408 protein-coding genes, 2 tRNA genes and 4 pseudogenes (1 of these 414 only partly in view) are annotated in these 451,061 nt (G+C 64.6%); 245 read left to right on the top strand and 169 right to left on the bottom strand.

Going from position 1 to position 451,061, the window contains the following annotated elements:
• The 15 genes from I6F36_RS10245 to I6F36_RS10175 all read right to left on the bottom strand — a co-directional run.
• Positions 1-1,527, bottom strand: a 1,527-nt coding sequence (locus I6F36_RS10245) for a xanthine dehydrogenase family protein molybdopterin-binding subunit (RefSeq protein ID WP_225171371.1), incomplete at its 3' end; no start/stop codon positions are given.
• 9 nt (positions 1,528-1,536) lie between these two features.
• Positions 1,537-2,013, bottom strand: a complete 477-nt coding sequence (locus tag I6F36_RS10240; RefSeq protein ID WP_036023772.1) for a (2Fe-2S)-binding protein — start codon at positions 2,011-2,013, stop codon at positions 1,537-1,539.
• A 6-nt stretch (positions 2,014-2,019) separates the two neighbouring features.
• Positions 2,020-2,838 (bottom strand): xanthine dehydrogenase family protein subunit M, encoded by an 819-nt coding sequence (locus I6F36_RS10235; protein WP_036013341.1) that lies wholly within the window; start codon positions 2,836-2,838, stop codon positions 2,020-2,022.
• Positions 2,839-2,841: 3 nt separating this feature from the next.
• On the bottom strand, positions 2,842-3,285 hold the full coding sequence (locus I6F36_RS10230; RefSeq protein ID WP_225171370.1) for an SRPBCC family protein: 444 nt from the start codon (positions 3,283-3,285) through the stop codon (positions 2,842-2,844).
• 2 nt (positions 3,286-3,287) lie between these two features.
• Positions 3,288-3,725 (bottom strand): SRPBCC family protein, encoded by a 438-nt coding sequence (locus I6F36_RS10225; RefSeq protein ID WP_035699161.1) that lies wholly within the window; start codon positions 3,723-3,725, stop codon positions 3,288-3,290.
• An 11-nt stretch (positions 3,726-3,736) separates the two neighbouring features.
• A complete protein-coding gene (locus I6F36_RS10220) occupies positions 3,737-6,655 on the bottom strand; it encodes a flotillin family protein (protein ID WP_225171369.1) in 2,919 nt (972 codons plus the stop codon).
• A 27-nt stretch (positions 6,656-6,682) separates the two neighbouring features.
• The gene (locus I6F36_RS10215; RefSeq protein ID WP_225112742.1) at positions 6,683-7,516 is read right to left on the bottom strand and encodes a phosphoenolpyruvate hydrolase family protein; all 834 of its coding nucleotides are present in this window, start codon (positions 7,514-7,516) and stop codon (positions 6,683-6,685) included.
• A 3-nt stretch (positions 7,517-7,519) separates the two neighbouring features.
• Positions 7,520-9,733, bottom strand: a complete 2,214-nt coding sequence (locus tag I6F36_RS10210; protein ID WP_225171368.1) for an ABC transporter permease — start codon at positions 9,731-9,733, stop codon at positions 7,520-7,522.
• Complete coding sequence (locus I6F36_RS10205; protein WP_225171367.1) at positions 9,726-10,508, bottom strand: ABC transporter ATP-binding protein; 783 nt, start codon at positions 10,506-10,508, stop codon at positions 9,726-9,728. The genes I6F36_RS10210 and I6F36_RS10205 overlap by 8 nt, the downstream gene beginning before the upstream one ends.
• Positions 10,501-11,583 carry a branched-chain amino acid ABC transporter permease gene (locus I6F36_RS10200; RefSeq protein WP_036013349.1) on the bottom strand — a complete coding sequence of 361 codons (1,083 nt, stop codon included), beginning with the start codon at positions 11,581-11,583 and terminating at the stop codon, positions 10,501-10,503. Before I6F36_RS10200 ends, I6F36_RS10205 begins: the two co-directional genes overlap by 8 nt.
• 1 nt (position 11,584) lies before the next feature.
• Complete coding sequence (locus tag I6F36_RS10195; protein WP_225145842.1) at positions 11,585-12,595, bottom strand: branched-chain amino acid ABC transporter permease; 1,011 nt, start codon at positions 12,593-12,595, stop codon at positions 11,585-11,587.
• Between the two features lie 286 nt (positions 12,596-12,881).
• A complete protein-coding gene (locus I6F36_RS10190) occupies positions 12,882-13,709 on the bottom strand; it encodes a helix-turn-helix transcriptional regulator (protein WP_225171366.1) in 828 nt (275 codons plus the stop codon).
• Between the two features lie 124 nt (positions 13,710-13,833).
• Complete coding sequence (locus I6F36_RS10185; RefSeq protein ID WP_036013367.1) at positions 13,834-15,084, bottom strand: ABC transporter substrate-binding protein; 1,251 nt, start codon at positions 15,082-15,084, stop codon at positions 13,834-13,836.
• A 196-nt stretch (positions 15,085-15,280) separates the two neighbouring features.
• The gene (locus I6F36_RS10180; RefSeq protein WP_225171365.1) at positions 15,281-16,276 is read right to left on the bottom strand and encodes an alpha/beta hydrolase; all 996 of its coding nucleotides are present in this window, start codon (positions 16,274-16,276) and stop codon (positions 15,281-15,283) included.
• Between the two features lie 13 nt (positions 16,277-16,289).
• Positions 16,290-17,225: an MBL fold metallo-hydrolase gene (locus tag I6F36_RS10175; protein ID WP_225171385.1), complete on the bottom strand. Its 936-nt coding sequence runs from the start codon at positions 17,223-17,225 to the stop codon at positions 16,290-16,292.
• Between the two features lie 229 nt (positions 17,226-17,454).
• Here I6F36_RS10175 and I6F36_RS10170 point away from each other — a divergent pair, with 229 nt between their 5' ends.
• From I6F36_RS10170 to I6F36_RS10145, 6 genes are all read left to right on the top strand, one after another.
• Positions 17,455-18,399: a LysR family transcriptional regulator gene (locus I6F36_RS10170; protein WP_225171364.1), complete on the top strand. Its 945-nt coding sequence runs from the start codon at positions 17,455-17,457 to the stop codon at positions 18,397-18,399.
• A 397-nt stretch (positions 18,400-18,796) separates the two neighbouring features.
• Positions 18,797-19,747: a PDR/VanB family oxidoreductase gene (locus I6F36_RS10165; RefSeq protein ID WP_109144195.1), complete on the top strand. Its 951-nt coding sequence runs from the start codon at positions 18,797-18,799 to the stop codon at positions 19,745-19,747.
• A gap of 17 nt (positions 19,748-19,764) precedes the next feature.
• Positions 19,765-21,105 carry a Rieske 2Fe-2S domain-containing protein gene (locus tag I6F36_RS10160; RefSeq protein WP_225171363.1) on the top strand — a complete coding sequence of 447 codons (1,341 nt, stop codon included), beginning with the start codon at positions 19,765-19,767 and terminating at the stop codon, positions 21,103-21,105.
• Positions 21,102-21,578 (top strand): aromatic-ring-hydroxylating dioxygenase subunit beta, encoded by a 477-nt coding sequence (locus I6F36_RS10155; protein WP_225171362.1) that lies wholly within the window; start codon positions 21,102-21,104, stop codon positions 21,576-21,578. The genes I6F36_RS10160 and I6F36_RS10155 overlap by 4 nt, the downstream gene beginning before the upstream one ends.
• A gap of 7 nt (positions 21,579-21,585) precedes the next feature.
• The gene (locus I6F36_RS10150) at positions 21,586-23,202 is read left to right on the top strand and encodes an ATP-dependent acyl-CoA ligase (protein ID WP_225171361.1); all 1,617 of its coding nucleotides are present in this window, start codon (positions 21,586-21,588) and stop codon (positions 23,200-23,202) included.
• Between the two features lie 59 nt (positions 23,203-23,261).
• Entirely contained in the window at positions 23,262-23,990 is a 729-nt protein-coding gene (locus I6F36_RS10145; RefSeq protein ID WP_225171360.1) for an SDR family NAD(P)-dependent oxidoreductase, read from the top strand.
• A gap of 10 nt (positions 23,991-24,000) precedes the next feature.
• Here the strand turns inward: I6F36_RS10145 and I6F36_RS10140 are convergent, their stop codons facing one another.
• The 4 genes from I6F36_RS10140 to I6F36_RS10125 form a co-directional block, all read right to left on the bottom strand.
• Complete coding sequence (locus I6F36_RS10140; RefSeq protein ID WP_036023816.1) at positions 24,001-24,483, bottom strand: MarR family winged helix-turn-helix transcriptional regulator; 483 nt, start codon at positions 24,481-24,483, stop codon at positions 24,001-24,003.
• Complete coding sequence (locus tag I6F36_RS10135; RefSeq protein WP_225137884.1) at positions 24,483-24,977, bottom strand: MarR family winged helix-turn-helix transcriptional regulator; 495 nt, start codon at positions 24,975-24,977, stop codon at positions 24,483-24,485. Before I6F36_RS10135 ends, I6F36_RS10140 begins: the two co-directional genes overlap by 1 nt.
• A gap of 156 nt (positions 24,978-25,133) precedes the next feature.
• A complete protein-coding gene (locus I6F36_RS10130; RefSeq protein WP_225171359.1) occupies positions 25,134-26,699 on the bottom strand; it encodes an indolepyruvate oxidoreductase subunit beta family protein in 1,566 nt (521 codons plus the stop codon).
• Positions 26,696-28,855, bottom strand: coding sequence for an indolepyruvate ferredoxin oxidoreductase subunit alpha (locus I6F36_RS10125; RefSeq protein WP_225171358.1), 2,160 nt, complete (start codon positions 28,853-28,855; stop codon positions 26,696-26,698). Before I6F36_RS10125 ends, I6F36_RS10130 begins: the two co-directional genes overlap by 4 nt.
• Positions 28,856-28,982: 127 nt before the next feature.
• Between I6F36_RS10125 and I6F36_RS10120 the strand changes: the two genes are divergently transcribed.
• The 6 genes from I6F36_RS10120 to I6F36_RS10095 all read left to right on the top strand — a co-directional run bounded on the left by I6F36_RS10120 (position 28,983) and on the right by I6F36_RS10095 (position 33,680).
• Positions 28,983-30,005, top strand: coding sequence for a carbon-nitrogen hydrolase family protein (locus I6F36_RS10120; protein ID WP_225125917.1), 1,023 nt, complete (start codon positions 28,983-28,985; stop codon positions 30,003-30,005).
• Between the two features lie 53 nt (positions 30,006-30,058).
• On the top strand, positions 30,059-31,165 hold the full coding sequence (locus I6F36_RS10115; RefSeq protein ID WP_225141343.1) for a cupin domain-containing protein: 1,107 nt from the start codon (positions 30,059-30,061) through the stop codon (positions 31,163-31,165).
• A gap of 45 nt (positions 31,166-31,210) precedes the next feature.
• Positions 31,211-32,119 (top strand): fumarylacetoacetate hydrolase family protein, encoded by a 909-nt coding sequence (locus I6F36_RS10110; protein ID WP_225125915.1) that lies wholly within the window; start codon positions 31,211-31,213, stop codon positions 32,117-32,119.
• On the top strand, positions 32,119-32,556 hold the full coding sequence (locus tag I6F36_RS10105) for a thioesterase family protein (RefSeq protein ID WP_225125914.1): 438 nt from the start codon (positions 32,119-32,121) through the stop codon (positions 32,554-32,556). The genes I6F36_RS10110 and I6F36_RS10105 overlap by 1 nt, the downstream gene beginning before the upstream one ends.
• On the top strand, positions 32,553-33,260 hold the full coding sequence (locus I6F36_RS10100) for a hypothetical protein (RefSeq protein WP_225125913.1): 708 nt from the start codon (positions 32,553-32,555) through the stop codon (positions 33,258-33,260). Before I6F36_RS10105 ends, I6F36_RS10100 begins: the two co-directional genes overlap by 4 nt.
• Positions 33,261-33,467: 207 nt before the next feature.
• Complete coding sequence (locus I6F36_RS10095) at positions 33,468-33,680, top strand: hypothetical protein (protein WP_225125912.1); 213 nt, start codon at positions 33,468-33,470, stop codon at positions 33,678-33,680.
• A 537-nt stretch (positions 33,681-34,217) separates the two neighbouring features.
• Here the strand turns inward: I6F36_RS10095 and I6F36_RS10090 are convergent.
• Together I6F36_RS10090 and I6F36_RS10085 are read right to left on the bottom strand one after the other, a co-directional pair.
• Positions 34,218-34,460, bottom strand: coding sequence for a ClpX C4-type zinc finger protein (locus I6F36_RS10090; protein WP_036013407.1), 243 nt, complete (start codon positions 34,458-34,460; stop codon positions 34,218-34,220).
• Between the two features lie 26 nt (positions 34,461-34,486).
• Positions 34,487-34,687, bottom strand: a complete 201-nt coding sequence (locus I6F36_RS10085; protein ID WP_036013408.1) for a hypothetical protein — start codon at positions 34,685-34,687, stop codon at positions 34,487-34,489.
• 681 nt (positions 34,688-35,368) lie between these two features.
• Between I6F36_RS10085 and I6F36_RS10080 the strand changes: the two genes are divergently transcribed.
• The 5 genes from I6F36_RS10080 to I6F36_RS10060 all read left to right on the top strand — a co-directional run bounded on the left by I6F36_RS10080 (position 35,369) and on the right by I6F36_RS10060 (position 40,011).
• The gene (locus I6F36_RS10080; protein WP_225112760.1) at positions 35,369-36,673 is read left to right on the top strand and encodes an ABC transporter substrate-binding protein; all 1,305 of its coding nucleotides are present in this window, start codon (positions 35,369-35,371) and stop codon (positions 36,671-36,673) included.
• 71 nt (positions 36,674-36,744) lie between these two features.
• Positions 36,745-37,644: a branched-chain amino acid ABC transporter permease gene (locus I6F36_RS10075; RefSeq protein WP_036013410.1), complete on the top strand. Its 900-nt coding sequence runs from the start codon at positions 36,745-36,747 to the stop codon at positions 37,642-37,644.
• Positions 37,644-38,600, top strand: coding sequence for a branched-chain amino acid ABC transporter permease (locus tag I6F36_RS10070; RefSeq protein WP_225125911.1), 957 nt, complete (start codon positions 37,644-37,646; stop codon positions 38,598-38,600). Before I6F36_RS10075 ends, I6F36_RS10070 begins: the two co-directional genes overlap by 1 nt.
• Positions 38,600-39,343: an ABC transporter ATP-binding protein gene (locus I6F36_RS10065; protein WP_036013413.1), complete on the top strand. Its 744-nt coding sequence runs from the start codon at positions 38,600-38,602 to the stop codon at positions 39,341-39,343. The genes I6F36_RS10070 and I6F36_RS10065 overlap by 1 nt, the downstream gene beginning before the upstream one ends.
• The gene (locus I6F36_RS10060; RefSeq protein ID WP_225125910.1) at positions 39,340-40,011 is read left to right on the top strand and encodes an ABC transporter ATP-binding protein; all 672 of its coding nucleotides are present in this window, start codon (positions 39,340-39,342) and stop codon (positions 40,009-40,011) included. The genes I6F36_RS10065 and I6F36_RS10060 overlap by 4 nt, the downstream gene beginning before the upstream one ends.
• Positions 40,012-40,104: 93 nt before the next feature.
• Here I6F36_RS10060 and I6F36_RS10055 read toward each other — a convergent pair whose 3' ends face one another.
• Positions 40,105-40,344 (bottom strand): hypothetical protein, encoded by a 240-nt coding sequence (locus tag I6F36_RS10055; protein WP_225125909.1) that lies wholly within the window; start codon positions 40,342-40,344, stop codon positions 40,105-40,107.
• A gap of 136 nt (positions 40,345-40,480) precedes the next feature.
• On the opposite strand from I6F36_RS10055, the pseudogene I6F36_RS10050 reads away from it, so the two are divergent.
• Positions 40,481-40,619, top strand: a pseudogene (locus I6F36_RS10050) (IS5/IS1182 family transposase); the annotation flags it as partial.
• Between the two features lie 321 nt (positions 40,620-40,940).
• On the opposite strand, the gene I6F36_RS10045 reads toward I6F36_RS10050, so the two are convergent.
• From I6F36_RS10045 to I6F36_RS10030, 4 genes are read right to left on the bottom strand one after another with little or no spacing between them, the layout of a single operon-like run.
• The gene (locus I6F36_RS10045; protein WP_109144179.1) at positions 40,941-41,654 is read right to left on the bottom strand and encodes an ABC transporter ATP-binding protein; all 714 of its coding nucleotides are present in this window, start codon (positions 41,652-41,654) and stop codon (positions 40,941-40,943) included.
• Positions 41,651-43,420, bottom strand: a complete 1,770-nt coding sequence (locus I6F36_RS10040) for an ATP-binding cassette domain-containing protein (RefSeq protein ID WP_225125908.1) — start codon at positions 43,418-43,420, stop codon at positions 41,651-41,653. Before I6F36_RS10040 ends, I6F36_RS10045 begins: the two co-directional genes overlap by 4 nt.
• Positions 43,417-44,460 (bottom strand): branched-chain amino acid ABC transporter permease, encoded by a 1,044-nt coding sequence (locus I6F36_RS10035; RefSeq protein WP_225125906.1) that lies wholly within the window; start codon positions 44,458-44,460, stop codon positions 43,417-43,419. Before I6F36_RS10035 ends, I6F36_RS10040 begins: the two co-directional genes overlap by 4 nt.
• Positions 44,461-44,502: 42 nt before the next feature.
• Positions 44,503-45,651 (bottom strand): ABC transporter substrate-binding protein, encoded by a 1,149-nt coding sequence (locus I6F36_RS10030; RefSeq protein ID WP_225125904.1) that lies wholly within the window; start codon positions 45,649-45,651, stop codon positions 44,503-44,505.
• Between the two features lie 631 nt (positions 45,652-46,282).
• Between I6F36_RS10030 and I6F36_RS10025 the strand changes: the two genes are divergently transcribed.
• From I6F36_RS10025 to I6F36_RS09995, 7 genes are read left to right on the top strand one after another with little or no spacing between them, the layout of a single operon-like run.
• Entirely contained in the window at positions 46,283-47,065 is a 783-nt protein-coding gene (locus tag I6F36_RS10025) for an aspartate/glutamate racemase family protein (RefSeq protein WP_057029858.1), read from the top strand.
• A gap of 31 nt (positions 47,066-47,096) precedes the next feature.
• A complete protein-coding gene (locus tag I6F36_RS10020; RefSeq protein ID WP_345944074.1) occupies positions 47,097-47,525 on the top strand; it encodes an organic hydroperoxide resistance protein in 429 nt (142 codons plus the stop codon).
• Positions 47,526-47,547: 22 nt separating this feature from the next.
• Positions 47,548-48,726 carry a thiolase family protein gene (locus I6F36_RS10015; protein ID WP_225125902.1) on the top strand — a complete coding sequence of 393 codons (1,179 nt, stop codon included), beginning with the start codon at positions 47,548-47,550 and terminating at the stop codon, positions 48,724-48,726.
• Positions 48,723-49,964 carry an SDR family NAD(P)-dependent oxidoreductase gene (locus tag I6F36_RS10010; protein ID WP_225125900.1) on the top strand — a complete coding sequence of 414 codons (1,242 nt, stop codon included), beginning with the start codon at positions 48,723-48,725 and terminating at the stop codon, positions 49,962-49,964. The genes I6F36_RS10015 and I6F36_RS10010 overlap by 4 nt, the downstream gene beginning before the upstream one ends.
• A 35-nt stretch (positions 49,965-49,999) precedes the next feature.
• Entirely contained in the window at positions 50,000-50,779 is a 780-nt protein-coding gene (locus tag I6F36_RS10005) for a cyclase family protein (RefSeq protein ID WP_036013430.1), read from the top strand.
• A 58-nt stretch (positions 50,780-50,837) separates the two neighbouring features.
• Positions 50,838-51,995: an ABC transporter substrate-binding protein gene (locus tag I6F36_RS10000; protein ID WP_225125898.1), complete on the top strand. Its 1,158-nt coding sequence runs from the start codon at positions 50,838-50,840 to the stop codon at positions 51,993-51,995.
• Between the two features lie 9 nt (positions 51,996-52,004).
• Complete coding sequence (locus I6F36_RS09995) at positions 52,005-53,669, top strand: ATP-dependent acyl-CoA ligase (protein WP_225125896.1); 1,665 nt, start codon at positions 52,005-52,007, stop codon at positions 53,667-53,669.
• Between the two features lie 12 nt (positions 53,670-53,681).
• On the opposite strand, the gene I6F36_RS09990 is transcribed toward I6F36_RS09995, so the two are convergent.
• A complete protein-coding gene (locus tag I6F36_RS09990; protein ID WP_036034548.1) occupies positions 53,682-54,188 on the bottom strand; it encodes a MarR family winged helix-turn-helix transcriptional regulator in 507 nt (168 codons plus the stop codon).
• A gap of 281 nt (positions 54,189-54,469) precedes the next feature.
• On the opposite strand from I6F36_RS09990, the gene I6F36_RS09985 reads away from it, so the two are divergent.
• From I6F36_RS09985 to fhuB, 14 genes are all read left to right on the top strand, one after another.
• Entirely contained in the window at positions 54,470-56,788 is a 2,319-nt protein-coding gene (locus tag I6F36_RS09985) for a bifunctional salicylyl-CoA 5-hydroxylase/oxidoreductase (protein ID WP_225171357.1), read from the top strand.
• Positions 56,789-56,804: 16 nt separating this feature from the next.
• Positions 56,805-57,983 (top strand): acyl-CoA dehydrogenase family protein, encoded by a 1,179-nt coding sequence (locus tag I6F36_RS09980; RefSeq protein WP_225171356.1) that lies wholly within the window; start codon positions 56,805-56,807, stop codon positions 57,981-57,983.
• Between the two features lie 18 nt (positions 57,984-58,001).
• The gene (locus I6F36_RS09975; protein ID WP_057029852.1) at positions 58,002-58,433 is read left to right on the top strand and encodes a RidA family protein; all 432 of its coding nucleotides are present in this window, start codon (positions 58,002-58,004) and stop codon (positions 58,431-58,433) included.
• 283 nt (positions 58,434-58,716) lie between these two features.
• A complete protein-coding gene (locus I6F36_RS09970) occupies positions 58,717-59,865 on the top strand; it encodes an amidohydrolase (protein ID WP_225125894.1) in 1,149 nt (382 codons plus the stop codon).
• 249 nt (positions 59,866-60,114) lie between these two features.
• The gene (locus I6F36_RS09965) at positions 60,115-62,475 is read left to right on the top strand and encodes a TonB-dependent siderophore receptor (RefSeq protein WP_225125893.1); all 2,361 of its coding nucleotides are present in this window, start codon (positions 60,115-60,117) and stop codon (positions 62,473-62,475) included.
• A 359-nt stretch (positions 62,476-62,834) separates the two neighbouring features.
• Positions 62,835-63,062 (top strand): MbtH family protein, encoded by a 228-nt coding sequence (locus I6F36_RS09960; protein ID WP_225171355.1) that lies wholly within the window; start codon positions 62,835-62,837, stop codon positions 63,060-63,062.
• A gap of 21 nt (positions 63,063-63,083) precedes the next feature.
• Positions 63,084-63,839, top strand: coding sequence for a thioesterase II family protein (locus I6F36_RS09955; protein WP_225125891.1), 756 nt, complete (start codon positions 63,084-63,086; stop codon positions 63,837-63,839).
• Positions 63,808-64,776, top strand: coding sequence for a TauD/TfdA family dioxygenase (locus I6F36_RS09950; RefSeq protein ID WP_225125890.1), 969 nt, complete (start codon positions 63,808-63,810; stop codon positions 64,774-64,776). Before I6F36_RS09955 ends, I6F36_RS09950 begins: the two co-directional genes overlap by 32 nt.
• 56 nt (positions 64,777-64,832) lie before the next feature.
• Positions 64,833-74,564: a non-ribosomal peptide synthetase gene (locus I6F36_RS09945; protein ID WP_225171354.1), complete on the top strand. Its 9,732-nt coding sequence runs from the start codon at positions 64,833-64,835 to the stop codon at positions 74,562-74,564.
• A gap of 2 nt (positions 74,565-74,566) precedes the next feature.
• Positions 74,567-81,115, top strand: coding sequence for a non-ribosomal peptide synthetase (locus tag I6F36_RS09940; protein WP_225171353.1), 6,549 nt, complete (start codon positions 74,567-74,569; stop codon positions 81,113-81,115).
• Positions 81,108-97,544 carry a non-ribosomal peptide synthase/polyketide synthase gene (locus tag I6F36_RS09935; protein ID WP_225171352.1) on the top strand — a complete coding sequence of 5,479 codons (16,437 nt, stop codon included), beginning with the start codon at positions 81,108-81,110 and terminating at the stop codon, positions 97,542-97,544. Before I6F36_RS09940 ends, I6F36_RS09935 begins: the two co-directional genes overlap by 8 nt.
• Positions 97,545-97,548: 4 nt before the next feature.
• Positions 97,549-98,529 carry an alpha/beta hydrolase gene (locus tag I6F36_RS09930; protein ID WP_225125886.1) on the top strand — a complete coding sequence of 327 codons (981 nt, stop codon included), beginning with the start codon at positions 97,549-97,551 and terminating at the stop codon, positions 98,527-98,529.
• Between the two features lie 81 nt (positions 98,530-98,610).
• A complete protein-coding gene (locus I6F36_RS09925; RefSeq protein WP_225171351.1) occupies positions 98,611-99,543 on the top strand; it encodes an ABC transporter substrate-binding protein in 933 nt (310 codons plus the stop codon).
• The gene (gene fhuB / locus I6F36_RS09920; RefSeq protein WP_225171350.1) at positions 99,530-101,536 is read left to right on the top strand and encodes a Fe(3+)-hydroxamate ABC transporter permease FhuB; all 2,007 of its coding nucleotides are present in this window, start codon (positions 99,530-99,532) and stop codon (positions 101,534-101,536) included. Before I6F36_RS09925 ends, fhuB begins: the two co-directional genes overlap by 14 nt.
• Positions 101,537-101,542: 6 nt before the next feature.
• On the opposite strand, the gene I6F36_RS09915 is transcribed toward fhuB, so the two are convergent.
• Positions 101,543-102,394 (bottom strand): ATP-binding cassette domain-containing protein, encoded by an 852-nt coding sequence (locus I6F36_RS09915; RefSeq protein ID WP_225125883.1) that lies wholly within the window; start codon positions 102,392-102,394, stop codon positions 101,543-101,545.
• A complete protein-coding gene (locus I6F36_RS09910) occupies positions 102,391-103,389 on the bottom strand; it encodes a siderophore-interacting protein (protein WP_249788959.1) in 999 nt (332 codons plus the stop codon). Before I6F36_RS09910 ends, I6F36_RS09915 begins: the two co-directional genes overlap by 4 nt.
• Here I6F36_RS09910 and I6F36_RS09905 point away from each other — a divergent pair.
• From I6F36_RS09905 to dusA, 5 genes are all read left to right on the top strand, one after another.
• Positions 103,366-103,617, top strand: coding sequence for a hypothetical protein (locus I6F36_RS09905; protein WP_225171386.1), 252 nt, complete (start codon positions 103,366-103,368; stop codon positions 103,615-103,617). The genes I6F36_RS09910 and I6F36_RS09905 overlap by 24 nt on opposite strands.
• A 129-nt stretch (positions 103,618-103,746) precedes the next feature.
• Entirely contained in the window at positions 103,747-105,444 is a 1,698-nt protein-coding gene (locus tag I6F36_RS09900; RefSeq protein ID WP_225125881.1) for a cyclic peptide export ABC transporter, read from the top strand.
• 176 nt (positions 105,445-105,620) lie between these two features.
• Positions 105,621-106,682 carry a GNAT family N-acetyltransferase gene (locus I6F36_RS09895; RefSeq protein ID WP_225125880.1) on the top strand — a complete coding sequence of 354 codons (1,062 nt, stop codon included), beginning with the start codon at positions 105,621-105,623 and terminating at the stop codon, positions 106,680-106,682.
• Between the two features lie 22 nt (positions 106,683-106,704).
• Complete coding sequence (locus tag I6F36_RS09890) at positions 106,705-108,003, top strand: lysine N(6)-hydroxylase/L-ornithine N(5)-oxygenase family protein (RefSeq protein ID WP_036001610.1); 1,299 nt, start codon at positions 106,705-106,707, stop codon at positions 108,001-108,003.
• Positions 108,004-109,251: 1,248 nt separating this feature from the next.
• A complete protein-coding gene (gene dusA, locus I6F36_RS09885) occupies positions 109,252-110,238 on the top strand; it encodes a tRNA dihydrouridine(20/20a) synthase DusA (RefSeq protein ID WP_225126024.1) in 987 nt (328 codons plus the stop codon).
• Positions 110,239-110,343: 105 nt separating this feature from the next.
• Here the strand turns inward: dusA and I6F36_RS09880 are convergent, their stop codons facing one another.
• The 5 genes from I6F36_RS09880 to I6F36_RS09860 all read right to left on the bottom strand — a co-directional run bounded on the left by I6F36_RS09880 (position 110,344) and on the right by I6F36_RS09860 (position 115,356).
• A complete protein-coding gene (locus tag I6F36_RS09880) occupies positions 110,344-110,898 on the bottom strand; it encodes a TIGR02281 family clan AA aspartic protease (RefSeq protein ID WP_036001607.1) in 555 nt (184 codons plus the stop codon).
• A 28-nt stretch (positions 110,899-110,926) separates the two neighbouring features.
• Positions 110,927-111,130 carry a DUF1289 domain-containing protein gene (locus I6F36_RS09875; RefSeq protein ID WP_036001604.1) on the bottom strand — a complete coding sequence of 68 codons (204 nt, stop codon included), beginning with the start codon at positions 111,128-111,130 and terminating at the stop codon, positions 110,927-110,929.
• A 44-nt stretch (positions 111,131-111,174) separates the two neighbouring features.
• Positions 111,175-112,770: a HAMP domain-containing sensor histidine kinase gene (locus I6F36_RS09870; protein ID WP_225171348.1), complete on the bottom strand. Its 1,596-nt coding sequence runs from the start codon at positions 112,768-112,770 to the stop codon at positions 111,175-111,177.
• A 162-nt stretch (positions 112,771-112,932) separates the two neighbouring features.
• Positions 112,933-114,357: a sodium:proton antiporter gene (locus tag I6F36_RS09865; RefSeq protein WP_225126023.1), complete on the bottom strand. Its 1,425-nt coding sequence runs from the start codon at positions 114,355-114,357 to the stop codon at positions 112,933-112,935.
• 126 nt (positions 114,358-114,483) lie between these two features.
• Positions 114,484-115,356: an NAD(P)-dependent oxidoreductase gene (locus I6F36_RS09860; protein WP_036001597.1), complete on the bottom strand. Its 873-nt coding sequence runs from the start codon at positions 115,354-115,356 to the stop codon at positions 114,484-114,486.
• Between the two features lie 182 nt (positions 115,357-115,538).
• Between I6F36_RS09860 and I6F36_RS09855 the strand changes: the two genes are divergently transcribed.
• The 4 genes from I6F36_RS09855 (at position 115,539) to I6F36_RS09840 (ending at position 119,706) form a co-directional block, all read left to right on the top strand.
• Positions 115,539-115,976 carry a VOC family protein gene (locus I6F36_RS09855; RefSeq protein WP_225171347.1) on the top strand — a complete coding sequence of 146 codons (438 nt, stop codon included), beginning with the start codon at positions 115,539-115,541 and terminating at the stop codon, positions 115,974-115,976.
• 53 nt (positions 115,977-116,029) lie between these two features.
• Positions 116,030-117,166, top strand: coding sequence for an Mrp/NBP35 family ATP-binding protein (locus I6F36_RS09850; RefSeq protein WP_036001591.1), 1,137 nt, complete (start codon positions 116,030-116,032; stop codon positions 117,164-117,166).
• Positions 117,167-117,373: 207 nt separating this feature from the next.
• The gene (locus I6F36_RS09845) at positions 117,374-118,462 is read left to right on the top strand and encodes a TRAP transporter substrate-binding protein (RefSeq protein ID WP_036001589.1); all 1,089 of its coding nucleotides are present in this window, start codon (positions 117,374-117,376) and stop codon (positions 118,460-118,462) included.
• Between the two features lie 155 nt (positions 118,463-118,617).
• Positions 118,618-119,706 carry a TRAP transporter substrate-binding protein gene (locus tag I6F36_RS09840; RefSeq protein ID WP_036001586.1) on the top strand — a complete coding sequence of 363 codons (1,089 nt, stop codon included), beginning with the start codon at positions 118,618-118,620 and terminating at the stop codon, positions 119,704-119,706.
• A 438-nt stretch (positions 119,707-120,144) separates the two neighbouring features.
• Here the strand turns inward: I6F36_RS09840 and I6F36_RS09835 are convergent, their stop codons facing one another.
• The gene (locus tag I6F36_RS09835) at positions 120,145-120,354 is read right to left on the bottom strand and encodes a hypothetical protein (protein ID WP_036001583.1); all 210 of its coding nucleotides are present in this window, start codon (positions 120,352-120,354) and stop codon (positions 120,145-120,147) included.
• Between the two features lie 252 nt (positions 120,355-120,606).
• Between I6F36_RS09835 and I6F36_RS09830 the strand changes: the two genes are divergently transcribed.
• From I6F36_RS09830 to I6F36_RS09815, 4 genes are all read left to right on the top strand, one after another.
• A complete protein-coding gene (locus tag I6F36_RS09830) occupies positions 120,607-121,281 on the top strand; it encodes a response regulator transcription factor (RefSeq protein WP_057028815.1) in 675 nt (224 codons plus the stop codon).
• Between the two features lie 85 nt (positions 121,282-121,366).
• Entirely contained in the window at positions 121,367-122,656 is a 1,290-nt protein-coding gene (locus tag I6F36_RS09825; RefSeq protein ID WP_225171384.1) for an ATP-binding protein, read from the top strand.
• Positions 122,657-122,759: 103 nt separating this feature from the next.
• Complete coding sequence (locus tag I6F36_RS09820; RefSeq protein WP_036022224.1) at positions 122,760-123,035, top strand: type II toxin-antitoxin system ParD family antitoxin; 276 nt, start codon at positions 122,760-122,762, stop codon at positions 123,033-123,035.
• Positions 123,025-123,321 (top strand): type II toxin-antitoxin system RelE/ParE family toxin, encoded by a 297-nt coding sequence (locus tag I6F36_RS09815; protein WP_036034500.1) that lies wholly within the window; start codon positions 123,025-123,027, stop codon positions 123,319-123,321. The genes I6F36_RS09820 and I6F36_RS09815 overlap by 11 nt, the downstream gene beginning before the upstream one ends.
• Positions 123,322-123,411: 90 nt before the next feature.
• Here I6F36_RS09815 and I6F36_RS09810 read toward each other — a convergent pair whose 3' ends face one another.
• From I6F36_RS09810 to I6F36_RS09790, 5 genes are all read right to left on the bottom strand, one after another.
• Positions 123,412-124,701: a M20/M25/M40 family metallo-hydrolase gene (locus I6F36_RS09810; RefSeq protein WP_036001572.1), complete on the bottom strand. Its 1,290-nt coding sequence runs from the start codon at positions 124,699-124,701 to the stop codon at positions 123,412-123,414.
• A gap of 269 nt (positions 124,702-124,970) precedes the next feature.
• The gene (locus tag I6F36_RS09805; protein ID WP_036001569.1) at positions 124,971-126,626 is read right to left on the bottom strand and encodes a TRAP transporter large permease subunit; all 1,656 of its coding nucleotides are present in this window, start codon (positions 126,624-126,626) and stop codon (positions 124,971-124,973) included.
• 27 nt (positions 126,627-126,653) lie between these two features.
• Entirely contained in the window at positions 126,654-127,235 is a 582-nt protein-coding gene (locus tag I6F36_RS09800) for a TRAP transporter small permease subunit (RefSeq protein ID WP_036001566.1), read from the bottom strand.
• A 169-nt stretch (positions 127,236-127,404) separates the two neighbouring features.
• Entirely contained in the window at positions 127,405-128,424 is a 1,020-nt protein-coding gene (moaA, locus tag I6F36_RS09795) for a GTP 3',8-cyclase MoaA (protein ID WP_036001562.1), read from the bottom strand.
• A 265-nt stretch (positions 128,425-128,689) separates the two neighbouring features.
• Positions 128,690-129,397, bottom strand: a complete 708-nt coding sequence (locus I6F36_RS09790; protein ID WP_225142764.1) for an HAD family hydrolase — start codon at positions 129,395-129,397, stop codon at positions 128,690-128,692.
• Positions 129,398-129,572: 175 nt separating this feature from the next.
• Between I6F36_RS09790 and rpiA the strand changes: the two genes are divergently transcribed.
• Genes rpiA through gor form a run of 3 tightly spaced genes read left to right on the top strand, consistent with a single transcriptional unit; the run spans position 129,573 to position 132,279 of the window.
• Positions 129,573-130,304, top strand: coding sequence for a ribose-5-phosphate isomerase RpiA (gene rpiA / locus I6F36_RS09785; protein ID WP_225142766.1), 732 nt, complete (start codon positions 129,573-129,575; stop codon positions 130,302-130,304).
• Positions 130,301-130,843 carry a DUF2059 domain-containing protein gene (locus tag I6F36_RS09780; RefSeq protein WP_036022233.1) on the top strand — a complete coding sequence of 181 codons (543 nt, stop codon included), beginning with the start codon at positions 130,301-130,303 and terminating at the stop codon, positions 130,841-130,843. The genes rpiA and I6F36_RS09780 overlap by 4 nt, the downstream gene beginning before the upstream one ends.
• Before the next feature lie 47 nt (positions 130,844-130,890).
• Positions 130,891-132,279 (top strand): glutathione-disulfide reductase, encoded by a 1,389-nt coding sequence (gene gor, locus I6F36_RS09775; RefSeq protein WP_225125865.1) that lies wholly within the window; start codon positions 130,891-130,893, stop codon positions 132,277-132,279.
• 2 nt (positions 132,280-132,281) lie between these two features.
• Here gor and I6F36_RS09770 read toward each other — a convergent pair whose 3' ends face one another.
• The 4 genes from I6F36_RS09770 to I6F36_RS09755 form a co-directional block, all read right to left on the bottom strand.
• Positions 132,282-133,421: a glucuronate isomerase gene (locus I6F36_RS09770; RefSeq protein WP_225171346.1), complete on the bottom strand. Its 1,140-nt coding sequence runs from the start codon at positions 133,419-133,421 to the stop codon at positions 132,282-132,284.
• Positions 133,422-133,681: 260 nt separating this feature from the next.
• Complete coding sequence (locus I6F36_RS09765; RefSeq protein WP_225171345.1) at positions 133,682-133,933, bottom strand: hypothetical protein; 252 nt, start codon at positions 133,931-133,933, stop codon at positions 133,682-133,684.
• A 64-nt stretch (positions 133,934-133,997) separates the two neighbouring features.
• Positions 133,998-135,227, bottom strand: coding sequence for a carboxylate-amine ligase (locus I6F36_RS09760; RefSeq protein ID WP_225171344.1), 1,230 nt, complete (start codon positions 135,225-135,227; stop codon positions 133,998-134,000).
• 18 nt (positions 135,228-135,245) lie between these two features.
• The gene (locus I6F36_RS09755; protein WP_225112816.1) at positions 135,246-136,073 is read right to left on the bottom strand and encodes a class II glutamine amidotransferase; all 828 of its coding nucleotides are present in this window, start codon (positions 136,071-136,073) and stop codon (positions 135,246-135,248) included.
• Between the two features lie 359 nt (positions 136,074-136,432).
• Here I6F36_RS09755 and I6F36_RS09750 point away from each other — a divergent pair, with 359 nt between their 5' ends.
• The 5 genes from I6F36_RS09750 (at position 136,433) to I6F36_RS09730 (ending at position 138,990) form a co-directional block, all read left to right on the top strand.
• Entirely contained in the window at positions 136,433-136,900 is a 468-nt protein-coding gene (locus tag I6F36_RS09750; protein WP_225171343.1) for a TerB family tellurite resistance protein, read from the top strand.
• A gap of 2 nt (positions 136,901-136,902) precedes the next feature.
• Positions 136,903-137,265, top strand: a complete 363-nt coding sequence (locus I6F36_RS09745; protein WP_036022245.1) for a hypothetical protein — start codon at positions 136,903-136,905, stop codon at positions 137,263-137,265.
• Entirely contained in the window at positions 137,262-137,909 is a 648-nt protein-coding gene (locus I6F36_RS09740) for a TerC family protein (protein ID WP_036022248.1), read from the top strand. The genes I6F36_RS09745 and I6F36_RS09740 overlap by 4 nt, the downstream gene beginning before the upstream one ends.
• Positions 137,910-137,940: 31 nt before the next feature.
• Positions 137,941-138,525, top strand: a complete 585-nt coding sequence (locus I6F36_RS09735) for a TIGR00645 family protein (protein ID WP_036022249.1) — start codon at positions 137,941-137,943, stop codon at positions 138,523-138,525.
• A gap of 201 nt (positions 138,526-138,726) precedes the next feature.
• Positions 138,727-138,990: a hypothetical protein gene (locus I6F36_RS09730; RefSeq protein WP_036001521.1), complete on the top strand. Its 264-nt coding sequence runs from the start codon at positions 138,727-138,729 to the stop codon at positions 138,988-138,990.
• 7 nt (positions 138,991-138,997) lie between these two features.
• Here I6F36_RS09730 and I6F36_RS09725 read toward each other — a convergent pair whose 3' ends face one another.
• Positions 138,998-139,894, bottom strand: a complete 897-nt coding sequence (locus I6F36_RS09725; RefSeq protein WP_225171342.1) for an alpha/beta fold hydrolase — start codon at positions 139,892-139,894, stop codon at positions 138,998-139,000.
• A 181-nt stretch (positions 139,895-140,075) separates the two neighbouring features.
• Here I6F36_RS09725 and I6F36_RS09720 point away from each other — a divergent pair, with 181 nt between their 5' ends.
• From I6F36_RS09720 to I6F36_RS09710, 3 genes are read left to right on the top strand one after another with little or no spacing between them, the layout of a single operon-like run.
• Positions 140,076-141,464 carry a class II 3-deoxy-7-phosphoheptulonate synthase gene (locus I6F36_RS09720; protein ID WP_225171341.1) on the top strand — a complete coding sequence of 463 codons (1,389 nt, stop codon included), beginning with the start codon at positions 140,076-140,078 and terminating at the stop codon, positions 141,462-141,464.
• A 4-nt stretch (positions 141,465-141,468) separates the two neighbouring features.
• Positions 141,469-141,822, top strand: coding sequence for a diacylglycerol kinase (locus I6F36_RS09715; protein ID WP_036001513.1), 354 nt, complete (start codon positions 141,469-141,471; stop codon positions 141,820-141,822).
• Between the two features lie 22 nt (positions 141,823-141,844).
• Entirely contained in the window at positions 141,845-143,602 is a 1,758-nt protein-coding gene (locus I6F36_RS09710; RefSeq protein WP_225112795.1) for an NAD+ synthase, read from the top strand.
• A gap of 25 nt (positions 143,603-143,627) precedes the next feature.
• Here I6F36_RS09710 and I6F36_RS09705 read toward each other — a convergent pair whose 3' ends face one another.
• From I6F36_RS09705 to I6F36_RS09685, 5 genes are all read right to left on the bottom strand, one after another.
• On the bottom strand, positions 143,628-143,999 hold the full coding sequence (locus I6F36_RS09705) for a cytochrome C oxidase subunit IV family protein (protein WP_085972013.1): 372 nt from the start codon (positions 143,997-143,999) through the stop codon (positions 143,628-143,630).
• A 30-nt stretch (positions 144,000-144,029) separates the two neighbouring features.
• Positions 144,030-144,752 (bottom strand): heme-copper oxidase subunit III family protein, encoded by a 723-nt coding sequence (locus I6F36_RS09700; RefSeq protein WP_036001504.1) that lies wholly within the window; start codon positions 144,750-144,752, stop codon positions 144,030-144,032.
• Between the two features lie 13 nt (positions 144,753-144,765).
• A complete protein-coding gene (locus I6F36_RS09695; protein ID WP_036022264.1) occupies positions 144,766-145,470 on the bottom strand; it encodes a cytochrome c oxidase subunit 3 in 705 nt (234 codons plus the stop codon).
• On the bottom strand, positions 145,467-147,245 hold the full coding sequence (locus tag I6F36_RS09690; RefSeq protein WP_036001499.1) for a cbb3-type cytochrome c oxidase subunit I: 1,779 nt from the start codon (positions 147,243-147,245) through the stop codon (positions 145,467-145,469). Before I6F36_RS09690 ends, I6F36_RS09695 begins: the two co-directional genes overlap by 4 nt.
• 73 nt (positions 147,246-147,318) lie before the next feature.
• On the bottom strand, positions 147,319-148,152 hold the full coding sequence (locus tag I6F36_RS09685) for a cytochrome c oxidase subunit II (RefSeq protein ID WP_036022267.1): 834 nt from the start codon (positions 148,150-148,152) through the stop codon (positions 147,319-147,321).
• A gap of 526 nt (positions 148,153-148,678) precedes the next feature.
• Here I6F36_RS09685 and I6F36_RS09680 point away from each other — a divergent pair.
• Complete coding sequence (locus I6F36_RS09680; protein WP_036001493.1) at positions 148,679-149,584, top strand: DUF2189 domain-containing protein; 906 nt, start codon at positions 148,679-148,681, stop codon at positions 149,582-149,584.
• Positions 149,585-149,636: 52 nt separating this feature from the next.
• Here I6F36_RS09680 and I6F36_RS09675 read toward each other — a convergent pair whose 3' ends face one another.
• Positions 149,637-150,803, bottom strand: a complete 1,167-nt coding sequence (locus tag I6F36_RS09675; RefSeq protein ID WP_225125858.1) for a DUF2865 domain-containing protein — start codon at positions 150,801-150,803, stop codon at positions 149,637-149,639.
• Positions 150,804-150,942: 139 nt separating this feature from the next.
• Entirely contained in the window at positions 150,943-151,236 is a 294-nt protein-coding gene (locus I6F36_RS09670) for a hypothetical protein (RefSeq protein WP_036001478.1), read from the bottom strand.
• A gap of 290 nt (positions 151,237-151,526) precedes the next feature.
• Here I6F36_RS09670 and cysS point away from each other — a divergent pair, with 290 nt between their 5' ends.
• From cysS to I6F36_RS09650, 4 genes are all read left to right on the top strand, one after another.
• Entirely contained in the window at positions 151,527-152,909 is a 1,383-nt protein-coding gene (gene cysS, locus I6F36_RS09665; protein ID WP_225125856.1) for a cysteine--tRNA ligase, read from the top strand.
• Positions 152,910-153,024: 115 nt separating this feature from the next.
• Positions 153,025-153,516, top strand: coding sequence for a GNAT family N-acetyltransferase (locus tag I6F36_RS09660; RefSeq protein WP_225125854.1), 492 nt, complete (start codon positions 153,025-153,027; stop codon positions 153,514-153,516).
• Complete coding sequence (gene cimA / locus I6F36_RS09655; RefSeq protein WP_225125851.1) at positions 153,513-155,111, top strand: citramalate synthase; 1,599 nt, start codon at positions 153,513-153,515, stop codon at positions 155,109-155,111. Before I6F36_RS09660 ends, cimA begins: the two co-directional genes overlap by 4 nt.
• Before the next feature lie 141 nt (positions 155,112-155,252).
• Positions 155,253-155,630: a VOC family protein gene (locus I6F36_RS09650; RefSeq protein ID WP_036001466.1), complete on the top strand. Its 378-nt coding sequence runs from the start codon at positions 155,253-155,255 to the stop codon at positions 155,628-155,630.
• 108 nt (positions 155,631-155,738) lie between these two features.
• Here I6F36_RS09650 and I6F36_RS09645 read toward each other — a convergent pair whose 3' ends face one another.
• A complete protein-coding gene (locus tag I6F36_RS09645; protein ID WP_025035586.1) occupies positions 155,739-156,344 on the bottom strand; it encodes a TIGR00730 family Rossman fold protein in 606 nt (201 codons plus the stop codon).
• Positions 156,345-156,545: 201 nt separating this feature from the next.
• Between I6F36_RS09645 and I6F36_RS09640 the strand changes: the two genes are divergently transcribed.
• The 4 genes from I6F36_RS09640 to I6F36_RS09625 all read left to right on the top strand — a co-directional run bounded on the left by I6F36_RS09640 (position 156,546) and on the right by I6F36_RS09625 (position 161,128).
• Positions 156,546-158,504 (top strand): ABC transporter ATP-binding protein/permease, encoded by a 1,959-nt coding sequence (locus I6F36_RS09640; RefSeq protein ID WP_225125849.1) that lies wholly within the window; start codon positions 156,546-156,548, stop codon positions 158,502-158,504.
• 88 nt (positions 158,505-158,592) lie between these two features.
• The gene (locus I6F36_RS09635) at positions 158,593-159,315 is read left to right on the top strand and encodes a phosphatidylserine decarboxylase (protein ID WP_225126019.1); all 723 of its coding nucleotides are present in this window, start codon (positions 158,593-158,595) and stop codon (positions 159,313-159,315) included.
• Positions 159,316-159,402: 87 nt separating this feature from the next.
• A complete protein-coding gene (locus tag I6F36_RS09630; RefSeq protein WP_036001453.1) occupies positions 159,403-160,284 on the top strand; it encodes a phosphatidylcholine/phosphatidylserine synthase in 882 nt (293 codons plus the stop codon).
• Positions 160,285-160,408: 124 nt separating this feature from the next.
• Entirely contained in the window at positions 160,409-161,128 is a 720-nt protein-coding gene (locus tag I6F36_RS09625; RefSeq protein ID WP_036034447.1) for an RraA family protein, read from the top strand.
• Between the two features lie 117 nt (positions 161,129-161,245).
• Here I6F36_RS09625 and I6F36_RS09620 read toward each other — a convergent pair whose 3' ends face one another.
• Positions 161,246-161,539, bottom strand: coding sequence for a hypothetical protein (locus tag I6F36_RS09620; RefSeq protein ID WP_036001448.1), 294 nt, complete (start codon positions 161,537-161,539; stop codon positions 161,246-161,248).
• 301 nt (positions 161,540-161,840) lie between these two features.
• On the opposite strand from I6F36_RS09620, the gene I6F36_RS09615 reads away from it, so the two are divergent.
• The 7 genes from I6F36_RS09615 to I6F36_RS09585 all read left to right on the top strand — a co-directional run bounded on the left by I6F36_RS09615 (position 161,841) and on the right by I6F36_RS09585 (position 170,417).
• Positions 161,841-162,614, top strand: a complete 774-nt coding sequence (locus tag I6F36_RS09615; RefSeq protein WP_036001447.1) for a motility protein A — start codon at positions 161,841-161,843, stop codon at positions 162,612-162,614.
• 23 nt (positions 162,615-162,637) lie between these two features.
• Positions 162,638-163,468 carry a flagellar motor protein MotB gene (locus tag I6F36_RS09610; protein ID WP_036001445.1) on the top strand — a complete coding sequence of 277 codons (831 nt, stop codon included), beginning with the start codon at positions 162,638-162,640 and terminating at the stop codon, positions 163,466-163,468.
• A 173-nt stretch (positions 163,469-163,641) separates the two neighbouring features.
• Positions 163,642-165,540 (top strand): potassium transporter Kup, encoded by a 1,899-nt coding sequence (locus I6F36_RS09605; protein WP_036001442.1) that lies wholly within the window; start codon positions 163,642-163,644, stop codon positions 165,538-165,540.
• A 140-nt stretch (positions 165,541-165,680) separates the two neighbouring features.
• Positions 165,681-167,615 (top strand): potassium transporter Kup, encoded by a 1,935-nt coding sequence (locus tag I6F36_RS09600; RefSeq protein ID WP_225171340.1) that lies wholly within the window; start codon positions 165,681-165,683, stop codon positions 167,613-167,615.
• Positions 167,616-167,788: 173 nt separating this feature from the next.
• Complete coding sequence (locus tag I6F36_RS09595; protein WP_025035596.1) at positions 167,789-168,115, top strand: rhodanese-like domain-containing protein; 327 nt, start codon at positions 167,789-167,791, stop codon at positions 168,113-168,115.
• Between the two features lie 7 nt (positions 168,116-168,122).
• The gene (locus tag I6F36_RS09590; protein WP_225171339.1) at positions 168,123-169,304 is read left to right on the top strand and encodes an aminotransferase; all 1,182 of its coding nucleotides are present in this window, start codon (positions 168,123-168,125) and stop codon (positions 169,302-169,304) included.
• A 6-nt stretch (positions 169,305-169,310) separates the two neighbouring features.
• Positions 169,311-170,417: a polyamine ABC transporter substrate-binding protein gene (locus I6F36_RS09585; RefSeq protein ID WP_225112804.1), complete on the top strand. Its 1,107-nt coding sequence runs from the start codon at positions 169,311-169,313 to the stop codon at positions 170,415-170,417.
• A 74-nt stretch (positions 170,418-170,491) separates the two neighbouring features.
• On the opposite strand, the gene I6F36_RS09580 is transcribed toward I6F36_RS09585, so the two are convergent.
• The 6 genes from I6F36_RS09580 to I6F36_RS09555 form a co-directional block, all read right to left on the bottom strand.
• Positions 170,492-171,424, bottom strand: coding sequence for a lipid A biosynthesis lauroyl acyltransferase (locus I6F36_RS09580; RefSeq protein WP_036034424.1), 933 nt, complete (start codon positions 171,422-171,424; stop codon positions 170,492-170,494).
• An 8-nt stretch (positions 171,425-171,432) separates the two neighbouring features.
• Positions 171,433-172,710: a beta-ketoacyl-ACP synthase gene (locus I6F36_RS09575; RefSeq protein ID WP_036022315.1), complete on the bottom strand. Its 1,278-nt coding sequence runs from the start codon at positions 172,708-172,710 to the stop codon at positions 171,433-171,435.
• A 21-nt stretch (positions 172,711-172,731) separates the two neighbouring features.
• Entirely contained in the window at positions 172,732-173,937 is a 1,206-nt protein-coding gene (locus tag I6F36_RS09570) for a beta-ketoacyl-ACP synthase (RefSeq protein ID WP_225146556.1), read from the bottom strand.
• Positions 173,934-174,404 (bottom strand): 3-hydroxyacyl-ACP dehydratase FabZ family protein, encoded by a 471-nt coding sequence (locus I6F36_RS09565; RefSeq protein WP_036001387.1) that lies wholly within the window; start codon positions 174,402-174,404, stop codon positions 173,934-173,936. The genes I6F36_RS09570 and I6F36_RS09565 overlap by 4 nt, the downstream gene beginning before the upstream one ends.
• A gap of 10 nt (positions 174,405-174,414) precedes the next feature.
• The gene (locus I6F36_RS09560; protein ID WP_007592476.1) at positions 174,415-174,702 is read right to left on the bottom strand and encodes an acyl carrier protein; all 288 of its coding nucleotides are present in this window, start codon (positions 174,700-174,702) and stop codon (positions 174,415-174,417) included.
• A gap of 234 nt (positions 174,703-174,936) precedes the next feature.
• Positions 174,937-175,278, bottom strand: a complete 342-nt coding sequence (locus I6F36_RS09555; RefSeq protein ID WP_128262271.1) for a hypothetical protein — start codon at positions 175,276-175,278, stop codon at positions 174,937-174,939.
• A 324-nt stretch (positions 175,279-175,602) separates the two neighbouring features.
• On the opposite strand from I6F36_RS09555, the gene I6F36_RS09550 reads away from it, so the two are divergent.
• Positions 175,603-176,232, top strand: a complete 630-nt coding sequence (locus I6F36_RS09550) for a ParB-like protein (RefSeq protein ID WP_036022321.1) — start codon at positions 175,603-175,605, stop codon at positions 176,230-176,232.
• Between the two features lie 11 nt (positions 176,233-176,243).
• On the opposite strand, the gene I6F36_RS09545 is transcribed toward I6F36_RS09550, so the two are convergent.
• Positions 176,244-176,399, bottom strand: coding sequence for a hypothetical protein (locus I6F36_RS09545; protein ID WP_165637160.1), 156 nt, complete (start codon positions 176,397-176,399; stop codon positions 176,244-176,246).
• A 259-nt stretch (positions 176,400-176,658) separates the two neighbouring features.
• On the opposite strand from I6F36_RS09545, the gene I6F36_RS09540 reads away from it, so the two are divergent.
• The 3 genes from I6F36_RS09540 to I6F36_RS09530 all read left to right on the top strand — a co-directional run bounded on the left by I6F36_RS09540 (position 176,659) and on the right by I6F36_RS09530 (position 179,758).
• Positions 176,659-176,802, top strand: coding sequence for a hypothetical protein (locus tag I6F36_RS09540; protein WP_198399654.1), 144 nt, complete (start codon positions 176,659-176,661; stop codon positions 176,800-176,802).
• A 239-nt stretch (positions 176,803-177,041) separates the two neighbouring features.
• Positions 177,042-177,209, top strand: a complete 168-nt coding sequence (locus I6F36_RS09535) for a hypothetical protein (protein WP_225171338.1) — start codon at positions 177,042-177,044, stop codon at positions 177,207-177,209.
• Positions 177,206-179,758: a cation-translocating P-type ATPase gene (locus tag I6F36_RS09530; protein WP_225171337.1), complete on the top strand. Its 2,553-nt coding sequence runs from the start codon at positions 177,206-177,208 to the stop codon at positions 179,756-179,758. The genes I6F36_RS09535 and I6F36_RS09530 overlap by 4 nt, the downstream gene beginning before the upstream one ends.
• Positions 179,759-179,842: 84 nt before the next feature.
• Here I6F36_RS09530 and I6F36_RS09525 read toward each other — a convergent pair whose 3' ends face one another.
• Both I6F36_RS09525 and I6F36_RS09520 read right to left on the bottom strand, forming a co-directional pair.
• Positions 179,843-180,424, bottom strand: a complete 582-nt coding sequence (locus I6F36_RS09525; RefSeq protein WP_225171336.1) for a peroxidase-related enzyme — start codon at positions 180,422-180,424, stop codon at positions 179,843-179,845.
• A 163-nt stretch (positions 180,425-180,587) separates the two neighbouring features.
• Entirely contained in the window at positions 180,588-182,327 is a 1,740-nt protein-coding gene (locus I6F36_RS09520) for an ATP-binding protein (RefSeq protein ID WP_225146559.1), read from the bottom strand.
• Between the two features lie 369 nt (positions 182,328-182,696).
• On the opposite strand from I6F36_RS09520, the gene I6F36_RS09515 reads away from it, so the two are divergent.
• Positions 182,697-183,662: a catechol 2,3-dioxygenase gene (locus I6F36_RS09515; protein WP_036001365.1), complete on the top strand. Its 966-nt coding sequence runs from the start codon at positions 182,697-182,699 to the stop codon at positions 183,660-183,662.
• A 116-nt stretch (positions 183,663-183,778) separates the two neighbouring features.
• Here I6F36_RS09515 and I6F36_RS09510 read toward each other — a convergent pair whose 3' ends face one another.
• The gene (locus I6F36_RS09510; protein WP_225171335.1) at positions 183,779-187,306 is read right to left on the bottom strand and encodes a molybdopterin cofactor-binding domain-containing protein; all 3,528 of its coding nucleotides are present in this window, start codon (positions 187,304-187,306) and stop codon (positions 183,779-183,781) included.
• On the bottom strand, positions 187,306-187,788 hold the full coding sequence (locus I6F36_RS09505; protein ID WP_225171334.1) for a (2Fe-2S)-binding protein: 483 nt from the start codon (positions 187,786-187,788) through the stop codon (positions 187,306-187,308). Before I6F36_RS09505 ends, I6F36_RS09510 begins: the two co-directional genes overlap by 1 nt.
• Positions 187,789-188,053: 265 nt before the next feature.
• Between I6F36_RS09505 and I6F36_RS09500 the strand changes: the two genes are divergently transcribed.
• From I6F36_RS09500 to I6F36_RS09460, 9 genes are all read left to right on the top strand, one after another.
• The gene (locus tag I6F36_RS09500; RefSeq protein WP_225171383.1) at positions 188,054-189,511 is read left to right on the top strand and encodes a 6-hydroxynicotinate reductase; all 1,458 of its coding nucleotides are present in this window, start codon (positions 188,054-188,056) and stop codon (positions 189,509-189,511) included.
• Positions 189,508-190,404 (top strand): UPF0280 family protein, encoded by an 897-nt coding sequence (locus tag I6F36_RS09495; protein WP_225171333.1) that lies wholly within the window; start codon positions 189,508-189,510, stop codon positions 190,402-190,404. The genes I6F36_RS09500 and I6F36_RS09495 overlap by 4 nt, the downstream gene beginning before the upstream one ends.
• 15 nt (positions 190,405-190,419) lie before the next feature.
• Positions 190,420-191,004 carry an amino acid synthesis family protein gene (locus I6F36_RS09490; protein WP_025035619.1) on the top strand — a complete coding sequence of 195 codons (585 nt, stop codon included), beginning with the start codon at positions 190,420-190,422 and terminating at the stop codon, positions 191,002-191,004.
• A 32-nt stretch (positions 191,005-191,036) separates the two neighbouring features.
• Positions 191,037-192,239: an ABC transporter substrate-binding protein gene (locus I6F36_RS09485; RefSeq protein ID WP_036001355.1), complete on the top strand. Its 1,203-nt coding sequence runs from the start codon at positions 191,037-191,039 to the stop codon at positions 192,237-192,239.
• A 150-nt stretch (positions 192,240-192,389) separates the two neighbouring features.
• The gene (locus I6F36_RS09480) at positions 192,390-194,279 is read left to right on the top strand and encodes an ABC transporter permease (protein WP_057028848.1); all 1,890 of its coding nucleotides are present in this window, start codon (positions 192,390-192,392) and stop codon (positions 194,277-194,279) included.
• Positions 194,276-195,067, top strand: a complete 792-nt coding sequence (locus I6F36_RS09475; protein ID WP_109144118.1) for an ABC transporter ATP-binding protein — start codon at positions 194,276-194,278, stop codon at positions 195,065-195,067. Before I6F36_RS09480 ends, I6F36_RS09475 begins: the two co-directional genes overlap by 4 nt.
• Positions 195,064-195,768, top strand: coding sequence for an ABC transporter ATP-binding protein (locus I6F36_RS09470; RefSeq protein ID WP_225171332.1), 705 nt, complete (start codon positions 195,064-195,066; stop codon positions 195,766-195,768). The genes I6F36_RS09475 and I6F36_RS09470 overlap by 4 nt, the downstream gene beginning before the upstream one ends.
• Positions 195,769-195,792: 24 nt before the next feature.
• Positions 195,793-196,248 carry a MarR family winged helix-turn-helix transcriptional regulator gene (locus I6F36_RS09465; RefSeq protein ID WP_036001344.1) on the top strand — a complete coding sequence of 152 codons (456 nt, stop codon included), beginning with the start codon at positions 195,793-195,795 and terminating at the stop codon, positions 196,246-196,248.
• A gap of 162 nt (positions 196,249-196,410) precedes the next feature.
• The gene (locus I6F36_RS09460; RefSeq protein WP_225171382.1) at positions 196,411-196,800 is read left to right on the top strand and encodes a hypothetical protein; all 390 of its coding nucleotides are present in this window, start codon (positions 196,411-196,413) and stop codon (positions 196,798-196,800) included.
• 4 nt (positions 196,801-196,804) lie between these two features.
• Here I6F36_RS09460 and I6F36_RS09455 read toward each other — a convergent pair whose 3' ends face one another.
• Together I6F36_RS09455 and I6F36_RS09450 are read right to left on the bottom strand one after the other, a co-directional pair.
• On the bottom strand, positions 196,805-197,506 hold the full coding sequence (locus I6F36_RS09455) for a hypothetical protein (RefSeq protein WP_225171331.1): 702 nt from the start codon (positions 197,504-197,506) through the stop codon (positions 196,805-196,807).
• A 124-nt stretch (positions 197,507-197,630) separates the two neighbouring features.
• A complete protein-coding gene (locus I6F36_RS09450) occupies positions 197,631-198,827 on the bottom strand; it encodes an amidohydrolase family protein (protein WP_036001335.1) in 1,197 nt (398 codons plus the stop codon).
• Positions 198,828-198,984: 157 nt separating this feature from the next.
• Between I6F36_RS09450 and I6F36_RS09445 the strand changes: the two genes are divergently transcribed.
• The 8 genes from I6F36_RS09445 (at position 198,985) to I6F36_RS09410 (ending at position 202,969) form a co-directional block, all read left to right on the top strand.
• Positions 198,985-199,758 (top strand): ferredoxin--NADP reductase, encoded by a 774-nt coding sequence (locus I6F36_RS09445; protein WP_225171330.1) that lies wholly within the window; start codon positions 198,985-198,987, stop codon positions 199,756-199,758.
• 191 nt (positions 199,759-199,949) lie between these two features.
• Complete coding sequence (locus I6F36_RS09440; protein WP_036001330.1) at positions 199,950-200,273, top strand: hypothetical protein; 324 nt, start codon at positions 199,950-199,952, stop codon at positions 200,271-200,273.
• 101 nt (positions 200,274-200,374) lie between these two features.
• Positions 200,375-201,646: a cytochrome P450 gene (locus tag I6F36_RS09435; protein WP_225141457.1), complete on the top strand. Its 1,272-nt coding sequence runs from the start codon at positions 200,375-200,377 to the stop codon at positions 201,644-201,646.
• A 147-nt stretch (positions 201,647-201,793) separates the two neighbouring features.
• On the top strand, positions 201,794-201,979 hold the full coding sequence (locus I6F36_RS09430; RefSeq protein ID WP_225171381.1) for a hypothetical protein: 186 nt from the start codon (positions 201,794-201,796) through the stop codon (positions 201,977-201,979).
• Positions 201,980-201,993: 14 nt separating this feature from the next.
• Positions 201,994-202,194 (top strand): hypothetical protein, encoded by a 201-nt coding sequence (locus I6F36_RS09425; protein WP_036001325.1) that lies wholly within the window; start codon positions 201,994-201,996, stop codon positions 202,192-202,194.
• Between the two features lies 1 nt (position 202,195).
• The gene (locus tag I6F36_RS09420; protein ID WP_225171329.1) at positions 202,196-202,423 is read left to right on the top strand and encodes a hypothetical protein; all 228 of its coding nucleotides are present in this window, start codon (positions 202,196-202,198) and stop codon (positions 202,421-202,423) included.
• A gap of 15 nt (positions 202,424-202,438) precedes the next feature.
• The gene (locus I6F36_RS09415) at positions 202,439-202,702 is read left to right on the top strand and encodes a hypothetical protein (protein ID WP_036001319.1); all 264 of its coding nucleotides are present in this window, start codon (positions 202,439-202,441) and stop codon (positions 202,700-202,702) included.
• Between the two features lie 24 nt (positions 202,703-202,726).
• Positions 202,727-202,969, top strand: coding sequence for a hypothetical protein (locus tag I6F36_RS09410; RefSeq protein ID WP_036001316.1), 243 nt, complete (start codon positions 202,727-202,729; stop codon positions 202,967-202,969).
• Between the two features lie 35 nt (positions 202,970-203,004).
• On the opposite strand, the gene I6F36_RS09405 is transcribed toward I6F36_RS09410, so the two are convergent.
• A complete protein-coding gene (locus I6F36_RS09405) occupies positions 203,005-204,255 on the bottom strand; it encodes a DUF763 domain-containing protein (RefSeq protein WP_225171328.1) in 1,251 nt (416 codons plus the stop codon).
• A gap of 126 nt (positions 204,256-204,381) precedes the next feature.
• On the opposite strand from I6F36_RS09405, the gene I6F36_RS09400 reads away from it, so the two are divergent.
• The 6 genes from I6F36_RS09400 (at position 204,382) to I6F36_RS09375 (ending at position 209,822) form a co-directional block, all read left to right on the top strand.
• Complete coding sequence (locus tag I6F36_RS09400) at positions 204,382-205,524, top strand: mechanosensitive ion channel family protein (protein ID WP_036001308.1); 1,143 nt, start codon at positions 204,382-204,384, stop codon at positions 205,522-205,524.
• An 84-nt stretch (positions 205,525-205,608) separates the two neighbouring features.
• On the top strand, positions 205,609-206,319 hold the full coding sequence (locus I6F36_RS09395; RefSeq protein WP_036001304.1) for a TetR/AcrR family transcriptional regulator: 711 nt from the start codon (positions 205,609-205,611) through the stop codon (positions 206,317-206,319).
• 31 nt (positions 206,320-206,350) lie between these two features.
• Positions 206,351-207,235: an amidohydrolase gene (locus I6F36_RS09390; protein WP_225171327.1), complete on the top strand. Its 885-nt coding sequence runs from the start codon at positions 206,351-206,353 to the stop codon at positions 207,233-207,235.
• Between the two features lie 75 nt (positions 207,236-207,310).
• Positions 207,311-208,024, top strand: coding sequence for a PIG-L deacetylase family protein (locus I6F36_RS09385; RefSeq protein ID WP_225171326.1), 714 nt, complete (start codon positions 207,311-207,313; stop codon positions 208,022-208,024).
• Positions 208,021-208,899, top strand: a complete 879-nt coding sequence (locus I6F36_RS09380) for a hypothetical protein (RefSeq protein WP_225171325.1) — start codon at positions 208,021-208,023, stop codon at positions 208,897-208,899. Before I6F36_RS09385 ends, I6F36_RS09380 begins: the two co-directional genes overlap by 4 nt.
• Positions 208,899-209,822 (top strand): NAD(P)-dependent oxidoreductase, encoded by a 924-nt coding sequence (locus I6F36_RS09375; RefSeq protein ID WP_225171324.1) that lies wholly within the window; start codon positions 208,899-208,901, stop codon positions 209,820-209,822. Before I6F36_RS09380 ends, I6F36_RS09375 begins: the two co-directional genes overlap by 1 nt.
• Here I6F36_RS09375 and I6F36_RS09370 read toward each other — a convergent pair whose 3' ends face one another.
• Both I6F36_RS09370 and I6F36_RS09365 read right to left on the bottom strand, forming a co-directional pair.
• Positions 209,823-210,146 carry a hypothetical protein gene (locus I6F36_RS09370; RefSeq protein ID WP_085972019.1) on the bottom strand — a complete coding sequence of 108 codons (324 nt, stop codon included), beginning with the start codon at positions 210,144-210,146 and terminating at the stop codon, positions 209,823-209,825.
• 196 nt (positions 210,147-210,342) lie between these two features.
• On the bottom strand, positions 210,343-211,578 hold the full coding sequence (locus I6F36_RS09365) for an amidohydrolase family protein (RefSeq protein ID WP_225171323.1): 1,236 nt from the start codon (positions 211,576-211,578) through the stop codon (positions 210,343-210,345).
• Between the two features lie 152 nt (positions 211,579-211,730).
• Here I6F36_RS09365 and I6F36_RS09360 point away from each other — a divergent pair, with 152 nt between their 5' ends.
• Positions 211,731-212,147 carry a nuclear transport factor 2 family protein gene (locus tag I6F36_RS09360; protein WP_225171322.1) on the top strand — a complete coding sequence of 139 codons (417 nt, stop codon included), beginning with the start codon at positions 211,731-211,733 and terminating at the stop codon, positions 212,145-212,147.
• On the opposite strand, the gene I6F36_RS09355 is transcribed toward I6F36_RS09360, so the two are convergent.
• A complete protein-coding gene (locus I6F36_RS09355; protein ID WP_025035646.1) occupies positions 212,144-212,902 on the bottom strand; it encodes a GntR family transcriptional regulator in 759 nt (252 codons plus the stop codon). The genes I6F36_RS09360 and I6F36_RS09355 overlap by 4 nt on opposite strands.
• Before the next feature lie 194 nt (positions 212,903-213,096).
• On the opposite strand from I6F36_RS09355, the gene I6F36_RS09350 reads away from it, so the two are divergent.
• From I6F36_RS09350 to I6F36_RS09330, 5 genes are all read left to right on the top strand, one after another.
• Complete coding sequence (locus tag I6F36_RS09350) at positions 213,097-213,954, top strand: ABC transporter ATP-binding protein (RefSeq protein ID WP_225171321.1); 858 nt, start codon at positions 213,097-213,099, stop codon at positions 213,952-213,954.
• Positions 213,954-214,730 (top strand): ABC transporter permease, encoded by a 777-nt coding sequence (locus I6F36_RS09345; RefSeq protein WP_225171320.1) that lies wholly within the window; start codon positions 213,954-213,956, stop codon positions 214,728-214,730. Before I6F36_RS09350 ends, I6F36_RS09345 begins: the two co-directional genes overlap by 1 nt.
• A gap of 39 nt (positions 214,731-214,769) precedes the next feature.
• Positions 214,770-215,795 (top strand): ABC transporter substrate-binding protein, encoded by a 1,026-nt coding sequence (locus I6F36_RS09340; RefSeq protein WP_109144102.1) that lies wholly within the window; start codon positions 214,770-214,772, stop codon positions 215,793-215,795.
• 16 nt (positions 215,796-215,811) lie between these two features.
• Complete coding sequence (locus I6F36_RS09335; protein ID WP_225171319.1) at positions 215,812-217,245, top strand: amidohydrolase family protein; 1,434 nt, start codon at positions 215,812-215,814, stop codon at positions 217,243-217,245.
• Positions 217,246-217,374: 129 nt separating this feature from the next.
• Positions 217,375-218,283, top strand: coding sequence for an amino acid ABC transporter substrate-binding protein (locus I6F36_RS09330; protein WP_057028871.1), 909 nt, complete (start codon positions 217,375-217,377; stop codon positions 218,281-218,283).
• Positions 218,284-218,304: 21 nt separating this feature from the next.
• Here the strand turns inward: I6F36_RS09330 and I6F36_RS09325 are convergent, their stop codons facing one another.
• Together I6F36_RS09325 and I6F36_RS09320 are read right to left on the bottom strand one after the other, a co-directional pair.
• On the bottom strand, positions 218,305-219,516 hold the full coding sequence (locus I6F36_RS09325) for an acyl-CoA dehydrogenase family protein (protein WP_057028872.1): 1,212 nt from the start codon (positions 219,514-219,516) through the stop codon (positions 218,305-218,307).
• 31 nt (positions 219,517-219,547) lie between these two features.
• The gene (locus I6F36_RS09320) at positions 219,548-221,173 is read right to left on the bottom strand and encodes a long-chain fatty acid--CoA ligase (protein WP_225125820.1); all 1,626 of its coding nucleotides are present in this window, start codon (positions 221,171-221,173) and stop codon (positions 219,548-219,550) included.
• Positions 221,174-221,350: 177 nt separating this feature from the next.
• Here I6F36_RS09320 and I6F36_RS09315 point away from each other — a divergent pair, with 177 nt between their 5' ends.
• From I6F36_RS09315 to I6F36_RS09290, 6 genes are all read left to right on the top strand, one after another.
• On the top strand, positions 221,351-223,204 hold the full coding sequence (locus tag I6F36_RS09315) for an NAD(P)/FAD-dependent oxidoreductase (protein ID WP_225125818.1): 1,854 nt from the start codon (positions 221,351-221,353) through the stop codon (positions 223,202-223,204).
• A gap of 40 nt (positions 223,205-223,244) precedes the next feature.
• Positions 223,245-224,063, top strand: a complete 819-nt coding sequence (locus I6F36_RS09310) for a lytic transglycosylase domain-containing protein (protein ID WP_036001257.1) — start codon at positions 223,245-223,247, stop codon at positions 224,061-224,063.
• A gap of 113 nt (positions 224,064-224,176) precedes the next feature.
• Positions 224,177-224,398 carry a hypothetical protein gene (locus tag I6F36_RS09305; RefSeq protein ID WP_007592399.1) on the top strand — a complete coding sequence of 74 codons (222 nt, stop codon included), beginning with the start codon at positions 224,177-224,179 and terminating at the stop codon, positions 224,396-224,398.
• 12 nt (positions 224,399-224,410) lie between these two features.
• Positions 224,411-224,833 carry a hypothetical protein gene (locus tag I6F36_RS09300; RefSeq protein ID WP_036001255.1) on the top strand — a complete coding sequence of 141 codons (423 nt, stop codon included), beginning with the start codon at positions 224,411-224,413 and terminating at the stop codon, positions 224,831-224,833.
• Between the two features lie 484 nt (positions 224,834-225,317).
• Positions 225,318-225,764 (top strand): MaoC family dehydratase, encoded by a 447-nt coding sequence (locus I6F36_RS09295; RefSeq protein WP_036001252.1) that lies wholly within the window; start codon positions 225,318-225,320, stop codon positions 225,762-225,764.
• An 86-nt stretch (positions 225,765-225,850) separates the two neighbouring features.
• A complete protein-coding gene (locus tag I6F36_RS09290; protein ID WP_036001249.1) occupies positions 225,851-226,363 on the top strand; it encodes a hypothetical protein in 513 nt (170 codons plus the stop codon).
• Between the two features lie 36 nt (positions 226,364-226,399).
• On the opposite strand, the gene I6F36_RS09285 is transcribed toward I6F36_RS09290, so the two are convergent.
• Positions 226,400-229,588, bottom strand: a complete 3,189-nt coding sequence (locus tag I6F36_RS09285) for an efflux RND transporter permease subunit (RefSeq protein ID WP_225125816.1) — start codon at positions 229,586-229,588, stop codon at positions 226,400-226,402.
• A 182-nt stretch (positions 229,589-229,770) separates the two neighbouring features.
• Entirely contained in the window at positions 229,771-231,015 is a 1,245-nt protein-coding gene (locus tag I6F36_RS09280; protein WP_036001246.1) for an efflux RND transporter periplasmic adaptor subunit, read from the bottom strand.
• A gap of 199 nt (positions 231,016-231,214) precedes the next feature.
• Between I6F36_RS09280 and I6F36_RS09275 the strand changes: the two genes are divergently transcribed.
• Positions 231,215-231,817, top strand: coding sequence for a TetR/AcrR family transcriptional regulator (locus I6F36_RS09275; protein ID WP_036001244.1), 603 nt, complete (start codon positions 231,215-231,217; stop codon positions 231,815-231,817).
• A gap of 64 nt (positions 231,818-231,881) precedes the next feature.
• Here the strand turns inward: I6F36_RS09275 and I6F36_RS09270 are convergent, their stop codons facing one another.
• The gene (locus I6F36_RS09270; protein WP_036001240.1) at positions 231,882-232,466 is read right to left on the bottom strand and encodes a DUF1349 domain-containing protein; all 585 of its coding nucleotides are present in this window, start codon (positions 232,464-232,466) and stop codon (positions 231,882-231,884) included.
• 509 nt (positions 232,467-232,975) lie between these two features.
• On the opposite strand from I6F36_RS09270, the gene I6F36_RS09265 reads away from it, so the two are divergent.
• The 6 genes from I6F36_RS09265 (at position 232,976) to I6F36_RS09240 (ending at position 238,324) form a co-directional block, all read left to right on the top strand.
• Positions 232,976-234,193: a multidrug effflux MFS transporter gene (locus I6F36_RS09265; RefSeq protein WP_036001237.1), complete on the top strand. Its 1,218-nt coding sequence runs from the start codon at positions 232,976-232,978 to the stop codon at positions 234,191-234,193.
• 15 nt (positions 234,194-234,208) lie between these two features.
• The gene (gene guaD, locus I6F36_RS09260) at positions 234,209-235,606 is read left to right on the top strand and encodes a guanine deaminase (protein WP_225125813.1); all 1,398 of its coding nucleotides are present in this window, start codon (positions 234,209-234,211) and stop codon (positions 235,604-235,606) included.
• A gap of 15 nt (positions 235,607-235,621) precedes the next feature.
• Positions 235,622-236,605 (top strand): antibiotic biosynthesis monooxygenase, encoded by a 984-nt coding sequence (locus tag I6F36_RS09255; protein WP_225171318.1) that lies wholly within the window; start codon positions 235,622-235,624, stop codon positions 236,603-236,605.
• Between the two features lie 52 nt (positions 236,606-236,657).
• On the top strand, positions 236,658-237,560 hold the full coding sequence (rnz, locus tag I6F36_RS09250; protein ID WP_225171317.1) for a ribonuclease Z: 903 nt from the start codon (positions 236,658-236,660) through the stop codon (positions 237,558-237,560).
• Between the two features lie 158 nt (positions 237,561-237,718).
• Positions 237,719-237,792: transfer RNA gene (locus tag I6F36_RS09245), tRNA-Gln, on the top strand.
• 169 nt (positions 237,793-237,961) lie between these two features.
• Positions 237,962-238,324, top strand: a complete 363-nt coding sequence (locus I6F36_RS09240; RefSeq protein WP_225171316.1) for a DUF1428 domain-containing protein — start codon at positions 237,962-237,964, stop codon at positions 238,322-238,324.
• Between the two features lie 10 nt (positions 238,325-238,334).
• On the opposite strand, the gene I6F36_RS09235 is transcribed toward I6F36_RS09240, so the two are convergent.
• From I6F36_RS09235 to I6F36_RS09225, 3 genes are read right to left on the bottom strand one after another with little or no spacing between them, the layout of a single operon-like run.
• Complete coding sequence (locus I6F36_RS09235; protein ID WP_036022432.1) at positions 238,335-238,901, bottom strand: invasion associated locus B family protein; 567 nt, start codon at positions 238,899-238,901, stop codon at positions 238,335-238,337.
• 60 nt (positions 238,902-238,961) lie between these two features.
• Positions 238,962-242,105: a multidrug efflux RND transporter permease subunit gene (locus I6F36_RS09230; RefSeq protein ID WP_036022406.1), complete on the bottom strand. Its 3,144-nt coding sequence runs from the start codon at positions 242,103-242,105 to the stop codon at positions 238,962-238,964.
• Positions 242,102-243,274 carry an efflux RND transporter periplasmic adaptor subunit gene (locus I6F36_RS09225; protein ID WP_225171315.1) on the bottom strand — a complete coding sequence of 391 codons (1,173 nt, stop codon included), beginning with the start codon at positions 243,272-243,274 and terminating at the stop codon, positions 242,102-242,104. Before I6F36_RS09225 ends, I6F36_RS09230 begins: the two co-directional genes overlap by 4 nt.
• A 374-nt stretch (positions 243,275-243,648) precedes the next feature.
• On the opposite strand from I6F36_RS09225, the gene I6F36_RS09220 reads away from it, so the two are divergent.
• The 5 genes and pseudogenes from I6F36_RS09220 to I6F36_RS09200 all read left to right on the top strand — a co-directional run bounded on the left by I6F36_RS09220 (position 243,649) and on the right by I6F36_RS09200 (position 246,524).
• Positions 243,649-243,945: a hypothetical protein gene (locus I6F36_RS09220; protein WP_225146776.1), complete on the top strand. Its 297-nt coding sequence runs from the start codon at positions 243,649-243,651 to the stop codon at positions 243,943-243,945.
• 126 nt (positions 243,946-244,071) lie between these two features.
• Positions 244,072-244,299, top strand: a pseudogene (locus tag I6F36_RS09215) (PKHD-type hydroxylase); the annotation flags it as partial.
• The gene (gene exbB / locus I6F36_RS09210) at positions 244,296-245,228 is read left to right on the top strand and encodes a tonB-system energizer ExbB (RefSeq protein WP_225171314.1); all 933 of its coding nucleotides are present in this window, start codon (positions 244,296-244,298) and stop codon (positions 245,226-245,228) included. The pseudogene I6F36_RS09215 and the gene exbB, both read left to right, overlap by 4 nt.
• A gap of 3 nt (positions 245,229-245,231) precedes the next feature.
• Complete coding sequence (gene exbD, locus I6F36_RS09205; protein ID WP_225171313.1) at positions 245,232-245,687, top strand: TonB system transport protein ExbD; 456 nt, start codon at positions 245,232-245,234, stop codon at positions 245,685-245,687.
• Positions 245,688-245,699: 12 nt separating this feature from the next.
• Positions 245,700-246,524, top strand: coding sequence for a TonB family protein (locus tag I6F36_RS09200; RefSeq protein WP_036001198.1), 825 nt, complete (start codon positions 245,700-245,702; stop codon positions 246,522-246,524).
• On the opposite strand, the gene I6F36_RS09195 is transcribed toward I6F36_RS09200, so the two are convergent.
• The 7 genes from I6F36_RS09195 to I6F36_RS09165 all read right to left on the bottom strand — a co-directional run bounded on the left by I6F36_RS09195 (position 246,512) and on the right by I6F36_RS09165 (position 252,912).
• Complete coding sequence (locus I6F36_RS09195) at positions 246,512-246,934, bottom strand: hypothetical protein (protein WP_036034307.1); 423 nt, start codon at positions 246,932-246,934, stop codon at positions 246,512-246,514. The genes I6F36_RS09200 and I6F36_RS09195 overlap by 13 nt on opposite strands.
• Positions 246,935-246,997: 63 nt before the next feature.
• Complete coding sequence (locus I6F36_RS09190; RefSeq protein WP_036022448.1) at positions 246,998-247,678, bottom strand: site-2 protease family protein; 681 nt, start codon at positions 247,676-247,678, stop codon at positions 246,998-247,000.
• A 147-nt stretch (positions 247,679-247,825) separates the two neighbouring features.
• Positions 247,826-248,218: a GFA family protein gene (locus tag I6F36_RS09185; RefSeq protein WP_036022450.1), complete on the bottom strand. Its 393-nt coding sequence runs from the start codon at positions 248,216-248,218 to the stop codon at positions 247,826-247,828.
• Positions 248,219-248,225: 7 nt separating this feature from the next.
• Positions 248,226-248,972: an SDR family NAD(P)-dependent oxidoreductase gene (locus I6F36_RS09180; RefSeq protein ID WP_036022452.1), complete on the bottom strand. Its 747-nt coding sequence runs from the start codon at positions 248,970-248,972 to the stop codon at positions 248,226-248,228.
• An 18-nt stretch (positions 248,973-248,990) separates the two neighbouring features.
• Complete coding sequence (locus tag I6F36_RS09175) at positions 248,991-249,722, bottom strand: SDR family oxidoreductase (RefSeq protein WP_036001186.1); 732 nt, start codon at positions 249,720-249,722, stop codon at positions 248,991-248,993.
• A gap of 136 nt (positions 249,723-249,858) precedes the next feature.
• Entirely contained in the window at positions 249,859-251,688 is a 1,830-nt protein-coding gene (locus I6F36_RS09170; protein WP_036001184.1) for an IlvD/Edd family dehydratase, read from the bottom strand.
• 123 nt (positions 251,689-251,811) lie between these two features.
• Positions 251,812-252,912, bottom strand: a complete 1,101-nt coding sequence (locus I6F36_RS09165; protein WP_225124260.1) for a LacI family DNA-binding transcriptional regulator — start codon at positions 252,910-252,912, stop codon at positions 251,812-251,814.
• A 201-nt stretch (positions 252,913-253,113) separates the two neighbouring features.
• Here I6F36_RS09165 and I6F36_RS09160 point away from each other — a divergent pair, with 201 nt between their 5' ends.
• From I6F36_RS09160 to I6F36_RS09095, 14 genes are all read left to right on the top strand, one after another.
• The gene (locus I6F36_RS09160; RefSeq protein ID WP_036001178.1) at positions 253,114-254,181 is read left to right on the top strand and encodes an ABC transporter ATP-binding protein; all 1,068 of its coding nucleotides are present in this window, start codon (positions 253,114-253,116) and stop codon (positions 254,179-254,181) included.
• Between the two features lie 52 nt (positions 254,182-254,233).
• On the top strand, positions 254,234-255,553 hold the full coding sequence (locus tag I6F36_RS09155; protein WP_036022467.1) for an ABC transporter substrate-binding protein: 1,320 nt from the start codon (positions 254,234-254,236) through the stop codon (positions 255,551-255,553).
• 65 nt (positions 255,554-255,618) lie between these two features.
• Positions 255,619-256,572, top strand: coding sequence for a carbohydrate ABC transporter permease (locus I6F36_RS09150; protein ID WP_225171312.1), 954 nt, complete (start codon positions 255,619-255,621; stop codon positions 256,570-256,572).
• Positions 256,565-257,500: a carbohydrate ABC transporter permease gene (locus tag I6F36_RS09145; RefSeq protein ID WP_225171311.1), complete on the top strand. Its 936-nt coding sequence runs from the start codon at positions 256,565-256,567 to the stop codon at positions 257,498-257,500. Before I6F36_RS09150 ends, I6F36_RS09145 begins: the two co-directional genes overlap by 8 nt.
• A gap of 87 nt (positions 257,501-257,587) precedes the next feature.
• Complete coding sequence (denD, locus tag I6F36_RS09140; protein ID WP_225171310.1) at positions 257,588-258,574, top strand: D-erythronate dehydrogenase; 987 nt, start codon at positions 257,588-257,590, stop codon at positions 258,572-258,574.
• A gap of 24 nt (positions 258,575-258,598) precedes the next feature.
• The gene (locus tag I6F36_RS09135) at positions 258,599-259,573 is read left to right on the top strand and encodes a sugar kinase (RefSeq protein WP_225171380.1); all 975 of its coding nucleotides are present in this window, start codon (positions 258,599-258,601) and stop codon (positions 259,571-259,573) included.
• A gap of 25 nt (positions 259,574-259,598) precedes the next feature.
• Positions 259,599-260,249: a bifunctional 4-hydroxy-2-oxoglutarate aldolase/2-dehydro-3-deoxy-phosphogluconate aldolase gene (eda, locus tag I6F36_RS09130; protein ID WP_036022476.1), complete on the top strand. Its 651-nt coding sequence runs from the start codon at positions 259,599-259,601 to the stop codon at positions 260,247-260,249.
• 60 nt (positions 260,250-260,309) lie between these two features.
• Positions 260,310-261,479, top strand: coding sequence for an acetyl-CoA acetyltransferase (locus I6F36_RS09125; protein WP_027571779.1), 1,170 nt, complete (start codon positions 260,310-260,312; stop codon positions 261,477-261,479).
• A gap of 122 nt (positions 261,480-261,601) precedes the next feature.
• The gene (locus I6F36_RS09120; RefSeq protein WP_036001140.1) at positions 261,602-261,808 is read left to right on the top strand and encodes a hypothetical protein; all 207 of its coding nucleotides are present in this window, start codon (positions 261,602-261,604) and stop codon (positions 261,806-261,808) included.
• A 124-nt stretch (positions 261,809-261,932) separates the two neighbouring features.
• Positions 261,933-263,132, top strand: a complete 1,200-nt coding sequence (locus tag I6F36_RS09115; protein ID WP_225125788.1) for a CaiB/BaiF CoA-transferase family protein — start codon at positions 261,933-261,935, stop codon at positions 263,130-263,132.
• Between the two features lie 155 nt (positions 263,133-263,287).
• Positions 263,288-264,424 (top strand): thiolase family protein, encoded by a 1,137-nt coding sequence (locus I6F36_RS09110; protein ID WP_225171309.1) that lies wholly within the window; start codon positions 263,288-263,290, stop codon positions 264,422-264,424.
• On the top strand, positions 264,421-264,780 hold the full coding sequence (locus I6F36_RS09105; RefSeq protein ID WP_225171308.1) for a Zn-ribbon domain-containing OB-fold protein: 360 nt from the start codon (positions 264,421-264,423) through the stop codon (positions 264,778-264,780). The genes I6F36_RS09110 and I6F36_RS09105 overlap by 4 nt, the downstream gene beginning before the upstream one ends.
• Positions 264,781-265,419: 639 nt before the next feature.
• Positions 265,420-265,947, top strand: a complete 528-nt coding sequence (locus I6F36_RS09100) for a carboxymuconolactone decarboxylase family protein (protein ID WP_036001128.1) — start codon at positions 265,420-265,422, stop codon at positions 265,945-265,947.
• Between the two features lie 28 nt (positions 265,948-265,975).
• Positions 265,976-266,278, top strand: a complete 303-nt coding sequence (locus tag I6F36_RS09095; protein ID WP_036022497.1) for a nucleoside triphosphate pyrophosphohydrolase family protein — start codon at positions 265,976-265,978, stop codon at positions 266,276-266,278.
• A 131-nt stretch (positions 266,279-266,409) separates the two neighbouring features.
• On the opposite strand, the gene glsA is transcribed toward I6F36_RS09095, so the two are convergent.
• From glsA to I6F36_RS09075, 4 genes are all read right to left on the bottom strand, one after another.
• Positions 266,410-268,257, bottom strand: a complete 1,848-nt coding sequence (gene glsA / locus I6F36_RS09090) for a glutaminase A (protein WP_225125783.1) — start codon at positions 268,255-268,257, stop codon at positions 266,410-266,412.
• A gap of 21 nt (positions 268,258-268,278) precedes the next feature.
• Positions 268,279-270,354, bottom strand: a complete 2,076-nt coding sequence (locus I6F36_RS09085; protein ID WP_225125781.1) for a TRAP transporter permease — start codon at positions 270,352-270,354, stop codon at positions 268,279-268,281.
• Positions 270,355-270,590: 236 nt separating this feature from the next.
• Positions 270,591-271,757, bottom strand: a complete 1,167-nt coding sequence (locus tag I6F36_RS09080) for a TAXI family TRAP transporter solute-binding subunit (RefSeq protein ID WP_036001123.1) — start codon at positions 271,755-271,757, stop codon at positions 270,591-270,593.
• 167 nt (positions 271,758-271,924) lie between these two features.
• Positions 271,925-272,146 (bottom strand): biotin/lipoyl-containing protein, encoded by a 222-nt coding sequence (locus I6F36_RS09075; protein ID WP_197947040.1) that lies wholly within the window; start codon positions 272,144-272,146, stop codon positions 271,925-271,927.
• 95 nt (positions 272,147-272,241) lie between these two features.
• Between I6F36_RS09075 and I6F36_RS09070 the strand changes: the two genes are divergently transcribed.
• The 3 genes from I6F36_RS09070 (at position 272,242) to I6F36_RS09060 (ending at position 276,513) form a co-directional block, all read left to right on the top strand.
• Positions 272,242-273,216 (top strand): IclR family transcriptional regulator, encoded by a 975-nt coding sequence (locus tag I6F36_RS09070; protein WP_036034277.1) that lies wholly within the window; start codon positions 272,242-272,244, stop codon positions 273,214-273,216.
• Positions 273,146-274,705 (top strand): acyl-CoA carboxylase subunit beta, encoded by a 1,560-nt coding sequence (locus I6F36_RS09065; protein ID WP_036001111.1) that lies wholly within the window; start codon positions 273,146-273,148, stop codon positions 274,703-274,705. Before I6F36_RS09070 ends, I6F36_RS09065 begins: the two co-directional genes overlap by 71 nt.
• Before the next feature lie 110 nt (positions 274,706-274,815).
• Positions 274,816-276,513 carry a GMC oxidoreductase gene (locus tag I6F36_RS09060; RefSeq protein WP_225125780.1) on the top strand — a complete coding sequence of 566 codons (1,698 nt, stop codon included), beginning with the start codon at positions 274,816-274,818 and terminating at the stop codon, positions 276,511-276,513.
• A 951-nt stretch (positions 276,514-277,464) separates the two neighbouring features.
• Here I6F36_RS09060 and I6F36_RS09055 read toward each other — a convergent pair.
• Positions 277,465-278,934 carry an FAD-binding oxidoreductase gene (locus I6F36_RS09055; RefSeq protein ID WP_225125779.1) on the bottom strand — a complete coding sequence of 490 codons (1,470 nt, stop codon included), beginning with the start codon at positions 278,932-278,934 and terminating at the stop codon, positions 277,465-277,467.
• A gap of 182 nt (positions 278,935-279,116) precedes the next feature.
• Between I6F36_RS09055 and I6F36_RS09050 the strand changes: the two genes are divergently transcribed.
• Positions 279,117-279,284 carry a DUF2934 domain-containing protein gene (locus I6F36_RS09050; RefSeq protein WP_081494475.1) on the top strand — a complete coding sequence of 56 codons (168 nt, stop codon included), beginning with the start codon at positions 279,117-279,119 and terminating at the stop codon, positions 279,282-279,284.
• A 22-nt stretch (positions 279,285-279,306) separates the two neighbouring features.
• Here I6F36_RS09050 and I6F36_RS09045 read toward each other — a convergent pair.
• The 4 genes and pseudogenes from I6F36_RS09045 to I6F36_RS09030 form a co-directional block, all read right to left on the bottom strand.
• Positions 279,307-280,049 (bottom strand): annotated as a pseudogene (locus I6F36_RS09045) (DUF72 domain-containing protein).
• A 121-nt stretch (positions 280,050-280,170) separates the two neighbouring features.
• On the bottom strand, positions 280,171-281,460 hold the full coding sequence (locus I6F36_RS09040) for an MFS transporter (protein ID WP_109144071.1): 1,290 nt from the start codon (positions 281,458-281,460) through the stop codon (positions 280,171-280,173).
• Positions 281,461-281,570: 110 nt separating this feature from the next.
• A complete protein-coding gene (locus I6F36_RS09035; RefSeq protein WP_225125778.1) occupies positions 281,571-282,761 on the bottom strand; it encodes an acetyl-CoA C-acyltransferase in 1,191 nt (396 codons plus the stop codon).
• 303 nt (positions 282,762-283,064) lie between these two features.
• Positions 283,065-283,835, bottom strand: a complete 771-nt coding sequence (locus tag I6F36_RS09030; protein ID WP_109144069.1) for an enoyl-CoA hydratase — start codon at positions 283,833-283,835, stop codon at positions 283,065-283,067.
• A gap of 155 nt (positions 283,836-283,990) precedes the next feature.
• Between I6F36_RS09030 and I6F36_RS09025 the strand changes: the two genes are divergently transcribed.
• Positions 283,991-284,518, top strand: a complete 528-nt coding sequence (locus I6F36_RS09025) for a PaaI family thioesterase (protein ID WP_225171307.1) — start codon at positions 283,991-283,993, stop codon at positions 284,516-284,518.
• A 69-nt stretch (positions 284,519-284,587) separates the two neighbouring features.
• Complete coding sequence (locus I6F36_RS09020) at positions 284,588-285,208, top strand: TetR/AcrR family transcriptional regulator (RefSeq protein WP_225171306.1); 621 nt, start codon at positions 284,588-284,590, stop codon at positions 285,206-285,208.
• A 138-nt stretch (positions 285,209-285,346) separates the two neighbouring features.
• Here the strand turns inward: I6F36_RS09020 and I6F36_RS09015 are convergent, their stop codons facing one another.
• Positions 285,347-286,255 (bottom strand): LysR family transcriptional regulator, encoded by a 909-nt coding sequence (locus I6F36_RS09015; protein WP_036001074.1) that lies wholly within the window; start codon positions 286,253-286,255, stop codon positions 285,347-285,349.
• Positions 286,256-286,357: 102 nt separating this feature from the next.
• Between I6F36_RS09015 and I6F36_RS09010 the strand changes: the two genes are divergently transcribed.
• From I6F36_RS09010 to I6F36_RS08975, 8 genes are all read left to right on the top strand, one after another.
• Complete coding sequence (locus I6F36_RS09010; protein ID WP_036001072.1) at positions 286,358-287,854, top strand: CoA-acylating methylmalonate-semialdehyde dehydrogenase; 1,497 nt, start codon at positions 286,358-286,360, stop codon at positions 287,852-287,854.
• 23 nt (positions 287,855-287,877) lie between these two features.
• Positions 287,878-289,023 (top strand): isobutyryl-CoA dehydrogenase, encoded by a 1,146-nt coding sequence (locus tag I6F36_RS09005; protein ID WP_225171305.1) that lies wholly within the window; start codon positions 287,878-287,880, stop codon positions 289,021-289,023.
• Complete coding sequence (locus I6F36_RS09000) at positions 289,020-290,084, top strand: enoyl-CoA hydratase/isomerase family protein (protein WP_036022520.1); 1,065 nt, start codon at positions 289,020-289,022, stop codon at positions 290,082-290,084. Before I6F36_RS09005 ends, I6F36_RS09000 begins: the two co-directional genes overlap by 4 nt.
• Complete coding sequence (gene mmsB, locus I6F36_RS08995) at positions 290,080-291,000, top strand: 3-hydroxyisobutyrate dehydrogenase (protein ID WP_225171379.1); 921 nt, start codon at positions 290,080-290,082, stop codon at positions 290,998-291,000. Before I6F36_RS09000 ends, mmsB begins: the two co-directional genes overlap by 5 nt.
• Complete coding sequence (locus I6F36_RS08990; RefSeq protein ID WP_225171304.1) at positions 291,000-292,718, top strand: AMP-binding protein; 1,719 nt, start codon at positions 291,000-291,002, stop codon at positions 292,716-292,718. The genes mmsB and I6F36_RS08990 overlap by 1 nt, the downstream gene beginning before the upstream one ends.
• Positions 292,719-293,198, top strand: a complete 480-nt coding sequence (locus I6F36_RS08985; protein WP_225171303.1) for a MaoC family dehydratase — start codon at positions 292,719-292,721, stop codon at positions 293,196-293,198.
• Positions 293,199-293,316: 118 nt separating this feature from the next.
• On the top strand, positions 293,317-294,234 hold the full coding sequence (locus I6F36_RS08980) for an SDR family NAD(P)-dependent oxidoreductase (RefSeq protein ID WP_225171302.1): 918 nt from the start codon (positions 293,317-293,319) through the stop codon (positions 294,232-294,234).
• Positions 294,231-295,448: a TIGR03862 family flavoprotein gene (locus I6F36_RS08975; protein WP_225171378.1), complete on the top strand. Its 1,218-nt coding sequence runs from the start codon at positions 294,231-294,233 to the stop codon at positions 295,446-295,448. Before I6F36_RS08980 ends, I6F36_RS08975 begins: the two co-directional genes overlap by 4 nt.
• 115 nt (positions 295,449-295,563) lie before the next feature.
• Here I6F36_RS08975 and I6F36_RS08970 read toward each other — a convergent pair whose 3' ends face one another.
• Genes I6F36_RS08970 through I6F36_RS08960 form a run of 3 tightly spaced genes read right to left on the bottom strand, consistent with a single transcriptional unit; the run spans position 295,564 to position 298,952 of the window.
• Positions 295,564-296,643 (bottom strand): D-TA family PLP-dependent enzyme, encoded by a 1,080-nt coding sequence (locus I6F36_RS08970; RefSeq protein WP_225171301.1) that lies wholly within the window; start codon positions 296,641-296,643, stop codon positions 295,564-295,566.
• A gap of 3 nt (positions 296,644-296,646) precedes the next feature.
• Complete coding sequence (locus tag I6F36_RS08965; RefSeq protein ID WP_036001046.1) at positions 296,647-298,458, bottom strand: ABC-F family ATP-binding cassette domain-containing protein; 1,812 nt, start codon at positions 298,456-298,458, stop codon at positions 296,647-296,649.
• Positions 298,459-298,460: 2 nt separating this feature from the next.
• Positions 298,461-298,952: a YaiI/YqxD family protein gene (locus tag I6F36_RS08960; protein ID WP_057028908.1), complete on the bottom strand. Its 492-nt coding sequence runs from the start codon at positions 298,950-298,952 to the stop codon at positions 298,461-298,463.
• Between the two features lie 106 nt (positions 298,953-299,058).
• Between I6F36_RS08960 and I6F36_RS08955 the strand changes: the two genes are divergently transcribed.
• A complete protein-coding gene (locus I6F36_RS08955; protein ID WP_225125768.1) occupies positions 299,059-299,859 on the top strand; it encodes a hypothetical protein in 801 nt (266 codons plus the stop codon).
• 170 nt (positions 299,860-300,029) lie between these two features.
• On the opposite strand, the gene I6F36_RS08950 is transcribed toward I6F36_RS08955, so the two are convergent.
• Positions 300,030-302,402 carry a xanthine dehydrogenase family protein molybdopterin-binding subunit gene (locus I6F36_RS08950; RefSeq protein ID WP_225125766.1) on the bottom strand — a complete coding sequence of 791 codons (2,373 nt, stop codon included), beginning with the start codon at positions 302,400-302,402 and terminating at the stop codon, positions 300,030-300,032.
• 210 nt (positions 302,403-302,612) lie between these two features.
• Here I6F36_RS08950 and I6F36_RS08945 point away from each other — a divergent pair, with 210 nt between their 5' ends.
• Entirely contained in the window at positions 302,613-303,686 is a 1,074-nt protein-coding gene (locus I6F36_RS08945; RefSeq protein ID WP_225125764.1) for a Ppx/GppA phosphatase family protein, read from the top strand.
• Positions 303,687-303,688: 2 nt separating this feature from the next.
• On the top strand, positions 303,689-304,375 hold the full coding sequence (locus I6F36_RS08940; RefSeq protein ID WP_225171300.1) for an RlmE family RNA methyltransferase: 687 nt from the start codon (positions 303,689-303,691) through the stop codon (positions 304,373-304,375).
• A 148-nt stretch (positions 304,376-304,523) separates the two neighbouring features.
• On the opposite strand, the gene I6F36_RS08935 is transcribed toward I6F36_RS08940, so the two are convergent.
• Entirely contained in the window at positions 304,524-306,014 is a 1,491-nt protein-coding gene (locus I6F36_RS08935) for an MDR family MFS transporter (RefSeq protein WP_225171299.1), read from the bottom strand.
• Positions 306,015-306,467: 453 nt separating this feature from the next.
• Here I6F36_RS08935 and guaB point away from each other — a divergent pair, with 453 nt between their 5' ends.
• Positions 306,468-307,961 (top strand): IMP dehydrogenase, encoded by a 1,494-nt coding sequence (guaB, locus tag I6F36_RS08930; RefSeq protein WP_109144053.1) that lies wholly within the window; start codon positions 306,468-306,470, stop codon positions 307,959-307,961.
• A 129-nt stretch (positions 307,962-308,090) separates the two neighbouring features.
• Here guaB and I6F36_RS08925 read toward each other — a convergent pair whose 3' ends face one another.
• From I6F36_RS08925 to I6F36_RS08915, 3 genes are read right to left on the bottom strand one after another with little or no spacing between them, the layout of a single operon-like run.
• Positions 308,091-308,738: a hypothetical protein gene (locus tag I6F36_RS08925; RefSeq protein WP_225171298.1), complete on the bottom strand. Its 648-nt coding sequence runs from the start codon at positions 308,736-308,738 to the stop codon at positions 308,091-308,093.
• A 47-nt stretch (positions 308,739-308,785) separates the two neighbouring features.
• Positions 308,786-309,607 carry an alpha/beta fold hydrolase gene (locus I6F36_RS08920; protein WP_225171297.1) on the bottom strand — a complete coding sequence of 274 codons (822 nt, stop codon included), beginning with the start codon at positions 309,605-309,607 and terminating at the stop codon, positions 308,786-308,788.
• A complete protein-coding gene (locus tag I6F36_RS08915) occupies positions 309,604-310,374 on the bottom strand; it encodes an SDR family oxidoreductase (protein WP_225171296.1) in 771 nt (256 codons plus the stop codon). The genes I6F36_RS08920 and I6F36_RS08915 overlap by 4 nt, the downstream gene beginning before the upstream one ends.
• A gap of 195 nt (positions 310,375-310,569) precedes the next feature.
• On the opposite strand from I6F36_RS08915, the gene I6F36_RS08910 reads away from it, so the two are divergent.
• The 3 genes from I6F36_RS08910 (at position 310,570) to I6F36_RS08900 (ending at position 313,896) form a co-directional block, all read left to right on the top strand.
• Positions 310,570-312,135 carry a winged helix-turn-helix domain-containing tetratricopeptide repeat protein gene (locus I6F36_RS08910; RefSeq protein WP_225171295.1) on the top strand — a complete coding sequence of 522 codons (1,566 nt, stop codon included), beginning with the start codon at positions 310,570-310,572 and terminating at the stop codon, positions 312,133-312,135.
• A gap of 187 nt (positions 312,136-312,322) precedes the next feature.
• Positions 312,323-313,345: an NADP-dependent oxidoreductase gene (locus I6F36_RS08905; RefSeq protein ID WP_036001009.1), complete on the top strand. Its 1,023-nt coding sequence runs from the start codon at positions 312,323-312,325 to the stop codon at positions 313,343-313,345.
• Positions 313,346-313,602: 257 nt separating this feature from the next.
• On the top strand, positions 313,603-313,896 hold the full coding sequence (locus tag I6F36_RS08900; protein ID WP_057028917.1) for a hypothetical protein: 294 nt from the start codon (positions 313,603-313,605) through the stop codon (positions 313,894-313,896).
• Positions 313,897-314,070: 174 nt separating this feature from the next.
• Here the strand turns inward: I6F36_RS08900 and I6F36_RS08895 are convergent, their stop codons facing one another.
• Positions 314,071-314,667 carry a phasin family protein gene (locus I6F36_RS08895; protein WP_036001015.1) on the bottom strand — a complete coding sequence of 199 codons (597 nt, stop codon included), beginning with the start codon at positions 314,665-314,667 and terminating at the stop codon, positions 314,071-314,073.
• A 230-nt stretch (positions 314,668-314,897) separates the two neighbouring features.
• Between I6F36_RS08895 and I6F36_RS08890 the strand changes: the two genes are divergently transcribed.
• Positions 314,898-315,839 carry an alpha/beta fold hydrolase gene (locus I6F36_RS08890; RefSeq protein WP_036022562.1) on the top strand — a complete coding sequence of 314 codons (942 nt, stop codon included), beginning with the start codon at positions 314,898-314,900 and terminating at the stop codon, positions 315,837-315,839.
• 18 nt (positions 315,840-315,857) lie between these two features.
• Here the strand turns inward: I6F36_RS08890 and I6F36_RS08885 are convergent, their stop codons facing one another.
• From I6F36_RS08885 to I6F36_RS08875, 3 genes are all read right to left on the bottom strand, one after another.
• Complete coding sequence (locus I6F36_RS08885; RefSeq protein ID WP_050995857.1) at positions 315,858-316,388, bottom strand: DUF992 domain-containing protein; 531 nt, start codon at positions 316,386-316,388, stop codon at positions 315,858-315,860.
• A 202-nt stretch (positions 316,389-316,590) separates the two neighbouring features.
• Positions 316,591-317,433, bottom strand: coding sequence for a metallophosphoesterase (locus I6F36_RS08880; protein ID WP_225171294.1), 843 nt, complete (start codon positions 317,431-317,433; stop codon positions 316,591-316,593).
• Between the two features lie 69 nt (positions 317,434-317,502).
• Positions 317,503-318,117, bottom strand: coding sequence for an acriflavin resistance protein (locus I6F36_RS08875; protein WP_225171293.1), 615 nt, complete (start codon positions 318,115-318,117; stop codon positions 317,503-317,505).
• A gap of 153 nt (positions 318,118-318,270) precedes the next feature.
• Here I6F36_RS08875 and I6F36_RS08870 point away from each other — a divergent pair, with 153 nt between their 5' ends.
• Both I6F36_RS08870 and I6F36_RS08865 read left to right on the top strand, forming a co-directional pair.
• A complete protein-coding gene (locus I6F36_RS08870; RefSeq protein ID WP_036000992.1) occupies positions 318,271-318,693 on the top strand; it encodes an MAPEG family protein in 423 nt (140 codons plus the stop codon).
• Positions 318,694-318,721: 28 nt separating this feature from the next.
• Positions 318,722-320,023, top strand: a complete 1,302-nt coding sequence (locus tag I6F36_RS08865; protein ID WP_225171292.1) for an RsmB/NOP family class I SAM-dependent RNA methyltransferase — start codon at positions 318,722-318,724, stop codon at positions 320,021-320,023.
• A 207-nt stretch (positions 320,024-320,230) separates the two neighbouring features.
• Here I6F36_RS08865 and I6F36_RS08860 read toward each other — a convergent pair whose 3' ends face one another.
• Both I6F36_RS08860 and I6F36_RS08855 read right to left on the bottom strand, forming a co-directional pair.
• Positions 320,231-320,440 carry a cold-shock protein gene (locus tag I6F36_RS08860; protein WP_008141931.1) on the bottom strand — a complete coding sequence of 70 codons (210 nt, stop codon included), beginning with the start codon at positions 320,438-320,440 and terminating at the stop codon, positions 320,231-320,233.
• A 263-nt stretch (positions 320,441-320,703) separates the two neighbouring features.
• A complete protein-coding gene (locus tag I6F36_RS08855; protein WP_036000985.1) occupies positions 320,704-321,036 on the bottom strand; it encodes a DHCW motif cupin fold protein in 333 nt (110 codons plus the stop codon).
• Positions 321,037-321,298: 262 nt separating this feature from the next.
• Here I6F36_RS08855 and guaA point away from each other — a divergent pair, with 262 nt between their 5' ends.
• The 5 genes from guaA (at position 321,299) to I6F36_RS08830 (ending at position 327,785) form a co-directional block, all read left to right on the top strand.
• A complete protein-coding gene (gene guaA / locus I6F36_RS08850) occupies positions 321,299-322,897 on the top strand; it encodes a glutamine-hydrolyzing GMP synthase (protein WP_225146622.1) in 1,599 nt (532 codons plus the stop codon).
• A 213-nt stretch (positions 322,898-323,110) separates the two neighbouring features.
• On the top strand, positions 323,111-323,548 hold the full coding sequence (locus I6F36_RS08845; protein WP_225171291.1) for a nuclear transport factor 2 family protein: 438 nt from the start codon (positions 323,111-323,113) through the stop codon (positions 323,546-323,548).
• A 222-nt stretch (positions 323,549-323,770) separates the two neighbouring features.
• Positions 323,771-325,216: a cytochrome ubiquinol oxidase subunit I gene (locus I6F36_RS08840; protein WP_225171290.1), complete on the top strand. Its 1,446-nt coding sequence runs from the start codon at positions 323,771-323,773 to the stop codon at positions 325,214-325,216.
• A complete protein-coding gene (cydB, locus tag I6F36_RS08835; protein ID WP_225141559.1) occupies positions 325,213-326,223 on the top strand; it encodes a cytochrome d ubiquinol oxidase subunit II in 1,011 nt (336 codons plus the stop codon). The genes I6F36_RS08840 and cydB overlap by 4 nt, the downstream gene beginning before the upstream one ends.
• 305 nt (positions 326,224-326,528) lie before the next feature.
• Positions 326,529-327,785: a serine hydrolase gene (locus I6F36_RS08830; protein ID WP_225171289.1), complete on the top strand. Its 1,257-nt coding sequence runs from the start codon at positions 326,529-326,531 to the stop codon at positions 327,783-327,785.
• Between the two features lie 161 nt (positions 327,786-327,946).
• Here I6F36_RS08830 and I6F36_RS08825 read toward each other — a convergent pair whose 3' ends face one another.
• Positions 327,947-328,297 (bottom strand): cupin domain-containing protein, encoded by a 351-nt coding sequence (locus I6F36_RS08825; RefSeq protein ID WP_225171288.1) that lies wholly within the window; start codon positions 328,295-328,297, stop codon positions 327,947-327,949.
• Between the two features lie 173 nt (positions 328,298-328,470).
• Here I6F36_RS08825 and I6F36_RS08820 point away from each other — a divergent pair, with 173 nt between their 5' ends.
• Together I6F36_RS08820 and I6F36_RS08815 are read left to right on the top strand one after the other, a co-directional pair.
• Positions 328,471-329,133, top strand: coding sequence for an SRPBCC family protein (locus tag I6F36_RS08820; RefSeq protein ID WP_036000961.1), 663 nt, complete (start codon positions 328,471-328,473; stop codon positions 329,131-329,133).
• On the top strand, positions 329,133-329,495 hold the full coding sequence (locus I6F36_RS08815; RefSeq protein WP_225171287.1) for a helix-turn-helix transcriptional regulator: 363 nt from the start codon (positions 329,133-329,135) through the stop codon (positions 329,493-329,495). Before I6F36_RS08820 ends, I6F36_RS08815 begins: the two co-directional genes overlap by 1 nt.
• Before the next feature lie 162 nt (positions 329,496-329,657).
• Here the strand turns inward: I6F36_RS08815 and I6F36_RS08810 are convergent, their stop codons facing one another.
• On the bottom strand, positions 329,658-330,158 hold the full coding sequence (locus tag I6F36_RS08810) for a peptide deformylase (RefSeq protein WP_036034193.1): 501 nt from the start codon (positions 330,156-330,158) through the stop codon (positions 329,658-329,660).
• An 80-nt stretch (positions 330,159-330,238) separates the two neighbouring features.
• On the opposite strand from I6F36_RS08810, the gene I6F36_RS08805 reads away from it, so the two are divergent.
• Positions 330,239-330,823, top strand: a complete 585-nt coding sequence (locus I6F36_RS08805) for a TetR/AcrR family transcriptional regulator (protein ID WP_036000944.1) — start codon at positions 330,239-330,241, stop codon at positions 330,821-330,823.
• A 77-nt stretch (positions 330,824-330,900) separates the two neighbouring features.
• Positions 330,901-331,476 (top strand): DUF308 domain-containing protein, encoded by a 576-nt coding sequence (locus tag I6F36_RS08800; RefSeq protein WP_225171286.1) that lies wholly within the window; start codon positions 330,901-330,903, stop codon positions 331,474-331,476.
• 13 nt (positions 331,477-331,489) lie between these two features.
• On the opposite strand, the gene I6F36_RS08795 is transcribed toward I6F36_RS08800, so the two are convergent.
• Positions 331,490-331,945 (bottom strand): cupin domain-containing protein, encoded by a 456-nt coding sequence (locus I6F36_RS08795; RefSeq protein ID WP_225125737.1) that lies wholly within the window; start codon positions 331,943-331,945, stop codon positions 331,490-331,492.
• Between the two features lie 342 nt (positions 331,946-332,287).
• Here I6F36_RS08795 and I6F36_RS08790 point away from each other — a divergent pair, with 342 nt between their 5' ends.
• Positions 332,288-333,508 (top strand): MFS transporter, encoded by a 1,221-nt coding sequence (locus I6F36_RS08790; protein WP_225125735.1) that lies wholly within the window; start codon positions 332,288-332,290, stop codon positions 333,506-333,508.
• A 21-nt stretch (positions 333,509-333,529) separates the two neighbouring features.
• Here I6F36_RS08790 and I6F36_RS08785 read toward each other — a convergent pair whose 3' ends face one another.
• Both I6F36_RS08785 and I6F36_RS08780 read right to left on the bottom strand, forming a co-directional pair.
• The gene (locus I6F36_RS08785; protein ID WP_109144036.1) at positions 333,530-333,916 is read right to left on the bottom strand and encodes an ester cyclase; all 387 of its coding nucleotides are present in this window, start codon (positions 333,914-333,916) and stop codon (positions 333,530-333,532) included.
• Between the two features lie 55 nt (positions 333,917-333,971).
• Positions 333,972-334,844, bottom strand: coding sequence for a bifunctional helix-turn-helix transcriptional regulator/GNAT family N-acetyltransferase (locus tag I6F36_RS08780; RefSeq protein ID WP_225112235.1), 873 nt, complete (start codon positions 334,842-334,844; stop codon positions 333,972-333,974).
• Between the two features lie 162 nt (positions 334,845-335,006).
• Here I6F36_RS08780 and I6F36_RS08775 point away from each other — a divergent pair, with 162 nt between their 5' ends.
• The 6 genes from I6F36_RS08775 (at position 335,007) to I6F36_RS08750 (ending at position 339,999) form a co-directional block, all read left to right on the top strand.
• Positions 335,007-336,662 carry an acetolactate synthase large subunit gene (locus I6F36_RS08775; RefSeq protein ID WP_225125734.1) on the top strand — a complete coding sequence of 552 codons (1,656 nt, stop codon included), beginning with the start codon at positions 335,007-335,009 and terminating at the stop codon, positions 336,660-336,662.
• A gap of 213 nt (positions 336,663-336,875) precedes the next feature.
• The gene (locus I6F36_RS08770) at positions 336,876-337,223 is read left to right on the top strand and encodes a Lin0512 family protein (RefSeq protein WP_225125733.1); all 348 of its coding nucleotides are present in this window, start codon (positions 336,876-336,878) and stop codon (positions 337,221-337,223) included.
• A gap of 4 nt (positions 337,224-337,227) precedes the next feature.
• Positions 337,228-337,920 (top strand): GNAT family N-acetyltransferase, encoded by a 693-nt coding sequence (locus I6F36_RS08765; protein ID WP_225125732.1) that lies wholly within the window; start codon positions 337,228-337,230, stop codon positions 337,918-337,920.
• A 71-nt stretch (positions 337,921-337,991) separates the two neighbouring features.
• Positions 337,992-339,176 carry a serine hydrolase gene (locus I6F36_RS08760; RefSeq protein WP_225125731.1) on the top strand — a complete coding sequence of 395 codons (1,185 nt, stop codon included), beginning with the start codon at positions 337,992-337,994 and terminating at the stop codon, positions 339,174-339,176.
• A gap of 95 nt (positions 339,177-339,271) precedes the next feature.
• Entirely contained in the window at positions 339,272-339,481 is a 210-nt protein-coding gene (locus I6F36_RS08755; protein WP_036000902.1) for a DUF2892 domain-containing protein, read from the top strand.
• Complete coding sequence (locus tag I6F36_RS08750; protein WP_225171285.1) at positions 339,478-339,999, top strand: sigma-70 family RNA polymerase sigma factor; 522 nt, start codon at positions 339,478-339,480, stop codon at positions 339,997-339,999. Before I6F36_RS08755 ends, I6F36_RS08750 begins: the two co-directional genes overlap by 4 nt.
• 74 nt (positions 340,000-340,073) lie before the next feature.
• On the opposite strand, the gene I6F36_RS08745 is transcribed toward I6F36_RS08750, so the two are convergent.
• The 3 genes from I6F36_RS08745 to I6F36_RS08735 form a co-directional block, all read right to left on the bottom strand.
• Positions 340,074-341,414, bottom strand: coding sequence for an RtcB family protein (locus I6F36_RS08745; RefSeq protein ID WP_036022627.1), 1,341 nt, complete (start codon positions 341,412-341,414; stop codon positions 340,074-340,076).
• A 111-nt stretch (positions 341,415-341,525) separates the two neighbouring features.
• Positions 341,526-342,851, bottom strand: a complete 1,326-nt coding sequence (locus tag I6F36_RS08740) for a vWA domain-containing protein (RefSeq protein ID WP_225171284.1) — start codon at positions 342,849-342,851, stop codon at positions 341,526-341,528.
• Between the two features lie 106 nt (positions 342,852-342,957).
• Positions 342,958-343,113 (bottom strand) — tRNA-Arg (locus I6F36_RS08735).
• Between the two features lie 941 nt (positions 343,114-344,054).
• Between I6F36_RS08735 and I6F36_RS08730 the strand changes: the two genes are divergently transcribed.
• A complete protein-coding gene (locus I6F36_RS08730) occupies positions 344,055-344,726 on the top strand; it encodes a DUF429 domain-containing protein (RefSeq protein ID WP_036034151.1) in 672 nt (223 codons plus the stop codon).
• Positions 344,727-344,732: 6 nt separating this feature from the next.
• On the opposite strand, the gene I6F36_RS08725 is transcribed toward I6F36_RS08730, so the two are convergent.
• Positions 344,733-344,939, bottom strand: coding sequence for a hypothetical protein (locus I6F36_RS08725; RefSeq protein WP_225124204.1), 207 nt, complete (start codon positions 344,937-344,939; stop codon positions 344,733-344,735).
• A 164-nt stretch (positions 344,940-345,103) separates the two neighbouring features.
• Here I6F36_RS08725 and I6F36_RS08720 point away from each other — a divergent pair, with 164 nt between their 5' ends.
• Positions 345,104-345,250 (top strand): hypothetical protein, encoded by a 147-nt coding sequence (locus tag I6F36_RS08720; protein WP_225124203.1) that lies wholly within the window; start codon positions 345,104-345,106, stop codon positions 345,248-345,250.
• Between the two features lie 78 nt (positions 345,251-345,328).
• Positions 345,329-346,033 (top strand): glutathione S-transferase family protein, encoded by a 705-nt coding sequence (locus tag I6F36_RS08715; RefSeq protein WP_225125725.1) that lies wholly within the window; start codon positions 345,329-345,331, stop codon positions 346,031-346,033.
• Between the two features lie 68 nt (positions 346,034-346,101).
• Here I6F36_RS08715 and I6F36_RS08710 read toward each other — a convergent pair whose 3' ends face one another.
• The gene (locus I6F36_RS08710) at positions 346,102-346,473 is read right to left on the bottom strand and encodes a tRNA-binding protein (protein WP_057028941.1); all 372 of its coding nucleotides are present in this window, start codon (positions 346,471-346,473) and stop codon (positions 346,102-346,104) included.
• A 105-nt stretch (positions 346,474-346,578) separates the two neighbouring features.
• On the opposite strand from I6F36_RS08710, the gene I6F36_RS08705 reads away from it, so the two are divergent.
• The gene (locus tag I6F36_RS08705; protein WP_036000881.1) at positions 346,579-346,938 is read left to right on the top strand and encodes an ArsC family reductase; all 360 of its coding nucleotides are present in this window, start codon (positions 346,579-346,581) and stop codon (positions 346,936-346,938) included.
• Positions 346,939-346,941: 3 nt separating this feature from the next.
• Here I6F36_RS08705 and I6F36_RS08700 read toward each other — a convergent pair whose 3' ends face one another.
• Positions 346,942-347,589, bottom strand: coding sequence for a hypothetical protein (locus I6F36_RS08700; RefSeq protein WP_167361655.1), 648 nt, complete (start codon positions 347,587-347,589; stop codon positions 346,942-346,944).
• Between the two features lie 340 nt (positions 347,590-347,929).
• Between I6F36_RS08700 and I6F36_RS08695 the strand changes: the two genes are divergently transcribed.
• From I6F36_RS08695 to I6F36_RS08665, 7 genes are all read left to right on the top strand, one after another.
• Positions 347,930-348,685 (top strand): ABC transporter ATP-binding protein, encoded by a 756-nt coding sequence (locus tag I6F36_RS08695; protein WP_038946482.1) that lies wholly within the window; start codon positions 347,930-347,932, stop codon positions 348,683-348,685.
• Positions 348,678-349,424, top strand: a complete 747-nt coding sequence (locus tag I6F36_RS08690) for an ABC transporter ATP-binding protein (RefSeq protein ID WP_036022650.1) — start codon at positions 348,678-348,680, stop codon at positions 349,422-349,424. Before I6F36_RS08695 ends, I6F36_RS08690 begins: the two co-directional genes overlap by 8 nt.
• 56 nt (positions 349,425-349,480) lie before the next feature.
• Complete coding sequence (locus I6F36_RS08685) at positions 349,481-350,701, top strand: ABC transporter substrate-binding protein (RefSeq protein WP_225125722.1); 1,221 nt, start codon at positions 349,481-349,483, stop codon at positions 350,699-350,701.
• A 76-nt stretch (positions 350,702-350,777) separates the two neighbouring features.
• On the top strand, positions 350,778-351,641 hold the full coding sequence (locus I6F36_RS08680) for a branched-chain amino acid ABC transporter permease (protein WP_036000843.1): 864 nt from the start codon (positions 350,778-350,780) through the stop codon (positions 351,639-351,641).
• Between the two features lies 1 nt (position 351,642).
• Positions 351,643-352,611 (top strand): branched-chain amino acid ABC transporter permease, encoded by a 969-nt coding sequence (locus tag I6F36_RS08675; protein WP_036022655.1) that lies wholly within the window; start codon positions 351,643-351,645, stop codon positions 352,609-352,611.
• A gap of 156 nt (positions 352,612-352,767) precedes the next feature.
• A complete protein-coding gene (locus I6F36_RS08670) occupies positions 352,768-353,412 on the top strand; it encodes a DUF47 domain-containing protein (protein ID WP_036000836.1) in 645 nt (214 codons plus the stop codon).
• A 12-nt stretch (positions 353,413-353,424) separates the two neighbouring features.
• A complete protein-coding gene (locus tag I6F36_RS08665; RefSeq protein WP_036022657.1) occupies positions 353,425-354,429 on the top strand; it encodes an inorganic phosphate transporter in 1,005 nt (334 codons plus the stop codon).
• On the opposite strand, the gene sugE is transcribed toward I6F36_RS08665, so the two are convergent.
• Positions 354,422-354,736, bottom strand: coding sequence for a quaternary ammonium compound efflux SMR transporter SugE (sugE, locus tag I6F36_RS08660; protein ID WP_036000830.1), 315 nt, complete (start codon positions 354,734-354,736; stop codon positions 354,422-354,424). The two genes, I6F36_RS08665 and sugE, sit on opposite strands and share 8 nt — an antisense overlap.
• 158 nt (positions 354,737-354,894) lie before the next feature.
• On the opposite strand from sugE, the gene I6F36_RS08655 reads away from it, so the two are divergent.
• The 9 genes from I6F36_RS08655 (at position 354,895) to I6F36_RS08615 (ending at position 364,610) form a co-directional block, all read left to right on the top strand.
• Positions 354,895-356,517, top strand: a complete 1,623-nt coding sequence (locus tag I6F36_RS08655; RefSeq protein WP_036022662.1) for a peptide chain release factor 3 — start codon at positions 354,895-354,897, stop codon at positions 356,515-356,517.
• 47 nt (positions 356,518-356,564) lie between these two features.
• Positions 356,565-357,542, top strand: coding sequence for an ABC transporter substrate-binding protein (locus I6F36_RS08650; protein WP_225133006.1), 978 nt, complete (start codon positions 356,565-356,567; stop codon positions 357,540-357,542).
• A 76-nt stretch (positions 357,543-357,618) separates the two neighbouring features.
• A complete protein-coding gene (locus I6F36_RS08645) occupies positions 357,619-358,197 on the top strand; it encodes a hypothetical protein (protein WP_225171283.1) in 579 nt (192 codons plus the stop codon).
• Positions 358,198-358,267: 70 nt separating this feature from the next.
• Positions 358,268-358,852 (top strand): NnrU family protein, encoded by a 585-nt coding sequence (locus I6F36_RS08640; RefSeq protein WP_036022669.1) that lies wholly within the window; start codon positions 358,268-358,270, stop codon positions 358,850-358,852.
• A gap of 73 nt (positions 358,853-358,925) precedes the next feature.
• Positions 358,926-360,518 carry a class I adenylate-forming enzyme family protein gene (locus I6F36_RS08635; protein WP_225171282.1) on the top strand — a complete coding sequence of 531 codons (1,593 nt, stop codon included), beginning with the start codon at positions 358,926-358,928 and terminating at the stop codon, positions 360,516-360,518.
• 166 nt (positions 360,519-360,684) lie between these two features.
• Positions 360,685-361,338 carry a tetratricopeptide repeat protein gene (locus I6F36_RS08630; RefSeq protein WP_036022675.1) on the top strand — a complete coding sequence of 218 codons (654 nt, stop codon included), beginning with the start codon at positions 360,685-360,687 and terminating at the stop codon, positions 361,336-361,338.
• Positions 361,339-361,369: 31 nt separating this feature from the next.
• Positions 361,370-361,924 carry a hypothetical protein gene (locus I6F36_RS08625; protein WP_225171281.1) on the top strand — a complete coding sequence of 185 codons (555 nt, stop codon included), beginning with the start codon at positions 361,370-361,372 and terminating at the stop codon, positions 361,922-361,924.
• Positions 361,925-361,974: 50 nt separating this feature from the next.
• Positions 361,975-363,357 carry a ribosome biogenesis GTPase Der gene (der, locus tag I6F36_RS08620; RefSeq protein WP_225171280.1) on the top strand — a complete coding sequence of 461 codons (1,383 nt, stop codon included), beginning with the start codon at positions 361,975-361,977 and terminating at the stop codon, positions 363,355-363,357.
• On the top strand, positions 363,354-364,610 hold the full coding sequence (locus tag I6F36_RS08615; protein WP_225171279.1) for a TCR/Tet family MFS transporter: 1,257 nt from the start codon (positions 363,354-363,356) through the stop codon (positions 364,608-364,610). The genes der and I6F36_RS08615 overlap by 4 nt, the downstream gene beginning before the upstream one ends.
• Positions 364,611-364,749: 139 nt before the next feature.
• On the opposite strand, the gene I6F36_RS08610 is transcribed toward I6F36_RS08615, so the two are convergent.
• From I6F36_RS08610 to radA, 5 genes are all read right to left on the bottom strand, one after another.
• Positions 364,750-365,967 carry an ABC transporter substrate-binding protein gene (locus I6F36_RS08610; protein ID WP_050991666.1) on the bottom strand — a complete coding sequence of 406 codons (1,218 nt, stop codon included), beginning with the start codon at positions 365,965-365,967 and terminating at the stop codon, positions 364,750-364,752.
• Positions 365,968-366,248: 281 nt separating this feature from the next.
• Positions 366,249-366,989, bottom strand: a complete 741-nt coding sequence (locus I6F36_RS08605) for an SDR family NAD(P)-dependent oxidoreductase (protein WP_225171278.1) — start codon at positions 366,987-366,989, stop codon at positions 366,249-366,251.
• Between the two features lie 138 nt (positions 366,990-367,127).
• A complete protein-coding gene (gene purF, locus I6F36_RS08600) occupies positions 367,128-368,651 on the bottom strand; it encodes an amidophosphoribosyltransferase (protein WP_225171277.1) in 1,524 nt (507 codons plus the stop codon).
• A gap of 29 nt (positions 368,652-368,680) precedes the next feature.
• Positions 368,681-369,310 (bottom strand): CvpA family protein, encoded by a 630-nt coding sequence (locus tag I6F36_RS08595; protein ID WP_036000794.1) that lies wholly within the window; start codon positions 369,308-369,310, stop codon positions 368,681-368,683.
• A 167-nt stretch (positions 369,311-369,477) separates the two neighbouring features.
• Positions 369,478-370,923 carry a DNA repair protein RadA gene (radA, locus tag I6F36_RS08590; RefSeq protein WP_036022683.1) on the bottom strand — a complete coding sequence of 482 codons (1,446 nt, stop codon included), beginning with the start codon at positions 370,921-370,923 and terminating at the stop codon, positions 369,478-369,480.
• Positions 370,924-371,149: 226 nt separating this feature from the next.
• Here radA and I6F36_RS08585 point away from each other — a divergent pair, with 226 nt between their 5' ends.
• Positions 371,150-372,262, top strand: coding sequence for an ABC transporter substrate-binding protein (locus I6F36_RS08585; RefSeq protein WP_225126013.1), 1,113 nt, complete (start codon positions 371,150-371,152; stop codon positions 372,260-372,262).
• A complete protein-coding gene (locus I6F36_RS08580) occupies positions 372,262-374,331 on the top strand; it encodes a bifunctional diguanylate cyclase/phosphodiesterase (protein WP_225125708.1) in 2,070 nt (689 codons plus the stop codon). The genes I6F36_RS08585 and I6F36_RS08580 overlap by 1 nt, the downstream gene beginning before the upstream one ends.
• 12 nt (positions 374,332-374,343) lie before the next feature.
• On the opposite strand, the gene I6F36_RS08575 is transcribed toward I6F36_RS08580, so the two are convergent.
• The 9 genes and pseudogenes from I6F36_RS08575 to I6F36_RS08535 form a co-directional block, all read right to left on the bottom strand.
• A complete protein-coding gene (locus I6F36_RS08575; RefSeq protein WP_109144015.1) occupies positions 374,344-375,069 on the bottom strand; it encodes a sulfite exporter TauE/SafE family protein in 726 nt (241 codons plus the stop codon).
• A gap of 57 nt (positions 375,070-375,126) precedes the next feature.
• The gene (locus I6F36_RS08570; protein WP_225125706.1) at positions 375,127-376,044 is read right to left on the bottom strand and encodes a ribokinase; all 918 of its coding nucleotides are present in this window, start codon (positions 376,042-376,044) and stop codon (positions 375,127-375,129) included.
• A gap of 12 nt (positions 376,045-376,056) precedes the next feature.
• The gene (rpiB, locus tag I6F36_RS08565) at positions 376,057-376,503 is read right to left on the bottom strand and encodes a ribose 5-phosphate isomerase B (protein ID WP_036022692.1); all 447 of its coding nucleotides are present in this window, start codon (positions 376,501-376,503) and stop codon (positions 376,057-376,059) included.
• A 72-nt stretch (positions 376,504-376,575) separates the two neighbouring features.
• Positions 376,576-377,370: a transporter substrate-binding domain-containing protein gene (locus I6F36_RS08560; protein ID WP_036000770.1), complete on the bottom strand. Its 795-nt coding sequence runs from the start codon at positions 377,368-377,370 to the stop codon at positions 376,576-376,578.
• A 21-nt stretch (positions 377,371-377,391) separates the two neighbouring features.
• Positions 377,392-378,150 carry an amino acid ABC transporter ATP-binding protein gene (locus I6F36_RS08555; protein WP_036000768.1) on the bottom strand — a complete coding sequence of 253 codons (759 nt, stop codon included), beginning with the start codon at positions 378,148-378,150 and terminating at the stop codon, positions 377,392-377,394.
• Position 378,151: 1 nt separating this feature from the next.
• Positions 378,152-378,820, bottom strand: a complete 669-nt coding sequence (locus I6F36_RS08550) for an amino acid ABC transporter permease (RefSeq protein ID WP_036000865.1) — start codon at positions 378,818-378,820, stop codon at positions 378,152-378,154.
• A gap of 7 nt (positions 378,821-378,827) precedes the next feature.
• Positions 378,828-379,511, bottom strand: a complete 684-nt coding sequence (locus I6F36_RS08545) for an amino acid ABC transporter permease (protein WP_225125704.1) — start codon at positions 379,509-379,511, stop codon at positions 378,828-378,830.
• 10 nt (positions 379,512-379,521) lie between these two features.
• Positions 379,522-380,424 (bottom strand): annotated as a pseudogene (locus I6F36_RS08540) (NAD(P)-dependent oxidoreductase); the annotation flags it as partial.
• A gap of 51 nt (positions 380,425-380,475) precedes the next feature.
• Positions 380,476-381,216 (bottom strand): FadR/GntR family transcriptional regulator, encoded by a 741-nt coding sequence (locus tag I6F36_RS08535; RefSeq protein ID WP_036000760.1) that lies wholly within the window; start codon positions 381,214-381,216, stop codon positions 380,476-380,478.
• Positions 381,217-381,719: 503 nt separating this feature from the next.
• Here I6F36_RS08535 and I6F36_RS08530 point away from each other — a divergent pair.
• The gene (locus I6F36_RS08530; RefSeq protein WP_036000861.1) at positions 381,720-382,496 is read left to right on the top strand and encodes a potassium channel family protein; all 777 of its coding nucleotides are present in this window, start codon (positions 381,720-381,722) and stop codon (positions 382,494-382,496) included.
• Positions 382,497-382,672: 176 nt separating this feature from the next.
• Here the strand turns inward: I6F36_RS08530 and I6F36_RS08525 are convergent, their stop codons facing one another.
• Positions 382,673-383,443 (bottom strand): exodeoxyribonuclease III, encoded by a 771-nt coding sequence (locus I6F36_RS08525; protein ID WP_036000754.1) that lies wholly within the window; start codon positions 383,441-383,443, stop codon positions 382,673-382,675.
• Between the two features lie 39 nt (positions 383,444-383,482).
• On the opposite strand from I6F36_RS08525, the gene I6F36_RS08520 reads away from it, so the two are divergent.
• On the top strand, positions 383,483-383,698 hold the full coding sequence (locus I6F36_RS08520; protein WP_036000751.1) for a cysteine rich repeat-containing protein: 216 nt from the start codon (positions 383,483-383,485) through the stop codon (positions 383,696-383,698).
• Between the two features lie 11 nt (positions 383,699-383,709).
• On the opposite strand, the gene alr is transcribed toward I6F36_RS08520, so the two are convergent.
• Positions 383,710-384,987, bottom strand: coding sequence for an alanine racemase (gene alr / locus I6F36_RS08515; RefSeq protein WP_225126012.1), 1,278 nt, complete (start codon positions 384,985-384,987; stop codon positions 383,710-383,712).
• Positions 384,988-385,041: 54 nt separating this feature from the next.
• A complete protein-coding gene (locus tag I6F36_RS08510) occupies positions 385,042-386,547 on the bottom strand; it encodes a replicative DNA helicase (RefSeq protein WP_036000744.1) in 1,506 nt (501 codons plus the stop codon).
• 445 nt (positions 386,548-386,992) lie between these two features.
• On the opposite strand from I6F36_RS08510, the gene I6F36_RS08505 reads away from it, so the two are divergent.
• A complete protein-coding gene (locus I6F36_RS08505; protein ID WP_225125702.1) occupies positions 386,993-387,304 on the top strand; it encodes a hypothetical protein in 312 nt (103 codons plus the stop codon).
• 9 nt (positions 387,305-387,313) lie between these two features.
• Here the strand turns inward: I6F36_RS08505 and I6F36_RS08500 are convergent, their stop codons facing one another.
• The gene (locus tag I6F36_RS08500) at positions 387,314-388,564 is read right to left on the bottom strand and encodes a cyclopropane-fatty-acyl-phospholipid synthase family protein (protein ID WP_225125701.1); all 1,251 of its coding nucleotides are present in this window, start codon (positions 388,562-388,564) and stop codon (positions 387,314-387,316) included.
• Between the two features lie 273 nt (positions 388,565-388,837).
• Here I6F36_RS08500 and I6F36_RS08495 point away from each other — a divergent pair, with 273 nt between their 5' ends.
• From I6F36_RS08495 to I6F36_RS08485, 3 genes are all read left to right on the top strand, one after another.
• A complete protein-coding gene (locus tag I6F36_RS08495) occupies positions 388,838-389,686 on the top strand; it encodes a hypothetical protein (RefSeq protein ID WP_225125700.1) in 849 nt (282 codons plus the stop codon).
• A 111-nt stretch (positions 389,687-389,797) separates the two neighbouring features.
• Positions 389,798-390,394 carry a TetR/AcrR family transcriptional regulator gene (locus tag I6F36_RS08490; protein ID WP_225125699.1) on the top strand — a complete coding sequence of 199 codons (597 nt, stop codon included), beginning with the start codon at positions 389,798-389,800 and terminating at the stop codon, positions 390,392-390,394.
• An 11-nt stretch (positions 390,395-390,405) separates the two neighbouring features.
• On the top strand, positions 390,406-390,873 hold the full coding sequence (locus I6F36_RS08485) for a PaaI family thioesterase (protein ID WP_225125698.1): 468 nt from the start codon (positions 390,406-390,408) through the stop codon (positions 390,871-390,873).
• A gap of 75 nt (positions 390,874-390,948) precedes the next feature.
• Here I6F36_RS08485 and rplI read toward each other — a convergent pair whose 3' ends face one another.
• The 4 genes from rplI to rpsF all read right to left on the bottom strand — a co-directional run bounded on the left by rplI (position 390,949) and on the right by rpsF (position 393,424).
• Complete coding sequence (rplI, locus tag I6F36_RS08480; protein WP_036000730.1) at positions 390,949-391,548, bottom strand: 50S ribosomal protein L9; 600 nt, start codon at positions 391,546-391,548, stop codon at positions 390,949-390,951.
• A gap of 51 nt (positions 391,549-391,599) precedes the next feature.
• Entirely contained in the window at positions 391,600-392,577 is a 978-nt protein-coding gene (locus tag I6F36_RS08475; protein WP_057028958.1) for a DUF2232 domain-containing protein, read from the bottom strand.
• 134 nt (positions 392,578-392,711) lie between these two features.
• Positions 392,712-392,951 carry a 30S ribosomal protein S18 gene (gene rpsR / locus I6F36_RS08470; RefSeq protein WP_007592020.1) on the bottom strand — a complete coding sequence of 80 codons (240 nt, stop codon included), beginning with the start codon at positions 392,949-392,951 and terminating at the stop codon, positions 392,712-392,714.
• Between the two features lie 5 nt (positions 392,952-392,956).
• The gene (gene rpsF / locus I6F36_RS08465) at positions 392,957-393,424 is read right to left on the bottom strand and encodes a 30S ribosomal protein S6 (protein WP_025035823.1); all 468 of its coding nucleotides are present in this window, start codon (positions 393,422-393,424) and stop codon (positions 392,957-392,959) included.
• A 348-nt stretch (positions 393,425-393,772) separates the two neighbouring features.
• Between rpsF and I6F36_RS08460 the strand changes: the two genes are divergently transcribed.
• From I6F36_RS08460 to gmk, 9 genes are all read left to right on the top strand, one after another.
• On the top strand, positions 393,773-394,477 hold the full coding sequence (locus I6F36_RS08460; RefSeq protein WP_225171276.1) for a TetR/AcrR family transcriptional regulator C-terminal domain-containing protein: 705 nt from the start codon (positions 393,773-393,775) through the stop codon (positions 394,475-394,477).
• A 3-nt stretch (positions 394,478-394,480) separates the two neighbouring features.
• On the top strand, positions 394,481-395,506 hold the full coding sequence (locus I6F36_RS08455) for a fatty acid desaturase family protein (protein ID WP_225112262.1): 1,026 nt from the start codon (positions 394,481-394,483) through the stop codon (positions 395,504-395,506).
• A gap of 188 nt (positions 395,507-395,694) precedes the next feature.
• On the top strand, positions 395,695-396,654 hold the full coding sequence (fabD, locus tag I6F36_RS08450; protein WP_109144010.1) for an ACP S-malonyltransferase: 960 nt from the start codon (positions 395,695-395,697) through the stop codon (positions 396,652-396,654).
• A 12-nt stretch (positions 396,655-396,666) separates the two neighbouring features.
• Positions 396,667-397,404 carry a 3-oxoacyl-[acyl-carrier-protein] reductase gene (gene fabG, locus I6F36_RS08445; RefSeq protein WP_225171275.1) on the top strand — a complete coding sequence of 246 codons (738 nt, stop codon included), beginning with the start codon at positions 396,667-396,669 and terminating at the stop codon, positions 397,402-397,404.
• Between the two features lie 312 nt (positions 397,405-397,716).
• The gene (locus I6F36_RS08440) at positions 397,717-397,956 is read left to right on the top strand and encodes an acyl carrier protein (RefSeq protein WP_008551805.1); all 240 of its coding nucleotides are present in this window, start codon (positions 397,717-397,719) and stop codon (positions 397,954-397,956) included.
• A 108-nt stretch (positions 397,957-398,064) separates the two neighbouring features.
• Entirely contained in the window at positions 398,065-399,330 is a 1,266-nt protein-coding gene (gene fabF, locus I6F36_RS08435) for a beta-ketoacyl-ACP synthase II (protein ID WP_225171274.1), read from the top strand.
• Between the two features lie 127 nt (positions 399,331-399,457).
• Positions 399,458-400,741: an endolytic transglycosylase MltG gene (gene mltG / locus I6F36_RS08430; protein ID WP_036000702.1), complete on the top strand. Its 1,284-nt coding sequence runs from the start codon at positions 399,458-399,460 to the stop codon at positions 400,739-400,741.
• A 117-nt stretch (positions 400,742-400,858) separates the two neighbouring features.
• Positions 400,859-401,746 carry a YicC/YloC family endoribonuclease gene (locus I6F36_RS08425; RefSeq protein WP_036022708.1) on the top strand — a complete coding sequence of 296 codons (888 nt, stop codon included), beginning with the start codon at positions 400,859-400,861 and terminating at the stop codon, positions 401,744-401,746.
• 3 nt (positions 401,747-401,749) lie between these two features.
• Positions 401,750-402,409, top strand: coding sequence for a guanylate kinase (gene gmk / locus I6F36_RS08420; protein ID WP_036000695.1), 660 nt, complete (start codon positions 401,750-401,752; stop codon positions 402,407-402,409).
• Here the strand turns inward: gmk and I6F36_RS08415 are convergent.
• Positions 402,342-403,565 carry a hypothetical protein gene (locus I6F36_RS08415; protein WP_225171273.1) on the bottom strand — a complete coding sequence of 408 codons (1,224 nt, stop codon included), beginning with the start codon at positions 403,563-403,565 and terminating at the stop codon, positions 402,342-402,344. The two genes, gmk and I6F36_RS08415, sit on opposite strands and share 68 nt — an antisense overlap.
• Positions 403,566-403,812: 247 nt before the next feature.
• Between I6F36_RS08415 and I6F36_RS08410 the strand changes: the two genes are divergently transcribed.
• The 3 genes from I6F36_RS08410 (at position 403,813) to I6F36_RS08400 (ending at position 405,339) form a co-directional block, all read left to right on the top strand.
• Positions 403,813-404,130, top strand: a complete 318-nt coding sequence (locus I6F36_RS08410; RefSeq protein ID WP_036000689.1) for a helix-turn-helix transcriptional regulator — start codon at positions 403,813-403,815, stop codon at positions 404,128-404,130.
• Positions 404,127-404,612, top strand: a complete 486-nt coding sequence (locus tag I6F36_RS08405; RefSeq protein ID WP_036022711.1) for an SRPBCC family protein — start codon at positions 404,127-404,129, stop codon at positions 404,610-404,612. The genes I6F36_RS08410 and I6F36_RS08405 overlap by 4 nt, the downstream gene beginning before the upstream one ends.
• A gap of 115 nt (positions 404,613-404,727) precedes the next feature.
• On the top strand, positions 404,728-405,339 hold the full coding sequence (locus I6F36_RS08400) for a cupin (protein WP_036000681.1): 612 nt from the start codon (positions 404,728-404,730) through the stop codon (positions 405,337-405,339).
• Here I6F36_RS08400 and I6F36_RS08395 read toward each other — a convergent pair.
• A complete protein-coding gene (locus tag I6F36_RS08395; protein ID WP_036022712.1) occupies positions 405,327-406,028 on the bottom strand; it encodes a Crp/Fnr family transcriptional regulator in 702 nt (233 codons plus the stop codon). The genes I6F36_RS08400 and I6F36_RS08395 overlap by 13 nt on opposite strands.
• A 17-nt stretch (positions 406,029-406,045) precedes the next feature.
• The gene (locus I6F36_RS08390; RefSeq protein WP_036000675.1) at positions 406,046-406,285 is read right to left on the bottom strand and encodes a hypothetical protein; all 240 of its coding nucleotides are present in this window, start codon (positions 406,283-406,285) and stop codon (positions 406,046-406,048) included.
• Positions 406,286-406,439: 154 nt separating this feature from the next.
• Here I6F36_RS08390 and I6F36_RS08385 point away from each other — a divergent pair, with 154 nt between their 5' ends.
• Positions 406,440-407,177 carry a Crp/Fnr family transcriptional regulator gene (locus tag I6F36_RS08385; protein WP_036022714.1) on the top strand — a complete coding sequence of 246 codons (738 nt, stop codon included), beginning with the start codon at positions 406,440-406,442 and terminating at the stop codon, positions 407,175-407,177.
• Positions 407,178-407,187: 10 nt separating this feature from the next.
• Here the strand turns inward: I6F36_RS08385 and I6F36_RS08380 are convergent, their stop codons facing one another.
• From I6F36_RS08380 to lptF, 9 genes are all read right to left on the bottom strand, one after another.
• Positions 407,188-407,907, bottom strand: a complete 720-nt coding sequence (locus I6F36_RS08380) for a Crp/Fnr family transcriptional regulator (RefSeq protein ID WP_225171272.1) — start codon at positions 407,905-407,907, stop codon at positions 407,188-407,190.
• Positions 407,908-408,066: 159 nt separating this feature from the next.
• Positions 408,067-408,303 carry a hypothetical protein gene (locus I6F36_RS08375; RefSeq protein WP_036022716.1) on the bottom strand — a complete coding sequence of 79 codons (237 nt, stop codon included), beginning with the start codon at positions 408,301-408,303 and terminating at the stop codon, positions 408,067-408,069.
• Between the two features lie 74 nt (positions 408,304-408,377).
• The gene (locus tag I6F36_RS08370; protein ID WP_225146653.1) at positions 408,378-409,436 is read right to left on the bottom strand and encodes an alcohol dehydrogenase; all 1,059 of its coding nucleotides are present in this window, start codon (positions 409,434-409,436) and stop codon (positions 408,378-408,380) included.
• Between the two features lie 23 nt (positions 409,437-409,459).
• Positions 409,460-410,317: a 16S rRNA (adenine(1518)-N(6)/adenine(1519)-N(6))-dimethyltransferase RsmA gene (gene rsmA / locus I6F36_RS08365; RefSeq protein ID WP_225171271.1), complete on the bottom strand. Its 858-nt coding sequence runs from the start codon at positions 410,315-410,317 to the stop codon at positions 409,460-409,462.
• On the bottom strand, positions 410,317-411,399 hold the full coding sequence (gene pdxA / locus I6F36_RS08360; protein WP_225171270.1) for a 4-hydroxythreonine-4-phosphate dehydrogenase PdxA: 1,083 nt from the start codon (positions 411,397-411,399) through the stop codon (positions 410,317-410,319). The genes rsmA and pdxA overlap by 1 nt, the downstream gene beginning before the upstream one ends.
• A complete protein-coding gene (locus I6F36_RS08355) occupies positions 411,399-412,334 on the bottom strand; it encodes a SurA N-terminal domain-containing protein (protein ID WP_036000650.1) in 936 nt (311 codons plus the stop codon). The genes pdxA and I6F36_RS08355 overlap by 1 nt, the downstream gene beginning before the upstream one ends.
• 61 nt (positions 412,335-412,395) lie before the next feature.
• Entirely contained in the window at positions 412,396-414,885 is a 2,490-nt protein-coding gene (locus I6F36_RS08350; RefSeq protein ID WP_225171269.1) for an LPS-assembly protein LptD, read from the bottom strand.
• Positions 414,885-415,982 (bottom strand): LPS export ABC transporter permease LptG, encoded by a 1,098-nt coding sequence (gene lptG / locus I6F36_RS08345; protein WP_036000645.1) that lies wholly within the window; start codon positions 415,980-415,982, stop codon positions 414,885-414,887. Before lptG ends, I6F36_RS08350 begins: the two co-directional genes overlap by 1 nt.
• Positions 415,979-417,145 carry an LPS export ABC transporter permease LptF gene (gene lptF, locus I6F36_RS08340; protein ID WP_225171268.1) on the bottom strand — a complete coding sequence of 389 codons (1,167 nt, stop codon included), beginning with the start codon at positions 417,143-417,145 and terminating at the stop codon, positions 415,979-415,981. Before lptF ends, lptG begins: the two co-directional genes overlap by 4 nt.
• A gap of 338 nt (positions 417,146-417,483) precedes the next feature.
• Here lptF and I6F36_RS08335 point away from each other — a divergent pair, with 338 nt between their 5' ends.
• From I6F36_RS08335 to I6F36_RS08325, 3 genes are all read left to right on the top strand, one after another.
• Entirely contained in the window at positions 417,484-418,983 is a 1,500-nt protein-coding gene (locus I6F36_RS08335; RefSeq protein ID WP_057028975.1) for a leucyl aminopeptidase, read from the top strand.
• 6 nt (positions 418,984-418,989) lie between these two features.
• On the top strand, positions 418,990-419,442 hold the full coding sequence (locus tag I6F36_RS08330; RefSeq protein ID WP_036000609.1) for a DNA polymerase III subunit chi: 453 nt from the start codon (positions 418,990-418,992) through the stop codon (positions 419,440-419,442).
• A gap of 158 nt (positions 419,443-419,600) precedes the next feature.
• On the top strand, positions 419,601-420,083 hold the full coding sequence (locus tag I6F36_RS08325; protein WP_081494469.1) for a hypothetical protein: 483 nt from the start codon (positions 419,601-419,603) through the stop codon (positions 420,081-420,083).
• A 39-nt stretch (positions 420,084-420,122) separates the two neighbouring features.
• Here I6F36_RS08325 and I6F36_RS08320 read toward each other — a convergent pair whose 3' ends face one another.
• Both I6F36_RS08320 and I6F36_RS08315 read right to left on the bottom strand, forming a co-directional pair.
• The gene (locus I6F36_RS08320) at positions 420,123-420,596 is read right to left on the bottom strand and encodes a hypothetical protein (RefSeq protein ID WP_036022723.1); all 474 of its coding nucleotides are present in this window, start codon (positions 420,594-420,596) and stop codon (positions 420,123-420,125) included.
• Positions 420,597-420,619: 23 nt separating this feature from the next.
• Positions 420,620-420,988, bottom strand: coding sequence for an antibiotic biosynthesis monooxygenase (locus I6F36_RS08315; RefSeq protein ID WP_225141642.1), 369 nt, complete (start codon positions 420,986-420,988; stop codon positions 420,620-420,622).
• A 97-nt stretch (positions 420,989-421,085) separates the two neighbouring features.
• Between I6F36_RS08315 and I6F36_RS08310 the strand changes: the two genes are divergently transcribed.
• A complete protein-coding gene (locus I6F36_RS08310; RefSeq protein ID WP_225112269.1) occupies positions 421,086-421,556 on the top strand; it encodes a MarR family winged helix-turn-helix transcriptional regulator in 471 nt (156 codons plus the stop codon).
• A gap of 80 nt (positions 421,557-421,636) precedes the next feature.
• Here I6F36_RS08310 and I6F36_RS08305 read toward each other — a convergent pair whose 3' ends face one another.
• Together I6F36_RS08305 and I6F36_RS08300 are read right to left on the bottom strand one after the other, a co-directional pair.
• Complete coding sequence (locus I6F36_RS08305) at positions 421,637-422,425, bottom strand: class I SAM-dependent methyltransferase (protein WP_036000597.1); 789 nt, start codon at positions 422,423-422,425, stop codon at positions 421,637-421,639.
• 146 nt (positions 422,426-422,571) lie between these two features.
• Positions 422,572-423,555 (bottom strand): helix-turn-helix domain-containing protein, encoded by a 984-nt coding sequence (locus I6F36_RS08300; RefSeq protein WP_225146657.1) that lies wholly within the window; start codon positions 423,553-423,555, stop codon positions 422,572-422,574.
• Positions 423,556-424,502: 947 nt separating this feature from the next.
• Here I6F36_RS08300 and I6F36_RS08295 point away from each other — a divergent pair.
• From I6F36_RS08295 to I6F36_RS08260, 8 genes are all read left to right on the top strand, one after another.
• Entirely contained in the window at positions 424,503-426,479 is a 1,977-nt protein-coding gene (locus tag I6F36_RS08295) for an alkyl/aryl-sulfatase (protein WP_225171267.1), read from the top strand.
• A 21-nt stretch (positions 426,480-426,500) separates the two neighbouring features.
• The gene (locus tag I6F36_RS08290) at positions 426,501-427,901 is read left to right on the top strand and encodes a DUF1254 domain-containing protein (RefSeq protein WP_225146659.1); all 1,401 of its coding nucleotides are present in this window, start codon (positions 426,501-426,503) and stop codon (positions 427,899-427,901) included.
• Between the two features lie 15 nt (positions 427,902-427,916).
• Positions 427,917-428,423 carry a hypothetical protein gene (locus I6F36_RS08285; protein ID WP_225171266.1) on the top strand — a complete coding sequence of 169 codons (507 nt, stop codon included), beginning with the start codon at positions 427,917-427,919 and terminating at the stop codon, positions 428,421-428,423.
• A gap of 9 nt (positions 428,424-428,432) precedes the next feature.
• Positions 428,433-429,953: a DUF1254 domain-containing protein gene (locus I6F36_RS08280; RefSeq protein WP_225146661.1), complete on the top strand. Its 1,521-nt coding sequence runs from the start codon at positions 428,433-428,435 to the stop codon at positions 429,951-429,953.
• Positions 429,954-429,964: 11 nt separating this feature from the next.
• The gene (locus I6F36_RS08275; protein WP_225146783.1) at positions 429,965-430,210 is read left to right on the top strand and encodes a DUF3302 domain-containing protein; all 246 of its coding nucleotides are present in this window, start codon (positions 429,965-429,967) and stop codon (positions 430,208-430,210) included.
• Positions 430,207-431,148 carry an HlyD family secretion protein gene (locus I6F36_RS08270; protein WP_225146662.1) on the top strand — a complete coding sequence of 314 codons (942 nt, stop codon included), beginning with the start codon at positions 430,207-430,209 and terminating at the stop codon, positions 431,146-431,148. Before I6F36_RS08275 ends, I6F36_RS08270 begins: the two co-directional genes overlap by 4 nt.
• 13 nt (positions 431,149-431,161) lie before the next feature.
• The gene (locus I6F36_RS08265; RefSeq protein WP_225146663.1) at positions 431,162-432,178 is read left to right on the top strand and encodes a transporter; all 1,017 of its coding nucleotides are present in this window, start codon (positions 431,162-431,164) and stop codon (positions 432,176-432,178) included.
• A gap of 66 nt (positions 432,179-432,244) precedes the next feature.
• A complete protein-coding gene (locus I6F36_RS08260; protein ID WP_036000623.1) occupies positions 432,245-433,210 on the top strand; it encodes a tripartite tricarboxylate transporter substrate-binding protein in 966 nt (321 codons plus the stop codon).
• Between the two features lie 133 nt (positions 433,211-433,343).
• On the opposite strand, the gene I6F36_RS08255 is transcribed toward I6F36_RS08260, so the two are convergent.
• The 3 genes from I6F36_RS08255 to I6F36_RS08245 form a co-directional block, all read right to left on the bottom strand.
• Positions 433,344-435,203 carry an ABC-F family ATP-binding cassette domain-containing protein gene (locus I6F36_RS08255; RefSeq protein ID WP_225146664.1) on the bottom strand — a complete coding sequence of 620 codons (1,860 nt, stop codon included), beginning with the start codon at positions 435,201-435,203 and terminating at the stop codon, positions 433,344-433,346.
• 46 nt (positions 435,204-435,249) lie between these two features.
• Positions 435,250-435,423, bottom strand: coding sequence for a hypothetical protein (locus I6F36_RS08250; RefSeq protein WP_225171265.1), 174 nt, complete (start codon positions 435,421-435,423; stop codon positions 435,250-435,252).
• 213 nt (positions 435,424-435,636) lie between these two features.
• Positions 435,637-435,918, bottom strand: a complete 282-nt coding sequence (locus I6F36_RS08245; RefSeq protein WP_074447892.1) for a sulfur globule protein precursor — start codon at positions 435,916-435,918, stop codon at positions 435,637-435,639.
• Between the two features lie 305 nt (positions 435,919-436,223).
• On the opposite strand from I6F36_RS08245, the gene ndk reads away from it, so the two are divergent.
• From ndk to I6F36_RS08225, 4 genes are all read left to right on the top strand, one after another.
• The gene (gene ndk, locus I6F36_RS08240) at positions 436,224-436,646 is read left to right on the top strand and encodes a nucleoside-diphosphate kinase (protein ID WP_036000620.1); all 423 of its coding nucleotides are present in this window, start codon (positions 436,224-436,226) and stop codon (positions 436,644-436,646) included.
• A gap of 41 nt (positions 436,647-436,687) precedes the next feature.
• The gene (locus tag I6F36_RS08235; RefSeq protein WP_109143990.1) at positions 436,688-437,548 is read left to right on the top strand and encodes a TerC family protein; all 861 of its coding nucleotides are present in this window, start codon (positions 436,688-436,690) and stop codon (positions 437,546-437,548) included.
• A gap of 750 nt (positions 437,549-438,298) precedes the next feature.
• Positions 438,299-440,230: a TonB-dependent siderophore receptor gene (locus I6F36_RS08230; protein WP_225171377.1), complete on the top strand. Its 1,932-nt coding sequence runs from the start codon at positions 438,299-438,301 to the stop codon at positions 440,228-440,230.
• A gap of 105 nt (positions 440,231-440,335) precedes the next feature.
• Complete coding sequence (locus tag I6F36_RS08225) at positions 440,336-441,460, top strand: PepSY domain-containing protein (protein ID WP_225171264.1); 1,125 nt, start codon at positions 440,336-440,338, stop codon at positions 441,458-441,460.
• A gap of 4 nt (positions 441,461-441,464) precedes the next feature.
• Here the strand turns inward: I6F36_RS08225 and ppx are convergent, their stop codons facing one another.
• From ppx to I6F36_RS08205, 4 genes are all read right to left on the bottom strand, one after another.
• Positions 441,465-442,967: an exopolyphosphatase gene (ppx, locus tag I6F36_RS08220; RefSeq protein WP_225114154.1), complete on the bottom strand. Its 1,503-nt coding sequence runs from the start codon at positions 442,965-442,967 to the stop codon at positions 441,465-441,467.
• 15 nt (positions 442,968-442,982) lie between these two features.
• Entirely contained in the window at positions 442,983-445,172 is a 2,190-nt protein-coding gene (locus I6F36_RS08215; RefSeq protein WP_036000566.1) for an RNA degradosome polyphosphate kinase, read from the bottom strand.
• Between the two features lie 146 nt (positions 445,173-445,318).
• Positions 445,319-445,996: a DnaA/Hda family protein gene (locus I6F36_RS08210; protein ID WP_057029312.1), complete on the bottom strand. Its 678-nt coding sequence runs from the start codon at positions 445,994-445,996 to the stop codon at positions 445,319-445,321.
• Positions 445,997-446,088: 92 nt separating this feature from the next.
• Complete coding sequence (locus tag I6F36_RS08205; protein ID WP_057028980.1) at positions 446,089-446,631, bottom strand: CDP-alcohol phosphatidyltransferase family protein; 543 nt, start codon at positions 446,629-446,631, stop codon at positions 446,089-446,091.
• Positions 446,632-446,787: 156 nt separating this feature from the next.
• Between I6F36_RS08205 and purM the strand changes: the two genes are divergently transcribed.
• Both purM and purN read left to right on the top strand, forming a co-directional pair.
• Positions 446,788-447,861, top strand: a complete 1,074-nt coding sequence (gene purM / locus I6F36_RS08200; protein ID WP_225171263.1) for a phosphoribosylformylglycinamidine cyclo-ligase — start codon at positions 446,788-446,790, stop codon at positions 447,859-447,861.
• 14 nt (positions 447,862-447,875) lie between these two features.
• On the top strand, positions 447,876-448,529 hold the full coding sequence (gene purN, locus I6F36_RS08195) for a phosphoribosylglycinamide formyltransferase (RefSeq protein ID WP_225171376.1): 654 nt from the start codon (positions 447,876-447,878) through the stop codon (positions 448,527-448,529).
• A gap of 298 nt (positions 448,530-448,827) precedes the next feature.
• On the opposite strand, the gene I6F36_RS08190 is transcribed toward purN, so the two are convergent.
• Entirely contained in the window at positions 448,828-449,034 is a 207-nt protein-coding gene (locus tag I6F36_RS08190; RefSeq protein WP_027576280.1) for a cold-shock protein, read from the bottom strand.
• Positions 449,035-449,413: 379 nt separating this feature from the next.
• On the opposite strand from I6F36_RS08190, the gene I6F36_RS08185 reads away from it, so the two are divergent.
• Positions 449,414-450,580: an autotransporter domain-containing protein gene (locus I6F36_RS08185; RefSeq protein WP_225171262.1), complete on the top strand. Its 1,167-nt coding sequence runs from the start codon at positions 449,414-449,416 to the stop codon at positions 450,578-450,580.
• Between the two features lie 17 nt (positions 450,581-450,597).
• On the opposite strand, the gene I6F36_RS08180 is transcribed toward I6F36_RS08185, so the two are convergent.
• A protein-coding gene (locus I6F36_RS08180) for a LysR family transcriptional regulator (RefSeq protein WP_036000552.1) crosses the window boundary here: on the bottom strand, positions 450,598-451,061 show its 3' portion. Its footprint extends 577 nt past the window's final position; only the last 464 of its 1,041 coding nucleotides appear in the window; its start codon lies off the right edge, out of view — the gene reads right to left on this strand; its stop codon occupies positions 450,598-450,600.

Below are 451,061 nucleotides of genomic sequence, written 5' to 3'. Positions count from 1 at the left end.
GGGCGGGGGAGGTGGCGGCGCCGGCGGAGGTGGTTCGCGCGGCGGCTCTCTTGTCGCCGTCACCGGCGCGCGGTCGTAGGTCGTGCGCTGCTGCGCCGGCGCAGCGGGCCGGCTGCGCGAATCCGTCGGTGTTGGCGGGATCACGGCGCGGCTGCCGCCGCCGTCCTTGCGCGAGGAGGCGCGCTTAAACTCGTCGCGGATCGGCCATTTGGCCTTCTCGGCGGCAACCTGGACGCACTCGATCAGCGCGGTGTTCTTGGCCTCGCGCCGGTGCGCCTTCATGTCGCCGTCGCGATAGGCGTTCAGAATCCGGAACTCCATGGGGTCCATGCCGACGAGGTTTGCGAGCTTGTCCATCTGACATTCGATGGCGAAGTCCATCGCAGTGACGCCGAAGCCGCGCATGGCGGTCGCCGGCGTGCGGTTCGTGAAGACGCAATAGACGTCGCCATAGACGTTCGGGATGGTGTAGGGGCCCGGCAGGTGCGCGGCGCATTTCACGGCGGCATAGCTCGACAGCCGCGTATAGGCGCCGCTGTCGAAATAGGCGCGGATCTTGCGCGCGACGATGCGGCCGTCGCGCATCACGCCGTCCTTGATGTAGATGCGCTCGGCGCCGCGCGGCGGGCCGTACTGCATCTCCTCCTCGCGGCCGAACACGTAGCGGACGGGGCGCCCCGTCAACATGGCGCCGAGGATCGCGAGCGGCTCGGTCAAGGTGTCGACCTTGCCGCCAAAGCCGCCGCCGACGGTGCCGCCGATGAAGTGGAAGGTGTTGGAGGGCACGTCGAGGATCTTGGCGCAGGTGTCGACCGAGAAGAACAGTGCCTGCGTCGAGGTATAGACGACGTAGCGGCCGTTGGTATCGGGCGCGGCGATCGCGCCGTTGGTCTCGGTCGGCGCGTGCTCGATCGGCGACATCTGGTAGCGCTGCTCGAGCACGTGGTCGGCGGTTGCGAGCGCGGCATCGGCATCGCCAAAGCGCAGGCGCTGGTGGTCGTAGACGTCATGATAGATGAAGGCGTTCTTCGGATAGGTCTCGTTGACGACGGGCGCACCCGGCTTCAGCGCATCCTCGACGTCGAACACGGCCGGCAGCGGCTCGTAATCGATCCTGACTTTTGCGATCGCCTCGAACGCCTCGCGCTCGCTGTCGGCGACGATAGCGAGGATCGGTTCGCCCTTGTAGCGGACCTTGTCGACCGCCAGCGACGGCTCGTCGTCCTTGCCGAAGTTGATCAGGCTGAGCAGCGTGTTGAGGTTGCGTGGCACGTCCGCGCCACGGATGATCCGGCGCACGCCGGCCGAGCGCTCGGCCTCGGTGGTATCGATGCGGCGCAGCCTTGCATGGGCCTGGGTCGAACGAACGACCTTCAGGTGCAGCATGCCCTGCAGCTTGTGGTCGTTGAAATAGCTGGACGTGCCCGTGATGTGGCCGAGCATGTCCTGCCGCTGCGTGCCCTTGCCGATCTCCTTGAGATTGTCGTCGCGCTCGTCGGCGAAGATGTCCTTGCGCAGTTCCAGCATGGTCTGACCTCAGGCGCTTGCCCGGCCGCCCGCGGCGGCGAGGATGGCATTGATGATCGGCTCGTAGCCGGTGCAGCGGCAGATATTGCCGGAAATCGCCTCGATCACGTCGGCGCGGCTTGGGGCGGGATTGCGGTCGAGCAGCGCCTTTGCGGCCATCAGCATGCCCGGCGTGCAATAGCCGCACTGGGCGGCGAAATTGTCGGCAAAGGCGCGCTGCAGCGGATGCAGGTTCGGGCCTTGCTTCATGCCGTCGAGCGTCTCGACCGAGCGGCCCGCGACGGTCTCGGCGAGCGTCAGGCAGGAGAGGTGAAGCTCGCCATCGATCAGCACGCTGCATGTGCCGCAGCCACCCTGGCCGCAGCCGAATTTCGGCGTCATGTCGCCGATCAGCTCGCGCAGCGCGACGAGCAGGTTGGTGCCGCCGTCGACGAAGATCGCGACGTCGCGGCCGTTGTGGCGAAACTGCAGGGGGATTTTTGTCATGGCGAGCTATTCCTGTCCCGACAGCAGGCGCCGCAGATGCACGCCGACGATCTCGCGGCGATACCAGGCGCTGCCGAGCGCGTTGTCTGAGGGCGATGTTCCTTCTGTGGCGGCAGAGGCCGCAGCTGCGATGGTCGCCGCATCCAGCGAGCGGCCCTCCAGCGCGCGCTCGGCGGCGCGAGCGCGGATCTGGGTCGGCGCCATCGAGCCTAGCGCAATCCGTGCACCCGCGATCCGTCCGCCGCTGACCGGCAGATGCGCGGCAAGCGTGATCACCGAGCCGCCCTTCGGCTTGATGCGCGCGATCTTGCGATATCGGAACGCCTCGCTGCTTGCCGGCCGCGTGCAGGACACCGACAGCACCAACGTCCCGGCCTGGCGCTCACGCCCCTGCAGGAACTCCTCAATCGGAATATCGCGCGAGCCGAAGCCGCCTTGAACCGCAATGGTGGCGTCGAGCGCCAGCAGCGCCACGGTGAAATCGCCGTAAGGGTTCGGCGCGAACAGATTGCCGCCGACCGTGCCCATGTTGCGGACGGCGGGACCGCCGATCGAGCGGGCGGGCGCATGCAGGAAGGTGAGGTCGCGCTCGGCGAGCACGCGCGCGAAGGTGACGCCGGCGCCCAGCGTGATGCGTGGACTTGAGGCGTCGATCCGGGTCAGCGCCTGGTCCTGCGCCCGGACGATCGTCGAGATCGAGACGTCTCCTTCGTTCAGCGCGCGCATCACCAGCGTGCCGCCGCCGAGATAGCGCGCGCTCCGGTCCGACGACAGCGCGCCAGCCGCCTCGCTCGCATTCGTAAAGGTCTTTACCGTCACGGCCATGGCTTAAGCGGCCTCCTTCAGATGGCGGCGGATCGCTTCGAATCCGGCCTGATAGATGCCTTCGGCCACCATGTGGCTGACGCGGTCCTTGTCCTCCGGCTTCGTCGTGAATCGCGACTCCCAGTGCCAGAAGGTGCGGTCGCCGTCGGTGACCGGCAGCAGCCGGACATGGGCGACGTAGTTGAACATCGGGACCGGCGTATCGAGCAGGCAATAGCTGAAGGTCTGCTCGAGGTCGGACAGCGCCAGCAGCTGCTCGCGCAGCTCCGAGCCGTCCTTCAGCTTGAACCGCCTGACGCAGCCGATCTTGTCGGCGGATTGCGCGCGTTCGATGGAGGAGGTCGCAACCGCCGGGTGCCAGCGGTCGTGCCCGTTGAAATCGCGCAGCACGTCCCACACCGCGTCCGTCGGTGCGTTCAGGATCGTGCTCTTGACGATATGCGGCACGGCTAGCCTCCGAACACGCGCTTCAACGCGTCGAAGCCGCCCTGGAACACTCCGCCGCCGATATTGTTGACGAGCTCGGTCTCCCGTTCCGGCGCGCAGTCGAATTCCGCGGTCCATTCCATAAACGTCTGGTCGCCGTCGGTGACGGGCGTCAGGCGCAGGGTGGCGACGTAGTTCTCGACGCCCATCGGCGATTCCAGGATCGAGTAGGTGCAGAACATGTCGTAGTCGGAGAGGCCGAGCAGCTTCTCGCGGATGCGGTCGCCGTTGCGCAGCCGGAAATCCCTGACGCAACCGATCTTGTCGGCGGGCTCGCCGCCCTCGATCCGGCTTTCGGCTATGGCCGGATGCCAGTTCGGCAGGCCATTGAAATCGCGCACCCGCGCCCAGACGCGGTCGTTGCGGGCGTTGACGACGGTGGAGACGTAGACGCGGGCCATTGCTTAAGACCTCAGCTCTTCTTCCGCGGCCCGCGCTCGGCCGGCGGCTCGCCGCCCTCAGTCGCAGGCGGAGCGGCAGCCGGCTTGTCACCACCGCCACCACCTCCGCCGCCACCCTTGCGCGCGGCCTCCTTGATGCCCTGCATGTCGCGGGCCTCGCGGATCAGCCCCGGCATCTTGGCCAGGCTGCCGCCTTCGACGCCGATATCCGACAGGATCGAGTCGATCAGCGGCGCCTGGACTCGGTAGCGTAGCGCCGAGTCGATCACCTCGTCGGTGGCGCTGCGGCCGCCATTGCCGTTGCCGTGGCCGTTGCCGTTGAGGCCGTCGACCTGGAGGATGCGGATGCCTTCGATCTTCTCCATCGGCTTGACGCTCTCGCGCACGATGCCCTCGATGCGGTCGAGCAGCTTTCTGCGGAACAGCGAATAGCGTGCCTGGTCGGTCAGCACGTTCTCGGCTTCGTTCAGCATGCGTTGCGCTTCGGCTTCGACCGCGGCGCGCACGCGCTCGGCTTCGGCGGCGATGCGGGTCTCTTCGGCCTGCTTCTCCGCCAGCAGAACCTCGACGGTCTTGCGCCGTTTGGCGATCTCGCTCTCGCGGGCGGTGACGACGCGCTCGGCGGCTTCGGTCGCCCGGATCCGCGCCTCCTCGGCGGCCGCGCGCGCGGCCGACTCCTCCAGCGACTTCTGATGGATCGCGATCGCCTTCTCCATCAGCACCGTCTCGACGTCCTTCTCACGATTGACCTCGAGCTTGCGCAGCTCGCGCTCGCGGCCGATGCGGGCCTCGTCGAGGCCGCGGTCGGAGGCGATGCGGGCACGCTCGACTTCCTCGCGCGCAGCAATCTCGGCCTCCTGGAGCGACTGGACGCGGGCGACCTCGAGCTGCTCGATGGCGCGGCGCCGCTCGATGCGGGCGGCCTCCAGCGCCTGCTCGCGCGAAACGTCGGTGGTCTCGACCTCCTTGCGCGCCACGATCTCGGCCTGCCGGACCTGGCGGTCGGCGTCGATCCGCTCGGACTTCTTGGTCGACAGCGCGATGACGCGGTCCTCGTCCGCGATCTCGATCGCCTTCTTCTGCTCGATGTTGAGCACTTCGCGCTTCTTGGAGGAATTGATGCGCTCGGCCTCGAGCGCCAGGTCGACCGTGATGCGCTGCCGCTCGATGGCGTCGCGCCGCTTCAGCTCGGCCGCCTCGAGGACGCCGGTCCGCTCGATTTCGAGCGCGCGCGTCTCCCGTTCGGCCTGGATGCGCTCGGCCGCAACCGCCTTTTCCTGGGCGATGCGGGCCGCCTCGATCGCCTCGCGCGAGGCGATGTCAGCTTCCTCGACGGCGCGGTTGCGGGCGATCTCCAGGGAGCGCACGCGCTCCTCCTGGGCGATGCGCGAGGCTTCCGTGGTCTCGCGCGCGGCGATGCCGGCGACGTCCAGCGCCTGGTTGCGCTCGATCTCCAGCTGCCGTGTGTTCTGCTCGGCAGCGATGCGCTCGGCAGCCAGCGTCCGCTCCCGGGCAATGCGGGCGGCCTCGACCGCGCGCTGCGCTTCGATCTCGGCCTCCTGGATGGTCCGCACCTGCTGGATTTCCAGCGCGCGGGTGCGCTCGTCCGAGGAGATGCGCTCGACATTGACGATCAGCGTCTGGGCGATGCGCGCCTTTTCGGTGGCCTCGCGTGCGGCAATCTCGGCCTCGTCGACCGCGCGCGTCCGCTCGATCTCGCGGCGCCGCGTCTCTTCCTCGTTGGCGATGCGGGCGTCGGTGACGACGCGGTCCTGCTGGATGCGGGCTTTCTCGATTGCCTCGCGCGCGGCGATCTCGGCTTCCTCGACTGTGCGCATCCGCTCGATCTCGCGCTGGCGGACTTCGCGTTCCGAGGCGATGCGTGTGGTGTCGATCGAGCGCTGGTTGGCGATCCGGGTCTTCTCGATCTCCTCGCGCGCCAGCAGCTCCTTTTCCTCGATGGTGCGGGTTCGCTCGATCTCTTTCTGGCGGGTCTCGCGCTCGGAGGCGATGCGGGCCTCGGCGATCGCCTGCTCATTGGCGATGCGGGCGCGCTCGATGGCCTCACGGGCGGAAATCTGCGCCTGTTCGGCCTCGGTCTCGCGCAGGGCCCGCTCTCGCGCGACTTCGGTGCGCTGAAGCGCGCGGCGCATCTCGATGTCGCGTTCCTGCTCCAGGCGCGCGGTCTCGCTCTCGCGCTCGATCTCGAGCGCCTGCCGCTCGGCTTCCAGGTTGCGGGAGCGGATCTTGATCATCGAATCCTGCTCGATGTCGTTGCGCAGCTTCCGCCTGGCCTCGATGTCCTCCATCAAGCGGGTCAGGCCTTCGGCGTCGAACCGGTTCGAGGGGTTGAAGAATTCGAGGTCAGTCTGGTCAAGATCGGTGATCGCGACCGACTCCAGCTCGAGGCCGTTCTGGGCGAGAGCTTCCGCCGCTTCGGTCTTGACCCGCGCGACGTAGTCGCCGCGACGTTCGTGCATCTCCTCCATGGTCATCTCGGAGGCGACCGAGCGGATCGCGGAGATGAACTTGCCGGCCAGCAGTGCGTGGAGCTGCCCGGGTTCCAAGGTTCGGCGGCCGAGTGTCGCCGCGGCAATCGAGACGGCCTCCCGAGTCGGCTGAACGCGGACGTAGAAGTCGGCCTCGATGTCGACGCGCATGCGGTCGCGGGTGATCACGGCATCCTGCTTCGAACGCACGATGCCCATCGGCAGCACGTTCATGTTGACGGGCGTGTAGTCGTGGATGAACGGCAGCACGAAGGCGCCGCCATTGATCACCACGCGTTCGCCGAGGAAGCCGGTGCGGACGAACGAGGTCTCCTTGGAGGAGCGGTGGTACAGCCAGTTCACGATATAGACGCCAACCACGATCACGATGATCGCGACGATCAGCCAGAGGATCAATTCACCGACCAACATCCCTGACATCTTTCCCTCCCTCGAACCTATCAGGCGTTATCGCGCGCCGATCGCCTTGAATTGCCTCACTTGTTCCGTCAGCGCCCGCTCCACCGGCAGCCGCTCCATCGAGGACGCCCCGTAGAAGCCGTGGCAATGACGGGTGTTCTTCATGATGAAATCGGCGTCCGCGGGATCGGCGATCGGGCCGCCATGCGCCAGCACCAGGATGTCCGGATTGACGCTGAGCGCGGCGCTGGCCCAGGTGTCGATCCGCGCCGGGCAGTCCTTGAGCCTCAAGGCGGTTTGCGCACCGATCGTGCCGCCGGTCGTCAGGCCCATGTGGCAGACGATGATGTCAGCGCCGGCGATCGCCATCGCCGCGGCTTCCTTCTCGCTGAACACGTAGGGCGTGGTCAGCATGTCCTTGTCGTGTGCCTTGGCGATCATGTCGATCTCGAGCGCGTAGGACATGCCGGTCTCTTCGAGATTGGCGCGGAAGGTACCGTCGATCAGGCCGACGGTCGGAAAGTTCTGGACGCCTGCGAAGCCAAGTGCCTTCAGCTGGTCGAGAAAGACGTCCATGTCGCGGAAGGGATCGGTGCCGTTGACGCCCGCCAGCACCGGGGTCTGGTCGACCACGGGGAGCACCTCGCTCGCCATTTCCAGCACGATGGCGTTGGCATCGCCATACGCCATCAGGCCCGCGAGCGAGCCACGCCCGGCCATGCGGTAGCGGCCGGAATTGTAGATGACGATGAGGTCGACGCCGCCGGCTTCCTCGCATTTGGCTGACAGCCCCGTGCCGGCGCCGCCGCCGACGATCGGCTCGCCGCGCCTTGCCATGTCGCGAAACCTCTTCAGCAGCGCCGCGCGTTCAAACCTGGCCATCGGTCACCTCGCGAGTCTCCGCCGCACACCGGTCCGCCCGAACAGGTTTCGGAACGCACTGACGATGGCGGCGGCGAAATCGGGATCGTTGATGTTCTTGGGGATGCGAATGAGCTGGCGGTTGCCGGTCTGCCGCACGGTCCGCTCCAATGTGCGGAACAGCGCGGCGTCGGCATCCGGATCCCAGAACGGCTGACCTCGCGCGTCGAGGGCCGAGACGCCGCCCTCGGGCAGGAAGAAACGCACCGGGCCATCCATCTGGTTGAGCCGCTCGCCGATCCAGCGGCCCATGCGCTCGTTCTCTTCCGCCGTCGTCCGCATCAACGTCACCTGTGGATTGTGGACGTGGAATTTGCGGCCGCGATAGCGCTCGGGAATGGTGTCAGGCGCGCCGAAATTGACCATGTCGAGCGCGCCCACCGAGCCGACATAGGGCAGGCGGCTGCGGATGATCGCGCCAAAGCGGTCCTCGGCGGCGGGAAATACGCCGCCCATCATGAGGTCACAGATCTCGGTCGTGGTGAGGTCGATGACGCCGGCGAGCTGACCGGATTCGACGAGCTTCTCCATGGACCGGCCGCCGATGCCGGTGGCGTGAAAGACCAGGCATTCGAAATGATCGCGCAGCTCGGCCGCGATCTTCTGCACGGCCGGCGTGGTAACGCCGAACATGGTGATGCCGACTGAAGGCAGCCCGGCGCCGGCGGTTCGCTCTTTTGCCTCGCGGTCCTCGAGCCGCGCCTTGACCATGCCGGCGAGCGCGTTGGCGCCGTTGGCCAGCACCGCGCGTGAGATCGAATTGAGCCCCTGAACGTCGGTGACGGAGTACATCATGGTGATGTCGGCCGGGCCGACATAGGGGCCGACATCGCCCGAGGCGACGGATGAGATGATCAGCTTGGGAACGCCGACGGGCAGGGCCCGCATCCCCGGGGCGACCAGCGAGGCCGCGCCGGAACCGCCTGCCGAGATCACGCCGGCGACATTGCCTTGGCGCCGCAGCCAATTGGCAAACGCATCTGCCATCGCGGTCACGGCGGCTCCGCGATCGGTGCCGAACACGGCGGAGCCGCCGCGGCCGTGGTTCAGGGCGATCTCCTGCGCGGAGACATCGCAGGAGGAATGCTTGCCGCTGGTCGAGACGTCGACCAACCGCGTGCGCAGGCCGCTTTCGGCTATGATGTCGCGGATGTAGCGCAGCTCCTGGCCCTTGGTATCGAGCGTGCCGACGACCAGCACCACCGGCGGGCCCGAAGCCTGCGCCGCCACCGGTTCGTGCTTGCGCCGCGCCGTCTCGTCGAGCCGGGCGACCTGCGTCGAGAGCGTCCGCGCCGCGGCCTCGATGCGGGCGATCGGCACCGGTTGCGACCATCGCGTCGGCAGCGTCGGATTGGAGATGTAGATGCGCACCGGCCCGTCGCGCCGTGGCGCCGGCGCCGGCTTCGTTTCGGCGCCGGATGCGGCGATTTCGATATCCGGTTCGAGCTCCGCATGAAGCCCGACGCCGAGCAGGCGCTGCTGCAGCTCGCGGTCCGCGGCAAGGCGCGCGGAGTCGATAATGCGGTTGATGCGGCCGTTGACCATGATCGCGACGTTGCGCGAGATCGCGGTGGCGACGCCGATGTTCTGCTCGATCACGAGCACGGACATGTCACCGTCTTCGCCCAGCTGCAGCAGCATCTCCTCGACCTGCGCGACGATGACGGGCGCGAGGCCTTCGGTCGGCTCGTCCATAATGAGCAAGTGAGGGTTGGTGAGCAGCGCGCGCGAGATCGCCAGCATCTGCTGCTCGCCGCCGGAGAGCTGGCCGCCGCCGTGGCCCTTGCGCTCGGCGAGGCGCGGGAATGTGTCGTAGATTCGCTCGACGGTCCAGGCGCCCGAGCGCAGGCCGCCGGCGAGCTGCAGATGCTCGTCGACGCTGAGCGAGCGCCAGAGGCGGCGTCCCTGCGGCACGTAGCCGACGCCGAGCCGGGCGATCTGGGCCGGCGGCCGCCGCGTGACATCCTCGCCGCGGACGCGGATCGAGCCGCCGCTCACGCCGACCAGCCCCATGATCGCCTTGCACAGCGTGGTCTTGCCCATGCCGTTGCGGCCGACGACGGAGAACACGCCGCTATCAAGCACGAGATCGACGCCTTGCAGCGCGTGCGAGTGGCCGTAATAGACGTCGAGGCCGCGAACCTCGAGCGCCGGATTGCTGCGGCGGACCTCATTCATGGCCGCCTCCGAGATAGAGCTCCTGCACCTCGGGGTCGGACTGGATCTCTTCCGGCAGGCCTTCCTTGAAGACGCGGCCGTTGTGCATCATCGTGACGCTCTCGACGACCCGCAGCGCAACGTCCATGTCGTGCTCGATGATGATGTAGCCGATGTGCGCGGGCAGGGAGGTCAGGATCTCAATCAGCTCGGCCCGTTCCGTCGGCGACAAGCCCGCGGCCGGCTCGTCGAACAGCACGAAGCGCGGCGCGCCCGCGAGCGCCAGCGCGATCTCGAGCTGGCGCTGCTGGCCGTGGGCGAGCTCGGCCACGCGCTGGTCCTTCACGGCGGATAGATGGACGGCCTGCACGAGATTGTCGGCCGCGTGCATCAGGCCATCGTTCTGCCCCGGTCGTAGGAACGAGAAGCGTCCGCGCGACACGCCGCGGCAGGCGAGATAGACGTTGTCCTGCACGGTGAGGCCGGGGAACAGCGCCGAAATCTGGTAGGTGCGGCGCAGCCCGCGGCGGATGCGCTCATAGGGCGGGAAGTGCGTGACGTCCTCGCCGAAGAAGCGGATGGTGCCGGAGGAGGGTGGGAAGTCGCCCGTGATGCAGTTGAACAGCGTGGTCTTGCCGGCACCGTTGGAGCCGAGCACGGCACGCCGCTCGCCCGGTCGCACGGTGATGGTGACGTCGGTCAGCGCGGCGAGCGCGCCGAACAGCCGCGTCACGCCGCGCAGCTCCAGCGCAGCGCCGGCACCGACTGCGGAGAGGCGTTGGGCGACGCTATCCATGGCCGCGCCCTCCACTGGTGCGGCTCACCTCGCGCCGTTGATGCTGGCGCCAGCGCTGCCAGAGGCCGATGACGCCGTCCGAGGACCAGAACACGATGGCGAGGAAGCCGAGCCCGATCAGCAGGCGGAAGCGGTTGCCGTCGAGTCCGAGTCGGACCAGGAAGTCGAGCGCGAAGGTGCGCAGCAGCACGAAGATCAGCGCGCCGATGAAGGGCCCGATCGGGCGCGTGATGCCGCCGACGACGGCGATGATCAGCACGTCGATGCAGGCGCCGACGCTGACCGAACCCGGCGAGATCTGGCGATAGTTCCAGACCTGGAGCACGCCGGCCAGCGCGGCGACGAAAGACGCGAAAGCATAGGCCGCGACGCGGTGCGCATTGACGTTGAAGCCGAGCGCCGCCATGCGCCGCGGATTGTCGCGCACACCCTGGAGCGCCAGGCCGAACGGCGCGCGCGAGAGGTATTCGACCGCGAAATAGCAGAGCGCGGCGACCGCCAGCACGATGTAATAGAAGGGAATGTCGGCGCGCCAGTTCACGCCCCAGAAGTGTGGCGTGGCCACGGTGTTGATGCCGGTATGACCGTTGAAGATCGCCCAGTTCTGGTTGGTGAAATAGTAGAAGGCCGCTCCGATCGCGAGCGTGATCATGATGGTGTAGATGCCTTCGGTGCGCACCGCGAGCGCGCCGCCGAGCGTGCCGAAGGCGGTCGCCAGCGCGAGCGCCATCGGCACCGCGAGCCACCACGGCCAGCCCAGGCTGATATTGGGGTTGCCGCTGACGCCGAACACCGCGACCATGTAGGCCGAGAAGCCCGCGATGGTGAGCTGCATCAGGCTGACCATGCCGCCATAGCCGGCAAGAAACATCAGGCTCAGCGCCACGGTGCCGAGGATCAGCGTGCTCGCGAATATCTCGATCAGAAAAAAGCTGCTCGCGATCAGCGGCATGATCAGGAGAATGGCCGCGACGGCCCAGGCAGCGGGGTTGTTGATCTCCGGCCATGTCCGGGCGGGGGGCTGCGCCTTGGTGGCGCGGCCTACGGCAACTGGGGCATCGTGGGCGAGCGACATCTCAGCGCCTCGCCAACAGGCCTTGCGGCCGGATAGCCAGCACCAGCACCATGATCAGGAAGGTCACGACGATGGCGTAGGTCGGGATGTAGACCGAGCCGAGCTGCTCGGCGAGGCCGATGATCAGCGCGCCGAGCGCGGCGCCCGGAATCGAGCCCATGCCGCCCACGATCACGACGACGAGGGACGCCAGCAGGAAACGGATGTCTTCGCCGGGCGACAATGACTGGAAGGTGCCGCCGACGACGCCAGCGATGCCGGCAAGCCCCGCGCCGAAGGCGAACACCCCGACGAAGACGAGCTGGATGCGCACGCCCGTCGCGGCGAGAATATCGCGGTCGTCGACGCCGGCGCGGATGATCATGCCGATCCGGGTGCGGTTGAGCGCGAGCCACATCGCGACGCCGATCACCACGGAGGCCACGAAGATCACGAGCCTGACGAGTGGATATCTGAGGTAGACCGGATCGCCCGAGGATTTGATCGCAGTCACCAGCGGCAGCTCGATGGGACCGATCAGCCATTTCGGGGTCTGGATCTGGTAGAAGTCGCCGCCGCAGGCCCACAGCATGAGATCGGCAAACACGATCGAGAGCCCGATCGTCACCATTGTTTGCCTGAGATCCTGGCCCTCCATCCGGCGGAACACGATCACCTGCAGCAGCACGCCGACAAAGGCGGTCAGGACAAAGGCGACGATGAAGCCGAGGATCCACGAGCCGGACGATGTGCTGATGGCATAACCGATATAGCCGCCGAACAGATAGAGCGAACCGTGCGCGAGGTTGACGTTGCGCATCAGGCCGAAGATCAGCGTGAAGCCGCTGGCGACCAGGAAGTAGAGGCCACCGAGCGTGATGCCATTGAAGACCGCGTTGAGGAAGACGCGCTTGCGGCCGATCGCCTCTTCCAGCCCCGGCGGCCAGACCGCAAAGGTCAGCCAGAGCGCGACCGCAATCGCGATGATCGTAATCAGCGCCCAGGCCGGATGGCGTTCGACGAAGCGGTTCATGGCTTCACCTCGCCCCGCTTGCGGGGAGAGGTCGACGCGTAGCGCCGGGTGAGGGGGACTCTCCGCAAGCCAAACTGCCGCCGCACTTGCGGAGACTCCTCCTCACCCAGACCCTCTCCCCGCAAGCGGGGCGAGGGGGCATGCAAGCCGTTGCCGGCTGCTGGCCCTGCCATGAGCGAACGTCCTCCCGTCACGCGCGATCCTCTTTTCCGGGATCGCGTTGCCGGCATCCTAGCCAAGCGGCGAGGGCGACATTTGATCGTGAGTATCTTTTCGTGGCCTGCGCTCAGGCGCGCAAAACCTTGGCGGCGCGACGATAATCGGTCGGGGCCATCCCGACATTGGCGGCAAAAAAGCGCGTGAAACCGCTCTGCGAGGAGAAGCCGAGATCGAAGCCGATGTCGGCGATCGGTACCTCGCTCGCCACCAGCGCTTCGAGCGCCTGTTCCATGATCAGCGTGTTGAGATAGAGGTTCGGCGTGACGCCGGTCTGCACGCGGAACAGCCGGTAGAAATGCGGTCGCGACAGGCCGGATTCGCGCGCGATGGCGTCGAGCTCGATTTCAGCGCCGGGGCTCTCCGACATCATCTTGATGCACTTGCGGACGCGAAAGTCGGTGACGGCGCCGCCTGCGCGCGCATCGCGCGCGATCTCGGCCTGCTGCCAGCTTTCGTCGTAGCAGATGTCGATCAGCCGCCTCAGCTCGGAATCGAGACTGGAGAGCGATGGTGCGCCGCACACGAGCGCGGCGGTCCGCCTGATGTGCTTGTCGAGTGCTGGCGTGCGCTTGAACTGGGTGCGGCCGAAGCGCAACCGGTCGGAGCCGGAGGCATCCGGCGCAAACCATTCGGCGTTGACGTAGAGCACGAAGAAGATGGCGCCGCCCTCAAGATCGGTCGGCAGAAAGTTGTGCGGTTCCCAGGGATTGACGGCGACGACCGACGTCTCGGTGAGATCGTAATGCCCGTCGGAGACATCGATGCATGCCGACATGCCGCCGACATGGAAGATCAGATGACCTTCGCGATGGGCGTGGATATTGAAAGGCCGGTTCAACTGATAAACCGTCGCCCGGCCGAAGCGGCCATGGAAGACGGCGAGCGCACGGCTCATGCCTTCCCCTCCCGAATGTTCTTGTCTTTTCGGCCAGCCTTCAACAACACCGCCGAGATTGCAAGAGCGGAGAGCGACCGCGTCAGCGAGTCGCTCCCCGGTTGCGTCTGCCTGATGTGATGCGTCAGTACTTCTTACATTCCGGCACGGTGCGGCTCGGCAGCCCGATCTTGGAGAACACGGCCGGGTCGTAGCCGAGCGTCTGGTTCACGTTCGGGATCACCTTCACGACCTTGCTGAACAGCGCGCCCTTGCCGTCGTCGACGACTTCGGTGACGAAGTTGGTGCCGATCGCCTGGCGGTTGGAGTCGAGCTTGATCTTGCCGTTCGGTGCGTCGAGCTCGATCTTCGCCAGTGCTTCCTTGTACTTGGCCTGGTTGTTGGAGAGATCGCCGTTGACCTGACGCAGTGCGAGGATCAGCGCCATGGTTGAATTATAGTAGTTGGTGGCGAGCAGCGACGGGCTCGGGAAGCGCTTGTTGGGCGGGAAGGCGTCTTGATAGGCCTTCACGAATTTCTGCCAGCCCGGATCCTCCCAGGTGTCGGCCTGTCCGCTCGCCGCGATGGTTCCGATCAGCGCGTTCTTGGCGTTGCCCTTCGACGACAGGATGGTCTGGTCGATCATGATGGAACCGCCCATCAGATGCGCCTTGCCGCCGGCCTGCTGATACTGGTTGAGGAAGTTGACGGCGTCGGCGCCGCCAAGCCCGAGATAGATGGCATCGACGTCGTCGGGCAGGGCAGCGATGACGGAGGCGAAGTCCTTCGTTCCCAGCGGCACCCATTGCCGGTTGGTGACCTGTCCGCCCATGCCGCAGAACTCGAGCACCAGCCCGAACACCTGGGTATAGATGAAGGAATAGTCCTCGCCGACGGTCGCGATCTTGCGATACTTCTTCTCTTCATAGGCGTATTTGCCGAGGCCGATCTGCCACTGCGCGCCGTCCATGTTGTAGCGGAAGAAGTTCGGTGCCGGGTCGACATAGGTCGTTTCCTGCGCACCGGATGCGGCATTGATGAACGTCAGCCCGGGATGGCTCTTGGCAAAATTCTTGACCGCGATGCCTTCGTCGCCGGAGAGCGGCGACAGCAGGATCTGCACCTTGTCCTGCTCGATCAGCTTGCGCACGGCGCGCACGGCGGAGTCCGGCGTTGCATCGGTCGAAGCGACGATGAATTCGAGTTCCTTGTCGCCGACCTTCTTGCCGAGCACGTTAAGCGCGGTTTGGTGGCCGCGCATGCCGTCCTCGCCGAGCACCGTGTAGGTGCCCTCGAGCGTTGCGGTCACGCCCACCTTGATCTTTTCCTGGGCGATCGCCGCGCCCGAAAGAAACAGGCTGCTCAACGCGAGCAGTCCGATGCTGCATTTCGACATGTGCTCCTCCCTGTGTCATCGCTTGTTGCCGCGACGAACCGTATGGTGCCCGTGGCTCTCGAAGCCCGCGGCTTTGGAGGAAAGCTAACCGAAGTCGGATGCGCTGCACCCATCGCGGCCTCGTTCGGCTTGACCGGCAGTCTCATTTTTGAATGTTGCGGCGCGAGTGATTTTCGCGGTGCAGCAGGACGCCGCGCTAGCTGTAATCTTCGCCGAGAAACTGGTTGATCGCATCGAACGCCTGCAGACGGTTTTTCTCCAGCAGAACCATGTGCGTGCCTTCGCCAATCTCGACCCATCGCCGGTATGGCGCATGCTTCAACGAAAGGAAGAAGTTCTGCGCCGAGACGATAGGAACGTCCTGGTCCCATTCCGCGTGGACCAGGAGCACGGGCACGCGAATGTCGGCGGCGTCATAGAGCCTCTTGCCCGCGGCCCAGTATTCGCGGATGTCCAGGATCGGGCCGTTGACTGCACGCATGACGGCAGGCGTTTGCGCGCAACCTAGCGGGTCGGTTGCGAGGGATATATTGGCCCAGAGCTCGAAGCCGCCCGCCGGGATCAAGCTCGATCGTGCCGCTTCCGGCGCAGCCGAGAGCCAGCGCGTCCTGAAGTCCAGCACGCGAACGTTGCGATAGCCGCCGAGGCGCCCGCCTGCATCGATCGGAGCTGGGCCCTGCAGCACCCAAAGCGGCGCGACCAGCGCGAGCTTGACGACCTTGTCGTTGTTGCCTGCAGTGTAAGCGCCGGCCACCGAGCCGCCCCAGGACATGGCAACCAGATTGAGGCGCGCGATCCTGCGCTGCTTCAGGATGTGTGCGACGGCGCTGGCGAGGTCACGCACGCCGGCTTCGGTGCGCACGAGCGGTGCGGACTGCTCCGGCGGCGCGTCCATCTCGGACGGGCGGGTCGATTGGCCATAGCCGCGCACGTCGAGCGCGAAGACGTCGTAGCCATGGCCGGCGAGATGATCCATGAACGAGAGGCCACCGAGCGGCGTATCGAAAAGGCTTCCCGATGAATAGGTCGCGCCGTGCATCATCAGGATGGTTCGCTCGGCGGAGAAGGTCTCGAGCGCCGCGGGGCGCTTGTTGCGCAAGTGAAGCGAAATTCCCGCCGTGTCGCTCGGGATCATGAGATCCTCGACCACGATCTTGGGCCTGTCGACGCGCGCGCTGGCGTGCTGGTTCATGATCGTTCTCCGTTCAGACGAATTGCCAGGTGAAGCGTCCTCCGGTGCGGCTGACGCGGCCGACCGATGACTGTGCGAAATGGGTGGTGAAGATGGTTGAGCCCCGCTCGGCAGCGCCCTCCAGCACGAAGGCGCGCGAGCGCAACGCGGCTTCCGGGAATTCGCAGAAGCAGGAATTGAGCGAAGGCTCATAGACCTGGAGCGGATGGTGCATCACGTCTCCGGCGAACAGCGCCTCCTCTCCACGCGAGACGAGGCGGATGGAGGCGTGATCGACGCTGTGGCCGGGCGTCGGGACGAACGAGATGCCCTCGATGGCCTCGCTCCCGTCCACTGCGATGAGTCTGGCAAGTCCGGCCTCGATCACCGGCCGGACGCTGTCGTCATAGACATGGTCGGCCGGCTTGCGCAGCGCGGGGCCGAGGGACGGGGCAGGGCGGGCCGTTCCGGTCGGCTCTGTGCCCGTCGCGAGGCTCTCGCCATAGGCCTGCTCGATCGCGGAGAAGACGTAGGTCGCATTCGGGAAGGTCGGGACCCAGCGTCCGTCGACGAGACGGGTGTTCCAGCCGACGTGATCGGCATGCACGTGGGTGAGCAGCACGTAGTCGACCTGCTCCGGCGTGACGCCCGCTGCGGCCAGCCGCGCCAGGAACGGTTCGTTGAGCCGGTGAAGCGGCGGAATCTCCGGCCGGTTCTTGTCGTTGCCGGTGGCCGTGTCGATCAGGATCGTGTGGTGCGGTGTCCTGACCACCCAGCTGTGAATGCTTTGGATGAAGGTACCGGTCGCAGCATCGAACGAGCCCGCCTCCAGGCTGTCGCGATGGCGCTCCAGCGCCCGCGGCTCGCCTCCCGGATAGAGCGCGTCGAACTTGAATGCGGCAAGCCGCAACTCGTCGATCCGCGTGATGGATGCTTCGCCGACGTGATAGGTCTTGGCCGCGTGAATCATCAAGATGTCCTCCACTGGACCGCGGCGTAGGGCTGGTTGCCCGGGCCGCGGTGACGGTGAGGTACGAAGCGCGCCAGGCCTTGGGGAGAGTCGCGGGCTCGATAGGTCCCATCGACATGGTCGATATCGGAAAGGACGCTGGCTCAGCTTTTCACGCCGGCGTTTTGGCCCTAACCCTCGTATCGCGGCTCGTCGCGGTCGCGACATGCCCCAGACGGAGGTGCCACCGATGCAGGATGCGGAACACGGCCGGGGTCGGCCGGCCGATGATAACGATCTCGCCGAGATCGACCTCGGTCTGTTGCTGGCTCTGGAGGCTCTCCTGCGCGAGCGGAACGTGACGCGCGCGGCCTCCCGGCTCAATATCGGGCAGCCTGCGCTCTCGGCGCGGCTGAACCGGCTGCGGCAGATCTTTGCCGATCCGCTGTTCGTACCCGCCGCGAGCGGGCGCGGCGTCGTGCCGACGACGCGGGCGGTGGAGTTGCAGACGGCGCTTGCGGACGTGCTCGGCAAGCTTCGTCGCATGGTGGAGGGGCCGGCTGAGTTCGACCCCGCCAAGAGCCAGCGTACCTTCATCGTTGCCATCCACGAGAATCCGGCCGTGACGCTGGCGCCCGGCCTGGTCGCGCGCTTGACCGGGATGGCCGAGCGGGCGCGGCTCGCCCTTGTTCACCCCGCGCGCGATGTCGTGGATCAGCTCGAAAGGGGAGAGATCGACATCCTGGTGACGGGCGCCGACCGCGCACATGGCGAGCTGATGCAGCGGCCGCTGTTCGAAGACGGCTTCCTGTCCGCACAGCGCAAGGGTCATCCCCGCGGCATCGGTCCGCTCGATCTCGACAGCTTTTGCGCGCTCGACCATCTGCTGATCTCCGCCGATGGCGGCGGTTTCTCGGGCCTGGTCGACGACGCGCTGGCGGTGCTCGGCCGCTCCCGGCGCGTTGCCGTCTCGATCCAGACCTATGCGCTGGCGCCGGTCATCCTTGCGCACAGCGACTGCATCTGCACCCTTCCGCGGCGCTTCCTGATCCGCTTCGCCCACGAGCTCGATCTCACGCCCCCGCCGCTCGATCTGCCGCCCGCTCGCATCGTCGCGCTGTGGCATCCGCGCAATCAGGAGGACAAAGGCCACGCCTGGCTTCGCGAGTGCCTGTACCAGGCAGCTGCCGCTTGATCGCGACGTGCCCTCACGTGGGGAGGAGCGGCGCTGTCAGGTTGTAAGTTCTGATTTCTGGAATGAAGTCGGCCAGCTTGCATTCGTGAGCTGCGTGCCGAGATGGGCAGGTGCCTCGAAGTATCACCGGATCGCCATTACCGCCGGCTTTCGCCCCTTGTATCCTTGCTCGATGCCGAGCGCAGGAGAGCGCATGATGCGCCGGGCCTGACGACCGGCGGCAAGCCGGTAGCGAGCCCCCCGGCTGGCCACTGACGTTGCCGGCGGGCGATCGCCCGAGACGCCAGCTGGCGATCCATTGATTGCATCATCCGGACCTGCCCCACGCTGACGATTGACAAGCGAATTATTACATGTCTAAAAATATGCAAATTCATATAATCCGTGAGATGCCTGAATGGACGTGCATCCGCTCAAGCTCAAGGTCAGGTCGTATGTCGCGGAGACGCCGTTCATACGGAGCCTTGTGTTTGGTGTGGAGGACGGCGTCCTGCCGCAATGGCAGGCAGGCGCGCATCTCCGCGTCGCGCTCCCGAATGGCGGAGACCGGCCGTACTCGCTGATGGCGTTGCCGGGACTTCCTGAAGATGCGCTGGCGCTTGGTGTCCTGCGCGAGGAGGCTTCGAGCGGCGGCTCGCAGTTCATGCACGCGCTCAAGGTCGGCGACGTCGTGAAGGCGAGCGCGCCGGTCAACAATTTCCGACTGCACGAGGGAGCAGCGCCGGCGCTGCTGTTCGCCGGCGGCATCGGCATCACGCCCGTTCTGTCGATGGCGGCGGAACTGGCGGCGCGGGGAAGCTCATATCGCCTGCACTATGCCGGGCGCACGCAAGGATTGCTGGCGTTCCTGCCGCAATTGCAGGAGATCTGCGCCGGAGGGCTGTCCGTCCACTACGACAGCGATGAATCCCGCCTCGACATTGCCGCGGCGCTCGGCGATGCCGCAGCAAACGCCCACGTCTATGTCTGTGGCCCTTCGGGCATGATCGAGGCGGTGAAGGCCGGTGCGGCCGCCGCCGGGGTGGCAGCCGATCGCGTTCATTACGAGCTCTTCAAGTCCGAGCAGCCGTCATCGCCTGACCGGCCGTTCGAGGTCGAGATCAAGTCGACCGGGCAGGTTGTCGGCGTTGCTGCGGGGCAGACCATCATCGAGGCGCTGGAGGCGGCCGGTTTCGACGTGCTCTACGACTGCCGGCGCGGCGATTGCGGCATTTGCCAGTGCGGCGTGATCGCGGGAGTCCCCGATCATCGCGACGTCATCCTCAGCGACGAGGAGAGGGCGTCCAACAAGGTCATGCAGATCTGCGTGTCACGCGCGAAGTCGGAACGACTGGTGCTGGATCTCTAGGGGAGACGAGGGACGCCATGAAAAGATACGGCGGGAATGCCCACGCGATTGCGGCGCTGGTGCGCGAGGCCGAGGTGCATCGCGACGTCTATGTCGACCCCGAGATCTTCGATCTCGAGATGGAGCATCTGTTTCCCAACAGCTGGGTCTATGTCGGCCATGCCAGTCAACTTGCAAAACCCGGCGATTTCATCACCGCCAATATCGGCCGGCAGCCGGTCATGGCCAGCCGTCATACCGACGGCTCCATCCATGTGTTCTACAATCGCTGCCCGCACAAAGGCGTGAAGATCGCGTCCGAACCCTGCGGCAACACCGGAAAGTTCTTCCGCTGCCCCTATCACGCATGGTCTTTCAAGACTGACGGTTCGCTGCTCGCGATCCCGCTGAAGAAGGGCTACGAGGGCACCGGCTTCGGCGACACCCAGGCGAATGAGGGGTTGTCGAAGGTCAGGAACGTCGTCATCTACCGCGATTTCATCTTCGCTCGCCTGAGCGTTTCAGGCGTCTCCTTCGAGGATTATTTCGGCGAAAGTCTTTCGACCATCGACAACATGGTCGACCGCTCGCCGGAGGGCAAGCTCGCAGTCCAGGCGACGCCGATCCGCTACATGCACACGTGCAATTGGAAGATGCTGGTCGAGAACCAGACCGACACCTGCCATCCGATGGTGGCGCATGAGAGCTCGGCCGGCACCGCGGTCAAGGTCTGGAAGCGCGAGCAGGGCGATTCCACGGAAACACCGATGGCGGTACAGCTCTACGGTCCCTTCATGAGCCCGTACGAGTTCTACGAGCAGAGCGGCATCCGGATCTGGCCGAACGGCCACGGCCACACCGGCGTCGCCAACTCCATCCATTCGAACTACTCTGATATCCCGGGCTATCTGGACCAGATGGTCGCAGCCTATGGCGAGCAGCGCGCGCATGAGATCCTTGGCGAAGTCAGGCACAACACCGTCTACTTCCCGAACATCATGGTGAAAGGCGCTGTCCAGATCCTGCGCAATTTCATCCCGATCGCGGTCGACAAGACGCTGGTCGAGAGCTGGGTCTATCGCCTGGTCGGCGCCCCCGACAAGCTTTACGAGCGCGCATTGATGTACAACCGCTTCATCAACGCGCCGACCTCGATTGTCGGCCACGACGACCTCGAAATGTATGAGCGGGCGCAGGAAGGACTGAAGTCCAACGGCAATCAATGGGTCAATCTGCGGCGGCTCTACGACGGCCATGAAGAGCAGGACGTCACGGCGGTGATCAACGGCACGTCCGAGCGGCAGATGCGGAACCAGTTTCACGCCTGGGCGAAATTCATCACCATGGGCATGGACGAGCGCATCGAGGCCGCGGAATGATCGGCGAGAACACCATCACGGACTTCATCTATCGCGAGGCGGAGCTGCTCGACACCATGGAGTGGCAGGCCTGGCTCGATCTGTTTCACCCCGAAGGGCGTTATTGGATGCCGCTGGAATGGCAGCAGCAGGATCCGGTGCTGCAGCCGTCCCTGATGTACGAGGATCTGCTGCTCCTGAAGGTGCGGGTCGAGCGGCTCGCCGGCGAGCGCACCTTCAGCCAGAAGCCGAAGAGCCGTTGCCATCATCTGCTCCAGGCACCGCGGATCGTCGCGTGCGATCCTGCTGCCGGAATGTTCAAGGCCCGGACCTCCTACATCTACACCGAGACGCGCGGCGATATGCTGGAGCGCTATTCGGGATGGGCCTCGCACGAGCTCGTGCAGGTCGGCGATGCCCTGAAGATCAAGCTCAAGCGCGTCGATCTCGTCAATTTCGATGCGCCGTTCGGCAACATCCAGCTTTTCATGTGAGACTGCCTTGTCCGCTGCGACTACTGTCCATGCCCGTTTTCAAGAGACCGCGCTCCGCCGCGGCGAAGCGGGTTTCCTCAACGTGCTGCCGGAGACGGCAGGCATCTACGGCATTGCGGCGGGCGAGATTTCCTACCGCGCGATGCTCGACCGGGTCGAGCGCCGGCGCGTAGCGTTTGCGAGCCGCGGCTACGGCGAAGGCCACCGGGTCGGGCTGCTGCTCCAGAACAGGCCCGTCTTCATCGAGCTGTGGTTCGCGCTCAATGCGCTCGGCGTCTCGGTGGTGCCGATCAATCCGGACCTCCGTCTCAGCGAGCTCGAATACATCATCGGGCATTCCGAGATGAATGCTGCGTTCGTCCTCACCGAACGGCGCGAGGAGGTGGAGCTGGCCGCGCGTCAGGCCGGCCGGCCAATCCCTGTCGTGGACGATCAGGACGACGTTCCCGCTCCCTTCGGCGGTGCGCGGTCCTCGACCTCAGCTAGCGAGGGGAGCGAATGCGCGCTGCTCTATACGTCGGGGACGACGGGCCAGCCCAAGGGCTGCGTGCTCACCAACACCTATTTCCTGCATTGCGGAAACTGGTATCGCGACGTCGGCGGGCTGATCGACCTCAAGCCAAACGGCGAGCGTATGATCACGCCGCTGCCGCTGTTCCACATGAACGCGATGGCGGTGTCTCTGATGGCGATGCTGTCGGTCGGCGGCTGCCTGACCATGCTCGATCGCTTCCACCCGCGCAGCTGGTGGGCCTCGGTGCGCGACAGCCGTGCCACCTGCCTGCATTATCTCGGCGTGATGCCCTCGATGCTGATGAGCGCGCCGCCATCGGAGCTGGACCGCGCGCACAGCGTACGCTTCGGCTTCGGCGCCGGCGTCGACAAGCTGTTGCATGCGACGTTCGAGCAGCGCTTCGGCTTTCCGCTGCTGGAGGCCTGGGCCATGACCGAGACCGGCAGCGGCGGCGTCATCGCCGCCAATGTCGAGCCGCGCAAGGTCGGCACCAGCTGTTTTGGCCGCCCGGCCCCCGAGATCGAGGTTCGGATCGTCGATGACGGCGGCAATGATGCCCCCCTCGATGTGCCCGGCGAGCTGTTGGTGCGGCGCGCCGGCGCCGATCCGCGCTACGGCTTCTTTCGCGAATATCTCAAGAACGAGGCTGCCACCACCGAGGCGTGGGCCGGCGGCTGGCTGCACACCGGCGATATCGTGTCGCGCGATGCGGACGGCGATCTGCACTTCGTCGATCGCAAGAAGAACGTGATCCGTCGCTCCGGCGAGAACATCGCCGCGGTCGAGGTCGAATCCGTCCTCAACCGCCATCCCGCGATCCGGCAGGCCGCGGTTGCGGCGACGCCGGATCAGGTGCGCGGCGACGAGGTTGCGGCGGTCATCATCACTGAGAAGGCCGGCGCCGACCGTGCGCTCGCCGAAGAGATCGTGCGCTGGAGCCTTGAGCAGATGGCCTATTACAAGGCGCCGGGCTGGATCTGCTTCGTCGACAGCCTGCCGCTGACCGCGACCGAGAAGATCCAGCGCGGCGGGTTGAAGGATTTCGTCGGGAAGCTGATGGGCGAGGGCGCGTTCCTCGATCTGCGTGACCTCAAGAAGCGGCAAGTCTAATCAAGAAGGTCTGATCAAGAAGGTCTGATCAAGAAGGTCTGATCAAAGAAGGTCTGATCATGAGCAAGATCCGCACCACCCTCATCACCGGCGGCAATTCGGGGATCGGCGAGGCCCTGGCGAAGAAGCTCGTCGCGCGCGGGCAGCGCGTGGTCTCGGTCGGGCTGGAGAAGCCCGGCTGGACCCATGATCTGCTCGCGGCCTATCGCGCCGACCTCACCGATATCGAACAGACGCGTGCGATCGCGCAGGAGATCTGCCGGGATCACGCCGTCGACAGCCTGGTCCACAATGCCGGAATCATCCTGCCGAACCTGCTGCCCGACGCCAAGCCGGAAGACATATTGATGCTGGCGCAGTTGCATCTGGGCGCGCCGATGCTCCTGACCCAGGCGGCGCTGGAAGGGATGCGTGCGCGCCGCTTCGGGCGCATCGTGTTCGTCTCTTCGCGCGCCGCGATGGGGGCAGTGACGCGCTCGGCCTATTCGGCCACCAAGGCCGGCGTGCACGGCATGGCAAGGACCTGGGCGCTGGAGCTTGCCGCGAGCGGCATCACCGTGAACGTCGTCGCTCCGGGGCCGATCCTGACCGATAATTTCTGGGGCATCATCCCGAACGGCTCCGAGCAGCAGGAGCGGATGGCGCGCAACGTTCCGGTCGGGCGGCTCGGATCGCGCGAGGACGTCGCGCACGCAATCTCGTTCTTCCTCGACGAGCACTCCGATTTCGTCACCGGCCAGGTGCTCTATGTCTGCGGCGGTACCAGCCTCGTCGGCCTCGGGCCTTGACGCGCGCGTTCTAGATCTGGTTCTGGCGGATATTCTCGACCATCTTGGCCAGCACGCGCGCGCAGACCTCGATGTCGTCGGGCTCGATGCCCGCGACCAGCCTGTCGTAATTGTTCGCCATGATCGGCCAGATCTTGCGCAGCAGCGCTTCGCCCTCCGGCGTCAGGCCGACGACGCGGCGGCGCTGGTCCTCCTCGGCGATCTCGCGCTTGACGAGGCCCGACGACACCATGGACTCGACCATGCGGCTCGCCGTCGACTGTTCGGTCACCGCGAGAACGGCGACCTCGTTGACGGTGAGGGTCTTGTAGATGAACAGCACCGACAGCGTCCGGAACACGACATTGTTGATGCCGTGCTCGCTCAAATCGCGGTTCTGATCCAGGTTCCAGCGATTGGCGAGCCGGTTGAACAGATACGGAATATAGGTTTGCAGCTGGTCCCTCGTCCTCGGCGGACCCGACTTCCATCTGCTCTTGGATTCTCTGGCCATTATCTCTTGCGACTTTGCTTCTTGCTCTCGGTATGAAGTTTCGAGGAAAGCGATTTCAGCACGGACAGCGCGGTGTCCAGCTCCCGGGCCGGGACGTTCTCGAGCCGTCTGGCGAGATGCTTCTTGTGGATTTCGGCGGCCTGCCGGAACAGCGCTTCGCCTTTCGGCGTCAGGCGCACGATGAAGGACCGCCGGTCCTCGCTCGACATCTCCCTGCTGATGAGGTCGTCGGCGAGAAGACGTTGCACCAGCCCCGAGACATTGCCGCCGGTCACCTTCAGATTTTGCGACAATTGCCCGAGCGCGAGGCCCTCCTGGTAACGATCGAGCTGGGCCAGCACGTCGAATTTTGCCAGCGACAGGCCGAACTCCGAACTCAGCATCGAATTGAGCGAGGCGAACAGCTCACCATGCAGCGACAGCAATTGGAGCCAGAGCCGGGTTTCGATCTGCCCAGGGACGGGAACAATGTTCTCCTTGAGTGCTGCCGGCATCGCATGACCATCGAGTACAGAATGTCTCGTCGAGTGAAGGGAATTACCGCGGGTCGTTCGCTCCGATTAACAACCTGAGAATCGTAGTCAAGCGGTCTGATCCTGACCTCCTGCGGAGCGAACGGCAATCCAATCCTGCGTCCGGCGCCCGTGGAATCATGCGAAAGTCTTTATGGTCTGGATCACGCCGTCGAGCGCCGTTCCGGCGCTGTCCTTCAGCGCGGCCTCGCGCAGGCGGCGCGCCCAGTCGGCGGCATCCTCGCGGCGCTCCACCAGCTTGATCGCCGCGAGCGTCCTGTCGAATTTCGACAGCCCCCGGCTGTGGGTGTCTGAATAGCCTTTGACGAGGCGTCGGCATTGCAGGATCTCGACACCGAGCTGGTAATTGGTGCCGACCGCCTCGGTCGCGGCCTTGAGCCATGAATCCCGGTGCGCGGTCTCGATGGCGTGACGCAGCGAGCGGCGGCGCAGGCCGCGCATTCCGCCGACGACATAGAGGGCCAGGAACCAGGGCAGCGAGTAGGTTCGCACCCGGCGTCCCCGGTTGACGCGGCGATCGAGCCAGCCGAGCAGGCGCGGACGCGCGCCGAGCCAGCGGCCGAAGCCTGCCGGCAGCATGCCCATCACTTCCTCCATGCGGGGATGCATGAACTCGGTGGTCTGGAGCACCTGTCCGTTCGACATCTCGAGCTCGCTCTCGATGCGCGCGCGGCGGCCGGCGCGCGTCTTGAGGTCGGCGACGCGGATGACGTCGTCATAGGTCATGGCGTTGGCGAGGTACTTTGCCGCGGCTTCCGTGAAGGCATAGGCATGTGCGTCACCGCCGGCGTTTCGGTCGGCTGCGTGCAACCTCTTGAGGATGTCGAGATATTCGCCGCCATAGGCGAGGTCCTGGAAGTCGATGACCTTCCGCAAGCCTGCGCGAGCCATGCCGAGTGCAGGCTGGGGCAGCTCCCGATTCAATCTTGCGACGAGCTCGCCAAGCTGCGGATCGGGCGTCGTAGAAGAGGGGATATTGTCGGCCGGTTTGGCTGGCGCGGGCGCCGCAACTTCGGTCGGGCCGGTCTTGACCCGCTCGAAGGCGGCCTCGAACGTCTCGACGCTGGCCTTGGCGCCTTTGCCGCCGCTGCGGATGACGTCGAGATAGCTGTCGCGGCTGAACGGCAGCACGCCTGCGCCTGCGAGCGCGCCGAACATCGCGGCCGAGATGACGCTGCCATGCGCGATCGCCAGCGCGTTCAGATCGAAGATGATCTCGGTCTTCGCCGCAATGCCGATGGCGCCGGTCACGGCGCCGCCGTCGGCGATGCCGTTGCCCGGCGCGATCTTCTCGCCGATCGCGAACGAGCGGTGGTTGGACGCGATCAGCGTGGTGCGATCCGGCGTCACGAGGCCGCGCAGGATCGATCGACCGGCTTCCATGAATTCCGCCGCCATCACCACGTCGACGTCGCCGGGGGTGGGCATCAGCGACAGGATCGGTTTGCGGCCGTCGAGCGGCGGCATCGCCTCGATATAGTAGATGGTGGCGCCGGTGCGCTGGGCGACGCCGGGCACCGAGGTGGACTGCGCGACCCAGCCATGGTTCTCGGCGAGCTGAACGATCCAGTCCGTCAGGACGCCGCCGCCCTGGCCCCCCATCGCGACAATCGCGATCGAGATCGGCCGCTCGGTCGCTTCGCCCGCGGCGGGGAGGGCCAGCCGGACCGTCTCGTCCCTCATGCCAGTGCCTCGAGCGCCGGCCGCCGGCGGTCGCGCCGACGCTGCAGCCAGCCGATCACGCTCATGGCGACCCTGGATTTGAACATGTCCCAGCGAGTCGGATTGTGGATGACGTCGGCTCGATAGAACGAGGGGCAGAGCACGGCGGCCTCGGAGACCTCGCCGCAATTGCCGCAGCCGACGCAGGAATTGTCGATCGCCGCGACCGGATCGTCGCGCAAGGGGTCATCGAGCTGCTTCACCGACAGTGACGGGCAGCCGGAGAGGCGGATGCAGGCATGGTCGCCGGTGCAGACGTCTTCGTCGACGCCAAAGCGCTCCTTGACGATGCGCGTCCCGTCCTTGATCGCCTTGTTGATCTGCGGCTTCACGCGCCGCTGCTTGTTCAGCATGCATTCGGAGGAAGCGACGATGACCTTCGGGCCTTCCTCTTTCGTCGTCAGCGCTTCCTTCAGCGTGTCGCGCATCTTGCCGACGTCGTAGGTGCGGTCGAGCTGGCGCACCCACTGGCCGCCGATGCCCTTCACCGCCTGCACGATCGAATTGTTGGTCTTGCGGCGCTTGTTGACCGCGCGGGAGGACAGGATGTCCTGACCGCCCGTGGCAGAAGTGTAGTAATTGTCGACGATGACGAACACGCCGTCATGCTTGTTGAACACGGCATTGCCGATGCCGCTGGTCAGTCCATTGTGCCAGAAGCCGCCGTCGCCCATCACCGCGATCGACCGCTTGTCCGCCTTGACGTTGAAGGCCGAGGTCGAGGCCGGGCCGAGGCCGAAGCCCATCGTGGTCGCGCCGATGTTGAACGGCGGCAGGATCGAGAACAGATGGCAGCCGATGTCTGCGGAGACGTGGTGCTGGCCGAGCTCTTCCTCGACCAGCTTCATGGCGGCGAAGATCGGCCGTTCCGGGCAGCCGGTGCAAAGCCCGGGCGGGCGCGCCGGCACCACCTGCTTGAGCTTCTCGACCGCGGGGTGATTGAGCACGGGCGCTGCGTCCGGCGCCGGCGGCCGGTTGCCGAGCAGCCGCGGCTCGGTCTTCTCCAGGAATGCCCTGACGCCGCCGAGCAGCACCTGCGCGGTGTAGTCGCCGCCCATCGGCAGCACGTCCTTGCCGTGGACGCGCGCCTGGATGTCCTTGCGGCGCAAGACCGTATTGATCGCCTGCTCCAGATATTCCGGCTGGCCTTCCTCGACGATGAGCACGGCGTCCTTGTCGAGGCAGAATTCCGCAACCTCGGTATCGATCACGGGGTAGGTGACGTTCATGATGTAGAGCGGGATCTGCGTGTTGCCATAGGCATCCGACAGCCCGAGATATTGCAGCGCGCGGATGACGTTGTTGTACATGCCGCCCTGCATGATGATGCCGACCTTGCCCTGCTTCGGCCCCATCCACTCATTCAGCTTGTTGTCCCGAATGAATCCGACAGCCGCGGGCATCCGCGTCTTGATCTTCTCCTGCTCGTGCTCATAGGCCGCCGGCGGCAGCACGATGCGGTTGACGTCACGCTTGGGATTGTTGAGCGCGTCCTTGATGGTGTGCGCCGGCCTGACATTGTCCTTGCAGGCGAAGCTGCCGTGCATGTGGCAGGCGCGCACGCGCACCTCCAGCATGACCGGCGTGTTGGAGACTTCGGAGAGCTCGAAGCCTTTCTCGATCAGATTGACGATGCATTCATGCTCGGGGCGGGGATCGAGCAGCCACATCTGCGACTTCATCGCGAAGGCGTGGGTACGCTCCTGCATGATGGAGGAGCCTTCGCCATAGTCCTCGCCGACAATGACCATGGTGCCGCCGGTGACACCGCCCGAGGCGAGGTTGGCAAGGGCGTCGGAGGCGACGTTGGTCCCGACGGTCGACTTCCACGCCACCGCGCCGCGCAGGGGATACATCACCGATGCCGACAGCATCGCCGCGGCGGCTGCTTCGTTGGCCGAGCTCTGGAATACGACGCCGAGATCGTCGAGCACGTCCTTGGCGTCGGCCAGCACGTCCATCAGGTGCGAGATCGGCGAGCCCTGATAGCCGCCGACATAGGCGACCCCCGATTGCAGCAGCGCCTTGGTGATGGCGAGGATGCCTTCGCCGCGGAACGTGTCGCCATCGCCGAGCCTGAGATCCTCGACCTCGCGAGCAAAAGACCGTTCAGCCATTGCACCCTCCAGAAATATGCGATAGCATACGTTTACATGTGAAGTAAGTCAACGCCGCGCCATGCTATCACGCTTGCGGATGCTCTCTCCGACAAGGCGGTCATGAGCCAGCGACAGGGTAGGGCCGATGCTGAAGCTGCCTCGCTTTAAAGCTGCCGCCGTCCAGGCTTCACCAGTCTATCTCAACGCAAGCGCGACCGCGGAGAAGGCGGCTTCACTGGTCCGTGAGGCCGCAGCCAACGGGGCGAAGCTCGTCGCGTTCCCCGAAGTGTTCGTTCCCGGCTATCCTTATTGGAACTGGATCACCGATCCCGTCACCGGCAGTGCATGGTTCGAGAAGCTCGCCAAGGCGTCGGTGCTGGTGCCGGGGCCGGAGGTCGAAATCGTCTGCAAGGCCGCGCGCGATACGGGATGCCACGTCGTGCTCGGCGTGAACGAGCGCAGCCCGGTCTCGCTCGGCGCGATCTACAATACGCTGGTTTTCATCGGTCCTGACGGCGCCTTGCTCGGCAAGCATCGCAAGCTGGTGCCGACCTGGGCAGAGAAGCTGACCTGGACCGGCGGTGACGGGTCGAGCCTGCGCGTCTATGATACCGAGATCGGGCGTCTCGGAGGCCTGGCCTGCGGCGAGAACACCAACACGCTGGCGCGCTTTGCGCTGCTCGGGCAGGGCGAGCTCGTGCACGTCGCCAGCTATATCTCGCTTCCGGTCGCGCCCCCCGACTATGACATGGCGGAGGCGATCAAATTGCGCGCGATTGCCCACTCCTTCGAAGGCAAGATCTTCACGATCGTCTCCTGCTCGACCGTGTCGGAGGAGATCATCGCGGCGATGGAGACCGTCGTTCCCGACGCACGCGCACGTCTGCAACGGAAGTCGAGCGCATTCTCCGGTATCATCGGTCCGGACGGGCGCGTGGTCGGCGATCCCTTGATCGACGACGAAGGCATCGTCTATGCCGACATCGACCTCGATCGCTGCATCCAGCCGAAGCAGATGCACGACATCGTCGGGCACTATAACCGGTTCGACATTTTCGATCTGCGGGTCAACCGTCGTCCGCAGACGCCGCTCGGTCTGACAGAGGCGGAAGCCGTCGCCGGCCAAGAGCAGGCGGGCTTCTCGTCGATTCCAGGTCGAGCGGAATGACGGGCCGGTTCGCTTGAGGGTGCGGGATCATAAGACAGGACTTGGAGGATAGGATGCGCGAGAACGTGATCGGCCGGGCCAATGTCGAGGACACCCCCGAGCTCGAGGCCTATTACAAGGATCTCGAAAGGTACGAAGCCGGAGCGCTCTGGACCGTCGCCAACAAGATCGAGCCGTGGGCGCCGCAATCGGCCTCGGTTCCCGTGCTCTGGCGCTACAAGGATCTGCGCGAGCACGTGCTGCGCTCGGTCGAGCTGGTCTCGCCCGAGAAAGCCGGGCGGCGCGTGATCTATCTCAACAATCCCGGGCGGCGCGACGTGTCGGCCGCGGTCGGCTGGCTCTATTCCGGATTGCAGGTGATGCATCCCGGCGAGGTCGCCACGGCCCATGCCCACTCGGCCTCGGCGCTGCGCTTCATCATGGAGGGCGCGGGCGCCTACACCATCGTCGACGGTCACAAGATGACGCTGGGCGCGCGGGATTTCGTGCTGACGCCGAACGGCACCTGGCACGAGCATGGTGTCGAAGGCGACGGCTCGGTCTGCATCTGGCAAGATGGCTTGGACATCCCGCTCGTCAACGCGCTGGAAGCCAATTTCTTCGTCGTGCATCCGAACATCCAGCAGGAGCCGTCCGGCTATCCCGTGGACGACATGACCCGGACCTGGGGCAATCCCGGTCTTCGGCCGGCGGACTCGCGCTGGTCGAAGGGTTATTCGCCGATGTTCAAATATGAGTGGGAGCCGACCTACGAGTCCTTGCAGAAATATGCGGCCGCGACCGATGGCTCACCCTATGACGGCATCCTCATGAACTACGTCAACCCGGTCACCGGCGGGCACGTGATGCAGACGATCGGTGCGAGCATGCAGCTGCTGCGCCCCGGCGAGAAGACCAAGTCGCATCGGCACACCGGCAGCTTCATTTACCAGGTGGCCAAGGGACGCGGCTATTCGATCATCGGCGGCAAGCGGCTCGAATGGGAAGAGCGCGACATCTTCTGCGTTCCGTCCTGGGCCTGGCACGAGCACGGCAATGCCTCAGCGAGCGAGGATGCCTGCCTGTTCTGCTTCAACGACCTGCCCGTCATCGAAAGCCTCGGGCTCTATCGGGAAGAGGCCTATGGCGATAATGGCGGTTACCAGTCGGTTGCCGCCTGATAGGCCCTTGCAGAATTCAACCAGAACAGCCGGATAGAAGCCTTCATGCGTCTCGTCACCTACACCTTGGGCTCCAGCGGTGCCCGTCTTGGAGCCCTCGTCAATGGACTGGTCGTCGATGTCGAGCACCTTGGTGCGTCCAGCGGCGTGACATGGCCGGGTGACATGCTGTCGTTCATCGACAACAGCGTGACCCTGCTGCCTGCGCTTAAGCGTGCACTGGCGGACGCCCATGGCCGCTTCCCGGCCGGCTCGGCGGTCGCGGTCGAGGATGTAAAGCTGCAGGCGCCGATCCCGCGGCCGCGGAAAAACATATTCGGCATCGGGCTGAACTATCGGGCGCATGTGGCGGAATCCGCCAAGAGCCTGGATACGGACAAGGACCTGCCGAAGCAGCCGGTCGTCTTCTCCAAGCCGCCGACCTCCGTGATCGGCCCGGGCGCGGCGATCCAGCACAATGCGAAGATGACGCAGCAGCTCGACTGGGAGGTCGAGCTCGCCGTCATCATCGGCAAGACCGCAACGCGCATCGCGCCCGACAAGGCGATGGACCACGTCTTCGGCTATTCGGTGATGATCGACATTTCCGCGCGCGACAATCGCCGCGCCGGACAGTGGATTTTCTCCAAGGGCATGGACACTTATGCGCCCTTCGGCCCGTGCATCGTGACCGCGGACGAGATTCCTGATCCACACGATCTGCGGCTGTGGCTGACCAAGAACGGGGTCATGAAGCAGGACTCCAACACCAAATACATGATCTTCGACATTCCGGTGCTGATAGCGGACATTTCGTCGGGCATGACGCTCGAGCCGGGCGACATCATCGCCACCGGTACGCCTGAAGGCGTCGGCGCCGGCATGAGCCCGCAGGAATGGCTTTGGCCGGGTGACGTGGTCGAGGCGGGCATCGACGGCGTCGGCGTCATCCGCCACCCCGTTGTTGCGATCTGATGACGAATTTTTCGTTCGATCGCGTGCTCAGGTTCGGAGACTGCGATCCCTCGGGGATCGCGTACTTCCCGTCCTATTTGCACATTCTCAACGGCGTCGTCGAAGATTTCTGGGCTGGAATCGGTTTTCCATGGCCGGAGCTGATCGCGGTCCGGAAGATCGGAACGCCCACGGTACACCTTGATTGCGATTTTTCCCGGCCCTCGATGTTCGGCGATCTCCTGACGTTCAACCTGCGCATCATCAGGGTCGGTGGGTCATCTCTCCATCTCGAGCATATCATCTCCGGCGCGAATGGCCCGCGCTGGCGCGCGCGGCAGATCCTTGCTGCGACCTCGCTGATCGATCACCATGCGATCCCATGGCCCGATGACATTCGCTTCGCACTGATAACGCATGTGAGCGCGGGCGAGGGGACCGAGGCTATGCCCGCATGATCTCGCTGTTCATGGCATTCTCCGATTCCACAGGCGAACGGCGAGTTCGTCCTGATGAGGTTGCCACTGTGGCGGAGCTCGTCGGATCGATCCCCGGCATGACCGAGGCCCTGCTGTTCACGCCGCTCGAACAGTCGGTCGACCATCCCTACAAGGCCGACGGCGCCGGCCCCGCCTTTGCGCTGCAACTCCGGTTTCCCGACCTGTTCGCCTGCGAGGCGGCGATGGACCGCGGCGGCGTCCTTGCCGGCCTCGCAACAGGGGCCGGTCTCTCCGGCCTCACCGGACTCGCTATCACACACCAGGTGATGCTGACGCGCCCGTTTCCGGTCGATGTCGCAGAGCATCCGGCGGGAACGACGACCCCCTGCAGTTACCTCGTGCACTATCCCGGCCCGGCCGAGGATATGAACGCCTGGAACCTGCATTATCTGGAGCACCACCCGTCGATCATGCGGACCTTCCCGAACGTCCGCCAGATCGAGATCTACACCCGCATCGACTGGGTCGACCGGCTGCCGTCGCAGCGCGTCGAGCATATGCAGCGCAACAAGCTGGTGTTCGACAGCCCGCAAGCCCTCGCGCACGCACTCGGCTCCGACGTGATCAAGCACATGCGTGCCGACTTCGCGAAATTCCCGCCATTCGCAGGCGGCAACAGGCATTTTCCGATGCTGACCAGAGTGGTGGGGGCGAGGCCCTAGGCGGTGTACCGATAAAATCCGGCGGCGTGATGCGGCCAAAAGCCATGTCTGCTTTGCTCCTATAGCGACCGAGTTCGTGCGGCGGCGCAGTATGTCGCGATGGGCCATTAACGGAAGAGTAGCGCTCCAGCGATTTGAAAGGAGTTTTGGTCTAAAAGCGGGTATGCTGCCGTTTGCAAGGCAGGCCCCTTCCTGCGAGATGGTTCTATGGACGCGAAATCGGCTGCACAATTGAAACAGCACGTAGAGCGGGCAATTGAGGAATTATCGCTGGCGCTCATGCTCGCCAAAGAAGCCTCTCCAGCAGATGAGTTTCTGAAATTGAGGAGATCGGTCGGCGATATCATCGCTCGGATGGACACCATGCTTCACGACGAAATTAACAAAGATCATCCAGGTGTGGATGGCATGAAAGACTGACCGCTAACGTCTGCCTCGGGTCAAAAGCCGCCGATTTGCCCAGTGGTCGGGCGCTTCCAGTCTACCCCCGTTTCCGGACAACTCCTCGCTACGCCTAACGAAAGCGATGGGCCAACAACGGACGTGGTAAACTGCAGTTACTCCCATTTGACGGGACCCCACGGCTGGGCGTCCGCCCAGGCTTTAGCCTCAGCCAGGGAGAGGTGTTCCCCCGAGTTAGTGAGCAGACAATAGTACAAGAACCCGTCCTTCGTTTCCGGTATCGGTCGGGTCTCATCTATCGACGGCTCTTCGTCAGTGTCGCGCTTAAATCTCGACGACGCGAGACGTGCTTCTTTTCTATAAACGGCAATGCGCCGCCGAACATTGCCGTCGTAATACCAGGTACCTTCCGCGACCTTTTGGTTCATAGCGACGCTCACACGCTAAACACGAAGCTGATGTAACCGGCGACACCGAATGTCTGCAACGGGTCAAAAGTTGCCGTGGCGCCCCATGCTGCGGCAGCCCGCTAAGGGCCAACAGGTGAGTCGCCTATCACTTTCCTAGCGTAGCGACGAACTGGCGATGTCGCTCAAGCCACTCCGGCTTTTGCAAACCGATGACCTGTACACAAAGCTCAACGCATTCATTGCAAATAGCACCGGCGGTCTGCTGACCTTGTACGCTCACGGATACGGCGTTGACCACGGAAACAACTTCTCTCGGCTCCTTTCCACAAAAGGAGCAAATTAAGTCCGAGGCCGTCATCCTCTGATCCTTCCAGTCGAGTTCGATCATCCAAAGGTTCGCGGCTTGCCGTGATCTTAATCTCGCGGCTTCTTGAAAATGAAATCTAATGTTGACGAAGGGTCTTGCTTGCTCTTCCAGTCAGCAAGTTTTTCCTCTTCCGCGTGCAACTGACGATACAGTTCTGACATCCTGCCAAATATCGAGCGAAGTGTCGTGTCGCTCGTGGTCTGGGAAATTTCAGCACACCGCTCGGCCATGTCAAGATTTTCGTTCATGAACACTCTACGCTTCCGCTAGAGCCGACAGATTGATACAGTTAGAAATGACCAACCTTGATCTGCCTGTCGAGAGCTTTATCATCGAGCGTCTGGTCGAGGGCGGCTAGCGGATCAGTGAGCGTCGCCCCGATCGCGAGGACATTCCTGTTGCGGACTTCGTGTCCCTCCGTGACGCCGAAGAATGGGTGAAGTGGAAGCAGGGCCTTCCGAAGCTCAACCCTTATGCCGTTGAATAGGCCAAGAGGGGCGACTTCCGTTTTGGGTCAAGGCTGCCCTCGGCAGCTCCACGGCAGCGTTCCGCTCAGCCCTTGGAAGCCGACCGTGCGCGGTCAAAAGGGGAAGTCAGCAACGGGCCAAAAGCGCAAAGCGCGTTCGGTGTTTGTTGCTGGAACGGGAGCGCCTATGTCGCAGAGCAACGGCAGGCACGAATGGCCCGCAGCGGGCTCTGGCCGGAGCTTTTATCGCATCATGGAATTAAAGGCATCGACCATTTTGGGGGCCTTGTCCGTTTCGATCGATGCGCTTCCGACAAAATGGGGGGCGGCGTCGAACTGAATTCGTCGGCTCGTGAATGGCAGAAGAGGGCTGGCAACACGCGACAATTATAGTAGCGTTGTTGCAAGAAGAAGCGCACGGCGGCTGAAACCGGGCGCAACAATAAAACAGGGAGGACTTTCGATGCAGTTTCTCAAGGCTGCGGTTGCGGCCGGGCTTATAGTTGCGAGCTTTACGGGCCCCTCGCTTGCGCAGAACAAGCCGTCGGAGCTCAAAATCGGCATCACGACGTTCCTGTCGGGCCCTGCGTCAGTCTTCGGTGTGCCGGCGAAGGCCGCGGCGGAGATGATCGCGGAGGACCTCAACAAGAAGGGCGGCATCGGCGGCGTGCCGGTCAAGCTCTCCTTCATCGACGAAGGCGCGGGAGGCGAAGCGCTCGTCTCGAACTACCGACGCGTTGTGCAGGACGAAAAGGTCGATGCCACGTTTGCTTCGATCTCGTCGGGCAGCTGCACCCAGTTGGTGCCGGTCGCCGAAGACCTCAAAGTCATGAATTTCATGTGGGACTGCGGTGCGGCCTCCATCCTCGAAACCAAGAAGTACCGCTACAATTTCCGGACTCAGGCGAACGGCACGCCGGAAATGCTGGCCGTGCTCCTTTACCTGCTCAAGACCAAACCCGACTTCAAGACGATCGCGGTGGTCAATCAGGATTATGCATGGGGTCGGGAGAGCTGGGAGATCTTTTCGACCGCGCTCAAGGCGATGAAGCCGGACGTGCAAGTCGTCGCGGAACTCTTCCCGAAGTTCGGCGCACCGGACTATTCCACTGAGGTTTCCCGTCTGTTGGCGCTGCGGCCGGATGTGGTCCTGACCACGTCCTGGGGTGGAGATCTCGACACGCTGGTCCGCCAGGCCGGTCAGCGCGGCCTGTTGCAGCAGTCGACCTTCGTGCTCGGGATCGGCGAATCATCGATCCAGCGGTTGGGCAAAGACCTGCCTGAAGGACTGATCGTCGGCGCACGCGGAGACCACTGGTTCCTGCATCCCGAGAAGAAGAACGACGCGGCCTTCAAGGCGTTCAATGAAGCCTTCAAGGCGAAGACCGGTGCCTGGCCGATCTACCCGGTCTATCACATGGCGCAGGCGTTCAAGGCCCTGCAGACCGCCTACGACAAGGCGATCAAGTCCAACGGCGGCAACTGGCCCACGCGCGAACAGGTCGTCGACGCGACGGCGGGCATCGAGTTCGCCACCGGCTTCGGCCGTCCGATTACGCTGCGGCCCGAGGACAACCAGGGTCTCGAAGCTCAGCTGGTCGGCGTCACCAAGTCCGTTCCGGGGTACGACTTCAAGCTGCTCGACAACATGATGATCTTCGATCCGAAGATGATCACCAACCCGGCGGGCGTACGGTCGGTTGAGTGGCTCAAGACGCTCAAGCCGGACTTCGTCAAGATGGACGTGCCGATCTTCAAAGCTCAATAACGGCACGCTCGATTTTTGATCCCCGTCCTCCGTGCCTCGTCCCGGAGGACGGACCTTTTCCGAAGGCCATCATGAACTCGACACTCGCTATCTTGGCGATCCTCGATGGGATCAGCTACGCCGCACTGGTGTTTTTGGTCTCGGTCGGGCTCAGCCTGATTTTCGGCGTGTTGCGCGTGGTCAACGTCGCGCACGGTTCGCTGTACGCGTTCGGCGCCTACCTGGCTGCGACGTTCAGCCTTGCAATCGCGCCGATCTCGCCTTGGCTCACCTATCCCGCGCTGCTGGCCGCTTCCATCGTGATCGGCGTCGTGTGCGGCGGTTTCATCGAACGGTTTCTGCTGCGACCGCTCTCCGGACAGGAGGACGTCCTCCAGCTTCTGATCACTTTCGCCGCCTTCATGATCATGGACAACCTGCAGCGTCTGATCTGGGGCGTGCAGCCCATCTTCGCCGCGGAGCCACTGAGACTACTTCCCAACATCGCCGTGTTCGGCGTCAGCTACACGTCGTACCAGGTCATTCTGCTGCCCGGAGTCGCCTTGGCGACGCTGTTCGGGCTCCGCTACTTCCTGCGCAGGACGCTGTCGGGAGCGGTGATCCTTGCGGTCACGGAGGATCGCGAAGCTTCGACGGCCATCGGGATTGACGCAAAACGCGTATATTTCGTCACCTTCGTCATCGGCGCGAGTCTGGCCGCGTTGGGAGGAGCGCTGGCCTCGCCGACCACCTCGCTGGTCCCTGGAATGGGCGCCGATATGATCGTGCTTTCCTTTGCCGTCGCTGCGACCGCGGGTCTCGGCCAGATCGAGGGCACCGCGCTCACCGCGCTGATGATCGGCCTGACCCGTGCCTTCGTAATCTATCTCCAGCCGGAATTCGAAGTTCTCGTTCCCTATCTGCTGATGGTGCTGGTGCTTCTGGTGCGTCCGTTCGGCCTGTTCGGCGCCGTGCAGGTAAGGAAAATATGATGAGCGGTCGCATTAAGCCGGTCACCACGATCGCGACCATCTTCTTTCTGGCCAGCGCCGTCGCGCCCCTTTTTGTAGCGAGCTGGGCAACCCTGTTCGCGTTGATCCTCGCGAAGGGCATCGTCGTCCTCGGTATCATTCTTCTGCTGCAGGCGGGACAGGTGTCGTTCGGACATGCAATGTTCTTCGCTACCGGGGCATATACCGCAGCGTTCTGGGGCAAGTACGTCGGTGGCGGCGACATCGTGCTCTTCATCGCGCTGGGCGGCATAACCTCCGCCGTCTTCGGCCTCATCGTCGGGCTCTTCGTCGTGCGCTACCGGGAGATCTTTTTTGGAATGCTGAATCTGGCGTTTTCGATGGTGCTGTGGTCGCTGCTGGAGAAGATGTTTCATTACACCAACGGCGCCGACGGCATCCGGGTCCCTCGTCCGGCCCTGTTGGGGCTGTCGTTTACGCCCGAAACCTTCCAGTACGTCATTCTTTACGTGAGCCTCTTGATCGCGGTCGTCGCCTTCTACGGCGTGCAACGCTATCTCGATAGCCCGCTCGGACACATGCTGCGTGCCATCAAATCGAACGAGACGCGGCTCGAGTACCTCGGGACGTCCGCACGGCGCGTGCTTCTGATAGGCTACGTGATCTCGGCTTTTCTCGGCGGCATCGGCGGCACGCTGGTGGCGATCATCCAGCAGATCGCCACGCCCGAGTTCGGGTTCTGGACGAAGTCGGGCGAGTTCGTCTTTATCGCGATCCTCGGCGGCAGCGCCCACGCCTTCGGAGCGTTCGCCGGCGCGGCGATGTTCGAGTGCGTGCGCTTCTATGCGGCGGCCCACCTGGCCGACACCTGGCAACTGATCCTCGGCGTGGTCTTGATCGTCATCATTCTCTATGCGCCTAACGGACTGATAGGTCTCAGGCAGCGCTACGGCCAGGCGAAGCAGGGAGGACATTGATGACCAACGTCCTCCTTTCCGCGAAGGGCATCAAAATCCGGTTCGGTGGCGTCGTCGCCGCCGACGGTATCGATCTGGACGTGCTCCAAGGCGAGAACCTCGCGATCATCGGACCGAACGGCGCCGGAAAGACCACCTTCCTCAACATCTCGACGGGTTATCTGCGGCCGCAGGCCGGAAGCATCACCTTTCTAGGCCAGGAAATCACGGCGCAGCTCCCGCGCACGATCACCAAACTCGGCATCGCGCGGGCCTTTCAGATACCGCAGCTTTTTCTCGATCAGACCGTGATGGAGAACATGCTGATCGCCGCGGCCTCGCGGCTGGGAAGCCCTTCCGGCTTTAGGGCTCTTTCCGCCCTGCCTGAGCTGTCTGAAATGGAGCGCCTCCTGGATCTCGTCGGCGTCAAGCTGTACGCATCTCGCAAAGCGAGGGAGCTTCCCGAGGGACAACGCAAGCTGGTCGACATCGCTCTGGCGCTCGCGCTGAAGCCCAGACTGCTGCTGATGGACGAGCCCACCTCGGGCGTCGCCTCCGCAGAGAAGCTGGAGATCATGGACATCCTGACGTCCGCGCTCGCCAAGGAGAAGGTGACCTCGGTCTTCGTCGAGCACGACATGGACATGGTGGAGCGCTATGCCCACCGAGTCGCGGTGTGGAACGTCGGGAAGATCCAAAAGGTCGGCACGCCCGCGGAGGTTCTGGCCGATCCCAAGGTCCGCGAACAGGTGATCGGCATATGACGGCGATGCTGGACTTCGAGAACGTCAACGTCGCGATCGCCGATGCGCCGGTGCTGCGCAGCGTCAGTTTCTCGCTGCCGCCGGGCGCGACCGCCGCGCTCATCGGGCGAAACGGCGCCGGCAAAACCACGACGGTACGGACCATCATGGGCTTCACGAAGGCGAGCGGTACCGTGCGCCTGGGCGGTCAGGACCTGGGGCATGTTCCTCCGCACCGACGGCCCTTCCTGGGCATCGGCTACGCCCCCGAGGACCGTCGTCTCTTCTCGGCCTTTACGGTGGAAGAAAACATTCTTTTGCCCGCTCGCGTCGCGAAACTTAGCGCGGAAGAGGCGCGCCGGCGGCTGGAGCGAGCCTACTCCGTCCTGCCGGAGCTCGAGGAACTGGCGGGTCGCCCGGCGGGCTCCGTCTCGGGCGGCCAAGGCAAGATGGTCGCCCTCGGGCGCGCCCTGATGCTGGGCACCCGCCTCGTCATTCTGGACGAGCCGTTCCAGGGCCTCGCCCCTGTGCTGGCGCAGAGGTACGCCGAGGCGCTGCGTCGGCTTCGTTCGCAGGACCGGGACATTACCCTGCTGATCACAGAGTCGAACCCGAAGCTGCTCGAGACCTTCGCAGACGTGACGCTGACGATCGAGCGCGGCGAAATCGAAAGCCGGGTCCTTGCGTAGCGCCGTGCGGCCGCCACGGAGTTATTGCCCGAAGAGAAAGGGCCAGCGTGTAGCTGACCCCTTCAGCAGCACTTGAGCGATCAAAAAACACGCTTATTTCTTGCACTTCTTGGCCGACTCTTTGTCCGCATACGGACCACAGTTGTAGGCGTTGTTCAGTTCGTCCATCGTCTGCGGCCAGCTATCCATGGAGCCCGCCCGGGCACCACTCTGGCTACTTCCCACGTTTTTCACTTGCTGGGAACGAGTTGGTTCTGCTTCTGCATCAACTGCGAAGGATGCAGAGAGAAATCCGGCTGTAAGAAGTCCGACGAACAGCGTCTTGGTCATCATGGTTTCCTCCCTATGGAGTTCGAGTTCAGAGTAGCCGTTGGTGGCCACGCAAAGCGGGGGAGTTCAAAATCAGCGCGACGTGCGGCGCACGATCGGAGGGGGTTACTTGAATAAGGTGATGTAAGTCACTCTAGACGCACTTGCTGCTGCCCATGATGCCGCTGTCCAGAGATCGACACCTCGATTGTCCGCGTCCATCAGCATGGCGCTGTGTCACTAGGAACTGGGACCAATCGATCGAAAGGTCACGCGGTGGCTTGACGAGTGAAATCCACGGCTATGGCTGACCGCGCGTTACGAGTCCACGCGCTAGATTGGCGAGAGCGTTGGAGAATTGGCGTCGCACGGATTCAGACGGTCGCGCGTCTTGCAGTGTACCTTATGAAAACGGAAGTCCAGGTTGGCGGTTGAAGCCGTCGGCATCCGGAGCGGCGATGATGGCATTATGCCCCTGTTTTGCCCGACGGAACAACCTGTTTTCGTAAAATCCGTAAGGCTCGCCGCAAGTCATTGAAAACGCTGTCAGCGGCTACTGTGCATGGGGTTGTTTTCGACGTTTTGTGTTTTCAGCGAGCGGGGCCTGATCCAGGCCGGCGCTAGTGTCCGCCGAGATAGGCCGTGATCAGCCGGGGATCGTGGATGAGATCCTTGGCGGGGCCGGACTGCACGATCTCGCCGGTCTCGAGCACATAGCCGTAGTCGGCCGTCTCCAGCGCGGCGCGGGCGTTCTGCTCGACCAGCAGGATCGAGACGCCGAGATCGCGCAGCGAGGCGATGGTGCGGAAGATCTCGCGCACGATCAGCGGTGCGAGGCCGAGGCTCGGCTCGTCGAGCATGAGCAGCTTCGGCTTGGCCATCAGCGCGCGCCCGAGCGCCAGCATCTGGCGCTCGCCGCCGGAGAGGGTGCCGGCGGCCTGGCGCTGCCGCTCCTTCAGGCGCGGAAAGCGATCATAGACCTCGTCCAGCGTCTTCTGGACGCCCGAGCGGTCGCGCAGGCTGTAGGAGCCGAGCAGGAGATTGTCGGCGACCGACATGTCGGAGAACAGCTCGCGCTTCTCCGGCACGAGGCACAGCCGACGCTCGACGCGGTCCTCGACGGACATCCTGCCGATGTCGTTGCCCTGAAACACGAGGCGGCCGCGGGAGGCGAGCAACCCGATAGCGGCCATCAGCAGCGTGGTCTTGCCGGCGCCGTTCGGGCCGATCACGGTGACGATCTGGCCTTCCTCGACCGACAGCGAGACGTTGCGGACCGCTTCGACATTGTCGTAGCAGACGGTCACATCCGTCATGGAAAACATCTCGCTCACGCGACGCCTCCGAGATAGGCCTCTTGAACCCGTTCGTCGCTCCGGATCGCGGCGGGCGCGCCCTCGCAGAGCTTGGAGCCGAAGTCGAGCACGACGATGCGGTCGACCAGCGACATCACGAACTCCATGTCATGTTCGACGATCAGGATGGTCAGATGGTCCGACCGCAGCGAGCGGAGCAGCTCCGCAAGCCTGAGCTTCTCCTGGCGGCGCAGGCCAGCGGCCGGCTCGTCCAGCACCAGCAGCGCCGGGTCTGCGGCGAGCGCGCGCGCGATCTCCAGGATGCGCTGGTTGCCGAGCGGCAGATTGCCCGCGAGCTCGAACGGCTTGTCGCCGAGCCCGACGCGTTCGAGCTGCTTCAAGGCCTCGTGCCGGGTGCTGGCTTCCTCGCGCTGGTTGAGGCGCAGGGCGCCGGCGAACAGGCCCGTGCTGGTGCGCGCGTAGGTGCCGAGCATGACGTTCTCGAGCAGGCTCATGCGCGGCCGCAGCTTCACATGCTGGAAGGTCCTGGCGATTCCGCCCCTCGCGATGCGGGATTGTGGATCGCGCGTGATGGCGCGTCCGGCAAAGACGATCTCGCCCTTGTTGACCCTGAGCGCGCCCGTCAGGCAGTTGAACATCGTGCTCTTGCCGGCGCCGTTCGGGCCGATGACGGCGAGGATCTCGCCGGAGCGGACTTCGAAGCTGACATTGTTGACGGCGACAAGACCGCCGAACCGCCGTTCGGCGCCGTCGACCTTCAGAAGCAGTTCGCCCGGTTTCGGCTGGGGACGGCGGGGCAGGGGCGGAGCGGCTGGCGGCCGTTCGCGCTTGATCTTCGGCAAGTAGCGCGCGACGAACGGCACGATGCCCTGCCGCGCCCATTGCAGGAACAGGATGAACAGCGCGGAGAAGGCGACGATCTCGAGCTGGCCGGACGCGCCCTTGGCGATCAGCGGCAGATAGTCCTGCACGCTGTTCTTGAGCAGGGTGACGATAGCGGCGCCCACGACGCCGCCGAACAGGCTGCCGGCGCCGCCGACCATCGACATCATCAGATATTCGATGCCCATGCCGGCCTCGAACGGGCCCGGGCTGATGAAGCGGCTCATATGGGCGTAGAGCCAGCCGGAGAGCGAGGCGAGGAAGGCCGCGATCACGAAGGTCACGAGCTTGATCCGGAACGCGTTGATGCCGAGGCTTTCGACCAGGATATTGCCGCCGCGCAGCGCGCGCATGGCGCGGCCGATCCGGGAGTCGAGGAGATTGTAGCCGAGGAAAAGCACCACGACGACGATGCCCCAGATCAGGAAATAGATCTGGGCGCTCGAGACGAGCGCGAATGATCCGATACTGATCGGCGGGATCGACGAGATGCCGTTGAAGCGCCCGAGCCCCTCGACATTGCCGAACAGGAAGCCGATGGCGAGCCCCCAGGCGACGGTCGAGAGCGACAGGAAATGGCCCTGGAGCCGCAAGGTGACGGCACCGAGGACGGTTGCGACGCCGCAGGTCAGCGCCACCCCGAACACGAGGCCGAGCCAGGGGGAATATCCGTTCAGCGCAGAGACCCAGGCGGTGGCATAGGCCGCGACGCCGACGAAGGCGGCCTGTCCGAAGGACACGATGCCGCCGACGCCGGTGAGCAGGGCAAGGCCGATCGCGACCAGCGAATAGATGCCGATATAATTCATCAGCGTGATGCTGAACGGGTTGAGAACGACTGGCGCGAGCGCGAGGCACGCCACCGCCGCCACCGCCGCGAGCTGAACGTGAAGGCGCGTCATTCCTCGATCTCCTCCTCGGAATGCAGCGAGGCGAGGGATCGCCAGATCAGGATGGGGATCAGAAGCGAGAACACGATGACATCCTTCAGTGCGCTGCTCTCGAAGGATGCGAAGCTTTCGAGGATACCGACCCCGACGGCGCCGATGGCCGCGCCGGGATAGCTGGTCATGCCGCCGACGATGGCGCCGACGAAAGCCTTGAGGCCGAGCAGGAAGCCGGAATCGTAGAATATGGTGTTGACCGGCGCGATCAGGATGCCGGAGACGCCGGCCATCAGCGAGCCCAGGAGATAAGCGATGGTGCCGGCGCGTGCGGGACGTATCCCCATCAGGCGGGAGCCGGTCCGGTTCACGGCCGTGGCGCGGAGCGATTTACCGACCAGGGTGAAGTCGAAGAAGAGATAGAGCAGGCCGGAGAAGACGAGGGCTGCGATCACGATCAGCATGGTCTGGCCCGAGATCAGCACGCCCGCAAACTCGGTCGACAATGATGTCAGCGGCTCGGTCCTGACACCCTCGGGACCGAAGAAGAGCAGCCCGAGGCCGACCAGCGCGAAGTGCAGGGCGACGGAGACGGTCAGCAGCAGCAGCACCGTCCCGTCCGCAATGGGACGGAAGACGATCCGGTCCAGCAGCGGGGAGATGGGGGTGACCAGCATCAAGGCCAGCACGAGCCTGATGGCGAGCGGCGGCTCGGCGCGCATGGTCAGCCAGGCGAGGCCAACCACGGCCAGCGGCAATGCGAGATAGAAGAAGAGAGCGCGCGGAAGCAGCCGACGCTCGCCGTTGCGCAGCAGCGAGACGATTTCGATCAGGGTTGCGAGGCACGCAAGGATGACAACCAGCGCACCCGTGCCCGGAAAGCGCTTCGCGTCGAGCGCCGCCAGCGTCAGCGCCGTGAAGGCCGCGATGTCGCCAAAGGGAATGAAGATGACCCGTGTCACCGTGAAGATGAGGACGGTCCCGATCGCCACCAGCGCGTAGACTGCGCCGGTGGCGATCCCGTCGATCGCAAGAATGGCTGCGATGTCGCTCGTCATTGAGAACGCCGTCCCCTTGTTCTGGTGGCCTGCCCTGTCCGACTACGGCGCGTATTTCCAGGCGCCGCCCGTCAGGCGCACCACGACCAGCGCGCGCTCATCGACGCCGGTCACCGCGCCGGGCTTGAAGTTGTAGATGGCGTGCACGCCGGGCAGCTCCTTGGTGCTGAGGATCGCGTCCCGCAGGGCGGCGCGGAATTCCGCCGTGCCGGGCTTCGCCGTCTTGAGCGCGCGCTCCGCTGCGTTGGCGAAGATCAGCCAGGCGTCGAAGGAGTAGGCCGAGAAGCCGTCGGTGGTCGGGATGTTATGGACCTTCTGGTAGACGCTGCGGAAATCCAGCGCGATCTTCTTGGCGAAATGTTCGTCGGGCAGCTGCTCGGCCACGATGACCGGGCCGGCGGAGACCTGGATGCCTTCGGCCGCCTTGCCGCCGACGTTCACGAAGTCCGGATTGACGAGCGCCACCGTGCCGTAGGTGTTTCCCTTGAAGCCGCGCTCCGCGAGGCTGAGGAGCGGCAGCGCGCCTTGCGTCCCCGAGCCGCCGTCCAGCACGGCGTCCGGCCGCGCCGCGAGCACTTTGAGGATCTGCGCGGTGACCGAAGTGTCGGTGCGCGCATAGCGCTCGTTGGTCTGGATCTTGACATCGCCGGCGGCCTCCGCCGCCTTGGCGCCGTTGTAGACGAGGTCCCCCCAGGCGTCGGAGAAGCCGATATAGCCGATGTTCTTCATGCCATCGCGCTTCATGCGATCGGCGATGATCTTGACGAGGAGGGACGCAGGCTGCGGCACCGACACCACCCACTGCTCGGGTGTTTCCGGCAGTTTGCCGATCGGCGAGACCGCGATCATCGGCACTTTCAATTCGCTCGCCACCGCCGCCATGGCGATGGTCGAGGGCGCCGTCGCCGTGCCTATCAGGAGGTCGACCTTCTCTTCTTCCACCAGCTTGCGGGCATTGCGGGTCGCGGCCGACGGGTCGGAGCCGTCGTCGAGCTGGATCAGGCGGACGGTCTCGCCGTTGATGGTCTTCTTGTATTCATAGGCCGCGTTGATGCCACGCCCGTAGGGGATGCCGATCGACGAGCCGTTGCCGCTGAGCGAGGTGACGAAGCCGATGGTGATATCGGCCCGCGCGGCGGGGGCTGTGACGATGCCGGCGGCAAGTGCAAGTAAACTCAGAGTCTTGCGCATATGCGTTCTCCTCCGTTGATGCTGGATAGGAATGCTTCGATGCTGCCGCACGGGGTCCCCGAACGACGAACCGGCCGATTGAAAACATTGCTGCGGCGCCAAATACCGGGCGCGACCGAAGAGTGTGCTCCGGGCGCTCAGCAGCCATGATGTTGCGTGCCGCGCGAACGATAGGCCCACCGGCACATGCAAGCGGGCCTTTTCCGGAGCGATGAAAGGTCGTCGGTGCCGCCGCGATGCGCGAACGGCGATGCTGCTGCTAAGGCCGGCTGTTCGAGCACGGCGACTGTCCACACGATCGAGTCTCTCAAAATCGGTGCCCTGCAACATCATTGTCATGGCCACCGGTCTTTGACCGGCGAGGAATTACTTAAAGCCTAAAGTAACTCCGGTGGCGCCGTCAACACGTGTCACGGGGCTGTCAGAAAAAAATGTTGTTGCATACAATTTCGTCAGTGTGCGGCGCTCCTGCGCTCATCGACCCACAGAAAACGCCGTGCTCGCCTTGACCCCGACGGCACTGGTCGCCGTCGCCGCCGCGCGCATTTGACGCGTCAATTAGTTTATGGTTGAAATATATTCATCGGCAGCCGACGACCGATCCTCCGATCACCGCTTGAGGAGAAGGACGATGCGCATCTTCTGGCAGAGCTTTGTTGATGCGAGCGTGAATGCGCCCTACATGGCGCGGCTGTCGGAATACCTGAACGACATCGCTGCGCCAGGCACGACGGTCCACGTCCAGGGCATCAGTCCGCCGGACCGCGAGTTCGGACGGCTCGCGGAATTGCGCTGTGCGGTCCAGGCAATCGACAACGGTATTGCAGCGGAGGAGGGTGGGTTCGACGCCTTCGTCATGGGGCATTTTCAGGATCCCGGACTCTACGAGCTGCGCTCGGCGCTCGACATTCCCGTGATTGGGACTGGCGAGGCGACGTTGCTGGCGGCCTCACAACTCGGGCGGCGGCTAGGTCTTGTGACGCTCGATCCCGTCTTCGAGGTCTTGCACTATGAGCAGGCTGAGCGTTACGGCCTCGGCGATCGCGTCGTCCATGTGACCGGCCTTGGCTGCAGGCCGGATGATTTCGCCGATGCGTTCGCCGGAAACGCTGCCGCGCAAGCCCGCATGATCAAGGACTTCGTCGCCTGCGCGCTCCCGCTGGTGGAGCGCGGCGCGGATGTCGTGATTCCGGCCGGCGTGTTGCCAGGCCTCTTGATCGGGCGAGAGCATGGCCTGAAGGTCGGCCACGCCCCAGTGGTCAACTGCGCGGCCGTGGCGCTCAAGAGTGCCGAGATGTGGGTACAGCTCCGGAAGCTCAATGGCACCGAGCCCAGCCGCGGGCCGAGCTTCAGGCGGGCCAGCGCCCAGGCCCGCGATGACTTCCGCGCGCTACTTGCCCGTAACAGCCGCTAGTCCTCGAAAAACTGTCCCTGGAGAACAAATAATGATGACCCCCGAAAAGATCCTGTACGAGACCGAGGTGACGGCGACCGGAGGTCGGGATGGCAAGGCGGCCAGCGCTGACGGTCTGCTCTCGGTGTCCCTGTCCTTGCCGAAATCGATGGGTGGTCCCGGTGGCGAAGGCACCAATCCCGAGCAGCTCTTTGCGGCCGGCTATGCCGCTTGCTTTCTCGGCGCGGTCAAGCTCGTCGCGCGCACGCGGAAGGTGGTGCCCTCTGCCGAGCCGTCCGTGACTGCGAAGGTTGCGATGGGGCCGGTGCCCGTCGGATATGCGCTCGCTGTCGAGCTGAAGGTCAGCCTGCCCGGTGTCGAGAAGGCCGTGGCCGAAGAGGTCGTTGCCGGTGCGCATGAGCGTTGCCCCTATTCGAACGCAACCCGCGGCAATATTGACGTGAAACTGACGGTGGTCTGAGGCGGATGAACGAGGGCGGTCGGTGACCAACACCTTGCGCGCACCATATGACGGCGTGGTGATCGCGGCTCCCGTCACGATTCCCTATGTGCGCTACTCCATCGAGAGCGCGCAGTGGTGGATCGGGCGGGCGCTGAGCGCGCTCGTCGCGCAGGCCGGCATCAAGGCCTCCGACATCGACGGCCTGTGCGTCTCCAGTTTCACCATGGGCACGGACAGTGGCATCGGATTGACACAGCATTTCGGGCTCTGCGTCCGGTGGTTGGACACGATCCCGCTCGGCGGCGCCAGCGCTATTGCGGCGCTGCGCAAGGCGGCGCGCGCGGTTCAGGCGCGCGATGCCGACATCGTGGCGTGCGTCGCTGGCGACACCAATCACGTCGATTCGTTCAGGCTGACGCTGGAGAATTTCTCGCGGTTCAATCAGGACGCCGTCTATCCTTACGGCGCGGGCGGCGCCAATGCCAGCTTTGCGCTGATTGCGCGCAACTATATGCGAATGTTCGGCGTCGCGCGCGAGGACGTCGGCAAGATCGCTGTCGCCCAGCGCGCCAATGCCCTGCGCAACCCGCATGCGCTCATGAAGGCTCCGCTCACGCTCGAGCAATACCTGGCGGCCCGGCCGATTTCCGATCCGATCCACCTGTTTGATTGCGTGATGCCCTGTGCGGGCGCGGAAGCTTTCCTCGTGATGCGCGATGAGACGGCTTCATCCCTGAAGCTGCCCGCCGCGCGACTCCTTTCGACGATCGAGCGGCACAATGCCTTTGCCGACGATCCGATGCAGGTGCGCGGCGGCTGGGCGATGGATGTCGGCGAGCTCTATGCGATGGCCGGCGTCAAGCCTGACGATCTCGATGTCGTGCAGACCTATGACGACTATCCCGTCATCACGATGATGCAGTTCGAGGATCTCGGATTCTGCAAGAAGGGCGAGGGCGCTGAGTTCGTGCGCCAACACGATCTCACCATCGACGGCGACTTCCCGCACAACACCTCGGGCGGACAGCTCTCGGTCGGGCAGGCCGGTGCCGCCGGCGCCTATCTCGGCCTCGTTGAAGGGTTGCGGCAGGTTCTGGGCAGTGCCGGTCCCACGCAGGTCAGGAATGCGAGCCTCGCTCTGGCCTCGGGGTTCGGTATGATCAACTATGATCGTGGTCTCGCCTCGGGTGCCGCGATCCTTGCTGGACCTTCGCGATGATAGAGCCGATCAAGCCGCCCCGGCGCAAGAATCCGCTGCTGCGGACGCGGCTGCCGGCCTCGCCACCGCGACCGCGCAGCAGGATATCGCACGGGTTCACGCGCGCGGCCGCCGAAGGCCGCTTCATGCTGCAGCGCTGCGAGGCTTGCGGCGCCTTTGCCTATCCGGCGCGCGAAGCCTGCCCGTCTTGTCTTTCTGCCGGCCTCGCTTTCGTCGATGCGCCGCGGCGAGGTGTACTGCTTGCCGAGACAACGGCGCGGGTGCCGAGCGACGTCTATTTCCGCGAACGGGCACCGTGGCGGATCGGCCTCATCAAGATGGATTGCGGTCCGACGATCGTCGCACATCTTCATGCCGACTGTGCAGAGGGTGCGGCCGTCAGCATGTCGCTGCAACTCGACAAGAGCGGCCAGGCGGTGGCCTTTGCCCATCCCGAAGCGGAGACACCCAACATGGCAGACGACAAGCAGTGGCGGGAAATGACGGCCGATCCGAAATTCCGTCGCGTGCTCGTCACCAACGGTCGCAGCGTCATCGGTCAGGAAGCCGTCGCCGCTTTGAAGGCGGCGGGCGCCAAGACGGTGTTCGTCGGCATTGCCGAACCCTGGCGGCCGTTTGCCGGCGAGGAGCGGCTACGCGGTCAGGACGGGATCGAGATCGTGACTCTCGATGCGGCTGACGAAAAATCGGCGACCGATCTTGCGGCCGACATCGGCGGCAAGGTCGATATTCTCGTCAACACGACGGAATATGTCCGGCCGGGCGGCCTGCTCGATCGCAGGGGCACGAGCATCGCACGGGACGAGATCGACCAGGCCTATCTCGGCTTCATCAATCTCGCTCAAGCCTTTGGCCCCGCCATGCGGATGCGCGGTGCCGACGGCATCAACAGCAGCGCGGCATGGGTCAATATTCTCTCGGTCTATGCACTGGCGAACTGGCCCGCCTTCGGCGCCTACTCGGCTTCGCAGGCCGCCTGCCTGTCGTTGTCGCATTGCTTGCGCGCGGAGCTGCGGCCGGGCGGCGTCCGGGTGATGAACCTGTTCACCGGCCCTGTCGACACCGAATGGTTCCAGACCGTGCCGCCGCCCAAGGTCGCGCCGCGCGTGATCGCGCAGGCGGTCGTGTCGGGCCTCAAGAACGGACTCGAAGAGATGTATGTCGGAGATGTCGCCGAAGAGATCCGGCAACGTCTCGCGGCCAATCCGAAAGCGCTCGAGCGCGAGCTCGACCGATAAGAAGCGGGATTTCAACCGAGCTGGAGGACTTGACGATGCAAAGCAATCTCCTGGAGCTGGCGAGTGCGATTTCTTCCGGCGCGGTGCGCGTCGTCGATCTGACCTTCACACTCAGTCCGGACTTTCCGGTCATCGTCCTGCCGCCGGAATTCGGTCAGGCCGCGCCTGTCCGCATCCAGGAGATATCGCGATACGATGGTCGCGGCCCGGCCTGGTACTGGAACAACGTTACGTTTGGCGAACACACCGGCACGCATTTCGACGCGCCGATTCACTGGTTCACCGGCAAGAACCTGCCGAACAATGCCGTCGACACGATGCCGGCCAAGGACATGATCGCACCGGCCTGTGTCATCGACTGCTCGGCGCAGGCGGCGCAGGATCCCGATTTCCTGCTGACCGTCCCGATTGTCGAAGCTTGGGAAGCCAGGCACGGCCGGATCCCCGAGCGGAATTGGGTCCTGCTCAGGACCGACTGGTCGAAGAAGGGCTGGCGTGACTACTCCAATCTCAGGGACGACGGCGCGCATACGCCGGGCCCGAACCCGGCGGTGATGAAGTGGCTGGTGGAGGAGCGCGGTGTCATCGGTTTCGGCACCGAAACCATCGGCACGGATGCGGGGCAGGCCGGACACTTCGAGCCGCCTTATCCGGCGCATCACTTCCTGCACGGCGCGGGCCGCTACGGCCTGCAATGCCTGTGTAACCTGGATCAGCTTCCGGCCACCGGCGCCGTCATCGTGGCCTCGCCACTAAAGATCCAGAACGGTTCCGGCAGCCCGCTTCGAGTCATCGCTCTGGTGTCGTCCACTTGAGCCCCAATCAATGGCGCTCGCCAATCAGACCAAGAAATTCTCCCGAAAGACAGGTGCCATGAACTTGATCAAGAGCCTGGTGGCTTCCACTGCATTGCTGCTTGCCGTTCCGCAATTCGCGCGAGCCGAGATCCTCGTCGGATTCGTTACCGGCCTCAGTGGGCCGGTGTCATCGATCGGTATTCCCAACGCGAAGGGGATCGCGGCAGGTCAGGCCTATATCGGCGAAATCGGCGGCGAAAAGCTGCGGGTCATCCAGCTCGACGACGGCTCCGATCCGACCGCGTCGGCACGCAATGCGCGCAAGCTGGTGGAGCAGGAGAAGGTCGATATCCTGATCGGCACGTCCGGCGCTCCCCAGACGCTCGCGATGGCGACCGCGGCCATCGAAATGAAGATTCCGATGATCGCGGTGTCGCCGATCGCACCGGTGGCGTCAGGCGACGGCGGTCCCTGGGTCGTGCAGACGCCGCAGCCCACGCCGCTTCTGGTGCAAGGAATCGTCGACCATATGAAGGCGAAGGGCCTGACGACCGTCGCCTTCATCGGTTTCTCCGATGCGTTCGGAGATCTCATGTACAATTCGCTCGAGCAGAGTGCGAAGGCCGCCGGCATCAAGGTCGTCGCCAACGAACGCTATGCCCGGTCGGACTCGTCGGTGACGGCTCAGGTGCTGCGCGCACTCGCCGCGCGTCCCGACGCCATCATGCTCGGCGGCACCGGCACGCCAGGCGCGCTGCCGGTCATCGCTCTGTCCGAGCGGGGATATAAGGGACCGCTCTACGGCAATCACGGGCTGATCAGCGCCGATTTCCTTCGTCTGGCCGGCAAAGCCGCCAATGGCATCATGTGCCCGACGGGACCTGTGACCGCGGCGGAGCAGCTTCCGGCCAGCAATCCGATCCAGAAGGTCGCCCTGGATTTCCGCGCGGCCTTCGAAAAGGCCAATGGCGAGGCGCCGACGGATTCATTCTCGTCCTATTCCTTCGACGGCTGGCTGATCTTCGCCGACGCCGCCAAGCGTGCGCTGGCAACCGGTGCCAAACCAGGCTCACCTGAGTTCCGTACCGCGATTCGCCAGGCACTGTTCACTACCAGGGAGGTCGTCGGGACGCAGGGCGTCTACACCTACACGCCGGCGGACCGGCATGGAGTCGACGATCGCTCGCGCATCATGGTTCAGATCGAGGACGGCAAGTACAAGCTGTTGCCTTGAGGTGCGAGCATGGTCGCAATGGAGAAAGATGCGCTGGCGAACATCACCGAGGTGGTCGGCGGTGAGGATGTGACGCCTGCCTGGGCGCGCGCGATGGCGTCGTTTCCGCCGTCTGAGCGCATCCTCTCGACGATGCTCACGCGCCAGGCGGAGCGTTACGGCGATCGCCTTCTGCTCGTTGCCGGAGAGGCGCGTTGGAGCTTTACGCAGGCTGCGACGATTGCGGCTGCGTCGGCCCAGACGCTGGTCGATGCCGGGATCAAGCCGGGCGACCGGGTCGCGCTGATGTGCTCGAACCGTCCGGAGTTCTTGCAGGTCTATCTCGGCTGTGCGTGGCTGGGGGCGATTGCGGTCCCGATCAATACCGCCTTGCGCGGCTTCCAGCTGTCCCACATTTTCCGCAACTCGCGTCCCGCGCTGCTCGTCATCGAGGCTCAGTTCGCCAGCGCGGTCGAGAGTGTCGAGGCGGATGTCGAGCTGCCGCCTCGGACCTGGATCATCGGAGCTGCCGCCGACGCAATCGGTGCCAGGCTTTCCGCGGTCCCGCTGCCGCCTCTTGGCGCCGCAGCCCCGGCCGGCGCCGTGCGTCCCGGTGACACCGTTGCGATCCTCTATACGTCGGGCACCACGGGGCCTGCGAAGGGTGTGTGCTGTCCGCAGGCGCAGCTGTTCTGGTGGGGCGTCTATTCGGCGCGCGCGCTCGGAATCCGCGAGGGCGATGTGCTGTTCACCACGCTGCCGCTGTTTCACACCAACGCGCTGAATGCGTTCTATCAGGCGCTGCTGAACGGATGCACGTACGTGCTCGAGCCGAAGTTCTCGGCTTCCGGCTTTTGGGCTGCCGCGCGACAGCACAATGCGACGGTCAGCTATCTGCTCGGTGCGATGGCGTCGATGCTCCTGGCACAGCCGAAGAGCGCAGACGAGTCAATGCATCGTCTTCGTGTCGCTCTTGGCGGCGGCGTGCCGCCGCAAATCCACGGCCCGTTCCGCGAGCGCTTCGGCGTACCGCTGGTCGACGGCTACGGGTCGACGGAGACGAATTTCGTGTTCGCCGGCACGATTCCGTCGGATCGGGCGGGGACGATGGGGTACCTGGCCGATGGCATTGAGGCGCGGATCGTCGACGAGAATGATTCCGCGCTGCCTGATGGAGAGGCCGGCGAGCTCGTGCTTCGCGCGAGAGAACCCTTTGCGTTCGCGTCCGGCTATTTCGGCATGCCGGAGAAGACCGTGGAGGCCTGGCGAAATCTGTGGTTCCACTCAGGCGATCGGGTCGTTCGCGATTCCGACGGGCATTATCGCTTCATCGATCGCATGAAGGATTCCATCCGCAGGCGCGGCGAGAACGTGTCCTCGTGGGAGGTCGAGCAGGCGATCCAGGCGCACCCCGCGGTCGCTGCCTGCGCGGTCTACCCGCTGCCGTCGGAGTTGGGTGAGGATGAAGTTGCTGCTGCGATTCTGCTGGAACCGGGCCACTTGCTACAGCCCGTCGACATCGTCAGGCATTGCGAAGGACGGATCGCCTATTTCGCTATTCCGCGTTATGTGCGAATCCTCGGTCAGATGCCGCTGACGGAGAACGGCAAGATCAAGAAGGGCGTGCTGCGCGATGCGGGTGTCACGACGGATACATGGGATCGCGAAGCGGCCGGAGTGAAGGTACGACGCTGACGTCGTATCCGCTCAAGGTTTTTGCAAGGCGTCCCTGACGGCGGCCTTGAGTTCGTCGAGCTCGCCGATCAATCCATCGAACCGATCTGCCGGGAAATCCGCCAGGAGCTCGGCAAGCCACGCGCCGTGGCTCTTGGCCATTCGCCTGAAGATCTTGCGGCCTTCGACCGTCATACAGACGATCTGCACCCGCCGGTCGAGGTTCGACGCCGTGCGGGTGATGTATCCATCTGCGACCAGGCGGTCGACGATTGGCGTGAGGTTCCCGGCCGAGACCATCAGGCGCTTGGGCAGCTCTCCCAGCACAAGTCCGCTTGGTTCGCGGTCGAGCTGCGCGAGAACGTCGAAGCGGGGCATCGTGAAGTCGAACTCTTCGCGAAACCGGCGCCGCAACTCGCTTTCGATGAGGGACGTGCAGGCGAGCAGTCGGAGCCAAAGGCGTGTTTGAGCCCTGTACTCAGCCTCCTGATCCGTCTCGTTCCTGGCCGAAACAGGGGTGGACTCCTTCGCGAGTGCCAATCGAATCTCCCGGGCTTCGTGGCTTACGAAAGCTGGCGCAGCTCTCGTGGACATTGGCAAGATAGTTCGTGCCAAAAGTAAATTCAAGGCTGGGTCCGGGGGATCCGGAATCGGCGCCGCCGTGCATCCGATTTACACTAAAATTCAGATCGACGCCGCGGCGAGGGGCGTGCCCTCCAGGGCCTTTGCAGAACCGCCTTGACAAGGCACGCGTCGAGGAAATATTTTATACTTAAAATAATTGGGTGAGAGCTCGGCGCAACGCGCGAAAGCGAGGGATCATGCGCATAGTCTGTATCGGCGGCGGGCCGGCCGGCCTCTATCTGGGCCTCCTGATGAAGCGTCGACATCCGGAACATGTCGTCACGGTCGTCGAGCGCAACAAGCCCTACGATACGTTTGGCTGGGGGGTGGTATTCTCCGATGCCATGATGTCTGCGATGCGTCTTGCCGACCCCGAAAGCGCGGCCGAGATCGAGGACGCCTTCAATCACTGGGACGACATCGAGCTGGTCTTCAAGGGGACGCGGCAGCGCACGACCGGCCACGGCTTCATCGGCATTGGTCGCAAGCATCTGCTCAACATTCTCCAGAGGCGCTGCGAGGCTCTGGGTGTCGAGCTCGCCTTCGAGCGTGAGGTGGAGTCCGATCTTGAATTCCCCGACGCCGACCTGATCGTGGCCACCGACGGTGTGAATTCCAGGATTCGCGCCCGCTATGCCGAACAGTTCCAGCCGGACATGGTGATCCGGCCGAACCGCTACATCTGGCTCGGCACCAAGAAGGCGTTCGACGCCTTCACGTTCGATTTCCAGAGGACCGAGCACGGCTGGTTCCAGGCACACATTTACAAGTTCGACGCGGAGACCTCGACCTTCATCGTCGAGACCACGGAAGAGACCTACAATGCTCACGGGCTGGGCGAGCTCGATCAGCAGGGGTCGATCGACTTCTGCGAGAAGATCTTCGCCGAGACGCTCGACGGTGCGAAGCTCTTGACCAACGCCCGCCATCTGCGCGGCTCGGCCTGGCTCAATTTCAGCCGCCTGATCTGCGGCAAATGGAGCGTGTTCAACGGCCGCTCCCATGTCGTGCTGATGGGGGACGCCGCGCACACCGCGCATTTCGCCATCGGGTCGGGCACCAAGCTCGCGCTCGACGACGCCATCGAGCTCGCCAACCAGTTCGATCGCCATGGTCACGGGCGCGACCGCATCCAGACCGTGCTGGAGGCCTACGAGGAAGTACGCCGCGTCGACGTGGCGCGCATCCAGAACGCCGCGCGCAATGCGATGGAATGGTTCGAGGTGGTCGGCCGGCGCTATGCTGATACGCTCGAACCGCCGCAATTCTTCTATTCGATGCTGACGCGTTCCCAGCGCATCAGCCATGAAAACCTGCGCCTGCGCGACCGTGCCTGGTTGGAAGGATTCGAGCGATGGTTTGCCGCGCGCTCGGGCATCGCCGTCGAGGACGGCGAACGGGTACCGCCGCCGATGCTGACGCCGCACCGCGTGCGCGGCCTCACGCTGGCGAACCGCATCATGGTCTCGCCGATGGCGATGTATTCGGCGAAGGACGGGCTGATCAACGACTTCCACATCGCCCACCTCGGAGCGCGCGCCATGGGCGGCGCCGCGTTGATCTTTGCCGAGATGACCTGCGTCTCACCGGATGCCAGGATTACGCCGGGCTGTCTCGGGCTCTGGAATGATGAGCAAGCGGCACAATGGCGCCGGCTGGTCGATCTGGTCCATAGCCTCGGACATGCCAAGGTCGGCATCCAGCTCGGCCATGCCGGGCGGAAGGGATCGACCCGGCTCGCCTGGGAGGGGATTGACCAACCGCTGGCTTCAGGCAATTGGCCGCTGATCTCGGCTTCCGCGCTGCCCTATCTGCCGCACAGCCAGTTGCCGCGGGAGATGAACCGCAGCGACATGGACCGCGTCCGCGACGATTTCGTCGCCGCAACGCGCCGTGCTGCCGACGCCGGTGTCGATTGGCTCGAGCTTCATTGCGCCCATGGCTATTTGCTGTCGAGCTTCCTCTCGCCGCTGACCAACCGGCGGACTGACGAATATGGCGGCAACCACGAAAATCGTGCGCGCTTTCCGCTGGAGGTCTTCAGGGCGATGCGCGCAACGTGGCCATCCGATCGGCCGATGTCGGTGCGGCTGTCCTGCCATGATTGGACCGAAGGCGGCAACACGCCGGCCGACGCCGCGATCTTCGCTGCGATGTTCAAGGAGGCGGGAGCAGACGTGATCGATTGCTCCTCGGGACAGGTCTGGAAGGAGGAACGGCCGATCTACGGCCGCCTGTTCCAGACGCCATTCGCCGATCTGATCCGCAACGAAGTCGGCATCGAGACGATAGCAGTCGGTGCGATCTCCGAGGCCGATCACGCCAACTCGATTCTCGCGGCTGGCCGCGCGGATCTCTGCGCGATTGCGCGGCCGCATCTCGCCGACCCGGCCTGGACGCTGCACGAAGCCGCGCGCATCGGCATCACAGCGGTCAACTGGCCGAAGCAGTATCTGTCCGCCAAGGGACAATACGAAGCCAATCTGGCGCGTGCCGCTGCCGTGGCCGCGCAGTGAGCGAAGGAGGGATCGGATGAACTCCGTGGTAAAGATGATCCGGCGCGAATGGCTGGACTGGCCGTTCTTCGAGCCCCGCCATCTTGCGATCGGCGAGGCGCTCGATCGCTTCGTGCAGTCGGGAGCCCTCGACAAGATCGATCACAATGATGTGGATGGTGCCTGTCGCAAGCTTGTGCGCGCGATGGGCGCGGCGGGGTTGCTCGATTGCGCGGTCGCGGCGCCCGATGGCGATGCGACGTCGATCGATTCCCGCTCGATCTGCCTGTCGCGCGAGTCGCTGGCCTATGCCGATGGCCTCGCCGATTTTGCTTTCGCCATGCAGGGGCTTGGCTCCGGAGCGATTGCACTGGGTGGCTCGGCGGAGTTGCGCAAGGCCGTGCTGCCGAAGGTGCGTTCCGGCGAATGGCTCGCGGCCTTCGCGCTCTCCGAGAAGGAGGCGGGGTCGGACGTCGCGGCGATGTCCTGCACGGCGCGGGTCGACGGCGACAACTACGTCATCGACGGCGAGAAGACCTGGATCTCGAACGGCGGCATTGCCGACGTCTATACGCTGTTTGCGCGAACGGGCGAGGCGCCGGGCGCCCGCGGCATTTCGGCCTTCGTCGTCTTTCCGGATGATCCCGGTTTTAGCATTGCCGAGCGCATCGACGTCATCGCGCCGCACCCGCTGGCGACGTTGCGCTTTACTAATTGCCGGATTCCCGCGAGCCGTAGGCTCGGCGCGCCCGGGGGCGGGTTCAAGCTCGCGATGCAGACGTTGGATATTTTCCGCGCATCGGTCGCCGCCGCAGCCCTCGGCTTTGCCCGTCGCGCGCTCGACGAGGCATTGTCGCATGCCCGCAGCCGAAACATGTTCGGTGCGACGCTGGGGGATCTTCAACTGACCCAGGCCGCGCTCGGCGACATGGCGACCGACACCGACGCGGCGGCGCTGCTGACCTACCGCGCGGCCTGGCGCCGCGATGTCCAGAAGCTTCCGACGACGCGCGAAGCCGCCATGGCGAAGCTGACCGCCACCGAGACCGCGCAGCGCGTCATCGACCGTGCCGTCCAGATGTTCGGCGGCCGCGGCGTGCGCAAGGGAGAGGTCGTCGAAAGTCTCTACCGCGAAATCCGCGCGCTGCGCATCTACGAGGGTGCGACCGAGGTCCAGAAGTTGATTGTCGCCCGCGAGCTGTTGAAGCCGCGCTGAAGGGATTGAGAACTACGCATGAGCACGATCAGCAAGCCGGAAGTCCCCGCGACGCGTGGTCTGCAACTGCTTCAGCCCAGCGGCTGGCCGCAGCCGAAGGGGTATGCGAATGGCGTCATGGCTGAAGGACGACTCATCGTGACGGGTGGTGTGGTCGGTTGGGACGCAGCCGGGCGATTTGCGGACGGCTTCGTTGCGCAGGTCCGCCAGACGCTCGAGAACATCGTCGCGATTCTGGCAGAGGGGGGCGCGCGGCCGGACCATCTCGTGCGCCTGACCTGGTACGTCGTGGACATGGACGAATATGTGTCGAACCTGAAAGCGCTCGGCAAAGTCTATCGCGAGGTCATTGGCACCCATTACCCCAGCATGGCGCTGGTGCAGGTCGTGCGTCTCGTCGAGCCATCCTCGCGTGTCGAGATCGAGGCGACGGCCGTCGTCCCGCGCTGACGAAGGCGTCGGCCGCAGGCCCGCGGCGAGACCGCGACGATGGAAAGCTCTCTACGGCGCCCGTGATGGATTGGAGCGAGAGCTCAATATTTTCAATCGGCTAAGGGGCGGCGTGTGCACGATGTGTGCACCGGGAGATGCACAAAAATCTATCGACTGCAAATTTGAGCAGACGGTCTGAGGCGTGATAGTGAGCTCGGCTTCCGCGCGATCGAATTGACGAGAGCAGTGCAGCGACTACAACAGGCGTTTCGCCGCCGGTCACGAGTGAGAAAGAAGCCCAATGTTCCTGACCGAGAACGATCTGAATGAATTGGTGGCATGGCGACGCCATCTTCACGCCGTGCCGGAACTGTCGGGGCAAGAGGCAAAAACCGCGGAAGCCGTGCGGGCCCGTCTTCAGGCGGCGGGTGCCGACAGGATCGTTTCGGGCCTCGGTGGTCACGGCGTGCTTGGAATCTATGATGGACGTGAGTCTGGCCCGACGATCATGCTTCGGGCCGAACTGGATGCACTGCCGATCCAGGAAAAACCAGAACTCAAGCATCGATCACTGGTAGCAGGAAAGGCCCATCTCTGCGGTCATGATGGTCATATGGCAATTCTGGCGGCCGTAGCGCAAGATCTGAGCCAGCAACGTCCAAGCCGAGGTCGCGTAGCACTCCTGTTTCAGCCGGCCGAGGAGGACGGGTCCGGTGCGGCCGCCGTTCTGGCTGACGCGAAGTTTGAGCAGGTGCGGCCCGACTTTGTCTTCGCGCTGCATAACCTTCCAGGCCTCGGTCTTGGACAGGTCTCTCTTGCCGAAGGTTTGGTGAATTGCGCCTCGCAAGGAATGCAGATCAGATTATCAGGACGAACGACGCACGCGTCGAATCCGGCGCTCGGTATCTCCCCGAAAGACGCGCTCGCCAGGCTTCTGCTGGAGATACCCGCGCTCGGGCGCGGGACGGAGCTAGACGACGACTTCTCAATGCTGACGGTCACCCACGCAAGACTTGGGGAGCCTGCGTTCGGTATCGCGCCGGGCTTCGGCGAGTTGTGGGCGACACTGAGAACATGCACCGACGTGATGATGGAACGGCTCCGCCTGGAGGCGGAAGACTTGGTTCGGCGCGTGACGGCCGGTGAGGGGCTGAGCACGGAAATCGCTTATCGCGACGTCTTCAATCATTGCGCAAACGACGTCGATGCTGTTGCCCAGCTTAGAAGCGCGCTGGACGCAGAGGGGGTGCGACATTCGGCGGAGGGCCTTCCACTGCGTGGCTCCGAGGACTTCGGACGTTTTGGCTCCCGTTCGAAGTCGGCGATGTTTTTCCTGGGAGCCGGCAAAGAGCATCCCGGGCTGCATGAGTCGAACTACGACTTTCCGGATCAGTTGATAGAAATTGGTGCAAGAATATTCGTGCGCACCATACGCAACCTGCTTGGCTAAATAGAGAATTCCGGACGGAGTGACAGCGTATCGCCTGCATGTCACATGTTGGATCGGCGCTTAGAACGATTTGAAACTAGAAGCTTTCGAAAATTTGCAGTGAAGTTCGAAGCAGGAAATCGCTTCTCCGATCACGACGGTTTCGTCGTGCAACCTTAGATAATTTCTAGGTCCCAATTCCTTCTCGCAGCACCGTCGTATGTTAGGAAGCGACGGGGACGTGCTTGCAAGTGGAATTGGGGCGCAGGAATGTTGCGTGAACTCTCGGCCAGGAAAATCGTGCGTACACTATCGTTGGGCGCGGTGAGTTATCTCGCACTGTCGATGGAATCTTCGGGTGACCTTCAGCATGCGGTTGCGCAATCCAATCTGCCGCCCGTGACCGTGGATGCCCCCAAGCCAAGAGTTCGTCAGCCGGTCCAGAGATCACAGTCGACGCGCGCCTCGCGTGGACAGCGATCAGTCGCCGCGGCGCCTCCGCGCCAGGCTGCACCCGTTCCCTATGTGGTGCCCTCGACCGGAACGGTCGGCACGGTGCCGCCCGCCTACGCAGGCGGCCAGGTTGCAACCGGCGGAAGCCTCGGTCTGCTCGGCAATCGCGGCGTGATGAACACGCCGTTCAACCAGACGAGCTATACGGCGGAGCTGATGCAGAACCAGCAAGCGCGCACGATCCGTGATGTCCTGGCGAATGATCCCTCGGTCAGGGTCGTTCAGGCAGCCGGTGGCGGTGCGGACAGTCTCTTTATTCGTGGCTTTTACTACGACAGCGGCGACTATGGGCTGAACGGCCTCTACGGAATCGCACCATACTATTCTTCGGGCGCAAATTTCGTGGAGCGCGTTGAAGTGCTGAAGGGCCCGAGCGCATTGCTCAATGGCATGACGGCCGGCGGCACTGGCGTTGCGAGCGGCGGTGCAGTTGGTGGAAGCGTCAATCTGATCACCAAGCATGCGCCCGACTTCGACATTACGCAGCTAACGGCAACCTATGTCTCACGATCGCAGTTTGGTCAGAATATGGACGTTAGTCGCCGCTACGGGGAGCATAAAGAGTGGGGCGTTCGACTGAACAGTACCTACTCGAACGGAAACACGCCGTGGAACCGTCAGACTGACGAATTCGGAAACGTCGTTCTGGGCCTCGATTATCGCGGAGAGCGCGTGCGCGCGGCGGTCGATATCGGCTATCAGGCCGATAATCTGAAGCCGCCGTTGCGCTTCTTTACGATTCCGACCACGACCACACTCATTCCTCCGCCACCAAAAGCCGGGCTCAATTTTCAAGTTCCCTGGGCCTATTATGCACCGACCGATTTCTTCACGACCGCGCGCAGTGAGGTCGACCTTGCTGACTGGGTGACTGCCTATGCAGCATTTGGCTATCACGACAGCAATATCAATTACACTTACCCGTCGCCAATTCTGACGAACATGAGCGCGCCGCCAAGCGTGTTTCAGCTGGGGGGGATATCTTCTCAACCAATACGTGGCAAAGAAACATTCGAAACGTTCGCCGGGGAGACTGGCGTTCGCGCCAATATTGACACCGGTCCCCTCAACCACGCCGTAAATGTCAATTACTCGATCAACGACCGAACCTACCGCCAGCAGGTCTGGAATCGTACCCCGAGTCCTGCTGCCAATCTAATCTACTGGAACCTTTACACCGAGCCGACAAATATTCCGCAACCCACGCTGAACAACATTGCGGCCAACCAGTGGACGAATGTTTCTCTTGAGAGCGTCGGGATTTCGGATACGATCTCACTCTTGGATAAGCGTGTCCAGTTTACGGTCGGCGTTCGCCACCAGACGGCCGGGTCGGAGGTCAGGAATTTCCTCGCGCCCGGTCTGAGCCGACCGGAGCGAGATGCGTCTGTGTGGAGTCCGGCATATGCGTTGCTCGTTAAGCCGGTTGAGAACGTCTCGCTTTACGCAAACTACATTGAGGGACTGCAGACGCCGACTGTGGTCGGGGGTACATTTGCGAACGTCGGGACTGTTTTCCCGCCGGCGCAGACGAAGCAGGCCGAGGCAGGAATTAAGATCGACGCTGGTCGATTCACAACTACGCTGAGCGTGTTCGATATAAGCCAGCCGAGCATCATCGGAGTTGGTTCCGGCGTATCTGCGACTCAACAACTCAATGGTAGACAGCGCAACCGGGGTACAGAGCTCAACGTCTTCGGCGAGATCACTCCCGACATCCGCGTTCTCGGTGGCGTCGCACTGATCGACGGTGTGCAGGAGAGAACTCCAGGCGGGCTGACCGACGGAAAGAAGGCGGTCGGCGTCCCCGTCGTCAACGTCAACATGGGCGCAGAATGGGACACACCGTTCGTACCAGGCCTCACGTTCACGGGTAGGGTTATCTATACGGGCTCGCAGTACGTCAACGTTACGAACACGCTCACTTTGCCGGAATGGACTCGCGTCGATATTGGAGCGCGATATACCTTTACGTCGCCCTGGAACGGAAAGCCGATCGTGGTACGTGCCAACATCGAAAACGTCGGAAACAAAGCTTACTGGGCCTCGGCGTATAACGGCGTCATCACGCTTGGCGCGCCTCGGACCTATCTGGTGTCTACCACTTTCAACTTTTAGGCAGCTTTCCTGGAAGCCGGAGTTCATGCCGCCGCGGGATCCGCGGCGGCATTGTTTCGTCGTGGCCGATTCAACGCATTCATGACAACACAATGAAACGCTGCCGGCGACAAAAGCGCGGGATCACGCCGCCTCGGAAAAGTTCCTCCCTGCACAGTTAGAATTGCAGCAATCTGCGACGTGTTCTGAAATCTCGATAAATTGCCGCATGTTGGCGCGCCACGCGGAGGTTGCATTGCATCCGCTCGTCGCCAGTTTTGAGGTCTTAAAAAAAGTCGCGTCGATATTGCTTTGACCCTCGTCGGCTTCTCACCTAGTCAAACGTCTCTGCTTTCGCTTTCCGAAAAGGGGATCGCGCCATGATGGTGTTCGACAGAGACGACGTCACCTTCACCGTCGTCGTCAATCACGAAGAGCAATACTCCATCTGGCCGATGTTCAAGGAGATTCCGGCCGGCTGGAGGGCGGTGGGCAAGTCAGGCAGCAAGAAGGAATGTCTCGACCATATCGAGCAGGTGTGGACCGACATGCGCCCGCTCAGCTTGCGCAAGTTCATGGACGGCGCGTCGCCTCAGCAGACGACGTAGTCAGCGAAGTCCGGTCGTCCGATGCGGCTTCTTTGTCTGCCCTATTCCGGCGGAAGTGCCATGTTCTATGCGCGGTGGCGCAGGCTTCTGCAGTCGTGGATCGACGTTCGGCCGGTGGAATGGCCCGGCCGCGGTGCGCGCATGGACGAGCCGCTGGCGACCGATCCGCGCGTGCTGGCGGCGCAGCTGGCTGGTGAACTCGCGGCGCAGCTCGACGGGCCCTATGCATTGTTCGGGCACAGCCTCGGTGCCGTGATCGCGTTCGAGCTCGCACATGGCCTGCTCGATCGCGGAGTGCCTGCGCCGGCCATTCTCTTCGCCTCGGGTGCGGAAGCGCCGGCGGTGCGGGACGGCAGCAAGTGGCGCCATCCCCTGAGCGACCAGGCGCTGATGCAGGAGCTGCGTGATCTTCAGGGCACACCCGACGAGGCGCTGTCGAATGCCGAGTTGATGCGATCCGCGCTGCCGGTGCTGCGCGCAGACTTTCTGATGTGCGGGGCCTATGTCTACCGGCCGCGGCGTCCATTGCCGTGCCCCGTACACGTTTTTGGCGGAGCGGACGACGAGACCAGCCGCGAAGCACTCGAGGCTTGGCGGCAGGAGACCTCGGCGGCATTCACGCTCGATATTCTGCCCGGGCATCACTTCTTCATTCACACAGAGCAGGCCGAACTGATCGACCGGATCGGCTGGGCGCTGGCCCGGCAATCGGGGCAATCGATTGCTTCGCATCGGAGCGAGGATCATGAGCGCGTTCTCCGTCCAGCCACTCATTGAGGGCAAGGCTCTTCCCATGCTGCTTAGGGCAGGTGAGGCCGGGCAGCCGCTCGGCGAAGCCCTTCCCGTGCTGCGCGCGACGATCGACCGGTACCTGACCGACAGCGGCGGCATCGTGTTTCGCGATTTCGCGCTCGATGGTCCCGATGCGTTTCGAGCCTTCGCGGCCGATTTCGGTCATCCGCTGCTGACCTACGAGTTCGGGTCGACGCCGCGTTCGCAGGTGACCTCAGGCGTCTACACGTCCACGGAATATCCGCCGCACCAGCATATCCCGCTGCACAACGAGCAGGCCTATACCCGCGATTGGCCGATGAAGATCTGGTTCTACTGCATGCAGCCGGCGCTGGAAGGCGGCGAGACCCCGATCGCCGACAGCCGCGCCATCTATCGCGACATGCCGCCGGCCATTCGCGGGCGGTTTGCCGACAAGGGCGTGATGTATGTGCGGAACTACGGCAACGGGCTCGACGTCGACTGGCAGCAGGTGTTCGGCACCGACTCCAGATCGGAGGTGGAGGCTTACTGCGCTCGCCACGACATCGAATGCGAGTGGAAGGAAGATGGGGAGCTTCGTACGCGCCAGGTCTGTCAGGGCACGGCGCAGCACCCGGTCACCGGTGACTGGGTCTGGTTCAACCAGGCGCATTTGTTCCATGTCTCCAATCTCGAGCCGGAGGTGCGCGAGAGTCTGCTCGACGTGGTCGAGGACGAAGCCGATCTGCCGCGCAACGTCTTCTATGGCGACGGTTCGACGATCGAGGATGAGACGCTGTCAACGGTCCGGACCGTTCTCGAGAAGCACAGGATCAGCTTTCCCTGGCAGGCCGGCGACGTCGTGATGCTCGACAACATGCTCACTGCGCACGCGCGTGCCCCGTTCAAGGGGCCGCGCAAGGTGATCGTCGCTATGGCCGAAGCTCATCGGCAAGGGTGATCGGCGGCACTCGGCGTGGGGATTCCCGGCGCGCGGCCGGACAGGAATTTGAGAACATGGACAGATCCGACCTCGTCGAACGCTTGCGAGAGCATGCCGCCTTGCGACCGGAGAAGGTGGCGTTGCGATTCCTGGAGGGCGACGACGTTGCCGATGAGCTGACGTTTGCCGCGCTGGACGCTCGGATCAGGGCGCTTGCGGCATGGTTTCAGCAGATGGGCGGTGCGGGCGAACGGGCGGTGATTCTGCTTCCGAGCGGGATCAACTATGCCGTCGCATTCTATGCCTGCCTGTATTCGGGCGTAGTCGCCGTGCCGGCGTATCCGCCTGAGGGCGGTCCCGAGCGCTATGCAGGACGACTGAACGGTATCCTGCGGGATGCCGCGCCTCGCTTCATCCTGATGGAGACGGGGCTGCGCGGTCTCATCGAGGCGGCATTGCCCGAGCTCGCCGACGTGGAGATCGTTGCGGTGGACACGATTTCGCCCGATCTCGCCGCGGACTGGTGCGAGACGAGGCCTGCCACCGATGGGATCGCGTTCCTCCAATACACATCCGGCTCGACCTCGCAGCCGAAGGGCGTTTGCGTCTCCCATGGCAATCTAGCGGCCAACGAGCGTGCGATCGAAGCGGTTTGTAGTGGAACGCCGGACGATGTGTTTGTGAGCTGGCTGCCGCTCTATCACGACATGGGGCTGATCGGCGGACTTCTGAACCCGCTGTTCACGGGCTTTACCGGCGTCCTGATGTCGCCACGGAACTTCCTGGAGCGGCCACGGCGCTGGCTCGAGGCCATCGACCGTCACGGCGGCACGTTGAGCGGTGGCCCCGACTTCGCGTACTCACTCTGCACCGACCGCATCTCGGAAGAGACCATCCGTCGGCTCGACCTCAGCCGGTGGAGGTTTGCGTTCTCGGGCTCGGAGTTCGTCCGCCGCACCACCTTCGAGAAATTTGGCGACCGGTTTGCGCGGGCCGGGTTCGATCGACGGGCGTTGACGGCTTGCTATGGACTTGCGGAGGCGACGCTGCTGGTCACGGCCGGCGACATCACCGCCGAGACCGTCAGCTACACGCTCGACACCGCGGAACTTGCCGCCGGCCGCATCGCGAGCGCCAGCGAAGGCACGGACCTCGTGGCATGCGGTCGAACCGCCGCTGGTCACGCCGTGCGCATCATGCGCGTCGACGAATCGGCGGTGGCCGAGGCGAATGAGGTGGGCGAGATCTGGGTCACTGGTCCCAGTGTCGCGCTCGGCTACTGGAACAATGTCGAGGCCACGCATCAAGCCTTCGTCGAGCGAGATGGTGCGCGTTGGCTGCGGACCGGCGACATCGGCTTCCTTCGCGACGGCGCACTCGTGGTGGCCGGTCGTCTCAAGGACCTGCTGATCGTTCGCGGGCAGAACGTCTATCCGACGGATGTTGAGCAGGCGGTCGAAGCCGAGGTCGAATCCGTCCGCAGCGGACGGGTTGCCGCCTTTCCCATCGAGGTCGAGGGGCGTGAAGCCATCGGAGTGGCGGCGGAGTTCAGCCGCGCCGTGCTCAAGCGTAGCAATCCGGAAGCGCTCGCACATGCGATCGGCGAAGCCGTGCTCCGGCAGGCGCAGGAATATCCGGCCGTGATCGTTCTGCTGAACCCGCAAGCGATGCCGCTGACGACGAGCGGCAAGCTGCAGCGGTCGGCCTGCGCAACGCGTCTCGCCGACAACACGCTCGACAGCTTCGCGGTGTTCGAGAGAGGGCGTCGCCGCGGCACTGCATCCCTGACGGTGCCGGCGACTGATACCGAGCGCGCCGTCGCTGCGATGTGGTGCGAGGCGCTTGGCGTCGCGGCGGTGCATCGCGAGGACGATTTCTTTGTGCTGGGCGGAAACTCGATCGCGGCTGGCCAAGTAGCCGCGGCGATCCGCGACCGCCTGAACGTGGAAGTGGAGCTGCGCACCTTCTTCGACGCGCCGGCGCTTGCGGCCTTCGCTGGCCGGATCGATGTTTTGGCGGGCACCGGCGCTGGCCGGGCGCTCCCGCCGATCCCATGGGCCGTCGCGGCCGATCGCACGATGCTGTCGCACGCACAGGAGCGGCTCTGGTTCCTCTGGAACATGGATCCTGCTGGGACAGCCTATACCGTTGCGAGCACAATCGGTCTGAAGGGACGGCTCGACCGTGCAGTGCTTTCGCGTGCTTTCGGCGAGATCGTCCGTCGTCACGAGATATTGCGCACCACGTTCATCGCCAGAGACGGCCGTGGGACGCAGCTCGTCCACGATGTCATGAGCATCGGCGTTCGGCACGAGGATCTCCGCGCCTATTCTGTGCGGGAGCGCTCCGAGCGCGCGGAGACGGTCAGGCGATCAGAGCTCGGCAAGCCGTTCGATCTCGTGAACGGGCCATTGTTGCGCGTCGTGCTGCTTCAATTCGCGGACGATGCGTATGAACTGCTGCTGCTGGCCCATCACATCATCGTCGATGGCAGGTCGCTTGATGTGTTGCTCGAAGAGCTGGCCGCTCTCTATCGAGCCGGTACTGGTCAAGGCGCAGGCGTGCCGCCGGTTCCGGCAATTCAATATGCTGATTTTGCGGCCTGGCAGCGAAGCTGGCTTGCGGGCGGCGAGGGCGATCGGCAGCTCGCCTATTGGCGCGCCAAGCTCGGCGATGTTCACCCGGTGCTGGCGCTGCCGCATGATCGGCCGCGCCCGACGATCCAGAGCCATGCCGGCGATACGATCGGTCTGGCCATCGACGCCGTGCTTGCGTCCCGGCTCCGGGAGATCGCCGGCAAGCAGCGCGTCAGCGTCTTCATGCTGCTGCTCGGCGCATATTACGCGCTGCTCCAGCGCTACACCGGGCAGAGTGATTTGCGTGTCGGCGTGCCGGTCGCCGGGCGCCGGCATACGCAGCTCGAACGACTGATCGGATGTTTCGTCAACACGCTGGTGCTGCGGGCCGAGATGACCGCCGAAGCGAGCTTCACCAGCCTGTTGCGTCAGGTCAGGGAGTCGGTGGTCGAGGCGCTGACGCACCAGGATCTTCCGTTCGAAATGCTGGTCGACGGCCTCAAGCCCGAACGCAGCGGTGGGCAAAATCCCCTGTTCCAGGCGAAGTTCAACTACATGACGGCGCCGGGCGGTTTCTCCGGCGTCGGGGGGCTCACTGCCGACATCGACATTGTCGATCTCGCTGGTTCGCATTTCGATGTCGCCCTCGACGTCATCGATGGCGTCGGCATGAAGGTCACGTTCAACTACGCCACCGATCTGTTCGAGCGTCCGACTATCGCGCGATTGGCGACGCAATTCGGTTCGATGCTGCGCCAGATTGCCGACAACGCCGAGCGGCGGATATCGGACTTCGTCATCGACGACGGACACCGGCAGACCGTGCCGAGTGAGGCTGCGGCGTTCGGCTTCGCCGATGTGGTGAGCCTTCATCGCGCGGCGACAGTCGATCGACAGACCGCCATCGCCATTCGATGCGGCCGGGGGCAACTGACCTTTGCGGAGCTCGAGCAGCGGTCAAATCGTATCGCACACGCCCTCATCGCGAAGGGCGTGGCACGCGAGACACCGGTTGCGCTGTGGATCGAGCGCTCTCCGGCCTTTGTCGTCGCCTTGCTCGGTGTGCTGAAGGCGGGCGGCTCTTATGTCCCGCTCGATCCGAAATGGCCGTTGGAGCGCGTCCGCCGTATCCTGACCGACGGTGGCATCGACATCATGCTTGCGGCGGGCGACAAATTGGCGGATGCGCGCGAGCTGGGCTGCCTGGTGCTCGACGCGGAGGCGGAAGCGGCGCGCGCCGAGGTGTCGAGCCTGCCGCCCGACACGATCATTCACCCGGCGCAGACCGCTTACGTCATCTATACCTCCGGATCGACCGGCGCGCCTAAGGGCGTCAGCGTCTCGCACGGGGCCTTGGCCAATTACGTGCAAGCCTTGTTGCAGCGCCTGAAGCCGCGCCCGTCGGCGAGCATGGCGATGGTTTCGACGGTGGCGGCCGACCTCGGCCACACTGTCCTGTTCGGTGCGCTCGCATCCGGCGGCACGTTGCATCTGCTGTCACCGGAGGCCGTGTTCGATGCGGATGCGTTTGCGCAAGCGATGCGCGAGGGCGAGGTCGACATTCTCAAGATCGTGCCGAGCCATCTGCGAGGGCTGCTTCAGGCCTCGCACTCGGCCGATCTGCTCCCCCGCGACGCGCTCGTCCTGGGCGGCGAGGCGTGCGATGGCGCGCTGCTGGACGACGTCCGGCGTTTGCGGCCGGAATGCCGGATCCTGAATCATTACGGGCCCACGGAAACGACCGTCGGTGCGGTGACGCATGAGTGCGCGGCAGGCCGCGGGGACGGTTCGGTTCCGATCGGTCTGCCTCTTGCCAATCTGCGCGTCCATGTCCTCGATGACGCCTTGAACGAGGTGCCGATCGGAGTCGTTGGCGAGCTCTATGTCGGCGGCGCTGGGCTGGCGCGGGGCTATCGCGGCGCGGCGGGCCTGACCGCGGAACGCTTCGTGCCGGATCCGTTCGGCGCCGCGGGCGGGCGCCTCTACCGAACCGGGGATCGTGTCCGCTGCGACCGCGAGGGCCGGCTGATATTCCTGGGTCGTTCTGATGACCAGATCAAGTTGCGCGGCTATCGCATCGAGTTGGGCGAGGTCGCGCGCGTTATCAAGGCGCTGCAGGGAATCGGTGACGCGGTGGTCGTTTCACGCGCCATCGGTGAAAGTGAGCGCCAGGAGCTGATCGCCTATTGCGTGGCTGAGAGCGGCGCCGCTCCACAGGCCGATGCGATCAAGCAACAGCTGGCTGCAATCGTGCCGGACTATATGGTTCCGTCACACATCGTCATGTTGGCGCAATTGCCGCTGACGCCCAATGGAAAGGTCGATCGTCGCGCCTTGCCCGAACCGGCCGAAGAGGGGGCGTCGGCCGGCTATGCCGCGCCTGCGGGGGATATTGAAATTGCCATCGCGGCGGTCTGGTGCGAGGTGCTCGTTCGCGAGCGCGTCGGCCGTAATGACAATTTCTTCGAACTCGGCGGCGATTCGATTCTGAGCCTGCAGATCATCGCCCGCTTGCGCAAGCGCGGCATCCGGCTCACTCCGAAGCAGATCTTCAGCCAGCAGACGATTGCCGGGTTGGCGACGGTCGCCGTGATATCGGCGGGGACGACCAAGAAGGAGAGACCGGCGGCGAAGGCGTCAGTCGGCGACACCGCATCTGGCATGCCCCATCTGATGCCGATTCAGACGCGCTTCTTCGCCGAGGACATTGCCAACCGGGATCACTGGAACCAGGCGGTTCTGCTGCTGCCCCGTATGCAGGTCGATTGGGAGACGCTGCGGCGCGCGCTTGCGGCCATCTCGGACCATCACGATGCGCTGCGTTTGCGGTTCAAGCAGGTGGATGGCGCCTGGCGGGCGGAGCAGGGCCCGGCACCGGCGTCATCCGAACTGTTATGGATTCACGCGGGCGTCGGCGGCGCGACGGACATCACGGCGCTCGCCCGTGCCGCGCAGGAAAGCCTCTCACTGTCTTCGGGACCGCTGCTGCGCGCGGTCGGCATGGACCTGGCGGACGGTAGCCAACGCTTGCTGCTTGCGATCCATCATCTCGTCGTCGATGGCGTGTCCTGGCGTATCCTGCTGGAAGACCTGGCGTTGGCCTATGACCAGCTGCAGCGTGGCAGTCCCGTCGCGCTGCCGCCGAAGAGCGACTCCTTTGCCTCGTGGAGCGAGCGGCTGCATGCCTATGCGGGAACGGCGGAGATCGCGGCCGAATTGCCGTATTGGCTGGATCGTGGCGCCGGCGCACGCCTGCCATGCAACGACGACCATGGCGATGTCGATCGCGTCGGTGATGGCGGCGAGGTGTCCTTGGTGTTGGATGCCGACCTGACGTCACAGCTCCTCGAACAGGCGCCGGCTGCCTATCGGACCCAGGCCAACGATCTCCTGCTCGCCGGTCTCGTGCGCGCGGTGTCGCGCTGGAGCCAGCACGACGAGATCACCGTGGAGCTCGAAGGCCACGGCCGCGAGGAGATCTTCCCAGATGCGGATGTGTCCCGCACCGTCGGCTGGTTCACGACGGCCTTCCCGGTCCGGCTGAAAGATGCAGGCGACGAGGCGTCGCTGATCAAGGCGGTCAAGGAGACGCTTCGCGCGATTCCGAATCGCGGGATCGGCTATGGCGTGTTGCGCCATCTCGGCTCCGAGCAGCAGCGCCATGCTCTGGCTCAATTGGCGGAGCCGCAGATCGTCTTCAACTATCTAGGCCGCTTCGACGCCAACATAGGCACCAACCAGCGCTTCTCCTTCGCAGCGGAGAGTGCAGGTCCCTCGCGTAGCGCCACGGCACCCATGCGCGGCTGGCTGAACATCACTGGCCTCGTGCGTGACGGCCGATTGGAACTATCTCTCGGATACGGACGCAAGCGCTACCGGGACGCGACGGTCGAGCGGCTCGCCGCACATTACAAAGACGCACTGCGCGAACTGATCACCCACTGCTGCAATGGAGCGTTCGGCCTCACGCCATCGGATGTCCCGCTGTCTGGGCTCGCTCAAGCCGACCTCGACCGGTTGGCTGCGAACCTGGATCTGCGCGGCATCGAGGACATCTATCCGCTCTCGCCGATGCAGCAGGGCATGCTGTTTCATGCGCTGCGCGACGGTGCCAACGACGCCTATGTGAATCAGGTCGGGCTCGAGCTGTTCGGCGTCGATGCCGGCAAGCTGAAAGCCGCGTGGCAGATGGTCAGCGACCGGCATGCGACCCTGCGGACCGGGTTTGTCTGGCAGAACCTGTCGGGCGCAGCGCAGCAGGTGGTGCATCGCCAAGTGACGGTGCCGTTCGTCGAGGAGGATTGGCGCGACAGCGCGCCTGCGGATCTGCAAGCCGCGCTGGCGGAGATGTCCCGGCGTGAGCGCGCGATGGGCTTCGACATTTCGCAGCCGCCGCTTCAGCGTATCCGTCTGATCCGTCTCGACGACGACAGGCATTGGCTGATCTGGACCCATCATCACATCTTCGTCGATGGTTGGAGCTCGGCCCGGCTCGTGGCCGAGGTGTTGCAGCAGGCGAGCGGCCGCCCGCTGCCGGCCGTGCAGGGCGGCTATCGCGACTACATTGCATGGTTGCAGGGCCGCGATCGCGAGAGCGCCGAGAGGTTCTGGCGCGAGGCTCTGGCAGGGCTTGAGGCGCCCACATTGCTCGCGAACACACTGACGCCCCCCAAAACATCCCTCGCCGAAGGCCATGCCAGCGTCGGGCTTGCGGTGGACGCAGCGTTGACCGAGCGATTGAAGTCCTTTGCAAAGCATGAACGGGTAACACTCAACACGCTCATACAAGGGGCATGGGCGCAGCTGCTGCGGCGTCATTCGGGGCAGTCCGCGGTCTCTTTCGGCGTGACCATCTCGGGTCGTCCGGCCGAATTGCCCGGTTCAGAGGAGATGGTGGGCCTCTTCATCAACACGCTTCCCATCGTCGATGCGACCAGCCCGCAAGCTATCGTGGGCGATTGGCTGCGCCAGTTGCAGGAACAGAATTTGGCGCTGCGCGAGCACGGTTGGACGCCGCTCTACGACATTCAGCGCCTCGCCGGCCGTGCCGGGCAGCCGCTGTTCGACAGTATCCTGGTGTTCGAAAACTATCCGATCGACGAGGGGGTGCTGCGAGGCGGGGAAGGTGGTCCGCGGCTGGGACGTGTGGCGCATGTGACGCCGACAAACTATGCGCTGGCGGTCGCGGTGTTCGCTGCAGGCGATCGGCTGAACATTGAATTCAACTATGACCGGTGCCGGTTCGACGAGGCGGCGATCCTGCGCCTTCGCGACATTCTCCACGGCCTGCTGGACCGGATCGCGGCGAATGCGGAACGTGCGCTCGGTGATCTCTCTGCGGCAGGCGAGCAGGACGCGCGACGAGCTCTCGAATGGAGTGGCGCAGCGCGGCTGACCTCCGCATCATCCTGCGCCGACGTCGTGATGCATATCGAAGCGCAGGCCGCGCAGGCGCGGTCTGCCATTGCCATCGTCTGCGGCGACCAGCGCATCTCCTATGGCGAGTTGAACGCGCGTGCGAACGCGCTCGCACGACGCCTTCGCCTCTGGAACGTCGGTCCGGATCGGCTGGTCGGCATTGCCTTGAGCCGAAGCCCGGACATGATCATCGCGCTGCTCGCGGTTCTGAAGGCCGGAGGCGCCTATCTGCCGCTCGATCCGGATTATCCGGCCGAGCGGCTTGCCTACATGCTGCGTGACGGCGGCGCGGCGCTGGTCCTGACGCAAGGCGCGCTGCTCGAGCCGCTTGCACCGGTGCTGCGCGAAGCCGGGGTCGAGGCGCTCTGCATCGACGAGCCATCGCCGCGCGCCGGCGAGGACGGCGGGAACCTCGACATCGAAATCCATCCGGACAGCCTGGCCTATGTCATCTACACGTCCGGGTCGACCGGCGCGCCGAAAGGCGTGGCGGTTGCGCGCGGACCGCTGGCGATGCATTGCGAAGCCATCGGCCGGCTGTACCGCATGACCTCGCGTGACCGCGAGTTCCAGACGGCATCGATCAATTTCGACATCGCCCACGAGCGATGGCTGGTACCGCTGATGACGGGCGGTTCGCTCGTCCTGCCTTCGAAGCCCGGTCTCCTGATTGACGATCTCGTCAGCGAGATGACCCGCAACGCGGTGACCTCGATCTTTCTGCCGCCGGCCTATGCGGATCAATTGAGCGCGGCATTGCGGCAGGGCGGGCGCAGGCTGGCGATCAGGGCCTGTATCGTCGGTGGCGAAGCCTGGTTCGATACCGGAGTCAGGGCATTTCGAGAAGCTTTCATTATCGATCTTCTGGTCAACGCCTACGGCCCGACCGAGACGGTGATCGCGCCGACGGCGTGGATCGTCGACGCCGCCGCGTTGACACCTCACCAGCCCGCACCGATCGGACGGCCCGTTGGTGCGAGGTCGGCGCACATTCTCGATTCCGACCTCAATATCGTTCCCGCCGGCGTCACCGGCGAGCTGTTCATCGGTGGTGTTGGCCAGGCCCGCGGCTATCTGAACCGGGCTGCACTGACCGCGGAGCGGTTCGTCCCCGATCCGTTCAGCGACGATGGCACGCGCCTCTATCGCACCGGCGATCTCGCGCGCTGGCGCAACGACGGCGTGATTGAATATGTCGGCCGCGCCGACCAGCAGGTGAAGATCCGCGGCTTCCGTATCGAGCTCGGAGAGATCGAGGCGCGTCTGCTCGAGCAGCGTGGCGTGCGTGCGGCGGCCGTTGTGGCGGGCGAAGGCCGGACCGGGCGCCAATTGTTCGCCTATGCGAGTGGCGGGCCGTCGCTCGACGGCCGCGCCTTGCGCGATGCACTGTCCGCCGTTCTGCCTGACTACATGGTGCCGTCGTCGGTGACGGTGCTGGAGCAGTTGCCGCTCACCGCTAACGGTAAGATCGATCGGCGTGCACTGCCGGCGCCGGGCGAGGATGCGTTGGCGAGTCGCACCTACGAGGCACCCGAGGACGAGATCGAGCTGGCGCTGGCCGGGATCTGGGCGGAGCTGCTCGACGTCGATCAGGTCGGACGCAACGATCACTTCTTCGAGCTCGGCGGACATTCCTTGCTCGCAGTGCGGGTGCTGAGCCGGGTGTCGCAGGAGATCGGCGTGTCAATCGCGGTCTCGGATCTGTTCGCTCATCCCGATCTTGCCTCATTTGCCCGGGTCGTGTCGATCAGGCTCATCGAGCAAGAATTCGATGCCGAAGAGCTCCAGGAACTGGTGGGAACGGAGCAGTGAGCATGGCTGACACGGCAAAGCCGAGCTTACGCGATCTGGATCCCCAGCAGATGAGAAAGCTCGTCGCGCTGGCCAGGGATCGCGGCCGGAGTGCCGACAGGAGTGGCGCTAGCGCCATTCCGGTGGTGGCGCGGAGCGGATCGTTGGAAATGTCCTTTGCGCAGCAGCGGCTCTGGCTGCTGGCGCAGCTCGATGGTACGAATTCCAGCTATCACATTCGCGGAGCATTGCGGCTTACGGGCGAGCTCGATCTCGAAGCCTTGCGTCGCAGCATCGACCGTGTGTTCGCGCGCCACGAAGCGCTGCGCAGCGTCTTTCGCGTAGTGGACGAACAGCCGCGCGTGGTGCTGCTGCCCACGGATGAGCGTGTGCCGCTGCTCGAACATGATCTGAGTAGCCGGGACGATCGCGAGCAGGAGCTGGCGCGCCTCTGCCGCGAGGAGGCCGCGACGCCGTTCGATCTCGCCGCTGGACCGTTGGTCCGCGGTCGCCTGATCCGGATGGCGGAGGGAGAGCATCTCTTCTTGCTCACCCAGCATCACATCGTCTCCGATGGCTGGTCGATCGGCGTTCTGGTGCGCGAGCTCGGCGCTCTCTACCGGGCATTCGCCGCTGGCAAGGACGATCCTCTGCCGCCATTGGCAATCCAGTATCCGGACTATGCCGTCTGGCAGCGGCAATGGCTGTCGGGCGAACGCTTGCAGCGGCAGGTCGACTATTGGCGAGAAGCACTCGCGGACGCTCCTGCCGTGCTTGAATTGCCGACGGATCGGCCGCGTCCGCCAATCAGGTCGCTCGCCGGGGCGTCCCTGCCGATCGAGATCGATGTGGAGCTGGCCTCCGGCATCAGGCGACTGAGTCAGTCGCATGGCGCCAGTGCTTTCATGACGGTGCTGGCGGCCTGGGCAGTGGTGTTGTCGAGACTCTCCTCGCAGACCGATATCGTCATCGGGACTGCGACGGCCAACCGAAATAGGCCGGAGATCGAGAGCCTGATCGGATTCTTCGTCAACATGCTGGCTGTCCGCGTTGATCTCTCGGCGGAGCCCAGCGTGGCCGAACTGCTCCGCCGCGTGCGCGCGGCGGCGCTCGCGGCGCAGGATCATCAGGACCTACCGTTCGAGCAGGTCGTCGAGATCGTCCAACCGCTGCGACGGCCGGAGCAGACACCGGTCTTCCAGGCCGTGTTCGCCTGGCAAAACAACGAGAGGGGGCCTCTCGAGTTGCCCGGCCTCAAAGCCGAGATCGCTGATATTCCGCTGCAACAGGTCAAGTTCGATCTCGAGCTCAATCTCGGCGAGATGGACGGGCGCATTGTCGGCTCCCTGAATTATGCGACGTCGCTATTCGACGAAGCGACGATCACGCGCCATCGGGGCTATCTGTTGACCGTGCTGCGGGCGATGATCTCCGATGCGGACCATGAGGTCGACCGGATCGATATCATTGGTGCCGATGAGCGCAGGCGCGTTCTCGACACTTGGAACGAGACGGCCACGCCGTTTCCCTCCGAAAGCTGCATTCAAGATCTGTTTGCGGAGCAGGTGAGAAGGGCGCCGGACGCCATTGCGCTGGCATACGAGGACGTTCGTCTGAGCTATAGCGAGCTCGATGCGCGGGCGAACAGGCTTGCGCGGCACTTGATCACCTTGGGAGTGGTGCCGGATCAGCCCGTTGCGATCTGCCTGCCGCGGGGCATCGCAATGGTGGTGAGCCTGCTGGCCGTGCTGAAGGCGGGCGGCGCCTATCTGCCGCTCGATCCCGCTTATCCTGCGGAGCGGCTACGTCAGATTGTCGACGATGCCAGGCCGCGCCTGCTGATCGCAGACGCCACAGGACGCGCGATCATTCCAGATGGGACCTGCGAGATCGTCGACCCCGACGCAGACGCGGGGCAGGCGACGTCGGATCCGAGTGATCTTCTCGAAGGACTGACTGCGCGAAGCCTCGCCTACATCATCTACACGTCCGGCTCGACCGGTCGGCCGAAGGGGGTGATGGTCGAGCACCTTGGCCTGGTGAATCTGGCGTTGGCGCAGCGGGCGTTGTTCAACGTCAATTCGAGCAGTCGCGTCGTGCAATTTGCCTCGCTCAGCTTCGATGCCAGCATCTGGGAAATCGTCATGGCCCTGTGCTCGGGCGCCGCGCTGTTTCTGGCCGGCACGCGCGAGCATCAGGACACCGCGGCATTGTTCGGCTATCTCGCGGACAATGCGATCACGCATGCGACCTTGCCGCCGGCGATGCTGCACGGGCGGACCGATCTCGAACGGCTCGCCTCGTTGCGGGTTCTCGTTCTTGCCGGTGAATTGCCCAGGGCCGAGCTGGTCAAGGGATTGCCTCCTGATATTGCCGTCTTCAACGGTTATGGGCCGACGGAAGCAACGGTCTGCGCCACGAGCTGGTTGCGGCATCGGGGCTTTGATGGCGACGCGGCTCCGATCGGTCGACCGCTGCCGAATGCGCGGATCTATCTTCTGGACCGGTTCGGTGCGCCCGTTCCGCTCGGTGCGGTCGGTGAAATCCATATCGGAGGGGTCGGCATCGCGCGCGGTTATCTCAATCGCGCCGATCTGACGGCGGAACGCTTCGTGCGCGATCCCTTCTGCGGCGATGCGGATGCACGCATGTACCGCACCGGCGATCTCGGCCGCTATCTCGCGGACGGCAATATTGCGTTTCTCGGCCGCAACGACCACCAGGTCAAGATCCGTGGCTTTCGTATCGAGCTCGCTGAAATCGAGTTTCGGCTCAACGAGCACGCCGACGTTGCCGATTCAATCGTGCTGGTGCAGCGCAATCATGGCGGCGACATGCGGCTGGTCGCCTATGTGGCCGCTAGGGGGGGCGTAAGGCGCGATGGCGGAGAGCTTGCCAGCGCGTTGCGCGATCACCTGCGTGCGTGTCTGCCGGACTACATGGTGCCGTCAGCGTTCGTAAGTCTCGATGCACTCCCGCTCACGGCGAATGGCAAGGTGGACCGCAAGGCGCTGCCGGCGCCGGAGAACGATGCATATGCGCGGCGCCGTTTCGAACCGCCGCGAGGCGAGGTCGAGCAGATTGTCGCAAATATCTGGGCCGAGCTCTTGGGCGTCGATCGGATCGGACGCAGTGACCACTTCTTCGAGCTCGGCGGCCACTCGCTGCTCGCAGTGCGCATGCTGGAGCGATTGCAGCGGCATGCGCTGAGGGCGGATGCGCGCATGCTGTTCGCGAAGCCGGTGCTGGCGGAATTTGCCGCCAGCCTCGATGGCGGCGTAGAAGCCGACGTTCCGGTCAATCAGATCACCCGGCAGACGACGGCGATCACACCGGAATTGTTGCCGCTGATCACGTTGACGCAATCCGACATCGACAGCATCGTGGCCGACGTTCCTGGCGGCGTCGCCAACATCCAGGATGTCTACGGCCTCTCGCCACTTCAGGATGGCATTCTCTTCCACCACCTGCTGTCGAAGGAAGGCGATCCCTATCTGCTGGTCGGCCGAATGGCCTTTGCCAGCCGCGACCTGCTCGATCGCTATCTCGACGCGGTCCGGCAGGTGGTCGCCCGTCACGACATTCTGCGAACGTCTATCGTGTGGAGCGGACTGTCCACGCCGGCACAGGTGGTTTGGCGGCAGGCGTCCTTGGTCGTCGACGAGGTCGTGCTGGATGGCGAAGGCCCTGGGGATGAGCAGCTCGCGCGACGATTCGATCCGCGTTTGCATCGGATCGATCTCGGACGGCCGCCGCTTTTGCGATTTGCGGTCGCGGCCGATCCGGGTGGAGAGCGCTGGCTGCTTTTGGTCCTGCTGCATCATTTGATTGGCGACCACTCCACGCTCGAAGTGATGCACGACGAGGTCGGGAAGATCCTGTCCGGGCGGAGCCACGAATTGCCGCCGCCTTATCCGTTCCGGAATCTGGTGGCACAGGCGCGCGGATCGGCGGCGACCAAGGAGCATGAGCGCTTCTTCCGCGGCATGCTCGCCGACATCGACGAGCCCTCCACGCCGTTCGGCCTGGATCGGGTGCACGGCGATGGTGCCGGTATTGCCGAAACCCGGCTGATGCTGCCCGAGAGCTTGAACGCAAGGCTTCGTGTGCAGGCGCGGCGGTTGGGCGTCAGCCTGGCCAGCCTTTGCCATCTCGCCTGGGGGCAGGTGGTGGGGCGAACCAGCGGGCGCGAGCAGGTGGTGTTCGGGACTGTTTTGTTCGGTCGCATGCAGGCCGGCGCCGGCGGCGATCGCACCATGGGCCTGTTCATCAACACCTTGCCGCTGCGGCTCGACCTCGACGACACAGCGGTCGAGGACAGCGTCCGTGATGCGCATCGTCGGCTGACCGAGCTGATGGCGCACGAGCACGCCTCGCTGGCGCTTGCGCAGCGATACAGCGGCGTCGCGGCGCCCGCGCCGCTGTTTAGCGCGATCCTGAACTACCGGCACAATGCGATGCCGGCCGATTTGGCTGCCGGCAGAGAGCACTCCGGCATCGAATGGCTCGGTGGTGAAGAGCGCACCAATTATCCCCTGATGCTGGCGGTCGAGGATTATGGCCAGGCGCTTGGCCTGTCCGCCCAGATCGTCCATCCGTTCTCGGCCGATCGCATTTGCGCCATGATGCAGCAGGCACTCGATCAATTGGCCGATGCGCTGGATCGCGCGCCGCGTGCGCCGGTCCGGCAGCTCGACATTTTGCCCCCCGACGAGCGGCAGCTGTTGCTGGAGACGTGGAACCGGACGCAGGCGCATGATCGGCGACAGTCGTTGATCGAGCAATTTGAAGCACAGGTCCGGAAGTCACCTGAGGCGATCGCGCTGGTGTTCGGCGAGGCGGAGCTGAGCTATGCCGCGCTGAATGCGCGCGCCAACCGGCTGGCGCGACGATTGCGGGATCACGGCGTCGGGACCGAAATCGTGGTCGGGCTGGCGCTCGACCGCGGCGTCGAGATGCTGGTCGCGCTGCTGGCGGTGCTAAAAGCCGGCGGGGCCTATTTGCCGCTCGATCCGGATTACCCGCCGGAGCGGCTGGCGCATATGCTGCGCGACAGCGGCGCGGCGCTGGTGCTGACGCAGACGGAGTTGCGCGATCAGTTCGCCGCCGTGCTGGCGGAGACCGGCGCCGAGGCCTGGATGCTCGACGCTGCGGACGGCGAGGGCGGCGATGCCGCCAATCTCGATGTCACCGTTCACGCCGAGAGCCTCGCCTATGTGATCTACACCTCGGGCTCGACCGGCCTGCCCAAGGGCGTGATGGTCCGTCATGACGCGGTGACGAACTTCCTGGCGACCATGGCGGAGCAGCCCGGCATGACGGCCGCCGACCGGGTGCTTGGCCTGACCTCGCTGTCCTTTGACATCGCAGTGCTTGAGCTCTGGCTGCCGCTGACGATTGGCGCCTGCGTCGTGCTGGCGGATCGCGCGGCCGCGCATGATCCTGCCAAGCTCAAGGCGATCGTGGAGCGGCATGGCGTGTCCCTGATCCAGGCAACGCCGTCGACCTGGCGGATGCTGCTCGATCATGACGGCCCTGCGCTGCCGGCGAGCTGCCGGGTGCTGTGCGGCGGCGAGGCGCTGCCGCCGGATCTGGCGCGGCGGCTGGTGGCGCAAGCCGGCGAAGTCTGGAACCTGTACGGTCCGACCGAGACCACGGTGTGGTCGGCGCGCCATCGGCTCGATGCGATGGATGATCGTCCGCTGCTGGGCCGCCCGATCGGCAACACCACGCTCTACGTTCTCGACGGTGACCTCAACCTCGCGCCGGTCGGCGTTGCCGGCGAGCTCTATATCGGCGGGAGCGGGCTCGCCCGCGGCTATTGGCAGCGCGGCGCCCTGACGGCGGAGCGCTTCATCCCCGATCCGTTCGGTCCGCCGGGCGCACGGCTGTACCGTACCGGCGACGTCGCGCGGTGGCGGTCCGACGGCGTGCTCGATTATGTCGGCCGTGCCGATTACCAGGTGAAGATCCGCGGCTTCCGCATCGAGCTCGGCGAGATCGAGGTACGGCTGCAGGCGCAGCCGGGCGTTCGCGCGGCCGTGGTGGTGGCGCGCGAGGCCGGCACCGGCCGCCAGCTGGTCGGCTATGTCAGTGGCGAAGCGCTGGATGGCGCGGCGCTCAAAACAGCGCTGTCCCCGGTGCTGCCCGACTACATGGTCCCGGCGCGGATCGTGGTGCTGGAGCGTCTGCCGCTGACGCCGAACGGCAAGATCGACCGCAAGGCATTGCCGGCGCCGGATCAGCTCGCGCCGTCCGCCCAGCATGTGGCGCCGCGCACGCCGGCGGAGGCTGCATTGGCCGCGATCTGGGCCGATCTGCTGCGCCAGCCCAATATCGGTGTCACCGACAATTTCTTCGAGCTCGGCGGCGATTCCTTGATCGCGGTCCAGCTCGTCAGCCGCATCAAGCGGGATCTCGGCCACGACCTGCCGCTCAATCGTCTGTTTGAATTGACGACCGTTGAAACCATGGCTGCTGCGCTGGGCCTGGAGAGCGAGATCGACAAGCGAAGCGACGACATCGTAGCGATGCTCGACCTGTTGAAGGAAGTCGAACTGTCCCATGAGTGACACGGCAACCACGCAAAAGCAGCAGCTGCGCGACATTTCACGGCGCTTGATGCGTCTCGATTCCGGCAAGCAGCACGCGTTCGTGTCGCAGCTCGCGGCGAAGGGCGTCAACCTCGCCATGCTGCCGATCGTGCGCCAGGGGCGAAAGCGGGCGCCGCTGTCCTTTGCGCAAGCGCGCCTCTGGTTCCTGTGGCGGATGGATCCGTCCAGCGCGGCCTACAACATATCAGCGACGGTGCGCGTGCGCGGCCAGCTGCAACCACGCGCATTGCAACAGGCGTTCGATATGCTTGTCGCCCGCCACAGCGCGCTTCGCACCGTCTTTCGGCAGGAAGGGGAGCAGGCCGAACAAGTCATCCAGGTTCCGCAGCCGGCCGCATTGCGGCACCTGGCCCTCGATGGCGACGACCGCGAACGGCAGGCGCGCGAGCTTGCGCGGCAGGAGGCCTCGCTGCCGTTCGATCTCGAGGCCGGCCCGCTTATGCGCGCGACGCTGCTGACGCTGGACGAGGGCGATCACTTCCTCGTCGTCAGCCTGCACCATATCGTGGCCGACGGCTGGTCGATGGGCGTGCTGGTTGACGAGTTCTGGAAACTGTACGAGGCATTCGCTTGCGGTGAAGAACCGGCGCTGCCGGAGCCGGAGATTGACTATGCCGACTACGCCGAATGGCAGCGGCTCTGGATGAGTGCGGTCGATGGCGAACGGCAGGTCGGCTACTGGACCAGGCGTCTCGCCGATCCGGCGGTGCTCCAGCTGCCGATCGACCGGCCGCGCCCGGCGGTCCCGGATCTGGCGGGATCGGCACATCGCATCCCGCTCGACCCGGCGCTAGCCGATGGCTTGCGCGGGCTCGCGCGGCGGCATCGCACGACCCTGTTCGCCGTCCTGCTGGCGAGCTTCAAGCTGCTGCTCTATCGCTACACCGGGCAGTCCGACATCAACATCGGCGTGCCCGTCGCCAACAGGCATCGCGACGAAGCGCGCGGCGTGATCGGTCTGTTCGTCAATACCCAGGTGCTTCGTACGCAGATCGACGGCCGCGCGGCGATCAGGGACTTCATTGCGGCGGTTCATGCGGCCACTGTCGAGGCACAGGAAAACCAGGACCTGCCGTTCGAACGTCTGCTCGAAATCCTTCGGCCCACGCGCAGCCTGAGTCAGAATCCACTGTTCCAGGTCCTCTACAATCACCAGCGCCGTCGGGCGTCGGCTAGTCCATCGGATCGGACCGGTCTCCAGATCGAGACAATCGAAACAGAGGTCGATGCCGTCAAGTTCGACCTCGCGCTCGATACCGAGGAGGGGCTGTCAGGCGAAATCCGCGCCGTCTTTACCTATGCGACGGCGCTGTTCGAGGCGGCGACGATCGAGCGTCTTGCCGCGCATTGGGCCACGACCCTGAAGGCCATGGTCGCCGACGACGCGCAAGGGATCGCCGATGTGGCGTTGCTGTCCGAACAGGAACTGGGGCAGTTGCGGCAATGGAATCGCGCCGACGAAACGGCAAGCTCATCGTTCACACCGGTGCATCGGACGGTTGCACGGCTGGCCGCCGAAACGCCCGACGCGCCGGCGCTGGTCTTCGGTGACGATGAGATCAGCTATGCCGAGCTCAACCGCCGCGCCAATCGGCTCGCGCACCACCTGATCCGCCTCGGTGTCGGGCGCGACGACCTTGTCGGTGTCTCGGCACGGCGTTCGCCAGGCCTCATTACAGCGCTGCTCGCCATCTTGAAGACGGGTGCAGCCTATCTGCCGCTCGATCCCGAGCATCCGGCCAGACGACAGGTCGGCACCCTGCGCGATGCCGGCGCGCGTGTCGTGCTGGTCGACGCAGATAGTTCGGCGTTAACGCCGCCGCCAGCTGGCGTTGTGGTCGTTCCGCTCGGTGCGATCGATCTCGCCAAGGAGAGCGAAAGCGATCCCGAGATCGCGGTGGTGCCAACCAGTCTTGCCTATGTGATCTACACCTCCGGCTCCACCGGCATCCCCAAGGGCGTCGCGGTCGAACACGGTCCGTTCGCCATGCACTGCGAGGTGACGGCCGGGCTCTACGACATGGATCGGCACTCGCGCGAGCTGCACTTCCTGTCCTTCACCTTCGATGGCGCCCATGAGCGGCTCTGGACCGCACTGACCTGCGGCGCGGCGCTCGTGATGCGGGATGCGGACCTGTGGTCCGCCGAACAGACTATCGAGGTTCTGCGCCGGCAGCGCGTCACCAATGCCGGATTCCCGCCCGCCTACCTGCAACAGCTCGCTGATTTCGCGATGTGGCGTGGCGATCCGCCGCCAGTCGAGCTGTACTCGTTCGGCGGCGAGGCGATGCCAAAGGCCGGCTTCGACAAGGTCAAGCGCGCGCTCAAGCCGCGGGCATTGATCAACGGCTACGGGCCGACCGAAACCGTGGTCACGCCGCTGGTCTGGAAGGTCGATGCGAGCGAGGAGATCGACGGCAATTATGCCCCGATCGGTCGCCCGGTGGGCCGCCGCTCGGCGTACATCCTGGACAATGATTTCAACATCGTCCCGGTCGGCGTGACCGGTGAACTGATCATCGGCGGCGAGGGCTTGGCGCGCGGTTACTGGCAGCGCGCCGAGCTGACGGCCGACCGCTTCGTCCCTGATCCGTTTGGCGCGCCGGGCGCGCGGCTGTATCGCACCGGCGATCTGGCGCGGTGGCGCGCCGATGGCGTCATCGAATATGTGGGCCGGACCGATCATCAGGTGAAGATCCGCGGCTTCCGGATCGAGCTCGGCGAGATCGAGGCATGGCTGACGCGGCAGGCCGGCGTGCGGTCGGCCGTGGTCGTTGCCCTTGAAGCCAGCGTCAGCCGTCAGCTGGTCGGCTATGTCGCCGGCGATGGGCCGTTCGACGAAGCGGCGATGCGTGCGGCGCTCTCGGATGAGCTGCCCGACTACATGGTGCCGGCCCGCATCGTGCGATTGGACCGGCTGCCGCTCACCGCGCACGGCAAGGTTGATCGCGACGCCCTGCCGGCGCCTGAGATGCCGGCCGCAACCACCGCGCATGTCGCGCCGCGCTCCGCAGCCGAGACGGTGCTCGCTGCGATCTGGGCCGAGCTGCTCGGCCAGCCCGCCATCGGCGCCACCGACAATTTCTTCGAGCTCGGCGGCGATTCCATCATCTCGCTGCAGCTGGTCGGTCGCGCGCGCCAGGCGGGCCTGCTGATCGAGCCGCGTGACGTCTTCCGGCATCAGACCTTGCAGGATCTGGCGCGCGTGGCGCGGAGTGAAGACAAAGCGGAGATCGTCGCCGCTGAGATCGATCTCGACGGCCGCGAGCACCTGCTGCTGCCGATCCAGTTGCGGTTCCTCAGTGAGGATGCAGGGGACCGTCATCACTGGAATCAGGCCGTCCTGCTGATGCCGAAGTCGCGGCTCGACTGGAAGCTCGTCGAGCTCACGCTTGCCGCTCTTGTCGCGCATCATGCGGCCCTGCGCCTGCGCTTCGAGGAGATTGATGGCGGTTGGCGCGCGACCTACGGCGCTACACCGCCAACGTCCGAGCTGCTGTGGATTCTTGGTGACCTCCAGGATGCCGCCGCAGTCACGAAGGTCGCCTCACAAGCTCAGGCCAGCCTGTCGCTGGCCGGGCCGCCGTTGCGTGTGGTCGGCATGGATCTCGCGGACGGCAGCCAGCGGCTTCTGGTGGTGGTGCATCATCTCGTCATCGACGGCGTGTCATGGCGTGTGCTGCTCGAAGACTTTGCGACGGCGTACGATCAGCTCCGCCAGGGCGCGGCTTCAGTCGCGCTGGCGAGGAGCGACTCTTATGCATCCTGGGGCGCGCGATTGCAGACCTATGCTGCGACAGACGAGCTGGCAGCCGAGCTCGACTATTGGCTGGAGCGGGGATCGCATGCGGCGTTTCCCTGCGATGACGATCATGGCGGGGTCGACCGGGTTGCAGACGGCGAGGAGGTCCTGCTGGCGTTCGACGCCGGATTGACCACGCGGCTGCTGAAGGAAGCCCCGTCCGCCTACCGCACCCAGGTCAATGATCTCCTGCTGGCGGCACTTGCGCGAGCCGTGTCGCGCTGGGGCGGGATCGAGGACGTCGTCGTCGAGCTCGAAGGCCATGGCCGCGAGGACGTCTTTGCGGGCGCCGATGTGTCCCGCACCATCGGCTGGTTCACCACTGCTTTTCCGGTGCGGCTGTCGGGTAGCTCCGAGGACGATGCCTCTCTGATCAAATCCATCAAGGAGGAGCTTCGGGCCGTTCCCAACCGCGGGCTGGGGTACGGCATCCTGCGCCATCTCGGCACCGAGGCGCAGCGGAGCGCCCTGGCGACACGCCCTGAGCCGCGCATCGTCTTCAACTATCTCGGCCAGTTCGATTCCAGCATGGGAGAGAGTGCCCCGTTCCGCCTCGCGCCCGAGAGCTCGGGGCCGATGCGCAGCGAAAGCGCGCCACTCGGCCGCTGGGTCAGCATCAACGGTCAGGTCGGCGAAGGACAGTTGCGCCTGTCGTTCAGCTATGGCCGCAGGCGTTACCGGCGCGCAACGATCGAACGTCTCGCCGAGCATTACGCGGCTTCCTTGCGCGAACTCGTCGCGCATTGCACGGGCGGCGCCCGCGGCATCACGCCGTCGGACTTCGCCTTGTCGAACCTCAAGCAGGCTGATCTCGACGCGCTGGTCGCGACGATCGACTGCCGCGAGATCGAGGACATCTATCCGCTGTCGCCCATGCAGCAGGGCATGCTGTTCCATGCCCTTCGTGATGGCGAGAGCGGCAATTACGTCAACCAGATCGGCCTGGAGGTCCGTGGTCTCGAGGCCGGCAGGCTGCGCGCAGCCTGGCACGAGATCAGCTCGCGCCACGCCGTGTTGCGAACCGGATTTGCGTGGCGCGAGCTGTCGGGGGCCGCGCAGCAGGTGGTCTATCGCTCTGCGCCTTTGCCATTCGAGGAAGAAGACTGGCGCTCGCGGGCGGCCGCCATGGAAGAGGAGGAGCTGCGGGTTGCGCTCGCGGGTATTGCGCAAGCCGAACGCGCCAGGGCATTCGACCTGTCGCAAGCGCCATTGCAGCGGGTCCGGCTGATCCGGCTCGACGAGGCACGCCACTGGCTGATCTGGACCCACCACCATATCCTGCTCGACGGCTGGAGCGCCGCGCGTCTGATGGCGGAGATCCTGCAGCACGAACGCGGTGCGCGACTATCGGCCGTGAAGGGCCGCTACCGCGACTACATCGCGTGGCTGCAAAGGCAGGACCGCGACGCGTCCGCGTCGTTCTGGCGATCGGCCTTGGCCGAATTGGACGAGCCCAGCTTCCTAGCGGACACGCTGGGAGGACCTGCGGCCAACGGTGCTTCCGGCCATGGCTCGTCGGACCTGCTGCTCACGGCCGACCTGACGGCAAGCCTGCAAGCCTTTGCGCGGCGCGAGCACGTCACGTTGAACACGCTGGTGCAAGGCGCGTGGGCGCAGCTGCTGCGTCGCCACACCGGCCAGAGCGCGGTCTGTTTCGGCGCGACGGTATCGGGCCGGCCGGCCGAGATCAGCGGGGCCGAGGAGATGGTCGGCCTGTTCATCAACACGCTACCCGTCGTCGATCAAGCAGCCCCGCAAACGGAAGTGGGAGCGTGGTTGCGCGACCTCCAGGCGCGCAATACGGATCTGCGCGATCATGGCTGGATGCCGCTCTATGACATTCAGCGTCTTGCCGGCCGTTCCGGACGCGCGTTGTTCGACAACATCCTCGTGTTCGAGAACTATCCGATCGATCAGGCGCTACGGGGCGAGAGCGAAAGCGGACGCCGGTTCGGCCGGGTCGAGCAGGTCTCGATCACCAACTATGCGCTGACGGTGGCGGTCTTCGCCAAGCCCGACGGCATCAATCTGGGCTTTCGCTACGATCGCAGCCGCCTCGACCACGATCATATCAGATATCTGCAAGCCTCGCTGTCGCAACTGCTGGCCAGGATCGTGGCGGACGCCTCGCGGCCGCTGGGCGCGCTGGACAGCCTCGATGCCGATGAGGAGCAGAGATTGCTCGGCTGGGGCGGCAGCGCCGAGCGGGCACCGAAGCTTGGCGACACTATCGTCGCGCAGATCGAAGCCCGGGCCGCGGCTTCGCCATCGTCGATCGCGTTGATCTTCGGTGAACGGCAGATCAGCTATGGCGAGCTGAACGCGCGTGCCAATCGCCTGGCATGGCGGTTGCGGGAGCACGGGATCAGTCGCGACCGGCTGGTCGGCTTGGCGCTCGAGCGCAGCATCGAGCTGATCGTCGGCGTCCTGGCCGTGCTGAAGGCCGGAGGCGCCTATCTGCCGCTCGATCCCGACTACCCGTCCGATCGCCTGCTCCACATGCTGCGTGATAGCGGAACGGCGCTGGTGCTGACCCAGGAGCGGCTGCTTCCGCACCTGGCGTCTGTGATCACGGATGCGGACGTCGAGGCCTGGACAATCGACGGCGAGGCTGAAGCTCGGATCGGCGCGCCTGCCGGCAATCCCGACCCGGCGCTTCATCCGGACAGCCTGGCTTATGTGATGTACACGTCCGGCTCGACCGGCGTACCCAAGGGCGTCGCCTGCTCGCATCGCGCACTCGCGGCACGGCTCGGCTGGATGCAGGCGGAGTATGGTCTCGATCCCGCCGAGACCTTGCTGCACAAGACCCCGTTCAGCTTCGACGTCTCGGTTTGGGAGATATTGTGGCCGCTCGCAACCGGCGCGCGGCTGGCGATCGCGCCTCCAGGCGCGCATCGCGAGCCGCGACTCCTGGTGGACGCCGTCATCGCCCATGACGTGACGACGCTGCACTTCGTGCCGCAGATGCTCGAGCATTTCGTGGCCGAGCCCGGCGCGGCGCGCTGCACCTCGATCAAGCGCCTGTTTGCTGGCGGCGAGGCGCTGTCGCTCGATCTCATGACGCGTGTACGTGCGGCGTTCCCCCACGTGCGATTCGACAATCGCTACGGTCCGACCGAGGCTCTCATCAACGCCACGTATTGGACTTGTCGCGACGAGGATGGGACGAGCGTGCCGATCGGCCAGCCCATTCCCGGCGTGACGATCCGCATCCTCGACGCCGATCTGAACATGGTTCCGGCAGGCGTGACTGGCGAGTTGTTCATCGGCGGGGCCGGTTTGGCGAGGGGCTATTGGCGGCGCGAGAAGCTGACGGCGGAGCGCTTCATTCCCGATCCCTTCGGGGAGCAAGGCGAGCGGCTCTATCGGTCGGGAGACCTGGCGCGCTGGCGCGCCGATGGCGCGATCGACTATGTCGGACGCGCGGATCACCAGATCAAGATCCGCGGCTTCCGCATCGAACTCGGCGAGATCGAGGCGCGGCTGCTCGAGCAGCCCGGCGTTCGCTCCGCCGTCGTGGTGGCGCGCGATGTCGGCGCCAGCCGGCAGCTCGTCGGCTATGTCAGCGGCAGCGGTGAGTTGACTGAGGCAGCCTTACGGGCCGCGCTGTCGGCCGTCTTGCCGGATTACATGGTGCCGCCGAGAATTGCCGTGCTGGAGCGGCTGCCCTTGATGCCGAGCGGCAAGGTTGATCGCCAAGCGCTGCCGGCGCCCGATATGGCCCATGGCCATGCGGATCATCAGGCGCCACGCACGCCTGCGGAGATAGCTTTTGCGGCGATCTGGGCCGAGCTGCTCGGCCGGCCGGCCGTCGGCCTCACCGACAATTTCTTCGAACTCGGGGGCGATTCCATCATCTCGCTCCAGATGGTGAGCCGCGCCCGGCGCGCCGGATACCTGATCGAACCGCGTGACGTGTTTCAGCACCAGACCTTGGAGGCTTTGGCGCTTGCAGCGCGTTCGCAACAGCGCGCGGGCACGCTCGCCGACCAAGGGCAGGTCACCGGCCCGCATCCGCTCTTGCCGATTCAATCCCGCTTCTTTGCGGAGGACATGGAGAACCGGGATCATTGGAACCAGGCGGTGCTGTTGCAGCCGAGAGAGCGTCTCGACTGGAACGTGATGCGGCGCGCACTCGCCGCCGTGGTCGATCATCATGATGCACTGCGCCTCCACTTCGAGGAGAGGCAAGGGAACTGGTGTGCCGAGCACGGCGCTGCTGTGGGCGCGGAGGACCTGCTCTGGGTCCGGCAGGCGGCCGGCCGCGATGCCGTGACGGCGCTGGCATCGTCGGCGCAGGCGAGCCTGTCCATCTCCGAGGGCAGGCTTTTGCGAGCGATCGGCATCGATGTCGCCGACGGCAGCCAGCGTTTCCTGATCGTGATCCACCATCTCGTGGTCGACGGGATGTCATGGCGCATTCTGCTGGAGGACATCGCCGCAGCTTACGCGCGGTTTGGAAACGGCGACGCCACGGTTGTGCTTCCGCCCAAGAGCCACGCCTACGCACTGTGGGGACAGCGCTTACGGACCTACGCATCGTCCCCTGAACTGGCGGCGGAATTGCCTTACTGGGCCAGCCGCGGCGCGCATGCGGACATTCCCTGCGACGACGATCATGCCGACCTCGATCGCATGGCGGATGCCGATGAAATCCTGCTGTCGTTCGAAGAGCAATGGACGCAGCGCCTGCTGGCGGAGGCGCCATCGACTTATCGTACGCAGATCAACGATCTCCTTCTTGCCGGCCTTGCACGCGCCGTCTGGCAGTGGAGTGGGCAGGACGACGTTCTCGTCGAGCTGGAGGGGCATGGCCGCGAGCCTCTCGCTGGCGATCTCGACCTCTCGCGCACGGTCGGCTGGTTTACGACGGCTTTTCCCGTGCGGTTGGCCGGTGGCTCGGAAGATCCTTCGTCATTGATCAAGACCGTGAAGGAGGAGCTTCGCGGCATTCCCGGCCGCGGGCTGGGCTACGGCGTATTGCGCTATCTTGGCTCCGAAGAACAACGTTTGGCGCTATCGCATGCCGGCGAGCCGAAGATTGCGTTCAATTATCTCGGCCAGATCGACGGAGGCGACGAGGCGGCGCTGTTCAAGATGGCAGCGGAAAGCGCCGGCCGATCGCGGGATGCATCGAGCCCGCTGCGACGCTGGCTGACCGTGAACGGCACGGTGCGCGATGGTCGGTTGTTTCTATCGTTCGGGTTCGGCCGCAAGCGCTATCGGCGCGAGACGGTCGAGCGGCTGGCCGCGTTGTACGAGGCTGCGTTGCGCGAGCTGGTCGATCACTGCACCGGCGACGCTTGCGGTCTGACACCATCGGACGTGGCGTTGTCGGGGCTGGGTCAGACCGAGCTCGACAGGCTTGCGCTTGATTGGCGCGAGATCGAGGACATCTATCCATTGTCGCCGATGCAGCAAGGCATGTTGTTCCATGCGATGCATGACGGCGAGAGCGGGCTCTACGTCAACCAGGTCGCGGCGGAGATCCGTGGGCTGGACGCCGGAAAGCTGCGCCGCGCCTGGCAGGCAGCCAGCGATCGTCACGCGGTGCTGCGGACGGGATTTATTTGGCGTGACCTGTCCGGCGCGCCGCAACAGGTCGTCTATCGACGGGCCGAAGTGCCCTTTATCGAGGATGACTGGCGAGCACGGAGTGCGACCTGGGACCAGGCGCAACTGGATGCGGCGCTGGCCGACGTTTCGCGGCAGGAGCAGGCCGCCGGCTTTGACCTGTCGCGGCCGCCCTTGCAGCGCGTTCGGTTGATCAGGCTCGGCAACGACAGGCATTGGCTGATCTGGACGCATCATCACATTCTGCTCGATGGGTGGAGCTCGGCGCGGTTCATCGCCGAAGTGATGCAACATAACGGCGAGGGGCGCCTGCCGCCGTTGCGGCACCGCTATCGCGACTACATCGCGTGGCTGAAGAGCCGCGACAGCGACGCATCGGCGGCGTTCTGGCGCAATGCGACGGCTGGGCTGGTCGAGCCGAGCTTCCTCGCAGGCAGCCTGGCCGAAGGGGGGGACGTGGAAACGTCCGGCCATGGCATGCTTGCGCTGGAGCTGGATCCTGCCATGACCGGACGGTTGCAGGAATTTGCGGCGCGCGAGCGGATCACGATGAACACGCTGGTGCAGGCGGCATGGGCGCAGTTGCTGCGGCAGCATACCGGGCAGGGGACGGTTTGCTTCGGTGTCACCGTGTCGGGCAGGCCGCCCGAGCTCGCCGGCGCCGAAGAGATGGTCGGCCTGTTCATCAACACGTTGCCCGTGATCGACGGCGTCAGCCCGCAGCAGGCCGTCGGTGCATGGCTGCGCGAATTGCAGGATCGCAATCTGGCCCTGCGCGAATTCGGCGCCACGCCGCTCTATGAGATCCAACGGCTGGCAGGGCGTCCCGGACGGCCGTTGTTCGACAGCATCCTGGTGTTCGAGAACTACCCGGTCGACCGCGCGCTGATCGGACAGAACCGGCAGATCCAGGTCGGCGAGACCTGGATTGTCGAGACCAGCAATTATCCCTTGTTCGCCAGCATCGGCGTCGATGAGCGCCTGCGCCTCGTTCTCAACTATCAGCGCAAATATTTCGACGAGGCCCAGATCGCACGGCTGCAGCGAACCTTTGTGCGGCTGATCGAGGCGCTGAGCATGGATGCCCATCGACCGGTCGGGATGATCGCGGCCCGCGATCCCACGGATGACGTCCTGCTTGCACGGGCGAACGATACGCGCCGGGATGAACCGCGCGAGGGGATCATTGCGCAGTTCGAGGCACAGGTCCGGAAGTCGCCGCAGGCGATCGCGCTGGTGTTCGGCGAGGCGGAGCTGAGCTATGCTGCGCTGAATGCACGCGCCAACCGGCTGGCGCGGCGATTGCGCGATCGCGGCGTCGGGACCGAGATCGTGATCGGGCTGGCGCTCGAGCGCAGCGTCGAGATGCTGGTCGCGCTGTTGGCGGTGCTAAAAGCCGGCGGGGCCTATTTGCCGCTCGATCCGGATTACCCGCCGGAGCGGCTGGCGCATATGCTGCGCGACAGCGGCGCGGCGCTGGTGCTGACGCAGACGGAGTTGCGCGATCAGTTCGCCGCCGTGCTGGCGGAGACCGGCGCCGAGGCCTGGATGCTCGACGCTGCGGACGGCGAGGGCGGCGATGCCGCCAATCTCGATGTCACCGTTCACGCCGAGAGCCTCGCCTATGTGATCTACACCTCGGGCTCGACCGGCCTGCCCAAGGGCGTGATGGTCCGTCATGACGCGGTGACGAACTTCCTGGCGACCATGGCGGAGCAGCCCGGCATGACGGCCGCCGACCGGGTGCTTGGCCTGACCTCGCTGTCCTTTGACATCGCAGTGCTTGAGCTCTGGCTGCCGCTGACGATTGGCGCCTGCGTCGTGCTGGCGGATCGCGCGGCCGCGCATGATCCTGCCAAGCTCAAGGCGATCGTGCAGCGGCATGGCGTCTCCCTGATCCAGGCAACGCCGTCGACCTGGCGGATGCTGCTCGATCACGACGGTCCTGCGCTGCCGGCGAGCTGCCGGGTGCTGTGCGGCGGCGAGGCGCTGCCGCCGGATCTGGCGCGGCGGCTGGTGGCCCAGGCCGGCGAGGTCTGGAACCTGTACGGCCCGACCGAGACCACGGTGTGGTCGGCGTGCCATCGGCTCGATGCGGCGGACGATCGTCCGCTGCTCGGCCGCCCGATCGGCAACACCACGCTCTACGTTCTCGACGGTGACCTCAACCTCGCGCCGGTCGGCGTTGCCGGCGAGCTCTATATCGGCGGGAGCGGGCTCGCCCGCGGCTATTGGCAGCGCGGCGCCCTGACGGCGGAGCGCTTCATTCCCGATCCCTTCGGTCCGCCGGGGGCGCGGCTGTACCGCACCGGCGATGTGGCGCGGTGGCGATCCGACGGCGTGCTCGATTATGTCGGCCGTGCCGATTACCAGGTGAAGATCCGCGGCTTCCGCATCGAGCTCGGCGAGATCGAGGCACGGCTACAGGCGCAGGATGGTGTCCGCGCGGCCGTGGTGGTGGCGCGCGAGGCCGGCGCCGGCCGCCAGCTGGTCGGCTATGTCAGTGGCGAAGCGCTGGATGGGACGGCGCTCAAAACGGCGCTGTCCTCGGTGCTGCCCGACTACATGGTCCCGGCGCGGATCGTGGTGCTGGAGCGCCTGCCGCTGACGCCGAACGGCAAGATCGACCGCAAGGCATTGCCGGCGCCGGATCAGCTCGCGGCGTCCGCCCAGCATGTGGCGCCGCGCACGCCGGCGGAGGTCACATTGGCCGCGATCTGGGCCGATCTGCTGCGCCAGCCCAACATCGGCGTCACCGATAATTTTTTCGAGCTCGGTGGTGATTCCATCATCTCGCTGCAGATGGTGAGCCGCGCGCGGCGCGAAGGCGTGCTCATCGAGCCGCGCGACGTGTTCCGGCATCAAACCATCGAGCTGCTGAGTGCGTCGTCCCGAGATGTCGAGCCCGATAAGGAAGACCCCGCATCGGAGCGTGGCTCGCTGGCGGGACTCTCCAGTGAGCAGCTCGAACGGCTCGGTCTGGACTGGAGCCGCGTCGAGGACGTCTATCCGCTGTCGCCGATGCAGCAGGGCATGCTGTTTCACAGCCTGCGCGATGCTGGCAGCGGCGTTTATGTCAATCAGGTCAGTGTCGAGATCCGGGGCCTCGACCCGGAACGGCTCGGCACAGCGTGGCGCGAGGTGAGCGCGCGTCATCAGATGCTGCGGACCGGCTTCCTCTGGCGTGAGCTCTCCGGCTCCCCGCTGCAAGCCGTCTATCGCGACGCCATCGTGCCGTTCGCAGAGGAGGACTGGCGAGGGCAGGCGATCAGTGATGAAAGAATTGCGGCGGCTCTTGCCGATGAGCGCGCCGCCGAGTTCGATCTCCAGAGGCCGCCGCTCCAGCGGGTGCGGGTGTTGCGCCTCCAGGACCACCTGTATCGGCTGATCTGGACCTATCATCACATCCTGATGGACGGCTGGAGCTCGGCAAGGTTCGTCGGAGAAGTCCTGGAGTGCTATTACGGCGGCGCTGCTGCCGCGAACGCGACGCGCTACCGCGACTATATCGCCTGGCTGCAGGCGCAGGACGCCAAGGCTGCCGAAGCTTTCTGGCGTGAACAACTCAGGAGCTTTGATCAGCCAACGCAGCTCGCCGACGCCTTCGGCGCGCGCCGCCATCAGGCATCCGGCCACGAACGCTGTTACACGCGTCTCGGAGAGGCCGCGACCGCGGAGCTGAAGGCGTTCGCGCGCCGCGAACGGATCACGCTGAACACCGTCGTCCACGGCGTGTGGGCGCTGCTGCTGCAACGCTATACGGGCCAGAACACAGTCACATTCGGCGTAACCGTGGCCGGTCGTCCGGCCGGTCTCGACGGATCGCAGCAGATGCTCGGGCTCTTCATCAACACGCTGCCCGTGATCGATACGATTCCGCCCGAAAGCCCGATCGGTGAATGGCTCCGCGCGCTGCAGGACCGCAATTCGGCGATCCGGGACTACGAGCACACGCCGCTCTATGACATCCAGGGCTGGGCCGGCCGCGCCGGTCAGACCATGTTCGACAGCATCATCGTCTTCGAGAATTATCCGATCGAACGCAGCATGCACCGCGGTGCAGGCGGGTTGCAGTTCAGCGGTCTGAAGAATGTCGACGTGACGAACTATCCGATGGACCTCTCGGTGCTGGTCGAAGACACGCTTCAGGTCGAATACACCTATATGCCGAGCCATTTCACCGCGGTGCAGGCGACCCAGATCAAGGTGCAGTTCGAGCACTTGCTGGCGGAGCTGACGCGGGATGCCGCGGCCTTGCTTGGTAGCATCGATCCCGTCACGGAGCTCGATGCCGCTCTTGCAGATCGTTGCAATCGGCACGCGACGTCAAGCGCTCCCCTGCCGCTGGTGCATGAGGCGATCAGCAGCCATGCGCGGCGTTATCCGGAGCGGACGGCGCTGACCATCGGCAGCTCGGTGCTCTCGTTCGGAGACCTCGAGCGCAGGGCCAACCGCCTGGCGCATCACCTGATCGCCCGGGGGCTCAAGCCCGAGCAGCGCGTCGGCGTGGTGGTCGAGCGAACTGCTGCCACGATGATTGCGTTGCTGGCCGTGCTCAAGGCGGGTGGGGCCTACGTTCCACTCGATCCCGAGCTGCCCTCGGAGCGGCGCGCGTTCGTCATGCGCGATGCCGCAATCGCATTCCTGTTGACGGGTCCGCTCGAAATCGAGGGCAGCCCGGACGGCATGGAGCGAATTTCCTTGTCTTCGTTCGAGTTCGACGCGGGACCGGACCATCCGCCGCAGCCCGAACTGCATCCGGAAAACCTTGCCTATTTGATCTACACCTCGGGCTCGACGGGGACGCCAAAGGGCGTCGCTGTCGCCCACGGACCGCTGGCGATGCACTGTCGCGTCACGGGCAGCCTCTACGAGATCGACGAAAGCTCCTGCGAGCTGCATTTCCTATCGCTGGCCTTCGACGGCGCTCATGAGCGCTGGCTCACAGTTCTGTCGCATGGCGCACGGCTGTTGATGCGTGACGCCGAATTGTGGACGCCGGAACAGACCGTCGAGAACCTGCACGCCCATCGCGTCAGCCATATCGGATTGCCGCCGGCCTACCTCCAGCAGGTCGCCGATTGCGTCGAGCAGAGCGGCAATCCACCGCCGGTCAAGCTCTACTCGTTCGGCGGCGAGGCGATGCCGAAGGCGGGCTTCGACAAGGTCAGGCGCGTTCTCAAGCCACGCATTCTGATCAATGGTTATGGTCCGACCGAAACCGTCGTCACGCCGCTGGTCTGGAAAGTCGATGGCGCGTCGGAATGCGACACGCCCTACGCGCCGATCGGCGTGCCGGTCGGAGATCGCCGTGCCTACATTCTCGATGCCGCGCTCGACATTATTCCCGCCGGCGTCGCCGGCGAGCTTTATCTCGGCGGCTTTGGGCTGGCACGGTGCTATCACGGCAAGGCCGGTATGACCGCAGAGCGCTTCGTGCCTGACCCATTCTCGTCGGCCCCGGGAGCGCGGCTGTACCGCACCGGCGATCTGGCGCGGTGGCGCGAGGACGGCACCGTCGAATATCTCGGCCGCAGCGACGACCAGGTCAAGGTCAACGGCTTCCGGATCGAGCTCGGAGAGATCCAGACCTCGCTGCTTCGTCATGAGGCGATTGCGCAGGCGGCGGTGGTGGCAGTGCCGAGTGCAGCCGGAAATCAGCTCATTGCCTATGTCGCGCCGAAGGCGGCAGATGACGCCGCGCCTGATGCGGCCGAGACGCTGGTCGAGCGCTTGACCGGTTTCCTGAAGCTCGTCCTGCCGGCCTATATGGTGCCGGCTCGGATCGTGGTGCTGGAGCGGTTGCCGACATTGTCGAGCGGCAAGATCGACCGGCGTGCATTGCCGGCTCCCGATGCGTCGATGCGGAGCTTCTTCCCCCCGCGAACCCCGGCAGAGATTGCAATGGCGCGCCTGTGGTCCGAGATCCTGGAGGTGCCGCAGGTCGGCGTCACCGACAATTTCTTCGAGCTTGGCGGCAATTCAATCCTGTGCCTCAAGGTCGTGGCGCGGGTCCGTCAGGACAAGACGTTCGGGATCGAGATCAAGCTGCGCGATCTGCTTCAGAAGCCGACGATCCGCGCCTTGCTCGCCGGCAGCGCCACCGCGGCGTCCGCCGTCGCATCCGCGCCATCGGCGCTGCTGCCGCTGAATGCCGCGGTTCGCGGCGTGAACCCGGTCTTCGCTGTGCATGGCGGCTTCGGCACAGTGTTCGACTACGGGCCGCTGGCGCGCCGCCTCGAAGGGCACCGGCAGCTGATCGGGCTGCAATCGAGAATGCTGGTCGATCCCTCGTGGACCGACGCCTCCCTCGAAGCCATGGCCGTGGACTACGCGGCCGAGATCCGGCGGATGCAGCCGCGCGGTCCCTATAGCCTGGTCGGCTGGTCCTTGGGAGGACTGCTGGTCGGTCTCGTCGCGGCCGAGCTCGAACGCGGCGGTGAGCGCGTCGATCGTCTCGCGCTGGTCGACAGCTTCGTGCCGCGGCAGCCGGACGGATCGAACCGGCAGGAGTCGATGGCACACTGGGCCGACGATCTCGCAGGATTGCTGTCGGCGGTTCTTCCGAGCGCTGCGGCCTCTCGCATCAAGGCGCAGGTCGAGGCAGCGAAACGCGCTGATTTGCCGGAGACGCCGGAGCGCATCCGCGATCTGGTCGCCTCTGCTGTGGAGCAGAGCAGGAGCGTGAGAGCGAACGACGCCTCGCTCGGCGCCGATGATTTGTCCGCTGCATTCGCAGTCGGACGGCACCTCAACAGGCTGGCGCAGAACACAGCGCTGCCGCGGGGCCTGGAAGCCACGCCGCTCTGCTGGTGGACCTCGACCCGTCTGGCACAGCGTGATCGGCTGGAATCGCAGATGCCGAAGGCGGTCGATCGCGGCTTCGTCGGCGACAACCATTTCACGATCCTGAGGGATGCCGGCCTGCTCGGTGAGATCTGCGGTCTGCTCGTGCCGGCGGAGGCGTCGACGATCGCGCAGGATACGGTCCCGGAGCCAGCGGAGTAAGTCTTTGAGTCTTGATCCAGATATCGCGGCATTGCTCGAGATGGTGCAGGCCGGCACCGAAAGCGGCGCGCGCGTTCCGTTTCCGCAATTGACTGCTGCGCAGGCGCGGGCCGATTTCGATGCGTCCTCGCCGCTGCTCGACGTCGATCCGCCGGCGCTCGCCTACGAGCGGCGTTTGTCGCTGCCGGTGCGGGATGGCGCGATCATCGAGGCGCGGCTCTATGCGAGCGCGCAACCGAGCGAACGCACTCCCATTCCGGTTCTTCTTTACATGCACGGCGGCGGCTTCGTCGTCGGCAGCCTCGATTCGCATCAGCCATTGTGCCGCGGCCTCGCCAAGGACAGCGGTGCGGCCGTGCTCTCGGTCGGCTACAGGCTCGCACCGGAGCACAAGTTTCCGACCGCTTTCGAGGATGCGGTCGACGCGCTAGCCTGGATCGGCCTCGAGGGCCGCGCGATCGGCCTCGATCCGCGCCGGGTCGCCGTCGGCGGCGACAGCGCCGGCGGAACGCTTGCGGCCGCGCTCGCGATCGAGGCGAGGACAAACAGGGGCCTTCCGCAGCCGGTGCTTCAGATTCTCGCTTATCCCGGTCTCAGCTCTCGACAAAGCTCCGCATCCTACGAGCGCTACGGTACCGGCCATCTCCTGGAGCGTAGCACCGTCGATTGGTTCTTCCGGCAATATCTCCGCGACGAGTCCGATCGCGACGATTGGCGTTTCGCGCCGCTCGCAGCGGATGATTTGTCGGGCCTCGCTCCCGCATGCATCGTCCTCGCCGAGTTCGATCCGCTGGTGGACGAGGGAAACGATTATGCAGCCCGCTTGGCGGCGGCCGGTGTTCCCGTCGATCTGCACGTTTATCCCGGCATGATCCATGAATTCCTGCGCATGGGGAATGTCGTGGCCGATGCCTTGCAGGCGAGGGCGGCGATCGGGCGGGCGCTGGCCAAGGCCTTTCTCGCCGCTGGCGAAAACGGGGCCTGACATGGAATGCAGCGTGAGCCAAAGTATGTCATGATCATCATCTCTCGCGGCCTCTTTGCGAGAGGCGCCTGAACGGATCCCATGAGCACCTCTATTCCAGACCATAGGCTGTCCCGCCGTGCGCTCCTCGGCGCGGGCGCAGCGATCGGAGGCACGGCCCTTGCGGGTCCATGGCCCATGGCGTTTGCCCAAACCGCTGGATCGCAATCCGGGCCCCGGGTCGCCGCGCTCGGCTGGGCCTGTGCCCAGACGATCCTGGCGCTCGGCGTCGTGCCGCTGGTGATTCCGGAGATCGAGCGCTATGGCCGGCTCGTCGTCGAGCCGCCCGTTCCGTCCGCGGTTCAGGAAATCGGTCTGCGTTCGGAGCCAAATCTCGAACTGCTGCAGAGCTTCGCGCCCGACATCATCGTCATCGATCCCAGCATTGCGGCCGCCGTCCCCCGGCTCAAGCTGATCGCGCCGGTCGAAACGTTCACGATCTTCAGACCCGGCGGGCATCCTCTCGACACGGCGCGCCATTCGACGTTGGAGCTTGCCAAACGCCTCGGGGTGCAGTCGGCGTGCGAAGCCTATTTCGCCCGTTTCGACGTCGCCATGGCCGGCTATCGTGAGCGGCTCCGGGGTCGCGGCGGCAAGCCGCTCTATCTCGTCAGCGAGATCTCGCGCAACCGCGCGCTCGTGTTCGGTCCGAACAGCCTCTATCAGGAGGTGCTCGATCAGTGCGGATTGAGGAATGCCTGGACGGGACAGAGCGGCCCATGGGGCCATACCAGTGTTGGGCTCGAAGTGCTCGCCGCGGTTCCGGACGCGCGGCTGGTGTTGATGACCTCGCGGGTCGCCGATGTCGAAGCGCTGCTGAAAGCAAGCCCTGTGCTTCAAACCCTGCCGTCTCTTCGGTCGCATCGGCTGACGGTCCTGGGTAATCAATTTTTCTATGGCGGCGTGCCGGCGGCCGAACGTTTCGCCCGCCTTCTCGCCGAACGTCTGCCGCGGGAAAGCCATGAGCAAGGTTGAGGCACTGCCGGCCCGGTCCGGCTTGGAGATGCATCCGGCGGTGCTGATCGGCTTGCTGCTGGCAGCCGCGGCCGCGCTGACCTGGCGCAACCTGTCCGGATATCTGCCCGCAGGCGCCTGGCTGCCGGTGCTGTGGCGGCCCGAGGTCACCGATCCCCAACAGATGCTCGTGCACTACACCGTTTTTCCGCGCATCGCAGTGGCGCTGCTGGCCGGCGCAGCCCTCGGTCTTGCCGGCACGGTCTCTCAGCAGGTGTTGCGCAATCCGCTTGCGGAGCCGAGCACCATCGGCGTCCTGAACGGCGCCTATCTTGCGCTGGCCGTGACGACCCTGTGGGCGCCGTCGCTGCTGGCCTTCGGCCGCGAGTGGATTGCGCTGTGCGGCGGGTTCGCTGCGTTCCTGTGCGTGTTCGGGCTGACCTGGAAGCGTGCGCTGTCGCCCGTCGTCCTGGTGCTCGCTGGATTGATCGTCAGCTACTACTGCGCGGTGACCACCCAGGCGCTGGTGCTGCTCAACCACGAATATCTGATCGGTCTGTTCATCTGGGGCGCCGGCTTCCTCAATCAGCAGGATTGGAGCAACGTCGCCTTCCTGGCGCCGCGGCTGCTGATTTCGATCGTGCTGATCGCGGCGATGGTTCGTCCGCTGACCCTGCTCGGCTTCGACGACGAGACCGCGCGCAATCTCGGCCTCGGATTGACGAGGGCCCGGGTCTTCGCGCTCGTCATCGCGATCGCGCTCAGCGCGTCGGTCGTCAGCGTGGTCGGCGTCATGGGATTTGTCGGTTTGTCCGCGCCGGCCATCGTCATGCTGTCAGGCGCGCGCCGCTTTCGCGACCGGCTGATCTGGGCGCCACTTTGCGGCGCCCTGCTGCTGTGGCTGACGGATCAGCTCGTGCTTCTGATCCCGCCCGGCTATCGCGAAATGCCGGCCGGTGCGGTGACGGCCCTGATCGGCGCGCCAATGTTGCTCGTGCTGCTGCCGCGGCTGCGGGCCGCCATGCCGATGGGAAACCTCACGCCATCCGTTCCGGCGCGGCTCGATCATCCCTGGCGCGTGATCCTGTTCGCGTTCGTCTTGCTGCTGCTTGCCGTCTGGATCGCACTCGGCCTCGGGGTCGGCTCCGACGGCTGGCGCTGGAGCGGCCTGTCGGGCTTGCAGGAATTCTGGCCGTGGCGCTGGCCGCGCGTGGTGTCGGCGCTGGCAGCTGGCGCGACGCTGGCGGTCGCCGGCACGCTGCTGCAGCGGATGACCGGAAACCCGATGGCCGCGCCGGAGGTCATGGGCATCAGCTATGGCGCCGCGATGGGCGTGATCGTTCTGCTCTATCTCTTTCCCGCCCACACCCGGCTGGAGCAGATTGCAGCGGCCGGGATCGGCGCCTTCATTGTGCTGGCGCTGGTGCTGCTGTTCAGCCGGCGGTCCGAGTTCAGTCGGGAGCGCGTGCTGCTGGCAGGCGTCGCCATGAGCGCGGCATTCGGTGCGATCATTGCCATGGCGCTGGCGACCGGCGATCCCCGCATCGGCACGCTGCTGTCGCTGCTGACAGGCTCGCTCTACCAGATCGGCCCGGCCGAGGCCGCAATCCTCGCCGCCGCGGCGCTCGTTCTGCTGATCATGGTGCCAATGCTGTCCCGCTGGCTTGATATCCTGCCGCTGGGATCTGCGACCTCGCGTTCGATCGGCATCTCGCTGACGCGGAGCCGCGTCATCATCATGCTGCTGACGGCGTTGCTGACGGCGACGGCCACGCTGATGGTTGGTCTTCTGAGCCTGGTCGGCTTCATCGCGCCACATATGGCACGGATGATGGGGGCGCAGCGCGCGCTGCATCAGGCGGCGCTGGCCGCGTTGATCGGGGCGATCCTGATGGTCACGGCGGATTGGGCCGGACGCATGGTGATCTTCCCGTTCCAGATGCCCGCCGGCATCTTCGCCATGATGCTTGCTGGACCCTATCTTATCTGGCTGCTGCGCCCGCAGCGCGGTTGACGGCGCTCACCGCGCGAAGCTGATGAGATGGCCATGGTCCGGCGACGGCATCACGCCCATGGGGATGCCGTAGATGGTTTCGAGCTCGGCCGGCGTCATGATCTTGTCCGGTGTGCCGCGCGCGATCAGCTTCCCGGAATGCAGCGCGATGATCTCGTCGCAGAAGCGGGCGGCCATGTTGACGTCGTGGAGCACCACGACCACGCCGAGATTGCGCTCGCGGGCGAGCTGCCTGACCAGCGACAGCACTTCGATCTGATGAGCGATGTCGAGCGCCGAGGTCGGCTCGTCGAGCAGCAGGCACTCGGCATCCTGCGCAACCAGCATGGCGATCCACGCCCGCTGGCGCTCGCCGCCGGACAACGTATCGACCAGGCGATCCGCAAAGGGTTCGATATGGGTCAACGCCATGGCGTTTGCGACCTTCTCGCGGTCGATGTCACCGAACCGTCCGAGCGCGCCGTGCCAGGGATAGCGACCGAGTGCGACCAGCTCCTTGACCAGCATGCCGGCAGCGGGCGGCGTCTGCTGCGGCAGGTAGGCGACCTTGCGGGCATAGTCCCGATCGCTCCAGGCGCGCAGTGCGCGGCCTTCGAAACGGATCGTTCCCGACGAGCTCGGCTGCTGGCGTGACAATAATTTCAGCAAGGTCGATTTGCCGGAGCCATTATGGCCGATCAGCCCGACGACGCTGCGTGCGGGAAGGGATAGCGTCAGCGGTTCGAGCAGCGCGCGCCCGGCCACCGCGAAGCCGACCTTGTCGAGCTGGAACAAGGGGGCGGGCGCTTCCAGTGAGGCCTGCGTGACGTCGGGCAAGGCGAGCGTCCTTTCGCTCGTCTGCGCGTGTTGGATCGTCATGGTTGGCGTAGGCTCCAATAGGCGACGGCCAGAAGCTGGTCACGGGAAAGCTTTCGCTCATCGCGCAGATGGTTGCGCAGGGTCTTCAGCGCCTGCGCCTCACACGCGATCCAGGCGAAGACGTCCCGATGGTCCGGCCATCGCACCGCCTTGACGGCGTCGACCAGGAGCTGCGTCGTCCCGGCTGGACGGCCCTCGCGATGCAACCAGCGGATTGCTACCCCGGCCGGGGCGACCAGCGGAACTTCCTCGCGCCGATCTGCGACCTCGATAAAGGCCTCACCCGTCGCCGTCGCCGGCAGCGTCTCCAGAATTCGCGCGATGGCGGGCAGGGCGGTTTCGTCGCCCGCCAGCAGCACCCAGCGCGCCGGACGAATGCCCCGGCCGAGCGGGCCGGCCATGCCGCAGATGGCACCGGCCGTCGCGTTCACCGCGAACGTCGAGCCCGGCCCGGCATGATCATGGACCACGAAATCGATGTCGATCTCGCGGCTCTGCAAGTCGATGCGGCGGATCGTGTAATAACGGGTGACGGGCCTGCGATCGGGCTCCGGCCACAGGATACGTCCGTCGGGCGCGGGCCACGGCCATTCGGGCTTGGCGAGGCCCTCGGGCGGGAAGTACAGCCGCACGTGCAGATCGTCGTCATTCACGAAACGGGCGATATCGTCGCCCGTGAAGGTCAGCCGCCGCATGTGCGGCGTCAGGGTGATCGCGGCCTTCAGCCGCACTTCACGGAAATTGGCCAGCGTGCCGCCGTTGGATTCATGACCGGACCAAATGATGGTTGGGGCAATGTCGCCCGCGAACTCGATCACATGCGAGGCGACGACCGAGCGCAGCATTTCCAGATTGCCCTTGTCGTTGGCCTCGACGCGGATCTTGAGCGCTTCGGCCTCGACGGCGAGGGAACTGATGCCGAACGGCAGTTTCGCCACCATGAGACCGTCCCGGTCCTCGAAGGCGATGTCATGCTCGGCCAGATGATCGATCATCCGCGCGGCGAGGCCGGCGGCGTCGGGAAGCGCGATGCGGGTTTCGGAGATCAGCAAGTCCAAACTCATTCTCCACCGGCCTGTCCGATGCCAGCCTGCAAGCGCTTCAAATGTCCGGATGTCGCGGCCTGGCACGGCTCTGGATCAAAAATCCTGCTCGCTCGCCGGCTGCGATGCAAAAGCGATACTACCCGCATCATATTAAAGGCATTGCCGATCCCAAATTAGAATCCATCGAAAGAGCAGCGAAAATAACCGCTGGAGTTGCGGTGCTGCCATCATGTATTCGCATCACTTCGGCACGGCTTGTCCGGCCATATAGGTTCGCTTCAGGTCTCCTCCAGCGCGGCTCTCATCATGAACTCACGAAGCGGCCTGACGACGCAGATCCTGCAGCTCCTGCGGCCCTACTGGCCACTCGTGCTCGGCGGCAGCGTTCTCGGAGTGGTCGGCGGTGCCTCCGTCGCGGCGTTGCTCGCGGTCGTGAATCATGGGCTTTATGCCACGCAGGCCGACGTGGTAACGCTGTTTTTCGCCTTCGCTGGCCTGTGCCTTCTGATCCTGATCGGTTCCATTGGCGCCGACATCAGCGCCAATTTTGTCGGACAGCGGATCATCGCCGAGCTTCGTAAGTCGCTCGCCGCCAAAATCCTGGCTGCGCCGATCGATCAGCTCGAAATCTACCGGACGCATCGCCTGATCCCGGTTCTCACGCAGGACGTCGACACGATCAGCGATTTCGCGTTCTTCTTTTCGTCCTTTTTCGTGTCGCTCGTGATCGCGCTCGGCTGCATGGTTTACCTGGCGGTGCTGTCTTGGCAGCTTTTCCTGATCACGGGAGTCGTCATCGTGCTGGGATCGCTGGCGCATGGATATGCGAGGACGCGCGGCGTTCGCGGCTTCAGCACCGCGCGAGAGGCCGAAGATCAGCTGCACAAGCAGTATCGCGCGATCGCCGAAGGTGCCAAGGAGCTGCGCCTTAATCGCGTGCGCCGTCGCCGCGTCTATGTCGAGCAGCTCCAGCAGACCGTCGACCGGATCAGCTCGGTGCAGATCAGGTCGATCAATCTGTTCGTGACGGCGCGGGCGTTCGGGACGATGCTGTTCTTCGTCGTGATCGGCGTGGCGCTGACCTTGCGACCGTTCCTGTGGCCCGACAGTCCCGCTGCGGTGTCCAGCGGGTTCGTGCTGGTGCTGCTCTTTATGCGCGGGCCTATTGATCAGGTCATCGGCATCCTGCCGGCGCTCGGTCGCGCCCAGGTCGCGATGCGCCGCATTGCGGAGCTCTCGGGGCAGTTCTCGAGCCCCGAGCACGATCTGCTGGCCAGTGCGCCCGCTGCACCCGGCAAGACCGCCATCGAATCCATCGAGCTCCGCGGCGTAACCTATGCTTTTCGCGCCGTGCCGGGCAGCGATCCCTTTGTCCTCGGGCCGGTTGATCTGTTCGTTCGGCAAGGCGACATCGTCTTCATCGTGGGGCAGAACGGCAGTGGAAAGACGACCCTGATCAAGTTGTTGCTGGGCCTTTATGCTCCGCATGGCGGCGCCGTGCTGCGCGACGGTTCGCCGGTCCTGACGGAGACACGCGACGATTACCGCCAGCTCTTCACGACCATCTTCTCCGACTATTATCTGTTTGAGGATCTCATTCGTGGAGAGGGCGTGGTTCCTGATGTGGCGGAACGCTATCTCCAGCGGCTGGAGGTCGCGCACAAGGTCTCGGTCGAGAACGGCGTGTTCACGACGACGGACCTGTCGACCGGACAGCGCAAGCGATTGGCGCTGATGAATGCATGGCTCGAGGAAAGACCCGTGCTCGTGTTCGACGAATGGGCCGCAGATCAGGATCCGGCGTTCCGGCACATCTTCTATACGGAGCTGCTGCCCGATCTGAAGCGTCTCGGAAAGACCATCATCGTGATTTCGCACGATGACCGCTATTTCGGGATTGCGGATCATCTGGTGCGGCTGCGCGACGGCAAGATCGTCGGAAGCGAGACGAAAGCAGATAACGTCGCGAGCGTTTCCGCGGTTCCAATTGACGCGCCGCTTTAGAGCTATTGTGACGAAGCGAGTGCTCTTTGTCACATGCAACGACAGCATGCGATCCCGTTTTGCGACAGGCCGTCAGATTTGTAGAGAATCTAATCTACGTGTGCGTGCATTCCTTGTCAGCCTGTAGGCGAGTGATCTACACCACGCCTCAGCGATGATCGAGATGCGAGGGCCGGATGAACAAGGCTTCGGATTCCGGGACCGGACCTCGTGCGTTCCCGGTCGGCCCATATTCCGCTCAGACCGTTTTCCAGGAGGGCGATCGCCTTCGCGTCGTCGCCGCCGATGTGACCGCGTTGGAACTGCGCCTGCGCGAGCGCGTCGATCACATCGAGATCCTGAATGCCTCGGATGACTGCGAGGTTGCGGCACAGGCTGTATCGGCGTCGGCCGAGGCGCTGTTTGCCTGGCGACCTGGCGCCGATCGGCTCGTTCTGGACTTCGCTGGAAGAGCGCCGCTTGCACGAGAGCTGACCGAGAGTGGTCTTGCCATCATGTCCGAGGGGCGACTGGTGCTGCTGCCCGAACTGGTGATGCAGCGGCGGGACAACTGGCTGGTCAACCCCGGGCGACCGCCATTGCCGCAACTCCACGTCATGACGGACGGCAAGCGCCATCCGCGCCGCGCCGCAAAGCCGGCGGGAAAGGTGTACGGTCGTTTCATTCCCTGGCTGTCGGAGGTCATCTCGTTTCGCGTGGCCGATCTCGAGAATGACCTCCATTTGTTGCACCGCTGGATGAACGATCCTCGCGTCGATGCATTCTGGAACGAGGCGGGCGATCTCGACAAGCATCGGCGATATCTGGCCGGCATTCTGGCCGATCCTCATATGCTGCCGTTGATCGGCTGCTTCGGCGAGCAGCCGTTCGGCTATTTCGAGCTCTATTGGGCCAAGGAAAATCGCATTGCGCCGTTCTATGATGCCGACGACTATGACCGGGGATGGCACGTGATCGTGGGCGAGGACGCTTTTCGCGGCGGTCGTTACATCAGCGCGTGGCTGCCGTCTCTGATGCACTACATGTTTCTCGACGATTGCCGCACGCAGCGGATCGTCGGGGAGCCGGCGGCCGCGCACTCCCAGCAGCTTCGCAATCTCGAGCGCTCGGGGTTTGCGAAGATCAAGAATTTCGACTTTCCCCATAAGCGCGCGACCCTGGTCATGCTGTTGCGCGAGCGCTTCTTCGGCGATCGGCTTTGGCTTCCGGCAGCCGCCGGCCCAACGGTCTCGTCTTAAAGCGCAAGCGGAGCGCGGCTTCATGTCCCATCAACTTGCGATCGAGCACGACGTCATTGGCGTCGGATTCGGGCCTTCCAATCTCGCGCTCGCCATCGCATTGGACGAATGCGCGAAGCGATCACGGCTGAAATGCACGCCGCTGTTCGTGGAGAAGCAGCCGCACTTCACCTGGCATGGCGGCATGCTGCTTCCGGGCAGCGACATGCAGATATCGTTTCTCAAAGATCTGGTCTCCTTGCGCGATCCGACCAGTCCCTTCACCTTCGTGAACTACCTGCATAAGCGCGGCCGCCTACTGGATTTCATCAACTGCCGGACGTTCTATCCGAGCAGGGTCGAGTTCAACGATTACCTGCAGTGGGTGGCGAGCCATTTCAAGTCGCAGGCCGCTTACGGCGAGACCATCGTCGCCGTCGAGCCGGTGACGGCCGGGCAGACGGTGACGTCGTTGCGGGTGCATTCGCGCTCGCTCGCCGGCGGGGAGACCGTGCGGCTGGCGCGAAATCTCGTGGTCGCGGTTGGAGGCCAGCCCTATGTTCCGCAGGTGTTTGCCAAGGCTACCGACGATCGCAGGCTGCTGCATTCCAGCCGCTATCTCGACCTGATCGAGCGCGTTGTCCCGCGCGGCCGGTCCGTGCGTGTGGCCGTCGTCGGTGGCGGACAGAGCGCGACCGAGGTAACGGTCGATCTTCATGGCCGATGTCCCGAAGCGCATATCGATCTGATCTTCCGCGGCCATGCTCTCAAGCCGTCCGACAGCAGTCCCTTCGTCAACGAGATCTTCAACCCCGACTATACGGACTTCGTCTACGCGCAGCCTGCCGAGCGGCGGGATGCGATCGTCCGCAACTTCCGGAACACCAACTACGCCGTCGTCGATGCCGACCTGCTGGACCAGCTTTATCGGCTGCTCTACCAGCAGCGCGTCGGTGGCGACACAAGGGTCATGTTGCGTCCCCGCAGCGAGATTTCCAATGTGGATGCGGGACCGGACGGCATCGAGATCGGCGTGATTGACAAGTTCCGCGGCGAAAACCGTCGTTCGACTTATGACGTGGTCGTGCTGGCGACGGGATACGACAGGGAGACGCCGCACGGGTTTCTCGAACCGATCCGCCGCTACATTCGCGATGCGGCGCTGGATCGCAACTACCGGCTCGTGATCAATCCGGCGTTCCGGCCGCAGATCCACCTCCAGGGCTATTCGGAATCCTCTCACGGTCTGAGCGACACGCTGCTTTCGGTGATTGCCGTGCGGTCGCAGGAGATTGCGGAGTCTCTGCTCTCGACAATCTCGCGCCGGGAACTCATCGCCTAGAACACGATCCGGGAGAGATCGCAGCTCCAAAAGCCTTGCGCGGATGGAGATTGAAACGCATCACGAATCGTCCCGTTCTCATTACACAATAGCCGGCGTTCTCGCGGTCACCCTGCAGGCGTGTTCCGCTGTCGCTTTGGGGTTCCCCGATCTAGAACCTGTCTAATCGAGATCAACCGCAGCGTGTACGTGTGAGACAACGCCGATTGGCTTTGCTAGAGGAGTTCTTAGAACGATCTTGGAATTTCTGAAAGTCTAGCTGGAATTGACCGTGAGGAAAGCTCTCGTTCCCAAGCAGGGGCAAAGCCTTCTCCCTGAGCGAATTGCAGGCATTCTGGTTCACAGTCCGCTTGCGGCGTTGGTTGGCAGAGAGCCCGTGACGCGCATGCACTACCTCCTCGAGATTGCGTCGCTTCACACCAAGGCCGAGCTCCTGGCGCAGCCGGGCTTGGGACGTTCAGGCATGCGTCGCATCGAGAACTGGATGGCCTTTCACGGACACCGCATGCGCGACGCGAATGAGAGTCTCGATAGCGTCATCTGCCGCTTTGCGTTCCGACGTTCTTCCGTTCGGAAAGGAAACGTTCGTTCTCTCCCCTTATCGGCGTTGCCCTCGCGTTTCACGCGGGCGGCTGGTGGCTAAGGCGGTACATGCGTGGGCGCAAAGCAGGTCGATTGTTTTCAGACGCTGTCTCACGAGCTTGTGCATTGGACCGGCGCTCCCTGTCGAAGCCAGCGAGCTCGCCCGAGTGCTCGCGGGCGAGCTGCTGCTTGAGCTTGGTGTAGCGCCGCGGCGTACGCCAATCCTCGCGGCCCGCTACAAGCGGGGTAAGGACGGCCGACTGGCGAAGCCTGATCTGATCAGGCGCAACCACGCTGCACAGATTTGCTGCATGGCGACGTGATTGGAGCAGCCTGCGCTGCAATAGCGCGCTTGATTTCGCTTTCGATCTCTCATGTTGGTTAGGGGGCGTGTCCACGACATGTGTACCGGGAGATCAAGGCAAATCTTCCGACGGCCCACGTGAGTGAGCATGCTCTTGCGCGCTACTCGCTGGCAGCGGGCTGGTCGCGTTCGACGTGTACGCGTTCGAGCGCGGCGCCGCGCCGTGCTGCCGCGAACCGCTTGCCGTCTGGTCTGGCGCCGGCCTTCCCCGCGCCGATTGGCTCGCAGAGCGTGCCATCGGGCCCGGCACGGTCATGAAATCCGCTATTCCCGTCGGGGGCTCGAAAGTCTATATGATCCATATGTTGTCTCATCGCTTTTCCGTGGCCCCCATGATGGATTGGACCGACCGGCATTGCCGGGTGTTCCACCGTCACCTGACGCGGCGGGGATTGCTCTATACCGAGATGCTGACGACCGGCGCGATCATTCACGGCGACCGGGTGCGGCTGCTTGGGTTCGACGCGGTCGAGCACCCCGTGGCGCTTCAGCTCGGCGGATCGGATCCGCGCGAGCTCGCGGCGGCGGCACGGATCGGCGAGGACTTCGGTTATGACGAGATCAATCTCAATGTCGGCTGCCCGTCCGATCGTGTGAAGGATGGCCGTTTCGGCGCCTGTCTAATGGCCGAGCCGGAGCTGGTGGCGAGGTGCGTCGACGCGATGAAGCGCGTGGTCGCCGTTCCCGTCACGGTGAAGTGCCGCATCGGCATCGATGATCAGGATCCGGAGGTCGCGCTCGATGCGCTCGCGCGTGCGGTGGTCGCCGCGGGCAGCGATGCGTTGATCGTGCACGCCCGCAAGGCCTGGCTCAACGGCTTGTCGCCGAAGGAGAACCGCGATATCCCGCCGCTCGACTATGATCGCGTCTACCGGCTCAAGCGCGCGATGCCCGATGTGCCCGTCATCATCAATGGCGGCGTTCGGAGCATCGACGAGGCAAAGGCGCATCTTGCCCATGTCGACGGCGTGATGCTCGGCCGCGCCGCCTATCAGGAGCCGTGGCGGCTGCTCGCGGTCGACCACGAAATCTTTGGAGGGCCGGCGCCGCACGCCACCATGCAGGACGCGCTCGAGGCGATGATGCCCTACATCGAAGAGCAGCTCGCGCACGGCACGCGGCTGCACGCGATCACGCGGCATTTCGTCGGCGCATTTCATGCTGTGCCCGGCGCGCGTGCGTTCCGCCGGCATCTTGCCGAGCAGGGTGTGAAGCCCGGCGCCGGTCTCGACGTGCTGCGCGAGGCGATCACGTGCGTCGGGGCCCGCGCGCCGGCTGAGGCGGCCTAAATGAGCGGGAGCATGATCCGGAAAAGTGCGCAGCGGTTTTTCGAAAAGATCATGTTCAAACAACAACCTAAAGCGCGAGACGATTCATCCTAATCGCATCGCGCTTTAGTCGACCGCCGTGCGCGCGCGGCGGGGACTGCGCTGCTGCTCCGGATACCCTGTCAGCATCAGCGTGTCGGCGCGCACGCCCCAGCTTTCCAGCCGGTCGAGGAAGCTCATGCCGAGCAGATTGGTCTTCATCTGGCCGCGCTGCACGACGAGGGCCGGCACCGACTTCTCGACCAGCTTGCCGACGGCGAGACGGTCGAGCGTGAGCCGCGCTGCCTTGGTGTGGCCGCCTGCGGTCTCGAGATCGACGTCGTATTCAAGCATCTCGAGCGGCAGCCCGATCGCCCTTGCGGTTTCCCAGGTCAGTACCACCGACGTCGCGCCGGTATCGATCACCATCGGCGCAGTGACGCCGTTGATCTTCGCGCGCAGCGTGAATTCGCCGCCCTGGCCACGCGGGATCTGCACGGCCGGCGCCGGGGAGGCGGCTTGTGCGCGAAAAATATGCGAGACCTTGTGGCTGGCGCGCGCGATCTGGTCGGGATCGCCATAGGCGACGACGGCACCTGCCGTGCCGGCGAGCATGATCAGGACGAGCAGGAAGCGGATCATCGCGCGCCTCCAAGGGCACGCAGGCGGATCAGACGTGCTTTGGGGATCCAGCGATCCGCACTAGTCCGGCTTCCGTCATGCGCTCCGGCAAGAGGGCCATGATCGCGCGCCGGTCCGCGCTCTCCATGGCGTGCCAGCGTGCGATCTCCGGCAAGGTGCGGCCGCAGCCGAAGCACAGCTTGGTCTTGGGATCGATCATGCACACGGCGACGCACGGCGTTTCTTTGCTCATACGGACATAGTGAGGGATGATCGGGCATGTCTGCAAGCATCTCGTTAAGAGCCTGTGCCGGCACTCATGATCGGCTTGTGCCGCGGCCGGCGTTTCTCGTCCGGCACGACGGAGCTCTCCGGCTGGAGCGGTGGAGAATCGTCCGAGAGTGGGGCAAGCGCGCTCATCACGCGCTCCGGCGGGAATGTGACGATCACCTCGGTGCCGATGCGCAGCTTCGATTTCAACGTGAACGTGCCGCCGTGCAGGTCGATCAGGTTCTTGGCGATCGGCAGGCCGAGGCCGGCGCCCTGTTCAGCCGACTTGATTGAATTGGAGCCCTGGCCGAACGAGGCGAGCACGACCGGGATCTCGTCCTCGGGAATGCCGGAGCCGGAATCCCTCACCGAGAGATATTGTCCGCCGGAGGCGGTCCAGCCGGCCTTGAGCCAGATCTCGCCGCCCTGCGGGGTGAACTTGATCGAGTTGGAGAGCAGGTTGAGCACGACCTGGCGGATCGCGCGCTCGTCGGCCCAGAGCCGCGGCATCGCCTGCTCGAACACTTCGTGGATGGTGATGCCGCGGCTCGAGGCACGCAGCTTCATCAGATGATGGCAATCGGCGACAATGCCGACCAGGGACACCGCTTCCTCGTTGAGCTCGTAACGGCCGGCTTCGATCCGCGACAGATCGAGGATCTCGTTGATCAGGTTGAGCAGGTGCACGCCGGAATTATGGATGTCGGCGGAATATTCCTTGTAGACCGGTACCGCATGCGCGCCGAAAATCTCGCTCTTCATGACCTCTGAGAAGCCGAGGATGGCGTTCAGCGGCGTCCGCAGCTCGTGGCTCATCTGCGCGAGGAAGCGCGACTTGGCGACGTTGGCGGCTTCGGCGCGGTGGCGCGCTTCGTCCGAGATTGCCTTGGCCTGCTCCAGCTCGCCGATCAGCGCGTCCTTTTCCGCACGTGCTTCCAGCGTGGCGAAGGTGGAGGAGTGCAGGCGGTGCGCCAGCAGCACGAAATAGCCTTCGGCGGCGAGCGACAGCGCTGCCAGGATGTAATTGTCCAGCGATCCGGTCGTCACGAAGCTCAGCGCCATCGCAACCGCGACCGGCGCCGTGGCGGCGAGGGCTGCGATCGGCAGATTGGCCGCGAGCATGCTCGATACTGCGATCACCAGCAGCATCAAGAACATCATCAGCGTTTCCGTGACCATGTCGAGCACGGGATGGATCAGGATCGCCATCCAGCACAGGCCATAGAGCAGGTCGAGCACGACGAAGCGCGTCCGCCATGCGCGTGTCGCGGCCGGCGAGGCGGGCTCGGTCAGGAAGCGCCGGCAGCTGCAGATCATGGCGCTGTGGATGCAGAGCATGCCCGCGGTCCAGGCTGCGGCCGGGATCGGCTGCATCCATAGCCCGAACAGCACGCCGGTCGCCACCACCAGGAGCATCACGACATAGGAGGCGGACAGCCGGGTCTGGGCGTATTGCCGCAGCATCTCGGCGTCGAAAGCCGGCCGGGTTCCACTGGTCGACGTTAACTTGTCGCGCGCCTCGCGCACCCGCTGCGCCGCAGCCCTTCGGCTGCTCGCCGATGGCGCGCTCACCGGCTCGGCCGGAAGCTGCACGACCTCGGGCTTTTCAGCGGGGTTACTCATCAAGCAACACGGATTCCTGCCCACGCCGGACGCGGGCTTTCTGCATTGTCTATCTCTGGCAAGAAATCCTTAAGAGCTGACTTAAGGAGCTAAAGAATTACGTTAACCGAGCGTTAATTCATACGCAGTTCGGGCGGCCGCTTTCATCAACCCGCGCTTCAATCATCTGAAGAAAACGAGCGTGACCAACCCGAAGACCGGCAGCAGCAGGACGGAGGTCCAGGCCATGTATCCGAAGAAGCCGGGCATTGCGACACCACTCGCTCGGGCAATTGCGTACACCATGAAATTGGGCGCGTTGCCGATGTAGGAGTTTGCGCCCATGAACACCGCACCGGCGGAAATCGCGGCAAGGGTCAAGGCGCCGTTCGTCATCAGATGCTTGGCGTCGCCTCCGGCAAGTTCAAAGAAGACCAGATAGGTCGGCGCATTGTCGAGAAAGGATGAGAGCAGGCCGGTCAACCAGAAATATGCAGCATTGTTCGGCGTGCCGTCTGCGTTGGTGACCATGTTTACGACGGAGGCAAACGCGCCGGATTTGCCGGCGTTGAGAATCGCGAGCACGGGAATGATGGTGATGAAGATCGCGGCAAACAGCTTTGCCACTTCGATCATCGGGCCCCAAGAGAAGCCGTTCGCGTCGTGGTCCTCCTTCGAGGTGACGGCGAGAGATGCGAACACGACTCCGATCATCACGGCATCGCGCAGGAGATTCTGCACCTGGAGATGCGTGCCGAGAACTTCAAATCCGCCGAGGTCGAGCTTGGCACTCAAGAGGATCGCAGCGATGATGACTCCCATCAAAGCGAAGTTGAGGCCGCCGCTGATCCGCAAGGGATTGTCCGGAGTTGGGTCCGGTTTGACGCGGCCTTCCTTGCGATAGAGATAAGTATCGATGCAAAAGAACAGGGCGAGCAGAATCCAGGCCGCGAACGTGGTCTGGGGAAGCAGGTGTGTCGTCGTCCAGAAAAAATCCACGCCGCGCAGGAACCCCAGAAACAACGGGGGATCTCCAAGGGGGGAGAGCGAACCGCCGATGTTGGACACCAGAAAGATGAAGAAGATCACGACGTGCGCGTTGTGCCGCCGATCGTCATTGGCGCGGATCACCGGTCGGATCATGACCATTGAGGCGCCGGTCGTGCCGATGACGCTCGCGATCAGAGTGCCGAGAGCGAGCAGCAGCGTATTCAGGACGGGGGAGCCGTGAAGATTGCCGCGCACCACGATTCCGCCGGCGACGGTAAACAGAGCGAGGAGCAGCAGAATGAACGGGACGTATTCGAGCAGCGCCGTATGAACGAGCGCTTGGACGGTTGGAAGCGGGCCGTACCAGATTGCAAGCGGCAGCGCGATCAGGGTGGCCCACATCGCGGCAATCTTGCCTTGGTGATGCTCCCAGAAGTGAGGCGCGGCGAGCGGAAATATGGCGATCGAGAGCAGCATCCCCGCGAATGGAAGTGCCCATTGCGGGCCAATGCTGGCACCATCGAGCGATGCGGCAAGCGCCTGCGAAGGTGATGCCAGCAGGGCCAGGAGCGCGACCGGGAACAGGCGCGCAACAACAGCAAGGACGGCGGCGATCACGTTAGGCAAGGCTTCCCCCCGGAAGTCTATGATTGTTTCGGTCGGCGCGCTTTACGGAACGCCGTCGCGACGGATGTCGCGACGACGTTCAAAGCCGGCTACGCCGAACCAGGCCGCAACAGAGCGTCAGCGTTGCAGGCGTGCGAGCAGGCTCGACGTATCCCAGCGCTTGCCGCCCATCTTCTCGACCTCGGAATAAAACTGATCGACGAGCGCGGTCACCGGCAGATTGGCGCCGTTGCGGCGGGCTTCGGCCAGCGCGATCGAGAGGTCCTTGCGCATCCATTCGACCGCGAAGCCGAAATCGTACTTGTCCTCGTTCATGGTCTTGTAGCGGTTCTCCATTTGCCAGGACTGGGCGGCCCCTTTCGAGATGGTCTCGATCACTGCGGCGACGTCCAGGCCGCTCTTCTTGGCGAAATGGATGCCTTCGGAGAGGCCCTGCACCAGACCGGCGATGCAAATCTGGTTGACCATCTTGGTCAGCTGGCCGCTTCCGGCGGGCCCGAGCAGCTTGCACATCCGCGCATAGGCGCCCGTGATGATCGGCTCGGCGCCGGAATAGGCGTCCTGCGCGCCGCCGCACATCACCGTCAGCACGCCGTTCTCGGCGCCGGCCTGGCCGCCGGAGACGGGGGCGTCGACGAATTTGAAGCCGGCCTTGGTCGCGGCTGCGTCGAGCTCACGGGCGACCTCGGCGGAGGCAGTGGTGTGGTCGACGAAGGTCGCACCCTTCTTCATGCCGGCGAAGGCGCCGTCGGGGCCGATCGTGACCGCGCGCAGATCGTTGTCGTTGCCGACGCAGCACATCACGAAATCCTGACCCTCGGCGGCGGCCTTCGGGGTCGGTGCGGTCTTGCCGCCAAACTTGTCCGCCCATTCCTTCGCCTTCGCCGCGGTGCGGTTGTAGACGGTGACCTCATGGCCCCCTTTTTTCACGAGGTGTCCGGCCATGGGGAAGCCCATCACGCCAAGACCGAGGAAAGCGACTTTAGCCATAGTGGTACCTTGTCCGTAGTTCGGGTTTACGGTTCTTGCCAAGCGAGGGATGCCTGGGTTCCGCGGTGAGGGCGGACCGGAGGCGCACCATAAACCCTTGAGGCCAGAGGGCAACGGCTTCGTTTGGCGGCCTGCCGTGCTAGGGTGGCGACCCAAGGACTTCAAAACAAGGGAGCGAGAGCATGGGCGGCGTGAGCGTGGGCGTCCTCGATCATTTCAACATCCGGACCCGGAATCTGGCCGAGACCGTCCGCTTCTACGAAGACGTGCTGGGCCTGGCAAAAGGCGCGCGGCCGAACTTCGCCTTCCCGGGCGCCTGGATGTACAGCGAGGGCAGACCGGTGGTTCACCTCGTCGACATTTCCCCGACCGACGAGCCACAAAAGCCGGATTCCGGCGTTGTCCACCATGTCGCCTTCGCCAGTCGCGGCTTTGACGGTATGAAACAGCGGCTGGCGTCAAAGAAGATCAAGTTCGAGGCCCGCCAGGTGCCCGGTGGCGATCTCTGGCAGATCTTCGTCCACGACCCCAACGGGGTCATGATCGAGCTGAACTACGAGGCTGCCCTGGAGCAGGGGGCGGCGCCGGCCGAAAAGGCGGACGATATCGGCAGACAGTAGCCTTTTGGGCGTTTCCGCTCTAATGGGGCATCCTCAACTGCAGGAGATGCGCTTTGAGCGTGACGCAGCAACAGGTTCTCGATAGCCTCGCCAGGGTCCAGTCGCCCCGCGGGGTCGCACTCCCCCATGCCAATGTGCTGAGCGCGATCAGCGCCTCCGACGGCAAGGTATTCTTCTCGATCAATGTCGACGCCGCCGAGGCAAGAGCCTGGGAATCCGTCCGGGCCGAAGCGGAAGCCGCCGTGCGCAGCATTCCCGGTGTCACCACCGTCATGGTGGCGCTGACCGCCGAGCGCAAGCCGGGCTCCGCGCCGCCGCCACCCCCGCAGCCGAGCCGCGGCACGCCCGGCGTGCAGCCGGCCCATGCCCACAAGCCGCCCCAGGGCGGGGGGTCGCCGATGGCGCGGCAATCGGAAATTCCCGGCGTTGCCGCCGTAATCGCGGTCGCCTCCGGCAAGGGCGGCGTCGGAAAGTCGACCACGGCGCTCAATCTGGCGCTCGGCCTGCGCGACCTCGGCCTCAAGGTCGGGCTGCTCGACGCCGATATCTACGGCCCCTCGGTGCCGCGCCTGACGGGCCTGCGCGACAAGCCGGAGCTGAACGACGAGCGCAAGATGATTCCGCTTCGGCGCTTCGGGCTCGCCATCATGTCGATCGGCTTCCTGGTCGAGGAGGAGACCGCGATGATCTGGCGCGGCCCGATGGTGATGTCGGCGGTGACGCAGATGCTGCGCGACGTCGAATGGGGCAAGCTCGACGTGCTGGTCGTCGACATGCCGCCGGGCACCGGCGATGCCCAGCTCACGCTGGCGCAGAACGTGCCGCTCAAGGGCGCCGTGATCGTCTCGACCCCGCAGGACCTGTCCCTGATCGATGCGCGGCGGGGGCTTGCCATGTTCAAGAAGGTCAACGTGCCCGTGCTCGGCATCGTCGAGAATATGAGCTACTTCCAATGTCCGCATTGCGGCACCAAGTCGGATATTTTCGGCCATGGCGGGGCGCGGCACGAGGCCGAGAAGCTCGGCGTCCCATTCCTGGGCGAGATCCCCCTGCACATGGCGATTCGCGCCACCTCGGACGCCGGCAATCCCGTGGTCGACAGCGAGCCGGACGGCCCTCATGCGGCGATCTACCGCGCCATTGCCGGCCAGGTCCGGGACCAGCTCAAGGGTGTCATCGCCGCGGCCTGAATGGGGGGCACCGCGGCAGGCTCCGGGGCATGCGACTTTCGTAGAGCCCCGTCATGTCATTGTCGCGTTCCGAAACCGGGCTGGCCGTGTTAAAGGCCCCCCGCAGTCAAGCCCCTTCGGTTCGACGCGACCTCAACGCGTCGCCGGAACGAGCGGCGGCAAGAAGAGAAGTCAAGGGGAAACGCCCCAGCAAGGAGAGACCTGAAGATGAAGCGTCGTGATTTTCTCAAAGTGTCGGCAGCAGGCGCGGCGGCGACCGCGGTGGCCTCGCCGGCGATCGCACAGTCCTCGCCCGAGGTGAAGTGGCGCCTGACTTCGAGCTTCCCGAAGTCGCTCGACACCATCTATGGCGGCGCCGAGCAGGTGGCGAAGTACGTCGCCGAGATGACTGACAACAAGTTCCAGATTCAGGTGTTCGCCGCCGGCGAAATCGTCCCCGGCCTCCAGGCGCTCGATGCGACCTCGAACGGCACGGTCGATATGTGCCACACCGTCTCGTACTATTACGTCGGCAAGGACCCCACCTTCGCGATCTTCGCCTCGGTGCCGTTCGGCCTCAACGCGCGTCAGCAGAATTCGTGGCTCTATCAGGGCGGCGGCAACGAGCTCGCCAACGAGTTCTTCAAGAAGTCGAACGTGATCGGCTTCCCATGCGGCAACACCGGTACCCAGATGGGCGGCTGGTTCCGCAAGGAGATCAAGACCGTTGCCGACCTCTCCGGCCTCAAGATGCGCATCGGCGGCATTGCCGGCCAGGTGCTGCAGAAGGTCGGCGTGGTGCCGCAGCAGCTCGCCGGCGGCGACATTTATCCCGCGCTGGAGAAGGGCACGATCGACGCCGCCGAGTGGGTCGGCCCCTACGATGACGAGAAGCTCGGCTTCGCCAAGGTCGCCAAGTACTACTACTACCCCGGCTTCTGGGAGGGCGGTCCGACCGTCCACGCCTTCGCCAACCTGGAAAAGTTCAATGCGCTGCCGAAGAGCTACCAGGCGATCCTCACCAACGCGACGGCGAACGCCAACAGCTGGATGGCTGCGCGCTACGACATGCAGAACCCGGCGGCGCTGAAGCGCCTGGTCGCCGGCGGCACCCAGCTTCGTCCGTTCACCAACGAGGTGCTGGAAGCCTGCCTCAAGGCGACCAACGAGCTGTGGGCCGAGGTTTCTGGCAAGAACGCCGACTTCAAAAAGGCCATTGACTCCATGCAGGCCTACCGCTCCGACGAATATCTGTGGTGGCAGGTTGCCGAATATACCTACGATAGCTTCATGATCCGCTCGCGCACCCGCGGCTGATCTACGGCTTAGGTCGTAAGACCACTAGCCCGGCCTCCCCAGGAGGCCGGGCTTTTTCTTTGCGATCGGGATGGCATTCGGTCCCGTGATGCTCCATTCTGTCGGCAAGCCTCGCAAAGAAGGCTCCACAATTAGATCCATCAGGGTAGGAAATCATGAAGAGAAGAGACTTCATCAAGGTCACAGGACTTGGTGCGGCCGGCGCCGCCACGCTCGCGGCTCCCGCGATCGCGCAGTCGATGCCGGAAATCAAATGGCGCATGCCGACGAGCTGGCCGAAATCGCTCGACACGCTGTTTGGCGGCGCCGAGATGATGTGCAAGATGGTTGCCGAGGCGACCGACAACAAATTCCAGATCCAGATCTTCGCGGCCGGCGAAATCGTGCCGGGCCTGCAGGTGCTCGACGCCGTGCAGAACGGCACCTGCGAGATCGGCCACACCGCGTCCTATTATTATTTCGGCAAGGACCCGACCTTCACCTTCGGCTCGGCCGTGCCGTTCGGTCCCAACATGCGCATCAACCAGGCCTGGTACATGCTGGGCGGCGGCCGCGACGTGCTCAACGAGTTCTACAAGAGCTACAACGTCGTCTCGCTGCTCGCGGGCAACACCGGCTGCCAGATGGGCGGCTGGTTCAGGAAAGAGGTCAACACGCCCGACGATCTCAAAGGCATGAAGTTCCGCATCGGCGGCTTCACCGGCCGCGTGCTCCAGAAGCTCGGCGTGGTGCCGCAGCAGCTCGCCGGCGGTGACATCTATCCGGCGCTGGAGAAGGGCACGATCGACGCCGCCGAATGGGTCGGGCCTTATGACGACGAGAAGCTCGGCTTCTACAAGATCGCGCCGCACTACTACTACCCCGGCTGGTGGGAAGGCGGTCCGATGCTGATGGCTTTCGTCAACCTCGACAAGTGGAACGCGCTGCCGAAATATTACCAGAGCGTGCTGGAGCAGGCCGGCCACTACGCCAACAATTACATGATGGCGCGCTACGACAACGCCAATCCGCTGGCGCTGAGGAAGCTGCTCGCGGGCGGCACCAAGCTGCACGCCTTCTCGCCCGCGATCATGGATGCCTGCTACAAGGCGGCCAAGGAGCTGCACGCCGAAGTCGCTGCGACCAATCCGAACTTCAAGAAGGTGAACGACTCGCTCGCCAAGTTCACGAGCGATGGCTATTCCTGGTTCCAGGTGGCCGAGGTCGGCTACGACATCTTCATGGCGCGGCGCTCGCAGAGCTGATCGCGTCCCGATCGAATGCGGCACGCCCCGGAGCGAAAGGCTCCGGGGCGTTGTCGCTGCTGTTGGGAGGGCGTCCAACCAGAACATCGAAAACAACCCCATGCACAGTAGACCGGGGCAGCGATATCAATGACTTGACTTCGTTACCACGAGCGATTGCGAAATTACCGAAATTTTTGACCCGTCGGGCAAAACAGTGGTAGACATGCATCATCGCCCGATCCGAAATCGTGGCGCTGAACGATGCCCCCGATGCGCTTCGATCCCGATGAAATTCAAAGAGCGCTGCGCAAGGCCTGGTCGGTGTCCTTTTCCGTTAGTGCCGGCGCGCGTCGTAATGGAAAGGTCCGCGCGTTGGGGCAAGCTGAGTCGTAGCAGCCGAGCTTATTTGCCGCCAGAGGCGGACCATCGGTCGGCTGCCGAGCATCGGAAGCGCGGCTAGCGAACGACGCCTGCTGCGTCTCTTGCGCTTGGCATGAGCCAGTCGAGCCCGAGCAGGGCAGCTTCGAGAATGACGAAGGCGACAATTCCGCCGATCCAGCCGAAGAACACGATCGAAAAGGTGCCGAGCAGGATCGCGCAGAAGACGTCGGCGAGCACCTTGCAAATGCGGAAGGCTTGGTCTTCGCCAGATGGAAAATACGACATCGGGCTCCTCCAGGCGCTCATCCTGAGCGCTTGGATTTAACGACACGCCAAAACGAATGTTCCGTGGGTCAATCTTCGGCCGGCGATGATCATGTGGTCGATGACCGGGTTCATGCACAGCGCTGGCTTACACCGACCTGACAAGGAGAGGCTATTCGGCGCTTTTTCGCTGGCCGCGGCGCCCCGAATGCTGGAAAAGAGCGCAGATGCGGCGCGAGCGGTGCGGTATCAGGAACGTCCGGCGGATATGCGATGCGGCTTCTGATCGTCGAGGACAATGCCGAGCTGTCGCGGCTCGTGGCCGGTGGGCTGGCCGCAGCCGGCTATGAGAGCGACATCGTGGGCAGCGCGGCCGAGGCGCGCGAGGCGGTGAACAGCGTCAGCTATGCCGCGATGATCCTCGACCTCGGTCTGCCCGATGCCGACGGCCTGTCGGTGCTGCGCGAGTTGCGTCACCAGATGGAGCCGCTGCCGGTCTTGGTGCTGACTGCGCGCGGCGGCTTGCAGGACCGCGTCACCGGCCTGCGCAGCGGCGCCGATGATTATCTGGCAAAACCGTTTGCGATGGAGGAGCTGGTGGCGCGGCTGGAGGCCATCCTGCGCCGCCCCGGCCAGTTGCTCGGCCGCTCGCTCACTCTCGCCAACCTCGTCTACGACACCGAGAGCCGGCAGATCTTCGTCGACGACCAGCCGCGGATCATCTCCGCGCGCGAGACCTCGGTGCTCGAGATCCTGCTGCGCCGGCAGGGGCGGGTGGTACCGAAGAAGAACGTCGAGGACCACATCTTCGGTCTCGAAGGCGACGTCGCCTCCAATGCGATCGAGGTCTACGTGTCGCGGCTGCGCAAGCAGCTGACTGAACACGGCGCCAAGGTCGTGATCCATACGATCCGTGGCGTCGGCTATCTCATGACCGAGGAGAAATAGCGTGCCCGCCGCGGGCCGTGCCGGATCGCTGACCTTCAAATCGCTGATCTCGCGCATCGTGTTTCTGCACATCGTCGCGGTCGCGATGGTCGCGATCTTCCTGCCGCTGGTGTTGTTCTGGCTGCTCAACTCCGAGATCGACCAGCTGCATCGCGATGCCATGCGCGCGCAGGCCGAGGTGCTGGCGGAGCGCATCGTCGCGCAGCCGGACGGCACGTTGACCTTCGACCTGCCCGACAGCCTCAAGGGGCTCTATTCGGACGCCTACGGCCGCTACCAGTTCGACATTCGCGATGCCGACGGAAGGTTGCTGTTCTCCTCCCACCGGCGTTCCGCCGCGACGGCGCCCTCCCGTTTCTCCGACACCGTCTCCGGCGCCAGCGTCACGCGAGACGTTGCCGGCAAGACGGTGCGCATCCAGGTTGCCGAGGATCTGGCCCACCGGGACGTCATCATCGACGATATCGTCTCGAACTTTTTTCGGCGGGTCGGGTGGATCACCGTCCCGATCCTCCTGGTCCTGCTTGCCATCGACATCATCATCTTCCGCCGCGCGATCGCGCCGTTGTGGAAGGCCTCCCAGGAGGCCAGCAACATCGGCCCTGCACGCACCGACATTCGCCTGCCGACCGAGCAGATTCCGCGCGAGATCGTGCCGCTGGTCACCGCCGTGAACCAGGCGCTCGACCGCCTCGAGGCCGGCTTTCGCGTGCAGCGGCAGTTCACGGCGGATGCCGCGCATCAATTGCGCACGCCGCTGGCGATCCTGCGCACGCGGATCGAGACGCTCGGCGACGGCGCGGAACGGCGGGCGCTGCATGCCGACATCGAGGCGATGAGCCGGATCGTCGCCCAGCTGCTTGAGATCGCCGAGCTCGACACCCTGGTGCTCGATCCCGGCGAGACCGCGGATTTGCGCGCCGTCTGTGCCGAGGTGGTCGGCTCGATCGCTCCGTTCGCGATCGCGCAACGCAAGGACATCGCGCTGAAGGGCACCGACGCACCGGTCCTGATCCACGGCAATTCGGAGATGCTGCAGCGCGCGGTGTTCAATCTTGCCGAAAACGCCATCAAGTTCACGGCGGAGGGCACCACCGTCGAGGTCGAGGTGGGGGAGGACGGTTCGGTGCGGGTGCGCGATTCCGGCCCGGGGATCGCGGAGGCTGAGCGCGAGCTGATCTTCCAGCGCTTCTGGCGCGCCGACCGCCGGCGCAGTGACGGCGCGGGGCTGGGGCTCTCGATCGTGCGCGCCGTGGCGGATGATCACGCCGCCACGGTGTCGGTGGAGAACCTGCCCGGCGGCGGTGCGGAGTTCACGCTGCGGTTTCGGCTGGCGGACAAGGTCACGATGGGGGAGGAACTGGCCCGGCAATGACAATGCACCTTTTCCCGTGCGCGGAGCAGGGAGGCCCGGATGGCGCTTGAGGTATGTATGACACTGTCATATCTTGCGTTGTAGAGCACTGAAGGGGAACCACATGCGGACCAGCAAGCCGATCACCGTGACTCTTGGCCCGCAGCGCGCGAGCCTGGAAGCCCGCCTGAAGTCAGGCGAATATGCCTCTGCCAGCGAAGTCATGCGCTCGGCCCTCCGCGCCCTCGATCGTCAGGATGCCGCGCTTGACGAATATCTGGCCGCCAAGGTCCAAGCTTCGGTCCAGGATCCTCGCCCAAGCGTTGCTGCGAGCGACGTTTTCAAACGCCTGCGGACTCGTCACGCCAGAAACGTGAAGGCAGCCAAGCGTGGCACTTAAGGTCGTATTCCGACCGGAGGCGGAGGCCGATCTGGTCGGCCTTTACGAGTACATCGCAGAACGTGCCGGCTACCGAATTGCAGGCGGCTATATCGACCGTATCGAGAAGGCATGCATGGCTCTCGCCACCTTTCCCAAACGTGGGACCAGTCGCGACGATCTTCTTCCAGGTCTGCGTACCGTCGGATTCGAGCGGCGCGTGACGATCGCGTTCCGTGTCCTGAAGACAGAGGTCGAGATCGTCACAATCGCATATGCCGGACGTCATTTCGAAGACGATCTCTGAACGCTTCCTGTTCCTGACGGAACAGCTTCGCTCGGTCTCGTTCGCCGTGGAGGGCGGCAAGCCTGAAAGTGAAACGCGGCGACCGAGCCGCTATTTCAGCTTGCCGGTGGACAGGTCCATGATCATGCGTGTCGTCAGATACAGCCGCGGCACGATGCTGCCCACCTGCACATATTCGGCATCGTTGGAGTGCGCGCCGAAGGCCGACAGGCCCATGCCTTCCACCACGGCTCCTTTGGATTGCAGTGCGGCGAAAGCCGCGTCGGTGCCGCCGCCGATGGCCTTCTCGTCGACCTTGAGGGATAGTCCGATCTCCCCATAGATCGTCTTGCCATAGGCCGCCACCCGGCGCGAGGCCTCACTGGGTTCGAGCGGCGGGCGCCGCACCTCGAACTTCAGCTCGACTCTGGAATCGGGCAGCAGGCGATTTTTGATCTTGTCCTGCAGCGCCTTCTGCAACTCGTCGAAGTCGGACACCTTGAGGGCGCGCGCGTCGGCCTGGGCCGTCGCCTCGGCAGGGATCACATTGCGGTTGGTTCCGGACTTGGACACCGTCCAATTCAGCTTCAGGCCCTGCTCGGGCTTGGACAAGTCCTTCATCTGCAGCACCTGGTGCGAGAGCTCGTACAGCGCATTCACGCCGCCTTCGGGCCGTGCGCCGGCATGTGACGATCTGCCATGCACGGTAAGATAGGCCGAGCCGATGCCGCTGGTGGCGAGGCGCAGCGTGCCGTCGGCGCCGCCGCCTTCGAACGAGAACACCACGTCCTGATCCGATGCGAGCTTGGTGATGGTGCTGCGCCAGCCGGGCGAGGAGATCTCCTCGTCGCCGTTCGTGAGCACCGTGAGCGTGCCGTAATCCCTGAAGTTCAGCTTCTGCAGCAATGCCACGGTATGGAGAATGAGCGCGATGCCCTGCTTGTCGTCGGCAATGCCGAGCCCGTACGCCTTGTCGCCGTCGATGCGGAACGGCTGGTCCTTCAGCATGCCCTTCAGGTACACCGTGTCCATGTGAGCAATCAGCATGATCTTCTTGGACCCCGTGCCCTTGAACACGGCGTGCACGGCCGGCCCGATCTTTTCGGGGGTGTCGTCGAGGCGATAGATGTCAGTCGGCTGCAGGATCTCCACCGTGCCGCCGAGTTGCTTGAGCTGACCGGCAATGCGCTCGGCGATCTGGTTCAGGCCTTCGATGTCCTTGCTGCCGGATTCGATGTTGACGAGATCGCGCAGCGTGTCGAGCAGCGGCTGCTGTTCCTTCTGCGCCAGCGCATGGACGTTGGCGACCGGCTCGGCGTGCACCAGCGTTGCGGCAGATGCCAGCCAGAGTGAGGCGATCAACGTTCCAAAGAACGTGGAAGCGGGGTGCGATCGGGGCATGAGCGGACAGTCCTTCGGTTGAAGAAGGAGCCGATATGCCTGTGTTCGCGGCGCTTGTCACGCGGCCGTGCTGCACCCTCTCCCCTGGTGGGAGAGGGCGGCTTCGCGATAGCGAAGCCGGGTGAGGGGTTGTCTCCGCGAGTCCGACGGCGAGTAAAATGCGCGGAGAGAAACCCCTCATCCGGCGCGAACTGCGTTCGCGCCACCTTCTCCCACAAGGGGAGAAGGGAAGAGGGTGTGGGCGCTCGCGCCTAGAACCAGTTGTCGCACTACTTCTGCGGAGGGCCGAGATCCAGCGGAGGCAGCTCGATCTGCGGCACCTCGATCTTGATCGTGCTGGGATCGATGTTCGTCTGCACGCCCTTGTAGTGCATCACCATCGACGGGAACGCGATCACGAGGCCGACCATGATGATCTGGATGACGACGAAGGGCACCGCACCCCAATAGATCTGGCCGGTGGTGACGGGGTCCATCCGCTTGCCAGTGACCCGATCGGTGTATCGCTCCTTCGGCGCGACGGACCGGAGATAGAACAGCGCGAATCCGAACGGCGGGTGCATGAACGAGGTCTGCATATTGACGCCGAGAATGACGCCGAACCAGATCAGGTCGATGCCGAGCTTCTCGGCGGCCGGTCCCAGTAGCGGGATCACGATGAAGGCCAGCTCGAAGAAGTCGAGGAAGAAGGCCAGTACGAATACGAGCGCGTTGACGAAGATCAGGAAGCCGATCTGGCCGCCCGGCAGCGATGTGAGCAGGTGCTCGACCCAGACGTGACCGTTGACCCCGTAAAAGGTGAGCGAAAAGATGCGGGCGCCGACCAGGATGAACACGACGAAGGCCGACAGCTTGGCGGTCGATTCCGTGGCCTGCCGGATCAGGTCCCAGCTCAGCCGCCGCTTCACGGCACCGAGAATGAGGGCGCCGGCGGCACCCATCGCACCGCCTTCGGTCGGCGTGGCGATGCCGATGAAGATCGTGCCCAGCACCAGGAAGATCAGGAACAGCGGCGGCACCATCACGAAGGTGGTCTGCTGCGCCATCTTCGAGAGGAAACGGAATCCGGTCAGCTTATCCACCACCCAGTTCAGCACGGCGACGGCGAATGCGAAGATGATGCCGTAGAACATGCTGAGCACCACGTAATCGGCGCCACGAGTGCTGGAATTGCGCATCATGAGCCATCCGAATGCGCAGCTCGCGAGGAACAGCACACCGAGCGATACAAGGCCGCGATCGCCGTTCTCTTCGCGGAAGCCGATGGCGTCCTTCGGCAGGCCGGGCGTCGCCTTCGGCCAGATCATGCTGACGAGGAAAGCGTATCCGGCGTAGAGGGCGGCAAGCACGAGGCCCGGGATGAAGGCGCCTTCGTACATGTCGCCGACGGACTTGCCGAGCTGGTCGGCCATCACGATCAGGACGAGGGAGGGCGGAATGATTTGCGCGAGCGTGCCGGAGGCGGCGATGACGCCGGCGGCCACGCGGCGATCATAGCCATAGCGCAGCATGATCGGCAGCGAGATCAGGCCCATCGAGATCACGGACGCCGCGACCACGCCGGTGGTCGCAGCGAGCAGCGCGCCGACGAAGATCACGGCATAGGCGAGGCCGCCGCGGATCGTGCCGAACAGCTGGCCGATCGTGTCGAGCAGGTCCTCGGCCATGCCCGACCGCTCCAGCACCAATCCCATGAAGGTGAAGAAGGGGATCGCGAGCAGCGTGTCGTTGTTCATCACGCCATAGACGCGCTCCGGCAAGGCCTGGAGGAAGTCGGGGTGAAACTGGCCGAGCTCGACGCCGATGATGGCGAAGAACAGGCCGACGGCGCCGAGCGAGAATGCCGCCGGATAGCCGAGCAGCAGCATGACGACCAGCGATACGAACATGATGGGCGCCATATTGGCGATGATGAATGCGGTCATGGATTCCCCCTACACCGTCGCCAACGGCTACTTCTTCTCGATCGCTTCAACGAGATGCTCGACTTCCGCTTCGAGCGCCGACACCTGCGATTCGTGCGGGTCCGGTATCAAGCCGCGCATCACCGCGATCCGCTTGATCAGCTCGGAAATGCCTTGGACCAGAAGGAAGGCGAACCCCACCATGATCAGGGCTTTGGCGGGCCATTGCGGCAGGCCGCCGGCATTGCCGGATTGCTCGTTGATCTGGAAGGAGCGCAGGAAGAACGGCACGCCCGTGACGATCATGACGATGCAGATCGGAATGAGGAAGAACACGTGACCGACGATGTCGATGACGTTGCGCGCCTTCTTGGGCATCGTGTTGCTTACGATGTCGATGCGGATGTGCTCATTGTCGAGCAGCGTCCACGGCGAACAGAGCAGGAAGACGATGCTGAACAGCACCCATTGCAGCTCGAGCCACGAATTGGACGAGGTGTCGAACGTCTTGCGGATGATCGCGTTGACCGCCGAAATGACAACGGCGAGCACGATCAGCCACGCAATACGTTTGCCGGTCCAGCGCGTGAACGCGTCGATCCTGCTGCTCAGCTTAAGGAGCGCTTGCAACGATAGGTCCTCCCCCGATTGTGCCCCGGCCGTCTTGACTGCGCCGAGATGGCGCGTGGCTTATCTCGCCGCGCAGGCATGAGGCCGCCGCACCAAACCAGCGGGCGTGCCGTCAGTCAATCGGAAGTTTGTTGATAGTTAAGGGGAATAGGGCCGCAACTATACGGAGTTAGCCGCCGGTGACGCTCATGTGCCTGCTGACGCTGGGCCGGTCGTGGCGGCGGTCGATGATGAAATCGTGGCCCTTGGGCTTCAGCCCGATGGCGCGGTCGATCGCATCCGCAAGCAATAGATCGTCGCTCGATGCACGCAGAGGTTTGCGCAAATCGGAGGCATCCTCGTGGCCGAGGCAGGTGTGCAGCGTTCCGGTGCAGGTGATGCGTACCCGATTACAGGATTCGCAGAAATTATGGGTCATCGGCGTGATGAAGCCGAGCTTGCCGCCGGTCTCGGCGACGCCGACATAGCGGGCCGGACCGCCGGTGCTCTCGGCCAGATCCGTCAGCGTGAACTGCTGGGCGAGGCGGGCGCGCACCAGCGACAGCGGCAGATATTGGTCAATGCGGCCCGATCCGATCTCGCCCATCGGCATCACCTCGATCAGCGTCAGGCCCATGCCCTTGCCGTGGGCCCAGCGCATCAGCGAAGGCAGCTCGTCCTCGTTGAGGTTCTTCAGCGCCACGGCGTTGATCTTCACGGCGAGCCCTGCGGCGCGCGCGGCCTCGATGCCCTCCAGCACCTTGTCGATCTCGCCCCAGCGGGTGATCTCGCGAAACTTCTTGGGATCGAGGGTGTCGAGCGAGACGTTGATGCGGCGGACGCCGCAATCGGCGAGCTCCCGCGCGTGCTTCGCAAGCTGGGTGCCGTTGGTGGTCAGCGTCAGCTCGCTCAACGCGCCGCTCGACAGATGCCGCGACAACGAGCGCACCAGCGACATCACATTGCGGCGGACCAAGGGCTCGCCGCCGGTGAGGCGCAGCTTCTTCACGCCCTTGGCGATGAAGGCCGTACAGAGCCGATCGAGCTCCTCCAGCGTCAGCAGGTCCGCCTTGGGCAGGAACGTCATGTCTTCGGACATACAGTAGAAGCAGCGCAGGTCGCAGCGGTCGGTGACGGAGACGCGCAAGTAGGTGATGGTCCGCCCGAACGGATCGGTCATCGGGGTCGACAATGCGGCGGATCCGGTCATGCGAGAGGCCTTCACTTATGGCGACGGGCGCACCTTTGCTGCAGCGGTGCGGTCGACGCAATCTAAGCATCGGACGCGGCAAGGACAATCGGGTGGTATACGTGAGTGCAGCACTGACGCATGTGACCCCCTCGGCGCGGGATTTCGGCTCGTTCGGTGGGCTCGCAGCTGGGTTCCGCGTACGGCCGGCAACGCCCGCGGCGCCGGTGAAGTCAGCCCTCTATGCATCCATTCGGGATGTGGGGCGGCGAAAATGGCAATCCTATCAAAGCGTTGCTGTTTTGCTTGCCGTCATCAGGCTGATCGCGGCCGCCGGCAGGTCGCGCATGTGGTGGATCAGGCGGTCCGGCTTCAGCTCGGCGATCGGCACGTCGGTGTAGCCGAAGCTGACCGCGATCACGGGCACGCCGGCCCGCCGGGCGACACCGACATCGGTTCCGGCATCGCCGACCATGATGCTGGCCTTCACGTCGCCGCCGGCCCGGGCCACCGTCTCCCGAAAAATAGTCGGATCGGGCTTCTGGACGCCAAAAGTGTCCGCGCCGCAGATCGCCGCGAAGCGGCGGCTGAGGTCGAGCTGGTCCAGCAGGCGCTTCGACAGCCATTCCAGCTTGTTGGTGCAGACCGCGAGGCGGTGGCCTTGCGCCGAAAACTGGTCGAGCGCGGCCTCGAGACCCTCGAAGGGGCGGGATTCCACCGCGATATGGTCGGCATAGTACGCGATGAAATCCGCAGTCATCCGGTCCATGTCCGCGGGCGTGACGGTGCGGCCCTCCGCTTCCAGCCCCCGCTCGATCAACTTGCGGGCACCGGCGCCGATCATGTTGCGGGCCGAGGCCATCGGCACCGGCGGCAGGCCTTCGCGGTCGAGCACGTAATTCAGTGCCGTGATCAGGTCGGGTGCCGTATCCACCAGCGTGCCGTCGAGATCGAAGACGATGGTGTGAGGGGAAGTCGTCTTGAAGGAGGTCATGATTCCCAAGCGCTACCGGCCCGGTCCTATCCGCGCAAGGGGCGGGCCCATAAGATCACCTTATAGGCCTGTTCCCAGACCCTGTTCCAGGCCCTGTTCTCCTGGGAAAAACGAGGCTACATAGGCGCCCGAAAGCGGCCGGAATCGGCCGAGACTTCACAAGGCAGGCGCACACGTGACCATGGACCAATTGAAGCGGCAGGCTGCGGCGCGTGCGCTGGAGGAAGTGCGCGACGGCATGCAGCTCGGGCTTGGCACCGGCTCGACCGCCAAGCACTTCGTCGAGCTGCTCGGCGAACGCGTTGCCGCCGGGCTCAAGGTGATCGGCGTGCCGACCTCCGAGGCGACGCGGGCCGATGCGGAACGCTGCGGCGTCAAGCTGACGACGCTGGACGAGATCGACCATCTCGACCTCACGATCGACGGCGCCGACGAGATCGATCCCGAGCTCAATCTGATCAAGGGCGGCGGCGGCGCGCTGTTGCGCGAGAAGATCGTGGCGGCCGCCTCGGACCGCATGATCGTGATTGCCGACGACAGCAAATGGGTGCCGACGCTCGGCAAGTTTCCGCTGCCGATCGAGGTCATCCCGTTCGGGCTCGGTGCGACGCGCCGCGCGATCGAAAAGGCATTTGCCGAATGCGGCGTTTCCGGGCAAATGGCGGTCCGCAAGGCCAAAGGCGGGGCCAAGGACGGCCACGTTTTCGTCACCGATGGCGGCCACTGGATCGTCGATGCCCAGCTCGGACGTATTACGGATCCCCCCGGTCTCGCCAAGGCGTTGAGCGCCATTCCCGGTGTGGTCGAGCACGGGCTGTTCATCGGCTTGGCCAGCTCGGCCGTTCTGGCGGGCGGCGGCGGAATCCGCGTGATTGAACGGCGCAAGCCGAAAGGAGACCAGGAATGAAGAACGTGTTGAAAATCTTGCCGGCTGCGGCTCTCGCTGCGGGATTGGCCCTTTCGGCCGCCCCGGTCGCCGCGCAGCAGGCGGGCCAGAAGGCTCCCGCGGCGCCGGCCCTGCCGAAGGCGTCGCCCGCGGCGATTGCGGCAGCGAAGGAAATTCTGCAGATCAAGAACGCCGCCGGGATGTATGCGGGCGCCGTGCCGGGCATGGTCGAGAAGACCAAGGGCGCGCTGATCCAGCAGAACCTGAATTACCAGAAGGACCTCAACGAGGTCGCCCCGATCGTGGCCCAGCAGCTCAACGGCCGCCAGAGCGAGATCGGCGAAGGCATGGCGCAGATTTATGCCAGCGAGTTCACCGAGCAGGAGCTGAAGGACCTCGTCACCTTCTACAAGTCGCCGCTGGGCAAGAAGCTGATCGATGCCGAGCCGCGCGCGATCGGGCAGAGCATGGCGTTCATGAACAGCTGGGCCCAGAACTTCTCGGAAACCGTGATGGGCGCCTTCCGTGCCGAGATGCGCAAGCGTGGCAAGGAGATCTGAGCGCACCTATCTGAAAGGTCGTTCCTGATAAGGGGTCGGAGTGGATAATGGCTGATTTCGACGTCGACCTCTTCGTCATTGGTGGCGGCTCGGGCGGCGTCCGTGCCGCCCGCATCGCGGCCGGCTACGGCGCCCGCGTCATGATCGCGGAAGAGTACCGCATGGGCGGCACCTGCGTGATCCGCGGCTGTGTGCCGAAGAAGCTGTTCGTGATCGGCTCGCACGTCCGTCACGAGCTCGAGGACGCCGCCGGCTTCGGCTGGACCGTGCCGCCCGCCAGCTTCGACTGGCCGACGCTGATCGCCAACAAGGACAAGGAGATCGCGCGGCTGGAGGCGGCCTACACTGCCAACGTCGAGAAATCAGGCGCGCAGATCGTCAAGAGCCGCGCGGTGATCGAGGACAAGCACACCGTCCGCCTGCTCGAGAACGACAGGAAGGTCACGGCGAAGTACATCCTGATCGCCACCGGCGGCGCGCCCAACCATGGCGCGGCGATCCCCGGCATCGAGCACGTGATCTCCTCCAACGAGGCGTTTCATCTTGCGAGGCTGCCGAAGCGGATCGTGATCCAGGGCGGCGGCTATATCGCGCTGGAATTCGCCGGCATCTTCGCCGGCTTCGGCTCCGATGTGACGGTAATCTATCGCGGCGAAAACATTCTTCGCGGCTTCGACGAGGATGTCCGGACCCATGTTCGCGCCGAGATGGAGAAGCATGGCATCACCATCCTCACCGGCTGCACCGTGACCAAGGTCGACCGCCACGGCGAGGACTTCACCACGCATCTGTCGAACGGCTCGAGCCTCGCCTCCGACCAGGTGATGTTCGCGATCGGCCGCCATCCGAACGTCGCCAATCTCGGCCTGGAGAATGCCGGCGTCGCCATCAATCCCGCCAACGGCGGCATCGCGGTCGACCATTTCTCCAAGAGCTCGGTCGACAGCATCTATGCCATCGGCGACGTTACCCACCGCTTCAACCTGACGCCGGTCGCGATCCGCGAGGGCCATGCCTTCGCCGACACGGTGTTCGGCAAGCGCGAGGTGCAGGTCGACCACGCCAATATCCCGACGGCTGTGTTCTCGCAGCCGGAGGTCGGCACTGTCGGCCTGACGGAAACCGAGGCGCGCGCGCAATTCAGCCACGTCGACATCTACAAGACGACGTTCCGGCCCATCAAGGCGACGATGTCCGGCCGCGACACCCGCGTGCTGATGAAGCTCGTGGTCGACGGCGCGACCGACCGCGTGCTCGGCTGTCACATTGTCGGCGATGCCGCCGCCGAGATCACGCAAGCCGTCGCGATCGCGGTGAAGATGAAGGCGACCAAGGCCGATTTCGACGCGACCATCGCACTGCATCCGACCGCGGCCGAAGAGCTCGTCACCATGCGCACCCCGACCGCACGGCACGTGCGGCAGGCGGCGGAGTAGCCTCAGCCGTACAGATATCCGACCGGCTTGCCTTCGGTGCGCAGGGGACGCACGTCCTTTTGCGTGATGATCTGACTGGCGAGGCCGTCGATCTCGTCGCGCTGTGTCGCCGTCCAGCTGCGCAGCTCGTTCATGCCCTTGAGCAGGCCGAGGCGGAGGACCTGCGTGTTTTCGCCGACGCCGATCAGGCTGATGGAATCCTTGCCCGCCGTCACCACGTCGCCGGCAGAGAGTTCAAAGCTCTCGCCGGACTTCTTCTTGAACTCGGCCGTGCCGCGAATGACGCGATAGATCACGACCTCGCCCTTGGCAAAGCGGGTCGCGTCCGCCGCGGCAGACGTGCTCTTTGGCAAGAGTGCGTGGCCACGCGGGTCGGTCGCGATGATGTGGCCGGTGACGAGATGCCCGCTCGGAATCTCGATGCCGATGTCGCGTACGTAAACCGGCATCGCCGATCTGACAGAACCATCGGTGAGCGGCTTGAACAGTGCGTCGAGCGCGAGGGGATCCTGAAGCCAGAAGCCGGCATCGGCCGGGCGGTCATGCAGCGGATGGCTCCAGGCCACGCGCGGCGTTTCGTCCTCATTGATCTGATCCGGACCGACAATGGTCGGGTTCGGAAAGGTGGTGGGATCGGTGATGAAGGCTTCGAGAAACTTGCCGGAATAGCCCATCGAGATCGGATCGGGCACCACCGTCTGCGGCGTCTTCAAATTCTCTTCGGTCGACAGGCCCGACCACGTGTAGAACAGCTGGCGATGCACGATCGCGCTTTGGAGCATCACCGCGCCCGGGCCGACATTGTACCAGCGGCCGTCATAGTCGAAGGTGAACGCGCCCGAGGTGACCAGCACGAGCTGAAAGCCGCCCGGCGGCAGATGCAAATGGAAGTCGGTAGGGCCGGTGTCGGGCCGGTAGATCGGCAGATTGGTGGCCACCTCGTGCAGCAGGAAGGTTTCGTTGTTGGCGTGGAAGCCTTCGTTGGCGCGGTTGTAGAGCGCCTGCGGCCGGTAGGTCGCCTCGAAATTCGCATTCTTGTCGCGATCGATCGCCACGAAGTCCTGATCGTTGAGGCGCAGCGGCGCGCCGTTCGGACGGGTGAGACCGGTGAATTTGATGTCTCCGGCAGCATGCACGTTCATGGCATTCTCCGATCTGAGGCCATTCATCCCGGAAGCCGAGCGCACGTGACTGGCCACTCCTCATCGTGGCCGGGCAGGGACTTGGCCTGATGCTGTCTTGCGAATTTCAGGCCAGCCGGAGCGCAATGCGGCGCGCTGGTCCGCCGGTTGCACGCGACGCGCAAATAATCGAGATTGCACCTGAGGTTAGACAATAGGTGGCGCCGAACTCGCCCGACCTGTCCTGGCAAGCCGTCAGTGGGCGCAGCGGCTTGTCTTGTCTAATTTGTCGGCATGCCCTGCAAAAGCGCATGCAGCCGGCCCCCGCGACGGGCGCCCGGCACGGTCCAGTCGAATGATCGCGGAAGCGCCGGCTCGGGCTTGCCGGACGGGCTGCCTGCCCATTTCGCCATGTCCGTGGCGCGCGCGTCGGAGCCTTCGCACCAGAGGCAGCTCGGCTCCGTGTGGCCGTGGGCCGTCAGCATCGGGACAAGCGCATGGCCGCAGCCGGGGCAGGGTGTGGTGCGGTTCATGCGCTTCTCCAACGATCTCCGTAACTCAGGAATGGCATTTTCGTCGCGCAAGCTTGCGCGGGCGCTATGACGGTGCAGGAGCGCTGCGATGCACAGGCGCGCTCGTTCCTGACAGCGTAGAGGTAGCGATCCATTGTGACACGGCTGCGATGTCGTCGCCGCTTTCGCGATAGGCGCGAAGCTGGAATTCCGCCGAGCTGCCGCGCGCGACGATGGTGCGGCAGTGTTCGATCTCGGCGGAGCAGTGCAGTGCGGCTGCGTCCTCCGCAATGTCGTCGATCACCCCGGTGAGCAGCTCCGAGATCGTCACCGGCCCGTCCTTGGAGGCGAAGATGCAGTCGGTGCCGTAGCGCTGGGCGCGCCATTTGTTCTCGACCGCGATCGCGCGCTCGACCGCAGTGACCTCCCGGGACAGCTGAGGGCGCAGATAGAGATGCCGCGTCAGGCAGCGGTAGAGCGAGGCGATGGCAACCGCGTCGTCGACGAAGGTGCAGGTGTCGGGCGCGCGAAGCTCCAGCGTCGGATGGTTCATGGAGGGGCGCATTGCCCACCAGATGTGGCTTTCGTCCGGGATCACGCCGGAGCGCTGCAACGCGCCGACATAAGCGTCGAAATCCTGCTTGCCTTCGAACAATTCGGGCAGGCCGCTGCGCGGCAGCTCGGAATAAGCCGCGAGGCGGTAGCCCTTCAATCCGGTCTTGTGCGAATTCCAGAACGGCGAGGACGTCGACAGCGCGATGAACAGCGGCAGATGCGGCAGCATGGCCCGCATCACCGCCATGCGCTTCTCGGGATCCGGCAGCTGCACGTGCACATGCATGCCGCACATCATGTTGCGGTGGCCGATGCTGCGCAGATCCTCGATCATCTCCTCGTAGCGCGGTTTCGGGCTGGGCTGCGACATGCGCCAGACTGCGCTCGGGTGCGTGCCGCAGGCCATGATCACGAAGCCGTATTGCGCAGCGACGTTCGCGACCTCGCGTCGCAGGAAGCGCAGCTCCTCGCGCGCGTCGTTCACGTCGACATGAACGTTGGTTGCGACCTCGAGCTGCGATTGCAGCATCTCGCGCATGGCCTGGCCGCCGGTCGACCAGTTTGCCGATTCGAACAGCTCGTTGGGCGTGCGGATCGCGACCTCGAAGCTGCGGCGGTCAGCGAGGAAGTATTCCTCCTCGATGCCGAAGGAATATTCCGCCGGATTGCCGCCGCCGCCGGCAGAACGGATGACGACATGCTGCTTGTCCTCGGAGGGGGCAAGACGCAGCAGCTTTGAAACGTCTGAAGCAAATGTCATTGGCCACCGGCGCGGTCATTACCTGCGGGCGATAATCCGTCTGATTGTGGCCGGTTCCGCACCCAATGTACTGGAAATTGCAGGGTCGAACGGAACAATTTTGACGGCTTCGGACGCTCGCGCGATCAGGGCGTGGTTCGGCGGGACTTCCGCCCAGTCCGATTCCTTATCGAACGGCTCGGAGACGACGATGACTTGCCCGCCGTCCTCGCGGAAGTAGAGCGTGTTCGCGGCATCGTTCACCGAGACCCGAAATGCGTAGAGGTCGCGGCCGTTGGCAATCGCGCTGGTAAAGCGCAGCCGCTCCCGAAGCCCGCCTTCATTGACGAATCCGAGGAGCGATTGCAGCACGGACTGTGTCGCGCCGAGCGGATCGTGCTCGAGACCGGCCCCCATCATGGCCAGGAACACGGCTTCCGAATCCGTCGTGCCCAGCCGCGACGGATAGTAGGCATCGGGAATCAGCGCCTCGACTTTGCGCCGCAGCCGATTCCAGCTGCCGACGAACCCGTTGTGCATGAACATCCAGTGCCCGCAGGCAAAGGGGTGACAATTCTGCCGCGTCACGGCCGTGCCGGTTGCGGCACGCACATGAGCGAAGAACAGATGCGAGTGCAGATGCCGGCAGAGGTAGCGCAGGTTTTCGTCCGACCACGCCGGGCGCGTCTCGCGATAAAGGCCCGGCTCGGGGTGCTCGCCATACCAGCCGAGACCAAAGCCGTCTCCGTTCGAGCCCGCCGTGGACTGAAGCGAGCGGATGCTCTGCGCAATCAGCGAATGCTCGGGTTCGGTGACATAAGGCTCGAACGAGGTGGTTTCGCCCCGGTATGCGATCCAGCGGCACATGCGGGTTCCTGCCAAGCGGTTTGATGCGTCGCGAGGTGCATCAACACCTGTCACGGACGCATGGTTCCAGCTGCGAAAGGGTTGCATGACCGATCCCGCAACGCCGAACGGATGCGGCGGCTGGTCGCAGCCGGTCCGCCTTGATTCCGACAGGCGTACCTATAATTCTGAAGCGAACAAGAATCCGGGCCCCTCTGGCGAGGACGTCGACGTTCGTCGGCAAACCTCGCGATGTCGGATGACCAGTCCCGCGCGAATGCGATGGATCGGCCGATTGTCGGGCCCCCTGTTTCGTTTTCTCCGACCATTCGTCCCCATCGCAGCTCCGTGCGGCTATTTCGCAAGTTAAGGGAGCTACGATGTCCGGAACCAAGTCCTCAAATTCGATCGAGATCACGGAACCGTCCAGCCCGAATGAGCAGGCCGCGGCGGCCGTGGTGATCGTGGGCGCCCTGGTAGCGGTTGCTGACCGGCGCGTCTCACCCGTCGAACGCGACGAGGTGATCCGTTTCATCAGAGACCGCAAGCTGGCGCCGCACATCGGCGACGAACGGCTCCGTGCGATGTTCGACGAACTCGCCGAACGGCTCGAAGAGCCGGATTTTGCCAACGTCGTGATCGATACGCTGCGACCGGTTTCGAACCTGCCGCTGTCGTCGCATCTGGTGGAGCTGTCGGAGCGCGTTGCTGCCGCAGACGAGGACGTACATCCCCACGAAGTCCAGGCGATTAAATTGTTGCGCTTGCTGACGCTGGTGCTGCCGCGCGCGAAGCCGGTCGGGGCGAGTGCGCCGGGCCCCAAGCTGCAGGCCGCCTCGAAGGGGTAAGCATGAGCACGATTTCGAACGAGCGCGCCAGGCAAACCGAGGGGAACACCGAGCAGATCGCTGGTGGAGACCCGCGCCTGGCCAAGCTCGTCGACCGCCTGCCGCCGCGCATGAGCGACACCCTGACCTATCTGCTCAAGCCGTCCAGCCGCTGGGTCAGGATCCCCTCGGGCACGCTGCTGGTCGTCGGCGGTGTGCTCTCCATCCTCCCGGTGCTCGGCGTCTGGATGCTGCCGCTCGGCCTTGCTCTGCTCGCCGAGGACGTGCCTGCGCTGCGCTCCTCCCGTTCAAAAGTCTTCGACTGGATCGAGCGGCGCAAGCCGCATTGGCTCGATCCGTCTGCCTCTAGGAATGATCAATCATGACTGAACTCATCACCGCCGAAGCGCTGTCCGCGCTGTTTCAAGTCATCCTGATCGATCTCGTGCTCGCCGGCGACAATGCCGTCGTCATCGGCCTTGCGGCTGCCGGCCTGCCGGCCGAGCAGCGCCGCCGCGCCATCATCGTCGGTATCGCCGCTGCCACCGCACTGCGTATCGCCTTCGCCGGCGTTGCGACCCAGCTTCTGCAAGTGATCGGCCTTCTGCTCGCCGGCGGCGTGTTGCTGCTCTGGGTCTGCTGGAAGATGTGGCGCGAGCTGCGCGAGCAGGCCGCGCATTCGAAAGAACTCGCATTCGATAGTAACGGCGCAGGTGCTGCGCCGGTACAGCAGCCGGTAACGCAGAAGACTTTCGGCCAAGCGGCGGTGCAGATCGTCGCCGCCGACGTGTCGATGTCGCTCGACAACGTGCTCGCGGTCGCGGGCGCCGCGCGGGAGCATCCCTACATCCTGGCCTTCGGCCTGCTCTTGTCGGTTGGGATGATGGGCGTTGCCGCGGATCTGCTTGGCCGTTTGCTCCAGAAGCAGCGCTGGGTGGCCTATGTCGGCCTCGCCATCATCCTTTACGTCTCGTTTGAGATGATCTATCGCGGCACGCTGGAACTTGCACCGGTGATTGCGAGTCTCTGAGGCGACAATCTACCGCAGTCCGGAGTGATCAATGACGTCTGAACCCAAAGCACCTTCGGCGCGGGCCGCGCCGTTGCCGCCGGTCGGCCTGCTTCCGAAGCTGATCTTCGGCTCGCGCTGGCTGCAGCTGCCGCTCTATGTTGGCCTCATTGTCGCCCAGTCCGTCTATGTGCTGTTGTTCCTGAAGGAGCTCTGGCACCTCGTCTTGCATTCGTTCGACGCCAGCGAGCAGCAGATCATGCTGGTCGTGCTCGGGCTGATTGACGTCGTCATGATCTCGAACCTTCTGATCATGGTAATCGTGGGTGGATACGAGACCTTCGTTTCCCGGCTGAACCTCAGCGGCCATCCGGACGAGCCGGAATGGCTCGGTCACGTCAATGCCAGCGTGCTCAAGATCAAGCTCGCAATGGCGATCATCGGCATCTCCTCGATCTCGCTGCTCAGGACCTTCATCGAGGCCGGCAATCTCGGCACGACCCGCAGCAATTTCACCGAGAGCGGGGTAATGTGGCAGGTGCTGATTCATATGACCTTCATCGTCTCGGCGGTCGGCATCGCCTGGGTCGACCGCCTCAGCGAGAGCGGCCATCGCAAGGCGGCCGAGCACGGCTGATAAGCTGGCCGCCCAATACCTCCCGAGCGGCCAATCCTGGAGCCCGCCTGATCGTCCGGTTGGGCGGGCTCTCTTTCGAAATCGATAAAATTGTCTGCAATCGGTTCAGTGCCGGCAAACGCTGCCGACAAGAAGCCGGGCGCCTTAAACCAGGCCTTTGGAACCGATCTGCATCCTGCCCGCAAAGGGCAGGGCATCGGCATGACAATTCTCAGGGAGATCGTCGCAGCGGTCGCGGGAGTCTACGCGCTCCTGCTGGTCTGTGACGCATTGTTCGGCGTCGGCGAGGCGCGCTTCGACGACGCTTATTACCGCGCAAGCTTCTACGCACCGCGGCCGAAGGAGTTTCGGTTCGCGAGCGACACGCCGCCGGCGGTGCGCGTCAGCGACGCCTTCGCGCAGTTCGCACCTAGCGATGCCAAGCCGAACCGGCGCTACTCGTCGCTGACGACGATCATCCGCTGACGCAGCCTCATTCCCCCTGAATCCATTCCGCGACGCCGCGCCACAGCGTGTCGCGGTGCTCGGGGCGGAAGAAGCCGAAATGGCCTATTCCCTTGGCGCCGACGTCGGACGGTTTGACCATCAGCACCTCCGGCTTGATCGCAGTGAATCCGCTCGCGAGCAGCTCGACCGCGGGCCGCGTCGCCCAGGGATCGTCGGAGAAACATAGCGAGCGCAGCTCGCCCTTGAACCTGGCGAAGTTCTCGAGTGCCGGCAGCTTTGAATCGAACAGATAGCGCGGGCTCGAGACCCATTCGGTCCATTGCAGGAAGACGCCCTTGGGCAAATCCTCGCCGATACCGGCCCAGCCCGGTGCGTAACCGAGTGCTTTGACCAGCGGCACACCGACAAAATTCATGAAGGCGTAGACCCGGTATTTTTCCGGCGAGGTCATCAACCGCCATGTCGCGGCCTGCGAGGCCACCAAGGCCGCGCGCGAGATATCGCTGTTATTCGCGATCAGCCCGAGCGCCTGGCCGCCGAAGGAATGGCCGATATAGGCGAGCGGCAGGGCATGATAGCGCTCGCGCATCCAGCTGACCGCGGCGGTGACGTCGAGCGCCGCCCAGTCCGACATCGAGGCCTTGAAGCCGACCAGCGATTTCCGCTGGTTGTAGCCGACCATCGCCGGCAGGCGGGAATCGCCGATGCCGCGATAATCGTAGGTCAGCACCGCGCAGCCGCGATGGGCGAGGTAGGAGGCAAAGCCCCGATAGATCTTTCGCGGCACGGCGGTCGCCGAATTGATCAGGACGGCATGGCGCTTGGCGCCGCGCGGCAGGAACAGGGTGCCGGTCAGGGCATAGCCGTCGGCTGCCGGGAAGCTGATCTCGTCGATGAAAACGTCATCCAGTGCCGCGCCCATGGCGGTCGGTGTCCTGTCGGATTCCTCAAGCCTGCCCAAGCAAATGCGAATTCGGCTTTGGCCGCAAGGGTTTGCGCTGCGAAATGGATTTACAACTGGCGGGGCGTGGCCGGCCTGTGTATAAGGCGGCCCTCGCAACCCCTAGATCAGGTTGTGGTTTTTGCTTCACGGAGAGATTGCGATGTCCGAGCGGTGGACGCCCGAGTCCTGGCGCAGCAAGCCGGTGCTACAGGTGCCCGAATATCCCGACGCCAAGGCTCTGGCCGACGTCGAGGCGCAGCTTGCGACCTTTCCGCCGCTGGTGTTCGCAGGCGAGGCGCGCAATCTGAAGAAGGCCTTGGGCCGCGTTGCGGCCGGCGAGGCCTTCCTGCTGCAGGGCGGCGACTGCGCCGAGAGCTTCGCCGAGCACGGCGCCAACAACATCCGCGACTTCTTCCGCGTGCTGCTGCAGATGGCGGTGGTGCTGACCTATGCCGGCGCGGTGCCGGTGGTGAAGGTCGGCCGCATCGCCGGCCAATTCGCCAAACCGCGCTCGTCGGGGACCGAGAAGGTGAATGGCGTCGAGCTGCCGAGCTATCGCGGCGACATCGTCAACGACATCGCCTTCACCAGCGAAGCGCGCATTCCCGATCCGCAGCGCCAGCTGATGGCCTATCGCCAGTCCGCCGCGACGCTGAACCTGCTCCGCGCGTTCGCCACCGGCGGCTTCGCCAATCTCGGCAGCGTGCATCAATGGATGCTGGGTTTCCTCAAGGATAGCCCGCAGTCACGCCGCTACAAGGAGCTGGCCGACCGCATCTCGGACGCGCTCAACTTCATGCGCGCCTGCGGCCTCGACCTCGAGAGCCATCCGGAGCTGCGTGCCACCGATTTCTACACCAGCCATGAGGCGCTGCTGCTCGGCTACGAGCAGGCCATGACCCGCGTCGATTCCACCACCGGCGACTGGTACGCGACCTCGGGCCACATGATCTGGATCGGCGACCGCACCCGCCAGCTCGATCACGGCCATGTCGAATATTTCCGCGGCATCAAGAATCCGATCGGGCTGAAGTGCGGCCCCTCGCTCAAGGTGGACGAGCTGCTGAAGCTGATCGACGTGCTCAATCCCGACAACGAGCCGGGCCGGCTGACGCTGATCGGCCGCTTCGGCTCCGACAAGATCGGCGAGCATCTGCCGAACATGGTCCGCGCCGTGAAGCGCGAGGGCCGGGTGGTGGTCTGGTCCTGCGATCCCATGCACGGCAACACCATCACCTCGACGTCCGGCTACAAGACTCGCCCGTTCGACCGCATCCTGTCCGAGGTCAAGTCGTTCTTCGCGGTCCACGCCGCCGAGGGCACCCATGCCGGCGGCGTGCATCTGGAGATGACCGGCCAGGACGTCACCGAATGTCTCGGCGGCGCCCGCGCGATCACGGATGAGGATCTCAACGATCGCTACCACACGGTCTGCGATCCCCGCCTCAACGCCGAGCAATCCATCGATATGGCGTTCCTGGTCGCGGAGCTGCTCAAGCAGGAGCGCGCCGGCAAGACTCAGCCGATTCCGGCCGCAGCGGGGCTGTAAGACCTTGCTGCGGATCTGGAAGGCCACGATCAATTCCCGCAACGGGCTTGCCTTTGCGTTCCGGTCGGAGCAGGCCGTCCGCGAGGAGATCTTCGCGCTGCTGCTGTCGGTGCCGCTCGCCTGGTTCATCGGCGCCACGGCGATGCGCGCGGTCGAATTGGTGTGCTCTGTCGCTTTCGTGCTGACGGTCGAGCTGCTCAATACCGCGATCGAGAAGCTCGCCGACCGGCTGACCTTGGATCACGACAAGCAGATCGGCCGCGTCAAGGACATGGGCTCGGCCGCGGTTGGCGTTGCGCTTTTGATGACCGGCGCGTTCTGGATCATTGCCATCATCGAGCGATTGGGATTCCTGTAACTCGGGATCGGATAAAGCGGCCATGACCGAACGTCTCGACACATTCGCGGTCACGCTCGCCCAGCTCAATCCGACCATGGGCGACGTGGAGGGCAATGCGGCCAAGGCGCGCGCGGCGCGGGCGCAGGCCAAGTCCGACGGCGCCGATCTCGTGTTGTTTCCAGAACTGTTCATCGCCGGCTATCCGCCGGAAGACCTGGTGCAGAAGCCCGCCTTCCAGGCCGCCTGCCGCGCCGCGATCGAAAGCCTCGCGCGCGAGACCGCCGATGGCGGGCCTGCGATGCTGGTCGGCACGCCCTGGGTCGAGGAGGGCATGCTCTACAATGCCTGTGCGCTGCTCGACGGCGGGCGCATCGCGAGCCTGCGTTTCAAGTGCAACCTGCCGAATTACGGCGTGTTCGACGAGAAGCGGCTGTTTTCGCGCGGCCCTGCCGCCGGTCCCGTGACTGTGCGCGGCGTGCGCATCGGTGTGCCGATCTGCGAGGACATCTGGCTGGAAGAGTCCGAGGATTACGAGAACGTGGTCGAGACGCTGGCCGAGACCGGCGCCGAGATCATCCTGGTGCCGAACGGCTCGCCTTACGCCCGCGACAAGAACGACGTGCGCCTGTCGGTCGCGGTGGCGCGCGTCACGGAGAGCGGGCTGCCGCTGGTCTATCTCAACCAGGTCGGCGGCCAGGACGAGCTCGTGTTCGACGGCGCATCCTTCGCGCTCAATGGCGATCTCTCGCTCGCGGCGCAGCTGCCGGCCTTCGAAGAGGGCATCGTCACGCTGCGCTTCAGCAGAAACGGCGACGACTGGCGCTGCAGCGGGCCGATCGCCGAGCTGCCCGAGGGCGACAAGGCCGACTACGCCGCCTGCGTGCTGGGCTTACGCGATTACGTCACCAAGAACGGCTTTCCAGGCGTGCTGCTCGGCATCTCCGGCGGCATCGATTCGGCGCTCTGCGCGGCGATCGCGGTCGACGCGCTCGGCGTCGACCAGGTGCATGGCGTGATGCTGCCTTACCGCTACACCGCGCCGCATTCGATCGCGGATGCCGGCGAGCTCGCCGGCCATCTCGGCATCCGCTACGAGGTGCTGCCGATCGCCGAAGCCGTGACCGGGTTCGAGACGATCCTGTCCGGCATCTTCAAGAACCTGCCGCCCGATATCACCGAGGAGAACCTCCAGGCCCGCACCCGCGGCACGCTGCTGATGGCGATCTCCAACAAGACCGGGCTGATGGTGGTGACGACCGGCAACAAGTCGGAGATGTCGGTCGGCTACGCCACGCTTTATGGCGACATGAACGGCGGCTTCAACCCGATCAAGGACATCTACAAGACGCAGGTGTTCCGCCTGGCAAGCCTGCGCAATTCCTGGAAGCCGGAGGGCGCGCTCGGCCCTGCCGGCGAGGTGATCCCGCCCGACATCATCACGCGCCCGCCGACCGCGGAGCTGCGCGAGAACCAGACCGATCAGGACTCGTTGCCGCCTTACGACGTGCTCGATGCCATCCTGGAGCGCCTGGTCGAGCGCGAGGAGCCGCTCGACCAGATCATCGCCGCCGGCTTCGACCGCGAGACGGTGATCCGGATCGATCATCTGCTCAACGTCGCCGAATACAAGCGCCGCCAGGCCGCGCCTGGGGTGAAGGTGACACCGAGGAATTTCGGCCGCGACCGCCGTTATCCCATCACCAACCGTTTTCGCGACAAGGGCCAGCCGTTGCCGGCGACGGATGAGGCGCTGGTGTCACGTGGAAGCACGGCGTCAATCGACGCATTCGAGGGGTGAAGCCTAGCCTGAGCGACGGCAGGGGCTATGACGGGGTTGCGAAAAACAGCACCCTCAGGAAGCGCGTGTATTCGGATTCGAGCGCCATGATCGCCACAAATACGAATACCACGACCGGCGGCAGCAGGATGGCATAGGTCAAGGCCAGCCGCTCCCAGGCCATGTGCATGAAGACGGCGACGATCAGGCCGGCCTTCAACATCATGAACAGCAGGATCAGCGACCACCTCAGATAGCCATGCAGGCCAAAGTAGTCGACGAGGTAGGAGAACGTGCTGAGGACGAACAACCAGCCCCAGACCACGAGGTAGAGCTTGATCGGGTGCTGTTGCCCCTCAGCGTGAACGGCTTCCGTTCCGACTGCGCCGTGCGCCGGAGCGTGGAGCCGCTCTTCCATGTGTACCGCCGCGTTTGTCATGCGCCGACCTCACCAAAGATAGAAGAATGCAAAGATGAACACCCACACGAGATCGACGAAGTGCCAGTATAGGCCCGTGATCTCGACGATCTCGTAATTCCCCCTTCGGCTCGTGAAGAAGCCGCGCCTCTCGACGTCGAAGTCGCCACGAAAGACCTTTCGCGCGATGGCGATCAGGAAGATCACACCGAACGTCACATGGGTGCCGTGGAAGCCGGTGATCATGAAGAAGCTCGCACCAAACTGCGGGGCGCCCCATGGATTGCCCCAGGGCCGGACGCCCTCCATGATCAGCTTGGTCCATTCGAAGGCCTGCATTCCGACGAAGGTCGCGCCGAAGGCTGCAGTGACCAGCATCAGGATTGCGGTTCTCACCCGATCGCGGCGGTAGCCGAAATTGACGGCCATCGCCATCGTACCGCTGCTGCTGATCAGCACGAAGGTCATGATGGCGATCAGGATCAGGGGCATGTGGTTGCCCCCGATATCGAGGGCGAAGACTTCGCTGGGATTGGGCCACGGCACGGTCGTCGACATGCGCGCCGTCATGTAGGAGAGCAGGAAGCAACTGAAGATGAAGGTGTCGCTGAGGAGGAAGATCCACATCATGGCCTTGCCCCAGGACACGTTCTTGAAGGCGCGCTGATCGGACGCCCAGTCGGCGGCGATGCCGCGCCAGCCTTCAAGCCGCGCAGGCGATTGGCCCGGATTTGTCAGCACGGTCTCAGCCATCTGGTCTCGCCTCCTAGCTCAGCAATTGGCGGCAGATGTCGATGAAATCGTCGGTCCAGCCGGTGAGAAGACCGAGCAGGACAAGCCAGACCAACAGCAGGAAGTGCCAGTAGATGGCGCACAGCTCCACGCTCAAGCGCATGTCGGCGATCTCGGCGCCGCGCCACATCTTGGCCGAGGTTCGGCCCAAGGCCACCAGACCGCCCGTCAGGTGCAGCCCGTGCACTGCGGTCAACAGGTAGAAGAAGGAATTCGATGGATTGGACGCCACGAAATATCCCGCAGCCCCGAGCCGTTGCCAGGCCAGGAGCTGCCCGGCGAGGAAGATCACGGCAGATGCTCCGCCCGCGAGCAGACCGATCATGACGCCTTCGGTATCGTGTCGGCGCGCGGCCACGTACGACCATTGCAGCGCGACACTGCTCAGGACCAGGACGCCCGTGTTGACCCACAGCAGCCGTGGCACCGGCAGCGGCCGCCAGTCCACCACGCTCATGCGCATCGAGTAGGCGCTGATGAAGAGGATGAACAAGGCGCTCGCGACCGCGAGAAACACGCCAAGTCCGATCTTCGCTGCCGGCCAGGTTATGGCATCGCCGCCGGGGAAGTCACCGGCCGGGCCTTCCTCCAGCCAGGGCTTGGCCGTCAGGCGCTGCTGCGACAGCCACCATCCGGCGATCACCGCAAGCACAGCCAGGAACAGGATGATGGCGCTCACGAAGCAGCTCCCTGAACGAGCTGAGTCGCACGCGGCGGCTGGTTCTGCGGAATGAAGTCCTCCGCGGCACCGGGCACACTGTAATCATAGGCCCAGCGGTACACGACAGGGAGCTCCTTGCCCCAGTTGCCGTGCGCCGGGGGCGTCTCCGGCGTCTGCCACTCCAGCGTCGTCGCCCGCCACGGATTGCCGCCTGAGGCCTCACCTTTGAACAGGCTCCAGACAAGGTTGAACAGGAACACCATCTGGCTAAAGCCGACGATCAAGGCCACCACGGAGATGAAGGCGTTGAGTGAATGGGCCGAGGACGGAATGAACGTCGTATCCAGGAGTTCGAAATACCGGCGCGGGACCCCGAGCAGTCCAAGATAGTGCATGGGGAAGAAGATCAGGTAGGCGCCGAGGAAGGTGACCCAGAAGTGAAACTTGCCCATGGCCTCGTTCAGCATCCGCCCCGTGACCTTTGGGTACCAATGATAGATCGCGCCGAGCACGACCATGATGGGCGCCACGCCCATCACCATGTGGAAATGGGCGACCACGAACATGGTATCCGAGAGGGGCACGTCCACGACGACGTTGCCGAGGAAGAGGCCGGTGAGCCCGCCGTTCACGAAGGTGACGATGAAGCCGAGGGCGAACAGCATCGGCACCGTGAGATGAATGTCGCCGCGCCACAGGGTCAGCACCCAGTTGTAGACCTTGATCGCGGTGGGGATTGCGATGATGAGCGTCGTGGTGGCGAAGAAGTACCCGAATTGCGGGAACATGCCGCTCACATACATGTGGTGCGCCCATACGATGAAGCTGAGCGCGCCGATGGCTACGATCGCCCAGACCATCATGCGATAACCAAAGATGTTCTTGCGCGCATGCGTGCTGATCAGATCGGAGACGATGCCGAAGGCGGGCAGGGCGACGATGTAGACTTCGGGATGACCGAAAAACCAGAACAGGTGCTGGAAGAGCAACGGGCTGCCGCCGCCATGTTTCGAAAGCGTGCCCATCTCGAGGAGAGCGGGCATGAAGAAGCTGGTTCCCAAGAGACGGTCGAACAGCAGCATGACCGAGGCAACGAACAATGCAGGGAACGCGAGGAGCGCCATAACGGTCGCCGTGAAAATGCCCCACACCGTCAGGGGCAGGCGCATCAAGGTCATGCCGCGCGTGCGCGCCTGCAACACAGTGACCACATAGTTCAGCCCGCCCATGGTGAAGCCGATGATGAACAGGATCAGGGACGCGAGCATGAGAAGGATGCCCCAATCCTGCCCGGGCGTTCCTGAAAGGATTGCTTGCGGCGGGTACAGCGTCCAACCGGCGCCGGTGGGGCCGCCGGGCACGAAGAATGTCGAGGCAAGCACCAGGACTGCGAGCAGGTAGATCCAGTAGCTCAGCATGTTCACATAGGGGAAGACCATGTCCCTGGCGCCGACCATCAGCGGGATCAGGTAGTTGCCGAAGCCGCCCAGGAACAATGCGGTGAGCAGGTAAATCACCATGATCATGCCGTGCATGGTGATGAACTGGAGGTACTGGTTGGCATCGATGAAAGAGAACGTGCCGGGGAATCCCAGTTGCAGCCGCATCAGCCACGACAGCACCAGGGCCACCAGCCCGATGGCCGTGGCCGTCAGCGAATACTGAATGGCGATCACCTTGGCGTCCTGCGAGAACACATATCGTGTCCACCAGCTCCGCGGATGATAGAGCTCGACGTCAGGTACTTCGGCAGGCGGGATGCCGGGGATTCCTTCATATGGAACATCGACCATAGAACCTCCTCGGTCGTTCCATCGGGGGGAGGCGCTGGCCTCTTGCGCCCGATCTATCTTCGGCGGCAGCTTGCTACTTGCTGCCGGATTGGTACGTCGTCTTCACGACGGCTTTTGCCGGCGATAATTCTGCGAACGTTTTTTGTTGCTCCAGCCAAGCGTGATATTCACGCTCTTCGTCGACGATGACCTTGGCCCGCATTTGATAGTGAGCAGTGCCACAAAGCTCCGCACAGAGGACATCGAAGGTTCCGGTTCGGATCGGCGTGATCCAGAAATAGGTCACCATGCCTGGAACCATGTCCATCTTGGCCCGGAATTCGGGCACGTAGAAATCGTGCAGGACATCAACCGAGCGGAGGAGAACCTTGACCGGCTTTCCGACTTGAAGGTGCAGGTCGCCGCTCTCGATCACGACATCGTCCTGCGCGTGCCGGTCGTCACGATTGAGCCCCATCGGATTGTCGGAAGCGATGTTGCGGACATCCGATGTGCCCAACTGCCCATCCTTGCCCGGAAGGCGGAAGCTCCACTGCCATTGCTGGCCCATGACCTCGATCTCGGTGGCATCCGCAGGCACCGTCACGAACTGGTGCCAGACCACGAGGCCAGGCGCCAGCATGGCCGCGACGCCGATGCCGGTCCCGACGCTCAGCCACCATTCGAGCCTTTTGTTTTCCGGATTGTAGTCAGCCCTTCTTCCCTCTCTATGGCGAAAGCGAAAGACGCAGTAAGCCATGAAGGCGATCACGGCGACGAAAACAAAGCCCGTGATCCAGAACGTGATGTTGATCGTGTGGTCGATATAGGCCCAGTTCGTGGCGATCGGCGTCCACCACCACGGGCTGTAGATGTGAAACAGCACCGAGCCGATCGCGACCAGAAGCAGTATCAGTGCGACAGCCATCCTGATCCATCCTTGCCATCGAAGGCTACGGATACGAATCCCGGGCGGAGCTCATGTCTGTCGCGATGGCTGGCCTTTCTTGGCATATGCCATCGCCGGCCTCTTGCTTCGCCCAGTCCACCGATCGCGAAATCAAGAGAACGCTCGCGACCTTCAACTCTAAGGGCGTCTGCGTCTAAAATGATCCCAGCCTAATCCGGCGTCAATAGAGCAATAGAGGTGCCCGAATTGGTGTGATTGCCGGTGCTGGCAAACCGACAAGCATCCGGTGCCCATTGTTCGGTTTGGGTGATGCAACGCACAAATCCGTGCTGGTGCGCAATTCACCCAACCGTGAGTGCAGTCGTGCTCCGCGCGCGCTAAGCTTGCCGGGCAGGTCGCGACGGGTTCCGTCCGGCCAGGCTCGGTTACTGAACCTGGGTTGCCGTACCAGACCCATCGCGTTTCCTGCTCGTCAGGCGGACACGCGTGGCTGAAGAGCGCGTGTTGTCGAAAACCGCGATTTTCAGCTCGGGAGGGTCCGTACATGGCCACTCTGTACTCCCACGACATCAGGCGGCGCGCATTCGGCGAAGCGACCTCCTATCCCATTCGCAAGATAAGCTTGTCCGACCTGACCGAGGTCCTGCGCCTGGGTTGGGGTGATTTCCAGGCGATGCCGAGTCACGCGATCGTCGTGTGCCTGATTTATCCCGTTCTCGGTCTCGTCCTGTTCAGGATGGTGCTCGGCTATTCGGTGCTGCCGCTACTGTTTCCGCTGGCCGCCGGCTTTGCCTTGATCGGTCCTTTTGCCGCGATCGGTCTCTACGAACTCAGCCGTCGTCGCGAGCGCGGCGAAGAGGTCGAAGCATGGGATGCGATCAAGGTGCTGCGCGCACCGTCGTTCGGCGCCATGGTCGAACTCGGCGTGCTCCTGCTGGTCCTGTTCGGGGCCTGGATCGGTGCCGCGAACGCAATCTATGTCGCGATCTTCGGTCACGCTGCGGCCGCAAGCATACCCGACTTCGCAACGCGCGTGCTGACGACACCCGAAGGCTGGTCGCTCATCATCATCGGTTGCGGTGTCGGCTTCCTGTTTGCGGTTGTGGCATTGTGCGTTAGCGTCGTGTCATTTCCGTTGATGCTGGACCGTCATGCGACGGCGATCGACGCGATCCGCACGTCGCTCCGAGCGGTGGCGGCGAATCCGGTTGCGATGGCCGGATGGGGCCTCATCGTGGCGGCTCTGCTCGTGATCGGCTCGCTGCCGCTCTTCGTCGGTCTCGCCGTCGTTCTGCCGGTGCTCGGTCATGCCACCTGGCACCTCTATCGGCGGGTGGTCGAGCCCAATCCGAACCCACCGGATGCACCGCTTCCGCCCCGGAAGGGCAGGCGCTACGCAGCAGACTTTCCGGCCAATCTCTTCCCGTGGAGCCGCGAGGGCGAGCCGTAACAGCGGAACGGCCGCGCTGGGACGCCCGCGCGGAGCATGACAGAGCGACGGCCTACTTCTGCTGCTGCGGCAGGAAGGTCGGGCCGACCGAGCGGATCGGCTTGTTCTCCGACGCGGGGCTCGCGTCCGCGGGTGGCGTGGCGACCGGTGCGGCAGCAGTTGCTGGCGCAGGAGCCGCGCCTTTCTTGGCATTGGCAGGCTGCGGCGCGCCCTTGTTGAGTCGTTGCTGCTGCATCTTCCTGGCGCTTTCCTCGGTGACGATGATGTCGCCCTGCTGCTCGGCCGCGGCCTTGTCATCGGCCGATTTCAGCGCATCCGCCCAGGTCTGTCCCGCCGCCTTGCAGGAGCAGGACGGGTTGAACTCGCTGCGGAATTTGAATGCGGTCGGCAGCGCCGTGTAGGGCTGGCCGCCGATCGAGACCGCCGCGTTCATGTCCTCGCCGGGATTGCGATGGCTGTAGAGCACGGCTTCCGCGGCCGGGCACAGCGCCTTGCAGGTTCTCTCGTCGTCGGCGAAACGCGCCGGCACGGTGGCAAAGGAGATCGGGAAATAAGCGCCGTCGCAGGTGCGCACGCAGACGGTGCGGAAGGTGCCGGATTGCGGGCCGAGATCGGAGGGCGGCATGGCCTGCGGATTGTTCGGGTTGTTGCCGCCGAACAGATTAGTGAGAAAGTTGCCGCCGCCCTGCTGCTGCACGGCATTGGCATATTGCTGGCCGCAATTGTTCTGCGCCAGCGCCATCAGCACCGAGCGGCGCTGGTTGTCGCGCTCCGGGTTGGCGCCGGGGCCGCCGCGCAGCCGCTCGAGGCTGCCGGTAATTTGGTCCAGATTGGCGCGCATCTGCTGGATCTGGGTGTTGACCGGGCCGCACTGCGCCGACTGGCCGTTGAACAGCGAGAAGAAGCCGGAGGAATCGCAGCCCATGCGCTTGGCCTGCATGGTGACACGGTCGAGCTCGGCCTGCTGCTTGGCCTGGGAATCCTGGTAGCGGCGGATCTGCTCTTCGCGCGCGGCATCACCTCCGCCGCGATCGAGCGCGGCGAGTTGGGCTTCCAGCCGCACGCACATCGGGTTCGGTCCGAGCCCGTTCTGGCCGGGCTGGGGCGGCGGGCCGGCCTGCGCCAAAGCGCCATCGGCGAGCACGAGTGTGCCGAGCACGGTGCAGGCAAGGAGGGAGCGGGCACGGAGGAGAGAGAAGAATTCAGGCATATCCGCCATTCTAGCGAGGTCACGGCCCAGCGTGATCATCCAAGTGAGGTGGGGGCCGAAGCGCGCCCTCCAATAGCCGCTTCCCGCGGCATCGTCACGTCGTTTCAGGGGCCGAACTGGTCCTAAGGTCCGCCAGCTCCGAGGGAATTCAGCGCTGGCAGGTGATTGCGACATATTCGTCGCAATGGCCATGGGAGCAGTTTGTGCCGGTTTTGGGGACGGAGCCGGTAATTTCGTCGGGATCGACCCGGCGATAGCCTGATGCCTTTGCAAAATCTCGTGACTGACAATAGGTGCGCGCGGCGGAGGCGCCGCATGTGTCGCCCTTGGTGTCGTTCTTGGACAGGCACTGGTCGGCGATGATGAAGACGCGGGTCTCGGCGCACGCCTGAGGTGCTGCAAGGAGCGAGGCGCTGAAAATGAGCGCGAGCAGGGATCGCATGAAAATACCGGGGGCAAAAAATTAGGGAACCGCGGGTTTCAGAATGGGCTCAAATGGTTAGGGGATCATGAACCCTCCGGGCGGGCCGCGCCCCGTGCGGAGGCAAAAACGGCATTTTCGCGGCCCTTGACGCCGGGGCCCGTGGTGGCCCATATGTGCCCGCATGGACGGTCTCCTCGCCATTTGCGCCATTTGCCGCGAGATTACGAGCTAGCGATTCGCTGGCTGGAGCCGTCTTTTCTCAAACACATTGAGAGCCTTGGACGCCCGGCCGAGAGGGATGGGTTGTCATGGAATTGCGTCTTTACGATACGCTGAGCCGGGAAAAGCGCACCTTCGTGCCGCTCGATCCGAACAACGTCCGCATGTATGTCTGCGGACCGACGGTCTATGACTTCGCCCATATCGGCAATGCGCGGCCGGTGATCGTGTTCGACGTGCTGTTTCGGCTGCTGCGCCACATCTACGGCGAGCCGCACGTCAAATATGTCCGCAACATCACCGACGTCGACGACAAGATCAACGACCGCGCCGCGCGCGACTTTCCCGGCCTGCCGCTGAACGAGGCCATTCGCAAGGTCACCGAGCAGACCGGCAAGCAGTTTCATGCCGACGTCGATGCGCTCGGCGCGCTTCGGCCGAGCGTCGAGCCGCGCGCCACCGAGCATATCGGCGAGATGCGCGAGATCATCGAGAAGCTGGTCGCCGGCGGCTTTGCCTATGTCGCCGAGGACCACGTGCTGTTCTCGCCGCAGGCGATGAACGCGGCCAATTCCGCGCTGCCGCGCTATGGCGCGCTGTCGAAGCGCTCGCTCGACGAGATGATCGCCGGCGCGCGGGTCGATGTTGCGCCCTACAAGCGCGATGCGACCGACTTCGTGCTGTGGAAGCCGTCGAAGCCGGGCGAGCCGTCCTGGCCGTCGCCATCCGGCATCAAGGCGGAGGGGCGTCCGGGCTGGCACATCGAGTGCTCAGCGATGGCCTGGAAGCATCTCGGCGAGCATTTCGACATCCATGGCGGCGGCATCGATCTCGTGTTTCCGCACCACGAGAACGAGGTCGCGCAGACCTGCTGCGCCTTCCATCGCGAGCGCATGGCGAATTATTGGATGCACAACGGCTTCTTGCAGGTCGAGAGCGAGAAGATGTCGAAGAGCCTCGGCAACTTCATCACGATCCACGAGCTGCTCAGGGATTGGCCGGGTGAGGTGCTGCGCCTCAACATGCTCAAGACGCATTACCGCTCGCCGATCGACTGGACCATGAAGTCGCTGGAGGAGAGCGCTAAGACGCTCGACGACTGGTATCGCGTCGCGGCCGATGTCGTGTCCGGCGAGCCGGCTCCGTCGGTGGTCGAACCGCTGCTCGACGACCTCAACACGCCGCAGGCGATCGCGGCGCTGCACGGCCTGCGCGGCAACGATATCGCAGGTCTTGCGGGCTCGTTGCGGCTGCTCGGATTCCTCTCCGAGAGCGCGGCGCAGTGGGAAGGGCGCAAGCAGCAGGCGAGCGGGATCGACGCCAAGGAGGTCGAGCGCCTGCTCGTGGAGCGAACAGCTGCGCGTAGCCGCAAGGACTTTGGCGAGTCCGACCGCATTCGCGATCTGCTCGCTGCGATGGGCGTCGCGATCAAGGACTCCAAGGAAGGCACCACCTGGGAGATCGCCCGATGAAGCGCCCCGAGACGCCGTTTCCGCGGCACTGGCTCTATTACATCGCGCTGAAGATCGCGCTGCTCGCCGGCGCGGTGGCGATCGTGCTCAAGCTTTATGGGATGTGGTAAGGACGATGGGACAGACTTTGCCAAAGCCCGCACTGAGGCCCTTCCTGCCGGCGGATGTGCCGATCCTCGCCGCGATCTTCGCCGCCAGCATCGAGGAGTTGACCGGCGACGATTATAGCGAGGCGCAGCAGGAAGCCTGGATGGCGGCGGCCGAGGACGAGGAGTTCGGCAAGCGGCTTGCGTCCGACCTGACGCTGATCGCGACGCTGGAAGGCTCGCCGGTTGGTTTTGCTTCGCTGCGCGGCAACGATCACATCCGCATGCTCTATGTGCATCCGGCCGTGGCCGGGCAGGGCATCGCGACCATGCTGGTCGATGCATTGGAGAGGCTCGCCGGCAGCCGCGGCGCCAAGAGCCTGTCGGTGGACGCCAGCGATACCGCGGAGGGCTTCTTCGCCAAGCGCGGCTACACCGCCCAGCAGCGCAACAGCGTCACCATCAATGACGAGTGGCTCGCCAACACCACCATGAAGAAGACGCTCGGAGCGGGGCAATGAGCAAGCAGCGTCTCTATCTGTTCGACACCACGCTGCGCGATGGGGCGCAGACCAACGGCGTCGACTTCACGCTGGCGGACAAGCAGGTCATCGCGGCGATGCTCGATGATCTCGGCATCGATTATGTCGAGGGCGGCTATCCCGGCGCCAACCCGCTCGACACGGAGTTCTTTGGCTCCAAGCCCAAGCTCAATCATGCGCGCTTCACCGCCTTCGGCATGACGCGGCGGGCAGGCCGGTCGGTCTCGAACGACCCGGGCGTCGCGGGCCTTTTGGAAGCGAAGGCGGACGCGATCTGCTTTGTGGCGAAGGCGTCGGCCTATCAGGTCCGCGTCGCGCTGGAGACCACGAAGGAAGAAAACCTCGCCTCGATCCGCGACAGCGTCGCGGCGGCGAAGGCGGCCGGCCGCGAGGTGATGCTCGATTGCGAGCATTTCTTCGACGGCTACAAGGAAGACGCCGCCTTCGCGCTCGCCTGCGCCAAGGCCGCCTTCGATGCCGGTGCGCGTTGGGTGGTGCTGTGCGACACCAACGGCGGCACCATGCCCGATGAGGTCGAGGCCATCGTCAGAGACGTGACCAGGCACATCCCCGGCGATCACGTCGGCATCCACGCCCATAACGACACCGAGCAGGCGGTGGCCAATTCGCTCGCCGCGGTGCGTGCCGGCGCGCGGCAGATCCAGGGCACGCTGAACGGCCTCGGCGAGCGCTGCGGCAATGCCAATCTCTGCTCGCTGATCCCGACGCTGAAGCTGAAGATCGGGTTTGCCGACGCTTTCGAGATCGGCGTCACCACCGAGAAGCTGGCGACGCTCGTCAAGGTGTCGCGCACGCTCGACGACATGCTGAACCGCGTGCCGAACCGGCATGCTCCTTACGTCGGCGAGAGCGCCTTCGTCACCAAGACCGGCATCCATGCCTCCGCCGTGCTGAAGGATCCGCAGACCTACGAGCATGTGTTGCCGGAGCTGGTCGGCAATCACCGCAAGGTGCTGGTGTCCGACCAGGCCGGGCGCTCCAACGTCATCGCCGAGCTCGACCGCGCCGGTATCCCTTACGAGAAGAGCGATTCGAAGCTGACGCGTCTCGTCGAGGAATTGAAGGAGCGCGAGGCGGCCGGCTATGCCTATGAATCCGCCAACGCCTCGTTCGAGCTCCTGGCGCGCCGCACGCTCGGCAAGGTGCCGCATTATTTCGAGGTCGAGCAGTTCGACGTCAACGTCGAGCAGCGCTACAACGCGCTCGGCGAACGCGTCACGGTGGCGCTCGCGGTGGTCAAGGTCGACGTCGCCGGCGAGCATCTGATCTCGGCGGCCGAAGGCAACGGTCCCGTCAACGCGCTCGACGTCGCCCTGCGCAAGGACCTCGGCAAGTACCAGAAGTTCATCGAGGGCCTGACACTGATCGACTATCGCGTCCGTATCCTCAATGGCGGCACCGGCGCGGTCACGCGCGTGCTGATCGAGAGCGAGGACGAGAACGGCGATCGTTGGACCACCGTCGGCGTGTCCCCGAACATCATCGATGCCTCGTTCCAGGCGCTGATGGATTCGGTAATCTACAAGCTCGTGAAGTCGGACGCGCCGGCGTAACCCCCACGACGACTGTCATTCCCCGCGAAGGCGGGGAATCCAGTACGCTGCGGCCCATCGATTTATCTACTGCTGTCACGGAGTACTGGATCGCCCGGTCAAGCCGGGCGATGACACCGAGGATGGGGAAAGGGCACGGCCATGATCGACCACATCTCCGTCGGCGTCAGCGATCTCGATCGCGCCGCAAAGTTCTACGAGGCGACGCTCGCCGCACTCGGCCTCGCGCGCCTCGTCACGCGGCCGCGGACGATCGGGTTTGGCAAGGCCTATCCGGAGTTCTGGATCAATCTGCGCGAGGGCATGCCGCGTGTCGCGCCGGAGAGCGGCGTGCACATCTGCCTGCGGGCGAAAACCGCGGCCGAGGTCGATGCGTTTCACGCAGCTGCGCTGTCCGCTGGCGGCGCCTCCGACGGCGCACCGGGCCTCCGCCCGCACGATCGCGTGCGCTACTACGCCGCCTTCGTCACCGATCCCGACGGCAACCGGATCGAGGCGGTGACGTTTCCGCAGGAATAGGGACGGTCTAAAGCGCGATGCGATTAGGATGGATCGTCATCGCGCTTTAGGTTGTTGTTTGAGCATGATCTTTTCGGAAAACCGCTTCACACTTTTCCGGATCATGCTTTAGAGCCGCCGGGCCACGTCGGGCGCGAGATCGCGCTGGTCGTCAGGGATCTGCGCCGCCGCGGCGCGCAGCCGTGGGATGATCTCCTCGACCTTGTCCGCCTTCAGGATATCGACGGTGAGACCGGCGCGGATGAACTGGGTCTGCCGCATGTGGGCCACCAGGGAGAACAGCGGCTCCCAGAAGCCGTCGACATTGGCGAGCAGCACGGGCTTGGCGTGACGGCCGAGTTGCTGCCAGGTCAGCTGCTCCACCAGCTCCTCCAGCGTGCCGAGCCCGCCGGGCAGGGCCACGAAGGCGTCGGAGCGCTCGAACATCAGCCGCTTGCGCTCGTGCATGTCGGGTGTGACGACCATCTCCTGCACGCGCGTCAGCGCATTCTCGCGCATCCGCAGGAAGTCGGGGATGATGCCGGTGACCATGCCGCCGTGATCCAGCACGGAGGTCGCAACCGCGCCCATCAGGCCGAGCGAGCCGCCGCCATAGACGAGGCGGATCTTGCTTTCCGCCAGCGCTTTGCCGAGCGCCTTCGCCGCTTCAATAAAGTTGGGATTTGTTCCAGGGCCGGAGCCGCAATAGACACAGACGGTTTTGATCGTGCTCATTGGTGCCATGATGCATTGCAGCGAAGTGGCGTCAAGCCCAAACGGTGATTCGATACGTCCGGGAATTTACCGGTAAATCGCGACAAACAATCGAAGATTCGCCATCTGGCGGGGTGCACGGGCATCGGGAAGGCTCTATATGACGGGCGAAAATCGTTAATCGCAGTTTCGCCCGCATCCGGCGGGCTTTCGGGTTTGTTGATGGACCAACCTCAATCGTTCGACGGCGCCGACGTTCCTGATCCTTCCGTGGCAGGACCGCAGGCCGGGGCCACGCTGATGGGCACGCTGGCACATCTGTGGCCCTACATCTGGCCGGGCGACCGTTTCGACCTGAAGATGAGGGTGGTCTGGTCGCTGGTGTTGTTGCTCGCCGCCAAGCTGATCACGCTCACCGTGCCGTTCAGCTTCAAATGGGCGACGGATGCGCTGACCGGCGCCAACACCGCGCCGGTAGCGGCCGACAATTGGCATCTCTGGGTGATCGCCTCGCCTTTGCTGCTGACCGCGAGCTACGGCGTGATGCGCATCCTGATGGCGGTGCTGACGCAATGGCGCGACGGCATCTTCGCCCGCGTCGCCATGCATGCGGTGCGCAAGCTCGCGACCCTCACCTTCATCCACATGCACGAGCTGTCGCTGCGCTTTCACCTCGAGCGCAAGACCGGTGGCCTCACGCGCGTGCTCGAGCGCGGCCGCGAGGGCATCGAGGTCATCGTGCGCATGGTGATCCTGCAGCTGATCCCGACCATCGTCGAGGTCTCGCTGCTGCTGGCGGTGCTGCTCTGGCAATTTGACTGGCGTTACGTGGTCGCGACCCTGATCACGGTCACGCTCTACATGTACTACACCTACGTCGCGACCGAGTGGCGGATCGGCATCCGCCGCAAGATGAACGATTCCGACACCGAGGCGAACACCAAGGCGGTCGACTCGCTGCTCAACTACGAGACGGTGAAGTATTTCAGTGCCGAGGCACGCGAGGCGCAGCGCTACGACAGATCGGTCGAGCGCTACGAGGAGGCGAGCGTCCGCACCTACACCTCGCTTGCGGTGCTCAACACAGGCCAGGCGGTGATCTTCACGCTGGGCCTGACCGCGACCATGCTGATGTGCGCGATCGGCGTGCGCAACGGCACCAACACCGTCGGCGATTTCGTGCTGGTCAACGCCATGATGATCCAGCTCTACCAGCCGCTGAACTTCATGGGCATGGTCTATCGCGAGATCAAGCAGGCGATCATCGACATCGAGAAGATGTTCGGCGTGCTCAGCCGCGAGGCCGAGATCAAGGACGCGCCTGGCGCGAAGCCGCTGGTCATCTCCGCCGGCACGGTGCGCTTCGAGGACGTGCGCTTTGCCTATGAGCCGGCGCGCCCCATCCTCAAGGGCATCAGCTTCGAAGTGCCGGCCGGCAAGACGGTTGCCATCGTCGGCCCCTCTGGCGCCGGCAAATCGACCATCTCGCGGCTTCTGTTTCGCCTCTATGATGTCTCCGGCGGCAGGATCCTGATCGACGGCCAGGACATCCGCGAGGTCACGCAGGCCAGCCTGCGCGCATCGATCGGCATGGTGCCGCAGGATACCGTGCTGTTCAACGACACCATCCGCTACAACATCCGCTACGGCCGCTGGGACGCGACCGATGCCGAGGTCGAGGAGGCGGCGCGGCTGGCGCAGATCGACCACTTCATCCGCATGGCGCCGAAGGGCTACGAGACCCAGGTTGGCGAGCGCGGCCTGAAGCTGTCGGGCGGCGAGAAGCAGCGCGTCGCGATCGCGCGCACGGTGCTCAAGGCGCCGCCGATCCTGGTGCTCGACGAGGCGACCTCGGCGCTCGACACCCATACGGAGCACGAGATCCAGGGGGCGCTCGACCGCGTGGCGAAGAACCGCACCTCCCTGGTGATCGCGCATCGGCTTTCCACCATCGTCGGCGCCGACGAGATCATCGTGCTGAACCAGGGCCGCATCGCCGAGCGCGGCACTCACGCGAGCCTGCTCGCGCAGGGCGGGCTCTATGCCAGCATGTGGAACAGGCAGCGCGAGGCCGAGGAGGCCCGCGAGAAGCTGGCCAAGATGGCCGACACCAATGCCGCGCCTAACCGGGAGCCGCCGCCGGTCGATGATAGCCTGACGACGCCCGCGGCGGCGGAGTGACCTTGTCTCCGGTCCCAAGTCTGGCCTAAACAAAGTCTGGCCTAAACAAAAGTCTGGCCTAAACAAGCCCGCGCGACGACCCCGTGGCATTAACCCCGACCGGCAAAAAGCAATGTCCATTCTCGATTCGATCCAGCGTCAGATCCCGCCGATCCACAAGGAGGGCTATCCCTTCATCGGCGCCTTTGCGCTGGCGAGCCTGCTCCTGTTCTGGCTGTGGTCGCCGCTGGGGTGGATCGGCACGATCCTGACCGTGTGGTGTGCGCTGTTCTTCCGCGATCCCGTCCGTGTGACGCCGGTGGGCGAGGGTCTCGTGGTGTCGCCGGCCGACGGGCGCGTCTCCATGATCACCATGGCGCTGCCGCCGGCCGAGCTTGGGCTGGGCGACCGGCCGCTGCCGCGCGTCTCGATCTTCATGAGCGTGTTCAATTGCCACGTGAACCGCGCGCCCGTGGCGGGCAGGGTGGATCGTATCGCCTACCGGCCCGGCCTCTTCATCAACGCCGAGCTCGATAAGGCGAGCGAGGACAACGAGCGCAACTCGCTGGTGATCACGACGCCGACGGCGCGGATCGGCGTGGTCCAGATCGCCGGCCTGGTCGCCAAGCGCATCGTCTGCTTCGTCAAGGAGGGGCAGGCGATCGGCGCCGGCGAGCGTTTCGGCCTGATCCGCTTCGGCTCGCGCCTCGACGTCTACCTGCCCGTGGGTACCAAGGCGCTGGTCTCGGAAGGGCAGACCGCGATCGCCGGAGAGACGATCCTGGCCGACCTTGCCGGCGACGACCCGGGCCGCGCGTTCCGCGCCAATTAACCAATAGTCGGTGCTCACAGGCGTTCCGCCGCAATGGCGGAGGGCGGCGCGGCTTGCTAATATCTCGCCTCGAGATAAGGACGAGCCATGACGCCTTACGATTTCAAGGATCCCGACGTCCGCCGCCGGCGGTTCCGACCGATCCCGGTGCGGATGCTGGTGCCCAACGTCATCACGCTGCTGGCGATCTGCGCCGGCCTGACCTCGATCCGCCTGTCGATCGAAGGACGGATGACGCTCGCGGTCTATGCCATCGTGTTCGCCGCCGCGCTCGACGGCATCGATGGCCGCATCGCGCGCATGATCAAGGGGCAGTCGAAGTTCGGCGCCGAGCTCGACAGTCTCGCCGACTTCGTCAATTTCGGCGTGGCGCCCGGCCTGATGCTGTATTTCTGGCAGCTGCATGAGCTCGGCAATGCCGGCTGGATCGCCGCCATGGTGTTCGCGATCTCCGGCGGCCTGCGGCTTGCGCGCTTCAATGCCACCATGGACGATCCGAACAAGCCGGCTTTCGCCGCCAATTTCTTCACCGGCGTGCCGGCGCCCGCCGGCGCGATCACCGTGCTGCTGCCGATCTATGTCGCGTTCCTCGACGTCGGGCGCACACCTGCGGCGGTGACCGCGGCCTACACGCTTCTGATCGCGTTTCTGATGGTGTCGCGCCTGCCCGTGTTCTCCGGCAAGACCAAGCGGATGCGCGTGCCGCCCGAGCTGGTGCTGCCGGCCTTCGTCGCCGTGATCGTCTTCATCGCGCTCCTGATCGCCTATCCCTGGCACGTGCTGTCGATCGGCACGGTGCTGTACCTCCTCGCGCTGCCGCTCGGCTACAAATCCTATCGCGACCAGGCGCGCGCGATGGAAGCCACCGCGCCGGCGGGAGGCGAGGTCCCGTCACCGCCCTCGGCGCCGACGCTGGCGAATTTGTCGGAGCCGCCGCAAGACGACGATCGGCCCGGACGACTGCACTAAAACGCTCCTCGCGGATATCTGCCATGAAGCCTGCCTGAGTTGGGTCGAGGTCCGATCTCGGCTATATCGCCCTTGTGCCGGCGGCATCGCGCAATCAATCGCCGCCAACCTGGGAGAGAACGCCGTGACCAATTCCGCGACCGGGCCGCTGCCCGCTTCCGTCCTCGAAGCGCTGGGCCGTTACGATACGCCGACGATCTGCAACGCCATGGAGATCGTGGCGCCCGAGCGGCGGCTGATCGGCTACACCACCAAGCAGCTGGTCTGTCCGTTTCCCGACCTGCCGCCGATCGTCGGCTATGCCCGCACGGTGACGATCCGCTCGGTTCTGAAATCATCGCTTCCGGCCGAGGAGCAGTCCAGGCGCCGAATCGCATATTACGAATATGTCGGCACCGGCCATGGCCCGCGCATCTCGGTGATCCAGGACATCGACGGACCCGACGTCGGCTATGGCGCGTTCTGGGGCGAGGTACAGAGCAACGTGCACAAGGCGCTCGGCTGCCTCGGCGTCATCACCGACGGCTCGATCCGCGACATCCCGCAATGGGCGCCCGGGTTCCAGGCGCTAGCCGGCTCGATCGGCCCGTCGCACGCCTGGGTGCACGCGGAAAGCTTTGGCGGCGAGGTGCGCGTCGCCGGCATGACCGTAAAGTCGGACGACCTCATCCACGCCGACCGGCATGGCGCCATCGTGATCCCGCTTGACCTTGCCGCAAAGCTGCCGGAGGCCGCCGAACTGTGCGGCCGCCGCGAGACGCCGATCCTGGAGATCGCCCGCAGTCCCGACTTCTCGCTCGAGAAGCTCAAGGCCGCGTTGAAGCGCTCTGCGGAGATCCATTGACGGCTGCTGGAGCATGATCCGGAAAAGCGTGTAGCGGTTTTCCGAAAAGATCATGCTCAAACAATAACCTAAAGCGCGATGACGGTTGATCCTAATCGCATCGCGCTTTAGGGCAATCTACGGCCCGGACGACGGCCGAATGCCGCCTTGCTCGGTCAGAAGCAGGGCGACTTGATCCGGTTCTCCGAGCACGGCGGCGGCGCATCCGATCAGGGTGAAGCCGCCGGCAAGGTCCCAGAGGGTGATATCGTCTGCGCTGTTGGCGCTGCGCATCAACCGCGCCGCGAGCACGGCGAAGGCGGCCTCGATAAAGAGCAGCACGCTGAACGCCGGAAGCACGAGTTCCGGCTCGAGCAGGTGGAACGCCAGCGCCGCGGGCAGCGCCGTGAGTAGACCGAATAGCATCAACATCGCGCTGGCTCCGCGATTGGCCCTGTCGCAACGCTAGCAGACACCAACTGATCCCCGTCCACGATGTGGCGGAGGGCCGCAGCCGACGTGACGTGGTGGGCGCCTGCTTATGGTTAGCGAAGGGTTGAAATTCCTATCGCTGGACGGCAACCGGGACAAATTGCGGCGGCAGGCGGCACATCGTCGAGACTTAACCTTTACGCGCCTTTAAGGGCGGCGCTCTAGGGTCTGCGATGCGGTTCGGGGTTGAGCCGCGCCAGCGGCCAGGACGGCCGTTGTTGCGTAGGCGTTGGAGTCGATCATGGATATCGCAACACTTGTCGGCCTCGTCGCAGGCGCCATTGTTGTGTCGTCGCTGATCCTGATGGGCGGTACGTTCGGGATGTTCTACGACATCCACGCCGTCATCGTCATCTTCGGCGGCTCGTTCGCAGCGACGATGATCCGCTTTCCTTTGTCCGCGATGATCCACGGCGTGCCGCTGGGCGCGAAGTTTGCTTTCACCCTGAGCCGCCTGTCGGCTCACGACCTTGTCGACGAGCTCGCCCGCATCGCGGAAATCGCCCGCAAGCAGGGCCCGGTCGGACTCGAAAAGGTCGAGACCGACGAGCCCTTCCTCGCGAAGGGCATTCGCTATGTTGCCGACGGCTACGACCTCGATTTCATTCGCGACAATCTGGAGCGCGACCGGGACAACTTCCTGATGCACCTCGACGAAGGCAGCAAGATCTACCGCGCCGTCGGCGACTGCGCCCCGGCGTTCGGCATGATCGGCACGCTGCTTGGCATGGTGCAGATGTTCTCCAACATGTCGGATCCCTCCAAGCTCGGCCCGTTCATGGCCACCGCGCTGCTGGCGACCCTGTACGGCGCCGTTGTCGCCAACCTGATCTGCTTGCCGATCGCGGACAAGCTGCACGGCAAGCTGCTGGACGAAGAGACCAACCGCACCTTGATCATCGACGGCATCCTGATGATCCGCGACTCCAAGAGCCCGACCCTGGTGCGCGAAATGCTGCTGGCCTATCTGCCGGAGAAGCATCGTCACACCGAAGGCGAGCCGGTGCCGGCTTGAGGCCGCCGCCTGGATTTTGAGAGATGGCCAAGAAGAAGCGCGGCAATGCTCACGGTGGCGGCCACGGCTGGTTCGTGACCTTCGCCGACCTGATGGCGCTGCTGCTGGCGTTTTTCGTGATGCTGGTCGCGTTCTCCACGCAAGACGCCAACAAGCTGAAGATCGTCGCGGGCTCGATGCGCGAGGCGTTCGGCGTGCAGACCGAGGCGCGCTACTCCGGCATCGTCGAATCCGACGGCCTGCCGACGCGCCCGCGGCTCAAGAACGTCGACCACATCCAGCCGGAAGATGCCTCCAACACGCCGACGCCAGATCAGGAAGACCGCGAAAAGACCTCCGGCGCGAAGATCAAGGTCGACCGCAATTTCGCGCTGGCCGCAGCCTCGCTGCGCCAGGCGTTGCAGGACATGCCGGAACTGACCGAGATGTCCAAGCACATCATGTTCGAGGAGACCAAGCAGGGCCTGAACCTCGAGATCGTCGACCAGGACGGCCGCTCGATGTTCGCCGACGGCTCCAAGGTGCCCTATGACCGCACCCGCCGCCTGGTCGAGAAGCTCGCGATCCCGCTCAAGGCGACGCCGCTCCGCGTCTCCATCGCCGGCCACACCGCGGCGGGGTTCGTGCCGACCCGCAGCGACTATGGCGCCTTCGATCTGTCGGCCGATCGCGCCAACGCCGTGCGCCAGATCCTCGAGCGCCAGGGCCTGCCGCCGTCGCACATCTTCGCCGTCTCCGGCAAGGCCGATACCCAGCCGCTGTTTCCGGACGATCCCTCACTGGCAGCCAACCGGCGGGTGACCATCACCTTGATGCGCGAAGATCCGCCGCTGCCGCCGAATCTGAGGCCGTAACCCCCTTGCGCTACCATCTTACCTGAGGCATGTCGTCGCGCGGGCGATGAGCGTGGCTGTGGCGTCACAGCATCCGGCTCGGCGCCTGCTATGATGGTGCGCCGATTGACAGGTGCACCGGAAGCGTCAAAAGGCGCCGGATCAATTTCAGGAACGAAGCGTTCTCCACCTTCATGACGGCGAGCATCACACAGGCCGAGACCCAGGACGGGCGGCCCACCGCAAGTTTTTGGGCCCTTACGCTCGGGAGTGTCGGCGTCGTCTTTGGCGATATCGGCACTTCGCCGCTCTATGCATTCCACGAGGCGGTCAAGGCCGCCGCCCATGGCGAGCCCGTCTCGCGCGTCATCGTGCTCGGCGTGCTCTCGCTGATCCTGTGGGCGCTCCTGATCGTCGTCACCGCCAAATATGTCCTCTTGCTGCTGCGCGCCGACAATAACGGGGAGGGCGGCACGCTCTCGCTGATGGCGCTCGGCCAGCGCGCGCTCGGGCGGCGAAGCTGGGTCCTGCTCGCGCTCGGCGTGATCGGCGCTTCGATGTTCATCGGCGATTCCATGATCACGCCGGCGATCTCGGTGCTCTCGGCGGTGCAGGGCCTCAAGCTCGCGACCCCCGCGCTCGAGCACTATGTCGTGCCGCTCACCGTGCTCATTCTGGTGCTGCTGTTCGCCGTGCAGAGCAAGGGAACCGCATTGGTCGCCTCGGCCTTCGGGCCGGTGATGGTGGTCTGGTTCACCGTCATCGCCGTGATGGGGGCTGTCCACATCGCCGACGATCCCACGGTGCTGGCGGCGATCAATCCGTACTATGCGGTGCAGTTCGTGCTGTCGCACGGTGTGATCGGCCTCGTGACGCTCGGCGCGGTGTTCCTGGCGGTGACGGGCGGAGAGGCGCTTTATGCCGATCTCGGCCATTTCGGCCGCAAGCCGATCCAGTCGGCCTGGATGTTTTTCGTGCTGCCGGCGCTTCTAGTCAACTATTTCGGGCAGGGTGCGCTGGTGCTGTCCGATCCCAGCGCGATCGAGCATTCGTTTTATCGCATGGTGCCCGAGAGCCTGGTCCTGCCGCTGGTCGGACTCGCGACGGCCGCAACCGTGATCGCGAGCCAGGCGGTGATCACCGGCGCCTATTCGCTGGTCCACCAGGCCGTGCAACTCGGGCTCCTGCCGCGTTTTGAGGTGCGTTACACCTCCGAATCCCATGCCGGCCAGATCTATCTGCCGCGCGTCAACCGCCTGCTGCTGATCGGCGTGATGCTGCTGGTGCTGCTGTTCCACACCCCCAGCAATCTGGCTTCCGCCTACGGTATTGCCGTCTCCACCACCATGGTCGCCGACGGCATCATGGGCTTCGTCGTGATCTGGAAGTTGTGGAACTGGCGCGCCGCGACGGCCGCAGCCGTGATCGTCCCCTTCGTCATCGTCGATTTGAGCTTCCTCAGCGCCAACCTGCTCAAGCTGCTCGAAGGTGCCTGGGTGCCGCTGCTGTTCGGCATCGTCATGGCCGGGACGATCTGGACCTGGCGCAAGGGCTCCGCAATCCTGATCCAGAAGACCCGCCGGATCGAGGTGCCATTGGACGATCTGATCCGCAGTTTGGAGAAGCGGCCACCGCACATCGTCAAGGGCACCGCGGTGTTCCTGACCAGCGATCCGGCGTTCGTGCCGACCGCGCTCCTGCACAATCTCAAGCACAACAAGGTGCTGCATGAGCACAACGTGATTCTGACCATCGAGACCGCGCAGACGCCTCGGGTCGATCTGTCGGAGCGGTTCAGGATGGAGAAGATCAGCGAAAAGTTCTCCAAGGTCCGCTTGCGCTTCGGTTTCATGGAGCAGCCGAACGTGCCGAAGGCGCTCGCCATCGCGCGCAAGCAGGGTTGGCAGTTCGACATCATGTCGACGTCGTTCTTCGTGTCGCGCAGGTCACTGAAGGCCTCGGCACAGTCGGGCATGCCGCTCTGGCAGGATCATGTGTTCATCGCGCTGAGCCGGTCGGCCAACGATGCCACCGACTACTTCCAGATCCCCACCGGCCGCGTGGTCGAAGTCGGAACCCAGGTCACTATCTAGAATGCAACTGGCGTAGCCATGCAGATTTGCATGGCTATGGCCCGGAATCGGGCTAGGCCATGCCGGTGGCGCAGGACTATAAGCCGCGCGCTCTTCCGCCGTTGTGCAGTGAAGCATTTTAGAGGCCATCGGGCTCTCCCATGACAAGCGACGTAGCAGTTCCCGCCCCGGAAACGGTGGCGGCAAATGGGCATGGCGATGCCCATACCACCGCCGGTTTCGGCGCGCTGACGCTCGGCAGCATCGGCGTCGTTTACGGCGACATCGGCACCAGCCCGCTCTACGCGTTCCGCGAGGCGGTGATGGCGGCCTCGGGCGCGGACGGGTTGCCGACGCCGGCAGCGGTCCTCGGCGTGCTCTCCCTGATCCTGTGGGCGCTCATCGTGGTGGTGACGCTCAAATACGTCGTGATCCTGCTCCGCGCCGACAACAACGGCGAGGGCGGCACGCTTGCACTGATGGCGCTGGCCCAGCGGGCGGTTGGCACCGGCCGCGGCGGGGCCACCATCGTCCTGCTCGGCATCATTTCCGGAGCTTTGTTCTACGGCGATGCCGTGATCACGCCGGCGCTCTCCGTGCTGTCGGCGGTCGAGGGCATGAAGGACGTCACGCTAAGGTTCGAGCCCTACATCGTTCCGCTGACGGTTGTGATCCTGGTCGGCCTGTTCGCCGTGCAGTCCCGCGGCACGGCGCGCGTTGCCGCCTTGTTCGGCCCGATCATGTGCGTCTGGTTCACGGTTCTGGCGGTGGCGGCGATCCCTCAGATCGCCCAGCAGCCGCAGGTGCTGCTTGCGCTCAACCCGCTCTACGCCGTGAACTTCATGCTGCACCATAGCATCGTCGGCTTCGTGACGCTGGGCGCGGTGTTCCTGGCGGTGACCGGCGCCGAGGCGCTCTATGCCGATCTCGGCCATTTCGGCAAGCGGCCGATCCAGACCGCCTGGCTTACCATCGTGCTGCCCTCGCTGGCGCTGAACTATCTGGGGCAGGGCGCGCTGGTGCTCGGCGACCCCGGCGCGATCGTGAGCCCGTTCTTTCAGCTGTTCCCGCAAGGCTTCGTCCGAGGCTGCATGGTCGTGCTCGCCACCATGGCGACCGTCATCGCGAGCCAGGCCGTCATCACCGGCGCCTATTCGCTGACGCGTCAGGCGATCCAGCTCGGGCTGCTGCCGCGCTTTGAAATTCGCCATACGTCGGAAGCCCATTCCGGCCAGATCTTCATTCCGCGCATCAACCAGCTGCTGCTGGTCGCGGTGGTGCTGCTGGTGCTGCTGTTCCGCTCGTCGAGCGCGCTCGCATCCGCCTACGGCATCTCCGTCACCGGTACCATGGTGGTCACGGCGATGATGGGCTTCGTCGTGGTCTGGAAGGGCTGGCGCTGGTCAGCGCTTGCTGCCGGCGCGCTGATTGCGCCGTTCCTGTTCCTCGATCTGACCTTCCTGAGCGCGAACCTGTTGAAGGTGTTCGAGGGCGGCTGGGTGCCACTGGCGCTCGGCGCGCTCATGATCATCCTGATGTACACGTGGCGGCGCGGCAGCCGGCTGCTGTTTGAAAAGTCGCGCAAGCTCGAGTTTCCGCTCGCCGATCTCGTGGCGATGCTGGAGAAGCGGCCGCCGCAGCGGGTGCCTGGCACTGCGGTGTTCCTGACCTCGGACCCGCTCAGCGCGCCGACCGCGCTGATGCATAGTCTGAAACACTACAAGGTGCTGCACGAGAAGAACGTCATTCTCACCATTGAGACCGCGCAAACCCCGCGGATCGATCCGGCCGAACGGGTGAAGCTGGAGCAGATTTCACCGACCTTCTCCAAGGTGACGCTGAAGTTCGGCTTCATGGAATCGCCCAACGTGCCGAAGGCGCTCGCGATCGCCCGCAAGCTGGGCTGGCAGTTCGACATCATGTCGACCTCGTTCTTCCTGTCGCGCAGGGCGCTCAAGCCCGCCGCCCATTCCGGCATGCCGCGCTGGCAGGACCGGCTGTTCATCTCGCTCAGCCGCTCCGCCAACGACGCCACCGACTATTTCCAGATCCCGTCCGGCCGTGTGGTCGAGGTCGGCACGCAGGTGACGATCTAGGGCAGACGATCTAGGCCTTGGGATTCAAAGCGGACTTCAAGTCGCTGCGATTTAGCTTTAACTTGCGCCGCGCGGCTCAAGCCTTTGTGGCGCTTGATTTTCGTCTCCCGAGAGGCGAGGTTGCCGCCGGCCGGGATCGCCCCGGTACGCGGCCCGCGACGTTGGAGGATGATGTGGCAAATCAAGTGCAGGATCTGACCCCGGACGAGGTCGCCAAGGGTGTCGCGGAAGGGCGTTATCTGCTCGTCGACGTCCGTGAGCCAAACGAGGTCGAGGCCGAGGCTTACCCTTACGGCGTCGTGGTTCCGCTCTCGACCTTCGATCCGAAGGCGATCCCCGATCCCGCCGGCAAGGAGGTCGTGTTCGCCTGCCGCTCGGGCAAGCGCTCGGTGACGGCCTCGCTGGCGGCGCAGGCGGCAGGCCTGCCTTACGACAAGCATCTGGCCGGCGGCATGCTGGGCTGGAAGGCGGCCGGGCTTCCCAGCAAGGTCGGTGGCTAACCGCGCAATGACGACCAAGAGCTCTTCGCTGAACAAGGTCTTCGCCGACCTTCCCGTCACCATCTTCGAGGCGATGTCGCAGGCCGCGCGCGACAACAATGCGATCAATCTCGGCCAGGGCTTTCCGGATGATCCCGGCCCCGAGGACATCCGTCGCGCCGCGGCCGAGGCCTCGCTGAACGGCTACAACCAGTACCCCTCGATGATGGGCCTGCCGGAGCTGCGCCAGGCGATCGCGACCCATTACGGCCATTGGCACGGTCTCAAGCTCGATCCGATGAGCGAGGTGATGGTGACCTCCGGCGGCACCGAGGCACTGACCTCGGCGATCTTCGCGGTAATCCAGCCCGGCGACGAGGTGGTTTGCTTCCAGCCGGTCTATGATTCTTACTTGCCGATCATCCGCCAGGCCGGCGGCATTCCGCGCCTGGTCCGGCTCGAGCCGCCGTACTGGCGGCTGAATGAGGACATGCTGAAAAGCGTGTTCAATTCAAAGACCAAGGCGGTGCTGTTCAATAATCCCCTGAATCCCAGCGCGGTCGTCTATCCGCGCGAGGACCTCGAGCTGCTCGCGCGTTACTGCCAGGAGTTTGACGTCATCGCGATCTGCGACGAGGTCTGGGAGCACGTCACCTTCGACGAGCACAAGCATATCCCGCTGATCACCATTCCCGGCATGCGCGAGCGCACCATCAAGGTCGGCTCGGCCGGCAAGATCTTCTCGCTGACGGGCTGGAAGATCGGCTTCGTCTGCGCGGCGCCACCGCTGCTCCGCGTCGCGGCCAAGGTGCACCAGTTCCTGACCTTCACCACCGCGCCGAACCTGCAGGCCGCCGTCGCCTATGGACTCGGCAAGTCCGACGACTACTTCCTATCCATGCGCAAGGACCTGACGCGGAGCAGGGACCGCCTGACCAAGGGGCTGGAGAGCCTCGGCTTCCCCGTGCTGAAGTCGCAAGGCACCTATTTCCTCACCGTGGACCTGTCGCCGCTCGGGCTCAACGAGAGCGACACCGAGTTCTGCTGGCGCATCGTGAAGGACTATAAGGTCGCGGCGATCCCGGTCTCGGCGTTCTACGAGCAGGACCCCGTGACCTCGGTGGTGCGCTTCTGCTTTGCCAAGAAGGACCAGACGCTCGACACCGCGCTGGAGCGGCTGTCGGATGCGGTGCGTGGACGCAAGAGGTAGATCGAGATGACGAACGTCGGCTGCCCCAGGCTTGGTTTCGCGATCGCTGCGGCACTGACGTTGCTCTCCGCTCCCGCAGGCGCCGAGGAGCGGGTCGTCAACTTCTACAACTGGTCCAACTACATGGCGCCTGATGTCCTTGAGGCCTTCACTAAGGAGACCGGCATCAAGGTCGTCTACGATACCTTCGACGCCAACGAGACGCTGGAGACGCGCCTGATGGCCGGCAAGTCCGGTTATGACGTCGTGGTGCCTACCGCTTATTTCCTGCAGCGCCAGATCAAGGCCAACATCTTCCAGAAGCTCGACAAGTCGAAGCTCCCGAACCTCGCCAATGCCTGGCCGGTGGTGACGCAGCGCCTCGCCACCTACGATCCCGGCAATGTCTACGCCGCCAACTACATGTGGGGAACGACGGGCATCGGCTACAACGTCGCCAAGGTGAAGCAGATCCTTGGGGTTGATGCGAAGATCGACAGCTGGGACATCGTCTTCAAGCCGGAGAACCTCGCCAAGTTCAAGGACTGCGGCGTCCACATGCTCGACTCCGCCGACGACATCTTCCCGGCGGCGCTGAGCTGGCTCGGGCTCGATCCGAACTCGACCAAGCAGGCGGACCTGGAAAAGGCCGCCGATGCCGTGGCGAAAGTCCGCCCCTCCGTACGCAAGTTTCACTCGTCCGAATATCTAAGCGCGCTCGCCACCGGCGAGATCTGCTTCGTCGTCGGCTGGTCCGGTGACATCATGCAGGCCCGCGCCCGCGCCGCGGAAGCCAAAAGCGGCGTCGAGATCGGCTACACCATTCCGAAGGAGGGCGCGCAGATGTTCTTCGACAATCTCGCGATCCCCGCGGATGCCAAGAATGTTAGGGAAGCCTACGAGCTGATCAACTATCTCTATCGCCCGGACGTTGCCGCCAAGAACTCGGACTTCCTGTCCTACGCCAGCGGCAACCTCGCCAGCCAGAAGCTGGTGGATCCAAAAATCCTGAACGACAAGAACATCTATCCGGACGAAGCGACGCTCGCAAAACTGTTCGTGATCACGGCGCGCGAGCCGGCCACGCAACGGATCATCAACCGGCTCTGGACGAAGGTGAAGACGGGGCGCTGAGGCTTGCCGTCATTCCGGGATGGCGCGCAGGTTCGATGCTTTCGCATCGCCCCCGAATGACGACAACGGGACTTCTACCGCCACCTTCTATGCAGCCACAGCCACTGCTCGGGATGTTCTCGTACCCAGCTTTCCACCACGCTCGTGATCGCCTGCGTGGTGCCCTGGATGTCGATCCTGCCGTCGGCATCGCGCACCGGCGGGATCTCCTCGGTCAGCTCGCCGCGGAAGCGGCCGTCGGGCAGGCGGATGATGCGCACGCCGTGGATTGGGCATTCGACCTGGCGCAAGAGGCGCGCCAGCATCGGATTGGCGCGGGTCTTGCGGCCGAAGAACGTGACCTCGACGCCGGCTGTCAGATACTGGTCGATCAGCATGGCGACGTGCTTGCCGTCCTTCAGCGCCTGCGCGAGCCGCAGCGGCGCGTCGCGGCCGGCCGGGATCAGCGTGCCCATGTTGACCTGGCGCATCTCCTGGATGATGCGATCGGCCGAGGCGATGTTCGGGCGGCGATAGAGAATCGCGGTGTCCAGGCCATGCGCGACCGCGGCGAGCGCCGGCAATTCCCAGTTGGCAAGATGTGCGGCGAAGATCAGCGCCGGCTTGCCGTCGTCGCGGATCTGGTCGAACAGCTCGATGCTGCGCGGGGAAATCTCGATGCGACTCTTCTCGGGGACATCGCGGGCGTAGTCCCAGACCTGGTCGATATGGGCGAACTCGGCGCCGACGCGGCCGAGATTGTCCCAGACGCCCATCAGGATCCGTTCGATCTCCTCCGGTGACTTCTCGGGGAAGGCGGCGGTGAGGTTGGCGCGGCCGATGCGGTGCTCGCGCAGGCGCGGCCCGATCAGCTTGACGGCACGCGCGAAGAAGTCCGAGGTCTTGGCCGGATCGAAATAGCGCGTGGTGCGCAGCATCGCGACGGTCGCGGCGCCGATCAGGCTGCCGCCGAGCGATTTGGCAGCCTCCCGCGCGCGGGCCTTCGTGCTCGCAGGAAGCAGCGCCATGCGTCCGGTCAGGCCGGTTCGCGGGTCAGGATCAGCGAAGCGTTCTGGCCGCCGAAGCCGAATGAGTTCGACATCACCGCGGTCACGCGCGCATCGCGCGCCTTGTTGCCGACGACGTCGAACAGGATCGTGGGATCCGGATTGTCGTAGTTGATGGTCGGCGGAATGCGCTGATGCTCGAGCGTGAGCAGCGAGAAGATCGCCTCGACCGCGCCGGCGGCCGAGATGGTATGGCCGACCATCGACTTGTTGGAGGTGACCGGAATCTTCTGCGCGAGCTCGCCGAACACGGCCGACGTCGTGTTGAACTCCATCTTGTCGTTCTCGGGCGTCGCGGTGCCGTGCGCGTTGATGTGGTCGATCTGATCCGGCGTCATGCCGGCATCGGCCAGCGTCTTGTTCATGCAGCCGATGATCGGCTTGCCGTCGGGCGAGGAGCGGGTGCGGTGGAAGGAATCGGTGAGCTCGCCGCAGCCGGCGATCACGCCGAGAATTTTTGCGCCGCGCGCGGTGGCGGCCTCGTAGCTCTCCAACACCAGCGCGCCGGCGCCTTCCGCCATGACAAAACCGTCACGGTTCTTGGAGAAGGGACGGGAGGCCGCCTGCGGCGGATCGTTCTGGGTCGACAGCGCCGAGAGCAGCGAGAAGCGCACCAGCGCTTCCGGGTTCACGGTGCCGTCCGTCGCGACGCAGAGCGCTGCGTCCGTCTCGCCGCGGCGGATCGCCTCGACGCCGAGCTGGATCGAGGTGGCTCCGGACGCGCACGCCGTCGACAGCGAGATCGGCGAGCCCTTGGTGCCGAAGGTCTCGGCAAGATAGGCGGCAACCGAGCCGAACATGAAGCGATGATGATAGGCGCTAAACTTGCCGCCGCCGGAGATGCGGAGCAGATCGTCATAGGTGATGTCTTGCTGGCCGACGGCGCGACCGAGCTCGCGACGCTGCGGCCATTCAACCTCGACCGGCGCCACCGCGAGGAAAAGCGGACCCGGGAAATCGGCCTTGGCGCCGATGCCGGCTTGCTCCAGCGCTTCCTGCGTCACCAGCTCGGCCATCCGCTCGGACAGAGCGGTGGAAGAGAACGGATCGGCGCTGACGAAATCGACCGTGCCGGCCATCGTGGTCTTGAGGCCGTCGATCGGAAAACGCGTGATGGTGCGGATACCGGATTCGCCGGCGACGAGCTTTGCCCAATTGTCGGATTTGCCGGCGCCGAGCGAGGTCATGATGCCCATGCCGGTGACGACGACGACGGGACGTCCGAGTTTGTCGCGTGGTGCAATCATGTCGATCCCCGCTTGAGCTGATTAAACCGCCTCGACCAGCGCCATGCCTTCGCCGCGCCAGTGTCCGGCTCCCACCACCACGATCTGGGTGGGCGCGCCCTGCATTTCAATCTCGGTCCCCGTGGAATCATTCGGCGGGAACAGCGCTCCGCGCGAGATCGACAATGCAGCGAGGGCAATGCCGAGCGGAAATTGCGTTTCCATGGCGTGGCCGAACACCGTGCCGGTCGAGCGCACCGGAAAGTCGGCATGGTTCTTCAGGAAGTCGCGCTCGTCCGAGGTCGCAGGCTCCGCGCCGGTCGCCCCGGTGATGATCGCGCCCTTGCCCTCGCGCCTGGGCAGCTTGTCCCACAGCTTCTCGAGCGTCGCGGTCATGTCGCCGGGCTGCTTGCGTTTGGCGAGGTCGGCGACGACGCTCGACAGCTTTGCGAACGGCTTGGCGCCGCGCGCTTGCGCATGCGCCTTCGATTCCAGCACCAGGAAGGCGCCGGCCGAGCCGAGCGCGAAGCCGGGATGGTCCTTGCGCGCCCACACGGGCGCGAACTTATCCTTCAGGTTGAAGTCGCCGAACTCGTAGAGGACGAGCAGGTCCTTGCGCTCGCCGTTGTACGAGCCGCCGACCAGCGCGATGTCGCTCTCGCCAGAGGCGATGCGCGCGAGCGCGATGCGGGCGGCGTCGGCGCCGGCGACCTCTTCGCCCATGAAGGTGCGCGAGGTACCTCCCAGACCGTGCACGATGGCGATGTTGCCGGCGAGCAGGTTGGAGAGCTGAGCCAGGAACAGCGTCGGCCTGAGATCGCTCATCAGCCGTTCGTTGAGGAAGCCCGGCGCGTTAGCGCCCTTGGCCTCGGCGGTGAGAATGCCGCTGTCGACGTTGATGTCGCGCTCTCCGCCGCCGGCAGCGACGACCATGTCGATCTTCGACAGGATGTCCTTGTTGCCTTTGATGCCGGCGGAATCGAGCGCAAGACCGGCGGCATAGGTGCCGATGCGCTGCCAGGCTTCCATCTGGCGCTGGTCGCCCTTCTTCGGGATCTGGCTGTCGAAGGATACCGGCATCAAGGGATGCACGATGTAGGGCGCAAAGCCCTTCTCGTCGACATTGATGCGCTTCTCGGAAAGCGCGGCCCAATTGGCGTCGAGGCCCTCGCCAAGCGAGGTGGCGAGCCCAATGCCGGTGATCCAGACCTCGGTCTGGCCCGGCTTCAAAGCGGGAGTGTCAGTCATGACGATACGGCCTGTTGCGGAAAGCCGACGCGCTCGGCGACCTTCGCCATGTATCCGCGCATATCCGCATTGGGGAAGGGAATCAGCGTGAAGGTCAGCGCCGAATTGGCGCGCAGCTTGCCGCCGACCCGGATCTTGGCCTCGGTCATGGCATAGCCGGAGCCTTCATGGGTGAGGCTCGCCTCGATGCTCATGAGGTCGCCGGGGAAGACCGAGCCGCGGACCTTGGCCTCCTTCACGGCGGCCAGGATCGGCATGCGTTCGAATCTGAACACGCCGAGTTGAAGCCAGCCCGAGGCCTGCGCCATCGATTCGATCAGGAGCACGCCGGGCATCAAGGGATAACCCGGGAAGTGCCCCTCGAAGATGGTGCTTTCCTGCGGGACCTGCGCTTCGACGACGATCGTCTTCTCGTCGACCTTGAGGTCGACGATGCGATCGATCATGTGGAAGTATTCGAGTTGCATGACTGCGCCCTTAGGCGCTCGCGCCCTTGGCCGCAACCAGTTCGTCGATGCGGGCGCACAGGTTCTTCAGCACGAAATATTGCTCGGTGGTCGCCTTGCCGTCGTTGACCTCCTGAGTCCACTTCTCCAGCGGCAGCTTGATGCCGAACTGCTTGTCGATCGCGAAGGCGATATCGAGGAAATCGAGGCTGTCGATGCCGAGGTCATCGATGGCATGGCTATCCGGCGTGATCGTGTCGCGCGGGATGTCGCAGGTTTCAGCGATGATCGTGGCGACCTGATCGAATGTGGAGGACATCACTAAGCCTTTGATATATTGTAGGTATTTGTCAGATTGTCCAGAGTGGCACGGTGGCTGGGCATCGCGTCCCTGATGACGCCCTCAAACCCCCCTCTGGCCGGGTCGAAAGCCCGTATATCGGAGCGCCGCCTTGAGTTCAATGGAGCCGGGCAGGCCTCCGGGGACAGCACCGGACGTGGCTGGGGATGCCGGCTGGGTCCGTCCGCCGCGAGGTCCGTGCCGGGCCGGTCCCTAAATATGCGGCGTCGTGATCTTGACGCAGTCGCGGCGGCCCATCAGCACGCAATCCTGGGTCCGGCGCAGGTCGGCGATGCTGACCGCGAGCCAGATCCCGATCGCCGTCAGCGCGATGGTGAAGGCGAGTGCTGCGATGTTGGCAAGCATGCGCTGCCGGTAATTGTCGGGCTCGGCACGCGGCTGCTCGTAGCGCGACAGGTCCAGCCGTTCGGGCGTGAGGCGAAGCGGTTGCACGGAGCCATTACCGCGCTGGACCCTTGGGGCAGGCGGGGTGCGCGGCCTGAACTGGAGCACCCGGTGCTCCTCATCAGAGCTTATGGGCCGCTGATTGTTCATGGGGCGGGGATCACTCCGAAGCAGCGATCTAGATAGCATAGGTGAGGCACGCGTTGCAGTAAATCTTTGCAATGCCAGGATGCATTTGTGCGTTCGTACTATTTTGCGCATGGACCGGTGTGCCGCGATCCAGCAACGGGCCATCGTGTCCGTCGCGAGCGTTGCGCTGCAACGCGGGCATAGCGACAGCCATTGAGGACGTCTTTTTTACCGGCCGGCATCGACTTGTGATCTGCGCGTCTTCCGAACGGATTTTGCCACCGCGGGACCCGTGGCATAGTCGCGGGAACCCGAACCGTTCGTTGCTGCCAGGGGCCTTCGATCATGACCACGACCAACGCGCGCGAGCCGAGAGTGCATCCGGTTCCGATCCTGTCGCTCCGGCCGACGCAGATGACGGTCGGCATGCGCGAGGTCAAGGAGAAGCGCAGGCGCTGGCGCGAGCACGGCAAGAAGAAGCAGGCGGATCTGCTCGGCAAGCACATGATCCCCGTCGTTTACGGCCCCGACGCGCGCTACTACGTGATCGATCATCATCACCTCGGCCGCGCGCTGCACGATGAAGGCGTCAGGGAGGTTCTGGTGACCGTCGTCGGCGATCTCAGGATGGTGGAGCGCGAGGCGTTCTGGGGCGTCATGGACAACAAGCGCTGGGTCTATCCTTACGACGCCAAGGGCGAGCGGCGCTCGTTCCGCGACCTGCCGAAATCGGTGGCCGACCTCAAGGACGATCCGTTCCGCAGTCTTGCCGGCGAATTGCGCCGCATGGGCGGCTTCGCCAAGGACACCACGCCGTTCTCCGAATTCCTGTGGGCCGACTTCCTGCGCCGGCAGGTCTCGCGCAAGGCGGTGGAGGCCGATTTCGATAATGCGCTCGAGAAGGCGATGGCCGCGGCCAGAAGCAAGAATGCGATCTATCTGCCCGGCTGGTGCGGCCCGGCGGACGACGACTGAGGGTATTCACGTCAGTCGCGCTGGAAGATCCTGGCGCCGGGGTAGGCCCGGCGGGCGTAAGTTACCACCAGCGCGCGGTCCTGGGTATCCAGGAAGGGCGTTCGGATCTGGCTCGATCCGACGATGAGATGCCACAGGCCATTGAGCTTCTGGATCACGATCTTCATTTGCGTAGTCCTCGACGACTCCCATTCCGGCGAATGTTGCCGCCGCAGTGCCTAGGATAGCGCTCGCGGGTATCAAATTCCCAATACGGCCGGCGCTGCAAAACACGTCCACCCTTGTTAGTTGGTTACGGAATGTGCCGAGATAAGCCGGATCTCATCACAGCCGCTTGAGCGAAATCAATTTCCCCGCCCACGAAACCATCCTGAAACAGAGCGGCCCCATCTCTATGGGGTAGTCGAGCTCATACAGGAGGCGAACATGCGCCGTCTGGCTTTCGTAGTTGCCTTGCTCGCGGTCGCTTCGGCGGGAATCTCTGCATCCTTTGCCGCAGTCCACCACGCCAAGACGTTGACGTTCGCGGAGCGCTTTGCTCCGGCGCTCGAGTTGATGGCGAAGCGCTAGCCGCATACGCCTCGCAGCCGTGAGCGATGCAGCGGCTGTTGACTGTTGGCTGCTGGGTGGACATCACGTCGCAGTCGTCGACCGATGATGGCCGGGTCAGGTTTGACCTGTCGCAAACCTGCCTCGCCCTGACCGGCTAAGGTCTGCCTGCATGGTTGCAGAGACAGCGTTGTGCCCGATGGGAGGGCCCGGGCTCCAAGTCATGCAGATCTTGTCATGCAGATCTTGGAGGCACGGCCATGAGCGTCATCTTTCGCATCCTCTTTGTCCTCGCCGGCGCGATCACGGCGCTGTTCGTTGCGCGTGACGCGCTGAACTTCACCTTTATCCAGACTTTCGTCGCCGTCCTGCTCGCCACCGCAATCGTCGGTGCCGGCAGCTTCTGGAGCCTGCGGCGGAAACCGTGAGCGAGGTGCAACGCGGAGGTGCGGCCGGTCTGAGTGAGACCGAGGCGCGGGCGAGGCTCGCGGCAGACGGCCCCAACGAACTGCCTCGGCCGGAACGACGCAGTCCGCTGCGCATCGTGGTGGAAGTGCTGCGCGAGCCGATGCTCCTGCTGCTGCTCTGCGGCGGGCTGATCTACCTCGTGCTCGGCGATCTCAAGGAGGCGTTGATCCTGCTCGCCTTCGGGGCGATGTCCATCGTGATCACGGTGGTGCAGGAAACCCGGACCGAGCGCGTGCTGGAAGCCTTGCGCGACCTGACCAGCCCGCGGGCGCTGGTGGTGCGTGACGGTGCGCGCCGGCGAATTGCCGGCCGCGAGGTCGTGCAGGGCGACCTTCTCGTCCTCGGTGAAGGCGATCGCGTTCCCGCCGACGCCGCGCTCGTCGAAGCGCGGGACCTGCAGATCGACGAGTCCCTGCTGACCGGCGAGTCGGTGCCCGTCCGCAAGAAGACCGCCGACAAGATCAAAGTAGCCGCTCACCGGCCCGGCGGCGAGGATCAGCCATTCGTGTATTCCGGCTCGCTCGTCGTGCGCGGCGAGGGGTTGGCGCTGGTCGAGGCCACCGGGCCGCGCAGCGAGATCGGGAAGATCGGGCTGTCGCTTCGCGGCTTGCAGGCCGAGCCGCCGCGGCTTCAGCAACAGACCGCAAGGCTGGTGCGGCTCTGCTTCCTCGGCGGCACCATCATCAGCCTGGCCGCGATTGTGCTCTACGGCGTCTCGCGCGGCGACTGGCTGCAGGCGCTGCTGGCAGGCGTCGCCATCGGTATGTCGATGCTTCCGGAAGAATTCGGTGTCGTGCTCACGGTGTTCATGGCCATGGGTGCGTGGCGGATTTCGCAGGCCCGCGTCCTGACGCGGCGCGCCGCCGCCATCGAGGTCCTCGGCTCAGCAACAGTCCTGTGCACCGACAAGACCGGAACGCTGACGCAGAATCAGATGTCGGTCGCCGAGCTGCGCCTGCTGGACGGCGCGCGCCTGCGCGCGGAGGCGTCCGGACCGGATCAGGTCGGGCGCGAATTCGCAGAGCTGGCGCGCTGCGGGGCACTGGCAAGCTCTCCGGAGCCGTTCGATCCGATGGAGAAGGCGCTGCATTCGTTCGCGCGTGGTGTCCTGCGGGACGGCGACGCGATGGATGGCGAGCGGACGCTGGTGCGCACCTATGGTCTGCGCCCCGAGCTGCTGGCCATGACCCAGGTTTGGCGGACAGCCGGAGGGGCGGACCTCGTCGCATGCGCCAAGGGCGCGCCGGAAGCGATTGCGCGCCTGTGCAGGCTGAACGAGGCCGATCGGGAGGCCGTGCAAGCTGCCATCGGGGCAATGGCGAAGGACGGGCTCCGGGTGCTGGGGATGGCGATTGCCGTTTGCGATGAGGCTTCCCTGCCGGCATCCCAGGAGGCTTTTGTATTTCGCTTCGTCGGCCTGGTCGGGCTTGCCGATCCGTTGCGGCCTCATGTTCCGGAGGCGGTTCGCGAATGCCGTTCGGCCGGCATCCGCGTCATCATGATCACGGGCGACTATCCGGCGACCGCCATGGCGATCGCCGCGCAAGCCGGGCTCGACGTCGATGAGGTCGCGACCGGGGAGCAGGTCAAGCTCGCTGACGACCGCGAGCTCGAGGCACTCGTCAGGAAGGTGAACGTCTTCGCGCGGGTTCTGCCGGAGCAGAAGCTGCGGATCGTGCAGGCGCTGAAGCGCAGCGGCGAGATCGTCGCGATGACGGGCGACGGCGTCAACGACGCGCCGTCGCTGAAGGCCGCCCATATCGGAATCGCGATGGGTGGCCGCGGCACCGACGTCGCTCGCGAGGCATCCTCGATCGTCCTGCTCGACGACGACTTCAGCTCCATCGTCGCATCCATCCGCCTCGGTCGCCGGATCTACGACAATCTGCGCAAGGCCATGGCCTTTATCTTTGCCGTCCACGTGCCGATCGCGGGTCTTGCGCTGCTTCCCCTGGTGTTCGGGCTGCCGCTGGTGCTCGGCCCGGTGCACATCGCCTTTCTGGAGCTGATCATCGATCCCGTCTGCTCGCTGGTGTTCGAGGCCGAGCGGGAGGAGCGCGACGTCATGAAGCGTCCGCCGCGGCGTGCCGATGCGGAGCTGTTCTCGTGGCCCCTGATCGCCTGGAGCGTTCTGCAAGGCACGATGGCTTTCGCCTTGATCGCCGTGATCTTCGTCGCAGCGCTTCGTTCCGGCCTTCCGCCCGAGGAGGCTCGCACCCTCGCATTCATCGCGCTCGTCGTCTGCGTCCTCGCGCTGGTGCTGGTCAATCGATCCTTCAGCGCATCGTTCTTGTCCGCCTTCTTCCGTCCGAACGCGGCATTGCTCTGGATCTTCCTCTTGATTGCGCTCGTTCTCGCCACAGCCTTGTTCTGGCCGCCGGCCTCAGGCCTGTTTCGCTTCGGTCCCCTGCATCTTGACGATCTGATGATCACGCTCGGCGCCGGACTATTGGTGCTCACGGCGCTCGAACTGCTGAAGCCGATTTGGGCGCGGCGGCTTCGGTTCTAGCTCTCGCGAGGACTCCTGTGAAGCCAGGCGTCCGTCGGTTGCGGACAGGAGTTCCGACCATCGAGCCCGGTCCTCGCGCCTCGACTACGTCTTCGGCAGGCGGCCCATCAGATAGAACTCCTCGTTCGGCCGCATGCCCGTGAAATTCGCCAGCCGGTTCGACAGCGCGAAGAAGGCCGAGATCGCGGCGATGTCCCAGATATCATCGTCGCTGAAGCCGTGCGGCGCGAGAGCGGCGAAATCGTTCTCGGAAATCCGCTGCGCGTCTGCCGAGACCTTCATGGCGAAATCGAGCATCGCCTTCTGCCGCGGCGTGATGTCGGCCTTGCGGTAGTTGATCGCGACCTGGTCGGCGATCACAGGGTTCTTGGCGCGGATGCGCAGGATCGCGCCATGGGCGATCACGCAATATTGGCACTGGTTGGCCGCCGACGTCGCCACCACGATCATCTCGCGCTCGGCCTTGGTGAGGCCGCCGTCTTTCTCCATCAGCGCGTCGTGATAGGCGAAGAAGGCGCGGAACTCGTCGGGGCGATAGGCCAGCGTCAGGAACACGTTCGGGACGAAGCCGCTCTTCTCCTGCACGGCAAGGAGGCGCTTACGGATGTCGTCGGGCAGGGTGTCGAGGGCGGGGGCGGGAAAGCGTTGCGCGGCGGTCTTTGTCATGGGCATGGATTCCGGCTTGGGGCGGGAACCATAGTCGATGCGGAAGGCGGGCTCAATCTGCCGGTCCGAAGTGGCCGCGACGAAGGTGTCAGGTGGGAACGACGTTCCATCCTCCGTCATTGCTTCGCTGCGCTCGCAATGACGATGTGGATGGAGCGAAGCCTTACCGCAGCGGCTTCTTCAGCAGCGAGAAGCGGTCCGGATCGAGGCCCATCGAGGGCTGCAGCATCGGGGCTTCGACGCTGGACATCGTCTTCGCGGGCGGTGCCGAGAACACGGGGTCGTTCGGCACGTCGCGCTGCGAGGTGGCGCCGCGCCAGCGTTCGAGCACGGCGCTGACGAAATGCATGTCGTGGCCGGAGGTGACGGAGGGCACGCTCGAGATGGTGGCCTCGCCGCGCGGCAATTGGTGCGGCGGCACCTCCTTGAAGCGCAAGCGGGTCGGCAGCGCCACGCCTTCGCCGAACGCCAGCACCTCGCGGGTGCCGAGCGACGGCACGAAGGAGAGCAGGTTCGCGGCGGCGTCCGACACCGCGGCGCGCAGCAGCGCCTGGTCGCGGTCGTTGGCGAGGCGCATCGTGAACAGCGTGTTGCACTGGGAGATGATGGTGGCGTCGAGCTCGGCGGGGCGCTGGGTGATGAGGCCGAGATAGACGCCGTATTTGCGGCCTTCCTTGGCGATGCGCGATACCGCCTTGCGGGTCGGGCCGAAGCCGATGTTGCGGTCGGCGGAGGCGTAGCGGTGCGCCTCTTCGCAGACGAACAGCAGCGGCGAGACGCCGTCGCTCCACAGGCCGAAGTCGAAGGCCATGCGGCAGAGCACGGAGACGACGGAATCGATCACCTCGGCCGGGAAGCCGGCGAGCTGCATCACCGTCATCGGCTTGCCGTTGGCGGGCAGGCGGAACAGATGGCTGATCACCTCGGCCATGGTGTCGCCGCCGACATTGGCGTTGTCGAACATGAAGGCGTAGCGCGGGTCGTTGCGCACGGCCTCGATGCGCGAGATCAGCTTGTGATAGATGATGCGCGAGGAGCGGTTCTCGAGCTTGCCCATCCGCTCGTCGATCAGCGACAACAGGTCGACCAGGCGATAGGGCACAGGCGTATCGACGGTATAGCCTATCTGCTTGGGATCGATGCGCTTGAGGCCGATGCGGTCGGCGTTCTGGTACTGGGTGTAGACGCCTTTGGCGAGCGGGATCACCTCGGCGAGGATGTCGAGCTCTTCCGGCACGCCGGCGCGGCCGCCGAACAGCACGTCGACGATTTCCTCGAAGTTGAACAGCCAGAACGGCAGCTTCAGGTTTCGCGGGTTGAGCACCAGCGCGCGGTCGCCGAAGCAGCGGCCATATTCGTTGTGCACGTCGAGCAGGAAGATGCGCAGGTTCGGCCGCGCCTTCAGGATCTCGTTGAGCAGCAGCGAGACGCCGGTCGATTTACCGACGCCGGTCGATCCCAGCACGGCAAAATGCTTGGACAGCATTTCCTCGACGTCGACATAGGCGATGACCGAGCGGTCCTGCTGCAGGAAGCCGACATTGATCTGGTCCGAGCCGGTCGGCGCGTAGATCGTGCGCAGCTCCTGGCTCGTGATCAGGTCGACGGCATCGCCGATGGTCGGATAGTTGGTGACGCCGCGCTGAAATTTGGCCTTGTCCGCGGCATTGAGGATCTCGCCGAGCAGGTCGACCGAGGCGATGGCAATGTAATTGTCCGAGCCCGACAGATTTTCGCAGGAGACCTCCGTGATCATCGCAACGATGACCGAGCTGGCGCAGCGAATGCTGACGAACCGGCCGACGGTGGCCCGCACCTCCGAGATCGGCATCCGGCTTTCCGCCAGAAGCCCAACCCGGGCGAGCGATCCGCGAACCGAAATCACGCGTCCAAAGGATGTCACGATGAATGAACCTGGCAAGAGCAAGGGGAGTTGCCCGGACTATGCGCGGCCGTCGCTGCACAAACGGTTAAACGCCGGACGCGCCGGCTCCATTAAATCCGCGGTAATTCGGTCGGGAGCCTCGCCGCCAATGCCTGCTTATTGGCAAAATCGCCGGGAAAATGCTGCATTTTCCGGACCTTTCAGGTGAGATGGTCCTTAAGGAAGAGTTTACCATTCGGGCAGGCTGCCCGTCTCGTCCGGAGGCCGGCGGTCAGGCGCCGATCGCAGCAGGATACCGGCTGCTTTGTTGACTGGACCTAATGATTTGTACATTAGTACAAATGAGGGGCCGCGCCGAAAGCCCCGCGTCCGCTCCAGGAGGAAGCCATGCAGCCCGAACCGATCCTCGACCTTGCCCACCTCGGCCACATGGAGCTGCTGACGCCGAAGCCCGACGAGAGCCTGAAGTTCTTCGTCGATGTCATGGGCATGACCGTCAGCGGACAGAAGGGCGAGTCGGTCTATTTGCGCGGCTGGGACGATTACGAGCGCTATTCGCTCAAGCTCACGGCGTCGAAGACCTCGGGCATGGGCCACATGGCGCTCCGTGCGCGCAGCCAGCAGGCGCTGGAGCGGCGCGTCGCCGCGCTGAAGGGATCCGGCTTCGACATCGGCTGGATCGACGGCGACATGGGGCAGGGGCCGACCTTCCGCTGCCGCGACCCCGATGGCCACATCGTCGAGCTCTATTACGAGACCGAATGGTATCAGGCGCCGCCGGAGCTCAAGCCCGCACTAAAGAACCAGGCGCAGCGCTTTCCGGCGCGTGGCGTCAACGTCCGCCGGCTCGATCATCTCAATTGCCTCGCCGTCGACATCAAGGCCAACCGCGAGTTCTTCGAGAATTACCTCGGCTGCCGCCTCACCGAGCAGATCGTACTCAACGACGGCCGTGAGGCCGCGATGTGGCTGACGATGTCGAACAAGAGCTACGACTTCGCCTATTCGCTCGATCACTCGGGCGTGCCGGGCCGCTTCCATCACGTCACCTACGCGCTCGACAGCCGTGAGGAGATTCTGCGCGCCGCCGACATTTTTCTAGAGAACGGCGTGCACATCGAGACCGGGCCGCACAAGCACGCGATCCAGCAGACCTTCTTCCTCTATGTCTATGAGCCCGGCGGCAACCGCGTCGAAGTCGCCAATGCCGGCGCGCGTCTCATTCTCGCGCCCGACTGGAAGCCGATCGTGTGGACCGAGGAGGAGCGCAAGAAGGGCCAGGCCTGGGGATTGAAGACGATCGAGTCCTTCCACACCCACGGCACGCCGCCGGTGGAGGTGAAGCACGACTAGCGTATTCACGCAGTGTCATTCCGGGGCGACGCGAAGCGGCGAGCCCGGAATCCATAACCCCGGCTGGTGGTTATGGATTCCGGGCTCCCTCGCTATGCTCGGGCCCCGGAATGACGTTAGTGGGTCGAACTTCGCACCCGCGAGATCGTCTCGCGCACGCCGGTCCAGGCCGGCTTGTCCGGCGCGAACTGCTTGCGCAAAAACGTCACGAGCTCCTCGACCTGTGCATCGCTCATGCTATTCCTGAACGCGGGCATGTAGCCGAGGTCGCTGGAGACTGGGTCTGCAATGCCGTGCAGGATCACCTGCACGAGATTATCCGCCTTCGTGCTGTGAACGTTGCTGTTGAGCGCGAGTGAGGGCCGCGTGCCGAACAGCGGCAGGCCGCCGACCTCGTGGCAGACCGCGCAGGCGCCTTGATAGAGGCGCGCGCCCGCGGAGGAGGCGACGGTCACTTCCGTTGTGCTTTCGAGCTTGGCGGCAAGCGCATCCTGCGCCTGTTGGTCGACCGCCGTGTCATTGAACGAGTTGAGATAGACCGCCATCGCACGGATGTCCTGGTCGGGCAGAGCCTTGAGGTCGCGGATAACAGGCGCCATCGGGCCGGCCGCGACACCGTGGTAACGCGAATGGCCGGTGCGCAAATAGGCGTAGAGCTCCTCCTCGCTCCACGGAATCGGCGCGTGCGAGAGCGAGGTCAGCGCCGGCGCTTCCCAGCCCTCGGCAAAGCCGCCGGCGAGATAAGCGTTGCGTTGCTCGGCGCCGAGCGCGTTGCGCGGCGAATGACAGCCGCTGCAATGGCCGAGACCTTCGACCAGATAGGCGCCGCGATTCCATTGATCGGACTTGGCGGGATCAGGCTTGAACTCCTTCGTGTCGTGGAACAGCGCATTCCAGCCCGCGAGCAACGAGCGGAGATTGTAAGGGAAGGCGAGTTCGTTCGGCGGTGCCGTCGCACGCACTGAAGGCTGCGCCATCAGATACGCATAGAGCGCCTGCATGTCCGCGTCGCTGGTCTTTGCAAAATGCGTGTAGGGAAAAGCGGGATAGAGCTGCCGTCCGTCGCGATGCAAGCCATCGCGCATGGCGCGCTCGAAGGCCGGATAGGACCAGGCACCGATCCCGGTCTCGACGTCGGGCGTGATGTTGGTCGAATAGATCGTGCCGAATGGCGTCTCCAATGCGCGGCCGCCGGCGTTGAGCGCGCCGCCAATGCTGGTATGGCACTCCGCGCAATTGCCAAGCGCTGCAAGCTGCTCGCCGCGGGCGATGGTCGCCGCGGAATAGACCGACGCGTCGGGCCGTGCGATCGGCGCAATCGCGCGACCTGGAAGGAGCGCCGCACCGATGCCGATGGCAGCGGTGCAGACGGCTGCGATCGCTGCAGCGATACCGGCGCGCCTGGCGAACGGATTCGCCCAGACCCGCGACGGCCGCGATGCCGCCGGTGCGGGCAGAGCCTGCGGCGTCACCGCCGCATCGCCACGCAGACCCTTGAGGATTCGCTCGGGCGTGAACGGCGGCTCGCGGAAGCGCACGCCGGTGGCATCGAAGATGGCGTTCGCGATCGCCGCTGCGCTCGGCACCGAAGCAGACTCGCCGACGCCGAGCGGCGGCTGGTCCTGCCGCGGCAGCATCAAGACGTCGATCTTGGGTACGTCGGGGAAGGGGATGATGGGATAGGCGCCCCATTCGCGCGCGGCCACCGTGCCGCGCTCGAACGACACCTCTTCCATCAGCGCGCGGCTGGTGGATTGGATGACGTTGCCCTGGATCTGGTGGCGCACGCCGTCCGGGTTAATCATCAACCCGGAATCCTGCCCCGCGACGACGCGCGTCACGCTGACGTCGCCGGTCGTCTTGTTCACCGCGACGTCGGCAACCCAGGCCGACCACGCCGCGCCGTAACCCGGAAACTTGCTGTGGACGTAGAGCGCATATGCAAAGCCGCGCCCGTGCACGACCTCGCCGTCCTTCTCCTCTCGGACCGGCCGCGGCGTCCAGCCCGCGCGCTCGGCCACCGCATTGACCAGATCGATCGCGCGCGGGTCTTTCAGATAGCGCAGGCGATATTCGATCGGATCGACGGCGGCTTCGGCCGCAGCCTCGTCGATATAGGATTCATGCGCAAAGGTGTTCGGCAATGCCGAGACGCCGCGGAACCAGGAGGCACGCACGATCGGCGGTGTGTCGTGGGCGACGACGCGCATGTGCTCGTAATCGTAAGGCGGGATCGCGGTACGGTCGCCCATCTGGAGCACCGCGGGTTCGGGCGAGATCCGACCCGTCAGCAGCAGCGCCAGCGTCGGCGCGGCGTTCGAGGGATAGCGCGTGGCGAGATCGTAAGCGGCGATGCTGCCGTCAGCGTCGAGGCCGCCATTGACGTCGATGAGCTGCGCGGTGCCTTTGGGCTCCCAGGCATGCTCCTGCTCACGCGTCAGCTGCACGCGGACCGGACGGCCGACGGCGCGCGACAGCAGCAGCGCATCGGCGGTGACGTCGTCGGCGCAATTGCGGCCGTAGCAGCCGGCGGCCTCCAGCCGGATCACCTCGATCTCGCTCTCGGGGCGCTCGATCAGCAGCGCCAGGTCGCCGCGCAGCACGTGCGGGTTCTGCGTGCCCGACCAGACGCGGATGTTACCGTCCTGAAAGTTGGCGACGGCGCAGGAGGGGCCGATCGAGGCGTGCATCTGATACGGCCAGAGGTAAGTGCGCTGCATCGGCTTGGCCGCGGCTGATATCGCCTTGTCGACCTCGCCCTTGTCGATCAGTGTGCGCCGCGTCGATGGATTGGCACGCAGGGCGGTCTCGACATCGCCAAGATCGGTAAGCGTCGGCGTCGGCTTCCAGCTCACCTTGAGCTGCTCTGCCGCACGGATCGCATTCTCCTCGCGCTCGGCGACGACGCCGACGAAATCGCCGATCCGCACGACGGCGACAAGGCCGGGAATGTCGCGCACGGAGGATTCGTCGACCGCAATGAGGCTGGTGCCGACGAACGGTCCGGCATCGACGCCAGCATAGGGCGGCCGCACCACGCGGCCATGCACCATTCCTGATACTCGGACGTCGTGCACGAAAGTCAGCTCGCCCGTGGCTTTAGCAGGTAGATCGACGCGCGGCACCGACTGGCCCACGATGGCGTAATCGCCGACAGGCTTGAGCTCGACGTCATCGGCGAGCTCGAGGCGGATCGCTTCGTCGCCGATGAGCTCGCCATAGCTGACGCTGCGATTGTCGTGGCCGCGAACGAGTCCGTCCTCGATCTTGAGCTCGGCTTCGGGCAAGTCCAGGCGTTCCGCCGCGCGCGCGATCAGAAAGTGCCGGGCTTGCGCCGCAGCCTTCCGCAGCGGCACGGCCGTGATCTGGATGGTTTCGCTCGCGATCGTCGCGCCCTGGTTCGGCACCAATGCCGTGTCGCCGAGTACGACGATGACGCGGGCAAAAGAAACGTCGAGCTCTTCGGCGACGATCTGGCCCAGCGCAGTGCGGATGCCGGTGCCGAGATCGACATGGCCGTTATAGGCCGTGACCGAACCGTCCGCGGTGATGCGGACGAAGGTTTCCGATGTGACCTCGTCCACGCTGCGCGCGACGATGAGCGAACCCGCACGCTCAGCTCCGTTCGTAACAAAGGACGCCATCAATCTGCGGCCTCGGTGAGCTGGCCCGATGCGCGCATCACTGCGCGAAGGATCTCGACATGCGTCCCGCAACGGCAGAGATTGTAGCGCAGCGCCGCCAAGGCCTCCTGTTCGGTCGGCCGCGGGTTGATCGCAAGCAACGCCTTGGTGGTCATGATCATGCCGTTGAGACAATAGCCGCATTGTGCGGCCTGCTCGTCGATGAAGGCCTGCTGCACGACGTCGGGCTTGTCGCTTGTGCCGAGGCCTTCGAGCGTCACGATGTCGCGCCCGGCGCAGCCGCTCACCGGAATCGCGCAGGAGCGTGCCGCCAGTCCGTCGATCAGGACAGTACAGGTGCCGCATTCGCCGAGGCCGCAGCCGTATTTCGGGCCGTTCAGCGCGAGGTCGTTGCGCAGCACATAAAGCAGCGGCGTGTCCGGCGCTGCCGTGACCTCGTGGATCCTGCCGTTCACGGTGAGGCGGATCGGTGTCTGCGTCATCCTCGTTCCCAAGCCCAAGACGATATCCAAGATCATGCAATCGCGAAAATCGGGCGCCGCGACGATACCGTTTGTACACAAACGTGCAAGCGGTGCATGCCGCACTGCAGCGCGGTTGCCTTCTTTGTGGACAGGGCGGATAGGCAAATGAGGTTTTATGCGGCAGTGGCATCTTTTGCGCTGCACCGCCGCTTGACAGCCCCGGGGCAGCGCGCGCAACATCGTTCGTATACGAATGATAACAGCGGTGTCCGCCGGCTCCGACATGGTGACAGAAACGACGAGCGCCGTCATCGACAAGATCCGCTGCGATGCTTGTCCGGTGATGTGCTACATCAAGCCCGGCGCGGCGGGGGCCTGCGATCGCTATGCCAATCACGACGGCAAGCTGGTCCGCGTCGATCCGCATGTCATCCTGGAGCGCACCGTCTCTCACGGCGGCAAGCTCGTCCCGTTCAGCCGCACCGAGGACTGGGACGGCAAGATCGTCCACGAGCCCTCGACTTTCGTGACGGCGATCGGGGCAGGCACGACCTATCCCGACTACAAGCCGGCGCCGTTCATCGTCTCTGCGGAGGTCGACGGCGTCGACATGGTGACGGTCGTCACCGAGGGCATCTTCTCCTATTGCGGCATCAAGGTGAAGATCGACACCGACCGCTATCTCGGCCCGGAGACCGCGACCGTGCGCGCGCAGGGCGAGGCGGTCGGCCACGTCACGACCAGCGAATACGGCTCGCAGATGCTCTCGCTCGGCGGCGTGCATCATCTCACCGGCGGCTCCAAGAAGGAGGGCCGCGTTACCTGCGACACGCTGATGGACCTCGCCAATTGCAAGGCGGTCGAGCTCACCATCGATGGCGGCGCCACCGTGGTGGTGCAGGCCGGGCAGCCGCCGATCGTCAACGGCGTGAAGGAAGAGCGCATGCGCGTCGGCTGCGGCTCGGCGACGATCGGCATGTTCGCCAAGCAATGGCACGGCAAGGTGGACGAAGTCGTCGTGGTCGATGACCACATCACCGGCGTGCTCAGCGAGCATCAAGCGGGCAAGCTGCTCGACATCGCCGACACCGGCATCAAGATGAAGGGCCGTCGCTCGACGCCCGGCCGCTATTTCCAGGTGGCCGATCCAGGCACGGGCTGGGGCGGCACCAACATCTCAGATCCCCTGTCGATCCTTGGCCCGTTCGATGCCAAGGAAGCAAAGCCCGGTCTGACCATGCTGATGGTCTCCACCACCGGAGAGCATTCGTCCTATTACGTGCTCGACCAGGCCTTGAAGCCGGTCGAGACCGAGATGCCTGACGACTTGAAGTTCTCGGTCGAGCGCATCCAGGAAAATTGCGAGCCCGCGTTGTGCACGGTGTTGTTCATGGCGGGCGCGGGCGGCTCCTTGCGCGCTGGCGTCACCGACAACCCGGTGCGGCTGACGCGCTCGGTGAAGGATGCGCTGACGCGCGTCACCAGCGGCGGCGCGCCGGTCTATGTCTGGCCCGGCGGCGGCATCACCTACATGGTCGACGTGACGCAGATGCCGTCAGGCGCGTTCGGCTATGTGCCGACACCGGCCCTGGTCGCGCCGATCGAATTCACCATGAAGCTGTCCGACTATGCCGCGCTCGGTGGCCACATGGATTATGTGAAGCCGCTCTCCGAGGTGCAGAGCGGCGACGATGTCCGCCAATTGCCCTGGCGGAACCCGATTCCGGGGCCTCGCACATGACCAGGCGCCCGCAAATCGCATTGCTGTCTGATGGCCGGCGGCTGCATTTGCAGGATGGACCGATCGATCTGATCGTGGAGGCGAGGGGACGTACGGATGCGGTGCGGGTCGCCTATGAGGCTGCGGCGCTGCGGTTCACTGGATTGCTCGACGAGCTTTGCGCGGAATTGCCAGGGCTGCGTACGGCGGTCGAGGAGAAGACCTCGCTGAAGGGCGTTGTCGCCCGCCGCATGCACGCTGCCGTCGCGCCTTATGCCGCCGATTGCTTCATCACGCCGATGGCGGCCGTTGCCGGCAGCGTCGCGGAGGAGATTCTGGCCGCGATGCTGCGCGCTGCACCGCTCGATCGGATTTACGTCAACAATGGGGGCGACATCGCGCTGCATCTCGGTGTGGGCGAGCATTTTTCGGTCGGCCTGATGGATCGTCCCGACCACGACGGCGTGATGCGGAGGATGCGGATCGATGCGGACGATCCGGTGCGGGGCGTCGCGACCAGCGGTCGGCACGGCCGCAGCTTTTCGCTCGGGATCGCCGATGCCGTGACCGTGCTGGCCGCAACCGCTTCGCAGGCCGATGCGGCCGCGACCGTGATCGCCAATGCCGTCGATCTGCCCGGGCATCCCGCAATCATCCGACAGCCTGCGAACGAGCTTCAGCCCGACAGCGATCTGGGCGCGCGCCTCGTGACGCGCGGTGTCGGCGAGCTGTCTCACGATGAGATCGCCGCCGCGCTTGAATCTGGCGCGGAATGTGCACGGCAATTGTTCGATCGCGGACTGATCGAAGGTGCCGTGCTGCGGCTTCGTGGTGATATGCTTGTCATCGGAACAAAGGATATAGAAGAGCAACGATCGCGCCCGCGTGTGCTGGAGAACGCGGTCCATGCCTGAACAGGGAAGCGAAACATGAGCGCGATCATCCGCAAGATCGTCACCGTCGTCGAAGAGACGCAGATGGAGATGGGACGCCAGGTGTCGCCGCCGACCCGGCGTGCCGCCGCGATCGCCGTGATCGAAAATCCTTTCGCCGGAAAATATGTCGAGGATCTCTCGCCGCTGATCGCGATCGGCGAGGAGTTGGGCGAGCTCCTGTCGAAGCGCGCGGTGGCGGCGCTCGGCATCGATGGTGCCAAGGCGCACAGCTACGGCAAGGCCGCGGCTGTCGGCGAGAACGGCGAGCTGGAGCACGCCGCCGCCATCCTCCACCCCAAGATGGGGGCGCCGGTGCGCAAGGTTCTGGGCAAGGGCGCGGCGCTGATCCCGTCCTCGAAGAAGCGCAGCGGCCCCGGCACGACCCTGGACATTCCGCTGGGGCACAAGGACGCAGCCTTCGTCCGCAGCCATTTCGACGGGATGGAGGTACAGATCAACGATGCGCCGCGCGCCAACGAGATCATGGTCGCGGTCGCCGTCACCGACAGCGGCCGTCCGCTGCCGCGCGTCGGCGGGCTCACGGTCGCGGAGATCAAGGGCGAAGACGGTCTGAGATAGAAGTCGTAAGCGAGTTCAAATTGGAGGTTGGGATGCGAGCAAGAAATACTATCGTCGGCGCGGCCTTCGCGCTTCTGGCAGGCGGCATGGCCCATTCGGCCCTGGCGCAGGACATCAAGATCGGCGAGATCAACAGCTATTCGCTGCTGCCGGCATTCACCGAGCCCTATCGCAAGGGCTGGCAGCTTGCGGTCGAGGAAGTCAACGCGGCCGGCGGCATCAACGGCAAGAAGCTCGTCGTCATCTCCAAGGACGACGGCGGCAAGCCGGCGGACGCGCAGACCGCGGCTAACGAGCTCGTCTCGAGCGAGGGCGTCGCGATGCTCGCCGGCACGTTCCTGTCGAACATCGGTCTTGCGGTCTCTGACTTCGCCAACCAGAAGAAGGTCTTCTTCCTCGCGGCCGAGCCGCTCACGGACGCCATCACCTGGTCCAAGGGCAACAAGTACACCTTCCGCCTGCGTCCCTCCAACTACATGCAGGCGGCGATGCTGGTGGAAGCTGCCAGCAAGCTGCCGGCGAAACGCTGGGCGACGATAGCGCCGAACTACGAATACGGCCAGTCGGCGGTCGCGGTGTTCAAGAAGCTGATGTCGGAGAAGCGGCCCGACATCCAGTGGGTCGACGAGCAATGGCCGCCGCAGGGCAAGATCGACGCCGGCCCGGTGGTGCAGGCGGTTGCCGCCGCCAACCCGGAAGCGATCCTCAACGTCACGTTCGGCGCGGATCTCGTCAAACTCGTGCGCGAAGGCAACACCCGCGGCCTGTTCAAGGGGCGCGAGGTCGTCTCCTTCCTCACCGGCGAGCCCGAATATCTCGACCCGCTCAAGGACGAGACGCCGGAGGGCTGGATCGTCACCGGCTATCCCTGGTACTCGATCAAGACGCCAGAGCATGATGCGTTCCTGAAGGCGTACCAGGCCAAGTACAACGATTATCCGCGTCTCGGCTCGATCGTCGGCTACCAGACCATCAAGTCGGCCGCCGCGATCCTGACGAAGGCTGGCTCGACCGATCCGGAGAAGCTGATTGCCGCGGCGGAGGGGCTTACGATGCCATCGCCGTTCGGCGAGATCACCTTCCGCAAGATCGACCACCAGTCGACGCTCGGGGCCTTCGTCGGCAAGACCGCGCTGAAGGACGGCAAGGGCGTGATGGTGGACTCGTCTTACAAGAAAGGCGCGGACTATCTGCCCAGCGATGCCGAAGTCGCGAAGTTGCGTCCGAAGGATTGATACAACAGAGACCGGGGCCTTCATGGTTCGAGACGCGCGGCGTCGCCGCGCTCCTCACCATGAGGGTCCCGGACCTCATCCTGAGGAGGCGCGGAGCGCCGTCTCGAAGGATGAAGACCAGCACCGAGACCTAACCAACCCGGACCGCCGATGGCCTTTTACGTCGTACAGTTTCTGACCGGTCTCGCCAGCGCAGCGTCGCTGTTTCTGGTGGCCTCGGGCCTGTCGATCATCTTCGGCGTGACCCGGATCGTGAATTTCGCGCATGGCGCCTTCTACATGATCGGCGCCTACATCGCCTTCACGCTGACCGAGCGCTTGTCCGGCGCGTTCGGCTTCTGGGGCGGCATCGTGCTGGCCGCGTTCGCGGTGGCGCTGATCGGCGTCATCGTCGAGATGGTGCTGCTCCGGCGCATCTATCATGCGCCCGAGCTGTTCCAGCTGCTCGCGACCTTCGGCCTGACCTTGATGGTCGAGGATCTCGTCGTGCTGATCTGGGGGCCCGACGATCTCGTCGGCCGCCGCGCGCCGGGCTTCAGGGGCGCGATCGATTTCTTCGGCCAGAACATTCCGAGCTACGACCTGTTCCTGATCGTGCTCGGACCGGTCGTGCTCGGCATTCTCTGGCTGCTGTTCCAGCGCACGCGCTGGGGCGTCTTGGTGCGCGCGGCGACGCAGGATCGCGACATGGTGGCCGCGCTCGGCGTCAACCAAAAGTGGCTGTTCACGTCGGTGTTCGCCGTCGGCGTCTTCCTCGCAGCGCTCGGCGGCGCGCTCCAGATCCCGCGCGATGCCGTGCATCACGCCATGGACCTGCGGATCATCGTCGAGGTCTTCGTCGTGGTCGTGATCGGCGGCCTCGGCAGCATCGTCGGCGCCTTCGTCGCGGCGGTGCTGGTCTCCGAGCTGAATGCCTTCGGCATCCTGATCTTCCCGAAGATCTCGATCATTCTCGTCTTCCTGGTCATGGCGGTGGTGCTGATCGTGCGTCCCTGGGGCCTGTTCGGCAAGCCGGAGGCGGCCGCGCGCAAGACGCCGGGTCTCACCGTCAATCCCTGGCGGCCGCTGACCTCGAACGAGCGGCTGATGGCGCTTGCGGCGCTGATCGTCGCGGCCATGCTGCCGCTGTTCGCCGGCAACTATCTGCTGACCGTGGGCTCGGAGATCGCGATTTTCGTGATCTTCGCCGTCAGCCTGCACTTCCTGATGTCGGTCGGCGGGCTCGCCTCGTTCGGTCACGCCGCCTATTTTGGCCTGGGCGCCTATGGCATCGCCTTCCTCGCCAAGATGGCGGGACTGCCGATGATCGTCTGCCTGCTGCTCGGGCCGCTGCTCGGCTGCATGGGTGCGGCCGTGTTCGGCTTCTTCGCGGTGCAGCTCTCCGGCGTCTATTTCGCAATGCTGACGCTTGCCTTCGCGCAGATCGTCTGGTCGATCGCGTTCCAGTGGGTGGACGTGACCGGCGGCGACAACGGCATTCTCGGCCTCTGGCCATCGAGCTGGGCGGCAAGTCCGTCGCGCTTCTATTGGCTTTCGCTCGGCGTCGCGGCGCTGGTGACTGTCGCGCTGCGGGCCATGGTGTTCTCGCCGTTCGGCTACGCGCTTCGTGCCACGCGCGACTCGGTTTTGCGCAGCGAAGCCATCGGCATCGATGCCAAGCGCATCCAGTGGACCGCCTTCGTGATCGCCGGCACGACCGCCGGCATCGGCGGTGCGCTGTTTGCCTACCTGAAGGGCAGCGTGTTCCCCGACAATCTCGGCATCTCGCTCTCGGTCGACGCGCTGGTCATGGTGCTGCTCGGCGGCGTCGAGACGGTCTCGGGCGCGGTGATCGGCGCCATCGTCTACAAGGCTTTGAACATCTGGCTGGTGAGCCAGACCGATCTGTCGAAGCTCGTGCTCGGCGGCTTCATCATGCTGATCGTCGTCGTCTTCCCCAAGGGCATCGTCGGCACGCTGGAGATGCTGGCGCAGCGCCGCAAGAAAGCATCGCCGCCGGGATCACCTTTGCTCGCCAAGCCGATCGAGTCTGCCGAATGAGCGTCGCACCTCCACTTCTCGCGGTCGAAGGCCTGACCAAATCCTATGGCGGCATCCATGCCGTGCGAGGCGTCTCGTTCTCGCTGCGGGCCGGCGAGATCCTGGCGCTGATCGGGCCGAACGGCGCTGGAAAAAGCACCTGCTTCGACATGCTCAACGGCCAGAACATGCCTGATAGCGGCCACGTTCGCCTGCTTGGCGAGGAGATCACCGGCCGGAAGCCGCGTGAGGTCTGGCGGCTCGGCGTCGGCCGCACCTTCCAGATCACCGCGACCTTCGCCACCATGACCGTGCGGGAGAACGTGCAGGTCGCGCTGATCTCGCACGGCAAGCAGCTGTTCAATCTGTTCGGCTCGGCGCCGAAGTTCGATCGCGACGAGGCCGGCCGCCTGCTCGAGCTGGTCGGCATGGGCGGCTATGCGGACCGGCCCTGCGGCGAGCTTGCCTATGGCGATCTCAAGCGGCTCGAGCTTGCGGTTGCGCTCGCCAACCAGCCCAAACTGCTGCTGATGGACGAGCCGACGGCCGGAATGGCACCGCGCGAGCGCGTCGAATTGATGCGGCTGACCGCGCGCATTGCCCGAGAAAAATCCATCGGCGTGCTCTTCACCGAGCACGACATGGACGTGGTGTTCGAGCATGCCGATCGCATCCTCGTGCTCAACCGCGGGACGTTGATCGCGGAGGGCTCGCCGGCGGAAGTGCGCGGCAATCCCCAGGTGCAGGCGGTCTATCTCGGCGAGGGCCTGGTCTACGATTCCCGCCACCGCGAGGGAGCCTCCACATGAAGCTCACGGTGCAGGACCTCAACAGCCATTATGGTCCGGCGCATATCCTGTTCGACATCGGCTTCGAGGTCGGCGAGGGCGAGGTGGTGGCACTGCTGGGACGCAACGGCGCCGGCAAGTCGACGACGTTCCGGTCGATCGTCGGCCTCGTCGCGCAGCGCTCCGGCCGCATCACGTTCGAGGGCAAGGACGTTTCGTCGAAGCCGACACACGAGATCGTGCGCGAGGGCCTTGGCTACGTGCCGGAGGAGCGGCGCATCTTCACGGACCTGACCGTCGAGGAAAACCTCGAAGTCGGCCGCCAGCCGAAGCGTCCGAATGCGCCGCACTGGACGCGCGAAAAGCTGTTCGCGCTGTTTCCTAACCTCGGCGAGATGAAGAACCGCCCGGGCGGACGAATGAGCGGCGGCGAGCAGCAGATGCTCACCATTGCGCGCACGCTGATGGGCAATCCCTCGCTGGTGCTGCTGGACGAGCCGTCGGAGGGCCTGTCGCCGAAGATCGTGGAGCAGATGGTTGATGCCATCCTGACCATGAAGAAGGAAGGCGTCAGCATCGTCGTCTCCGAGCAAAATCTGCATTTCGCGGGGCTGATTTCGGATCGCGCCTACATCATCGAGCGCGGCCGCATCTGCTTCGGCGGCACCATGGCCGAGCTCGACGCGCGCCCGGATATCCGCGACGCGCATCTGTCGTTGTGAGGCAAGGGGAAGGGCTGCGAACGGATGGCGAGAAGCGTTGCGGCAAAGAAAAGTGTCAAACCGGCGAAACCGCCTTACGTGCTCGACGAACAGGTCGGCTTCATCCTGCGCCAGGTCTGGCAGCGCCACAGCTCGATCTTCGCCCGCGACATCGGCACCAATCTGACGCCGACGCAATGGGCGGCGCTGTCGAAACTGGCCGAGACCGGGCCGTGCTCGCAGAATCAGCTCGGGCGCCTGACGGCGATGGACGTCGCGACCATCAAGGGCGTGATCGATCGTCTCACCGCGCGCGGCCTCACCGAGACGAGCCAGGATCCCGAGGACGGCCGCCGCCTGCTGGTGAGCCTGACCCGCGCCGGACAGCAGCTTGCCGAAAAGCTGGCGCCGAACGCGCTGGCGATCACCCGCGAGACGCTGGCGCCGCTCGAGGCGAAAGAGCGCGAGACGCTGATGATGCTGCTGAACAAGCTCAGGTGAAGGTTTCGTAGGGCGGGCAGAGCGAAGCGTGCCCGCCATCCTTTCTCGAGTCGCAAAAATCGTGGGCACGGCACTTCGCGCCGTTTGACCACCCTACGGCAGTTGAACAAGGTGCCGGAACTGGCGACTAACCTTGATGAAGGGTTTATCGAGGTTTTGGTCATGAGAGTTGCGACGCGCTTTGCGGTTGTCTTGAGTCTTGGTGCCGTGCTCGCCGGCCAATGCGCTCCCGCCTTGGCGGCGCAGCCTTACGAAGGCTTCTGGGCCTCGACCAAAAAGGACTGTCGCGACGACGACAGTCCCAACCGCATGAGCATCGAGGGCGGCAATCGCCTGTACTGGTATGAGACGCGGTGCCGCGCCAGCCAGATCACGGCCGACGGAAGGCTCGGCTGGAAAATGAAGCTGGCCTGCGAAGGCGAGGGCGAAAAATTCCGCTCCAATCCTCGCGTCTCCGTCGCTGCGGATGGCAGGCTGGTGATGGACAACGGTCCAGTTGGGCGGGCCAAGCGCCAGACCTATGTGCGCTGTGAGATTGCGAAGAAGCGCTGATCTCTTACGTCTTTCCCGGCCATTTGGCGCGGTAGCGGATTTCGCTGCCGTCACCAAGCCGCCGCCACGTTCCGAATTCCGGCGTATGCGGCGCGCGGGCCGTCAAATCGATCGGATAGATCCGGCTCGGCTGGCCCTGGATGTTGATGGCGAGCTGCCGGTGCGAGGTTCGAAACGCCAGCTCGACTTCGCCGGCGATAACCGCCTGGTCGCCATCGCGATAGAACGCGGCCGGACTGACTTCGCCCGGCATGGTGTTGATGTCGGTTTGCAGTTCGATGGTGATGTCCTGCGCCGATGTTGGCACCGTTGCTCCCGCCGGAAAGCGGACCTCGAACACGAGCAGGGGATTGGCGCCGTTGCGGTTGAGCCAGGGCGTTGCGGTCGCGTATGCGTACGCAATGTAGGCGCCGAGGCCGGCGGTGCAGAGCAGGGCGACGATGCCGAGCGACTTCAAGCTGTTCCGCGCGACGCCGCCGACGCCTGCGTCCTGCCCTGCATTTTTGCCTGAACGCGTCACGAGCCAATTGGCGAGGACCGCGCCGGCGATTGCACCGGTGGGCGAGTAGACGAACAGTCCCAGCAGACCCGATGTGATCGGGTCCGCACGGTTGCCGACATCGAGGAGAGAAAACAGCACAAAGATCGCGATATAGCCCGCCACCGCGCCAGCGACGCCCACGGCTATCCGTGATGGGTCCTTCATGTCAGCCTCGATGGTCGAACAATGAACTGCCGCCGCCGAGGGCTGCCTGCGTTAGACGCAACAGGCTTGCGACTTGTTCAATGCCTTCGAGGGACGGTGCGAGCGGCGGGCCGCTCCGGCTGCATCACTTCGCCACCACCTCCGGCACCTTGCCGGCGGGCGGCGTGTTGCGGCTGCGCTGGGTGCGGACGATGCCGTCGATGATGGTCATTCCGATGCCGGGGAGATCGCCGAGCTGAACGCTCTCCAGGATGTTCTTGCCCGGCGAGTGCTGGGCCTTGTCCATGATGACGAAGTCGGCGGAGCGGCCGACCTCGATCAGGCCGCAGTCGAGCTGGCGCATCCGGGCGGTGTTGCCGGTGGCAAGGCAGAATGCGATCTCGGCCGGGAGGTCGCCGAGCGAGGACAGCATCGAGACCATGCGCAGAATGCCGAGCGGCTGCACGCCGGAGCCGGCGGGCGCGTCGGTACCAAGGATGACGCGATGCAGGTCGCCCATCTCGCGGGCGGTGCGCAGCGTGAACAGGGCCGAGCGCTCATTGCCGTTGTGCACGAGCTCGAGGCCGCGCTTGCAGCCCTCGCAGATGCAGCGGATCTGGTCGTCGGGCAGAGCAGTGTGGCCGCCGTTGATGTGGCCGACCACGTCGGTGTCGGCCTCAAGCACCACGTCCTTGTCGATCAGGCCGGAGCCGGGGATCGACGGGCCGCCGGTGTGGATGGTGCTCTGGATACCGTATTTGCGCGCCCAGCCGACCATCTTCCGCGCGGTCGGGCCGTCCTTGACGCCGCCGAGGCCGACCTCGCCGAGCAGCTTGACGCCGTTGGCCGCCATCTCCTTGAAGTCCTCTTCCACCATCTCGCATTCGATCACCGGCGCGCCGGCGTGAACCTTCACGCCGCCGGGGCGCAAGGTCCAGAACGCGCGCTGGGCGAACACGGCCATGGCCTTGAGGCCGACGACGTCGCGGGGTCGGCCAGGCATGTGCACCTCGCCGGCGGAGATCATGGTGGTGACGCCGCCGTGCAGATAGCTGTCGATCCAGTTGATCTGGTTCTGCCGCGGCGTCCAGTCGCCGGCGACAGGGTGGACGTGGCTGTCGATCAGGCCCGGCGCCACCGTGGTGCCGTTGGCGTCGACGATGGTGGTGGCGCCTTCGGTATTGACCTCCTTGAAGCGGCCGATCGCGCTGATCTTGCCGTTCTCGGCGACGATGGTGTCGCCGTCCAGGATCGGCTTTTCCAAAGCGCCGGACAGGATCAGGCCGATATTGCGGATCACCAGCTTCGAGGGTCCGGTGGCCTGGGGTGCGTCATGCGCCATGGAAGGGGCTCCTTATTCCTAACTGCAACGCTTCCGATCTTGGGCAGCCTTGACCGCGGGATCAAGCCGGATTATTCATTAGTATACGAATGATCGTGTACAAACGACGCATAGCTGCCGGCCTCGGAACCGCAATCGACGCGACAGGGAAGGTGAGATGAGCAATTTCAATCAAGAAAGCGTTTTGAGCGTCCACCACTGGACCGATACGCTCTTCTCCTTCAAGACCACCCGCAACCCGACCTTCCGCTTCCGTAACGGCGAATTCACCATGATCGGGCTCAAGGTCGGCGAGAAGCCGCTGCTGCGGGCTTACAGCGTCGCCAGCGCCAATTACGAGGACACGCTGGAATTCTTCTCGATCAAGGTGCCGGACGGACCGCTGACCTCGCGCCTCCAACATCTGAAGGAAGGCGACGAGATCATCGTCAGCCGCAAGGCCACCGGCACACTGGTGATCGACAATCTGGAAGAGGGACGTAACCTCTACCTGATCGGCACCGGCACGGGTCTTGCGCCGTTCCTGAGCGTGATCAAGGATCCCGAGACCTACGAGCGGTTCGGGAAGGTGGTGCTGCTGCACGGCTGTCGGCACGTCAAGGAGCTCGCCTATGGCGAGATGATCACCGAGCATCTGCCGAAGGACGAGCTGCTTGGCGAGTACATCCAGAACCAGCTGATCTACTATCCGACCGTGACGCGCGATCCCTTCCGCAATCGCGGCCGCATCACCGATCTCATCACCTCAGGCAAGCTGTTCGCCGATATCGGCCTGCCGGTGCTGGAAGCCGCCCATGACCGCGTCATGATCTGCGGCAGCCCGGCCCTTGTGGCGGACACCCGCGTCCTCCTGGGTGAGCGCGGCTTCGTCGAGGGCAATCACGGCGAGCCTGCCCAGTTCGTGGTAGAGAAGGCCTTCGCCGAGCGCTGAAGCGTTTTCGAGCGAAGTGGATACCGGTTCGCGTCAAGAAGACCCGCCCAAATAGGAATCTAGGGCCCCGTTGCGGGGGCTCCAGATCCGGAATTTCTGCGCGAGAAGATCGCATTTTCGCCACCGCCGGGGCGTTGCGGCGCCGATTCGGCGCACGATACTATGTGGGACCGAATCAGCGGAGTTCCCACATGGTTGCGGACAGCGACAGCAACATCGCCTGGCACCGGGTTCAGTTGAAGAAGAACCGCGCCGAGCTGAAGGCGCTGGAGACCGCGCGCTTCACGATGGGCGAGATCGCCACCTCGAAGCGCAACGGCCAGACGCAGAAGACGATCGCGGAACTCAAGCGCAAGATCGCACAGTCGGAGCGCGCCATCGCCGATCACGACAAACGGACGCGCCGTCCACTCGCAACCGACCTGCAGAGCCTCAGCAACGGCAGCTGGAGCCATTGGGACGCCTACACCCAACAGCAGCGCAAGAGCGGCCAGCGCTCCTCCGGGCGCGGATAGGCGCGGCTCGCCACGCCTGCGGCCGACGAGCAGACGCACCCTTGCGCCGGCCGCGCCGCGCACCATCTCGGTGATACGCCACCAATCGTTCCGGTGATCCCATGACAGTGCGCCTCGATTTCACCAGCGAGGCCTTCTTTCGCGATCCGCCCAAGGCGATCGCGAAATTGCGCATGTCCGCACCCGTGGTCGCGACGCGGTTTCCCATCGTCGGCAATGTCTGGATCACCACGACCCATGACGCCACCGCGCAGGTCCTGAAGGACGGCGCGACCTTCACCTTGCGCAAGGAGGATGGTGACATCGCGGGCTTGCGCTGGTGGATGCCGAGATTCGTCAGGACCATCGCCAACAACATGCTGACGATGGACGAGCCGGATCACACGCGGCTGCGCAGCATCGTCGACGAAGCGTTTCGCCGCCGCGCGATCGTTGCGATGGAGCCGCGCATCCGGGCCATCGCTGACGGTCTGGCCGACGAGCTGTTCGCGCAAGGATCCCCGGCCGATCTGGTCCAGCGCTATGCGCGCATCCTGCCGCTCGCGGTGATCTCGGAGCTGCTCGGCCTGCCGCTCGCAGATCGTCCAAAATTCATCGCCTGGGCCAACGCGATATCCTCGCTGACGAATGTCGTCAGCTTCTTCCGCCTGCTGTTCGCGGTGCGCAAGATGCGCGCCTACCTCGAGCAGCAGTTGCAGATCGCGCGTGTCCAGGGCGGCGAGGGCCTGATTGCCGAGCTGATTCAGGTCGAGCGCGAAGGCGGCCAGATCACGCCGGATGAAATGGTCTCGATGGTGTTTCTGTTGCTCGGGGCGGGATCGGAAACCACCACCCATCTCATCAGCGGTTCCATCTACGAGCTGCTCAGGAATCCCGAGCTGCGCGACTGGCTGGAACAGGATTGGAGCCGCGTCGGGCTCGCGGTCGAGGAGTTTCTGCGCTTCGTCTCGCCCGTGCAATTCTCCAAGCCACGCTACGTGCGGCGCGATGTCGAGGTCGAGGGCGTGCGCCTGAAGAAGGGCGATCGCGTCATGGTGATGCTCGCCGCTGCGAACATGGATCCCGCGGTACATGATCGTCCCGAGACCCTCGATCTCGAACGCAAGCCGAACCGCCATATCTCATTCGGCACGGGAATCCACTTCTGCCTCGGCCATCAGCTCGCGCGCATCGAGGCGGCCTGCGCGCTGGAGGCGCTGTTCGTGCGTTGGCCGAAATTGAGTCTTGCCGTCGATGCCGCTGAAATCCGCTGGCGCAAGCGGCCGGGCTTGCGCGCGATCGCGAAGCTTCCCGTCACGGCAGAGGGCCGCGGAACAGAGGCGACTGCACGCAGCGGAACGAGGGGCGATCGTTCCCTCACCGCGGCAAACTGACGTCGGCGGCGCCCTTCGGAAAATCTTTGCTTGTTGTGATCGGCCAGGAACGGTGTGCCGTTCGTGCTGTTGTCATCCCGACATGACGCGGAGGGGAGTTCCTTGGGGCGCATGTCGCAGATCGACGTCTTAACGGGAGACCAGATCATGGCCAGCAAGATGCCACCTGTTCCACCGGACAATCAGAGCCGCAAGGGAACCGGCGATCGCAAGCAGATGTCCGCCGATCAGATGCCGCACGGTCAGGAGCGTGTACAGAATCCAGATCAGCATGGACAGCAGGGCAACATCAAGCAGAACACGACCAACCAAGGCTATCAGCAAGATCGCTGAGGAGGACGACATTCATGTCGACATCCACGAAGACACCGAACAGCATTCGACAGGGTGGGCCCGGCGCCTCGCATGAGAACGCGAAGGCACCGCTTCAGGTGAAGAAGCCGCCGGCGGACGATCCGCAGCGCAGCCACAGCCGGGTTTCCGGCGGCGGTGGCGAGCGCGACTCCCATCACACGCACGACGAGGCCGGAAAGGGCGGAGGCAGGTGACATGACCAACAAGCAACCCAAGCTGTACGCGCCGACCGAGAAGGACCTGCATGACAACCCCCTGATCGGCGGATCCAAGGGCGTGAATAGGGCAGGCGTTTCGCCTGACGACCTCGAGGAGGTCTTGGGCGAGAACACGATCGAAGGCGACGTCGAAAACGACGTGAACGCCGGTGGCGGTATCGACAAGGATGTCGCGCGGAGCGGTTCGCCCCGAAGAGGCCGGTAAGATTGGAGGCCCACAATGCAGGGCAAGAAGACTCACGAACAGCAAGTGCGCATCCTCGAGCGGAAGCCAGATGTTCCGGATGCGCGAGAACTCGAGCAGGCCGCCGGTCATAACCCGCAAGACACGCGCGTCCATCGTGCGAACCCCGAAGCTCGTCACAGCGAGTTTCCAGTGAGCCGCGGCGGTCTCAACCAGGAGAGCGATCACAACAAGCACAACGATCCCGGCCAGAGCGGCCACAAGCCGCCCAAACCGACGACGGCACAACAGAAGCACTAAATCATCGGAAGAGAGGAGAGACTGATGCCTGGTGGGCATGGCAGCAAGACGCACTTCAGATCGGGCATGCATGGCAAGGGCGACGGCACCGGCGCATTGACCGACGTGCCGAAGGAGATGATCGGCGACAACATGGTCCTGTCCAACCGCGACAAGAAACAGCATTCGGACATTCGTGGCATGGACGGCAAGTCCATCCAGACCGAACAATATCAGGACCACGCAGCAAACCGGCTCGATGAGAAGCCGGAGGCCGACGAGACCTGAGAGGACGTTCCTTCCGCCGACTTGCGGACCGGTGTTCAGCCGGTCCGCTTTTTTGTGGGCGCAAGGTCACGCTCCCAGCCGAACACCGAACGGCCATCGAGCTCCGGTGAGGCCGCACGCTCGCCGGCGATGAAAGCATCGACTGAGGGGCCGCGCGCGGTCCTCTCCAACCGCCGTGCCTGGTCGTCGAGGCGTTTGATCGCCTGCATCTCCTCGTCGCGTCCGAGCTTCGCGTTTCGGATCGCGCCCTTCAGCACCCGGATGGTCTCGTCATAGACCTTGATCGGAACGGGGTAGGGATGCCGGTCCTTGCCGCCATGGGCGAGCGAGAAACGTGCGGGGTCCCTGAAGCGATAGGGCGCGCCGTGCACGACCTCGGCAACCATCGCGAGCGAGCGCACCGTGCGCGCGCCGACGCCCGGCGTCAGCAGCAGCTCCGGAAAATCCGCCGGGCCGCGTTCGGCTGCGGCGGCGAGCGTGCCGTGCAGGCGGCGCGCGAACACGTCCTTCGGCCGCACATCATGATGCGCAGGCATGATCAGATGCGGCAGCATGCCTTGCGCCGGCGTGGACGGGGTCCCCGTGAGCCGCTCGAATTCGGAGACGATGCGATCCGGACCGAGGTCGGAGAGCAGCTCGAGCTGTGCCGTCCGAGATAGATCGGCGCGATGATCGGTGAGATTGACGATCTCCCCCTGCTGCGGCCCGTCGATTGCGCTGTGCGGTGTATCGACAAAGCTCTTCAGTGCCTCGGAGTGCCAGTGATAGCGCCGCGCCTGCCGCTTGTCGCCGTTCATGCCCTGCTGCACCACCGTCCATTTGCCGTCAGTGGTGACGAAGAAGCCGTGCAGGTAAAGGTCAAAGCCGTCCTGGACCGCGGCGCTGTCGACCTTGGCGACCAGACGGCTGGCCCGGGTCAGCTTGACGCCGTCAAATCCGACGCGGTCGCCGAGCTGCAACAGCTCGTCCGGCGTCTTGCGCGAATGCTGACCGCGACCGCCACAGACGTAAATCCCGAGCTCGTCCTGGAGCGGTCCGAGCCCGCGCTTCAGCGCGCCTATCACGGAGGTGGTGATGCCGGAGGAGTGCCAGTCCATTCCCATCACGGCGCCAAACGACTGGAACCAGAATGGATGCGACAGGCGCTGTAGAAATGCGTCGCGGCCGTAATGATGCACGATCGCCTGGGTGACGATCGCCCCGAGCGAGGACATGCGACTTGCCAGCCAGGGCGGAACCCGCCCGGTGTGAAGAGGAAGATCGGCGCTGCCGGTTCGTCGAGTCATGGCGACAAGCCTAGCGCAGCTCAGCGACGGTTGCACCTGCGGGATGCTGCATTGCACGGGGCGGGGGAGCGAAGCCGGCCGGGATGCGTTGTGCGGGTTGCGTGAGTGCAATGATGGGGACGATCCATGGATTGGCAGGCTCTGACGGCCGATATCGACAGGATGTTCGGCTGGATACCGTCATGGTTCATCGGCCTCACCCTGGTTGCCGGCGCGATCCTGCTTGCCCTGCTCGTCTACCGGGTTGCCACATGGCTTCTCAACCGCGCTTTCGGAACGCGGCTTCCGCTCTTGAGCGTGTTCATCGAGCGCACGGCAGGCCCCGCGCAAATGGCGCTTTGCCTTGCCGCCGTCGCAATGGTGCTGCCGCTGGCGCCGCTCGACGATACGATCCGCACCCCCCTGACGCGGCTGTTCGTCGTGGCCTTCATCGCGCTGATCGGCTGGATCTCGATCCGGATCGTCGACATGAGCGCGGCGCGCTACTTGCAGAACTTTCGCGATGTCACCGAGAATTTCGTCGCGCGCAAGCACGTCACGCAGGTGCGCGTGTTCAAGCGCGTCACCGACACCATCATCGTCATCATCACGGTCTCCGCCGCGCTGATGACGTTCGACTCCGTGAAGCAATACGGAGTCAGCCTGTTCGCCTCCGCAGGTGCTGCCGGCATCATCGTCGGCCTTGCCGCGCGCCCGCTGCTGAGCAATCTGATCGCCGGCCTGCAGATCGCGATCACCCAGCCGATCCGCATCGAGGATGCCGTGATCATCGAGAACGAATGGGGCTGGATCGAGGATATCGCCTCGACCTATGTCGTGATCCGGCTGTGGGATTGGCGCCGCATGGTGGTGCCGCTGTCCTACTTCATCGAAAAGCCATTCCAGAACTGGACGCGCGACACCGCATCCCTCATCGGCGTCGTCGCGCTGCATGTCGACTATCGCGCCGACGTCCCGCGCATCCGACGCTGGCTGGAGGAGGCGGTGAAGCAGTCGAAGCTGTGGGACGGGGAGGTGGTGAATCTCCAGGTGATCGATGCCGATTCGCGCACCATCGAGCTTCGGGCGCTGGTCAGTGCCAGGAACGCACCGCAGTCGTGGGACCTGCGCTGCGAGATCAGGGAGAAGCTCATCGCCTTCATCCGCGACGAGATGCCGGAGGCGCTGCCGCGCGACCGCGCCATCCTGATCCCGTCGGGAGACGGAGAGGGCGATCTCGGACTGCGTCCCGCACCGCCGGAGAAGATGCGGGCGAGCGCCAGTCACTGAACGGCGCTTACGCGCCTGCGCCGTCCCGCCATTGCCACGTTCTTGTTGACGAGACCTGATCTTTTGTACGATAGTACAAATCTCATGGTACGCAAGCCCACCAGCAAGGAAGCGGCCCGCAAGCCGAACATGCGCGAGGCAATCCTCGCCGCCGCGGAGGAGCTGTTCGCCACCAACGGCTTCAATGCCGTATCGGTGCGCGACATTGCGCAAGCTGCCGGGGCAAATCCGGGCAGCGTGACCTATCATTTCAAGACCAAGGACGGTTTGCTGCTGGAGATCTACCGGCGTCATTGCGGGCCGATGAATCTGCGCCGTTCCGAGCTGCTCGCGGCCGCAAAGCGCGTGCGCGATCTCCAGGACCGGCTGGAGGCGATCGTTCGCGCCTATGTGGTGCCGGCCTTCACCTCGGGCAGCGATCTCGCCGGTGGCGGAGCGCGCTTCACGCGGCTGCGCGCGGTGATGTCGGCGGAAGGCAACGAGGTCGCGCGAAAGATCATCGCGCAGACCTTCGACGACACCAGCCACGCCTTCATCGACGCGGTCCACGAGAGCCTGCCGCACATTCCGCGCACGGACATCGTCTGGCGCAGCCATTTCCTGCTGGGCGCACTCTATTATTCGCTGGTGACGCCGGAGCGCGTGTCGCGCCTGTCGCGCGGCGAGGCCGACGGCAGCGATGCCGCTTGCGCCATCGAACAATTGGTGCAGGCCACCGTCGCCGCCTTCCAGGCGCCGGCGCTGGATGAGGCCGCGCCGGCGCGGCGGCGGCCGGTCGTCGCCGGCAAGGCGTGAAACAAGAAATCTCGCTTCGGCGGTTCACCTCATGACGATGATGTACACGCCGACCATTCCACCGCCCGATCCGAACACGCGCACGCCGAAGTTCAGGCTGCCGAAGCTGTCGTGTGACGCGCATTGCCACATCTTCGGGCCCGGCGCGAAATACCCTTACGCGCCGGAGCGTTCCTACACGCCGCCGGATGCGCCGCTGGAGGATTTTCGCATCCTGCATGCCAAGCTCGGCGTGGAGCGCGCCGTCATCGTCAATGCCAGCGTGCACGGCACCGACAACAGGGTGGCGCTCGATGCGATCGCTGAGAGCAATGGCGCCTACCGTGCCGTCGCCAATATCGATGGCACCATCACCGAGCGCGACCTGCGCGTCCTGCACGAGGGCGGTTTTCGCGGCTGCCGCTTCAATTTCGTCCGCCATCTCGGCGGCGTCCCCGACAAGCGCGTGTTCGACCGCATCGTCGCGATAGTCACGCCGCTCGGCTGGCACGTCGACCTGCATTTCGATGCGGTCGATTTGCCCGAATATGCCGACATGCTGACAAGCCTGCCGCTGAGCTACACCATCGACCATATGGGCCGGGTGAAGGCGGCAGACGGGCTCGACCAGCTGCCGTTCAAGATCCTGATCGAGCTGATGCAGCGCGATGACAAGTGCTGGGTGAAGATCTGCGGCTCGGAGCGGGTGTCCTCTATCGGTCCGCCGTTCACCGATGCGGTGCCGTTCGCACGAAAGATCGTCGAGACCGCGCCGGATCGCGTCATCTGGGGTACGGACTGGCCGCATCCCAACGTCAAGGTGATGCCGAATGACGGCGATCTCGTCGATTTGATCCCGCTGTTCGCGCCGGAGCCGGAGCTGCAGACAAAGATTCTGGTCGACAATCCCGCGCGCCTGTTCGGGTTCGAGGCGTGACGACGTCATCGCGACCGGCACGCTGGGAGGACATGTGCTGTGGACGCATGCATACGAAACAAAAGGGAGTAGCCCATGAAAACAGGCCTCGTCGTCACCGCCCATCCCGGCGATTTCGTCTGGCGCGCCGGCGGCGCCATCGCGCTGCATGCGAACAAAGGTTATCGCGTGAAGATCGTGTGCCTGTCCTTCGGGGAGCGCGGCGAGAGCCAGTTCGCCTGGAAGGAGCAGGGTGCGACGCTGGAATCGGTCAAGGCCGGCCGCAAGGACGAAGCGGAGCGGGCGGCCAGGCTGCTTGGCGCCGAAATCGAGTTCTTCGATTGCGGTGACTATCCGCTGAAGCTCACCGAGGCGCATTTCGACCGCATGGTGGATATCTACCGCGAGCTCAATCCGAGCTTCGTCCTGACGCATGCGCTGGAAGACCCCTATAATTTCGACCATCCGAACGCGGCGCATTTCGCGCAGGAGACGCGCGTGGTCGCGCAGGCCATGGGCCACAAGCCCGGCGTGCCGTACAAATATTCGGCGCCGCCGGTGTTCCTGTTCGAGCCGCACCAGCCCGAGCAGTGTAACTACAAGCCCGACACCATCCTCAAGATCGACGAAGTCTGGAAGGAGAAGTATGAGGCGTTCCAGATTCTCGCTGCGCAAAAACATCTCTGGGGCTATTACGAGCGCGTCGCGCTCAACCGCGGCATCCAGGGCAGCCGCAACACCGGTGTTCCCATGACCTATGGCGAGGCCTATCAGCGCCTGTTTCCGACGGTTGCGGACGAGCTGGCATGAAGCCGGTCCGCACAATCAAGCTGAAAGCCGTACTCGGCAGTCACCACCATGTGCAGGCGGTGAAGAGCGGGGCGCTCCGTTCCGACCTGTTCGATCTCGATTTCATCGAATACACGCCGACCAACACGGCGTTCAAGCCGATGGTGCGCGAACGGGCCTTTGACGTCTGCGAGATGGCGATCGTCACCTATTTGATGGCGAAAGCGCACGGCAAGCCGCTGGTGCTGCTGCCGGCGACCATGCTCGGCCGCTTCCAGCATTCTTACGCGCTCTATAATCCCACGCATGGGACGCTCGGGCCCACCGATCTCGAAGGCAAGCGTGTCGGCATCCGCTCCTTCACGACCACGACGGGCGCCTGGATCAGGGGCATCCTCGCCAACGATTACGGCGTCGATCTCGACAGGATCCGCTGGATCACCTTCGAGGATCCGCACGTCGCCGAGTATGTCGACACCACGGAGCGCGCCCCGAAGGACAAGAAGATCCTCCAGATGTTGCTCGACGGCGAGCTCGATGCCGTCCTCGGCGAGACCTCCGATGATCCCAAGCTGAAGCCGCTGTTTCCCGATCCGGCCGCAGAAGCCTCCAGATGGTATTCGCGGCGCGGCGTGGTCCCGATCAACCATCTCGTGGTCGTGACCGAGAGCCTCGCGAAATCGCGCCCCGACGTGGTCGCCGGCGTTTATGATCTCTTGAAGCGGAGCAAGGCGCAGGCAGGGCCGGCGGCAACGCCCGACCTCGTTCCGTTCGGGATCGAGGTCAACAGAAAACCGCTCGAGCTGATCGTCGACTACGCATTCCAGCAGGCGCTGATCCCGCGCCGCTATGCGGTAGAGGAACTCTTCGACGAGACGACACGAGGGCTGAACTGATGGCAGGTGATCCCAGGCGCTGGCAGATCGGGTTGGTCGGCTATGGCGAGGTCGGCAGGATACTGGCTGAGGATTTGCGCCAGCAGGACATCAAAGTCTCAGCCTACGATATCAAGCTCGGAGGCGAGCAGGGTGTGCCGCTGCAGGAGCATGCGGCGAAATTCGCTGTCGCTCTTGCGACCTCTCACGCCGAGCTGACCGCGAAATCCGACTTCATCATCTCCGCCGTCACGGCGAGCCAGGCCGTGCCGGTCGCAGAGGCCTGTGCGACGGCGATCAACCAGGGCACCTGGTTTCTCGATTTCAACTCGGCCTCTCCCGGCGCCAAGCAGCGCGCGGCGGCGCTGATCGACGGTGCCGCCGGGCGCTATGTCGAGGGCGCGGTGATGACCTCGGTGCCGCCTTATCGCATCAAGGTGCCCTTGCTGCTCGGCGGACCCGGCGCGAGAGAGCTCGAGCCGCTGCTGAACGCGATCGGTTTCGCGGCCAAGGTTGCCAGCGACAAGCTCGGCGTGTCCTCGGCCGTCAAAATGTGCCGCAGCATCATGATCAAGGGCCTGGAGGCCATGGTCATCGAGAGCTTCACGACGGCGCGTGGCTATGGCGTCGAGGATGCGGTGCTGCCTTCGCTTGCGGAAACGTTCCCCGGGATCGACTGGGAGGAGCTGGGCGCCTATTGCTTCCAGCGCGTGATCGAGCACGGCCGCCGCCGGGCCGAGGAGGTGCGCGAGGTCGCCAAGACCGTGCGCGAGGCGGGGCTGACGCCGTGGTCGGCGCAAGGCACGGCCGAGCGGCAGGCCTGGATGGCCGATCTCGCCGATGAGGGGCTGTTCGGGTTGAGGGGCAGCAGCGAATTCGCCCGCAGTGCGGACTGGCGCACCGAGGCGGACCGGATCCTGGCGAAGATCAATCGGACGAAATAGTCAGCTCAGGACCGGGTCGCTGGCTTCGAAGCTCCCGACCTGGTCACGCGCGCGTTCGATGAGGTCGATCAGATTGCGGGATTTACGGACGAGCTGCTCGGTGGCCGGCTGGGTGCGGAACTCCGCCAGCACGGCGCGAACGCACTTGCTGGCGGCATCGAGCGTCCAGAGCGTACGGTTCACGTCGGCCTGCGTCTGGATGGCCGAGATATCGAGACCCGAGAGAACGTGGCCGATGCCGTCCAGCCGCTTCACCGCCGTATCGGTCGGCGTTCGGGCCTGGACCGAATCATCAATGCTGCTGAATGCGCTGAACAGACTCATACTCCCCCACTGAACGCAGATTGTCAGTGCACGTCGTAGTTACGGCGGCGCGGCCTGCCTCGCAATGCGTTGAGCTACGGTCCGGGATTCTACCGAACTCGGGTCGGCGCGGACCGGCGGTAAAATCGAACTGCCGTGGCCTCGCGGCCGATCAGGTTGTGCGCGCGATGCCCGAAATATCGGCCGTGAAACGCGCTCAGCTCTTGAACAGGGTCGGCCGGGGCCGTGCAAATGTCTGCCGGCCGCGCTTGAAGCCCATCAGGACGTCAGGCAGCTCGGCGATGGCGAATCGGCTGTCCTTGGTATCGAGCACGATCAGATCGGCGGGATTGCCGACCTCGATGCCGTAGTCGGCGAGGTTCATCAGCCGGGCCGGCAGCTCGGTCACGAGGTCCAGGCAGGTGTCGAAGTCGCTGACCGAGGCGTGCGCGACGTTGGCGTAGAAGTTCGCCATCCGCAGCAGCGAGGCATCGCCGAACGGCGTGAAGGGATTGAGCACGTTGTTGGTCGCGACCGAGCAGAGCACGCCGTCGCCGGCAAGCTTGTGGGCCAGGGTCAGCCCGCGCGGCGCGTTGTGCGTGTCCTCGCGCCCCATCAGATAGAGATCGGTCGCGGGCAGGACGGTGACCGCAACGCCTGACCTTGCCAGTTGCGCAGTGGCCGCCTTCATCCGTTCGGGGGGCAAGGCCGACAGCTTCGTGGCATGGCCAATCGCGACGCGTCCGCTGTAGTTGCGCTGCTCGGTCTGGCGGCAGACCTCGTCGAGATGCCACCAGGAGGGATCGAGATCGAAATCGAGATGGAGATCGACGTCGATGTCGAATTCCTCAGCGAGATCGAAGATGCGCGCGAGATGGGCGTTCGGGTCGGTGTCCATGTAGGGACAGCCGCCAATGACCTCGCCGCCTTCGCGCAGCGCCTGGATCAGCAGCTCCTCGGCTCCGGGATCGTTGGTGAGGCCTTCCTGCGGGAAGACGCAGAGCTCGAGATCGATCGCCCAGGCGTAATCGCGCTTCAGCGCCTTGACCGCCTCGTAGCCGCGGAGGCCGATGCGGGGGTCGATCTCGACATGCGTCCGCATGCGCGTCGTGCCGTTGACGATGGCGCGTTCGAGCACTCTGGCGCCGCGCGCGTAGACGTCCTCGATTGTGAAATCCTTCTTCATCCCGGCGACGGCGCGGATCGCCTCCGAGACGCTGCCGTGATCGTGGCCGCAGCGGCCGAGCAGGCAGGCCTTGTCGAGATGGATGTGGGTGTCGACGAAGCCGGGCAGGGCGAGGAGGCCGCCGAGATCGACGTCGGCGGCCTCGCAGGCCAGCTTTGGCGCGATCGCGGCGATGCGGCCGTCCTTCACCCCGATATCGACCGGTGCGGCGGAAGAGCGCAACAATGCGTTGCGGAAGATCAGGTCGAAGGTGGCTTGGGCGGTCATGGCGTTGGATTCAGCCGTGGCAGCCTAGCGGAAGCCGTGGGGGCGGGCAGCTCCAGATTGTGTGCAATGCTGGGGCTGGATTGTCCAAAAATTGTGCATGCACTTTGAGGCACCCGGATTGTAAGATGGCGGCATCCGGAGAGAACCCCGCGATGTCTACTGCCGCAAAAGCCGAAAGCCCGACGACCGACGCCGAGATTGTCGAAGCCTATCTCACCGCTTCGATGATACCGGATCCCGACGCCGCTGCGGCCTATATGAAGCCGGGCACGGTGATCACGTTCACCGGCGGGCGCGCGTTCGACCATCCGCGCGGGCCGACCGGCTTCAACGCGAAACGCTATCGCTGGGTCAAGAAGAAGATGGACCGGTTCGACGTCTGCCCGGGCCCGGACGAGACCGTCGTCTACAGCGTCGGCACGCTCTATGGCGAATGGATGGACGGCACGCCGTTCGAGGGCAACCGCTATGTCGATCGCTTCGTCGTGAGGGACGGGCAGATCGTGAAGATGGATGTCTGGAACGACAGCGCCGAGCGCATCCTCGTCCAGCGCGGCATCGAGGCTTAGCCCCTCCGCGCGATTTTCGGCAGCTTGACGACGCGATTGCTCGTCACCTCGTCCGCATAGGGTGCGAGGATGTCGAGCAGATCGCGGCCACGCTGCGGAGTGGGAGCGACCAGCGCACGATTGGCCACCGAATCCAGGTGATGATGCATCAATTCCATCACCTTGGCCGCATCGCCCTTGGCAAGCGCCGCGATGATGGCGCGGTGCTCGTTGATGGCGCATTCGGTGGAATGCGGCCGGCTGTACAGCGACAGCGTCAGGCAGCAGCGATAGGCGACCTCGCTGACATAGCGCACCAGAATCGGGCTGTTCGTCATATGGGCGAGCAGAATGTGGAATTCGGTGGCGAGTCGGATCGACACCGCATCCGTGCCGCCGCGGGCGCGATCCTCGGCATCGACATGGGCGTTCAGCTCGGCGATCTGCGCCTTGGTCAGCTTGCCCGCGAGCTGGCGCACGACGAGGCGTTCGAGCTCGATGCGGATGTCGAAGGCATCGCGCGCCTCCTGCCAGCTCGGCGTCGCCACCACGGCGATCCGGTTGCGGCGGAGCTCGACCAGGCCTTCGGCGGCGAGTTGACCTAGCGCATGGCGGGCAATGGTGCGGCTGACGCCGAAACGTTCGCCGAGCGCATCTTCCGGCAGCTTGGCGCCGGGCTCCAGCGCCTGCTCGATGATGGCGCGCCGGAGCGCGCGGCAGATCACGCTGACCTTGTCCGACGATTCAGAAGTCTTGCTGCTGGCGCGCGCCGCCATCGGCGAATCCCATGGGAGTGACATCTCTCTTTAGCACAGGCTCGCGCCGATTGAGCGCTCCAATTGCATGCAGTTTGGCCTCCGGACTGCCTAAATCGAATCCGGCGGTTTGGCGCGGATTTCGGCTAGGCCTTTGATTTCGCGGGGCTCGATCGCTGGCATCCAGCTTGCATGCACTTTTTTCCGTGATGCGCATGCAACCCAACGCCCAGTTCGACGGCCAGCCCGTTCCCGAAGGCTCTGCGACGATCGCCATCGAGCTGTCGGAGGCCTCGGTGACCTTCGGGCGCGGCGACCGCGCCGTGCCTGCTTTGTCGAAGACCACGCTCAAGATCGCCGACGGCGAGTTTGTCGCATTGGTCGGCCCGTCCGGATGCGGCAAATCGACCATATTGCGTCTCGTCAGCAGCCTGGTGCAGCCGACCAGCGGCGTCGTCATCGTCGGCGGCCGCGAGGTGGCGGCCCGGGCGATGCGGGTCGGCATGGCCTTCCAGAACCCGACCATGCTGCCGTGGATGACGATCGAGCGGAATATCATGCTGCCGCTGAAGATCGTCGAGCCGTTCCGCTCGAAGTTCCGCAAGCTGCGCAAGACCGAATTCCGCGACAAGGCCAATGCGCTGCTGGAGCAGGTCGGCCTCAAAGGGTTCGGCAACCGCTATCCCTGGCAGCTCTCCGGCGGCATGCTCCAGCGCGCCAATCTCTGCCGTGCGCTGATCCACGAGCCGCGCATGCTGCTGCTCGACGAGCCCTTTGGCGCCCTCGACCAGTTCACCCGCGAGGAGCTATGGGCGATCCTCCAGAATCTCTGGATGACGCACAAGCCGACCGTGCTGCTGGTGACGCACGATCTGCGCGAGGCCGGTTTTCTCGCCAGTCGTATCTGCGTGATGAGCGCGCGTCCCGGCCGCATCCTCGACGACAGCCGCGTGGAGTTCGCGCGGCCGCGCACCGTGGCGATGACCTTTGAGCCGGATTTCGTCGCGTTGAACCAGAAGCTGCGCGCCTTCATCGAGGATGCGCGCAGCGCCGCTGAGCAGGGGGCAGGCTGATGTTCGGGATCGATGTCAGGCAAAAAGCGTGGTCGGCGGGGCTGATCGTGCTGTTCTTCGTCGCCTGGGAGCTGTTCTGCCTGATGACCGGCATGTCCGACCTGGTGCTGCCGCGGCCCTCGCAGGTGTTCGTGACGTTGGTCCAGCGCTTCCCGGTGCTGTGGCCGCACATCGTGCAGACGCTGGCCACCACCATGTTCGGCTTCGTGCTTGGCGTCGCGCTCGGCGTCGCCCTCGGCGCGATCATCGGCGTGTCGAAGACGGCCTACGACACCTGCTATCCGCTTTTGATCGGCTTCTCCTCGATTCCCAAGGTCGCGGTGGTGCCGATCTTCGTGCTGTGGTTCGGCTCCGGCACGGTGCCGGCGGTGCTGACTGCGCTGTCGATCTGCTTCTTCCCGATCGTGGTCAATATCGCGACGGGACTTGCCACCACGGAGCCCGAGCTCGAGGACGTCTTGAAGGCGCTCGGCGCCAGCAAGCTCGACATCCTCTGGAATGTCGGTCTGCCGCGCACCATGCCGTTCTTCTTTGCTTCGCTGAAGGTCGCGATCTCCTACGCCTTCGTCGGCGCGGTGCTGTCGGAGACGGTCGCCTCCAACCGCGGCATCGGCAACGTCATGATGACCGCGTCCTCCAATTTCAACGTGCCGCTGGTGTTCGCCGGCCTGTTCGTGCTCGCCGGGCTCGGTGTCGCGCTCTACGTCGTGTTCTCGCTGATCGAAGGGCAGGTCACCGGCTGGGCCACGCGCAAGAACGACGTGATCGCCACCTGATTTCTTGAACCGTCACGCAACGAAGCTGAGGAGGTCTCGATGTTGAGGAAGTTAACCGCCGCGCTGCTTGGATTGGCGCTGTCCGCAGGCGCCGCCACCGCGCAGGAGACCACGATCAAGTTCACGCTAGGCTGGAAAACCCAGGGCAGCGACGCTGCCTTCTTCTATGCCAAGGACAACGGCTTCTTCAAAGAGGAAGGCCTCAACGTCGTCATCGATCAGGGCGAGGGCTCCGGCGCCACCGTCACGCGCGTGATGTCGGGCGCCTATGACGCCGGCTTCGGCGACGTCAACGCCATCATCCAGAACGCCTCGACCAAGCCGCAGGAGGCGCCCGTCATGGTCTACATGATGTGGAATCAGCCGCCGTTCGCCATCGTCGCCAAGAAGAGCAGCGGCATCAACACCATCAAGGATTTCGAAGGCCGCACGCTCGGCGGTGCGCAGGGCACGCCGACCACGCGCTTGTTGCCGGTGTTCACCCGCAAGAACGGGCTCGACGGCGAGAAGATCAAGATCTCCAACATGGCGCCGAACCTGCAGGAGCCGATGCTGATCAAGGGCGACATCGATGCGGCCCTCGTCTTCAACATCACCAGCTATTTCAATCTGGTGCTCAACCGCCAGGATCCGGACAAGGACTTTAAATGGTTCTCCTTCGGTGAATATGGCCTCGATCTCTACTCCAACGGCGTGATGGTCTCCCGCAAGCTGATCGCCTCGAATCCGAAGGCCGTGGCGGGCTTGGTGCGCGCCATCAACAAGGGTGCGATCGCGATCGCCAAGGACCAGAATGCCGGCATGAAGGCGGCACTGAACTACGACAACCTCATCAACGCCGAGGTGGAGAAGCGCCGGCTGCAATATTCCTTCGAGAAGCTGATCGTCTCGCCGGAGATGAAGGAGATCGGCATCGGCGACATTAAGGACGACCGGATGACGCGCGCGATCGGCATCGTGGTCGAGGGCTATCAGCTCGCCCGTGCGCCGACGCCGGCGGAGGTGTTCTCGCGCGAATTCCTGCCGCCGCGCGCGGAGCGGGAACTGGTGTACACTGCCAACTGAGATTGGAGGAACAGCCATGGCCACGGAGATCTCGGCAACCAGCCTGTTCCGTGGCCCTGACCGTGGCGTCAGCGCGAACGTCGTGCTGCGGCACGACGAGGGCGTCATCACCGAAATCTCGGAAGGAGCGGGGCCGGCGCCTCGCTCCTTCGTCATCCCCGCCTTCGTCAACGCCCATGATCATGCCCGTGCCACGGCGTCGTCCTTCGATGCGGTCGGCATGCCCCTGGAAAGCTGGATTTTGCGAACCGCGCTGGGCTCGCCGATCGATCCCTATCTGACGGCCGTCTCGGCATTGGCCCGTTCCGCCAAGGCAGGCTGCGCGGCGATGATGGTCCATTACACGCGTCCGAGCGGGACGATGCCGCTGCTGGACGAGGCCAAGGCCATCGCGAAAGCCGCATCCGACGTCGGGATTCGCATGGCGTTTGCAATGGCGGTGCGCGACCAGAACCCCATTGTCTACGGTGATGCCGAGCCGATGCTTTCAGGGCTTCCCGGGGACGATCGCAAGACGATCGAGGATCTCTTCGTTCGCGCGCCGCTGTCGCCGAAGGCCTATATCGAGCTGACCGACGCAATTGCCGCAGCCATCGCCGGACCGATGGTCGACGTGCAGCTCGGGCCGGCCGGTGTGCAATGGTGCTCGAAGCCGCTGCTGGAGGCCGTCGCGGAGAACTCCGCGCGGACCGGTCGCCGCATTCACATGCATCTGTTGGAAACAGTTTATCAGCGCGCCTGGGCCGACCAGCACTTTCCGGACATGGTGCGCTGGCTTCGCGAGGTCGGCTTTCTCTCCGAGCGGCTGACGCTGGCGCATTGCATTCACGCCCGTCCCGAAGAGCTCGAGATGATCGCGGCCTCCGGCGCGCGCATCGTCACCAATTTCAGCTCGAACATGCATCTGCGTTCGGGCCTCGCCCCGATCGCCGCCGCGCACAGATGCGGCTGCGCCATCACTGTGGGCGTCGACGGTCTGGCGCTGGACGAGGATGACGACATCCTGCGCGAGATGCGGCTGGTGCAGATGGTCCATGGCGGCCTCGGCTTCAAGGCGACATGGACGCCGGCCGAGATGTTTTCGCTCGCCATCCGCAACGGACGCCATGCGACCGGGGCGCCCGGGAATGGTGAGCTCTCGGCGGGCAATCCCGCCGACTACGTCGTGATCGATCTTGACCGGCTGGATCGAGACCAGATCATGTCGGTTGACCCGATGGCGCTGCTGTTCGCGCGCGGCAATGCGTCGCTGGTGAAGGAGGTGGTCGTCGCCGGCAGGACGATCGCGCGGGACGGGGTCTGCACGGGCGTCGACCTTCCGGCCATCGAGCGCGAATCGCGGGCGATGTACCGCGCCAATGTCGGCAAGCTCGACAGCTTCCGGCGGATGTGGCCGTCCCTGTCGGATCGGTTGAGCGGCTGGTTCGAGCAGCAGCTGACGTGCCAGTGAAGCAGCGTCGGTTTGGCCAGTATTGAAAAGCGCGATAGCTGGTAGTCGCTGTCCCGTCTGGCGGACGCTGCATGTGTCGGTTATCACCCCCCTCGCGATAAGGCCGACGACCCCATTGAGGAGCAACTGATGCGTCTACCCGTTCTTTTCCTTGCCCTGACAAGTCTTGCAGGCGCGGCGTCAGCCGAAGACCTCGCGGGCACGCTCCAGAAGATCAAGGAGACCAAGAAGATCACGCTGGGCTATCAGGAGGCCTCCGTCCCATTCAGCTATCTCGACGGCAACCAGAAGCCGGTCGGCTTTGCCATGGACATCTGCCTCCGTATCGTCGAAGCCGTGAAGAAGCAGCTCGGCATATCAGACATTTCGGTCGAGACTGTCGCGGTGACGTCCTCGAACCGGATTCCTTTGATGGTCAACGGCACGCTCGACCTGCATTGCTCGGCGACCACCAACAATGCCGACCGCCAGAAGCAGGTCGCCTTCACCAACACGCACTTCCTCAGCGCGACGCGGTTCGCGGCCAGGAAGGCGGCGAGCATCAAGACCATCGACGATCTCAAGGGCAAGGCGGTCACGGCGGTCGCGGGATCCGTGAACTTGACGCAGCTCGCCAAGGTCAACACCGAGCGCAATCTCGGCATCAACATCATGCCGGCCAAGGACCAGGCCGAGGCCTTCCTGCTGCTGGAGACCGACCGCGCCCAGGCCTATGCGCTCGACGACGTCCAGCTCGCGGTCGCGATCGCGCGGTCGAAGGAGCCGCAAGCTTACATGATCAGCGAGGAGGCGTTCTCCAAGCCCGAGCCCTACGGCATCATGCTGCGGCGAGAGGATGCGCCGTTCAAGGCGCTCGCCGATCGCGCCACCGCGGAGCTTTATGCCACCCCCGAGATCGAGGCGCTCTACAAGAAGTGGCTGCAATCGCCGACGCCGCCGAACGGCCTCAACTACAACGTCCCGATGTCATCAGCCTTGCGCAACGCCTTCAAGAAACCGAGCTCGAGCGCCGATCCTGACGTCTATGTGGTGAACTGAAGCGAAGGAAGAGCGCCTTTCTTAGGCGTTCGAGTATTTCTTCAGCTCGAGCCGCGCGATCTGGTTGCGATGGACCTCATCGGGTCCATCGGCAAGTCGCAGCAAGCGCGCGGTGGCGTAGGCCTGCGTCAGGCCGAAATCGTTCGAGGTGCCGCCGCCGCCATGGGCCTGAATGGCCCAGTCGATGATCTGACAGGCCATGTTGGGCACGGCGACCTTGATCATTGCGATCTCTGCCTTCGCCACCTTGTTGCCGACCGTGTCCATCGCATGGGCCGCGTTCAGCGTCAGTAGCCGCGCCTGCTCGATCATGATGCGCGCCTCCGCAATGCGCTCCTGCGTCACCGTCTGCTCCGAGACCGGCTTGCCGAAGGCGACCCGGCTCCGCACGCGGCGGCACATCTTCTCCAGCGTGCGTTCGGAAAGGCCGATCAGCCGCATGCAATGATGGATGCGGCCGGGCCCGAGACGGCCCTGCGCAATCTCGAAGCCGCGGCCCTCGCCGAGCAGCATGTTCTCCTTGGGCACGCGCACATTGGTGAACACCACTTCGGAGGCGCGGTCGGGCACGCCGTAGAAGCCGAACACGGGCAGGGGACGCTTGACCTCGATGCCCGGCGTGTCCATCGGCACCAGGATCATGGATTGCTGCTTGTGACGGTCGGGATTGTCGGGGTCGGTCTTGCCCATGAAGATGCAGATCTTGCAGCGAGGGTCGGTCGCGTTGGTGGTGTACCATTTGCGCCCGTTGATGACGTAATGGTGGCCGTCCCGTACGATCGAGCTCTCGATGTTGGTCGCATCGGATGATGCGACCGCCGGCTCGGTCATGGCGAAGCAGGAGCGGATTTCGCCCGCGAGCAGCGGCTTCAGCCAGCGCTCCTTGTCCTGCTCGCTGCCGTAACGCTCCAGCACCTCCATGTTGCCGGTGTCGGGCGCCGAGCAGTTGAAGACTTCAGGAGCAAGGTGCGAACGGCCCATCACCTCGCACAGTGGCGCGTATTCGAGATTGGAGAGGCCCGCGCCGTGATCGCTCTCGGGCAGAAACAGATTCCACAGCCCCTCCGCGCGCGCCAGCGGCTTAAGCTCCTCGACGACCGGATAGACCTTCCACGGCCCGAGCTCTTCAGCCTCGCGGTAGAAGCGCTCCTCGTTCGGATAGATGTGCCGGTCCATGAAGCTTTCGAGCCTGCGCTTGAGCTCGACGACTTTTGGCGACATCGGATAGAGCATTTTCTGGTCTCCTTGATCGACGGCGACCGGGTCACGCGACCCGGTACTCTTTGAACCTATCGCGCAGAGCGGATTTCAGCACCTTGCCGGTGCCGGTCATCGGGAATTCGTCGAGGAATTCGACGGCGTCCGGCAGCCACCAGCTCGCGATCTTCGGACGCATGTGCTCGAGCAGCGCCTTGCCGTCGACGGTCGCGCCCTTCTTGCGGACGACGAGGAGCAGGGGGCGCTCCTGCCATTTCTCGTGGCTGATCGCGACGACGGCCGCTTGCAGCACGTCGGGGTGGGACAGGGCGATGTCCTCGAGCTGGATCGAGGAGATCCACTCGCCGCCGGACTTGATCACGTCCTTGGAACGGTCGGTCAGCGTGACGTGGCCTTGTGGGTCGATCACGGCCATGTCGCCGGTGATCAGCCAGCCGTCGCGGTCGAGGCCTTCGTCCAGCTTCATGTAGCCGGAGGCGACCCAGGGGCCACGGGCGCGCAGATGGCCGACCGTCTTGCCGTCGCGCGGCAGCTCAATGCCGGCGTCGTCGACGATGCGCAAATGCGTGCCGAAGCAGGCGCGGCCGGAGACCTGGCGCCGGTCGAATTTCTCCTTCTCGCTGAGATGCTCCGAGCCCGGCCGCAGGCCCGGCATCGAGCAGCCCAGCGCCTCGGTCATGCCCCAGGCCTGGATGTAATCGACATTGTACTCGCGCTTGAGCTTCTCCACCATCGCGCGCGGCGGGGCCGAGCCTGACGACAACGTCGCGCGCAAGGCCGAGAATTTGTTGCCGGTCCGCCCGAGCCAATCGAGCAGGATCAGCCAGAAGCTCGGCACGCCCGCCGACAGCGTCACCTTCTCGCCTTCCAGCAATTCATAGAGCTTGTCCGGCTCGTAGTTGCGGCCGGGCAGTACCAGCTTGGAGCCGGTATAGGGCGCGGTGAACGGCATGTTCCAGCCATTGCCGTGGAAGAGCGGCGCCATCGGCATCATCACCTCGCGCACGCCTTCGACGTGTCCCGGCAGGAAGTCGAAATTGCAGCAGGTCATGGTCTGCAGGATCGCGGCGCGGTGCGAGTAGATTACGCCCTTGGGATTGCCCGTCGTGCCCGACGTGTAGCAGATCGTGGAGGCGGACTTCTCGTCGAACTCCGGCCAGGCGAAGCCGGCATCGTTCTCGCGTTCCAGAAGCTCTTCGTAACAATGCACGTTCGCGAGCTTCGTCTCCGGCATCCGCTCGCGCGAGGACATCACGACATAGGCTTCGACCGTCGTTAGCTGCGGCGCGATCGCCTCCACGAGCGGCAGCGTGGCGCGATCGATGAAGAGCAGGCGGTCCTCGGCATGGTTGATGATGTAGACGAGCTGCTCGGGAAACAGCCTGGGATTGACCGTGTGCAGCACGTAGCCCATGCCCGGCGCGGCGTAGAACATCTCGAAATGCCGGTGTGTATTCCAGGCCAGCGTTCCGACGCGGTCGCCTTGCTTCATGCCGAGCCGCTTCAGCGCCAGCGCCATGCGCTTAATACGCGGATGCGCGTCTGAGTAGGTGTAGCGATGGATGTCGCCCTCGATCTCGCGTGCGACGATCTCGGCTTCGCCATGATAATCGGCCGCATACTGGATCAGGCCGCTGATCAGCAGCGGCATGTCCATCATCAATCCCTGCATGGTCTCCCTCCGGATGGCCATGTCGTTGCATGGCGTAGGCTCGTGATTTGCGCTCGAGGTTAGCGGAAGGTCACGCAGCGTTCACGCAAAAAACAATCAGCGTGATTGCATGCCGCGCTTTTTCGGCGCTAACGTGCGGTGAGCTGCCGACGAAGCAGCATGCGCGGGAGGAATCGAATGTCAGCGGAAAGACACAAGACCGATGCAACCGGCGCATCTACGGTCGATATTTCCGCCCTCCGTGCCCGTTATCGCGACGAGCGCGACCGCCGTCTGCGCGCCGAGGGCAAGGCGCAGTATGTCGAGGTTGCGGGCGAGTTCGGCCGTTATCTCGACGACCCCTGGGCCGATCCCGGATTTGCGCGCGCGGCCATCAACGAAGCGACCGAAGTGCTCATCGTCGGCGGTGGCTTCGGCGGCCTGCTGTGTGGCGCGCGATTGCGCGAGGCCGGCATCGCGGATTTTCGTATCGTGGAAAAGGCCGCCGACTTCGGCGGCACCTGGTACTGGAATCGTTATCCCGGCGCCGCCTGCGATACCGAGAGCTATATCTACCTGCCGTTGCTGGAAGAGACCGGTTACATGCCCGTGCGCAAATATGCCCGGGCGCCGGAGATCTACGAGCACTCGCGCCGCATCGGCCGTCATTTCGACCTGTACGAGCGCGCGCTGTTTCAGACCGTCATCTCGCGGATGACCTGGCAGGAGCATGAGGCGCGGTGGCTGGTCGAGACCAACAGGGGCGACCAGATCCGCGCGCGCTTCGTCATCCTCGCCGGCGGTCCGCTGAGCCGTCCGAAGCTGCCGGGGATTGCCGGCATCGAGACGTTCAGAGGTCACAGCTTTCATACCAGCCGCTGGGATTACGGCTACACCGGCGGCAACGCGGATGGTGGCCTTACCGGTCTTGCCGGCAAGCGCGTCGGCATCATCGGCACCGGCGCCACCGCCGTGCAATGCGTGCCGCATCTCGGCCGCTCCGCCAAGGAGCTCTATGTGTTCCAGCGCACGCCGTCCGCAATCGGCGTTCGCGACGATCGTCCGACGGACCCGGCCTGGGCGCAGAGCCTCAAGCCAGGCTGGCAGCGCGAGCGCATGGACAATTTTACCGCCGTGATTTCAGGCGAGCCGTTCGAGCAGGACCTGGTGCAGGACGGCTGGACCGGCCTGCTCGGCGAAATCCTGCTGGCACCGCGCCGGCAAAAGCAGCCGGTGACTTCGATTGAGGAAGCGCTGAAGGTCATCGAGCAGGCCGACTACCGCAAGATGGAGGAGATCCGCGCGCGCGTCGACACCGTGGTCAAGGACGAGGCGACCGCGGCTGCGCTCAAGCCCTGGTACAAGGCGTTCTGCAAGCGGCCGTGCTTCCACGACGAATATCTGGACACCTTCAACCGTCCCAACGTGCATCTCGTCGATACCGGGGGGAAGGGCGTCGAACGCATCACCGAGAATGCCGTCGTCGCCGGCGGCAAGGCCTACGAGCTCGACTGCTTGATCTATGCCAGCGGCTTCGAGGTCGGCACCGATTACGCGCAGCGCATGGGCTTCGAGGTTTATGGCCGCGACGGCATGAGCCTGTCCGAGCGCTGGCAGGACGGCGTCAAGACGCTGCACGGCTTTTACAGCCGCGGTTTTCCGAACTGCTTCCTGATCGTCACCGTGCAGGCCGGCCAGAGCGCCAATTTTCCGCACATCATCGACGAGCAGTCGCAGCACATCGCCTATGTCATCAAGCAGGCGCGCGAGCGCAACGCACGCACCCTGGAGCCGACGCTTGCGGCCGAGAACGCCTGGGTCGAGGAGGTCGTCAAGGCCGCGCTCGGTCGGCAGACCTATCTCGCCGAATGCACGCCGGGCTACTACAATAACGAAGGCGTGTTCGATCCGATCGCGGCAAGAAACAGCCAATATTGGCGCGGGCCGGTGGCATTCCTGCGGCTGCTCGACAAATGGCGCAAAGAGGGCAACCTGGAAGGCCTCGAATTGTCCTATGATCGGGCCATGGAGTCGGCGCATTCCAGCGGGTAAGATTGCGCCGCCGAGCGGTACAGGACAGGAGAGGTCGGGCATGATCAGGGGCAGGGCTGTTGCGGGAGCGGTTCTTGGCGCAATGACGCTGCTCGGTTGCCTGGCATCCTCCGCCGAGGCCGCGCAATGCGGCAGCTCGCCGGCCGGCTTCGAGGCCTGGAAGCGCGAGTTCAGCGCGGAGGCTCAGGGCAAGGGCATCGGTCCCACCGCGCTGTCTGCGCTGATGCAGACGAACTATGCCAGCGCCACGATCGCGGCCGACCGCGGCCAGCGCAGCTTCTCGCTGACGCTGGACCAGTTCCTGGCCAAGCGCGGCGCCACCACCATCGTCGCCAAGGGCCGGCAGCTCAAGCAGTCGCAGGCCGCTTTGTTCGCCTCGATCGAGCAGCGCTATGGCGTCCCGCCCGGGCCGCTGATCGCGATCTGGGGCATGGAGACCGGCTTCGGCAGCCAGCGCGGCAACCAGAACATGCTGTCGTCGATTGCGACCCTCGCCTATGACTGCCGCCGTCCCGAATTCTTCACCGACCAGCTCTATGCGGCCCTGAAGCTGATCGACCGCGGTACGCTGTCGGGATCGACCCGCGGCTCCATGCATGGCGAGGTCGGCCAGACCCAGTTCATGCCCAAGAGCATTCTGGCCTACGGCACCGGCAATCTCGAAGTTGCGGCCAATGCGCTGAACTCGACCGCGAATTTCCTCAAAGCCCATGGTTGGCGTGCGGGAGCCGGATACCAGCCGGGCGAGCCCAATTTCGCTGCCATCGAGGCTTGGAATGCCGCTGGTGTCTATCAGAAGGCGATCGCGCTGATGGGCCGGCAGATCGACGAGGGCGGGAGTGCCGCGGCCTCACGCTGAGCTCTTGCTCAGCGACGTGTGATGCGACGGCGAGAGAAAGTTGTTGCCTTCTGGAACCGACGGCACGAGGTTTGCTTTGATCAAGTTCAGGGCTGGGCATGAGGAGACTCAACATGGCTACCCAGATCGTGATGGACCAAACTGGCGATACGCGCCACGAGTTTGATCCTGGCAACGCCGAGGCGCTGGCGCGAGCCGAACGGCGCTTTCGTGAGCTGACCGGAGCGGGCTTCACCGCCGCGCTTCGAACCGGACCCGGCGAAGTGACCCGGATCCGATCGTTCGATCCGACCGCGCAGGAAACGCTGTTCTATCCCCGCCTGGTCGGCGGTTGATCTGAGCTGCTCATGATCGCGGCAGTTTGGCTCCGCGCGCCGGCGCGTGCGCGCCTGCATGCGCTGCGTGAACTCTATCGCCGCTTCTTCGGCGAGAACACGCCGGATGCGCGCGGCCGCCGGCTTCTGGCCGAATGGCTGTCACCGGCGCAGCGCGCTCAATTCGAGCAGTTTCGGTATTTCGACGTCGTCGGTTGCGACACCGGCCGGACCTATCGCATCCACTACGGCACAGCCGCCAACGTCCACGAGGTCGATAGTGAGGGGCGCGCGACGATGGGGTGGTGCTTCGTCCCGTCAGGCTTCCTGGTACCGGGCGATGTGATGTTGGCGCAGAAGATCGCGCTCGAGACGGACGAGAGAGGGGCGCTTGCGCTCGCCAACCGGTTTCCGCCGGCGACGCATTCCGAGCACTTCTACCGGCGACCTTTCTAGAGCATGATCCAGAGGAAAAGTGCGGAGCGGTTTTCCAAAAAGATCATGCTCAAACAACAACCTAAAGCGCGATGACGATTCATCCTAATCGCATCGCGCTTTAGCGTCAGAACGGTCAGGAATGCGTAGTGCGGTAAGCGTCGAACGCATGCGCCGCGAAGACGCCGATGCTGCACAGCGCGAGCAGGGCTGAGATCAGCTCGATCATAGCTCGTCCTCCCGCAGCGGCTGGGCAACGAGATTCTGGCAGCACGAATATTCGTAGATCAGGTCGAGGATGAACTGCATGGTGGCCGTCCCTGTATTTATTTTGACAACTACTTAAGCGGCCATCTGTTTCAGGCGTGTTTCGTCGCATCGGGAAAGGGGTTTCGTCAGGAACCTTGCGCTGGTTTGTGCGCTGCGGGCCCGCTATATCCCTCATGGCTCAGTCGATTTTGAGCCGTCTCTTCGGGAGCGGCACGTCATTTTGCGAGGCAAAATCATGGCGCAGGTCGAGTGGTTCGACGATCTCACCATCGGAATGCAGTTCAAATCCCCCGAAGTCGTGGTCACCGAGGCCGACATCAAGCGCTTTGCCGCCGAGTTCGATCCGCAGCCGATGCATCTCGACCACGAGGCGGCGAAGCAGACCCTGTTCAAGGGGCTTGCCGCCTCGGGATGGCACACCGCCGCGATCGCGATGAACCTTGCGATCCAGACCCGTCCGTTCGGCCCGCATCCGCTGATCGGCGCCGGGGTGGACGGCCTGCGCTGGACCATGCCGGTGCGGCCCAACGACCGCCTGCATCTGGTCGGCGAGGTCATGAGCCTGACGCCGTCGAAATCGAAGCCGCAAGGCATCGCTCTGGTGAAATGGACCATGTTCAACCAGAACGGCGAGGAGGTTTACACCTTCACTCCGATCGCGATCGTGCCGCGGCGGGGATAGGACGGCCGCCGGCCGTTCGCCTCGCCCTCTTGCGAGCCGCCGGGAGAGGTGGTCATCTCGGCGCGGGGAACGCGCTGGAGGCCGACATGAAACGATCTCTTCTTGCCGCCGGAATTCTCGCTTGCGTCTTGAGCGCAACCGCCTCGAGCTCGAGGCCCGCGCTTGCGCAACAATCCAAAGTCGGCGACTGGACCATCGAGAAGCGGGCGCAGGACACCCATTGCAATGCCAGCCGCGGCTACAAGGACAAGGATGACGAGAACCGCGACTACGTCATCGTGATCACCTATTCCGAGCAGGCGATCGTGATCGTGATGATCTACGACGGTTGGGAATGGGACAAGGCCGGTGAGATCCTCCGGGCCGATGTCGGCACCGACGATGCCGACATCATGAAGAAGGCCAAGTGGGAGGTCATGGACAAGACGACGGTGCGCGGCATCTTCGCATACGACCAGTCGATCATGGACCGCCTCGCGAAGGCCAAGCGCCTCACGCTGGACTTCGAGGACGACGACGATGACAGCATCGAGATGCAGATCCCGCGGGCCGGCGAGGCGCTGGCGGCGCTGAAATTCTGCGAGGAGAACCGGAAATGATGGTCCCGCCGGGGGCGTGCCGCGGCGGGACGCTGTTCACTCGGCAGGCCCCTGGACCGGCGCTGCGCTGATGTCGCTGCCGTGATGAACCAGCGGCTTCATGCCGGTGACGGTTCTAAGCAGCACATAGAACACCGGCGTCAGGAACAGGCCGAACACGGTGACGCCGATCATGCCCGAGAACACGGCAACGCCCATGGCGCGCCGCATCTCCGAGCCCGCGCCGGTCGAGAGCACCAGCGGCAGCACGCCCATGATGAACGCCATCGACGTCATCAGGATCGGGCGTAGCCGCAAGCGGCTGGCTTCGATCGCAGCCCGGATCGGCGTGCGCCCGGCGAATTCGAGCTCGCGCGCGAATTCGACGATCAGGATCGCGTTCTTGGCGGAGAGGCCGACCAGCACGATGAGGCCGATCTGGGTGAAGACGTTGTTGTCGCCCTTGGAGATCCAGACGCCGAACATCGCGGCGAGCAAGCCCATCGGCACGATCATGATGATCGATAGCGGCAGGGTCAGGCTCTCATAGAGCGCGGCCAGCACCAGGAACACCAGCAGGATCGCCAGCGGAAACACCCAGATGCCGGAATTGCCGGCGATGAACTCCTGATAGGTCAGGTCGGTCCATTCGAAGGCAAAGCCCGGCGGCAGCACCTCCGCCGCGATCCGCGTCGCCGCTTCCTGCGCCTGGCCCGATGAAAAGCCCGGCGCAGCCGCCGCGTTGATGTCGGACGACAGGAAGCCGTTGTAGCGGATCGCGCGCTCCGGCCCCGCGCTCTGGCGGATGTTGAGCAGCGCCGACAATGGCACCATGTCGCCGGACGACGAGCGCACCTTCAACTGCCTGATGTCGTCGGCGCGGGCGCGGAACGGTGCGTCGGCCTGGACGCGGACCGAATAGGTGCGGCCGAACTTGTTGAAGTCGTTGACGTAGTAGGAGCCGAGGTAGATTTGCAGCGTGTTGAACACCTCGGTGACGGGCACGCCCAGCTGCAGCGCTTTGGTGCGGTCGATGTCGGCGAACAGCTGCGGCACGTTGACCTGGAAGCTGGAGAACACGCCGGCGATCTCCGGCGCCTTCTGCATCGCCGCCATGAAAGCGTTGGTGGCCTCATTCAGGGCGTCATAGCCGAGACCGGCGCGGTCCTCGATCTGCAGCTTGAAGCCGCCGATGGTGCCGAGGCCGTTGACCGGCGGCGGCGGGAACATGGCGATGAAGGCTTCCTGGATGCCGGCATATTTCTTGTTCAGCTCGGCCGCGATCGCAGGGCCGCTGAGCGAGGGATCCTTGCGCTCGTCGAACGGCTTCAGCGTCGAGAACACGATGCCGGCATTGGATGAGTTGGTGAAGCCGGAGATCGACAGGCCCGGGAAGGCTACCGAGCTCTCGACACCGGGCTGGGTCAGCGCGATGTCGCTCATCCTGCGGATCACCTCTTCGCTGCGGTCGAGCGTGGCGCCGTCGGGCAGGCGGGCAAAGCCGACGAGGTACTGTTTGTCTTGGCCCGGCACGAATCCACCAGGCACCTGCTGGAACAGAAATGCGGTGAGTCCGACGAGGACCACATAAAGGCCCATCATCGCGGACTTACGCGAGATCACCTTGCCGACGCTGCCGCTGTAGTTCTCCGAGGACCGCGTGAACGCCTTGTTGAACCCGCGGAAGAACCAGCCGAGGCTCTTCTCCATGATCAGCGTCAGCCGGTCCTTCGGCTCGTTGTGGCCCTTGAGCAGCAGCGCCGACAACGCCGGAGACAGCGTCAGGGAATTGATGGCCGAGATCACCGTCGAGATCGCGATCGTTAGCGCGAACTGCTTGTAGAACTGTCCCGTGAGGCCGGAGATGAAGGCGAGCGGCACGAACACCGCGATCAGCACCAGCGCGATCGCGATGATCGGGCCCGAGACCTCGCGCATGGCCTGATAGGTGGCATCGCGCGGCGACAGCCCGGACTCGATGTTGCGCTCCACGTTCTCGACCACGACGATGGCGTCGTCGACGACGATGCCGATGGCGAGCACCAGGCCGAACAGGGTGAGCGCGTTGATCGAGAAGCCGAACACGTGCATCACGGCGAAGGTGCCGACGATCGACACCGGCACGGCCAGCAGGGGGATGATCGAAGCCCGCCAGGTCTGGAGGAACAGGATCACCACCAGCACCACGAGAGCGATGGCTTCCAACAGCGTGTGGATGACGGCTTCGATCGAGGAGCGAACGAACTGAGTCGGGTCGTAGACGATCTGGTAGGACACGCCCTCCGGCATGTTCTTCTTGATCTCCGCCATGGTGGCGCGGACGTTGTCGGAGATCTGCAGCGCGTTGGAGCCGGGCGCCTGGGAGATCGGGATTGCCACCGCATGCTTGTTGTCGAGCAGCGAGCGCAGGCCGTATTCGGACGCGCCGAGCTCGATGCGCGCGACATCGCGCAGACGAACGACCTCGCCGCGCGTGCCGGTCTTGACCACGATGTCGCCGAACTGCTCCTCGTTGGCGAGCCGGCCTTCGGCATTGACCGAGAGCTGGAGATCGATGCCTTTGACGTTCGGAGAGGAGCCGACCACGCCGGCGGCAGCCTCGACGTTCTGCGCCTGGATGGCGCGCACGATGTCGCTTGCGGTCAGGCCGTGCTCGGCCGCCTTCTGCGGATCGACCCAGACCCGCATCGAATAGTCGCCGGCGCCATAGAGCTGGACGTCGCCGACGCCGTCGATCCGCGCCAGCCGGTCCTTGACGTTGAGCACGGCATAGTTGCGCAAATACGTCATGTCGTAGCGGCCGTTCGGCGACAACAGATGCACCACCATGGTGAGGTCGGGCGAGGACTTCTTGGTGATGATGCCGAGCTGGCGCACCACGGCCGGCAGGCGCGGCTCGGCCTGCTGCACGCGGTTCTGCACCAGCTGCGTCGCCTTGTCGGGATCGGTGCCGAGCCGGAACGTCACCGTCAGCGTCATCGCGCCGTCGGTGGTCGCCTGGCTCGACATGTAGAGCATGTTCTCGACGCCGTTGATCTGCTCCTCGATCGGGGTCGCCACTGTCTCCGCGATAACCTTGGGGTTGGCGCCGGGATAGGTCGCGCGCACCACGACGGAGGGCGGCACGACGTCCGGATATTCCGAGATCGGCATCGCGAACAGCGAGATCAGGCCGGCAAGGAAGATCAGGACCGACAGCACGCCGGCGAAAATCGGACGATCGATGAAGAACTTTGACAGATTCATGGCCTTGCCCCTGGGCAATATTCTGATGTTCTCCGAGACCTCCACTCGTCATTCCGGGGCGCGCGAAGCGCGAACCCGGAATCCAGAGGTGATGTGTTCGGAGTTTCGTACGCTCGAGATTCTCAGGTGCGCAATTGCGCACCGTAGTTCGCGCGATGCGCGCCCCGGGATTACGGGGTGCATTAACGCTGCACCACGTCCTGGTTGCTGTGGTTCGACGCCTGCTGCGGCCCCCGTGCACCCATCGCCGCCACCTCCGTCTTGAGGAGGGCTCCCGGACGCACGCGTTGCAGACCATTGACGACGATGCGGTCGCCGGACTTCAGGCCCGAGGTGACGATGCGAAGCCCATCGACCGCGCCGCCGAGCGTGACCGGCCGGTAGACGGCGCGGCTGTCGTCGCCGACTGCCATCACGAACTTCTTGTCCTGGTCGGTGCCGATCGCGCGCTCGTCGATCATCACCAGCGCCTGTTGCTTCGGCTGGCCCATGCGCACGCGCGCGAACTGGCCGGGGATGAGACGCCCATCGTCGTTGCGGAACACCGCGCGGACACGGATGGTGCCGCTCTGGCCGTTGACCTGGTTGTCGATGAGCTGGATGTTGCCCTTCGCGGACAAGCCGCCCGAGGTCGTCATCTCGACCGGGATCTGGTCGAGCTTGCCGCGTTGGCCGGAAGCATCGGCGATCGAGTTCAGCGCGCGCAGCACCACCTCTTCGTCCGCATCGAACGAGGCGTAGATCGGATTGACCGAGACCAGCGAGGTCAGCACCGGCGAGGCGGTGCCGGCGGCGACGAGATTGCCGACGGTGACCTCGATCTTGCCGACGCGGCCATCCACGGGCGCGCGCACTTCGGTGTAGTCGAGATTGAGCTTTGCGGTCTGCAGCGTCGCCTCGGCCGCCTTGACGTTGGCGATCGCTTCGCGATTGGCGTTGTCGCGCTGGTCGTAGTCCCGCCGGGTGACCACGGCGTTGCCGACGAGCTGTGCGCCACGCTCGAGTTCGCTTTGGGTGAAGACGACGCGCGCTTTGGCGGCCTCGAGCTGGGCGGCAGCTTTGTCGACCTCGGCCGCATAGGGGGCGGGATCAATCTTGAACAGCACGTCGCCGGCCTTCACCAGCGCGCCCTCGGTGAAGTTCGCCGACATGATCGCACCCGCAACGCGGGGGCGGAGCTCGACACGGTTGATCGCCTCGAGCCGGCCGGAGAAATCGTCCCACAGCACGGTCTGCCGCGGCTCGATCATCGCGACGGTGACGGAAACGGCTTGTTCAGCTGCGGCCGCCGGTGCGGTCGCTTGCGCCGCATGAAAATAGCGGCCGGTCACGATCGAGCCGGCCGCGGCGAGGGCGCCCACGATGGCGACGCCGCCCAGAAGGCGGCGGAAATGGCCGGTACGGGAGGTATTTTGGGAGGGATGCATTTGCGCGCTCCAGATATGTAGTGTTCACTACAGATGTGGAGCTGGATACCGCAGTGCAAGATACTTATGTACCAATCACTAAGAAAATTGTACGCCGATACCGCGACGATTGGAAGACACAAGAAAAAGAAAGCTAGAACAAATAGATAGGATCCGGCGTTAGGCTGAGACAGCACGCCGAATCCGAGGAGACAGGCACATGGGCATGGGACGCCCCCGCGAATTCGACGCCGAAACGGCGTTGGACCAGGCGATGGAAGTGTTTTGGCGCCATGGCTATGAGGGCGCGACCATTGCCCAGCTCACGGAGGCCATGGGCATCAATCCGCCCAGTCTCTACGCCTGCTTCGGCAACAAGGAAGGCCTGCTGAAGGCTGCGCTCGACCGCTACACCACGCTGCGCAACATCTGGATGGACGAGGTGGTCGCAGCGCCCACCGCTCGCCAGGTGGCGGAGCGGATGCTGATGGGCATCGCCGACAAGCAGACCGATCCCGCCAATCCGCCCGGCTGCCTGCTCGTGCAGGGCGGCATCGCCTGCGGCACCGGCTCAGAAAACGTCCCCTTCGAGCTCGCCGCCCGCCGCGCCCAGAACGAGGACCAGCTCCGCGACCGTTTCGTCCGGGCCAAGGCGGAGGGCGATCTCAAGGAGAGCGCCGATCCGGCCGCGCTCGCGCGCTATGTCTCGGCGGTGGCGGTCGGCATGGGCGTGATGGCGTCTTCAGGCGCCGATCGTGAAGCGCTGCGGCAGGTCGCTGATGTCGCCGTGCAGGCGGTGGAAGCGCAGTCGGCCAGGGGGTAGAGACGAGTGGCCTGCGCTGAACGACGATCTGCCCGCTCGGGAGCGCGATAGATCGCAAGGCCGCTTAGCTCAGGTCGTGAAGGTCCTTTCCAAGCGGCGGTGTCAGACGAAAGTTCGAGAACACGACTTCCAGTCCCGCCCGCTCGGGCGTGCAGGCCATCGGGCCCACAAGATAGGAGCTTGCTGCCGGAAACGGCGCTAGCCGCATGAGAGGCCAGGTCTTGCCATCGGCCGAGACTTGTAGACGAAGGACGCCGTCGGCGACGGTTGCGCGGACCCAGAAGTCTCCGGCATCATGCTCATAGGGTGCCGTTGCCCAGTCCGATCGCCCGTCGGTTAGCACGCTTGCAAGCATGGCGCGGCCGTCCGACAGTTCGATGCCGGCCTTGACCCAATGTCGCGCGTCGATGCGCACCATGATGCCCGCCTGATCGTAGAGCGCCTGGAAGTCGCCCTGTACACGTAAGCTGGCGGTGAATGCCTCGCCGGTTGGAAAGCCCAGGAAATGCCCGCTGTCACGATAAAAGCCGTAGTGGGTTTCTCGCCAGAAATCGGTGCCTTTGTCCGTCACGACCTGGAGGCGATCGTCCTCTGCCGTCCATCGTTTCGGTTCGTTCAACCACACGCCGTCACTTCTGAGGAGAGTCATTTCCAACCTCGATTGCCGATGCCTGCCGTGGCTCGATCCATCTGCCGGACAAGCATGGCCTCGTGCAAACTGCGATCGGGCGCGTGCATAGAGTTCAGCCTCGCGCCATCGACAGTGGTGCCGATGTCGAGGCCGGCTCACGTTTGATAGCAGCCATGGCTTCCGACCGGTTAACGGCGTCGGCGCGAGTTGCGAATTCACGATCGGCGATCATGCAACTTTGCGCCTGTTCTGCCCGACGTGTCAAACGGCCCTCGCCGGCAGGACCCGCACCATGCGGCGCGAAATTCTTCAATGATTCGTACTGTGCATGGGGTTGTTTTCGCATTTTTGTTTGACTGTGCCCGGAGCCTGATCATCCAGCGCCGCGAACCGTATCGATACGGGAACTCCTAAGAGTTTTTACATACAGTTCTGGCACGTTCCGTGCGTGAATATCCGCAACCTGCATCGTGTCTCATTGCGCGCACGAAAAGATGGGGCCTGCGGGCATCGAGGGGGCGTAAGCCATGACTGCACTTGCTTCGGACGCCGGTCGCGCCAGGAGTGGGATCGTGCCGATCCTGTTGTGCGTCGTGCCGTTCAGCCAGATTCCGCTCGATGCCTATACGCCGGGCCTGCCACAGATGGTGGTGGATCTCGCAGCTGACGCGGCGTCGATGCAGAACACCGTCACCGCTTACATGCTCGGCATGTCTCTGGCGCTGGTGCCGGTCGGTATCGCCTCGGACACTCTCGGCCGCCGCAACGTGCTGCTCGCAGGCCTGTCGGTCCTGATCGCGATGAGCATCGCCTGTGCGATGGCCACCAGCGCCTCGCTGCTGCTCGGCTTGCGCTTCCTGCAAGGCATCGGCGGCTGCACTTGTCTCGTCGTCGCCTATGCGGTCGCAGCCGATTGTTTCCGCGGCCGCGAGCTCACCGCGATCTCCGGCTTGTTGGGTGCCGCCTGGGGCCTTGCGCCGGTGCTGGCGCCGGCAGCCGGTGGCTTCATCGTCGAGCTGACCTCGTGGCGCGGCGTCTTCGTCGTCATTGCCGTCGCCGCGGCGATCGTCGCCGCGATCGTCGCATTTCTTCTGCCCGAAACATTGCCGGCAGAGCGGCGCGCGCCGTTCGATCCGCGCCGCACTGCCGGTATTTTGCGCGATGCGCTGGTCCGCCCGGGCTTCCTCGCCTTCGTGCTGGTGTTTGCCGCGGCGGCCAGCGCGCAGCTGGCGTTCGGCGTCGTCGCGCCGTTCTTCTACCAGACCGGTCTCGGCTATTCGGCGGCCATCTACGGCCTCGTCGCACTCGGGCTTGGCGGGGTCAATCTCGCCGGCGAGCTCGGCTGCGCGCATTTCGCGCGCGTCATGCCGGCGCGCTTGCTGGGCTTCGGCGCCTTCGCGCTGTTCCTCGCCGGCTCTGCGGTCCTGAGCGTAACGGGCATGACCCTAGGTCTGGATTTTACGTCGATCACGATCGGCGGCGCGCTGGTGCTCGGCGGCTGCGGCGTGCTGTGCCCGATGATGTACGGCATGGCGCTTGGCCTGTTCGAACGCGACCATGGCCTGGTTGGCGGCCTCATCAGCGCGCTCTGCTATCTCGCCGTGAGCGGTGCCATGGCGATCACGGCGGTGTTGCCCGAAGCGACACAGGCGCCGATCGGATGGCTTTATCTCGGGCTCTGCGCCATTGCGGGGACGCTGCTCGCGATCTCGCTGCCGTCGGCGCGCCAAGCGACACACAGTTAAATAAGGAACCAAATCATGACCACGGTCGGAATTCGCGGCACGTTCTTCGATTTCGTCGACGATCCCTGGAAGCACGTCGGCAACGAGCCGGCCGCCGCGCGCTTTCACCAGGATGGTCTCATGGTCGTCACTGACGGCGTGATCAAGGCGTTCGGTCCTTATGACAAGATTGCCGCCGCCCATCCGGGCGTCGAGGTCACCCACATCAAGGACCGCATCATCGTTCCCGGCTTCATCGACGGCCACATCCATCTGCCGCAGACGCGCGTGTTAGGGGCCTATGGTGAGCAGCTCCTGCCGTGGCTGCAGAAATGGGTCTACCCGGAAGAGCTCAAATACCGGGATCGCGACTACGCGCGCGAGGGCGTGAAGCGTTTCCTCGATGCGCTGCTCGCCTCAGGCACCACCACCTGCCAGGCCTTCACGAGCTCCTCGCCTGTTTCGACCGAGGAGTTGTTCGAGGAAGCGAGCAGGCGCAACATGCGCGTCATCGCGGGCCTCACCGGGATCGATCGCAACGCGCCGGCCGATTTCATCGACACGCCGGAAAATTTCTATCGCGACAGCAAGCGGCTGATCGCGCAGTACCACAACAAGGGCCGCAATCTCTACGCCATCACGCCGCGCTTCGCCTTTGGTGCCTCGCCGGAATTGCTGAGAGCGTGTCAGCGTCTCAAGCACGAGCATCCGGACTGCTGGGTCAACACCCATATCTCCGAGAATCCGGCCGAATGCAGCGGCGTGCTGGTCGAGCATCCGGACTGCCAGGATTATCTCGGTGTCTACGAGAAGTTCGACCTGGTCGGTCCGAAATTCTCCGGCGGCCACGGCGTCTATCTCTCCAACAACGAGTTCCGCCGCATGTCGAAGAAGGGCGCGGCGGTGGTGTTCTGCCCGTGCTCGAATCTGTTCCTCGGCAGTGGCCTGTTCCGCCTCGGCCGCGCCACCGATCCCGAGCATCGCGTCAAGATGTCGTTCGGCACCGATGTCGGCGGCGGCAACCGCTTCTCGATGATCTCCGTGCTCGACGACGCCTACAAGGTCGGCATGTGCAACAACACGCTGCTCGACGGCAGCATCGATCCCGCGCGCAAGGACCTCGCGGAAGCCGAGCGCAACAAGCTCTCGCCCTATCGCGGTTTCTGGTCGATCACGCTCGGCGGCGCCGAAGGCCTCTACATCGACGACAAGCTCGGCAACTTCGAGCCGGGCAAGGAGGCCGATTTCGTCGCGCTCGATCCGAACGGCGGGCAGGTCGCGCAAGCGTGGCATCAATCGCTGATCGCCGACGGCGCCGGCCCGCGCACGATGGACGAGGCCGCGAGCATGCTGTTCGCCGTCATGATGGTCGGCGACGATCGCTGCGTCGACGAGACCTGGGTGATGGGCAAGCGGCTCTACAAGAAAGGCTGAGGCGGACCGCTGCCAATGAGCGCATCTCCTGAAACAACCGGCCAGCCGGTCGCTCTTGTCATTCAGCGCCGCATCGCCGACGACGGCTTTGCTGCGTTCGCCCGGTGGAACGGTGAGGTCGGCGAGGTGCTCAAGGCCTGGCCAGGCTTCCTCAGCCTTGAAGTGGTGCCGCCGCAACCGCCGGCGCATGTGGACTGGGTGACGATCCTGCGTTTCGCGAGCCCGGCTGCGGCACGTGCCTGGCTGCAGAGCGAGGTGCGGGCGAAGTTGATCGCGGAGGTGCAGCGCTTCTTCGTCGGTTCGGAGGACGTCCATATCCTGCCCGACACCGGCGTCCCGCGCGACAGCGCGGTCTCGGCCGTCATCTCATTCAAAGTCCCTGATGGACTCGAGGACGCGTTCCTGAAATGGCAGCAGCGCATCCAGGCAGCGGAGGCCGAGTTCAAGGGATTTCTGCGGCACAAGGTCGAGCGGCCGATTCCGGGCCTGCATGACGAATGGATCATCATCCTGTCTTTCGACAGCGATGCCAATCTCAATGCCTGGCTCGACTCGCCGTTGCGGCAGACGCTGCTGAAGGAGGGCGCGCGCTTCAACGCCGGCATGAACGTGAAACGGGCGAGCTACGGCTTCAACTTCTGGTTCCCGGCCGGCAAGACGTCGGCGCCCGAGCAAGGGCCCGGTTTCATCTGGAAGAGCAACCTGATCGTCCTCCTGGTTCTCTATCCCGTGGTCTACCTCTGGGGTACTTTCATCAGCGCGCCCCTGATCGACAGAAACGGCGTGCCGGTCTGGCTGTCGCTGTTCATCGGCAATCTCGTCAGCACGCAGCTGCTCGGCTGGTGGCTGGTGCCCGCCGCCTTCAAGGCGCTCGACTGGTGGGTGACGCCGAAGGCGACGATCAGTCGCCAGATCGCGGGGTACGTGCTGCTCGCCGTGCTCTATGCCGGGTCGATGGGCCTGTACGCGCTGCTGCTCGCGTGGCATTGGGGACGGTGAGACCGTCAACCGTATCGACGCGGAGAAGGACGGTCGCTGGACATCGACGACCATGTTCGCCCTGACGTTTCTCGGGACATCGGCGAGCGTTCCCTCGGCGGAGCGCAACCATCCGGCACTCCTTGTGGAAGCCGCAGGCAAGCGCGTCCTGGTCGATTGCGGCGAGGGCACGCAGCGCCAGCTGCTGCGCAGCGGCGCCGGCTTCCGGCGGCTCGACCGCATCCTGCTCACCCACGCCCATCTCGACCACGTGCTCGGCATCCCCGGATTGTTCTCGACCCTCGGCTTGCGGCAGACGTCCGAGATAATGACCGTTCACGGCGGCGCGGGCACGCTCGACCTCGTCACCCGCATGCTCGCCGGCCTGTGGGGCGCGGGCAGGGCGCCGATCGCCGTCCAGTTCGAAGCGCTGACCGAGGGACGAGCTATCGATACCGGTGAATTCGCCGTTGACTGTTTTCCGGTCCGCCACCGCGACACCGACAGCTTCGGCTTCATCTTCCAAAGCCCCGCGCGCCGTCATCTGCGGCCTGATCGCCTCATCGCGCTGGGTGTCCCCGACGGCCCGTTGCGCGGCGAGTTGGCCGCCGGCCGACCGATCGTGCTTGCCGACCGAACTATCGATCCGGAAGACGTCCTCGGTCCGCCGAGCGGCGGCAGCAAGCTCGTCGTGATCGGCGACACCGAGACCACCGATGGATTGTCGCAATACGTGGCCGGCGCCGACATGCTGGTGATCGAGGCGACGTTCCTCGATCGCGACGCGCCGACCGCGCGGAATTACGGCCATCTCACCGCGGCAGAAGCGGCCTCCTTTGCCGCCGCGAACGAGGTCGGACAGCTCGTGCTGACGCATATGTCGGGACGCTACGAAGACGCAGAGATTCTCGCCGAGGCGGCAAAAATCTTCCCGAACACCCGGATCGCCGCAGACTTCGACCACATCGTCGTCTGATCAAACGCGCCCTGACCCGATCCGTCCACCGCAGCGCTTGCCAGCCCAGATGCGAGCGGGTAGAAGGCTGCCACGCCTGAGCCGCGATTAGCGCGATGCGCTTCCCGGCCACAGTCGAACAAATCAAGCAGGCCTTTGAATTTGTTCGACTATTCCGTTGGGGAATGGTGTAACGGTAGCACAACAGACTCTGACTCTGTTTGTCTTGGTTCGAATCCAGGTTCCCCAGCCAGTTCCGGGCGCTTTCCCAAGGTATGGTTCCGGTCCTGGGCAGGATGGCAGGCAGGTTGATGGGCTGCCTCGTTGCTCGCGACGGTTTGCCTCACCTAGTATTTGCATTTCCAAGTCGGATCGCCGCGCGCTGTATCGTCCTTGGGCTGGACAACTCAAGGAGATCCACAATGCCCTATGTCGATGGTTTCATTCTCGCCGTGCCGAAGGCCAACATCGAGGCTTACAAGGCGCTGGCGACGCAAGCCTGCGCCATCTGGATGGAGCACGGCGCGCTCGATTATGTCGAATGCATCGGCGATGACGTTCCCTATGGAGAGCTCACCTCGTTTCCGCGCGCGGTGATCGCGAAGGAGGACGAGATCGTGGTGTTCGCCTGGATCGTCTATCGGGACCGCGAGAGCCGCGATGCCATCAACAAGAAGGTGATGGCGGACCCGCGCATCAAATTCGAGGGCATGCCGTTCGACGGCAAGCGCATGATCTATGGCGGCTTCACAACGCTGCTTCGGGCGAGTGACATCGTGACGTGAGGCGTGCCCGCTACTTGATCTTGTCGTAGGCCGCCGCGAAATCGCCGAGCGGCATCGGGATCGCGATGGTCTCCTTGGCCATGTTCTGAAAAGAGACCTTCAGCTGCTTGCCCGACCGCAAGGCGGCGAGCAGGTCCGGCGCAACCGGGGTCGAGGCGTAGCAGCCGCGATTCTCGCAGGTCTGGATCTGGAGATCGAACGTCTTGCCTTCGTCGATCTGGAGCTTGGCCCCGACCGGAAGGTTGAGGCCGAGCGGCAATTGCAGAAGCGCGATCGGCGTGCGGGTGTCGGGCGCGATGCGGATGTTGATCAGGACGACGGTCTGGCCCGTCTTGGTCAGCACCGCGTTCTGCTCCATCGCGCATTCGAGCGGCGCGTCGCGGCTTGCGCTGGTGCAGCGGACGATCCAGCCGGGCTGTCCGGAAGCACCGTCAGCCTGCGCCTGTGTCGGGGCAGGCGCGGGCTGCGCGGCCGGGGCGGGCGCGGCGTTCTTCTTGGCGCCCTGCTGGGCGTGTGCTGCGCCCGCTGACAACAGGACAGCAGCGACAAGGGCGACAAGTCTGGATTGCACAGGCATGGGAAACCGCATTTGCGAACCGGGGTCTCGCTGTAGCGTCGCGGCAGGCGCGGCGCAAGCTTACTCGGCGGCTTCCTTGACGCTGCCGTGCTCGGGCGTCTCCTCGCCTTCGTCGTCCGAACGGCCCCAGGTCGAGAACCAGTTGTTGAGCTTGTCGAGGTAGAGATAGACGACCGGCGTGGTGAACAGCGTCAGCGCCTGACTGACGATCAGGCCGCCGACCATGGCGTAGCCGAGCGGCTGGCGGATTTCGGCGCCGGTGCCGTGGCCGAGCATGAGGGGCACGCCGCCGAGCAGGGCCGCCATCGTCGTCATCATGATCGGGCGGAAGCGCAGCAGTGCGGCCTGGCGGATCGATTCCTCCGGCGTCTTGTGCTCGTCGCGCTCGGCGGCAATCGCGAAGTCCACCATCATGATGCCGTTCTTCTTCACGATGCCGATCAGGAGGATGATGCCGATCAGCGCGATCAGGCTGAAGTCGAATCCGGCCGCCATCAGGATCGCGAGCGCGCCGACGCCGGCCGAGGGTAGCGTCGACAAAATCGTGATCGGATGGATGTAGCTCTCGTAGAGAATGCCGAGGATCAGATAGACCACGACCAGCGCGGCGAGGATCAGGAGCGGCACGGTGCCGAGCGATTGCTGGAATGCCTGCGCGGTGCCCTGGAAGCTCGAATTCAGCGTGGGCGGCGTCCCGAGCTCCGCCATCGCCTTCTGCACGGCCTCGGTGGCCTGGCCGAGCGCGACGCCTTGCGCGAGATTGAAGCTGATCGTGATCGACGGGAACTGGCCTTGATGGCTGATCGAGAGCGGGCGGACCGGATCGGTGGTCCAGCTCGCGAAGGTCGACAGCGGCACCTGGTCGCCGGTCAGCGGCGATTTCACGTAGAGCTTGTTTAGCGTCTCGAGATCGCCCTGCATCTCCGGCAGGACTTCCAGGATCACCTTGTAGGTGTTGAGCTGCGTGAAATATTGCGTGACCTGCCGCTGTCCGAAGGAATCATACAGCGTATCGTCGATCAGCTGGGGCTGGATGCCGTAGCGGGCGGCGGTGTCGCGGTTGATCTTGAGCTGGACCGTCGTGCCCTGCGTCTGCTGGTCGGTCGCGACGTCGCGCAGCTCCGGCAGTGTCTGCATCTTGCCAAGGATCTTCGGCGCCCATTCGTTCAGCTCGTCCAGATTGGCGTCTTGCAGCGTGAATTCGAACTGAGTGCGCGTGGGTCGACCGCCGAGCCGCACGTCCTGGGCCGCCTGCATGTAGAGGCGGGCGCCCTGGACCTTGTCGAACTGCGGACGCAGACGCGCGATAATCTGCTGGGCCGAAGCGTCACGCTCATTGCGCGGCTTCAGCGTGATGAACAGGTTGCCGTTGTTGCCGGCACGGCCGCTGCCGCCGATCGACATGGCAACGCTGGCAACGTCGGGATCGGCCAGGATGATCTTCCCGAGTTGCTCCTGGCGTCTCACCATCTCCTTGAACGAGATGTCCTGCGAGGCTTCGGACGTGGCCGTGATCAGGCCGACGTCCTGCTGCGGGAAGAAGCCCTTGGGGATCAGCACGAACAGGTAGATCGACAGGCCGAGCGTGACGAAGAAGATCGCGAGCGTGGTGCGCCGCCAGGCGAGGGCGTGATCGAGCACATATTCGTAGCCGCGCAGCATCGCGTCGAAGGCGCGCTCGCTCCATTGATAGAAGCGGCCGTGCTGCACCTCACCATGGGCACGCAGGAAGCGTGAGGCCATCATCGGTGTCAGCGTCAGCGATACGAACATCGAAACGAAGATAGTCATCGCCAGCACCACGGCGAATTCGCGGAACAGGCGCCCGATAATGCCGCCCATCAGGAGCAGCGGGATCAGCACCGCGACCAGCGAGATGCTGATGGAGACGATCGTGAAGCCGATTTCCTTGGAGCCCTTGAAGGCGGCCTCCATCGGCGAGTCGCCTTCCTCGATGTAGCGCGTGATGTTCTCGAGCATCACGATGGCGTCGTCGACCACGAAACCGACTGCGATGGTGAGCGCCATCAGCGACAGATTGTCGAGCGAATAGCCCACCGGCCACATCAGGGCGCACGCGCCCAGCAGCGCCAGCGGAACCGTGACGGTAGGAATGACCGTCGCCCAGAAGCTGCGCAGGAAGATGAAGATGACCATGACCACGAGCACAATGGTCAAGAGCAGCGTGAACTGGACGTCCTCGACCGCGGCACGGATGGTCGCGGTGCGGTCGCTGATGAGCTCGATCTTGATCGCGGGCGGGATCGCCGCCACGAGACGAGGGAGGGTCGCCTTGATCCTGTCGACGGTTTCGATGACGTTGGCGCCGGGCTGCTTGAAGATCACCAGGAACACGCCGCGCTTGCCGTTGGCCCACGCCGCCTGCTTGGCGTCTTCGGCAGCGGTGACCGCTTGGCCGATATCGCGGATTCGCAACGGAGCGCCGTTGCGATAGGCGATGATGACGTCGTTCCAGTCCTTCGCGTGGGTGAGCTGGTCGTTGGCGTAGATCGTATAGGCCCGCTTCTCGCCGTCGATATTGCCCTTGGGGCTGTCGACCGTGGTGATCGCGATCTGGCTGCGGATATCCTCCATCGACAAGCCCTTGGCGACCAGCTTTGCGGGATCGACCTGAATGCGGATCGAGGGTTTCTGCTGGCCGCCGATGAAGACCTGGGCGACGCCCGAGAGCTGGCTGATCTGCTGGGCGAGCTGGGTGTCGACGGCATCGCTGACGCTGGTCAGCGGCAGCGTCTCCGATGTCGCCGACAGTAGCAGGATCGGCGCGTCGGCGGGGTTGACCTTGCGGTAGGTCGGGGGCGACGGCAGGTTCCTCGGCAACTGGCCGCTGGCCGCGTTGATGGCACCCTGTACGTCGTTGGCGGCGCCGTCGATGTTGCGGTTGAGGTCGAATTGGATGGTGATCGACGCCGTGCCCAGATAGCTCGTCGAGGTCATCTGCGCGATGCCAGGAATCTGGGCGAATTGCCGCTCGAGCGGCTGCGCCACCGACGAAGCCATGGTCTCGGGGCTGCCGCCGGGCAAATTGGCGGTGACCTGAATGGTCGGAAAGTCCACCTGCGGCAGGGGCGCGACCGGGAGCAGGGGATAGGCGACCAGGCCGACGAAGAGAATGCCGGCCATCAGCAGCGAGGTGCCGATGGGATATCGGATGAAAGGCGCCGAAATCCCGCCCCCGATCATTGCTGTCGAACCTTGTTCTGGGTCGGATCCGAGCTTGCTACCGCCGTCGACACCAGGCTTCCGGGCTGCACCTTGAACTGTCCGCCGACGATCACCTGCTGACCGGGGCTCAATCCTTCCTCGATGACCGAATGACCGTCGATGCCATAGCTGACCTTGATCTGGTGCAGTTCGGCCTTGTTGTCCTGGTTGACCGTATAGGCATAGAGTCCGTTGGTGGAGCGCTGGACCGCGTCATCCGGAACGACCGTCGCATCCTTCAGCGTTCGCACCAGGAGCCGCGTCGAGACCGATTGCCCCGGCCACAGCGTTCTTTCCTTGTTGTCGAACACCGCCTTGAGCCGGATCGTGCCGCTGGTCGCGTCGACCTGGTTGTTGATCACCGCGAGCTTGCCCTCGGCCAGCGTCCTCTTGCCGTCGGTGGTGAAGGCGATCACCTTGAGCGCGCCGGCCTTCTGGCCCTCGCTGATATAGGGGAGCTGGTCTTCCGGCGCGGTGAAGATCACGGCGATCGGCTCGACCTGCGAGATCGTGACGATGGCGGTCTGCGACGAAGCGTTGACGATGTTGCCGATGTCGACCTGACGCAGGCCTGCCACGCCGGTGATCGGCGCCTTGATCTGGGTGTAATCGAGCTGGGTCTGGGCGTTGGAGATCGCGGCATCGTCGGCGGCGATCTGGGCGGTGAGCTGAGCGACGGTGGAGCGCTGTGTGTCGACGCGCTGGGCGGTGGCGAATTCGCCGAGCTTCGTGGCGCGCTGGAGCTCGAGATTGGCGTTGGCGAGACTGGCCTCGTCCTGCGCCTTCTTGGCCTTGGCTTGGTCGAGCGTGGCCTGATAGGGGCGGGGATCGATCGAAACCAGGAGATCGCCCTGCTTGACGATCTGGCCTTCCCTAAATTCGAGCCTGTCGATCTGGCCATCCACACGGCTTCGGACCTGGACCGTGTTAAAGCCCTGAACCGTGCCGAGACCAGTGAGATAGACCGGAAAGTCGGTCTTCTGAACCGGCGCAACGCTGACCGGGACGGCGGAGGGGCGAGGCGGGCCTTTTTGTGCGGTCTGGGTTTTTCCAGCCTCGGACGTGCCGAATTTCTGCCAACCATAATAGCCCGCAGAAGCCACGGCCGCGATGATCAGAAGCCAAAGGATCGGCCGGGACTTGTTCATGTCGTCTCGTGTCGGCTCGTATGCCCTCGGCTACGAATATCGGGGCAATCGTACGGTTCCAGCATGATGTATAATACACGCCAACTTCCAGAGTAAACAGCACTATCGGGTGAGAATCCTAAACAATTGGAAAGCTTTGCACCGTGTAGGCAGCTCGTTGGCGCGGCGACGTGCAATGCCGCGTTTTCCCGCCGCGACCGGCCGGCGTGCAAGTCTTGCGCAGCACGCGGAGCAGTGTGCTCAGGACCGATCGGCCCCGCGCCGCGCTGCCTTTCGGATCTGCCGCAAGAACGGTTCTAAGTCGCCTCGTAGCCGTTTCGGTTACCATGGATTTCGGCATCGTCCATTTCGGCGCCGCAGCGACGGAGCAAAGCATGCACGAGCTGAACGGCAAGCTGATCGCGTGCCAGATTCTGATCAAGGGGTTGATCGCGCGTGTCGCCAACGAGCAGCGCGATCCCTTGTGCTTCCTCACCGACTTTCGCGACGAAATCAAAGCCGTTGTCAATGGCGCCAACATCGCCGGCATGGACAGCACCGATCGCGTGCGCGCCGTTGCGAAGACCGTCGACGAGTTGCTGTGGCTGATGAAACCCAGAGCGGCGATCGAGTGGCCAGCAATCGATTTGCGTTTAGGACGCATCCTTCGCTCAGAGAGCGGGGCAGTTTAGAATCGTTTTGATCTTGATCTATTCAAGGGTTCTCGCGAACGGCACGCATTGACCCGCAATTGTGTGGCCGATACCAACAGGCGACATTCGTTCGACGCGTGTGAACGACAGGAATTGGAGGGCCTTGTGCTCTATCCTCCAGCACCTCTCGTTGCCCCCGTGACCAGGGGGACGCGGGTTGCGTCTTTCTTCTGGCTTCAGAGCATGATACGGGACGATCAAGCCCGGAGCATGATCTATGGCCTCGACACCGCGATACAGGCGCTGGTGGAACGGCTCGGGCGTGACGATCCCGAAACGGTCAAATTGACGGGTATCTATCACAATCTCATTCGCTACTGGGCCGAAGTATGAAGACCATCTCCTTTCAAGCAAGCCTTGCCGCAGCCTTGATGCTGGCGTCTGCCTGGCTCGCATCCCCCGTTTCCGCCCAGACGCAGAGCCCGCCGGCACCGGCCCCATCGACGGCTCAGCCGTCCGCTGCCGGGACCGTCCCCCCGGCAGCTGCGCCTGTGGCCTCGACGGCTCCCGCCGTCGTGGGCGCCGCCCCGGTGGCCGCCAATCCCGCGGGTGCGAAGCCCGAGGCTGCGGCCATGAAGGAATTGTCGCCCTGGGTGATGTTCATGTCGGCGGACGTCATCGTGAAGGCGGTGATGATCGGGCTCGCCTTCGCTTCGCTGATGACCTGGACCGTCTTCATCGCCAAGTCGATCGAGCTGTCGGTCGCCTCCGGCAAGCTGCGTGCGGCGTTGAAGAAGATTGCGGAGGCGCGCTCGCTTGCCGAAGCGCAGATGGCGCTCGGCACCAAGGAGGGCATCCTGCCGTCGTTCCTTGCGGCGGCGTTGCGCGAAGCGCGGATCTCGGCTGGCCTGTCCAGCGATGCCGGCATCAAGGAACGCGCCGCCTCGAGCTTTTCCGAGATCGTGCGCGCGGAGCAACGGCGCATCCGGATCGGCATGGGCGTGCTCGCGACCATCGGCTCGACCTCGCCCTTCGTCGGCCTGTTCGGCACGGTCTGGGGCATCATGAACAGCTTCATCGGCATCTCGAAGTCGCAGACCACGAACCTCGCCGTGGTCGCGCCCGGCATCGCCGAGGCGCTGCTCGCCACCGCGATCGGCCTCGTCGCCGCCATTCCCGCCGTCATCATCTACAACCACTTCTCGCGCGTGACGAAAGGCTATCTCGAGCTCGTCAGCCGCGCCTCGGGCGCGGCGGGGCGACTGCTGTCGCGTGATCTCGACCGCAGCCACGGCAGCGTGCATTCGCGCGCGGCGGAGTAGACCATGGCCGTTTCGCTCGCTGACAATGATGACGACGACGATTTCTCGGAAACGCATGACATCAACGTCACGCCGTTCATCGACGTCATCCTGGTGCTGCTGATCATCTTCATGGTCGCCGCGCCGCTGTCCACGGTCGACCTGCCGATCGATTTGCCGACGTCGAGTGCGACGCCGCAGAAGAAGCCGGACAAGCCGATCTATCTCAGCATCAAGCCCGATCTGACGCTCGCGATCGGGGAGAACGCCGTTCACCGGGCCGAGTTGATCGGAACCCTCGACGGCCTTTCCGAGATGAGCAAGGACAAGTACGTTTTCCTGCGCGCTGATCGCTCGGTGCCCTATGGCGAGTTGATGGGCGTGATGGAGCTCTTGCGCTCGGGCGGCTATACGCGGGTGAAGCTGGTCGCGCTGGAAGGCGCACCGGGGGCGCCTGTGGCAGGCGCCGCCCAGCCTTAAGAAGACGGAACGATGGCGGACGAACCGAGACCATCCCGGAAGCTCTGGATCCTGGCGGCGGCGGCCGCGCTCGCCCTGCATCTCGGCGGTGCTGCGCTCGCGCTGGCGCATTTGCACGGCGACGACGACGGCGATGGTCTCGGCGCGGCCGGAGCCGAGTTCGCCGTCGAGATGGCTTCGCCGGAGGCTCAGGAATCCGATTTGCCGACCGGACCAAACGACTCCGCGGCACAAGAGGAGCGCCCGGAGCTTCCGGAGCAGAAGGCCGAACTGAAGGAGACGGAACTTCCTCAAGATCGACCGCAAGAGGCCGAGGATCCCGATCGCATTGTCAGCGAAAAGGTTGCGAAGAAGGAGCAGGACGACGATCCGAAGGCGGCTGCCGTTGAAACGCCCGCCATGGAGGCTGCCCCAAAGCAGGTTGATATGGCCCGGCAAACGTTCGAGGACGCAACGCGCGAGGCCGAAAAGGCCCTGGCGCCGGTGGTTGGGCTCGGCAAGGACATCCTGAAGATCACGGTGGACTGGAACAAGAAAATCAGTGCGCGTATCAAGCAGCACCAGATCAATCCGGAAGGCAGAGAGAACGCCAATCAGAAGGTCACGGTGAGTTTCGCGCTCAACCGAAAGGGAAATGTGGTCTCGGTCGACGTGATCGCGTCGTCCGGCGACGCCGCCTACGATGCAGCTGCGATCTCGATGGTTCGCAAGGCGGATCCTTTCGAGCCGCCTCCGGTTCAACTGACCGAGGAGCGTTTCGAGCGCACCCTCGAGATCAGCTTCGCCCCTGAGAAATCGAAGAAGACCGCCAACAAGAAGTCGGCTCAACGCCAGTAGAGCCGGATCCCGACATAGACCACCACCAGGCAGGCGAAGATCAGCGCCACGGGCAGGGGCCGTTTCTGGGCTCCGCTGGCCGCGCCTGTCCCAAAGAAACCAGCGCTTTTCGGCTTCGGCGCCGGGCGCCGGAAAGCGGTAACATTATCCGCTGCCGGCTCGGCCTCGCGCGGACGCACGTCGGGCGGCGTTCCAGCGCCACCCATCTCGACGTAATAGGCCTTGTAGATCGCACCGATGGTGGCCTCGGTGGCTTCGCCTTCGCTCATCTGCGCCAGCAGGTTCCTGTAGCTGCTCAGGAACTCCTGGGCCTCCGGAGGCAGCGCGGACGCCCCGTTGAGCTTAGCCATCATCTTCCAGGTGGCAAAATCGGCGCGGGCGCGGGTGTCGGCGCGTCGCGCGATCAGCATATCGGCAGCTTTGACCAAGTCGGCCTCTGGCCTTTCGGCTCGTGTTCGGGTGTTCCGGTTCAACTACGCATTGCCGGTCAGGAAGAGAACAGCCTGAATCACATAACCGGTCAACGTCCGCAGTATTGCTGAAATAACATCAAGATTTAGACCTAACTGCGAGCCCGCCAGCGGCAGCAGGATCAAGAGCCCGATCAGGATCAACATACCGAACGGCTCGAGCCGGGCGAGCGGCAAGGCCAGGGGGCGCGGCAGCAGCCCGACCGCGACGCGGCCGCCGTCCAGCGGCGGGATCGGCATCATGTTGAAGACGGCCAGGATGGCGTTGATGATGAGGGCATTCTTGAGGTTGTCGGCAACCCATTTCGCCGCGCTCGCGGGCACCAGCGGCAGGGCATGGAAGGCGAGGGCGGTGGCGAGCGCCAGCAGGATGTTGGTGGCGGGTCCGGCCAGCGCTACCCAGACCATGTCGAGCCTGGGATTGTTCAGCTTGCGGAAGTTTACCGGCACCGGCTTGGCGTAGCCGAACAGGAACGGCGAATGCGCGAACAGCAGCATCGCCGGCAGGATGACGGTGCCGAACGGGTCGATATGCCTGATAGGATTGAAGCTGACGCGGCCGAGCTGCGCGGCCGTGTTGTCCCCGAGCCGGTCCGCGACGAAGGCATGCGCGGCCTCATGGAAGGTGATGGCGAGCACGAGGGGAAGCACCCACACCGACAGGTCGTACAAGGAAATGTTCACAGCTCATCCATTTCGGTTAGCTAGCGGCCTTGCAACCGTCCTGACCAAACCGGCGCAGCAACGCTTCGGCTCAACATAGGGTGGCCGGTTCCGAATTGCCACGCTGCAGATGGATGCTTCGGCCGGCCGCCGTGCAGTCGCGCAAAGTCACGCCGGGATCGTCCCGGGATATTGCACCAAGCCGTCGTCGAGCTTCACCCAGGCGAGCTTTTCCGACACCCAGATGTGCTCGGTCGGCGCAAAGGCGTTACGATCATCGAAGGTGGCGAGCGCAACGCCCGCTAGCGTGCCGTTGCGGCGCCAGGCGAAAAGCCGCGTGCCGCAGCGCTTGCAGAACACGCGATCGATATTCTCCGAGGAGGCGTAGCGTGCAGTCTCGCCCTCGACGCTGAGCGCGCGCTGGTCGAACTGGGCGCGGGCGAAGTAGGGCGAGCCCATCGCCTTCTGGCAGATGCGGCAATGGCAGATGCGGACGTTGAGCGGCTCGCCCTCCGCCTTAAAACGCACCGCGCCGCACAGGCAACCACCTTCCCGGATCATGATGTCCTCAATAGGTCGCGCGCCCGCCCGAGATGTCGAACACCGCACCGGTCGAGAAGGCGCAATCCTGGGATGCGAGCCAGCTCACCATCGCGGCGAGCTCTTCCACCAGCACGAAGCGCCCCTTCGGGATCTTCGACAGCATGAAGTCGATATGCTGCTGCGTCATCTGGTCGAAGATCGCCGTCTTCGCCGCCGCCGGTGTCACCGCGTTGACGAGGATGTCATGGGCGGCGAGCTCCTTGCCGAGCGACTTCGTCAGCGCGATCAGGCCGGCCTTGGACGCCGAATAATGCGCGGCGTTCGGGTTGCCTTCCTTGCCGGCGATCGAGGCGATGTTCACGATCCGCCCGTATTTCTGCTTGAGCATTTCGGGCACGATCGCCTTGGAGACGATGAAGGGGCCGTCGAGGTTGATGCGCAGAACTTTCCGCCATTCCTCCAGGTCCGTCTCCCACACCGGCTTGTTGACCCCGGCGATGCCGGCGTTGTTGACGAGAATGTCGATCTTGCCGAAGGCCTTGAGCGTCGCATCGCGTGCCTGCTCGACGGCCGCCGTGTCGGTGACGTCGACCTTGAAGACTTTCGTTTCGCCGCCGATCTCCTTTGCCGTCTTCTCGGCCAGCGCGGCGTCAAAGTCCCAGATCGCGACCTTGGCGCCGGAGGCGACGAAGCGCTCGGTGATGGCGCGGCCAAAGCCCTGCGCGCCGCCAGTGACGATAGCGATGCGGCCGTTGAGATCGATCTTGTTCATGCCGGAGGCCTTCCTGCGTCAGAGCATGTAGCCGCCGTCGACGACGAGATCGACGCCGGTGGTGAAGGCGCTCTCGTCGCTGCCGAGATAGACCGCCATCGCGGCGATCTCCTCGGCGGTGCCGAGCCGGCCCATCTTCTGGCGCGAGATGAACATCTCCTTGCCCTGCGGGCCCTGGGCTGCCGCGCGGTCGAGCATCGAAGGCGTCTCGACGGTGCCGGGACAGATCGAATTGCAGCGGATGCCCTTGGTGATGAAGTCGAGCGCGACCGCGCGGGACAGCAGCGACACCGCCGCTTTGGACGAGCTGTAGACGTAGCGGTTCGCCGGCGGCCGCAAGGCCGCGCAGGACGAGATGTTGACGATGCTGCCGCCGCCGCCGGCGATCATGTCGGGCAGGAAGGCCTTGATGGTCCGGTGCATCGACTTGACGTTCAGGTCGAACGAGAAATCGAAATCCTCTTCCGAACATTCCAGGATGGTGCCGTGGTGCACGAAGCCGGCGGCGTTGAGCAGGATGTCGATCTTGCCGACGCGCTTGGCGAAGGCGTTGACGTCGGCGGTGTTGCGGACGTCGAGCTTTGCGACCTCGGCGATGCCTTCCTTCGTCAGGCTCGCGATGCCGGCCTCGTTGATGTCGGTGGCGATGACGGTTGCGCCTTCACGCGCGAACGCGATGGCGCAAGCGCGCCCGATGCCTGCCGCGGCAGCCGTGACGACGGCGCGCTTTCCCTTGAGGCGGTCTGCCATGTTGTTTCTCCTGCGAATTTTCCTTCGTCATTCCGGGGCGCGCCTCTTGGCGCGAACCCGGAATCCATCGCGCCACAGCGCCGGTGGATGAATGGATTCCGGGCTCGCGACTGCGTCGCGCCCCGGAATGACCGTGTCAGTGATTGTCCCGCGCCACACCGAACGTACCGGCGACGTTCTGATACCTTGTGGCGAGCTCCATGCAGGCGCCGGTCGATTGCTGGCCGACGGTGTTGCGATAGATCTCCTGCCACGGCGTCTGGTTCGGCGGATGCTTGAAGCCGCCGCTGGCCTTGAGCTCGGCATGGCGCTTCTTCAGCTCCTCGTCCGAGATCAGGATGTTGGCGCTGCCCTTGTTGAGGTCGATGCGGACCTTGTCGCCGGTCTTGAGGACGGCAAGCCCGCCATTGGCGGCCGCTTCAGGCGAGGCGTTGAGGATCGAGGGCGAGCCAGAAGTGCCGGACTGGCGACCGTCGCCGATGCAGGGCAGGGACAGGATGCCGCGTTTGATCAGCGCCGCCGGCGGCTGCATGTTCACAACCTCGGCGCCACCGGGGTAGCCGATCGGGCCGGTGCCGCGGATGAACAGCACGCAGCGCTCGTCGATGTCGAGCGAGGGATCGTCGATCCGCTCGTGATAATCCTCCGGCCCCTCGAACACGATGGCGCGGCCCTCGAAGGCATTGAGGTCCTTCGGGTTGCTGAGGTAGCGGTCGCGGAATTCCTTGGAGATCACGCTTGTCTTCATGATCGCGGAATCGAACAGATTGCCCTTCAGCACCAGGAAGCCGGCGTCCTTCACCAGCGGCTTGTCGTAAGCCCAGATCACGTCGTTGTCGGGAGCGGGCGCGTTCTTGCAGTTCTCGCCGATGCCGCGGCCGTTGACCGTGACCGCGTCCTCATGGATGCGCTTGTGCTTCATCAATTCGCGCACCACCGCGGGCACGCCGCCGGCGCGGTGAAATTCCTCGCCGAGATAGAAGCCGGCCGGCTGCATGTTGACCAGGAGCGGCACGTCGTGGCCGAACTTCTGCCAGTCCTCGATCGACAGCTCGACGCCGATATGGCGGGCGAGGGCGTTGATGTGGATCGGCGCGTTGGTCGAGCCGCCGATCGCCGAATTGATCACGATGCAGTTCTCGAACGCCTTGCGGGTCAGGATATCGGAAGGCTTCAAATCCTCCCAGACCATCTCGACGATGCGTTTTCCGGTCTCGTAAGCGATCTGGCCGCGCTCGCGATAGGGCGCCGGGATCGCCGCGCAGCCCGGCAGCGAGAAGCCGAGCGCTTCGGCAAGCCCGTTCATGGTCGAGGCCGTCCCCATGGTGTTGCAATGGCCGACCGAGGGCGCCGAGGAGGCCACGATCTCCATGAACTCTTCATAGTCGATCTCGCCGGCCGCGAGCCGCTCGCGCGATTTCCAGACGATGGTGCCGGAGCCGGTGCGCTCGCCATTGTGCCAGCCGTTCAGCATCGGGCCGCCCGACAGCACGATCGCGGGCAGGTTCACCGTCGCCGCCGCCATCATGCAGGCCGGCGTGGTCTTGTCGCAGCCGGTGGTCAGCACCACGCCGTCGAGCGGATAGCCGTAGAGAATTTCGACGAGGCCGAGATAAGCGAGGTTACGGTCGAGCGCCGCGGTCGGTCGCTTGCCGGTCTCCTGAATGGGATGGGTCGGGAATTCCATCGCGATGCCGCCGGCCTCGCGGATGCCTTCGCGGACGCGGTGCGCGAGCTCGAGATGATGGCGGTTGCAGGGGGACAGATCGTTGCCGGTCTGGGCGATGCCGATGATCGGCTTGCCGGATTGCAGCTCGGCGCGGGTGAGGCCGTAATTCAGGTAACGCTCCATGTAGAGCGCGGTCATGCCCGGATTGTGCGGGTTGTTGAACCATTCCTGCGAGCGAAGATGGCGGCGGGTACCGTTGCTGCCGGCGGCATGCCCGTTGGTTGGTTTCTTTGTCATTGGTTTCTCCTGCAATGCAAACGCGACTACCGTCCGTCTCATGGTGTCGGCATGTGCGGTGCCCAACGGCGCGCGCGATGATCTGCCTTCCCGCTGGCGGGTCGTTTCCTCACGATTCCGATACTAGTCGTGGCTGCTTGGTAACGCTATCATTTTGTTCGCCGCGCCCGCGCCTGATACGGCTGGCCTGCTGTCCGAACGTCGCGCCGACGAGCTTTGCCGCTCGATCACCTTGAAGCCGAGATCGAGCACCGGCTGCTCCGGGCGGCGGCCCTCGATCGCGTCGATCAGCATGGTGGCGGCCGTCTTGCCCATCTCATAGCGGTTGGTGCGGACGCTGGTGAGGGTGGGGACGGCGGCGGCCATGAATTCGAGATCGTTGAAGCCGACGATCGCGATCTGCCCGGGGACTGTGATCTCCCGGCGCCGGCATTCGAACAGCACGCCGAGCGCAAGGTCGTCGTTGGCGCAGAACACCGCATCGATGTCCGGCTCGCGCGCCAGCAGATCGGTGAACAGGGCGCCGCCGAGCGTCACCGAGGTCGGCGTCGCCGTCGTGACCACCAGGCGCTGGTCGAACGATCCGGCGTCCTTCATGGCCGAGACATATCCGTCCAGCCGCCGCTGCACCCTGGGATCCATCCTCGCGCCGACGAAGCCGACCTTGCGGTGACCTTGCTCGAACAGATGCGCGATCGCCGCGCGGGCCGCATCATAGTGCGAAAAGCCGATCATCATGTCGACCGGGTCCGGGCCGATCTCCATGATCTGCACGATCGGACAGTCCGCGGCCTGAAGCATCGCGCGGGACTCCGCGGTCTGGTCGATGCCGGTGACGATCAGCCCGGCCGGCTTCTGCGCCAGAAACAGACGCAGCAACTTCTCTTCCTGGAGAATGCTGTAGCGCGTGTTGGACAACTGGATCGAGTAGCGGCTGCCTTCGGAGGCGTCATAGATGCCGCGCAGCACGTCCGAGAACACGTTGTTGGTGAGCGATGGGATCAGGACACCGATGACCTCGGTGCGTTGCGAGGCGAGGGCGCGCGCGGCAAGGTTGGGCACATAGCCGAGCTCCTTGGCGGCGCTCTCGACCCGCGTCCGCTTGGCGACCGACAGGGCCTCCGGATTGCGGAAAAAGCGCGACGCGGTAATCGGGCTGACGCCGGCGAGCTCGGCCACTTCGGCCAGCCGGATTTTGCCTGACTTGGTGCGTTTTCGACCCATTTGCTGCTCTTAACACAGTCAGTCCCGCAAACAAAGGAACGTTGACAGCGCTACCAGCAACGACTAACCAAAGACAAATTGCCAAAACCGCACAAACTACCGACAATGTTGCCCGCTAATATCGGGCCTGGTTCGGTAAAGTCCGAAAAACAAGACGGTCGCGGCGCGAGAGGCGCCGTGGACTTTCGAGGAGGGAGCTAGATGTCGTCTGTGCAAATCCGCGACGTGCGGAAATCGTTCGGCAATTTTGAAGTCCTGCACGGCGTGACGATTCCGATCGAGGACGGCCAGTTCGTCGTCCTGGTCGGCCCCTCCGGCTGCGGCAAGTCGACGCTTCTGCGCATGCTCGCCGGCCTCGAGAACATCACTTCCGGGACGATCTCGATCGGCGACCGCGTCGTCAACAATGTCCAGCCCAAGGAGCGGGACATTGCGATGGTCTTCCAGAACTACGCGCTCTATCCGCACATGACGGTCGCCGACAACATGGGCTTCTCGCTCAAGCTGCGGAATGCCAGCTCGGACGAGATCAACAAGCGCGTCAAGCGCGCCGCCGAGATCCTCGCGCTGTCGCCGCTGCTCGACCGCTATCCGCGACAGCTCTCCGGCGGTCAGCGCCAGCGCGTCGCCATGGGCCGCGCCATCGTGCGCGATCCGCAGGTGTTCCTGTTCGACGAGCCGTTGTCGAACCTGGACGCCAAGCTGCGCGTGGCCATGCGCACCGAGATCAAGGAGCTGCACCAGCGGCTGAAGACGACGACCGTCTACGTCACCCACGACCAGATCGAGGCCATGACCATGGCCGACAAGATCGTTGTCATGCATGACGGCATCGTCGAGCAGATGGGCACCCCGCTCGAGCTCTACGACAAGCCCGACAACCAGTTCGTCGCCGGCTTCATCGGCTCGCCTGCCATGAACTTCCTCAAAGGCCATGTGCGCGTCAACGGCGTTGCGAGCTTCGAAGGACCGAACGGCGTCAAGCTCCCGCTCAAGACCGCGCCCGCCAATTCCGACGGCCGTCCTGCGGTCTATGGCGTGCGGCCGGAGCACTTCACCATCGCCGATGACGGCGCCGAGGCCGAGATCATCGTCGTCGAGCCGACCGGCTCGGAGACGCAGGTGTTTGCCAAGCTCGGCGGCGAGCAGGTCGTCGCGGTCTTCCGCGAGCGTCACCAGTTCAATCCGGGCGACAAGGTGCGGCTGAAGCCCGAGCCATCGCTGGTCCATCTGTTCGACGATGCGACGGGCAAACGCATGAACGCCTAACGCATCAGACGACAAAGCATAAGACGACAAAAAGCATCACAGGGAGGACAACATGCAAGACTTTACCCGCCGGTCTCTGCTTCAAGGCGGCACCGCTTTGGCTGCGACCGGCATGCTGACGGGGCCGGCACTGTTCGACTTCGCCAAGGCCTGGGCGCAGAGCGCGCCCTGGAAGGCCGAGCCCGGCGCCAAGCTGACGGTGATGCGCTGGAAGCGCTTCGTGCCGGCGGAGGACGATGCGTTCAACGCGATGGTGGCGGCGTTCAAGGCCGCGACCGGCACCGAGATGAACACCTTCAGCGAGTCCTTCGAGGACGTGCAGCCGAAGGCCTCGGTTGCGGCCAACACCGGCTCCGGCCTCGATCTCGCCTGGGGTCTGCACACCCTGCCGCAGCTGTTCCCGACCAAAGTGCTGAAGATGAACGATGTCGCCGATTATCTCGGCAACAAGTACGGCGGCTGGACCGATGCGGCTGCCAAGACCTGCAAGCTCGGCAACGACTGGCTCGGCATTCCCGTCGCCACCAACGGCGGTTACATGACCTACCGCAAGTCGGCGCTCGACAAGGCTGGCTTCAAGGAATTCCCGAAGGACTTTCCCGGCTTCCTCGAGATGTGCAAGGCGCTCAAGGCCAACAATACGCCGGCCGGCTTCGCGCTCGGTCACGCCTCGGGCGACGGCAATTCCTGGCTGCACTGGGTGCTGTGGGGCCACGGTGCCTACACGGTCGACCAGAACGACAAGATCGTCATCAATTCGCCGGAGACGGCGAAGGCGCTGGAATATTGCAAGGCGCTGTACGACAACTTCATTCCGGGCACGGCGTCCTGGAACGATTCCTCCAACAACAAGGCGTATCTCGCCGGCGAGCTCTATTGCACGGCGAACGGCATCTCGATCTACGTCGCCGCCAAGACCGATCCCAGCAAGAAGGAGCTCACCGAGGACACCTATCACGCGCTCTGGCCGGTCGGTCCGGTCGGCAAGCCGACCGAGCTGCAGCTGGCGCTGCCGATCCTCGCCTTCAACTTCACCAAATATCCGAATGCGGCAAAGGCCTTCGTCGCCTTCATGCTGGAGAAGGAGAACTACGAGAAGTGGCTGGCCGGCGCGCAGGGCTATCTGACGCAGACCCTGAACGCCTATGAATCGGCGCCGATCTGGACGGCCGATCCCAAGAACGCCGTGTTCTCGCAGGCCTCCAAGCGCACGCTGCCGGCGTCGGGCATCGGCACCGTCGGCGAGAAGGCGGCAACCGCGATCGCCGACTTCATCGTCGTCGACATGTTCGCCAATTACTGCACCGGCGCCAAGGATGCGAAGGGCGCGATGGCGGAAGCCGAGCGCCAGCTGAAGCGCATCTATCGCTGAACAGTCACGGGGCGGGCGCCTCTTGGGTCGCCCGCTCGTCTACATTTCGATCAGGGATATCGGGCATGGCTGATGTCGCAATTCCCCGGGCCAAGCCTCAGATGACCGAGGCTGGCGCCTGGGCCCAGCTTAAACACAATCGCAATTGGCTCGGCTTCTGGTTCATGGTGCCGGCCATGGTGTTCCTGATCTTCTTCCTGGCCTATCCGCTGGGGCTGGGCATCTGGCTGTCCTTCACGGACACGCGCATCGGCAGGGCCGGACAGTTCATCGCCTTCGAGAACTACGAATGGCTGTGGGACGATTCCATCTTCTGGCTGTCGGTGTTCAACACGCTGCTCTACACCTTCGTCGCCAGCGCCTTCAAATTCGGCATCGGCCTTTACCTCGCGCTGCTGCTCAACGAGCACATGCCGTTCAAGGCGATGCTGCGCGCGATGGTGCTCATCCCCTTCATCGTTCCGACGGTGCTCTCCGCGCTCGCCTTCTGGTGGATCTTCGACTCGCAATTCTCGATCATCTCCTGGTCGCTGAAGCAGCTCGGCCTGATCAACCAGAACATCAACTTCCTCGGCGACACGACCTGGGCACGCATTTGCGTGATCTTCGCCAATATCTGGCGCGGCGTGCCGTTCGTCGCGATCACGCTGCTCGCAGGCCTCCAGACCGTCTCGCCGTCGCTCTATGAAGCCGCGACGCTCGACGGCGCCACGCGCTGGCAGAATTTCCGCTACATCACCTATCCGCTCTTGACGCCGATCATCGCCGTCGTGATGACCTTCTCGGTGCTGTTCACCTTCACGGACTTCCAGCTGATCTGGGCGATGACGCGTGGCGGCCCGGTCAACGCCACTCATCTGATGGCGACCCTGTCCTATCAGCGTGCGATCATCGCCGGGCAGCTCGGCGAGGGCGCCGCGATCTCCAGTGCGATGATCCCGTTCCTGCTCGCCGCCATCATGGTGTCCTGGTTCGGCCTGCAGCGTCGCAAGTGGCAGCAGGGAGAAAACAATGACTGATCTCCCCACCTCGCGGATCGATCTCAAGGCCATCCTGCATAGCTCGGCTCCGACAGTCGCGAAGGATGATCACAGCGAGGGCATGAGCTATCTGCAGTCGGTGCCGCGCAGGCTGGTGACGCTGTACCTGCCGCTCGCCATCATCGTCGTCGTCCTGCTGTTCCCGTTCTACTGGATGGCGCTGACCTCGGTGAAGCCCGACGAGCAGCTGCTCGACCTCGACAAGTACAATCCGTTCTGGACCTGGAATCCGACCTTCAAGCACTTCCACAAGCTGCTGTTCGAGAGCTACTATCCGTACTGGCTCTGGAACACGATGTACGTGGCGATCTGCGCGACGGTGCTCTCGATCATCGCCTCGGTGTTCGCCGCCTACGCCATCGTGCGCTTGCGTTACAAGGGCGCCAATCTCGTCGGCGGGCTGATCTTCCTCGCCTATCTGGTGCCGCCGTCGATCCTGTTCATTCCGCTCGCCACGGTCGTGTATCAGTACGGCCTGTTCGATTCGCCGCTGGCGCTGATCCTGACCTATCCGACCATCCTGATCCCGTTCTCGACCTGGCTGTTGATGGGCTATTTCAAGACCATCCCCTTCGAGCTCGAGGAATGCGCGCTGATCGACGGGGCGAGCCGCTGGCAGATCCTGATCAAGATCGTCGTGCCGCTGGCCATTCCCGGCCTGATCTCGGCCTTCATCTTCTGCTTCACGCTGTGCTGGAACGAGTTCATCTACGCCCTGACCTTCCTGCAATCGACCAGCAACAAGACGGTGCCGGTCGCGATCGTGAACGAGTTCGTGGACGGTGACATCTACCGCTGGGGCTCGCTGATGGCGGGCGCGCTGGCCGGCTCGCTGCCGCTCGTGATCCTTTACGCCTTCTTCGTGGAGCATTATGTGTCGGCGATGACCGGCGCCGTGAAGGAATGATCGCGGGGCTTGCCGAGGGCGCGCCAATGGTTTCAAGAGCGGCGCGCTCCGGCCAATAAGTCCGGCCAATAAGAAGGAGTTGAGCTCTTGCACATTCTGGTTCTCGGCGCCGCCGGCATGGTCGGCCGCAAGCTCTGTGAACGGCTGCTGCGCGACGGCCGGCTCGGCAAGAGCGATATCACCAAGCTGACCATGCATGACGTGGTCGAGCCGAAGAAGCCGGAGCAGGCCGGTTTTGCCGTCGAGACCGTCTCGGGCGATTTCGCCGTCCCGGGCGCGGCTGAGAAACTGATCGCAGGTCGCCCCGACGTGATCTTCCATCTCGCCGCGATCGTCTCCGGCGAGGCCGAGCTCGACTTCGACAAGGGCTATCGCATCAATCTCGACGGCACGCGGATGCTGCTCGATGCGATCCGCCTTGCGGGCGGCGGCTACAAGCCGCGCGTGGTGTTCACGTCCTCGATCGCAGTGTTCGGCGCGCCGTTTCCCGATGCGATCGGCGACGAGTTCTTCCATACCCCGCTGCTCAGCTACGGCACGCAGAAGGCGATCGGCGAACTTCTGCTCGCCGATTATTCCCGCCGCGGCTTCCTTGACGGCATCGGCATCCGCCTGCCGACCATCTGCATCCGGCCGGGCCTGCCCAACAAGGCGGCATCGGGCTTCTTCTCCAACATTCTGCGCGAACCGCTCGCCGGCAAGGAAGCGATCCTCCCGGTCTCCGAGGACGTCCGCCACTGGCACGCGACGCCTCGCTCGGCCGTCGGCTTCCTGCTTCACGCCGGCTCCATGGATCTCGCCACTGTCGGCCCGCGCCGCAACCTGACCATGCCGGGCCTATCGGCCACGGTCGGCGAGCAGATCGCCGCCTTGAAGCGGGTTGCGGGCGAGAAGGTCGCCGCGCGCATCAAGCGCGAGCCCGATCCCTTCATCGTCGGCATCGTCGGCGGCTGGCCGCGCAATTTCGATGCCAGGCGGTCGCGCGAACTCGGCTTCACCACCGCCGAGAAGACGTTCGACGATATCATCCGCATTCACATCGAAGACGAGCTCGGCGGCAATTTCGTCGCCTGAGCTCGGACTGAGCGGGCCCTGATGATGGCGAGCGTTGCTTGCATCGGCGAATGCATGGTCGAGCTGCGGCAGGCCCAGGGCGGCGCGTCCGCCGGGCAGGGGCAGGGCGGTGGCCTGTACTCACGCGGCTTCGGCGGCGACACCCTCAACACGGCGGTGTATCTGACGCGGCTGGACGTCAAGGTCGATTATCTCACCGCGCTCGGCGATGACGCCCTGAGCGACGAGATGGTCGCTGCCTGGAATGCGGAAGGCGTCGGCACGCGGCGTGTCGTGCGGCTCGCGGGCAAGCTGCCCGGCCTCTACATGATCCAGACGGATGCGGAGGGCGAGCGCCAGTTCTTCCATTGGCGCGACAGTGCGGCCGCGCGCCAGCTGATGAGCCTGCCGGAGACGGACGAGCTGCTCAACTCGCTGATGAGCTACGACGTCGTCTATCTCTCTGCGATCACGCTCTCGATCTACGACGCGGCCGGGCGCGAGCGCCTGTTCGGCGCCATCAAGCGCGCGCGCCTGCTCGGCACTCGCTTCGTGTTCGACACCAATTTCCGCGCGCGCGGCTGGCCCGACCGCGATATCGCGCGGGAGGTGTTTGCGACCGCCTTCGCGGCCGCCGACATCGTGCTGACCTCGACCGAGGATCTGCTCGCGCTCCATCCCGGCGAAAGTCACGACCAGCTGATGGCGCGCATCCCAACCCCGGAACTGGTGTTCCGTCTGCCCGAGCCGGTGAGCCTGTTGCGCTACCCCGGCGGCGCCAGCGAGGTCCGCGCCGAGCCCATGACCAAGCCCGTGGTCGATACCACCGCCGCCGGCGACAGCTTCGCCGCGGCCTATATCGCGGCCCGGCTCGCCGGCGCCGAGCCGGTGGAGGCGGCCCTATCAGGACATCGGCTCGCCAGCCTCGTGATCTGCTATCCCGGCGCCATCATTCCGGGCTATGCCATGCCGCCGAAGAAGCGGCACCGGCCGGCGGCGTCCCGCCAGGCCAACAATTAGACAGCGACCAAATGAATCGAGACCCATGACCACGGCTGCCCAACAGAACCACCTCGTCGCGCTGTTCAAGGCTGCGACTGTCATTCCCGTCCTCACCATCGAGCGCATCCAGGATGCGGTGCCGCTGGCGCGCGCGCTGGTTGCCGGCGGGGTCCGCACGCTGGAGGTGACCTTGCGCACCCCCGTTGCGATCGAGGCGGCGCGCGCGATGATGACCGAGGTCCCCGAGGCGGTCGTCGGCATCGGGACCATTCTCAACCCGTCCGACTTCAGCCGCGTCGAGAAGCTCGGCGTCGCGTTCGGCATCAGCCCGGGCCTGACCCCCGATCTGCTCAAGGCCGCGACCGACAGCTCATTGCCGTTCGCGCCGGGGATTGCCACGGCCTCGGAACTGATGATGGCGCTGTCCTACGGTTTCGACGTCGCAAAGTTCTTCCCGGCGGAGCAGGCCGGCGGCATCAAGGGCCTGCGCGCCCTCGGCGGGCCGTTCCCGAACGTGCGGTTCTGCCCGACCGGCGGGGTGGGCGAGGCCAATGCCGCGACCTGGCTGGCTGAACCCAATGTCGTTGCGGTCGGCGGGTCCTGGCTGTGCCCGACGGCGGAAATCCGGGCCGGGAACTGGGCCGGCATAACTGCCATCTGCGAGCGGACCCTCAAGGCGCTGAAAGCCGCGTGAAGTCTTGCCATCCCTGGGCTAAGACTTAGCTCAGGAAGAGGCCTCCAGGGAGAAATGACCATGACCGCCAGCATCGTCGGATGGGCGCATACGCCGTTCGGCAAGTTCGACACCGAAACCGTCGAAAGCCTCGTCACCCGCGTCGCCAATGAGGCGCTGGCGGATGCCGGCATCTCGGCCGGTGATGTCGACGAGATCGTGCTCGGCCATTTCAACGCCGGCTTCTCGCCGCAGGATTTCACGGCGTCGCTGGTACTGCAGGCCGATCCCAAGCTGCGCTTCAAGCCGGCGACCCGTGTCGAGAACGCCTGCGCCACGGGATCTGCCGCCGTGCATCAGGGCCTGCGCGCGATTGCCGCAGGGGCGGCCAAGATTGTGCTGGTCGTCGGCGTCGAGCAGATGACGCGCACGCCGAGCGCCGAGATCGGCAAGAACCTGCTCAAGGCTTCCTACCTCCCTGAGGACGGCGACACGGTCGGCGGTTTCGCCGGCGTGTTCGGCAAGATCGCCAGCTCCTACTTCCAGAAATACGGCGACCAGTCCGATGCGCTGGCGCTGATCGCGGCCAAGAACCACAAGAACGGCGTCGCCAATCCCTTCGCCCAGATGCGCAAGGACTTTGGCTTCGACTTCTGCCGCGCCGAGAGCGAGAAGAACCCCTATGTCGCCGGCCCGCTGAAGCGGACGGACTGCTCGCTGGTCTCCGACGGCGCCGCTGCGCTGGTGCTGGCCGATGCCGAGACGGCCAAGGGCATGACCAAGTCGATCGGCTTCCGCGCCACTGCGCACGCCCAGGACTTCCTGCCGATGAGTAAGCGCGACATCCTGCAGTTCGAGGGCTGCACGGTCGCCTGGCAGCGGGCGCTGGAGAAGGCCGGTGTCACGCTGTCCGATCTCTCCTTCGTCGAGACCCATGACTGCTTCACCGTCGCCGAGCTGATCGAGTACGAAGCGATGGGTCTGACGCCGAAGGGGCAGGGCGCCCGCGCCATCAAAGAAGGCTGGACGCTCAAGGACGGCAAGCTGCCGGTCAATCCGTCCGGCGGCCTCAAGGCCAAGGGCCATCCGATCGGCGCCACCGGCGTCTCCATGCATGTGATGACCGCGATGCAGCTCGCGGGCCAGGCGCCCGAGGGCATGCAGCTCAAGAACGCCAAGCTCGGCGGCATCTTCAACATGGGTGGTGCGGCCGTCGCCAACTACGTCTCCGTCCTGGAGCCGCTGAAGTAGTTTGATCCTGTAGGGTGGGCAAAGGCGCCATACGCCATGCCCGCCTTATTTCTTTGCGTTAGATCATGGTGGGCTCGCGCGGCCCCCCTTAATGCTCTGATTGATTTTGCGGGAAATGCATCATGAGCACTAACTACGAAGATTCACTGTCGATGGACGCACTCAACGATCGTATCGCGATCCTCGAAGACAATATCCGCCAGCTCATCGAGCAGGCCGCTGCCGCCTCCGGCGAGCAGAACGAGTCGCGCATCGCCGACCGGATCAATCAGCAGAATGACGAACTCGACCGGCTCCTGAAGATCCGGGAATCCCGTCAGAAGAAATAGCGGCCGACGTCGCCCCGCGGCGCATGCCGCCATACGCCGCCCGCCCTTGCGCGAGCGGCGGCACTGCCGTTAGCTGGACCGAAATCGCGTGGGCAGTTGGGCTCGGCGCAATCGGGAGCGAACGATGGGGCCGCTGAAAGGCATCAAGGTCGTCGACATGACCACCGTGCTGATGGGCCCTTATGCGACCCAAATGCTCGGCGATTACGGTGCCGACGTCGTCAAGGTGGAATCGCTGGACGGCGACGTCACCCGCCTGATCGGCCCGATGCGTCACGCCGGCATGGGGCCGGTGTTTCTCAACACCAACCGCAGCAAGCGCTCGATCTGCCTCGATCTGAAGAAGGCTGCGGGGCGCGAAGCCGTGCTGCGGCTTTTGAAGGACGCCGACGTCCTGGTCTACAACGTCCGCCCGCAGGCGATGGCGCGGCTTCAGCTCGGCTACGACGTCGTCTCCGCCATCAACCCGCGCCTGGTCTATGCCGGCGTGTTCGGCTTCGGCCAGGACGGGCCCTATGCCGCAAAACCCGCTTACGACGACCTGATCCAGGGCGCCACGGCGCTGCCGGCACTGATGGCGCAGACCGGCGACGGCGTGCCGCGCTACGTGCCGAATGCGCTCGTCGACCGTATCGTCGGCCTCACCGCGGTCGGCGCGATCTGCGCCAGCCTCGTGCACCGCGACCGCACCGGCCGCGGCCAGCGTCTGGACATTCCGATGTTCGAGACCATGGCCGGCTTCGTCATGGGCGACCACATGGGCGGGCTCACGTTCGAGCCGCCGCTCGACAAGGGCGGCTATGCCCGCCATCTCTCGCGTGACCGCAGGCCCTACAAGACCTCGGACGGCTATCTCAGCGTCATCGTCTACAACGACAAGCAGTGGGAGAACTTCTTCAAGGCCACGGGGCGCGACGACCTGCGCGCCGATCCCAAATTTGCAACCTTCGCCGGCCGGGCCGCCAATATCAATGTGGTGTATGCCGAGCTCGCCCGCATCTTCGAGACGCGGACCACGGCCGAATGGATCGACCTGCTGACGAAAGCGGACGTGCCTGTCATGCCGATGCACGATCTCGCCTCGATCCTGCACGATGAGCATCTGGAGGCGACCGGCTTTTTCCCGGTGGTGACCCATCCGACCGAAGGTCCGATCCGCAGCATGAAAGTGACGGCGACCTGGTCCGAGACCGAAGCCGAGCCGGTACGCCTGGCGCCGCGGCTCAACGAGCACGGCGCCGAGATCTTGCGCGAGATCGGCTATTCCGCTGACGAGATCGCAGCCATGGTGCGCGACGGCGTCACGCGTGACGCACCGGAGTAGGGGGAGTGCAGATGACCACGCTTCTCTCATCCGTCATTCCGGGGCGCGCCTCTTGGCGCGAGCCCGGAATCCATTCATCCTCCGCACATGCCGTTCGATGGATTCCGGGCTCGCGACTTCGTCGCGCCCCGGAATGACGGTGGAGAAATGGCACCATGAGCTTCATCACCGGCGTCGGCCTCACGTCGTTCGGCAAGCACGAGGGCTCCTCCTCGCTCGACCTGATGAGCGAGGCCGCGCAAGCCGCGCTCGACGATGCCGGCCTCAAGCGCACCGACATCGACGGCATCCTCTGCGGCTATTCCACGGTCTCCCCGCACATCATGCTCGCCACCGTCTTCGCCGAGCATTTTGGTATCCGCCCGTCTTACGCCCATGCCGTCCAGGTCGGCGGCGCCACGGGTCTTGCGATGACGATGCTTGCACATCATCTCGTCGCGTCAGGTGTCTGCCGGAACGTTCTGGTGGTCGCTGGCGAGAACCGGCTCACCGGGCAGAGCCGCGATGCCTCGATCCAGGCGCTGGCGCAGGTCGGCCATCCCGACTACGAGGTGCCGTTAGGACCGACCATTCCCGCTTATTACGGCCTCGTTGCCGGCAGGTACATGCACGAATACGGCGTGACCGAAGAGGATCTCGCCGAATTCGCGGTGCTGATGCGTGCCCACGCCTGCACCCATCCCGGCGCGCAATTCCACGATCCCATCAATGTCGCCGACGTCATGGCCTCCAAGCCAGTGGCGCTGCCGCTCAAGCTGCTCGATTGCTGCCCGGTCTCCGACGGCGGCGCGGCGTTCGTTGTCAGCCGCGAGCGAACCGGGGAAGCGGGCGTGCGTATCCGCGGCTGCGCCCAGGCCCACACGCATCAGCATGTCACGGCAGCGCCCGCCCTCAGCGAGCTTGGCGCCGAGATCTCCATCGCGCGTGCAAAGGCGGCCACGGGTCTCGCGATCTCCGACGTGCGCTACGCCGCGATCTACGACAGCTTTACGATCACGCTCGCGATGCTGCTGGAAGACCTCGGTCTCGCCGGCCGCGGCGAGGCGGCCGCGCGCGTGCGCGCCGGCCATTTCAGCCGTGACGGCGCGATGCCGCTGAATACCCATGGCGGCCTGCTCAGTTACGGCCATTGCGGCGTCGGCGGCGCCATGGCGCATCTCGTCGAGGCGCATTTGCAGATGACGGGGCGGGCGGCTAGCGGCCAGGTCCGCGACGCCTCGATTGTACTGCTGCACGGCGATGGCGGCGTGCTGTCGTCTCACGTCAGCATGTTCCTGGAGCGGGTGCGATGAGTGAGCGTCTGGCGGACTGGACCAAGGGTGAAGCGGCCATCACCTACCAGGCCTGCACCGCATGCGGGCATGTACAGTATTTTCATCGGGCCTTCTGCGCAGCTTGTGGCGAATCGGACCCGCGCGAGCAGCGCGCCAGCGGCAAGGGCAGGGTGTATGCGACCTCGTTGGTCTGCCGCGCGGCAACGCCCGAGACGCGCGCGCACGTGCCCTACAACATCCTGCTGGTCGATTGCGCCGAGGGTTTTCGCATGATGGCCCACGGCGAGAATGACCTCGCCATCGGCGATTCGGTCATTGCGAGCTTCAAGCCCTTTGCCGGCAAGCTGGTGCCGTTCTTTGCCAAAACCAAATAGGGAAACGCGAATGTAGCCCGGATGGAGCGCAGCGAAATCCGGGATTCGCACCTCGCGGACAGACTTCCCGGATTGCGCTGCGCTTCATCCGGGCTACACGCCAACGAGGGATCCGTCATTCGGGGGCGGTCATGTGACCGAGCCTGGAACGGGAATTCTGGGCTTGGCTTGTGCGAGAGCCACCCCGGAATGACGAAAACGCTGAGCGCCTGATCCGGAAAAGTGTGAAGCGGTTTTCCGAAAAGATCATGCGCAATCGAAATACTCTAACGCCCGTAGAACAAGATGCTGGCGATGACGAGCATCGCCGTCACCGCCAGCATATGCGCGAGCGCTCCCGAGGCTGCCCCCTTGGTGGCTTCCTTCATGCCGTTTTCTCCCTAGACTTGGGCATGACTCATCGTTGCGCGGTGAGCGCATACGACGGCCAATTGTTTTTACTCGGAACACCCCTTGCGAGTATCCGCCGCGATTTGTCCCCCCGCGGCGAATATCGACTGTGCCAGGGTCGATCAGCAATGCGGCGGCAATTTGACTCGATGATGTTGCTCGTGCGTCCCCACGCGAATAGAGTCTTCGGGAACCTTCGCCAATGGCGACAAAAAGCATCAAAAGATCAGGGAAAACTTCAGGAAAATCATGGCCCGCATTCAGTACAGCGACCCGTCCAAGGCATCCGACCGCACCCGCGAAATCCTCGACAAGAACCGCCATGCCAACATCTTCCGGATGATGGCGCATTCGCCGAGTTACTTTGAGCAATATTGCCGCCTCGGGGGCGCAATCAGGCACAAGGGCGAGCTCGACCCCATCGTGCGCGAGCTTGCGATCACCCGTACCGGCATTCTGTGCGAGGCACCCTATGAGATCGTCGCGCACAAGCGCATCGGCAAGAATGTCGGCGTCACCGACGAGCAGAACGAGGCGCTCGAGAACTGGCAGGCCGCATCCTGCTTCAACGAGGTGCAGCGCGCCGCGCTCGCCTTCACCGACGAGATCGTGAAGCTGACGAAGCCGACGGATGCGACCTTCAAGGCGATCGCATCGAAGCTGACGCCAGCGGCGCTGGTCGAGCTCCAGCTCTCGGTCGGCTTCTACATCATGACGTCAAAATTCCTGGAGACGTTCGAGATCGACCTCCAGCCCGTCACCGAAGTGGTGGGCTGATCCAAAGCTCGGCTTGCGAGGGATGCTCATGACAATCGATGAATATGCGGCCTGGGCCGCAACCATTGCCAAAGTCGACGAGCATCCGTCGAACGAGCGGTTGTCTTATCTCGGGCTGGGCCTTGCCGCTGAGGCGGGCGAGGTCGCCGAGCACATCAAGAAGCTCCTGCGCGACGACTGGCTCGACAAGGCCGGTCTAGTCGAAGAGCTTGGCGATGTCGTCTACTACTGGGCCTGCCTGTGCGCCGCCACCGGCCAGCAGCCGTCCGCGCTGCTCAACGCCAGTGCCGCCAAGATCAGGCGACGCATCAGCGAAGCGGCGAGCCGGTAGAGCAAGTGAAAGCTGGGAGCTCCGGCGTCATGGCCGGGCTTGTCCCGGCCATCCACGACTTGCCGCGCAGCACGAAGAACGTGGATGCCCGGGACAAGCCCGGGCACGACGATCTGTTGCGCATGAACCGCTCACGTCGAGGTCAGAATATCCACCTTGGCGTTGGCGACGATCAGGCGGTCGGCCAGAAGCTGGGCCAGGTTACGCATGATGCATTCGCTGGCGCGGGGGTGCTGCTTGCGGAAGCGCTCGAAATCCTTCAGCGGCACCTCGCATGCCGTCGCTGCCATGTCGGCGAACACGTCGGCGGAGCGGGTTTGTTCCAGCAGCGCCATCTCGCCGAACGCCATGCCGGCGGTGAGCGTAGCCAGCCTGACGCCATCGGGCAAGGTGACGTGCACAGCGCCGCTGCGCAGGAAGTACAGGGCATCGGCGGGGTCGCCGGCCGTGAGGATTTTGGCGCCGGATTGATAGGTCCTGATGGTGCAGAGCGAGGCGAGATCCGTCAGCTCTTCCTCGCTCAGCCCGGTCAGCAGCGGCTGTTCGGCTAGCTCGGTGGTCTCGTGAAAATCGATCGAGCCGCCGTAGCGATAGACGATCTGGTCTTCGGCCCATTCGATCGCAGTGTCGAGCAGATAGAAATCGCGCACGTTCTTCAGCTCAGCGGTCCATTCGCGTAACGTATTCCATTCCTTGGAGGCGCGCCGGACGCCCGACAAGACCACCGTGACATTCAGCGCGGCCAATTCCTCGAACGCTTCGGCCACAAGTCGTGCGCCGGCCCGCGTAGTCGAGGTCACGCGGTGGAGATCGAAGATCACGAATTGCGGCCGCGGTCGTCCCGCGAGCCGGCGCGAGACGTAATCCACCGCCGACAGCGACAGCGTGCCGACCAGTTCGATGATGCGCACCTCCTGCTCGTGGGCCGCCAGGATCTCGCGCTCCTGCGGGCGGCGCACGCGGCGCGACGGGCTCTTGCCGATGTCGTAGTCGGCGATGACGGCGTTGCGTGCGTCGTCGCTGCGGTTGAGCATGTGCAGGTCGTAATGCGAGGACAGCGCCTCGCAGACCTTGATGCCGCGCACGCTGTTGCCGTGCTTGTCGAGCTTTGGCGAATAGCTGCCGAGGCCGAGGCGGGCAGGGAGCGCGGCCAGGATGCCGCCGCCGACGCCGCTCTTGGCGGGGATGCCGATGCGGTAGATCCACTCGCCGGCATAGTCGTACATGCCCGACGACGTCATCACCGAAAGTGTGCGCGAGATCGCGTAATCGCTCAGCACCTGCTCGCCGGTGACCGGATTGATGCCGCGATTGGCGAGCGTTGCCGCCATCACCGCGATATCGCGCGCGGTCACCAGCACGGCGCATTGCCGGAAATAGACGTCGAGCACGCCGGCTACGTTGTCCGAGATCACCGCGTTGGTCTTGAGCAGATAGCCGATGGCGCGGTTGCGGTCGCCGGTCTGGCTCTCGGAAGAATAGACGGCGTCGTCGACGGAAAGGTCGCGGCCTGCAAAACGGCTGAGCGCAAGGCGGATCTGCTCGAAAGCCTCCGCGCCCTTGCTGTCGTAGATCAACCCGGTGCAGGCGATCGCGCCGGCATTGACCATCGGGTTGAACGGATGGTTCTCGGAATTGAGCCGGATCGAGTTGAAGGGATCGCCGGAGGGCTCGACGCCGATCGCACCTTCGACCTTGCCGGCGCCGAGCAGGTCCAGCGCCAGCGCGAACACGAAGGGTTTCGACATCGACTGGATGGTGAAGGGCACCCTGGAGTCGCCGACTTCATAGACATGGCCGTCCAGCGTCGCCAGGCTGATGCCGAAATAGGCAGGGTCGGCCTTGCCGAGCTCGGGAATGTAATCGGCGACATGGCCTGACGTTTCGGCGGAGAACTCGCTGAGGCAATTTTCCAGGAACCGCAGCAAGGGCGGCTTCGAGCGGGTCCAGGCGGTGGCGAGAGGCGAGAGCGGTTTCATCGCCTCCCTTGTGCAACGCAATCAGGGTACGCGCAACCCGTCGGGCAGCACAGGCTGGCGCCGGACCAGGAGAAGCGCGATCAGGATCGTCGGCAGCAGGATGCCAAGGCCGAGCAACGTCACCTGCATCTGCGACAACGGCATGATGCCGCCGCCGGGGGTCGCCACCACGAAGCCGCCGATCACGAGCAGCACGCGAATGGGCCATTCCAGGCTGCCTGTGCCGCGCAAGTCCCCGACGAAAGGCTGGTAGCCCTGGATGCCGCCGCAGATGAACAGCGTACCGAAGGCGGCGAGGCCCATCAGGCCGAGCCCGGCGAGGTATGGGCTCGAACCCTGCAGCACCAGCGCCGGATTGAGCACGAAGAAGAACGGCAGGAAATAGATGATGCTGCCGACCCACATCGATTCCCAGCCGGTCTTCATGGCCGGCGATCCGGCGATGCCGGCAGCTGCGAAGGAAGCGATCGCGACCGGCGGGGTGATCGACGACAGCATGCCCCAATAGAAGATGAACATGTGCACCGCCATGCGGTTGAGCCCGAGCTTCTCCAGCGCAGGCGCGACCAGGATGGCGAGGAAGATGTAGCAGGCCGTCGTCGTCAGCCCAAGGCCGAGAATGAGGCTGGTGAGGGCGCACATGCCGAGCAGCAGGAAGGCATTGTCGCCGGCGATGTGCAGGAGGTCGTTGGCAAGGCTCGACACCACGCCCGTCATCGAGAACGCGCCGATCAGCAGGCCGCAGCCGGCGAGGATGCCGACCAGCTCGACGAAGGTGCGGCCGTTGACCTCCAGGAACTTGCCGATCGTCGCAAATGTCCAGCGCGTGTCCTTCGAGAAGAACTGGTTGAGCACGAGAAGCAGCGCGGTGGCGTAGAACGGCGCGTGGCTCTCGCGCTTGAAGTAGAGCAGCATCACGATCAGAAGCGCGATGACCAAGACGTAGTACCAGCCGTCCTTGATCGTATCCATGATCCGCGGCAGCTCGGCGCGGGGAATACCTTTCAGCTTGTGGCGCGCCGCGTAAGCGTCGACCTGCATGAAGAGGCCGACGTAGTAGAGCACGGCCGGAATGATTGCGGCGAGGGCGACATCGGCGTAGCTGACGTTGAGGAACTGGGCGATCACGAAGGCGGTCGCACCCATCACTGGCGGCGCCAGCACGGCGCCGGTCGAGGCGCAGGCCTCGATCGCGGCGGCATAGGAGGCGCGAAAGCCGCTCTTCTTCATCACCGGGATGGTCATGGTGCCGGCGGTGAGCACGTTGGAGATGATCGAACCCGACATCATGCCGAGCAGGCCGCTGGCAAAGATACAGACTTTTGCCGCGCCGCCGCGAAAGGTGCCACACAGCGCAAAGGCCAGGTTGATGAAGAACTTTCCGGCGCCCGTCATCATCAGCGCGGTGCCGAACACCAAAAAGCCGATCACGGTGTCGGCGAAGGCCTGGATGGGGATGCCGAGCAGGCTCTCGCCCGAGAGCACGTGATAGGCGGTCGCCTGTTCGAGCGTCGATTGCGTGCCACGAAACGGCCCGAGCCAGCGGGCTTCGGCGAACAGGGGATAGACAGTGAAGGGCAGAACGCTGAGGAGCAGGCTCCAGCCGCCGGTGCGGCGCAACGCTTCCATCAGCATCACCCACATCACGAGGCCTGCGGCGATCACCGTGTTGGGCGCGCCGCCGAATTCCCAGCCGGCCTCCGCCGCTTTGCGCACGTTAACCATCAGCATGAGCGCCGCCGCGAAGGTCACGACGAACAGGACGAGGTCATACCAGGGAACGCGGTCGAGCGGCGCGCGTCCGGTGCCCGGAAAGATCAGGAACGTGAACGGCAGCATCAACGCGATCAGGAGATAGAAATATTCCGTGTTGAGCTGGGTGTATCCGACGAAGAAGCGCAGCGAGAATTGCTGGTTGATGCAGAGCAGGATCGTCGCGGCGGTCGCAACGATCAGCGTCCAGCGCCACGCGCCGCGCAACGTGCGGACGCGCGTGACTTCCGCTTCCTGCATGTTGCCGGCGGCGCCATGGGGATCATCGAACACGACGCGCTTGGGCTCGTCTTGCGGGACGGTGGAAGTGGAAGAGGACATCATCGATCCCGCGCGTGGGCTGGTGAACGCAATCAGGCAAACGGCAGTTGTTTGAACCGCTCTGGCCGCGCGCTCAACCTCTCCCGCGTGCGGGAGAGGTTGGCGCGAAGCGCCGGGTGAGGGCTTTCTCCTCTGGGGGAATCCCACCGCGGAGGCACCCTCTCCCCAACCCTCTCCCGCAAGCGGGAGAGGGGGCGCACTTCTCGCGAGGCAACGATCACGCCTAACAACACCTCGCTCTATTCCTCGAACCCGTTCGGCATGCCCGCTTTCGCTAGCGCCGCGGCACGCGCCTTCGTCCAGCCTTCGAGGAACGCCTTGTCGTCCGACGGCGGATTGGACTTGCCGTAATCGGCCCAGGCGGCCGCCAGCACCTCCTGCCGCTTGATCAGCTGGTTGTTGTGTGCCTCCTGAGCGTCGCTCCATTGGCCGGCCTCTTTCAACGCCTTCACCGCGCCGGGATGCACCGGCACCACCCAGTTCTTGGTCTGGCGGTTGGCCGCGAGTCCGCCGGCGCCGGGCGCGGAGTCCTTATAAGCGTCGTAGTTGACGATCATCGCCTTGGTGATCGCATAGACCTGGTCGGCCGGTTGCGAGGCGTAGGCGACGAAGATCGGGTAGGGATAATTGCCGAGCTCGATCGGCTTCTCCGGCGAGATGCCGGCACCGCAAGTCGCAAGCTGCGGGAAGAAGAACGAGCCGACCTTCTGCATCCGCGCCCAACCTTCCTTGTCCTTGGCGGGCAGCGGCGGCCAGATCAACCCGCGCGGCGAAGCCTCGGCCTCCTTGGCGGGACCGGTGATGGTGGTGCCGAAGGCGGCATCGACGTCGTTGTTGATCAGCCCTTTCCACATCGCGCCGTAGCTGGCGAATTCGACAGCCTTGACGTCCTTCTGCGTCAGCCCGGCGAAGGCGAGCACCGCGAGCGAGTTCTGGTTCAGCGCGGGTGAGCCGACCACGAAGCCGACGCGCTTGCCCTTGAGGTCCTTCAGCTCCTTCACGCCGGTGTCGGCGGCCACCGCAAGCGAGGCGCAATTGCAGTCGACGGTCGAGAGCAGGGTCTGCAGCGGCTGCGGACCCCATTCCTTCGAGCCGAACTCGAACACGCCTTCCTGCGCGAAGTAGGTGCCCGACCCCATCGCCGCGGAAACCGCGCGCTTGGCGCGCAGCGGCGCGAGGCGCGCGACGTCGTTGCCTGCGGGGAGCACGCGCACGTCGGTGCCGTACTTGTCCTTCATCATCTTGCCGACGCCGACCGCGATGTTGAATCCGGCGGTGCCGGTGTCATAGGCGGTGAAGGTCAATGTCGCCGGCAGCTTGATGTCTTCGGCGAACGAATAGCGTGTAGACGCAAAAGAAATGCCCGCCACCAGAGCAGGCGCGAGCACGAGCAGCCCACGAAGCATGTTTCCCTCCAATGATCTTCGCTTTGCCGCGAAGATTTTCATTCTTTGTTTGAAACAACGTTTTGTTTGAAACCGATCATGTCACCGCGATCAAGCGATGGCAACGCCATACAGCGCGCGTGGGAATGCGACTGACACATTGTCGCGGAAAAGACCGGATAAGACGCTCAGTTCGCGACGATCGCTATCGCCTGTCCCTCCGCAACGACGTCATCGACCTTTACCAGAAGCGATGTGATGGTGCCGTTTGCGGGCGAGGGCACTGGGATCTCCATCTTCATCGCTTCGACCACCACAACGTCATCGCCATCCGCGACGGTTCCTCCAACTTGCACGGGAGTTGCGCAGATGCGTCCCGCGACCTCCGTGACGATCTTAATTTCTGGCATGCCATCGCCTTTTTGTTGTCGTCGCAAAATGCCTGAGGTAGCGTCGTCTGCAAGTGGAATTTAATTCCGCACAGCGGAACACAACGGTAGGGATCATGGGACGACGTTCGGAGCGGTTGAGCAGGCAAGGTGCGCTCGCTGGCGAAGCCGGTGAGGGTGATGTGATCCAGGTGGTGTCGCGCGCGTTCGACGTATTGCGATGCTTCGAGGGCCACGAGGCGCGACTCGGCAATCTCGAGATTTCAAATCGCTGCGGTCTGCCGCGCTCGACGGTATCGCGGCTCACGCATACGCTGACCCGCATGGGCCAGCTCGTGTATCTCCCGCGCGACCAGAAGTATCGCATCGGCCCCAGCGCGGTGGCGATGAGTGCTTCGATGATGAAGGGCGCGCAGCTGCGCAGCATGATTCGCCAGCGGCTGCAGGAAGTCGCCGAGCAGCTGCCGGGCACGGTCGGGTTCGTCGTCCCCGACCGCTTCCATCTCGTCTATCTCCAGTTCGCGCGTTCGGCGACGGCGCTCGGCTTGCACGAGGGCACCGGCAGCCGCATCTCGATGGCCTCGACCGCCGCGGGCGCGGCCTACACCGCGGCGCTCGCGCCGGAAGTCGGTGATGCCTTCGTCGCGGACATGGAGCGGGAAGCCCCCGAAGCTGCGAAGATTCTCAAGCCCCGCATCGAGGCCAACCGGCAGATGTTGCGCGAGCGCGGCTATGTCGTCGCCTGCGGCCTCTGGAGCCCGCACATCAACGGTCTCGCGGTGCCGATCTGGTCGCCGCAGTACCAGACCTTCGTGGTCATCACGATCGGTCTTCTGTCGGCGATGTATGACGAGCAGCGTCTGCACGACGAAGTCGCACCGCTGATGCTCCAGCTTGGCCGCTCGCTCGGCAGCCTGATGGAAGGCGCGGAAGGCGACGCCTTCAACAACCGTATCTCGCGTAAGCCGGTCGCCATGGCCGTGCACAACAATAACAAGCCGATCCATTCGGAGGGAGTGAATGAACTGGAAGCCGGAACTCGACGAGCTCGCCCGGCGCGAAGCCTTCGCGCGGGAGATGGGCGGCGTTGACAAGGTCAAGCGACAGCATGACCAGGGCCGGCTGACTGTTCGGGAGCGTATCGACAAGCTGATCGACAAAGGCAGCTTTCACGAGATCGGTGCCGTCTCCGGCATCGGCGAGTACGATTCCAGCGGCGATCTGAAGAAGCTCACGCCGGCCAATTGCGTGTTTGGCCGCGCGCGCGTTGACGGCCGCACATTGGTCGTGGTCGGTGATGATTTCACCGTGCGCGGCGGTTCGGCGGATGCGTCGATCTCGGCCAAGCCGCTGATGGCGGAGGAGATGGCGCACGATTTCCGGCTGCCCATCGTCCGCATCATCGAAGGCTCCGGCGGCGGCGGCTCGGTCAAGACCATCGAGACCAAGGGCGCGGCCAATCTGCCCGGCGGCATCGGCGGCACGCGCTGGTATCGCTTCACGACGGAGAATCTGTCGCGCGTGCCGGTGGTCGCGCTCGGCCTCGGCTCGGTGGCGGGCCTGGGCGCCGCGCGTCTTGCCGCCAGCCACTATTCCATCATGACGCGGAAGTCCGCGATGTTCGTCGCGGGTCCGCCGGTGGTGAAGGCGCTGGGGCAGGACCTTACCAAGGAGGAGCTCGGCGGCGCCGACATCCAGACCCGCGCCGGCGCGGTGGATCATGCGGTCGACACCGAGGAGGAGGCGTTCGCCTGCGCGCGGCGCTTCCTCTCCTACCTGCCGTCATCGGTCTACGAGCTGCCGCCGACCTTGCCCTGCACGGACAGTCCTGAACGCAGCGACGAAGCGCTGATGAACGCGGTGCCGCGCAACCGCAAGCAGGTCTACAAGATGCGGCCCATCATCGAGTCCGTCGTCGACAAGGGCTCGTTCTTCGAGGTCGCAAAAAACTTCGGCAAGCCGATCATCGTCGGCCTCGCGCGGCTCGAGGGCAGGGCGGTGCTGCTGCTCGCCAGCGATAGCTTCCACTATGGCGGATCCTGGACCGCGGATGCCTGCCAGAAAGTGGTGCGCTGGGTCGACTTCGCCGAGACCTTCCACCTGCCGGTCGTCTATCTCATGGATTGCCCCGGCTTCATGATCGGCCTCGATGCGGAGAAGGCGGCCACCATTCGCCACGGCGTGCGTGCCATGGCGGCGGTGAACCAGACCACCGTGCCCTGGTGCACCGTGATCCTGCGCAACGCGTTCGGCGTCGCCGGTGTCGTGCACCAGCCGGCCGACCGCTTCTCGATCCGCTATGCCTGGCCCTCGGCCTATTGGGGCTCGCTGCCGCTCGAAGGCGGCATCGAAGCCGCCTACCGCGCCGACATCGACGCGGCGGAAGACAAGGCGGCGAAGCTGAAGGAGATCGAGGAGCGGCTCAACAAGCTCCGCTCGCCGTTCCGCTCGGCCGAAAAATTCTGGGTCGAGGAGATCATCGATCCCAGGAAGACGCGATCGCTGCTGTGCGAGTTCGCCCGGCTGGCGGAGCCGCTGCGAAAGCCGGGGCCGCCGGAGAATATGACGATCAGGCCTTGATATCGGCCATCATCCGACTGCCGCGACAATCTTGTCGCGGCAGCGATGGCGTGACCTCACAACAGGAACGCGCTACGTTCCCCCAACAAGAACAAGAGGAAGCGCCAATCGTGTACGACTTCATTATCGTGGGCGGCGGCTCGGCGGGGTCCGTGCTGGCCCACCGGCTCTCCGCCAGGAGCGCCAACAAGGTCCTGCTCTGCGAAGCCGGTCAGGACACGCCACCCGGCAACGAGCCAGCCGAAATCAGGGACAGCTATCCCGGCACGGCCTATTTCGATCCGCGCTTTCACTGGACCGAGCTCAAGGTGACGACCCAGGTCGTCAGCCACAACAATCCCGAGGAGTCGCGGCCTCCTTTGCGCAAATACGAGCAGGCGCGCGTGCTGGGCGGGGGCTCGTCGATCAACGGGCAGATGGCCAACCGCGGCGCGCCGACCGACTACGATGAATGGGAGGCGCGCGGCGCCGAGGGGTGGTCGTGGGCTGACGTGCTGCCGTTCTTCAAGAAGGTGGAGCGCGACCTCGATTTCGACGGACCGTATCACGGCAAGGACGGAAGGATCCCTGTCCGCCGCATCCCGCGCGAGCACTGGACGCGGCATTCGGAGGCATTCGCGCAGGCCTTCCAGCAGGCCGGCCATCAATTCGTGGCCGACCAGAACGGCGAATTCGTCGACGGCTTCTTCCCCGTGACGCATTCCAACCAGGCCGAGCAGCGCGTCTCGGCCGCGATGGGTTATCTCGATCGCGACACCCGCGCGCGTGTGAACCTTGCGATCTCCACCAACACGCAGGTACGAGAGCTGCTGTTCGAAGGCACGCGCTGCGTCGGCGTGAAGGCGATGGTCGACGGCCGCGAGCAGGAATTCCGCGGACGCGAGATCATCCTCTCCAGCGGCGCCATTCATTCGCCGGCGCATCTGCTCCGCGCCGGCATCGGCCCCGTCGGTCACCTCAAGGAGCTGGGCATTCCCGTGCTGGCGGCCTTGCCGGGGGTGGGCCAACGCTTGATGGATCATCCCTCGATCTCGCTGTCCTCCTTTGTCCGCCGCGGCGCGCGCATGAACGAGCACACCAGGCGGCACATGCAGCTGGGCCTGCGCTACTCCTCCGGGCTGCCTGATGTGCCCAAGGGCGACATGTTCGTCGTCGTCATCAGCAAATCGGCCTGGCACGCCGTCGGCGCGCAGATCGGCTCGCTCCTGACCTTCGTCAACAAGACCTATTCCGAGACCGGACAGGTCAAGCTCGCCTCGCGCGATCCCTCGGCAGAGCCGATCGTCGAGTTCAACCTGCTGTCCGACCGCCGCGATCTCGATCGCCTGATGAGCGGTTTCCGCAAGATGGCGGCGATCCAGATGAGCGAGGTGGTCAGGAAGGTGACGGACAAGCCGTTTCCGGCCGCCTATACCGATCGCGTCCGCAAGATCGGCGTGGTCAACACCAGGAACAAGATTCTCACCACGATCGCCGCGACCCTGATGGACGGGCCGGCGGCGCTGCGTCACTACATGATCGACAATTTCGTCGTCGAAGGCTTCACCTTCGATCAGGTGATGAACGACGACGAGGCGCTGGAAGCCTTCGTGTGCAAGGCGACGATCGGCGTCTGGCACGCCTCATGCTCGTGCCGCATGGGCCGCACTGAGGATCCGATGGCGGTGGTCGACAATCAGGGCCGCGTCAAGGGCGTGCAGGGCCTGCGCGTCGTCGATGCCTCGATCTTCCCGGTGGTGCCGTGCGCCAACACCAACTTTCCGGTGTTGATGTCGGCGGAGAAGATCGCGGCCGCCATGATGCAATGAGCGGCAGCGAGTTCTGGCGATCCGGGCAGTGCGGGGAGGAGGAGCGCTGATGGATACTTGCCTCGCGCGGTCCGACTTGGTTGCATGCCGTGAGCTTGACGCGCTAATCGCGCATTCGAGCGCGGCGAGTTAATCATCTCAGGCGCTACGTGTAGGCTATGAGATCGTGCAGTCGTGGCGCACGATCGCAGCCAGTTTCAGCCGCGCTTTAGGCCCATTTCAGCCAAACTGTTATTGGTCTCTTTGCCCGGGGCAGGGTCTCTCATTTGGAGTCCTGCAATGTTCAAACGCGTATTTTCTGCGTGCGTCCTCGTTATCCTGGGTTCTATCGCTTCGGAAGCGCGCCCTTATCGCATTCATCAAGCTCCTGAATGCAACGTCACAATGCCCTGCGACTTCTCGTATTCGCAGACGCGACGCGAGCGGGCTGCCAGGCCCTCACTGGCTTCCAGATCTTCGCTGATTTCTAGGTCCACACTGCAAGCGTACCGCTCGACACAACTGACGGTGACTGATGCTGGGAGCACGACCACGCCGGCGGCCGTCTCCGGTGCCCACGGCACTCGCATTGTCGGTGGCCGTCCGGCCGGTTGCCCTTCGTCGTTCTGCGGCTGCGGCGCGGCTCTGCGCGTGTTCGGCCGTATCGTGCCGGAATTAAATCTTGCGTCCAATTGGCTCCGCTTTCCGCGGACATCACCCGCACCGGGAATGGTTGCTGCGCGACGAGGACACGTGTTCGTCCTTGAGCAGCACCTCGGAGGCGACGTCTGGATGGCCTATGACGCCAACTCGGGTGGGCGCGCGACGCGAATCCACGCGCGTTCGCTGCGAGGGTATACGATTGTCAACCCGCGCGGCGGCTCGGTGGCTTGAGGGCAGCGGATAGCACTCCAAAAACGGCGGACGGGTCGCAACATCTTTGCGACCCGCCAACGCCGAACGCCGAGCCGATCACAGCCGGAGCACCTTGCCGGGATTCATGATGTTGTGCGGATCGAGCGCGCGTTTGATGGTGCGCATGATGTCGAGCTCGGTCTTGGAGCGGTAGTGGCTGAGCTCGTCGAGCTTGTCGATGCCGATGCCGTGCTCCGCCGAGATCGAGCCGCCCATGGAGGTGACGAGATCGTTCACGGCGCGCGTGATGGCGGCCGCGTATTGGTTCAGCGTCTGCTGGTCCATGCCCTTCGGTCCCATGAACGAAAAGTGCAGATTGCCGTCGCCGATATGGCCGAGCGGATAGGGCCGAATGGTCGGGAGAATGTCGAGCACGGCCTTGAGGCCCTTGTCGATGAACTCCGGGATCCCTGAGATCGCCACCGACACGTCGAAACTGATCCCCGGTCCCTCGGCGCGGGAGGCCTCCGCCATTGCTTCGCGGATGCGCCACATGTTGCGCGATTGACCGAATGTGTGCGCGATCGCCGCATCCAGCACGCGGCCGGCCTCGAGTTGATCGGCGAGAAACTGCTCCATCTTGCCGGACATGCCCTCGGTTCCGTCCTGCCGCGGGCGCGCCGACGACCATTCCAGCAGCAGGTACCAGGGCGTATCCGCCTTCAGCGGATCCTGCGTCCCGGGAATGTGGCGCAGGGAAAGGTCGATGGCCGCCCGGCTGAGCAGCTCGCAGGAGCCGACATTGTCCTCGGATGCCGCGTGCGCCTCGGACAGGATTTCCAGCGCCGCGCGGGGATCGCGGATCGCCAGCCACGCCGTGCAGACGTCCTTCGGTGCCGGCCACAGCTTGAGCACGGCCTTGGTGATGATGCCCAGCGTCCCCTCGGCGCCCATGAACAGGTGCTTGAGGTCGTAGCCGGTGTTGTCCTTCTTGAGCGCGCGCAATCCGTCCCAGACCTCGCCATTCGGCAGCACGACCTCGAGCCCCAGCACGAGATTGCGGGCATTGCCGTAGCGCAGCACCTGCACGCCGCCGGCGTTGGTGGAGAGATTGCCGCCGATCATGCAGGAGCCCTGGGCACCGAGGCTCAGCGGCAGGAAGCGGTCGTGCTCGCTTGCGGTCTCCTGAAGCGTCTGTAACACGCAGCCGGCCTCGACCGTCATCGAATAGCCGACGGGATCGACATCCAGCACGCGGTTCATCCGGCCGAGCGACAGCACGATGCCGGTGTGCGCAGGCCAGGGCGTCGCCCCGCCCATCAGGCCGGTGTTGCCGCCCTGCGGCACGATCGCGACGCCGTGCTCGTGGCAGAGCCGGACCACTTTCGAGACCTCCTCGGTGCTGCCAGGGCGAACGACGGCGCCGGCGTTGCCGACCAGCAATCCCCGCCAATCCGTCACAAACGGCTGCTTGCCATGCTCGTCCTCGATCAGGCCTTTGTCGCCGACGATCGCGCGCAACGCATCGCGCAATGGTTCGGTCACGGGAGCGGTCGGGATGGTGGGCAGGGACGTCGGGAGCGGCATTTGTTTCCTCTGGCACATCTTTGTGTGTACTGAGCGCGCGAAGCGCCGCAGCCATTGTCCACGTTTAGGCTGCCGAGTCTAACGGCAATGCGCCACGCGTGTGGGGAGTTTGGGTCGGCCTGACCGCTTGGAACGGTCCGCAGCAGCACGACGTTTGCCTCTCGGCACAACAGGAGAGCCGCATGGCGAAGGTTGACGAGGAGCTCATCCGGGTGAGAGCCCACCAGCTTTGGGAACTCGCAGGCAAGCCGGAGGGCCGCCAGGACGAGTTCTGGCGAGAAGCCGAGCGCGAATTATCAAACGACGCCGGCGCAAATGCCGAAGAATCCTCAAAGACTTTCACGGAGTAATCCGCGAGCGAACGGTCTGGCGCTATCGGGCTTCAACCAGCTGGCGGGCATTGGCCATGGCTGCGCCCGAAGCGGTGTTGTCGAAAATGCACCAGACCGAGGCCGCCGCGCATCCGGCCAGCCGCACCTTGAGCGCCGCCAAGGCAGCCGCGTCATAGCTGGAATAATAGACCCTCGGTGAACCGTGAAGCCGAAAATAGGCCAGCCCGGTCCAGCCGCCGGGCGCAGCGCCATTGGCGGCACGCGGTGGATCCGCGGCCACCCGCGCGACGCCTCGTTGCGCCAGCCAGTCGTCGGCCGGCCTGGTGAACCAGCTCGCGTGCCGTGGCTCGCAAACCACCGGCACCTGCCCCCTTTCTGCAGCGCTATTACGAGCTTCCCGGCGCCGCGCCTTGCGAAGATTGTCGACGAAGGCAATTGCAGCAGCAGCACGCCGAGCTTTTGCCCAAGGCCGGAAATCTCCTCGCAGAACCGATCGACGTCCGCGCGATCGAACCTCAGCTCCGGCGCATGGCTGATCGATTGCGGGACCTTGACCGCAAAACGGAAGCCGGCCGGCACCGCAGCGCTCCATCGCTCATATGTCGTGCGCCGATGCGGACGATAGAACGACGTGTTGATCTCGGTGCAGTTCAGCACTGAGGCGTAGCGCTCAAGGTGGGAGCCCTCGGCCTTGAACGCATCCGCATGCTGGGACGGCACGTTCCATCCCGCCGTGCCAATCCGAAGGGCATGCTTGCGCGTCCGTCCAGGCCTGTCTGTCATCGCCACAGCATAGGAGGCATCTTTGCGGCGTGGTCATGTCGGAACGATTTGGCCCGCCTTCACGACACTGCGGGGCTCTGTTTCTTCTGTCAAACCGGAAGGCAGAAGACGTGGTTCCTTCTCACGCCATCGCCACTTGCGGCTTCGGCTGCCGCGACAGCGCCAGCACGATCAGGGCCGCGAACACGCAGAGCGCGCCGGCGATGAAGAAGGCGGGCAGGTAGCTCTGGTAGACTGTGCGCGAGAACCCCGCGCCGAACGCCGCGGCGCCGGCGCCGAGCTGATGGCCGGCGAATATCCAGCCGAACACCAGATTGGCGCGCTCGGGCCCGAACTTTTGCGCGGTGAGCCGCACCGTCGGCGGCACCGTCGCGATCCAGTCGAGACCATAGAACATCGCGAAGACCGAGAGGCCGTAGAAGGAGAAATCGCTGAACGGCAGGAAGATCAGCGAGAGCCCGCGCAGGCCGTAGTACCAGAACAGGAGCCAGCGATTGTCGTAGCGGTCGGACAGCCAGCCCGACATGATCGTGCCGAAGAAGTCGAAGATGCCCATCGCCGCCAGCAGGCTCGCCGCCTGCACCTGCGGGATGCCGAAATCGAGGCACATCGGGATCAGGTGCACCTGCACCAGCCCGTTGGTGGAGGCGCCGCAGATGAAGAAGGTCGCGAACAGGATCCAGAACGTCATCGACGTCGAGGCGTCGCGTAGCGTGCCGAGTGCAACGCCCGTGATCGAGCCGTGGCTGACGGGCGGCGCGGGCAAGGGTGCGGTGCCTTCGTCGCCGAACGGCCGCAGGCCGACGTCGCTGGGGCGGTCACGCATCGCGAGCAGCACGGCCAGCGCGGAAACACCGAGCATGATGCAGACGAGACCGAGCGCGAGGCGCCAGCCATAGCGCTCGGTGAGGCTTGCCAGCAGCGGCAGGAACACGAGCTGGCCGGTGGCAACGCTCGCCGTCATGATGCCGATGACGAGGCCGCGTCGTGCCGCGAACCAGCGCGTGGCGATGGTCGCGCCGAGCACCAAGGCCGTCATGCCGGTGCCGATCCCGATCACCACGCCCCAGAGGGCAATGAGCTGCCAGACCTCCGTCATGCCGAGCGAGAGCACGAGCGCCGAGACCACGATCAGCTGGGCGGCCAGCGTGACGTTGCGCAGGCCATAGCGGTTGAGCAGGGCGGCCGCGAACGGCGCCATCAGTCCGAACAGGATGAAGCGGATCGACAGCGCGGACGAGATCTCCGCCGTGCTCCAGCCGAACTCCTTCTGCAGGGGAACGATGAACACGCCGGGCGCGCCGACCGTGCCGGCGCTGATCAGCGCGGTGAGGAAAGTCACGCCGACCATCACCCAACCGTAATGAATGTTACGGCGGGACAGTGCTGCCGCGAGCCAGTTCGAGATCATTGGGCCTCAACATTGATGGGCAGGCCGAGACAGACCTGCGTCAGTCTAGAGAATGACACGGGATGTATCTGTCGCAAATGACAGAGTTCCCTCGTTTCCGGACGTCCGCGTCAGCGGCGTTCCACCGCGATGGCCGTGGCTTCACCGCCGCCGATGCAGAGTGCGGCGATGCCGCGCTTGAGGTTGTTGGCCTCCAGCGCATGCAGCAGCGTCACGATCAGCCGCGCGCCGGTGGCGCCGATCGGGTGGCCCAGCGCGCAGGCGCCGCCATTGACGTTCAGCTTGTCGCGGGGAATGCCGAGGTCGCGCTGCGCCGCCATCGCCACCACGGCAAAGGCCTCGTTGATCTCGAACAGGTCGACGTCGCCCGCGCTCCAGCCGACCTTGTCCAGCAGCTTGCGGATCGCCGGGATCGGCGCCGTGGTGAACCATTGCGGCTCCTGGCTATGGGTGGCGTGGCCCTTGATCTCGGCGAGAACAGGCAGGCCGCCCCGGTCGGCAAGCGCGCGCTTCGTCAGCACCAGCGCGGCGGCGCCGTCGGCATTGGCGGAGGAGGCGGCCGGCGTGATGGTGCCGTTGGCGCGGAACGCCGGCTTCAATCCGGGGATCTTGGCGGGGTCGACCTTGAGCGGATGCTCGTCATTGGCGATCACGCGCGGTCCGGCCTTTTCGGTCAGCGTGATCGGCGCAATCTCGGCCTTGAACGCGCCGCCCTCGACGGCCTTGCGGGCGCGGCTCAGCGTCTCCATCGCATAGGCGTCCTGATCCTTGCGGGTGAATTGATAGGCTTCCGCCGTGGCTTCGCCGAAATCGCCCATGGAACGGCCGGTCTCGTAGGCGTCCTCCAGGCCGTCCATCATCATGTGGTCGATGATGCGGTCGTGGCCGACGCGATAGCCGCCGCGCGCCTTGGCGAGCAGGTAGGGCGCGTTGCTCATGCTCTCCATGCCGCCGGAGACGACGATGTCGGCCGAGCCGGCGCGGATGATGTCGTGCGCCAGCATGGTCGCCTTCATGCCGGAACCGCAGACCTTGTTGACGGTGGTGGCACCGGTCGCATCAGGCAGACCGGCGCTGCGTGCGGCCTGGCGCGCCGGCGCCTGGCCTTGGCCTGCCGGCAGCACGCAGCCCATGAAGACCTCGTCGACCTTCTCCGGAGCGAGCTCGGCGCGCTCCAGTGCCGCCCCGATCACATGTGATCCGAGCTTGTGCGCGGAAAGCTGTGACAATTCGCCCATGAAGCGGCCGAGTGGGGTGCGTGCGGCGGAGACGATGACGACGGGCTCGGCGGCTTCGGCCATGACGAGAACTCCCTGGCGATGACGTGTAAGATGATGGACATCATATGATGCGTCGCAAAAAATGCAACCGCGACAGGGATGAGAAAATGTCGTGGGCCGGATGAGATTTGGTCGTGCGATTGGGGGCTGCTTACCCACAGTACGCTGTCATTGCCCGCGAAGGCGGGCAATCCAGTATTCCAGAGGCCACGCGGCTAGAACCGGGAAGGCGCGGCGTACTGGAGGCCCCGCCCCCGTGCGCAACTGCGCACTAGGCGGGGCATGACACCGTCTTTTCTTGGCTGCGCTGTTGCTTCCTCGCGTCTACCGCTTCCGGTTGACAAACGCGCCCATCAGCCGCGTCGGCTCGTCCGTCAGGAATGACTCGCCGAACACTTTCACGCTCAAATTCACCGACTCGGTCAGCGGCAGTTCCTCCCATTGCCGCAGCAGCGCCTTTTGCGAGCGCAGCGCCTCGGGGCCGCATTCGAGCAAGGCCTTCACTAGATGCTCGACCTCGGCATCGAGCTCGCCGGGCGCAGCGACCTTGTCGACCAGGCCCCATGCCAGCGCCGTGGCTGCATCGATGTTCTCCGCCGTCATCACCAGCCAGCGCGCGCGGGCCCAACCGATCAGGCGCGGCAACAGCGCGGCATGGATCACCGAGGGGATGCCGACACGCACCTCGGGCATGCCGAAATGGGCATCATGCGCGGCGACGCGGAAGTCGCAGGCCGCCGCCACTTCGAGCCCGCCGCCGAGGCACCAGCCCGGCATGCGTGCGATGATCGGGGCAGGGAAGGCGCGCACCGCCTCGCAGAGATCGCGCAGGCGGCTGATGAAGGCCTCGGCGGATGTCTGGTCGAGCCCGGCCATCTCCTTGATGTCGGCTCCGCCGATCAGGCTCTTCTCGCTCTGTCCGCGCAGCACCACGACGCGGATGCTGCGGTCGGATGCGAGCTGCTGCAGGCCTTCGCGCACGGCGTCGGTCACGGGCGAGCCGAGGATGTTGAGCGGGCCGGCGTTGCAGATCGCGACATGAACGACGCCGCGCGCATCGCGCGTCACGCCGCAATGATTGTTGAGCATTTCCATCGTGGGATCTCGAAAGGTTTCGTGGACATGCGCGGGGCGCGCCGGTCGGGATCACTTCCGGGCCGAAACGTACGTCTTGTCAAGCGGCGGGGAGGGCGGGTTGCCAGCGTGAAGTCCGTGGCATAGTATGACGAATATCATCTAAAGAGGCTGCCATGACCGGTGACGATCAACCCGACCTGTTTTCGCCCGCGCAGAGGCGGGAACGCGTAGTGGACTGGCAGGTGCCTGCGCCGGTGGCGCGGGCGGCGATGGGCCTGTCGGGCATGGATGCCATGCTGGGCATCCGTGACGGCCGCCTGCCGCCGCCGCCCTTCGCCAAGCTGATAGGTTTCACCATGGCCGTGGTCGAGCCGGGCCGGATCGTCATGGAACTGGAGCCGCGCGAGGATCTCGAAAACACCATCGGACTTCTCCATGGCGCGACCGCCGCAGCGCTGCTCGATACGGCCATGGGATGCGCCATCTCGACCAGGCTGGAGGCCGGACAAAGCTCGGTGACCCTCGATCTGAAGCTGACTTATCTGCGCCCCCTGTCGGTGCGTTCCGGGCTGGTTTCGGCCGAGGGCAAGGTGATCAAGCTAGGACGCCAGACCAGCTACACCGAGGGTTTTGTGCGGGACGGCAAGGGCGCACTTGCGGTCCATGCAACTGCGACCTTCTCTATGATCGGCACAACTTGACATGAATTAATGCACCCATCTCGGCATTTGCGTGTTATGAGATGATCTCCGACATTCAATGAGATCCGCATGCGCTATTCCCGGGAACACAAGCAGGAAACCCACGATCGCATCGTGAAGAAGGCCTCGGTGCGGCTGCGGGAGAAGGGTGCCCACGGTATCGGCGTCGCCGACCTCATGAAGGAGGCGGGCCTGACCCACGGCGGCTTTTACGCGCATTTCGATTCCCGCGAGGCGCTGGTGATCGAGGCTTTTGCCTACGCGATGGACCGTTCGATGGAACACTGGCGCAAGCTCACCGGCGAGGTCGCTCCGGAAAAGCGGCTGGCGCTGATCGCGGAAAGCTATTTGTCCACGCTGCATCGCGACAATCCCGGTCACGGCTGCTCGATTCCCGCGCTGGGAGCCGAGATCGCCCGCGAGAGTCCGAAGACACGCAAGGCCTTTGCCGGCAAGCTGGATGAGATGATCGAGGCCCTGACCGACACCATCCCGAACATGCCCCGCAAGGCGGCACGCAAGCAGGCGATCGCGACGCTCGCGACGATGGCCGGAACCATGCTGCTGGCGCGCATCGCCGGCTCGAGCGAATTGTCCGACGAGATGCTGAAGGCCGGCCGGGACCACGCGAACGAGGGAGCGAAGCGTGAGTCGAAGGTGGCGGCCGCGAAGAAGGCGAAACAGAACTAGGCGAAATGCCGTGTAGGGTGGGTTAGCCATGCGATTGCGCGAAGCGCATTCGCTTGGCGTAACCCACCACTGTGTTCGTCCGCGGAGACGGAAGAGGTGGGTTACGCCTTCGGCTAACCCACCCTACGAGACCGCCGTTCACCGCCCAGCAAACAACGCCCGCTCGCGCTCGACAATCTCCGAGATGTAATCCGCCACGGCCCTGATCCGCGCCAGGTCCTTACTGTCGGCGTGCATCAGCATCCAGAACGTCCGCGTGATCGAGATCTCTTCGGGCAGCACGGCGACAAGCTGCGGATAGTCGCTCGCCATGAAATGCGGCAGCACCGCGATGCCGAAGCCGGAGAGGGTGGCGTTGAGCTGCGCGATCAGATTGGCGCTGCGGAAGCGCGCCGAGATCCGCGGCGACACCTGCGGCAGATAGTCGAGCTCAGGCGTGAACAAGAGTTCCTCGATGTAGCCGACGAAGCGGTGCTGCGTCAGATCCTGCCGCGAGGCGATTTTCGGGAAGCGGTCGAGATAGGCGGGGGCTGCGTAGAGCCCGAGGCGGTAGTCGAGCAGCTTGCGCCCGACGATGCGACCTTCCTTCGGCATGGTCAGGCTGATGGCGATGTCGGCCTCGCGCTTGGAGAGGCTGAACAGCCGCGCGGTTGCTACAAGTTGCAAGTCGAGATCGGGATAGCGGTCCGCGAACGGCGTCAGCCGCGGCGCCAGGAAGGCGGTGCCGAACCCATCAGGCGCGCCGATCCGCACCGTCCCGGTCAGCCGCGCCACGGAGCCGCCGACCTGCTCCTGATTGGCAACAATGGTCGATTCCATGGCTTCGGCGCTGTCGGCGACGCGCTGGCCGGCCTCGGTGAGGAGGTAGCCGGTCTTGCGCCGGTCGAACAGCTTGGCCGAGAGGTGCTTCTCCAGCCGGTCGACGCGGCGGATCACGGTGGCATGGTCGACCCCCAGCTGTTTTGCCGCAGCCGACACCGAGCCGCCCCGCACGATGGCCAGCACGAAGCGAAAGTCGTCCCAATCGATAGCGCCTTGATCCAGCATTTTCGCACATCTATGGTGCATTATCTCAGACTTGAATCCTATAAAATGCAGGTCAATAGGATTTGTCAAAGCGACCACGCTCGGCCTGAAGGAGATCATTCCATGCGTTCAATCGGACATTTCATCGGTGGCAAGGAGGTCAAGGGCACCTCTGGCCGCACCGCCGACGTTTTCGAGCCGATGACCGGTGACGTTCAGGCCAAGGTGGCGCTGGCGTCCAAGGCCGAAGTCCGCGCCGCTGTCGAGAACGCGCGCGCGGCACAGCCCGAATGGGCCGCGACCAATCCGCAGCGCCGCGCCCGCGTCATGATGAAATTTGTGGAGCTGGTCCAGCGCGATTACGACAAGCTCGCCGAGCTGCTCGCGCGCGAGCACGGCAAGACCGTCCCCGACGCCAAGGGCGACATCCAGCGCGGCCTAGAAGTCGCGGAATTCGCTTGCGGCATTCCGCATCTGATGAAGGGCGAGTACACCGAAGGCGCTGGCCCCGGCATCGACATCTATTCGATGCGTCAGCCGCTCGGCGTCGTCGCAGGCATTACGCCGTTCAATTTCCCGGCGATGATCCCGATGTGGAAGTTTGCGCCGGCGATCGCCTGCGGCAACGCCTTCATCCTCAAGCCCTCGGAGCGCGACCCCGGCGTGCCGATGCTGCTCGCCGAACTCATGATGGAAGCGGGCCTGCCCGCCGGCATCCTCAACGTCGTCAACGGCGACAAGGAGGCGGTCGACGCCATCCTCGACGATCCCGACATCAAGGCCATCGGCTTCGTCGGCTCGACGCCGATCGCGCAATACATCTACGAGCGCGCCGCGCAGACCGGCAAGCGCTGCCAGTGCTTCGGCGGCGCCAAGAACCACGCCATCGTCATGCCGGACGCGGACATGGACCAGGCCGTCGACGCGCTGATCGGCGCCGGCTACGGCTCGGCCGGCGAGCGCTGCATGGCCGTTTCCGTCGCGGTCCCCGTCGGCAAGTCCACCGCCGACCGCCTGATGGAAAAGCTGATCCCGCGCGTCGAGTCCTTGAAGATCGGCACCTCGATCGATCCGTCGGCCGACTACGGTCCGCTCGTGACCCGCGAGGCGGTCGAGAAGGTCAAGAGCTACATCGACATCGGCGTCAAGGAAGGCGCGACGCTCGCCGTCGACGGCCGCGGCTTCAAGATGCAGGGTTACGAGAACGGCTTCTATCTCGGCGGTTCGCTGTTCGACAACGTCACCAAGGACATGCGGATCTACAAGGAAGAGATCTTTGGCCCGGTGCTCTCGGTGGTGCGCGCGCACGACTACAAGGAGGCGCTGGCGCTGCCGTCCGACCACGATTACGGCAACGGCGTTGCCATCTTCACCCGCGACGGCGATGCCGCGCGCGACTTCGCGGCCAGAGTCAACGTCGGCATGGTCGGCATCAACGTGCCGATCCCGGTGCCGATCGCTTATTACACCTTCGGCGGCTGGAAGAAATCGGGCTTCGGCGATCTCAACCAGCACGGACCGGATTCGATCCGCTTCTACACCAAGACCAAGACGGTGACCTCGCGCTGGCCGTCCGGCGTCAAGGAAGGCGCGGAGTTCTCGATCCCGCTGATGAAGTAATCCTCTTAAAGAGCGAGGCCAGCATGCAGTTCGCTCTGAACGAGGATCAGGTCGTCCTTCGCGACATGGCGCTGGCGTTTGCGGCGGAAAGGATCGCGCCGCACGCGCTGCGTTGGGACGAGGAGAAGTATTTTCCAGTCGAGGTGATGCGCGAAGCCGCCAAGCTCGGCATGGGCGGCATCTATATCCGCGACGATGTTGGCGGCTCCGCCATGACGCGGTTCGACGCAGCGCTGATCTTCGAGGCGCTGGCGACGGGCTGCCCGACCACCTCGGCCTTCATCTCCATCCACAACATGGCGAGCTGGATGATCGATGCCTTCGGCAGCGACACCCAGCGCCACCAATGGCTGCCGAAGCTCTGCACCATGGAGCTGATCGCAAGCTACTGCCTGACCGAGCCGGGTGCCGGCTCGGACGCCGCGGCGCTGCGCACGCGCGCCGTGCGCGACGGCGACCACTACGTCCTAAACGGCCAGAAGCAATTCATCTCCGGCGCTGGCGGCACGGATATTCTGGTCGCGATGGTCAGGACCGGCGGTGATGGCCCCGGCGGCATCTCGACCCTCGTCATCGACGGCAAGGCGCCGGGTGTCTCCTTCGGTGCCAATGAGCGCAAGATGGGCTGGAACGCGCAGCCGACCCGCGCGGTGATATTCGAGAACGCCCGCGTGCCTATGGCCAATCGTCTGAGCGAGGAGGGCACAGGCTTCAAGATCGCGATGGCGGGTCTCGACGGCGGCCGTCTCAACATTACGGCGTGCTCGCTCGGCGGCGCGCAAGCAGCACTCGACAAGGCGCGCGCCTACATGAAGGAGCGCAAGGCGTTCGGCAAACGGCTGGACGAATTCCAGGCGCTGCAATTTCGTCTCGCCGACATGGCCATCGAGCTGGAGGCTGCGCGCACTTTCCTGTGGCGCGCCGCCGCGGCGCTCGATCGCAAAGACCCCGACGCCACCATGCTCTGCGCCATGGCTAAACGCTTCGGCACCGATGTCGGGTTCGAGGTTGCCAACCATGCGCTGCAACTCCACGGCGGCTACGGCTACCTCAGCGAATACGGCATCGAGAAGATCGTGCGCGACTTACGCGTGCACCAGATCCTCGAAGGCACCAATGAAATCATGCGGCTCATCGTGGCGCGCAAACTGATCGAGGGCGCGCGATGAGCGGAGCGGAAGAGGGCGATCTGGTCGCGCGCGTCGAAGGCGCGGCCGGCATCATCAGGCTCAATCGTCCCAAGGCGATCAACGCCGTGACGCTTGAGATGTTTCGCGACATCGACAAGGCGCTCGATCGCTTCGAAGCTGATCCTGCCGTTGCCGTGATCCTGCTGGAAGGCGCCGGCGAGCGCGGCCTCTGCGCCGGTGGCGACATCCGCACGCTCTGGGAAAGTTCCAAGGTCAATGGCGACCTCGGCAAGATCCTGTGGCGCGAGGAGTACATCCTCAATGCCCGGATCAAGAAATTTCCAAAACCCTATGTCGCCTTCATGGACGGCATCGTGATGGGCGGCGGTGTCGGTCTGTCCGCCCATGCCAGCCACCGTATCGTCACCGATCGGACCAAGCTCGCGATGCCCGAAGTCGGCCTCGGCTTCTTCCCCGATGTCGGCGGCACCTATCTGCTGTCGCATTCGCCGGGCGAGATCGGCACCTATTTCGGGCTGACCGGCCAGACCATGAACGGGCCGGACGCGATCCACGCGAAGTTTGCCGATTGGGTGGTGCCGGCCGTGAGATTGCCGGAGCTGCGCGAGGCGCTGACCAAGCTGCGGTCCGGTGCGACCGCAGCCGATGTCAGCAAGCTCATCGACGGCTTCGCCTCCGGCGAGACTGCGGGGCCGGTCGCCGCCAGGGAGCCGGTCATCGATGCGTTGTTCGGTTTCGATCGCATGGAGGACATTTTCGCTGCGTTGACGCGCGATGGTTCCGAGTTCGCGCTGGCCACGCTGAAGACGCTGAACGAAAAATCGCCGCGCGGCATGGTGGTGACGCTCAAGCTGCTGCGGCTTGCGCGCGGATCGAGCCTGGAAGAGTGCCTGGTGCGCGAATACCGCGCCGCGCTGGAAGTGTTTCGGAGCGATGATTTTCGCGAGGGCGTGCGCGCTGCCGTGATCGACAAGGACCGCAACCCGACCTGGTCGCCGCGAGCAATCGAGCATGTGACGCCGGAGATGCTTGCGCCCTATCTCGCCGAGATCGGCGCGGACGAGTTGAAGTTCAATTAACAACGCGACAGGGGAGGATACGACAATGGCCACGATCGCATTCATCGGTCTCGGCAACATGGGCGGCCCGATGGCGGCCAACCTCGTCAAGGCCGGCCACAAGGTGGTGGCGTTCGACCTGGTCGAGGCCTCCCGCAATCAGGCCAAGGCCGATGGCGCCAGCATCGCCGACAGCGCCGCGGGCGCGGTGAAGGGCGCCGATATCGTCGTCACCATGCTCCCCGCAGGCAAGCACGTGCTCGGCGTCTGGAACGAGGTGGTGCCTGCCATGACCAAGGGCGCGCTGATCATTGACTCCTCGACCATCGACGTCGAGAGCGCGCGCGCCGCGCACGCGCTGGCTGCCAAGAACGGCGTGCTTTCGGTCGATGCACCGGTCTCGGGCGGCACCGGCGGCGCCAAGGGCGCCACGCTCACCTTCATGTGCGGCGGCGAAGAGAAGGCGTTTGCCGCGGCCAAGCCGGTGCTGGAGAACATGGGCAAGAAGATCGTGCATTGCGGCGGCGCCGGCGCGGGGCAGGCCGCCAAGATCTGCAACAACATGATCCTCGGCATTTCCATGATCGCCGTGAGCGAAGCGTTTGCGCTCGGCGAGAAGCTCGGGCTCTCACATCAGGCGCTGTTCGACGTCGCCTCGACCTCTTCGGGCCAGTGCTGGTCGCTCACGACCTATTGCCCGGTGCCGGGGCCGGTGCCAACTTCTCCTGCGAACAACGACTACAAGCCGGGCTTTGCTTCGGCGCTGATGGTCAAGGACCTGACCCTGGCGCAGGACGCCGCGAAGGCGGCCGGTGCGGCGACGCCGCTCGGCAAGCATGCGCAGGAGATCTATCAGTCTTTCGACGCAGCCGGGCAGGGCGGGGTGGATTTTTCCGGAATTATCAAGCACGTTAGGAGTCTAGCCGGGAAAGCTTGATGACGACATTTCAGGAAGCGCGCGCGTTCCTTCTGCAACATCGCACGGATTACGAGGCGGCGGTCAAAGGTTTCCGCTGGCCCGATCCGGTTCCGTTCAACTGGGCGCTCGACTGGTTCGATGCCGAGCTGGCGGCGAACGCTGACAGCAAGGACCGGCCCGCGCTCTGGATCGTCGATGCCGCGCAGGACAAGCAGACGAAGCTCTCCTTCGCAGCGCTCTCGAAGCGTTCGAACCAGGTCGCGAATTTCCTCCGTGCGCAAGGGCTGAAGCGCGGCGATCACCTGCTCTTGCTGCTCGGCAACGTGGTTCCGTTGTGGGAGACCATGCTGGCGGCGATGAAGCTCGGCGTCGTCGTGATTCCCGCGACCACGCTGCTCACCGCTGACGAACTTCGCGACCGGCTCGAGCGCGGCAGGGCGAGGGCGGTGGTGGCGGCCGAAGATCAGGTGGCGAAGTTCGCGAGCCTTGGCGCCGAGAACATCGTCCGCATCGTGGTCGGCGCCGGCCCGGATGGATGGCTCGCCTACGACGCGGCCGCGACAGCACCGGAGGATTTCACGCCCGACGGTCCCACCAACGCCGACGACCCGATGCTGCTCTATTTCACCTCGGGCACAACGGCGAAACCGAAACTGGTGCGGCACAGCCAGCGCAGCTATCCCGTCGGCCATCTCTCCACGATGTACTGGATCGGGCTGAAGCCCGGCGATGTCCACCTCAACATCTCATCGCCGGGCTGGGCCAAGCATGCCTGGAGCTGTTTTTTCGCACCGTGGAATGCGGGCGCGACCGTGTTCGTGGTCAACCAGCCCCGCTTCGATGCCAAGGGCCTGCTCGCCACCATCGGCCGCTGCGGCGTCACCACGCTGTGCGCGCCGCCGACCGTGTGGCGGCTGTTCATCCAGGAGAACCTCGCCTCGTTCAAGGTGGCGTTGCGCGAGGTCTGCGGCGCCGGCGAGCCGCTCAATCCCGAAGTGATCGACCAGGTGCGGGCTGCCTGGGGTCTCACCATTCGCGACGGCTACGGCCAGACCGAGACCACCGCGCTCGCCGGCAATTCGCCGGGGCAAAAGATCAAGATCGGCTCGATGGGCCGGCCGCTGCCGGGCTATCGCGTGCAGATCAGCGATGCCGACGGCCATCCCGCAAAGGAGGGCGAGGTGACGCTGGTGCTCGGCGCCGACCGTCCCGCCGGCCTGATGCAGGGCTATCAGGGCGAAGACGGCAAATTGTCCGGCGCCGCAGGCGCGCTCTATCGCAGCGGCGACGTCGTTTTCGCGGATGAGGACGGCTACTTGACCTTCGTCGGCCGCTCTGACGACGTCTTCAAATCCTCCGATTATCGCATCAGCCCGTTCGAACTGGAGAGCGTCCTGCTCGAGCACGAGCTGGTCGCGGAAGCTGCGGTGGTGCCGAGCCCGGATCCAATCCGGCTCGCGATCCCCAAGGCGTTCGTGCTGCTGACCGCGGGTGCAGAACGCTCGCCGGAAACCGCGCTATCGATCTTCAAGCACCTGCACGCGCGTCTGGCCCCGTTCAAGCGCATCCGCCGCCTCGAAATCGTCACCGAGCTGCCGAAGACGATCTCTGGAAAGATTCGCCGCGTCCAGCTACGACGGCTCGAACGCGACGACGATCGCAGCGATCCCTTGCGCGGCCGGGAATTCCGTGAGGAGGATTTTCCGGAGCTGGCGAAGACACGGAGTGAGACCTAAGTGAACGAAGTCTGGAAGAAGCCGCCTGTTACGCTCGAGGCCTATCAGGCCATGATCGGCAAGGAGATCGGCGTATCGTCGTGGCACCTGATCGATCAGCCCCGCATCGACAGCTATGCCGACGTGATCGAAGATCACCAGTTCATCCACGTCGATCCGGAACGCGCGAAGAAGGAAACCGCGTTCGGCACTACCATTGCGCATGGTTTTCTCACGATGTCGCTGCTGTCGATCATGTCCTACGAGGTGATGCCCGTGATTGCGGGCACCACGATGGGCGTGAATTACGGCTTCGACAGGCTGCGCTTCATCTCGCCGGTGCGCTCAGGCAAGCGCGTGCGTGGCCGTTTCGTGCTGGCGGAAGCCAAGCTCCGCAAGTCAGGCGAGCTCCAGTCCCGCACCAACGTCACGGTCGAGATCGAGGGCGAGGATAAACCGGCGCTCGTCGCCGACTGGCTCGGCCTGATCTATTTCGAGTAGGCCCGTGCCGTCCTTGCCGGGCTTGACCCGGCAACCCATCGCTGCTCAAAAGCCTGTCGATTTTGATGGATGGCCGGGTCAAACCCCGCCATGACGGCTAACATCTGGGAAACCCACTATGCCAATCAGGTTCGACGGACGCGTCGCCATCGTCACCGGCGCGGGCAATGGTCTCGGACGCGCGCATGCGCTGGGGCTGGCGAGCCGCGGCGCCAAGGTCGTGGTCAACGATTTCGGTGGCGCGCGCGACGGCACCGGAGGCTCGCTGTCGCCGGCCGAGGCCGTGGTCGAGGAGATCCGCAAGGCCGGCGGCATCGCGATGGCCGACGGCGCCGACGTCTCCAATTTCGAGCAGGTCACCGCCATGGTCGAGCGCGCTACCAAGGAGTGGGGCAGCGTCGATCTCTTGTGCGCCAATGCCGGCATCCTGCGCGACAAGTCGTTCGGCAAGATGGAGGTGGCCGATTTCCAGAAGGTGCTCGACGTGCATCTCGTCGGCACCTTCTATTGCTGCAAGGCAGCCTGGGCCGGCATGCGTGACCGCAATTACGGCCGCATCGTGCTGACGACGTCGTCCTCGGGCCTCTACGGCAATTTCGGCCAGGCCAATTACGGCGCCGCGAAATCCGGCATGGTCGGCTTGATGAACGTGCTCGCCGAGGAGGGCCGCAAGAACAACATTCGCGTCAACATCATCTCGCCGACGGCTGCGACCCGCATGACGGAAGAGCTGCTGCCGCCGCAGGCGCTGCAGCTGATGAAGGCGAACGCGATCACCCCCGCGGTCGAGTACATGCTGAGCGAGGATGCGCCGACCCGCACCATCATGGGCGCCGGTGCCGGCTCGTTTGCGGTGATCAAGATTTTGGAGAGCGAAGGCATCAACCTGCCGGAGAGCGAGTGGACGCCGGATGCGATCGCCGCGCATTTCGCCGAGATCAGCGACATGTCGAAGGCCAGGGCGCTGCAGGGCGCGTTCGAGCAGACGCAGAAATACGTCGCCCAGGCCGCGGCGCGGGCGGGGATCAAGCTCTGACCGACGTCGCCGTCATCGGCGCAGGTCCCGCCGGGCTGATGGCGGCGGAGGTGCTGGCGTCAGGCGGCGCCCGCGTCACTGTCTACGACGCGATGCCGTCGGCGGGACGCAAATTCCTGATGGCCGGCCGCGGCGGACTCAACCTCACTCACAGCGAACCGCTGCCGCAATTCATGGCCCGCTACCGCGAGGCCGCACCGAAGCTGCTGGCGGCGTTCGAGGCATTTTCGCCCGATGCGCTGCGTGCCTGGAGCGAGGCGCTGGGCGAGCCGACCTTCGTCGGCAGCAGCGGACGCGTGTTTCCGAAAACGTTCAAGGCCTCGCCCTTGCTGCGCGCCTGGCTGCGGCGGCTCGATGCCGCCGGTGTCCGCTTTGCTTTTCGCCATCGCTGGATCGGCTGGGACGGCGAGGGTCGGTTGATCTTTCAGACGCCGAAAGGCGTCTCCGCCATCGAAGCGAACGCCACGCTGCTCGCGCTCGGCGGCGCAAGCTGGCCGCGGCTTGGCTCGGACGCCGGCTGGGTCGACATCCTCGCTGCAAAGGGCATTGCCGTCTCGAAGCTGCGGCCGGCCAATTCCGGCTTCACGGTCGCATGGTCCAAAGTGTTCCGTGACCGTTTCGAAGGCCAGCCGCTCAAGGGCGTGGCGCTGACGCTTCGTGCGCACACGGTGCGCGGAGAGGCGATGATCACCCGCAGCGGCATCGAAGGCGGCGCGATCTACGCGTTGTCGGCGGAACTGCGCGAGGCTGTGCTGAATCTCGGACAGGCGACTCTGATGATCGGGTTGCGGCCCGATCTCGACGCCGCTGCGCTGACCACGCGGCTGTCAGGCGTGCGTGGCAAGCAATCGCTGGCGAACTTCCTGCGCAAGGCCGCGCAATTGTCGCCGGTCGGCATCGGATTGATGCAGGAGGCAGCCTTCGCCTCCGGCCGGCCGCTGGCCGCGTTCTCGCCGGCGGAGCTCGCAGGGCTGATCAATGCTATTCCAGTTCAGCTCACCGGAGTGGCGCCGATCGATCGCGCGATCTCGACCGCGGGTGGAATTATGTTCGACGAGCTCGACGAGCAATTCATGCTGCGCAAATTGCAAGGTGTGTTCGCCGCCGGCGAGATGCTGGATTGGGAGGCGCCGACCGGCGGCTATCTCTTGCAGGCGTCCTTCGCGACTGGGGCTGCCGCGGGCAGGGGCGTGCTGGAGTGGCTCAAACGCTAACCCCCGTCATTGCGAGCGCAGCGAAGCAATCCAGAATCCCTCCTCCGCGGAAGTCTGGATTGCTTCGTCGCAAGAGCTCCTCGCAATGACGGCCGTGGCAACGGCGCGCGTACACCTACCGCAGCTTCCCACGCGCGGCCACCGGCAGCGTGCCGATGATGTCCTCGCCGCGCACCATCACCACCTCATCCATCATGTTGACGACGACGCAGACGTGGTTCGGCACGATGCGGACGACGTCGCCGACATTGGGCCGCGTGTTGCTGCGGGAGAGATCGAGAAAACCGTGCTCCTCGGCGAACTTCGCGATCTTGGCTTCGGGATGTTCCAGGATCAGGCCGTGACCGTCGAGGCCGCCGGTGTCCGTCGTCAGCGTCTTCGAGCCGGCGTCGAGGATGCCGCGCTCTGGCGCGGCGCGGCTGACCACGGTCGAATAGATTTGCAGGGCGCAATCGTCCCAGGTGGCAGATCCCGCGGCGACCTGCATGCGATCGTTGTAGATATAGGTGCCGAAGCGATGCTCGGTGCCGCCCTTGAGCTTGCCGATATTGACGAGGTTCGGCGTGCCGCCGGTCGAGACGATCTTGGCGTCGAGCCCGTGCGCGCGCACGCCGGCCAGCGCCTCGTCGTAGAACTTTTGGGCCTCAGCCCAGCCGGTCTCGGTCGGGTAAAGCATGAAACCGGCAAACTCGAGGCCCTTGGAGGCCGCGATCTCGCGCGCCAGCGCAATCGCCTCCGCCGGCGTTTCGACGCCTGCGCGCTTGCGCCCGGTATCGCATTCGACCACGACCGAGAGCGGGCGGCCTGACGCCGCAGCCGCCTTAGGCAGGCCGGCGACGACGGTCGAATTGTCGGCCGCCACCGTCATGTTGGCCTTCGCCTGCAGCGCGCCGAGCCGCGCCATCTTCTCATCGCCCAGCAGATTGTAGCTGATCAGGATGTCGTCGATGCCGGCATTGGCCATGATCTCGGCTTCGCCCAGTTTCTGGCAGGTGATGCCCTTGGCGCCGGCCGCGACCTGCATCTTGGCAATGGTCGGGTTCTTGTGCGTCTTGATGTGGGGGCGATTGGCGATTCCGGCGTCGTCGCAGGCCTTCTGGATCCGCGCGATGTTGCGCTCGACCCTGTCCATGTCGATGACGGCACACGGTGTGCCGTATTCGCGGGCGATCTTGGCTGCAAGAGTTGTTGTCATGAGTTATGCCTGTTCAATCTCTTCGCGGAGCATTTCGAGTTCGAGCCAGCGCTCTTCGGCGGCGGACAGTTCTTCGTGCGCCTTGGCGATGGCAGCCGAGGTGTCGTCGAATTTTTTGCGATCTTTCGCATAGAGACCGGGGTCGTCGAGCACACGCTGCAATTTTGCAATATCGGCGTGCAGCGTTTCCATCTTCTTCGGCAACGTTTCCAGCGCGTGCTTCTCGTTGAAGCTGAGCTTGCGCTTGGGCGCGGACGAGGGGACCGCTGCGCGCTCGTCCTTCTTCTCCGCCAGCGGTGGCGCTTTCGGCGCCTCGCGCTTCAAATCGGCGCCACGTTGGCTCAGCATGTCGCTGTAGCCACCGGCATATTCGGTCCACTTGCCGTTACCCTCCGGCGCAATCACCGAGGTGACGACGCGGTCGAGGAAGTCGCGGTCGTGACTGATCAGGATGACGGTGCCTTCGTAGTCGCCAAGCATCTCCTCGAGCACGTCGAGCGTTTCGAGGTCGAGATCGTTGGTCGGCTCGTCCAGCACCAGGAGGTTCGACGGCTTTGCCAGCGCTCGCGCCAGCATCAGCCGGCCGCGCTCGCCGCCCGAGAGCACCTCCAGCGGTGTGCCGCGTTGCTCCTGCGCGAACAGGAAGTCCTTCATGTAGCCGACGACGTGCTTCGGCTTGCCGCCGACCATGATTTGATCGCCGCGGCCGCCTGTGAGCGCTTCCGCCAGTGTCGATTTCGGATCGAGGCTTTCGCGATGCTGGTCGAGCGTCGCCATCTCCAGATTGGCGCCGAGACGTATCGTCCCGGAATCCGGCTGCATGCCGCCGGTGAGCAGGTTGACCAGCGTGGTCTTGCCGGCGCCGTTCGGCCCGATGATGCCGAGCCGGTCGCCGCGCTGGATGCGGGTGGAGAAATTCTCGACGATCTTGCGCTCGCCGTAGGATTTCGTGATGCCCTTGGCCTCGATCACCAGCTTGCCGGACTGCTCGGCTTCGCTGGCTGCGAGGTTGGCGCTGCCGGCGGTGCCGCGATAGTTGCGGCGCTGGGCGCGCAGCGCATGCAGATTGGCGAGCCGCTTGACGTTGCGCTTGCGGCGGCCGGAGACGCCGTGGCGCAGCCAGTGCTCCTCGTCGACGATCTTGCGGTCGAGCTTGTGCTGGTCGCGCTCCTCCTCGGCCAGCACCTCGTCGCGCCAGCTCTCGAACGAGGCAAAGCCGCGATCGATCTGCTTGATCCGGCCGCGATCGAGCCAAGCGGTGGAGCGCGAGAGATTGGTCAGGAAGCGACGGTCGTGGCTGATGATGACGAGCGCGCTGCGCCTGGAGTCGAGCTCCTGCTCCAGCCATTCGATGGTGGCGAGATCGAGATGGTTGGTCGGCTCGTCCAGCAGCAGGATGTCGGGCGAGGGCGCCAGCACGAAGGCCAGCGCCGCGCGGCGCGCCTCGCCACCGGAGAGGTTGTGCGGGTTCTCCTCGCCGGTGAGGCCGAGCTGCTCCAGGAGATAGCGCGCCTGGTGCTGGTCGTCCCCCGGCGCGAGCCCGGACTCGACATAGGCGAGCGTGCTCTTGTGCGCGCCGAAATCCGGCTCCTGCGGCAGGTAGCGCACCGTTGCGCCGGGCTGCACGAAGCGTGTGCCGGCGTCAGGCTCGACCAGGCCGGCCGCGATCTTCAGCAGGGTCGATTTGCCGGAGCCGTTGCGGCCGATCAGGCAGACCCGTTCGGATGGCGCGACGTTGAGCTCGACGCCCGACAGCAGCGGCGTGCCGCCAAAGGTCAGCCTGATGTCTTTGAGTTGGATCAGCGGCGGGGCCATGGCTAACTTTGGCTCGTTGCGGCCTGATCTGCGCGGCGGCGCTGGATCCGGCGCAGTGTCTGGTCGAGCGCCGAGAGGAAGCTGGAGCGGTCTCGCGGCGAGAACGAGCGCGGGCCGCCGGTGACTTCGCCGGCCGATCGCAGGTCCGTCATCAGATTGCGCACCGCCAGCGTCATCCCGATCGATTCTTCGGTGAACGGCTTGCCGTTCGGCGCGATCACGTCGGCGCCCGCCTTCACACAGCGGCTCGCCAGCGGAATGTCCGAGGTCACAACCACGTCGCCGGGCCTGGCGCGCTCGGCGATCCAGTCGTCCGCGGCGTCCATGCCGCTGCCCGCGGCGATGCGCTCGATCAGAGGGTCCTGCGGCACGCGGATGAAATTGCCGGCGACCACGCTCACGGGCACGCCGTGCCGGATCGCGACGCGATAGATTTCGTCCTTCACCGGACAGGCGTCGGCGTCGACAAAGATGCGGGTCGGGGTCTCGGTCATTCCGCCGCGTGGTACCGCATTCGGGCCGCAAAGGCGAGGGGATTGACCCCAGTTCCTCAGGCCCTACGATCGCTCCTGAAACAACAAGAACAGGGAAAGGCCAGTCATGCCGAACCGGCTCGAAACCTATCGCGTCACGGCCTACAACACCGCCAAACAATCCGAAAACAAGATGCACGACGACAATGTGGCCCGCCGCTTCGGCTTTTCCGGCGGGCTGGTCCCCGGCGTCGACGTCTTCGCCTACATGATGCACGTGCCGATCGCGCGCTGGGGGCGGGACTTCCTGTCGCGCGGGCTGGTCGAGGCCCGCTTCATCAAGCCGGTCTATGACGGCGAGACCGCCGATGTCGATGCCACCGAGCACAACGGCCTGCTGACCATCGAGGTGTTCAGTCGCACCGAGCTGTGTGCCACGGGAACGGCGTCGCTGCCGGCGGCGGTGCCGGCATTGTCGTTGAGCGACTATGTCGAAGTCCCCGCCGCCGCCGAGCGCAAGCCTGTCAGTCCTGCGACATTCGAGCTGGGCAAATGGCTGGGCACGACGCCGCGCCGGTGGGCCGGGCAGGATGCGGCCGACTATCTCACTGACGTCAGGGAGGCCGATCCGATTTTTGCCCGCGAGAGCCTCGGCCATCCCGGGCTGATCCAGCGCGTCATGAACCGCGTCCTGGTGGACAACACCATCCTGGGTCCCTGGATCCACGTGGGCAGCCGCATGCAGCTGCTGTCCGCCGCGCGCGCCGGCGACGAGATCACGGCGCGGGCCAAGGTCACTGCGAATTACGAGAAGAAGGGCCACCGCTTCGTCGAGTTCGACGCGCTGGTCGTCGCCAACGGCACGACGCCGCTCGCGCATTGCCAGCACACCGCGATCTACCAGCCGCGCGAGCAGGCGGCGGCGTAGCGGACAGTTGGGAAAGCCCACGCCCGTCAATCAAGGACGTCGTCATTCCCAGCGAAGGCGGGGAATCCAGTACGCCGCAGCTTCTCGGTCAATCGCTGCCGTCTCGGAGTACTGGATCGCCCGGTCAAGCCGGGCGATGACAGTAGAGTTTGTGGCGACGACAGTGCCCCTTACGCCGCCTTGGCCTTCGCCTCCTGGATCGCGCGCCACACCCGCTCGGGGGTCAGCGGCATGTCGATGTGCTTGATGCCGTACTCCGACAGCGCGTCGAGCACCGCGTTCACCACCGTCGACAGGCTGCCGGCGCAGCCCGCTTCGCCGCAGCCCTTGCTGCCGAGCGGATTGGTGGTGGCGGGCACCGGGTGGTCGCCGACCGTCATGTTGGGGACGTCCTCCGCGCGGGGCAGGGCGTAGTCCATCAGCGAGCCCGTGATCGGCTGGCCATTGTCGTCGTAGCGAATGTGCTCCATCAGGGCCTGGCCGATGCCCTGGACCACGCCGCCATGGAGCTGGCCCGCGACCAGCATCGGGTTGATCACCGTGCCGAAATCGTTGACCGCGCTGTAGCGCACGATCTGCACCACACCGGTGTCCGGGTCGATCTCGACCTCGGCGACGTGGCAGCCGTTCGGGAACGCCGAGGCGACCGGTTCGCTGGTGTGGTCGACATCGAGGCTGTCAGGCACGCCCTCCGGCACCTTGCCGTCATGCAGACGCTTGGCGAGCTCCATGATGTCGATGCTGCGATCGGTGCCGGCGATCGTAAAGCTGCCGTCGGCAAACTCGATATCGGCTTCGGATGCTTCCAGCATATGTGCAGCGGCGCGTTTGCCCTTCTCGATGACGAGCTTTGCGGCCCCCACGATGGCCTGGCCCGTCGCGGTGATCGAGCGTGAGCCGCCGGTGCCGTTGCCGGTGTGGACGATATCGCTGTCGCCCTGCACGAGCTTGACGCTCTCGAAGGGGACGCCGAGCTGATCGCACAGCACCTGCGCGAACGGGGTGGCGTGGCCCTGGCCGTAGTCGAGCGTGCCGGTGATGAGCTGCACGGTGCCGTCAGGATCGAACACGATCTTGCCGAGCTCGGGGCTCGGCGGCGCCGTGACCTCGAGATAGGAGCCGACCGCAATGCCGCGCAGCTTGCCCGCCTTCTTGCTCTCCTTCTTGCGCTTGGCGAAGTTCTCGTGGTCGGAGATTTCGAGCGCCTTGTTGAACACGGCCTGGAAGTCGCCGCTGTCATAGGTGACGCCGGAGGACGCCGCGAACGGGATCTGGTTCGGCTTGATGAAGTTGCGCTTGCGCAAGGTCAGCCGGTTAATGCCCATCTCGTCGGCGGCGCGGTCGATCAGCCGCTCCATGTAATAGTTCGCCTCGGGCCGGCCGGCGCCGCGATAGGCCCCCATCAGCGTGGTGTTGGTGAGCACCACCTTGATGTCGACCGCCATCAGCGGCGTGCGATAGACGCTGGAGAAGTTCTTGCCGGTATTGAGCGAAAGCGGCCCCGGCGCGACGCCGGTGATGTAGGCGCCGAGATTGCCGTAGCCGGACAGCTTTGCCGCGAGGAACTGCCCCTCGGCATCGAGCGCGAGCTCGGCGTGGATCTTCTGGGCGCGGCCGTGGCTGTCGGAGAGGAAGCTGGTGGAGCGCTCGTCCAGCCACTTCACCGGGCGTCCCAGTGCCTTCGCCGCATACAGAATGCACATGTACTCGGGATAGTTGATGTTCTTCATGCCGAAGGAGCCGCCGACATTGGCGGTGAGAATGCGCACCTTCTCGTTCGGCACCTTCAGGTTCTTGGCGAGGTTGGCGCGGTTGCCGGCAACGCCCTGCGTCGGCACCTGAAGCGTGTAGCGCTCGGTCTTCTTGTCGTAGGAGGCAAGCCCCACGCGCGGCTCCATCGAGACCACGGCAACGCGGGTGTTCTCGATGTCGAGCTTGGTCACATGAGCGGCGCTGGCGAAGGCTGCGTTCACCTTGTCCATGTCGCCATAGTGGTAGTCGAGTGCGACGTTACCAGGGATGTGGTCATAGAGCTGCGGCGCGCCGGGCTTGGCGGCTGCCTCGGGGTCGGTCACCGCCGGCAGCGGCTCGATGTCGAGCTCGACCGCCTCGGCCGCGTCGCGCGCCTGGGCCAGCGTCTCGGCCACCACGAAGGCGACGGGATCGCCGACGAAGCGGACCTTGTCGGTCGCCAGGGGCTGGCGGTTGGTCTGGAGCAGGGGCGAGCCATCGCGGCTCTTCAGCGGCAGGCCGCAGGTGAAGGGGCCGTAGCCGGCGGCATCGAGATCCTTCCCGGTCCACGCCCCCACCACGCCCGGCATCGCCTTGGCGGCATCGAGGCCGATGCCGCGGATGATGCCATGGGCATGGGTCGAGCGGACGACCACGGCATAGGCCTGGTTCGGCAGGTTGAAATCGTCGGTGTAGCGGCCCTTGCCGCGCACCAGGGTGTCGTCCTCCTTGCGGCGGACCGGTTGCCCGACGCCATACTTTTGCAGTGCAATAGCGTTCTCGAGCGTCGACGATTTGGTGTGTTCTTGCATGGGAATTGACCTGAAAAGCCGGCATTTGCGCATTTTCGCGGCAGCGGAGCACCGGACTCCCTCAAATAACCCACCACCCCCGTTCACGACAACGCACGATTGGACATGGTCCCATGTGATGCGTTGTTGCGCAGGCCTGCCGCGCTGCTAATGTTTCAGGCGAATAATCAATTCCAGACCGGCCCGACCGGCCGCGGAAAGACACTTTGTATGAATGACCACACGCGGCTCCGCGACGGCCATGCGCCGCATAGCGAGCTGGAGGGGTCGATGGCGGCGGTGGCGTTGGCCACCAATCCGGCCGTCGGCGCGCAGGCGCCGGGAACCGGCGTCTATGCGGCGCTGGACCTCGGCACCAACAATTGCAGGCTGCTGATCGCCTGTCCGACCCAGGACGGCTTTCGCGTGGTCGATTCCTTCTCGCGCATCATCCGGCTCGGGGAGGGCGTCTCGGCGACCGGGTGCATCAGCGACGCCGCGATCGAGCGCGCCATCGCCGCGCTCAGCATCTGCCGCGACAAGATCAATCTGCGGAAGGCACGGCGGCTGCGGCTGATCGCGACCGAAGCTTGCCGCGCGGCTTCGAACGCGGAAGGTTTCCGCAGCCGCGTTGCGGCTGAGACCGGCATCGAGCTCGAGGTGATCGACCGCGAGACCGAGGCCGCGCTCGCCGTGCTGGGTTGCTCGCCGCTGGTGGATCCCAGGGGACGCGGGGCCATCCTATTCGACATCGGCGGCGGCTCGACCGAGCTGGTGCGGATCGAGCGCGACGCCACCAATCCGGAGCCGCGCATAAAAGCCTGGATGTCGATTCCCTATGGCGTGGTCACGCTCGCCGAGCAGTTCGGCGGCCGCGACGTCATGCCTGAGATCTATGCCGCGATGGAGCAGGAGGTCGCAAGCCACGTCGCGCCGTTCGCCGAGGAGCACGGCCGCGATCTCGCCGACATGCACCTGCTCGGCACGTCGGGCACGGTGACGACGCTGGCCGGCATCCATCTCAACCTCGCGCGCTACGACCGCCGCCGCATCGACAGCATCTGGATGAACGATGCCGACATCACCGCGACCATCAACAAGCTGCTCGGCATGAGCTACGAGGAGCGTGCCGCCAACAGCTGCATCAGCGTCGAGCGTGCCGATCTTGTGCTGGCCGGCTGCGCCATCCTCGACGCTATCCGCCGCGCCTTTCCGCTGCCGCGCCTGCGCGTCGCCGACCGCGGCTTGCGCGAGGGCATGCTGGTCGAGATGATGCGCGAGGACGGCGCGCTCAGGAGCTGGTGAGTATGGCCAAGGACACCACCGGCCGCTTGCACGTTCAGGTCAAGACCGGCGGCAAGCGCAAATTGTCGTCGAAGCTGTGGCTGGAGCGGCAGCTCAACGATCCCTATGTCGCCAAGGCCAAGGCGGCGGGCTATCGCTCGCGCGCCGCGTTCAAGCTCTTGGAGATTGACGACAAGTTCCGGCTCTTGAAGCCCGGCATGGCCGTGGTCGATCTCGGCGCGGCACCCGGCGGGTGGAGCCAGATCGCAGCAAAGCGCGTCGGATCATTGGAAGGCAAGGGCAAGGTCGTCGCGATCGATCTGTTGGAGGTGCCGGAGATTCCCGGGGTCGATTTCGCGCAGCTCGACTTCATGGACAACGACGCGCCCGAGAAGCTCACCGCGATGCTGGACGGCAAGGCCGACGTCGTGATGTCCGATATGGCCGCCAACACCACCGGCCACCGCAAGACCGACCAGCTCCGCATCGTCGGCCTGGTCGAGACCGCGGCCGCCTTTGCCTGCGACGTGCTCAAGCCGGGCGGCACGTTCCTGGCGAAAACGTTCCAGAGCGGCGCCGATGCCGAGCTGCTGGCCCAGCTCAAGCGCGACTTTGCAACGGTGCGTCACGTCAAGCCGGCGGCGAGCCGGCAGGATTCGTCCGAACGCTATGTGCTGGCGACGGGATTTCGCGGCGGGGGAGCGGCGTAGCCTCGCACTCCGTCATTCCGGGGCGCCTCGAAGAGGCGAGCCCGGAATCCATGTCTCGACGCGTTCCGCGGTGCGATGGATTCTCAGATGCGCAATTGCGCATCATAGTTCGATGCTGCGCATCGCCCCGGAATGACCGAGGAGGTATTCACCCCAGCCGCTGATCCCGCACGTCCTGCGTATCCTCGGATGCCGCCTTGACCGCGGCCTTCTCCGCACCCTTGCCGGCACCCTTGCGGCTCGCGATCTCCACCGCCTTGCGCCCCGAAATTTCGTGGCCGGCGTCCGCGGGCATCTGCCAGAAGAACCAGCTCGAGGCCGCCGAGGTCAGCGCCACCACGACGAAGGCGGGCGCGAACACCGTGGCGTTGAGCTCGCTGACATGGCTGAACCACATCGTCGTCTCGACACAGGCCGCGCCGACGGCGACGCCGGCCGAGATCGCGAGCTGCTGGTTGACGCTGACGAGGGTGGTGGCGCGGCTCATTTGCGCGGTCTCGACGTCGGCATAGGCGACCGTGTTGATCGCGGTGAACTGCAGCGAGCGAAAGAAGCCGCCGACCACCAGGATCACCATGATGATGAGCAGCGGCGTCGTCACCGTAAACAGCGCGCAGACGCCGAGGAAGAACGCGCTGATGATCGCGTTCACCGTCATCAAATTGCGGAAGCCGAACGTGCGGATGATCCGCGCAGCCAGCGTCTTCATGCCCATCGCCCCGAGCGAGGAGGCGAAGGTGACGAGGCCGGAATGGAACGGCGACAGGCCGAAGCCGATCTGCATCAGGAGCGGCAGCAGGAACGGTAGTGCGCCGATGCCGAGCCGGAACAGGAAGCCGCCGAACACGGCGGCGCGCAGCGTCGGCAGCTTCAGGAGCGAGAAGTCCAGCACCGGCGATCCGGTCCGCCGCGCATGGATGACGTAGAGCGTCATCGAGATCGCACCGCCCACGATCAACGCGGCGACGGTGCTCCACGGCAGCAGGTTGAGGCCGGCGACGGAAAGGCCGAAGGCGATGCCTGCGAGCCCCAGCCCAGAGAGCACCATGCCGTAGAGATCGAACGGCTCGCGTTCCTCGCTCTTGATCGGGTCGATGTACTTCAGCGCCATGAAGATCCCGAGCAGCCCGATCGGGATGTTGATCAGGAAGATCCAGTGCCAGGACGCATAGGTCGTGATGAAGCCGCCGAGCGGCGGGCCGATCACGGGACCGATCAGGGCAGGGACCGTCACCCAAGCCATGGCGTTGACCAGCGCGCTCTTATCGACCGAACGCAGCAGCACGAGGCGCCCGACCGGCGTCATCATGGCGCCGCCCATGCCTTGCAGGATGCGCGCGAACACGAAGTCGGTGACCGAGGTCGAGAGCGCGCAGCCGACCGAGCCGACCATGAACACGCCGACGGCGATCGCGAACACCATCCGCGCGCCAAACCGGTCGGCGGTCCAGCCGCTCGCCGGAATGAACACCGCGAGCGACAGCAGATAGGAGGTGATCGCGAGCTTCAGCGTCAGCGGGCTGGTGCCGATGTCGGCCGCGATCGCCGGCAGCGAGGTGGCGATCACGGTCGAATCCATGTTCTCCATAAAGAGAGCCGTGGCCACGATCAGCGGAATGACGCGTTGCTTGTCGACCATGAGGGCAATGAAATCGGAAGGAGGAGTGGAGTTGCGGCTTATCACCGCCGTCCGCCGCCGACCATTGCGGATCCATGCATGGCACCTAAATCCCGCGTAACAACGGTGTGACCGTCTTTCGTCATTCCGGGGCGCGCCCACTTGGCGCGAAGCCGGAATCCATCGGACCGCAGCATCCGCTGCGCGATGGATTCCGGGCTCGCGACTTCGTCGCGCCCCGGAATGACCGGTGGAGGGACGGCGTACCGAGCTCAATCCCGCTGAATCGGCCAAAAAACCCCTGTGCATGGCTGGCCAGCGGCCCGAATTGCTTTGATTCGTCACGCGGCCGTGCTATCGACCCGCGTCAACCCCACCGATGGGCTCCGATTCTCAAGGCGTTGCCGCAAGGGACGCCGAGGGCGGCGCTCATCCATTACCATTTGCGGCAGGGCCGCAGGAAGGAGTTGGCAGATGGCCACGGTGCAACTTCAGGGCATCCGCGAAGCCTTTACGTTCGACGACGTGCTGTTGAAGCCAGGCCTGTCCGACGTCATGCCGGGCGAGGTCGACATTCGCTCTCGCGTCACCCGCGCCATTCCGCTCAACATCCCGATCATGGCCTCGGCCATGGACACCGTCACCGAGGCCCGCATGGCGATCGCCATGGCGCAGGCCGGCGGCCTTGGCGTCATCCACCGCAATTTCGATCCCGAAGGGCAGGCCGCCCAGGTGCGGCAGGTCAAGCGCTACGAGTCCGGCATGGTGGTGAACCCGCTCACCATCAGCCCCGACGCCACGCTCGACGACGCGCTCAAGCTGATGAGCGATCACGGCATCTCCGGGATTCCCGTCGTCACCGGCGCCGGCAAGAACACGCCCGGCAAGCTGGTCGGCATCCTCACCAACCGCGACGTGCGCTTTGCCACCGACCGCCGGCAAAAAGTCTCCGAGCTGATGACCCGTGAAGGGCTTGTCACGGTCCGTGAGAATGTCAACCAGGATGAGGCGCGGCGGATGCTGCACCAGCACCGCATCGAGAAGCTGCTGGTGGTCGACGATCAATATCGCTGCGTCGGGCTCATCACCGTGAAGGACATGGAGAAGGCGGTTGCTCATCCGCTCGCCTGCAAGGACGGGCAGGGGCGTCTTCGCGTCGCTGCCGCCACCACGGTCGGCGATACCGGATTCGAGCGCACCGAGCGGCTGATCGATGCCGGCGTCGACCTTGTCGTCGTCGACACCGCGCACGGCCATTCCCGTCACGTGCTGCAGGCGGTGAACCGCATCAAGCGCCTGTCCAATTCGGTGCAGGTGGTCGCCGGCAACGTTGCCACCACGGAAGGCGCGCAGGCGCTGATCGATGCGGGCGCGGATTGCATCAAGGTCGGCATCGGCCCGGGCTCGATCTGCACCACGCGCATCGTCGCCGGCGTCGGCGTGCCCCAGCTCACCGCGATCATGGATGCGGTCGAAGCGGCGAAGAAGGCCGACATCCCCGTCATCGCCGATGGCGGCATCAAATTTTCCGGCGACCTTGCGAAAGCGCTCGCGGCCGGCGCCGACATCGCCATGGTCGGTTCGCTGCTCGCCGGCACCGACGAGACGCCCGGCGAAGTGTTTTTGTGGCAGGGCCGTTCCTACAAGGCCTATCGCGGCATGGGCTCGGTCGGCGCGATGGCGCGGGGATCGGCCGACCGCTACTTCCAGCAGGACATCAAGGACACGCTCAAGCTCGTGCCTGAGGGCATCGAGGGCCAGGTGCCCTACAAGGGCCCGGTCGGCAACGTCATGCATCAGCTCGCCGGCGGCTTGCGCGCCGCGATGGGCTATGTCGGCGCGCGCGACATGAAGGAGCTGCACGACAAGGCCCAGTTCGTCCGCATCACCGGCGCGGGCCTGCGCGAAAGCCACGTCCACGACGTCACCATCACGCGCGAGAGCCCGAACTATCCGGGCGGGGGTTAGGCGCTTCGCTCGCGCGCGCGTTTAACGCGCGATAAGATACAGCCGTGCTTGGTTCGACCGGAGCGGCCCGCGACCGGATTTCGGATAACCTTGTCGTCGCGGTCGCTCAGGTCGGGTTGAGATGCAATCCTACTCGGCGAATGGCGCTGCATCCACCAGATCAACCACCGAAGGCGCCCTGTATCCTTCGACAAAGCGCTCGCCGAAATCTCGGATGAAATTGTCGTAGCTTGTTTCCGGCCTGGTGCTTGCGATATGGCAGAAGCAGCGGCGGAATTGCCGCTTGATCTGCATTCGCGGGAATTCGGCGATGATCCGCGACACTTCGGCGGCGGGAATGACGTCGTATTGCAGCCCGATGACGTCGAAGCAGATGCCGGCTGTGGCGAGTGCAACCTCGCTCTCTTTGTAGAGAGCGATCGACGGGGTCGAGTTCAGCGCGACGCTGTCCCAGATCAGCTGGGCGCGGCGCCGGTCGAAGCCGCGCTCGGCGGCAAAGTGCCGCGCCAGGTCCGCGCCTTCGACCTCGAAGCGGCGCGGTCCGGCGAAGCTTTCATTCAGCGTGATGTCGTGCAGCAGGGTGCCGACCGCGAGCACCTCCTCATCGTGCACTACGTTCTGCAATTGTCCGAGCCTTGCCGCGAACAGCCACGAGCGGACGACGTGGTTGAACAGATACGGCGCGCAGTGCTGCCGCGCATGTTCGATTGCGGCATCGACTATGGGAGTGTCGGGAACGACGACGCCCGCGAGGGTGCGGTGGGCAGGTTTGTCCATGCTGCTGTCTTTCTCGTTGAGGTCTGCAATTCAGGTGAACGAGATCGCTAGCTCCGGATGAATTTCAGCAGCTCGGCGTTGATATGATCCTGATGGGTGGCCGTCAGGCCGTGCGGGGCTCCCGGGTAGTAGACGTCCTTGGCGCCCTTGATGAGCTTCGCCGATTTGCGCGCGGAGTCCTTGACCGGCACGATCTGGTCGTCTTCGCCGTGCAGGACCAGGGTCGGCACGTCGAACTTCTTCAGGTCCTCGGTGAAATCAGTTTCCGAGAAAGCTTTGACGCTCTCATAGGCATTCTTGGCGCCTGCCTGCATGCTCCACAGCCAGAACTGGTCGAGCGTGCCCGGCGAGACTTTTGCACCAGGTCGGTTTGCGCCGTAGAAGGCAATCGCCAGATCCTTGTAGTATTGCGACCGGTCGCCGGCGACGCCTGCACGAATGGCGTCGAACACCTCGATCGGAAGTCCCTCCGGGTTGGCTTCGGTCTTCAGCATGATCGGCGGCACCGCCGCGATCAGTACCGCCTTGGCGACGCGACCGGTACCATGGCGGCCGATATAGCGTGCGACCTCGCCACCGCCGGTGGAATGGCCGATCAGCGTGGCGTCGCGTAAATCAAGCGCTTCGATCACCGCGGCGAGATCGTCCGCATAGCCGTTCATGTCGTTGTGCTCCGAGGCCTGGCTGGAGCGACCATGACCGCGCCGGTCGTGCGCGACGACGCGAAAGCCGTGCTGGGCAAGGAACAGCATCTGGCCGTCCCAGGCGTCTGCATTCAGCGGCCAGCCGTGCGAGAAGGTCACGACAGGGCCTTGGCCCCAGTCCTTGTAATAGATCTCGGTGCCGTCCTTGGTGGTGATCGTGCTCATGGTTTTGCATCCTTTGGGGTGAGGAGTGGGTTGTGGAGCCAGTCGGCGAGCCGGGTCCGCCCGAGCTGTGGCTCGTCGCCCGGCGTCAGCGACTGATCGTTCAGGGTCAGGCCGAAATAGTCCGCGTGGATATCGGGGATCACTCGGCGTGTGTCGCCCCTGGCGGCCAGAACCTGCTGTGCAAAGTCATCGAGGCCACGCCTTTCGGGACCAGCGATCTCGATTATGCGGTTGCGAGGCGGACCAAGCGCCAATTCGGTCAGTGTGGCCGCGACGTCGTCGGCAGCGACGGGCTGGAGATGCGCGGGCGACAGCCGGATCACGTCGCCCTCAGCGCCGCCTGCGATGATCGCGTCGATGAATTCGAAGAACTGGGTCGCGCGCAGGATGGTGTATGGAAGGCTTGATGCTTGGATGAGCTCCTCTTGCACAAGCTTTGCGCGAAAATAGCCGCTCGTCTGCAGTCGGTCGGTACCCACCACCGACAGCGCGAGATGATGCTTCACCTCGGCGGCGGTTTCGGCCGCCAGCAGGTTGCGGCCCGAGGTCCGGAAGAAATCCATCGCGGTCTTGTCGTCGAAGGCCGGCGAGTTCGCGACGTCGATTACGACTTGTGCACCGTCGACTGCTTCGGCGAGGCCCTCGCGGGTCAACGTGTTGACGCCGGAGGAGGGCGAGGCCGCGACCACCTCGTGGCCTTTGGCCTGAAGCCTGCGCACCACATTGCTTCCGATCAGGCCGCTGCCGCCGATCACCACGATCTTCATTGTGCCCTCGCGTCTCGTTCGCTCCAGAGGCGGCAAGGATGCGCCGGAATCCGGCCCAAGACCTTGGTAGGGACGTGCAGCGCCCTTGGTTTTCGCTTGAAATCTGCTTGCAGTTTCGTCCAAACAGGGCGCAGCAGCCTCGGCTGGGGTGCGCCGAGAGCGGGATGCCGCTCGATTTCAATCAGGGTCTTTGTGGTGCGGTTCACCTTCGAAGCCTATGTCCTCGATGAGGACCGGCGGGAGTTGCGGCGGGACTCCGGGGCTGTCAGCCTCACGCCGCAGGCTTTCGATCTGCTGCTGTATCTGGTGCGCAACCGCGACCACGTCGTTAGCAAGAATGATCTGTTCGACACGGTCTGGGGCGGGCGGATCGTCTCGGAATCGACGCTGGCCAGCCACATCAACGCTGTGCGCAAGGCGCTGGAAGACAGTGGAGAGGGGCAGCGGCTGATTCGAACCGTTCCGCGCAAGGGGTTCCGCTTTGTCGGCGAGGTGCACGTAGCGGCCGATCAGCGCATCGCGATCGTGCCGTCGGCGGAGAAGCCGGTTGCCGCGCTCGACCTGCCCGACCGGCCCTCGATCGCTGTGCTGCCGTTTCTGAACCTGAGCGGGGACCCCGCTCAGGACTACTTCGCCGACGGCGTCGTCGAAGACATCATCTTCGGTCTGTCGCGAATCCGCTGGCTGTTCGTGATCGCCCGCAATTCCAGCTTCACGTACAAGGGCCGCGCGGTCGATGTGAAGCAGATCGGCCGCGAACTGGGCGTACGCTACGTGCTGGAAGGCAGCGTGCGCCGCTCCGCTGGCCGCGTGCGCATCACCGGACAATTGATCGACGCCTCCACCGGCGCTCATCTGTGGGCTGAGCGGTTCGAGAGCGCGATGGACGACATCTTCGAGCTGCAGGACCAGATCACCGCCAGCGTCGTCGGCGCGATTGCGCCGCAGCTCGAGCTCGCCGAAATCGAACGCGCCAAGCGCAAGCCGACCGAAAGCCTCGATGCCTACGACTATTATCTCCGCGGGCTGGCGCAATTCCACACCGCGACCCGCGACGGAATCGATGCGGCGTTGCCACTGTTCTACGGGGCGATCGATCGCGATCCGGACTTTGCTGCGGCTTATGGCATGGCGGCGTGGTGCTTCTACTGGCGCAAGATGAATCGCTGGCTCACAGACCGCGCCGCCGATGGCGCCGAGGCGGCGCGGTTGTGCCAGCGCGCGGTGACGCTGAACAAGAACGACGCAGTTGCATTGTGCCGTGGCGGCCACGCATGGCCCCATTTCGGCGGCGATCTGGACACCTGCGTCGCCCATGTAGACCGCGCGCTGGTGCTCAATCCGAATTCGTCGACGATCTGGTATCTCGGCGGGTATCAACGAATCTCGATGGGCGAACACGACAGCGCGATCGACTATTTCAGTCGCGCCATGCGGCTCAGCCCGCTCGACCCCGAGATATTTCAGATGCAGACCGGGATCGCGATGGGACATCTGTATTGCCGCCGCTTCGACGAGGCGGTGGCGTCACTGCAGCGGGCGTCGCGGCAGATGCCGAACGTCCTGCGGGTGGCCGCCTTCATGGCGGCGAGCCATGCGCTGGCCGGGCGGATGGACGACGCCCGAGAAGCGATGGCCCACGTTCGCAGGCTGGATCCGACTTTACGGGTTGGCGTTTTGGACGATTGGCTGCTCGTCCGCCGCCCGCAGGATTTCGCGCTCGCCTCGGAGGGCATGCGGATGGCCGGGCTACCCGAATGAAGGACGCTGTCTCGGCACAAAATGCTGGAAACGGCGACAACGGATCTGAACAGGCTTGATCGGCGATAGGCCTTGAATCGACGCTGACGCGCCCTCGGCTCCGAGGGGCCAACCGCTCACCGCTTTTGTGTTGACGCGCCTCGCTGCCTCCGCTTCCGTCCGTATCGAAAGACAAAAGGAGGAAGCCATGGCCCAAGCCAAACGCATCGTTCTCGCCGCGCGTCCCGTCGGCGAACCCAAGCCGTCTGATTTTCGCCTGGAGGAATTCGCCGTTCCGACGCCAGGGCAGGGCGAAGTCCTGCTGCGCACGATCTGGCTGTCGCTCGATCCCTATATGCGCGGGCGCATGAGCGAAGGGCCGTCCTACGCAGCTCCGGTGCCGGTCGGCGGCGTGATGGAAGGCGAGGCGGTCAGCGAGGTCGCGGCCTCCAACAATCCCGATTTCGCGGTCGGTGATATCGTGCGCATCCGCTCGGGCTGGCAGACCCATGCGATCTCGAACGGCAAGGGCCTGATTAAGGTGGACCCCAAGCTCGGGCCGATCTCGACCTCGATCGGCGTGCTCGGCATGCCCGGCATGACCGCCTATACCGGCCTGCTCGACATCGGCAAGCCGCAACCGGGCGAGACTGTCGTCGTTGCCGGTGCGTCCGGCGCGGTCGGTTCGGCGGTGGGGCAGATCGCGAAGATCAAGGGCGCACGCGCGGTCGGCATCGCCGGCGGCAAGGACAAGTGCGACTACGTCGTGAAGGAGCTCGGTTTCGATGCCTGCATCGATCACCGCGATCCCGATCTCGCCGCCAAGCTGAAGGAAGCCTGCCCAAAGGGCATCGACGTCTATTTCGAGAATGTCGGCGGTGCGGTGTTCGAGGCGGTGTTCCCGCTGCTCAACCCGTTTGCGCGCGTGCCGGTGTGCGGCCTGATCGCCCATTACAACGACACCGAGGCCAAGCCGCCGAAATGGGCCGCCAGCCTGATGCGCGCCACGCTGACCAAGCGGCTGACCTTCCGCGGCTTCATCGTCTCAGACTTTGCCGCCCGCCACGGCGACTTCCTGCGCGACATGTCCGCTTGGGTTCGCGACGGCAAGGTCAAGTACAAGGAGTTCGTCACCGAGGGCCTGGAAAGCGCCCCCGGCGCCTTCATGGGCCTGCTGAAGGGCGCCAATTTCGGCAAACAGTTGGTCCGGGTCGGGCCGGACAAGGCCTAGGCATGATCCGGAAAAGTGCGAAGCGGTTTTCCGGAAAGATCATGCCCAAACAACAACCTAAAGCGCGAGCGCATTGATCGCGCTTTAGGCGACAGGGAATGGGACTCACGTGGCCCCGCGGCCACACGCCGCGTGGGGATAGTTAAGAAAGAGTCACCAAATGGTCACACCTGCCCGCAAAAGCCGCGGGTGTGACCGCCTGTTCATTGACGGCCGGACGAAGGCATTGAATCATCGCGCATATTTTAGGTGCTGCGATGTTAGAGATTGGTATTTTCTGCGTCATCCTCCTGGCCGTCGGCTATTGGGCGACCATGTTCATCATGGGCCGTCGCGACGACGTCATCCATGGCAAGTTCGTTCACGCCGAGGACGAGGGCGAATTCGCCCCGGCCGCAATGCCTGCGCCTCCGCCATTCCCGAAGCGTCCCGTGAAAGCTGCGCAGCGCCCCGCTGCTCAGCCAGCCGGCACCGAGGCCAAGCCGGTGAACAGCGCTGCGCTGCAATCGCTGCTCGCCGCGATCCAGCAGGATCTCAAAAGCGTGGCTTGAGTCTTTCGCGAGGCCGCAACACAAGAGCGGCTGAGGTTCAGCCGCACATGTGCGCCATGGCTGTGACAGTGCGCTACAGCATGATTCGGAAAAGTGGGTGGCGGTTTTCCGAAAAGCTCATGCTCAAACAGTAACCCAAAGCGCGATGACGATTCATCTTAATCGCGTCGCGCTTTAGGCGGCGTGCCGCATGCGTTCGATACTCTGAGTAATATGGTTTCCTGCATCGTCAGCCACCTTCAAAGACATGTCCGCCATCCGGCGGCTGGTATCGAGGGCGCTTCTGATCGAATCGCGCATCAGATCGGTCTGCACAGCCGCCAAATCCTGCGGAGTTCGGCAGCGCCAGAGTTCATTCATACGGTCCATGGTCCTCTCGATCTGCTGTCGAACGAAATCGAAGTACTCGCGTGAGACGCCGTTCATTCCTTTGACGACCGCGGTTGTAGAGTACATGATTGCTTCAGCGTTGCGGACCGATCGTTCTGTTGCCTGCTCCGTTTCATTGCCCGTCACACCGAACGTGCGACCAAGCTGATCAGCAGACCGGCCCAACATTACAGTGGCCATGTCGACGCCGAAGCGCCAACTGTTTTGCAACATCTCGGCATTCTGTTGCAGCAGGTGACTGCTGGCTTGGGCCACCTCCTCGCTGGCCTCAGCGGTAGCTAAGCCGATCCGTCTGGTTTGCTCAGCGGTCCTTTCGGCGGCGCGGCGCATTGTGTCCTCAGGGCTTTGCGTAGACTTTTCCTCCTGGCGTGGATTAGCCATCTGTTGCTCCTTGGTTATTGTTGGTGACGTCGGATCCTCTCCGTCACAGGTGCGATCCTTAGCGGCCAACGTGGGCATTTCTGGACCGTTCCGGGGCACGTGATTTTTAATCAATCCTCCGCGATCGCGCGCAGGAACGAGCGCTTCAACTTCCAATTACTCCATGGATTGGTTCACTTGCTTGGCACCGCGGGTCTCATGTTCATACCCTCGATCATCAAGGGTCAGTAATGACCACCGCTGAAACCGTGTTGCTCATCGCTGCCTTGTTATTGGCGCTTCTCGTCGTCGGTAACATCGGCTTCTCCAAACTGGCCGAGTGGAGGAATCCACCAATCGGCAAGTTCCTCGAATGCGACGGCGTAGTGCTCCACTATGTCGATCGAGGGGATCCGGCCGCTCCTTGCGTCGTGCTGCTCCATGGCAACGGATCCATGATCCAGGACTTCACGATCAGCGGTCTGGTCGATCTTCTTGCCCGCACCAATCGCGTGGTGTGCTTCGATCGCCCAGGCTTTGGCTATAGTCAGCGGCCGCGGCTCCGAATATGGACCGCGGCAGCTCAAGCCGCTCTGCTGGCGAAGGCGCTCAATCAACTTGGAATCCGCAATCCGGTTGTGCTCGGCCATTCTTGGGGCGCCTTGGTCGCTATCGCTCTCGCCGTGCGAAAGGATTATCCGACCCAGGGTCTTGTGCTTGCGTCAGGGTACTATTTCCCGACCGGCCGATTGGACGTGTGGCTGATGTCAGGTCCAGCCATACCGGTCCTGGGCGACCTGGTCAGTTACACTGTCGCGCCGATCGTTTCGTGGGCCGTCCTGCCAGGAGCTCTTCGCAAGATCTTTGCGCCCCGTTCTGTCCCGCAGACGTTCAGGAATGAATTTCCAGCGTCTTTGGTGCTCAGACCCACACAGTTGAGGGCGGCTGCGGAGGAAAGTGCACTCCTCATTCCAACTGCAACACAATTCCAAGCTTATTATCCAGCCATCGGCGAGCGAGTGCAGATATTCCACGGAACAGAGGACCAAGTGATCGAATTCAGACAAGCGCAGGATTTACATCAAGCACTGCCTCGGTCCGATCTTCACCTTGTTCCAAATGCCGGGCATATGGTCACGTACGCAGACCCCGCCGCCATCGTGGAGGTCGTCAACTCAATGACGAACTCCTGAGATCGGCAGCGACGGCCGTCACTGGGCCTTGCCGCGTGCAGGCGCAGCAACCGGCCGCAATTCCATTCTTGATATGCCTGCTGCGACGTTCACACCTGTCTGCGCCTGGACGGACACCGGCTGCAAGGCAATCGTACGATCCGAGCCGCCCACCAGGAGGTTGGCACCAACTCCGGCGCCGACAGTGCCGCCGGCGGTCGCGCCCGCATAAGTTCCGGCCAAGGCTGCCCGGCGAACTGTCGTTGGCGCAAACACGGTCCAAACGAGCTGACCGCCGGACGTGGCTCCTATGTCCAGACCAAGCGTGCTGACGGTGCCTTCGTAAGCCTCGCGCGCCCTGCCTCGTGCCGATGCATAGATGCAGCTCAGCTGCCGTTGTCCCGCAACAATCATGCCGACTCCGGGCGATATGTTGCACGTGAGTGTGCCGACTCTCGAGCGCCCAGCCTCCTGCGCCGTTGCCGGAACCATCGTGAGGACGAGTGCCAAGGCCGCGCAAGCCGTGGCCAAATTGGTCAGCCTCGCTTCATTCAGCGTTGTCCTGGTCATGGGGCCTCCATCGACGTAGTCTGATCGTCCTTCAATGCGCGCGGAGCCAGCGATGTTCCTGTTGGTCGCAAGCCGAAGCTCCAGAACCACGAGACAGGCCTCGCTTACGGGGTCGGGATGTGGAGCACGCGTGTCCGGCTCTGCGCTAGGTGTTGAGTGACAGGCGGACATCAAGCGCGCCTACTGCACGCAGCCGATTTTATCAGTGCCCGTCGCCCATCTGGATGAGCAGCTCCTCGATATCGACATCGACCTGGCCGGCCGCCCTGATGTGGCGGACCTCGAGACTGTCGGCCTGGAAGCGGTATTCGACCAGGCCGACTTCCTTGATCGCGATCCGGTCCTGGCGCTGATCGTTGATGACGAAGCCCGCTGACGGCGCCCAGACGTGGCGGGTGTGGCGGAAGGTGAAGTCGCGGCGCTGGTGCACGTGCCCGCTGGCGATGAGACGCAGGTCGACCTTGCCGAACATCTCGATCAGCCGCGCCCGCGCCGGCTGCGGCACGTAGCGGATCGACGTCTCCGGCGTCTCGGCGTCGTCGGGCAGGTTGAGGAACAGCGGCTTGTGCAGGAACAGCGCGACCGGCCTGCCGTTCACGCGCGAGATTTCCTGAGACAGCCAGTCGAGCTGCTCGGCCTCGAAGGCGAGGCCCGAATTCATCACCAGCGAATTGAGGCCGATGAAGCGCCAGCCCGCGGCGTCAAACACCCAATGATCTTCGCCGATGATGTCGCAGAACCGCTGGCGGTGCGTCTCGCTGACCGGCGGCTTCGGCGCCGGCCCGATCGCGGTCGGATTGTCCCCGATATCGTGATTGCCGGGGAGATAGCGGCAGGTGACCGGCAGCGCGTCGTGCAGGCTCTTTGCGAATTCGACGTCGTCGCGGCTGGTCGGCCCGTCGAACGAGACATCGCCGGTGTTGACGACGAGATCGGGCCTACCGGCGTCGATGTGCTCGCTGATCGCCGCGAAGTTGGCGATCAGGCCGGGAAAGCGCCGGCCGAGATGGGTGTCGGAAATCTGCGTGAGACGAAATTCGGACATGCGATCATCCTACCCGTCGCCGCGCGTCGGAACGATGACGGCGCGGGTATGGATCGCAGCGAACAAAGTTTAAAGCACGCGGTAGCGGATGGTGTAGCCGTCCTGCGGGGCGACGGCTCCGGCGTGCGGGGCGGCAATGCGGTCGGCGAGGTGCCAGGGGCCGAACTGGCCGGAGCGATGCGGCTCGGCCGGCAGACGGAGGCGGAACTCGAAGACGCCCTTGCCTGAGAGGTTCACGACCAGAACGCGATCGGCCGTGCGGTGGTTGAGCACCACTGCGCCGCGCAGCACGGCCCGGCCGTCCGAGAGGTCACGCACGCCATCCACCAGCGCCAATGTCTGGTTGCGGTCGGTGTGCAGCTCGATCTGGCTGTCGCCCACCGCCGCCAGCATCTCCCGGGGCATGCGGATCTCGAACTCGACGGCGGGCTTGGAGGGGTTGAGACCGAGATAGGCGAGCGCCGCGTGACGCATGTCGTAGGCGGCAAAGGCGAACAGCGCGAGCGCGGCCAAGGTCGCCAGGCCATGCCTGATGACGTCGCGCCAGGTCCTGTAACTCAGGCGGAAGTAGACCGTCATGGCCAACGCGACCGCGAGCGCTGCCGCGGTCCCCGACAGTGCCGACATCAGGAGGCCGAGCTGGCCCGCGGCGGCTTCGCTGAACAAGCTGGACAAGGAATTCATGGCTGGCTCGCCTCGGGGCCCAAGGGGCCGAAATCGCTTCAACAATCTGGGGTTGGTCGGGGAAGCGGGAATGCCGGTTCAAGTCGTTCATTGTCAGCGCCAAAAGTCGCGGCTAATGACGTCGGCGGCATTTCGCCTCCCGGGAAAGTTCCGATGTCCGTTCAAATGGTCCTGCTGCCGGTCTTCGTGCAGGTCGCTCTCACCTTCGCGCTGCTGATCGGCATGGTCCTGGCGCGCCGCAAGACCCTGGTCTCCGGCGAGACCAAGATCCGCGACATTGCGCTCGGCGAGCCAAACTGGCCGAAGGGCGCCACACAAATCGCCAATTGCTACCGCAACCAGTTCGAGCTGCCGGTGCTGTTTTACGTACTGATCGCGCTGGCATTGCCCTTGCGCCGCGCCGATCTCTTCATCGTGCTGATGTCCTGGGTGTTCGTGGTGACGCGCTTTGCCCATGCCGGCGTGTTCGTTTCCTCCAACGATCTCGGCCGCCGCTCCACGGTCTGGCTCGCCGGCGTGCTGGTGCTGCTCGCGATGTGGATTTACTTCGCGCTGAAGCTTTTGCTGCTGATCTAGGCGCTGCGCACCACTTGAAAGAACCCAAATGACCCCCGCTGCCCGGCTGTCCGCAGCCATCGAACTGATCGACACCATCGAGAGGGACCGCGTGCCCGCGGCGAAGGCGCTGAAGGAGTGGGGCACCGCGCACCGCTTCGCCGGTTCCGGCGACCGCGCGGCCATCGCCGGCCTCGTCTGGGATGTGCTGCGCCGCTACGCCTCGAGCGCCTGGCTGATGGATTCCGATACCGCACGGGCCCGGCTGATCGGCATGCTCCGCCTCGAGCGCAACATGGACACGGCGACCATGGGCGCCTTGTTCGACGGCAGCCGCTTTGCGCCGGCGCCGCTGACCGAGGCCGAGCAGGCTGCGCTCGCCTCGCGCTCCCTCCAGGACGCACCTGCCGCCGTCGCCGGCGACTACCCGGAATGGCTCGACCCGCACCTTGCCAAGGTGTTCGGCGAGGATCGCGCCGTGGAGGCGGCCGCGATGGCGAGCCGGGCGCCGCTGGACCTGCGCGTCAACACGCTAAAATCCAACCGCGACAAGGCGCTGAAGGCGCTTTCTCATCTTCATGCAAAACCGACGCCCTGGTCCGCAACCGGCCTGCGCATCGAGCTTTCGGCCGATGCGCGCAACCCCGGCATCCAGGCGGAAGAGGATTTCATCAAGGGCGCGATTGAAGTGCAGGATGAGGGATCGCAGCTTGCGGCCCAGTTTACAGCGGCAAAACCCGGCGAGCAGGTGATCGATCTCTGCGCCGGCGCCGGCGGCAAGACGCTGGTGCTGGCCGCCCTGATGCAGGGCAAGGGCCGGCTGATCGCGACCGACCGCGACAAGCGCCAGCTCGCGCCGATCCATGAGCGGCTGTCGCGCGCCGGCGTCCACAACGCCGAAATCCGCACGCCCAAGGGCGAGGCCGATTCGCTTGCCGACATCCGCAGCACCGCCGACCTCGTCGTGATCGACGCGCCCTGCACCGGAACCGGCACCTGGCGCCGCAACCCCGATGCCAAATGGCGGATGCGCCCCGGTGCGCTGGAGATCCGCCTGCGTGACCAGGCCGAGGTGCTGGAGCGCGCGGTTCCGCTGGTCAAGCCGGGCGGCCGCATCGCCTACATCACCTGCTCGGTGCTGGCGGAGGAGAACGGCGAGCAGGTGAGGGCGTTCGTCGGCCGACATGGCGAGTTCTCGGTTGTCCCGCCCGAGCAGACCGCAAGCGTGCTCTGGGACAAGGCGGAAGCCTTTGGCGAGGCTGCGCTGCAGTCAGCCGAGGGCTGGCTGATGACGCCGCGCCGGACCGGGACGGATGGGTTTTTCGTGTCGGTGCTGAAAAAGACGGGCTGATCTCTCGGCCGTCATTCCGGGGCTCGCGAAGCGAGAACCCGGAATCCATCCGCCTGCAGAGACTGCCGCCCGATGGATTCCGGGTTCGCCCTGCGGGCGCCCCGGAATGACATCAAAAACAAAAGCCCCGCAGACCGATCCCGGTCGCGGGGCTTTCGAGTTCCAACGTTCTGCCGGTACGTCCGCGGTCAGAACGGTGCGAGGGCGTTAACCGACGCGGAGATTGTCAGCCGACGACTTGCCGCTGCGGCGGTCGGCGACGATGTCGAACGAGACCTTCTGACCCTCGTTGAGGGAGGAGAGGCCAGCGCGCTCGACGGCGCTGATGTGAACGAACACGTCCTTCTGGCCGTCATCCGGCTGGATGAAACCATAACCCTTTTGGGTGTTGAACCACTTCACGGTGCCCATAGCCATGGGAATTTCCTTGTTTAGTTAGAGAGGTACGCACGCAGACCGGTACGCAGCATTGCGCCCATAGTCCCTGATGAGTCGATGTTTGGAGAATTCATCTGAAGCGTGCGCGCCCGTCAGCAACGAAGCGAAGCGGCCCAGTCGTTCGGCCAAGTATCGATGATCACAATATAGCGAGAATTTGGGGCCACTTCAAGGCACCACCCGTGGCCCGAAACGTCCCGCCACTTTGCTATTTCGCGGTGCAAATTAACCGTCGGCGCGCTTCAGTCGACGATGAAGAGCGTCGCCCCCGTCGTCGTCGAGGACCGGTGCGCGGCGTCGCCGAAGTCCGATACCTGGTAGCTCATCCCCGCCGTGAGCTTGAATTTGCGCCCGTCGCGCAACTCAGAGTCGAGCTCGCCCTTCAGCACATAGAGCACGTGGCCGCGATCGCACCAGTGATCGGCGAGATAGCCCGGCGAGTACTCCACCATCCGCACGCGGAGTTCGCCGATGTTGAGCGTGCGCCATGTGGCCTCGCCGCTCTCGCCGGGATGCGTGGTCGGCTCAACCTTGCTCCAGTCGGTGACGGTGAAGGGGGAGGTGGGGAGTTTCATGGGGCGATCCTGTCTCGGAGCCGGCGCCGCTTTTGTTAGCGCACGCTGTTGCCTCCGTCATTGCGGGCGCGAGGCGTTGATCGTCGCCCCGATGTGGCCGCTTTTTCTTGGAGCGCTCGTTAGCGTTGCGACGACGTTTGCGTTGACGAACAAATTAGGTAAATATTACTTACCTAAGCGCCTCGTGTCCATGCCCAAAGAAGCATGTGGGCGCGCCACCACCGCGGTTGCGGCCCGCGCTCGGCCAGCGTATTGGCTGGCCATGACAGCAGCACAGAACGACCGCTCCTCGTCGACGCCCTCGGTGGCCTCGGCGCACGACAAGATTCTCATCGTCGACTTCGGCAGCCAGGTGACGCAGCTGATCGCGCGTCGCGTGCGCGAGGACGGCGTCTATTGCGAGATCGTCCCGTTCAACAAGGCGGAAGCCGCCTTCGAGGAGATGAAGCCGAAAGCGGTGATCCTGTCCGGCGGCCCGGAATCGGTGCACGAGGCCGGCTCGCCCCGCGCCCCGCAACTCATCTTCGATTCCGGCGTGCCGGTGATGGGCATCTGCTACGGCCAGATGACCATGGCGGCCCAGTTAGGGGGCGAGGTCGAGGGCGGCCATCACCGCGAATTCGGCCGCGCCGATGTCGAGGTGAAGGCCGAGAGCCAGCTGTTCGCCGATGTCTGGTCGTCAGGCAGCAAGAACCAGGTCTGGATGAGCCATGGCGACCGCATCACCAGGATGCCGCCAGGCTTCTCCGTCGCCGGCACCTCGCCGAACGCGCCCTTCGCAATCATCCAGGATGAGAAGCGCAAATATTACGGCCTGATGTTCCACCCCGAGGTGGTGCACACGCCCGACGGCGCCAAGCTCATCCGCAATTTCGTGCGCAAGATCGCCGGCCTCACCGGCGACTGGACCATGCGCGCCTTCCGCGAGGAGGAGATTGCAAAGATCCGCCAGCAGGTCGGCAAGGGCAGGGTGATCTGCGGCCTCTCCGGCGGCGTCGATTCGGCCGTTGCGGCCGTGCTGATCCACGAGGCCATTGGCGACCAGCTGACGTGTGTGTTCGTCGATCACGGCTTGATGCGCCTCAACGAGGCCGAGCAGGTCGTCGACCTCTTCCGCCACCATTACAACATCCCGCTCGTGCACGTGGACGCCTCCAAGCAATTCCTCGGCGAGTTAGAGGGCGTCACCGACCCCGAAGCCAAGCGCAAGACCATCGGCCGCCTCTTCATCGAGGTGTTCGAGGCTGAGGCCAAGAAGATCGGCGGCGCCGATTTCCTGGCGCAAGGCACGCTCTATCCTGATGTGATCGAGAGCGTCTCCTTCACCGGCGGACCTTCCGTCACCATCAAGTCGCACCACAATGTTGGCGGCCTGCCCGAACGCATGAACATGATGCTCGTCGAGCCCCTGCGCGAGCTGTTCAAGGACGAGGTGCGCAAGCTCGGGCGCGAGCTCGGCCTCCCCGAAATCTTCGTCGGCCGCCACCCGTTCCCGGGTCCGGGCCTTGCCATCCGCTGCCCCGGCGAGATCACCAGGGACAAGCTCGACATCCTGCGCAAGGCGGACGCCGTCTACATCGACCAGATCAGGAAGCACGGCCTCTACGACGAGATCTGGCAGGCTTTTGCGGTGCTGCTCCCGGTAAAGACCGTCGGCGTCATGGGCGACGGCCGCACTTACGATTACGTCGTTGGCCTGCGCGCGGTGACCTCGACCGACGGAATGACCGCGGACTTCTACCAGTTCGACATGAAGTTCTTAGGGGAGACCGCGACGCGCATCATCAACGAGGTGAAGGGCGTGAACCGCGTGGTGTATGATGTGACCAGCAAGCCGCCGGGGACGATCGAGTGGGAGTGATCTGGTTGGTTGGCACGGCCCGGAACCAGAAAGGTGAAACCCTGGAACGCCCGCAGAGATGCGGGCTTCTTCGTTTTCAAGCTGGTGCTTGCGAGCGCCGGCAAGACTCGCGTCGCTGGCACAGGGTCCATCTTTGCCAAGATCGATAGGTAGCGCACCGTCAGCTTGCGGCGGATCTGGCAACATTTTCTCGAAGTCGAAGGAGGAGTTGCGATGACCATCTCGACAAGCGAAGTGGAACAGTTCTTTGAACGATATGCCCGAGCGTTCAGAGATGGCTTGGACGGTACTCTTGATGAGGAGTTTTTTCGTTCGCTTTTTTCCACCCAATATATCGCTGCAGGACCAAAGGGTGTCATGGCAGGGGATAACGATCACGCTTTTGTCGAGCGGATTTCAAAAGGATACGAGCGCTACCGTCAGATCGGAAACAAGGCTGTCACCGTCTCCGAGATCGAGATGCATTCGATCGATGAAACACATTGCCTTGTCCACGTGGGCTGGAGCAGCGAATTCGAGAAAGATGGCAGGCGTATCGACGTGCCTTTTACCAATGCCTATCTGCTTGAGCAGAATGATGGGCTGCTGAAGGTTTTTGGCTGGATTACGGGTGATGAAGTTCAACTGCTCAAGGACAATGGCCTCTTGTGAGGCTTGCCCAACGGCAGCGCGTCAACCGCAACTCGTCCGTTGCAGGCCGTGCGTGGGGTAGGACATTCCGGCATATTGAGATGGTAATGTGCCGAGGATAGCCTTCAAGGACAGTGCCCGCAGAATGCTTAAAACCCTCGACATCGGATGTTCGAGGCAGTTGGAACAAGCGTAGGTTGAAAGCGTTAGCTGCGGGGCGCACTTGATGATGGGGGCGGAGCTATGTCCGATTTGCTGCCCAGCGCGTTGGATCTTGCGCGCTTCCAGTTTGCCTTCACGGTGGTCTGGCACTTCCTGTTTCCGGCCTTCACGATCGGGCTGGCGAGCTATCTTGCGGTGCTCGAAGGGCTGTGGCTGTGGACAGGCCGCAGTGCCTATCTCGACACCTACCGCTATTGGCTTAAGATTTTCGCTGTCGCTTTCGCCATGGGCGTGGTGTCGGGCTTGGTCATGTCATACCAGTTCGGCACGAACTGGTCGGTGTTTGCCGACAAGACATCCCCGGTGCTCGGGCCGCTCCTCGGCTACGAGGTGCTGACGGCATTCTTTCTCGAGGCCGGCTTCCTTGGAGTCATGCTCTTCGGCCTGGGACGCGTTGGCCCGCGCCTGCATTTCGTCGCGACCTGTTTCGTCGCTTGCGGCACCTTGCTTTCGGCCTTCTGGATTCTAGCCGCAAATTCCTGGATGCAGACGCCGGCTGGACATGCGATGGGAGCGGACGGCCAATTCATCCCCGAGAGCTGGCCGGCGATCATCTTCAATCCGTCGTTCCCCTATCGGTTCGCCCATACGGTCACCGCGGCTTACCTGACCACGGCGATGATCGTGGGAGCCGTGGGCGCCTGGCACCTGCTGCGGAACAGGATGAACGAACGCGCTCGCATCATGTTCTCAATGGCGATGTGGATGGCCGCGATCGTGGCCCCGCTACAGCTTCTGATCGGCGATCTGCATGGGGTGAATTCGTATCACCACCAGCCCACCAAGATCGCCGCCATGGAGGGTCACTTCGAGACCGAGCGCCGCGCGCCTTCCATCCTGTTCGGAATGCCGGACGCCGAAGCCGGGGTGACGCGCGGCCAAATTGCCATTCCTGGCTTTGCGAGCCTCTATCTCACGCATAGCCTTGATGGAGAGGTCAAGGGGCTCAAGGCTTTCCCGAAAGACACCTGGCCGACCAACATTCCGCTCGTCTTCTGGGCGTTCCGCATCATGGTCGGCTTGGGGATTCTGATGATCGTGCTCGGCATGGCCTCGCTCGTTCTGCGTTGGCGAGACGCCCTGTACGACACGCCATGGCTGCATCGCTTTGCCGTGGCCATGGGGCCGTCGGGGCTGATTGCTGTGACAGCTGGATGGACAGTGACGGAAGCGGGACGCCAGCCATTCACGGTTTATGGACTGCTGAGGACCGCCGATAGCGTGGCGCCGATCGCAGCGCCGGCCGTGGCCGCGTCTCTGGCGGCATTCGTTGTCGTGTACTTTGTCGTGTTCGGCGCGGGGATTGCTTATCTGTTTCACCTCTTCCGCCAGACCCCTGAAGCCGGCGAGCACGGACCGCCACAAGGCCAGCCGGTCCGCACGGCCGGCATCACGCCGGCGCCAGCCTTGATAGCAGGGTCAGACACGCACAGAGCAGAGCCGCGACAAGCGGGGATTCGGCCATGAGCATCGACCTCACATTGATTTGGGCGCTCCTGATCGCCACGGCCGTGCTGCTCTACGTTGTGATGGACGGCTTCGACCTCGGCGTCGGCATCCTGTTTCCGGCCGAGGTGGCGAGGCCCGATCGCGATGTCATGGTCAACTCGGTGGCACCGGTCTGGGACGGCAACGAAACCTGGCTCGTCCTCGGTGGCGGCGGATTGTTCGCCGTGTTTCCACTGGCCTACGCGACGATTTTTCCTGCGCTTTATATGCCGCTCATTCTGATGCTGCTGGCGCTGGTGTTCCGCGGAGTAGCCTTCGAAATGCGGTTTCGAGCGCGGACGTCGGCTGGTGAAATATGGTGGGACCGCGCCTTCTCGTGGGGCAGCTTTGCGGCCGCATTGCTCCAGGGCGTTTGCCTTGGTGCCATCGTGCAGGGCATCCGCGTGGAGGGGCGTGCTTACGCCGGCGGGTGGTGGGACTGGCTGACGCCTTTCTCGGTTTTGACCGGTATTGCTCTTGTCGTCGGCTACGGCCTGCTCGGCGCATGCTGGCTGATCTGGAAGACCGACGGCGCGCTTCAGGCACGCTGCCGCAACTACGCACGCGTTCTCGGATTTGCGACACTCGGCTTCATCGCCCTCATATCACTGATGATGGTCATCCAAAGCCCTGCGTTCCGGGAGCGATGGCTGACGCTGCCGAACATGCTTTACGCAGCGCCTGTGCCAGTTCTCTTGGCCCTGCTGGCATGGCGCTTTCACCGCGCGCTCGCAAAGGGCGAGGATGGGGTGCCGTTCCTGTGCGCACTTGGTTTTTTCGTGCTGTCCTACGTCGGGCTCGGCATCAGCATGTGGCCGATGATCGTGCCGCCCTCGATTACGATCTGGCAGGCAGCCACGCATCCCAGCAGCCAGTTATTCCTGCTCGTTGGCGCGGCGGTGCTGGTACCGGTGATCCTTGTCTATACCGGCTACGTCTATTGGATCTTCCGCGGCAAGGTGCGGCACGGCGAGGGATATCACTGATGCTGCGTGTGTCTCGCGCCCGGCGGCAGTTGCTGTGGTTCGTTGCGCTGTGGGCTGCAGGTGTCGCCACGCTCTTCGTGATCGCATTGCCGATCCGGTGGTTGCTCAAAACGGGATGAGGAATCCGGAGCGGGCAGGATCGGCAGGCTGCCACTCCTCTCGGCATAGTGCGGCGCTGCGAGCCCCTCGCGTGCCATGCTTGGCCACGTCATCCCGACTGTGCGTAGCTCCCCGGCACAAACGTCGGATGCCCGACCTCTGCTCCCGTGATACGACATCCGCATCGTCTCCAAGGAGCCCGCTTAATGTCCGTCGCGACTGCCGCCAGCCAGCAGCCTGCTGCCGCTGAAACCGACCCCGAAACCCTCGGCTATATGCGCGGCTTCCCGCCATCCCCCGACCGCCTCATCACCTTCCAGGACGGCTCCTTCCGCAGCTTCCCCGAGCTGCGCTGGGCCTGGAGCAACATCCGCCAGCTCGTGCCGACCGTGAACGTCTGGCGCGGGGCAGGGCCGGCGTCGGTGTTGCCGCGGGCGGAGCAGGACATCGGCCGGGTTGCCTCGGTCACGATGGACGGCCGACCCATGACGTTCGAAAAGATGCTGGAGGAGACCTACACCGACGGCATCGCGGTGCTGCATCGGGGCAGGCTGATCTATGAGCGCTATTTCGGCGCGTTGAAGCCGCACAAGCCGCATATCGCGATGTCGGTGACGAAGTCGTTCACCGGCGTGCTCGCGGGGATTCTGGTCGCTGAGGGCAAGGTCGATCCGCAGGCGCCCGTCGTCGACTATGTTCCGGAGCTGAAGCCAAGCGCGTTCGGCGATGCGCGTGTGCACGAGGTCATGGATATGACCACGGGGCTGCTCTACACCGAGGTCTACACCGACAAGAACTCGGACGTGTGGGGCCTCAGGCGCGCCAACGGCATGGCGCCGATCCCTCCGGGCTATGACGGCCCCACCACCATCTTCGATTTCCTCATCGCGCAGAAGAAGCAAGGCGAGCACGGCAAGGCCTTTGCCTACAAGACCGTCAACACCGACGTGCTCGCGTGGATCATCAGGCGCGCCAGCGGCCTGACGCTGTCCGACCTCCTGTCCGAGCGGATCTGGCAGCCGATGGGCGCTGAGGAGGACGCGCATTATCACGTCGACCGCATAGGCACCGAGAGCGGCGGCGGCGGTCTCTCCACGACATTGCGCGATCTCGCTCGCTTTGGCGAGACCATGCGCAACCACGGCCGCTTCAACGGCCGCCAGATCGTGCCGTCGCAGGTGGTCGAGGACATCGCGCGCGGCGGCGATCCCGAACAATTCAAGCCGGCCGGCTACACCACACTGCCGGGCGCCTCCTACCGCAATCAATGGTGGATCACGCACAATGAGCACGGCGCCTACATGGCGCGCGGCGTCTACGGCCAGGGCATCTACATCGATCCCAAGGCCGAGATGGTGATCGCACGCTACGCCTCGCATCCGATGGCGGGTAACGCCGCCAACGATCCCGTGACGCTGCCGGCCTACATGGCGCTAGCGAAGGCGCTAGTGACGGGCGGGTAGGGTGGATTAGCCTGCGGTTGCGCGAAGCGCAGCCCGCCGGCGTAATCCACCATCTCTCGCCGCGCCGTGTTGGCAGATGGCGGATTACGCCTTCGGCTAATCCGCCCTACGAGCCGGCGAAGGCGCTGATGCCCGGCGGGTAGGGCGTCGCAGCTCGTGCCTCACTCATGCGCATCCTGCCAATGCGGATAGGTGACATAGGCGGTGACGGCGCCTTGCTCGTGCGAGCGGATCGTGACCGTCTCGCCCTTCGGCATATGGACGATCTCGCCGGGCCCCGCGGTCACGGTGCTGCCGTCGCTCGTGACCGACAGCTTCCCTTCGAGGACGATCATGACATCGTCGACCTTCATCGTCTCCTTGAGATTTTGGTTCGGCGCGTAGCGGCCGAAGCCGATCGTGATAGGTCCGCCGTGGCGCTGGTCGACCATGTTGGCGACGAAAATATCGCCATCCTGTCCCGGTGAGCGCTCGAGCGAGGCGTCGGCGATGGCGAATTTGCGAACTTTCATGAGGTCATTCCGTCTTGTGGAGCTGGGGGAGGGCACCGATAGACGCCGTGGCCGTTGTTTGGTTCCGCCTCGCGGGCGGTTTGACGCAGCGGAACGTCGCGCAATATAAGTATTGACTTATATTAGTCGCGATCGATATTTGTTCGGCGGATGAACCACAGGGAGAACCGAAAATGCAGATCGACGTCGCCAGGGTCTTGGGGCTTGTGACGCGCTCGGTGAGGAGCTTGGAGAGAGACGGCAAGCCGGCGAGCGCGGTGACGCTAACGCGGCTCTACGACACCAGCGTCGACGATCTCTGGGACGCCGTGACCAGCAGGGAGCGGATCCCGCGCTGGTTTGCGCCGGTCGAGGGCGACCTCCGGCTCGGCGGACGCTACCAGGTCAAGGGCAATGCCGGCGGCACCATCACGTCCTGCACGCCGCCCACCCATTTCGCCGCGACCTGGGAATTCGGCGGCGCCACGAGCTGGATCGACGTCAGCCTGAAAGCCGAGCGGAGCCAGGCGCGCCTGACGCTTGAGCACACCGCGATCATCGAGGATCATTGGAATCAGTTCGGTCCGGGTGCGGTCGGTATCGGTTGGGACCTCGCGCTTGCGGGACTTGAGCGATATCTTGCGACCGGGGCATCGGTCGATCATGAAACGGCGGAGGCGTGGATGGTCTCGCCCGAGGGCAAGGACTTCATGACGACGAGCGGCGAATATTGGCGTGCGGCGCATGTCGCAAGCGGGGTCGATCCTGACGAGGCGAAGCAGCGCTCGGACCGCACCATCGCATTCTATCGCGGCGAGATGCCGCCCGACATCGTTCATCCCGGCACCGGAAGCTGATGCACGCCTTCGAGGTCCTCGCCGATCCCGTGCGCCGCCGCATCCTCGAGCTGCTCGGCCTCAAGGAGATGGCGTCCGGCGAGGTCGTCGAAGTCATCAGGGCCGAGTTCGGCATCACCCAGGCGGCCGTCTCGCAGCACCTCAAGGTGCTGCGCGAGAGCGGCTTTGCGAGCGTCCGGGCGGAGGCGCAAAGGCGCCTCTATTCGGTCGACGCCGCCGGGCTGCAAGCGGTCGATGCCTGGGTCGGCCAGTTCAGGATTTTCTGGGAGCCGAAGCTGGACGCGCTCGCCACCGAGATCGCGCGCGGCAAGCGCGAGCGTCGCAAGGCGCCGATCATCAAGCGGACAGGGAAGAGGGCGTAATCGGCTCCGTAGCCTGGATGGAGCGCAGCGTAATCCGGGGTGTCCCACACAGGCAGTAGCGTAGGGTGGATTAGCAGGCCGCCGCGAAGCGCAGCGGGCGGCGTAATCCACCATCTCTCTCATTTTGTCGTACTCAGGTGGATTACGCTGCGCTAATCCACCCTACGAATTCCGCGACATCTTCTCGAACTTCTTCACCAGCCGCTCCCGCTTCAGCCGCGACAGCCGCTGAATCCAGAACATGCCGTCGAGCTGGTCGATCTCGTGCTGATGGCAGACAGCTCGCAGGGCTTCGGACTCCTCGGTGTGCATGTTGCCGTCGAGATCCCGATAGCTGATCCGCACCCGCGCGTGTCGCTGCACCTCGTCGTTGATCCCCGGCATCGAGACGCTGCCTTCGCGGTGCATGATCATCTCCGGCGAGACCCATGTGATCTCCGGATTGACGTAGGTCTGCGGGCCGTCCTTCGCGTCGAGCTCCAGCACCACGACGCGCAAGGGCACGCCGATATGCGGCGCGGTGATGCCGATGCCGGGCGCGGCGCGCATTGTGTCGAGCAGATCCTGCGCGAGCTCGCGCAAGGAATCGTCGAACGCGGTGACGGGGCGGGCCGGCAGCGCAAGCCGGCGGTCGGGATAGCGCACGATCGGGCGGATGGTCATGCAGGGCTCCTACCACTCACTCACGGATCATTGAAGCATCCTCGCTTGACCGCCTACCTACTGGAAGGTAGCTAAGCGCCATGAGCACCGCTTCCTCGACCGCCGACGACATTCTTGGCTGCGCCCGTACGCTGATCATCGCGGGCGGCTACAACGGCTTCAGTTACGCCGACATCGCCGATGTCGTCGGCATCCGCAAGCCGAGCATCCACCACCACTTTGCCAGCAAGGTCGATCTGGTCCGCACCCTGGTGTCGCGCTATCGCGAGGAGGCCCAGGCAGGGCTGTCGGCGCTCGAGCGCAATGTCGCCGACCCCGCCGAGCAGCTCAAAAGCTACATCGCCTATTGGGAGGCGTGCATCAAGGATGCGACGGCTCCCTTCTGCGTCTGCGCGCTCCTTGCCAGTGAGCTTCCGATTCTGCCCGAGGAAGTGGCGCTCGAAGTCCGCGCGCATTTCCGCTCCGTGTCGTCGTGGCTGGCTTCGGTGATGGAGCGCGGCAAGCGGCAAGGCCGGCTCCATCTCTCCGGCACCGCGCGGGCCGAGGCGGAGGGATTCATGGCAACCGTTCACGGCGCGATGCTGTCGGCGCGGGCCTATGGCGATCCAAAAATCTTCGGGACAATCACCCGGCCGCTGCTGGAGCGGCTTTCCACCAGGCACTGACGAGATCGGCACAGGCCGGGCAGGCCGGTGCTTCGGCGCCGTACGTAAACTACCAACTAGTAGGTAAGGAACAGAAAATGAGAACCAGCGAGATGGCTTTGGGCGCCGACCAGGCGGAATGGCTGAAACAGTACTACTTCATGCGTGCCGCGTTTTCCGTCGCTTGGGTCATTGCGGCCCTCGCGATCGCGCCGTCATCGGCAGTGATCGCAGCGACGTTGCTCGTTGCCTATCCGGCGTGGGACGCTGCCGCCAATTATCTCGACGCGCTCTGGAGCGGTGGCTTGAACCAGAACCGCACGCAGGGCCTGAACGTGCTGGTCAGCCTCGCCACCACCATTGCGGTCATCCTGGCCTTGCAGGTCAGTATGAACTGGGTGCTCGGAATCTTCGGAGCCTGGGCGATCCTGTCCGGACTGCTCCAGCTCGGCACGGCCGTGCGGCGCTGGAAGCGTCTCGGCGCGCAATGGGCCATGGTGCTCAGCGGTGGCCAGTCGGCCCTGGCGGGCGGCTTCTTCATCTTCCAGGCCGCGACGCCTGCGGTGCCGTCGATTGCGAATGTCGCGGGCTATGCCGCCGTCGGCGCGATCTACTTCCTGGTCTCGGCGGTCTGGCTCACGGTCGGCGACTGGCGCCGTAGTGCGGCCCTGTGAGCCGCAATGTCACTTACAGATAGGGCGTGCCGTCCTTGTGCAGGAAGCGGCCGTCCGATGCCGGGCTCATCATGTCGATGTCGGAGCAGGTGATGAGGTCGGCTGGCGAGCGTGAGCCGATCTCGAGATAGACCGCCGTCACGCTCGACCTGTTGATCATGTGATGGCCGTTGCCGCTGGCCTTGGGGAAGGCGGCGCAATCGCCGGCGTGCAGCACGGTTTCGTCGCCATCCTCGATCAGCGTCACTTCGCCTTCGAGAATGTAGACGAACTCGTCCTCGTGCGAATGCCAGTGCCGCTGGCTCGACCAGGTGCCCGGCGGCAGGCGCATCAGGTTGACGCCGAAATCCGACAAGCCTCCGGCATCGCCGAGCCGCTTGCGAATGCGCTCGGCGCAAGGCGCATTGAAAGGCGCCGGATAGCCGGAGCCCTTGCGAGCCGGCACGGTGGCGACGTCGATCTTTGGCATGTGGGACTCCCTGCAATCCACCAACAGACCGGCGGCGCGAAGCATCATCACGATGAACATCGCGGACCAGATCAATATGTGTGGGATGCTGTCATTCTGCGGCTGTTTTGCCCGACGTGTCAAACCGATCTGTGATGATGTCGCGCGAGGACAGGGAGCCGCTGAGCTGTCGTTCCTGGTAGGTAAGTCATTGATCCCGCTAGCGCCGGCTACTGTGCATGGGGTTGTTTTTCGAGTTTTGCTGGCCGCTCACGAAAGCGTGCGGCAAAAATGACGTCGGCCTGTCGGCGGGCGCAGTTCCCGTTCGTCTTTCACGCGAGACAGACCTGACGGGAGACTGAAATGACTTCGTCCAACTATCGCTGGGTGATCGTCGCCGCCGGCGGCGTGCTCGGCTGCGTCGCGATCGGCGGCATGTTTTCGCTGCCGGTATTCCTCCAGCCGATCACCAAGGACACCGGCTGGTCGGTGACCGGCATCTCCAGCGCGATGACGATCGGCTTTCTGGCGATGGCCTTCACCAGCATGGCCTGGGGCACGCTGTCCGACCGGTTCGGGCCGCTGCCGGTGGTGTTGACCGGATCGGTCGTGCTGACGCTCAGCCTGTTCGCGGCGAGCCACGCCACCTCGCTTCTCGTATTCCAGATCGTCTTCGGCCTGTTGGTCGGCGCCGCTTGCGCTGCGATCTTCGCGCCGATGATGGCGACCGTCACGGGCTGGTTCGACACCAATCGCGGCCTCGCCGTGTCGCTGGTCTCCGCCGGCATGGGCATGGCGCCGATGACGATGTCGCCGCTGGCGGCCTGGCTCGTCTCCGGCCACGACTGGCGCACCTCGATGCAGATCATCGCGCTCGTGGTCGGCGCCATCATGATCCCAGTCTCGTTCCTGGTGCGCCGTCCGCCGGCGCTCGCGCAAGGTCCGGCCGCGCCCGCCGGCGAAACCGCCGGACAAAACGAGATGTCGATGGGCGAGGCGTTGCGCTCGCCGCAATTCCTGATCCTCCTCGCCACCAACTTCTTCTGCTGCGCGACGCATTCCGGCCCGATCATCCACACCGTCAGCTATGCCGTGAGTTGCGGCATCCCGCTGGTCGCAGCGGTGACGATCTACAGCATCGAGGGATTTGCCGGCCTCGGCGGGCGCATCGCCTTCGGCCTGATGGGCGACCGCTTCGGCGCCAAGCGCGTGCTGGTCTCGGGCCTGCTGCTGCAGGCCTTCGGCGCGCTCGCCTATGTCTTCGCGCAACAGCTGACGACGTTCTATGCGGTCGGCGCGATCTTCGGCTTCATCTATGCCGGCACTATGCCACTCTATGCCGTTCTGATCCGCGAGAACTTCCCGCTCAAGATGATGGGCACGGTGATCGGCGGCACGGCGATGGCAGGCAGCCTCGGCATGGCGACCGGCCCGCTCGCCGGCGGCCTGATCTACGATGCCTTCTCCAGCTATGCCTGGCTCTACATCGCCTCCTGGGCGATGGGCTTAGGGGCCTTCCTGATGGCGATGACGTTCCGCCCCTTCGCAAAGCCGCAAGGCGAGGTGGCGCCCGCGGCGGCGTGAATTCGAGATCGAGGCGTGGCGTCAGAGCTGCGCCTCGATCGCGGCCTTGTCGATCACCGACCAGACCTGCCGGATCTTGCCGTCGAGAAATTCGTAGAAGACGTTTTCGCAGAAGGACACGCGCCGCCCGTTGACCGCAAGACCAACGAATGTCCCGACCGGTGTGCAGTCAAACTTCAATCGGGCGGCGATGCGGGGAGGATCGGAGATCAGCATCTCGATATGGAACTGCAGATCGGGGATCTCCCGAACATCCCGTTCCAGCATCGCGCGATAGCCCGCAAGCCCAAGGGGCCGCGCGTTGTGGGTGGCCTCCTCATGCACGAATTGTCCGAGTGCCGGCCAATCCCGCCGATTCAGGCAAGCGATGTAGGCGCGGTAGATGTCGGCGAGGTCGTCTCTCATCATTATCGAAGCTCCCACGGCCTCGACCAACGCGCGAGGACCGCGAACCGGTCCAGCGTCAGAGGCGCTTTTCGAAGAAGAGGTCCGGATAGGGATCGTCGTTGAACCGCGGGATCTCGCGCCAGCCCGTGCTGCGATAGAGCTGACCGGCTTCGGGCAGTGCGCTGTTGGTGTCGAGCCGCAGCAGCGCGATGCCGAGCTCGCGCGCGGCGCTCTCGGCCGCATCCATCAGGCGGCGGCCGAGCCGCAGCCCGCGCGCGGCGGGCGCGACCCACAGCCGCTTGATCTCGGCGTAGCCGTGATCGGTGCCCTTCAAGCCGACGCAGCCGATCGGCAGCGTGTCCGACATCGCAACGAGGAATGTGCCGCGCGGCCGGCGCATGTCCTTGGCGTCGGGGTCGCGTGACAGCGAGACCTCAAAGCCCTGGCTGAAGCGGCGGCCGAGCTCGGCATAGTACTCGCCGAGGCAGTAGCGCGCTTGCTCGCAGCGCGGATCCGTCTCCTCCAGCGCGACGCGCTCGCGCGTCAGCGCGGAGGCGATCAGGTCCATCGCCGCCAGCAACGCCTCGCGTTGCGAATGTTGCGCGAGGAGGCCTTCGGCCTGCGCGTTGGACAGCGCCTCGTAGGCTGCGAACTCGCGCCGGCCCGCCCGTGTGAGCGTTGCCATGCGCCGCCGCGCATCGTCCTCGCGTGCGGCGGTCTCGATCAGCCCCTCGTCCTCGAGGCTGCGGAGCAGCCGGCTCATCAGCCCGGAATCGAGACCGAGATAGTCGCGGATCTCCGCCACGTCCGATCGCCCGTGCCCGATCGCATTGAGCACGCGCGCGGCACCCAGCGGCCGGCCGCGCCCGAGAAACGACGTATCGAGCGCTCCGACCGCAGAGGTGACGGCGCGGTTGAAGCGGCGAACGCGGGAGACGGGATCGAGCATGATATCTGACTTTAGTCAGATATCGCGGCTTGTCAATCGAGCGAGAGCTGATCGAGTTGCAGTTGCGCGCCTCTTTGTGAGTTGTTCCCGTGTCGCGAGCCGTTACCATGCGGCCGCTCGGGGAGTCTGAATTCACAACGAGCGGAGGCGGCATTGGGCGGGATGGAACGCAAAGCGAAGGGATCGGACCTGTTTGTCGCGGCGTTGGAGAATGAGGGTGTTGACCGCATCTTCGGCATCCCCGGCGAAGAGAATCTCGATCTGGTCGAATCGCTGCGTGCTTCGAGGATCGAGCTGATCCTGACCCGCCACGAGCAGGCCGCGGCCTTCATGGCCGCCACCCACGGGCGGCTGACCGGCAAGCCCGGCGTTTGTCTGTCGACGCTCGGCCCGGGTGCTCTCAACCTGTCGACGGGCGCCGCCTATGCGCATCTCGGTGCCATGCCGATGATCCTGATCACCGGTCAAAAGCCGATCATGAGCAGCCGGCAGGCCCGCTTTCAGATCGTGGACGTGGTGGCGACCATGAAGCCGCTCACGAAACTTTCGCGGCAGATCGTCAGCGCCTCCAGCATCCCGACCGTGGTGCGCGACGCCTTTCGCGTCGCGATGGAGGAGCGGCCCGGGCCGGTGCATCTCGAACTGCCCGAGGACGTTGCCGGGGACGAGGTGCCTGCGGTCCCCGTGATCCCGGTCCATCCGATCGAAATCCCGGTCGCCCATCGCGCCGCGCTCGACCGCGCCGCCGAGATGATCATGGCCGCCAAGCGCCCGCTGGTGATGATGGGCGCTGCGACCAGCCGGCCGCGGTCGACACACGGCATCGCAAGCTTCGTGCGGCGGACCGGCATTCCGTTCTTCACGACTCAGATGGGCAAGGGCACCGTGCCCGGCGGCACCAATCTCTACATGGGCACTGCCGCCTTATCCGAGCGCGACTATGTGCATGATGCCATTGACGCTGCCGACCTGATCGTTGCGATCGGTCACGACCCGATCGAGAAACCGCCCTTCATCATGGGGCCCTCGGGCCCGAAGGTCATTCACGTCAGCTACACGCCGGCGAGCGTCGAGCAGGTCTATTTCCCCGATGCCGAGGTCGTAGGGGACGTCGGCCCGAGCCTGGAGCTGCTGGCGGATCGCCTCGAAGGCAAGCTGCCGCAGGCCGGGGCGCTGCTGCCGCTGCGCGAAGAGATACTGAAGCACATCGCCGACCGCGCCACCGAAGCGCGCTGGCCGCCCACGCCGCAGCGCATCGTGCACGACATCCGCCAGGTGATTCCGGAGAACGGCATCGTCGCCCTCGACAACGGCATGTACAAGATCTGGTTTGCGCGCAACTACCGCACCCGCGTCGCCAACACGCTGCTGCTCGACAATGCGCTGGCGACCATGGGCGCCGGCCTGCCGTCGGCGATGATGGCCGCGATGCTCTATCCCGACCGCCGCGTGCTTGCGGTTGCCGGCGACGGCGGCTTCATGATGAACAGCCAGGAGATAGAGACGGCGGTCCGCCTCAAGCTCAACCTGGTCGTGCTGGTGCTGGAGGACAAGGCCTACGGCATGATCCGCTGGAAGCAGGCCGTCGACCGCTTTGCCGATTACGGCATGACGTTTGGCAATCCGGATTTTGCACTATACGCCAAGGCTTATGGCGCCAAGGGTCATCGAATCGAAAGCATCGACAGCTTCGGCACGACGCTCGATGCCGCCTTCAGGGAAGGCGGCGTGCATCTGGTCGTGGTCCCGATCGATTATTCGGAGAACGTACGGGTGCTGGTCGACGAGCTGCGGGCGCACGAGAAGGCGAAGGCGTGAATTTTGTGCGACGCTCTCACCGTTCGTCATTGCGAGGAGCCCTTGCGACGAAACAATCCAGACTGTCACCGCGGAAAGATTCTGGATTGCTTCGCTGCGCTCGCAATGACGGAGCCTGTGGCGCACGTCTCGGTTCAACATGACAACCACACTTGTGTTGGGCGTGCCGATCGTCGAAACTCTCCACTACCCAACCAGCCACAGGAATAAAGCATGCCTCGCGTTCGTTGTGTCACCGAGATGGGCATGGGCGTCGACGTCCACGGCAGGGACGCCACCAAGGCGGCCAAGCGCGCGGTCTCCGATGCCATCAGGCATTCCAGCCTCGGCTTCTTCCGGATGATCGGCAAGACCGCGAACGACATGTACGTGGACGTCACGATCGGCGTGCCGAATCCAGAAGCCGTCGACAAGGAAGCCGTCGCCAAGGAGCTGCCTTACGGCACCGTGACCGTCACCGCGGTCAAGGGCGGGCTGGAGATCCCCTCGGCCACGGAAGTGGCCAACGATCCCATCCTGATCGCCAATGCCGCCGTCATCGTCAGCTTCGACAAGGATTAGGCCGATGTCCGCGAGCGATGAGGCGCTGCTGGATCGCCCGATCTGGAGCGCGTTGACGACGAGCCAGAAGCATCTGGCCGAGGGCGGCCCGCGGGCTCTGCGCTATCCCGTGGACATGACGCCGTTTGCCGATATGGCGGACATGTCCGCGGCAAGTTTTGCGGCGCTCGGCGATCTCATGTCGGGCTCGCAAGTCGCGGTGCTGTTCACGCCCGAGCCCGTCGAAATTCCCGCCAGCTTCAAGGTGCTGCTCGCGGAGCCCGGCGAGCAGTTGATCGGCTCGCCCGCCGACACTTCGCTGCGCGATGCCGAGATCGTCCGCCTCGGCGCGACTGACGTTCCCGCCATGATGGCGCTGACCGAGCTGACCAAGCCCGGGCCGTTTGCGGCGCGGACGCACGAGCTCGGCACATTCCTCGGCATCCGTGCACGCGGCGAGCTGGTCGCCATGGCCGGCGAGCGGATGAAGCCGGGCAATTTCACCGAGATGACGGCGGTCTGCGTGCATCCCGATCATCGCGGTCGCGGTTACGCACAGGCGTTGCTCGCCGCCATCGCGCGCCAGATCGAGGCGCGCGGCGAAATTCCGTTCCTGCACGTGTTCGCGAGCAATACGTCTGCCATCGCGCTGTACCAGCGGCAGGGCATGCGGATTCGGCGCCGGCTGCAGGTCACCGTGCTGATGAAGCAGGGATGAGCTGCACCGTGGGCTTCATATCCTGAGAAATCGCGCTATATCGATTCCAACCACAAATCGGGGGGGAGCACATGGACGCCAGAACGACTGATTTTTCCGCCGTACGGACGGCGATGCAGCGCTACGTCGATCAGGAGATCATTCCCGGCGTATCCTGGGCCGTGCTGCGCGGCCGCGAGGTGGTCGATCAGCAATGCGTGGGCTTTGCCGACCGAGAGGCCAACACCGCATTGCGGCCCGACCACATCTTCCGCGCGTTCTCCAACACCAAGATCTTCGTCACCTGCGCGATCATGCTGCTGGTCGAGCAAGGCGGCATCGGGCTCGATGACGCAGTCGAAAAATTCCTGCCGCAGCTCGGCAATCGCAAGGTGCTGAAGCAGGGCGCTTCGAGCCTTGCCGATGTCGAGCCGGCGAAGAGTCCGATCACGATCCGCCAGCTCCTGACCCACACCTCCGGTCTCAGCTACGGTATCTTCGATCCCGGCACGGTGCTGTTCAAGGCTTACAACGAGGCGCGCGTGCTCAATCCGCTAACGCCGCTCAGCGACATGATCGACAGGCTCGCCGACCTGCCGCTGTCCTATCACCCTGGCACGGCCTGGGAATATTCCGTGGCGACCGACGTGCTCGGCCGTGTGGTCGAGGTCGTCTCGGGCCAGCCGCTCGACGCCTTCCTGAAGGCGCGCATCTTCGATTCCCTCGGCATGACCGACACCGGCTTTTATGTCCCCGAGACACAGCAGGGCAGGCTGGTCGCGCTCTACAACGGCGCCGACGTGCTCGACCCCATGAAGCCCGGCCTCACGCGGGCCGACCATCTGCCTTACCCGCAAGCCTATCGGCGGCCGCTGCCGCGGCTCTCGGGCGGCGGCGGTCTGGTCTCGACCTTGCCAGACATGCTCGCGCTGGTGTGTGCGCTGCTGCCCGGGTCCGATGCGTTGCTGAAGCCGGAAACGCTGCGGCAGATGATGACGAACCAGCTGCCCGCAGGCCAGACCATCCGCTTTGCCAATCTCGGCCCGATTCCCGGCAAGGGCTTTGGCCTCGGCGGCGCCGTCACCTTCGCGCCGACACCGTTCGATCCGCCGAACTCGACCGGTGAATTCCAATGGGGCGGCCTGGCCGGGACCCATTGGTGGATCTGTCCGGAAGCCAATACGGCGGGCGTGCTGATGGCCCAGCGCTATATGGGCTTCTGGAATCCGTTCTTCTTCGAGTTCAAGCGCCTGGCCTATCAGGCGGTCGGAGCCTGATCGCAAAAAAATCTTCCGTCAGCGCGAATCCTTCTTGGCCATCGCGTCCTCTTGTTGGTCGAGGCAATCGGTCTCGGCCCATATCGGAGGATGTGATGGGATTCTATCGGAAGAACATCGGCGGACTGCATCAGGTGGTGCGGGTCGTCCTGGGGATTGCGGTGGCGGCTGCGGCGTTCGTTTATCTTGCCGGCGCGACAGCATGGCTGGTCGCGCTCGGTGGCGCCGGCTTCGCGCTGACCGGTTTCGTCGGTTATTGCCCGATGTGCGCGATGGCAGGCATCGGCAAGGGAGGGATGTCGTGAGCGCGGCGGCGATCTCGCCAAACCTGTTCGAGGCCGCGCGGCTCGGCGATGCCGAGGCGATTGCGCGTCTGCTCGAGACGACGCAGCCGGATATTCGTCGCTATGCGCGCGCGACCTGCCGCAGCTCGGCGGACGCCGAGGATGCGACGCAGGAGGCGCTGTGGATCCTGTTCCGCCACGTCGGCACGATCCGTTCGCTGCTGGCGTTGTCGGCCTGGCTGTTCAGCGTGGTCCGGCGCGAATGCCTGCGGCTCGCGCGCCGGGCCGGCGTTGTACCGGCAGTCGATCAGGGCGAGGCGGAGGCCGCACTGCTGTTGCGCCCTGAGGCCGATCTGCGGCTCGACGTCGCCGCGGCGTTCGAGGCCCTGCCGCCGCACTATCGCGATGTCGCGCTGATGCGCGACGTCAAGAAGATGACGATCGATGAGATTGCCGCCGCGCTCGGCGCGACCAGGCAGACCGTGAAGGCGCGGCTGCATCGCGCCCGCGCCTTGATGCGCGAATATCTGACGAGATGAGAGACAACCAGATTCAAAGGAAAAAAACGGAGTGACGTGGGCGGGAGACGTCGCCTCCCGCCCACGGTTTCGCTTTAGTCCTTCCACGGATCGAACTCGCCTTCGCCGGCCATGGCGACGGCGAATGGCCGCAGCGTGTGCAGCACGCGCACGGTGCCGGCGTGCTGGGCCAGCACGTCCGGCAGGCGGCGATAGGCCATCGGGCTCTCGTCGAGGTCGGCACCGATCAAGGTGACGCCGCGCTCGTTCAGCCAACGGTCCATCTCCTCGCGCGAGAAGCGCCGCTTCGCCTCACGTCGTCCGAACAGGCGGCCGGCGCCGTGCACGGTCGAGTAGAGCGAGGCCTTGGCTTCCGGGCTGTCGACGCCTTCGAGGATGACGGCGTCGTCGCCCATCGAGCCGCCGACGAACCCCTTCTGGCCGGGAAACGCCGGCGTCGCGCCCTTGCGCACCACCCACAGATCCTTGCCGTCGTGGGTCTCACGCCAGGCATAATTGTGGTGGTTGTGCACGCTCTCGGTCACGCTGCCGCCGATGATCTGGCGGACGCGCTCGACGACCCATTCGCGGCCCGCATAGGCATAGCGCCCGGCGAGCTGCATCGCCGCGATGTAGCGGCGGCCGAGCTCGCTGTCCTCGTCGACGACGGCGGGCGGGACGTTCATGCCGTCCTTGCCGCCGGCGGCCTTGAGGTAGCGCGTCGCGGAGGTGTGCCCGAGACCGCGGCTGCCGAAGTGGACGCCGATCCAGACGAAGCCTTCCTCGTCGCGCATGAGGTCGACATAGTGGTTGCCCGATCCGACCGTGCCGAGCTGCTTCACCGCCTTCTGACGGTAGTCCTCCATGTCGCTTTCGCGCCAGGCCTCGCCGTCGTCGAACAGGTCGTGCTCGGCCCGTTCCGCGTTGGCACGTCCGACGCCGAACGAGATCACCTTGGCGACGTCGCGGATGATCGTGGGAGCGATCCCCGCGATGTCGTCGAAGCGCGTGTCGAGCCGAGCCGCCATGTTGCCGCAGCCAATGTCGAAGCCGACGCCGGAGATGCTGATCTGCTTCTCATAGGCGATCACCCCGCCGACCGGCTGCGCATAGCCGAGATGGCCGTCGGCGCAGATCACGCCGGAGACGACATTGCCGATGGCCATGCAATTGCGCATCTGCGCGATCGTCGCCTCCTCATGCGGGCCGAACACCTTCAGCGGCGCATTCTGGAAACGGGCGTCCTGCGTCCGGAACGCGGCAATCGAGCTCGCGGTCGCATTGGCCTCGCGGGCAAGATGCTCCTTGCGCGCGGCGTCCTTGTACAGGCACCAGGCCGGCTGGCCGCGTCCTTCGCCGACGCGCGAGTCGGGGTCGACACCGGCGGCGAGGCAGAGCTCGCGGGCGCGTTCCATGTAGGGATCGGGTCGTCGCATGGTCGTAGATCCTTGTCATTCCGCGCGCACCATAACGGGGGCGGGCGGATCATTTCAGAGATTTCGCTGGCCCCGGGCGCATCTCGCGTCCGGGGCCATTGTTGTTGCGCGTCAGTTCAACGCCGTCTCGGACGCCGCGATCCACGCGACCACGGCCTCGGAGAAGCCGTTGACGCGGGTCCAGGCGCCGTGACCGACGCCGTGCTGATACGAGGCCACGTTGACCATGGTGCCGCGCGCCCTCGGCTCGGGCACCTGGTCGTGGCTCTGCTCGTCGGTGAAGACGATGAGGCGATCGCCCTTGCAGTCGATCTCCGTCACCGCATTGCCGAGATAGGTTCCGCCATGCGGCTGCGAGTTGATGATCGCATCCCGCAGCGCGAAACCGCGGCGGGGAGGGACCTTCACGACCTCGTTGGAGAAGGTGAAGATCTCGACCTCGTCGCAGATCTCGCGGGCGAGAATGGCAAGGCCACACGCCGCCTCCGCGCGCGTCATTTCCGACTGCGCGGAGAGCGTTGCGAACATCGAGCCGGACACGTCGATCAGGAGCCGGGTGCGGCCCGGAAGCCGCACATGGTCCTTGATTGACTTGAGCATCGCGGCCTCGAGCTCGGGCTCGAAGTCCGGCGCATAGCGTGCCGCCGTGATGAAGCGATAGGGCAGGATACGATCCGTCCGCATCGCCTCGATCGCGCCTGCGATGATCTCGCGCGGGACCTGCGCGTTCTGCATCAGGCGCAGATTGCGCAGTAGCGCCAGGCCGCCGAGCTTTCGCTCGGCGATCAGCCGCTCGAAGGTCTCGCGCTTGTTCTTGCCGGCCGAGAGCGAAACCTCCCAGGTGTCGGGGGAGGCGAGCTCGCCATCGACGAGCTGCTTCCACACCTTCGCCTGATCGGCGTCTTTCGGCTTGGCGTGCACCAGGAACAGAACGTCCCTGATCCGCACCGCGCCGTCGCGGTCCCACTTGGCGAGCTGATAGGCGTCGAACTTGGTCAGCGCGCGGGCAAGACCCTTCTTCACCTGTGCCGAGACCGGCTGGCGCTTGCGCTGCTGCATCGGCCCCAGCGCATCCGCCCAGTAGATCGCGAGCAGCTCCGTCATCTCGTCGGGACGCTGGATCACCTGGGCGAGCGTGTGGGCAACGAGGGTGCGGTGCTTCTCGTTCCGCGCCATCTCGCGGATGACGAGGAGCGGTGCGTGCCGCAGCTTCATCACCTCGCGCGCCTCGATCGCAAGCTGCGCGACGCGCGCGGGCGCGACCTTGGGCACGAGGGCCTTGATGCGGTCGGCGATGGCGACGCCATCCTCGTAGAACTGGTCCTCCCACAGGAGGCAGTTCATCAGCGCGCGCTTCAGCTCCATCTCGGGCGTGAAGCGAATTGCGCGTGCGCCCTCCCGCGTGAAGGCGCGAACGATCTTGTTGAGCCTGACCATGATGGCCTCCTCTTGGGTTGATGGGGATGGAAACGGTGCCGGGGAACAGGCGAGGCTGTACTGCCCTTGCGGGCAAGTCACATGCTCTACCGCTGAGCTACGGACTTTCGTCCGGAAGGAGTCGAACCTTCGACATTGCGATCCGAAGTAACAGCGCTCTTCACCACCGGCGGTGGCTAGGGGACACGATCCGGGAACGGGCGATTGCTGTACCCGACGAGCCGAAGCTCGCCGGAAAGCGCTCTATCCTCTGAGCTACCGGTGCATGGGACACCGGGCGGGATTCGAACCCGCGACCTCTCGCGTTGCAGGCGAAGTAACAGAAATCTTCACCACGGATCGTGATGGGTTGGCGGGGAACGATCGATGCTGTTGCTGCCCTTGCGGGCGATCCGCCTTTCGGCGCGCAGGGTTCGAACCTGCTCGGCGCTTTCACGCCTTTACCACGAAGTAACAGACATCTTCACCACCGCCAGGCCGGTGCTTTCGCATCGGCCATTGATGGGTAGGCTGGGGAACGGGCGATATCGGCTTTCAGTGACAACAACACAGTCTCTGTCCCCAACGGACAGATCCTGCGCCGGGCCGCGTGCAAGCCTTTTCCGAGGCCGCATCCCGGTGCGTGTGTCAAAGGCGGGAGGCATACCCGCTGTGCCGTGTGGAGAAGTATCCGACATCTTCACCACCAGCGTCGGTTGAGCCGCGATCCCTCACGGCAAACCGAGTTACAAAAATTCGATCACGGCGCTGTCGACGCGCCGCACATTGCGAACCCACTGGGTTCGCTCTGCCATCGGTGTCCGGCTCATCGCCTCGTTCCCTCCGGCAGGCCCCGCGCATTTGGGCACGCGCCTCTCCAGCGCGAGCCCCGAGATCCGGGTCTCTCGTTCCGGCCATTGCCGGGATGTTCGGTGGAGCCGCGCGGCGGGCAACAAAAAACCCTCCGGAGCGGCAGGCTCGGGAGGGTCCGTGAGAAGCGGACTGTCGATCTCGCGGTCAGGCAAGATCGCTCCCATGAGCCGGGCATGCGCAATCGAACAGCTTTGGGCTATTCGGTATGCGGATAATTCTTTCGTAGCGGTACGACATCGCTCGGTTCATGGTGTCTGTCGCAAACGGAAGTGCTTGCGAGGGCGCGGGACATACGCCCGCAACTTGCGGATGTCAAGCGAGACGCGCGAGGAAACTGAAATTGACGGACGCATGACTTGCAAAAACTATCTGGGGCTCGACGGATTTCGCTTCGGCTGGGTCGCAGCGTGGATTGACGAGCGCGGCGATCAAGGCTTCGATTATTCGCCAAGCCTGATGCGTCTGCTCGCAATCCCGCACGCCCGCGCGATGATCGACATGCCGATCGGACTGAACGCGAGCGGCTACCGCGCCTGCGATTTGCGCGCACGCGAACTGATCGGCCCATCCGTGTTTCTCGGCGCGCGCCGCGACCTCTGGGCGTTCCACGACATGGCGGCGGCCAATCGCCATTACTGGAAGCACGAAGGCGAGGGCAGGGGCGTGTCGGCGCAGCTCTGGAATATCAGGGACAAGATGAGGGAGGTCGACGAGGCCATGACGCCGGCGCGGCAGGCGACGATCGGCGAAGCGCATCCGGAATTGATCTTCTGGAATCTGGCAGGACGCGTGCGGCTCGAACCGAAGACCTCGCCGCGGGGCCGCGAGCAGCGTATCGCGCTTTTGAGAGGCCGCGGCTTCACTGAGGTCAAGAGATGGCTCACGCTTCGCCACGGCACCGGGATCGGTCGCGACGATCTCATCGACGCCTGTGCCTGCGCTGTCGCAGCGCGCGACAGCACGCAATCCGTTGGTGACGGCAGGATCGATCCGCGCGGACTACGGATGGAGATCAACTTCTGAAGGCGATCAGCCCTCGACGTCGCCTTCGAGGTGCACGCGGCTGCTGTGACCTGGATGCGCGCTGCCGCTGTCGTCGTCCAGCCTCGTTGCTCTCGCTTCATACTCGTCGGCCATCGTCCGCAACCGCTGCGCGGCTTTGCTGTGCGCGAGATCGTTCGCGACGCGGCGACAGCGTTCAGCGTGGTCGAGCAGGGCGCGCTTCTCGATGTTCATCGCGTGACAACGCGCGAGGGGACCATTGGTCCCCGCGCAAGCCGCCGGAACAGCACGATCGCTTCGCTGTAGGATCGGGAAAAAACGGCAACATTCTAGTGCCGCCTCGGAACATAGCGCCTGAGCCGACGTTCTACGCCAGAGGCTGTGAGGGACATAATACCATGTACGACGTGTGCCAATTGGCGACCGCGATGCTCGCGATCGCCTTTACGGCCCTGCTGTTGGTGACGGGTCAACGATTCATCGAGTCTCGGCTGCAGCGTGACGCATTGCCCCCGTTCGTAACGATGGCGACGCTGCCGCCCTAAGCACAGCCGGAAGTCACTTGCGCGGTGCGGTATCTTGCCTAGATTGAGCACGCCTCAGTCCATGCGCCCAGGATCCCGATGTCCGATCTGTCCGTCTTCCCCATCACCAAACGTTGGCCCGCCAAGCACCCCGAACTGCTCCAGCTCTATTCGTTGCCGACGCCGAACGGCGTCAAGGTCTCGATCATGCTGGAGGAGATCGGGCTTCCTTACGAGGTTCACCTGGTTGATTTCGGCAAGGACGATCAGAAGACGGCCGAATTCATCTCGCTCAATCCGAACGGCAAGATCCCGGCGATCCTCGATCCGAACGGCCCAGGCGGCAGGCCGCTGCCGTTGTTCGAGTCCGGGGCGATCCTGCAATATCTCGCGGAGAAGACCGGCAAGCTGCTGCCGCAGGATGCCGCGCGGCGTTATCAAACCCTGCAATGGCTGCACTTCCAGATGGGCGGCGTCGGGCCGATGTTCGGCCAGGTCGGCTTCTTCCACAAATTCGCCGGTAAGGATTACGAGGACAAGCGGCCTCGCGACCGCTACGTCGCCGAAGCCAAGCGCCTGCTCGGCGTGATGGAGGTGCATCTCGCCGGCCGGCAATGGTTCATGGATGACGACTACACCATCGCCGACATCTCCATGCTCGGCTGGGTGCGCAATCTCATTGGCTTCTATGGCGCCGGCGATCTCGTCGAGTTCAGTCAGTTCAAGGCGGTCGGCGCCTGGCTCGAGCGCGGGCTTGCGCGCCCCGCGGTGCAGCGCGGATTGAACATTCCGCAGCGGCCCTAAGTCGCTTTAGGTTAGTGTTTGAGCATGATCTTTTCGGAAAACCGCTACACACTTTTCCGGATCATGCTCTAGAACAGCCGTCCGCCGTTCGGCACCGGCTTGCTCGGCTGCACCAGCACCACCTTGCCGTCGGCATCGGGGAAGCCGAGCGTCAGCACCTCGGAGACGACCGGGCCGATCTGGCGCGGCGGGAAATTGACGACGGCCGCGACCTGTTGGCCCACGAGACTTTCAAGCGGGTGGTTTTCGGTGATCTGGGCCGAGCTCTTGCGCACGCCGATGGCGGGGCCGAAATCGATCCACAGCCGCCAGGCCGGCTTGCGCGCTTCCGGAAACGGTTTGGCGTCGACGATGGTGCCGACACGGACGTCGACCGCGAGGAATGTGTCGAAGTCGATGGTCGGTGCGGCCGCCGCTGCGGGATCGTGGGTGACGTGCATGGGATGTCCGTTCGGTGGGGTGACGCGTCTCGCGACATTGTCGCGCGACGCGGAGTTTCGTACAACGCCACGCACATCACCGCTACGCCATGCGCGAGGACCGTCTTGCCCACCATCATCTACGGCATCAAGAACTGCGACACCATGAAGAAGGCCCGCGCCTGGCTCGATGGCCATGGCGTGGCTTACGCGTTTCACGACTACAAGGCGGCGGGTGTCGAGAAGGACAGGCTGAAGCAGTGGAGCGACAAGGTCGGTTGGGAGACCCTGCTCAATCGCGCCGGGACGACCTTCAAGAAGCTGCCCGACTCCGACAAGGAAGGCCTCACCGAGAAGAAGGCGCTGGCCTTGATGCTAGCGCAACCATCGATGATCAAGCGGCCGGTGCTCGAAATCGGCGGCAAGCTGTTGGTCGGCTTCAAGCCGGATATCTATGCCAAGGAGGTCGGCGGCAAGGCGCGCTGACGGCTAGTTCAGCTCAATGATCTCGTTGGAGATGGCGCGGCCCGGCTGGTCCGAGAACTCGACCGGATCGGCGGGTGCGATGCGGCCGGGGGCGCGATGAAACAGCTCGCGATCGATCACGGCCCGCAGCTTCGGGCGCGGCAGCGCGTCATTTCCGCGCATCAGATTCTTGATCTCGAAGCCGCCGTCCTCGCAGAAGGTCTTTACTGACGCGATGACGTGGCTGACCCTGCCGTCGGTCAGGAACGGCAGCAGCAGCCGCTCATACGCGACGATTCGGCCATAGGCGTCGTCGACGTCGGCAACGCTGTAGATCGGAAGGCCGCGCGCGACGCATTCATGATAGATCGGCATCACGTATGGTGCGAGCCGCGGCCCGACGTAATCATCGAGCGAAACGCCCTTGCCGGTATGCCCATAGGCGCGCGAGATGCGCGTGCCTTCGCTCTGGATGACCAGACGCGGCGTCGGCGTCGAAAGCTCCACCGTATAATAGATGAGATCCGACAGCTCCTCCTCGAGCCGCGCGGGCTGATACTCCCAGATCGCGGGAGCGATCTGCTGGCGCGCATAAAGTCGCAGCCACGTGTTGAGGAGATCACGCTGGCGGATCGACTTGACGACGGAGGGAGCGGCGCTTGCAAAATCCAAGACAATATTCTCCGCGCGTGAAAACCCTGGGATGATCGGGCTTGCGGGAAAATTTTCGATGAAGGCTGGCGCGGGAGACGAAAGACCGTTAACGACGGCTTGATGGCCGGTGCCTTGCGAACCGGAAAGGCCGGGCAGGCACGACATCGACCTCTGCGACTAACGGAGCATTTGTACCCCGGCCGGAGGCCTGACCTGCTCAGCTTTCCGCCTTGCCTAACCCCCGTCACCTCCGGCATATTCCGCGCCCGGAGGCGGCGCCCCGGTGGGCTGCAAGTCCTCCGGACAGCCGAAGCAACAAGGACAGCCACGCGCCGCGCGCGGGCAGGGGGAAAACTGTTTGGCCGATGAGTTCATTCTCGAAACGGAAGGCTTGACCAAGGAGTTCGCGGGCTTCTTCGCCGTCCGCGACGTTGCGCTCAGGGTTCGCCGTGGGAGCATTCATGCGTTGATCGGCCCGAACGGGGCCGGCAAGACGACCTGCTTCAATCTTCTGACCAAGTTCCTCAAGCCGTCGGCCGGGAAAATCCTGTACAAAGGGCAGGACATCACCGCGATGGCGCCGGCGGATGTGGCCCGCATGGGGCTGGTCCGTTCGTTCCAGATTTCGGCGGTGTTTCCCCATCTCACCGCGCTCGAGAACGTCCGTGTCGCGCTGCAGCGCCAGCATGGCTCTTCGTTCGATTTCTGGCGCTCGAAGTCGGTGCTCAACCGCTTCAACGACCGCGCGCGCGAGCTGTTGAACGATGTCGGCCTCAACGAGTTTGCCAACACGCCGGCGGTCGAGATGCCCTATGGGCGCAAGCGTGCACTTGAGATTGCGACCACGCTGGCGCTCGACCCGGAGATGATGCTGCTCGACGAGCCGATGGCCGGCATGGGCCACGAGGACATCGACAAGATCGCGGCGCTGATCAAGCGCATCTCCGCGAAATACACCATCCTGATGGTCGAGCATAACTTAAGCGTCGTGGCCAACCTCTCCGATATCATCACCGTGCTGACGCGCGGGCAGGTGCTCGCGCAAGGCCACTACTCCGAGCTCACCAAGGACGAGCGCGTCAAGGAAGCTTACCTGGGAGCCGGTCATGCCTGATACAGCGATCGCCGAGGCTCCGGCCAGGGCTGCGACTGGCGGGAACATCTTGCAAGTCCGCAACTTGGAAGCCTGGTACGGCGAGTCTCACATCCTGCACGGGATCAACTTCGACGTGAACGCGGGCGAGGTCGTCACCCTGCTCGGGCGCAACGGCGCCGGCAAGACGACGACGCTGAAGTCGATCATGGGCATCATCGGCAAGCGCACCGGCTCGGTGAAGTTCAACAACCAGGAGATCATCCGCGCGACCTCCGACAAGATCGCGCGCATGGGCGTCGCCTTCTGTCCGGAAGAGCGGGGCATATTCTCCAGCCTCGACGTCCGCGAGAATTTGATGCTGCCGCCGGTTGTCCGCGAAGGCGGTTTGCCGCTCGACCAGATCTTCGAGCTGTTCCCGAACCTGAAGGAGCGGCTGAACAGCCAGGGCACCAAGCTGTCGGGCGGCGAGCAGCAGATGCTGGCGATCGCGCGCATCCTACGCACCGGCGCGAGCTTTCTGATGCTGGACGAGCCGACCGAGGGTCTTGCACCCGTCATCATCCAGCAGATCGGCCATACCATTGCGCGGCTCAAGAAGGAGGGCTTCACGATCCTTCTGGTCGAGCAGAACTTCCGCTTCGCTTCCACCGTCGCCGACCGCTATTACGTAGTCGAGCACGGCAAGATCATTGACGGGTTTTCCAATTCGGAGCTTGCCGCCAACATGGACAAGCTCCACACCTATCTCGGTGTGTAGCCGAGCAGGCCGGACGATCGAGAGTAACTATCAAAGGAATATTGGGAGGTCGGATTATGAAGCACAGCATTTCGGCAATGTTGCTCGGGACGGCCCTGGCGCTCGGCGCGGCAGGCGGCGCGGTCGCGCAGGACAAGAACATCAAAATCGGCGTGCTGACCGACAATTCAGGACTTTATGCCGATCTCGGTGGCGCCGGCTCGACCGTCGCCGCACAGATGGCGATCGAGGATTCCGGGCTCGCTGCCAAGGGCTGGAAGCTCGACCTGATCTCCGCCGACCATCAGAACAAGCCCGACATCGGCTCCACGATTGCTCGGCAATGGATCGACGTCGAGAAGGTCGACATCTTCATGGATGTCCTGAACTCCGGCGTTGCGCTGGCGGTGAACAATATCGTCAAAGAGAAGAATTCCATCCTGATCAACACAGGTGCGGCGACGTCGGATCTCACCAACGCGCAATGCTCTCCGAATACGGTCCACTGGGTCTATGATACCTATATGCTGGCCAACAGTACCGGGCAGGCGCTGGTGAAGGCGGGCGGCGACACCTGGTATTTTCTCACCGCGGACTACGCCTTTGGCCATGCCCTCGAGCGCGACACCGCCGCGGTGGTGGTGAAGTCGGGCGGCAAGGTGATCGGCAACGTCAAGCATCCCCTGAATACCGCTGACTTCTCGTCCTTCCTGCTTCAGGCGCAGGCCTCCAAAGCCAAGATCATCGGCATGGCGAATGCCGGCGGCGACACCACCAACACCATCAAGCAGGCGTCCGAGTTCGGCATCGTCTCGGGCGGCCAGAAGCTTGCGGGTCTGCTGCTCTTCATCACCGACGTGCACTCGCTCGGTCTGAAGGTGGCGCAGGGCTTGAACTTCACCGAGACCTTCTATTGGGACATGAACGACGGCACGCGCGCCTTCTCCAAACGCTTCTCCGAGCGGATGAAGAACAAGGCGATGCCCTCGATGGTGCAGGCCGGGGTCTATTCGGGCCTGCTGCATTACTTCAAGGCGCTGGAGGCGATGGGCGGCAATCCGCATGACGGGGCCAAGGTGGTCGCCAAGATGAAGGAGATGCCGACCGACGATGCGTTGTTCGGCAAGGGAACGATCCGTGCGGACGGTCGCAAGCTGCATCCGGCCTATCTGTTCGAGGTCAAGAAGCCCGAGGAATCCAAGGCGCCCTGGGATTACTACAAGCTGATCGGCACGACCCCCGGCGACCTGGCCTTCCGGCCGCTGTCGGAAAGCGCCTGTCCGCTGGTGAAGAAGTAACGGTGAACGATGCGGGCCGGCGCCGCAGCGGTGCCGGCCTGTTGTTGAGGAATAGAAGGGACCGGGTGCGGGATCGATGCAGGCTCTCTACGCTCAGCTACTGGTGGGACTGATCAACGGCTCGTTCTACGCGCTGCTCAGTCTCGGGCTTGCCGTCATCTTCGGCATGCTCAACATCATCAATTTCGCCCATGGCGCGCTCTACATGATGGGCGCCTTCGTCGCCTATTTCCTGTTGAACCTCGGCGGCATCAACTATTGGTGGGCGCTGCTGCTGGCGCCGATCATCGTCGGCATCTTCGGCATGATCCTGGAACGGACCATGCTGCAATGGCTGACCGGGCTCGATCATCTCTACGGTCTGCTCCTGACCTTCGGCATCGCGCTGATCGTGCAGGGCGTGTTCCAGAACTATTTCGGCTCCTCGGGCCTGCCTTACGCCATCCCCGACCAGCTCAGGGGCGGCATGAATCTCGGCTTCATGTTCCTGCCGATCTACCGCGGCTGGGTCGTCGTGTTCTCACTGGCGGTGTGCCTTGCGACCTGGTTCCTGATCGAGAAGACGCAGCTCGGCGCCTACCTGCGCGCCGCGACCGAAAATCCGACCTTGGTGCGTGCCTTCGGCATCAACGTGCCGCGCATGATCACGCTCACTTACGGTCTCGGCGTCGGCCTTGCCGCGCTTGCCGGCGTGCTCTCGGCGCCGATCAACCAGGTGCGGCCGCTGATGGGTGCCGACCTCATCATCGTCGTGTTCGCGGTGGTGGTGATCGGCGGCATGGGCTCGATCATGGGCTCCATCATCACCGGCTTTGCGCTCGGCGTGATCGAAGGCCTGACCAAGTATTTCTACCCCGAGGCCTCCAACACCGTCGTGTTCGTGCTGATGGTGCTGGTGCTGCTGGTGAAGCCGACGGGATTGACGGGAAGGGCGGCCTGAGATGACAACCCTGACGGACGACACGCTTCCTGTGACCCCGCGCGCAATGCGCGACGAGATGATTGTATTCGCAGTGATGGCGCTGCTGCTCGCAGCGGTGCCGTTCACGGGCGTCTATCCGTTCTTCGTGATGCAGGCGCTGTGCTTTGCGCTGCTCGCCTGCGCCTTCAATCTGCTGGTCGGCTATGGCGGCTTGCTGTCGTTCGGCCACGCGATGTTCTTAGGCACGGCCGGCTATTGCAGCGCGCATGCGCTGAAGGTCTGGGCGCTGCCGCCCGAGCTCGGCATTCTCGTCGGCGTCGCCGCGGCGTTCGTGCTCTCGATCGTCACCGGCTACATCTCGATCCGACGCCAGGGCATCTATTTCTCGATGATCACGCTGGCGCTGTCGCAGCTCCTGTACTTCATCTATCTCCAGGCCCCGTTCACCCATGGTGAGGACGGCATCCAGGGCATCCCACAGGGACGCATGTTCGGCGTGCTCGATCTGTCCAAGCCGACGGTGCTGTACTATGTCGTGCTGGTCGGCTTCCTCGCCGGCTTCCTCCTGATCTTCCGCATCATCAACTCGCCGTTCGGCGAGGTGCTGAAGTCGATCCGCGAGAACGAGCAGCGCGCGATCTCGCTCGGCTACCGCACCGACCAATACAAGTTCCTGGCCTTCGTGCTGTCGGGGACGCTCGCCGGCCTTGCCGGTGCGCTGAAGGTGTTCGTGGCGCAGAACGCTTCGCTCACCGACGTGCACTGGACGATGTCGGGCGAGGTCGTGCTGATGACGCTGGTCGGCGGGCTCGGCACCGTTTTCGGTCCCGTGGTCGGCGCCTTCGTGATCATCGCCATGCAGCAATATCTGGCCGGCTTCGGCCAGTGGGTGACGGTGATCCAAGGCGCGATCTTCGTGGTCTGCGTGCTCACCTTCCGCCGCGGCGTCGTCGGCGAAATCGCGCATTACTTCCGACGTTCGCTCTAAGTAACTGATATTGCATCAGTTTCATTGATGCATGAAAGCGGTGGATGACCCGGCTCCGCGGGCGTGAGGCGACACGCGCGCGGATCGAAAATGGTCTATGACAGTTTTATGACAGCCCTCACGGGCCTGACCATTTCCAACCGGTAGCCTACCCCCATGATGCGATGGTTTCGTGCGTTCCTGCCCAGGGAAGAGCGGTTCTTCGACCTGTTCGACCGCCATGCCCAGACCGTGATCCAGGGCGCGGTCGCGCTCCAGGGCATGCTCAACGGGGGCGAGGAGACGCCGGTCTATTGCCAGCGCGTCAACCAGTTCGAGAACGACGCCGACAATATCACCCGCGAGGTGCTGACGGCGGTGCGCCGCACCTTCATCACCCCGTTCGACCGCGGCGACATCAAGAACCTGATCACGTCGCTGGACGATGCCATCGACCAGATGCAGCAGACGGCCAAGGCCGTGATGCTGTTCGAGGTGCGCAGTTTCGAGCCGCCGATGCGCGAGATCGGCGGACTCTTGATCGAATGCGCCAATCTGGTCGGCCGTGCGCTGCCGCTGATGCAGGAGATCGGCAAGAACGTCGCCATGCTGACCGCGATCACCGAGGAGCTCGGCAAGCTCGAGGGCCGTGTCGACGATCTCCACGACATCGGCCTGAAGGAGCTGTTCCTCAAGCATCGCGACGGCAATGCGATGGATTTCATCGTAGGGGTCGAGATCTACGACCATCTCGAGAAGGTGGCCGACCGCTTCGACGACGTCGCCAACGAGATCAACAGCATCGTCATCGAGCAAGTGTAGGGCAGGGCCGCCGTGGATGCTGCGTTGGCTTTTCCCGTCCTGGTCGGCCTGATCGCCGTCGCGCTGCTGTTCGATTTCCTGAACGGCCTGCACGACGCCGCCAATTCGATCGCGACCATCGTTTCGACCCGCGTGCTGCGACCGCAATTCGCGGTGTTCTGGGCCGCGTTCTTCAATTTCATCGCCTTCCTGGTGTTCGGGCTGCACGTCGCCCAGACCATCGGCACCGGCATCATCGATCCTGCGGTCGTCGACGCCCAGGTGATCTTCGCAGCCCTCGTCGGCGCCATCGTCTGGAACCTCGTGACCTGGGCGCTCGGCATTCCATCGTCGTCGTCGCACGCGCTGATCGGCGGGCTCGTCGGCGGCGGCTTGGCCAAGGCCGGTATTTCGGCCGCGGTGTGGAGCGGCCTGTCCAAGACCGTGCTGGCGATCGTGCTGTCGCCGCTGGTTGGCTTCCTGCTCGCAATGGCGCTGGTTGCGATCGTGTCCTGGGCCTCGGTGCGCTCGACGCCGTTCGCGGTCGACCGCGCCTTCCGCATCCTGCAATTCGTCTCCGCTTCGCTCTATTCGCTCGGCCATGGCGGCAACGACGCGCAGAAGACCATGGGCATCATCGCGGTGTTGCTCTATTCGCAGGGCCATCTCGGCAGCGAGTTCTCGGTGCCGTTCTGGGTGGTGCTGTCGTGCCAGGCGGCGATGGCGCTGGGCACGCTGATGGGCGGCTGGCGCATCGTCCGCACCATGGGCCTGCGCATCACGAAATTGACCCCGATGCAGGGCTTTTGCGCCGAGACCGGGGGCGCGGTGACTCTGTTCATGGCGACCTACCTCGGGGTTCCTGTCTCGACCACCCACACCATCACCGGCGCCATCGTCGGCGTCGGTGCCGCCCGCCGCGTCTCGGCCGTGCGCTGGAACGTCGCAAGCTCGATCGTCTATGCCTGGGTGATCACGATCCCGGCCTCAGGCATCGTGGCCGCGCTGACCTGGTGGGTGGTCCAGCTCGTCAAGTGACGAGCTTCAGTCCGACGATGCCGGCGACGATCAGGCCGATGCTGGCGAGGCGGAAGGCCGTCGCCGGCTCGCCGAACAGAACCATGCCGAGCGTCGCGGTGCCGACCGCGCCGATGCCGGTCCAGACCGCATAGGCGGTTCCGACGGGCAGGGATTTGAGCGCAAATCCGAGCAGGATGACGCTGCCGGCCATGGCCGCGAGCGTGACCGCGGACGGGACAAGCTTGCTAAAGCCCTCGGTGTATTTCAGGCCGATGGCCCAGGTGATCTCGAGGAGACCGGCGACGAACAGGATGCTCCAGGCCATGACGACCCTCCATTCAAGGCAGGGTCGTCCCCGCGGCTGGTGTGCTGATGGGCAGGGAGGTCGTCCTCCCAAAAGGGGGATATGGGGCTGGCCGGAAGTCTCCGCAATCACCAAATGAGGCTTGATCAGGCCCGTTTTCCCTGCCACACGCTCCCGCCATGTCCGACATCGCCGCCACCACAGCCGAATCGCCGGCCCGTTCCCCGCTTGCCGCCGAGGTGGCGAGGCGGCGGACCTTTGCGATCATCTCCCATCCCGACGCCGGCAAGACCACGCTGACCGAAAAGCTGCTGCTGTTCGGCGGCGCTATCAACCTCGCCGGCCAGGTCAAGGCCAAAGGCGAGCGGCGCAACACGCGTTCGGACTGGATGAAGATCGAGCGCGAACGCGGCATCTCGGTGGTGACCTCGGTGATGACCTTCGAGTTCGAAGGCCTCGTCTTCAACCTGCTGGACACGCCGGGCCACGAGGACTTTTCGGAGGACACCTATCGCACGCTGACGGCGGTCGATTCCGCCGTGATGGTGATCGACGCGGCCAAGGGTATCGAGGCGCGCACCCGAAAGCTGTTCGAGGTGTGCCGTCTGCGCGACATCCCGATCATCACCTTCATCAACAAGATGGACCGCGAGAGCCGCGACGTGTTCGAGCTGCTCGACGAGATCGAGAAGACGCTGGCGCTCGACACCACGCCGATGACCTGGCCGGTCGGCCGCGGCCGCGACTTCCTCGGCACCTATGACGTCGTCAATGGCGGCGTGCGCCTGCTCGAAGGCGGCGGCGCCAAGACCGGCGCGGCGCTCGAGATCGAGATCGAAGAGCTCGCCAAGCTCAACGCCAATCTCGACGTCTCCGCCGTGAAGGACGAGCTCGAGCTCGTCACCGAGGCGTCGAAGCCGTTCGAGCTGGACGCGTTCCGCGAGGGACATCTGACGCCGGTCTATTTCGGCAGCGCGCTGCGCAATTTCGGCGTTGGCGACCTCCTTGAGGGCCTCGGCAAGTTCGCGCCCGAGCCGCGCGCGCAGGACAGCGACCAGCGCAAGGTCGAGGCCACCGATCCCAGGATGAGCGCCTTCGTGTTCAAGATCCAGGCCAACATGGATCCCAACCACCGCGACCGCATCGCGTTTGCGCGCCTGTGTTCGGGCAAGCTCAGCCGCGGCATGAAGGCCAAGCTCGTGCGCACCGGCAAGAGCATGCCGCTGTCGAGCCCGCAATTCTTCTTCGCGCAGGACCGCTCGGTCGCGGACGAAGCCTTCGCCGGCGACGTCGTCGGCATTCCCAACCACGGCACGCTGCGCATCGGCGATACGCTGACCGAGGGCGAGGATTTCAACTTCGTCGGCGTGCCGAGCTTTGCGCCGGAAATCGTCCGCCGTGTCCGTCTCACCGACGCGATGAAGGCGAAGAAGCTGAAGGAAGCGCTGCAGCAGATGTCGGAAGAGGGCGTGGTGCAGGTGTTCCGCCCCCGCGACGGCGCCCCGGCGCTGGTCGGCGTGGTCGGCGCGCTGCAGCTCGACGTGCTCAAGGCCCGGCTCGAGGCGGAATATTCGCTGCCGGTCGAATTCGAGGTCAGCGAGTTCCAGCTGGCGCGCTGGGTCTCCTCGGAGGACCGCAAGAAGCTCGACAGCTTCATCGCCGCCAACAATTCGAGCATTGCCGACGATGTCGATGGCGATCCCGTCTATCTCGCCCGGAACGAGTTCTACCTCGGCTACACCCGGGAGCGCGCCGAGGGCATCGAGTTCAGCAACGTCAAGGATGTCAAGAAGAAGGGGTAATGTTTCCCAGACCTTTTCCGTGAAGCAGGACAGCGAGGTCGACGGTCATGAGGCGGCGCGAATTCATCATGCTCGCTGCAGGCGCGGCGGCCTATCCGCTGAGCACGTCCGCGCAGGGGAATGTGCGGCGGATCGGTGTGTTGGCGGGAGGCAGGGCGAGCGATCCGGAGAGCCAGGCCGGCTACCAGAAACTGAGACAGCGTCTGGGCGAGCTCGGTTGGGAACAGGAGCGCAACATCCATATCGAGTATCGCTGGTGGGCCGGCGATCCGAATGTCGCCGATGCCCAGGCGGCGGAGCTCGTGAAGTGGGGGCCGGATGTGCTTCTGGCAATCGGCACTCCCTCTGTGGAAGCCCTGAGGCGACGCGCGCCGACCTTGCCGATCATCTTCACGGTCGTTGCCGATCCCGTGGGTGCCGGTTTCGTCCAAAGTCTGGGCAAGCCGGGCGGAAATATCACGGGGTTCACGACCTTCGAGCCTGAAATGGCGGGCAAGTGGCTGCAATTGCTCAAGCAGGCGGCACCCGCGATACGGAGGGTTGCCGCAATCTTCAATCCGCGAACGGCGCCCATGATCTTGATGCCGTCCGTGCAGGCGGCCATTCCGGCAGTCCAGCTCCAGCTCGTTCCGGCGCCGGCGCACAACGCCGCCGAGCTCGAACAGGCGATCTCCCGCTTTGCAGAGCAGCCAGACGGCGGGCTGCTGATCTTTCCCGACGCATTTCCACTCGTTCATCGGCAATTGATTCTGAACTTGGCGGCCGCGCATCGTCTGCCGGCGATGTATCCGTTCCCGTCCTTCGTCACGGACGGCGGGCTGATGTCTTACGGAGTCTCGATTACGCAGCTCGTCGGTCGCTCGGCGGATTATGTCGACCGCGTCTTGAGAGGAACCCGTCCCGCAGACTTGCCAGTCCAACAACCGAATGAATTCCAGTTCCTGCTCAATCTCAAGACAGCCAATGCGTTGGGGCTGAATTTACCGCCCACGCTGGTGGCGCAAGCGGATCAGATTGTCGAGTGAAGCGAACCATCGCGGCCAGCCTTGAACCTTTCATAGCCGTCGCCACCTGTTGCAAATGCCATTGCGGTCCCGGTACATGTGGCGCTGCATTCTTGTTCTTGCCTTGCTGGCAATGACCTCGATCGCCGCCGACGCGCAGCGACGCCAGATCAATCCGATTCCGTTCGCGCACGAGCCTTGCAGCGTGCTCGACGGCGAGCCCTGCACGCCATCCTATTGCAGCCCGCTCGAGCCCGGCCCCTGTATTCCCGAGATCGACTACCCTTACGGCCAGAACCTCCAGCTCACGATCGAGAGCGTGCCTGCCGAGGCCGACCGCGCCAAATACCGGAAGCCCGATCACGATCTCGACGCGATCGGCGACCTCTTCGCCGCGCTGCGCAGCTGCTGGTCGCCGCCATCGGACCATGCGCGCGCGGGCATGCAGATGTCGGTGCGTTTCAGCTTCAACAAGGCCGGCGGCCTGATCGGCCCGCCGCGCCTCACATACGCGACTGCGGGCGTGCCGGCGGACACCCGGACGACCTATCTGAATGCCATCAATGCATCGCTGAAGGCCTGTCTGCCGCTGAAATTGACCAGCGGGCTCGGCGGGGCGTTGGCCGGGCGGCCCATCGCGATCCGTTATGTCGACAATCGGGAGCTCGGCAAATAGCGCGCGAGTTGCGAGCATTGGCCGATCGATGATACCTCAGTGGCGGGGGCTGCTTTGCGGGGAGGATGTCGTGGGTCTGCTGGTCATGATCCTGGGGCTGGTGCTGTTTTTTGCATCCCATATTTTCACAACCAGACGGAAGGCGCGCGCGCAGGCGATCGCGAGGCTGGGCGAGGGGACCTACAAGCTCCTCTATTCGGCGGTCTCACTGGCGGGGCTGGCGTTGATCATCTGGGGCTATGCCCACTACCGCAGCTCCGGCTGGATCGACGTCTGGTATCCGCCGAAGGCGATGAAGCACATCGCGTTGGCCTTGATGCTGCCTGCAGTCATCCTCGTGGTAGCGTCCTACATGCGTGGCCGCATCTATGCGACGTTGAAGCATCCGATGCTGGCCGGCATCAAGCTGTGGGCGGCGGCGCATCTGCTCGCCAATGGCGATCTCGGCTCCATCGTCCTGTTCGGCTCGTTCCTCGCCTGGGCGGTCTATGACCGCATCTCGCTCAAAGCTCGCACCGACGCCGGCGCCCCGCCGATTCCGGTCGGCGGCCCCACCAACGATCTGATCGCGGTCGCGGTCGGCGTGGTCGCCTATCTGGCCCTCGCGTTCGCGTTCCATCCGGTGGTGATAGGCGTGCCCGTGATCGGGGTCTAGCCGGTCAGCACAAGACGAAACTCGCCTGACCGTGCGGGGAAGATAACGAGAGCAACAAGCCGAGGGCATCCCGATGGACTGGTCGCAATCTCAGATCCCGCCGATGCGGCTCGAGTCGCGTTTTGGCGAGCGGGTGGTGCCGGCATTTTGCGATCGGCCATCGAGCCTCTGGGCGATGATCGCGGAGGCGCGCGGCCGCAATGCCGATGGCGAAGCCTTGATCTGCGGCAATGTCCGGCTGAGCTGGCGGCAGGCAGCGGAGCAGGCGGCGCGGATCGCTGCGGGATTTCGCAAGCTAGGATTGCAGCGCGGCGATCGCCTCGCCATCCTGCTCGGCAACCGCATCGAATTTCCGCTGCTGCTGTTTGCCGCCGCACATGAGGGGCTGGTGACCGTGCTGCTCAGCACGCGCCAGCAGAAGCCGGAGATCGCCTATGTGCTCGCCGATTGCGGCGCGAAGATCCTGATCCACGAGGCCTCGCTCGGCGAGCGACTGCCCGACGCAAAGGACGTGCCCGGTGTGATCCATCGCATCGCCATCGATGACGATGCCGCGCGGTCGAGCTTCTCTTCGCTCGCCGAAAACGCTCCGGCATCGGCACCGATCGAGGTGAGCGAAGAGGACACCGCGATGATCCTCTACACCTCCGGCACCACGGGCAAGCCGAAGGGCGCGATGCTGGCCCATTGCAACATCGTCCATTCCTCGATGGTGTTCGTATCCTGCCTGCAATTGACGGAAGCCGATCGCTCGATCGCAGCGGTGCCGCTCGGCCATGTCACCGGCGTCGTCGCCAACATTACGACCATGATCCGCTGCGGCGGGACGCTGATCATCATGCCCGAGTTCAAGGCCGCCCATTACCTCAAGCTCGCCTCGCGCGAGCGCGTCACCTACACGGTGATGGTGCCGGCGATGTACAATCTCTGCCTGCTCCAGCCCGATTTCGACGGCTATGATCTCTCGAGCTGGCGCATCGGCGGTTTCGGCGGCGCGCCGATGCCGGTCGCCACCATCGAGAAGCTCAAGGCGAAGATTCCCGGCCTGAAGCTGATGAACTGCTACGGCGCGACCGAGACGACCTCGCCCTCGACCATCATGCCGGGCGAGCTGACCGAGCGCCATATCGACAGCGTCGGTCTGCCGTGTCCCGGCGCGCGCATCGCTGTGATGGGCCCGGACGGGCGCGAGCTGCCTCCCGGCGAGATCGGCGAGCTCTGGATCCAGAGCGCCTCCGTGATCAAGGGCTACTGGAATAACCCGAAGGCCACCGCCGAAAGCTTTACGGGCGGATTCTGGCATTCCGGCGATCTCGGCTCGGTCGATGCGGAAGGCTTCGTTCGCGTGTTCGACCGGCAGAAGGACATGATCAATCGCGGCGGCCTGAAGATCTATTCGGCCGAGGTCGAATCCGTATTGGCCGGCCATCCCGCCGTGGTCGAGAGCGCGATCATTTCCAGGCCTTGCCCGGTGCTGGGCGAGCGCGTCCACGCCGTGGTGGTGACGCGACAGCCGGTAACCGATACGGACCTGCGCGCCTGGTGCGCCGAGCGCCTGTCCGACTACAAGGTTCCCGAAACCATGGCGATCACGACAGACCCGCTGCCGCGCAACGCCAACGGCAAGGTGCTGAAGCGACAGCTGCGGGAGCTGCTGGGAGCTTGAGCCGGGCAGGGGCATTCGGGGATGTCCCGGGCGGTTAACGCCTTGATCGGGCTCGCTTTGCCTTGCCACCGCCATATCGTTAGGCTACCTCGCCGCCACACGGGGACGGGATTCCTGACGCGAACGCTTTGGCGCGCGCACCCGGACGGGCATGGGATTGGCATAAGTGTCTGAATTATTTGACGAAGTCAACGAGGAAGTACGTCGCGAACAGTTCAAGAAGCTGTGGGACAAGTATTCGATCTACTTCATCGCGCTGATGGTGCTGATCGTCGCCGGTGCCGGTGGCTGGCAGGGTTATAGGTACCTGGAGGCCCAGAAGGCCGCCGCGGCCGGCGCCGCTTTCGAGAAGGCCGCCGAGCTGTCCGAGCAGGGCAAGCACGAGGACGCCGAGAAGGCCTTCACCGAGCTCGCCGCCAAGGCGCCGTCCGGCTATCGCACCCTGGCGCGGCTGCGTGCTGCGGCGGAGGCCGCGAGCCGCGATCCCAAGGCGGCCGCGAAGATGTATGACGACATCGCCGCCGACCGCAGCATTGGCGGCGAGTGGCAGGATCTGGCCAAGATCCGCGCCGCGGGGCTCCTGCTCGACAGCGCCGGCTATGCCGACATCCAGCAGCGGCTGGAAGCTTCCGCCGCGCCGAAATCGACCTTCCGCCACACCGCCCGCGAGATGCTGGCGCTGTCGGCCTGGCGTAACAACGACATGACTGCAGCCCGCAAATGGCTCGAGGCGATTGACGGAGACGGCGAAACGCCGCCCGGCCTGCGCTCTCGCGCCGAGGCGCTCCAGGCTTTGTTGCCACCCGTCGCCAAAAGCTGACGACGGTTCTCTGACGTAACGAGACACCAAGATGCGCCGCACGCCACGCTTGATCGCAGCCGCCGTCCTGATCGCCTTCACCGGCGTCCTGGGCGGCTGCTCCAGCTTCGATCCGAGCGATCTGCTCGACTTCCTCGACACCAAGAAGAAGCTGCCGGGCGACCGCAAGCCGGTCTTCCCCGAGGGTGTGCCGGGGCTCGAGCAGGGCGTGCCGAGGGATCTCTACAAAGGCGCACAGCAGCAGCAGCCCGACCCGAACGCACCTGCCGTCGCGGCCCTGCCTGCGGAGCCGGAGCCGGCCAAGCCGGCAAAGGGGGCCAAGGCAAAGAATACCAAGCAGTCCGCCGCGCCGGCCGAAGCACCCGTCGGCGAGGTCGACGGCGAGGCGCAGCCGGAGGCAGCGCCGGCGACGTCCGCTCCGCCGCCCAAGCACAAGATCGTCCGCCGGCGCACCACCGCGCCGCCGCCAGATCAGCCGGCCCAGCAGGCGCAGCCGACCCACCAGGCGCAGCCGACCAAGCCCCCGCAGCAGCAATCGCAGAGCGCCTTCCCGGCACCGCTGCCGAGCGGCAGCTTCTCGCGCTGATATTTCCCATTGCATTGACAGGCGCAGCCCCGGCAGCGCACGAATGACCGATGTCCTTCACGATCGCCATCATCGGCCGGCCCAATGTCGGCAAGTCGACGCTGTTCAACCGCCTGGTTGGGCAGAAGCTCGCGCTGGTCGATGACCTGCCGGGCGTCACCCGCGACCGCCGCGAAGGCAAGGCCAGGCTCGGTGATCTCCGCTTCACCATCATCGATACCGCCGGCCTTGACGAGGGCGCCAAGGGCTCGCTGACCGCGCGCATGCAGGAGCAGACCGAGACCGCGATCGCGCAGGCCGACGCGCTGTTCTTCGTGGTCGACGCCCGCATCGGCCTGACGCCAACCGATCGCGCCTTCGCCGATTTCGCCCGCAAGGCCGACAAGCCGGTGCTGCTGGTCGCCAACAAGAGCGAGGGCAAGCACGGCGATGCCGGCGCAATGGAAGCATTCGCGCTCGGCCTCGGCGATCCCATCCAGATCTCGGCCGAGCACGGCGAGGGCATGGGCGAGCTCTACGATGCGCTGGCCAAGCTGATGCCCGAACCCGTCGAGGAAGACGACGATGAGGACGACGCGCCGATCTCCGAGGAAGAGGCGGCGACGCGCCCGATCCGGGTCGCGATCGTCGGCCGGCCCAATGCCGGCAAGTCGACGCTGATCAACCATCTGCTCGGCGAGGAGCGCCTGCTGACCAGCCCCGAGGCCGGCACCACGCGCGATTCCATCGCAGTCGAGATCAACTGGAAGGGCCGCGATTTCCGCGTCTTCGACACCGCGGGCCTGCGCCGGCGCTCGCGCATCGAGGAGAAGCTTGAAAAGCTCTCGGTCGCGGACGCACTGCGCGCGGTGCGCTTTGCCGAAGTGGTCGTGCTGATGATGGATTCGCAGAACCGCTTCGAGGAGCAGGACCTGCGCATCGCCGACCTGATCGAGCGCGAGGGACGGGCGGTCGTGCTCGCCGTCAACAAATGGGATCTGATGGAGACCAAGGGCGGCGGCGCGATCTCCGGCCTGCGCCGCGATGCCGATCATTGGCTGCCGCAGCTCAAGGGCGTGCCCATCGTCGCCGTCTCGGGCTTGATGGGCGAGGGCATCGATCGCCTGATGCAGGCGATCCAGGACGCCTATGCGATCTGGAACAGGCGCGTGCCGACCTCGGCGCTCAATCGCTGGTTCGAGCAGGCGATCCAGGCCAACCCGCCGCCGGCGGTCTCCGGCCGCAGGCTGAAGCTGAACTACATCACGCAGACCAAGGCCCGGCCGCCGAGCTTCGTGCTGTTCTGCTCGCGCGCGGACGCCGTGCCGCAATCCTACTTGCGCTATCTCACCAATTCCATGCGCGAGACCTTCGAGCTGCCGGGCACGCCGGTGCGCATCACGCTGCGCGAGAAGGCCAATCCCTTCGCGCACAAGCGCAAGCGGCCATCGTGAGCGACGGTGCCGGCGAGGCGGTGGTGCAGGACGCAGCGCCGGCCCGCCGCGGCGCGGTCGCCTTCATCTTCGTCACCATCCTGCTCGACATGGTCGCGCTCGGCGTGATCATGCCGGTCCTGCCGAAGCTGATCGAAAGCTTCGTCGACAACGACACCGCACATGCCGCGCGCATCTTCGGCCTGTTCGGCACCGCCTGGGCCTTGATGCAGTTCGTGTTCTCGCCGGTGCTTGGTGCGCTGTCCGATCGTTTCGGACGCCGGCCGGTGGTGCTGCTGTCGAATTTCGGGCTCGCGGCCGATTACGTCTTGATGGCGCTGGCGCCGTCGCTTGTGTGGCTGTTCATCGGCCGCGTGATCTCCGGCATCACCTCGGCGAGCATCTCGACCGCCTTCGCCTATATCGCCGACATCACGCCGCCGGAACGGCGTGCGGCGGTCTTCGGCCGGATCGGCGCGGCCTTCGGCGCCGGCTTCATCTTGGGGCCAGCGCTCGGCGGCCTGCTCGGCGATATCGATCCGCGCCTGCCGTTCTGGGCCGCGGCGGCCCTGAGCTTCGCCAACGCGCTCTATGGCCTGTTCGTGCTGCCGGAGTCGCTTGCGCCCGACAAGCGCGCGCCGCTGCGCTGGCGCAGCGCCAGTCCGCTCGGGGCGCTGCATCTGCTGCGCTCCGACGCGCTGCTTGCCGCGTTGTCGATCGTCAACTTCATCGCGCAGGTCGCCCACGTCGTGCTGCCCTCGACCTTCGTGCTCTACGCGACCTATCGCTACGGCTGGGATGCCAAGACGGTGGGCTTGACGCTCGCCATGGTCGGCATCTGCGCCATGGTGGTGCAGGGCTTTGCGATCGGCCCCATCGTGCATGCGCTCGGCGAGCGCAACGCGCTCCTGCTCGGCCTCTGCTGTGGCGCGATCGGATTCGTGGTCCTCGGCGCTGCGCCGACCGGACCGCTATCCTGGCTCGGGATTCCCATTCTGGCGCTGTGGGGCATCTCTGGTGCCGCCTCGCAGGCGCTGATGACGCGGCTCGTCGCGCCGGATCAGCAGGGCCAGCTGCAAGGCGCAACCGCGAGCGTGCAGAGCGTGTCGCAGCTCGTCGGCCCGTTCCTGTTCACGCTGACATTTTCCTATTTCATCGGCGCCAGCGCGCCGCTGCATCTGCCCGGCGCACCGTTCCTGCTCGCCGCGGTGCTGATGGTGGTGTGCGTGGCGATCGCGGTGCGGTCGCTGGGTGCGACCAGGACAGTCTCGTAGGGTGAGTTAGCCTCGCGGTTCGCGCGAAGCGCAAACCGCGAGGCGTAACCCACCTCTTTCATTTCCGCGGAGGCGGAAGAGGTGGGTTACGCCAGCGGACTGCGCTTTGCGCAGCCGCATGCTAACCCACCCTACGATCCTACTTCTTCACCAGCGGGCAGTCGCTGTCCTTGAGCGGCTTGGCCGCATCTTCCGGCGCGATGGTGGCGACCAGCTTGTAATAGTCCCACGGCCCCTTCGACTCCTCGGGCTTCTTCACCTCGAACAGATAGGCGGGGATGAGGCGGCGTCCGTCCTGGCGCAGCGGGCCCTTGCCGAACAGCGGATCGTCGGTCGGCAGCTCCTTCATCTTGGCGACGACCTTGGCGCCGTCACGCGGATTGCTGCCGAGCGCTTCCATCGCCTTCAGGTAATGCAGGATCTCGGCGTAGAGGCCCGCAACCGTCATCGAGGGCATCGAGCCCTTGGGCGAGACCTTCTGGAAACGCTTCGACCATTCGCGGGTCTGGTCGTTGAGGTCCCAGTAGAACGACTCGGTGAAGGTCAGGCCCTGCGCGGTCTTCAGGCCGAGCGAGTGCACGTCGTTGATGAACAGCAGCAGCGCGGCGAGCTTCTGGCCGCCCTGGACGATGCCGAACTCGGCGGCCTGCTTGATCGCGTTGGTGGTGTCGCCGCCCGCATTGGCAAGGCCGATGATCTTGGCCTTGGAGGACTGCGCTTGCAGCAGGAAGGAGGAGAAGTCGGCCGTGTTCAGCGGATGCTTGACGCCGCCGAGCACCTTGCCGCCGGTCGCCGTGACGACCGCGCCGGTATCACGCTCCAGCGCATGGCCGAAGGCATAATCCGCGGTGAGGAAGAACCAGCTGTCGCCGCCCGCCTTGGTCAGCGCCTTGCCGGTGCCGTTGGCGAGCATGTAGGTGTCGTAGGTGAAGGACACGGTGTTGGGCGTGCAGGCCTTGCCGGTGAGGTCGGCGGTGGCCGCACCCGAATTGAGCAGCACCGCATTCTTTTCCTTGACGAGGTTGCTCACCGCGAGCGCGACACCGGAGCTCGGCGTATCGGCGATGGCGTCGACCTTGTCGGCGTCGATCCATTGCCGGGCGATGTTGACGCCGATGTCGGGCTTGTTCTGGTGATCGCCGGAGAGCACCTCGATGGTCCAGCCCTTGGCCTTCAGGCCGGAATCCTCGACCGCCATCTTCACTGCCGCCACCGAGTTCGGGCCGCCGATGTCGGCATAGAGGCTCGACATGTCGTTGAGCACGCCGATCTTGATGGTCTTGTCTTGCGCGAAGGCGGATGTGGCAAAGCCGAAAGCGGCACAGGCCAGAAGAGCCGCGGCGCGGCGTGCGGGCATCGTCATAAAGGCTTCCTCCATTGTCAAATATGCGGACGGCTCTCTTCGGGAGCCTTATTCCAATTGACGCTCTACCGTGTCCCATGGCCGACGGCAATGCACCTAAAGCCGGATGACGCTGCGTCGTAGCGTCATCCATCGGTTAACTTTTGGGCAAAATGCGTTGAGACGCTATTTCAGCGCGTTCGATGTCGGCTTGAAATTCTAAATGTGCTTTCCGGTATCGAACTCGGCGGTACGGACATTACCGCCGGCATGACGTCCAAGGCGTCGGAGGGCCATCAGGCCGGCGCGCGGAAGCTCATCAGGGTGCGGGTCTTGTAATCGTAGAATTTGCCGGTCTCGGTCCAGTCGGGCGCGCACAGCGGCACGATGAATTCTGCGACCTGCTCGGGCGTGTCGAGCGTCGCCGGATCCTCGCCGGGCATCAGGGTGGCCCGCATGCGGGTGCGCACCGGGCCCGGATTGAACAGGTTGACGCGCAGCTTCGTGTTTGCGGTTTCCTGCGCCCAGGCACGTGCCAGCGTCTCCAGTGCGGCCTTGGAGGCCGCGTAGGGGCTGACGTAAGCGGTGGCCTTGTTGGCGGCACCCGAGGTGATGAACACGGCGCGGCCGGCATCGGATTGCCTGAGCAGCGGTTCCATGCAGCGGATCAGCTGGAAGTTCGCGGAAACGTTCACCGCGATCACGTCGTTGAAGGTCTTCAGCTCGATATGGCCGATCGGCGAGGAGGGACCGAGCACGCCGGCGTTGCCGACCAGGATGTCGAGCTTGCCGTAGCGCTCGTGCAGGCCGGCGCCGAGACGCGCGATGCCGTCGGAATCGCTGAGGTTGAGCGGCACCAGGGTGGCACTGCCACCCTCTTTCCGGATCTCGTCGTCGAGCTCTTCCAGCCCTCCTTGCGTGCGCGCGGTGGCCACAATATGCGCGCCGGCTTTCGCCAGTGCGATTGCCGTGGCGAAACCGATGCCGCGCGAGGCGCCGGTGACGAGAGCGATACGGTTGGCGAGAGGTTTGGTCATCGTCGAATACTTCCGTCATGCCCGGGCTCGTCCCGGGCATCCACGTTCTTTGCGGCGGGTATTACAGACGAAGATGGCCGGGACAAGCCCGGCCATGACGAAAAGAAGTCTCGGATGAGCCCCGGGGACGATCCTTGGTCAGCTCGCCTCCGCCAGCAGCGACAATTGCCGCGGCTGCGGCTCGGTCTGGGTCTGGTCGGTGAGGTGGGTCGGGTAGGCGCCGGTAAAACAATGATCCGCAAACTTCGGATTGGCGGGGTCGCGGCCTGGCTCGCCCATGGCGCGGTACATGCCGTCGATCGACAGGAAGGCGAGCGAGTCAGCGCCGATGAGCTCGCGCATCTCCTCCAGCGAATGCGTCGCCGCCAGCAGGCCGCCACGGTCGGGCAGGTCGATGCCGTAATAATCGGGATAGAGGATCGGGGGCGAAGCGAGGCGGAAGTGCACTTCCTTGGCACCGGCATCGCGCATCATGCGCACGATCTTCTTGGAGGTGGTGCCGCGCACCAGCGAGTCGTCGATCAGGATGATGCGCTTGCCTTCGATCGCGGCGCGGTTGGCCGAGTGCTTCATGCGCACGCCGGATTCGCGGATCGCCTGCGTCGGCTGGATGAAGGTGCGGCCGACATAATGGTTACGGATGATGCCGAGCTCGAACGGCACGCCGGAATACTGGCTGTACCCGACCGCGGCCGGCACGCCGGAATCCGGCACCGGCACCACGACGTCGACCGGAACGTGGCTCTCGCGCGCGAGCTGCGCGCCGAAATTCTTGCGCACCTCGTAGACCGAGCGGCCGTGCACGATGGAATCCGGCCGCGAGAAGTAGATGTATTCGAAGATGCAGGGGCGCGGCGCCATCGGCGGGAACGGCTTGTGGATGTCCTGGCCGTTCTCGTCGAACACGATGACTTCGCCGGGCTCGATGTCGCGCACGAAGCGCGCGCCGATGATGTCGAGCGCACAGGTCTCGGAAGTCAGGATCGGGCAGCCGTCGAGCTCGCCGAGCACCAGCGGGCGGATGCCGCGCGGATCGCGGGCGCCGACCAGCTTCTTGTTGGTCAGCGAGACCAGCGCATAGGCGCCCTCGATCTCGCGCAGCGCGTCGATGTAGCGCTCGATGAAGCGGACGCGCTTGGAGCGCGCCACCAGGTGCAGGATCACCTCGGTGTCGGAGGTCGATTGCATCATCGCGCCGTTCTTGACGAGCTCGCGGCGCAACGTCAGGCCGTTGGAGAGGTTGCCGTTGTGAGCGACCGCGAGACCGCCGGCATTGAGCTCGGCGAACAGCGGCTGCACGTTGCGCAGGATGGTCGCGCCGGTCGTGGCGTAGCGGACATGGCCGACCGCGACACTGCCGGGCAGGCGGTCGATCACCTCGCGGCGGGAGAAGGTGTCGCCGACGAGGCCGAGGCGGCGTTCGGAGTGGAAGCGGCTGCCGTCGTAGGAGACGATGCCGGCGGCCTCCTGGCCGCGGTGCTGGAGCGCGTGAAGGCCGAGCGCGGTGATGGCGGCCGCATCAGGGTGGCCGTAGATGCCGAAGACGCCGCATTCCTCGCGCAGCGTATCGCCTTCCAGATCGTCCTGAAGCTCAAGCGCCGCCGGGCCTGGACCGGCGTTTGGATCGAGATCAAGCAGGGCGTCCTGGTCAGGGTGTCGCATCTCGTTCTCGCCTCTCTTTTGGGGCCCTATCAACGCGCCGCAGGTTTCTCGATCAGCTTTTTCATGCCGTCACGAGCCGACTTACTGTACCCGTCGCCACTGCCCGAAGGCTGCTGCTCGGATTCAGCTTGATCATCATCTGGTTTGTTTTTCTTGAATCTCTTCAAGATGGTGTTCTCGGGGTCGTCAGGCAAGAGGGCCATCAGCCAATCGCCGGTTCCCTGCAGCACGACGCGGGACTTGGCCCCGCTGACCCAGTCGGGGCGCTGCTTGTCCGGCACCAGCCAGGTGAAGAACAGGAACGCGACCACGACGATCAAAAGCCCGCGAGCCAGCCCAAACAGGAAGCCGAGGGTCCGATCCAGCGCGCCGATCCGCGAATCCAGGATCATGTCGGAGATCCGGACCGTGATGACGGAGACCACGACCAGGGTGCCGATGAACACGCCGGCTACCACGACGACGCTCGCCACCGTGTCGTTGTTGAAATAGGTCTTGGCGGTCGGCAGCAGCTTCGAGAACGAATACAGCGTCACGATCGCCGCGGCACCCCAGGCCGCGATCGACAGGATTTCGCGCATGAAGCCGCGAACCATCGCGAGCAGGCCCGAGATCAGCATCACACCGAGCAGGATCAGGTCGAGGATGGTTACTGGCATCGGCTGGTCTGGTCCGCTCGTACTTCAAAGGTGCTCTAGCGAATCGGTGCTTGGCCGCTGCCCTAAAAGAAGGGCAGACGGCGTTCCCGGCAAGGCCGCAACCACGCAATCCCATGCTGCTTTTGTGACGGCTGTATAGCGGCGGAGGCCTCCGGCGTCACCTCCACCTAACCCTCTCCGCGGCGGAATCTGGCCGGTGTGGCATTTTTCTCTGGCTGTGCACCGGATTCGCCCCGACGGGAGCCCCGCGCTGCGATCTCGGCCACCAATGTCGTCAGGCTGTTCACCGCGTTCAGGGACAGTCCGGCATCGCCGCCCGCATCGCCCCGTGCCGATTCGGGCAGCACGGCGCGCTGGAAGCCGAGCTTTGCCGCTTCCTTGAGCCGGGCCGGGGTCTGCGCCACCGGGCGCACCACGCCCGACAGCGAGATTTCGCCGAAATAGACGGCATCGGTGGGTAACTGCGCATTAACCAGCGACGACACCAGGGCCGCGGCGGCGGCGAGGTCGGCCGCGGGCTCGTGGATGCGAAGGCCGCCGGCAACGTTCAGATAGACGTCGTGGCCGGACAGCTTGACCCCGCAATGGGCCTCCAGCACCGCCAGCACCATTGAGAGCCGGCTCGGATCCCAGCCGACCACGGCCCGGCGCGGGGTGCCGAGCGAGGTCGGGGCCACCAGTGCCTGCAATTCGACCAGCACGGGCCTCGTGCCCTCGATGCCGGCAAAGACCGCGGTGCCGGGCGTGCCGAGGTCGCGCTCCGACAGGAACAGCTCGGACGGGTTGGTGACCTCGCGCAGGCCGAGGCCCGTCATCTCGAACACGCCGATCTCGTCGGTCGGTCCGAAGCGGTTCTTCACCGCGCGCAGGATGCGGAATTGCTGCGAGCCTTCGCCCTCGAACGACATCACCGCATCGACCATATGCTCGACCACGCGGGGGCCGGCGATCTGGCCGTCCTTGGTGACGTGGCCGACCAGGATGATGGCGGCCCCGGTCTTTTTGGCGAAGCGGATCAGCGCCTGCGCCGAGGCGCGCACCTGCGTCACCGTGCCGGGCGCCGATTCCACCGTGTCGGTCCACATGGTCTGGATCGAGTCGATCACGATCAGCCGGGGCACCGCGCCCTCCGACAGCGTCGAGACGATGTCCTCGACCGAGGTCTCGGCCGCGAGCTGCACCGGCGCGTCCGACAGCCCGAGCCGCTCGGCGCGCAGGCGCACCTGGGCGACCGCCTCTTCGCCGGAGATGTAGACGACGCGGTGGCCGGCGCGCGCGAGCAGGCTGGTCGCTTGCGTCAGCAGCGTCGACTTGCCGATTCCGGGATCGCCGCCGACCAGCAGCACCGAGCCGCGCACGAAGCCGCCGCCGGTGACGCGGTCGAGCTCTGTCATCCCCGAGGACAGGCGCGGCGCATCCGGGCTCTTTCCGGCGAGACTCTCCAGCGCGAAGGTTCTTCCCTTGCGCTTGGAGCGGATCGACACCGGCACGCTGCCGCTGGTGTCTTCTTCCGCCAGCGTATTCCACTCGCCGCAGGACTCGCACTTGCCCTGCCAGCGGTTATAGGCCGCGCCGCAGTTCTGGCAGACGAAGGACAGTGTGGATTTGGCCATGGGGAGCGCGAGTCGCGGGTTTCAGATGTGCTGATAGCACGGATTGGCAGGCCGATCGCCGGCGCTTCGAATATCTCAATTCGGCACGGGAGATATACCTTTCGTTAGCCCTGCGCCGCTGTGCCCGGTGCGATTTTGCCAATTCTTAGCGGACGTGGGTCCAATCTCGGAACCAATGGGGGCGGCGAAATTGACGAGATTCCTGCGAATATTGCTCGCGGCGGGCATGGCCTGCGGCGTCTTCGGGTCCGTTGGCGGTAGCATCGCCAAGCCCCTCAACATCGTCTTCGTCAATCCCGGCAAGTCCGGCGAGGTTTATTGGGACATGGTCGCGCAGACCATGCAGGCCGCCGGCCGCAAGCTCGATGCCCATGTCGAGGTGCTGACCAGCGAGCGGAACCACCGCACCATGCAGGAGCTCGGCTTCGGCGTGGTGGCCCGTCCCGACAAGCCCGACTTCCTCATCCTGTCGAACGAGGAATCCGCCGCCGTTCCCATCCTGGAGGCGGCCGAAGCCGCGGGCGTCAAGACGCTGCTGCTTTCGAACACGCTGATCGGCGAGGACGCGGTGCGCTTTGGACCGCCGAGGCAAAAGCTCAAGACCTGGCTCGGCGACATCACGACCGATCTTCAGACCGCGGGCGCGCGGATGGCCAATGCGCTGATCACCGCGGCGCGTGCCGAGAAATGGCAGAGCGCGGACGGCAAGATCCACATTCTCGGCATCGGTGGCGACGAGACCACGCCTGCCTCGATCGCCCGCAACGCCGGCCTCACGCTCGCGGTGGATGCTGCGTCCGACGTCGTGGTGGACCGCATGCTGTTCGCCAACTGGACGAAGTCCGAGGCCGAGCGGGTCACGGCAAACTACCTGAGCTGGGCCGCGCGCAAGCAGATCCGGCCCGCCGGGATCTGGGCCGGAAACGATCCGATGGCGCTCGGCGCGCTGCGCGCGACGATCGCCGCCGGCCTCGTGCCCGGCGAGAACATCCAGGTGGTCGGCCTCAACTGGTCGGAGGATGCGCTGCGCGAGATCAAGGCGGGCCGCATGCTCCTGACCGATGGCGGGCATTTCCTGCTCGGCGGCTGGTCCGTCGTTCTCCTGCGCGATTATGCCGATGGCTGCGATTTTGCTGCCGTCTCGCCCCGCGTCGAGGTCAAGACGTCGGCGATCACGCGCGACAATCTCGCTTCGGTCGCCGACCTCATTAAGACCCGTGCGTTCGACCGGATCGACTTCGCGCGGTTCCGGGCGAAGGCCTGGCGCTGCGGTCAATATGACTTTTCCCTCGATGCGCTCATCTCGTCGCTGCCGGTCGCCGAAGGCGTTGCCGACTGATGCGCAAGGATGAGGCGATGACCGAGCCGGATCGCAACGAGCAGGCAGCGCCGCCGCGCTTGCGCTCGGTCGTCGACGCGATGATCTGGGCCACCGTGCCCGTTCTGCTGCTGGTGCAATTGCTCGCCTCCGCCGGCGTCGAGGCATCGAGCTTCTGGTCGCAGCTCAGGCAACTCGACGCCCGCATGGCCCGCGTCGCCGAGAGCCGGGCCGAGCTGATCGCCGAGCCGCTCTGGAAGATGCGCTACGACCAGGTCACGGGCGTGCTCAACGAGATCATGCACGACGAGACCATTGCGGCGGCGGCCGTCTATGACGATACCGGCGCTGCGATCGCCCGCGTGGTCGCGCGCCCCCAAGGCCAGTCGGTCGCCGAAGTCTCGCACCCGATACACTACAGCAACGGCAATATGGCCGTTCAGGCCGGCCGCATCGCCATCGCCTATTCGCGTGCGACGCTGTACGCGGATGCGGGCAGCCGCCTGCTGCTGCTGCTCGTCGTCGGGCTGCTGGCAACGTTCGCGACCCTGATCGCCATGCGCATCTCCGCCAACATCTTCATCGGCCGGCCGCTCGCGGCCATGATGTCGGCGATCCAGCGCAGCAAGCAGGACGGCCGGGCCTATCCGGCCGATGTCACGTCCTCGAACGAATTCGGGCAGCTCGCGCGCGCTTTCAACGCCATGCAGCACACGACGTCCGGCGCGCTGGACCGGCTCGGGCACATGGCGACGCACGATCCGCTCACCGGGCTGCCGAACCGGCGCTCCCTGACCGAGCGCCTCGCCGTGACGAGCCAGAATGGAGGCGCGCCGGATACGCTGGTCGCGTTCTGCTTCATCGATCTCGACGACTTCAAGGGCATCAACGACACCTTCGGTCACGAGGCCGGCGATGCGTTCCTGGTCCAGATTTCGCAGCGCCTTCGTCGCGCGGTCGAAGCCGAGGACTGGGTCGCCCGGCTCGGCGGCGACGAGTTCGTCGTCATTCGCCCCGAGGTGAGCGACGAGCAGGCCGCGCACGCATTCGCTCAACGCGTGCTCGATGCCATTTCCGAGCCGATCCGCCTCCATGACAAGCAGGTGGTGCCGCGCGCCAGCATCGGCCTTGCCGTGCGCCACGCCGACGATCCGGAACTGTCGCATCTGCCGACGCTCGCCGACATCGCGCTCTACCACGCCAAGAGCAAGGCGCCCGGCACGGTCGCCGTGCTGGACGAAGCGCTTCAGCGCGACTATCGCCGCCGCAGGGATCTCGAGCTCGCAATTCCCACCGGCTTCGCCGAGGGCCAGTTCGAGGTCTGGTACCAGAGCCAGGTCGATCTCGACAGCCATGAGGTCGTCGGTCTGGAAGCGCTGATCCGCTGGCGCCATCCCGAGCACGGCGTGATCGGCCCCGGCGAATTCCTGCCGCTGATCGAGCGCAGCGGGAACAATGCGCGGCTGACCCGCTACGTGCTGACCGATGCCTGCCGGGCCTTGCAGCAATTGGCCGCTGCGGGCAGGCCGCAGCTGCGGATCGCGATCAATCTGCCGCCGTCCGAGCTTGCCGACCACTCGCTCGCCGCCGAGCTACGCGCGACCTGTGCGCGCTTCGGTGTCGCGGCATCGATGCTCGAGCTCGAGATCACGGAAGGGTCGCTGATCAACAACATCGCCAGCGCCTCCGAAACGCTGCATCGCCTGCGGCGCCTGGGGGCCACGATCGCGCTCGACGATTTCGGCACGGGCTACTCTTCGCTCGCCCATCTGCGCCGGTTTCCGCTCGACAAGGTGAAGATCGACAAGGCGTTCATCAGCGAGATCCCCGACAGCGCCGAGGACAAGGCCATCGTCGGCGTCATCGCATCGCTTGCCGCCACGCTGGGGCTGACCCTGGTCGCCGAAGGCATCGAGCGCGCCGAGCAGGCCGAGGCCATGCGTGAGATGGGCGTGAGGCTCGGGCAGGGTTTCCTCTATCAGCGGCCGCAGCCGCTCGGGGCCGTGCTGCAATGGCTCGACGGGCAGCCGGCCGTGGTGAGCCGCGTCGTCGCTGACAGCCCATCGATCACCCCCGAATTCGCCGTCTGAGTAGCGGCTGGGTCACGGCTGCGTTGCGGTCCAGAGCATCGAGAGCCCCGCCGCGATCATGATCGCGTCCATCAGCAGGCGGAAGGTTTCCGGCCTCAGATGCAGCACGAAGCGTTTGGCGATGAAGGCGCCCGACATCAGTGAGGCGCCCGCGATCAGACCCTTGATGAAGACCTCCCCGGTCAGGGCGCCGAAACGCTCGAAAGTCACCGACTTCGCGAAATAGAGCCCGAGCGAGGAGGCCGCTTCGGTGGCGAGGAACGCGCCCTTGGACAGGCCATAGAACAGGAACAACGGCACGCTGAGCGGCCCGGTCGAGACCACGATGCCAGTGAGATAGCCGATCAGCGCGCCGCCGATGGCGAGATGCCAGAGATTGGCCTTGAGCTCGTGCCGCGCCAGAAAGTGCCGCACCGGCACCATCGCGATCAGGAAGAGGCCGATGGTGAGATCGACGGCATGCGAGGGCAGTGCCAGCAGCGTCCGCGCGCCGAGCGCCGCCGCCGGGATGCCCGTGACCGAATAGGCCGCGCAGGCCCGCCAATCGACCTCGCGCCACCAGGCCAGGATCCGCGAAAAATTCGCCATGACGGAGGCCACCGCCATGATCGGCACGGCCTCCTTCGGCCCATAGGCATAGACCAGCACCGGCATCAGCATGATCGACGAGCCGGTGCCGACGATGCCGGAGATGGTGCCGGCGACGAGGCCGACGGCGAGGACGAAGAGAAAGGCCAAAACAGCCTCCAGGAATCGGGAGAGTTTAGCCGCGGGCAGCGATGCGGGCGATCAGTCCTACGCGAGGGAGCCCATCGCGCTGCGCATGGGCATGCCGGTCTGGGCGCCGGCCTTGAGGCATTTCAAAGCCGCCGCTTCGCAACTCACTTCGAGCGCGCGTTGCAGCGACACGCCTTCGCTGATCATCGCCGCAAAGGCGCCGACGAAGGTGTCGCCGGCGCCGGTCGTGTCCACCGGCGTGATGCGCTGGGCGGGCGCCCGCAGGCGGGTGCCTTCCGCCGTCACGGCGAGCGCGCCTTGTGCGCCGGCGGTGACAATGCAGGTGAGGTTGCCGGACTTCGCGAGTCCGGCGCTTGCGGCTTCGTAGTCGGCGGACGCCAGGCCGATGGCGGTGGCGGCGTCGCGCGCCTCGTGCTCGTTGACGAGGAGATAGTCGGTGACGGCGAGAAGCTCGGTGACCATCTCACGCGTCATCTGCTCCGGAACGGGTGCAAGGTTCCAGATGACGGTGCCGGAGGCCGCGGCGGTTCTTCGGGCAGCTTCCAGCGCGTGCGCAAAGGGCACCTCCATCTGAAGCACTAGCACGGTGTCCAAATTGAACAGCTCGCTCGCAAGATCGCCGGCACGCGCCGTCATGTTGGCGCCGCTCGCCACCGTGATTGCGTTCTCGCCGGCCTGATCGACGGTGATGAAAGCGCAGCCGGTCGGCTCGTCGGCTCTGATGACGCGGTCGGCGTCGACGCCGTTGGCTCTGAGGTTCTCGATCGCGCTGTCGCCAAATCCGTCCCGGCCGACGCGGCCAGCCATGCTCACGCGTCCAGGCCCGGCGATCCGCGCGGCGGCAACGGCCTGATTGGCACCCTTGCCGCCGAAATGCGTCCAGTAGGACGGCGCCAGCACCGTTCGGCCGGGACCTGGAATCACCGGGACCTGCGCGACCAGATCGATGTTGAGCGATCCGAACACCAGGATCATGGCGGAGAGCCCTCAGCCTTCCTCGTCCATGACGCGCAGCTTCTCGACGCGGCGGCGGAAATCCTCGTCGGTGGAGAATTCGGCGGACAGGTACGACGACACGAGATCGACAGCGAGCCAGGCGCCGACGATCTGCGCGCCGATGCACATGACGTTGACGTCGTCATGCTCGACGCTCTGATGCGCGGAGTGGACGTCGTGGCAGACCGCGGCGCGGATGCCCTTCATCTTGTTGGCGGCGATCGAGGCGCCAACGCCGGTGCCGCACACCATGATGCCGCGCGCGGCTTCGCCCGACGTCACCTTCGCCGCCACGGCGCGGGCGATGTCGGGGAAATCCACCGGCTTGTCGTCATAGGAGCCGACGTCGATGACCTCGTGGCCGAGCTTGCGGATGTGGTCGATGACGGTCTGTTTGAGCGGCCAGCCGGCGTGGTCGGATCCGATGACGAGACGCATTCTTTGTCCTTCTTGATCTTTGCATTGATCGTGACAGCCGCGCGCGGCTGTCACGATGTCTTTCCCCGTGGTTCAGCTGCGCATGTCCGCCGGCAGATCGACGCCGTGGAATTTCTTGTAGATGGCGTTGAGCTTGCCGTTCTTGACGTTGTCGGTGATCCAGGCGTTGAGCTTGTCCATCAGCGGCTGCTCACCCTTCTTCAGGCCGATCGCGAGGTCGAAGGTCGCCAGTGGAATCCGGGACTCGAACACGCGCGAGGGATTCTTCACGCCGATCTGGTTGATGATTGTCGCGGACGAGCCGACGCAGTCGACCTGGCCCGACACCGCCGCCGTCACCATGGTGGCATCGTCGTCATAGCGCGCGATCTTGAGGTCCTTGTCCTTCATGTTGGACAAGGTCGTGTCCTGCGTGGTGCCGCGCGAGACGCCGATCGACTTGTCCTTCAGGTCCGGCCAGTCCTTCACGGTCGACGATTTCAGGCAGCCGACGTCGGATTGCAGCGTCGCATAGCGCTTGGTGAAGTCGATCACCTTGGCACGCTCGGCCGTCACCGACAGGGTCGAGATGATGATGTCGGCCTTGCCGGTCAGGACGTTCGGGATGCGGGTCGCACCGGTGGTCTGGATGAATTCCAGCTCGAGGCCCCAATCCTTGGCGAGCATCTGCGCCACTTCGACATCGGAGCCCGTCGGCTTCATGGTGGAATCCATCATGCCCGAGGGCGGGATGGCGAGGTCGGTCGATATGCGGATCTTCTTCGCCTTCATGATGTCGTCGAGCAGATCGGCCGACGCGGGCGTTGCCGCCATCATGATGAGGCCGCACAACGCGGCGGCAGTCCCCAGCACCATTCTGTTGGTCATTCCTTGGTTCTCCTCTCCCTGTTATGATTTTAGGTTCCCCGTCCCCACGAATTGCGTGAGTTCGGGCGTGGTCGGCGACGTCAGGATCGAGGCAGGTCCGGTCTCGTGGACCTTGCCGCGATGCATGAACACGATCCGGTCGGCGATGCCCTTGGCGAAGCCCATTTCGTGGGTAACCATCACCATGGTCATGCCGTCAGCCGCGAGCTGTTCGATCACCTTCAGCACTTCGCCAGTGAGTTCGGGATCGAGCGCGGAGGTGACCTCGTCGAACAGCATCACCTTCGGCTGCATGGCGAGCGAGCGGGCGATTGCGGCGCGCTGCTGCTGGCCGCCCGAGAGCTGCTCGGGATAGGCGTGCAGCTTTTCATCCAGCCCGACCTGCGCCAGAACTTTTCGTGCGAGATCCTTGGCCTGCGACGTCGCCATGCCCTTCACCGCGCAGGGCGCGAGCGTGATGTTCTGCTCGATGGTGAGGTGCGGAAACAGATTGTAGCTCTGGAACACGATGCCGACGTCCTGGCGTAGCGCACGCAAGTTCACGTCGGGACGGTCGACGCGATGCCCGCAGACCACGATCTGGCCGCCGTCGACCTTCTCGAAGCGGTCGATGCAGCGCAGCGCCGTGCTCTTGCCGGAGCCGGAGCGGCCGATCAGGGCGAGCACCTCGCCACGTGCAACGGCAAAGGAGACGCCGTCGAGCACGCGGAGCGCGCCAAAGCTCTTCTGCACGTTGTGGAGCGACACGATCGGTTCGGAGGAGGGGGCGTTTTGCTGCATGTCAGGTTGGCGCGAGGTTGGACCTGCCACGACCCATCTGCCGTTCCAGCCTCTGGCTGAACAGCGACAGGGGATAGCACATGGCGAAGTAGGTGACGGCGATGATGGCGTAGATGGCGAACGGTTCGAACAGCGAATTGTTGACGATCTGGCCCGAGCGCATCAGCTCGACGAAGCCGACCACGGACGCGAGCGAGGTGTTCTTGATGATCTGCACCATGAAGCCGACGGTCGGCGGCGTCGCGATGCGGATCGCCTGCGGCAGGATCACCTTGACCATGCGCTGGGTGCGGCTCAGCGCCAGGCCTTCGGCGGCTTCCCATTGCGGCTTCGGCACAGACTGGATGCAGCCGCGCCAGATCTCGCCGAGATAGGCCGCGACGTAGAGCGTCAGCGAGGCACCGGCCGCGACCAGCGGCGAGACCTTCAGGCCGATCGCGGCAAGACCGAAATAGCCGAGGAACAGGATGACGAGCAGCGGCGTGCCCTGGATCAACTGGACATAGATCGCACTGGCGAGCCGCACCGATTTCAGCGGCGAGATGCGCGCCAGCGCGATCACGAAGCCGACGATGCCGCCGCCGATCAGCGCGATCAGCGACAGACCAATGGTCCACAGCGCGCCCTGGCCGAGGAACATCAGGTGATTGATGTTGAGATGTCCGCCCATGGTCATCTCACAACGGCGTGCCGAGCCGGCGCCGGCGCGGAAACAGGAGGAGGCCGAGGCCCCAGAAGCCGGCACGCATCACCAGCGACAGGATGACGTAGAGCACGGCGACGATGATGTAGGTCTCGAACGCGCGATAGGTGTCCGACTGGATGTAGTTGGCGACCGCGGTGAGCTCCTCGGCCGAGATCTGCGAGCAGACCGAGGAGGCCAGCATCAGGAGCACGAACTGGCTCGTGAGCGCAGGATAGACCTTCTCGACCGCCGGCAGCAGGATGATGTGCCAGTAGATCTGGAAGCGCGACAGCGCCAGCCCCTCGGCGGCCTCGATCTGCCCGCGCGGGATCGCCTCGAAGCCGGCCCGCATGATCTCAGCGGTATAGGCGCCGACATTGATGGTCAGCGCCGCCACCGCCACCGTGAAGGCGGAGTATTTCAGGCCGAGGCTGGCGAGGCCGAAATAGACCAGGAAGATCTGCACAAGCAGCGGGGTGTTGCGGATGGTCTCGACATAGACTTTGCAGGCACCTGCAATGAGCGAATTGTGCGCGCCGCGCCCGACCGCCGCGAGCGTGCCGAGCAAAGCGCCTAGCACGGTCGCGAAGAATGCCAACTCAAGCGTGAGGACGGCGCCGGCCAGAAAGCTCGGCCAACGCTCCAGCACTGCGGGAAAGTCGAGTTGGAGGCTCATCGTTCCAGGGTCAGCCGGTGGTCTGGTTGGTCATGCGGTCATAGACGCGGAACAGCGCCTGATTGCCGTTGCTGCCTTCGCCATGGGCGCGCGCATCGACATATTGGCTGGTGACGAGCGCGGTGCCGGGCAGGGGCACGTTCAGGGCCTGTGCGTGCTCCTGCACCAGGCGAAGGTCTTTGAGCTGCAGATCGATCCGGAAGCCCGCGGAGACGTCGCCGGCGATCATCGCGGGGCCGAGCTTGTCGAGCATCCAGGAAGCGGCGGAGCCGCCGAGCAGCACCCGGCGCAGCAGGTTGAGATCGAGGCCCGAAGCGCGGCCGAGCGCGAGCGCCTCGCAGATCGCCTGGATGTTGATGCCGCAGATCAGCTGATTGCAGAGCTTGACGGTCTGGCCGGCGCCGGATGCGCCGACATGGGTGATGGTCGTGCCCATCGCGCGGAAGAACGGCTCGGCCTTGGCGAACGTGTCCGCATCGCCGCCGGCCATGATCGAGAGCGCGGCGTTCCTGGCGCCCACCGGCCCGCCGGAGACCGGCGCGTCGATGAAGCCGACGCCTGTCTTCTGCAGGTCCGAATGGATGCGGCGGACGGCGACCGGCGAGATCGTGCTCATGTCGACGATCAGCTTGCCCGGCGGCGGGGAATTCAGCAGGCCCTGCTCGCCGTAGATCGTCGCCTCGACGTGCGGCGTGTCGGGCAGCATGGTGATGACGATATCGGTGCCTTGCGCGGCATCGGCAGGGCTTTTGGCACGCGTCGCGCCTTCCTTGACGCTGTCGGCCAGCGCGGCTTCGTTCAGATCGAAGACGCGGACCGCGTGGCCCGCCGCCTGCAGGTTGCGCACCATCTCCCGCCCCATCGTGCCGATGCCGATGAAGCCGACCTTGCCCTTGTCGTTCCGTCCCATGTCGTCAGTCCGTTTCTTGTTTAATTGGCGTCTTGATTGAAGGGCTGTGCGCGATCAGCCCGAGGCACTGGTCTTGTCGATGTCGCCGACGACGGCGCGTCTGCGGTATTCGTCGCCGATGGCGAAATGCTTGCGCAGCGTCGCATCCGCGCGCTCGGGATCGCGCGCAATGAGGGCTTCGAAGATGCGGCGGTGATCGTCGACAAGGTAGGTCTTCATCGACGGGAAGGCCTGCACCAGCTCGCGGCGGCTGCGATGCGAATGTGTCAACAGGCCCGCCATGGAGGCGTGCAGCACGCTCAGCGTCTCCGAATGTGAGGCGACGACGATCGCGCGGTGGAAGTCGAAATCCGCCATGCCGCCGGCATCGGCTTCGTCGATGGTCTCGCCGATCTTCGTCAGCGCGCGCTGCAGCCGTTCGAAATCGGCGATGTTGGCGCGCTCGCAGGCGAGCCGGATCGCCTGGCATTCGATCGCGACACGCGCCTGCATGACGTCCTCGAGCATGTCGGCCTGCTGGGCGAGGGCGAAGGTGAAGAAGTCGTTCAGCACCGAGACATCTGGCCGCGTCACGACGGTGCCGATGCGGTCGCGGATCTCGACGATCCCGAGGACGGTGAGGGCGCGCAGCGCCTCCCGGACGATTGGCCGGCTGACGCCGAGCAGGGTGGCGAGCTCGCGCTCCGAAATCAGGCGGTCGCCCGGCCTGAGCGAGCCGGTAAGCAGGCGCTCGCGCAGGAAGGCAAATACCTTCTCGAACCCCTTTTCGCCGTCGGCGGCTCGCTTGAACTCCATCCCCGTCTCTTGGTCTGATCGTGGTCAGACCAGTATGCTTACCAGGCCGCGGAGGTCAAGAGGCTTCCCTCCGAGTGATCAGCGGGGCGAACTCGATCGCGGGGCACCGCAATGATGAGGCTTCATGGCGCCGCCGTCGGCTCGCTTTGCATCTTCGTCTGACGGCTCAGCCTTGAACGTTCCGACCGGCTCTCCTCGCGTGCTCCTGATGTTCGACGGACGCAAGGAGCTCCAGTTGGCTCGCCAGAGCGAGATAGGCGTTGGAAACGCTCAGAAGCACATTGGCGAGGCGCTTCGCCGATGTGGCATCATTCGCGCGCGCTCGATATTGCTCCGCAAGCTTGCGACAATCGTCGGGTTTGAGCATTCAGCCCCCAAAGAGAGCTGAACACCGCGTCGCGGTCCGGGTTCCTAATCGCGAGGCCCACTCTAGCTATACAGAGCGTCGGTTGCGGCACACGCTCCGAGTTGCCATCATCCGTGCAAACCGCGATCATGGTGCAGTGACCCTCACGTCTCTCAAAAGCAACGTCCGACTCCTTTACGAGGGCGCAACGCCGGACGGCGTGCGCTTCCGTTATGCGCTGCTCATCTTCGATATCGTGACGGTGCTGTTCATTATTGCGACCTCGTTCCTGCCGCCCAGTGACATCGTCGAGACGCTCGACGTCCTGTTCGGCGTTATTCTGCTGGCCGACTTCTCCGCCCGGCTCCTGGTCGATCGGCATCCGTTTCAAAAATTCACCCAGCTCGCGACCTGGGCTGACATGGTCGCGATCGTATCCTTCCTGGCGCCGCTTGCCGGCGAGGCGGGCGGTTTTCTCCGGATCCTGCGAACGCTGGGGCTGCTTCGCGACTACCAGATGCTGGTGAGGCTGCGCATCGATTCCCCGTTCTTTCGTCGCAACGAAGAGGTCATCTTCGCCGTCACGAACCTCGCCGTTTTCATCTTCGTCATGACCGGGATCGTGTACGAGACCCAGAAGTTTCGCAACGACGAGATCCGGAACTATGCCGATGCCCTGTATTTCACCGTCACGGCGCTGACGACGACCGGCTTCGGCGACATCACGCTGGCGGGTACGTTCGGTCGTCTGATCACCGTCGTGATCATGATTTTCGGCGTGACGCTGTTCTTCAATCTCGCCCGCGCGCTCCTCAGTCCCCACAAGGTGCGGTTTCCATGCCCGACGTGCGGGCTCCAGAGGCACGATGCCGACGCGGTGCATTGCAAGGCTTGCGGCACCGTCCTCAACATTCCCGATGAAGGGGCGATCTGAAGAGCCCTCGGCGCCACGTGGACGCCTTCGATGGTGACATCATGCCAGTGTTTTGCCCGACGGATCAACTTTGATTTCGGTTTACCCGTAAGTCATTGAGCGGACTGGGGCCAGCTACTGTGCATGGGGTTGTTTTTCAGGTTTTATCGGGCGGCCCGCTGCTGACTGCGTTTGGGTCACCGCAATACCACCCACGCCGGCGCGTGATCGCTGGCGCCGTCCTCGCCGCGGATCTTCTTGTCGACGCCGGCTTTGGCGAGGCGCGGGGCGAGGGCAGGGCTGAGCAGGAGATGGTCGAGCCGCAGGCCCGCATCGCGCGGCCAGCGGTTCCGCTTGTAGTCCCAGAACGTGTAGATGCGCTCGTCCGGATGCAGCTCGCGGATCGCGTCGCACCAGCCTTGCTCGACCAGCGCGGCAAAGGCTGCGCGGCTCTTCGGCTGGATCAGCGCATCCTTGTCCCATGAGCGCGTCGGATAGATGTCGATCTCGGTGGGCGCAACATTGTAGTCGCCGGCGAGCACCACCGGCAGGTCCTGCTTGATGAAGGTGTTGGCGTGGCGCCGCAGCCGCGCGAACCAGTCGAGCTTGTAGTCGAATTTCGGTCCCGGCTGCGGATTGCCGTTGGGCAGATAAATGCTGGTGACGATGACGCCACGCACGGCGGCCTCGATGTAGCGCGCTTCGAGATCGGCAGGCTTTCCCGGCAAACGGTCGCGCGTCAGCACGGGCTCGGCATTGCGGGCGAGGATGGCGACGCCGTTCCAGGTCTTTTGTCCACGCCACACCGCGCCATAGCCGGCCCTTTCGATGGCGGCTGCCGGAAATTCGCCATCACTTGCCTTCAACTCCTGGAGCGCGACGACATCGGGCCTCGCCATTCGCAGCCATGCCAACAGATTGGGCAGGCGGCGGTTGATGTTGTTGATGTTGAATGTCGCGATCTTCATCTAGAGCTACCGGCTCTGCCTTTCGTCCCCGGAGATACAATGTCCAAGTTGAGCTTTGCCGCTACCGCCTTCATCGTCGCGTTCTCCGGGGCCACGGCACAGTCAGCCGAAACGCGCGGCGCGTGCAAGGCGGACTACGACAAATTCTGCGCCGGCATCGCGCCGGGCGGCGGCATCGTCGCCTGCCTCAACGCCAAGCGCGACCAGCTCACCGCCACCTGCAAGACGGCGCTGGACAGCCGGAAGAAGAAGTAGGTGCGGGTGGTTTAACTCGGCAGCGGCGGCAACGCCGACGGCTGTTCGATCGACGGTGGGGAAGGCGGCTGCCCGGCGTTCGAGACGGGCTCCGGCTTCGTCAGCGGCTCCTCGACATTGCCACCCTTGTAGACGCGGGCATAGCGGCGGCCGAGGCTGGTCAGCACCTCATAGCCGATCGTGCCGAAATGGTGCGCGAGCTCGTCGACGGTGATGCCTTCGCCGAGCAGCGTCACCATGTGGCCGCGCCGCACCGCGTTCGGCGGCAGATCGGTGATGTCGATCGCGATCAGGTCCATGGAGATGCGGCCCGCGACAGGGCAGCGCTTGCCCGCCACGATGACATCGGCGCCGCGGGTGCCGTCATTGGAGCTGGCGGCGCGGAAATAGCCGTCGGCATAGCCGACCGCGATGATCGCCAGTTTCGTCGGCCGCCGCGCGGTCCAGGTGCCGCCATAGCCGACGGTCTCGCCGCGCTCGATGCTGCGGATCTGCACGATGCGCGCCTTGAGGTCGACGACCTGCTGCATGGGATTGTCGGCCTCCGGCGTCGGGTTGACGCCGTAGAGCGCAGCTCCCGGGCGCACCAGGTCGAACTGGAAGGGCGCGCCGAGGAAGATGCCGGAGGAGTTGGCGAGCGCCGCCGGCACGCCTGTGAACTCACTGGCGATGCTGCGGAAGGTCGCGAGCTGTCTGGCATTGATCGGGCTGTTGAGCTGCTCGGCCGAGACCAGATGGCTCATCACCAGCGTGATGCCGTGATCGCCGGCGTTGATGCGGGGGATGATGGCCTGCGCCTCCGACAGCGTCAGCCCGAGCCGGTTCATGCCGGTGTCGATGTGAACAGCGGCGCCCCCGTTCCAGCCGGTGCGGCGGCAGAACACGTCCCATTCGGCGAGCTCGTTGAGATCGCCGATCACCGGACGGCAATTGATCTTGGCGTAGTGCTCGCCGGTGTTCTGGAAATAGCCGCCGAGCACGTAGATCGTGGGCTCCGGAACGGCGGCGCGCACCTTGCGCGCTTCCTCGATGGTGGCGACGAAGAAGGTCTTGCAACCGGCCTTGCTCAGGGCGCGCGACACCTGCTCGGCGCCGCAGCCATAGGCGTCGGCCTTGATCACCGCCGAACATTCGGCCGGCACCGCGGTCTTCTCGAGCTTGCGCCAATTGGCGATGATCGCATCGAGATCGACGGTCAGCACGCCGCCGAAGGCGGCGAGCGCGGCAGCCTGGTTGGCCTCCGGGGAGAGTGGGCCGGATTGCGGGATTGATTTCGGGGCGGACGCCATTGTCATGGCGTCGTTTTACGCAAGAGACCGGCCCCGTTCAACCCGGGGAACAATCTAGTAGTCGCTGCGGTCCGGCAGCTGGCCGTCATGCGCGAGGTCGCCGAAGCGCGTGACCGAGGCATCGAAGTGCAGCTCGACGGTGCCGGTCGGACCGTGGCGCTGCTTGCCGATGATGACTTCGGCGCGCCCCACGGTACGTTCCATGTCGGCCTGCCATTTGGCATGCTCTTCGGTGCCGGGGCGCGGCTCCTTCATGGCGAGGTAATATTCCTCGCGGAACACGAACAGCACGACGTCGGCGTCCTGCTCGATCGAGCCGGATTCGCGCAAGTCCGACAGCTGCGGCCGCTTGTCGTCGCGCGATTCCACCTGACGCGAGAGCTGCGACAGCGCGATCACGGGAACGTTGAGCTCCTTGGCCAGCGCCTTCAGGCTGGTCGTGATCTCCGTGATTTCCTGCACGCGACTGTCGCTGGCGCGCTTGCCCGAGCCCGAGAGCAGCTGGATGTAGTCGATCACCAGGAGATCGAGGCCCTTCTGGCGCTTGAGTCGGCGCGCGCGCGCCATCAGCTGCGCGATGGAGAGGCCGCCGGTGGCGTCGACGTAGAACGGCAGCGACTGCAGCTCGATCGAGACCTGCCGGATCTTCTCGAAATCGGCTTCCGTGATGCCGCCGCGGCGGATGTGGGAGGAGGGAATGCCGGTGCGCTCGGCCACGATACGCGTGGCGAGCTGGTCGGCCGACATTTCGCAGGAGAAGAAGCCGATCACGCCGCCATTGGCGGCCTTCATGGTGCCGTCGGCCTGAAGCTCCGGCACGTAGGCCTGCGCGACGTTGTAGGCGATGTTGGTCGCCAGCGACGTCTTGCCCATGCCGGGGCGTCCCGCGACGATGATGAGGTCGGAATGCTGCAGGCCGCCCATCTTGGTGTCGAGGTCGCGCAGGCCCGTCGAAATGCCCGACAGCTTGCCGTCGCGCTGGAATGCCTTGGCCGCGAGATCGACCGCGACCGTGAGCGCCTGCGAGAATTTCTGGAAGCCGCCGTCATAGCGGCCGGACTCGGCGAGCTCGTACAGCTTGCGCTCGGCGTCCTCGATCTGCGCCCGCGGTTGGAAGTCGACCGGGGCGTCATAGGCGACGTTGACCATGTCCTCGCCGATGCCGATCAGGTCGCGGCGCAACGACAGATCGTAGATGGTGCGGCCATAGTCCTGGGCGTTGATGATGGTGGTGGCTTCGGCCGCAAGCCGCGCCAGGTATTGTCCGATGGTCATGCCGCCGACATCGGTATCGGCCGGTAGGAACGTCTTCAGCGTGACCGGGGTGGCGATCTTGCCCATCCGGATCAGGCTGCCGGCGGTCTCGAAGATGGTCTGGTGCAGCGGCTCGAAGAAGTGCTTGGCCTCCAGGAAGTCGGAGACGCGGTAGAAGGCGTCGTTGTTGACCAGGATTGCGCCCAGAAGGCTCTGTTCCGCCTCGATATTGTGCGGTGCGCTCCGATAGGCGGGAGTTCCGGCATCGGGCGCGAGTTTGAGAACGTTCGAATCAGTCAGTGCCATGGTCGGACGTGCTTAGCAATTTTCTTGGGCGGATGCGGGGCCGGGATAAAGCGCCGCCGCAGGTCAAAGCGGAAGCAAAAGCTGACCGCTATCAACCGCTCAGTTAAAATGGTGGATGATTAGCAGTCGCAGCACGCGCCGCGCTTGACTGGATTTTGGCGGAACTCGCTCGGCGCAGAGGGCTGTGATCGCGCGGCGGAAAAATCCTGATACCCGTGAACCCTGGGGGCTGACGCGCAGACCTATCGAGAGGCGCGCGAAATGACGCACGCTGACCGATTCGGCTCGGCTTCAGACCAGCAGGAGGTAGACCAGCGCAACCAGAGCCGCCCCAACGCCGGTGACGATCAGGGCGTAGTCGGTGCGGAGGTCGTCCTGCACGTCGAATGAGGTTTGGGTCTCTTTGCTCATGGCGACGGTCTAAGCCAGGGCCGACCAGACTTCTGTGAAGCAGATCACATCTCCCCGGATTCTTTCGGGTGTCATGTCGGAACAGGCGGATGGGCAGGGGATTATCTCATTCCCCGCCAACAGGGATACGAGGCGAGCGATGCAGCCAGAACGGCAGCACCAGAACTGGCGAAGCGAGGCAGGCAGCCGGCTTTGGCTGTCGGGGCTGATCGCGGCTATGAAGCACGCGGAGCGGCCCGAGGTACGTCGCCAGCCGGTCGCCCCCGAAATCCTGCTGGAATTGCGGGCGCAATTGGCGTTAACGGCGTCTTTCCGGACGTCCGGGATTTCGACCCTGCGTCACTAGGATCCGGACCTATTCACCAGCCAGCTTGAGCTTCGGCATGGCCGCGCCCTCCCGGGCCCGCAGCCGGGCTTCTTCCTGCGGGATATAGTCGCGGGTCATCGGCACCACGCCCTGGCGACGGGTGATCTGGATCTGGAAGTTCATCATGGCTTGCTTGCGGAACGTCATCTCGCAGGCCGCGAGGTAAAATTCCCACATCAAGGCGAAGCGCTCGTCGTAGAGCTGCACGGCTTCCTCGCGCCGCGCCATGAACCGCTCGCGCCAGGCCTTCAGCGTCTCGGCGTAGTGCAGGCGCAGAATCTCGATGTCGCAGACCAGCAGGCCCGCGCGCTCGATCGCCGGCAGCACCTCCGAGAGCGCGGGAATGTAGCCGCCGGGGAAGATGTATTTGGCGATCCACGGATTGGTCGAATCCGGGCCCTGCGAACGGCCGATCGAATGCAGCAGCATGACGCCGTCTTCCTTCAGCAGCTCGGCGCAGCGCTGGAAGTAGGCGTCGTAGAACCTCGCCCCGACATGCTCGAACATGCCGACGGAGACGATGCGGTCGAACGTACCTTCGACGTCGCGATAATCCTGGAGCTGGAATCTGGCCGAGCCCGTCAGGCCCTTTTCGGCGGCGCGCGCATTGGCGACATCCAGCTGCTCGGTCGACAGCGTGATGCCGGTGACGTCGGCGCTCGCGATCTCGGCGAGATAGAGCCCGAGGCCACCCCAGCCGGAGCCGATGTCGAGCACGCGCTGGCCATTGCTGACGAGAAGCTTCGCCGCGATGTGCCGCTTCTTGGCAAGCTGCGCGTCGTCCAGCGACATCTCGGGCGTCTCGAAATAGGCGCAGCTATATTGCTTGTCGGCATCGAGAAACAGCGAATAGAGCCGGCCGTCGAGATCGTAATGATGAGCGACGTTTTGACGGGAGCGCGGGCGGGGATTGAACTGCTTGAGGTGCCGCGTCAGGTAGCGCAGGTGCCACCACGGCTTTGCCCACTGCGGCAATGGGTCGGGTTGATCGAGCAGGATCGCGAGGGCATCAGCTATGGTGCCGCGCTCGACCACGAACTCGCCGTTCATGTAGGCCTCGCCCAGCCCCAGCTCGGGATTGACGAGGACCCTCCGCTCGGAGTCCGCAGTGACGAAGCGGACTGCGACCGGCTCGCCGGAGCCGTCGCCGACGGTGAACTTCGACCCGCTCGCGCTGGTCACCGTCAACGACCCGCGGCGGATGAATTGGGACAGAAATCGACGCAACAAACGGTCCATCGGCAATCCTCTCGAGCGAACCCGAAAGATGCGACTACCCGGCCTTTATAACTGACGCCCAGGCGCCGCAGCGGTTCCTATGCGTTTGCATTCAAATCTAGCGAGCCGGTTCCGGCTGCGCTATTGCACTGTGTTCAAAGTAGATATTCGAAAACCGCTTAATCACATCCTTGCGCGCGGACTGCTTCCATTCGCGGCTCAATCGGTTAAAAGGTGACCGCCGCCGCGCCGGATGCCGGCTGCATTTGCGGAAATTCAACGGAGATGATGGGAATGTCGAGCCGAGCGCTCAGCCTCGCGACGGTGTTGCTTCTGATTGGCTTCGGTGCGGCTAATTCCGTTCTTGCGCAGGCGACGAACCTCGAGGCTGGCAAGACCCCGTCGCAGCTGTTCTCGCAGACCTGCAATGTCTGCCACAAGAGCCCGCGCGGGCTGCTGAAGTCCGTGTCGCCCGGCTCGCTGCCGGGATTCCTGCGCCAGCACTACACGACGAGTTCGGATATGGCGGGCGTCCTCTCCGCCTATCTGATCTCGAACGGTGCCACCGACACGCGCTATCAGGCCAAGGACGCCAAGAAGGACGGCGCCGCGCCTGAACAACAGGGTCGACGCCAGCGCGCGCAGGATGCCGCGAGGCCGGAGGGCGAGGGCGCTGCTCCTGCCGCCGAGGGTACGCGCCAGAAGCGTGCGGCTCGGCCGGCCGAGGAGGGTGCCAAGCCGGAGGGAGAGGCTGCGCCCGAGGCACGCAAAGGCAAGCGGCGCGCCAAGCCCGGCACGGAGGAAGCCCCGAAGGTCGATGCCGCGGCGCCGACGACCGACGACAAGAAGACCGAGCCGAAGCCGGAGCCCGTCAAGCCTGACAGCGCCAAGGTCGAGCCGCGCAGCGAGACGCCGGCGCTGCGGCCCGATCCGGTCCCGCAGGTGACGCCCGCCGCTCCAGCCGCCGCCAAGCCCGCTGAGCCGGCCGCGCCCAAGCCGGTGGAAGAGGCTGCTCCGAAACCTGCCGAGCCGGCCCCCGCGGCCAAGCCGCAGGAACAGGCGCCGCCCGCGACCGCTGCAGCCCCGCCGCCGCCGGCGCCGCCTGCGTCCTCCGGTCCGCCGGTGCCGCCGATCTCGCGCTAAGTCACCCGGATCTTTCGATCGACGATGCGAAGGCCGCGCCCATCCGCGGCCTTCGCATCGACTTGACCGCCATTAGAGTAGTGCTCTAGAGTATTGCTCTAGGAGGCGCCCATGGCGGCGAGCGTACGAGACGATCTGTTGGCGGCCGGCCTTGCCGTGTTCGACCGCGTCGGCTTCGAAGCCGCGACGGTGGCTGCGATCCGCACCCGCGCGCGGGCTTCCAACGGCAGCTTCTTCCACGTCTTCGGTTCGAAGAAAGAACTTGCCGGTGCGTTGTTTCTGGAGGTCTTGCGGCACTATCACGCCGCGATACTGGCCGCGCTCGATCCCGGCCCCGACGCCGAGCGGGGCATCGATCGCCTGATCCGGGCGCATCTCGACTGGGTCGTCACCAGCCGGCGCGAGGCGCGCTACCTCTTCGAGATCTCGCGCAGCGAGTGGGGCGAAGACGTGCGCGACGCCCAGCGGGCGCAGAATGCGCGGCTTGCCGAAGGCATTGAGCGCTGGCGCGCGCCGCTGGTGGCAAGCGGCGAACTTCTGCCGATGACGCCGGTGATGTTCGTCAGCCAGCTGATCGGTCCGGCGCAGATCTTCTGCCGCGCCTTCCTGTCGGGTCGCGAGCGAACCGATCCGCGCATCGAGGCGGACACGCTGATCGCCTGCGCCAATCGTGCGCTGAGGCCGTTCGATCGCATCAACAAGCAATAAGGGGAGATCGCATGCGGGCCGAAGCTGATCCGGAATTTGCGCCGATTGCCGAGCGCATCCACGCCAATATCGGCCGGCAGGGTTTCATGAACCTGGTCGGCGCCGAGCTCTCCGAATTGTCGCGCGGCACCTGCACCATCGCCGTGGAGCGCCGGCCGGAGCTGTTACAGCAGCACGGCTTCTTCCATGGCGGCGTCACCGCCTTCCTGGTCGACAACGCCACCACGATCGCAGCCGCCACGTCGCGCGGCCAGCCGGCGCTGACGGCGGAATACAAGCTCAATCTGTTGTCGCCCGCGGTCGGCGAGAAGCTGATCTGCCGCGCCCGGGTGATCAAGCCGGGCCGCCAGGTCGCGGTGGTCGCCGCCGACGTGTTCTGCGTCAGCGACGGCGTCGAGAAGCATACGGCCACCGCGCTGGCCTCGATCGCGATGCTGAGCGAGGACATCGCTGCCAAAACGAAAAGCCCGGCCGCGTGAGGCAGCCGGGCTTTGATCGGGATCGTCATCCGGGTCTGGTCTTGCGGACCGTCCCGGAATGACGAGTTGAGCTGCTTACTTCTCTTCCGCAGCCGGCGCCGGCGCGACCTCGTCGTGCTGGGCTTCCGGATCGAAGAACTCGCCGGCGGCGGCGATCGCCTCGGCGGCCGCATCGCGATCCTCATTGCGGGTCGAGATGTCCTCGCCGCGGTTGATGCGCTCGGCCTCGTCCTGGCTGCGGGCAACCGTGACGGTGATCTCGACCTCGACTTCGGGATGAACGGCAACGGTGATCGAGTGCTTGCCGATGGTCTTGATCGGCGCGTCGAGCTGGATCTGCGGACGGGCGAGCGAAACGCCGTCGGCTTCGAACGCGAGCACGATGTCACGCACGTTGACCGAGCCGAACAGCTGGCCGGCTTCCGAGGCCTGGCGGATCACGATGATGTTCTTGCCCTCGATCTTCTCGGCGACCTTGGACGCCTCGGCCTTCGAGGCGAGGTTGCGCGCTTCGAGCTCGGCCTTCATGCCGTCATACTTGGCCCGGTTGTCGGCGGTGGCGCGCAGCGCCTTGCCGCGCTTGAGCAGGAAATTGCGAGCGTAGCCGTCGCGAACCTTCACGACTTCGCCCATCTGGCCGAGCTTGTTGACGCGTTCCAGCAAAATGACTTCCATATTCGTTCTCCTTTTGAAGTGCTCTCGAAGGTTTCAGTTTCGGGGTTGAACTCAAGGTGTAGGCAGTGGCGGCGGCTGCCGGCTGCGCAGGAAGCGTTCGCGCAAGCCAAACAAGGCATCCGCAAGCCCAAGGATCACCATCGCGACCACGGGCCATCCGAACACGACCACGGCGGCGTAGGTCGAGCCGAGCCAGAACGTGCGGCCGTTCAGCGCGAGCGTCAGCGTATGCAATACGGCGAAACCGGCCAGCGCATAACTCATCATCAGCGCGGCGGTGGCGATCTGCGCCACGATGCCAAGCAGCCCCCCGGTGAAGCAGAAGGCGAGGGAGATGCACAGCACCACCAGCGTCATCTGCGGCAGCTCGGTGGTCTTGAGGTCCGGCCAGGGACGGCGCAGCCGGCCCGACGTCGCGGTCACCTTGGCGCTGAGCCAGAGGTTGAGAGTGAGCGTCATCGTCGCGGCAATCGTGGCGGCGGCGGGTGCGATGCGCACCAGCGCGTCGACGAACTGGCTGGCTTCGCCCGAAGTTTGCGGGTCGGTGGCGCGCAGGAGGCGCGTCAGGCCACGGCGCAACGTGCCGGTGATGGTCTCCGCGTCGGTCCCGAGAGTGAGCAAAGCGGCCATCGTGGTCAGCGTCGCGAAGCCTGCAATCCAGAGCAGGATGCGGCCGACCGGGTACCACTCGACCTCCGGCTCCGCGGAGGGCGCTGTGCCGGTGGCAGACGCGGCGCTTCCCACCTGACGTCCGAGCAGGACGAGATGGCCGAGCCACCACGCCGGCAACGCGACGGTGACGGCGAAGGCGATGCAGTAGGGCAGGCCGAACAGGGCGCCGAGGCCGATCGCGGCGGCGATGCCACCAATGCTCGCGCAAAGCGGGCCCCAGCCGATCGCGGCGACCATCAGGGGGAGCGGAGCGAGATAGAACAGGACGAGCGCGATCAGCGCCCCCGAGATGATCGAGGCGAACATCAGGGCCGACGCAGCGCCGGCGATCAGGGCTATCAGTCCAAAGGCCATCATCAGCTGTCCCGCTCCCTTCGAGCGGTTAGAGGCGTCGCTTGCCCCAACCATCGGCGACCGGACGACCCGGAAGCCTTATGAGTTCGAAAAGTCGCGACCGGCGGCGCTAGCGTCCGCCGGTCGAATTGGTCGTATCAGCGAATGACGTAGGGCAGGAGGCCCAGGAAGCGCGCGCGCTTGATGGCGCGGGCGAGCTCACGCTGCTTCTTCGCGGACACCGCGGTGATGCGGCTCGGCACGATCTTGCCGCGCTCGGAGACGTAACGCATCAGCAGCTTGGAGTCCTTGTAGTCGATCTTCGGAGCATTGGCGCCCGTGAACGGGCAGCTCTTGCGACGACGGAAAAACGGACGACGTGCACCAGCTTCAGCCATTGGTCTTACTCCCCATCCGTGGTTTCAGCTTCGTCGCGCGGACGGCGCGGACCGCGATCGCCGCGGAAACCGCCCTCGCGGTCGCCACGGAAGCCGCCTTCACGCTCGCCGCGGAAGCCGCCGCCGCGATCGTCACGCTCGCGATCACGATCGGCCTTGCGCATCATCGCGGACGGGCCTTCCTCGAGCTCCTCGACGCGGACGCTGAGATAGCGGATCACGTCCTCGCTGATGCGCTCCTGGCGCTCGATCTCGGCGATCGCCGCGGACGGCGCGTCGATGTTGAGCAGCACGAAGTGCGCCTTGCGGTTCTTGTTCATCCGGTAGGTGAGGGAGCGCACGCCCCAATTCTCGGTCTTGGTGATCTTGCCGCCGAGACCTTCGACGATACCGGTCATCTGCGCAGTCAGCTCTTCGACCTGCTGCGGGCTCGCGTCCTGACGCGCGAGAAAAACATGCTCGTAAAGAGGCATGGTCGTCCTTTCCTCATGTTGGCGCATCGCCCGGCGTCAAACCCTTAAGAGGCCTTCGGAAAGGACTCTGGGATCAAGCTCAGAAGGCGGAAACACGGGACGACGGGCCGACTGGCCCTGCCACACCAAAATCACGAATGATTTGCTGAGACCGTCCGTTCAGCTCCCGGCCGGGGTCTGCGGATGGGCGCCTTATACGGATTTTGGCCGGCTTTGCAAGGTGGAGGGGCATCTTCGAGCCGAGCCGGTCCGCCCTCCAACGGGAACAAGAACCCCATCCTCCATACCAAGATTTGGCTTGATCTGTTTGTTTGTATAACATACAAATAAATCAGCGAAGAGGATCCCATGGCAGAAGCGTCGGCCGATGCGCCGCTCGAAGCGGCAGGCGACCCCAAGCACACTGCGCGCGCGACGCGCTCGGCCGGCCGCAAGATGCGGTCACTGCTCCTGGATGCTGCGAGCCCGCTGTTTCGGGAGCGGGGGCTGTCAGGCACGTCGATTACCGACATCGCGGCCGCCGCGGACGCGTTCCCGAGCCAGATCACCTATTACTTCCGCACCAAGGAGGCGCTGTTTGTCGAATGCGCCTGCCGCGATCTGTTGTATCTGGCACGGGCCACCGAGCAGGCGGCGCTCAAGGCGCGCACGCCCGGGGAATACACCCACGCGCTGGCCGAGACCGTGACGGCGAGCGATTCGGTCGCCTTCTTCGCCGAGGCGCTGACGCTGACGCGGCGTCGCCAGGATCTCGCGCCGCTGGTGGAGCGCACCATCGAGCGCCTGCACAGCGAGGGTGCGCGCGCTTATGCGGGGCAGGTCGCGCGGCACGGCTGGCGCTCGCTGCGCGCGCCCGACGAAAGCTCGCGGCGGTTCTGGGCCGTCGCCATCGGCGTCATTCTCGAGGGCTACGCGATGGGCCGCTCGCCCGAGGCGCTCTGCGCCGAGATGCTGCGCGTGCTGGGCGAGCAGGCGAAATCCACTGAAGACACCGCCCGCCTGCGTCTCGTCGAGGTGCGCGAGGCATCCGACAATTCGAATGGAAAGGGTTAGGCCATGACCGCGCTTCGCATGCGTGCCCGCGATTTCCTGACCGACGATCAATTGGCCGAGGTGCGCCAGCGCGCGACGTGGAAAGGCGCTGCGCTGATCGCGCACGCCTGGACGCTGATCATTGCAGCCATCGCGCTGGTCGCGTGGTGGCCCAATCCGCTCACCTATATCTTCGCCGTCGCCATCATCGGCTCGCGCCAGCTCGGCCTTGCGATCCTGATGCATGACGGCGCACATGGTTGCCTGTCCGCCGACGAGAAAACCAACCTGACGCTGAGCCAGTGGTTCTGCGCCTATCCGCTGTTTGCGGAGACGCGCAGCTACCGGCGCTATCACCTTCAGCACCATGCGCGCACCCAGCAGGAGGACGACCCCGACCTCGTGCTGTCGGCGCCGTTTCCGATCACCAAGTTGAGCTATCGCCGCAAGTTCATCCGCGACGTCACCGGGCAGACCGGCTACCAGCAGCGCAAGGCGCAGTTGCTCAACGCGCTCGGGCCAAAGGACTGGTCATGGCGGCAGCGCGCAGCGCATTTCTGGGAGATGCTCGGCCCGCAATGTGTGGTCAACGGGATCATGTTTGCCGCGCTCGCCGCGGCCGGCGTGTGGTGGGCCTATCCGCTGCTCTGGCTGGTGCCGCTCTTGACGTGGATGATGGTCATCACCCGCATCCGCAATATCGCCGAGCACGCCGTCGTCCCCGATAGCAGCGACCCCTTGCGCAACACGCGCACGACGCATGCCAATTTTCTCGAGCGCCTGTTCATCGCGCCGTATTACGTGAACTATCACCTTGAGCATCATCTGTTGTTCTACGTGCCCTGCTACAATCTGCCGAAGGTGCACCGGCTGCTGAGTGCGAGCCGGTACGCCGATCGCATGGAAGTGCAGCCGAACTACGCTTCGGTGCTGCGGCTGGCCACGGCAAAGCCGAACCGCGAGGATCGGCCGGGGCAACTGGTGAACAGTGCGCGCCGAGCGCGGGCAGGAGCGGACGTCGATGCCAACCAGACCGCCGGCGGGTTTTGAGGGGCTTATTCCCCGTTGAATGCTGCTCCAAGTTCCCGTCTCGGCTTGACAGTGCGGCCCCGGACGGTGTCTACGGCCCCCTTTGGAGCATGATCCGGAACCATGGCCCAAGGAACCACGGCCTAAGGCCGGGCGTAAATCGGCTGCCGGTTCAGAACAGGGATCATGCCTGACAGCAGGGAGCGCCGATGACGGCTGCATTCACATTTCCTGGGCAGGGTTCCCAGGCTGTCGGCATGGGCAAGGCCCTGGCCGACGCCTTTCCGGTGGCGCGCGCCGTATTCGACGAGGTCGATGCCGCGCTCGGGGAGAAGCTGACGGCCATCATCTGGGAAGGTCCGGCCGAAACTCTCCAGCTCACCGAGAACGCCCAGCCGGCGCTGATGGCCGTGTCTATCGCGACCTTGCGCGTGCTCGAGGCCGAGGCTGGTTTTTCCGTGGGACGAGACGCGGCCTTCGTCGCCGGCCACTCGCTCGGTGAATATTCGGCGCTCGCGGCGGCCGGCAGCCTGACGGTTTCGGATACCGCGCGTCTGCTTCGCACCCGCGGTCTCGCAATGCAAAAGGCGGTCCCGGTCGGCGCCGGCGCGATGGCCGCGCTGCTCGGTCTCGACTACGAGGCCGCCATGGAGGTCGCGGGCGAGGCGGCGCAGGGGCAGGTCTGCCAGGCCGCCAACGACAATGGCGGCGGCCAGGTCGTCGTCTCCGGCGACAAGGCTGCGGTCGATCGCGCCGTCGAGATTGCCAAGGCCAAGGGCGCCAAGCGCGCGATGCTGCTGCCGGTGTCCGCCCCGTTCCATTGCAAGTTGATGCAGCCGGCTGCGGATGCCATGGCGGAGGCGCTGTCGAAGGTCACGATCAAGGCGCCGGCCGCCCCGCTGGTGTCGAACGTGCTGGCGAGCGCCATCACCGATCCCGACGAGATCCGCCGCCGCCTGGTCGAGCAGGTCACCGGCACGGTGCGCTGGCGCGAGTCGGTGGCTTACATGGCCGGGCAGGGCGTCACCCGCTTCTTCGAGATCGGCGCCGGCAAGGTGCTGACCGGTCTCGTCAAGCGTATCGCGGACGGTGCCGTCGGCATTGCGGTCGGCGGCCCGAACGATATTGCCGCCGCCAAGGATGCATTGGCCGCTGCGAAGCAGGCTTAAAGGAGTCCATCAATGTTCGATCTGACTGGCCGAAAGGCGCTCGTCACCGGCGCGACCGGCGGCATTGGCGGCGCGATCGCGCAGGCGCTGCACGCGCAGGGCGCCACCGTCGCCATTTCAGGGACGCGCAAGGAGGTGCTGGACGAGCTTGCCGGCAAGCTCGGCGAGCGCGCCCACGTGCTGCCCTGCAATCTCTCCAAGGCCGATGAGGTCGAGGCGCTGGTGCCCGCTGCGGAAGCGGCGATGGGCCAGGTCGACATTCTCATCGCCAATGCCGGCATCACGCGCGACAATCTCTTCGTGCAGCTTCGCGACGAGGACTGGGACGAGGTTATCAACGTCAATCTGACCGCGACCTTCCGCCTGGCGCGCGCCGCGACCAAGCTGATGATGCGCAAGCGCTTCGGCCGCATCGTCGCCATCACCTCGGTGGTCGGCGTCACCGGCAATCCCGGGCAGGGCAATTATACGGCGTCGAAAGCCGGCCTGATCGGCATGATCAAGACGTTAGGGGCCGAATACGCCAAGCGTGGCGTGACCGCGAACTGCATCGCGCCGGGCTTCATCAAGACGCCGATGACCGATGCGCTCAACGACAAGCAGCGCGAAACGATTCTCACCAAGGTTCCGGCCGCCCGCCTGGGGACGCCCGAGGACATCGCAGCGGCCGCCGTCTATCTGAGCTCGAACGAAGCAGCCTACGTCACCGGGCAGACCATCCACATCAACGGCGGCATGGCCATGATCTGACATCTCGTGCCGCGTCGCCTGTCACGGCGGTGCGGCATGCGGCAAACGGCCGTTTCCGGAGCGAAATGAGGCTTGTAGTCAAGGCAATTGAAGTATGATAACCGGACCTCCAACGGATGGGCAAAGAACGCCATTGCAGGTTTTTGAAACCCTGTATATTGGCGATGCGGAGCCTTTGGCCGTCGTTCGCCGGGGCCTCCATCGGTTAGGATGGGCCAAATCAAAGTTCGTAAGCGAAGGCAGTCAAACGACCACGACGGCTCGTATCGTCCCGGGGGGTCGGGTCTACAGGGAACAACACGAGGTTAAGCAATGAGTGACATTGGCGAGCGGGTTAAGAAGATCGTGGTCGAACACCTTGGTGTTGAACCCGAGAAGGTTGTCGACAACGCGAGCTTCATCGACGACCTCGGCGCCGACAGTCTGGATACCGTCGAGCTGGTGATGGCGTTCGAAGAGGAATTCGGTTGCGAGATTCCGGACGACGCTGCGGAAACGATTCTCACCGTCGGCGACGCTACGAAGTTTCTCGAGAAGAACGCGAAGAGCTAAGGCTCTTCAATTTCGCGGGGACAACATTGAAACCGGACGGGCCGCTTCGCAGCGGTCAGCCGGTTTCTTGTTATTGGCCGTGAATCTTTCGATGCGGAGTTTTCGGATATGAGGCGGGTTGTCGTCACGGGTCTCGGCATGGTCTCGCCACTCGGCTGTGGCGTCGAGCCGACCTGGAAGCGCATCCTCAACGGCGAAAGCGGTGCGCGCAGGATCGAGAGCTTCGATGTCTCCGATCTGCAGACCAAGATCGCCTGCACGGTCGTGCGCGGCGACGGCTCGAACGACAGCTTCAATCCGGACAAGTGGATGGAGCCGAAGGACCAGCGCAAGGTCGACGACTTCATCATCTTCGGCATGGCCGCGGCCGGTCAGGCGCTCGACGACGCCAACTGGCATCCCGAGACCGAAGAGGACAAATGCGCGACCGGCACCATGATCGGCTCCGGCATCGGCGGCCTCAACGGCATCGCCGATACCGCGATCCTGCTGAAGGAGCGCGGGCCGCGCCGGGTGTCGCCGTTCTTCATTCCCGGCCGCTTGATCAATCTCGCCTCCGGCTACGTCTCGATCGCGCACGGGCTGAAGGGGCCGAACCATTCGGTGGTCACGGCATGCTCGACCGGCGCGCATGCGGTTGGCGATGCCGCCCGCCTGATCGCGCTGGGCGATGCCGACGTGATGGTCGCGGGCGGCGCCGAGTCGCCGATCAGCCGCATCGGCATCGCCGGCTTCAACGCCGCGCGCGCGCTGTCGACCGGTTTCAACGAGACTCCCGAAAAGGCCTCGCGTCCCTACGATAAAGACCGCGACGGCTTCGTGATGGGCGAGGGCGCCGGCGTCCTCGTGCTGGAGGAGCTGGAGCACGCCAGGCGGCGCGGCGCGAAGATCTATGCCGAGGTGATCGGCTATGGTCTGTCGGGTGATGCCTATCATATCACGTCGCCGTCGCCCGACGGCGATGGCGGCTTCCGCAGCATGTCGGCCGCGCTCAAGCGTGCCGGGCTGACGCCGTCCGATCTCGATTACATCAACGCGCACGGGACCTCGACGCCGCTCGGCGACGAGATCGAGCTCGGCGCGGTCGAGCGTCTGCTCGGCAACGCCGCCTCCAAGGTCTCGATGTCCTCGACCAAGTCGTCGACCGGCCATCTGCTCGGCGCGGCCGGTGCGATCGAAGCGATTTTCGCGATTCTGGCGATTCGCGATAATGTCGTGCCGCCGACGATCAATCTCGACAATCCGTCGGTCGAGACCGCGATCGATCTCGTGCCGCACAAGTCGAAGCAGCGTGAGGTCAACGTCGCGTTGTCGAACTCTTTTGGTTTTGGCGGTACCAATGCGTCGGTGATCGTCCGGCGCCTAGTCAGTTAGTTTGTGTTTGAGACGAATCCACCGTTTTGCCGTATTCGGCGATAGTCATGGACGTGGGCGCGTGCGTTTTTGGCAGGGCAAGCGATTGTCGGGCCGCTATTGAACCGGCAGGATTCAGGTTGTTTCGATGAGTGAAAGGCCGCCCATTTCACCCCGGAGTCCGCGGGCCGCGCTCGAGCCCGAGCAACTTCCGCCGCCGCCCAAGCGGTCGGACCGCGCGCGCAATCCGTTCGTCGTCGTCGGCAACGCCATCATCACCCTTCTGCTGATCGCCATGCTCGGCGCCGGCGGCGTCTATTATTACGGCCGCCAGGTGCTCGAGGCGCCCGGACCGCTGAAGGAGGACAAGATCGTCAACATCCCGCAGCGTGCGGGCAAGCGCGACATCGCCGAGACGCTGAACCGGGAAGGCGTGACCGACGTCAATCCCTGGGTGTTCATCGCCAGCGTCGCCGCGTTGAAGGCGAGCTCGGACCTCAAGCCGGGTGAGTATTCCTTCCAGAAGAACGCCTCGCTGCGCGACGTCATCGGCACCATCGTCGAGGGCAAGGTGGTGCAGCACGCCGTGACGATTCCCGAAGGCCTGACCTCCGAGCAGATCGTGGCGCGGCTGTCCGACAACGACATCTTCACCGGCAGCGTGCGCGAGCTGCCGCGCGAAGGCACGCTGCTCCCGGAGACCTACAAATTCCCGCGCGGCACCCCGCGCGAGCAGGTGGTCCAGCGCATGCAGCAGGCGCACAAGCGTGTGCTGTCGGAGATCTGGGAGCGCCGCAATCAGGACATTCCAGTCAAGACGCCGGAGCAGCTGGTCACGCTGGCGTCCATCATCGAGAAGGAAACCGGCAAGGCGGACGAGCGCAGCCGCGTCGCCGCGGTGTTCGTCAACCGGCTGAAGCAGCGGATCAAGCTGCAGTCCGATCCGACCATCATCTACGGCCTCGTCGGCGGCAAGGGAACGCTGGGCCGGCCGATCAAACGCAGCGAGATCACGCAGCCCTCGCCCTACAACACCTATGTGATCGACGGCCTGCCGCCGGGCCCGATCTCCAATCCGGGCCGCGCCTCGCTCGAAGCTGCCGCCAACCCGGCCCGCACCCGCGACCTCTATTTCGTCGCCGACGGCACCGGCGGGCATGCCTTCACCGAAACCTACGACGCGCACCAGAAGAATGTCGCCAAGCTCCGCGCGATGGAGAAGCAGATCCAGAACGACACGGTCGAGCCGCCCGAGGACGCGCAGCCGCCGGCCGTTGCCGCGCCTGGCGCTGCCGACGCGCCGACCGCGGCCACGCCGGCACGGCCCAATCAGCAGAAGAGGCCGCCGGCAGCACGCCCGGCTGCTCCAGCCAATCCCCCACCGGCCCGGCAGGGCGCGGTGCAGGGCTCGCCGCCGGTGGTTCAGCGCTGAGCCTTGCGCACAGACCGGCTTGCGGACATTGCCGATTCCACTTTCCGGCAAAATAGTCTTAAGATTCGCGTGGCTTGATAGCCTCGCGAATCCCGTGTTCCTGGAGAATTTGAACTGATGGCGCTGTCGTCCATGACCGGCTTTGCGAGATGCCACGGCGCAAGCGGGCCGTATACGTTCGAATGGGAGTTGAAGTCGGTCAATGCCAAGGGCTTCGACTTGCGCGTGCGGCTGCCGCAGGGGTTTGACGAGCTCGAGGCCCATGCCAAGAAGCGCGCGGGCGAGCTGCTCTCGCGCGGCACCGTCTATGCCAATCTCACCGTCAAGCGCACCAATGCCGCCGCCACCGTCCGCATCAACGAGGACGTGCTCAACGCGGTGCTGAAGGCCGCCGCGCTGATCTCGGGGAAGGTCGACGCGGTGGCGCCGAGCATCGACGGCCTGCTCGCCATCAAGGGCGTCGTCGAGGTAGCCGAGCCCGAGGGCGACGAGGAGGAGGACAAGGCAGCGCGCACTGCTGCCGCCGAGGCCTTCGACAAGGCGCTCGACGAGCTCGTTGCGATGCGCAAGCGCGAGGGCACTTCGCTTGGGCAGATCCTGACCCAGCGCGTCGACGAGATCGAGCAGCTGGCGAAGAGAGCGGAGGCCGCGCCCGGCCGCAAGCCGGAGGCGATCAAGGCGAAGCTCGCTGAGCAGATCGCAGCGCTGCTCGACACCTCCGACCGTTTCGATTCCGATCGCCTGATGCAGGAGGCGATCCTGATCGCGACCAAGGCAGACATCCGCGAGGAGCTCGACCGCATCGCCTCCCACATTACGCAGGCGCGCGAGCTGATCGGCAAGGGCGGCCCGATCGGGCGCAAGCTGGATTTTCTTGCGCAGGAGTTTCACCGCGAGGTCAACACCTGCTGCTCGAAGTCGAACGACATCGAGTTGACCAACACGGGCCTCGCCATGAAGAACGTGGTCGAGCAGTTCCGCGAGCAGGTGCAGAATCTGGAGTGATCGATGACGACGGGCGGTCACGGAACTGACGGTGTCGAGCGGCGCGGATTGATGTTCGTGCTGTCCTCGCCATCAGGCGCGGGCAAGACGACGCTGTCGCGCATGCTGATCGACCGGATGCCGGGCTTGAAAATGTCGGTCTCTGCGACCACGCGCGCGATGCGGCCGGGCGAGGTCAACGGCAAGGACTATACGTTTGTCGACAAGGCGACGTTCGATGCCATGGTGAAGGCCGACGAACTGCTGGAATGGGCGACGGTGTTCGACAACAGCTACGGCACGCCGCGCGGCCCCGTGGATGCGGCGTTGTCGGCCGGCCAGGATGTGCTGTTCGACATCGACTGGCAGGGCACCCAGCAATTGAAGCAGAAGGCGCGCGCCGATGTCGTCAGCGTCTTCATCCTGCCGCCCTCGGCCGCCGACCTCGAGAAGCGCCTGCATTCGCGCGCGCAGGATTCCGACGAGGTGATCCGCAAGCGCATGAGCCGCGCCAGCGACGAGATGAGTCACTGGGCCGAGTACGACTACATCGTGATCAACCACGCGGTCGACGAAGCCTTCGCCGAGGTGCAGTCGATCCTGAAGGCCGAGCGTCTCAAGCGCGAGCGGCGGATTGGCCTCGTAGGCTTCGTGCGAAGTTTGCAAGGTCAGCTTCAAGGTTAGGCCGCGACAGGCGCGGCCCTTCCTTCGCCAGCTGCTCCAGCATCGTCGTGATCGCGTCGACATCGACGGCATCGGTATCCCGACCTGCCGGCGCGTCATCGCGATCCGCCTCAATTTCGTTGGCGGCAAGCTTGGGTGCAGCAGCCCGATCGAACAACTTGATCTCGACCTTGTCGCTTCTGGACTCGACCGGTTTTGCGGCCGGAGCGGCGGCACGTTGCCTGCGTGCGTCGATCAGCTCGATCTCGCGGCCGATCGCGGCGAGTTTCGTCGCCTGTCTTGTCGGTTGCGGACGTGCCGCATCGAAGTCGATCGGGCGGGGCGGCTGGGCGGCGGCCGGCGGTGAATCGCGCCAGGGCGCGTGGCTTCCGTCATGGTCCTGCGGCGCCCAATCGTCCCAATGCCCGCGGCGGTCGGCGGCCCTGGCGCGGACCCGTCCGCCGGCGAAGCGGTAGATGACGCTGGCGAGGATGCCGGCGAGCGCCAGCGCACCGCCGATCACAAGCATCAGCATCTGCAGCGAACCGCCGGACTTGTCAGTCGTGCCATCGGCCGCGGGCGGGAGCGGAGCAGGGGATTTTGACAGCTTCGCGTTTGGCTGCGCGGCTGCTGCAACCGTGGTTTCCGCCGGCTGAGGCGCTGGCGCGGTGGACGCTGTGGAGGCCTCGGGCCAGCGCGCGGTCACGGCCGGCTGCTGCGCGTTGGTTTCGGCGACGCTGCTCGGCGGCTGCGGCGCGACCGCGGGTGCATTCGCTGCAGCCGGCGCGGGCGCGGCCAGGTTCGGCGTGCCCGCTGCGGCACTCGTCTGCGGCGCGATATATTCCGCGCGCGCGTTCTGCACGGCCTGCGGCGGTGCTGCATCCGGCTCGGATGTATCGGTCGTCGCCTGCGCGGTCTGTGCGGCTTTGCCGCCTGCGGCGCGCAGATACCAGCACTTGCGCTTCGTCGTGCGATCGAGGCGGTAGTACCAGTGCTGGCCCTGCGGCGTGGCATCCTTCGGCGAAGCCAGGCAGTCGGGCGCCGCGGCGGCCGTGCTCGATGGCGTCGGCGCGTTCTGCGATACCGCGGCCAATGGCGCGCCCGCGAGGATGCTGGCGACGAGGGTCGAAATGAACTTTGCGGCGCGGTTGCCCATCCTGGTCTCCCGGTTACGCATGACGCAACTCTCAACGAGCCCCTTCTCGTCAAAGACTTGGGTGGCAATGAGCCGCAAATCCGGAGAGGATGTGGCTTGAATCGGGCCTGCGCGACGTTCGTTCCGCCCCCGGATGAGACTCTCCCAACGTCACGATCAGAGTTCCACGCCACGACCTGAGCCGGTTGACACGATCATAAGTCAGAACTAATCATTAGTAGTAACTTATGACAAGTCGAACAAGCGTGGCATGGGGCGGTGAGTGTCTATGGCTAAGGACAGCGCACAACTGGCCGCACTCGGCGATCCCACCCGCAGGCGGATATTCGAGCTTGTCGGTGCACGGCCACGCACGGTCGCCGAGATCACGCGACAGCTGCCCGTGTCCCAGTCGGCCGTCTCACAGCATCTCAAGGTGCTGCGCGAATCCCGCTTGGTTCGTGCAGAGCCGAAGGGCGCCAGCAACGTCTATTACGTCGATCCGGCGGGACTCGGCCAGATGCGAGCCTGGCTCGACCGGTTCTGGAGCGACACGTTGGCCGCTTACAAACTAGCCGTCGAAAAACCATCGGAGGGATCCAGATGAACACACGTGTATCGATTGCGCCCGTCAAACATTCCATCGTCGTCGAGGCGCCGATCGAGCGCGCGTTCAAGGTCTTCACCGAAGACTTCGGCAGCTTCAAGCCGCGCGAGCACAATCTGCTGGCCGTTCCCATCGCAGAGACCGTATTCGAACCTCGGGTGGGCGGAAGCATTTATGATCGGGGGATCGACGGCAGCGAATGCCGCTGGGCGCGCGTGTTGGCGTTCGAACCACCCAATCGAGTCCTCTTGAGCTGGGACATCAGCCCGCGCTGGCAAATCGAGACCGATCCCGCCAAGACGAGTGAATGGGAGGTCCGGTTCATTGCGGAGACACCAAGCCGGACCCGCTTGGAGCTGGAGCACCGTCGCCTCGATCGGCATGGCGAGGGCTGGGAAGGCGTCCGCAGCGGCGTTGACAGCGATCAGGGTTGGCCGCTCTATCTGCGGCAGTTTGCCGAACTGATTGCCGCCAAGCGTTGACGCGCTTCCTTCCGACGCCGCGTCATGACGAGGAGAGGCCCTGTCGGGCCTTGCTCCGATCGGGCCCGGAAACTTCTCACCTCCGCAGCCGTTATTTCGCGGCTGAGGAGACGTCATGCCGGTCAAGGATCAGATCAAGAACTTCGCCAAGAAGCTGGTAGAGGAGCAGCCCGATGCAGCGACGCTGCGGGGGCTGGTACGGGCCCGCAAGCCCACGGCCATGCACTTTCGCGATGACGGCATCGTGCCGAACCATCCGCGCTTCCCGGCGCTGCTCTATCGCGGCGCGGTGAAGCTGAACGGTCGGCGCTTTCCGCCCGAGGTCGTCATCGACACGCTGTTCGACACCAATGGCTGGGGCCGGTCGTGGCGCGACACCGTGTACGACTTCGTCCACTATCATTCGCAGATCCATGAAGTGATGGGCGTGGCGCGCGGCACGGCGAGGATCGAGTGCGGCGGGATCAAGGGCCGCATCCTGAAACTGAAAGCCGGGGACGTGCTGGTCCTGCCCGCGGGCACCGGCCACCGGCTGATCGAATCCAGCCGGGACTTTATGGTCGTCGGCGCCTACCCGCAGGACGGCACCTATGACGAGTGCACCGACACGCGCCAGCGTCCCGACGCGGTCAAGCGCATCGCCAAGGTCCGCAAGCCGAAGACGGATCCCGTGCTGGGGAGCGGCGGACCGCTGCTCGCCGCGTGGCGGTCCGCTCAGCTTAGATAATCAGGCGAGAAATCCGCAAGTCTGCGCAGCTCGTCGGGCTGGAGCAGCTCGATCTCGCTGCCGTCCCAGGCGATCAACCCGCGATGCCTCAGCTCCTGGATGGTGCGGTTGACGTGAACGATGGACAGGCCACAGGCGTCCGCGACGTGGCGTTGCGTCATTGGCATCTGGAAGCAGTTGCGCTTGACGAGGCCGACGATCTCCAGCCTTGCCGCGAGCTCGCAGATGAGGTGCGCGACCTTGGGCAGCGCCGCCTGCGCACCGAGGCGGGCGATCCATTGCCGCGAGATGGCCGCGTCGATCAGCGTCTCGCGCCAGAAGACGCGGGTCAGGTGGATCGAGCTGTCGAGCAGCTGGCGGAGCTGGCTGTGGGCGACGGTGCCGACGATGGTCGGGCCGAGCCCCACGAGATCCGCGTCCATCGGCGAGACCAGCAGCGTGTGCAGGCATGGCATGTCGCCGGGAACATGGAAGGCGAGGGTCTGGCTGCGATCGCCGACGATGCGCGACTGGTAGAGGAAGCCGCTGACGACGAAGACACAGCGGCTCGCGGCCTCGCCTTGGCGCAGCACGATCTCGCCATCCGCGACCTGGCGCAGCGTGGACGGCAAGCCCGCGATCTGGCGGCGCTCGTCCTCGGACAGGCCTTCGATCGTCTGCAGACGGACGATGAATTTCGGATGTGGCATGGGCCTCGCGTGCAGCTTCAGCCGTCCCGCGGCACGGACGCCTCGGCCAGGCGACGCGACAGTTTCGCAAGCGTCCAGTCGGAAACCGGCACGGAGCGGAACTCGCGGATGGCGCGAGCGAGCTCCTGATCCGACATCGGCCGGACCGGCTCCCTCAGCGTTCCCTTCAGCAAGGCGTCGCTGATGCTGTCCAGATGCTCGCCGGCATCGGATGCGAACAGGCGCCGGATGCGCTCCAGGAGAGTGGTGCTTTTCATGTTAAGGCCGGCTGGTCCGAATGGGGGGATGGGGTGGCTGCGATCGATGCGTCGCAAGCCGGTTAGCAACCTGTGCTTCCGATCTGCGTTCTAGTCCGCTGAACGCAAGCCGGACGTATCATTTGATAGAACCGGCGCGATTTTTGGCGGCTCCATGGAAAAAGCTCACGACGTGCTGATACGGAACCTCGGCGAGCACACCGGGCTCGCAGAGGAGGATATGGGCGAGATTCGCGCGTTGACCTTCATGCTGCGCGATTTCGCACCCAATGAGGATTTCATCCGTCAAGGCGACGAGCCCGAGCATTCCGCTTTGGTCGTCTCCGGCATGGTTGCCCGCTATCACCTGCTCGGCAGCGGGCGGCGGCAATATCTGGCGTTCCATCTCACCGGCGACCTTCCGGATGCGCAGGGGTTGTTCATCGACCAGATGGATCACGGGCTCAGTGCGCTCGGGCCGGCGTCGGTGGCGTTCATCCCGCACCGCGAATTGTTCATCGCGTTCCGGCGGCGGCCGACCTTCGCCCTCGCGGTCTGGCGCGAGACGCTGCGCGATGCCGCGATCTTTCGCGAGGCCATCACCAACAACAGTGCCCGGCCGATGCAGACCCGCATGGCGCACTTGTTTTGCGAGCTGTTTTACCGCGCCCGCGCGGCGCAGCTGGTGCGCGGCAATCGTTGCCGCATGCCGATCAGTCTCACGCAACTCGGCGAGACGCTCGGCATGGCGATCGCGACGGTGAACCGGACGCTCGCCGATCTCAGGCGCAGCGGCGCGATGGATCTTCGTGATGGCGAGCTGGTCGTGCTGAAATGGCGCGAGCTGCAGCGGCTCGGCGATTTCAGTCCGACCTATCTGCATCTGAAGCGGCAGTCGCCGCCGCATGCGTGAGGCGGAGGCATCAACCCTCCGCGGGTGCCGCTCCACCGCGCACCTCGTGGAAATGCTTCTTCACCCAATCGTTACAGCAGCAGGCTCTCGCTTCGAGCGCTGCTGCGTCGAGGATCAGGATGGCGCCGCGGCGGGTCGCGAGGATGCGCCGCGCCTTGAACATCTGGATGACGCGGCTGGCATAGCTGCGGGAGACGCCCAGCATGCCGGCGAGCTGCTCGTGGGTGAGAGGAATCTCGGCTCCGCCGATATGTTCCTGCGCGGACATGATCCACTTGGCGGCCCGCTGCTCGATCGAATGCGCAGCGTTGCAAGCCGCAGTCTGCAAGAGCTGCGCGAACTGGCAGTCGGCATAGCGCGCGAAGGCCTCCTGGAGCGTCGCCGATCTCTGCTGCGCCTGCTCGAGCGCGCGCAACGGCAGCCGCACCAGGGTGCCGCCAAACTTCACGACCATGCGCGAATAGGCGAGCGAAGGGCTGGGGCCGGCGGCGATGCCGACCGCGCCCTCGCGCCCGACCAGCAGGCTTTCGACCTCGCGATCGTCCTCGACCGGCACGGCGAACGACACCAGCGCGGGACCGCATGGAAAATGGACCGCGGCGACGTCGTCGCCGGCATGATGCAGGACGTAGCTCGCCTCGACGTCGATCGGCTGGAGGTGAGGCCCGAGCAGTTCGAAATCCTGATGATTGAGCTGGCGGAGCAGATCGTTCTGGGGCCGACCGGTCACATTATGTTCTCTTGGGCGGGCCGGGAATCGGCGCCAGCGGCAAACCTACGTTTCCGCGGCGGAACCGACGGTTCCAAAGTGCACACAACGGACGTTCGAACGTTGAAAACCAGAGCACGGCGTCGCGGGCTTCAGCGGGCTGGACGGCAGCGAGGATCGTCAGCCGCAGCGGGCTTCGCGATCCCCCGTCAGTCGGCCCTGTGCCGCAGCGGCGCGGTAAGCGTCGATCGCCCGGTTGGCGAGCATCAGTTGCCGGCGCTCACCGGTTCGAAGCTGGGCCTCGATGGCGTCGAGCAGGAAGTTCGCGCTCGCGTCCGGCGGCCCGAGCTCGCCGCTCTTCTCGAGGCAGCTCCAGGCGATGAAGAATGCGCTTTCGACGGTGCAACGGATCGACATGCGCAGCCAACGCGGCGCGGCCGCAGGCGTTCCGTGCGGCGGGCGAGACTTGCATCGGACCCACCGCGCCGCGGTCAGTTCTTCAGGACGATGCGGCCGACGACCTTGCCGGCACGCAATTCGTCGATCCACTTCTGCACGTCGCCCATCGGCTCCTCGCGCATCGGCGTCGGCTTGATCTTGCCGGCGCGGGCGAGCGCCATCAGCTCGTGAGCCTCCGCGAGCGTGCCGACCATGAAACCTTCGATGGTCATGCGCTTGTAGACCCATTGCACCGTCGGCAGCGTGAACTGGCCGCCCATCAGGCCGGAGACCACGATCTTGCCGCCGCGCGCGGCAACGGCGACGGCAAAGGCCATCGACTTCTCGTTGCCGGCGAAATCGACGATCTCGTCGAAGCCGCCCTCGGTCTCCTTCAGGATGCGCTTGATCACGTCGGGCTCGGCCGGATCATAGGCCGCCGCCGCACCGTTCTTGAGGGCGGTCTCGCGCGCGGCCGGCGAGAGGTCGGCGACCGTGATCGGCTGCTTGAACATCGCCTGCGCGAACGACAGGCCCATCATGCCGACGCCGCCGAGGCCGATCAGCAACAGATTGCGCTGGCGCGGACGGTCGACCAGGCGCTTGAGCGCGCCATAGGCGGTGACGCCGGAGCACATCAGGGTGGCGGCCTGGTTGACGGGCAGGGGATCGTAGTCGAGCAGATATTTGGCGTCGGGGACCAGAACGTGGGTGGCGAAGCCGCCGTCGATGGAAACGCCGAGGAAGCGTTGCTTCACACAAAGATTCTCGTCGCCATTGGCGCAGTCGCGGCACTGGCCGCAGCCGATCCACGGAAACACCGCCTTCTTGGCGCCGACGAGGCTGGCCGGAACATCGGGGCCGACCTCGTCGACGACGCCCGCGATCTCGTGGCCGAGCGTGAAGGGCAGCGTCATGCCGCGCGTGGTGTCGAGCTTCTTGCCGCCGCCGAGATCGGCATAGCCGTCCTGGATGTGGAGATCGGAATGGCAGAGACCGCAGCGCTCGATGCGGACCAAGACCTCACGGCCCTGCGGCTTGGGCGTCTCGACGATGGTCTCGCACAGCGGCGCATCGAACTTGACCAGGGACTGCCGACGCATCAACGCCATTTTCTTTCCTCCGGAATTCTTAATTACTCGGTTTCGCTGCGTATATCCGCCAATTCACGCGCCATGGCAACAAAGCCGGGGATGGGAATGGTCTCGGCGCGCCGCGTCGCGTCGACGCCGGCGGCTCGTGCAAGCCGTGCGGGATCGACACCGAGCGATTTGAGGCTTTGCCGCAGCATTTTGCGGCGCTGGCCGAAGGCGGCGGCGGCGACCTGCTCGAGCATCCTGCGATCGCAGGCAAGCGGCTCTGCGCGCGGCTTGAGGCGCACGACGGAGGAGGTGACCTTCGGCGGCGGCACGAAGGCGGACGGCGCAATGTCGAACAGGATCTTGGTCTCGCAGCGCCAGTTGGCGAGCACGCCGAGCCGGCCATAGGCCTCCTCGTCTTCGCGCGCGACGATGCGCTCGCCGACCTCGCGCTGGAACATCAGCACCATGATCTCGTACCAGGGCGGCCACGGCTCGGTAATGAGCCAGTTGATGAGAAGCTGGGTCGCGATGTTGTAGGGCAGGTTGGCGACGATCTTGGCGCGTTCGCCCGCGAGCAGCGGGCGTGGATCGAAGGTCATGGCATCGCCATGCACGAGCTCGAGTCTGCCCGGGTAGCGCGCGGAAATATCCTGCAAGGCGGGGATCGCGCGCTCGTCGTGCTCGATGGCGATGACGCGGCGGGCGCCGAGCGCGAGCAGCGCCCGCGTCAGCCCGCCCGGGCCGGGGCCGATCTCGACGATGGTGGAATCCTCGAGCGGTGCGGCCGCACGCGCGATGCGCGCGGTGAGATTGAGGTCCAGCAGGAAGTTCTGGCCGAGCGATTTGCGCGCCGACAGCGCGTGCTGGCGAATGACCTCGCGCAGCGGCGGGAGGTCGTCGATCGCGCTCATTAGCTTGTCGCAGCCGCCATGCGGCTGGCGAGCCGCAGCGCGGCGATCAGGCTCGCCGGATTGGCCTTGCCCGTGCCGGCGATGTCGAAGGCGGTGCCGTGATCGGGCGATGTGCGGATGAAGGGCAGTCCGAGCGTGACGTTGACGGCGTCGTCGAAGGCGACGGTCTTGATCGGGATCAGCGCCTGGTCGTGATACATGCAGACCGCGCAATCATAGGTCCGTCGCGCCGCCTCGTGGAACATGGTGTCGGCGGGCAGCGGCCCTCTGGCCTCGATGCCTTCGTTGCGCAGCGCTTTCAGCGCCGGGACGATGACGGTCTGCTCCTCGTGGCCGAGCGAGCCGTCCTCGCCGGCATGGGGATTGAGACCGGAGACCGCGATGCGCGGCCTTGCGATGCCGAAGCGGGACTTCAGCTCGGTGGCGACGATGCGGACGGTCGAGACGATCAGCTCGCTGGTGAGCTCGCCCAGCGCATCGCGCAGCGAGACGTGGATGGTCACGGGCACGACGGCGAGCTGGGGCGACCACAGCATCATCACCGGCTGCGGCACGCGGCCGTTCTCCGCGGCGAGCTCGGCGAGGAATTCGGTATGGCCGGGATGACGGAAGCCGGCGCGGTAGAGCACGCTCTTGGCGATCGGGTTGGTGACGACGGCACCGGCACGGCCCGCGCGCACGTCGAGGACCGCCTGCCGGATCGAGGCGAGCGCGGCCGGCGCGCTGGATGAATCGGGCTTGCCGGGCTCGGCGGTGGCGCGCTCGCCGGTCGCGACCACGGGCAAGGCGTCCGTGAACGCGGAACCCGCTTCACTGGGGCCCACCGCGGCGATCCTGATATCGGCGCCGAGCGCCTTGGCGCGGCGCGCGATCAGGGCCTCGTCGCCGAGCAGATAGAAGGCGGGCAGGTTCAGCTCGCCCCGCCTGAGCCAGGCCGCGATCGTGATGTCGGGGCCGATGCCGGCGGGCTCTCCCAGGGTGAGGGCAAGGGGCTTGGCTGCAAGGGGCTTGGCTGCAAGGGGCTTAGTTGCAAGAGGCTTGGCTGCGGACTCGGTGGAGGGCTCTGAGAAGGGTTTGGCCATCAGCGGTTGCGATATTCGATCATCGCTGCCTTGCGCAGCTCGTCGAGATAGGCCTTCTGCGTCTTCTCGTACTTCTCCTGATACATCTTCTCGCGGACCTCGCGCTTTTTCGGCGTGTCGATCATGGTCGGCTTGCGCGAGCACAGCACCACCATCTCGATGCCGTTCTTGGTCATCTCGGGCGCGGTCAGGCGGCCGATCGGGGTGTCGTCGAGCACCTTGCGCAGCGGCTCCGGCAGCTCCGCGGTGGTCTTGGTGACGGTGTCGCGGATGGTCGCGTTCGGGGTCGAGCGGAACAGCGAATTGGCCTCCTCGCAGCTCCCGACGCGGGCGCGATAGGACTCGGCTTCTTTCTTCCGGGTTTCCAGGAACGCCGCCGACGAGCCGCGCGGCACGATCAGCACGATCGGCTGCATCTTGTACTCGGTGCCCTCGATCTGAAGCTTTTCGCCGGTCTGCGCCTGCACGGCCTGCGCGACGTCGCGCTCGCCGACCAGCAGCTTCTCCTTGAAGCGGCCGCGCACGAGGCTGCCCCAGACCATCTCGGCCCTCATGCGGCTCTTCAGCGTCTCCGGGCGGACGCCCTTGGATTCGAGCGACTTGGTGAGCTGATCCGGCGTGATGCGCATGCGCTGTGCCATGCCGTCATAGGACTGGTTGATGTCGGAGACGCTGGGATCGACGCCGTATTTCTTGCCTTCCTTGATCTTGACCTTGTCGTCGATCAGCACGTTGATGACCTCCTGCCGGCTGGGGGTCTTCTGTGTCGACAGCTGGTCGAGCTTGATGCGCTGCTCGATGTCGAAATCGGTGATGGGATCGCCGTTGACCATCACGGCGATGTTCTGCGCGCGCGACGGCGAGGGCAGGGCGGCCAAGATCAGCCCGGCACCGATGGCGAGAAGGAGGCGGAAGACAGGCAATGGCGTCGTCATGATGTCGCTCGCATGTCGGCCGCGTCGAGATAGGGCAAACGCGGCCGGCACTTCAAACCATTTACTGGAGGCCGGTGGAACTGCTGGACGTCGTTGAGTTCGCCAGCGTGCGCAGGCCGATTTGGAACATGAACGCGTGGCTCAGCGTGGGCGGTGCGGTGCCCGCCGAATAGCTATACGAAGTTACGTAATTCGCCGCCAGCACGAAGCAATCGTCGACATAGCCGGCACCGAGCACATATTGGTTGATCTTGTTGGTCTCGAGGTCCCAGCGCGCCGAGCCCGACACCACCCAGTTGGTCGCGACCTTCAGCGAGCCCGTCGTCAGGATGCCTTCGCGGCGGGTCAGATAGCCCAGCTCCGGCTGCTCTGCGTAATTGCCGTACAACACGCTGACCGACCAGCGATTGAAGTTGGCGCGGCCTTCCGCCTCGAAGCGCTGCACGTTCCAGGTCTGCTCGTCCATGCGGGAGCGGACGCTGAACGTGTAGGTGCTGTTCGGCGAGTAGTTGGCGCTCGCAACGTAATCCGACCGCGGCTTGTCGAGGCCGGAGTTGAGGCCGGTATTGATGGCATCCTGCACCGTGAAGGAGTTCAGGCCGAACAGGTGGTAGGACTGGCCGAACAGCACCTTAACGGCGCCGCCCCTGTCGAACTGCGTGGTGGACTGCACGCCGACATTGGCGCGGCCGCCGCCCTCGACCCGGTCGTAGCCGGAGAACTTGTCGACGCTGAACAGGTTCGAGGCGTCGAACACCAGGCTCTGGGCGTCCTCGTTCGGCAGCCTGCCGGCATAGGTCTCGTTCGGCCGGATGATAATCTGCGCGATCGGCTCGAGGGTGGTCGAGCCCCAGGGCTGAACGTTGATGAAGGGATAGCGGTACTCCAGGCCCAGGGTCGGCATCAGGCGGAACGCCTCGGTGTCGCCGACGGGCAGGTAGTTCGACACGCCGGGCTGGTTGGAGACCGAGGACCTGATCGCGTCGGCACGCAGGCTCGCGAACGGCGTCCAGATCTGGCCGAACGGGTCGGTGAAGGACTTGCGCCACTGCGCTTCCGCGGTGAGGCGGGTGTAGGTGCCGGGGAAGCCGCGCAGCAGGCACTGCGAGGGCATCCGCGCCAGCGGATCGGCCGATGCCGTGGTGCACAGGCTGTTGGTGTTGGCGAGCGTCGTGATCGGGTCGAACACCGCTTCGTCGCGCGACAGGTTCACGAAATTGGTCTTGTAGCTGAACTCGCCGCCGAAGACGGGATAGTTGAGCACGTTGGAATAGTCGATCACCGGGTAGACGATCGGCACCTGGCTCTGGTTGCCCGAATAGCTCAGCCAGTACATCGTGCGCGCATCGAAGAAGCTGCGGTTGCCGACGCCGGTCAGATAGAGCTGCGACAGCGCTTCCGTCGGCAGCAACAGGAACGAGCCGAGCGGATCGCGGTACTGGTAGAGCCGGTAGTCCGAAAAGAAGTAGTAGTCGGACATCAGCACGCCGTCCCAGCCCCAGACCCATTTGTCGTTGAGGGCGAACTGACCCTTGGTGTCGATGGCGCCGCGGAACTCGCGGTCGCCGGGCAGCCCCGCGAATGCTCCGGGATCGAGCTGGTAGATGCCGTAGGCACGGATCTGGTAGGCGCCGTCGATCAGGCGCTGGCGGAATTCGCCCTGCAGCAGCGCGCCTTGCCGCGACAAGAAGCGCGGGGTGATGGTCGCGTCCATGTCGGGCGCAATCGCCCAGTAATAGGGAACCTCGACGCCATAGCCCGTTCTGTCCGTGCCCGAAATATAGCCCGGCATCAGGAAGCCGGATTTACGCTTCACCGTCGGGTCGGGCGTCGAGAAATAGGGCATGTAGGCGAGCGGCACGCCGAAGAACTCGATCTGTGCCGTCTCGAAATACAGCATCTTCTCCTGCTGGTCGTGGATGATGCGGGCACCCTTGACCTGCCACAGCGGCGGCTTCTTCGGATCGTCCTTACACGGCGCGCAGGCCGTGTAGACGCCATTCTCGAACACCGTGTAATTGCCGCTGGAGCGGTCGGCGCGGCTCGCGGCCATGCGGGTCTGGTCCGCCGTGTCCACGCGCAGCGAATCGACGAAACCGTCGCGGTAATCGTCGGAGAGATCCAGGATCTCGGCATAGGTGATCTTGCCGTCGGCATCCGTCATGCGGATGTTGCCCTCGGCATGCAGCCGCTTGGTCTTCTGGTCGTAGATGACCCGGTCGGCCTCGACGCTGGTGCCGTTGTAGAACAGCTGCACGTTACCGACCGCGGAGACGCGCGAGTTGTTGTAGTCGTAGTTCACCTCGGTGGCCTGAACCAGCATCTGGTTGTCGTTGGGGGCCTTTGGCGGCTTCGCACGCGGCGGCAGCGGATTGTAGGTGAAGCTCTGGGCCTTCGCCGGCGCCACGGCGGCAGCGTCGATCAAGCCGCCGAGCGAGGCAGCCGCGACGGCGGCAATCAGGAGCCTGCGGACGGACAAGTCGCGCCCGTTCGCGCGCACCCATGTGCGCCGCGTCAAACGAGACACGTGCCCTCGGCGGACGGCAGTCACTATCCGTCCTCCTGATAGAGCAAGGCCAAAAAGCCGGTGAGGCCGCCCACCACAACGGGCAACCACGCCGCAGCGATCGGATGCATCAACTCAGCCTTGCTCAAGTCCTCAGTTACTTTCGACAGAACGTAGAGCAGAAAGCCTGCGCCCACGCCACTCAAAACCATCTTCTGCACGCCGCCCATCCGGAAGAAGCGCAACGACACGGAGGCCGCGAGCATCACCATGGCTGCGAGCAAAAACGGCTGTGCCAGAAGCTTCTGATACTGGAGTCGGTATCCGGCTGTCGCGAAGCCCGAGCTTTCGGAGGAGCGGATGTAGCTCGGTAGTTGCCAAAAGGACACAGTCTCGGGGGTGGAAAAGCTGTTGCGGACCTGCGCCTCGGTCAGCGTGGTCGGAATTTCCAGGGTGGCCTGGTCGATCGGCGGTCCGTCCAGCGAGAAGCGGCGGACGCCCTTGAACAGCCAGCGGCCGGCATCCAGCGTCGCCTCGCGCGCCTCGACCCGCTCCTTGAAGTGCTGGTCCTGGTCGAACCGGAACAGCGTCAGCCCGGTCAGCCGGATGCCCTGCTGCTCGCTGCGCGCCGCATTGATGATGGTCTGCCCGTCGCTGGTCATCTGGTTGAGCCAGAAGCCGGAGGCGTCCTGGATGCCGCCGCCGGGTGCGGAGCCGAACAGCTCGGCCTCCATGCGCTTGGACAGCTCGCGCAGATTGGCCGACATCGGATTGTAGGCGACGGTGGCGATCACGCCGATCAGGAGCGCACTGCCGAGCGCGGGCGCGATGAACTGCCAGGCGGAGATGCCCGCGGCGCGCGCCACCACGAGCTCGAGCCGGCGGGAGAGGGCGAGATAGCAGGTCATGGCGCCGATCAGCATGCAGAACGGCGTCAGCTTCTCCAGGAGCTGCGGCACCCGGAACAGCGAGGTCTCGGCCACCATGAGCGCGGAGGCGGATGCAAGGCCCGAGGTCTTGCGCACCATCTCGATGTAGTCGACCAGCACCAGCAGCAGGAAAATGCCGCCGAAGACGCCGAGCGCCGCGACCACGAAGCGGCCGGCGAAATAGCGCCCCAGTGTGTTGGTGAGCATGCTCATGCGGTGGCCGGACGTCCGAACAGCCGTGCGATCCGTGCATTCGACCGGTTGATGGCCTCCATCAGGCCGGGAGGCGGCTCGACCACGACACCGCGGATGATCATCCACAGCCCGACGCCGATGGCGCCGAAAACCATCGCATATTGAGCCAGCACCGCGCCCGGCGACTTCACCGCCATCACCGAGCAGGCGAAACCGGCCATGCGCAGGCCGAACACCGCCACGATCGAGGAGGCGATGGAGAAGTTGCGGCTCTGGCGAGTGGTGCGCGGCGCTCCGAGAAAGGCAAAGGTCAGCACCGCAAAGGCGAACGGATACATCGGCGCGAGCAGGCTGTCATGCAAGGCCGCGCGGAACTGCCCTGGAATCTGCTTGTAGACGGGATCGTTGTCGGATGGCGAGAACAGCTCCCAGAGATAGCGCTCGCGGATGCCGAGGGTGACGTCGCTGCCCTTGGCGAATTTCGACATGTCGAAGCCGTAGCGGCCGAAGGCCACGAGCGCCGGATCGCGCTTGCCCGCCTCGAAGCGCTGGAGATTGCCGGTTTCCAGCACCAGGAACGAGCCGGTCTCGTTCTTCACGACCTCGCCGTGCTCGGCGACGATCGAGACGCGCTCGTTCGGATCGCGGCGGTCGTCGATGAAGATGCCGGCGAGGATGCCGCCCGGTTGGCGTTCGCGAATCCGGATCGTGAGGTTCTCGTCGAGCCGGGCGAAGCGGCCGGGCTGCAGGATGTTGGTGAGCACGTCCGCGGTGATCTCGGCATCCCACTGCTTGATGCGCCGCATCCCGTCTGGGGCGAGATAGGCCGCGATGAAGGCGACCAGCAGCGCCACCACGCAGGTGGCATAGAAGAACGGAACGAACAGCCGGATCGGCGAGAAGCCGGCGGCATTCATCACGATGATCTCGGAATCGGTCGCGAGCTTGTTCAGTGTGTGCGAGATCGCGATCATCAGCGCGATCGGCGAGATGATCAGGACCAGGGCCGGGATCACGAGGCTGGTGATGCCGAGGAAGGTGAGGATGGTCTGACCCTGGCTCGTCATCAGGTCGATGCCGCGCAACGCCTGCGTAATCCAGATCACGCCGGTGAGGCTGACCAGGACCAACGCAAACGACGCCAGCGTCGTGCGGAAGATATACCTATCGATCGACCCCATGCGCTACCGCACGAATTCCCACCAAGCCCCAATTCCGATCGGAATTCCGGCTGCCCAACCAATCCCCGATCAGGGGATCCCCAAGGTCGGCCAACAGCTCTTCCGCCAGTTCATCCTCTCACTACCATCCCTTTGATCCGTCAACAAAATGGCTGCCCCGTGGCACCCTCATCATATGGTTAATATTTCGCTGTTGTGGCGTGGGGGCCACGGCGGAGCTTGGCATCTGCCGGGCGGGTGGCCCATAGTGGGGGACGCCTCAGTGAATCGCCGTTCAGCTCCGGTTGTGGCTGGAACGCCCGAACGACGAAAAGCCCCATCTTTTGGAGGAGTTATCCATGTCCGATGCCATCAAGGTCGGCTTTGTCCCGCTGTCTGCCGCCCCTCGTGGCATCCTGGTCGTGTTCTGCGACGACGGCCTGAAGCTCGGTCCGGCGACGGTCAAGGCCCTCGGCGGCGCTGCCGAGATTGTGAAGCGCGCGGCGGCTGCGGCCGCCTTCAAGGGCAAGAGTGGTGCTGCGCTGGACATTCTGGCGCCGGAGGGGGTGAAGGCGACCCGGCTGATCGTGATCGGCGCCGGCAAGGCGACCGGCCTCAAGGCCAACGATTTCCTCAAGTTCGGCGGTGTGGCGGCCAGCAAGCTGCCCGCCGGCACCAGCGCCATGACCATCCTGGCGGAGCTGCCGGGTGGCGCCCTGACCAGCGAGCAGGCGGTTGCGATCGCCTCGGGCCTGCGCTTACGCGCTTACAAGTTCGATCGCTACAAAACCAAGAAGAAGGACGGCGAGGAGGGCGGCGCGCGCGCCGACGTCTCGCTTGCGGTCGGCGATGCCGGTGCGGCGAAGAAAGCGTTCGCCGCGGCCGGCCATGTCGTCGACGGTGTGATCATCGCACGCGACTTCGTCAACGAGCCGCCGAACGTGCTTTTCCCGGAGGAGTTCGCCCGCAGAGCGGGTCAGCTCCGCAAGCTCGGCGTCAAGGTCGAGGTGCTCGACGTCAAGGCGATGCAGAAGCTCGGCATGGGCGCGCTGCTCGGTGTCGGCCAGGGTTCGGCGCGGCCGAGCCGCACCGTGATCATGCGCTGGGACGGCGCCAAGAAGGGCGAGGCCCCCGTCGCCTTCGTCGGCAAGGGCGTCTGCTTCGACACCGGCGGCATCTCGATCAAGCCGGCCGGCAGCATGGAGGACATGAAGGGCGACATGGGCGGCGCGGCCTGCGTCGTCGGCCTGATGCATGCGCTCGCCGCGCGCAAGGCGAAGGTCAACGCGGTCGGCGCCATCGGCCTCGTCGAGAACATGCCCGACGGCAACGCGCAGCGGCCGGGCGACATCGTCACCTCGATGTCCGGCCAGACCATCGAGATCATCAACACCGACGCCGAGGGCCGCCTCGTGCTCGCCGACGTGCTTTGGTACGTCGCCAAGAAGGTGAAGCCGAAATTCATGGTGGACCTTGCGACGCTGACCGGCGCCATCATGGTGGCGCTCGGCACCGAGCATGCCGGCATGTTCTCCAACAACGACGAACTGGCCGACCGGCTGCTCACGGCAGGCATCGAGAGCGGGGAGAAGGTCTGGCGCATGCCGCTCGGCCCGGAATACGACAAGCTGATCGATTCCCAGTTCGCCGACATGAAGAACACCGGCGGCCGCCATGGCGGCTCGATCACCGCCGCGCAGTTCTTGCAGCGCTTCGTCGACGGCGTGCCCTGGGCCCATCTCGACATCGCCGGCACCGCCATGGGCGCGCCGAAGACCGACATCAACCAGAGCTGGGGCAGCGGCTACGGCGTTCGCCTGCTGGACCGCCTGGTCGCCGACCATTACGAGCGCAAATGACCCGACATGACTGAAGTGCTGTTTTACCATCTGCAAAACATGACGGTGGAGAATGTGTTGCCGCCGCTTCTCGAGAAATCGCTCGAGCGCGGCTGGCGCGTCGTGGTGCAGTCGACCTCGGAGGAGCGCGCCGATGCGCTCGACTCGCACTTGTGGACCTATCGCGACGATTCATTCCTGCCGCACGCGACATGGCGGGTGAACGATGTGGCCGACCAGCCGATCGTGCTGGCGATCGAGGGCGGCAATCCCAACGGGGCCAATGTCCGCTTCCTGGTCGACAACGCCGCGCTGCCGGAGGACGCCCAGGGCTATGAGCGCATGGTGCTGCTGTTCAATGGCGACGATCCCGACGCGCTTGCGCTCGCCCGCACGGCCTGGACGGATTGCAAGGCGCGGGGATTTGATGTCACCTATTGGCAGGCCGACGACCGCGGCCGGTGGCAGAAGCGCAATTAGCCGCAATTAATGATAATTTGCACTTTTCGGGCGATGCTGGCTTCGGCCACCTTCATGCCGCAAAGGGATGTTGGGACAATCGCTTAGGGCTGGTCCTTCACGTGGGGAATTCGTTTATCGTGCGACATCAAAAGCTTCCCGGCTCGCTCTTGATTGCGTTGGCTGCCGTAGCACCGCTGGTCGCGGGCTGCGCGGGCGGGGCCGATTTGCTGTCGAAGGATGCCGAATGGTTCCAGAAACCCGGCCGCCTCTTCATCAAGAACATCTCGATCGAATCGCCGCCGCTGACCCCCGACAAGCCGGTGCGGGCTGAGGATCTCGTCAGCGCCGACGGCGCCTGTCCCGGCATGGCGCCGCCGCCCGGACCGGCCGATGCCAATGCCTCGACGACGCCCGCGCCGATCGGCGGCACGGTCGCGCTCGGCCACACCGAATGCGACGTGGTGCGCGGCATCGGCGCGCCCTCGACCGTCAACCTGTCCAACGACGCTGGCGGCCGCCGCGTCGCCGTCGTCACCTGGACCACCGGTCCGCGCGCCGGCATCTACACGTTCACCGCTGGACGTCTGTCCTCGATCGAAGGCAATCCGGACCCGCAGCCGGTGCCGAGGGCCGCCAAGGGGAAGAAGAAGCAGGCATAGGCGGGGATCACTTCCGCAGCAGTGAAAGAATCTTCGCACTCAGAGGATCGGCTTGGTGCTCAAGCGATCAGGCTCGCGAACGCGGAAACGGCCCTTCATCTTGAGGCCGTCACGCATGTTGAGACCGAGCAGAACGATGTTCGCTGCTCCGGCGGCCAGCTCGAGAGCCTGCACGGCGTAGAACGTGGTGTCGAACTCCGCGGCCTTCGCCTTGGAGGCAAGAAACAACGCGGCGGGAATCAGAATCAGGATGCCGTTGCCGGCAATGAACGGCATGCGTTTGATCTTCGCACCGATCAGGCCGGCGCGCCGCTGCTTTGCCAGGACGAATCCCGAGCCTCCCGTCGCCGCAAGCATCGGAATGAGCAGCAGGAAGCCCCACGGTATGGCGGTCTTCACCATGGCTATGGTCTCGTGTGACGCAAACAGCTCGGTGAGAGCCGTGGAAAGCCAGAAAGTCGCAATGGTGATCAGTGCGACCGCTCCCGCGACTGGGTGGATGATCTTGGTCATGGGTCTGCCGTTTTCGAAGCGAGCTACGCGACGCAGATGCCGGGCACCGCGACTTTCTGGAACAGGTGCGGGGAGGCGATCGCGGATGCAGGGTAAGCCGAGATCTTCGACCTAAACTCGGGGTGCGTGAACGCAGCCCGGAAGTCGGCATTCGTCTGCCAAACCGCGTAGTTCAGATACGTGGGGCTTTCGCCGATCGCCCGATGAAGCTGGGTGGAGATGAAGCCGGGCTGCCGCTTCATGAAGGCGGCATCGTCCTGCCAGACCTGGAGAAAGCTTTGTTCGTCGGCCTTGTCGAGCGTGAACAGATTCACCAGTACCAAAGGGCCGGTGTCGATGCCGAGCTGACGCTCGATGGGAAAGTCAGGGTCCAGTGGGCGTAAGCGTGCCATGACGAACTCCGTCGAGATGGTTTTATGATGTCAATACGGTACTATGGCCAACCTAGTAATTTGACATCATGATGTCAATAACTGTCTATGGTGACGGATGCGGAAATCCCAACGGACGCCGGCCGGCGATGCCCTGACGAACCTCATGCTTGACTTGTTCCGGCTGAACAGCCTGCTCCTGACCGCAGGGGACCGTTTGGTGGCCCCGCTCGGGCTCACCAGCGCCCGCTGGCAGATTCTCGGCGCCATCGTGCAGGCAGAGCGACCGCAGCCGGTAGCCTGGCTCGCCCGCGATCTCGGCGGCAATCGCCAGAACGTGCAGCGGATCGTCAACGACCTCCATGCGGAAGGCCTCGTTGCCTTCGAGGCCAATCCGCATCACCGCCGCGCACAGCTCGTCGTCCTCACCGACAAGGGGCGGCGCGCTTTCGACGCCGCCATGGCTTTGCAGATGCCGTGGGTCAACAGCCTTTCCGAAGGGCTTGCGGTCAAGGATCTGCAAACGGTTCATCGCATCGTCGCGGCACTCCGTAACAAGCTCGAGAGCGATGCCGAGGCGCAGACGTAGCGGTGGGCAAGTGGCAAGGCCGCGCGCAGGTTACATCGAATGCGATGTGTGGCTCCCGAACGCGGATGCAGTCCAGGTCATCAACCCGCTTTCCGGCCCTTGATCGCGGTCGCCGAGGCATGAAAGGTGATCGCGCCGGTCGCGCTTGCCGGCAGTCGCGCCTGGAGTCGACGTTTGAGCTCCGCACCCTCGGCCTCCGATAGCTTTCCCACGATGCCGGTCGGGCTGCTCACGACCATGGACAGCCAGTAGTCGTCGAAGTCAGAGAACGTTCGATCGACCACCAGTTCGCGGGTTTCGATATCGCGTAGACCGAGCTCCGCCCAGAGCGCCTTCAGCGCCTCGAAACGCGAGATCTCTGCACTCGGCGGGCGCGCTGCCGGAATGCCAAGCGCATCCAACTCCTCCCACAATGGTTGCGTGGGCGTGCCGCCGCGCAAAATATCCCAAGTGTAGGACGCGACCAGGCCGCCCGGCTTGGCGACGCGGACCATTTCCGCGGCGCCCTTGCGCGGATCGGGGACGAAGAACAACACCAGCGCCATCACCGCGATGTCGAAGCGGTTGGCCTCATAGGGCAGGGCCATCGCATCGCCGATCGAGAGCTCGACCTGCTTTGCCGCCAACTTTTCGCGCGCCGTTGCAATCTGCGCATCGGAGGGATCGATCGCGCAAACCGACGAAGGGGCACCTCTTGCAAGAAGGAGTTCGGTGAACGCGCCATTGCCGGCACCGACGTCCACCCAGGCTAGTCCCGGACGGGGCGCGAGCCAGTCGAGAAACAGGTTGCCGGCCGATCGGCTCCAGGGCGACATGAAGCGCTCGTAAGCCGCGCCGTCGGTGAATTTGATCGGTTCGGGCGATGACATCCGGGATCTCCTTGAAACTACCTATTCAAAATAAGAGCGCCTACCTCGTACCATGAAGCCGCACGATGTGCGACGTGCCTCGGCCAGCGGAAGCTTGAGCCCGAACAGGTGGAGCTCCGGACGTGCCATTCAGGTCCGGCCGGCTTTCAGCTCCGCATCGAATGTCTGTTCAACGTCTCGGACGGATTCTCGCCGAAAAGGACGCGATAATAGGCCGAGAACCTGCTGAAATCGGAGAAGCCCTGCCTGAAGGCAACCTCCGCCACGGTGACGCCGGTTGCAGCTCCGTGTTGCAGAAGCAGCCGCGCCTCGCACAACCGCTTCTGCCGAAGGTATCTCATTGGCGGAATGCCGAGGACTTCGTCGAAGGCTCTGTGCAGCGCGCGTCGGGACACGCGCAGATACGCGAGAAGCTCAGAGATGTGAATTGGAGCGTCGCCCGAAGCGTCGAGATACTCCTGCGCTCGTCTCACCAGCCGTTGCGGTGAAGAGACGAAGACGGCCGACTGTTCCGAGTTCGCAATCGCGTAGCACGCGCTTTCGATGATGGCCCGCTTCCAGTACTCCGCCTCGGACGGACCCAGTTTGCCAGCGCATCGGTCGAAGCCGGCCATGATGCTTCTCAGCACGCGGGCCGGAGCGTCGCCCGTTTCAGGGTTGGTGTGGAACGCGCTTCTTCCCAGCCATGCTGTCGGCTCGCTGAACCGGCTGTCGGGTCCGAAGAACCGAGCCATATCCTCCGTCGAGACAGAGATGGCGCCAAAGGAAACGCCCGCGACGTAGCGGCTTTGATGCTCCACGCCGGGAGACCAGATCCGAATGCCGCCGATCCCTCGCTGGGAGCTGCGTCGCCGATTGACCTGCGTCAGGAACCCGATCGTCACGCGGTCGTCGCTGTAGACGCCGCGCGAAATCACCCCGTGCGAGAACGTGCCAAACCCGAGCGATAGTCCGGCGACGCTCGCGTGCTTCAGATGTCCTTGCATGCGGCCGGGCTGGATCTGGATGATCTCTGCGCTGCTCGTGGGCGTCGCGGCGCGAAGTTGCTCGAACCCGTTGATCGTAATCTCGCGGCAACTGATCGTGCTGCCGCCACGGCCCTGATCGATGATCCCAACGACGCCCGGCATCTCTTGCACTCTGGCTCGGCACCCTAAGCTTCGCTTTCATTGCGACGAAAAAGCGGCGTGGGCAATTTGCCTCGAATTGCGCTCACAACATCCAGTTGAAAATCCTTCATTTTTCGACGGAAGGCGGCAAGGCGTCGCATCGGCACAAACTGCACATCACAGCGGGAGGGAGGTGAGCTATCCTAGATGTGCAACCGCTGCGAGATGAAGCCGAAAGGTCGCAAAGGAGGAGCAAGGGGAAGGAAGACGAGAGGCTGACATAGGCGCTCGCACGATCTGTGAGCCGATAAGAAAATTGGAGGGCCTGACAATGCCGACATTTCGCATGACGTTCGATCACGGGCCTGCCGTGAACTTCCGGATTTCTCTCCTGATCTTGGTAGCTATTTGCTGCGCCGTTCCGAGCGCAGTTCGAGCAGCGCCCTTGGCGCCTGACCCGTCAGCCTTCCAGTTCCAAGACGACCTCACACAGGTGCGTGCCGCTGTGCATCGCCGCGGCGCAGCGGTCGGACCACGCGGAGGGGCCGCGGTCCGCAGCGGCACGGCGGTCGTCGGGCCGCGCGCCAATGCCGCGGTGCGACGAACGACCGTTGTTCGGCCTGGCTATCATGGCGGTGGCGTACGTTGGGCGCGTCCTGGCTGGTACCGCTGGCCGGTCGGTGGCGCCATCGCAGCCGGTGCCGCGATCGGCTTCGTAACGGCAGCGACAGCAGCTGCTTGGGCCGGCGCGGCGCCGGCGCCCGGGATGTGCTGGTACTACACGGATCCGTCCCGCACCCAGGGCTTCTGGGACTATTGCCCCCAATAGATGGTTCAGGCCGACCCCCCGCATTGTGGGGGTCGCTTCATCGTCTCATTATCGGAGTGAAGCAATGATCTCTCGCGATGCGCGACAATCTCCAGCGACCCCCGACACTGCCTCCGCTGGCCCTGATAGACGCCAGCTCATGTTGGCCGGCTCTGCCCTAGCATGGCTCGGGTGGTCGCCTGGTGTCATTCCCGCCGCGGCCGCGCAATCCTCAACCGGCACACAACCCAAGCCTGCAACAGCCGCGACCAAGGCAGCCAACGATGCGCTCAGGAAGTACCTCAATTTCGATGACAAGGAAGACTTCGAGAACGCCGCGCGCGGCCTGATCGCCAAGCCCGAAACGCTGACAATCCGCGACGAGAAGGGCGGCATCGTCTGGGATCTGGAAACCTACAAGAAGTTCATCGATGTCGACAAGCCGGCGCCGGACACCGTGAATCCGAGCTTGTGGCGCAACGCGCAGCTCTGCATGCAGTATGGTCTGTTCAAGGTCCATGATCGCATTTTTCAGGTCCGCGGCTACGACCTCGCCAATGTCACTTTCGTCCAAGGTGAGACGGGGTGGATCATCCTCGACACCGGGAGCAATCTTGAGACGGGCAGGGCGGCCTACGACATCGTTAGCCAGCACCTCGGCAAGCGGCCCGTGCTGGCCGTGGTTTACAGCCACAGCCACGGTGACCATTTTGGTGGCGTGCGCGGTCTCGTCGACGAAGCGGATGTCAGGGCGGGCAAGGTGCAGATCTTCGCACCGCAGAACTTCACCGAGCATGCGATCAGCGAGTTCGTCATCGCCGGCAATGCGATGGGCCGCCGCGGCATTTACATGTACGGACCTCTGCTGGCCCGCAACGCCCAAGGCGGCGTCAACGCCGGTCTGGGCCAGACCATCGGGCACGGCAATTCGGGACTGATCCTACCCACACGGGAGATCAAAAAGACCGGCGAGGAGATCGTCATCGATGGCGTCCGGATGGTGTTCCAGCTGACGCCGGGCACGGAGGCGCCGGCCGAGATGAACACCTACCTGCCTCAGTTCCGCGCGATGTGGATGGCCGAGAACACCACCAACACGATGCACAACGTTCTCACCTTGCGCGGCGCGCAGGTCCGCAATGCCCTGAACTGGGCCAAGTACATCAACGAGACCATCGATCTCTACGGCGAGGGAACGGACGTCAAATTCCAGGCCCATCACTGGCCGATGTGGGGCAACGACAAGATCATCGCGTACTGGAAGAAGCAGCGCGACCTCTACAAATACATGCACGACCAGTCGGTGAGCCTGATGAACCGCGGCTACACCGGCGTCGAGATCTCCAACATCATCAAGCTGCCGCCCGAGCTCGACAAGGCCTGGTTCAACCGCGGCTATTACGGCTCGCTGAAGCACGACAGCCGCGCCGTGTACCAGTTCTACATGGGCTTCTATGACGGCAATCCGACAACCCTCGACCAATTGCCTCCTGAGGAAGCCGCGAAGAAGTACGTCGACTACATGGGTGGCGCGACATCGGTGCTGCAGAAGGCGAAGGCGGACTTCGACAAGGGAGAATATCGCTGGGTTGCCGAAGCGCTGAAACATGTGGTCTTCGCCGACCCGAACAACAAGGAGGCCAAGGAGCTTCTGGCCGACAGCTACGAGCAGATGGGCTATCAGGCGGAATCCGGGCCCTGGCGTTCGGTGTACCTGCAGGGCGCGCTGGAGCTTCGCCGCGGGCTGCCGAGCGCCGGCAGCATCGACACCGCTGGTCCCGACACCATCAGGGCGATGCCGCCGGAGATGACCTTCGACTATCTCGCCGTGCAGCTCGACGCGCAGAAGGCGGCAGGCAAGAAGCTCTCGGTCACGATGGACTTCAGTGACCTGAAGGAAGCCTACGCGCTCATCGTCGAGAACAGCGTGCTGAACTACTCGAAGAAGCCGGCAACGACGGACGCAAAGCTGACGCTGACCAAGGCTACGTTCGACCGGATCCAGGCCGGCGAAATCACGGCGGACAAGGCCATCGCTGCGGGCGACATCAAGGTCGAGGGTCGAAAGGAGGCGGTGACCGAGTTCGTCGGCTTGTTCCAGAAGCCGCCGTTCTGGTTCAACATCGTGACGCCGTAGTCCGGCCGGGGAGACCAGACAGTGAAAAAAGCCACCCTTCTCCTAGCGATGCTGATCGCAATATCAGGAGCTTGCCTTGCCCAGGCGCAGTCGCCCGGCGATCGGCTCAAGCAAAGCCGGGCCGTTGAGGCGGTGATCTGGGGCATGCCCGTCGTGAACTACGAACTGATGCGGCAGGAAATGCTGACGAAGACGAAGGCGCGGGTCGGCGAAGTCGTCTATTGGGGCCGTGCACTCGACTGGATGAACCAGACGCTGACGCCGAACCCCGACACCATCTATTTCATGACGTTCTTCGACACGCATGACGGGCCCGTCGTCATCGAAGTCCCTGCGGCCGACGGGAGCGGTTCGCTCAATGCCAACATCGTCACGATCTGGCAGATGCCGCTCGAAGACGCCGGGCTGCTCGGCATCGACAAGGGAGCAGGAGGGAAATTCGTCATTCTGCCGCCAGGCTACGCCGGCCCGTCTCCGGCAGGAACTACGCCGCTTCAGTCCGACACTTTCGAGGGATACGCCCTCATCCGCTCGAACCTGAGAAGCCATAGCGATCCGGATGTCGCGGCGGCGATCTCGTACGGCAAGAAGCTGAAGGTCTATCCTCTATCCGCGGCGGCAAATCCGCCTCCGACGGCGTTCACGGACGCGAGAGACGTCCTGTTCGATTCCACCATTCGCTTCGATTCCACGTTCTTCGAGAACCTCAACCGGGTGATGCAAAGGGACACTTGGCTGGAGCGCGATCGCGCGATGATCGACCAGCTTCGGACACTCGGCATCGAGAAGGGAAAGCCGTACAAGCCGGATGGCAAGACGCGCAACATCCTCGATGCAGCGGCTGTCGAGGCCAAGGCGTGGCTCGATGCACGCTATGAAGCGGGCTGGGAAGTCTTCTATCCCGGCACTAACTGGCGCCCTGGTGGAGTGCCGGAACTCGCGAAGGCCATGTCCGCGCGCTATGCCGAGCTGGACTCCTATCCGCTGGATTGGCGCGGTATGATCTATACGCTCGGCTATATCGGTATCAAAAGGCTTGGCGTCGGCCAATTCTACCTGCTGACACCGAAGTCGAAGGATGGGCAGAGCCTGGACGGCGCCAACACCTACAGGCTGACTGTGCCGGCGAACGTCCCGATCGACCAATACTGGTCGGTCACGGTTTATGACCGGCAGACGCACGCGCTGGTCAGGAATATGCACCGCGCCAGCCGCGCTTCCAACAGCGCCGAAGTGCAGAAGAATTCGGACGGTTCGATCGACATCTATTTCGGTCCCAAAGCGCCGTCTGGCAAAGAATCGAATTGGGTGCCGACCGATCCCGAACGCGAATTCGAACTGATGTTCCGCGCGTATGGACCGAGACAGGAGTTCTTCCAAAAGAAGTGGGCGCTACCCGACGTCGTGAAGTTCGCGGGCTGAAAGGGAAATTCTAATATGACGATGGGTGCGCGGTTCGCCAAATGGGGGCTCGGTTTCTTCGTCTTTGGTCTATTCCTCACCTTCGGCATCATCGGCCACTACTGCGTAGGCGCCAGCGCCGACGCAGGTGAACTGTTCAGGCGCAATGTCACGCTTTGGTGGGCGTGCCCGTGGACGCTCTCCGTGGCGATCGTGCAGGGTGGTGGCCTCGGGATGGTCGCGCTCGGCTTGACGTTGCTGCTGAGCACGGGTCGCGCAAACGGCAGGTCGGCAGGCGATGGTCTTGCGTTCTGGCTCTGCATTATCGGCCTGCTCGGCGTGTTCGCTGTCGGCTATCCCGGCTACTTCGCCTTCAACAAGATCTGGCCGAACTTCTACTACGTGCCGAACATCACGGGAAAGAACGCCTGGCTGTTCGGGCAGACCTTCTTCTTCGCAGTCTACTTCACCGGCGTGATCCTGGCGTTCAACACAGTTCGTCACGCTCTCGATGACATTCCTCGCCAACGCTTCGGCACCTAGGAGTCCGATATGGGGACGGGAATCGGATCCTCCTTCAGTCGGCGGAACGTTTTGCTCGCCGGAGCCACTCTCGCCGCGGCAGGCGGCATCGGGCAGGCTCCAGTGTTCGCAAACGCCCAGACCGCGCCGCTTAGCCCGCAGCCACTTCCGCCTTCGCCGAATTGGGCACGCTCGCTTCCGACAGGTCCCGACACCCGCATCAAGATGACGATCGAGTACGCAAAGCTTGTGGCCCGCGACGCCTATTTCTGGGCGTGGCCGCTGGTCAACATCTACAATCGCCGGCTCGCATTCAAGGACTTGCCCGAGATAGTCCTGTCGGGGCCGGCGCCGATTGCGCCGCTGAACCGGTTCGGCATGCTCACCGATTACATCGAGCCGGAAGAAAGGCTGGTTGCCTGCCCGAACCAGGACGTCGTCTATGGGGCGGGCGCGCTTGCGCTGGATCTCTCGCCGGTGGTGATCCAGGTGCCAGATTTCGGCGATCGATTCTGGGTCTACCAGGTCGTCGACCTTCGCACCGACAGTTTCGTGCAGCTTGGAAAGATGTATGGGACGACAGCGGGCTTCTACCTGCTCGTCGGCCCAAATTGGCGGGGAGAGGCTCCTAAGGGCATCACGCGCGTATTCCGCTCATCCACCAGCACTGGGTTCGTCGGCCCGCGCATTTTCCAGGACGATGCGCCCGAGGACAAGAAGGCCGTCCAGTCGGTGCTGCGCCAGGTGATGATGTATCCGCTCGCCGAGTTCGACGGAACGATGAAGAGCACCGAGTGGAGCAGGCTCAAGCGTGTGCCGGCAGGTGCAACGGGCGAAACCGAGTCGAGGTGGGTGTTTCCGGAGAAGTTCTTCGATCAGCTTGCGGACGTGCTCGCGGATGCGCCCGCTTTGCCTGGCGAGGAATCCCGCTACGCCCAGATGCACGCGTTGCTCGAAGCCCTGAAAGCCAATCCGGCATGGAAGGAGCCGTTGATGAAAATGGTGGCGGAAGTCGAGGACCAGGTCATCAATCCCCTCTTCGAGTTCCGCAACTGGGGCCGGCAGCTCCCGCATCACTGGAGCACAATCGTCAACGAGTCGGCCTTCGGCACGGATTACTTCACGCGGACGGCGACTGCGAAATCCAACATCCTGGTCAACGCGCCGAACGAGACCAAATATTTTTATCAGGATCTGGATGCTGACGGTGGGCGGCTGAACGGGGCCAATCGTTATATGGTCACGTTCGGGAAGGACGAGACCCCGCCCGTGAACGGCTTCTGGTCCCTGACGCTCTACAACGAGCATCACTTCTTCGCCCCCAACGAGCTGCGCCGCTATTCGCTTGGCACGAAGAACAGGGGCTTGAAAGCGGCTTCCGACGGCTCCTTGACGATCTACGTCCAGGCGGAACCGCCGCCGGAGCCGAACCGTGCCAATTGGCTGCCGGCGCCCAAGGGAGATTTCTCGCTCTACATCAGGGCGTACTGGCCCAAGGCACCGATATTGGACGGGTCATGGACCCCGCCGCAGGTGAAGAAAGTGACCTGAAGGTGCAGCTCATGAGCGGCCTCGATGTCCTTGCCTGGATCGTGCTCGCCATTCTGCTGGCGGTGCTCGTCCTCGTCATTTGGTTGGTGGGGTCGATGCCGGGCCATGTCGCCAGACGGCGTAGACATCCGTGGGCCGAAGCGGTGGGTGTCGCCGGCTGGATTACGCTGATCTTCGGCTTCGCCCTGTGGCCGATTGCGATGATCTGGGCGTATGTCGACGTTCCCGCCAAAGGCACGGCGGAGCCCCGGCCATGATGATCGCGCTCATGGCGCTTTATCTGGCGCTGCTGTTCTCGCTGGTATGGCTCGGCGTCATCCGCTTCAACACTTTCTGGAAGACTTCGCCTCTGATCGTGCTTCTGCTCCTCAACATTGGGCTCTTCATCCCCATGGGCTGGGGCGCGCCGCAAGGCAAGGCGCTGGTCTACCGCAATGCCGTCTCGATCGTTCCTGACGTCGCCGGCGAGGTCGTGGATGTACCGGTCGCGCCGAACAGGCCGCTGAAAGAGGGCGACGTTCTCTTCCGGATCGACCCGACGCCCTACGATGCGCAGGTGAAGGCGATCGAGGCGCAGCTCAAGCTGTCGAGCACCCGCCTGAGCCAGATGACCTCGCTGTACGAACGGGACGCCGGCCGCGGGTTCGACGTAGAGCAGCGGCAGTCCGAAGTCGATCAGTTGAAGGCCCAGTTGCAGAACGCGCAGTGGAATTTGGACAAGACTGTCGTCCGCGCAGCCGCGGAGGGTTACGTGACGAACGTGGCGCTCAGGAAGGGCGCCCGCGTCGGAAACCTGTCGGTCTCGCCCGCGATGGCGTTCATCGATACCTCCGCGACCCATGTCGCGGTCGAGATCGACCAGATCGACGCCCGCTACGTTGCCCCCGGCCAGGACGTCCAGATCGCCTTCAAGTTCGCTCCGGGGCGGATCTTCACCGGCAAGGTCGAAAGCATCCTCCAGGCGGTTGCGACCGGACAGACGCAGGTCTCGGGCCAGGCCATCATGCCCAAGGCGATCGAGACGGTGCCCTTCGTCGTTCGTGTGACACTCGACGACGGCGAGACAGCGAAGACTTTGCCGGCGGGCTCTACGGGTATTGCCGCCGTCTTCACCGACCGCGTGAGGGTCAGCCACGTCATCCGCCGAGTGCTGCTGCGGCAGATCGCAATCCTCAACTACGTCGTTCCGTTCTGAAGTGGAGGGCACCATGAGAACAAAGGCATCATTCGCGGCTGTGGTGACCCTCGGATGGGCGATCATTTCGCTTCCATCCCAAGCCCGGGCTGACGCCGGCGGTGTCGGCTTCTGGCTGCCGGGCATCTTCGGCAGCCTCGCCGCCGCGCCGACGGTGCCGGGCTGGGCCTATGCTTCGATCTATCTGCACCTGCAGGCCGATGCGGGAGCCACCAAGAATTTCGTTACGAGCGGCGGAGCCAGCGGTTCCGTCGTCACCGGGCTGAACGCGCATGGCGATGCGCTCGCCATCGGCATCACCTACGTCTCACCGACTCCCGTGCTTGGCGGGCAAGCCGCGATCTCGTTGATCACTGCGCCCGGCAATGTCGGTGTCGGCATCGACGCCACGCTGACCGGCCCCGCCGGGAATGTCATTTCAGGGGGCAGAAGCGACAATCGGACCACGCTCTCGGATGTGTTCTACCAAGGCACGCTGAAATGGAATCAGGGCGTCCACAACGAGATGGTCTACATCACCAGCAATATCCCGAGCGGCACCTACGATCCGACCCGGCTCGCGAATCTCAATCTCGGCTTTGTCGCCTGGGATGCAGGAGCCGGCTACACCTACTTCGACCCGAAGACCGGCCATGAATTCTCGGTCGTCGGCGGACTGACCTACAGCCTGCCCAATCCGTATCTGCAGTACCAGAACGGCATCGACTTCCACGTGGACTGGGCGGCGTCACAATTTCTGGGCAAGCACTTTCAGATTGGCGTAGCCGGCTACTTCTACCAGCAGATCACCGATGATTCCGGTCCCGGCGCCAAGCTCGGAGGCTTTCGGGGCCGCGCGATCGGTATCGGACCGCAGGTCGGTTTCATCATTCCGATGTCTGACGGCTACCAGGGATATCTGAACATCAAGGGCTACAAGGACGTGGAGGTCGAGAACCGCGCAAGCACTTGGGGCACATGGGTGACGTTCGCGGTTTCGGCGGCGCCACCAGAGCCGGCCTCGACAAAAACAGCGGCTCGCAAGCGCTGACCGTAATCCTTTGCCGCGCGCCCCGGAATGCGCTTTGATGGCGCAAACAACAATCCGGAGGAAACTATGCGGTTCATTGCCCTTGTATCGGCGCTTCTTCTGCCGCTCGGTGCGGCATTCGCGCAGGACTATCCGACCCGGCCCATCACCATGCTGGTCCCGTTCGCTGCGGGCGGGCCGACCGACACTATCGCGCGGTTGACTGCGGCGGGCATGGCGAAATCCCTGGGACAGCAGGTCATCGTCGAGAATGCGACCGGTGCCGGCGGCACCATCGGCACGACCCGCGCCGCGCGCGCCCAGCCGGACGGCTACACGCTGCTGATCCATCACGTCGGCATCTCGACCGCGGCGACGCTCTACCGCAACCTCAGCTACGACACCAAGACGGCCTTTGCGCCGATCGGGCTCGTGACCAACGCGCCGATGACCATCATTGCGCGGCCCGATTTCCCGGCCAACACGCTCAAGGAGCTCGTCGCCTACGCCCAGCAGCAGGGCGACAAGCTGACCTACGCCAACGCCGGCCTGGGTGCGGCCTCCCATCTGTGCGGCATGCTGTTCATGACCGCGATCCAGAAGCAGCTCACCACGGTGCCCTACAAGGGCAACGGCCCGATCATGAACGACCTGCTCGGCAAGCAGATCGATCTCACCTGCGACCAGGCGACCAACACCACCGGGCCGATCACGGCCAAGCAGGTCAAGGCCTACGCGATCACCACCAAGGAGCGGCTGAAGAGCCTGCCCGATCTGCCGACGGCCGACGAGGCCGGCCTGAAGGGTTTCGAGCTCGGTGTCTGGCACGGCATCTATGCGCCCAAGGGCACGCCGCCGGCGGTCGTTCAGAAGCTGACGGCGGCGCTGCAGACCGCGCTCAAGGATCCCGCGCTGATCGCCCGGTTCAACGACATCAACACCGAGCCGGTCCCGCAGGACAAGGCGACACCGGAGGCGTTGGGCGCGATGCTGACCAGCGAGATCGACCGCTGGGCGCCGATCATCAAGGCCGCCGGGCAATACGCGGATTGAGCTATTGCGTCCCGCCGGGCTTGAAGGCCGAGCGGGCAAAAAGCAGCTTGTTCAAAGGCTCGCTTGCCGGTGCCATAGTGCCGGTACTGTGCATGGGGTTGTTTTGCACGTTTGGTTGGAGCGCGGAGGAGCGCTAGCCCGCCGACTCGTCGAACTGCGCGCTCGCCTCGAGCCATTGCTCCTCGGCGCGCGCCAGCGCGTCGGCGGCATTGGCACGCGCCTTGGACAGCTGCGCCGCCTGCTTGGGATCGCGCGTGAAAATGTCGGGCAGGGCCAGCGCCGTGTCGATCTTGGCGATGATCTCGCTCACGCGGGCGATCTCGGCCTCGGCTTCGGCGATGCGCTTCTTCAGCGAGCCGCGATTGTCCGCTTTCGGCCGCTGCGGCTTCTCAGGCGGCGCACTGCGCTCGCGCGGGGCTTCCGCGTTGCGCGTGGACAGCACCAGGCGGCGATACTCGTCGAGGTCGCCGTCGTAATTGGTCACGGTGCGATCGGCCACGATCCACAGCCGATCGGCGCAGGCCTCGATCAGGTAGCGATCGTGCGAGACCATGATCACCGCGCCGGGAAACTCGTTGATCGCTTCTGCAAGCGCGCCGCGGCTGTCGATGTCGAGATGGTTGGTCGGCTCGTCCAGGATGATCATGTTGGGGCCGAAGAAGGTCGCAAGGCCCAGGAGAAGGCGCGCCTTCTCGCCTCCTGACAATTTGCCGGCCTTGGTATCGGCCGCCTTGCCGGAGAAGCCGATCGCGCCGGCGCGGGCGCGCACCTTGGCTTCGGGCGCATCGCCCATCAGCTTGCGGACGTGGTCGTAGGCGGAGGCGTCCTCGTTGAGCTCATCGAGCTGGTGCTGCGCGAAATAGGCGATCGACAGCTTGTCCGCGCGCGTCACCTTGCCCGAGAACGGCGCGAGCCGTCCGGCGAGCAGTTTCACCAGCGTCGACTTGCCGTTGCCGTTGGCGCCCAGCAGCGCGATGCGGTCGTCGTTGTCGATGCGCAAGGTGACGCGGCCCAGCACCGGGCTCGCCGGGTCGTAGCCGACCGAGGCGTTGTCGACGGCGATGATCGGCGGCGACAAGATCTTCTCCGGTGCCGGGAAGCTGATCTCGCGCACGTCCTCGGTGACCAGCGCCGTGATCGGCTTCAGCCGCTCCAGCATCTTGACGCGAGACTGTGCCTGCCGGGCTTTCGAGGCCTTGGCCTTGAAGCGATCGACGAAGGACTGCAGGCGGGCGCGCTCGGCCTCCTGGCGCTTGACCGCCTTGGCGTCGAGCAGCTCGCGCGCGGCGCGCTGCTCCTCGAAAGAGGAGTAGCTGCCCTTGTAGAGCGTGAGCTTGCCGCGCTCGAGGTGCAGGATCTGGTCGACCGAGCTTTCCAGGAGGTCGCGGTCGTGGCTGATCACGATCACCGTGCGCGGATAATGCGCAAGGTGATCCTCCAGCCACAGCGTGCCTTCGAGGTCGAGATAATTGGTGGGCTCGTCGAGCAGCAGCAGGTCGGGCGCCGCGAACAGCGTTGCCGCGAGCGCAACGCGCATGCGCCAGCCACCGGAGAACTCGGCGCAGGGGCGGAGCTGATCAGCGGCGGAGAAGCCGAGGCCGGAGAGAATCGCAGCCGCGCGGCTCGGCGCCGAATGGGCGTCGATGTCGACGAGGCGGGTCTGGATCTCCGCGATGCGGTGCGGGTCGGTGGCGTGCTCGGCTTCGTTCAGCAGCGCGTCGCGCTCGAGGTCGGCCTTGAGCACGACCGAGATCAGGCTTTCGGGGCCGTTCGGCGCTTCCTGCGCGAGGCTGCCGATGCGCCAGCGCGGCGGCAGGGTCACCGAGCCGTGCTCGGCCGCGAGCTCGCCGCGGATCACCTTGAACAGCGTCGACTTGCCGGTGCCGTTGCGTCCGACCAGGCCGACGCGCGATCCGGGCGTGATCTGCACGGAACTCTGGTCGATCAGAAGGCGTCCGGCGAGGCGGATGGAGAGGTCGGTGATGGCGAGCATGCGGCCTTGTCACCGCAAGGCGCGGCGAACGCAACTCGTTTTTGCGTTAGTGCGTCTCGCGTTCGCGCCGCTGCAGCTCGTTCAGGAGCTGCTCGAGATGGGTCGGAAGGCGCGGCTCGGGCCGGAGGCTCTGCTGCAGCCGTTCGCCCACGGCATCGGAAATCGAGCGGCTGGTGCGCCGGTCGATCTGTTCGCTGTCATTGGCAAAAAGCCCAGCCATCGCAAGGTTCCGTGTTCTCGAAGTAAAGACACGGTACCAAGTCATTGCCGGCGAAATGGTTTCGCTGGCTGTGGGGAAAGCCGGGTATTCTCGTAAAAATTGTATGAGCGGCGCTTTGTACGCTCAAGGCAAAGCCCCGGCGAGGGGGGCGCCGGGGCTTCTCTTGGAAGGTACCTGGGGGGCTTAGGTAGCCTTCGGAAGGTGCTGACGGATTCAGTAGCAGCGGTTGATTAGCCGCCAGCGGGGTCCCCAGGGGGTCGGGACCAGCCGGCGCACATAGCAGCCGCCATAACCGTAGGAGACGGGACCGCCAGCGTAGAAGCGCGGTCCGCCCCAGCCATGGCCGTGGTGATGGCCGTGGTGATGGTGCGCGTGCCCGTGGTGCCGGCCACCGCCATGCCCGCCGCCTTGCCAATGAGCGGAGGCCGAGGTCGGCGCCAGCGCAGCTCCCAGCGCGACCGCGGCGACGGCGGCAAGCGAAAGTTTCCTCAACATGGTTATCTCCTGAAGACTGCCAGCGCGGGGCTATCGCGCCGATGGAAAGGCCGCCGAAACGGTCCGCCTGAGGTCAGGCTTCGGTTTCGATGGGCCCAACCTTACGCCGGGGAAGCTGAACCGGATCCTGACGGCGGTTTCAGATTGGGTTCATCTGGGTGAAATTGTTGTCATCCAGCGGATCGGGAGCCATCCCCTCGCGGAAACCGCCTATGAGGCTGTTCCGCGGTCGCTTGCCGTCCGGCGAAGGCGCCGATATAAGCCCCGCAACCCCGAACCCCCGCTTTCTCCCCAAGGACAAGATCATGGCCATCGAACGCACTTTCTCGATCATCAAGCCCGACGCGACCGAGCGTAATCTGACCGGCGCAGTCAACGCCGTGATCGAGAAGGCGGGCCTGCGCATTGTCGCGCAGAAGCGCATCCGCATGACCAAGGAGCAGGCAGAGACCTTCTATGCCGTCCACAAGGCGCGCCCCTTCTTCGGCGAGCTCGTCGAATTCATGACCTCCGGCCCGGTCGTGGTTCAGGTCCTGGAAGGCGAGGGCGCGATCGCCAAGTACCGCGAGGTGATGGGCGCGACCGATCCGTCCAAGGCTGCCGAGGGCACCGTGCGTAAGCTCTACGCCAAGTCGATCGGCGAGAACTCGGTGCACGGTTCGGATGCGCCGGAGACCGCCGCGATCGAGATCGCGCAGTTCTTCTCGGGTAACGAGATCGTCGGCTGATCTGGTCCGCAGGTTAGAGGCGACGCGCGAAGGGACTCATTGTGGACTGGCTCTGGCAGATCTTCGATCCCGCTACGATCGGGAGCTTCTTTACCCAGTTCCGCAACGAGATGGCCGCACCGACTTTCTGGATCGCGGTCGGCAAGATCATCTGGATCAACATCCTGCTCTCCGGCGACAACGCGCTGGTGATTGCGCTCGCGTGCCGCGGTCTGTCGCCGCGGCATCGGCTCTGGGGCATGATCTTCGGCGCCGGCGCAGCGGTGATGCTCCGGATCATCTTCACCGGCATCGTCGCCACCCTGATGGAGCTGCCGTACCTCAAGCTGGTCGGCGGCCTCGCGCTGATCGTGATCGCGGCAAAGCTCCTGGTGCCGGAGAACGAGGACGAGAACGACGTCGACGCTGCCGCGCATCTGTGGCACGCCATCCAGATCGTCGTGGTGGCCGACATCGTCATGAGTCTCGATAACGTCATTGCTGTCGCTGCCGCGGCCAATGGCAGCGTGCCGCTGCTGATCCTCGGCCTTACCATCAGCGTGCCGCTGATCGTCGCCGGCGCCGCGCTGATCATGGCACTGCTCACAAAGCTCCCGGTGCTGGTCTGGGCCGGTGCGGCGCTGCTCGGCTGGATCGCGGGCGAGGTGATGGCGACCGATCCCGGGGTCACGCCGCGGCTGCATGCGCTGTTCGAGGGGCCGTTCGGCGCCTCGCTGGACGGCGTGCTCGGCGCCCTTCGCGTTCCCCCGCAATTCGGCCATGGCGGGGCCGGCGGTGAGTATTTCTGTGCTGTGATCGGAGTCGTCGTCGTGCTGGTGGTCGGCACCATCTGGCGCCGGCGCAGTCTCACCGCGGCTGCCCTCGAATCCTCCGAACGGCACGCCAAGGCCTCCACGGAGTGACGTTGAAGCGCTGATCGGTGCGGCCGCCCCTCCAGCGATGAGAGGCGTCCACATCACTGAGGCGCTTCCCGCGTTGGCAGGACGCGAGCGATCACCGGCCACGGGTTCGGCCGAATCCTCCCATCATTGCATTCGTATGACCGGCGCGCATCACGCTTCGCGAAAGCTCGCGTCGCGCGCGCGTGCGCGCGGGCGTTGCGTGGAGAGTGGTCGTTCGCAACCCTCACGCGATTTAGACCTTGTCTTATTATAAACTACTAAGATTCAAGGGTGCTTTCGTTGACTCGACGAGGGTTCCCACGGCACCTCGCCCCGACGTTCATGTTCATGAAATCGGAAGGTGCGATGTCGTCGAAAGTGTTTTGTCGTCCTGTTGCCGTTCTTGCCGCTCGCATCAAGACGCTTCTGACGTGCGCCAGCCCGAGAGCCTTCACGGTTTCCGTGCTCTCCATTGCCTTGTGCAGCGACGGCGTCCTGCACGGCAGCAGCGCGCAGAGCGCTGCGCCCCAGGCCGCGGGGGGAGGCACGTTGCCGGCGGTGACCGTCACCGCAGACGCGCCGAAGCCGCGCGCGCGTCCACGAGCCAATCCAGTCAGGAGGGCGGGCCGCGGCGCGCCCGCGAACGAGCGGGCTAAATTGCAGGCGGAAGCGACCCCGACGGCTGCGAGGCCCGGTGCACTGCCGCGGACTTACGCAGGCGGGCAGGTGGCACGTGGAGGCCAGGTCGGTTTGCTCGGCAACAAGGATTTTATGGATACGCCCTTCAACATCACAAGCTACACGGCGAAGAAGATCGAAGATCAACAGGCCGTCACCGTCGCCGACGTCGTCAGCAACGATCCCTCGGTCCGTTTCACCGGCCAGACCGGCGGCATTCTCGATTCCTTCTTCATCCGCGGCTTTCCGATCGGGGAAGGCAATGTCGGGGAAATCGCCTTCCACGGCGTCTATGGCGTTGCACCGAACTACCGCGTGTTCACCGATTACGTCGAGCGCATCGAGATCGTCAAAGGCCCGACCGCGCTGCTCTACGGGATGGCGCCGAACAGCAGTGTCGGCGGCACCATCAACATCGTTCCGAAGCGTGCCGGGGATGTCGATCTCACGCGGGTCACGACTGACTACGCGTCAAACACCCAGCTCGGCACGCATCTCGACGTCAGCCGGCGGTTCGGCGAGAACCGCGAATTCGGCATTCGCGTCAATGGCAGCTATCACAACGGCGATACGCCGTTGGACAATCAGTCCCGCGAGGCGCATGTCGGCTCCGCAGCGTTCGATTATCGCGGCGAGAAGTTCAGGGCCTCGCTCGATTTCATCGATCAGGAGGAAAAGTTCGACGCGCCGACGAGACCGTTCCTGGTCGCAACCGGCGTCGCCGTTCCGACCGCGCCGGTCGGACGGCGCAACGTCACGCAATCCTGGGAATTTGCCAAGGTTCACGACAACTCGCTTCTGGCGCGCGCCGAATACGACGTGACTGACGCAGTGACGGTGTTCGCCAATGTCGGCGGCGGCAGGACCCAGGTCGACCGTCTGTTCGGGACGCCGACGATCCTGAACGCGGCTGGCAACACCACATCGACGCCGGGACGGGCGAAATTCGACATCGAGAGGAACGTGGCCGACGCCGGCGTGCGGGCCCGGATCGAGACCGGCGCGATCAGCCATGCCGTGAGCTTGCAGGGCAGCTACTACATGGACGAGGTTGCGCGCGGCTTGGTGAACGGCACGCCGGTGCTGTCCAACATCTATGCGCCGATCGCCCGTCCCCAGCAGTTCGTTGCGGCTCCCGCGACCGTGCCGCGGCTGTCGGACACCGAGCTGACCGGCATTGCGCTGGCCGACACCATGTCGGTTCTCCAGGAGCGGCTTCAGCTGACGGTCGGCGTCAGGCAGCAGGGCGTCAGGTCGAACAACTACAACACCACCACGGGCGCCGTGAGCTCGGCCTACGACCAGACGGCGTTCACACCGATGGTCGGCGTGGTCGTCAAGCCCTGGAGCAACGTTTCGCTCTACGCCAACTATATCGAAGGGCTCAGCAAGGGCGATACCGCACCGACGACGGCGGCGAATCAAGGCGAGGTCCTTGCGCCGTATCTGAGCAAGCAGAAGGAAGCAGGCGTCAAGGTCGATTTCGGCACGCTCGCGACCACGATCAGCCTGTTCGAGATCACCAAGCCGTCGGGGCAGACGGGTGCCGGCAACGTCTTCCGGGCTGATCAGGAGCAGCGCAATCGCGGCGTGGAATTCACGGTGTTCGGAGAAGTGCAACCGGGCATTCGCGTTCTTGGCGGCGTGACATTGATCGACGCGGATCTGACGAAGACGAACACGCTGGCCAATCTCGGCAAGACGCCGATCGGAGTGCCCGAGGTGCAGGCCAATCTGTCCGCCGAATGGGACACCCCGTTCGCACCGGGGCTGACATTGGTCGCCAACACCATCTATACCGGGCACCAATATCTGAATGGGGCAAACACGCAGGTTGTTCCGGCCTGGACGAGGCTCGATCTGGGCGCGCGCTACACCACGCGCATCAACAACCGGCCAGTGACGGTTCGGGCCCTGGTCCAGAATGTGTTCGACACCAACTACTGGGCTGGCGTCGCGAGCTTCTCTGCGCTAGCGCAAGGCTCGCCCCGAACCCTGCTCTTGTCGATGTCGACCGACTTCTGAGCTTTGGCCTCCTCGGGCCGGCTGCGGCGCAGACGACGGGTGCTCTGAATGGACCAAACAATCAGGGCACCATGTCGAGGCGGCTCGGCGCCCGCCCGATCCAGGATGATGCCCGGACGCGTGCAGCACGCGCTGCTGTGGGCGCACCGTTGGTTCGGATTGATCGGCGGCATCGTCGTGGTGCTGATCGGCCTGACTGGAAGCTTCATCGTCTTCTACCGGGAGATCGATGTCGCCCTGAATCCGGCGCTCTATGCGCCCGCCGGTCGGGAGCAGAGCGTCACGTTAGCGGAGGTGATGCACGCCGCCGCGGCAGCGGATCCCGCGCCGATCGCGACGATCCTGGCGCCAGACCGGACCTGGCCAGTCTGGATCGTGATCCATTCGCACGAGACCACGCCAGGCAGCTACCCGAACCGGTGGACGACCATGGTCGATCCTTCCAACGGCAAGGTGCTCGGGCGGCGTGACTACGCCAACGCGTTCGCGCTCAAGGTTTACCGTCTCCATTTCACGCTGCTGCTCTACGAGTTCTGGGGCAAGGAACTGGTCGGCGTGGCCGGGTTCGTGCTGCTCGGCTTGGCGGTCTCGGGTCTCTTCCTTTGGTGGCCGAAGCCGGGGCGATTTTGGCGATCGATCTCGGTGCGCAAGAACGTCTCGCTGCTTCGATTTGTTCTGGACCTTCACGGTGCGGCAGGCTTTTGGGCGCTGGCCGTGCTCTTGTTGATCTCGATCACCGGCGTCGGCATCGTTTTTCCCGACCTGGTGCGGCCCATCGTCGGCCTCGTGTCGCAGCCGACGCCTGATCGCTCGCCGCGAGTCGAAATGCCGCCTCCGGCAGGGACGCCGGTGCTCTCACCTGACGCGATCATGCGACGCGCGCAAGAGGTCAAGCCCGGTGCGACGGTCGCCATGCTCAATCCGCCGACCGCAACGCGCAACACCTGGCGGGTGCAATTCCGTCCTGATGGAGCTGATCCCGCGGTGCGGTCGCGTGGAGCGATCTGGCTCGATCCGTGGAGCGGCGCTGTGGTGCACGACCGCACGCCGGGCACCATGTCGATGGGGGACCGCTATCTGGCCGAGCAGCTCTGGCTCCACAATGGCGCGACGTTCGGATTCGCAGGACGCCTGCTGGTGTTCGCGGCCGGCTTCGCACCGCTAGTCCTCTTCGTCAGCGGCGCGCTGATGTGGCTCAAGAGACGGCCCGGGAGGATGAGGCCCGGCTGAGAGGTCAGCGCCTGACGATTGAACCGGCGCGGCCAACCAGGCGGGCGAGCTGACGGAAGCGGCTGCCGACGCGGTCCGCGACGAGGTCGCCGAGCCGGTGCTCGAACACCAGCATCAATTTGCGGCCCTGGCTGCGGAAATGCGTGGCTGGCAGGACGCCGGGACGTGCGGCCGAGATCAGATGCGCGACGCGGAACGCAGCGCCCAGGAGGCGCGCGCGTTCGAGCTGGGCCGGCGTCAGCAGCTCCTGCATGGTGACCGGCGGCTGGTTTTCCTCGCTGAGGCCGGCATAGCGATAGAACACCGACAGGCCGACGAAGGCGCGTTCGGTGTGGGTGATCGCGCCGAAATTGCCGTTGACGACGAGGCTGAGCGTCTGCTCGCCGCGATGATCGGGATGCACGCGCCAGCCGATGTCGGAGAGCAGGCACGCGGTGTGGCGGAGGCGGCGGTCCACTTCCGTCTCGCGCAGCTTGACGACGCGCACCAAGCGGTCGGTCCAGGCAATCAGCTCGCGCGCGTGCCTGGCCGAACGCGACAGCAGCTGGTTCAGCTCCTCCGCCGCGCAGATCAGCCCGTCCTTGTTGCGTTCGGTCTCGGGCAGCTTCTCGTGCAGCAGGCCCTCGCGCACGCCGAAGGTGGAGAACACGATGTTCTTTGGCTTCGCGACGCGGATGATGTGCTCGAGCACCAGCGCCGCATAGGTGAGGAGAGGGCGCCGCGCATCGGCGACGATCTCGATGTCAGCAAGCATGTCGGCGGCGGCGAGGCGCCGCAGGCGGCGCGAGAAGTCGAGCGCCTCGGCAGCCGGAATGGAATAGCCGTGCATCACCTGGAGCGGATAGCCGCTCTGGATGATGTGGATGCGCGCGAGCGCGCGCCAGGTGCCGCCGACGGCATAGAAGGTGCGACCGCGGCCGGCAGTGAGTAACTGGACCCCGTCGATCTCCTCGCGCACGATGCGATCGGCGCGCTTGAGCGATTTGTGGGCGAGGTCCTGCAGTGCGAGGCCGCCGAGCGGCAGCGTCACGCCGCTGCGTACGGCGTTCCTGCGCACGTCGATCAGCTCGAGCGAGCCGCCGCCGAGGTCGCCGACGATGCCGTCTGGATGGTGGATGCCGGAGATCACGCCGAGCGCGGACAGTCGTGCTTCGCGCGAGCCCGACAGGATCTCGATCTTCACCGCGCAGATCCGCTCGGCCCTGGCGATGAAATCGGGGCCGTTGGAGGCGTCGCGGCATGCGGCGGTCGCGATCGCGAACACGCGTCCGACCTTCATCACCCGGCACAGCGCGCGAAACCGTTTCAGCGAGGTCAGCGCCTTGTCGATGGCGTCGGGCGCGAGCAGGCCCGTGCTCTGCACCTCGCGCCCGAGGCCGCACAGCGTCTTCTCGTTGAAGATCGGGATCAGGCTGCGCGCCAGCGCCTCGTAGACGACGAGGCGGACCGAGTTGGAGCCTATGTCGATAACCGCGACACTCGAGCCGCGCTTGCGCGGCCGCTTCACGTCGCAAATCCCCGATCAGGATTGATGACGTTCGTTCCGGCGCGTGAGACGACGCGGCGAGGATTCCTTGAGCGACTTTCCACGGCCAGACAGACTCGGATTCGTCATGAAGTAGTTGTGGACGTTGAAAGGCTCCTCGCCCTTCGCGGTCTTCATACGCGTTGAAGACCCATCCGGCAACAACTGCCAGCTCTGCTCATTGTCCTTCAGGTTCGCGACCATGATCTGTTCGAGAACCTGCTGATGCACCGTCGGATTTTGCAGCGGACACAGCACCTCGACGCGGCGGTCGAGGTTGCGCGGCATCATGTCGGCGGACGAGATATACACAGCCGCTTTCGCGCTCGGCAGTCCCTGGCCCATGCCGAAGCAGTAGATTCGGCCATGTTCCAGGAAGCGGCCGATGATCGACTTGACGCGGATGTTCTCCGACAGACCGGGAATGCCGGGCCTGAGGCAGCAGATGCCGCGCACCACGAGCTCGACCTGGACACCGGCCTGCGAGGCCTCGTAGAGCGCGTCGATGATATCAGGATCGACCAGCGCGTTCATCTTCATCCAGACCGCGCCGGGACGGCCATGCCGCGCATGTGCGGTCTCGCCCTGGATGTGCTCGATGATGCGCTTGCGCAAGGTCAGCGGCGACACCGCCATCTTTTCCAGATCGCTCGGCGCGGCATAGCCGGTGATGAAATTGAACACGCGCGCGGCATCGCGGCCGATCGTCGGGTCCGAGGTGAAGTAGGAGAGGTCGGTGTAGATGCGCGCGGTGACCGGGTGATAATTGCCGGTGCCGGTATGGACGTAAGTCGTCAGGCTGCCGCCCTCGCGGCGCACCACCATCGAGAGCTTCGCGTGCGTCTTCAATTCGAGGAAGCCGTAGACGACCTGCACGCCGGCGCGTTCGAGATCGCGTGCCCAGCGGATGTTGGCTTCTTCGTCGAACCGCGCTTTCAGCTCGATCAGCGCGGTGACTGATTTGCCGGCCTCGGCCGCTTCGGCCAGCGCGCGCACGATCGGTGAATTGTTGGAGGTGCGGTAGAGCGTCTGCTTGATCGCAACGACGTCGGGGTCGCGCGTGGCCTGCTGCAGGAATTGCACGACGACGTCGAACGACTCGTAGGGATGGTGGACGATCAGGTCCTTCTGCCGGATCGCGGCGAAGATGTCGCCGCCATGCTCGCGCACGCGTTCGGGGTGGCGCGGCACGTAAGGGGTGAATTCGAGGTCGGGCCGGTCGAGGCGGGTGAGCTGCGAGAGCTCGTTCATCGCCTGCACGCCGTCGACCAGGAAGATCTCGTCGTCGGCGGCGGAGAGCGCGTGCTGCACGAAGCTGCGCAGCTGCTCCGGCATCTTGGCGTCGATCTCGAGCCGGATCACCGATCCGCGGCGGCGGCGCTTCAGCGCGGTCTCGAACAGGCGGACGAGATCTTCGGCCTCCTCCTCGATTTCGAGCTCGGAGTCGCGGATGATCCGGAAGGCGCCTTGGCCGTGCAGATTGTAGCCGGGGAACAGGCGGTTGATGAACAGGGCGGTGGCCTGCTCCAGCGAGATCAGGCGCACCGTGCCATCCGCCGGCAGGCGGATGAAGCGGTCGATCTTGCCGGGCATGCGGATCAGCGCGTTCATCTGCTTGCCGTCAGCGGCGCGCGTGAGCTGCAGTGCGATGGTGAAGCCGAGGCTCGGAATGAACGGGAAGGGGTGGGCCGGATCGATCGCCAGCGGGGTCAGGAGAGGGAACACGTTGTGGAGGAAGTAGTCCTCGATCCAGGTTCGTTCCGCCTTTGTGACGTCCTTGCCGTCGACCAGCACGATGCCGACCTCGGCCAACGTGGCGCGCAGGTCGCGCCAGATCGCCTGCTGGTCGGAGGCGAGCTGGGAGACGGTGCGGTTGATCAGCGCCAGCTGCTCGGACGGCGTCAGGCCGTCGGGGCTGCGCTCGGCGATGCCCTCGCGGACCTGGGCCTTGATGCCGGCGACGCGAACCATGAAGAACTCGTCGAGGTTATTGGCCGAAATCGACAGGAATCGCACCCGCTCCAGCACGGGGTGGCTCGGGTTGACCGATTCCTCCAGGACGCGGCGGTTGAAATGCAGCCAGGACAGCTCGCGATTGATGAACCGCTCGGGACTGGACGCGATCGCCGGAAGGCTCTCGGTTTCCGGGGCTTTCTCTTTCGTTTCAACAGCTTGCGCAGAGTCCATCAGAAGTCGGTCCATCCAGTTCACCCCAATTGCGACTCAAGCGCAAAAATCGGCGGGAGCATGTGTTAGAGCGATGACGTTTCGATGACATTGATGTTCCGCCCCCGCGCCGCGTCAAGCGGACTTCGGGGAGGCCCGCGAGCCTGTCAGGCGTCCCGGAGCAGCTCAGCGGCCAGCGCCCGGGTGACGGGACGGCCGAGCCGTAGGGCTTCGCTGTCGAGCAGCTCGACGGCCCGCCGGGCGGCAGCCGAGGACCGCTCCAGGCGCGTCGCGAGGTAGCCGACCACGCTCTCGTCCACATTGAGCTGGCGGTCGGCGCAGAACTTGACGATGAGGCCGCGGAACAGCTGGTCGTCGGGAGGCAGCAGCGTGACCGCCGGAACGGCCCGCAGGCGCGAGCGCAGGTCGCGAAGCTCGATCGGAAGCGCGGCCGGCGCCTCGCGGCCGGTGAACAGGACGTAGGCGCCGTCCTCGCGGGCGAGGTTCATCAGGTGAAACAGGGCACGCTCGTCGAAGTCCCCAGCCTTGAGATCCTCGACCACCAGCGCGCCGGTGGCGAGCGCGCCGGGCACGTCCATTGCGGTCAGCGCATTGGCGGTGGTCGAGCGGGCGCCGGCTTCCTCGGCCCAGATCGCGGCGAGATGGCTCTTGCCGCTTCCTTCCGGGCCCGCCAGCCACATGATCCGGTTCGGCCATTCCGGCCAGCCGTCGATGAGGCCTAGACCGGCCGCATTGGCGGGGCCTTCGAGGAAGTTGTCCCGGCTGAGGCTCTCCGCATGCGGAAGCGCAAACGCCAATTGTCGGGGATGAACGCGGCCTGCCACGCTTGCTCTGCTCCATGCCGGCGCGCCGGCCCGCTTGTAGAGATTCGACTTGATGGTGCGGGACTTGGCCTTTTGCTGGGCTGCTTCCCCGCTCATTTGGCCTCGATCGTGCTCATGTGCCGCAGCCACTCGACGAGATAGAGCGACACGGAGGAGAGCGTGAAGACCGTGACGAGACCCATCAGGATGACATCATAAGGCGCGGGCTTGAAGCCGAAGGCAAGCGCCGCCAGCACCAAAGCTGCGAATGCCACTTGTGCCACCGTGTTGAGCTTGGAGACTTTCGACGGCTTCATCTCGACCGGCCGGTCGAACAACCAGGACACGATCACGGCGGCGACAATCATGATGTCGCGCGAGACCACCAGGATCACGATCCAGCGCGGGATCGCGCCCCAGATGCCGAGCGCCATGTAGATCGAGACCAGCAGCGCCTTGTCGGCGAGCGGATCGAGCAGGGCGCCGAGCTCGCTCGTCATGTTGAAGCGCTTGGCCAAAAAGCCGTCCACGGCATCGCTGATGCCGGCGATCAGGAAGACGGCGAACGCCACCTCCATTTGGCTCGACACGATGGCCCAGACGATGATCGGGACCAGCATGATGCGGCCCAAGGTAATGATATTCGGAATACTCACGAAAGCGCTTCCCGGCACCGGTTCTGACCTCAAATCCGGCCCGTTGCAGGCTGAACCGGTTGATATGTCTACATAGTATAGCGGGGAGCGCCATGCGAGCCATTGCGCGTCCCCGGAATTCAACGTAACCAGCCGCAAACCCACTGGAAATCGGGCATGACCGACCGCAAAAACGGCCTCACTTACGCCGATTCAGGCGTCGATATCGACGCGGGCAACCGCCTGGTCGACCTGATCAAGCCGATGGTGCGCGCCACCGCGCGGCCGGGCGCCGATGCCGAGATCGGCGGCTTCGGCGGCCTGTTCGACCTCAAGGCGGCCGGCTTCAAGGATCCGGTCCTCGTGGCCGCGACCGACGGTGTCGGCACCAAGGTCAAGATCGCGATCGAGACCGGCCTGCATGGCGGCATCGGCATCGACCTCGTCGCCATGAGCGTCAACGACCTCGTGGTCCAGGGCGCCGAGCCGCTGTTTTTCCTGGACTATTTCGCCTGCGGCAAGCTCGATCCGGAGGCCACGGCCGCCATCGTCGCGGGCGTTGCGGAGGGATGCCGCGAATCCGGCTGCGCTTTGATCGGCGGGGAGACTGCCGAAATGCCCGGCCTCTACAAGGACGGCGACTACGATCTCGGCGGCTTTGCCGTCGGCGCCGCCGAGCGCGGTACGTTGTTGCCGCGCAAGGACATCGCCGCGGGCGATGCCGTGATCGGTCTCGCTTCGTCCGGCGTGCATTCCAACGGCTTCTCGCTGGTCCGCAAGATCGTCGAGCAGTCGGACCTCGGCTTCGAGGCGCAGGCGCCGTTCGCGCCGGTGATGACGCTCGGCGGCGCGCTGCTGACGCCGACCAGGCTCTACGTCAAATCCTGCCTGCGCGCGATCCGCGAGACCGGGGCGGTGAAGGGGCTCGCCCACATCACCGGCGGCGGCTTCACCGACAACATCCCGCGCGTGCTGCCGAAGCATCTCGGTGTCGGCATCGACCTGGCACGCCTGCCGGTGCTGCCGGTGTTCAAATGGCTGGCGGCCCAAGCCGGCATCGCCGAGCTGGAAATGCTGCGCACCTTCAATTGCGGCATCGGCATGATCGCGATCGTCGAGCCCGACAAGGTCGACAAGGTCGTCGAAGTCTTCACCGACGCAGGCGAGACCGTGGCGCAGCTCGGCACCGTGATTCCGGGCGAGGGCGAGCACCGCGTCGTCTATAACGGCCACCTCGACATGGCGCTATAATGACTGGCGCCGTGATGAAGCGCCGCGTCGCCATCCTGATTTCCGGGCGCGGCTCCAACATGGCTGCGCTGATCAGGGCAGCCGCCGCCGCGGATTTCCCGGCGGAGATCTCGCTCGTCATCTCGAACAAGGCGGATGCGCCCGGCCTCGAACGCGCCCGGGCGAGCGGCGTGACCACCGAGGTGATCGAAAGCAAGCCGTTCGGCAAGGACCGCGCCGGCTTCGAGACGGTGCTGCAGGCCGCGCTCGACAAGCACGGCATCGAGCTGATTTGTCTCGGCGGCTTCATGCGCCTGTTCACGGCCGAGTTCACCAAGGCCTGGTACGGGCGGATGCTCAACATCCATCCCTCGCTGCTGCCATCGTTCCCCGGCCTCGACCCGCACGGCCAGGCCCTGCGCGCCGGCGTCAAGCTCTCCGGCGCGACGGTGCACTTCGTCATTCCCGAGACCGATGCCGGCCCGATCGTGATGCAGGGCGCGGTTCCCGTCAGCGACCACGACACCGCGGAGACGCTGTCGGAGCGCATCCTCGAGGTCGAGCACCACATCTATCCCGAGGCGCTGCGGCTGCTCGCGACCGGCAAGGTCCGCATCGAGGGCGATGTCTGCAAGACGGCGGGAAGCGCAGCGTCGGAGAATTTTCTGGTTGCGCCGGTGGTGAGTTAGACAGTCGGGACTCAAGAGCCGTAGAGCAGTCGATCGACCAGTCTGCCGACTTGCCGGGGGTGATCGAACACACCCGCGAATGCCTCGTCGGGAAGGTCCGAGCCGAAAACATCGAACGGCGTGAGTGCCTTCTCGTCGCACGACGAAGCTGGGCGTTGGAGTTCGTCGGCCGTCGTCTCTGGTCGATTGGTGGTGATATTCGTTTCTCCAGCTACGCGCTGTTTTGCTGCAGCTCGAAACAAAATCCCCCGGCAGAGCCGGGGGCAACGTCATGATCGCTCGCATGCCGCGAGAGACATCAGGAAACCTTGAGGTTCTCCGCGGATGATTTGCCGCGGTTCTCCACGAGGTCGAATTCAACCACCTGATTCTCGTTGAGGGTAGAGAGTCCGGCACGCTCGACGGCGGAGATGTGGACGAACACGTCCTTGTCGCTGCCATTCGGCTTGATGAACCCATAGCCCTTTGTCGGGTTGAACCATTTGACGGTGCCCTTTTGCGGCATCGCTCGTCTCCTCCACTAGATATAAAAACGACGCGGCCGCTTTTTCGCGTGCCACGCCACAAACGGGCTCCCGGAAGTCTGTTCGAGTCTTGAGGCGCAATGTCGCGAAACGCACAGCAAACGGCCAATTCCGATTGTGACCGATATTGCAACATGAAATTCGCCGGCTAGCAAGCCGCGCGCGGATTTCAAGACCAAGCCGGGTGCCTTCAAGCGCAATTTGCGACCTGTGGCAGCAGAACCACAATCGGTGCAATAGCCTCGGCCGTTATGCGCCAACCGGTTGACCCTTCGTGGCAGTTCGGCCCAAATCGCCGCAAGCGCCGCAGACCGTGTTGCATTTTTGCGCGCTGCCACTTCGCTTTCGGGATTCATCGTCATGCGCTGCGCCGCGCAGCTCTCCGGGACACGGCAGACGATCGGGCTCACCCGCGTCCGCCGGATCGCGGCTGCGCTTGCGATGGCGTTTGCCTTGGTCGTGACGATGGCGGCCGTGAGCCCCGGCTTCGCGCAAAGCACGCCCACACCGACCCCGACGCCCACGCCGACACCCACGCCGTCACCGACCCCGATTCCGTCGCCGACCTCGACCAATCAAAATCAGTCAGCCGGCAACAGCATGCTCAATTTCGGCTCAGGCTTTCTGGAGCGGCTCGGCAACCAGGCTTCGGGCGGCGTCAGCCGGGCGTTCCGCACCAATCCGGGCGGCGGCGGCGCCTCGGTGGCTGCGGAAGATCCGCGCTACCGCACCTGGTTCGAGGGCTATGGCCTGTCGGTTCGCACCGAAGCGCAAGGCGACTTCGTCGGCGACAAGCGCAAGACCTTCGGCGGCGTTGCCGGCTTTGGCGCGCGGCTCGCACCCGGCGTCAACATCGGATTCTCCGTCGACCACAGCCACACCGACATCGACGTGCCGCTGGCGCTGCAATCCGCAACCCTCGATCTCACCCAGCTCGGCTTCAGCGGCTCAATCGACAAGGGCCCGTGGACCTGGGCCTTTGCCGTGGTGCACGGCTTCGGCAAGGTCCATTCCAGCCGCGATACCGGCCTTGGCCTTGCGACCGCGCGCTATCGCGCCGCCGTGGACGGCGCGCTGACCGAGATCAGCTATTACTGGACCAAGGACGAGATGCGCATCGTGCCCAAGGGCGCGCTGGAATATGTGCGTGCCACCAGCGCCGCGTTCCAGGAGACCGGCGGGCTCGATCCGCTCAACGTCGGCTCGTCGGCGCTCTCGCGCGCGCGCATCATGCTCGGGGCCGAGGTCGGCCGCTATTTCATCATTGACCAGAAGATCCTGGACCTCTCGGCCTACGGCAAGTTCGTCGACAATTTCCACCAGGACCTCGGATCCATCCAGGTCAGTCTGGGCGCCCAAAACATCATCGTCCCCGGCATCGGCGAGAGCCGTTACGGCGCGGATGCCGGCGCCTCGGCTTCGCTCAGCCTGACCAACGTGGCGAGGCTCTACGTCAATTACGACGGCAAATTTCGCAACGAGCTCACCTCGCACCAGGGCACGCTCGGCTTCGAATACAAATGGTGAGCTGACGCTCGCCTGCGTTAAGTCGGCGCCGTCGCCACGTATCCCGCCAGGCCAAAGCCCTCGCGCGCCGCCGTCATCATCGGCACCAGCGCGTTCGGATGGATGAACTCGTCGCGGAAGCAGGGATAGGTCCTGGCATCGAAGATCTTCTTCAGCCAGTCGACCACGATCTTGTGCCGCTCGGAGCTGCGGAACTCCTTGTGATAGGTGAGCCAGAGATCGGCGTGATGGCTGACGCCGAGATCGACCGCAACGAGCGGCGCACCGAGCGCGATCGATACCGTCGGCAGGAAGCCGATGCCGGCGCCGCGCTCCACCGCGTAGAGCACGCCCACCGACGAATTGGTCTTGATCCCGACGATGCCTTCGAGCGACTTCAGCCCGAGCACGCGGGCATAGGCGCCGTCGTCGACCTGCGGCGCGCTCTGCTTGATGATGCGGTGATTGTTCAGTTCGGCGAGCGTTGCCGGCACGCCGTAGA

Source organism: Bradyrhizobium sp. BRP19, assembly GCF_020194195.1.
Lineage (GTDB): Bacteria > Pseudomonadota > Alphaproteobacteria > Rhizobiales > Xanthobacteraceae > Bradyrhizobium > Bradyrhizobium yuanmingense.
This window is presented reverse-complemented; position numbering and strand designations above follow the sequence as displayed.

Bases quoted from the DNA above. Each gene is read 5' to 3' on its own strand.
- I6F36_RS08190 (WP_027576280.1), bottom strand. From the start codon at position 449,034: ATGCCGCAAAAGGGCACCGTCAAATGGTTCAACCCGACAAAGGGCTAT.
- I6F36_RS10020 (WP_345944074.1), top strand. From the start codon at position 47,097: ATGATGACCCCCGAAAAGATCCTGTACGAGACCGAGGTGACGGCGACC.
- I6F36_RS10185 (WP_036013367.1), bottom strand. From the start codon at position 15,084: ATGTCGAAATGCAGCATCGGACTGCTCGCGTTGAGCAGCCTGTTTCTT.
- I6F36_RS09560 (WP_007592476.1), bottom strand. From the start codon at position 174,702: ATGTCCTCCACATTCGATCAGGTCGCCACGATCATCGCTGAAACCTGC.
- I6F36_RS09405 (WP_225171328.1), bottom strand. From the start codon at position 204,255: ATGACTCGACGAACCGGCAGCGCCGATCTTCCTCTTCACACCGGGCGG.
- I6F36_RS09680 (WP_036001493.1), top strand. From the start codon at position 148,679: ATGGCCACTCTGTACTCCCACGACATCAGGCGGCGCGCATTCGGCGAA.
- I6F36_RS09070 (WP_036034277.1), top strand. From the start codon at position 272,242: ATGGGACGACGTTCGGAGCGGTTGAGCAGGCAAGGTGCGCTCGCTGGC.
- pdxA (WP_225171270.1), bottom strand. From the start codon at position 411,399: ATGGCCAAACCCTTCTCAGAGCCCTCCACCGAGTCCGCAGCCAAGCCT.
- I6F36_RS08645 (WP_225171283.1), top strand. From the start codon at position 357,619: ATGTGGCGCTGCATTCTTGTTCTTGCCTTGCTGGCAATGACCTCGATC.
- I6F36_RS08670 (WP_036000836.1), top strand. From the start codon at position 352,768: ATGATGCGATGGTTTCGTGCGTTCCTGCCCAGGGAAGAGCGGTTCTTC.
- I6F36_RS09765 (WP_225171345.1), bottom strand. From the start codon at position 133,933: ATGAACCGCACCACACCCTGCCCCGGCTGCGGCCATGCGCTTGTCCCG.
- I6F36_RS08460 (WP_225171276.1), top strand. From the start codon at position 393,773: ATGGCAGAAGCGTCGGCCGATGCGCCGCTCGAAGCGGCAGGCGACCCC.
- I6F36_RS10095 (WP_225125912.1), top strand. From the start codon at position 33,468: ATGGACGCGAAATCGGCTGCACAATTGAAACAGCACGTAGAGCGGGCA.
- cydB (WP_225141559.1), top strand. From the start codon at position 325,213: ATGAGCATCGACCTCACATTGATTTGGGCGCTCCTGATCGCCACGGCC.
- I6F36_RS09390 (WP_225171327.1), top strand. From the start codon at position 206,351: ATGACGATGATGTACACGCCGACCATTCCACCGCCCGATCCGAACACG.
- I6F36_RS09810 (WP_036001572.1), bottom strand. From the start codon at position 124,701: ATGCCCCGATCGCACCCCGCTTCCACGTTCTTTGGAACGTTGATCGCC.
- I6F36_RS09050 (WP_081494475.1), top strand. From the start codon at position 279,117: ATGGCGAAGGTTGACGAGGAGCTCATCCGGGTGAGAGCCCACCAGCTT.
- I6F36_RS08795 (WP_225125737.1), bottom strand. From the start codon at position 331,945: ATGCCAAAGATCGACGTCGCCACCGTGCCGGCTCGCAAGGGCTCCGGC.
- I6F36_RS09565 (WP_036001387.1), bottom strand. From the start codon at position 174,404: ATGCAACTCGAATACTTCCACATGATCGATCGCATCGTCGACCTCAAG.
- I6F36_RS08440 (WP_008551805.1), top strand. From the start codon at position 397,717: ATGAGTGACATTGGCGAGCGGGTTAAGAAGATCGTGGTCGAACACCTT.
- I6F36_RS08955 (WP_225125768.1), top strand. From the start codon at position 299,059: ATGCCGAACCGGCTCGAAACCTATCGCGTCACGGCCTACAACACCGCC.
- I6F36_RS08810 (WP_036034193.1), bottom strand. From the start codon at position 330,158: ATGACCATCCGCCCGATCGTGCGCTATCCCGACCGCCGGCTTGCGCTG.
- I6F36_RS09950 (WP_225125890.1), top strand. From the start codon at position 63,808: ATGAGCGCGTTCTCCGTCCAGCCACTCATTGAGGGCAAGGCTCTTCCC.
- I6F36_RS09195 (WP_036034307.1), bottom strand. From the start codon at position 246,934: ATGCTGATCGCGCGACGCGCCGACACCCGCGCCCGCGCCGATTTTGCC.
- I6F36_RS08455 (WP_225112262.1), top strand. From the start codon at position 394,481: ATGACCGCGCTTCGCATGCGTGCCCGCGATTTCCTGACCGACGATCAA.
- I6F36_RS10215 (WP_225112742.1), bottom strand. From the start codon at position 7,516: ATGGCCAGGTTTGAACGCGCGGCGCTGCTGAAGAGGTTTCGCGACATG.
- eda (WP_036022476.1), top strand. From the start codon at position 259,599: ATGACCACGGCTGCCCAACAGAACCACCTCGTCGCGCTGTTCAAGGCT.
- I6F36_RS08860 (WP_008141931.1), bottom strand. From the start codon at position 320,440: ATGGCTATGGGCACCGTGAAGTGGTTCAACACCCAAAAGGGTTATGGT.
- I6F36_RS09485 (WP_036001355.1), top strand. From the start codon at position 191,037: ATGCGAGCAAGAAATACTATCGTCGGCGCGGCCTTCGCGCTTCTGGCA.
- I6F36_RS08545 (WP_225125704.1), bottom strand. From the start codon at position 379,511: ATGAGCCTCCAACTCGACTTTCCCGCAGTGCTGGAGCGTTGGCCGAGC.
- I6F36_RS09590 (WP_225171339.1), top strand. From the start codon at position 168,123: ATGACGACCAAGAGCTCTTCGCTGAACAAGGTCTTCGCCGACCTTCCC.
- I6F36_RS08950 (WP_225125766.1), bottom strand. From the start codon at position 302,402: ATGCAAGAACACACCAAATCGTCGACGCTCGAGAACGCTATTGCACTG.
- fabF (WP_225171274.1), top strand. From the start codon at position 398,065: ATGAGGCGGGTTGTCGTCACGGGTCTCGGCATGGTCTCGCCACTCGGC.
- I6F36_RS09040 (WP_109144071.1), bottom strand. From the start codon at position 281,460: ATGATCTCGAACTGGCTCGCGGCAGCACTGTCCCGCCGTAACATTCAT.
- I6F36_RS09760 (WP_225171344.1), bottom strand. From the start codon at position 135,227: ATGACATTTGCTTCAGACGTTTCAAAGCTGCTGCGTCTTGCCCCCTCC.
- I6F36_RS08230 (WP_225171377.1), top strand. From the start codon at position 438,299: ATGGATACGCCCTTCAACATCACAAGCTACACGGCGAAGAAGATCGAA.
- I6F36_RS09980 (WP_225171356.1), top strand. From the start codon at position 56,805: ATGAACTCCGTGGTAAAGATGATCCGGCGCGAATGGCTGGACTGGCCG.
- I6F36_RS08815 (WP_225171287.1), top strand. From the start codon at position 329,133: ATGCACGCCTTCGAGGTCCTCGCCGATCCCGTGCGCCGCCGCATCCTC.
- I6F36_RS09175 (WP_036001186.1), bottom strand. From the start codon at position 249,722: ATGGCAGACCGCCTCAAGGGAAAGCGCGCCGTCGTCACGGCTGCCGCG.
- I6F36_RS08690 (WP_036022650.1), top strand. From the start codon at position 348,678: ATGCCTGATACAGCGATCGCCGAGGCTCCGGCCAGGGCTGCGACTGGC.
- der (WP_225171280.1), top strand. From the start codon at position 361,975: ATGTCCTTCACGATCGCCATCATCGGCCGGCCCAATGTCGGCAAGTCG.
- I6F36_RS09510 (WP_225171335.1), bottom strand. From the start codon at position 187,306: ATGGCGTCCTTTGTTACGAACGGAGCTGAGCGTGCGGGTTCGCTCATC.
- I6F36_RS09430 (WP_225171381.1), top strand. From the start codon at position 201,794: ATGGCCAGCAAGATGCCACCTGTTCCACCGGACAATCAGAGCCGCAAG.
- I6F36_RS08265 (WP_225146663.1), top strand. From the start codon at position 431,162: ATGAGAACAAAGGCATCATTCGCGGCTGTGGTGACCCTCGGATGGGCG.
- I6F36_RS09360 (WP_225171322.1), top strand. From the start codon at position 211,731: ATGTCTACTGCCGCAAAAGCCGAAAGCCCGACGACCGACGCCGAGATT.
- I6F36_RS09120 (WP_036001140.1), top strand. From the start codon at position 261,602: ATGAGCACTAACTACGAAGATTCACTGTCGATGGACGCACTCAACGAT.
- I6F36_RS08905 (WP_036001009.1), top strand. From the start codon at position 312,323: ATGGCCCAAGCCAAACGCATCGTTCTCGCCGCGCGTCCCGTCGGCGAA.
- I6F36_RS08790 (WP_225125735.1), top strand. From the start codon at position 332,288: ATGACTTCGTCCAACTATCGCTGGGTGATCGTCGCCGCCGGCGGCGTG.
- I6F36_RS09925 (WP_225171351.1), top strand. From the start codon at position 98,611: ATGAGCACCTCTATTCCAGACCATAGGCTGTCCCGCCGTGCGCTCCTC.
- I6F36_RS09500 (WP_225171383.1), top strand. From the start codon at position 188,054: ATGGTGACAGAAACGACGAGCGCCGTCATCGACAAGATCCGCTGCGAT.
- I6F36_RS09805 (WP_036001569.1), bottom strand. From the start codon at position 126,626: ATGACCGCATTCATCATCGCCAATATGGCGCCCATCATGTTCGTATCG.
- I6F36_RS10170 (WP_225171364.1), top strand. From the start codon at position 17,455: ATGCAGGATGCGGAACACGGCCGGGGTCGGCCGGCCGATGATAACGAT.
- I6F36_RS08370 (WP_225146653.1), bottom strand. From the start codon at position 409,436: ATGGCGTTGATGCGTCGGCAGTCCCTGGTCAAGTTCGATGCGCCGCTG.
- I6F36_RS08970 (WP_225171301.1), bottom strand. From the start codon at position 296,643: ATGACAACAACTCTTGCAGCCAAGATCGCCCGCGAATACGGCACACCG.
- I6F36_RS09610 (WP_036001445.1), top strand. From the start codon at position 162,638: ATGGCCAAGAAGAAGCGCGGCAATGCTCACGGTGGCGGCCACGGCTGG.
- I6F36_RS08720 (WP_225124203.1), top strand. From the start codon at position 345,104: ATGTACGACGTGTGCCAATTGGCGACCGCGATGCTCGCGATCGCCTTT.
- I6F36_RS08730 (WP_036034151.1), top strand. From the start codon at position 344,055: ATGACTTGCAAAAACTATCTGGGGCTCGACGGATTTCGCTTCGGCTGG.
- I6F36_RS08780 (WP_225112235.1), bottom strand. From the start codon at position 334,844: ATGCTCGATCCCGTCTCCCGCGTTCGCCGCTTCAACCGCGCCGTCACC.
- I6F36_RS08900 (WP_057028917.1), top strand. From the start codon at position 313,603: ATGTTAGAGATTGGTATTTTCTGCGTCATCCTCCTGGCCGTCGGCTAT.
- I6F36_RS09155 (WP_036022467.1), top strand. From the start codon at position 254,234: ATGCAAGACTTTACCCGCCGGTCTCTGCTTCAAGGCGGCACCGCTTTG.
- I6F36_RS08920 (WP_225171297.1), bottom strand. From the start codon at position 309,607: ATGAGCACGATCACCACCAAGGACGGCACCGAGATCTATTACAAGGAC.
- I6F36_RS08285 (WP_225171266.1), top strand. From the start codon at position 427,917: ATGACGATGGGTGCGCGGTTCGCCAAATGGGGGCTCGGTTTCTTCGTC.
- I6F36_RS09385 (WP_225171326.1), top strand. From the start codon at position 207,311: ATGAAAACAGGCCTCGTCGTCACCGCCCATCCCGGCGATTTCGTCTGG.
- I6F36_RS10040 (WP_225125908.1), bottom strand. From the start codon at position 43,420: ATGACGCGCCTTCACGTTCAGCTCGCGGCGGTGGCGGCGGTGGCGTGC.
- I6F36_RS09290 (WP_036001249.1), top strand. From the start codon at position 225,851: ATGAAACGATCTCTTCTTGCCGCCGGAATTCTCGCTTGCGTCTTGAGC.
- I6F36_RS09855 (WP_225171347.1), top strand. From the start codon at position 115,539: ATGGGCGGCGTGAGCGTGGGCGTCCTCGATCATTTCAACATCCGGACC.
- I6F36_RS10125 (WP_225171358.1), bottom strand. From the start codon at position 28,855: ATGGCTGAACGGTCTTTTGCTCGCGAGGTCGAGGATCTCAGGCTCGGC.
- I6F36_RS08310 (WP_225112269.1), top strand. From the start codon at position 421,086: ATGCGGAAATCCCAACGGACGCCGGCCGGCGATGCCCTGACGAACCTC.
- I6F36_RS08865 (WP_225171292.1), top strand. From the start codon at position 318,722: ATGACCCCCGCTGCCCGGCTGTCCGCAGCCATCGAACTGATCGACACC.
- I6F36_RS09965 (WP_225125893.1), top strand. From the start codon at position 60,115: ATGTTGCGTGAACTCTCGGCCAGGAAAATCGTGCGTACACTATCGTTG.
- I6F36_RS09200 (WP_036001198.1), top strand. From the start codon at position 245,700: ATGGCGGACGAACCGAGACCATCCCGGAAGCTCTGGATCCTGGCGGCG.
- I6F36_RS09740 (WP_036022248.1), top strand. From the start codon at position 137,262: ATGACTGAACTCATCACCGCCGAAGCGCTGTCCGCGCTGTTTCAAGTC.
- rplI (WP_036000730.1), bottom strand. From the start codon at position 391,548: ATGGAAGTCATTTTGCTGGAACGCGTCAACAAGCTCGGCCAGATGGGC.
- mltG (WP_036000702.1), top strand. From the start codon at position 399,458: ATGAGTGAAAGGCCGCCCATTTCACCCCGGAGTCCGCGGGCCGCGCTC.
- I6F36_RS10225 (WP_035699161.1), bottom strand. From the start codon at position 3,725: ATGGCCCGCGTCTACGTCTCCACCGTCGTCAACGCCCGCAACGACCGC.
- I6F36_RS09410 (WP_036001316.1), top strand. From the start codon at position 202,727: ATGCCTGGTGGGCATGGCAGCAAGACGCACTTCAGATCGGGCATGCAT.
- I6F36_RS09020 (WP_225171306.1), top strand. From the start codon at position 284,588: ATGCGCTATTCCCGGGAACACAAGCAGGAAACCCACGATCGCATCGTG.
- I6F36_RS10210 (WP_225171368.1), bottom strand. From the start codon at position 9,733: ATGAATGAGGTCCGCCGCAGCAATCCGGCGCTCGAGGTTCGCGGCCTC.
- I6F36_RS08710 (WP_057028941.1), bottom strand. From the start codon at position 346,473: ATGCACGTCACCCACGATCCCGCAGCGGCGGCCGCACCGACCATCGAC.
- rsmA (WP_225171271.1), bottom strand. From the start codon at position 410,317: ATGAGCGCGATCGACGACCTCCCGCCGCTGCGCGAGGTCATTCGCCAG.
- radA (WP_036022683.1), bottom strand. From the start codon at position 370,923: ATGGCCAAATCCACACTGTCCTTCGTCTGCCAGAACTGCGGCGCGGCC.
- I6F36_RS09105 (WP_225171308.1), top strand. From the start codon at position 264,421: ATGAGTGAGCGTCTGGCGGACTGGACCAAGGGTGAAGCGGCCATCACC.
- I6F36_RS10010 (WP_225125900.1), top strand. From the start codon at position 48,723: ATGATAGAGCCGATCAAGCCGCCCCGGCGCAAGAATCCGCTGCTGCGG.
- I6F36_RS08990 (WP_225171304.1), top strand. From the start codon at position 291,000: ATGACGACATTTCAGGAAGCGCGCGCGTTCCTTCTGCAACATCGCACG.
- I6F36_RS09640 (WP_225125849.1), top strand. From the start codon at position 156,546: ATGGACCAACCTCAATCGTTCGACGGCGCCGACGTTCCTGATCCTTCC.
- I6F36_RS08295 (WP_225171267.1), top strand. From the start codon at position 424,503: ATGTTGGCCGGCTCTGCCCTAGCATGGCTCGGGTGGTCGCCTGGTGTC.
- ndk (WP_036000620.1), top strand. From the start codon at position 436,224: ATGGCCATCGAACGCACTTTCTCGATCATCAAGCCCGACGCGACCGAG.
- I6F36_RS09900 (WP_225125881.1), top strand. From the start codon at position 103,747: ATGAACTCACGAAGCGGCCTGACGACGCAGATCCTGCAGCTCCTGCGG.
- I6F36_RS09545 (WP_165637160.1), bottom strand. From the start codon at position 176,399: ATGAAGATCGTGATCCAGAAGCTCAATGGCCTGTGGCATCTCATCGTC.
- I6F36_RS08555 (WP_036000768.1), bottom strand. From the start codon at position 378,150: ATGCAGCAAAACGCCCCCTCCTCCGAACCGATCGTGTCGCTCCACAAC.
- I6F36_RS09750 (WP_225171343.1), top strand. From the start codon at position 136,433: ATGTCCGGAACCAAGTCCTCAAATTCGATCGAGATCACGGAACCGTCC.
- I6F36_RS08770 (WP_225125733.1), top strand. From the start codon at position 336,876: ATGCCTCGCGTTCGTTGTGTCACCGAGATGGGCATGGGCGTCGACGTC.
- I6F36_RS09375 (WP_225171324.1), top strand. From the start codon at position 208,899: ATGGCAGGTGATCCCAGGCGCTGGCAGATCGGGTTGGTCGGCTATGGC.
- I6F36_RS09335 (WP_225171319.1), top strand. From the start codon at position 215,812: ATGGCCACGGAGATCTCGGCAACCAGCCTGTTCCGTGGCCCTGACCGT.
- I6F36_RS08185 (WP_225171262.1), top strand. From the start codon at position 449,414: ATGCGCTGCGCCGCGCAGCTCTCCGGGACACGGCAGACGATCGGGCTC.
- fhuB (WP_225171350.1), top strand. From the start codon at position 99,530: ATGAGCAAGGTTGAGGCACTGCCGGCCCGGTCCGGCTTGGAGATGCAT.
- I6F36_RS10030 (WP_225125904.1), bottom strand. From the start codon at position 45,651: ATGCGCAAGACTCTGAGTTTACTTGCACTTGCCGCCGGCATCGTCACA.
- I6F36_RS10160 (WP_225171363.1), top strand. From the start codon at position 19,765: ATGAAAAGATACGGCGGGAATGCCCACGCGATTGCGGCGCTGGTGCGC.
- I6F36_RS10205 (WP_225171367.1), bottom strand. From the start codon at position 10,508: ATGGATAGCGTCGCCCAACGCCTCTCCGCAGTCGGTGCCGGCGCTGCG.
- I6F36_RS09170 (WP_036001184.1), bottom strand. From the start codon at position 251,688: ATGACAAAGAAACCAACCAACGGGCATGCCGCCGGCAGCAACGGTACC.
- I6F36_RS08635 (WP_225171282.1), top strand. From the start codon at position 358,926: ATGGACTGGTCGCAATCTCAGATCCCGCCGATGCGGCTCGAGTCGCGT.
- I6F36_RS09840 (WP_036001586.1), top strand. From the start codon at position 118,618: ATGAAGAGAAGAGACTTCATCAAGGTCACAGGACTTGGTGCGGCCGGC.
- I6F36_RS09755 (WP_225112816.1), bottom strand. From the start codon at position 136,073: ATGTGCCGCTGGATCGCATACCGGGGCGAAACCACCTCGTTCGAGCCT.
- I6F36_RS09770 (WP_225171346.1), bottom strand. From the start codon at position 133,421: ATGAACGTGCATGCTGCCGGAGACATCAAATTCACCGGTCTCACCCGT.
- I6F36_RS09725 (WP_225171342.1), bottom strand. From the start codon at position 139,894: ATGGGCGCGGCACTGGATGACGTTTTCATCGACGAGATCAGCTTCCCG.
- I6F36_RS09630 (WP_036001453.1), top strand. From the start codon at position 159,403: ATGACGCCTTACGATTTCAAGGATCCCGACGTCCGCCGCCGGCGGTTC.
- I6F36_RS10195 (WP_225145842.1), bottom strand. From the start codon at position 12,595: ATGAACCGCTTCGTCGAACGCCATCCGGCCTGGGCGCTGATTACGATC.
- I6F36_RS09095 (WP_036022497.1), top strand. From the start codon at position 265,976: ATGACAATCGATGAATATGCGGCCTGGGCCGCAACCATTGCCAAAGTC.
- I6F36_RS09440 (WP_036001330.1), top strand. From the start codon at position 199,950: ATGGTTGCGGACAGCGACAGCAACATCGCCTGGCACCGGGTTCAGTTG.
- I6F36_RS09395 (WP_036001304.1), top strand. From the start codon at position 205,609: ATGGTACGCAAGCCCACCAGCAAGGAAGCGGCCCGCAAGCCGAACATG.
- I6F36_RS08895 (WP_036001015.1), bottom strand. From the start codon at position 314,667: ATGGCTAATCCACGCCAGGAGGAAAAGTCTACGCAAAGCCCTGAGGAC.
- I6F36_RS08655 (WP_036022662.1), top strand. From the start codon at position 354,895: ATGTCCGACATCGCCGCCACCACAGCCGAATCGCCGGCCCGTTCCCCG.
- sugE (WP_036000830.1), bottom strand. From the start codon at position 354,736: ATGGCCTGGAGCATCCTGTTCGTCGCCGGTCTCCTCGAGATCACCTGG.
- I6F36_RS08275 (WP_225146783.1), top strand. From the start codon at position 429,965: ATGAGCGGCCTCGATGTCCTTGCCTGGATCGTGCTCGCCATTCTGCTG.
- I6F36_RS09055 (WP_225125779.1), bottom strand. From the start codon at position 278,934: ATGCCGCTCCCGACGTCCCTGCCCACCATCCCGACCGCTCCCGTGACC.
- I6F36_RS09320 (WP_225125820.1), bottom strand. From the start codon at position 221,173: ATGCAGGGATTGATGATGGACATGCCGCTGCTGATCAGCGGCCTGATC.
- I6F36_RS08680 (WP_036000843.1), top strand. From the start codon at position 350,778: ATGCAGGCTCTCTACGCTCAGCTACTGGTGGGACTGATCAACGGCTCG.
- I6F36_RS09185 (WP_036022450.1), bottom strand. From the start codon at position 248,218: ATGATCCGGGAAGGTGGTTGCCTGTGCGGCGCGGTGCGTTTTAAGGCG.
- I6F36_RS09550 (WP_036022321.1), top strand. From the start codon at position 175,603: ATGACCACGACCAACGCGCGCGAGCCGAGAGTGCATCCGGTTCCGATC.
- I6F36_RS09445 (WP_225171330.1), top strand. From the start codon at position 198,985: ATGAGCAATTTCAATCAAGAAAGCGTTTTGAGCGTCCACCACTGGACC.
- I6F36_RS09240 (WP_225171316.1), top strand. From the start codon at position 237,962: ATGCCCTATGTCGATGGTTTCATTCTCGCCGTGCCGAAGGCCAACATC.
- rnz (WP_225171317.1), top strand. From the start codon at position 236,658: ATGTTCGCCCTGACGTTTCTCGGGACATCGGCGAGCGTTCCCTCGGCG.
- I6F36_RS09305 (WP_007592399.1), top strand. From the start codon at position 224,177: ATGGCTACCCAGATCGTGATGGACCAAACTGGCGATACGCGCCACGAG.
- I6F36_RS09365 (WP_225171323.1), bottom strand. From the start codon at position 211,578: ATGACCGCCCAAGCCACCTTCGACCTGATCTTCCGCAACGCATTGTTG.
- gmk (WP_036000695.1), top strand. From the start codon at position 401,750: ATGACGACGGGCGGTCACGGAACTGACGGTGTCGAGCGGCGCGGATTG.
- I6F36_RS09160 (WP_036001178.1), top strand. From the start codon at position 253,114: ATGTCGTCTGTGCAAATCCGCGACGTGCGGAAATCGTTCGGCAATTTT.
- I6F36_RS09015 (WP_036001074.1), bottom strand. From the start codon at position 286,255: ATGCTGGATCAAGGCGCTATCGATTGGGACGACTTTCGCTTCGTGCTG.
- I6F36_RS09315 (WP_225125818.1), top strand. From the start codon at position 221,351: ATGTCAGCGGAAAGACACAAGACCGATGCAACCGGCGCATCTACGGTC.
- I6F36_RS10100 (WP_225125913.1), top strand. From the start codon at position 32,553: ATGATCTCGCTGTTCATGGCATTCTCCGATTCCACAGGCGAACGGCGA.
- rpiB (WP_036022692.1), bottom strand. From the start codon at position 376,503: ATGCGTCTCGTCATCGGATCCGACCACGCCGGCTGGCCGCTCAAACAG.
- I6F36_RS09515 (WP_036001365.1), top strand. From the start codon at position 182,697: ATGCAGCCCGAACCGATCCTCGACCTTGCCCACCTCGGCCACATGGAG.
- I6F36_RS08785 (WP_109144036.1), bottom strand. From the start codon at position 333,916: ATGATGAGAGACGACCTCGCCGACATCTACCGCGCCTACATCGCTTGC.
- I6F36_RS10235 (WP_036013341.1), bottom strand. From the start codon at position 2,838: ATGGCCGTGACGGTAAAGACCTTTACGAATGCGAGCGAGGCGGCTGGC.
- I6F36_RS08415 (WP_225171273.1), bottom strand. From the start codon at position 403,565: ATGCGTAACCGGGAGACCAGGATGGGCAACCGCGCCGCAAAGTTCATT.
- I6F36_RS09820 (WP_036022224.1), top strand. From the start codon at position 122,760: ATGCGGACCAGCAAGCCGATCACCGTGACTCTTGGCCCGCAGCGCGCG.
- I6F36_RS09075 (WP_197947040.1), bottom strand. From the start codon at position 272,146: ATGCCAGAAATTAAGATCGTCACGGAGGTCGCGGGACGCATCTGCGCA.
- I6F36_RS08870 (WP_036000992.1), top strand. From the start codon at position 318,271: ATGTCCGTTCAAATGGTCCTGCTGCCGGTCTTCGTGCAGGTCGCTCTC.
- I6F36_RS09895 (WP_225125880.1), top strand. From the start codon at position 105,621: ATGAACAAGGCTTCGGATTCCGGGACCGGACCTCGTGCGTTCCCGGTC.
- I6F36_RS10105 (WP_225125914.1), top strand. From the start codon at position 32,119: ATGACGAATTTTTCGTTCGATCGCGTGCTCAGGTTCGGAGACTGCGAT.
- I6F36_RS09555 (WP_128262271.1), bottom strand. From the start codon at position 175,278: ATGAACAATCAGCGGCCCATAAGCTCTGATGAGGAGCACCGGGTGCTC.
- I6F36_RS08740 (WP_225171284.1), bottom strand. From the start codon at position 342,851: ATGGTCAGGCTCAACAAGATCGTTCGCGCCTTCACGCGGGAGGGCGCA.
- I6F36_RS10025 (WP_057029858.1), top strand. From the start codon at position 46,283: ATGCGCATCTTCTGGCAGAGCTTTGTTGATGCGAGCGTGAATGCGCCC.
- I6F36_RS09935 (WP_225171352.1), top strand. From the start codon at position 81,108: ATGAGTGACACGGCAACCACGCAAAAGCAGCAGCTGCGCGACATTTCA.
- I6F36_RS09960 (WP_225171355.1), top strand. From the start codon at position 62,835: ATGATGGTGTTCGACAGAGACGACGTCACCTTCACCGTCGTCGTCAAT.
- I6F36_RS08495 (WP_225125700.1), top strand. From the start codon at position 388,838: ATGTCGAGCCGAGCGCTCAGCCTCGCGACGGTGTTGCTTCTGATTGGC.
- I6F36_RS09650 (WP_036001466.1), top strand. From the start codon at position 155,253: ATGATCGACCACATCTCCGTCGGCGTCAGCGATCTCGATCGCGCCGCA.
- I6F36_RS08580 (WP_225125708.1), top strand. From the start codon at position 372,262: ATGCGCAAGGATGAGGCGATGACCGAGCCGGATCGCAACGAGCAGGCA.
- I6F36_RS09660 (WP_225125854.1), top strand. From the start codon at position 153,025: ATGGGACAGACTTTGCCAAAGCCCGCACTGAGGCCCTTCCTGCCGGCG.
- I6F36_RS08960 (WP_057028908.1), bottom strand. From the start codon at position 298,952: ATGACCGAGACCCCGACCCGCATCTTTGTCGACGCCGACGCCTGTCCG.
- I6F36_RS09450 (WP_036001335.1), bottom strand. From the start codon at position 198,827: ATGGCGCATGACGCACCCCAGGCCACCGGACCCTCGAAGCTGGTGATC.
- glsA (WP_225125783.1), bottom strand. From the start codon at position 268,257: ATGAAACCGCTCTCGCCTCTCGCCACCGCCTGGACCCGCTCGAAGCCG.
- guaB (WP_109144053.1), top strand. From the start codon at position 306,468: ATGGCCACGGTGCAACTTCAGGGCATCCGCGAAGCCTTTACGTTCGAC.
- I6F36_RS08940 (WP_225171300.1), top strand. From the start codon at position 303,689: ATGGCCAAGGACACCACCGGCCGCTTGCACGTTCAGGTCAAGACCGGC.
- I6F36_RS09165 (WP_225124260.1), bottom strand. From the start codon at position 252,912: ATGGGTCGAAAACGCACCAAGTCAGGCAAAATCCGGCTGGCCGAAGTG.
- I6F36_RS08830 (WP_225171289.1), top strand. From the start codon at position 326,529: ATGTCCGTCGCGACTGCCGCCAGCCAGCAGCCTGCTGCCGCTGAAACC.
- I6F36_RS09230 (WP_036022406.1), bottom strand. From the start codon at position 242,105: ATGATCGGGGGCGGGATTTCGGCGCCTTTCATCCGATATCCCATCGGC.
- I6F36_RS08535 (WP_036000760.1), bottom strand. From the start codon at position 381,216: ATGGAGTTCAAGCGAGCCGCCGACGGCGAAAAGGGGTTCGAGAAGGTA.
- I6F36_RS08475 (WP_057028958.1), bottom strand. From the start codon at position 392,577: ATGATGGCCTTTGGACTGATAGCCCTGATCGCCGGCGCTGCGTCGGCC.
- I6F36_RS09145 (WP_225171311.1), top strand. From the start codon at position 256,565: ATGACTGATCTCCCCACCTCGCGGATCGATCTCAAGGCCATCCTGCAT.
- I6F36_RS09125 (WP_027571779.1), top strand. From the start codon at position 260,310: ATGACCGCCAGCATCGTCGGATGGGCGCATACGCCGTTCGGCAAGTTC.
- I6F36_RS09110 (WP_225171309.1), top strand. From the start codon at position 263,288: ATGAGCTTCATCACCGGCGTCGGCCTCACGTCGTTCGGCAAGCACGAG.
- I6F36_RS09455 (WP_225171331.1), bottom strand. From the start codon at position 197,506: ATGAAGGACCCATCACGGATAGCCGTGGGCGTCGCTGGCGCGGTGGCG.
- I6F36_RS08390 (WP_036000675.1), bottom strand. From the start codon at position 406,285: ATGAAAAGCACCACTCTCCTGGAGCGCATCCGGCGCCTGTTCGCATCC.
- I6F36_RS09915 (WP_225125883.1), bottom strand. From the start codon at position 102,394: ATGACGATCCAACACGCGCAGACGAGCGAAAGGACGCTCGCCTTGCCC.
- rpsF (WP_025035823.1), bottom strand. From the start codon at position 393,424: ATGCCTCTTTACGAGCATGTTTTTCTCGCGCGTCAGGACGCGAGCCCG.
- I6F36_RS09310 (WP_036001257.1), top strand. From the start codon at position 223,245: ATGATCAGGGGCAGGGCTGTTGCGGGAGCGGTTCTTGGCGCAATGACG.
- I6F36_RS09685 (WP_036022267.1), bottom strand. From the start codon at position 148,152: ATGGCTGTCGCACTGATACTGCTTCTGGTCGCGATCGGCTCGGTGCTG.
- I6F36_RS09910 (WP_249788959.1), bottom strand. From the start codon at position 103,389: ATGATCGATCATCTGGCCGAGCATGACATCGCCTTCGAGGACCGGGAC.
- moaA (WP_036001562.1), bottom strand. From the start codon at position 128,424: ATGACCGGATCCGCCGCATTGTCGACCCCGATGACCGATCCGTTCGGG.
- I6F36_RS08375 (WP_036022716.1), bottom strand. From the start codon at position 408,303: ATGTCGATCCGTTGCACCGTCGAAAGCGCATTCTTCATCGCCTGGAGC.
- I6F36_RS08395 (WP_036022712.1), bottom strand. From the start codon at position 406,028: ATGCCACATCCGAAATTCATCGTCCGTCTGCAGACGATCGAAGGCCTG.
- I6F36_RS08875 (WP_225171293.1), bottom strand. From the start codon at position 318,117: ATGAATTCCTTGTCCAGCTTGTTCAGCGAAGCCGCCGCGGGCCAGCTC.
- I6F36_RS09720 (WP_225171341.1), top strand. From the start codon at position 140,076: ATGTCCGAGCGGTGGACGCCCGAGTCCTGGCGCAGCAAGCCGGTGCTA.
- I6F36_RS09690 (WP_036001499.1), bottom strand. From the start codon at position 147,245: ATGGTCGATGTTCCATATGAAGGAATCCCCGGCATCCCGCCTGCCGAA.
- I6F36_RS09540 (WP_198399654.1), top strand. From the start codon at position 176,659: ATGCGCCGTCTGGCTTTCGTAGTTGCCTTGCTCGCGGTCGCTTCGGCG.
- I6F36_RS08520 (WP_036000751.1), top strand. From the start codon at position 383,483: ATGTCCAAGTTGAGCTTTGCCGCTACCGCCTTCATCGTCGCGTTCTCC.
- I6F36_RS09475 (WP_109144118.1), top strand. From the start codon at position 194,276: ATGAGCGTCGCACCTCCACTTCTCGCGGTCGAAGGCCTGACCAAATCC.
- I6F36_RS09000 (WP_036022520.1), top strand. From the start codon at position 289,020: ATGAGCGGAGCGGAAGAGGGCGATCTGGTCGCGCGCGTCGAAGGCGCG.
- I6F36_RS09585 (WP_225112804.1), top strand. From the start codon at position 169,311: ATGACGAACGTCGGCTGCCCCAGGCTTGGTTTCGCGATCGCTGCGGCA.
- I6F36_RS08965 (WP_036001046.1), bottom strand. From the start codon at position 298,458: ATGGCCCCGCCGCTGATCCAACTCAAAGACATCAGGCTGACCTTTGGC.
- I6F36_RS09710 (WP_225112795.1), top strand. From the start codon at position 141,845: ATGACCGAACGTCTCGACACATTCGCGGTCACGCTCGCCCAGCTCAAT.
- I6F36_RS08300 (WP_225146657.1), bottom strand. From the start codon at position 423,555: ATGCCGGGCGTCGTTGGGATCATCGATCAGGGCCGTGGCGGCAGCACG.
- I6F36_RS09035 (WP_225125778.1), bottom strand. From the start codon at position 282,761: ATGGCCGAAGCCGCCGAGCCCGTCGTCATCGTCTCCGCCGCACGCACC.
- I6F36_RS09470 (WP_225171332.1), top strand. From the start codon at position 195,064: ATGAAGCTCACGGTGCAGGACCTCAACAGCCATTATGGTCCGGCGCAT.
- I6F36_RS10180 (WP_225171365.1), bottom strand. From the start codon at position 16,276: ATGAACCAGCACGCCAGCGCGCGCGTCGACAGGCCCAAGATCGTGGTC.
- I6F36_RS08500 (WP_225125701.1), bottom strand. From the start codon at position 388,564: ATGGACCGTTTGTTGCGTCGATTTCTGTCCCAATTCATCCGCCGCGGG.
- cimA (WP_225125851.1), top strand. From the start codon at position 153,513: ATGAGCAAGCAGCGTCTCTATCTGTTCGACACCACGCTGCGCGATGGG.
- I6F36_RS10035 (WP_225125906.1), bottom strand. From the start codon at position 44,460: ATGACGAGCGACATCGCAGCCATTCTTGCGATCGACGGGATCGCCACC.
- I6F36_RS09135 (WP_225171380.1), top strand. From the start codon at position 258,599: ATGGCGAGCGTTGCTTGCATCGGCGAATGCATGGTCGAGCTGCGGCAG.
- I6F36_RS08885 (WP_050995857.1), bottom strand. From the start codon at position 316,388: ATGACCAGGACAACGCTGAATGAAGCGAGGCTGACCAATTTGGCCACG.
- I6F36_RS08605 (WP_225171278.1), bottom strand. From the start codon at position 366,989: ATGACCAAACCTCTCGCCAACCGTATCGCTCTCGTCACCGGCGCCTCG.
- I6F36_RS09370 (WP_085972019.1), bottom strand. From the start codon at position 210,146: ATGAGTCTGTTCAGCGCATTCAGCAGCATTGATGATTCGGTCCAGGCC.
- I6F36_RS09460 (WP_225171382.1), top strand. From the start codon at position 196,411: ATGAGAGTTGCGACGCGCTTTGCGGTTGTCTTGAGTCTTGGTGCCGTG.
- I6F36_RS08550 (WP_036000865.1), bottom strand. From the start codon at position 378,820: ATGGGCGGACATCTCAACATCAATCACCTGATGTTCCTCGGCCAGGGC.
- I6F36_RS09295 (WP_036001252.1), top strand. From the start codon at position 225,318: ATGGCGCAGGTCGAGTGGTTCGACGATCTCACCATCGGAATGCAGTTC.
- I6F36_RS09415 (WP_036001319.1), top strand. From the start codon at position 202,439: ATGCAGGGCAAGAAGACTCACGAACAGCAAGTGCGCATCCTCGAGCGG.
- I6F36_RS10060 (WP_225125910.1), top strand. From the start codon at position 39,340: ATGACGGCGATGCTGGACTTCGAGAACGTCAACGTCGCGATCGCCGAT.
- I6F36_RS08650 (WP_225133006.1), top strand. From the start codon at position 356,565: ATGAGGCGGCGCGAATTCATCATGCTCGCTGCAGGCGCGGCGGCCTAT.
- I6F36_RS10085 (WP_036013408.1), bottom strand. From the start codon at position 34,687: ATGAACGAAAATCTTGACATGGCCGAGCGGTGTGCTGAAATTTCCCAG.
- I6F36_RS10130 (WP_225171359.1), bottom strand. From the start codon at position 26,699: ATGAGGGACGAGACGGTCCGGCTGGCCCTCCCCGCCGCGGGCGAAGCG.
- I6F36_RS09265 (WP_036001237.1), top strand. From the start codon at position 232,976: ATGACTGCACTTGCTTCGGACGCCGGTCGCGCCAGGAGTGGGATCGTG.
- I6F36_RS09670 (WP_036001478.1), bottom strand. From the start codon at position 151,236: ATGCGATCCCTGCTCGCGCTCATTTTCAGCGCCTCGCTCCTTGCAGCA.
- I6F36_RS09790 (WP_225142764.1), bottom strand. From the start codon at position 129,397: ATGACCTCCTTCAAGACGACTTCCCCTCACACCATCGTCTTCGATCTC.
- I6F36_RS09085 (WP_225125781.1), bottom strand. From the start codon at position 270,354: ATGATGTCCTCTTCCACTTCCACCGTCCCGCAAGACGAGCCCAAGCGC.
- I6F36_RS08845 (WP_225171291.1), top strand. From the start codon at position 323,111: ATGACCATCTCGACAAGCGAAGTGGAACAGTTCTTTGAACGATATGCC.
- I6F36_RS08355 (WP_036000650.1), bottom strand. From the start codon at position 412,334: ATGACGACGCCATTGCCTGTCTTCCGCCTCCTTCTCGCCATCGGTGCC.
- I6F36_RS09235 (WP_036022432.1), bottom strand. From the start codon at position 238,901: ATGCCTGTGCAATCCAGACTTGTCGCCCTTGTCGCTGCTGTCCTGTTG.
- I6F36_RS09275 (WP_036001244.1), top strand. From the start codon at position 231,215: ATGGGCATGGGACGCCCCCGCGAATTCGACGCCGAAACGGCGTTGGAC.
- I6F36_RS10200 (WP_036013349.1), bottom strand. From the start codon at position 11,583: ATGTCGCTCGCCCACGATGCCCCAGTTGCCGTAGGCCGCGCCACCAAG.
- I6F36_RS08245 (WP_074447892.1), bottom strand. From the start codon at position 435,918: ATGTTGAGGAAACTTTCGCTTGCCGCCGTCGCCGCGGTCGCGCTGGGA.
- I6F36_RS09465 (WP_036001344.1), top strand. From the start codon at position 195,793: ATGGCGAGAAGCGTTGCGGCAAAGAAAAGTGTCAAACCGGCGAAACCG.
- I6F36_RS10055 (WP_225125909.1), bottom strand. From the start codon at position 40,344: ATGATGACCAAGACGCTGTTCGTCGGACTTCTTACAGCCGGATTTCTC.
- I6F36_RS10005 (WP_036013430.1), top strand. From the start codon at position 50,000: ATGCAAAGCAATCTCCTGGAGCTGGCGAGTGCGATTTCTTCCGGCGCG.
- fabG (WP_225171275.1), top strand. From the start codon at position 396,667: ATGTTCGATCTGACTGGCCGAAAGGCGCTCGTCACCGGCGCGACCGGC.
- I6F36_RS09645 (WP_025035586.1), bottom strand. From the start codon at position 156,344: ATGAGCACGATCAAAACCGTCTGTGTCTATTGCGGCTCCGGCCCTGGA.
- I6F36_RS08825 (WP_225171288.1), bottom strand. From the start codon at position 328,297: ATGAAAGTTCGCAAATTCGCCATCGCCGACGCCTCGCTCGAGCGCTCA.
- I6F36_RS09480 (WP_057028848.1), top strand. From the start codon at position 192,390: ATGGCCTTTTACGTCGTACAGTTTCTGACCGGTCTCGCCAGCGCAGCG.
- I6F36_RS09880 (WP_036001607.1), bottom strand. From the start codon at position 110,898: ATGATCCGCTTCCTGCTCGTCCTGATCATGCTCGCCGGCACGGCAGGT.
- I6F36_RS09780 (WP_036022233.1), top strand. From the start codon at position 130,301: ATGAAGAACGTGTTGAAAATCTTGCCGGCTGCGGCTCTCGCTGCGGGA.
- I6F36_RS08755 (WP_036000902.1), top strand. From the start codon at position 339,272: ATGGGATTCTATCGGAAGAACATCGGCGGACTGCATCAGGTGGTGCGG.
- I6F36_RS09330 (WP_057028871.1), top strand. From the start codon at position 217,375: ATGCGTCTACCCGTTCTTTTCCTTGCCCTGACAAGTCTTGCAGGCGCG.
- I6F36_RS08405 (WP_036022711.1), top strand. From the start codon at position 404,127: ATGAACACACGTGTATCGATTGCGCCCGTCAAACATTCCATCGTCGTC.
- I6F36_RS10080 (WP_225112760.1), top strand. From the start codon at position 35,369: ATGCAGTTTCTCAAGGCTGCGGTTGCGGCCGGGCTTATAGTTGCGAGC.
- I6F36_RS08225 (WP_225171264.1), top strand. From the start codon at position 440,336: ATGATGCCCGGACGCGTGCAGCACGCGCTGCTGTGGGCGCACCGTTGG.
- I6F36_RS08945 (WP_225125764.1), top strand. From the start codon at position 302,613: ATGAATGACCACACGCGGCTCCGCGACGGCCATGCGCCGCATAGCGAG.
- I6F36_RS09400 (WP_036001308.1), top strand. From the start codon at position 204,382: ATGGATTGGCAGGCTCTGACGGCCGATATCGACAGGATGTTCGGCTGG.
- I6F36_RS09620 (WP_036001448.1), bottom strand. From the start codon at position 161,539: ATGTTGATGCTATTCGGTCTACTCACGGCGCTGCCCGCGGCGCTGGCG.
- I6F36_RS09255 (WP_225171318.1), top strand. From the start codon at position 235,622: ATGAGCGCATCTCCTGAAACAACCGGCCAGCCGGTCGCTCTTGTCATT.
- I6F36_RS09490 (WP_025035619.1), top strand. From the start codon at position 190,420: ATGAGCGCGATCATCCGCAAGATCGTCACCGTCGTCGAAGAGACGCAG.
- I6F36_RS08855 (WP_036000985.1), bottom strand. From the start codon at position 321,036: ATGAAACTCCCCACCTCCCCCTTCACCGTCACCGACTGGAGCAAGGTT.
- I6F36_RS09225 (WP_225171315.1), bottom strand. From the start codon at position 243,274: ATGAACAAGTCCCGGCCGATCCTTTGGCTTCTGATCATCGCGGCCGTG.
- I6F36_RS08215 (WP_036000566.1), bottom strand. From the start codon at position 445,172: ATGGACTCTGCGCAAGCTGTTGAAACGAAAGAGAAAGCCCCGGAAACC.
- I6F36_RS08385 (WP_036022714.1), top strand. From the start codon at position 406,440: ATGGAAAAAGCTCACGACGTGCTGATACGGAACCTCGGCGAGCACACC.
- I6F36_RS09150 (WP_225171312.1), top strand. From the start codon at position 255,619: ATGGCTGATGTCGCAATTCCCCGGGCCAAGCCTCAGATGACCGAGGCT.
- I6F36_RS08525 (WP_036000754.1), bottom strand. From the start codon at position 383,443: ATGAAGATCGCGACATTCAACATCAACAACATCAACCGCCGCCTGCCC.
- I6F36_RS09605 (WP_036001442.1), top strand. From the start codon at position 163,642: ATGACGGCGAGCATCACACAGGCCGAGACCCAGGACGGGCGGCCCACC.
- I6F36_RS09065 (WP_036001111.1), top strand. From the start codon at position 273,146: ATGAACTGGAAGCCGGAACTCGACGAGCTCGCCCGGCGCGAAGCCTTC.
- I6F36_RS08305 (WP_036000597.1), bottom strand. From the start codon at position 422,425: ATGTCATCGCCCGAACCGATCAAATTCACCGACGGCGCGGCTTACGAG.
- I6F36_RS08320 (WP_036022723.1), bottom strand. From the start codon at position 420,596: ATGACCAAGATCATCCACCCAGTCGCGGGAGCGGTCGCACTGATCACC.
- exbB (WP_225171314.1), top strand. From the start codon at position 244,296: ATGAAGACCATCTCCTTTCAAGCAAGCCTTGCCGCAGCCTTGATGCTG.
- purN (WP_225171376.1), top strand. From the start codon at position 447,876: ATGAAGCGCCGCGTCGCCATCCTGATTTCCGGGCGCGGCTCCAACATG.
- I6F36_RS09700 (WP_036001504.1), bottom strand. From the start codon at position 144,752: ATGGCTGAGACCGTGCTGACAAATCCGGGCCAATCGCCTGCGCGGCTT.
- I6F36_RS10135 (WP_225137884.1), bottom strand. From the start codon at position 24,977: ATGCCGGCAGCACTCAAGGAGAACATTGTTCCCGTCCCTGGGCAGATC.
- I6F36_RS09995 (WP_225125896.1), top strand. From the start codon at position 52,005: ATGGTCGCAATGGAGAAAGATGCGCTGGCGAACATCACCGAGGTGGTC.
- I6F36_RS08585 (WP_225126013.1), top strand. From the start codon at position 371,150: ATGGCCTGCGGCGTCTTCGGGTCCGTTGGCGGTAGCATCGCCAAGCCC.
- I6F36_RS09355 (WP_025035646.1), bottom strand. From the start codon at position 212,902: ATGGCGGCGCGCGCCAGCAGCAAGACTTCTGAATCGTCGGACAAGGTC.
- I6F36_RS09905 (WP_225171386.1), top strand. From the start codon at position 103,366: ATGCTCGGCCAGATGATCGATCATCCGCGCGGCGAGGCCGGCGGCGTC.
- I6F36_RS10140 (WP_036023816.1), bottom strand. From the start codon at position 24,483: ATGGCCAGAGAATCCAAGAGCAGATGGAAGTCGGGTCCGCCGAGGACG.
- I6F36_RS09745 (WP_036022245.1), top strand. From the start codon at position 136,903: ATGAGCACGATTTCGAACGAGCGCGCCAGGCAAACCGAGGGGAACACC.
- I6F36_RS09955 (WP_225125891.1), top strand. From the start codon at position 63,084: ATGCGGCTTCTTTGTCTGCCCTATTCCGGCGGAAGTGCCATGTTCTAT.
- I6F36_RS09870 (WP_225171348.1), bottom strand. From the start codon at position 112,770: ATGAGTAACCCCGCTGAAAAGCCCGAGGTCGTGCAGCTTCCGGCCGAG.
- I6F36_RS08840 (WP_225171290.1), top strand. From the start codon at position 323,771: ATGTCCGATTTGCTGCCCAGCGCGTTGGATCTTGCGCGCTTCCAGTTT.
- I6F36_RS08560 (WP_036000770.1), bottom strand. From the start codon at position 377,370: ATGACCAACAGAATGGTGCTGGGGACTGCCGCCGCGTTGTGCGGCCTC.
- I6F36_RS08315 (WP_225141642.1), bottom strand. From the start codon at position 420,988: ATGGCACGCTTACGCCCACTGGACCCTGACTTTCCCATCGAGCGTCAG.
- I6F36_RS10075 (WP_036013410.1), top strand. From the start codon at position 36,745: ATGAACTCGACACTCGCTATCTTGGCGATCCTCGATGGGATCAGCTAC.
- I6F36_RS09970 (WP_225125894.1), top strand. From the start codon at position 58,717: ATGTTCCTGACCGAGAACGATCTGAATGAATTGGTGGCATGGCGACGC.
- I6F36_RS10115 (WP_225141343.1), top strand. From the start codon at position 30,059: ATGCGCGAGAACGTGATCGGCCGGGCCAATGTCGAGGACACCCCCGAG.
- I6F36_RS09030 (WP_109144069.1), bottom strand. From the start codon at position 283,835: ATGGAAATGCTCAACAATCATTGCGGCGTGACGCGCGATGCGCGCGGC.
- I6F36_RS08485 (WP_225125698.1), top strand. From the start codon at position 390,406: ATGCGGGCCGAAGCTGATCCGGAATTTGCGCCGATTGCCGAGCGCATC.
- I6F36_RS09705 (WP_085972013.1), bottom strand. From the start codon at position 143,999: ATGGAAGAGCGGCTCCACGCTCCGGCGCACGGCGCAGTCGGAACGGAA.
- I6F36_RS08595 (WP_036000794.1), bottom strand. From the start codon at position 369,310: ATGCCAGTAACCATCCTCGACCTGATCCTGCTCGGTGTGATGCTGATC.
- cysS (WP_225125856.1), top strand. From the start codon at position 151,527: ATGGAATTGCGTCTTTACGATACGCTGAGCCGGGAAAAGCGCACCTTC.
- I6F36_RS08625 (WP_225171281.1), top strand. From the start codon at position 361,370: ATGCGCCGCACGCCACGCTTGATCGCAGCCGCCGTCCTGATCGCCTTC.
- I6F36_RS09525 (WP_225171336.1), bottom strand. From the start codon at position 180,424: ATGACAAAGACCGCCGCGCAACGCTTTCCCGCCCCCGCCCTCGACACC.
- I6F36_RS10120 (WP_225125917.1), top strand. From the start codon at position 28,983: ATGCTGAAGCTGCCTCGCTTTAAAGCTGCCGCCGTCCAGGCTTCACCA.
- I6F36_RS08490 (WP_225125699.1), top strand. From the start codon at position 389,798: ATGGCGGCGAGCGTACGAGACGATCTGTTGGCGGCCGGCCTTGCCGTG.
- I6F36_RS09280 (WP_036001246.1), bottom strand. From the start codon at position 231,015: ATGCATCCCTCCCAAAATACCTCCCGTACCGGCCATTTCCGCCGCCTT.
- I6F36_RS08775 (WP_225125734.1), top strand. From the start codon at position 335,007: ATGGAACGCAAAGCGAAGGGATCGGACCTGTTTGTCGCGGCGTTGGAG.
- I6F36_RS10110 (WP_225125915.1), top strand. From the start codon at position 31,211: ATGCGTCTCGTCACCTACACCTTGGGCTCCAGCGGTGCCCGTCTTGGA.
- I6F36_RS09180 (WP_036022452.1), bottom strand. From the start codon at position 248,972: ATGAACAAGATCGATCTCAACGGCCGCATCGCTATCGTCACTGGCGGC.
- I6F36_RS08610 (WP_050991666.1), bottom strand. From the start codon at position 365,967: ATGCCCGCACGCCGCGCCGCGGCTCTTCTGGCCTGTGCCGCTTTCGGC.
- I6F36_RS10190 (WP_225171366.1), bottom strand. From the start codon at position 13,709: ATGAGCCGTGCGCTCGCCGTCTTCCATGGCCGCTTCGGCCGGGCGACG.
- I6F36_RS10145 (WP_225171360.1), top strand. From the start codon at position 23,262: ATGAGCAAGATCCGCACCACCCTCATCACCGGCGGCAATTCGGGGATC.
- I6F36_RS09420 (WP_225171329.1), top strand. From the start codon at position 202,196: ATGACCAACAAGCAACCCAAGCTGTACGCGCCGACCGAGAAGGACCTG.
- I6F36_RS08675 (WP_036022655.1), top strand. From the start codon at position 351,643: ATGACAACCCTGACGGACGACACGCTTCCTGTGACCCCGCGCGCAATG.
- I6F36_RS09495 (WP_225171333.1), top strand. From the start codon at position 189,508: ATGACCAGGCGCCCGCAAATCGCATTGCTGTCTGATGGCCGGCGGCTG.
- I6F36_RS08410 (WP_036000689.1), top strand. From the start codon at position 403,813: ATGGCTAAGGACAGCGCACAACTGGCCGCACTCGGCGATCCCACCCGC.
- I6F36_RS09005 (WP_225171305.1), top strand. From the start codon at position 287,878: ATGCAGTTCGCTCTGAACGAGGATCAGGTCGTCCTTCGCGACATGGCG.
- I6F36_RS09860 (WP_036001597.1), bottom strand. From the start codon at position 115,356: ATGGCTAAAGTCGCTTTCCTCGGTCTTGGCGTGATGGGCTTCCCCATG.
- gor (WP_225125865.1), top strand. From the start codon at position 130,891: ATGGCTGATTTCGACGTCGACCTCTTCGTCATTGGTGGCGGCTCGGGC.
- I6F36_RS09985 (WP_225171357.1), top strand. From the start codon at position 54,470: ATGCGCATAGTCTGTATCGGCGGCGGGCCGGCCGGCCTCTATCTGGGC.
- fabD (WP_109144010.1), top strand. From the start codon at position 395,695: ATGACGGCTGCATTCACATTTCCTGGGCAGGGTTCCCAGGCTGTCGGC.
- I6F36_RS08250 (WP_225171265.1), bottom strand. From the start codon at position 435,423: ATGGCTGGGCTTTTTGCCAATGACAGCGAACAGATCGACCGGCGCACC.
- exbD (WP_225171313.1), top strand. From the start codon at position 245,232: ATGGCCGTTTCGCTCGCTGACAATGATGACGACGACGATTTCTCGGAA.
- I6F36_RS08510 (WP_036000744.1), bottom strand. From the start codon at position 386,547: ATGGCACTGACTGATTCGAACGTTCTCAAACTCGCGCCCGATGCCGGA.
- I6F36_RS08335 (WP_057028975.1), top strand. From the start codon at position 417,484: ATGTCCGATGCCATCAAGGTCGGCTTTGTCCCGCTGTCTGCCGCCCCT.
- I6F36_RS09300 (WP_036001255.1), top strand. From the start codon at position 224,411: ATGATCGCGGCAGTTTGGCTCCGCGCGCCGGCGCGTGCGCGCCTGCAT.
- I6F36_RS09890 (WP_036001610.1), top strand. From the start codon at position 106,705: ATGTCCCATCAACTTGCGATCGAGCACGACGTCATTGGCGTCGGATTC.
- I6F36_RS09115 (WP_225125788.1), top strand. From the start codon at position 261,933: ATGGGGCCGCTGAAAGGCATCAAGGTCGTCGACATGACCACCGTGCTG.
- I6F36_RS10065 (WP_036013413.1), top strand. From the start codon at position 38,600: ATGACCAACGTCCTCCTTTCCGCGAAGGGCATCAAAATCCGGTTCGGT.
- I6F36_RS08685 (WP_225125722.1), top strand. From the start codon at position 349,481: ATGAAGCACAGCATTTCGGCAATGTTGCTCGGGACGGCCCTGGCGCTC.
- I6F36_RS09730 (WP_036001521.1), top strand. From the start codon at position 138,727: ATGACAATTCTCAGGGAGATCGTCGCAGCGGTCGCGGGAGTCTACGCG.
- I6F36_RS09340 (WP_109144102.1), top strand. From the start codon at position 214,770: ATGTTGAGGAAGTTAACCGCCGCGCTGCTTGGATTGGCGCTGTCCGCA.
- I6F36_RS09350 (WP_225171321.1), top strand. From the start codon at position 213,097: ATGCAACCCAACGCCCAGTTCGACGGCCAGCCCGTTCCCGAAGGCTCT.
- rpsR (WP_007592020.1), bottom strand. From the start codon at position 392,951: ATGGCTGAAGCTGGTGCACGTCGTCCGTTTTTCCGTCGTCGCAAGAGC.
- I6F36_RS08925 (WP_225171298.1), bottom strand. From the start codon at position 308,738: ATGGACAAACCTGCCCACCGCACCCTCGCGGGCGTCGTCGTTCCCGAC.
- guaD (WP_225125813.1), top strand. From the start codon at position 234,209: ATGACCACGGTCGGAATTCGCGGCACGTTCTTCGATTTCGTCGACGAT.
- guaA (WP_225146622.1), top strand. From the start codon at position 321,299: ATGACAGCAGCACAGAACGACCGCTCCTCGTCGACGCCCTCGGTGGCC.
- I6F36_RS09025 (WP_225171307.1), top strand. From the start codon at position 283,991: ATGACCGGTGACGATCAACCCGACCTGTTTTCGCCCGCGCAGAGGCGG.
- purM (WP_225171263.1), top strand. From the start codon at position 446,788: ATGACCGACCGCAAAAACGGCCTCACTTACGCCGATTCAGGCGTCGAT.
- I6F36_RS08980 (WP_225171302.1), top strand. From the start codon at position 293,317: ATGCCAATCAGGTTCGACGGACGCGTCGCCATCGTCACCGGCGCGGGC.
- I6F36_RS10090 (WP_036013407.1), bottom strand. From the start codon at position 34,460: ATGATCGAACTCGACTGGAAGGATCAGAGGATGACGGCCTCGGACTTA.
- I6F36_RS09505 (WP_225171334.1), bottom strand. From the start codon at position 187,788: ATGACGCAGACACCGATCCGCCTCACCGTGAACGGCAGGATCCACGAG.
- I6F36_RS10175 (WP_225171385.1), bottom strand. From the start codon at position 17,225: ATGATTCACGCGGCCAAGACCTATCACGTCGGCGAAGCATCCATCACG.
- I6F36_RS09535 (WP_225171338.1), top strand. From the start codon at position 177,042: ATGAGCGTCATCTTTCGCATCCTCTTTGTCCTCGCCGGCGCGATCACG.
- I6F36_RS08760 (WP_225125731.1), top strand. From the start codon at position 337,992: ATGGACGCCAGAACGACTGATTTTTCCGCCGTACGGACGGCGATGCAG.
- I6F36_RS09975 (WP_057029852.1), top strand. From the start codon at position 58,002: ATGAGCACGATCAGCAAGCCGGAAGTCCCCGCGACGCGTGGTCTGCAA.
- I6F36_RS09830 (WP_057028815.1), top strand. From the start codon at position 120,607: ATGCGGCTTCTGATCGTCGAGGACAATGCCGAGCTGTCGCGGCTCGTG.
- I6F36_RS09600 (WP_225171340.1), top strand. From the start codon at position 165,681: ATGACAAGCGACGTAGCAGTTCCCGCCCCGGAAACGGTGGCGGCAAAT.
- I6F36_RS08725 (WP_225124204.1), bottom strand. From the start codon at position 344,939: ATGAACATCGAGAAGCGCGCCCTGCTCGACCACGCTGAACGCTGTCGC.
- I6F36_RS08915 (WP_225171296.1), bottom strand. From the start codon at position 310,374: ATGAAGATCGTGGTGATCGGCGGCAGCGGCCTGATCGGAAGCAATGTG.
- I6F36_RS09940 (WP_225171353.1), top strand. From the start codon at position 74,567: ATGGCTGACACGGCAAAGCCGAGCTTACGCGATCTGGATCCCCAGCAG.
- I6F36_RS08330 (WP_036000609.1), top strand. From the start codon at position 418,990: ATGACTGAAGTGCTGTTTTACCATCTGCAAAACATGACGGTGGAGAAT.
- I6F36_RS09325 (WP_057028872.1), bottom strand. From the start codon at position 219,516: ATGCTCTATCCGATGTCGCCAAAAGTCGTCGAGCTCAAGCGCAGGCTC.
- I6F36_RS09945 (WP_225171354.1), top strand. From the start codon at position 64,833: ATGGACAGATCCGACCTCGTCGAACGCTTGCGAGAGCATGCCGCCTTG.
- I6F36_RS09345 (WP_225171320.1), top strand. From the start codon at position 213,954: ATGTTCGGGATCGATGTCAGGCAAAAAGCGTGGTCGGCGGGGCTGATC.
- I6F36_RS08260 (WP_036000623.1), top strand. From the start codon at position 432,245: ATGCGGTTCATTGCCCTTGTATCGGCGCTTCTTCTGCCGCTCGGTGCG.
- I6F36_RS09100 (WP_036001128.1), top strand. From the start codon at position 265,420: ATGGCCCGCATTCAGTACAGCGACCCGTCCAAGGCATCCGACCGCACC.
- I6F36_RS09380 (WP_225171325.1), top strand. From the start codon at position 208,021: ATGAAGCCGGTCCGCACAATCAAGCTGAAAGCCGTACTCGGCAGTCAC.
- I6F36_RS10070 (WP_225125911.1), top strand. From the start codon at position 37,644: ATGAGCGGTCGCATTAAGCCGGTCACCACGATCGCGACCATCTTCTTT.
- lptF (WP_225171268.1), bottom strand. From the start codon at position 417,145: ATGGGGTCGATCGATAGGTATATCTTCCGCACGACGCTGGCGTCGTTT.
- I6F36_RS09835 (WP_036001583.1), bottom strand. From the start codon at position 120,354: ATGTCGTATTTTCCATCTGGCGAAGACCAAGCCTTCCGCATTTGCAAG.
- alr (WP_225126012.1), bottom strand. From the start codon at position 384,987: ATGGCGTCCGCCCCGAAATCAATCCCGCAATCCGGCCCACTCTCCCCG.
- I6F36_RS08820 (WP_036000961.1), top strand. From the start codon at position 328,471: ATGCAGATCGACGTCGCCAGGGTCTTGGGGCTTGTGACGCGCTCGGTG.
- lptG (WP_036000645.1), bottom strand. From the start codon at position 415,982: ATGAGCATGCTCACCAACACACTGGGGCGCTATTTCGCCGGCCGCTTC.
- I6F36_RS08880 (WP_225171294.1), bottom strand. From the start codon at position 317,433: ATGTCCGAATTTCGTCTCACGCAGATTTCCGACACCCATCTCGGCCGG.
- I6F36_RS09285 (WP_225125816.1), bottom strand. From the start codon at position 229,588: ATGAATCTGTCAAAGTTCTTCATCGATCGTCCGATTTTCGCCGGCGTG.
- I6F36_RS09735 (WP_036022249.1), top strand. From the start codon at position 137,941: ATGACGTCTGAACCCAAAGCACCTTCGGCGCGGGCCGCGCCGTTGCCG.
- I6F36_RS09575 (WP_036022315.1), bottom strand. From the start codon at position 172,710: ATGATTGCACCACGCGACAAACTCGGACGTCCCGTCGTCGTCGTCACC.
- I6F36_RS08890 (WP_036022562.1), top strand. From the start codon at position 314,898: ATGACCACCGCTGAAACCGTGTTGCTCATCGCTGCCTTGTTATTGGCG.
- I6F36_RS08255 (WP_225146664.1), bottom strand. From the start codon at position 435,203: ATGCTCGCCATCACCGACCTCTCCATCCGCCTCGCCGGACGCCTTCTG.
- I6F36_RS09615 (WP_036001447.1), top strand. From the start codon at position 161,841: ATGGATATCGCAACACTTGTCGGCCTCGTCGCAGGCGCCATTGTTGTG.
- I6F36_RS08935 (WP_225171299.1), bottom strand. From the start codon at position 306,014: ATGGTCGACAAGCAACGCGTCATTCCGCTGATCGTGGCCACGGCTCTC.
- I6F36_RS10155 (WP_225171362.1), top strand. From the start codon at position 21,102: ATGATCGGCGAGAACACCATCACGGACTTCATCTATCGCGAGGCGGAG.
- I6F36_RS10240 (WP_036023772.1), bottom strand. From the start codon at position 2,013: ATGACAAAAATCCCCCTGCAGTTTCGCCACAACGGCCGCGACGTCGCG.
- I6F36_RS08425 (WP_036022708.1), top strand. From the start codon at position 400,859: ATGGCGCTGTCGTCCATGACCGGCTTTGCGAGATGCCACGGCGCAAGC.
- I6F36_RS09080 (WP_036001123.1), bottom strand. From the start codon at position 271,757: ATGCTTCGTGGGCTGCTCGTGCTCGCGCCTGCTCTGGTGGCGGGCATT.
- I6F36_RS08570 (WP_225125706.1), bottom strand. From the start codon at position 376,044: ATGATCCTGGTGTTCGGATCGCTCAACATCGATCTGGTCGCGCAGGTC.
- dusA (WP_225126024.1), top strand. From the start codon at position 109,252: ATGTTGTCTCATCGCTTTTCCGTGGCCCCCATGATGGATTGGACCGAC.
- I6F36_RS09435 (WP_225141457.1), top strand. From the start codon at position 200,375: ATGACAGTGCGCCTCGATTTCACCAGCGAGGCCTTCTTTCGCGATCCG.
- I6F36_RS10000 (WP_225125898.1), top strand. From the start codon at position 50,838: ATGAACTTGATCAAGAGCCTGGTGGCTTCCACTGCATTGCTGCTTGCC.
- I6F36_RS09845 (WP_036001589.1), top strand. From the start codon at position 117,374: ATGAAGCGTCGTGATTTTCTCAAAGTGTCGGCAGCAGGCGCGGCGGCG.
- I6F36_RS09270 (WP_036001240.1), bottom strand. From the start codon at position 232,466: ATGACTCTCCTCAGAAGTGACGGCGTGTGGTTGAACGAACCGAAACGA.
- I6F36_RS09010 (WP_036001072.1), top strand. From the start codon at position 286,358: ATGCGTTCAATCGGACATTTCATCGGTGGCAAGGAGGTCAAGGGCACC.
- I6F36_RS09825 (WP_225171384.1), top strand. From the start codon at position 121,367: ATGGTCGCGATCTTCCTGCCGCTGGTGTTGTTCTGGCTGCTCAACTCC.
- I6F36_RS08270 (WP_225146662.1), top strand. From the start codon at position 430,207: ATGATGATCGCGCTCATGGCGCTTTATCTGGCGCTGCTGTTCTCGCTG.
- I6F36_RS09875 (WP_036001604.1), bottom strand. From the start codon at position 111,130: ATGAGCAAAGAAACGCCGTGCGTCGCCGTGTGCATGATCGATCCCAAG.
- I6F36_RS09580 (WP_036034424.1), bottom strand. From the start codon at position 171,424: ATGGCGCTGCTTCCTGCGAGCACGAAGGCCCGCGCGCGGGAGGCTGCC.
- I6F36_RS08765 (WP_225125732.1), top strand. From the start codon at position 337,228: ATGTCCGCGAGCGATGAGGCGCTGCTGGATCGCCCGATCTGGAGCGCG.
- I6F36_RS09570 (WP_225146556.1), bottom strand. From the start codon at position 173,937: ATGACTGACACTCCCGCTTTGAAGCCGGGCCAGACCGAGGTCTGGATC.
- I6F36_RS09220 (WP_225146776.1), top strand. From the start codon at position 243,649: ATGCACGAGCTGAACGGCAAGCTGATCGCGTGCCAGATTCTGATCAAG.
- I6F36_RS08715 (WP_225125725.1), top strand. From the start codon at position 345,329: ATGTCCGATCTGTCCGTCTTCCCCATCACCAAACGTTGGCCCGCCAAG.
- I6F36_RS08280 (WP_225146661.1), top strand. From the start codon at position 428,433: ATGGGGACGGGAATCGGATCCTCCTTCAGTCGGCGGAACGTTTTGCTC.
- I6F36_RS09425 (WP_036001325.1), top strand. From the start codon at position 201,994: ATGTCGACATCCACGAAGACACCGAACAGCATTCGACAGGGTGGGCCC.
- purF (WP_225171277.1), bottom strand. From the start codon at position 368,651: ATGCGACACCCTGACCAGGACGCCCTGCTTGATCTCGATCCAAACGCC.
- I6F36_RS08800 (WP_225171286.1), top strand. From the start codon at position 330,901: ATGAGAACCAGCGAGATGGCTTTGGGCGCCGACCAGGCGGAATGGCTG.
- I6F36_RS09675 (WP_225125858.1), bottom strand. From the start codon at position 150,803: ATGGCGGATATGCCTGAATTCTTCTCTCTCCTCCGTGCCCGCTCCCTC.
- I6F36_RS08745 (WP_036022627.1), bottom strand. From the start codon at position 341,414: ATGCGACGACCCGATCCCTACATGGAACGCGCCCGCGAGCTCTGCCTC.
- I6F36_RS10220 (WP_225171369.1), bottom strand. From the start codon at position 6,655: ATGTCAGGGATGTTGGTCGGTGAATTGATCCTCTGGCTGATCGTCGCG.
- I6F36_RS08805 (WP_036000944.1), top strand. From the start codon at position 330,239: ATGAGCACCGCTTCCTCGACCGCCGACGACATTCTTGGCTGCGCCCGT.
- I6F36_RS10165 (WP_109144195.1), top strand. From the start codon at position 18,797: ATGGACGTGCATCCGCTCAAGCTCAAGGTCAGGTCGTATGTCGCGGAG.
- I6F36_RS08400 (WP_036000681.1), top strand. From the start codon at position 404,728: ATGCCGGTCAAGGATCAGATCAAGAACTTCGCCAAGAAGCTGGTAGAG.